Genomic DNA, 344,696 nt, shown 5'->3' with positions numbered 1-344,696 from the left:
GGCGCTCGGTCGGGCTCGACCACCTCGTACCCGGGTGGTCGAGCAGCGAGCGCCAGCGAGCGCGTCGAGACCCGGTGACGTGCGCACGGGCCGCCTGACGGAGGTCTCGACGTCCTCCCTCGCTGGCGCTCGGTCGGGCTCGACCACCTCGTACCCGGGTGGTCGAGCAGCGAGCGCCAGCGAGCGCGTCGAGACCCGATGACATACGCACGGGCCGCCATGGCACCGTGTGGCTAGGTCTCGACCCGCCCGTCGCGGCTTCGCAGGTGGTTCCTGAGCTCGGCTGAGCTGGCGAAGCCGAACGTCGAAGGGCTCAGCCGCGGGGCTTGCTCGACCTCTTCGCCTTCACGCTGCTCGCTCCGCTCGCAGCGTGAGCTCAGACATTGAACCCGAGGGCGCGGAGCTGCTCGCGGCCGTCGTCGGTGATCTTGTCCGGGCCCCACGGCGGCATCCAGACCCAGTTGATGGCGACGTCGTTGACGATGCCGTCGAGCGCGGTGTGGGTCTGGTCCTCGATGACGTCGGTCAGCGGGCAGGCCGCCGAGGTCAGCGTCATGTCGAGCAAGCAGCGGGTGCCCTCGTCGAGGTGGACGTCGTACACCAGTCCGAGGTCGACGACGTTGATCCCCAGCTCGGGGTCGACGACGTCCTTCATCGCCTCGACGACGTCGTCGCGGCTGGTCCCGGACTGCCCGGCCGTGACGTCCGGGAGGTCCGTCGCGGCTGCGCCCATGCCCTCGGCAGTGGGTCGGTCGGTGATCGGCTCGCTCATCGGTTCTCCTCCGTCGGGTTGTCTGCACGGTCCAGGGCCTGCGCGGTCGCGTCCTTCCAGGCCATCCAGCTCAGCAGTGCGCACTTCACGCGTGCGGGGAACTTCGCGACGCCGGCGAACGCGACGCCGTCCTCGAGGACGTCCTCGTCCGGCTCGACCTGGCCGCGCCCCTGCATCAGCTCGAGGAACTGCTCGTGCACGCCCATCGCCTCGCTGACGCGACGCCCGATCAGCAGCTCGGTCATCACCGACGTGGCGGCCTGGCTGATCGAGCACCCCTCGGCGTCGTACGAGACGTCCGCGACGACCGCGTCGTCGCCGGCACCGCTCACGTGGACGCGCAACGTCACCTCGTCGCCGCACGTCGGGTTGACGTGGTGGACCTCGGCCTCGAACGGGTCGCGCAGGCCCTCGTTCTGGGGGTTCTTGTAGTGGTCGAGGATGATCTCCTGGTACATCGCGTCCAGGTCCGCTTGCTGCTGGCTCACTGCGATCACACCTTGAAGTAGCTCTTGGTGTAGCCCAACGCATCGACCAGCGCGTCGATTTCCTCAGGGCTCGTGTACAGGTACGAGGAGGCGCGCGTCGAGGACTGCACGCCGTACCTCTTGTGTGCCGGCTTGGCGCAGTGGTGCCCCGCCCGGACGGCCACGCCCCGGCTGTCGAGCAGCTGCGCGACGTCGTGGGGGTGGACGCCCTCCAGCTCGAACGAGACCGCTCCCCCGCGCTCAGCGGGGTCGGTGGGCCCGAGCACCCGCACCCCGCCGACCGAGGCGAGGCCGTCGAGGAGGTAGCCGGTCACCGCCTTCTCGTGCGTGTGCACCGCCTCCATGCCGAGGTCGCCGAGGTAGCGCAGCGCCGCCCCGAGGCCGACGGCCTCGACGATCGGCGGGGTCCCCGCCTCGAACTTGTGCGGTGCCTTGGCGTACGTCGAGCGCTCCATCGTGACGGTCTCGATCATCTCTCCGCCGCCGAGGAAGACCGGGAGCCGGTCCAGCAGCTCGGCACGCCCCCACAGCACGCCGATGCCGGTGGGGCCGACGGTCTTGTGGCCGGTGAACGCCACGAAGTCCGCGTCGACGGCCTGCACGTCGACCGGCATCTGCGGCGCCGCCTGGGAGGCGTCCACGACGACGACCGCCCCGACGGCGTGCGCCTTGCGGGCGATCTCGGCGACCGGGTTGACGGTGCCGAGCATGTTCGAGACCCAGGTCAGCGAGACGACCTTGGTGTGCTCGTCGATCAGGTCGTCGACGCGGCTGAGGTCGAGGTGGCCGTCGTCGGTCAGCCCGAACCAGCGCAGGTCGGCGCCCTTGCGCTCGGTCGCGAGCTGCCACGGCACGATGTTGGAGTGGTGCTCCATCTCGGTGATCACGACGTTGTCGGCGGGCCCGATGCCGAGCTCGCCGTCGCCGGTCGGCGCCCAGGCGATCGTGTTGGCGACCAGGTTGAGCGCCTCGGAGGCGTTGCGCGTGAAGATCACCTCGTCGCGCGAGGGTGCGTTCAGGAACGCCGCGACCGTGTCCCGCGCCGCCTCGAACGCCTCCGAGGACTCCGCGCCGAGCTGGTGCATCGCCCGCGCGACGTTGGCGTTATGACGCTCGAGGTGGTCGACCATCGCGTCGATCACCACCTGCGGCTTCTGGGAGGTGTTCGCCGAGTCGAGGTAGACCAGCGGTACGTCGCCGGCCAAGCGGCGCTCCAGGATCGGGAAGTCCTGGCGGACCACCTCGAGCCCAGGCAGCAGGCCGGGGATGTCACTCATCTGGTCTCTCCTCTCGTGCGGCGGTGTGGTTGCGGTCGGCGTTCGGGTGCGGGGGTCTCGACGTCCTCGCTCGCTGCGCTCGCCTCAGGCTCGACCACCCTCGGGTCCCGTTCGCTGCGCTCGCCTCAGGCCCGACCGCCTGGGGTGGTTGAGCAGCGAGCGCCAGCGAGCGCGTCGAAACCACCCTGCCCTCAGGCGCGGGCGGCGCTGACGTACTTGTCGTAGCCGGTGGACTCGAGCTCCTCGGCGAGCTCGGGGCCGCCCTGCTCGGCCATCCGGCCGTCGACGAAGACGTGGACGAAGTCGGGGGTGATGTAGCGCAGGATCCGGGTGTAGTGCGTGATCAGCAGGACGCCCTTGTCGCTGTTCTGCTTGAAGCGGTTGACGCCCTCGCTGACGATCTTCAGCGCGTCGATGTCCAGCCCGGAGTCGGTCTCGTCGAGGATCGCGACCTTCGGGTCGAGCAGCTCGAGCTGCATGATCTCGTGACGCTTCTTCTCACCGCCGGAGAAGCCCTCGTTGACCGAGCGCTGCGAGAACGACGGGTCCATGGAGAGCTTCTCCATCGCGCCGTTGACGTCCTTGACCCAGGTGCGCAGCTTCGGGGCCTCGCCGTCGATCGCGGTCTTGGCCGTCCGCAGGAAGTTCGCGACGGAGACGCCGGGCACCTCGACGGGGTACTGCATCGCGAGGAAGAGGCCGGCCCGCGCACGCTCGTCCACGCTCATCTCGAGCACGTCGGCGCCGTCGAGGGTCACCGAGCCGCCGGTCACGGTGTACTTCGGGTGGCCGGCGATGGAGTACGCCAGCGTCGACTTGCCGGAGCCGTTGGGCCCCATGATGGCGTGGGTCTCGCCGTCCTTGATGGTGAGGTCGACCCCCTTGAGGATCTCCTTGGTGCCGTCCTCGGTGTCCACGGTGACGTGGAGGTCCTTGATGTCCAGGGTTGCCATGTCAGCTCTCTCCTGTGGGCTGTAGGTCGATCAGTACGTCGTCGCCGTCGACCCGTACGGGGTAGACCGCGACCGGTTCGGTGGCAGGTGGGCCGGTCGGTTCGCCGGTGCGCAGGTCGAAGGCCGAGCCGTGCATCCAGCACTCGATCGTGCAGTTCTCGACGTCGCCCTCGGAGAGGGCGACCTTGGCGTGCGAGCACTCGTCCTCGACGGCGAAGACGCCCTCGTCGGTGCGCACGAGCGCCACCTCGACGCCGCCGACGTCGAGTGGCAGGGCCTCGCCGTCGCGGAGGTCCGCGACGGCGCAGGCGCGCTGGAAGGCCATCCGGGTCAGGACTCCTTGAGGACGTTGCGCGCGAGCTCGGCCTCGACCGTCTCGAGCAGCCGGTCCTCGATCGAGGGGATGCCGACGCGACGGATCAGGTCGTTGAAGAAGCCGTGCACCACCAGGCGCTGCGCCTCCTTCTCCGAGACCCCGCGCGAGCGCAGGTAGAACAGCTGCTCGTCGTCGAACCGAGCCGTGGCCGAGGCGTGCCCGGCCCCCTCGATGTCACCGGTCTCGATCTCGAGGTTGGGCACGGAGTCGGCCTGGCAGCCCTCGGTGAGGACCAGGTTGCGGTTCTCCTCGTAGGTGTCGATGCCCTCGGCGACCTTGCGGATCAGCACGTTGCCGATCCACACGGTGTGCGCGCCCTGCCCCTGCAGGGCGCCCTTGTAGGTCACCCGGGACTTGGTACGAGGCGCCGTGTGGTCGGCGAACAGCCGGTGCTCGAGGTGCTGACCCGCGTCGGCGAAGTACAGCCCGAGGAGCTCGGCCTCGCCGCCGGGACCGTCGTACTCGACGTTGGCGTGCATCCGGACCAGGTCGCCGCCGAAGGAGATCGAGGTGTGCTTGACCTTGGCGTCGCGCCCGACCCGGATCGCGTCGCGGCCCAGGTGGACGGCGTCGTCGGCCCAGTCCTGCAGGCTGAGGATCGTCACGTCCGCGCCGTCGCCGACGAGGAACGACGTCGTCGAGCAGTACGTCGCCGAGCCGGTGTGGCGCACGACGACGGTGACCTTCGCGTGGTTGCCGATCCGGTAGACGGTGTGGCCCCAGACCCGGGTGTCGACCGAGTCGCCCGACAGGTCGACGACCATCGGCTCGTCGATCTCGGCCTCGGCCGGCACGTCGACCAGCGTCGCCCCGCCGGCCAGGCTCACCGCGAGGGCGGCAGGCCGCTCGCTGGGCGGCACCTCACCGATCTCGCGCGCCTGCTCGGCGGTGATGTGCGAGACCTCGATGCCCGCGGGCACAGAGTTCTCCTGGGTCAGCCTCGCCTCGGACGGCTCCCCGTCCAGCAGCCCGCGCAGCCGCTTGAGCGGGGTGAACCGCCAGACCTCCTCGGTGCCCACGGGCACCGGGTGGTCGGCGAGGTCGTACGACGGCGGCGGGTTCAGGTGCGAGCGGATCGTCCCGCTCTCCACCGTCTCCACGGCGTCCCCCACGGGGGTATCGGTCACAGTCAACGGAAATCCTTCTCTAGGAGCATGAGTCCAGGGCGGTGAGTCCGGCACCCGCAGGAACCGGACCGAGCCCGAGCCGCCAGGCGAGGGCGAGCTGGGCCTGTCGGCTGGCGGCAGCGCGAAGCGCTCGTCGTCAGCCGACAGCGCCCTCCATCTGCAGCTCGATCAGCCGGTTGAGCTCGAGGGCGTACTCCATCGGGAGCTCCTTGGCGATCGGCTCGACGAAGCCGCGCACGATCATCGCCATGGCCTCGTCCTCCTCCATGCCGCGCGACATGAGGTAGAAGAGCTGGTCCTCGGAGACCTTGGAGACGGTCGCCTCGTGGCCCATGGAGACGTCGTCCTCGCGGATGTCGACGTACGGGTAGGTGTCCGAGCGGCTGATCTGGTCGACCAGCAGCGCGTCGCACAGCACGTTCGACTTGGAGTGGTGCGCGCCCTCGTTGACCTGCACCAGACCGCGGTACGACGTACGCCCACCGCCGCGTGCGACCGACTTCGACAGGATCGACGACGAGGTGTGCGGCGCGGCGTGCACCATCTTGGAGCCGGCGTCCTGGTGCTGGCCCTCGCCGGCGAACGCGATGGACAGCGTCTCGCCCTTGGCGTGCTCGCCCATCAGGTAGACGGCCGGGTACTTCATGGTCACCTTGGAGCCGATGTTGCCGTCGACCCACTCCATCGTCGCTCCGGCCTCGCAGGTCGCGCGCTTGGTGACGAGGTTGTAGACGTTGTTCGACCAGTTCTGGATGGTCGTGTAGCGGCAGCGGCCGCCCTTCTTCACCACGATCTCGACGACGGCCGAGTGCAGCGAGTCCGACTTGTAGATCGGCGCGGTGCAGCCCTCGACGTAGTGCACGTAGGCGTCCTCGTCGACGATGATCAGCGTCCGCTCGAACTGGCCCATGTTCTCGGTGTTGATCCGGAAGTACGCCTGCAGCGGGATGTCCACGTGCACGCCCTTCGGCACGTAGATGAAGGACCCGCCGGACCACACCGAGGTGTTCAGCGCGGCGAACTTGTTGTCACCGACCGGGATGACGGTGCCGAAGTACTCCTTGAAGAGCTCCTCGTGCTCCTTCAGCGCGGTGTCGGTGTCGACGAAGATGACGCCTTGCTCCTCCAGGTCCTCGCGGATCTGGTGGTAGACGACCTCGGACTCGTACTGCGCGGCGACACCGGCGACCAGGCGCTGCTTCTCCGCCTCCGGGATCCCGAGCTTGTCGTAGGTGTTCTTGATGTCCTCGGGCAGGTCCTCCCAGGAGGCGGCCTGCTGCTCGGTGGAGCGGACGAAGTACTTGATGTTGTCGAAGTCGATGTCGGAGAGGTCCGAGCCCCACGTCGGCATCGGCTTGCGGCCGAACAGCTTCAGGCCCTTGAGCCGCAGGTCGAGCATCCAGTCCGGCTCGCTCTTCTTGCCGGAGATGTCGCGCACCACGGCGTCGGAGAGGCCGCGCTGCGCGGAGGCGCCCGCGGAGTCGGAGTCGGCCCAGCCGTACTCGTAGCGGCCGATGCCCTTGAGCTCGGGGTTGAGCTCCTCGATCGTCGTCATCTGGTGCGACCTTTCGTCGGGGTCTGTCGGGTTGCTGGTCGGAGGTGCTGCGTCGCTCAGCGCGCCGCAGGCGCAGCGCGAGGAGTGGTCTGGGTGTTCCCGCTCGGCGCGCCGGTCGCCGAAGGGATGCAGGTCGTGCACACGCCGTCGCCGTGGGCGATGGTGGCCAGCCGCTGGACGTGGCTGCCGAGGACGCGGCCGATGGCCTCGGTCTCGGCCTCGCACAGCTGCGGGAACTCGGCGGCCACGTGGGCGACCGGGCAGTGCTGCTGGCACAGCTGCTCGCCGACCGGTCCGGTCCGGGTGGACGCGGCGTAGCCCTCGGCGCTGAAGACCTCGGCGAGCAGCTCGGCGGGGTCGGCGTCGGGGTGACGGCCCACGAGCTCGGCGTACCGGCGCTCGACGAAGGACATCCGGCGACGGGCGAACTCCCGGACGGCGTCCTCGCCCGCGGTCTCGGACAGGAAGCGGAGCGCGGCGGCGGCGAGGTCGTCGTACTGCTGGTCGAAGGTGTCGCGACCCGCGTCGGTGAGGACGAACTCGCGCGCGGGGCGCCCGCGCCGGCGCTCCCCGCGGCTGCGGACCGGTCGCGAGACGACCAGCCCGTCGTCGAGGAGCTGGTCGAGGTGGCGTCGGACGGCGGCCGGCGTCAGCCCCAGCTCGGTGGCGAGGTCGGCGGCGGTGCGTGCACCGGCCTGCAGGATCGAGGCAGCCACGCGCTGGCGCGTGGAGCCGTCGGGAAGTACGCCTCCCGCGGTCCCGCTCGCCTCGAATTCCACAACGACAGTGTGGCGATATTGGCCGAGCGGTTTCAAGCAAGGTCATCCTTACCTGCACGGTGGCCCCAAGGTGGCTGTCGAGACCATCGCGATCACCGCGAGCGCTCCGGGGCCGTGGCGCGAGTAGCGTCATGAGCATGACGCCTGCCCCGACGACCAGCCTCGCCGCGGCCCCCGGCGCGTCCTGGCCCCCCGGCTCACTGCTCGGCAACGCGGTCCCCCGCGTCGAGGACCCCGACCTCCTGACCGGCCAGAGCAGGTACGTCGACGACCTCCGCCTCGACGAGCTGCGGCCCGACGACCCCGGCGCGGCCGTGGCCCACGCTGTGTTCGTGACCAGTCCGGTCGCCCACGCGCGGATCGTCGGCATCGACACGACCGAGGCCGAGTCCGCGCCGGGCGTCCTCGCGGTGCACACCAGCGACTCCCTCGGCTCCGACTGGGTGCCCGGCTTCGCCCAGATCAACAAGGAGGTCGGGCACGGCCCGCTGGCGGACGGGGTGGTGCGCTACGTCGGCGACGCGGTGGCGCTCGTCGTCGCCGAGACCGTCGCCCTCGCCCGCGACGCCGCCGAGCTGGTCGACGTGGACTACGAGGACCTGCCCGTGGTGGTCGACCCCGAGTCCGCGCTCGCCGCGGACGCCCCGCTGCAGTTCCCCGCCCTGGGGACCAACGTCGCCCAGTCGGTCCGGGCGGTGCACGGCCTGCCGACGGGGTCGAACGACGTCCTCGCCGACGCCGACGTCGTGGTCCGCGCCCGGATCGAGAACCAGCGCCTCGCCACCGCCCCGATCGAGCCCAACGCCATCCTCGTCGACCCGCGTCCGAGCAGCCACGACGGCACCGACATCGCGCTGACGGCCTACGTCGCGACCCAGCAGCCGCACACCGCCCGCGACCTGATCGCCCGCTACACCGGGCTGGAGCCGCCGCAGGTGCGCGTCGTCGCGCCGCACGTCGGTGGGGCATTCGGCGGCAAGGCCGGCATCTCGTACACCCACGGCGCCGTGGTGGCCGCCGCGCGGCTGCTCGGCCGACCGGTCGCGTGGACCGAGACCCGGAGCGAGGCGATGCTCTCGATGACCGGGCGCGGCCACGTGCAGTTCGCCGAGATGGGCTTCACCCGTGACGGACGTGCGGTCGGGCTGCGGTGCCGCAACATCGGCGACTGCGGCGCGTACGCCGGGTTCGGCGGCTCGCTCGCCGTCGGGCCGGGGCACCTGATGGCCCAGGGCCCGTACGCGATCCCGGCCATCGACTACTCGGCCGTCGCCGTGATGACCAACACCGCACCCAACGGCGCCTTCCGCGGAGCCGGGCGTCCCGAGGCGGCGGCGCTGCTCGAGCGGATGATGGACCTGGGGGCCGCCGAGCTCGGGCTCGCCCCGGAGGAGATCCGACGACGCAACCTGCTCCCGCCCGAGGCGTTCCCGTACGCCACGCTCACCGGTGCGACGTACGACGTCGGGGACTACGTACGTGCGCTGGACGAGGCACTGCGGGTCGCCGACGTCGAGACGCTGCGAGCCGAGCAGGCCCGCCGTCGTACGGCCGGCGAGGCACGGCAGCTGGGGATCGGCGTGTCGACCTACGTCGAGGTGACCGGCTTCGGCGGCAGCGAGCTCGGCAGCGTGCGCATCGAGCCCGACGGGTCCGTGGTCGTCATGTCGGGCACGTCGGCGCACGGCCAGGGTCACGCCACGTCCTTCGCGATGATCGTCGCGGACCGGCTCGGTGTGGGCGTGGACGCCGTCCGCTACGTCCAGTCCGACACCGCCGTCGTGCGCTCCGGCGGCGGCACCGGAGGCTCGCGGTCGCTGCAGCTGGGCGGCAGCGCGGTCTCGGCCGCGGCCCGCGAGGTGCGCGACCGGGTCCTCGAGCTGGCCGCCGAGGTCCTGGAGGCGGCGCCGGAGGACGTCGAGACCGCGCCGGACGGCGTCGGCGTGCGCGGGGTCCCCGACAGGCGCCGGTCGTGGACCGAGCTCGCCGGCGAGGCCGAGCGGCGCGGGGTCTCGCTGCGGGCCGACATGGACGTGCCGCAGGACGGCGCCACCTTCCCCAACGGCGCGCACGTCAGCGTGGTCGAGGTCGACGTCGAGACGGGGCTCGTGCGAGCACTGCGCCACGTGGCCGTCGACGACTGCGGCCGTGTCCTCAACCCGACGATCGTGGCCGGCCAGCAGCACGGCGGGATCGCCCAGGGCATCTCCCAGGCGCTGTGGGAGCACATGCAGTGGGACGTCGACGGGCAGCCGGTCACCTCGACGCTGGCCGACTACGCCATGCCCACGGCGGCGGACACGCTGAGCTACGAGGCGCGCACGATCGAGACGCCCACCCCGCTCAACGAGCTCGGGGCCAAGGGGATCGGCGAGTCGGGCACCCTCGGCTCCACGCCCGCCGTCCAGAGCGCGGTCGTCGACGCCCTGAGCCACCTCGGCGTTCGCCACGTCGACATCCCGTGCACCCCGCAGCGGGTCTGGCAGGCGGCCCGGGACGCCGGCGACGGCCGGCGTCCCGATCCGTGGCGCGAGCCGCCCGCGTACTTCGACTCCCTCGTCCCCCAGCACGGCGACGTCGACGGCGGCGTCGAGGTCTGAGGACCCGTCACGAAGGTCACCCACGGGCGGGTTCGCCGCACCGGCGGTCGCTCCTACACTGACCGGGTGCCCGCCGATCCCGCCGTCCTCGTCGAGGGGCTGCAGATGCGGTACGGCGACACCGTCGCCGTCGCCGGCATGGACCTGGTCGTGGAGCGGGGCGAGATCGCCGCGGTCCTGGGGCCCAACGGCGCGGGCAAGACGACGACGCTGGAGACCTGCGAGGGCTACCGGCGGCCCCAGGCCGGTCGCGTGCGGGTGCTCGGTCTGGACCCCGTGCACCAGCAGCGGGAGCTGCTGCCACGGATCGGTGTGATGCTGCAGGCCGGCGGTGCCTGGTCGGGGGTGCGGGCCGTCGAGATGCTGCGCCACGTCGCCGCCCTCCACGCGCACCCGCTTCCCGTCGAGGACCTCGTCGAGCGGCTCGGCCTCGACGAGTGCGGGCGCACGCCGTACCGCCGTCTCTCCGGCGGGCAGCAGCAGCGCCTCGGCCTCGCGATGGCCGTGGTCGGCCGCCCCGAGCTGGTCTTCGTCGACGAGCCGACCGCCGGGCTGGACCCGGCGGCGCGGCGCACCACGTGGGCGCTCCTCGAGGAGCTGCGGTCCGACGGCGTCACGGTGGTGCTGACGACGCACTACCTCGACGAGGCCGAGCGGCTGGCCGACCGGGTGCACATCATCGACCACGGCCGTCGGATCGCCACGGGCTCGCCGCTGGAGCTCACCCGGGGCGGCACCCACGCCACGATCCGCCTGGTGGTCACGGAGCCCTTTCCCCCCGGCGCCCCCGAGTCGCTGCGCGCCTCGCTGGGTCCCGGCACGGACGTCACCGCGATCGACGAGCGCAGCCTGGTCATCTCCGGCCCGGCGGACTCCACCACCCTGGGCACGGTCTCGCGCTGGTGCGAGGCACAGGGCGTGCTCCCGGAGTCGCTCAACCTCGGTCAGCGCACCCTGGAGGACGTCTTCCTCGAGCTGACCGGGCGTCCCCTCGCCGCCGGGGCCGACGAGGCCCCGTCGGTCACCGCGAGACCGTCCGCGTCGGTGGTCGGATGAGCGCCCGGACCGGCAGCTTCGTCCCGCGTCCGGGCTCGGCGCCGATGGCGCAGATGGTGCTCGCCCAGGCGCGGATGGAGTCGCGGCTCATCCTCCGCAACGGCGAGCAGCTCCTGCTGGCGGTCGTGATCCCGGTGATCGTGCTGGTCGGTGGCGTGGAGGGCGCGAAACACGTCGACCTCGGTCTCGGCGGCCACCGTCCGGTCGACGTCCTCGCCCCGGGCGTGCTCGCCCTCGCGGTCATGTCGACGGCGTTCGCCTCGCTGGCGATCGCCACCGGCTTCGAGCGGCGCTACGGCGTGCTCAAGCGGCTCGGCACCTCCCCGCTGCCCCGCACCGGGCTGCTGGCCGGCAAGGTCGGGGCGCTGCTGCTCGTCGAGGTGCTGCAGGTCGTCGTCATCGGCGCCGTGGCGCTCGCACTCGGCTGGCGGCCCTCGTACTCCCCCGCGGCGGTGGGCTCGGCCGTGCTCTTCCTGCTGGTCGGCACGGCGGCCTTCGCCGGGCTCGGGCTGCTCCTGGCCGGCACCCTGCGGGCGGAGGCCACCCTGGCCGCCGCGAACCTCGTCTACCTGCTGCTGCTGGCCGCGGGCGCGGTCGTGCTCCCCTCGTCGTCGTACGGCGACTTCGGTGAGGTCGCCCGCTGGCTGCCCTCGGGCGCTCTGGGAGACGGCATGCGCGACGCCGCGCTCTCGGGCGTGCTCGACCTGCGCTCCTTGCTGACGCTGGCCGTATGGGCCGTCGTCGGCGGTGCCCTGACCGGGAGGACGTTCCGATGGGAGTGAACCTCGAGGCTCCACCCGTGCACACCGACACGGCCGACCGCTCGGCGCAGAGGTGGGTCGTCCGGGCGGGCTGGCTCAGCCTGGTGGCCAACGTCGTCATCGTCTGCACCGGGGGCGCCGTACGCCTCACCGGGTCCGGCCTGGGCTGCGACACCTGGCCCCGGTGCAACGGCTCCTCGTTCACGCCGCACGGCGCGTACGACATCCACTCGCTGATCGAGTTCGGCAACCGCACCCTCAACGGGGTGCTGGTGACCGTCGCGATCCTCACGATCGTCGCCGTGTTCCGCTCCGCGCGCCGCGACCTGCGTGGTCTCTCGGTGCTGATGGCGCTGGCCATCCCCGCGCAGGCCGTCCTCGGCGGGATCACCGTCCTCACCGATCTGAACCCGTGGATCGTGTCGTTGCACCTGCTGCTCTCGATGGCGATCATCGGTGTCTGCGTGCTCTTCCTGTGGCGCGCATCGTGGTCGGCCGGGCAGGCGGCGACACGGCCGCGCGGCACGCTGCGCGGGCTGGCCGTCGGCACCTTCGCCGCCGGCTGGGTGGTGCTCTACCTGGGCACCGTGGTCACCGGCTCGGGGCCGCACGCCGGCGACGTGGACTCCCCGCGCAACGGGTTGGACCCCGAGCGGCTCTCCCAGCTGCACGCCGACGCCGTCTTCCTGCTCGTCGGTCTGACGGTCGGCCTCGTCGTGGCCCTGCGCGTCACCGGCTCGTACGGCGCCTACCGCGCCGCCCGCGTCCTCCTGGCGGTCGAGCTCGCCCAGGGCGTCGTCGGGGTCACCCAGTACGCCACCGGGCTCCCGGTCCTGCTGGTCGGCCTGCACCTGCTCGGCGCCGCGCTCACCTCGGCGGCACTGACCTGGATGCTGCTCGAGACCGCTCGCCCGCGCCGTACGACGACCTCGCCGCCCGCGAGCGTGCCGGGGTGAGTCTCACCGCGGGCTGAGCGAGGCTGCCTACTCGCCGTCGTCGACGGCGTACTGCTCCACGCGGGGGGCGCGCACCGGGGCCTCGTCGTCGGACTCGACCTCGCGCCGCAGGCCTCTGGCCGCCAGGACCAGCGTGACGAGACCCAACCCACCTGCCGCCCACAGGACCGTCGTCCGCGGGGCCCACAGCCCGGCGAAGAGCTGGAAGGTCGCGACGAGGACCCACAGCGTCGGTCCTGTCAGGAGGCCGACGACGAGCGCCAGGAGCCGATCGGGCAGCGCCAGCGCGTGGGTCAGGAGCAGGCCGGGCGTGAAGATCATGAAGGCCCCGACGCTCAGCAGGGAGACCGCGGCCGGCGCATCCACCGCCAGCACGGTCGACGCGGCGGCGCACAGGGCCAGCGCCACGAACAGCGTCAGGTAGCGCATCCGTCCCCCGGCCCTCGACGCGCGAGGCCCGGCACCCCACGGCGCCACCAGCCTAGGTCAACGCCCCGCGCGCCGCTGACCACCCAGCGTCTCGCGATATGGGACAGACGCGACTCAACGTGCATTAGTTCACTATTCGGACATTACGGTCTGCCGTGTCGTCACCACCCCGAGGTGGCGCGCACAGAAGGTGACCCCCCATGTCCCGACTCCTTCCTCCCCGTCGCTCCGCGACCCTCGCTGCCGGTGTGGTCGTGCTCGCGGGAGCCGCCCTGACCCTCGTCGGACCGGCATCCGCCGTTCCGAGTGCCGGCGCGACCACCGCCTCCGCCGGTCCCACGCCACCGGGACCCGCCCTCACCATCACCCGGTCGGCCACCAGCCTGCGCAGCTCGACCGCGAGCGCCGAGTCGCCCGCCACCGTCGTGCGCAGGGTCTCCCCGACCGGCAACGACGCCGCGAGCGGCTCGGTGCTGGCGCCGTGGCGGACCCTCGCCCGCGCCTCGCGTGACCCGTTGCCCGCGGGTGCCCTCCTGGTCCTCGACCGTGGGGCGGCCTATCAGGGCACCCTCTCGGTCTCCGGGTCCGGCACCGCCGCACGCCCGATCCGCATCGCCCCGATCGGGTCCGGCGCCGCTCCGGTGATCGAGAACGGGGAGTGCCTCCAGCTGCACGGCTCGTACGTCGACGTCTCCGGCCTGCTCGTCCGCAACTGCGCCTGGGCGGGAGTCAGCGTGCAGGGCGCCCACCAGACGGTCCACGGGATGCGGGTCACCGGAAACGTCGCCGGCGTGCACGTCATGCCCTCGGCGACCGACGCCCGGATCGTCGGCAACGACATCTACGACAACCGACGTCTGTCCCCGGGCAAGGACGGCCCCAACGACGACTCCGGGGTCAACGGTGTCGCCGTGCAGGGCACCCGGACCGTGATCACGGGTAACCGGATCAGCGGGCACCACGCGCCGTCACCCGACTACGGCATCGAAGGCTCGGCCGTCGAGGTGTACGGGGCACGCGACACCACGATCTCGGGCAACAGCTCGATCGACAACTCCACCTTCGTCGAGCTCGGGGACGCGTCGACCAACGCCACCCGGATCATCCGCAACACCGTGACGTCGGTCGTGCCGAACGGCTACTTCGTCGTGACGCGCGGCGCTGCGGACTCCTTCGGGCCCGTGCGCGGAACCGTGGTCAACCACAACTCCGTGGCGATGAACGGTGACGGCGATGGCGGTCTGGTCTGCTACGCGGGGTGCTCGCCGGCGATCATGAGCGCCAGCGACAACATCATCGTCGCGCGGCGGAGCCCGACGTGGACCGACGGCAGCGGGATGGGTGGCAGGAACAACATCCTCGTCAACGACTCGGACCCGAGCACCGCACGGCGCCTCTTCGTCGACCGGCGTCGGGACCTCAGGCTCGTCGCCGCCAGCAGCGCAGTGGACACCGCCGGCGTCTGTCGCCCCGTCCTGATCGACCAGGTGCCCTCCCCGTCCCTCGGCGCCTCCAGCCGCACGTGCCGCGACGGCAACGGCGACCGGCGCAGCGGCCTCGACATCGGCGCGCTCGAGCGCTGAGCACCAGACCGGCTCGCCGGGTGGATCGGGGGTTCCACCCGGCGGGCCATGGCACTGCCCGACGTGCCGTCGCAGGTCAGCCTGCGGAGGCTGTCTCACCCACCCGGCCGGCCAGCTCGGCCTGGTCGAGGCCCGTCACCGGCCTGACCCCTGGCCGCAGCCGCCAGATCTGCGCGTCGGCGTTGCGGTAGATCGTCCGTACCCGTGGGTCGGCATCCATCTCTCGCACCGAGCGCTGCATCGCCGCGGCGGACGTGTTGCCCGAGAGCTCCGCGAGCTCGGTCTGCGCGCGGTTGTAGATGAAGTAGATCGGCTGGTCGCGCCGGCTCGCCTTGCCGAGCTCGCGCGTCGCGAGGCCGTACGCGACCAGGCGGCTCGGCGTGACCTGCTGCGGCCACCGAGGGCCCGGTGAGCCGTTGTTCAGGAAGACCCAGGTGTTGTCGGCGTACCGCTCGATCGGACGCGGGGTGTTCTGGGTGAACTGGACGACCGTCGCGTCCGGGGCGGTGTGCGCGTACAGCCAGTCGAGGGCGCCGATCTCCGACGGGCGGAACGACTCCCCGCGCTCGTTGCCGTAGCGGGTCAGCACGGTCGTCCCGACGAGCGCCACCAGCACGACGGCGAGGACGCCGTTGCGCCACCCGCCCGCGGCGCACGTCCACAGCAGGAACACCGCCGCGAGGAAAGCCATGAGGGGCAGCCCGAACAGGAAGGCGCGGATCAGGATCTCCCCGCCGTACGCGGAGACCGGGATGAGGAGGAGCGGGGAGCCGGCAAGGAGGATCGCCTCTCGCGCACGACGACGCGACGCCATCATCACCAGGGCCCCGAGTCCGGCCAGGATCCAGACCGCCAGTGTCTCCCTGATCCGGACCTCGACCACCAGCTGGTGCAGCACGCTGCCGCTCGCCGTGCGGCTGCCCAGGGTCGGGCCGTCATCCGTACCGCTGCCGGTGAAGACGTCGACGACCCCCGAGATCATGCTGGGCAGGTTTCCTCGGATGAAGGGAAGTGCCGGGACCGCCAACCAGAACACGATGACGAGGATGCTCAGCCCCCACAGCCACCAGTGGGGCGAGCGGCCGATGGCCCACAGCAGCAGCAGCGTCATCGCGAGCATGAAGGGGGTCAGCTGGTGAGCCGCACTGATGGCGATGATCGCGACGCACAGGAGGACGTGGACGCCCACCCACTCGGCGGACGTGAGCCGCACACGGGTGCCCTCCGCCGCGACCCACGAGCGGTTGGCGGAACGCCCGAAGGTGCGCCCCAGGACGCGTGGCAACCGGTCGATCAGCGGACCCGCCGGGCCCTCCGCCGACGCGTCGTCCTTGCGGCGCAGGACCGTCATCACGATGCCGGCGATGCTCAGCAGGGCCCACAGCGCGAACGTCTGCGGTGCGAGGTAGTCCTGGCCGCTCCAGTTGGCGGCCAGGAAGATGCTCACCGCGAGCCAGGCCACCCGGGGCGACGGGTTGAGCGAGCGGGCGATGAGCAGCACCGGCGCGATGTACGACAGCGCCGCGATCGTCGGCGCCCACACCGCGAGCACGAGGAGGTTCTGGACACCGGTGGCCCCCTGGACGATGCCGAGGATGCCGAAGAACCCGGGCCAGTTCGAGTAGGCGTCGAGATAGCGCTCCAGCTGGCCGGTCGTGGCGAAGTGCTGGATGAGTCCCAGGTGCCGGTAGACCGCCTCCACCCGCGGGGTCCCCTCGACCACGGAGGGCGTGGAGTACAGGACCGCCACCAGGACGGAGACCGCGCACAGTGCCGCCAGGTGGCTGAACCGGGAGGCACGGATCGCGATCACCAGGGCGACCACGCCGCCGACGAGGGCGAGCCAGAAGCGGAGCGTCGTCGCGCTGTAGAGCCCGAGGTCGGTGTACTCCGAGACGCTCATCTGGGTGCAGGCGGAGAACCAGGCGACGAGCGAGACCACGGAGAGGGCGATCGCGGTCACCGCGCCCCGGTGCGCACCCAGCCACCGGCGCGCCGCGCCCGACCCCTGGCCGAGCGCGCGGAACGACAGGGTGCCGGCCACGTCCGCTCCCGTCACGCGGGCCGCCTGACCCTGGCTCGCGCTCATCGCGAGCCCTGCCCGGCGAGGTCGGCCAGTCGTCTGCGCGAGGCGCCGTCGCGCACGAGGCCGGTGAGGAAGCCGTACGCCGTCAGCCCCAGGCCGGCGCCGATGGCGCCCGCGCGTCGCAGGCCGGCCGGGTCCCCGCGGAGTCCGGACCAGACGGCTCGCGCGGCCGAGCGCGGCAGCACCCTGGTCGCGTAGTCGCGCTCGGTGGCGAGCGGCTCGGCCGAGAGCGCGCGTACGGTCGCCTTGGAACGCCCCTCCGCGACGCACCGCCGGCTGAAGTAGTCCCACGTGGCGCGGGCCGCGGTCACCCGGTGCTGGACGACGGCGTCGGGGAGGTACCAGACGTCCCCGTCAGGTCGGAGTCGGCCCACACGGATGCTCGCCTCGGTCTCCTCACATCCCAGCGGCACGGTCCCGATCCGCCCCAGCTCCTCGCTGAACCCACCCGCCTCGCGCAGCAGGCCGGTGCGGAAGGACATGTTGGCGCCGATCGCGTTGCGGACGGGTGCGGCGCCGACGGGTACGCCCGAGTGCGTGCACCCGATCACCCAGTCGAAGTCGTGCGGGAACCAGGCGGGTCGCGCGGTGTCCCACCGCGGGTCCAGCCGGCCGCCCACGCCGAGGACGCGAGGCTCGGCGTACGCCGCGAGATGGGTCGCCAGCCAGCCCGGCTGGGCACGGGCGTCGTCGTCGAGGAAGACCAGGACCTCCCCCTTGGCCAGCGCCAGCCCGGTGTTGCGGGCACCGGAGAGTCCCTGCCGGTGGGAGCTGGGCACCACTCGCACCGGTTGCCGTGCCCACGACGAGGTCCGCACCGTCTCCAACCGGCTCAGCAGCTCGTCGTTGTGATCGACCACGACGATCACCTCGAGCGGCGCCGGGTGCTGCTCGAGCGCAGACTCCACCGCCGCCAGGACGTCGTCCCATCGGTGGAGTGTGTAGCAGCAGATCAGTACGGATCCACTGGGCGTCGCCCCGGTCACGGGGACATTCTGGACCTTCTCGGCGCCGGGGGTCGCGCTTCCGGGCGGGTCGTCGTGGGCTCGGGTGTCGGCCCCGGCCCTCACAGACGCGCGTCGGTGGGGGCCACGCGCTGCCGAGGCAGGCGGACCGCGGCACCGCGACGCTCGACCGCACCCGCCTCCGGCGTCGCAGCCAGTGCCAGTGCAGCCTCCAGGGCCTCGACCTGCGTGGGGAGCACGTCGTACACCGGGCGCACGGCGCCGCGGTGCCGCCACCACTCCCGACCCGGCTGGAAGCGGGACTTCACGATGGTGGCGAGCACCCGCTTGCCGTCGCCCCAGGTGCTCAGGTGGCTCTCGCCGGAGATCCGGTCGGCCTCGGTGCTCGGGAGCTCCGCGAAGCGCAGCCCGGCGAGCGCGCTGTGCGCGACCATCTGCACCTCGATCTCGAAGCCGGTGGCGTACAGACCGAGCTGGGGCAGGATGTCGCGGCGGAACCCGATGTAGCCGAACGTGATGTCGGTCAGGCGAGTGCCGAACAACGCGTTGTACGCCATCACCAGGCTGCGGTTGCCCGCGCGACGCAGCGGAGTGAAGTCGGTCGAGCCACCGCCCACCGCGCCCCTGGACCCCTTGACCATGTCGAAGCCCTGCTGCAGCAGCGCGACGAACGCGGGGATCTCGCCGGGGTCCATGCTTCCGTCGGCGTCCATGCAGATCACGAACTCGGCGCTCGCCACCTCCAGGCCGGCACGCGTCGCGTTGCCCTTGCCACTCGGCTTCTGGAGCAGGATGGTCGCTTCCGGGTGCGTCTCGCGCACGACGTCGGCGGTGCCGTCGTCCGAGTCGGCGTCGACGATCACCAGCTGCTCCACGGCCGGCATCGCTCGCAGCACGTGGCCGATGTTCTCGGCCTCGTTCCAGGTCGGGATGACGATGCTCACCGGGAGCACAGCTGCCTGCTGCTCCCCGACCGACAGACTGCCGGCGAGGATCCTGTCGAGGTCCTCGACCCGGCTGCGCGAGACGTGATCGGCTCCGCCGTCGAGCGATGTCAGGCGCGGCTGCTGGGTGCTGGTCATGTGGTGCGTTCCCCCTGTGAGTTGACGGCCGAGGGCTGATGGCGGCCGTCCGTTCACGGATCGGCTGGCCCTCGATGGCCGGATCCCCCTCGCGTCACTCCCCGTGTGCGACGCATCCGACGGAAACTTTTCTACCGCAGTGGGAACGCTTGCACACCCCGCAAATCGAGAATGTGGGCTGCGCCTCACAACATTCACGCCATATGTCCAATTCGCACGGAAAATAATTACCGCGCAAATGTCCGAAATGACGGAACCAGGCCGGTCGGACCTCTAGACCAACGGACGGGTCAGGGGGTCGAGCGCGACCGCGACGAACAGCAGGGAGAGATACATGTTCGACCAGTGGAACAGCCGCATCGGGCGTACGACCGTCAGCTCGTCGCTGTGCCGCGACCGCGCGAGCATCAGGTGCGCCTCGACGAGGAACGCCGCTCCCAGGACGACCGCGGCCACGGGGTAGAGCAGTCCGGTGCCCGCCACCGGCCACAGCAGGAGCGAGACCAGGACCATCGCGTAGGAGTAGAGGACGATCTGGCGGGCCACGACGCGCGCGGGGCGCACCACCGGGAGCATCGGGACGTCGACGCGCGCGTAGTCCTCGCGGTAGCGCATCGCCAGTGCCCAGGTGTGCGGCGGGGTCCAGAGGAAGACCACCCCGAACAGCACGACGGGCGCCCACGAGAGCGAACCGGTCACGGCCGTCCAGCCGATCAGCGCCGGGAAGCAGCCGGCCACTCCGCCCCAGACGATGTTCTGGGTGGTCCGCCGCTTGAGGACCATCGTGTAGCCGAAGAGGTAGAACGCGTTCGCCGCCACGGAGAGCCATGCCGAGAGCCAGTTGACCCACACCCCGAGCGCCAGCGTGGAGAGCACCATGAGCGTCACGCCGAAGACGAGTGCGGCGAGCGGGCTCACCACGTGACGGGGCAGTGCCCGGCGCCGGGTCCGTCGCATCTGCTCGTCGATGTCGCGGTCGTACACGCAGTTCAGCGCGTTGGCGCTGCCGGCGGAGAGCGTCCCGCCGACTACCGTGGCGACCACCAGGCCCAGCGGCGGCACCCCCCGCTGGGCGAAGAACATCACCGGCACCGTGGTCAGCAGGAGCAGCTCGATCACGCGCGGCTTGGTCAGGCCGACGTACGCCGCGACGACGTCACGGGCCTTCGACCACCGCGTCGGGCTGATCTCGCCCCGTGCCTCGCGGGCGGCGCGGTTCGTCGCCCTGGGGGACGAGCTGCTGAGCGCGGTCACGCACCCCTCGCCTTCTCGGTCGCTGACGTCTCCTGGGCCGACCCTGCGGCCCCTGGGCCGCATGCCTTGGACGCTCCTGGGCACCGTGCCGGTGCCGGTGGACGGAGACGTCGGGTCCTGGGCCGCGCCCAGCGTATCCCCGAGGAGTTCACCGAGCGGTCGGGGGCTCGCAGGTGCGGCACCGTGCTGAGTAGGCTCGACCCCGACGCGAAGACCACGAGAAGACGACCCGGAGGGAAGCACAGACGTGAGTGCCGGCTTGGATTGGAACGATCAGGACGACAAGGCCGTGGACACGATCCGCGTGCTGGCGATGGACGCGGTGCAGAAGGTCGGCAACGGCCACCCCGGCACCGCGATGAGCCTGGCACCCGCGGCGTACCTGCTGTTCCAGAAGGTGATGCGTCACGACCCCGCCGACCCGTACTGGCCCGGCCGCGACAGGTTCGTGCTCTCCTGCGGTCACTCGAGCCTCACCCTCTACATCCAGCTCTACCTCGGTGGCTGGGGCCTGGAGATGGAGGACCTCAAGACGCTGCGCACGTGGGGCAGCAAGACCCCCGGCCACCCGGAGTACGGCCACACCGCTGGCGTGGAGACGACCACCGGGCCGCTCGGTCAGGGCATCGGCAACGCCGTCGGCATGGCCATGGCCGCACGCCGCGAGCGCGGGATGCTCGACCCGAACGCCGCCGAGGGCGAGTCCCCCTTCGACCACCACGTCTACGCGATCGCCAGCGACGGTGACATCGAGGAGGGCGTGAGCTCGGAGGCCTCCTCGCTGGCGGGCACCCAGCAGCTGGGCAACCTGACTCTGATCTACGACGAGAACCAGATCTCGATCGAGGACGACACCGATGTCGCGCTGAGCGAGGACGTCGCCGCGCGCTACGAGGCGTACGGCTGGCACGTGCAGGTCGTCGACTGGACCAACGGCGGCGGGCAGTACACCGAGGACGTCGACGGGCTCTATGACGCGATCAAGCGTGCCGAGGGCGTCACCGACCAGCCCAGCCTGATCGTGCTGCGCACCATCATCGCCTGGCCCGCGCCCGAGGCGCAGAACACCGGAGCCGCCCACGGCTCTGCACTGGGAGCGGAGGAGGTCGCCGCCACCAAGCGGGTTCTCGGCTTCGACCCCGAGCAGACCTTCGAGGTGCCCCCAGGTGTCCTCGAGCACACCCGCAAGGCTCTGGAGCGCGGTCAGCAGGCGCACCAGGAGTGGGACGCGGCCTATCGGCACTGGACCACGAAGCCGTCGGCGGACGTCGCACTGTTCGAGCGCATGCAGACCCGCACGCTCCCCGATGGCTGGGACGCCGAGCTGCCGTCGTACCCCGCCGACCCCAAGGGCGTCGCGACCCGCAAGGCCTCCGGAGCCGCGATCAACGCGATCGCGGCGACGGTCCCGGAGCTGTGGGGCGGATCGGCCGACCTGGCCGGGTCGAACAACACGACCATCGAGGGCGCACCGTCCTTCATCCCCAAGGGGCGCTCCACCGGGATGTGGAAGGGCGACCCGTACGCCGGGCGCGTGCTCCACTTCGGCATTCGCGAGCACGGGATGGGTTCGATCCTCAACGGCATCGCTGTGCACGGCGGGACCCGCGTGTTCGGCGCGACGTTCCTCACCTTCTCCGACTACATGCGTCCCTCGGTCCGCCTCGCGGCGCTCATGGGGCTCCCGGTCACGTACGTGTGGACCCACGACTCGATCGGTCTCGGCGAGGACGGGCCCACCCACCAGCCGATCGAGCACCTCGCCGCGCTGCGGGCGATCCCGGGCCTGGACGTGGTCCGCCCGGCGGATGCCAACGAGACCGTCGCCTGCTGGCAGGCAGTTCTTGAGCACACCGACCGCCCGGCCGGCCTGGTGCTGAGCCGGCAGAACCTGCCGGTCTTCCCGCGGGGTAGCGACGGCTACGCCGACACCACGAACGTGCGGCGGGGTGGCTACACCTTGCTCGACACCGAGGGCCAGCCGGACGTCGTGCTGATCGGGACCGGCTCCGAGGTGCAGCTGGCCGTGGAGGCGCGAGCGATCCTCGCCGAGCAGGGCATCGCCGCTCGCGTGGTCTCGATGCCGTGCCGCGAGTGGTTCGACGCGCAGGACGCGGCGTACCGCGAGACGGTCGTCCCGCCCACGGTGACAGCGCGCGTCAGCGTCGAGGCCGGCATCGCGCAGGGCTGGCGCGAGGTGGTCGGCGACCACGGCCGCATCGTGTCGATCGAGCACTACGGCGCGTCCGCCGACTACGAGCGCATCTACACCGAGTTCGGCGTCACCGCGCAGGCCGTCGCCGACGCGGCCGTCGACAGCATCCGCGTCTCGGCCTGAGACGCGCACCCACATTCCAGGAGGAGCTATGGCAGACAATCTTCAGCAGCTGACCGATGCAGGCGTGGCCGTCTGGCTCGACGACCTCTCCCGCGAGCGCATCGAGTCCGGCAACCTCGCCGGGCTCGCCAAGGACTCCCACGTCCAGGGCGTGACCACCAACCCGTCGATCTTCGCCGCGGCACTGTCCGAGGGCGAGCGGTACGACGCGCAGGTCGCCGAGCTCGTCGGCGCGGGCAAGGACGTGGACGGGGTCGTGTTCGGCCTGACGACCACCGACGTGCGCAACGCCTGCGACGTGATGAAGCCGGTCTTCGACGCCACCGGCGGCGTGGACGGGCGGGTCTCGATCGAGGTGGACCCGTACCTCGCGCACAAGGAGGCCGAGACGATCGAGTCCGCCAAGGCCCTGTGGGCCGAGGTGGACCGGGAGAACCTGTTCATCAAGATCCCGGCGACCGACGAGAGCACGCCCGCGATCACGGCGGCCCTCGCCGAGGGGATCAGCGTCAACGTGACCCTGATCTTCGGCCTGGGTCGCTACGCGAAGGTGATGGAGGCGTACGTCGCCGGCCTCGAGCAGGCGAAGGCCAACGGCCACGACCTGTCGACGATCCACTCGGTCGCGTCCTTCTTCGTCTCCCGTGTCGACACCGAGATCGACGCTCGCCTCGGCGAGGGATCCGACCTCGCGGGGAAGGCCGGGGTCGCCAACGCCCGGCTCGCGTACCGCGACTACGAGACGTTCTTCAGCGGTGAGCGCTGGGAGGCGCTGGCCGCCGCCGGGGCCAACAAGCAGCGGCCGCTCTGGGCCTCGACCGGGGTCAAGAACCCCGACTACCGCGACACGATGTACGTCGACGACCTCGTCGCGCCGAACACCGTCAACACGATGCCGGAGAAGACCCTCGACGCGGTGCGCGACCACTCCGACGTCCAGGGCGACCAGGTGACGAACCACTACGACGACGCCGACGGCGTGATGGCCGCGCTGAAGGACGCGGGCGTCGACTACGACGACGTCATCGCGGTGCTCGAGCGCGAGGGCGTGGAGAAGTTCGAGAAGTCCTGGTCGGAGCTGCTGGACACCGTGAAGGGCCAGATGGAGGCGGCGGGCGAGTGACCGACGGCCCCGTCGACCCGACCACGACTCCCGCCTGGGACCGGCTGGCCGACCTGGCCGCCGACTTCTCCCCCGACCTGCGGGCCTGGTTCGCCGACCAGCCCGACCGGGTCGAGCGGCTGACGTTCGACGCGGCCGACCTGCACGTCGACCTGTCGAAGTCGTTCCTGGACGAGGACGTCACCTCCGGTCTGCTCGAGCTCTTCGAGCAGACCGGCGTGGCGCAGCGGCGCGACGCGATGCTCGCCGGCGAGCACATCAACGTCACCGAGGACCGCGCGGTGCTGCACACCGCGCTGCGGCTCCCCCGCGACGCGTCGCTGCAGGTCGACGGGCAAGACGTCGTCCACGACGTGCACGAGGTGCTGGACCGGGTCTACGCCTTCGCCGACCAGGTCCGCTCGGGTGAGTGGACCGGGGTCACCGGCAGGCGGATCGAGTCGGTCGTCAACATCGGCATCGGTGGGTCCGACCTCGGCCCGGTGATGGCGTACGAGGCGCTCGCGCCGTACCGCCAGGAGGGGCTCGAGTGCCGCTTCCTGTCCAACATCGACCCGACCGACGCCGCGCAGACGCTCGAGGGCCTCGACCCGGAGACCACGCTGTTCATCGTCTCCTCGAAGACCTTCGGGACCCTCGAGACGCTGACCAACGCTCGGTTGTGCAAGGCGTGGCTGCTCGACGCGCTGCCCGACTCCGACCCGGACGAGTCCGTACGCCGGCACTTCGTCGCGGTCTCCACGGCGCTGGACAAGGTCGCCGACTTCGGGATCGACCCCGACAACGCGTTCGGCTTCTGGGACTGGGTCGGTGGCCGCTACTCCGTGGACTCCGCGATCGGCACCTCGCTGGTCATCGCGATCGGGCCCGGCCGGTTCGCGGAGATGCTGGCCGGGTTCCACGCGATGGACGAGCACTTCCGCACCGCCCCGCCGGAGCAGAACGTGCCGGTGCTGATGGGGCTGCTCGACGTCTGGTACTCCACGCTCCTCGGTGCCCAGTCGCACGCTGTCCTGCCGTACTCGCAGCTGCTGCACCGGTTCCCGGCGTACCTCCAGCAGCTGACCATGGAGTCGAACGGCAAGGGCGTGCGCTGGGACGGCAGCCCGGCCACGACCGACACCGGCGAGGTGTTCTGGGGCGAGCCGGGGACCAACGGGCAGCACGCGTTCTACCAGCTGATCCACCAGGGGACGCGGCTGATCCCGGCCGACTTCGTGGCCTTCGCGGAGCCGGCGTACCCGTTGTCCGACGGCGACCAGGACGTGCACGAGCTCTTCCTGGCGAACTTCTTCGCGCAGACCCGTGCGCTGGCGTTCGGCAAGACCGCCGACGAGGTGCGTGCGGAGGGGACTGACGAGGCGGTCGTCCCGGCCCGGGTCTTCACGGGCAACCGACCCACCGCCTCGATCATGGCTCCGGCACTGACGCCGTCGGTACTCGGCCAGCTCGTGGCGTTGTACGAGCACATCACCTTCGTGCAGGGAGCGGTGTGGGGCATCGACTCCTTCGACCAGTGGGGGGTCGAGCTGGGCAAGAAGCTCGCCCTCGAGGTCGGCCCCGCGATCGAGGGGGACGCCGAGGCGCTGGCCGACCAGGACGCGTCCTCGCGGGCGTTGATCGGCTGGTACCGGGAGCACCGCTCGTGAGCGCCGAGGCGGAGATCCGACGTCACGCCGGGCCCGAGGCGCTCGCCGAGGACGTTGCCGAGCGGCTGCTCGTGGTGATCCGTGAGGTCCAGGCCGACGGTCGTGTCCCCCAGGTCGTCCTCACCGGGGGCACCATCGCCGACACGATCCACGCGACGCTCGCGCGCCTCGCCCCGAGCTCGCAGGTCGACTGGCGGTCCGTGGACTTCTGGTGGGGCGACGAGCGCTTCGTCGCCCGCGGCTCCGAGGACCGGAACGCCGTGCAGGCCCGGCGGGCGTTCCTCGACCACGTCGACGTCGACCCCGCTCGGGTCCACGAGGCCCCGTCGACCGAGAGCGCAGCCAGCGTCGACGAGGCCGCTGCGGCGTACGGCGACGAGGTGCGGGGCAGCGACGCTCACGAGTTCGACGTCGTGATGCTCGGCCTCGGCCCGGACGGGCACGTGGCGTCGCTGTTCCCCGGCTTCGCGCAGGTCGAGGACCACGACCACGTCGCCGTAGGGGTCACCGACTCCCCCAAGCCGCCGCCCGAGCGGATCAGCCTCACCCTCGACGCGCTCAACCACACCCGCGCGACCTGGTTCCTGGTCAGCGGCGAGGGCAAGGCCGACGCCGTGGCGCAGGCACTCGACGAGGGCCCCGTGCTCGACATCCCCGCGCGTGGCGCGGCCGGACGTGAGGAGACCGTCTGGTTCCTCGACGACGCCGCGGCGTCCGCTCTGGACACCTGACCGGGCAGTTCACGCACGCTCTACAGCGCCGACCGGGCACCTGAGGCACGTTCCACAGGGCTGACCGGGCAGCCGAGGCACGTTGCCTCACCGTGCCGGGAGCTGGTCCGGCGACCACCGGCGGTGTCGGCGACGGGTCTCGTCGGCTAGAAGATGATGTCGCCGGACTTGCGTCGCGCCCGGAGGAGCTTGACCGCCTCGTCGAGGATCGACTCGGCCTCGGCGTCGGAGCGGCGCTCCTTCACGTACGCGAGGTGGGTCTTGTACGGCTCGATCCTCGGCGCCGGCGGAGGGTTCTCGCTGTCGAGGCTGGCGGGCAGACCGCACCGTGGGCAGTCCCACGCGTCCGGCGCCTGCGCCTCGACAGAGAACGCGATCAGCGTGCGGTGCTCGTTGGAGCAGTAGTACGTCACGTCCTGCCGCGGGGCCGTCTGGCCGCGCTCGGCCTCGCCCATCGGACCGGCTCCGACCCGGCTTCCCCTGATGGCGTTGCCGCCCCCCACCCCTGCAACCACGTCGTTCGTGTCCTGTCCGTGAGTACCGAGTCGGCTAGCTGCCGGCCCGGAGGAGCAGCCCGAGGCCCACGACGCAGACGAACCACAGCACGCCCGCGCCGATGGTGATCCGGTCGAGGTTGCGCTCGGCCACTGAGGAGCCGCCGAGGCCGCTGGACATGCCGCCGCCGAACATGTCGGACAGGCCACCGCCACGCCCCTTGTGCAGCAGCACCAGGAGGATCAGCAGCAGGCTGGTCAGCACAAGCAGGACCTCGAAGACGATCACCACGGCGTCAACCCTACGTCACCGGTGAGCGCCGTCCTCACGACACCGCGGGGAGTGCGTAGTACCGGCAGATCGCCGCGAACTCCGCCGGGTCCAGGGAGGCGCCGCCGACCAGAGCACCGTCGACGTCGGGCTCGTCCATGATGCCGACGACGTTGCCGGACTTCACCGACCCGCCGTACAGGAGCCGGATCGACTCGGCCGCCTCGACCCCCACCGTCTCCCGGATCCGACCGCGGATGGCCGCGCAGACCTCCTGCGCGTCGTCGGGCGTGGCGACCTCGCCGGTCCCGATCGCCCAGACGGGCTCGTACGCGATCACCAGCGACGCGACCTGTGCCGGGTCGAGCCCCGCGAGCGACCCGTCGACCTGGTCGAGGGTGTGCTCGACCTGGCGGCCCTCCTTGCGGACCTCGAGGCCCTCGCCCACGCAGACGATCGGCGTCATCCCGGCGGCCAGCGTGCGCAGCGCCTTGGTGTTGACCAGCCCGTCGTCCTCGCCGTGCAGCTCGCGGCGCTCGGAGTGCCCGACGATCACGTAGTCGCACCCGAGCTTGGCCAGCATCGCCGCGGACACCTCACCGGTGTACGCACCGGACTCGTGCGCCGAGACGTCCTGCGCGCTGTAGCCGATCCGCAGCCGGTCGCCGTCGATGAGCGTCTGCACGCTGCGCAGGTCGACGTACGGCGGCGCGACGACCACCTCGACCTGCCCGTAGTCGTGCTTCTTGTCGCTCAGCGTCCAGGCGAGCTTCTGCACCAGGACCACGGCCTCCTGGTGGTTGAGGTTCATCTTCCAGTTGCCCGCCATCAGCGGGACCCGGCCGGCGGTGGTACGTGCTGCCATGTGCTCAGTCCTCCAGGACGTCGATGCCGGGGAGGGCCTTGCCCTCGAGGTACTCCAGGCTTGCGCCACCGCCGGTCGAGATGTGGCCGAAGGCCGACTCCTCGAAGCCGAGCTGGCGCACGGCCGCGGCGGAGTCCCCCCCGCCGACGACGGACAGGCCCTCGCACTCGGTCAGGGCCTGGGCCACCGCGCGGGTGCCCTCGGCGAACTCGGGCACCTCGAAGACGCCCATCGGGCCGTTCCAGAACACGGTGCGCGCACCCTTCAGCGCCGCGGCGAAGGCGCGGCCCGCGTCGGGGCCGATGTCCAGGCCGAGCTTGTCGTCCGGGATCGCGTCGGCGGGTACGACGCTCGCCTCGACGGCTGCGCCACCGGACGGGAAGGACGAGGCGACGACGACGTCGCTGGGCAGCACGATCTCGACCCCGGTCTCCTCGGCCCGCCGCAGGTAGTCGCGGCAGGTCTCCACCTGGTCCTCCTCGAGCAGGCTCTGGCCGACCGAGTGGCCCTGGGCGACCAGGAAGGTGAACAGCATGCCGCCGCCGATCAGCAGCTTGTCGGCCTTGCCGAGCAGGTTGTCGATCACCGCCAGCTTGTCGGAGACCTTCGAACCGCCGAGGACGACGACGTACGGCCGGTCCGGGTCCTCGGTCAGGCGGCGGAGCACCTCGACCTCGGCCGCCACCAGGCCGCCCATCGCGTGCGGCAGGCGCTGGGCGACGTCGTACACCGAGGCCTGCTTGCGGTGCACCACCCCGAACCCGTCGCTGACGAACGCGCCGTCGTCACCGACCAGGGAGGCCAGCTCGTCGGCGAACGCGCCTCGCTCGGCGTCGTCCTTGCTGGTCTCGCCGGCGTTGAAGCGGACGTTCTCCAGCACGGCCACGTCGCCGTCGCCGAGCCCGGCGACGACCGCGCGGGCGCTCTCCCCCACCGTGTCGGTCGCGAAGGCGACCTCGGTGCCGAGCAGCTCGCCGAGCCGCTCGGCCACCGGGGCCAGGGTGTACGCGGGGTCCGGCTCGCCCTTCGGGCGGCCCAGGTGGGCCAGGACGACGACCCGAGCCCCCGCGTCGCGCAGTCCCTGGATCGTGGGCACACTCGCACGCACGCGCCCGTCATCGGTGATCCGCGACCCGTCGAGCGGGACGTTCAGGTCCGAGCGGACCAGCACCCGCCGTCCAGTGAGGTCGCCGAGCGACTCGATCCCGTTGCCCTGAGGCGCCGTCTCCTGCGCCACGTCGCTCAGAGGTCCGCGCCGATGTAGCTGATCAGGTCGGCGAGGCGGTTGGAGTAGCCCCACTCGTTGTCGTACCAGCCGACGACCTTGACCTGGTTGCCGATCACCTTGGTCAGCGGCGCGTCGAAGATGCACGACGCCGGGTCGGTGACGATGTCGGTGGAGACCAGCGGGTCGGTGGAGTAGCGCAGGAACTTGCCGTCCGCCGCCTTCTCGACCGCGGCGTTGACCTCCTCGACGGTGGTCTCGCGGCCCGCCTCGAAGGTGAGGTCCGTGGCCGATCCGGTCGGGACCGGCACGCGCAGGGCGTAGCCGTCGAGCTTGCCCTTGAGCTCCGGCAGCACCAGGCCGATCGCCTTGGCGGCGCCGGTCGAGGTGGGAACGACATTGAGCGCGGCGGCGCGGGCGCGGCGCAGGTCCTTGTGGATGTTGTCCTGGAGGTTCTGGTCCGCGGTGTAGGCGTGCACCGTGGTCATCAGGCCCTTGACGATGCCGAACTCGTCGTTGAGCGCCTTGGCCATCGGGGCCAGGCAGTTGGTGGTGCACGAGGCGTTGGAGATGACGGTGTGGGCAGCGGGGTCGTACGACTCGTGGTTGACGCCCATCACGATCGTCACGTCGTCGTTGGTCGCCGGGGCCGAGATGATGACCTTCTTCGCACCGCCCGAGTCGACGTGCGCGCGGGCCTTGGTCGCGTCGGTGAAGAAGCCGGTGGACTCGACCACCACGTCGACGCCGAGGTCGCCCCAGGCGAGGTTGGCCGGGTCGCGCTCGGCGAAGGTCTTCACGACCTGGTCACCGACGCGGATCTCGTCGTCGCTGGCCGTCACGTCGGCGTCGAGGCGGCCGAGGATCGAGTCGAACTTCAGCAGCGGCGCCAGCGCCTTGTTGTCGGTCAGGTCGTTGACGGCGACGATCTCGATGTCGAGGCCGGATGCACGCACGGCGCGGAAAAAGTTGCGGCCGATGCGGCCGAAGCCGTTGATGCCTACGCGAACAGTCACAGGGGATCTCTCCTGGCTAGTGGACTCGGTACGACGACCCTAGCGTCACCGGGTCGGCGGCCGGAACGTACGGGCGAGTAGCGACCACATCCGGTTGGATCGTTCCAAGATGTGAGACGACCGTCACTGTCACCATGGCCCGATGGACCGGGGACGGCCAGCGACCCTCGCCCGGCCCGGCGCAGCCCGGGTCGGTGTCCTGGCCGCGCTCCTCGTGCTCGCCCTGGTCGTCACCACGGTCGTCGTGCTCCTGCGAAGCGGCCAGGACGACGTGCCCACGGGCGGGTTCGACGGCATGGACGGACCGGTCTCCGGTCGACTGACCGACACGCTGCCGGCCCCGCGCGCTCGATGGACACGCTGTCCCCAGCTGAGAGGTGGAGTCGATCCGGGCCGGCACGGTCTGCGGTGTGCGCGACTGCAGCTCCCTCTCGACTACCGCGACCCGGACGGACCGACGATCGGCGTCGTCGTGTCGCGGCTGTCCTCCGGTACGGACCGGCCGATCCTGGTCTCGAACCCCGGCGGCCCGGGCGCCACCGGCCTGTTCAACTCTCTCGGCGTCGACGGTGCCACGGGCGGCCGGCTGCGCCGGCACTACGACCTCGTCGGGTTCGACCCGCGCGGCGTCAACCGCTCCGCCCCGGTGCGCTGCGACCTCACGCCCGACTTGACCCGCTCGCAGACCGGCGCAGTGCTCCCGAGGTCGTTCGCGGAGGACCTCGCAGCAGCGCGAACGGTCGCCGCCCGGTGCGAGCGCGGCGCGGGCCAGCGGTTGGCCCACGTCGGCACGGCGGACGTGATCCGCGACCTGGAGATGATCCGTCGGGCACTGGGGCGAGAGCGGCTGTCGATCGTCGGCACGTCGTACGGCGCCGACCTCGCGGTCGGCTACGCGACGGCCTACCCCGACCACACCGGCCGCGTGGTCCTCGACAGCCCGTCGGACCCCACGCGTCCGTGGTACGAGGTGCGCCGGGAGCAGGGCCCGGCGGCGGAGGCACGGTTTCGCCAGATCACGACGCGCCTCGCCGCCCAGAACGGCCGGTGGCACCTCGGGTCGACCGCCGTAGAGGTGCGCGCGACGTACGACCGGGTGGCGAACGACCTGGCGCGCCGACCGCGCCGGATCGCCGGTGAGCGCGTCGACCGTGCGGCGCTCGAGCAGGCCCGCGTCCTGCCCGCGCTGGGCGACGACGCCGCGGTGCCGGCGCTCGCGGCGACGCTGCAGCTCCTCGCCGGAGCTCCGGGGGCACCGTCGTCCGCGGAGCTCCTGCGCCGCCTCGGCAAGGTCGACGGCGACGACGGCGGTCCGGTCAACGGCCAGGACACCGAGCAGGCGGTGGACGCCGGGCTGGCCGTCCGGTGCGCCGACGACCGCTGGCCGCGCGACGTCGCCACGTATGCCCGGTGGCTCACCGACGACGCCGCAGCCGCCCCGCTGACCAGGGGCGCATTCGCTGCGCCCTCGCCCTGTGCGTTCTGGCCCTCGATCGCGCCGAGCGGCTCCCGGCCGACGCTGACCGACCGCGGGTGGAGCGGGCGACCCAACGTGCTGGTGCTGCACCACCGCTCGGACTACCGGTCCCCGGCTGCGGGCGTACGCCGGCTCGTGAGGGCGCTGGGTGCACGCGCTGTCCTGGTGGACCGAGCCGGACCGGAGCACGTGGTGCTCGGGTCGGACCGGTGCGGCACGCAGGCGCTGACGAGCTGGCTCGTCGACCGCGAGCCGTCGATCAGCTGTGGCGGCTGACGCAGGAGCTCAGTCCTCGGCGAGCATCTCCGCCGTCAGCGAGGCCTCGGTGTCCGGGACGCCGAGCTCCTCGGCCCGCTTGTCGGCCATGGCGAGCAGGCGGCGGATGCGCCCGGCGATGGCGTCCTTGGTGAGTGCGGGCTCGTGCAGCTGACCGAGCTCCTCGAGGGAGGCCTGCTTGTGGTCCAGGCGCAGTCGACCCGCCTGGTGCAGGTGGTCGGGGATCTCGTCGCCGAGGATCTCCAGCGCGCGCTCGACACGGGCCCCGGCCGCGACCGCCGCGCGCGCCGAGCGGCGCAGGTTGGCGTCGTCGAAGTTCGCCAGTCGGTGCGCCGAGGCCTTGACCTCGCGGCGCATCCGACGCTCCTCCCAGGCCATCAGCGTCTCGTGGGCACCCAGCCGGGTCAGCAGCTCGCCGATCGCGTCGCCGTCCCGGATCACGACCCGGTCGACGCCGCGGACGTCGCGCGCCTTGGCGGAGATGCTCAGTCTCCGGGCCGAGCCGACCAGTGCGAGTGCGGCCTCAGGGCCCGGGCAGGTGACCTCCAGGGAGGACGAGCGCCCGGGTTCGGTCAGCGAGCCGTGGGCGAGGAAGGCGCCTCGCCAGGCGGCGACGGCGTCGCAACCCGAGCCGGAGACGACCTGCGGCGGCAGTCCCCGGACGGGCCGCCCGCGCTGGTCGATCAGACCGGTCTGGCGCGCGAGGGACTCGCCCTCGCGGGTGACCCGGACGACGTACCGACTGCCCTTGCGGATCCCGCTGCCCTGGACGAGGACGACGTCCGACTGGTGGCCGAAGACGTCGGCGATGTCACGCCGCAGCCGACGGGCCGCCGCTCCGGTGTCCAGCTCGGCCTCGACCACGATGCGGCCGTTCGCGATGTGCAGACCGCCGGCGAACCGGAGCATCGCGGAGACCTCGGCCTTGCGGCAACAGGTCTTGGTGACCGGTGTGCTTGCCAGCTCCGCCTTCACCTGTGCGGTCATCGCCACGTTGCCGTTCGCCTCCACTGCCGTCGACGTGCCCGGGTCCGTACGGCCCGCAGGAGCACATCGACACACCTTATGACGGCCTCAGAACTTCCGCATAGGCGCGGGCCAGCTTGTCCGGATCGTGCTGACCGGGTACGCCTCGCCGTGCGACGTCGGCGAGGACGAGGGCCGCACCGAGGTCGTGGGCACGGGCCTCGAGCCGACCGGGATCGGCGACCGACCCGCGGTCGGCCACCACCACGTCGATGCGCAGGTCGGGAGCGTGCCGGACGAGCGCGTCGAGGTGGCCGACCGGGTCCAGGCCGTCGGTCTCCCCCGGCTGCGCGACGAGGTTGAGGTTCACCAGTCGCCGAGCGCTGGTGGTCACCACGGCGTCCCGCAGCGCGGGCACCAGGAGGTGCGGGATGACGCTGGAGTACCACGAGCCGGGACCGAGGACGACCCAGTCGGCGTCGTCCACGACCGCGAGCGCCTCGGGGCACGCCTGGGGGTCGGACGGCTCGAGCGCGACCGACCGGACCGTGCCGGGCGCCGTCGCGACCTGGACCTGGCCACGGACCCGGACCAGTCCCGCTCCGTCCGACACCTCGGCCGTGATGTCGAGCGGCGTCAGCGACATCGGCAGCACGCGGCCTTGCGCGCCGAGCAGACGTCCCACCCAGTCCAGACCCGAGACCTGGTCGCCCAGCAGCTCCCAGAGCGCGACGATCAGCAGGTTGCCGACCGCGTGGCCGTGCATCTCGCCCTCGGAGTCGAAGCGGTGCTGCAGCAGGCGGGCCCAGGTCTGACCCCAGTCGTCGTCGCCGCACAGCGCGGCCAGGGCCATGCGGAGGTCCCCGGGCGGCAGCGAGCCGAACTCGTCGCGCAGCCGGCCGGACGAACCGCCGTTGTCGGCCACGGTGACGATCGCCGACAACGACCCGGCGACCTGACGCAGCGCGCTGAGTGAGGCGGCCAGCCCGTGACCGCCGCCGAGCGCGGCCACCTTCGGCCCGGCGAGGACCCGTGCCGCAACGTCCCGCGAGCCGCCGTAGCCACTCACTCTCGACCCAGGTCCCGGTGCGTCGCCCGTGCGTCGAGGCCGAGTGATCGCAGACGCGCCGTGATCTCCTCGGTCATCGCCACACTGCGGTGCTTGCCCCCGGTGCACCCGATGGCGACGGTCATGAAACGCTTCCCCTCGCGCAGGTAGCCCTCGCTGAGCACCTCGACGACCGGCACGTACCGCTCCAGGAACCGCTGGGCCTCGGCGCGGTCGGTGACGTAGTCGGCGACCTCCGTGTCGCGCCCGGTCAGCGCGCGCAGCTCGGGCACCCAGTACGGGTTGGGCAGGAACCTCATGTCGGCGACGAGGTCGGAGTCGACGGGGATGCCGTACTTGAACCCGAAGCTCACCACCGTCACCTGCAGCCGCAGCCGCTCGGGCGCCCCAAGGGCCCGCGAGACCCGGTTCTTCAGCTGGTGCACGTTGAGGCTCGTCGTGTCGACGACCAGGTCCGCGTCACCGCGCAGGGAGGCCATCACGGCCCGCTCGCGGCGGATCCCGTCGAGCAGGCGGCCGCTGCCCTGCAACGGGTGCGGGCGGCGCGCCGCCTCCTGGCGCCTGACGAGCAGGTCGTCACTGGCCTCGAGGTAGACCAGCGTCGTGCGCCGCGACGGGATCCCGAGAGCCAGGTGCTCCTGGAGGGTCTCGAAGAAGGCGCCGGCCCGGGTGTCGACCACGACCGCGACGGGCTGCTCCCGGCCGCGGCTGTGGTCCACGAGGGCGACGACGTCGTCGACGAGCTCGGGCGGAAGGTTGTCGACCACGAACCAGCCGAGGTCCTCCAGCTCCTTGGCCGCCGTGCTGCGTCCGGCGCCGGTCATGCCGGTCAGCACCACCAGCTCGCCCAGCGGCTCCTCGGGCGGGGTCGGCTGCTCACCGGCCGGGTCGGGGGGCGGCGTCCGGTCCATCAGTCCTCCTGGATCTCGCCGGTGGCGGTGTTGACCGAGACCGGGCCGCTCCCGCGCTGCTCGACCGCGTCGGCGATCAGGGTGGCGGTGCGGGCGCCGATGCCGGGGACCTCGGCGATCTCGTCCACCGTGGCCGAGCGCAGCTTCTTCAGCGACCCGAAGTGCCGGATGAGCGTCTTGCGGCGAACCTCGCCGAGGCCCGGCACGTCGTCGAGCAGGCTCTCGACCATCGTCTTGGACCGGCGCCCGCGGTGGTGCGTGATCGCGAACCGGTGCGCCTCGTCGCGGATCCGCTGCAGGAGGTAGAGGCCCTCGGAGGTGCGCGGCATGATCACCGGATCCTCCTGGGAGGGCACCCACACCTCCTCCAGCCGCTTCGCCAGCCCGCAGACGGGAACGTCGTCGATGCCCAGCTCGTCCAGCGCCCGCTGGGCGGCCGCGACCTGCGGAGGCCCGCCGTCGACGACGACCAGGCCGGGGGCGTACGCGAACTTGCGCGGCCGCCCGGTGTCGGGGTCGACCAGCATCGGACCCTGCGACCCGTCCTCGTCGGCGTCGTGGACCTCGGGTGCGTCGGCCCGCTCGTCGAGCAGGCGTCGGAACCGCCGGGTGATCACCTCGTGCATCGAGGCGACGTCGTTCTGGCCGTCGACGCCGCGGATGACGAAGCGGCGGTACTCGCTCTTGCGGGCCAGCCCGTCCTCGAAAACCACCATCGACGCCACGACCTCCGTGCCCTGGAGGTTGGAGATGTCGTAGCACTCGACCCTGAGCGGGGCCGTCTCCAGGTCCAGCGCCTCGCGGATCTCCTCCAGCGCCCGGTTGCGGGTGGTGAGGTCGCTGGCCCGCTTCGTCTTGTGCAGCGCGAGCGACTGCTTCGCGTTGGCGGCGACCGTCTCCTGCAGCGCCTTCTTGTCGCCGCGCTGCGGGACGCGCAGCGTCACCCGGGACCCGCGACTCTCGGTGAGCAGCTCCTCCCAGGTCGCGGCGTCCTCCGGCAGCGCCGGGACCAGGATCTCCCGCGGGATCGCGGATCCCGTCTCACCGGCGTACAGCTGGAGCAGGAAGTCACCGACCAGGTCGCCGGTGTCGCCCTCCTCCACCCGGTCGGCGACCCAGCCGCGCTGACCCTTGATCCGCCCGCTGCGCACGTAGAACACCTGGACGGCGACCTCGAGCGGGTCCTCGCACAGCGCGAGCACGTCGGCGTCGGTGCCGTCACCGAGCACCACCTGCTGCTTCTCCAGGGCACGGTTGAGCGCGCCGAGGTCGTCGCGCAGCCTCGCCGCCTTCTCGTAGTCCTGGGCCTCGGAGGCGGCGTACATGTCCTTCTCGATGCGGCGTACGAAGGCATTGGTGTTGCCGGCCATGAAGTCGCAGAAGTCGTCGACGATCGCCCGGTGCTCGTCCTCGCTCACGCGTCCGACGCACGGCGCCGCGCACTTGTCGATGTAGCCGAGCAGGCAGGGGCGACCGATCTGGGCGGAGCGCTTGAAGACCCCGTTGCTGCACGAGCGCATCGGAAAGACACGCAGCAGCAGGTCGACCGTCTCGCGGATCGCCCACGCGTGGGAGTACGGGCCGTAGTAGCGGGTCCCCCGGCGCTTCTTGCCGCGGCCGACCATCACGCGCGGGAAGTCGTCGCCGTACGTGACCGCGAGCCACGGGTACGACTTGTCGTCGCGGTACTTCACGTTGAAGCGGGGGTCGTACTCCTTGATCCAGGAGTACTCCAGCTGGAGCGCCTCGACCTCGGTGTTGACCACCGTCCACTCCACGCTCGCGGCGGTGGTGACCATGGTCGCCGTGCGCGGGTGCAGGTGCGCGATGTCCTGGAAGTACGACGAGACCCGCGAGCGCAGGTTGATCGCCTTGCCGACGTAGACCACGACGCCGCTCGGGTCCCGGAAGCGGTAGACTCCCGGTTGGGTCGGGATCGACCCCTGCGCCGGGCGGTAGCTCCTCGGGTCGGTCACCCCTCCACCCTACGGAGCCCCTCGGACACAACGCCGTGGCACCTCGCGCCGGTCACCTGCCGGGTCGAGTGGTGCCTCCTACCGGGCCGAGTGGTGCCTTCCTCAGGTGCATCGACCGGGAGAAGGCACCACTCGGACCAGCAGGACCGACCACTCGACGAGCAGGTCAGGCGCCGACGATCTCGTTCCCCGACACGGTGACCGCGACTTTCTCGAGGCCCTTCTGGGCCGGGCCCTGCTTGACCGAGCCGTCCTCGATCGAGAAGCGGCTGCCGTGGCACGGGCAGTCGATCTCGCCGTCGGTGACCTTGGTGACGCTGCAGCCCTGGTGCGGGCAGATCGGGGAGAAGGCCTTGAACGTGCCCTCCGTCGGCTGGGTGAGCACGATGCCCGGGTCGTCGAGGATCACGCCACCGCCGACGGGTACGTCGGAGGTCGCCGCGATCTTCTGCCCGGAGGACGGCTTCTCGGCCTCGGTCTCGTCCCCTCCGAGCGGTCCACAGGCCGCGAGCAGCGGCAGCGAGACGCCGCCGACGCCGAGGACGGCGGCGTGGCGGACGAGGGTGCGGCGGTCGGTGCCGACGATCCGGGCCGGCTGGGGGGCGTCGCTCACGGGCGGTCTCCTTGGTCGCTGGGCGGCCAGCGTAGGTCGCCGGTCTGTGACTCCCCTGAGACGACTACCCTCGCCTGCTGTGTCTGTCCCCTCCACCGTTCGGTTCCGTCGCTGGGTCGCGATCGGCGACTCCTTCACCGAGGGGGTCGGAGACCCGGATCCCGGCCGGCCCAACGGTGTCCGCGGCTGGGCCGACCGGGCGGCGGCCGTGCTGGCCGCGGCCGACCCGGACTTCGGCTACGCCAACCTCGCCATCCGGGGCCGCAAGCTCGGCCCGATCCTGACCGAGCAGGTCGAGCCCGCGCTGGCGCTGGAGCCGGACCTGGTCAGCGTGTACGCCGGCGCCAACGACGTGCTGCGGCCGCGGGTCGACCTGGACGCGATCGTCGGCGCGTACGACGCCGCGCTCGGGCGCCTGGGCTCCTCCGGCGCGCAGCTGGTGGTCTTCACCGCGTACGACCCGGGTGGTGCGCCGGTCTTCGGCGCGCTGCGCGGCAGGTTCGCCACGTACAACGAGCTGGTGCGGGAGGTCGCGGAGGCGCGGGGGGCGACGCTGGTCGACTTCTGGCGGATGCGGGCCTACCGCGACCAGCGGATGTGGGCCGAGGACCGGATGCACATGTCCTCGGCCGGGCACCAGCAGATGGCCACCGCCTTCCTCGACGCGCTGGGGGTGGCGCACGACCTGCGTCCCCTGCCGCTGGAGGACCCGGTCGCGGCCAGTGGCGCCCGGCGACGCGCCGACGCCGCGGCCTGGCTACGTCGCGACGCCGTGCCCTGGGTGCACCGGCGTCTCACCGGCCGCTCGTCCGGCGACGCGCTCAGCCCGCGCTGGCCGTCGTACGCACGCCCGGAGGGCTGAGCCGGGTCAGAGCCGCGGCAGCCGGACCAGCGGCGGGCTGACCTCGACCGCCGTCGACGTCACCGTCGCGCTCGTCGAGCCGGACCGGCCGGTCACCGCGACCTGCAGCCGGTGGCCCTGCGCGCTGCGCGGCGGCGTCCAGCTCGAGGCCGTGGACACGGTCGTTCCGTCGAGCGTCCACCGGTAGGCGAAGGTCGTGCCCGTGGGCCAGGTCCCGGTCGTGAGCCGCGTGGGCTGCCCGGTCCGCACGGTCGGCGTGACGGTCACCGGCCCCACGGCCGAGACCTGGGCGGCCGTCGCCGAGATGCTGTCGACGTGGACCGCGAGCCCGCCCGACGGGCTCGTCCAGAACTGGCCGGCACGGAACGCGAGGGTGCTGCCGTTCGAGCGGTACTCCGTACCGGTGGCCCCGCCGTCGTCGTACGGGCGCTGGACGACCACGCCGGTCCGGTAGAGGTACGGCAGCCCCTGGAGCCTCAGGTTCTCGGTGTACGCCGCTCCCGCGTCGGTCCCGGTGCCCGAGCGGTAGTCCACGTAGTAGGTGGACCCGTCGGTCGGGTCCTCGAGCCGCAGGCTGCGGACGCCCGTGGTGTCCGACCGCGGTGCCAGCGTGGCCGTCGTCCCGGTGGCGATCTCGCCGGTCCGGGTGATCGCGTTGGCGACGCGGTACGGCGTCCCCAGCGCGGTGAGCTGGTTGACGTCCGACAGCCCGGCGCCCATCACGTCGTAGATGCCGGCGTAGTTGCCGTCGCAGCCGTCGCTGGTGCAGTCCACGTTGGCGTGGGCGAAGCCGTAGTTGTGTCCCATCTCGTGCGCCAGCGTCCCCTCGCGCAGCGTCGGGTCCGAGGTCGCGACCAGGTAGCCGCCGCTGGCGAAGGTGGAGCCCACCGTGCCGAGGCCGAGCGCGCCGGCGTCGGAGCAGCGCGTCGGGACCTCGATCACCAGCTGGTCGGAGGTGTTCGGGCGGTAGGCGGTGATCTGCCGGCGGGCCTCGTTGACCAGGTTGGTGAAGGCGGCGCCGCCGTCGAGGCCGCACGCGGTCTGGGCGCCGGCGGCGCTGGTCGCGTAGCTCTTCACCGTGGTCGGCACCGTCTGCACCGCCGTGCCCTCGGACTGGGCGCGCCAGTAGTCCGCGACCGCGGACGCCGTGTCGAGCAGGTCGGCGTCGGTCGCGGTCCCGGAGCCGAGGTTGGTCGGCTTGGCGATGTAGACCTTATGGGCGGTGACGGCGGGAGCGGCCTGCGCCGCAGGAGCGGACACCGTCGACGTCACGACCGGCAGCGCCAGGGCGCGGCTGCCCGCGAGGGCGAGGACGCGACGGCCGGTCGTGCCCGTGGCGGCGTACGTCGTCGAGCGCGGCGCCTGGCCGCGCGAGACCAGCACCCGGCGCACCGGGGCCGGCACCGCCACCGTCCCGCGGAACCGGCTGTGCGGAGCGGGCGGCCGAGCGAAGCTCGTGGCGACCGGGACCAGGTCGCCCCCCGCCAGCTGGACGGCCCAGGTCGGCCTCACCGCCGCGGTCCCGCGGGCCTGGTCCGGGGCGATCCGGACCAGGGTTCCCGAGATCGTCAGGCGTGGTCCGGCGGTGTCTGCGCTCGCCGACGGCACGGTGGCGAGCCCACCGGCGAGCAGGACCGCGCCCAGCGCAACGAGGGTGAACGGGCGACGAGTGGACACGGGATCCTCCGGTGGGACGAGCGGTGACGGCAGGGAAGTGTCTCCCGCCGGATGCCCGGTGTCACCTGATCGATCCGGATCGTGTCAGCCCCAGACCTCGTCCGCGGTCTCCACCACGAGACGCAGCTTGGCCCGCTCCTCCTCGATGCTGAGGTCGTTGCCCTCGACGGTGGAGGAGAACCCGCACTGGGGCGAGAGGCACAGCCGCTCGAGGTCGACGTACCGGCTCGCCTCCTCGATCCGCCGCTTGAGGTCGTCCTTCTCCTCGAGCTCCGGTCGCTTGGACGTCACCAGCCCCAGGACGACGAGCTTGTCGTCGGGGACGTAGCGCAGCGGCTCGAAGCCACCGGAGCGCTCGTCGTCGTACTCGAGGAAGAAGCCGTCGACGTCGAGCTGCCCGAACAGCGCCTCGGCGACGAAGTCGTAGCCGCCCTCGGCCGCCCACGCCGAGCGGTAGTTCCCACGACACATGTGGGTGGTCACCGTCAGCCCGTCGGGACGGTCGGCGAGGGCGGCGTTGATCTGCCGGATGTAGCGCTCGTGCTGGTGCTCGGCGTCGCGGCCCTGGGCGTCCAGCTCGGCGCGCTGGGCCGGGTCGTTCAGGTAGGCCAGGCTGGTGTCGTCGAGCTGGAGGTACGTGCAGCCGAGCTCGGCGACGCGTCGTACCTGCTCGGCGTACGCCGACGACAGGTCGGCCCAGAACTCGTCCTCGTCGGGGTAGACCTCGCGGTCCAGCGCGGCGGCGCCGCCGCGGTAGTGGACCATGCTCGGCGAGGGGATGGTCAGCTTCGCCGTGCCCGAGCCCGCCTCGTGGACCGTGTCGCGGAGGAAGGCGAAGTCGTCGCCGAAGATCGTCTCCCCCAGCCCGACCTTCCCGTCGATCACGAGGGCGGCGGAGCTGAACGAGCGGTCCTCGGCCGCGTTGCGCATCCGCACCTCGAGCCGGTCCTCGGTCCGCGTGACGCCGTGGAGGGCGTAGATGAAGTCCATGTGCCAGGACGTACGACGGAACTCGCCGTCGGTGCGGGTCTGCAGCCCGACCTCCTCCTGCAGGCGTACGACCTCACACACCGCCTGGTCCTCGGCCGCCCGCAGGCCGGCGTCGTCGAGGCGACCCTCCGCGTGCTCGGCGCGGGCGCGGAGCAGCTCCGGTGGCCGGAGCAGGCTGCCGACGTGGTCGGCGTGGAACGGGGGTGTGGTCCGAGGCATGTTCGTCAGCCTAGGACCGGGTGGCCTGTAGTCGCCCTCGACGCGCGCCTCGCTGGGTCTCGACGTCCTCCCTCGCCGGAGCTCGGTCGGGCTCGACCACCTCCGCGGGCGGGGCGCCCTCTCGGTACGTGGTCGAGCAGCGAGCGCCAGCGAGCGCGTCGAGACCCGAGCAGCGCCGTCTCGGTAGATGGTCGAGCAGCGAGCGCCAGCGAGCGCGTCGAGACCTCCGCAGCCGCGAACCTCCTACCGCGCGGCGGCCTTCTTCTTCGCGGCGCGCTTCGCGGTGGCCTTCTTCGCCTTCGTCCCGGCGGACTTCTTCCGTGCCGCCGTGGTCGGCGCCGGCGTCGACGCGCGGCCGCCCTCGAGCAGCGGGAGCAGGAACTGGCCGGTATAGCTCTCCGGGGTGTCGGCGACCTGCTCGGGCGTGCCCTCGGCGAGCAGCGTGCCTCCGCCACGACCGCCCTCGGGCCCCATGTCGACCAGCCAGTCGGCGGTCTTGATGACGTCGAGGTTGTGCTCGATCACCAGCACCGTGTTGCCCGCGTCGACCAGCCGGCCGAGCACGAGCAGCAGCTTGCGGATGTCCTCGAAGTGCAGTCCGGTCGTGGGCTCGTCGAGGACGTAGACCGTGCGACCGGTCGAGCGCTTCTGCAGCTCGGAGGAGAGCTTGACCCGCTGGGCCTCACCACCGGAGAGCGTCGTGGCCGGCTGCCCGAGGCGGACGTACCCGAGTCCTACCTCGACCAGCGTCTTCAGGTGTCGCGCGATGGCCGGGATCGCGGCGAAGAAGTCGACCGCCTCCTCGATCGGCATGTCGAGGACCTCGGCGATGGTCCTGCCCTTGTAGTGCACCTCGAGCGTCTCGCGGTTGTAGCGCGCGCCCAGGCAGACCTCGCAGGGGACGTAGACGTCGGGCAGGAAGTTCATCTCGATCTTGATCGTGCCGTCGCCCGCGCACGCCTCGCAGCGACCGCCCTTGACGTTGAACGAGAACCGGCCCTGCTGGTAGCCGCGAACCTTGGCCTCGGGCGTCGAGGCGAAGAGCTTGCGCACGTGGTCGAAGACGCCGGTGTACGTCGCCGGGTTCGACCTCGGAGTACGTCCGATCGGCGACTGGTCGACGTGGATCACCTTGTCGACGTGCTCGACCCCCGTGATCTTCGTGTGCCGCCCGGGGACCGTGCGGGCGTTGTAGATCTGCTTGGCCAGCGAGGTGTAGAGGATGTCGTTGACCAGCGTGGACTTCCCCGAGCCGGACACGCCGGTGACGGCGGTGAAGACCCCGAGCGGGAACGAGACGTCGATGTCCCTGAGGTTGTTCTCCCGGGCGCCGTGGACGGTGAGCTCGCGCCCCTTCGTCCGAGGACGGCGCACCTCGGGGACCGGGATCTCCTCCCGGCCCGAGAGGTAGCGGCCGGTCGGGCTGTCGGGGTGCTCGAGGAGTTCGCCGACGGTGCCGGAGTGCACCACCTGGCCACCGTGCTCACCCGCACCGGGGCCGACGTCCACGACCCAGTCCGCGGCGCGGATGGTGTCCTCGTCGTGCTCGACGACGATGAGGGTGTTGCCGAGGTCCTTGAGCCGCACCAGCGTCTCGATCAGGCGCTGGTTGTCGCGCTGGTGCAGGCCGATGCTGGGCTCGTCGAGGACGTAGAGCACCCCGACCAGCCCGGCACCGATCTGCGTGGCCAGCCTGATCCGTTGCGCCTCGCCACCGGACAGCGAGCCCGAGGGCCGGTCCAGCGAGAGGTAGTCCAGCCCGACGTCGAGCAGGAACCGCAGCCGCTCCTGGATCTCCTTGAGCACCCGCTCGGCGATCTGCTTCTCCCGGGCGCTGAGCTCCACCGTGCCGAGGAAGTGCGAGGTCTCGTCGATCGACATCGCGCAGACCTCCGCGATCGACTTCTCCCCCACCGTGACCGCCATGGACACCGGCTTGAGCCGCGAGCCCTTGCACACCGGGCAGGGCACCTCCCGCATGAAGCCCTCGAACCGCTCGCGGCTGGTGTCGGACTCCGCCTCGCGGTGCCGACGCTCGACGTACGGGATCACGCCCTCGAAGGAGGTGTAGTACGAGCGCTCCCGCCCGTAGCGGTTGCGGTGCCGCACGTGGACCTTCGTCGGGTGGCCCAGGAGGATCGCGTCACGTGCCTCGCGAGGGATGTCCTGCCAGGGGTCGTCCGTGGTGAACCCGAGCTCCTGGCCGAGCGCCTCGAGCAGCCGACCGAAGTAGTCGGCGACGTGGGCGCCGCTCCACGGCTGGATGATCCCGTCGGCCAGCGTGCCGCCCGGATCGGTCACCACGAGCTCGGGGTCGACCTCCATCTTGGTGCCGATCCCGGTGCACTCGGGGCAGGCACCGAAGGGCGAGTTGAACGAGAACGAGCGCGGCTCGAGGTCGTCGGTGTCGATGGCGTGGTCGTTGGGGCACGACATCTTCTCGGAGAACTTCTGCTCGCGGTCCGGGTCGTCCGCGGCGAGGTCGACGTAGTCGAAGACGACCAGCCCGCCGGCGAGGCCGAGCGCCGTCTCGACCGAGTCGGTCAGCCGCTGCTTGGCGGTGGGCTTGACCGCCAGCCGGTCCACGACGACCTCGATGGTGTGCTTCTTCTGCTTGGCCAGGACGGGCCCGTCGGTCAGGTCGGCCAGCTGGCGGGTGTCCCCGTCCACGCGGACCCGGCTGTAGCCCTGGGTCTGCAGCTGCGTGAAGAGGTCGACGTACTCGCCCTTGCGGCCACGGATCACCGGGGCGAGGACCTGGAACCGGGTGCCTTCGTCGGAGGCCATCACGCGGTCGACGATCTGCTGCGGCGTCTGCCGCTCGATCGGCGCGCCGCAGACCGGGCAGTGCGGTCGTCCGGCGCGCGCGAACAGCAACCGGAGGTAGTCGTACACCTCGGTGATCGTCCCGACCGTGGACCGCGGGTTCTTCGACGTGGACTTCTGGTCGATGGAGACCGCGGGCGAGAGTCCCTCGATGAAGTCGACGTCGGGCTTGTCCATCTGCCCGAGGAACTGACGGGCGTACGCCGAGAGCGACTCGACGTAGCGGCGCTGCCCCTCGGCGAAGATCGTGTCGAAGGCCAGCGAGGACTTGCCCGACCCCGAGAGGCCCGTGAAGACGATCAGCGAGTCCCGCGGCAGGTCGAGGGAGACGTCCTTGAGGTTGTGCTCGCGCGCGCCTCGGATGACGAGCTGGTCGGCCACGGGTGTCCTTCGGGTCTCGGCGGGTGATCGAACAAGTGTTCGCGAAGATCGGGCGTCCCGCAAGTCGCGCCGCGGCACCGATCCAATCTCTCACGCAGGCCGCCGGTCTCCACCGCCTGTCCGGGTGACGTCGGCCGTGCGCCCGGGCACGGCAGGTCTCGCCCCGCTCAGTGCGCTCCGCGCAGGTTCAGCACGACGACGCCGGCGACGATCAGCAGCACGGCCAGCACCGACACCGCGTCGAGCTTCTGCCCGAGGAGGGTCACGCCGACCAGCGCGATCGCCGCGGTGCCCGCGCCCGACCAGGTCGCGTAGACGATCGCCACATCGAGGTGCCGGACGAGGACGGCGAGCAGCCAGGCCGACACGGCGTACCCGAGCACGACCACGAGCGTCCACCCGGGCACGGTGAAGCCGTCGGTACGCGGCAGCACGGCAGTCGCCCCGACCTCGGCGGCGATCGCCAGCGCGAGCACCGGAACCACGAACCACATGACGACCTCCGTGCGTGTAGCGACTGCTACGCTCGAATGTAGCAACCGCTACAACACCCAGCAACCCGACGGAGACCCTCCGTGTCGAGACCCGCGTCACCGCCGCCGAGCGACCGCCGGCAGGAGCTCGCCGAGCAGGCCACCGACCACGTCCTGGCCCACGGGCTGATCGGCCTCAGCCTGCGCCCGCTCGCGAGGGCGATCGGCACCAGCGACCGGATGCTGCTCTACCACTTCGCCGACAAGGGCGACCTCGTCGCGACCGTGCTGCGCCTCGCCAACGACCGCTCGGTCGACGGACTGGCCGCACTCCCCCGGTCCTCCGGTCCGTCCGCCGCCGTCCACGACCTGTGGGCCGCGCTGAGCAGCAGCCCCCTGCTCGGCTACGTCAGGGTCTACGTGGAGGCCAGCGCGCTCGGGCTGCTCGGCGAGGAGCCGTACGCCGGCGTGGTCGCGGAGTCCAACCGCAGCTGGTACGCCGCCCTCGCCGCGCACCTGCGCGAGAGCGGCGTGCCCGACCACCTCGCCGACCGCGCCACGGGTCTCGTCGACGCGTGCGTCCTCGGTCTGCTGCTCGACCTGCCGCTCGGCGAGCGCGACGCCGGGCACCGCGAGCGCCGCACGGCGGTCGTCGCCGATCTCGCTGCGACGGTCGCGGCGCTGTCGGAGGCACCGTCCGGGGACTGACCTACGATCGGCCGACATGAGCTACTCCGGATCGGTCTCACCCGGCGGCGACGCGGATGTCCGCGAGCTCGGGGCCCTGCACATCACGAAGGTCGCGGTCGACCCGGAGATGTCCAACAACTGCTACCTGCTCCGCTGCGCCGCCACCGGTGAGCAGCTGCTGATCGACGCCGCCGCGGAGTCCAGCACGCTGCTCCCGCTGCTCGGCGAGGACGGGCTCGCCACCGTGGTCACCACCCACCAGCACTGGGACCACCACCGCGCCCTGTCCGACGTCGTCGCCGCCACCGGCGCGACGACCGTGGCGGGCGAGCCCGACGCCGACGCCATCACCGAGCAGACCGGCGTCGCGGTCGACCGGCGGGTCGGCGACGGCGACACCGTGAGCGTCGGGGACGTCACCCTGGACGTGATCCATCTGGTCGGTCACACGCCGGGCTCGATCGCGCTGGTCTGGGCCGACCCGGACGGCGAGGCGTCGTACTCCCACCACCTGTGGACGGGCGACAGCCTGTTCCCCGGCGGTGTCGGCAACACCTTCGGCGACGGCGAGGCGTTCTCCCGGCTGGTCGACGACGTCGAGGCCAAGGTCTTCGACCGGCTCCCCGACGAGACCTGGTTCTACCCCGGGCACGGCGAGGACTCGACCCTCGGCGAGCAGCGTCCGCACGTGGCCGCGTGGCGCGAGCGGGGCTGGTAGTCCCCGCCCCCTGCCCGCGCGGTGGCTTGGCCGGACAGGCACGATGGTCGGCGGCCAGTCCACGACCACCGAAAGGTCTACACCCATGAAGCTCCGGTCCAACGCCGTCGTCGGCGCGGCGCTCGGCGTCGTCGTCCTGGCCCTCGTCGCGGTGTTCGGCATCGTGCTGCCGAAGGCGCACGGCGACGAGTCCGGGTCGGCACCGGACCTGCCCGCCAAGGCGGGCGGCTTCGTCGCCCTCGACTCGGGCCAGCTGCCCGCGGCGCTCCAGCAGCAGATCGGCAGCGTGCCGGTGGTCCGCAAGGCGCAGAAGGAGGCCCGTACCGGCCTGGAGAAGGTGAACGGGACCGCCGTCGCGTACCGCTACTACGTCTCGCCGGACCGGCAGGCCCTCGCCGCGGTGACGGTCGTCCCCGGCGACCCCGGCCTGTTCAGCCCGGACGGCCCGCCGGTCGCCGCCGCGCCGCAGCAGCAGGCCAGCTACCAGCTGCGCAAGGTCTCCGGAGCGGTGTGCGCGGAGTACTACACCCAGCAGCAGGCCTCGGTGCCGGGGCAGAGCGGCGGCGCAGCGCAGCTCTCCCGCGTCCACTGCCAGCTCGGCGCCGACGGCGACACCTACGACGTCGACGCCCGCGGCCTCACGACCGCCAAGACGGTCTCCCTGCTGAAGAGCCTCGCCTCCGCCTGAGCGGGCCACGGCGGCGCGGCGTCCCACCCGTCAGGTGCGCGGCTCGAGCCGGTAGTGCAGGCGTACCGCGCTCGCGCGGCCCAGCCGCAGGTCGTGGTCCGTACGCACGACGCCCTCGCCGTCGACGTGCACGCGGAACGTCTCGTGGACCGGCGCCCGGGAGGCGAACGTCCCTCGGCCGTGCTCGACGACGACGTACGCCCCGTCGGCGCCGAAGGCCCCTGCCGGGGAACGCAGCAGGAGGGACCCGTCCGGGCCGTTCTCCGGGCGCAGGAACACCTGCACGTTGCCTCGCTCGAGCGGGAACGCGACGTGCACGCTCGGCCGGTCGGCTCCGGGCAGCGTGCGGGTCGAGTAGCAGCCCGAGTAGACGACCGTGCCCGTCTCCCGCAGCGAGCGCAGCCAGCCTGCGGCGCGCTGCCGGCCGTCGGCACCGCGGATCACGACCACCCGGCTGTCCATGCCGTGGGCGACGTCGAGCGAACGGGTGGGGAGCGCGAGCTGGCCGACCCGGGTGCCGAACAGCCTCGAGATCAGCTCGCCGCCCGGCCACGCCCAGGCCGACCACCCCACCCAGACCTCCATCCGCCAGCGGGCGGTGTGCTCGTAGAAGTCCCGGACGCGCGGGTCCAGCTCGCCCGCGCGGAAGCCGGGGCCGTCCAGGACGGACATGTCGGCGAGGAGTCCGCCGTCCGGGGACTCGACCGCCTCGCCGGACCAGCGGGCGGCGTACTCCTCGAGCCACCCCTCGCCGACCCTCTCGCCCTCGCTGCTGGTCGGCCCGGCGAGCCACGTGTGCGCACCGTCGAGCGCGACCTCGCGCCCGACGCCGCGCCACCAGGTGCGGGTCAGCAGGTCGAGGCGGGACACCACGCCCTCCTCAGGCCAGGAGGTCGGCGATCCGGCGCACCTGGTCCGCCTCGGTGAGGCTGAGCAGCACGGTGGTGACGCCGGCGTCCTCCCACTCGGCGACCTTGTCGCGCACCTTCGCCTCGTCGCCGACGATGTGCAGCGCGTCGATCAGCTCGTCGGGGATCGCGGCGACCGCCTCCTCCTTGCGTCCGGCCAGGTAGAGGTCCTGCACCCGGTCGGCGAGCTCGGCGTACCCCATCCGGGTGAAGACGTCCTTGTGGAAGTTCTGCCCCTTGGCGCCCATGCCACCCATGTAGAGGGCGATGGACGGCTTGAGGCCGGCCATGACCCGCTGCGGCTCGTCGGTGATCTCCAGGTGCACGGTGGCGGCGATCTCGAAGTCCTCACGGGTGCGCCGCGCCCCGTCGCGGGCGAAGCCCTCGTCGAGCCACTCGGCGTACATCGGCGCCACGGAGGGCGAGTAGAACAGCGGGATCCAGCCGTCGGCGATCTCCGCGGTCTGCGCGACGTTCTTCGGGCCCTCCGCGCCGAGCCAGATGGGGACGTCGGAACGCAGCGGGTGGACGATCGGCTTCAGCGGCTTGCCCAGCCCGACCGAGCCCTCGCCGGTGTACGGCAGCGGGTAGTGCGGCCCGTCGTTGGTCACCGGCGCCTCGCGGGCCAGCACCTGGCGCACGACGTCGACCACCTCACGCGTGCGCGCCAGGGGCTTGGCGAAGGGGGCGCCGTACCAGCCCTCGACGACCTGCGGGCCCGAGACGCCCATGCCGAGCACGAACCGCCCGCCCGAGAGGTGGTCGAGGGTGAGCGCGTGCATGGCGATCGAGGTCGGGGTACGACCCGACATCTGCACGATCGAGGTGCCCAGGCGCAGCCGCTCGGTCTCACGGCCCCACCAGGCCAGCGGGGTGAAGGCGTCCGAGCCCCACGCCTCGGCCGTGAACAGCGCGTCGAAGCCGGACTCCTCCGCGGCCGCGACCAGCTCGGCCGTCCCCGTCGGGGGCTGTGCTCCCCAGTAACCCAGCTGCAGTCCCAGCTTCATGCGGTCCTCCTCGTCGTGGTGGTCGCCTCACCCTAGGGTTTTCTGCCCTCGGCGAACCTCCGGCCGCCTGTCGGCGGGCCGGTCTAGGGTCGCGGCATGGGTGACGTCGTCCGCCTCCGGTCCACGCAGCGTCCCGAGCCTGTTCGCGAGCCTGAGCCGCTGCCGCCGCTGTGGCGCGAGGCGGTCGGTGCGGAGATCCGTCGGGCCCGGCACGACGCCGAGCGCACCCTCGGTGACGTGGCCGAGCGGGCCGGCATCTCGACGGCGTACCTCTCGGAGGTCGAGCGCGGCCGCAAGGAGCCGAGCTCGGAGGTCCTCGACGCGATCGCGGGAGCGCTGGAGCTCCGGCTGGTCGACCTCACCTACCGCGTCACCCGGCAGCTGGCCGGTGCGCGCGACCTGACCAGCCGGACGACCGGACCCGGCCGCCCGACCGGTCCGGTCGCCCTCGCCGTCTGAGTCGGCCCTCGTCAGGCGGCGACCCGCTTGCGGCTGGCCAGCACGGTGTCCGCCAGCCCGTAGTCGACCGCGCCCTGCGCGGTGAGCACGAGGTCGCGCGCGGTGTCCGCGCGCAGCTTGTCCACGCTCTGCCCGGTGTGCGCGGCGAGCACGTCCTCCATCTCGCTGCGCAGGCGGACGATCTCCGCCGCCTGCAGCGCGAGGTCGGGCAGCGTGCCCTGCCCGCCGCCGGAGGGCTGGTGCAGCACGACCCGCGAGCGCGGCAGCACCATCCGCCGCCCCCGCTCGCCGCCGGCGAGCAGGATCGCCGCCGACGAGGCCGCCTGCCCGACGCAGATGGTGGCCACGGGTGCGGCGACGTACTGCATCGCGTCGTAGATCGCGAACATCGCTGTCACCGATCCGCCCGGGGAGTTGAGGTAGAGGTCGATCGGCGCCGTCGGGCTCTCCGACTCCAGGTGCAGGAGCTGAGCGATGACGACGTTGGCGACGCCGTCGTCGACCTCGGTGCCGATGTAGACGATCCGGTCTGAGAGCAGCCTGCTGTAGATGTCGACCGCCCGCTCACCGTGGAGCGTCTTCTCCACGACGCTCGGGATGGTGTAGGAGGTCATCGGGCGCTCGCCCCCATCCCCATGCCGCGGTGGCCGCGGGCCGGCGTCACGGCGGCCACGTCGCTGAGCACCTGGTCGACGAAGCCGTAGTCGAGCGCCTGCTCGGCACTGAACCAGCGATCGCGGTCGGAGTCGCGCTCGACGGTCTCCCGGGGCTGCCCCGTGTGCTCGGCGATCAGCCCGAGCACCACACGCTTGGTGTGCTCGAGGTTCTCCGCCTGGATCTCGATGTCGACCGCCGTGCCGCCGATCCCGGCCGAGCCCTGGTGCATCAGCACCCGTGCGTGCGGCAGTGCGTAACGCTTGCCCGGCGTACCGGCCGAGAGCAGGAACTGCCCCATGCTCGCGGCCAGCCCCATCGCCAGCGTGCTGACGTCGTTCGGGATCAGCCGCATCGTGTCGTAGATGGCCAGGCCCGCCGAGACCGAGCCGCCGGGAGAGTTGATGTAGAGGCTGATGTCGGCGTTCGGGTCCTCCGCCGAGAGCAGCAGCAGCTCGGCGCACAGCCGGTTGGCGATGCCGTCCTCGACCTCCTGGCCGAGAACGATGATGCGCTGGTGCAGCAGCCGTGCGGTCAGCTGGTCGTCCAGCGACCCCACGGGGGTGGTGGGTGCTTGTGTCATGTCGTCTCCTTCGTCGTGGGCGGTACGCGGCCAGCGTGGGCTGCCGCGCCCGCCCACCACGACGGCTTCTGCCCAGCGCGGATCTGCTGTGCGCTGATCCGCGCGCAGACGATCTGCCGACGGCCGGGCCCGCCCCCGGCACCACTCGGTCGGGCGCCGTACGCTCGGGCCCGTGATCGAACTGCGCTCCCCCGCCGAGATCGAGCAGATGCGTCCCGCCGGCCGCTTCGTCGCCGAGGTCGTCACGGCGCTGAAGGCCAAGGCCGACGTCGGCGTCAACCTCCTCGAGCTCGACGAGCTCGCCCACGCGATGATCCGCGACCGCGGCGCGGAGTCCTGCTACATCGACTACCACCCGTCGTTCGGCGCGATGCCCTTCGGCAAGGTCCTGTGCACGTCGGTGAACGACGCCGTCCTGCACGGGCTCCCGCACGACTACGTGCTGGCCGACGGCGACCTGCTCAGCGTTGACTTCGCGTGCGCGGTCGACGGCTGGGTCTCGGACTCGGCCTACAGCATGGTGGTGGGCACGGCCCGCCAGGAGGACCTCGACCTCATCGAGACGACCTCGCGCGCGCTCGACGCCGGCATCGCGCAGGCTCGGGCCGGCAACCGCCTCGGCGACATCTCGGCGGCGATCGGTGAGGTGGCCCGCGGTGCCGGGCTGGGGGTCAACACCCAGTTCGGCGGGCACGGCGTGGGCCGCACCATGCACGGCGACCCGCACGTGCCCAACGACGGCAGGGCCGGCCGTGGTCTGCGGCTGCGGCCGGGGCTGGTGATCGCGATCGAGCCGTGGTTCCTGCACACCACCGACGAGATCTTCACGGACCCCGACGGCTGGACGATCCGCGCCCAGGACGGGTCGCGCGGCGCCCACATGGAGCACACCGTCGCCATCACGATGGACGAGGCCATCGTGCTGACCGACCGCGGGGACCGCGCGGCCGCCTGAGTCCGCTCAGCCGGTCACGCAGTCGGCGAGCTGGGGCTGGATCTTGGCCTCCGCGTCCTCGTCGGTCGTGCTCAGCTTGTAGCCCCGCTCGCCGTCGGCGACCGCGCGCAGCGCCTCGTCGGAGAGGTCGGAGGCGAGGAACACCTTCGCCGCGCAGTCGGCCTGCTGCTCGGTCAGCTTCACGTCGGAGCCGCCGGAGGTCGAGACGCCCTTCTGGAGCGTGTCCGAGATCTCGTCGCCGCTGGGCCGTCCTCCGCCGCACGCCGCGGTCACCAGGACGAGCGTCGTCGCGCCCAGCACACCCGCCCGCAGTCTCACCCTCACACCTCTCCGCGCTTGGTCGTCCGAGGTGAACGTACCGAACGCCGGTGGGCTACCGCCGACCGCACCGTCCCTCGGCGCACCGCTCGCGGGTGGCGACCAGGCCCATCGCCCAGCAGGTCGGGCAGCCGCGCCAGGCCACGACCGTGCCGACCAGCCCGAGCAGGGCCCACGGGTGGTCCCCGGCCAGCACGAGCGCACCGACGAGGAGGACCAGCCCGACCACGCCGCGGACCAGGTGGACCGCGACCGAGGAGGACCCGAAGAGCGCGCCGGTCGGGTCCGGGGAGGCCGGGGGCGTCGGCGACGGACGCCGCTCGGTCGGGACGGGAGTGCTCACGCACCCAGCCTAGGTCGCGTCATCGGCGTGAGGGATCCCCCACAGCCCGCACCGGGTCACGACGCCGATGACCGCTGCTAGGTTCCGATCCATGCGCTCAGCCAAGGACTTCTTCCGCCCGTTGGCGGTCGGTGCCCCCGACCCGCTCCGCGAGATCCCGGCTCGACCTTCACGGGCGATCCACTTCTTCGACCCGTCCAACCCGAAGATGGCGGCCAAGGTGCCGGACATGGTCGGGACGGTCGACGTGCTCCTCGGGAACCTGGAGGACGCGGTCAAGGCCGAGAACAAGGACGCGGCCCGCGACGGACTCGTACGCATCGCCAAGGAGACCGAGACGCTCGGCGCACGGCGCGGGCCCACCCAGCTGTGGACCCGGGTCAACGCCCTCGACTCGCCGTGGGGCCTGGACGACCTGACGACGCTGGTCACCGAGATCGGCGACGTGCTCGACGTGATCATGGTGCCGAAGGTCGAGGGCGCCGAGGACATCCACTACGTCGACCGGCTGCTGGCCCAGCTCGAGGCCAAGGCCGGGCTCGACCAGCCGCTGATGGTGCACGCGATCCTCGAGACCGCCCGCGGGATGGTCAACGTCGAGGAGATCTGCGCGGCGTCGCCGCGGATGCAGGGCATCTCGCTCGGCCCGGCCGACATGGCCGCCGACCGGCGGATGAAGACCACCCGCGTCGGCGGCGGCCACCCGGGCTACCTGGTGCGCCAGGACCCCGCGGACGGCAGCGAGGAGTCCATCAACGCCCAGCGGACGACGTACCAGCAGGACCTGTGGCACTACACGATCTCGCGGATGGTCGACGCGTGCGTGAGCAACGGGATCTACCCGTTCTACGGGCCGTTCGGCGACATCGCGGACGTCGTCGCGTGCGAGGACCAGTTCCGCAACGCCTACCTGCTCGGCTGCGTGGGCACCTGGAGCCTGCACCCCAAGCAGATCGCCATCGCCAACAGCGTCTTCAGCCCGTCCGTGGAGGACGTGACCCACGCGCGTCGAGTCGTCGCCGCGATGGGCGACGGCACCGGCGCCGTGATGCTCGACGGGAAGATGGAGGACGACGCCTCCTGCAAGCAGTGCCTGGTGATGGTGCAGCTCGCCGAGCAGCTGGCGGCCGTCGACCCGGAGCTGAAGAAGCAGTACGACGCGATCGAGGTGGACGCATGAGCGCCGACGTCCTGCGGCCGCGCCGCTCCGTGCTCTACATGCCCTCCTCCAACGAGCGGGCGCTGGAGAAGGCGAAGTCGATCGCCTGCGACGGGCTGATCCTCGACCTCGAGGACGCCGTCGCCCCCGACGCCAAGCCGGCCGCTCGGGAGGCGGCCTGCACGGCGGCCGCGTCCGGCGAGTACGGGCGCCGCGAGCTGACCATCCGGGTCAACGGGATCGGGACCGAGTGGCACGACGACGACCTCGCCGCCGCGAGCGCCGCCGGCCCGGACGCGATCGTCGTACCCAAGGTGAACAGTGCCGACGAGGTGGTCGCGCTCGTCGCGGCAATGGAGGAGGCCGGCGCGCCCGAGCACACCAGGCTCTGGGCGATGATCGAGACGCCGGTGGCGATCCTCGACGTGCTGTCCATCGCGCGGGCCTCGGACCGCCTGGCCTGTTTCGTGATGGGCACCAACGACCTGGTCAAGGAGCTGTACGCCGAGCACGTCCCCGGGCGGGCGCCGATCCTGCCGTCGCTGCACCAGGCACTGCTCGCCGCCCGGGCCGCGGGGATCGCGATCCTCGACGGGGTCTACAACGACGTGAAGGACACCGACGGCTTCCTCGCCGAGTGCCGCCAGGGCCGCGAGATGGGCTTCGACGGCAAGACGCTGATCCACCCCGGGCAGGTCGAGGGCGCCAACACCGAGTTCGCCCCGTCCGAGGCGGCCGTCGAGGACGCCCGCGGGCTGATCGCGGCCTGGGAGGACGGCAAGGGGTCCGGCGTGGTGACGTACAACGGCAAGATGGTGGAGAACCTGCACGTCGAGTCCGCGCAGCGCACCCTCGCCGTCGCCGACGCGATCGGCGCCCTCCAGGACTGACCCGCGAGGCGGCGCGTCCGGGGCGTCGCCACCCGCCGGGTGCGGCGTCTCGGCTACTGCTCGACGATCACGGTGGTGGCCTTGACCACCGCGGTGGCGGGCGAGCCCGGCTCGAGGCCGAGGTCGTCGGCGGCCTCGCGGCTCATCAGGGACACGATCCGGTAGTCGCCGCAGGCCATCTCGACCTTCGCCATCACGCCGTCGCGCTCCACCGACGTCACGACGCCCGGCATCCGGTTGCGCGCGGACGAGGTCGCCGACGCGCGAGTGAGTCCGGCCATCAGAGGCTGAAGGTCCTCCGCACGCAGCACCCGCTGGTTGTTGTGCCGCTCGAAGGCGACCCGGCCCTGGCTCTCCCAGCGGCGCAGCGTGTCGACGGAGACGCCGAGCGCGGTAGCCACCTCGCCGATGCGCAGGTACTCCGCCATGGGGCGACTCTAGTGGCCTGCGTGCGAGATGCTTGGACGTTCGCGTCGCCAGGGTGCGTGCATCGCAAGGCGGCGTCGCGCAGGCATACCGGGCGTCTTTCCCAGCGAGGCCAACGCAGCGAGGTGCGTGCCATGGCGGCGCCAACCGTCTGATGATCTCGTGCGCAGGGCACTAGGGTGTGTTGCTAAACCGCTGGCCGTCGCGAGCGTCGTCCAGCGCGTGCGATGGCAAGGCGCGGGAGCGCAGGCGGGCCGGTGGCCCGTCAAGCGAGCGCAACGCAGCCAGCGTGCGTGATGGGCGGCGCGGAGCAGGCCATGGGTTTAGCAACGCGCCCTAGTGCCGGCCGGTGCGTCGCCGCCCCTCGACGTCGTACGACACACCGCCGGCGACGTCGAGCCGCACGCCGTCGCCCACGCGCCACTCCCCCGCGTCCCGGCAGCGCAGCCGCCCGTCCGCGACCTCGACGTCGAGCAGGACACCGTCCTCGGTGCCGACGACGCGGACGACCCGGCCGGCCAGCGCGCCGTCGGCCGAGACGCGCACGTGGGCGGGACGGGTCAGCAGGGAGCCGCCTGACTCCGCGAGGTGGCCGTCGTACCCGAGGAAGCGTGCGACCTGTGCGGTCGGCGGCGCGGCCAGCAGGTCGCGCGGCGGACCGTCGGCGACCACCCGTCCCTCGGTGAGGACGACGACCCGATCGGCGAGTGCCCACGCGTCCGCACGGTCGTGGACGACGACGACCACGGCACCGGACGCGTCTCGCAGCGCCGAGGAGGTGTCCTCGACCAGCGACTGGTGGGTCTCGCCGTCGAGGCCGGCGAACGGCTCGTCGAGGAGGAGTACGTCCGGCCGGCAGGCCACGCCGCGAGCCACGTGCACGCGCCGGCGCTCGCCTCCCGACAGCGCTGCCGAGGGTCGCGCGGCCAGGTGCGCCGCGCTCATCTGCTCGAGCGCCTCCATGGCCCGGGTGCGCCGCCCGGGGCGGGGCACGCCCCACCACGCGAGCGCGAGCTCGACGTTGGCGCGGACGGTGCGACGGGCGAGCCCGGGTGCCTGCAGCACCGTCGCCACACGCCCGTGGCGGCTCACGCTTCCCGCGGCGGCCGGCGCCACGCCTCCGAGGCACTCCAGCAGCGTGCTCTTCCCCGCACCGTTGGGGCCGAGCAGGGCGACGACCTCTCCGGGCGCGACCGACAGGTCGACGTCGTGCACCACCCGTGCGCCGCCGCGGGCGACCGACAGCCCCGAGACGTCGAGGAGGGCGCTCACGAGGCACGCACCGTGGCGCGCGGACCGCGGCGGCCGGCGTACTGCAGCCAGGTCAGCGCCGCCACGACCAGCAGGATCAGCGCCAGCAGCAGGATGCCGACCGCCATCGCGCCGGCGTAGTCACCGGCCCCGACGCGTTGCAGCGCGGCGCTTGCCAGCGTCTGGTCGTAGCCGACGACGTTGCCGCCGACGAGCACGACCGCGCCGACCTCGGACAGCCCGCCGCCGATCGCGGCGATGGTCGCGGCGAGGATGCCGATGCGGGCCTCACGGACCGCGAGCACGCCGAGGGCCAGGCGCGAGGCGCCGAATGCCCGTCCCTGGTCGAGCAGCCCGACGGGCAGGTCCCGGATCGCGGACGCGGTCAGCGCGACGACGACGGGCACGGCGAGGACGGTCTGGGCGACGTACACACCCTTGAGCGAGAAGCCGAGCCTCAGGAAGCCCAACGGCGCCTCGGGGAAGAACAGCAGCGTGAGCACCACCCCGACCAGCACCGGCGGCAGGCCGAGGCCGGCGTTGGCGAGGACGAGCAGGGCGCCGCGGCCGCGGAACCGTCCGATGCCGAGCGCGACCCCGATCGGCAGCCCGATGACCAGTCCGGCCAGGGTCGAGACGCCGGCCACCTGCAGGGTCACGCGGACGACCTGCCAGATCCCGGAGCCGGGGGTGGTGATCTCCTGCCAGGCCTGCCGCAGTCCCTCGAGGAAGAAGCTCACGGTGTCGCCGGAGCACTCGGCGAGGCCGCGGCTCCGCCCTTCTTGGGTACGACGTACACCAGGCGACCGTCCTTCAACCGGTACACCTGCCCGACCTGCGTCCCCTGCCCGACCACCTTGCGATCGCTGCTCGGCACCTGCTTGACCTGGGCGTCCTTGGGCACGGTGATCTGGTCCTTCGGCCGCTGCACGGACTGCTCGGTGAACTGCTTGGACAGCTGCAGCGACGACAGCGCGGCGAGCAGGAAGCCGAGGGAGAGCACGATGCCGATGTCGAACATGTTGACCAGCCCGTCCAGCGGGTCGCCGGCGCGGTCCTCATGGCTGGTGGCGCGGCGACGGACGGGGATCACGGCGCGCTCCCGACCGGTACGTCGGCCGCCGTCGCGGTCCCAGGCCTCTCCTCGCGCAGCTCCGGCAGGTCGCCGGGCTCGGCGGTGAGGACGGAGGCGACGTACTCGAGGTCGGAGAGGCTCTGGGAGTAGATCCGGTCGCGGTACAGCGACAGCGCGAACCCGGCCAGCCCGACCAGCAGGCCCAGCACGGTGACGCTGAAGGCCAGCTGCAGGTTGTCGGTCAGCGAGGTGACGTTGCCGCGGGCCAGCCCCTCGAGCGCCGGCGAGAGCGGGATCAGCGTGCCCATCAGGCCGAGCGCCGGGCCGGTGCGGACCAGCAGCCGGGTGCGCCCGAGCCGGCGTGTGCAGTCGAAGTCGTAGTCGGCGAGCTGCTTGGCCATCAGCGGCTCGGCCCCGGGCGTGCCGGCCAGGTGCGCCCACCGGTCCAGCACGCGGCGCATCGACGGTGTCCAGGCGGCGCCGGCCAGCGTGGTCGCCGCCTGGTCGCGGTCGCCGGCGTCGACGGCGGTACGCCCCGCGCGGGCCGCGCGCGCCAGCGCCGGGAACCGACGTCGTACGACTTGGGCGAGCTCGAGCGCGAAGGCACCGATCTCGACCACCACGACGACCAGGCTGAGCACGGTGAGGATGACGACCGGCAGCTCGAGGGCGGCCGCGACCTTGAAGACGACCTGGTAGAAATCGTCGCTCACGAGGACCTCCATGGGGGTTCGGGGAGCCGGCGGGTCAGCCAGCGGGACCGGGTGGCGCTGCCGAGGCCGAGTAGCACGACGGGTACGCAGGCCAGCAGCCACCGCCAGTCGGTGGGCAGATCGGTCGCCCGGCGCGTGGTGGCGGACGCGACCTTCGGTGAGGACCCCGTCGGCTGCGGCACCGCCCGAGCCAGGGCCGCGTCGATCAGGATGCCGTTCACGCGCTCGCCGTCGGCGACGGGTTGCTGCTTCTGCTTGCCGCGCCGTCGCGTCGTGCCGCCGTCGGTCGAGGCGGTGGCCGGGCCGTTCGTCGTCGCCGACGTGCCGGGGCTGCCGGTGGTTCCACTGTCGTTGCTCCCGCGAGCACCCTGGCCACCCTGGCCCGCGCCCCCCTTCCCGCGCACCCCGCCGGCCTGCTTGCCCTGCCCCGATCCGCCGGTGGTGGGCCCGTTCTCGGTGTCACCACCGACACCGGGCGTCCCGGGGTCGGTCGGTGGGTCACCGACCTTGACCCTGAGGCCCGCGATCCCGCCACCGTCGGGCGTCTGGACGTCGGCGTGCACGGGATACCTGCCGTCGCCCTCCCACTGGTGGGTCACGCTTTGGCCCTTGCCCGGAGGAGAGCCGTCCCCGAAGTCCCACGTCACGGTGGCGTCCGCCGGCGGTGGCTCGCCGGCGACGGTCGCCGTGAAGGTGACCGGCTCGTCCTCGAGGCTGCTCGTCGGACCCTTCACGTCCACGTCCAACAGCGTGCCCGAGGCCTGGACGCTGCCGGTGATCTCGTGAGCGGCGAATTGGTCGACTCCCCCGCCCTGCTTGGACCGGATGAAAGTGATCTGCGCGCTTGCCGTGCTGGCTTGGTAGAAGGCCGGCGGCCGCTCCTCGGAGGTGCCCAGGTCCTCTCCGGACAGGGTCAGCGGCTGCGAGCCGTTCATGATCACGACACTCTCGACCTGCTGCGGACGGATGTGGAGCAGGTCCACGAGGATCGCGTGCACCGACGTCGTCTCCTGAGTCGTGCTGTAGTCGCCGTAATCCGTGTACCCACGATCACTGGCGCCCTTGACCGCGTCGACGGAGAAGGTCCGATGATCTGGCACGGCGGACCCGTCCTCCTGCACGTCGAGCGTCAGGCAGCCCTGGTCACAGACATCGGCGCCGACAGCCAGGGGAGCAGGTGCGGCGACGAGCATGCCGGCGGCCGCGGCCAGGACCAGGGGTCCCGACCGCAGCCGCCGTGGTGCGCCGCCGATGGGTACTGCCCTACTTCGGACTCTGGAACGACTTCACGGCGCTGTACGACGCGGAGACACCGGGGCTGGTGTAGCGCACGTAGTAGCGCCACGCCCCCGTCGGGAAGCTCTGCGCCACCGTCCAGGAGGTCGCCCCCTGGGCGAGCACGACGGCCGCACCCTGCTGGGCGGAGGTGGCGCCCTTGCCCGGCACGCGGAACACGGTGATCTTCGCGCCCGTGCCGGCCGCGGGTGCGACGGTCCCCTTGATCGTCACGATGTGTCGGTTCGCGCCGGTGCCGGGCGCCCCTGACGTGATCGTGACCGCACCGCCGACACCGACGGTGCCGATGGTGGCCTCCATCGGCTGCAGGATGTCGCCGAACTGCGGGTTCAGCGCGGCGTTCTCGATCTTGGTGATCTGCGGCGTCCGGACGCTGTACGTCGTGCCCTGGGTCGGCTTCACGGAGAAGATGTAGCGACCGACGCTGTTGGAGGTGAAGCTGTCGACCTTGGTCGGCTGACCGCCCGAGGTGGCGGCGTACAGGTCGACCGGGACGCCGCTCAGCGTGGGCGTCCCCGGCGTCGCGTTCGCGATGCCGCCGCGGATGGTGACGGTGGACCCCGCCGTGACCTTGGTCGGCAGCGCGTCGGAGGTGTTCAGCGGAGCCGCGGAGGGGATGAACCCGGCGGAGCGCCCCGTGCCGAGGTAGGCGCCGATCTTCTTCTGCTCCTCGGGCGAGGTGAGGAAGTCGAGGAACTTCTTCGCGTTCGCAGCACTCACCTGGCCGCCCCCGTCGAACTTGGCCGGGTTGATCGCGTAGCCGTGGAAGGAGTTGACCAGCAGGTCGGCCCCACCGGGCGCGGAGGCCGCGTTGTCGCGCGCCACGATCTGCAGGTTCTTGGCCTGGCCCTGGCTCTGCAGGTACGCATACGTGCCACGGTCGGTGAACACGTAGCAGTTCGAGCCGTTGCCGCCGACGTTGTCGCCGCACTGGTCGCCGGCCGTCACGTTGGCGGCCTGGCCGAACCCGGTCACCTTGTACCAGGACGGGTAGGGCCGGGAAGTCTCGGTGGTGGAGCAGTCGCTCCCGGCGGCGTCAGAGGTCACCGGCGCCTTCCCACCGCCCTGTGCAGCGGACACGGTGCAGGTGGAGACGCCGCTGGTCAGCGCCCAGATCGCGTGCTCCTGGACAGTGGTGCCCGGCGTACTCCCGCGGGAGACGAACTTCGCCTTCCCTGACGCACCGGCAGCCGCGATCTTCGCGAAGGCTGCGGCTGCATCGGAGGACGGCTGTCCGCCGCTGGTCACGCCGGCCGGGTCGCCCTTGGGGCCGAGCAGCACGTAGTCACCCCAGAACAGCGAGCGGCCGTACGGCTCGGCGGAGTAGCCGTCGGCGACGAACTGGTTCTCCAGCGATGCGGCGTGCACCAGCAGCGCACTGAAGGACCCGGTCTTGGCCGAGGCGATCGCGGCACCGGTCCCCTGCGGGGTGTACTGCAGATCGATACCGGTGGCCTTCTCGAAGTCGGGCTCGATGACGTTCTGGACCAGACCGGAGTCGGAGACGTCGGTGGTGCCGACGACCTTGATGACGGAGTCGTCCGCGTGGGCGGGAGCGACACCGAGGGAGACGGCCACCGAGGCCAGCAGGCCGATGGCGCACGCGAGGGTGCGTGAGCGGTGTGTGAGGGTCACGGGAGAGTCCTATCGCACTACCTAGGAAATATCTTGGTAACACCGAATCCGTCTCGGCAGATGAGTCGCGCGTGAGGCAACGGGTCGGCGCGGGCGGGGTTGCGACGCCCTACGTTGGCCGATGTGGAGCTGCGCTACCGACTCGCGCTGGTGACCGGCGCGGGTACGACGCTGGGCCGGGAGGTCGCCGTACGCCTCGGCCGGGCGGGCGCTGGCGTCCTGGCCGCCGACCCCGACACCGCCGCGGCGCAGGAGACCGCCAGGCTGGTGCGCGAGCGACGGGTCTGGGCGGCGAGCGTGCAGGTGGACACGCACGTCGAGGCGGACGTACGGCTGCTCGCCGCGCGGGTGCACGACCTCGGTGGCGTCGCGCTGGTCGTCGACGCGGCCGGCGGCTCGTACGACGCCTTCCTGCGCGACCTGCTCGCCCAGGAGGGCGAGCCTCGCTGGGTCGACGCCGCCACCCTCAGCAGGCTCGGGGGACGCGGAGCGATCGGACTGCTCCGGGCCGGCTGAGGAGCCGGCCGTCACCAGAGCCCGGGCTCCTCCTCCTGCACGGAGACCGGAGCGGGACGTGGGGCGTCCTTCGGCTGCTCGTGGCTGGCGGCCACGGCCAGCCTGTCGACGAGGTCGTTCATCGGGTGCCCGGAGTGCCCCTTGACCCAGGCGAACTCGACGTCGCCGCGCTCGTTGACCAGGTCGACGAACGGCTCCCAGAGGTCGCGGTTCGCGACCGGCTGCTTGGCGGCGTTGCGCCAGCCGCGCTTGTGCCACCCCTTCCACCAGCCCTGTCGGAAGCAGTTGACGACGTACGTCGAGTCGGAGACCACCCGCAGCGGACCCTCGAGCGTCTGCACGGCCTCGTACGCCGCCCGGATCTCCATCCGCTGGTTCGTGGTGTGCGGGTCGCCGCCGGAGCCCTGGGGGCCGTCCCGGACGGCCCAGGCCCAGCCCCCCGGACCGGGGTTCCCCTTGCACGCACCGTCGGTGTAGACCTCGATCACGGCGCTCACCCTATGCGGGACTCGGGACCCTCCAGCGGCACCCAGCCGCGCAGGAACGACAGCACCCGCTCGGCCGGCATCTCGCACGGGCGCAGGACCGCGCCGGCGTCGGTGAGGTAGACATTCGCGCTGACCACGCCGCTGCCGCCGAGCTCCTCGGCGTACACCGCGACCGAGCGTCCGCCCGCCGCCTCGGTACGACGCAGACCCCAGCGCGCCCCGGCGAAGCGGACAGCGCTCCACCCCGTGGGCACCCGTGCCAGCAGGTCGAGCAGCGGCTCAGCCATCGGTCCGTACGACGACGTCGACCCGGCGGACGGCCACGCCCCACCGGTGCACCCGCGTCTCGAGCGCCGCACGCACGGTCTCGGCGGCCCGGACGTTGCTCGCCGCCAGCTCGGCGACGGTGGTGCGGCTCGCGAGCTCGCGCAGCGCGGCGACGGCCTCACGCTCGACGGCGTACGACGCGTCGTCGACCGCGGTCAGGTAGCGGACCGGGTCGTCGACCCGGTACACGACCCGCAGCTCGGCCGCGACGGAGGCCGCGTCACTGCTCGACACCGATGCCGTGGCGGAGACCTGCCGGTCGGTGGAGGACACGACGCTCACCTGCTCGCGCGGCGGGAGCCAGAGCAGACCGGCGGTGACCATGCGGACGTACGTCCCCTGCTGCGTCACCACGCCCACGTGGCCCGCGGGCACCATCCTCAGGCGGCTCGCCCCCGCCACCAGCGCGGCCGCCACCAGGACCACGATCACCACGATCACCATGTCGGGCTCGAGCCTACGAGCCCGTGGCCCGCGTCTGACGACGGCCGCTGCTTAGGATCGTCCGCACACCCCACCCCCGAGCCGACCTGCGGAGCACACCTTCGATGTCTCGAGTCACCGAGGCCGCCGACGACGCCAAGAGCCGGCTGGCCCGCGCCCGCGAGCGCTGGCCCGTCCTGGACCACGTGATCCGCATGCAGCAGCGCTACGGCGCCGCCAACGCCTCGCAGCAGGCCGGCGCGGTGACGTACTTCGCGTTCCTCTCCTTCTTCCCGCTGCTCGCGCTGGGATTCTTCGTCGTCGGGATCGTGGCGCGGGTCTACCCGGGCGTGCGCCAGAACCTGCTCGACGGCATCGACCAGGTGCTCCCGGGCCTCATCGGCAACGGGTCGGGCGAGCTCTCCCTCGACGACGTCCAGACGTTCGCCGGGTTCGCCGCGGTCATCGGCGTCCTCGGTGTGCTGTACGCCGGCCTCGGCTGGCTCTCCAGCCTGCGCGAGGCACTCGTCGTGGTCTTCGACCTGCCGCCCGGGGAGACGCCGAACTTCGTCGTGGGCAAGCTCCGCGACCTGATCAGCCTGGTGCTCCTCGGCGTCGTCCTGATCGGCTCGGTGGCGATCTCCGGGGTGGTCGGTGCGTTTTCCGGGGCGCTGCTGGACCTGGTCGGCCTGGAGACGACGTTCGCCTGGCTGGTGACGCTGGTGTCGGTGCTGCTCGGGCTCGCCGCCAACGCGCTGCTGTTCTACAGCCTCTTCCGGCTGCTCGCCGCCCCGCCGCTGTCGAACCGGGCCCTGTGGTCCGGCGCCGCGCTCGGCGCGATCGGCTTCGAGATCCTCAAGCAGCTCTCCTCGCTGCTGCTCGCCTCGACGAAGAACCAGCCGGCGTTCCAGGCGTTCGGGATCGCACTGATCCTGGTGGTCTGGTTCAACTACTTCTCCCGGGTCGTGCTCTACGCCGCCGCCTGGGCGCACACCGACGCCGACGCCACCGCGGACCGCGAGGCGGCGGAGGCGCAGCGGCTCGCCGACGAGGAGGCCGAGCGCACCCGATTCGTCGCCCCGACGGAGCCGCAGCGACTCTCCCCGGCCGCTGTGTTCGCCGCCGGCGCCGCCTCCGCGGTCGCTCTCGTGGGCGTCGTACGACGCAGGGCGCGGCCTCCTCGGTGACCTGCGGACCGCTCGTCGCTCAGACCGCGACGGGCTCCCGGGTCTCCGCCTCCGGCCCGAGCACGTCCGCAGTGCGTGGCGCGTCGTACACCGCGTGGTCGAGGATCCCGGACCGCTTCGCCACGATCACGGGGACGAGCGCCTGACCGGCCACGTTGGTCGCCGTCCGCATCATGTCCAGGATCGGGTCGATGGCCAGCAGCAGCCCGACACCCGCCAGCGGCAGCCCGAGGGTCGACAGGGTGAGCGTGAGCATCACGACCGCACCGGTCAGCCCGGCCGTCGCGGCCGAGCCGACCACCGACACGAACACGATCAGCAGGTAGTCGGCGAGCGACAGGTCCACGCCGAAGACCTGGGCCACGAAGATCGCCGCCAGTGCCGGGTAGATCGCCGCGCAGCCGTCCATCTTGGTCGTGCTGCCCAGCGGCACGGCGAAGGAGGCGTACTCCTGCGGCACACCGAGGTTGCGCACCGTCACCCGCTGGGTGACCGGCATCGTGCCGACCGAGGACCGCGAGACGAAGGCCAGCCAGATGGCGGGCCACGCGCCGGTGAAGAACTTGACCGGGCTCAGCCCGTGCGCTCTGACCAGCACGGGGTAGACGACGAGCAGCACCAGCAGGCAGCCGACGTACACGTCGACGGTGAAGGTGGCCAGTGGCGCGAGCAGGTCCCAGCCGTACTGCGACACGGCGCGCCCGATCAGCCCCAGCGTCCCGAGCGGCGCCAGCCGGATGATCCACCACAGGATCGTCTGCATGATCGCCAGCAGCGACTCGGTGAAGTGCAGGAAGGGGTCGGCCTTCTCCCCGGTCTTCAGGATCGCCACGCCCACGACCAGTGCGATCACGACGATCTGCAGCACGTTGAAGCCGACCACCGAGCTGAGTGTCCCTCCGTCGTCGGTGGTGTCGACCTCCAGGCCGAGCGGGTTCCCGGGGATGATCCCGGCGAGGAAGTCCGTCCACGAGCCGCGCGAGCCGTCGTACGACGCGTCGCCGGCGGTCAGCGTCGTCGACCGGCCCGGGTTGGTGAGCAGCCCCAGCCCGATGCCGATGGAGACCGCGATCAGCGAGGTGATCGCGAACCAGGCGAGCGTGCGCAGCGCCAGCCGGGTCGCGTCGGCGACCTCGCGCAGCCGGGCGACGCTGACGACGATCGCCGAGAAGATCAGCGGCGCGACCGCGGCCGTGAGCAGCGTGACGAACGTCGACCCGACGGTGTCGAGGGTCGTGGAGAGCCAGCCGAGGTCGCCCGTCCGGGCAACGAGGCCGAGCACCACGCCGAGGACGAGACCGAGCAGGACCTGGAGCCAGAAGGGAACCTTGCGCACGGGTGGGCCAACCGCGACGGGTACGCCGGTTGTTCCCCCGCTGCTCCCTGCGGTGACGGAGGTCTCGACGCGGTCCGGCTCAGGACACCGCCTCCCTGCTCGACCGCCTCCCCACCGAAGCCCCGACCACCACGGGCCCACGAGCCGGTGAACCCGACCCGAGCGCCGCCGCGGGTGGTTGAGCCCGAACCGAGCGCCGCCGCGGGTGGTTGAGCCCGAACCGAGCGCCAGCGAGGCAGGACGTCGAAACCACCCGCACCCGCAGCACCCGCCAGACCAGCCCGTCCGCCAAAGCCCGTCCGGGAGGTCTCGACGCGGTCGTCGCTGGCGCTCCTCCCTGCTCGACCACCTCCCCACCGAAGCCCCGACCACCACGGGCCCACGAGCCCACGAGCCCACGAGCCCACGAGCCCACGAGCCAGTGAACCCGACCCGAGCGCCGCCGCGGGTGGTCGAGCCCGAACCGAGCGCCGCCGCGGGTGGTTGAGCCCGAACCGAGCGCCAGCGAGGCAGGACGTCGAAACCACCCGCACCCGCAGCACCCGCCAGACCAGCCCGTCCGCCAAAGCCCGTCCCGGAGGTCTCGACGCGGTCGTCGCTGGCGCTCCTCCCTGCTCGACCACCTCCCCAGCACCGTCGTCGCTGACGCTCCCTTCGACGAGCTCAGGTCATCGCCTCCCTGCTCGACCACCGAGCCAGGCAGCCGACGATGGCGGTGCTCGATCACGGCCCGCTGCCCGCGGGTAGCGTCAGGCCCGTGAGCCTGATGACCCGGTCCCTGATCACCACCGGGCTCGCGGCGAACGCCCTCCGCCCGCTGCGCGGCCAGCGCACCTCCATCGGCCTCTTCGGCGTCGGCCTGCTGGCCGGCGAGCTGGCGCCCCAGCTGCTGGCGGCGACCGCCGCGGACACGGCGTACTCGCTGCTCCGCGGCCGCGCCCGCACCCGCGACCTCGTCGCGGCCGGGGCCGCCGTCGGCGTGCTGGCCTCGCTGGTACGCCCCGCGTGGGGTGCCGGGCGAGCCGTCGAGGAGGCCCTGGAGGCGGGCATCGGCGCCGACTACGCCACCCGCCTCGACCACGCCCCCACCCCTGCCGAGCTGCGCACGCAGTGGCGCCCGCTCACCCACCCGTTCCGGATGCGGCTGCGCGAGGTGGAGCGGATCCGGGACATCGCCTACGCACCGGGCGGCGTACGCCACCGGCTCGACGTCTACCGCCCCAAGCCGGTCCCGGGCGACCCTCCGCTGCGCGACGCGCCGGTGCTCGTCCAGGTGCACGGCGGCGCCTGGGTCTACGGCTCGAAGAACGCCCAGGGCCAGCTGCTGATGAACCGGATGGCCGCACGCGGCTGGGTCTGCGTCGCGGTCAACTACCGGCTCTCCGACAAGCACCCGTGGCCCGCCCAGATCGTCGACGTGAAGCGCGCGCTGGCGTGGGTGAAGCAGCACATCGGCTCCTACGGCGGGGACCCGACGTACGTCGTCCTCACCGGCGGGTCGGCCGGCGGCCACCTCACGGCGCTGGCGGCGCTGACGCCGGGCGACGCCGAGTTCCAGCCGGGTTTCGAGGACGCCGACACCAGTGTGGCGGCGGCGGTCCCGTTCTACGGCGTCTACGACGTCGCCGGCCTCGACGGGACGCGTGAGTCCAAGCGGATCCGCAACTTCTTCGGCCGGCGGGTGATCCACGAGCGACCCGACGAGCAGCACGTCGAGACGTTCCGGCGGGCCTCACCGCTGACCCGGGTCCGCGAGGACGCGCCGGACTTCTTCTGCCTGCACGGGAGCGCGGACACCGTCGTCCCCGTCGGGCAGGCACACGGCTTCGTCACCGCGATGCGGGAGCGCTCGCGGGCGAGCGTGACGTACGCCGAGCTGCCCGGCGCCCAGCACGCCTTCGAGACCTTCGCCTCGATCCGTTCCCAGCACACGATCAAGGCCGTGCAGCGCTGGCTGGAGTGGCACCGGGCGGGCCGCACGTGACCACCTCGGACCAGGTCCTCGCGCACGCGCGTGCCGCCAAGGGCTTCATGCCGGACGACGAGGGCGCGCTGCTGCACCGCACCGCGCTGGCCCACCTGCCGCACGGGCCCGCGCTCGAGGTGGGCACGTACTGCGGGAAGTCGGCGCTGATCTTGGCCGCCGCGGCGCTCGACACCGGCCCGGACGCAGTGGTGTTCACCGTCGACCACCACCGCGGGTCGGAGGAGAACCAGGCCGGCTGGGAGCACCACGACGCCGGGCTGGTCGACCCGGAGACGGGCCTGATGGACACCATGCCGGTCTTTCGCCGCACCCTCCAGCGGGCCGGGGTCGAGGACCGCGTCGTCGCCGTCGTCGGCCGCTCGCGCACCGTGTCGGCGCACTGGCGGACGCCGCTGGCGCTGCTGTTCATCGACGGCGGGCACGCCGAGGAGCACGCGCAGGCCGACTACGCGGGTTTCGCTCCCTGGGTCGGCCCCGGCGGTGCGATGGTGATCCACGACGTGTTCGAGGACCCCGCCGACGGCGGGCAGGCGCCGTACCACGTCTGGCAGCGGGCGGTGGACTCCGGCGACTTCGTGCCGGCGACGACCGTCGGGTCGATGCGGGTGCTGGAGCGCGTCTAGGGACTACCGCTTCTTCTTCGGGCGGCGCTTGCGCGGCGTTGCGATGACCACGAAGTGGAGGTACTGGCTGTTGCCCGCGAAGCGGGCGAGGTGCGTGCGCGCCCAGGTCTTCCACTTCTCCGTGCCGATGCCGTAGCCGGTGTCGGCGAGGCTGTTCACGCCGGTCGTGCTGATCACGCGGTAGCCGCTCTGGCGGAACATGTCCTCCATCGAGGACTTGGTGAAGAAGCGCACGTGGGTGCGGTCCAGGATCCCCATCTCGGTGTACGTCCAGTGGCCGCGCGCCAGCCGGAGCACGTTGGGCAGCCACTGCACGTTGGGGATGCCGGCGAAGATCCGACCGCCCGGGTTCAGGTGCTTGCGGGCCGCGCGCAGGGTCTCCCACGGGTCGACGATGTGCTCGAGCACGTCGTTGAAGCAGATCAGGTCGAACTTCTCCTCGGAGTCCGCGAGCACGTCGGGGAAGTAGCCCGTGTGCACCTCGTCGAACTCGTGCCCGACCCGCGCCACCTCGGCCTGGCTCGCCACCGGCTCGATGCCCACCAGGCGTGCGTCGGGACCCAGCGCGTCGCGCAGCGAGAAGCCGAACCCTCCTCGCGAGCACCCGACGTCGAGCGCCGAGCGTGCGTCGGTCGGGATCAGCGGCGCGAACTCCGGCCGGGGAGCGTCGGGGTAGACGGCCTGCTGCTGGGGGTGCGACACGCGGGCGACCCTAGCTCAGGCGCTCAGCCGGCAGCGGCAGTCACCCTCGAGCTCGCGCACAGCGGGCAGCGAGTCGCCACGCATGATGCCCGCACCGGGAGTGCTGCGCGAGAGCGCGTCGACCGCGAGGACCTGCGCGGCAGCGGTGTACGTCGTCTGCTCCGGCGGCCAGTTGCCCTCGTCGGGGAAGACGAACCCCGTCCAGTAGCGGCCGTCCTCGAGCCGGAGGTGCTGGGAGTCGCCGAGCACCCGGCACGCCCGGTCCCGCTCCCCCAGCGCGTCCAGCGCCATCACCAGCTCGGCGGTCTCGGCGCCGGTCACCCACGGGTTGGTGTCCACGCACCGCACCCCGAGCCCCGGCACCACGAAGTCGTCCCAGCGCGTCGCCAGCAGTGCTGCGCCCTCGGCACCGCGGACCACCCCGGCGAGCACCGGGTAGTACCAGTCCATCGAGTACGTCGACTTGTCGGCGAACGCGTCGGGGTGCTCTCGCACCGCGTGGCCCAGACGGCCGGCGGCCTCCTCCCACCGCGGCGCCGGCGCGTCGAGCAGGGCAGCCAGCGCCAGCCCGGCGCGCAGCGAGTGGTGGATCGAGGACGACCCGGCCAGCATCGCCTCGTCGCTCGCCTCCCCCGGCGCACCGTCGGTCCACTCCCTGCTCCAGGCGATGCCACCCCAGGGCAGCTGCATCGAGCAGACGTAGTCCAGCCCCGCACGCACCGCCGGCCAGCACCGCTCCACGAACGAGCGGTCGCGACGCACCAGCCAGTGGTGCCAGACACCGACCGCGAGGTAGGCGCTCATGTTGGTCTCGCCGCTGTCGTCCTCGACCTCACCGCGGACGATCTTCATCGGCCACGAGCCGTCGGCGCGCTGCAGCTCGAGGCACCAGTCGTACGCCGCCTCCGCCGCGGCCACCTGGCCGGCGACGAGGAGGGCCATCGCGGCCTCGACGTGGTTCCAGACGTCGACGTGCTCCCCGGTCGTCCACGGGATCGCCCCGTCGGGCTCCTGCATGGCGGCGATCGATCGCCCCGTGGCCTCGACCTCGTCGGCCGAGAGCACTCCCGGAAGAGCGGGCACGCTCACGCGGGCTTGTGGAGGTAGAGCACCATGCTCTTGCCGACCAGCGGGTCCAGCACCTGCTCGGCGCCGCGAGTCAGCCGCGAGAGCCCCTTCGTGCGCATGATGTCCCAGACCAGCACCTGGTGGTACGCCTTCACGAGCGGGTGCGTGTCGTTCTCGACGCCGACGGCGCACTTGAGCCACCAGTACGGCGCGTGCAGCCCGTGCGCGTAGTCCTTGCCGTCCAGCTCGAGCCCCGCCTTGGTGAGCTTGTCGGCCAGCTCGGCGTCGGTGTAGATCCGGATGTGCCCGCCGGGCGTGTCGTGGTACTCCCGCGAGAGCTTCCAGCAGATCACCTCGGGGAACCACCGCGGCACGGTGACCGCGATCGTGCCGCCGGGCCGCAGCACCCGGACCAGCTCGCGGATCGCCGCGATGTCGGCGGGGACGTGCTCGAGGATCTCGGCGGCCACCACCCGGTCGAACTCGCCGTCGGCGAAAGGCAGCGAGAGCGCGTCGCCCTCCTTGATGTCGGCGGCGGCGCCGGCGGGGACCTCGCCCTGCTCCTTCATCGCGCCGAACACCTCGAGGACGTTGGCCAGCTCGTCGGCGTCCTGGTCGAACGCGACGACGTCGGCGCCGCGGCGGTACATCTCGAAGGCGTGGCGTCCGGCGCCGCACCCCATGTCCAGCACCCGGTCGCCGGCGGTCAGGCCCAGCCGGTCGAAGTCAACGGTCAGCACGTGCGCGCTCCTTCTCCTCGATCGCTCGTCGGTACGTCGCCTCGGTGGCCAGTGCCACCGCACGCCAGCTGAAGCGCTCGAGCACCCGTGCGCGTCCAGCAGCCCCCATCGCCGACCTGCGGTCGGGGTCGTCGAGCAGGGCGCCCAGCGCCGTCACCAGCTCGCCCACGTCCCCGGGAGTGACCAGGTCGGCGCACACGCCGTCCTCGCCGACCACCTCGGGGATCGCGCCGGCCCGGCTGACCACCAGCGGTGTCGCGCAGGCCATCAGCTCGGCCGTGGGGAGTGAGAAGCCCTCGTACAGCGACGGCACGCAGGCGACCTCCGCCGAGCCCATCAGCTCGACCAGCTCGGCGTCGCTGACCCCGTGGACGAAGCGCACCACGGACTCCAGCCCGAGCCGCTCGATCTGCTGCTCGGTGGGCCCTCCGGGCGTCGGTCGGGAGACCAGCACCAGCTCGACCTCCCGCTCGGTGCGCAGCTTGGCCACGGCCTCCAGCAGCGTGCTGATGCCCTTCATCGGAGCGTCCGCGCTCGCCATCGCCAGGATCCGTCCCGGGACGCGCGCGGTGCTCGGCGGTACGAACGTGTCGTCGGCACCGAGCGGTACCACCTCGATCCGCTCCGGGTCGACCCCGAAGTCGGCGACGATGTCGCGCCGGGAGGACTCCGAGACGGTGAGCACGTGCCGCAGCCGGCGGGCGACGTGCCCCTGCATGCGGAGGAAGCCGTACCACCGCAGCAGCGCCGGCTTCCGGCGCAGGGGCGCCTGGGCGAGGTCGATGCGCCGGTCGAAGGTGATCGGGTGGTGGATCGTGGCCACCAGCGGGAGGCCGCGCCGCTCGAGGTCCAGCACGCCGTGCGCGAGCACCTGGTTGTCGTGCACGACGTCGAAGTCGTCGGCCCGCTCACGCAGCAGCCGGGCGACCCGCCGCCCGAAGGTCCGCGGCTCCGGGAAGCCGGCGGTGCACATCGTGAGGAACTCCTGCACGTCGATCAGGTCGCGGAACTCGCCGAGCCGCGGGATCCGGAACGGGTCCGGCTCGCGGTAGAGGTCCAGGCTCGGGACCGGGGTCAGCCGCACACCCTCGTCGAGCTCGGGGTAGGGCTGGCCGGAGAACACCTCGACGGTGTGGCCGAGCGCGACCAGCTCGCGGCTGAGGTGGCGGACGTACACGCCCTGGCCGCCGCAGTGCGGCTTGCTGCGGTAGGACAGCAGCGCCACCCGCATGCTCGCCCCTCTCGATTCGCTGGACGGGCACGCACCCGACTTCCGTACATGAGTGTACGGCGGCGGGCCGGCACGTGCCGCGAGGGTGCGGGTATCTCAGCCCCGCGCTGCCGCCAGCCCCTGGGGAAGGCCTCGCTCGGACGGCACGAACAGGAAGTTGTTGACGTAGTCCTCGCTCTTCGGCGCACCGACGGGCTTCGCCGCGCCCGCGTCCTGGTGCTCGGCGAGGCTGAAGTCGGCGACCGGCCGCAGCCGGCCTCGGTGCCAGAACCACCCGTCGTAGCCGTGGCCGGCGAGGAGAGCGAGCACGGCATCGACTCCGCCTGCGTTGTGCCGCTCCTCGCTCTCCAGGATCACCGACGGTCGCGTCGCGCGCAGCGTCTGCTCGGCACCGTGCAGCACCGTGAGCTCGTGCCCCTCGACGTCGATCTTCATGGCGGCGAGCCTCGTGATCCCGAGGTCGTCGACGCGCGTCGTCCGCACGGTGATCCGGCGCTGGTCGAAGCCGGGGTTCGCCGACTCCTGCAGCGACCCGCGGAAGTCCAGGTCGCGACCGTTGCTGGTCGGGATCCACATCGTCGTCTCCCCCGCCGAGTCCGACAGTGCGCACTCGCGCACGTCGACCGCCCGCCCGAAGGTCTCACGCAGTCCGGCCGCGAGGTCCGGGTTGGCCTCCACCGCGACGACCCGGGGGAAGTGCGGCACCGCCGTGAGCGCGTAGTAGCCGCGGTTCGCGCCGACGTCGAGGAACGCGCCACGACCGTCCGCGAGCCGGCTGACCAGACCGAGCTCGGGCTCGACCGGTGCCACCTTCTGCTCCACCACCGCGCGGAGCTCGCGGTAGCCCGCCCTGGCCTCGAGAGCGCGTCGTCGCCAGCGAGTTCTCACACCCATCTCGCCGATCATGCCGGGCACGGACGACAAGTGCGAACGAGACCGGGAGGGGCTCTCGCCGAGCGGACCAAAACCCACGCGTCTCTTCTGATTTGTACCTAAAGTTCTGTTTGCCCGATCCCGGTCTCAGGAAGAACGCCATGGACGCCCTCGACCTCGCCCCCCACGACTGGCGGCACCCTCGCCCCCTCCGCCGCCCCCGCGTGATCCTCAGGAAGACCCCGGCGAGCGCGAGCCCGACCCCCACCTCCCCTGCGCCTTCGCCGACACCGCCCCCCGCGGCGACCAGGGAGTCCTCGCTGCACCTGCTCCGCAGGTTCACCCACGGCATCACACCGGACCTGCTCGCCCACGCCACGGCGGCGGGCGGAGCCCGAAGCTGGTTCACCGCTCAGCTCGCACCGTCGACGGTCCCCGACCCGGTCGGCGACGAGATCGACGGCTGGTTCGCGTTCCTGCAGCGGACGCCCGAGGAGCTCTACACCCGCAGCCGGAACGACACCGAGGGCGTCTGGGCCGTGATGTGGGACCTCGCCCGCTGGACGGTGTGCCGACGCCTGTCGAGCGCTCGGCAGCTGCAGGAGATGATGGTGGACTTCTGGTCCAACCACCTCAACGTCCCGGTCGGCAACGACGACGCGGCCTACGCGCGCGTCGACTACGACAAGGTGATCCGGGCCAATGCCCTCGGCACCTTCGAGCACCTCCTGCAGGCGGCCGTCGTCCACCCCGCGATGGGCATCAACCTCAACAACAACGTCTCGACCAAGAAGGCGCCCAACGAGAACCTCGGGCGAGAGCTCCTCGAGCTGCACACCGTCGGCGTCGACGGCGGCTACACCGAGGCCGACGTCAAGGCCTCCGCACGCATCCTGACCGGCTACCGGGTGGACCTGTGGCCGGCGTACAAGGCGTGGTACGACACCAGCCGGCACGCCACCGGCACGGTCTCGGTGATGGGCTTCAGCAGCCCGAACACCTCCGCCGACGGCCGGGCCGTGACCCTGAGCTACCTCTCCTACCTGGCCAAGCACCCCAAGACCGCGCGGCACATCGCCCGCAAGCTGTGCGTGAAGTTCGTCAACGACGCCCCCTCGGACTCGCTGGTCACCGCGGTCGCGAACGCGTACACGAGCAGCGGCACCTCGATCCCGGCCACGCTGCTCGCGATGATCGACCACCCCGAGTTCTCCTCCTCGGTCCGCGCGAAGCTGCGCAACCCGATGGAGGACTGGATCGCCACCGTGCGAGCGCTCGGGATCGTGGTCGAGCGGCCGACCACGTCCAGCTCGTTCGTCAACGCCATGCACTGGCAGTACGTCGGCCTCGGCGCCGCGCCGTACGCCTGGTCCGCGCCGAACGGCTACCCGAACGAGGGTGCCGCCTGGGCCAGCGCCGGGCGGATGCTGAACAGCTTCAACCTCCACCGCACGATGGCGGCCCACTACTGGCCCAAGGACGACGCGACGCTCCCCGATCTGCACACCTACCTGCCCGCCTTGCCGGCGACGCTGCAGCAGGTGCTGGACACGGTCGGCACCAGGCTCCTCGGCGAGACGCCCGGCTCCGTCGTCAGCGCCAGCGTCGCCGCGCTGCTCGGCTGGCCACTGAGCAAGCGGGTCACGGCCAGGGAGCTCAACTACTACTGGCCGATCATCGCGATCGCCTGCACGTTGCTCGACTCCCCGCTGCACCTCTACCGCTGATCCGTCACCCCGCACCTCCACCCCCTCGAGGACCACACCATGGACGCCACCACCACCGCCGACCCGTGCGGGTGCCCCGACTACGGCCTCAGCCGCCGCCGGCTGCTCGGCGCCGCCGCGGCGACCACCGGTCTCCTCGCTGCCGGCCAGATGTTCGGCGACGCCTTCCGCCAGGTGGCGTACGGTGCCCCGGCCGGCGGCAACGTGGTCGTCGTGCTCAGCATGCGCGGTGGCGCCGACGGCCTGTCCATGGTGGTGCCGAGCACCGCGGCCGACCAGGCCGTCCTCGCCAAGGCGCGCCCGGACATCTACCTCCCCGCCTCCAGCCTGATCGCCGGCGACGCGCGCTTCGGCCTGCACCCGGCCTTCGCGCCGCTGCAGGACATGTGGAACGTGTCGAAGAACTTCGCGGCGGTCCACGCCGTCGGCCTGCCGGCCCCCAACCGCAGCCACTTCGAGGCCATGAACGTCATCGAGGACGCCGGAGTCGGGGGATCCGCACGGTCGGGGTGGATCAACCGCACCGTCGGACTGGGCACGTCCTACCCCGAGCAGGCCGTGCAGATGGGGTCCGTCCTGCTGCCCGAGTCGCTGGTCGGCGCGGCACCGGCGCTCGGCGCCACCCAGGTCTCGGACGTACGCATCCTGCCCTTCGACCCGAACACCTCCCCCACGCGTCGCAGCGCGGTCTCCCGCATGTGGGAGACCGACACGGGGCCCGGTGGTGCTGCTGTTCGCTCGGCGGTGGCCACCACGCAGGTGCTGGACCCGCTGGCCACCGCGGCGTCGGCCAGCGACTCCGCGAACCCGGTGCACAAGCCGGCGTACCCGGCCGGACCGCTGCAGTCGGTGCTGGCCAACACCTCGGCGCTGATCCGCGCGGACGTGGGCGCGAAGTTCGTCACCGTCGACTACGGCAACTGGGACATGCACCAGAACCTCGGTCGAACCGGCTCGGGCTGGATGTTCGACCAGGTGACCCACCTGGCCGCGTCGCTCAAGGCGTTCTTCGACGATCTCGGCCCGGCCGCGTCCCGGGTCACCCTCGTCACGCTCAGCGAGTTCGGACGTCGCGTGGCCCAGAACGGCTCCGGCGGCGTCGACCACGGCTGGGGAAACGCGATGCTGCTGCTCGGCGCGGGCGTCAAGGGTGGTCAGGTCTACGGCGGCTGGAAGGGCCTGGACCAGCTCACCGACGGTGACGTCACCGTCCAGACGAACTTCCAGAGCGTGCTGTGGGAGGTCGTGTCCCGGCGGTTCCCCGCTCTCAGCGGAGCCCGCTCGACGCTGCTCCCCGACGCCTCGACGACGCCCCTCGGAGTCGTCGCCTGAGCCGGGCCGCGACCGCTCAACCGAGCTTGGTGTGGTCCCAGGAGGCGACGTGCTCGGCGATCACGCGGACGACGACGCGCTTGCGCGCCTGCTGGTCGACCACGGCCTGCGCCAGCTCCCGCTCCTCACCGTCCAACGGCGCACCGTGCATCGCCTCGGCGACCAGCAGGCCGACACGGCGGACCGCGTCGTACTCCTCGACCAGCTCGACGTGGCCGCTGATGCTCACGCCGCGGAGCTCGTCGTACGCGGTGCCGTCCTCCACCAGCGCGGAGACCCGCGGGTCGCGGCGCAGGTTGACCACCTTCTGCGAGCGGCCGTACGTCCAGAAGCTGACCACCCCGTCGTCCGCCACGTAGAACAGCGTGCTCAGGTGCGGGGCGCCGTCCCCGCCGACGGTGGCCACCTGCACCTTCAGGTGGTCGGCGAGGAAGCCCGCCACCTCCGCCTGCGTCATCGCGACCCGGTCGCGCGCGCCGGCCACGTCAGGACCCGTCGCTCGAGTGACCGGGGAACACGTGCGCCGCGGGGTCGATCAGCGTCGCGGCGTTGTTGACCGCCGTGGCGACCTCGCCGAAGCCGACCGCGATCAGCCGCACCTTGCCGTCGTACTCCGTGATGTCGCCGGCGGCGAAGACCCGCGGCAGGTTGGTGCGCATCGAGGAGTCGACCCGGATGTGGCGGTGGTCCAGGTCCAGCCCCCACGCCTCCATGGGACCGAGGTCCGCGACGAAGCCCAGGGCAGCGACGACGGCCTGTGCGGGCCGGGTCAGCACGTCTCCCGCCTTCGTCGTGATCTCGACCTCCTCGACGACCGCGTCGCCTCGCAGCGCGGTGACCTCGGCGTTGGTGACGACCTCGGTGTCCGAGGCGAGTACTGCGTCGACCGTCGCCTGGTGCGCGCGGAACCGGTCGCGACGGTGCACCACTGTGATCGTGCGCGCGATCCCGTCCAGCCCGGCCGCCCAGTCGAAGGCCGAGTCACCGCCACCGACGATCACCACGTCGCGGTCGGCGTACTCGGTGAACGACGGGACGAAGAACACCAGCCCTCGCCCCTCCCAGCCGTCCCCCGAGGGCAGCGGGCGGGCGGTGAACTTGCCGATGCCCGCGGTGATCACCATCGCCTTCGCGCGCACGACCGAGCCGTCGTCCATGGTCATGACCAGGCCGCCGTCGTCGCCGTCGTCGATCTCCAGACCGGTCGCCGTCCGGTCCAGGAGGTACGTCGGTCTCGCGGGCGCCGCCTGCCGGACCAGCTGCTCGACCAGCTCGCGGCCCTTGACCGTCGGGAACCCGGCGACGTCGAGGATGGCCTTCTCCGGGTAGAGCGCGGAGACCTGGCCGCCGAGCTCGGGCAGCGAGTCGACCACGGCGACCGACCAGCCGCGGAACCCGGCGTAGTAGGCGCCGTACAGCCCCGACGGTCCGGCGCCGACGATCAGCACGTCAACCTCGACCTCCCGGGCCGTGGACTCCGGCATCGCCAGCGGGGGTGCGTGGGTCGTCATCGCAGGGTGTGCTCCTGGTCACGGTGGACGGTGGCCCGAACCTACCTCCCGCCGTCCGGTTGCGGTGCGCACCCGCCCCGGTCCACAGCGGACTCCCTGCTCAGGCCTCGGTGGAGGCCTCCTGCTCGGCGCGGTCACGGTGCCGGCTCACCGCCAGGCTCAGCACGGTGGTGACCGCCAGCGTGCCGATGATGACCACCAGCGAGAGCCAGGTGGGGATGTCCGGCGCCCACTCGATGTGCTCGCCACCGTTGAGGAAGGGCAGCTCGTTCTCGTGCATCGCGTGCAGCACCAGCTTCACGCCGATGAAGGCGAGCAGGACGGCGAGCCCGTACGAGAGGTAGATCAGCCGCTCGAGCAGCCCTCCGATGAGGAAGTAGAGCTGGCGCAGCCCCATCAGCGCGAAGATGTTCGCGGTGAGGACGAGGTACGGCTCCTGGGTGAGGCCGTAGATCGCCGGGATGGAGTCCAGCGCGAACAGCAGGTCGGTCGTGCCGAGCGTGAGGATCACCAGGAACATCGGGGTCACCACCCGCTTGCCGTTCTCCCGGCTGAGGATCTTGTTGCTGTTCCACTCCTCGGTGACCGGGAGGTGCTTCGAGGCGAAGCGCACCAGGCGGTTCTCCTCGAAGTCGTCCTCCTCGTCGTCACCCGCGTCCTTGGCCAGCTTCAGCGCCGTGAACAGCAAGAACACGCCGAAGATGTAGAAGACCCAGCTGAACTCGTTGATCGCGGCGGCCCCGACGAAGATGAAGATCGCCCGCATCAGCAGCGCGAGCACGATGCCGACCATCAGCGCGGTCTGCTGGTACTCCTTCGGGACCTTGAAGTTCGCCAGGATGATGATGAACACGAACAGGTTGTCCACCGAGAGGGAGTACTCGGTGAGCCAGCCCGCGAAGAACTCCGTGCCGTACCCGCCCCCAGCGAGCGCGGCGACGCCGACGCCGAAGACGACGGCCAGACCGACGTACACCGCCAGCGCGACCGCGCACTCCCGCATCGACGGCTCGTGGGGTCGCCGGGCGATGACGAGGATGTCGAAGAGGAGGATCGCGACGGTGACCCCGATCGTGACCCACCAGACCCAGGGGGCGATGTCCATGTGCTGACCTCCGGACGGCGTGACGCTGCTCCGGAGGTCTCTTCCACCCGAGCGAGGCGCCGGGTCGACGGCCCCGGGCCCGGATCGCCGGACCGTGATGACGAGATCGCCGCGAAGGAATACTCCCCTCCTACGACCCGGATCCTGTCACACCTGCGCGGCTGCTCCCGCCGACGCACGCGGGCGCAGGCTGGTAGGACTCCCCGGCCGTCGCTTGTATCGTCCGTGGGGACCGATTGAGAAGTCCCGGACCCAGGAGAACCCATGCGTGCACCACTGACCCTCGCCGCCCTCGCCATCGTGGCGACCTCCGCGCTCAGCGCGTGCGGGTCCGACGGGGGCTCCGAGGCCTCCGGTGGCGACAAGGACTCCTACTGCGCCGATCTCAAGAAGGACGCCTCGACCTTCTCCGACCTGGGCGGCGACAACGACATCCAGTCCGTCATCGACAGCTTCCACAAGCTCGCCGACGAGGCACCCGACGAGGTCAACGCAGACTGGAAGGTCCTCGACGGTGCGTTCGTGAAGCTCGAGAGCAGCCTGAAGTCGGCGGGGATCACCGTCGAGCAGTTCGACAAGGTGCGCAGCTCCGGGGGCAAGAACCTCCCCGACGGCGTCGACCCCGCGAAGCTGCAGAAGGTCACCTCCGAGCTGCAGAGCGTGGACAGCACCAAGCTGCAGACGGCGAGCGACAACATCGAGAAGCACGCGAAGTCGGCGTGCAAGGTCGACCTCTCCCCGAGCTGACCCGAGCCGGCCGGGCTCAGGCGCGTGGTACGACCACGCCGAGCCCGGCCAGGAACCGGTCGACCTCGTCCGCGTCGTACCCCTCGCCCAGGCGGACCGTCGTGACCCCGGACGTCGTGACGCCCGACGTCGGCCGGTCGGCCAGGGCCGCCTCGCGCACGGCGTCCAGCAGGTCGTCGACGGTGCGCATCGAGTAGCGGCGGCCGCGGCGCATGGGCGTGAACTGCGCTGTGCCGACGTACGCCGCCAGCCGCTCGCCCGCGTGCGTCGCGCCGGCGGCGTCGTCGGTCGACCGGGCTCTCGCCCCGGCGATCTCGGCGGTCTCGCCGGCGGCGACCTCCTCGAGCAGCGTGTCGACGGCGCCCATGTCGTAGCCGGGGCTCAGCCGCACCGGGGTGAACCGCACCGCCTCGGCCATCGCGGCGACCGGGCGACCGCCGTCGAGCGCGGCCACGAGCTCGGCGAGGAAGTCGTCGACCTCGCTCATCCGGTACCCCTCGCGCCACCGCACCTGCGGGAAGACCGCGGCACGGACCCGCTGCGCCAGCTCCTCGCCCGAGGTCATCGCCGGACCTCACCCACCGCGAGCCGCACGTCGACGCTCACTTGGTGGCCTCCAGCATCTGGCGCAGCTCCTTCTTCAGGTCCGACACCTCGTCGCGCAGCCGGGCGGCGACCTCGAACTGGAGCTCGGCGGCCGCCGTGTGCATCTGCTCGGTGAGCTGCTGGACCAGCTCGGCGAGGTCCGAGGAGGGCAGGCCGGCGAGATCCGGCATCGCCTCCCGGTCCTTCTGCTCCTGGGTCTTGTCCAGCGTCCGCAGCCCCGGGGTCGGCGCCTTCTTCTGCTTGTTGCCGCGGGCACCGGTGCCGTCCCAGGTCGCGAGGAGCTCCTGGGTGGTCTCGTCCTCGCGGGCCAGCATCTCGGTGATGTCCGCGATCTTCTTGCGCAACGGCTGCGGGTCGACGCCGTGCGCCTTGTTGTAGGCGATCTGCTTCTCGCGGCGCCGGTTGGTCTCGTCGATCGCCGCCTCCATCGACGGCGTGATCTTGTCGGCGTACATGTGGACCTCGCCGGACACGTTGCGCGCCGCGCGCCCGATGGTCTGGATCAGCGACTTGTCGGAGCGCAGGAACCCCTCCTTGTCGGCGTCGAGGATCGCCACCAGGGACACCTCGGGCAGGTCGAGGCCCTCACGGAGCAGGTTGATCCCGACGAGGACGTCGTACTCGCCCAGGCGCAGGTCGCGCAGCAGCTCGATCCGCTTGAGGGTGTCGACCTCGGAGTGCAGGTAGCGGGTCCGGACGCCGGCCTCGAGGAGGTAGTCGGTGAGGTCCTCTGACATCTTCTTGGTGAGCGTGGTGACCAGGACGCGCTCGTTCTTGTCCGTACGGGCACGGATCTCGCCGATCAGGTCGTCGATCTGGCCCTTGGTGGGACGCACCACCACCTGGGGGTCGACCAGGCCGGTCGGGCGGATGATCTGCTCGACGACGTCCGGCTCCCCGTGCTCGTCGGTCGGGACCCGGGACAGCTCGTAGTTGCCGGGGGTCGCGGAGAGGTAGATGGTCTGGCCGATCCGGTCGACGAACTCCTCCCACCGCAGCGGCCGGTTGTCCATCGCGCTGGGCAGCCGGAAGCCGTGGTCGACCAGGTTGCGCTTGCGCGACATGTCGCCCTCGTACATCCCACCGATCTGCGGGACCGCGACGTGCGACTCGTCGACGACGAGCACGAAGTCCTCGGGGAAGTAGTCGAGCAGGGTGTTGGGCGCCGAGCCCCGGGTCCGGCCGTCCATGTGCATCGAGTAGTTCTCGATGCCCGAGCAGGAGCCGACCTGCCGCATCATCTCGATGTCGTATGACGTGCGCATCTGCAGGCGCTGCGCCTCCAGCAGCTGGCCGTTCTTCTGGAAGTAGGCCGTCTGCTCGGCGAGCTCCTCCTCGATGCCCTTGATCGCGCGCTCCATGCGCTCGGGGCCGGCGACGTAGTGCGTCGCGGGGAAGACGTAGAGCTCCTGGTCGTCGCTGAGCACCTCGCCGGTGACCGGGTGCAGGGCCATCAGCCGCTCGACCTCGTCGCCGAAGAACTCCACGCGCACGGCGTGCTCCTCGTAGACCGGGAAGATCTCCAGGGTGTCGCCCCGCACCCGGAAGGTGCCGCGGGTGAACGACATGTCGTTGCGGGTGTACTGGATCTCGACGAGGCGTCGCAGGATCTGGTCGCGGTCGAGCTCGTCGCCGACCTTGAGCCGCAGCATCCGGTCGACGTACTCCTGCGGGGTGCCCAGGCCGTAGATGCACGACACCGTCGAGACCACGATCACGTCGCGCCGGGTGAGCAGCGAGTTCGTCGCCGAGTGCCGCAGCCGCTCGACCTCCTCGTTGATCGAGGAGTCCTTCTCGATGTAGGTGTCGGTCTGCGGGACGTACGCCTCGGGCTGGTAGTAGTCGTAGTAGCTGACGAAGTACTCCACCGCGTTGTCGGGGAAGAGCTGGCGCAGCTCGTTGGCGAACTGCGCGGCCAGCGTCTTGTTGGGCTGCATGACCAGGATCGGGCGCTGCAGCTTCTCCGCCACCCACGCGACCGTCGCGGTCTTGCCGGTGCCGGTCGCACCGAGCAGGACGACGTCCTTCTCCCCGGCCCCGATCCGCTCGGCGATGTCGGCGATTGCGGTCGGCTGGTCGCCGGAGGGCTGGAACTCGGACTGCACGTCGAAGGGCGCGACACGGCGCTCGAGATCGGTCACTGGCCTCATGGGACGAGGCTACGGCTCGGCTCCGACAACTCCCCCACCCCGAGGCCCGACGCCGTCGCACGACAGCACCGCACCAAGGCCCTGTCAGCGGTGGTTGGATGGCGTCGTGGCTCGACAGGCTCCCCTGATCAACCTCGCGCACCCGGTCGTCCGCGTGGTGCGCCGGGTGCTGGCCGTGCTGTTCGGCGTGCCGACGGCCCTGGCCCTCGTCCTCACCGCCGTCGACTCCTACCGGCGCCGTGGGAAGAAGCCGCAGCCGTTCCCCCGCACCCCGCCCCAGCAGGTGACGATCGGCGAGGGCACGGTGACGACGTACACCTACGGCCGCGACCTGTACGACGCCATGCTCGCCGCCATCGACGGTGCGCAGCACCAGGTGCTGCTGGAGACCTACATCTGGAAGGGCGACCAGGTCGGCGAGGAGTTCAAGGAGGCGCTGGTCCGCGCCGCCGACCGGGGCGTCGAGGTGTACGCGATCTGGGACGCGTTCGCGAACCTCGTCGTCTCGCCGCGCTTCCAGCGGTTCCCGCTGCCGGTGCGCGTGCTCGCGTACCCGGTCTACAACGCCGGCTGGCGCTTCTTCGACATCCGCCGCTACGGGCGCGACCACCGCAAGCTCCTGGTGGTCGACGACGACACCGGCTTCGTCGGCGGCTACAACATCGGCTCGGCGTACGCGACCCAGTGGCGCGACACCCACGTACGCATCACCGGGCCGGGGGTGCGCGACCTCAAGCGCGCCTTCGCCGACTTCTGGAACACCCAGCGTCACGTGCACCGCTCGGGCCGCCTGCGCTGGCACGACCGCGGCCCCGGGGAGACCCGAGGCAGCGGCGACCGCGTCGAGACGACCCCGCGACCGCTGGACCACGACAGCGACGACTGGGAGTCGCGGATCCGCGTGCAGCGGAACCTGCCCCGGCAGTGGACGTTCCCGATCCGGTCGATGTACCTCGACGCCATCGACCGCGCACGGACCAACGTCTGGATGACCCACGCGTACTTCATCCCCGACGAGAACTTCGTCGAGGCGCTGGTCTCCGCGGCCCACCGCGGCGTCGACGTGCAGGTGCTGCTGCCGAAGGTCTCCAACCACGTCGTCGCCGACTGGATCGGCCGCGGCTACTTCAACCAGCTGCTCGGTGCCGGGGTGCGGATCTGGCGGTTCACCGGCGCGATGGTGCACGCCAAGACGGCGACCATCGACGGCGCCTGGGCGACGGTCGGCACCGCCAACATCGACCGCCTCTCGATGACGGGGAACTACGAGATCAACCTCGAGTTCATCGACCGCGACCAGGCCGCCACGATGGAGGAGATCTTCCGCACCGACGTGACCAACTCGGAGGAGCTGACCCTGGAGACCTGGCAGCGACGGCGGTGGCAGTCGCGCGCCACGGAGCTGGCGCTCACCCCGCTGCGCCCGTTCCTCTGAACGCCGCCGGCCGACGCGGCAACCTGTGAGCGACGTGCCCGCGCGCTGATTCTTTGCTGAGGAGTGCGCCGCAGCGGCGCGACCGGCGTGGGTCCCTACCCCGCGTCTGGTGAGATGGGCAGCATGAGCGCCGAGGACGAAGCAGCGGTCGCCGACGCGTCGGCGACCCTCGAGCGGGCCCTGATCGAGGTCAAGAAGGTCGTCGTCGGCCAGGACCGGCTCGTCGAGCGGATGCTCCTCGGCCTGCTCGCCCGCGGGCACCTGCTGCTCGAGGGCGTCCCCGGCGTGGCCAAGACGCTGGCCGTACGCACCCTCGCCGACGTCGCCGGGGGCAGCTTCGCCCGCCTGCAGTTCACCCCCGACCTGATGCCCAGCGACATCACGGGCACGCGCGTCTGGCGCGCCGCGCAGGAGACGTTCGACGTCGAGCTCGGCCCCGTCTTCGCCAACCTCGTCCTGGCCGACGAGATCAACCGTGCCCCGGCGAAGGTGCAGTCCGCGCTCCTGGAGGCGATGGCCGAGCACCAGGTCTCGATCGCGGGCCGCAGCCACCGGCTGCCCGAGCCGTTCCTCGTGCTCGCGACCCAGAACCCAGTCGAGTCCGAGGGCGTCTACCGACTCCCTGAGGCGCAGCGCGACCGCTTCCTGATGAAGGTCGACGTGCCCTACCCGACCGGCCAGGAGGAGTTCGAGATCCTGCACCGGATGTCGGTCGACCCGCCCCGGGCGGAGCAGGTCCTGACGCCGGCCGACGTCGTACGCCTGCAGCGCGTCGCGGACGGGATCTTCGTCCACCACTCGGTGATGTCCTACCTCGTCAGCCTCACCGTCGCGACCCGCGACCCGTCCTTCTTCGGGCTCTCCCACCTCGGCGACGTCGTCGAGCTCGGGGTGAGCCCCCGTGCCTCGCTCGGGATGCTGGCGGCCGCCCGCGCGCTGGCCCTGCTGCGCGGACGGTCGTACGTGCTGGCCGGGGACGTCGCCGACGTCGCCTCGGACGTGATGAGCCACCGGCTGCTGCTGTCGTTCGACGCGGTCGCCGACGGCACCGACCCGCGCGACGTCGTCCGCCAGGTGATCGAGCAGATCCCACGCCCCAGCGTCGCCACGCGCGAGGACCCCGACGCGGCGCGTACGGCATGACGGGTCCCGCGCTCCCCTCGCTCGACGCCGCCTCGCGGCGCACGACCCCGCACCAGGTGTTCGAAGGTCTCGACCTGGCGGTACGACGACGTCTGCCCGGTCGCCTGCAGGGCGACCGGCGTGGGCTGCGCCTCGGTCCGGGCACCGAGCCGGAGGAGGTCGTCCGCTACCGGCCTGGCGAGGACGACGTCCGCAGGATCGACTGGAACGTCACCGCCCGCGCCGGCGAACCCCACGTCTGGCGCCCGCTGGCCGAGCACGAGCTGGAGTCGTGGGTGCTGCTCGACGACTCGGCGTCGATGGCGTTCGGGACGGTGGACCTCGAGAAGCGCGACCTGGCCGCCGGCGCCGCCGCCGCGGTCGGGCTGATCACCCAGGGGCCCGGCAACCGGGTCGGGGTCGGGACGCTGACCGGGGACGGGCTGCGCTGGTCCGCTCCGCTCCCCTCGCGCGCGGCCGCCCAGCGCGCCCTGCGCGACCGCCCGGTCGGCGGAGCCGCCTCCGGACCGACCGACCTCGCCGGCGCGCTCACCGCGCTCGGCGCGCGCTACCGACGGCCCGGGCTGCGCGTCGTGGTCACCGACGCCGTGGAGCCCGACGGCCGGACCGAGCGGCCCTTCTCCTGGGAGCGGCCGCTGCGCCGGCTCGCGGTCGCCCACGAGACCATCGTCGTCGAGGTGGTCGACCCGCGTGAGCTCGCGCTGCCCGACATCGGCGTCGTCACCTTCGAGGACCCCGAGACCGGGCGACGCCGCGAGGTCTCGACCTCGGACCACCGGCTGCGGACGTCGTACGCCGAGACCGCGGCAGCGCACCGCGCCGCCGTCGCCGAGGCGGTCCGCTGGGCGCGGGCCGGACACGTCGTCCTGCGCACCGACCGGGACTGGGTGCGCGACCTCGCCCGGCACGTGCTCGGACGGCGCACCGACCGGCACGCGTCGTCGTACGGTGCGCCACGACCGCAGGGGGTCACCGCATGAGCCTGGCCAGCCCCGTGTGGCTGTGGCTGCTGGTGCCCGTGGCGGTCCTGGCGGCGCTCTACCTGCTGTCACTGAAGCGACGCAGCGCGTACGCCGTGCGCTTCGCGACCCTCCCGATGCTGGAGCGGCTCGTCCCCAGGCGCGCCGCCTGGCGACGCCACCTCCCGGCCGCGCTGCTGCTGGTCGCCTTCGCCGCACTGTCCGTGGCGGCCGCGCGACCGCAGGCCGACGTACGCGTGCCGCGGGAGCGCGCCACGGTGATGGTCGCCATCGACGTCTCGCTGTCGATGAAGGCCACCGACGTCTCCCCGAGCCGCCTGAGCGCCGCACGCGACGCCGCCAAGCGGTTCATCGACCAGCTCCCCGACACCTTCAACGTGGGCGTGGTCGAGTTCGCCGGCACGGCGACCGTCCTGGCCCCGCCCCGCCCGGACAAGGACGCCGCCCTGGACGCCGTCGGCGCGCTGCAGCTGCAGGAGGGCACCGCGATCGGCGAGGGCGTCTACAGCTCGCTGGACCAGATCACCGCCCTCCAGCGGCGTGAGGGGGCCAAGGTGCCCGGGCGGATCGTGCTGCTCAGCGACGGCACCACCACCATGGGCCGCGCGAACGCCGGCGCCGCGCAGCAGGCGGCCGAGGACGACGTCCCCGTGTCGACCATCGCGTACGGCACCCAGAACGGCGTCGTCGACGTCGAGGGCCAGCAGGTCCCGGTCCCGGTCGACCCACCGTCGCTGGCCCAGCTCGCGCAGGCCACGGACGGCACGGCGTACACCGCCGACACCGCCTCGCGGCTGGACCAGGTCTACGACGACATCGGCGACTCGATCGGCTACCGCACCGCCGAGCGCGACGTCACGCCGTGGTTCGTCGCCGCGGGGCTGCTGCTGGCCATGGTCGCCGCTGGGCTGTCCCTGCGCTGGTTCGCCCGCTTCCCGTAGGCGGTCCTGCGCTCACCGCGGGCGCCTGCGTCACCAGGTCTCGACGCGCTCCTCGCTGGCGCTCGTCGCTGCTCGACCACCGATGCCCGGCTCGGTGGTCGAGCCCGACCGAGCGCCAGCGAGGCGGTGTCCTGAGCCTGTCGAAGGGGAGGACGACGAGACCACTCCGGAGGCGCCTCTCAGGGCTGGGCGACGTCGATCTCCCCGTCGGCGTACCACCGCCGGATGACCTTCTTGTCGAACTTGCCCACCGAGGTGCGCGGGACCTCGTCGATGAACGCCCAGGCGTCGGGCAGCTGCCACTTGGCGAAGTCCTTGGCGAGGAACTCCCGCAGCTCCTCGGCGGTCACCGACTGCCCGTCGCGTACGACGACCGAGGCGAGCGGCCGCTCGTCCCACTTCTCGTCGGGGATGCCGACCACCGCGGCCTCGAGGACCGCCTCGTGCCCCATGAGCGCGTTCTCGAGGTCGACGGAGGAGATCCACTCCCCACCGGACTTGATGACGTCCTTCGAGCGGTCGGTGAGGGTGATGTAGCCGCGCTCGTCGATCATGCCGACGTCCCCGGTACGCAGCCAGCCGTCGTGGAACTTCTCCGCCGACTCCGGGTCGTCGGAGCGGTAGTACCCGCCGGTCACCCACGGACCGCGGACCTCCAGCTCGCCGACCGACGCCCCGTCGCTGGGCAGGACCGACCCGTCGTCACCGACGATGCGCCCCTCGACGCCGCAGAACAGCCGGCCCTGGGTGCCGCGGTAGTGCCACACCTCCTCCTCGGAGACGCCGACCGGCGGGATCCCCGTCGAGGCGACCGGGGAGGTCTCGGTCATCCCCCAGGCCTGCCGGATCAGCAGCCCGTGCCGCTCCTGCAGCGCCCTCTGCAGCGAGACGGGCACGGCCGAGCCGCCGCACAGGATCAGCCGCAGGCTGTCCAGGCTAATGTCGTCGTGCTGGTCGAGGTAGCCGAGCACGTCGTTCCACACCGTCGGCACCGCGCCGGAGACGGTCGGGAGCGAGTCGCGGATGAACCGCACCAGCGGCTCGGCCTGCAGCCAGCGGTCGGGCATGCACAGCGAGGCGCCGCTCATCAGCGCGGAGTAGGCCAGGCCCCACGAGTTGGCGTGGAACATCGGCACGATCGGCAGCACCCGGTCCTCGAAGGACAGCGCGGCCGCCGAGCCGGTGTTCACCGCCTGGGAGTGGAGCCAGGCCGAGCGGTGGCTGTAGACCACGCCCTTGGGGTTGCCGGTGGTGCCGGACGTGTAGCACATGGCCGCGGCGTCGCGCTCGTCCAGCTCGGGCCAGTCGAACTCCTCGGGCTGGCCTGCGAGGAGGTCGTCGTACAGGCCGACTTCCGCGGACCCGACGCGCAGCGAGTCCAGGTCGACGTCGGCGGCGTCGGGACCGGCGACGAGGACGTGCCGCACGGTCTCCATCTGCGCCAGGTGCGGGGCGAGCAGCTTGACCAGCGAGTCGTCGACGATGACCACCTGGTCCTCGGCGTGGTTGGCGATGTAGACCAGCTGCTCGGGGAAGAGCCGGATGTTCAGCGTGTGCAGGACGGCACCCATGGACGGCACGGCGAGGTACGCCTCGAGGTGCTCGGCGTTGTTCCACTGGAACGTCGCGACACGCTGGTCGCCGGTGATGCCGAGGGAGCGCAGCCCGTTGGCCAGCTGCCCGACGCGCCGGCCGAGCTCGGCGTACGACCGCCGTCGCGTGCCGTCGGCGGTCGCCGTGACGACCTCGCTGTCGGGATGGACGGCGACCACGTGGCGGCGCACGGCGCCGATGGTGAGCTGCTCGTCCTGCATGGTGCTGCGCATCCGGACTCCTCTGGTCGTGTGGCGGGCGTCACGATCCTCCCGGACGGGGTACGGCGGCGTCCACCGGTTCGCTCTGGTGCGCGCAGGTCAGCCGGGCGTCGGACGCGGTCGCTCCATGACCGCGTTGAGGGCCAGCGCCTTGGCCTTGTCGCCACGCACCTTGAGGGTCCCCTTGAGCACACCGGTGACGGGGTTGAGCTGGCCGGTGATCAGGCGGAGGAAGTCCACCCCGTCGAGCACGAGCGTCGCGTCGCGCTCCGCCTCGGGGCCGGGGTCCCGCTCGACGTCGCACGCACCGCGGTCGACGCGGACGAGGAACCGGTCGGTGCCCCCGTCGGCACGACCGCCGATGCTGAAGCCGACCGAGGTACGGATCCGGGCGGCTTTGTCGGGCCGCAGGAACTCGGGGAACCGGCGGAACACCTCCCCGAGCACGATCTCGCGGAAGCCGCCGGCCATCACCTCGCGCATGTGGTCCTTGGTGCTGGCGGCGACGGCGGTGGCGACGTCGCCGGGGTCCAGGGCGGTCGGGTCGACGGCGACCGCACCGCTGCCCGGCAGCCGGAAGACCGTGCCCACGCCCAGGGCCAGCATCTCGTCCCCCTCGACCCGGAGCCGCCCGGAGAGGTAGAGCAGCGCCGCGTTGGTCTGCCCCGTGACCATCCGGACGAAGTCGAGGACGGCGGCGCGGATCGTGACCTGGCAGCGACCGCCGTCATCGAGCGGGGCGACGCCCGTGGGCGAGAACTGCAGCACGTGCGTCTCGCGAGCGCGTCCGTCGACGTCGAGGTCGAAGCAGGCGACGCCGCACAGCGCAGCGAGCCGCTCCGGGTCGGCGAACTCCTCGAGCCGGTTCAGGATGCCGTGCACCGCGGCCGTGCGTACGAGCTCGTCGGCCATCAGCGGCCGGAGCTCGGCGTCGGTCGTGGCCCGGATCAGGTCGGTGACCTCGACGGCGGTCGTACGCACGAAGAAGTCGTCGAGCTCGTCGGCCGTCCGCCCGGCGAGCAGGGAGCTCAGCGCGGCGCCGTCAGTGACATGTGACACAACGTCACGGTAACCGCTGCTCCCCGAGGACGAGAGTCGACCCGCCAGACGCATGGGACAGACTGGTGCACGTGACCCTCATCGACCTGCCCGACGGACGCGCGCTCGACATCGACGACCGCGGAGGTGACGGCCCGGTCCTGCTCTTCCAGCACGGCACCCCGGGGTCGGTGCGGGGGCTCGGGAGGATCGCGGGCGGAGCCGCGCGGCACGGGCTGCGGGCGGTGGGCTGGTCGCGTCCCGGGTACGGCTCGTCCTCGCGGCAGGCCGGACGCACCGTCGCCTCGGTCGCCGACGACGCCGCCGCGGTGCTCGACCACCTCGGCGTGGACCGGTGCGTGGTCGCCGGCTGGTCCGGCGGCGGACCGCACGCCCTCGCCGTCGGCGCCCTGCTGCCGGACCGCGTGGCCGGGGTGACGACGATCGCCGGCGTGGGGGCGTACACCGCCGACGACCTGGACTTCCTCGCCGGCATGGGCGAGGACAACGTCGAGGAGTTCGGTGCGGCGCTCGCCGGCGAGACGACGCTGCGCCCGTGGCTGGAAGGTCAGCGGAGCGGGCTCAGCGACGTCGACCCCGACGACCTGGTCAGCTCGCTGGACTCGCTGCTCCCCGACGTCGACCGCGCCCTCCTCACCGGCGAGTACGCCGTCGACATGCTCGCGGCGTTCGCCGAGGGGCTGCGGCCGGGGGTGGACGGCTGGCTCGACGACGACCTGGCCTTCACCCGGGACTGGGGCTTCGACCCGGCGGCGATGAGCGTGCCCGTCTTCGTCTGGCAGGGCTCGGCCGACCTCATGGTCCCGTTCGCCCACGGTGAGTGGCTGGCCGCCCACGTCGCCGGCGCGACTCCGCACCTGCTGCAGGACGAGGGCCACCTCTCGGTCGGCGTCGGCGCGATGGACCAGATCATGACCGAGCTGGCCGCGACCATCGCCTGATCCGCGCGGCCGCCGTCCGCAGCTCAGCGCACCGGCAGGTGCGTGCGCGGCGCCATCCTCGGTCCGTGCCGCGGTCGGCCCAGGCGGGCGAACTCGACCAGCCGCTGCACCCGGTGACGGTGCCCGGCCCAGGGCTCGAGCAGCTCGGCCAGCCCGTCCTCGACGTCGACGTGCTCGCCGGTCAGCGCCCAGATGATGTTCTTCCCGACGTGGTAGTCGCCGAAGCTCACGGCGTCGGCGTCCCCGTGGGCGCGGAACCGCACCTCCGCCGAGGTCCACACGCCGATCCCCGGCAGCGCGCGCAGCCGGCGGTCGGCCTCCTCGACACCGAGCTCGAGGGTCCGCTCGAGGTTGGCGGCGTACCTCGCGGCGTTGACGAGTGCTCGAGACCGTGCCGGGTCGACGTGCATGCGCAGCCACTCCCACGACGCGATGCCGCGGATCGTGGTCGCCCCCGGCTGGACCCACAGACCGACGTCCGCACCCTCGCCCGGTGCGCGCTCCCCGAACCGGAAGCACAGCCGGCGGAACCCTGCGAACGCCTCCTGGCCGGTCACCTTCTGCTCGATGATCGCCGGGGTCAGCGCCTCCATCACGCGCTCGGTGCGGGTGAGCCGCCAGTGCGGGTGCCGGCGGTGCGCATCGACGAGGACGGCGTGCCGTGGCTCGAACCCGCTGACGTCGTCGGTGTCTCCTAGCATGGTGGGCAGCCGGTCCAGCACCCACTCGGCGCCCGGCCCCCAGGCCCGCCCGTGGACCTCTCCGTGTGCCGGTGTGGCACTCACCCGCAGCGTCGCCGGGCCGGTCGGGGCGCCGATGCCGCGCCACACCGCGCCGTCCGGCGTGGTCTTGTACGTCGGGTCGCCGCGCCCGCGCCGCAGGATGCCGAGGATCTGCGCGACCGGCACCGGCCGCTCCACCCGCCAGACCCGTTCCTGCACGTGAGCCAGCCTAGGAGCCGGCACCGACGAGTCGTGTGCTCCGGTGGTCGCCCTGGCGACCGCTGCAGCACACGAGTCGAGGGTTGGAGCGCCTCGAGAGACTGGGGTGGTGGACAGGCAACCGGTGCTCGGGCGCGTCGTCGCCGGCCTGCTGGTCCTCGCGCTCGTGCTCGGCGGCGCCGCCGTCGCGCTCGCGGGCGTGCTCCCCGGTGGGGTGCGCTCCGCGCTGCCGGGCGCCGACGAGTGCCGGGTGAGCGTCGACGGCGCCGACGTCGAGCTGACGACCGAAGAGGCCGAGGATGCTGCGAGCAGGGTCGCCGACGGGCAGGTGCCGGGCGCCCTCACTCCCGCCGAGGCGAGTGCGGTCACCGCCGCGCTGTCCGGCCGCGCTCCGGCTGCGCTCACCTGCGAGCACGGACCCGGCTACCTCGACGACGCCGACGACCAGTCGCTCGGCCCGCAGGGGCTGACCGCGCGTGCCGCCGCCGTACGACGCGAGCTGGACGCCGCCTTCGGACGGCAGCGGGTCGGCGGGTTCGCCCCCGGCGGCGTGTCCACCGGTCACTCGGCGGGGTCGGCGCACTACGAGGGGCGCGCCGTCGACGTCTTCTACCGTCCGGTCTCCGCCGCCAGCCGTACCCGCGGGTGGGCCACGGCCCAGTGGCTGGTCGCCCACGCCGAGCGGCTCTCGGTGCGCACCGTGATCTTCGACGACCGGATCTGGTCCTCGGGCCGCTCCTCCCAGGGCTGGCGCGACTACGAGGTCGACACCTCGGGCCGGGACGCGGCCACCGCGGCGATCCTCGAGCACCGCGACCACGTGCACGTCGACGTCGCCTGAGCCTCTCCGGGTGCGGCGGGGCGTCGGTGGCGACCGCTTGGATGGGTCCATGCGCTTCGCCCACCTGGTCGCCACGCTCGACGACGTACGCCGCACCCGCTCGCGCACGGCGAAGACCGAGGCGGTCGCGACCGCGCTGCGGGCCGCGGAGCCGGACGAGGTTGAGCTGGTCGCGTCGTACCTCATGGGCGCGCTGCGGCAGCGGCGTACCGGGATCGGCTGGCGCTCACTGAACGACCTGCCCGGCCCCGCCGCCGATCCGAGCCTGACGGTGCGCGACGTCGACGACGCCTTCGAGGAGCTGTCCTCGCTCGCCGGCCCCGGCTCGCAGTCGGGAAGGCGCGACGGGCTCGCCCACCTCTTCGCCCGAGCCACCGACGACGAGCAGTCGCTGCTGCGGGGGCTGGTCACCGGCGAGGTCCGCACCGGAGCGCTCGAGGGAGTGCTCGTGGAGGCGATCGCGACGGCCTACGACGTCCCCAGGGCCACCGTGCGCCGGGCCGTCATGCTCGCCGGCTCCGCCCCCGTCGCCGCCGCCGTCGCCGCCCGCTCCGGGGAGCCCGGCTTGTCGGAGGTCCGGCTGCGACTGATGCGCCCGGCGCAGCCCATGCTCGCCGCCAGCGCCCCCGACCTGGCCAGGGCGCTGGAGCAGACCGGGCTGCCGGCGGTGGTCGACGCCAAGCTCGACGGCATCCGGATCCAGGTGCACCGCGACGGCGACCGGGTCGGCGTGTGGTCACGCAGCCTGGACGACCTCACCGGGCGGTTCCCCGAGCTGGTCGACCGGGTCCGGTCGTACCCCGCGTCGGCCTTCGTGCTCGACGGTGAGGCGCTGCTGGTCGGAGAGGACGGCCGGCCGCGGGCGTTCCAGGACACGGCGTCGCGCGCCGGCACCAGGAGCGCGAGCGACCTGGCGCTGTCTCCGTACTTCTTCGACCTGCTGCACCTCGACGGTCAGGACCTGCTCGACGAGCCGGTGACCGTACGCACCGAGGCGCTGCACCGGCTCGTCCCGGCCGAGGACCGGGTGGAGCGACGCCAGGTGGAGACCCTCGAGGAGGTGACCGAGTTCTGGTCGCGGACACTCTCGGCCGGCCAGGAGGGCGTCGTCGTCAAGTCGCTGGACTCGAGGTGGGAGGCCGGTCGGCGTGGGTCGGGCTGGGTCAAGGTCAAGCCCCGTCACACCCTCGACCTGGTCGTGCTCGCGGTCGAGTGGGGCAGCGGCCGGCGCCGGGGACTGCTGTCCAACATCCACCTCGGCGCGCGCGACGACTCCTCCCCGACGGGCTTCGTGATGCTCGGCAAGACCTTCAAGGGGATGACCGACGAGACCCTCGCCTGGCAGACGGAGCGGTTCCTCGGTCTCGAGACGCACCGCGAGAGCCACGTCGTGCACGTGCGCCCCGAGCAGGTCGTCGAGATCGCCTTCGACGGGCTGCAGCGCTCGACCCGCTACCCCGGCGGCCTCGCGCTGCGCTTCGCCCGGGTGCTGGGCTACCGCGAGGACAAGACCGCCGAGCAGGCCGACACCATCGCGATGGTGCGCGCTCTCGCGTGATCGGCTGGCGCGATTGCCGGTCCCGACGGCTGCCGGCGGCCTACGGTTCTCTCATGACCGACACCGGACGCCGCGACGACATCCGCCCCGGCACGCTCGACCCCGATCACCGAGAGGTGCTGTCCCTCATCGGCTTCGCATGGCTGCTGGGCAGTGTCGCCGTGCTCGCGGCACTCTGGGGACTGCTCGTCGACGGCACCGCGTCCTCGCCCGTGCTGGAGCTGACCATCGCCGGGTTCGCGCTCGTGGGCAGCGCCACCTTCGCGGTCTGTGCCTGCGTGAAGTCGACGGGCCTGCGGATCCGCGAACAGATCCGGTGACGCTCAGCGCCCCCGCGCGAAGGTGAGGGCGCTGGAGACGAGGTGCTGCTTGATCTGCTCGGGGCTCAGCGGCTCGACGGCCGGGATCCCCGGCGCGGCCTCCTTCACCTTCATGCCCACCCTGGCGAGCTGGAGGGCACCGAGGCCGGAGGCGTACAACGTGTTGGCCAGGAGGTCGACGTCCTCGACCGCGAAGTCCTCCGCCTCGTTGCCCGCCCTCAGCGCCTCGGTCAGGACGGCGAGGCAGCCGGCGATGCCGCGACCGAGCCGGAACAGCGCGCTCTCGGAGATCTCGTCGAGCAGCTCCGGCCCGGGCCGGCGCATCAGCGTCTGCGCGCAGTCGACGAAGGCCGGGTGCTCCAGCCCGAAGTCGACGAAGGCGCCGGTGATCTCCGCGACGCGAGCCTCCGGCGACATGTCGACCGAGACGGCGCGGAGGCGGGCGGCGAGGTCGTCGAGGTAGCCGACGAGGGTGAGTGCGAAGAGCTCCTCCTTGCCGGAGAAGTGCCGGTAGATGATCGCCCGGTTGACGCCCACAGCCCGTGCGATGTCCTCGATCTGGGCGTCACGGACCCCGCGCTCGTCGAACAGCGCACGGGTGGCGTCGAGGATCTCGCGCTCCCTGGCGCGGCGGCGGGCCAGCGCCGCCGTCCGCCGCGTGTCGGACGTGCTGGAGGCCATGCGACGAACTGTAACGCCCGATGTAACTGCTTGTTGCACCAGCGTGACCGACCGCACGCCGACCCGGCGCGTGTGAGAGCCCGCACGCGCCGGGTCAGCGACCGTCGACCCACGACGAGCGCCGAGTCAGCGCTCGAGGATGGCGGTCACGCCCTGGCCGCCGGCCGCGCAGACCGAGATCAGGCCGCGGCCCGAGCCCTTCTGCTCCAGCAGCTTCGCCAGGTTGGCGATGATCCGCCCGCCGGTCGCGGCGAACGGGTGCCCGGCCGCCAGCGACGAGCCGTTGACGTTGAGCTTGCTGCGGTCGATCGAGCCGAGCGGCCCGTCCAGGCCGGCGCGCTCGGTGCAGAACACCGGGTCCTCCCACGCCTTGAGCGTGGAGAGCACCTGCGAGGCGAACGCCTCGTGGATCTCGTAGAAGTCGAAGTCCTGCAGCGTCAGGCCGTTGCGGGCCAGCAGCCGCGGGACGGCGTACGCCGGCGCCATCAGCAGACCCTCGCCTCCGTGCACGTAGTCCACCGCCGCGGTCTCGGCGTCGACGAACCACGCCTTGACCTCCAGCCCGTGCGCCTCGGCCCACTCCTGCGTCCCGAGCAGGACCGCGGAGGCGCCGTCGGTCAGCGGGGTGGAGTTCGCCGCGGTCATCGTCGCCGCGGCACCCTTGCCGAAGACCGGCTTCAGCTTCGCCAGCTTCTCCACCGAGGAGTCGGCGCGCAGGTTCTGGTCCCGCTCGAGGCCGTTGAACGGCGTGATCAGGTCGTCCTGGAACCCGGCGTCGTACGACGCGGCGAGGTGGTGGTGCGAGGCGACGGCCAGCTCGTCCTGGGCCTCGCGGGTGATCTGCCACTCCAGCGCGGTCAGCGCCTGGTGCTCACCCATCGACAGCCCGGTGCGCGGCTCGCCGTTCTGGGGGATCGACGGCGCGAGGTCGGCGGGGCGGATCTTCGCGAGTGCGGCGAGCTTGCCCTGCGTCGTCTTGGCGCGGTTGGCGGCCAGCAGCTTCTTCCGCAGACCCTCGCCGACGGCGATGGGGGCGTCGGAGGTGGTGTCCATCCCGCCGGCAACACCGGAGTCGATCTGGCCCAGAGCAATCTTGTTGGCGATGTAGATCGCCGCCTGCAGCCCGGTGCCGCAGGCCTGCTGCAGGTCGACCGCGGGCGTGGTCGGAGCCAGGCGGGAGCCGAGGACGGACTCGCGGGTCAGGTTGAAGTCGCGGCTGTGCTTGAGGACCGCACCGGCCGCGACCTCGCCGAGGCGCTCATCCTCGAGACCGAAGCGCGCGACGAGCCCGTCGAGGGCCGCGGTGAACATCTCCTGGTTGCTGGCCGTCGCGTAGACGGTGTTGGAGCGGGCGAAGGGGATCCGGTTGCCGCCGAGGACACCGACCTTCCGCGTGCTGGACTCCATGGCTGTTGCTCCTCGTCGGTCGATGCCTTCTGCACGGTGAGGTTACCGGCAGGTAAGTCACGGCCCATCCTCCCGGCGCGACCGGGCCACGACAACACGGTGAGCGGCAGGTCACGAAATGTGGACACTGAGTTACACCACTCGTTACGTTGACGAGCATGAGCGACGCTTACCAGGCCTTCACCGCCACCCCGATCGGCAAGCTGCTGGTCAAGAACCTCGGTCTCCCGGCCCCCGTCAAGCTGGACCGCTGGACCGAGGGTGCACCCCTCGTCGACGGAACGGTCGTCCTCGGCGGCACCGGACGCCTGGTGGATCCGGTCCGTACCGCCCTCGACTCGCTGGAGATCCCCAACGTCGCCGAGACGGTGGAGGGTCAGAAGTACAAGGGGCTGGTCTTCGACGCCACCGGGTGCCGGACCCCGGCCGACCTGGTCGCCCTGCAGCAGTTCTTCACCCCGAAGCTGCGCAGCCTCGAGCCGTGTGCGCGCGTCGTGGTGCTCGGCGGCGTGCCCGAGCTGCTCGAGGGCGACGAGCGGATCGCGCAGCGAGCGCTCGAGGGGTTCACCCGCTCGCTCGGCAAGGAGATCGGCAAGGGTGCCACGGTCCAGCTGGTCTACGTCGCCGACGGCGCCGAGCAGGCGCTGGACTCGACTCTGGCGTTCTACCTCTCCCCGAAGTCGGCGTACGTCTCGGGGCAGGTCGTCCGGATCGGTGCGACCGGGACCACCAAGGCCAAGCCGGTCGCCGACCAGGACAAGCCGCTCGACGGCAAGGTCGCCGTCGTGACGGGTGCCTCGCGAGGCATCGGTGAGCAGATCGCCCGCGTGCTGCACCGTGACGGCGCGACGGTGCTGGGCATCGACGTACCCCAGGCGGCCAGTGAGCTGCTCGAGGTGACCAGCTCGATCGGCGGCGAGAGCCTGACGCTGGACATCACCAACGACGACGCGCCGAAGCGGATCGCGCAGCACGTCAAGGACACCTTCGGCGGCATCGACGTCATCGTCCACAACGCCGGGATCACCCGTGACAAGAAGCTCGCCAACATGGGTGAGGACCGCTGGGAGTCGGTGATCGCGGTCAACCTCGAGGCGCCCGACAAGATCACCCGCGAGCTGCTCGACCAGGGACTGATCAAGGACAACGGCCGCGTGATCGGCGTGTCCTCCATGGCCGGGATCGCCGGCAACCTCGGTCAGACCAACTACGCCGCGTCCAAGGCCGGCGTCATCGGCCTGATCGACTCGCTGGCCAAGAGCCTCAAGAAGGGCATCACGATCAACGCCGTCGCCCCCGGCTTCATCGCCACCAAGATGACCGACGCGATGCCGTTCGCCAGCCGCGAGGTCGGTCAGCGGATGAACGCGATGAGCCAGGCCGGTCAGCCGGTGGACGTCGCCGAGGCTGTCGCGTGGTACGCCTCCCCCGGTTCCACCGCGGTCAACGGCAACGTCGTGCGGGTGTGCGGCCAGATGATGCTGGGCGCCTGAGGTGGCCTCCCAGAAGTCCGGGGCACTCACGCGGGAGGTCGACGCGGGCACCGGCACCGGGCTCGGCTTCATCGCCAAGGCCGCGCTGCCGGTCCTCCCCGGGGTCAACCTGCTCCCGGGCGTCGGCAAGTCCGGTGGAGAGCTGCCGGACCTGACGCTGACCCGTCACGACGTGGGGATCGACCGCGCGCGGGTGGCGGCGTACGCGTCCGTCTGCGGCTTCGAGCCCCGGCAGCACCTGCCGCTGACGTACCCGCACATGCTCGCGTTCGGGCTGCAGATGGGGATCATGACGGACTCGTCGTTCCCCTACCCCGCGATAGGCACGGTGCACCTGGCCAACACGATCACCTCGCACCGCCCGATCGGCTTCGACGAGCGGCTCGACGTGACCGTCCGCGCAGCGAACAAGCGCGCCCACCCCAAGGGCACGGTCTTCGACCTGCTCAGCACGGTCACCTCCGGCGGGGAGACACTCTGGGAGTCGACCTCCGAGTACCTCCGCCCCGGACGGGGTGACACCGAGGCGACGACCGGCGGCGAGCGGATCGACGTCGTCCCCGCGGGCCCGGCCACCTGGAAGCTGCCCGCGGACCTCGGCCGGCAGTACGCCGCCGTGTCCGGCGACTCCAACCCGATCCACCTCTACCCGCTGACGGCGAAGGCCTTCGGGTTCCCGCGGCAGATCGCGCACGGCATGTGGTCCAAGGCTCGCTGCGTCGCGTTCCTCGACAACCGGCTGCCCGACGCGGTGACCGTGCACGTGGAGTTCAAGAAGCCGATCCTGCTGCCCGGCAAGGTCGCCTTCGGCTCCCTCGTCGCAGAGGACCGGGTGGACTTCTCCCTCACCCGCCCCAAGGACGGCGCGCCGCACCTCGTCGGGCGCGCGACACCGGCCTGAGCACCGGACGCCCGGGTCGTCTCGCGGCGAGACGACCCGGGCGTCGGCGGCTCAGCGCCGGGCGGCGGCGTCGGCGATGTAGGTGAAGCGGGCCGCCTTGGACTTCACGTTCGAGCCCTTGGTCTGGACCCGCAGCTGCACGGTCCTGCCCTTCTTCGAGACCGCGCCCGAGTACGCCGGGGTGGTGGCCGTGATCTCGGTGTCGGAGACGACGGCGTACGACGTCGCGGCGACGCCCCCGAACGTCACCTGCTTGGCTCCGGTGAAGTGCTCGCCGGTGATCGTGACCGAGGTACCTCCCGAGCGGGACCCCGACGCCGGGGTGACCCCGGTGACGACGGCGCGCTGCAGCGGCACGCACTCGGTCTCGAGGACGTAGCCCGGCTGGTAGCTGTCGTAGATGTCGTTCCAGCGGTTCCCGGCGGCGAGCTGGACGTAGTCCTCGCTGCCCAGGTAGTCGTTCGGCTCGCCGGCGTCCCAGTTGGTGTAGTCGAAGGCCTCACCGGTGACCCAGGTGAACGGAGCCCCCTCGGCACTGCGATCGCGCACGCCGCCGAGCCAGTAGCCGCCCTGCAGCCCGAGCGTGTCGTCGACGAAGCTCTTCTCGGCCTCCGAGGTGAGCACCGCGAGGTGGTTGGTGCAGCCCGCCGACGCAGGCGTGGCGGCCGCCACGTCCCGGGCATCCGCCCAGGTGACGTACCCGCCGACCGCGGCGTACGTCGAGGTGTGGCCGTTGGCCGGGTTGGTGAAGGTGGTGTCGGCCTGCGCCGTGCCGGTCGTGCCGAGGACCGTGGCGGCGATGCCGGCAGCGCCGAGCGCGGCCAGGCCGCGGTGGAAGGTGCGGTTCATGAGGTGCTCCTGCGAGGCGGTGAGGGGGTACGTGCGCCGCGAACGTACGCAGCGACGCCTCGTCCACACCGTCGAACGCCGAACACGGGCGCCGATGGGCTAGGCCACGTGCCCGCATTGCCCCGATCCCCGCCGGTGACGGGCGGGATCAGCCGCGGCCGGAGCCGTACCGCAGGGTGCGGTACGCCGGCGACGCTCCGCTGGGTTGCGCGGTGCGGAGGGTGAAGGTGGAGGTCGCCGGGGACCAGGCACCGACGTCGTCGTAGCGGTCGCCGTTCCAGTCCCCCGCGATCGGGAGCTGGGTGGTGGTGCCGAACACGGCGGTCCGGCTGGGCTGCTGCTTCCCACCGGCGACGACGCGCATGTAGAAGGTGCGGGTGGCGGGCCGGTAGACCCCGAGGTCGTCCTTGCCGTCGCCGTTCCAGTCGCCGGGGAGCGGGAGGTCACCGCGCTGGCCGTACTGGATCCGGGTCAGCGCGCCGTTGGCCGCCCGCAGCGTCCACGTCGCCGTGTCGGGGCGGAAGGTGCCGACATCGTCCTTGCGGTCCCCGTTCCAGTCGCCGACGACGGGCAGGCTGTAGAGGTCGCCGAGGGTGGCACGGCTGAGGGCGCCGCTGGCCGCACGCATGACGGTGGTGGTGCCGCTGGCCGGGCGGACGCCGACGTCGGTCACCCCGTTGCCGTCCCAGTCCCCGGCGAACACGTTGTCGCGACCGGTCCCGAACGCGATGCTTCGTGCGCCGTTCTCGAAGAACGTGCCGCCCCGCGCGCCGTCGCGGTAGACGCCGACGTCGTCCTTGCCGTCGCCGTTCCAGTCGCCGATGACCGGGGTGTCGTTGCAGCTGGCCGAGGTGATGGCGCGCCCCATCGCGTACGTGGCCCGGTGGAAGTACGAGGTCAGCACCGACCCCGAGTAGCGCTCCTCGAAGTGCAGGTGCGGACCGGTGGAGCCACCGGTCGAGCCGAGCAGCCCGATCATCTGGCCCTGGTCGACCCGCTGGCCCAGCGTGACGACGTACGCGTTGAGGTGGGCGTACACGGTGCTGGTGCCGTTGCCGTGGTCGAGGACGACGTAGCGCCCGTAGCTCTTCTTGCCGAGATCGGCGACCTTGGTGACCGTGCCGGGCGCGGACGCCAGCACCGGCATGTTGAGGTCGTTCGTCCGGTTGAAGTCGATCGCCCGCGAGCTCGGCGAGTGGTTCGCCCGCGAGGACCCGGTCCACGTCTCACCGCACGCGAACGGCAGCTCGTAGTCCGGGCCCGTGCCCGGAGTGGGCGCGGCCGCTGCAGCCGGACCCGCCACCAGCAGCGCTGCCCCGAGGGCGGCGAGGCCGGCCGCGAGCATCTTCTTGGTCACCACGAGAAGCACCACCAGTCACAGAAGGACGCTGACGGCACAACCGTATGTGCCATATGTCCATTACATGATGCTTTTCGAGTTTCTGTGGCGCCACGCCGGGTGGACGGCCACGCCGTCCGGCGTGGCCGTCGTCAACCCCTGCCGACGTGGTCGAACCACTGTTCACGGATCACGGTCGCCACACAGGGTCGAGACCTGCCGTGGCCCGTCCGCCCCAGGGGTGGGGCGAGACCCGCACCCTAGGGCATGTCTCAATTCAGTGGCCTGCTGCGCGCCGCCCATCACGCGCGCCGGCGGCGTTGCCGTCACTGCACAGACGCCCGGTATGCGTGCGTTCCGGCGCCTTGTCAGCGCACGCGCTGGACGACGCTCGCCACGGCCAGAATTGAGAGACACGCCCTAGCCCGCGACCCCGTGAGGTCGCCGCCGGCGCGACACCGTCACCCCGCCGGGTCGACCCGGCGGATCATGCCTTCCTGGGCCACCGAGGCGAGAAGCGTGCCGTCCTCCGCGAACACCCGACCGATCGCCAGCCCGCGACCGCCCTGGGCGGAGGGACTGACCTGGTCGTAGAGCCACCACCGGTCGGCGCGCATCGGGCGGTGGAACCAGATGCTGTGGTCCAGCGATGCCGGCTTCACCCGTCGCGACCCGATGGACACCCCGTGCGGCAGCAGCGTGACCGAGAGCAGGCTGAGGTCGCTGGCGAAGGTGAAGGCAGCCCGGTGCAGCTTCGGCTCGTCGGGCAGGTCACCGGCGACGCGGATCCACATCCGCTGCCGCCCGGGATGCTCGTCGTCCTGCAGGTCGGGCACGCCCGGGATGGAGACCGAGGACCCCGCCAGCCGCATGTCGAGGGCGGACCACTCCTTGGCCCACGCCTCGGCGGCCTCCGGGCTGCGGGCGCCCATCAGGTCCGCGAGCGAGGGGCACTCCTCGGGACCCGGGACCTGCGGCATCGCGTCCTGGTGCGACCAGCCGTCCTGCTCCCGCTGGTAGTTCAGCGTGGAGAAGTAGATCTCCTTGCCGTGCTGCCGTGCCGCTACGCGGCGGGTCACGAAGGACCGGCCGTCGCGCAGGTCGTCGACGTCGTACACGATCGGCACCGTCGGGTCGCCCGGGCGCAGGAAGTAGGAGTGCAGCGAGTGGACGGCGAAGTCGTCGTCGACGGTGTGGTCGGAGGCGGCCAGGGCCTGGGCCGCCACCTGCCCGCCGAAGGTGCGCTGCCGCTCGGTCTGCGGGGAGTCACCGCGGTAGAGCGTGTCCTCGATGCGTTCCAGGTCGAGGATGGCGAGCAGGTCGTCCACGGACTCGGGCATCTACTTCTCCTCGTCGGGTCGGTCCAACCCGGCCAGGAACTGCTCGAACTGCTCGCCGATCTCGTCGCCGGACGGGAGCGGCTCGTCGTCGGCCAGCAGGTTGGAGCCGGACTCCTGCGAGCGCTGGTACGCGTCGTACTGCTGCTCCAGTCCGTGCACCACGTCGCGCACCTCCTCGGAGTCCTCGATCTGGCTCTCGATCTCACCGGCTTGGCGCGCCGCGGCCTCGCGCAGCGGCGCAGAGTCCCAGGTCAGGCCGACGGCCGGACCCAGCGAGTCCAGGAGCGCGGCGGACGCGAGCGGGTAGCCGAGCTGCGCGACGTAGTGCGGGATGTGGGCGACGTAGCCGACCGCGTCGTGCCCCCACTCCCCCAGCCGCAGCTCGAGGAGCGACTGGGCGCTGGAGGGCACCCGGATCTCGGCCTGCCACATGTTGTCCTGGGTGACCAGCCGCTCGTCGGTGGCGTGGTTGGTCAGCTGCACGGGACGCGTGTGCGGGACGGCCATCGGGATGGCCGCGAGGAAGCCGACCATCGGCACGTCGAAGTGGTCGACCACCTCGCGCACGCCTGCGCAGAAGGCCTCCCACCGGACGTCGGGCTCGGGGCCGGACAGCAGGAGGTACGGGGTCCCGTCGCCGTCGTGCAGCAGGCGTACGACCAGGCGCGGCGCCTCGTAGTCGGTGTAGTGGTAGCGCGAGAACGTCATGGGCGGCCGCCGCGCCCGGTAGTCGAGCAGCTCGTCGACCGCGAAGCTGGCCACCACCCGCGACTCGTCGCCGACCAGGTGCTGCACCGCGAGCGCCGACGCGTTGCCCGCGTCGAGGAAGCCCTCCAGCGCGACGAGCAGCACCGGCCTCGAGTGCTCACCGGCGAGCTCCGGCACGTCGTCCACGATGTGCACGATCCGCTGCGACATCGGTCCCCTCTCGCTCACCCGCCCCAGCCTAGGGCGTGCCCTCGCTCGGCAACCCCCGGGCAGGACGCCGTGTTCCCTGGGTCGACAGGTGTCGGCGGTGGCTCGTAGCGTCGGGAGACATGGTTCGCCGAATGCTGACCCTGTCCGCCGCCCTGCTGGGCTCGCTGGCCTCGGTGCTCGCACTGGCCGCGCTGGCCGCCCCGGCCGAGGCCGCCGCCTCCGGTGCCCGCGGGTGTGCCTCCGCCGTGGAGCTGAGCCACGTCCATCGCGGCATGACCACCGCGACGGTCGACCGCACGCTCGGCGCGCGCCACGTCGCCACCACGAGCGGCGGCGCGGGCGCAGTGGTGTGGCGCTACCCGGCCTGCGACGGCGCCCACCGTGCCCTGGTGACGTTCCTCGTCCCGGCGCACGGCGCCGCGCACGCGTACAGCACGAGGTGGACTGCCTGAGCGCCTCCGCTCAGGCGCGGTCCGCCGGGTGGTGGGGGGCGGGCGCGCGCTCCGCGTCGCCGTCCCCCAGACCGGCGGCGAACTCCTCGGTCACGCTCAGCGCGATCGCCTGCGGAGTCAGGCCGACCCGCTCGAGGATCGCGTTCCGCTTGGCGTGGTCGAGGAACTCCTGCGGGATGCCGTGCAGCCGGACCGGCGTCGACACCCGCCGCTCGTTGAGCAGCTGGAGCAGGCTCGCGCCGCACCCGCCGCTCACCCCGTTGTCCTCCACCACGACGACCATCCGGTGCTCGCCGGCGAGAGCGACGATCGCGTCGTCGTACGGCTTGACCCAGCGAGGGTCGACCACGGTGACGCCGATCCCCTGCGCGGTCAGCCGCTCCGCCACCTCGACGGCCGTGCTCGCCATCGACCCGACGCCGACCAGGAGCACGTCGCGGTCACCGCGCCGGGCGAGGACGTCCATCGCGCCGACGGTGCCGACCGCCTCGATGTCCGCCGGCGGTGCCCCCTTGGGGAACCGCACCACGGTCGGGGCGTCGTCGACCGCGATCGCCTCGCGCAGCAGCTCGCGCAGCCGGGCGGGGTCGCGCGGCGCGGCGAGCCGCAGCCCCGGCACGACCTGCAGGACCGACATGTCCCACATGCCGTTGTGGCTGGCACCGTCGTCGCCGGTGACACCCGAGCGGTCGAGGACGAACGTGACGCCGCACCGGTGCAGCGCGACGTCCATCAGCACCTGGTCGAAGGCCCGGTTGAGGAACGTCGCGTAGAGCGCGACCACCGGGTGCAGACCACCCATCGCGAGCCCCGCCGCCGAGGTGGCGGCGTGCTGCTCGGCGATGCCGACGTCGAAGGTCCGGTCGGGGTAGTGCGCGGCGAAGCCGTCGAGACCGACCGGGTGCATCATCGCGGCGGTGATCGCGACGACGTCGCGCCGCTCGCGGCCGATGGCGACCATCTCGTCGTTGAAGACGTCGGTCCAGATCCGTCCCTTCGGGGTCTCGACGCCGGTGAGCGCGTCGAACGGGCCGGGACCGTGGAACTGATCGGCCTCGTGCTGCTCGGCCGGGTCGTAGCCGAACCCCTTGCGGGTCATCGCGTGCACGATGACCGGCCCGCCGAACCGCTTCGCCTGGGTCAACGCCTGCTCCATCGCCGCCCGGTCGTGGCCGTCGACGGGTCCGACGTACTTCAGGCCGAGGTCCTCGAAGAGCCCTTGCGGGGCGAGCGCGTCCTTCATGCCCTTCTTCATGGCGTGCAGCGCGTCGTACACCGCCGGCCCGACGCCGGGGACACCGTTGAGACGGCGCTTCACCACGTCGAGGAGTGGCTCGTAGCGGGGGTTGGTGCGCAGCGCGGTGAGGGCGTTGGCCAGTCCGCCGATGGTCGGGGTGTAGGAGCGGCCGTTGTCGTTGACGACGATCACCAGGCGACGCTCGTCGCCGCCCTGGACCGTGTCGGCGATGTTGTTGAGCGCCTCCCAGGCCATCCCCCCGGTCAGCGCGCCGTCACCGATCACGGCGACGACGTGGCGGTCCTCCCCGCGGATGGCGTAGGCCTTGGCGAGCCCGTCGGCGTACGACAGCGAGGTCGAGGCGTGCGAGTTCTCGACGATGTCGTGCGGGGACTCCGCCTGGCTCGGGTAGCCCGAGAGCCCGCCGTGCTGGCGGAGCTTGTCGAACCCGTCGGCGCGCCCGGTGAGGATCTTGTGGACGTACGCCTGGTGCCCGGTGTCGAAGACCACCCGGTCGCGCGGGGAGTCGAAGACCCGGTGCAGGGCGATGCTCAGCTCGACCACCCCGAGGTTGGGACCGAGGTGACCGCCGGTGCGCGAGACCTTGGCGACCAGGAAGTCACGGATCTCGGTGGCGAGCTCGTCGAGCTCGCGCGCCTCGAGCTCGCGCAGGTCCGCCGGTCCGGTCAGCCGCTCCAGGTGACCCATCCTCCGCCTCCCGTGGCTCGTCGATCGGGGCACGACGGACCAGACTAGCCCGGGTGGCAGGACGACACCGTCAGCCGGCGGGGATGCGCTCGTCCTCGTGCCCACCGCCGGACTCGAAGCCGGCCAGCCGCGCGTAGTCCTCGGAGGCCAGGAACTGCGGGAGGAGCAGCTCGGCGGTGTCGTACAGGCTCAGCCCGGACACGGTGGCGGGGTCGACGAACACGATCCGCCGCCCCTCGCCGCAGACGACGTCGGCGTCGGTGACGTCGTCGACCCGGGCGACGTAGACGTGCAGCCACTGGACCTCGTCGGACCCCTGGACGGTCATGATCTCCTCGCGCCAGAGGTAGAGGTGGCCCGGCAGGAGACGCAGGCCGGTCTCCTCCTCGAGCTCGCGGTAGGCCGCCTCCTCGAAGCTCTCGCCCTCCTCGACGTGCCCTCCGGGCATGCCCCACTGGTTCGCGCCACGCGGCGCGTGCTCGTCGCGCTCCTGGAGCAGCACCCAGCCACGTGGGTCGACAAGCAGCACGGACGCCAGCAGTACCTGCATGGCACCGAGGCTAGAACCTCCCGCCCGCGGACGCGGGGTTTCGCCTCACAGGCGGGCCACGAACCGGCGGCCGCGCACGGCCTCCTCCACCAGCCCAACCGCGCGGCGCAGGCCCACGAGCCGCGCCGTCTCCCTCTCGAGCAGGACCACCGCCTCCTCCACCGTGTGCGGCGCCACCTGCTCACGCAGGCTCGGCCGGATCTCCCCGAGACCGCGAGCAAGCGCCGCCTGGGACGCCTCGACGTGGAGCACGGCCAGGCGCGCGAGCAGCACCAGGTGACGGCGCAGGACGGTGTGCGTGCGGTACTCCGGCGGGCACTGGTCGAGCAGCCAGGCCTGCGCCGTCCGCTCCCACTCGGGCGCACCCGGGGGACGGACCGGGCCGGGCCACCCGGCGGGCGCGACGTACGACGGCACGGCCGGCATCCTACGCCGGTTCGAACGTGTGTGCTACCCCTCGAGAAGGCTCAGCCGGACCTGCCGGTCGGGGTTGTCGACGTTGAGATCGACCAGGCAGATGCTCTGCCAGGTCCCCAGGGCGAGGCGCCCTGCGAGGACCGGGACGGTGGCGTACGGCGGCACGAGCGCAGGCATCACGTGCGACCGGCCGTGACCGGGCGAACCGTGGCGGTGCCGCCAGCGGTCGTCGGCGGGCAGCAGCTCCGCCAGCGCCGCCAGCAGGTCCTCGTCCGAGCCCGCGCCCGTCTCGATGATCGCGATCCCGGCGGTGGCGTGCGGGACGAAGACGTGGAGCAGGCCGTCGCCGGCGCCGTCCACGAACTCCGCACACGTCCGCGTGAGGTCGTGGACCACCTCGTCGCCGCCGGTGGACACGCGGACGGTCTCGGACCTCATGTGCTCACCCTGTCACCCGCGGTCGACAGCGGTCCGCGAGGATGGGGTCATGTCGTCCGTGCGCACGCCCGACCCGAACCCCGGCTGGCTCTCCGAGCTGGCGCTGGACGAGACGCGGTCGCGGGTGCCGATCCTCTACGTCGAGGCGATCCCGGTGCGCGTCGACGCGAGCGGCCGGGTGGAGCACATCGGCATCCTGCTCCGCGGCTCCTCGACGGGGCAGATGACGCGCTGCTTCGTCTCCGGCCGCGTCATGCACGGCGAGTCGCTGCGCGACGCTCTCATGCGCAACCTCGAGAAGGACCTGGGGCCTGCGGCGTTCCCACGGCTGCCGCTGAGCACGGTGCCGTTCACGGTGGCGGAGTTCTTCCCGCTGCCGGGTCTGACCCCGCTGCACGACACGCGGCAGCACGCCGTCGCCCTGGCGTACGTCGTCCCCGTCACCGGCGAGTGCGAGCCGCGCCAGGACGCGCTCGAGCTGACCTGGATGACACCCGAGGAGGCCGCCGACCCGGGCGTCCTCGACGAGCTCGAGGGCGGTCGAGGGTCGCTGCTGCGCGAGGCGCTCGCGCACCTGGGCGCACTCCCGGCCTGAGGTCGTGCGCCTGAGGTGAGGTCATGGCCCCCCGTGGGGCTCACGACCCGCGCAGGTGCTCCTCGATGCGTGCCACCTTCGCGGTGAGCTGGCCGTCGTAGCCGGGACGGATGTCGGCCTTGAGCACCAGCGACACCCGCGGTGAGACCGCGGCCACGGCGTCCACCGCCTGCTTGACGACCGCCATCACCTCGTCCCACTCCCCCTCGATGTTGGTGAACATCGCGTTGGTCTCGGTGGGCAGGCCGCTGGCGCGGACCACGCGTACGGCGGCCGCCACCGCCTCGCTCACCCCGCCGGTCTCGTCGCCGCCGGAGGGACTGATGCTGAACGCCACGATCATGGGGCCAGCCTGCCAGGCTGGTCCGGCTCAGGTGCGCAGCAGGAAGTAGAACGCCAGTCCGGCGACGACGCCGAGCACGAGGAACGCCCAGCGCCGGGCCAGCACGCGGTGCAGCACGCCGACCGAGTCCAGGGCCAGCCGCCCGGGGCCGGCGAGCACCAGACCCGCGGCCAGACCGGCGAGCAGGAAGTCCACCTCGAAGCCGCCGGGCAGCTGGAAGAAGAAGCCGTTGTGGAACTTCAGCAGCACCGTGTTGATCATGACCGCCATCAGCCCTGTCGCCGCCAGCGGCGTGAAAACGCCGACGGCGACCGCGAGGCCGCCGAGCAGCTCGGTCAGGCCCGTGATCCACGCGAGCACCTCGGGGAAGCGAAAGCCGTAGCCGGCGAGCGTGCCCTGGGCGAAGCCGTGGATACCGCTGCCGTCGAACGCACCGAACACCTTCTGCGCGCCGTGGCCGACGAACGAGGTCGCGAGGACGAGCCGCAGGAGCAGCAGCCCGATGTCGGACTGCACGGCGCCGGTGCGGGGAGGAGTGTCCGCGGTGCGGTCGCGGGAGACGGTGCTCATGGAACGACGCTAGCCACCGTGCCCACGCCCGTGCGCGCGGTCCGCGCGGTGCCCCTGAGGGCGCGCTGCCGCGGTGGTGGGAGGGTGACCCGGTGAGTGAGGACGTACCCCAGGTCATCGAGCACGAGATCGAGGTCCCGCTGGACCACGGACGACCGGACGGGCCGACGGTGCCGCTGTTCGCCCGGGAGCTGGTCGCTCCGGGTGGCGAGCGGCGTCCCTCCCTCGTCTTCCTGCAGGGCGGTCCCGGCGGCGAGCCGCCTCGGCCCCACCTGAGCCCGCTCTCGCCGAGCTGGCTGGGCCGCGCGCTGCAGGACTTCCGCGTCCTCCTGCTCGACCAGCGGGGCACCGGGCGCTCGGCTCCCCTGGTCGACCTCGAGACGATGGCGCCGCAGCAGCAGGCCGACCACCTGGCGCTGTTCCGCGCCGACTCGATCGTGGCCGACGCCGAGCTGCTGCGCGAGGCTCTCGGGATCGAGCGCTGGAGCCTGCTGGGACAGTCGTTCGGCGGGTTCTGCACGATGACCTACCTGTCCCGGGCGCCGGGCGCACTGGCTGCGGCGTACCTCACCGGCGGCGTGCCGCCGGTCGGTGCCGGGCCCGACGCGGTCTACCCGCGGACGTACGCCACGATGGCGGCCCGCAGCCGGGCGCACTGGGAGCGCTACCCCGAGGACCTGCCCCGCTTCCGGCACCTGCTCGACCTCGCGGCCGAGGGGTCACTGCTGCTGCCCGACGGCGAGCCGGTCACGCCGCTGCGCCTGCGCCAGGTCGGGCACCCGCTCGGGATGAGCTACGGCACCTGGGACCTGCACGCGCTGCTCGAGCGCGACCCGCGCTCCCCCGGCTTCCGGCTCGGGCTGCGCGACGCGATGTCGTTCAGCGGCAGCAGCCCGCTGTACGCGCTGCTGCAGGAGGCCTGCTACGCCGACGGCACGGTCACCGACTGGGCGGCCCGGCGCACCCTGCCCGGCGAGATGGAGGACCCGACGCTGTTCTTCGGCGAGCACCTGTTCCCGGCGACGTACGCCGACGACGCGTCGCTCGCGCTGTACGCCGAGACGGCGGAGCTGCTCGCGCAGCGGCACTGGCCCCGGCTGTACGACGAGGGCGTGCTGGGGAGCAATGACGTGCCGGGGGCCGCTGCGGTCTACGCCCACGACGCGTACGTCGACCGCGGGCTGTCCGAGCGCACCCTCGCCGAGGTGCCGGGGGTCGAGGCCTGGGTGACCCCCGACCACGAGCACGACGGGCTGCGCACCAGTGGCCCCGAGATCCTCGACCGGCTCTTCTCGATGGTGCCGCCCCGCTGACCTGCTGCGACGAGCCGTCAACGGCTCGTCGGGTCTCGACATAGTCGATGACCGGCGTCCCCGTCACCGGGTCTCGACGCGCTCGCTGGCGCTCGCTGCTCGACCACCCGAAGCGCTGCGGGTGGTCGAGCCCGACGTGAGCGCAGCGAACGAGGACGTCGAGACCCCCCGCGCCCTCAGCCCAGCAGCGACCGCAGGATCAGCACCAGCGCCGAGGCGGCGCAGACGACGAGCATCACGCCGCGCACGCGGGCCTGGGGGACGCGGCCGCGCAGGAGCACGGCGAGGACGACGCCGACGGCCATGGCGGGCAGCAGCGAGAGCGAGAGGCGCACCTCCTCCCACGTCATCTCGCCGGCGAGCAGCAGCCCGGCGATGCTCAGCGCCGAGCCGACGACGAAGTAGATCGCGATCGTCGGGCGCGACTCCTCGGGCGGGCGACGCTGGTAGAGCAGCGCCAGCGGCGGGCCGCCGATGGAGGACGTCGTCCCGGTGAGGCCCGAGACCAGACCGGCCGAGACGAGGGCGCCCCGGGTGATCGGTATGTGGACGGCGCGCCAGGTCACCAGCACCGCGCCGAGGACGAACGCGCCCACCACCAGCCCGATCAACCGGTCGTCGAGCGCGCTCACGACGGCCACGCCCGCGGCGGTGCCGACCACGCGCGGCGGCAGCGCCCAGCCGAGACCGCGCCAGTCGACCCCGTCGTGCTCACGGACCAGCGTGAGGAAGGGCAGCAGCAGGGCCAGGACCAGCATCGAGCCGGGCATCAGGTCCGGTCGCACCAGGGTCAGCACCGGCGAGCCGAGCAGGCCGATCCCCAGCCCCACGACGCCCTGGAGCAGGGCGCCGAGCAGGACGACGGCGCACAGGAACGCGAAGAGGCCGGGGTCGACCACGAGGTCGACCCCGGCCACCGACAACGCGCGTCAGACGGCTAGATCTCGACACGGCTCACGTCGGGCCCGCTGACGCGTGCCCGACGTGCTCCGGCTCGATCTGTTCGCACGACGTCGTCCTTCGCTTCGCTCAGGCCGACTGCGCGAGCAGATTCCGCAGCACGAACTGCAGGATCCCGCCGTTGCGGTAGTACGACGCCTCACCCGGCGTGTCGATGCGCACCGTGGCCTCGAACTCGCTGGTCTCGCCGTGGGACTCGTCGCTGCCCGGCGCCGGCTCGACCTTCACGGTCACCGTCGAGGGGATCGCGCCGTCGTTGAGCGCGGTGATGCCACTGACGCTGAGCACCTCCTCGCCCTTGAGCCCGAGGTCCTCGGCGGTCTTCCCGGCGGGGAACTGCAGGGGCAGGACGCCCATGCCGATCAGGTTCGAGCGGTGGATGCGCTCGTACGACTCGGCGATGACGACCTTGACCCCGAGCAGCGCGGTGCCCTTGGCGGCCCAGTCGCGCGAGGACCCGGAGCCGTACTCCTTGCCGGCCAGCACGACGAGCGGGATGCCCTGCTCGATGTAGTGCTCGGAGGCCTCGAAGACCGAGGTCACCTCACCACCGTCGGTGAAGTCGCGGGTGAACCCGCCCTCGGTGCCCGGGGCGATCTGGTTGCGCAGCCGGATGTTGGCGAAGGTCCCGCGGATCATCACCTCGTGGTTGCCGCGGCGCGAGCCGTACGAGTTGAAGTCGCGCTGCTCGACACCCTGCTCGGCGAGGTACCGGCCGGCGGGCGCGTCCTTCTTGATCGCACCGGCCGGGCTGATGTGGTCCGTGGTGACCGAGTCGCCCAGCTTGAGCAGGATCCGCGCGCCCTCGACGTCGGTGACGGGCTCCGGCTCGGCCGGCATCCCGTCGAAGTACGTCGGCTTGCGGACGTACGTCGAGTCCTCGTCCCACGCGAACGTCTTGCCCTCCGGGGTGTCGAGGGACTTCCAGCGCTCGTCGCCGGCGAAGACCGAGGCGTACTCGTCGGTGAACATCTCGGTGTCGATGGCCGAGGCCACGACCTCCTCGATGTCCGAGGCCGACGGCCAGATGTCACGCATGAAGACGTCGTTGCCGTCCTCGTCCTGCCCCAGCGGGTCGTTGAGCAGGTCGACCTTCATCGACCCGGCCAGCGCGTACGCGACCACCAGCGGCGGCGAGGCGAGGTAGTTCATCTTCACGTCGGGGTTGATCCGACCCTCGAAGTTCCGGTTGCCCGAGAGCACCGAGACGACGGCGAGGTCGGACTCCTGGACGGCCTGGCTGACCTCGGGGATGAGCGGGCCGGAGTTGCCGATGCAGGTGGTGCAGCCGTAGCCGACGAGGTTGAACCCGAGCTTGTCGAGGTACGGGGTGAGCCCCGCCCGCTCGTAGTAGTCGGAGACCACCTTCGAGCCGGGGGCCAGCGACGTCTTGACCCACGGCTTGCGCGTGAGCCCCTTCTCGACGGCGTTCTTCGCCAGCAGCGCCGCGCCGATCATCACCGACGGGTTGGACGTGTTGGTGCACGAGGTGATGGCGGCGATGGTGACCGCGCCGTTCTCGAGCGTGAACGACGTCCCGTCCGACAGCGTGACGTCGGTGGTGGCCGAGGCGTCCTCGGCGTAGTCCTGCACGGCCGTGTCGAACGTCTGCGCCGCGTCGGACAGGGAGATGCGGTCCTGCGGGCGCTTCGGGCCGGCCAGCGACGGGACGACGTCGGCGAGGTCGAGCTCGAGCGACTCGGAGAACCGCGGCTCGACGTACCCCTCGACGGTGGTGTCGTGCCAGAGGCCCTGCTCCTTGGCGTACGCCTCCACGAGGTGCAGCTGCTCCTCGTCGCGTCCGGTCAGGGCGAGGTACTTGATGGTCTCCTCGTCGACCGGGAAGATCGCCGCCGTCGAGCCGAACTCCGGGCTCATGTTGCCGATCGTGGCGCGGTTGGCCAGCGGCAGCGCGGAGACGCCCTCGCCGTGGAACTCGACGAACTTGCCGACGACGCCGTGCTCGCGGAGCATCTCGGTGATGGTCAGCACCAGGTCGGTGGCGGTCGAGCCCTCGGGGAGCGCGCCGGAGAGCTTGAAGCCGACCACGCGCGGGATGAGCATCGACACCGGCTGACCGAGCATCGCGGCCTCCGCCTCGATGCCGCCGACGCCCCAGCCGAGCACCCCGATGCCGTTGACCATCGTGGTGTGGGAGTCGGTGCCGACGAGGGTGTCGGGGTAGACCTGCGTCTCGCCGTCGACCTCCCTGGTGAATGCGACGCGGGCGAGGTGCTCGATGTTGACCTGGTGCACGATGCCGGTGCCGGGCGGGACGACCTTGAAGTCGGAGAAGGCACCCTGGCCCCAGCGCAGGAACTGGTAGCGCTCCTTGTTGCGCTCGTACTCGATCTCGACGTTGCGCTCGAAGGCCTCCGGGGTGCCGAAGACGTCGGCGATGACGGAGTGGTCGATGACCATCTCGGCCGGGGCGAGCGGGTTGATCTTCTCCGGGTCGCCACCGAGGTCGCTCATCGCCTCGCGCATGGTCGCGAGGTCGACGATGCACGGCACGCCGGTGAAGTCCTGCATGATCACGCGCGCCGGGGTGAACTGGATCTCCTTGTCGGGGTCCGCGTCGGCGTCCCAGCCGGCCAGCGCCTTGATGTCGTCGGCGGTGATGTTCTCGCCGTCCTCGGTGCGCAGGAGGTTCTCCAGCAGCACCTTCAGCGAGTACGGCAGCGACGCGACGTCCAGCCCGTCGCCCGCGACGGCGTCGAGGCGGAACATCTCGTACCCCTTGCCGTCCACCTCCAGGGTGCTCTTGGCTCCGAAGCTGTCCTTGCTCGCCATCTGCGTCTCCTCGTTCCTGTGGTGCAGCGTGTGGTGCGATCCGGTCCGGTTCCCCATCCTGCCCGCGGCGCACCGCCGACCGTAAGAAAGGCAGACCTAACCTTCGCGTTTATCTTGATATCAAGATAACGGTAGCACGCACCCCCACCGAGCCGTGCCCCCTGCGGGGCGAGTGGTGCGTAGTACCGGCTCGAGTGGTGCCTTCTGCCGGTCGACTCGCCCGTCACCGGGCGGAGCTGGCGACTCGCAGCGGCACCGGGCCCGACCCGACGAGAAACTCGGGTGCGCGGAGGGTGACCGGCTGGCACGGTCCTCCCCATGCACACAGTCACCGTGATGGTCCGTCGTGCCCGGCTCGCGGCGGGAGTGGGGGTGGCACGCGCTGAGCGGCGAGTGGGCCGCCCGCGTGGTGGCCGCCTCCCCCGTCGGTCCCGGTGACCTCGTCCTCGACGTCGGCGCCGGCACCGGCGCGCTGACCCGACCGCTGCTGGACTCCGGCGCGCGCGTGCTCGCGGTGGAGAGGCACCCAGGTCGGGCCGACCGGCTGCGCCGCCGGTTCGGTGCGGACCTCACCGTGCTGGAGACGGACCTCCGAGACCTGCGGCTGCCGCGACGCCCGTTCCGCGTCGTCGCCGCACCGCCGTACTTGCTGACGAGCGCGCTGGTGCGGCGCCTGCTCGGCACCGACCGCCTGCTCTCGGCGGACCTGGTCCTCGAACACGGCGCAGCCCGGCGGCTGGCGACGCGGCTCCCGCCGGGCAGAGGCACGAGGAGGTACGACGCAGCCGTCGGTCTGCCCGTGCCGAGGCGCGCGTTCAGGCCGATGCCGCGAGTGGACTCGGCGGTGCTGGAGGTGCGTCACCGCTGAGCCACGTCGTCCGCCGGGTGCCGGCCGCGCGCCGCCGAGCCGACCGTCGAGCTCGGGAATGCCCGCGAGGCTCGGGCGGCTGGGACCACCATGACGACCATCGGTTTCATCGGCAGCGGGAACATCGGAAGCACCCTCGCGAGGCTGGCGGTCGACGCCGGCTACGACGTGGTGATGAGCAACTCGCGCGGGCCCGACACGCTCGCCGACCTCGTGGAGTCCCTCGGCCCGCGCGCTCGGGCCGCGACGCGCGAGGAGGCCGCCGCGGCCGGTGACCTGGTCGTCACGACGGTGCCGCTCAAGGCGCTCGAGGACGTCCCGGTCGAGCCGCTGGCCGGCAAGCTGGTCCTGGACACCATCAACTACTACCCCGACCGCGACGGCGCCGTCCCTGCGCTCGACGAGAACGCCACCACGACCAGCGAGCTGGTCGCCGCGCACCTGCCGAGGGCTCGTGTGGTGAAGGCGTTCAACAACATCTACTTCGAGCACCTCGCGTCGATGGCCCGCCCGAGCGGCGCGGATGACCGCAACACGCTGCTCATCGCGGGCGACGACGAGCAGGCCAAGACGGAGGCGGCGGGCGTGATCGACGCGCTGGGCTACGACACCTTCGACACCGGCGCGCTGGCCGACAGCTGGCGCTTCGAGCGCGACCGGCCGGCGTACGCCGCTGCGTACACGGTCGACGGCGACTTCTCCCGCCCGCGGGTCAACGACCGCGCCGGCCTCGCCGGCCTGCTCGAGGAGTCCGTCCGCCAGGGGCGCTGACCGTCCGGACGCGGCGACGCCGCCCGTCCGGCTGGACGGGCGGCGTCGATCAACGCGATCGCGAGACTACTGCTTGACCGCCTTGGCCAGCGCGTCGACGTAGGTGTCGAGGCTGTAGTCCAGCGACAGCGCGGTCGGCGGGGAGACCGACGAGATCACGCTGGGCCCGACCACCTTGGCGACGGCTCCGTCCTTGACCTGCTGCATCGTCCTCACGCCGGGCGAGGCGTTGAACGTCTGCTCGGTCTTGGCGTCCTCGAGGTACTCCAGGAGCACGTCGGACTTCAACGCGTCCAGCTTCTCCGAGCTGAGCGTGTAGTAGAAGCTGATGTCGCCGTTGTAGAGGCTCTTCACCGCCGGGGCGGAGGTGAAGCCGAGGTCCTCGAGGAACTCCACGCGCGGGTCGTCGGGCGTGTAGACGTAGTTCGTGCCGTTCGGGTCGGTCGCCACGGCGGCGATGGACCTGCCCTGGAACTCGGGGTGCGCGTCGGCGGCCTGCTGCACGGTCTTCTGGATCCCGGCGATGACCTCGTCGGCCTGCTTCTCCTTGCCCAGCACCTTGCCCGTGGTCTCGATGACCTCGCGCCACGGCGTCGACCACGGCTTGCCCGGGTACGCCACGGTCGGCGCGATCGCGGACAGCTTGTCGTACTGGTCCTTGGTGATGCCGGAGTAGGTGGCGAGGATGACGTCGGGCTTGGCCTTGATGATCTGGTCGTACGGCGGCTCGTCACCGTTGGTGAGCAGCGCCGGGGTCGAGGCGCCCTCGGCCTTCAGCTTCTCGGCCGTCCACGGCATCAGGCCCTCGGCGTTCGCGCCGTACTCCTGCTTGGGGATCGCCACCGGCGTCTCCCCCAGGGCGAGCGTCGCGTCGTCCGAGCCCCAGCCCCAGGTGACGATGCGGTCGGTCTTCTTCACGGTCGTGGTCCCGAAGGCGTGCTTGATCGTCACGCCGTCGCTGCTGCCGGAGCCGGCGGCGTCGGAGTCGGACCCGCCGGAGCCGCAGGCGACCAGGGCGAGCATGGCGACGGCTGCCAGCAGTGCGAGGAGGCCGCGCACGGGGCCACGGCGGGGGGAGGAGCTGAGGGACACCGGGTCTCTCCTGGTCGGTCGGGGCGGCCGGTCGGCCATGACTAAGGCAAGCCTAACCCAACTCGCGGCGCTCAGGACCGGGGGCGGCGCCGGGACGAGACCGGCACCATCATCGGGTCCCCCGTGACGGGGTCGTCGACGACGAGCGCCTCCAGCCCGAACGCCTCCTGCAACGTCGCGGGCGTGAGCACGTCGCGCGGCGTGCCCTGGCACAGGAGCCGCCCCTGGCGCATGACGACGAGACGGTCGGCGTACCTCGCGGCGAGGTTGAGGTCGTGCAGGACCATCACGACCGTCGTCCCGGTGCGCTGGTTCAGGTCGGCGAGCAGGTCGAGGAGCTCGACCTGGTGGCACACGTCGAGGTACGTCGTCGGCTCGTCGAGCAGCAGCACCTTGGGCTGCTGGGCCAGTGCCATCGCGATCCAGACGCGCTGCCGCTGACCGCCCGAGAGCTCCTCGACACGACGATCCGCGAGGTCGGCGGTCCCGGTGTCCGCGAGCGCCTGGGCGACGATCTGGTCGTCGGTGCTGCTGTGGCGGGTGAACATCCCCTGGTGCGGGTAGCGCCCGCGCGCCACGAGGTCGCCGACGGTGATCCCCTCGGGGGCGATCGGGGACTGCGGGAGCAGCCCGAGCAGCACCGCGACCGCACGCGACGACATCGTCGTGATGTCCTGCTCCCCCAGCTCGACCCGGCCGCCGTCGGGCCGCAGCAGCCGGCCGAGGCCCTTGAGGAGCGTCGACTTGCCGCAGCCGTTGCCGCCGACGATGACGGTGACCTGCCCCGGCTCGATGTCGAGGTCGAGCTCGTGGACGATGCGCTGCTTGTCGTACGCCAGGCTCACCCCGTGGGCGACCAAGGACGGGACCTCGGCCCCGTCGCGCGCGGCGACGGTGTCGGTCGCACTCATCAGGCACTCCTCCTTCGCGACCCGGTGGCCAGCAGCCAGACCAGGTAGGGACCTCCGATGATCCCGGTGACGATGCCCACCGGCACCTGGGCGTCGGGCAGGACGTACTGCGCGGCCAGGTCGGCCAGCGCCATCAGGCTCATCCCGACCAGCGCCGCCTGCGGCAGGGCCGGGTGCCCGTCGCCGGCCAGGCGGCGGGCGACCGGGCCCGAGATCAGCGCGACGAAGGCGACCGGCCCGGCGGCCGCGGTCGCCACGGCGGCGAGCACGACGCCGCAGAGCACGGCGACCAGCCGGGTGCGCAGCGCGGACACCCCCAGCGCCTCCGCCGTCTGGTCGCCCATCTCCAGCAGGCCGAGGCGACGGTCCAGCCAGAGCACGGCCGGCAGCAGGACGACGACCACGACCAGCACCGGCCAGAAGTCGGCGTACGTCGCCGAGATCGTGGACCCGGCGATCCAGGTCAGTGCGCCCTGGGCGGCGCGGGAGTCGGTACGCGTGAGGAAGTAGTTGAGGATGCTGCTCGCCACGAAGGCGAGGGCGATCCCGCACAGGACGAAGCGGTAGCCGGAGACGCCGCCGCGCCACGCGAGCGCCAGGTTGAGCCCGGCGACCGCCGCCGCTCCGACCAGCGCACCCACGGGCACGAGCGGCCCGGAGACGCCCGCCACCAGCAGCACCGCCACCGCGCCGACGCTCGCCCCCTGCGAGACCCCGATGATGTCCGGACTGGCCAGCGGGTTGCGCAGCACGCTCTGGAACATCGCCCCGGCGAGGCCGAAGGCGACACCGACCGAGAGGTCCACCGCCAACCGCGGCAGCCGGAACTCCAGGAGCACCAGCCGGCTCACGTCGTCACCGCCACCGGTCAGGGTGAGCAGCACCTGCAGCGGGCTGACCGTCAGGTCACCGACCGACAGTGCGGCCAGGCAGGCGGCGACCGCGACCACCACGAGCCCGATCGTCACGACCAGGCGGCGCGAGAGGCGCTTGCGTCGTACGACGGCCAGGGTCGCGAGGGCCGCCTCGCGGTCGTGCTCGGCGCGCACCGCGCGCTCGTCGGTCGTCGTCACATCGACACCGCCTTCGAGCGGCGGACGAGCGCGATGAGCGCAGGCGCGCCGAGGACCGCGACGACGATGCCCGCCTCGAGTTCGCTGGGTCGTACGAGCACCCGGCCGACGACGTCGGCGAGCAGCAGCAGCACCGGGCCACCGAGCGCCGAGAGCGGCACGACCCAGCGGTAGTCCGGGCCGATCAGGGCTCGCACCGCGTGCGGGACCATCAGCCCGACGAACGCCACCGGCCCGGCCAGCGCCGTGGCGGAGCCGGCCAGGAGCACCGCCCCGACGATCACGAGCGTGCGGCCGACAGCGATGTTCTGCCCCAGCCCGCGGGCCAGGTCGTCCCCGAGGGCGGTGGCGTTGAGGAAGCGGGTCGCGCTGAGGGCCGCCACCATGCCGACGACGAGCGGGGCGAGCACGAGCAGCACCGTGCCGACACCGCGGGCGTTGAGCGACCCGACGGACCAGAAGCGGTACTGCTCCAGCGCCTCGCGGCTGGTCAGCAGCACCAGCGTGATCAGCGAGGTCATCATGGCCGTCGCCGCGGCGCCGACGAGCGCCAGACGTACCGGGGTCGCACCCTCCCAGCCCGTGGACGCCACGCCGTAGACCAGGGCGGCCGCGATCGCGGCCCCGGCGTACGCGAACCACACGAAGGCGTCGAGGTCACCCAGCCCGAAGACGGTGATCGCCACGATCACCGCGAGCGAGGACCCCGCGTTGACGCCGAGCAGGCCGGGATCCGCGATCGGGTTGCGGGTCAGCCCCTGCAGCAGGGCGCCCGAGACCGCGAGCGCTGCCCCGGCGAGGGCGCCGACCAGGGTCCGCGGCACCCGCTGCTCGCGCACCACGCTGATGTCGTTGTTGCCCGCCACCGGGTGCCACAAGGCGTCCCACACCGTCGGCAGCGACACCTCGCGCACGCCGATCGCCAGGCTGGCCGCGCAGGCGAGCACCAGGAGCGCGAGCAGCACCAGCGCCATCAGCAGCTTGCGTGACAGCGGGGCACGGCGCAGCGCCGGAACCTGACCGGGGTCGGTCGGGTCAGTCGCCTGGGCCGGGCTGGCCGGTGCCGACACGTTCGCCTCCGAGGGTAGGTGAGCCTTTCCTACGCTACGGGACAGCGCGTCGTACGACGACCACGGCCGGCTACTGGTCGGTCACGTGCTCCAGCAGCGCGACGCACTCGACGTGGTGCGTCATCGGGAACAGGTCGAACGCGCGCAGCGCGACCAGCCCGTAGCCACGCTCGGCGAACAGCGCGACGTCCCGGGCGAGGGCGGCGGGGTCGCAGGCGACGTACACCACCGCCCGAGGGGTACGCCCCACGATGCCCTCGACGACGCGCTGCTTGGCGCCGGTCCGCGGCGGGTCCAGGACGACGAGGTCGACGTGACGGGGCGAGTCGGGTCCCTCCAGCCAGCGCTGCACGTCGGCGTGGACCGCCTCGGCGCGGGTGTTCTCCGCCGCGTGGGCCGACGCCGCCGCGTCACCCTCCACACCCGTGACCCACCCGGCCGGGCCGACGTCGTCGGCGAGGAAGGCGCCGAACAGGCCGACGCCTGCGTACAGGTCGAGCGCACTCTCCCCCGGCTGCGGTCGCGCCATCTCGCGCACCGTGTCGACCAGCACCTGCGGCGCGGCGACGTGCGGCTGCCAGAAGCCGTCCGGCTCGACGGCGAACACGTGCGGGCCGACCTGCTCGTGGCCGCTGGCCGGCAGACCCGCGTCGATCAGGCAGGTCTCGACCTCGACGACGTCGTGGGAGCGGTGCTTGTGCAGCCCCTGCCCGCCGCCGGGCACGTCGACGTACTGCATCCGCGTGCGCCAGCCGAGCAGCGGGTCGACCTCCTCGACGACCACCTCGGACTCCAGGCCGGCGAGCCGCTGCAGCTGCTCGCGCACGACGGTCGTCTTCAGCTCGCGCTGGTACGCCGGGTCCGCGTGCTGGAAGTCGCACCCCCCGCAGGCGTCGGGCCCGGCGTACGGGCAGGGCGGCGGCACCCGGTGGACCGAGCCGTCGAGGACCTGCACGGCGTCGGCGCGCAGGAAGCGGTCGCCCTCGCTACCCTCGGTCACCAGCGCGACGACCCGTTCGTCGGGCAGGGCGTGCCGCACGAACAGCACCACGCCGTCCTCGGCGCGGGCCACCACGTGCCCGCCGTGGGCGACCGGGCCGCAGACCACCTCGTGGCGCTCCCCCGCACGGCTGGGACGAGACGATGCCGGCCGCGAGCGCGGCCGGTTGCGACGGGGACCTCGACTCATCGACGCCTCGTGCGCCCACGGCGCACGTCGCCCGCGCGCACCCGCTCCAGCTCGTCGACGCGACGCTCGAGGGCGGCCTCGGAGGAGCGCAGCTGGTACGGCACCGAGATCACCATGACGCCCGGCGAGAACAGCAGCCGGCCCTTGAGGCGCAGGGCGGTCTGGTTGTGCAGCAGCTGCTCCCACCAGTGCCCGACGACGTACTCGGGGATGTAGACCGCGACGACGCCGCGCGGGTTGGACTCGCGGATGCTGGTCGCGTACATGACGATCGGCCGGATGATCTCGCGGTACGGCGAGTAGAGGACCTTCAGCGGCACGTCGAGGTTGCGCTTGTCCCACTCCTTGAGCAGGGCGTCGGTGGTCTCGGGATCGGTGTCGACGAAGATCCCCTCGAGCACGTTCGGCCGGGTCGCCTTGGCGAAGGCCAGCGCCCGCATCGTCGGCTTGTGCAGCTTGGAGACCAGCACGAGCGCGTGCACCCGGGTGGGCAGCAGCTGGTCCTCGTCCCCGGCGACGAGCTCCTCGGAGACCTTGTCGTAGTGACCGCGGATGCGGGTCATGAGGATGAAGAAGGCGACCATCGCCAGGATCGCGATCCAGGCCCCGGCGAGGAACTTCGTGACCAGGATGATCACGAACACCACCGACGTCATCGCCAGCCCGAAGGTGTTGATCACCCGCGAGCGCACCATCCGGCGCCGCTCGCTCGCGTCCTTCTCGGTCTTCAGGTGGCGGGTCCAGTGCCGGATCATCCCGAGCTGGGAGAGGTTGAAGGAGACGAAGACGCCGACGATGTAGAGCTGGATCAGACGCGTCGGCTCGGCCTGGAAGGCGACGATCAGCACCACGGCGAACCCGGCGAGGATCAAGATGCCGTTGCTGTACGCGAGCCGGTCGCCGCGGGAGGCCAGCGCGCGCGGCATGAAGCCGTCGCGGGCGAGGATCGAGCCCAGCACCGGGAAGCCGTTGAACGCGGTGTTCGCCGCCAGGATCAGGATGATCCCGGTCATCGCCACGAGGAAGTAGAAGCCCGGAGGGAAGCCGTCGAAGATCGCCTTCGAGACCTGGGCGATCACCGTCGGCTGGTCGTAGCCGGCCGGCAGCGCCGAGCCGTCGGCCCGGGTGAGCCGCTCGATGTCGGCGGGGTCGACGTACTTCAGGCCCATCTCGCGGGCCAGGATGATCATGCTCAGCAGCATCGTGATCGCGATGGCGCCGAGCAGCAGCAGCGTCGACGCGGCGTTCTTCGACTTCGGCTTGCGGAACGCGGGCACGCCGTTGGAGATCGCCTCGACGCCGGTCAGCGCCGCACAGCCGGAGGAGAACGCCCGGGCGAGGAGCACGATCAGCGCGATCTGGCTGAGGTTGCCGGCGTACGACGGGTCCGGCGCCAGCCGAAGGTCCGCGCTCTCCGCCTGCGGGAGGTCGCCGGTGAACGCGCGGATCGCGCCGTACGCCGCCATGCCGAGGACGCCGAGCATGAAGCCGTACGTCGGCACGGCGAAGAAGGCCCCCGACTCGCGCACCCCCCGCAGGTTCATCGCGGCGAGCACGACGACGAGCCCGACGGCGTACTCGGTCTCGTGGCCCTGCATGAACGACAGTGCCGAGGAGATGTTCTGCACCCCGGAGGAGACCGACACCGCCACGGTGAGGACGTAGTCGACCAGAAGGGCGCTCCCGACCGTCAGCCCCGCCTTGCGCCCGAGGTTGACCGTGGCGACCTCGTAGTCGCCACCGCCCGAGGGGTAGGCGTGCACGTTCTGGCGGTACGACGCCACCACCGTCAGCATGACGACGGCGACGGCGATCCCGATCTTCCACGAGAACGCGTAGGCCGAGACCCCCGCGATCGAGAGCATGATGAAGACCTCGTCGGGCGCGTAGGCGACCGAGGACAGGGCGTCGCTGGCGAAGACCGGCAGGGCGATCCGCTTCGACAGCAGGGTCTCCCCGAGCTGGGAGCTGCGGAGCTTGCGCCCGAGCAGGATCCTCTTCGAGACGTCGCCGACACCCACGGGCGGCAACGTTAGATCACATCCGCCCCGAGAGTGCACCGGACGCCGGCACCGGTACGGCGGTAACGTTCCGCGCGTGCACGTCGTCATCATGGGTTGCGGCCGCGTCGGCTCCACGTTGGCCCGCAGTCTCGAGGACCGCAACCACACCGTCAGCGTCATCGACTCCGACCCGGACGCCTTCCGCCGCCTCGGCCCGCTGTTCAACGGCACCAAGGTGACGGGCATGGGGTTCGACCAGGACGTCCTCACCGAGGCGGGCATCAAGCGCGCCGACGCGTTCGCCGCCGTGAGCTCGGGTGACAACTCGAACATCATCGCCGCACGGGTCGCCCGGGAGACGTTCGGACTGACCTCCGTCGTCGCCCGGATCTACGACCCCGGCCGCGCGGAGGTCTACCAACGGCTCGGGATCACCACGGTGGCCACGGTCAAGTGGACCGCGGACCAGGTGCTGCGCCGGCTGCTGCCGGTCGACGCCGAGCCCGACTTCCGCGACCCGACCGGCACCATCCGCGTCGACCAGGTCCCGGCGCCGGATGCCTGGGTCGGCGTGCGCACCGTGCTGTTCCAGGCCCAGACCGGCTCCCGGATCGCCTGGATCGACAGGCTCGGGGAAGGCATCCTCTCCACCCGCGAGATGGTCATCCAGGAGGGCGACCGGCTGCACCTGGTGATGCGCGAGGAGACGGCGGCCGCGGTGTACGCCGAGATGGAGAAGGGACCGGACAAGGAATGACCACCGGAGGAAGACGATGAGGGTCGCCATCGCCGGGGCCGGGGCCGTCGGCCGCTCCATCGCGCGAGAGCTGATCGACAACGGTCACCAGGTCCTGCTCATCGACAAGAACCCCGCCTCGATCAAGCCCGAGCGCGTCCCCGACGCCGAGTGGCTGCTCGCGGACTCGTGCGAGCTGTCCTCGCTCGAGGAGGCGAGCCTGGACCGCTGCGACGTCGTGATCGCCGCGACAGGCGACGACAAGGCCAACCTGGTGACCTCGCTCCTGGCCAAGACCGAGTTCGCGGTCCCCCGGACCGTCGGCCGGGTCAACCACCCGGACAACGAGTGGCTGTTCACCGAGGCCTGGGGCGTCGACGTCAACGTCTCCACCCCGCGGATCATGTCCGCCCTCGTCGAGGAGGCGGTGAGCGTGGGCGACCTGGTGCGGCTGTTCACGTTCCGCCAGGGCAACGCGAACCTCGTCGAGATGACGCTGCCGGCCGACTCGCCGTACGTCGGCAAGCCGGCCGGGCTGATCCCGTTCCCCGAGAACTGCTCGCTCGTCACGATCCTGCGCGACGGACAGGTCTACGTCCCCGACGCCGAGCAGCCGGTCGAGGCCGGCGACGAGCTGCTGCTGGTCGTCGCGACCGACCTCGAGGACGAGCTCGAGGAGCTGCTCGCGCCCGAGGAGCACAAGGACCGCTGACCGCGAGACGTCGCGTGTACGCGACGCCTCACCGCACACCCCCGCGAGACGTCGCGTCTACGCGACGCGTCGCGGGTCAGCGGGTGCTGAGCTCGGCGTGCTGGGCCTCGCAGCGCTCGATCATGGCGGTGAGCTCGGGCTCGTCGCGCAGCAGCGGCCGGTACTTCTCCTCCAGCGCCGCGATCTGCTCGCGCTCCTGGACCAGCTTCGCGTAGATCCGCTCCCGCTCGGCCAGGTCGGCGGTGTAGCCCAGGTCGAGGTACTCCGTGGCGTGGCGGCGCGCGTTGCCGATCGCGGTCTGCGCGCGGCCCTTCTTGCTGACCAGCGAGGCGACGACGGTGACGACGAGGACGCCGAGGATGACGCTCAGGGACAGCCCGGTGCTGATCTCGACGACGTCGACGTGCTCGCCGCCGTTGACGAAGGGCAGGTTGTTCTCGTGCAGGGCGTGCAGGACCAGCTTCACGCCGATGAAGGCGAGGATCGCGGCCAGCCCGTACGACAGGTAGATCAGCCGGTCGAGCAGACCCTCGATGAGGAAGAACAGCTGGCGCAGGCCCAGCAGCGAGAACGCCGTCGCCGTGAACACGATGAAGGTGTTCTGCGTCAGCCCGAAGATCGCCGGGATCGAGTCCAGCGCGAAGAGGATGTCGGTGCCGCCGATCGCCACCATCACCAGCAGCATGGGGGTCAGCACCCGCTTGCCGTCGACGGTCGTGAAGAGCTTGTCGCCGTCGTACTCCTCGGAGGTGTGCACGACCTTGCGGGCCAGCCTGACCATGATGTTCTCGCCCTGGTGGCCCTCGCCGCTGGACTCCGACTTCAGCATGTTGCCGGCGGTCAGGATCAGCACCAGCCCGAAGAGGTAGAACACCCAGGCGAAGGAGTTGATCAGCCCGGCGCCGACGAAGATGAAGGCGGTCCGGGCGACCAGTGCGAACACGATGCCGAAGAGCAGCACCTTCTGCTGGTCCTCGCGCGGCACCCGGAACGAGCCCATGATGATGAGGAAGACGAACAGGTTGTCGACGCTGAGCGCCTTCTCGGTCAGGTAGCCCGCGAAGTACTCCCCTCCCGCCGTGCCTCCGCCGAAGACGAGGACGCCCAGGCCGAACAGCACAGCGACGCCGACGTACAGCGCCGACCACACCGCCGCCTCGCGCAGCGTCGGCACGTGCGCCTTGCGGACGTGGAAGAAGAAGTCGAAGAGCAGCAGACCGACGATGCCTACGGCGGTCAGGGTCCAGATCCAGCTGGGCACGTCCATCGGGTGTGGGTCCTCGATCAGTGGTCGGGTCGGGGGCTCGCGCGGTGGGCGCTGTCATGGGCCCAACGAACGAGACCCTCAGGTTTCTCCCGAGACCGGGGTCGCGTTGCGCGAGAGCAGCCACACCATGAGGGCGAGGGCCGCGACCTGGAGCGGCCAGCCCATCACGAGCTTCGCCGCGCCGAGCGCCGCGATCGCCGCATCCGCATCGAGCGCCCCGCTGCGGCCGGCGAGGTAGAGCGGACCCTGGACGACCACGCGGACGACGCAAGGAGCGGCCAGCAGCCAGGTGAGCCGACCGCACAGCCGCACCACCTGCGGGTCCCCCCGCCAGGCCATCGGGTCGCCCTCGCCGCGCGAGGCGGTGACGCTGCCGACGATGAACCCGACGACCGGATAGCGCAGCGCGATGCTGAGCACCATGACGACGGCGTAGCCGAGGTTGTAGAGCACACCGGGGAGGAAGTACGCCAGGGCCTGGTCGTTGGCGTCGCCCCCACCGCGCGCCGAGCGCCACGCGAAGAAGGCGCCGATCGCGATCCCCACGAACGCGTTGAGGACGAACTGGACCGCCGAGTGCTGCACGAGGCGTACGACGAGCAGCACCGCCGCCGCCACCACGCTCACCGCCAGCGCGATGCGCAGGTCCTTGCCGACCAGGAAGACGAGCGTGAACAGCGCCGTCGGGACCGCGGCCTCGAGCATCCCGCGCACGCCGCCCAGCGCCTCGGAGAGCTGGGAGCGCAGCGCCGCCTCGACGGTCGTCTCGGCGAGGGCCGCCGGGCCGCCGGCGGCATCCGTCGCCGGCCGGTCACCGGGTGCGTCGTCGGTCATGGGCGCAGCTCGTAGCGCGGGTTGAACATCACCTTGTCGGTGCCGAAGCGACCCTGGACCCGCATCGCGACACCCGGCGCGACGCCCGCGATCCGGCGACGCCCGAGGAAGACCAGCGTGAGCGAGTCCGAGCCGTCGTACAGCTCCGCCTCCAGCGCGGGCACCCCGCCACGGGGGCGGAGGGTCACCGTCGAGATCTTGCCCTGCAGGGTGACCCGCTCACGCTCGACGGCGTCGGCGATCGAGACCACGCCGGAGTCGCGCGACTCCTTGCGCAGCTCGCGCGCCTCCTCCCGGTCGTGGCTGGCCAGCCTGCTGAGGCTGGTCCGCAGCCGGGACCGCTCACCCATCGCCGGCTTCCTCGGCCTGCTGCCGCAGCTGCTCCTCGAGGTCCGCGGGCAGCGCCAGCGGGATCGGCTCGCCGGGAGGCATGGCCTGGGTCCCCCGGCGGACGACGGTGCTGCGGATCGCGTCCTCCCACTGCGCGGCGTCCTCCGGCTCCAGCGCGGGGCGGCCCAGGAGCGTCGCCCGCAGCAGCCAGCGCCCCTTCTCGACCCCGATGACGCGCGAGGGCTGGATGCCGCTCTGCCCGTCAGGCAGCTCGACGGGCATCTGGCACAGCAGCTCGGTCCCCCACGCCCCCGTCCGCTCGGAGACCTGTCCCTCGTGGGCCAGCGCCTCCTCCTGCATCGCCTCGCGCACCTCGGGCCACAGCGAGTCGCTGCGCGACGCCGAGAAGGCCCGCAGCTCGAGCGCGCCGTCCTCCCCTGCCACGAGGACCGCGAGCACGGCACCGCTCTGCTCGTCGATCTGCAGACGCAGGTCCGCGCCGTCGAACGGCGGGGCGACCAGGAGCCCACCGAGGTCGACGTGGTCGGCGAACGCCGGGTCGTCGCGCAGGTCGACCTCCGCGTCGTCCCACGGCCCCGCGGGTACGACGTCCTCGACCGGGTCGGCGGTCGGCTCGTCCGTGCCCGTCTCGGCCCCAGTCCCCTCGGGCTGGTCGGTGGGCTTCCTGCGGAACCTCACGCGGCGGTCCTCCTGCTAGGTCGACGTGGTCTGGTCCGGTCCGGACCCCGACGGCCCGAACCCACCCGTCGAACCGTAGCCGCCGACGCCGCGCTCGGAGGCAGGAAGGTCGTCGACCACCTCGAACTCGGCCCGCTCGACACGCTGCACGACCAGCTGGGCGACGCGGTCCCCGCGGGAGAGCTCGACCGGAGTCCTGGGGTCGGTGTTCACCAGGAGCACCTTGACCTCGCCGCGGTAGCCGGCGTCGACGGTGCCGGGGGCGTTCACGATCGACAGCCCGTGGCGCAGGGCGAGCCCGGACCGCGGGTGCACCAGGGCGACGTACCCCTCGGGCAGCGCGATGGCGACGCCGGTGGGCACCAGGGCACGCTCCCCCGGTCCCAGGCGCACGTCGACGCTCGTGCAGAGGTCGGCGCCCGCGTCGCCGGGTCGGGCGTACGACGGCACCGGAACGCCGTCGTCGAGCCGCTTGAGCAGGATCTGGACCACGGGCGGCAGGCTAGGCCACGAATGGAGAGTCATGGCCTCGGGCATGTCTCAGACGCTCCCGGCGCGCTCGACGACGAGGACGCGTGCCTCGGGCGCGGGGTGCGCGACGTGCTCGTCGCCCGGCTCGACCACGCACACCCGTCCGGCCACGAGCCGGACCACCTCCTCGCGGCCCGCGACGCGGTGGTGCATGTCCACCGCGCCGTCGAGCACGACGAACACCTCGACCCCGTCGTTCACGTGCCAGACGTACGGCCGGTCCGTCCAGTGCAGCCGCACGGTCGCCGGGTCGAGCACACCGGGCCCGACCAGGTCCAGGGCGTCCCATGCGGCCGCGCCGGTGACCTTCGCGGCGTCGATGATCCTCATCGCTCTCCTCCTCAGACCGGGGGCTCGGGGTCGTACTCGATGCCGCGGCGCACCTGTCGCGCCCGGTCCGCCCCCGCGAGCCGTACGACCAGGTGCAGCGCCATGTCGATACCGGCGGAGACACCCGCCGACGTGATGACGTCACCGTCGTCGACGAAGCGAGCGTCGTCGCGGACCTCGACGCTCGGGTCGAGCGCCGCGAGCTCGTCGAGGCTGTCGTGGTACGAGGTGGCGGGGCGCCCCGCGAGCAGGCCCGCGGCGGCCAGTACGAGCGAGCCCGTGCACACGCTCGTGAGGAGGGAGGCGGCGCCGCGCTGGCGACGTACCCAGGCCAGGTGGCTCTCGTCGTCCACCAGGGCACGGGTCCCCCGACCGCCGGGGTGGACCAGCACCTCGAGCGGCGGGGCGTCGCCGAACCCGCGGTGCGGGGTGAGCACGAGCCCCTTGGCCGCCGTGACCGCCTCGCCGTCGGGGCTCAGGCAGATCACGTCCCACCCGTCGCCGGGGAACTCCCGGCACCAGTACGCCAGCACCTCCCAGGGGCCGACGGCGTCCAGCTCCTCCACCCCCTCGAAGAGCACGATCCCGATGGTCCGACCCCCACGCGCGCCGTCGCCCTCGTCCATGCGCCCACCCTCGGGTCTCGGGGCGTCTCCAGCCAGGGGCAGGAAAGACCTGTAGCGCAACTTTCCTGCCACACTGGGCCGGTGCACCACGTCGTCGTCCTCGCGCTGCCGGGCGTCGTCGCCTTCGACCTCGCCGTTCCGGCCCAGGTCTTCGGCCACCCCGACCAGGCCGGCGACTACCGCCTGTCCGTGTGCGGGACGGAGGCCGGCGAGGTGCGTACGACGACCGGCTTCTCGGTCCTGCTCGACCGCGGGGTGGACGCGGTGGCGGACGCCGACACCGTCGTCGTGCCCGGGTACGCCCCGCTCGACGAGCCGCCCCCGGTGGTTCTCGAGGCGCTGCGTCGAGCGCACCGGTCGGGCGCCCGGACGGTGTCGGTGTGCACGGGCGCGTTCGCGCTCGCGGCGGCCGGCATCCTCGACGGCCGCCGCGCGACCACGCACTGGCGCGACGCCCCCGAGCTGGCCCGGAGGTGTCCGGGGGCCGAGGTGGACCCCGACGTGCTCTGGGTCGAGGACGGGCGGGTGCTGACCAGCGCGGGGGTGGCCGCCGGCATCGACCTGTGCCTGCACCTGGTCCGCCACGACCTCGGCGAGCGGGTCGCCACCGAGGTCGCCCGGCGGATGGTGGTGGCGCCGCACCGCACCGAGACCCAGGCGCAGTACCTCCACCGACCGGTCCCCGCCGGCGGCGACGGGCTGGGGCCGACGTACCGGTGGGCCGAGGAGCACCTCGCCGAGCCGCTGAGCGTCACGGACCTCGCGGCCCACGCGGGCTGGGCGCCGCGCACCTTCGCCCGCCGCTTCGTCGCCGAGACCGGGACGACCCCGGGCCGGTGGCTCGGCCGGCGGCGGGTCGCCTTCGCGCGGCACCTGCTGGAGACGACCGACCTGGGTGTCGAGCAGGTCGCCGCGCGCAGCGGGCTGGGCAGCGCGGCGAACCTCCGCGCGAGGCTGCAGGAGGACACGGGGACGTCGCCGAGCGCGTACCGGAGGGCCTACCGGGGCACGCGCTGATCAGGCGGGGTGGGAGGCTTGACCGCCGTGGACGAGGATGCGACGACGGCGGGCGGGGCGCAGGTGGCTTCGCGTGGGTCGTACTCCGAGCGGCTGACGGCACCGCTGCGGTGGTACGTCCAGGGCACCATGCTGCTGGCCACGCTCTGGCTCGCGATGATCGTGGCGATCCCCTCCGTGGTCGCGTGGGCGGTCACCGCCGCGCTGGCCGCCCTCGGCTACGCGATGCTGTTCCGGCTGGGATCGGCGCGCATCGCCGTCACCGGCGGCGAGCTGCTGGCCGGCAGGGCCAGGATCCCCGTGTCGCTGCTGGGCGGCGCCGAGGCGCTGGACGCCGAGGGCACGCGACGCGTGCTCGGCGTGGACGCCGACGTGCGTGCGTTCCTGCTCACCCGCCCGTACCTCAAGCGCTCGGTACGGGTGACGCTGACCGACCCGGACGACCCGACGCCGTACTGGCTGCTCTCGACCCGCCGGCCCGAGCGGCTGGCACGCGCCGTGGAGTCCGCCCGTACGCGGTCCTGACGACGTCGGCGCCGAGGCGCCCTAGGGTGGTGCCATGGCGAAGAAGGGCAAGAAGTCCAAGGACCTGCCGAAGGACTCCTCGAAGGTCTGGTCGCTGATGTCCCTGGTGGTGGGTGTCGGCGCGGCGAGCGTGACCCGCAAGGCCCTCAACGGCGGCTGGAAGGCCGCGACCGGCAAGGAGCCGCCGGCCAACCCCGCCGACCCCGACGTCGCGCTGCGCGAGGCCGTGGTGTGGGCGACCGTGTCCGGCACGGCCGTGGCGGTGATCCGGATGCTGGCGACGCGCCGGGCGGCGGGCTACTACGTCAAGTCGACCGGGCACCTGCCGCCCGAGCTGGAGGCCGACGACGTACGAGCCGCGCGCTACGCCGCTGCGGAGGCCGGCATCGACGACGGCGACGACAAGAAGAAGCGCAAGAAGAGCAAGAAGTAGGGCTGGAGCGCGCTCGGCCCCGCACCTGGTGCGGTGCGGGGCCGAGCGGCGTCAACGACGCGACGAGGACCGACCACGACGGGTGACGTCGAGGCGGAAGGCGTCAGATGCAGTCCTTGCAGATCAGCTTCTTCTCGTCGGCGAGCTGGCTGCGGTGGTGCACCAGGAAGCAGCTCATGCAGGTGAACTCGTCGTCCTGCCGCGGCTTGACCTCCACCGCGAGCTCCTCGTGGGACAGGTCGGCGCCGGGCAGCTCGAAGGACTCGGCAGCCTCGGTCTCGTCCTCGTCGACCTTGCCGGAGTTCTTGTCGTGGCGGCGGGCCTTGAGCTCCTCGATGCTCTCCTCGCCCTGCTCCTCGTCGGTCTTGCGCGGTGCGTCGTAGTCGGTGGCCATGGTGTCCTCCCTCTTTCTGCCGCAGCCCGCTCGTGACGGGTGGGCGGCGTGTGGTCCTCGTCGGTGCCGGATTGTGCAGCATCGGGGTCCCGATTGCACGACGTTGCTGTGTGCGTCGTACGTCGGCTCCGTCACTGGGGCACCGGACCTGACGAACGCACGGTCAGCCCGAAGTGTTCCCGGCCCCGTCGCCCACGAAACCGCAGGCCTCACAGAGGTCGCGAAATGCCGAGAAAGAACCCTCAGGGGTGGCCATCACGAGGTCCAGACCGGTGCCGGGGTCGAGCACCTCGACCCGCGCTCCCGCCTCGGTCGCGACGAGTCCTGCCGCGGCGTGGTCCCACAGGTGGGGACCCTCCTCGACGTACGCGTCGCACCACCCGGCGGCGAGGGCGCACAGGTCCAGCGCGCACGACCCGGGGCGACGGATGTCGCGCACCCTCGGCAGCAGCTCCGCCACGGCCGCGGCCTGGCGGGCGCGCACGTGGGCCTCGTACCCGAACCCGGTGTGCACGAGCGCCTGCGCGGCCGGCACGACAGGTCGCACGGCGAGCCGCCGCTCCCCCAGCCACGCCCCGCCGCCGAGTGTGGCGGTGAACAGCGCCCCGGTGGGCGGCTGGAAGACGGCACCCGCGACCGAGCGCCCGTCGACCCGGGCGGCCACGCTGACGGCGTACTGGGGGTCGCCGTAGAGGTAGTTGACCGTGCCGTCGATCGGGTCCACCACCCAGGTGACGCCGGAGCTGCCCTCGACGGCGTCGCCCTCCTCGCCGAGGAACCCGTCCTGGGGGCGGGCGTCGAGCAGCCGCTCGCGCAGCAGCCGCTCGGAGGCCTGGTCGGCGGCGGTGACGACGTCGGTGGGCGAGGACTTCGTCGCGGCGACGTCCATCCCGTCCGCCCGCATCTGCCGCACGAGCGCGCCGGCCGTCAGGGCCACGTCGCGCGCCAGGTCGCGCAGGTCGTCGTACGCCGTCACGGCAGTGGCGCCCCGATGTCCTCGATGCTCGACGCGGCGCCGACGAGCGCCTCGCGCTGCGAGCGCGCGTTCGCGCAGCAGTCGGGTGCGCACCGGTCCCAGGCCGGTGGGAGGTCGCCGACGGCGGGGCGCGACGGATCCTCGCCACGCTCGGCCGCGGCGCGCTCGAGCAGCAGCTCGCGGACCATGGCGACGAAGCGGGGTTCCACCCCCGCCGTCGCGGCGCGGGTGCACGGCAGCCCCAGCTCCCTCGCCGTGGCCATCGCCTCGGTGTCGAGGTCGTAGATGACCTCCATGTGGTCGGAGACGAACCCGATCGGCGCCAGCACCACCGCCCGCGCGCCGGCGTCCGCGCGCGCCCGGAGGTGGTCGTTGACGTCGGGCTCGAGCCACGGCACCGTCGGCGGCCCCGAGCGGGAGCAGAAGACCAGGCTCTGGTCGTGCGCCGTCCCGGTCGCCTCGGCGACCCCCGCGGCGACTCGGCTCGCAACGCTGCGGTGCTGAGCGACGTACGCCTCCCCCGTCGGCCCGCTCGAGGCGTTCATCGAGTCCGGCACCGAGTGCGTGACGAAGGCGATCTCGGCGTCCGTGCGCACCTCGTCCGGCAGCTCGGCCAGCGCGGCGACGACGGCGTCGACCATCGTGTCGACGTAGGCCGGGTGGTTGAAGTACACCCGCGTCCGGTCCAGGACGAGGTCGACACCCCCCGCGTCACCGAGCTCGGCCAGCGCCGCGGTGAGGTCCTCGCGGTACTGCCGGCACCCGGAGTACGACGAGTACGCCGAGGTCACGAAGCACAGGGCTCGGCGGACGCCGTCCCCGCGCATCCGCGCGACCTCGTCGACGAGGTACGGCGCCCAGTTGCGGTTGCCCCAGTAGACGGGCAGGTCGATGCCGGCGGCGGCGAGGTCCTCGCGGATCGCGGCGAGGAGGGCGCGGTTCTGGCCGTTGATCGGGCTGCGGCCACCGAACTGGTAGTAGTGCTCGCCGACCTCCTCCAGGCGCGAGTCCGGGATGTCCCGGCCGGCGGTCACGTTGCGGAGGAACGGCACGACGTCCGCCGGCTTCTCCGGCCCGCCGAAGGAGACCAGCAGGAGTGCGTCGTACGGGCTGGTGTCGGGCACGGTGGTTGCGTCGCTGAGTGGCACCCCTCGATCCTAGGATCGCCGACGTGGCGAATCCTCCCTCCCCCGGGACGGGACCGACCGTGCGCAGCCGGCCACTCACCGCCGCACGCGCGGGGCTCGGTGCGTACCGCCGGGTGCTCTCCCGGCCCGGCGCCCTCGCCTTCTCCGGCTCGGGCGTGATCGGCAGGATGCCGCTGTCGATGATGACGCTGGCGATCGTGCTGCTGATCACCTCGCGCGACGGGTCGTACACCCTCGCCGGGCAGGTCTCCGCCGCCTTCGTCGTCGCCAACGCGGCGCTCGCCGTGCCGCAGGGCCGGCTGCTGGACCGCTTCGGCCAGCGGCCGGTGCTCCTGGTCGCCGGCGTGCTCTTCGCCCTCGGGACCGGGCTGGTCGTCGGAGCCGTCCTGGACGACTGGTCGGCGCCCTGGCCCCATGCGGCGGCGGCCCTCGCCGGCGCGACCCAGCCGCAGGTCGGCGGCAGCGTCCGCGCCCGCTGGGCGCACGTCCTCGCCGCCGACGTCCCGGCCAAGCAGACGGCGTTCGCGCTCGAGGCGGTGCTCGACGAGGTGGTGTTCATGGTCGGCCCGACCGTGGCGACCTTCCTGGCCACACTGGTCGCCCCGGTCGCCGGGCTGGTGGCCGCGGTCGTCCTCGGCACCTCCGGGACGGTCGCGCTCGCGCTGCAGGACCGCACGGCGCCACCGCCTCGACGCCGCGTGCCCGACACGCCTCGGACCAGGTCCGGCCCGATGCCCTGGGGAGCACTGCTCGTGCTGACCGCGTCCGGGGTCGCGGCCGGCTCGATGTTCGGCTCGGTCGAGGTCGCGACGGTGGCGTTCGCACGCGAGGCCGGTGCGCCGGCAGCGTCGGGAGTCCTGCTGGCCGCGTGGGCGCTGGGCAGCCTGGTCTCCGGGGTCGTGGTCGGCGCGGTCACCTGGCGGGCCTCGAGCGTCGTACGGCTGCGGGCCGGCGCTACCTTCCTGGCCCTGGCCATGGCGCCGACCCCGTTCCTCCCGGGCCTGGTGCCGATGGGCGTGGTGCTGCTGGTCGCCGGGGTGGCGATCTCCCCGACGCTGGTCGCGGCGATCACCCGGGTGGAGGAGACGGTCCCGCCGACCCGCCTGACCGAGGGCATGGGGCTGATGCAGGCGGGCCTGGGGGCGGGGATCGCCCCGGGTGCGGCGCTCGCCGGCCTCGTCGTCGACCGCGCCGGAGGCTCCGCCGCCTACGGGGTCGGCGTCGCGTCCGCGGTGCTGGCCGTGGTCGCTGCCGCCGCCGCCCGTGACGGCGGACCTCGATCGTCACCCGACGAGTTCACTCCCGTCACTTGAGGTCTCATCCGTCTCGTCAGTCACAGGACCCGTGACCGATGCGTGACTCTCCGGGCGCGTCGCGGCCCGGCTCCCCACGCCCACCCTTGCCGGGTCCTAGGTTGGTCGTCACGGGGCACAGGAGGAGGCGGACGAGGCGATGAGGGACCCACGAGCACTCGAACCGGTGCGGCTGACCGGGGGTGGCGCGATGCTGCTGCTGGTCGACGCCGCCGGGGTGGAGTACGCCGTTCCCGTCGATGCTCGCCTGCACGACCTCCTCGACCCCGTGGCCTGCTCGGCCTCGAGTGGGTCAGCCGCCGGCACCCCCGGTGCTGGTCCTCAGCAGAGGGAGCCCACCGTGTCGAAGTCGACCGAGCCAACCACGCCCGTGCCCCTGCGTCCGCGGGAGATCCAGGACCGGGTGCGCGCGGGCGAGTCCGCCGAGACGATCGCCGAGACGACCGGCAACCCCGTCGCCAAGGTGCTCGCGTACGCCGGGCCCGTGCTCGCCGAGCGCGCCCACGTGGCCGACACCGCGCTGTCCGCGTCGGTCCGCCGCTCCCCCGAGGCGACCGACGGTCAGGTCGGTCCGGCGCGCACGCTCGGTGACGCCTGCACCGCACGCGCCGTGGAGGCCGGCATCGAGTACGGCTCCGTGGAGTGGGACGCCTGGCGCCGCGAGGACGGCCGCTGGACGCTCACGGCGTCGTACTCCGTCGACGGCGACGCCCGCGAGGCCACGTTCAGCTTCGACCACCGCGGCCGCTTCGTCACGCCCCTCGACGACGCCGGACGCTGGCTGGTGGGCGAGGCCCCCCTGACGCCTCCCGCCGAGCCCGACCCCCTTCCGGTCCCCGGAGCCTCTGCCGCGCCCGTCGAGGTCGACCCTGCGCTCGGTGCCCCCCGGCGCCTGCGCCTGGCTCCGCCGCCCGACCTGCCCGACACCGGTGCGGTCCTGTCCTCGCCCGGGGAGCCGACCGCGGACGTCGACGAGACGCCGGTCGAGGAGGGCATGCTCGACATGCTCTTCGACCACCCGCTCCCGGACGCGTCGGCTGCGGACGACGCCCCTGACGTCCCCGAGGACGCTCCCGAGCCTGAGGACCGCGAGGACACGACCGGTCTGGCCCGCCGCCACCCGCGCAAGCAGCGCGGCCGCGCCTCGGTGCCGAGCTGGGACGAGATCATGTTCGGCGGACGGGACTAGGGACGCACTGATTCCCTGGCGCCGACGTCCCTCGTGCGCCTGTGCGACACGTCACTCGAGGCCTAGGCTCCGGGCATGGCGATCTTCGTGACCGGCGCGACCGGGTTCATCGGACGGCACCTGGTGCCCGAGCTCCTGGCCAACCGGGAGGGTGAGATCCACCTGCTCGTCCGCGAGGGGTCCGCCGCGAAGGTCGAGGTGCTCAAGCGGCGCTGGCAGGCCGCCGCGCCGGACGCCGACATCGACCGGCTGGCCGTGGTGACCGGCGATCTCACCGGCGAGCGGCTCGCGGTCGACCCCGAGTGGATCGCCGAGCACGCCGGCTCCGTCGACCACTTCCTCCACCTCGCAGCGATCTACGACATGACCGCCACCGAGGAGCAGAACGAGCAGCTCAACGTCGGCGGCACCCAGGAGGCGCTCGCCCTCGCGGAGGCGCTCGAGGTCGGCTGCTTCCACCAGGTCTCCTCGGTCGCCGCGGCCGGTGACTACGAGGGCCTGTTCGACGAGACGATGTTCGACGAGGGGCAGTCGCTGCCCTCGGCCTACCACCGCACGAAGTACGAGTCCGAGCGCGTGGTCCGTGAGCAGAGCGCCGTCCCCTGGCGGGTCTACCGGCCCGCGATCGTCGTCGGTCACTCCGAGACCGGCGAGATGGACAAGGTCGACGGCCCGTACTACTTCTTCGGCCTCCTCCAGCGGATCCGCGACCTCGTCCCGGGGTGGGTCCCCCTGGTCGGGGTCGACCTCGGCGACACCAACGTCGTCCCCGTCGACTACGTCGCGAAGGCCATCGACCACCTGGCGCACCTCGAGGGTCGCGACGGCGAGGCCTTCCACCTGGTCAACCCCGACCCGCAGCCGGCGATCGGTCTGATCAACACGATCGCGGCCGCGGCGCGGGCCCCGCGCTTCGTCGTACCGCTGGACCGCAGCCTGACCGGCGTGGCGTCCGCCGTCCTGCCCTCGGCACTGCGGCCCTCCTCGCTGCTGCGGGCGATCGCCGACAACGGGGTCGGACGACTGGTGCTGGACCAGACGATCGGCCGGCTCGGCGTGCCCCCCGAGGTGCTCGGCCACGTGTCGTTCGTCCCGGTCTTCGCCTCGCGCCGCACGGAGCAGGCGCTGGCCGGCTCCGGACTCGCCGTCCCGACGCTCGAGGGGTACGCCGACAAGCTCTGGGGCTACTGGGAGGAGTTCCTCGACGAGTCCATCCGGCAGGACAAGGACGCCGTCCGGGCCCTCGCCGGTCGACACGTCGTGATCACCGGCGCCTCGTCCGGCATCGGCCAGGCGACCGCGGTGAAGGTCGCGAAGGCCGGTGGCATCCCGATCCTCGTCGCCCGCGGGCTGCCCAACCTCGAGGCGCTGCGCGACCAGCTCGAGCTGCAGGGCGGCGAGGCGTACGCGTACGCCTGCGACCTCTCCGACATGGATGCCATCGATGCCCTGACCAAGCAGCTCGGGGAGGACTTCGCGCACATCGACTACGTGGTCAACAACGCCGGGCGCTCGATCCGCCGCTCACTGCGCCTGTCCGAGGACCGCTTCCACGACTTCGAGCGGACGATGCAGCTGAACTACTTCGGCGCGATCCGGCTGATCATCGGGCTGCTGCCGATGATGCGGGAGCAGCGGCACGGCCACATCGTGAACATCTCCTCGATCGGCGTGCAGACCAACCCGCCGCGCTTCAGCGCGTACGTCGCCTCGAAGTCCGCGCTCGACTCGTGGAGCAACGTGGTGTCCTCCGAGCTGGTCGGTGACGGGATCTCCTTCACCTCGATCCACATGCCGCTGGTGCGCACGCCGATGATCGCCCCGACGAAGCTGTACGACCGGTTCCCCACGATCACCCCGGCGCAGGCCGCCGACAAGGTGATCGGCGCACTCGTCGACCGGCCGCACGAGGTGAACACGCACCTCGGCAACCTGGGCGCCGTCGCGCACACGCTGGCGCCGAAGACCGCGTTCCGCGTCCTGCACCTCGCGTACCAGGTGTTCCCGGACTCGGCCGCCGCACGCGGCGACTCCGGCCGCTCCGAGGGCGAGCAGATGGCCCTCGCACGGCTGCTCAAGGGCATCCACTGGTGACAGAGCGCCGCTGGGGCTCCGTCACCGGGTCAGCGCGTGGTCACCCGCGGGTCGTCGACGGACCGTGCTCGCTCGACCTCGGCAGCACCATGACGAGGACCGGGTCCTCGGACGCGGGCAGCCAGTCCGGCCGGGCATGCCCGACCACGACCCAGCCCCGCCGGAGGTAGAGCTCGACGGGCTCGCGGTGCCCGGCGACCACGTCGAGGACGAGTGCCTTGCCGTCGCGGAGGCCGGCCCGCGTGGCCCGGTCGAGCAGGACCGACCCGACGCCGCGGCGGGAGCGCCGACGGTCCGCGAACAGGACGCCGACGCACCGCAGCTCGTCGATCGGCACACCGTGCGCCGCCGACCACAGCGCGCCGAGCTCGTCATCGGCGACCCTGTGCAGCGCGACGTGGCCGGCCACGGCACCGTCCACCTCGGCCACCCACGCGGCGACCTCCTCCGGGCGGCGCACGAAGTCGGCGAGATCACCGGGCCAGGGCCACCGCAGCGGGTAGCCGGTCTCGGCCTGCTGGGCGCTGATGATCTCGAGCAGGGCAGGGAGATCGCCGTCGCGCCGCGTCCTCACCGACACCTCGTCCACCCGGCGAACCTACGGCCTGGGTACGTCCCCGTGCGCGCGCAGCAGGCCACGGGTTGAGCAGCGTGCCCTAGCGTGGCCGGCATGGGAGCGGGAGCAGTGCTGGTGCTGTCCGCCGTCGGCCTCGCGGTCGTGCTCGCCGTGGGCGCCGTACTCGCGACGCCCCGGGTCGGCGCCGTCACCGCCTGGTCCGCCGCTGCGCTCGGCTGGTCGCTCCTGGCCATCGGCCTCGCCACCCTGACCCCGCCGTCGGGCGTGATCACCATCGTGCCCGCCGAGACCCGCGCCGCGAGCTGCTCCTTCGACTACGGCGGCCCGGCGCCGGACGGATTCTGGATCTTCTCCGGCGCCCAGCGCGCGCTCAACACCGCGCTCTTCGTCCCCGCCGGCGCGTGCTGGACCCTGCTGTGCCTGCGCTGGCCCCGGGCGGCGACGCTGCTCGTCCCGCTCGGCGTCGCCGCGCTGGCCGCCGGGTCCGTGGGCATCGAGGTCACCCAGCTCGCGCTGGCACGCCTGGACCGTGCCTGCGACGTCACGGACATGGTGGACAACGCCACGGGCGCGGCGCTGGGCGTCGTACCCGGCCTCCTCCTCGGTCTGCTCCTGCGTCCGTGGCGGGCACGCCGGGCGTCCGCCTAGGATCCTCGGCCATGGCCGAGATGTCGTTCTTCACCGGGACGATGGACTCCGGCAAGAGCACGCTGGCGCTGCAGACCAACCACAACCACGCGGCACGCGGCCTGGTCGGACGGATCTTCACCGCCCACGACCGCGCCGGCGAGGCGACGATCTCCAGTCGGCTGGGGCTCACCGCCGACGCCGTGGAGGTCGGCCCGGACCTCGACCTGTGGGAGTACGTCGTCGACGAGCTGACCCGCGGCGCGCAGGTCGACTACCTGATCTGCGACGAGGCCCAGTTCTACGCGCCCGCGCAGGTCGACCAGCTCGCGCGCGTCGTCGACGACCTCGGGATCGACGTCTTCTGCTTCGGGATCCTCACCGACTTCCGCACCTGCCTGTTCCCCGGCAGCGCCCGGCTCGTCGAGATGGCCGACCGGGTGGTCACCCTCCAGGTCGAGGCCCTGTGCTGGTGCGGGCGCCGGGCCACCCACAACGCCCGTACTCTCGACGGAGAGATGGTGACCGAGGGTGACGTCCTGGTGGTGGGCGACGTGGGCGACCGCAGCGCGCCCGCGACCGGGTCCCGTCCCGGACAGGTCGGGTACGAGGTCCTCTGCCGCCAGCACCACAGGCGCTCGATGACGAGCGCACGCGCTCGCGCCGTCTCGCTCAGTGCCGAGCCGCTTCCGTTCGGGGACTAGAGCAGTCGTGCGGTGGGCGAAGCCGGCGCTGCGGGCCGTGGTGCTGCTGGTCCTCGTCGCCGCCGTGGTGGTGGTCTCGCTCGGCCCGGGCCTGCCCTCGAGGGACGAGGTCCGCTCGCTGGCCGACGGGCTGGGGCCGTGGGCGGCACCGGCGTTCGTGGTGGCGTACGCCCTCGTCTGCCTGCTGCCGCTGCCCAAGGGCGTGATGTCCCTCGCGGGGGGCGCTGCGTTCGGTCTCCTGGCCGGGCTCCCCCTCGTCCTGCTCGGCTCGGTCGCGGGCTCGGTGCTGACCTTCGCCCTGTCCCGCTGGCTCGGCCGGCACCACGCGCGGCACCTCATCGAGAACCGGCTGCCGGTCCGCGTCCGCGCGATCGACGAGCGTCTGGCGCAGGGCGGGTTCGTGACGATCCTGGTCGCTCGGCTGGTCCCGGTGATCCCGTACACCGTGCTGAACTACGCCCTCGGCCTGACCTCGCAGCGCTACGCGCCGTTCATCGCCGCCACCGCGCTCGGCGTGCTGCCGAACAGCGTGGCGTACGTGACCCTGGCGGCGTACGGCACTAGCCCGGTGTCGTGGCCGTTCGGTCTCGCCCTCCTCGGGGTGCTCGTGCTGGCGAGTCTCGGGGTCCGGCGTCAGCGGCGGGTACGCCTCGGCGTCAGCGCCGCCAGAACAGGTGGTGCGTGACGCCGCTCGGGCTCGGCACGACATCGCAGTGGAAGCGGTCGAGCAGCTCGTCGGGTGACTCCCACAGACGCGATCCCGCGCCGAGCTCGACCGGGGCCACCGCCACGTGCATCGTGTCGACGAGGTCGTCCGCGAGGAAGGACCGGATCAGCGTCGCCCCTCCTCCCAACCGGACGTCGGCTCCGTGGGCCTCGTGCCGGGCCCGCGTCAGAGCGTCCGCCGGCGACGCGTCGAGGAAGTGGAACGTGGTGTCACCGAGCGTGTACGACGGTCGCTCGTGGTGGGTCAGCACGATCACCGGCGTGTGGAAGGGCGGCTCGTCCCCCCACCAGCCGAGCCACTCGTGGTCCTCCCAGGGCCCGGTCTGCGGCCCGAACTTCCCGCGGCCCATGATCTCGGCACCGATGTTGCGGGTGAAGTCGCGGGTGAAGTGGTCGTCGAGCCCGCGGCTGCCACCACCGTCCGTGCGGTGGGGCCAGCTGGCGGTGGCGCCGGCCCACGACATCAGCGCCGCCGGGTCGGCATGTCCGAAGGGACGCTCGAGAGTCATCCCCTCGCCTGCCGCGTAGCCGTCGCTGGAGACGGTGAGGTTCTGGACGCGGAGAAGCTGCGCTGTCATGGCTGCTCCGACCGGCTGACGACATGGAACTCATCGCCGATCCGGACGCGACCCGAGGTCAGTACCCGGCACACCACCCCGCCACGGCGGCGCAGGGATGCACGACCGCCCACGCCGAGCGTCTCCTCCATGACTCGGCAGGGCGCGGCGACGCGGACCACCTCGAGCTCGACCGGACCGATCCGGAGGCGGTCGCCCGGCTCGCTGGGGAGCGGACCGGTCGCCACGGTGACGTTGCGACGGGTGGCGGCGTCGTCGACCGGTCCCCCGAGCACGACCGCGGCCGCGTCCAGCTCGTCGCGCGCCTGCACGGTGAGGTGGCGGTGCCGGCTGCCGTGGTACCGGTCGCCGACGATCCCGGCACCGGCCTCGACGCTGATCGCCGCACGCGGCTGCATCGCGGAGCGGTGCCCGGGCGCGACGTGGATCGAGACGACCTCAGGCATCGACCGGTCGGCCCGGGTCGCTGACCCAGTCGCTCCAGGAGCCGGCGTACAGCGCGGCCCGCACGCCGGCGACCTCGAGGGCCAGGACGTCGTGGCAGGCGGTGACGCCCGACCCGCAGTACGCAGCGACGGGCCGGGTGCCGTCCACACCGGACGCGGCGTAGAGCGCCGCGAGCTGGTCCGCCGGACGGAAGCGTCCTTCCGCACCGAGGTTCGTCTCGGTGGGGACGTTGACCGCGCCCGGCACGTGGCCGGCGACCGGGTCGATCGGCTCCACCTCACCGCGGTACCGCTCGGGAGCACGGGCATCGACCAGCACGCCGTCGTACGACGCCACGCCCGCGGCGTCGAGCGTGGGCATCGCGCCGGGCCTGACCACGAGGTCACCGTGCTCGGGCACCTCCTGGCCGGTGGCGACCGGTCCGTCCCAGGCCGACCACCCACCGTCGAGCACCCGGACGTCGTCCTTGCCGGCCCACCGCAGCAGCCACCAGGCACGCGCCGCGGCTCGGCCGCCCCAGTCGTCGTAGACCACCACCGGGCGGTTCTCCCGGACGCCGACGCTGCGCATCGCCGCCTGCAGGTCGTCCGGCGAGGGCAGGGGGTGCCGGCCCCCACCGCCGGTGCCGGCGAGCTGCTCGTCGAGGTCGACGAAGGCGGCACCGGGCACGTGACCGGCGTCGTACTCCGCACGCCCCGGAGGGCCACCGACCTGCCAGCGGACGTCGAGCACGGTGACCTCACCGAGGCGGGAGCGCAGGTCGAGGGGCGAGATCAGCGGGTGCATGACGTCCATCATGCCGACCCGGCGCGGACCTGCAGCGCCAGCGCCACGACCCGTCGCCGATCCGCACCTGTGCCTCCCCGACCCGGCGCGGTACCCACCGCGGTCCTGGTGCTTGCCGCCGTGTCGGCATCGCCGAGATGCAGGTCTGCGCCGGGTTGGCTCAGTCGAGCAGGAGCGGCACCCGCATCTCGGTCGGCGTCAGCGACCCGTGGAGACCGACCAGACGGGTCTCGTAGGAGAAGTCCACCGAGGAGAACAGCCCGACGCTGCCCGTCGCTGCCACGACGACGTCGCCGAGTCGCGGGAGCACGCGGTCCTCGACGGCGCCGAACCACCCGCGTGCCACGGCGTCCTCGCGCAGCAGCACCGTGGCCCGGTGCCCGAGCTGCGCCGCCCAGGTCTCGCGGACGTCCTCGGCGGCACCGGGAGCGACGTACACGTGACGCAGGCGGGCCTCACCGCCGAGCAGCGCCACGCCGTCGCGCAGGCCCTCCACCTCGTCGACGTCGACACGGTCCTCGGGCCCGGTCGCGTCGACCATCCCGTGGTCGGCGGTGACCAGCAGCCGTACCGCCGGCGGCAGCGCCTCCCGCAGCTGCTCGACCTGGGCGTCGATCGAGATCAGCTGCTGGCGCCAGGCCGGGGAGTCCACGCCGAAGCGGTGCCCCGTCCAGTCCAGCTCGTTGTCGTAGACGTACGTCAGCGACGGCGAGTACGACGACCCCGCCACCGCGGCGGCGACCCGCTCCCCCACGTGGTCCGCGCCGACGTACGACGCCCCCCGCTGCGCGGAGCGGGTGAGGCCGGAGCCGGCGTACTCCCGCTTGCTGACCACGCTGGTCACCACGCCGGCCCGGCCGAGCCGGTCGAACGCCGTCTCGTGCGGCTGCCACCGCTCGGGCTCGAGCTTGTCGGGGTTCCACTGCAGCGCGTTGAGCAGCGTCCCGGGCTTGGGCCCCTGCCCCTCGGGGATCCGGGAGGTGAAGCCCACGACGCCGTGCGCGCCGGGCGGCAGCCCGGTGCCGAGCGAGGTCAGGCTGGTCGCGGTGGTCGACGGCACCCCGCAGGTGCCGAGCCCGTCGTCCCCCGCACGCGTCAGCATCGCGTGGAGGTACGGCGCGTGGTCGCGGTGGCTGCGGATCAGCTCCGCACCCATCCCGTCCACCAGGAGCACGACGTACGCCGGGGCGTCCGGCAGCGCGAGCTCCACGGGTGGGTAGCCGGCGTCGACGCCGAGCGCGGCCCCGACCGCGGGGAGGACGTCGGCGAGGGTGCGCGAGCCGTACGAGGGGACCAGGAGCCCCGCAGCGTCGGACGAGGTCACCGGTGCTGCGTACTGGCGGACAGCGTCTCGGCGAACGCGAGGAGCAGGTCGACCGCGCCCTGGCCGTCGGCGGCGGCGGAGACGCGCAGCGAGAAGTCGTCGGTGCCCAGCACGCCGGTGTAGCCGTGGTCGGCGTCGCACTCGGGATCGGCACACCCGGCCGGCTCGAGGTCGACGCGCGAGACGCCACCCCAGCCGACCGTCAGCACGGCCTCGGCGGCCGGGGGGACCTCGCGGACGAGGTCGCCCGGGTTGGCCACCATCCGGTTGACGACGACCGAGCGGATCCGCCCCAGGCCGATCGCCTCCGTCGAGGTCGAGGTGTACGGCTCGGGCAGCAGCTCGTCGGGCGGGTTCTCGTCGGTGTGGGCGATCACCAGCCGGCTCGGGGTGATGACGGCGACGGTGATGTGCCGACGGACCTCGTCGCGGTCGATGGTCGGCTCGTGGTGCACGAGGTAGGCCAGCACCGGCTCCCCGGCGACGGCACCGGCGATGCCGTCGTTCACGACGACCGGGTAGTACCCGGTCTGCTCGACGGCGGCGACCAACTCCGCGGTGCGGTCGCTCGGCTCGTCGTGACGAGGCCGCGAGCTGCTGGTGTGGCTGCGCATGCCGGTCAGTGTGTCACCCCGGCAGGGTGTCGCCGGGGTGGGAGTTCAGGCGCCGGGTGAACCAGTCGGAGCGGACGTCGGGCACCGGCGCGACCGCTCCGCTGACGCTGAGCACGCACACGCCGTGCTCGGAGACCTGCACCAGTCCCAGGTCGATCGCCGAGAGCTGAGGGAGGTCGTTCTTCAGCGCCGCGAACCGGCGCAGCAGGTCCTGCAGCGCGGCGACGTCGACCTCCGGGGAGCCGCGGAAGCCGAACAGCAGCGGCGCCGCCCGGATCTCCCGGACCATCTCGGCCGACTCGAGCGGGGTGATCGGCGGGATCCGGTACGCACGGTCGCCCACCAGGTCGGTCAGTGCGCCGGCGATCGAGAAGGACACGGTGGGCCCGAAGAGCGGGTCCTCGACACCACCGATGTCGACGGGCACGCCGGGTGCGGCCATCCGCTGCACGACGAACCCGGCCGTCCCCGGGTCGTCGATCATCGCGGTCAGGGCCTCCCAGGCCTCGGCCATCTCGTCGGCGTCGTCGATGTTGCGCCACAGGTGCGCCTGGTCCGGGCGGGTGCGCAGCCGCGGCGCCGTCCCCTTGAGGACGACGTTCCAGCCCAGGCGCTCGCCCGCGTCCAGGGCCTCGTCGAGCGTCGCGACGGGGATCCGGTCCCACACGTCGATGCCGTAGCAGGCCAGCAGCGCGGCCAGCTCCTCGTGGCCCAGCTCCCGCCCCTCCGGGCTGGCGATGAGGATCCGGCCCAGCATCCGCTTGGCCGTCGAGGCGTCGATGTCCTCGATCTGGGTCCCACCGCCCTCGGGCTTGTCGACCCAGGCGGCGTACTCGACGACGCGGGCCAGGGCGCGCACGGCCGACTCCACCGCGGAGTACGACGGCACCGACCCGCGGCCGGCGACGTTCCCCGCCAGGTCCGGCACCCGCAGCAGCTCGGGCACACCGCGGGCACCGAGGAAGGTGGACACGATCGGCTTGTCGGACTGCTCCCCCACGCTGGCCAGCACGTTGGCCACCGCCTCCGAGGAGACGTCGAGGGGTGGGATGTAGATCGCCACGACCGCGTCGACGTCCTCGTCGTCGATCGCCTCGTCCAGCGCGTCCTCGTACGCCTCGGCACCGGCCTCGGAGCCCAGGGCCACCGACTTCGCGACCCGCAGCCCGTTGGCCGACGCGGCGTCGGCGGCCAGCAGCCCGATCGCGTCGGAGTTGCCGACCAGCGCGACCCGGCTGCCGCGCGGCAGCGGCTGGTGGGCCAGCAGCTGCGCGACGTCGAACATCTCGTCCAGGCTGTCGACCAGGATCACGCCGGCCTGCTTGAACATCGCGTCCACGGCCGGCTGGGGGGCGCCGATCGCCCGCACCGCGTGACCCATCGGCACACCTTGGGTCGAGCGGCCCGACCGCACCACGACGATCGGCTTGTGCCGCGAGACGCGACGGGAGATGCGGGAGAACTTCCGCGGGTTACCGATCGACTCCAGGTAGAGCAGGATCACCTCGGTGGCGGGGTCCTCCTCCCAGTACTGCAGCAGGTCGTTGCCCGAGACGTCCGCGCGGTTGCCGGCGCTGACGAACGTCGAGATGCCCAGCCCGCGTGCCGACGCGGTCTCGAGGATCGCCGTCCCCAGCGCCCCGGACTGGGAGAAGAACCCGACCCGTCCGCGCTGCGGCATCACCGGTGCCAGCGAGGCGTTGAGGTTGAACTCGGGGTCGGTGTTGACGATGCCCAGGCAGTTCGGGCCGATCACCCGCAGGCCGTAGCTGCGGGCCAGTCCCAGCATCCGCCGCTGCCTCGCCCAGCCGTCCGGCCCCGCCTCGGCGAAGCCGGAGCTGATCACCACCAGCCCGTTGACCCCCTTGGCCGCGCAGTCGAGCACGACGTCGGGCACGGCGTCGGCCGGCACGGCGATCACCGCGAGGTCGACCTCACCGGGGATGTCGGAGACCGAGTCGTACGAGGGCAGGCCGGCCACCGACTCCGAGGTCGGGTTCACGGCGTAGACCCGCCCGCTGTAGTCGCCCAGCACCAGGTGACGCACCAGCGCCTGCCCGATCGTGTCGCGCCGGCGCGAGGCACCGATGACGGCGACGCTGCGGGCGTTGAAGAAGGTGGCGATCGACGCCGCCTCGGCACGGTGCTCCCGGTCCTGCATCACCCCGATCGCGGTGTCGGTGGGGTCGATCGGGAACTCGAGGTGGACCACGCCCTCCTCGAAGCCGCGCGAGACGTGGTAGCCCGCGTCGGCGAAGACCTGGATCATCTTCTTGTTGGCGGGCAGCGTCTCGGCGACGAACTTCTCGATCCCGCGCTCACGACCGGCCTGGGCGAGGTGCTCGAGCAGCAGCTGGGCGATGCCACGCCTCTGGTGGGCGTCCTCGACGAGGAACGCCACCTCCGCCTGGCCGTGCCCGAGCGAGTCGTACCTGCCGATCGCGATCATCCGGTCGGCCACCGTCAGCACCAGGGCGACGCGGTCGTGGTGGTCAACGGTGGTGAAGCGGGTGACGTCGCGTGCGGAGAGCGTCGGCATGGGCGCGAAGAAGCGGTAGTACTTCGACTCGTCGGAGACCCGGGAGTAGAACTCGCGCAGCAGCTCGGCGTCCTCGGGCCGCACCGGCCGCAGGTGGGCGGTGTGCCCGTCGCGCAGCAGCACGTCGGCCTCCCAGTGCGCGGGGTAGCCGGGGCTCTCGGACGCAGGCCCCGGCCCCTCCTCGCCCGCAGACCCCTGGGCCGGGGCCTGATCCGGCTGCTCCTCGCTCACGGGACCAAAGTTACCGGCGGCGTGCCGGGGCCGCCTCCTCGCCGCAGCCTTGGGAGGATGTCGCCATGGCTCGTACACCTGCTGCGCCCCCGCCTGACTTCGAGGAGCACGTCGTCGACATCGACGTGGGCGAGGAGATGCGCGGCAGCTTCCTGGAGTACGCCTACTCGGTCATCTACTCGCGCGCCCTGCCCGACGCGCGCGACGGCCTCAAGCCCGTGCAGCGCCGGATCCTCTACACGATGAACGACATGGGCCTGCGCCCCGACCGCGGCCACGTGAAGAGCTCGCGCGTGGTCGGCGAGGTGATGGGGCGGGTGCACCCGCACGGCGACACCGCGATCTACGACGCCCTGGTGCGCCTCGCGCAGCCGTGGTCGATGCGACTCCCGCTCGTCGACGGCCACGGCAACTTCGGGTCCCTGGACGACTCCCCCGCGGCGATGCGGTACACCGAGTGCCGGATGGGTCCGCCGGCCGTCGCGATGACCGCGTCCATCGACGAGGAGACCGTCGACTTCAAGCCCAACTACGACGGCCGGGAGACCGAGCCCGTCGTGCTCCCCGCGGCGTTCCCGAACCTGCTGGTCAACGGCACCACCGGCATCGCCGTCGGGATGGCCACGAACATGGCTCCCCACAACCTGGTCGAGGTCGTGCAGGCGTTGCGGCACCTGATCAAGCACCCGGGGACCGACCTGGACGGGCTGATGCGCTTCGTCCCCGGTCCGGACCTGCCCTCCGGCGGCAAGATCGTCGGGCTCGACGGGGTGCGCGACGCGTACGCCTCGGGCAAGGGCTCGTTCAAGATGCGCGCGACCGCCCGGATCGAGAACGTCACGCCGCGGCGCAAGGGGATCGTCGTCACCGAGCTCCCGTACACGGTCGGTGTCGAGAAGGTCGTGGAGCGGATCAAGACCCTCGTGCAGTCCAAGAAACTGCAGGGGATCAGCGACGTCGTCGACCTCACCGACGGCCAGAACGGCCTGCGGCTGGTGATCGAGGTCAAGAACGGGATCAACCCCGACGCGCTGCTCGAGCAGCTCTACCGCCAGACGCCGCTGGAGGAGTCGTTCGGCATCAACAACGTCGCGCTCGTCGACGGCCAGCCGCGGACGCTGGGGCTCAAGGAGCTGCTCGAGGTGTTCCTCGAGCACCGCTTCGACGTCGTACGACGGCGCTCGACGTACCGCCGCGACAAGAAGGCCGAGCGGCTGCACCTGGTCGAGGGACTGCTGATCGCCCTCGTCGACATCGACGAGGTGATCCAGGTGATCCGCTCCAGCGACGACGCCGGCACCGCCAAGGAGCGCCTGATCGGGGTCTTCGACCTCTCCGTGCCGCAGGCGGAGTACATCCTCGACCTGCAGCTGCGCCGGCTGACCCGGTTCAGCCGGATCGAGCTGGAGAAGGAGCAGGAGGAGCTGCGCCGGGAGATCGAGGAGCTCGAGGAGATCCTGGCCAGCGACGAGCGGCTGCGCGCCGTCGTCTCGGAGGAGCTGGCCGAGGTCACGAAGACGTACGGCACCCCCCGTCGCACCGTGCTGCTCGCCGCCTCCGGCGTGACCACCACGGCGACCGCGGCGCCGCTGGAGGTGGCCGACGACCCGTGCCTGGTCTACCTGTCCTCGTCCGGGCTGCTGGCGCGCAGCACGGACGCCGATCCGCCCGGGACCGAGGGCGCCCGATCGCGCCACGACGTGATCGTCTCCGCGGTGTCGGCCACCGCACGCGGTGAGGTCGGCGTGCTCACCAGCCGCGCCCGGCTCGTACGACTGCAGGTCCTGGACCTGCCGACGCTGCCGGCCACCGCCAACCACCCCAACCTGCAGGGCGGGGCCCCGGTCACCGAGTTCCTCTCGCTGGCCGACGGAGAACGGGTGCTGGCGCTGGTCTCCCTGACGGCGTACGACGACTCGGCGCCGGGCCTCGCACTGGGCACGCGGGCCGGTGTGGTCAAGCGGGTGAAGCCCGAGCTGCTGGCCCGCGAGGAGTGGGACGTGATGGGCCTGGCCGACGGCGACGAGGTGGTCGGGGCGGTGCAGCTGAGCACGGGCCAGGAGGAGCTGTGCTTCGTCACCAGCGACGCCGGGCTGCTGCACTTCAACGCCTCGTCGGTCCGGCCCCAGGGCCGGGCCGGCGGCGGGATGGCCGGGATCAAGCTCGGCACCGGGCAGCACGTCGTCTCCTTCACCGCCTTCGACCCGGCCGACGCGGTCGTGGTGACCTCGGCGGGGTCGTCCTCCGCGCTGCCGGGGACCGACGCGGGGTCGGTCAAGGTCAGCCCGTTCGCCGAGTACCCCGCCAAGGGCCGCGCCACCGGTGGTGTCCGCTGCCACCGGTTCCTCAAGGGTGAGGACGCCCTCGTCTTCGCCTGGGTCGGTGCGGGCCCGGCCCGGGCCGCGGCCGCCAGCGGTGCCCCGGTCGACCTGCCCGAGCCGACCGGACGCCGCGACGGCTCCGGCGTCCCCCTCGCCCAGCCGGTCGCGGCGTGCGCCGGTCCCGTACGGGTCGGATCCGGGGGCGAGGCGTGAGCGCGCCTGGCAGGCTGGGTCCCGTGATGCCCGTCTCCCTGCGCCGTCTCCCGCTCCTGGTCGTCGCCGCGGTCCTCGCGCTGGTCGTCTCCGGCTGCGGCGGAGACGGCGGTGGCGGCGACACGCGGGCGGCCGCGGACCGGATCGGGAACGCCCGTACCGCGCTGAGCGAGGCCGACGGACTCACCATCGCGCTGGGCACCGAGAAGCTGCCGCAGGGTGTCCAGGGCGTGCTGAAGGCATCCGGCACGGGCACCAGCGCGCCCGCGTTCAAGGGTGAGATCACCGTCGTGCAGAGCGGGCTGTCCGTCGACGTGCCGGTGATCGCCGTCGCCGGCAAGGTCTACGTGAAGTTCGTCGGCACGTGGCGCACGATCGACCCGGCGACCTACTCCGCGCCCGACCCTGCCTCGCTCTTCGGGCCCTCCGGCGGCATCTCGACGCTCCTGCGCGGCCTCGAGGACGTCAAGGCGGGCAAGGACACCCGGGACGGCAAGCAGGTGCTCTCCACGGTCACCGCGACCGTGCCCGGCACCGCGGTCGCCACGATCATCCCCAGCGCGGACAAGGGCGCCGGCTTCCGCGCGACGTTCACCCTCGACGACGACGACCGCCTGCAGAAGGCCGTCGTCACCGGCCCGTTCTACGGCGACGCCGACGACGCGACGTACACGCTCCGGTTCAGCGACTACGGGAAGACGATCCCGATCAGCGCCCCGTGACCGGTCCGGCGGCCGGGTCGCGGACGCTGCTGACCCTGGCCGCGGTGGCGGTGGCCTTCGCGGCCGCCGACACCTACGTCGTCGTCCTCGCGCTGCCGGACATGATGACGACCGTCGGCCTCGGGGTCGACGAGCTGCAGCGCGCGGCACCGATCGTGTCCGGCTTCCTGCTGGGGTACGTCGCCGTGCTCCCGCTCGTCGGCAGGATCGCCGACCTGCGCGGACGTGTGCCGGTGCTGGTCGGGTCGCTGGTGGTGTTCGCCCTCGGGTCGCTGGTGACCGCGCTCGCCTTCGACCTCCCGAGCGTCGTCACCGGACGGTTCCTCCAGGGTGTCGGCGGCGGCGGTCTGGTCCCCGCGACGCTCGCCCTGGTCGCCGACCTCTACCCGCCCCACCGGCGCGCCGTCCCGCTCGGGGTCGTGTCGGCCGTGCAGGAGGTCGGCAGCGTCCTCGGCCCGCTGTACGGCGCCCTCGTCCTCGCCGTCGCGGACTGGGAGGCGATCTTCTGGCTCAACCTGGCCGTCGCCCTCGTCCTCGCCGCCGCCCTGCGCACCGTGCGCCGTCGCCCCACGGATGCGCGCGCGGTCGACGCCCACGGCGCGGACCGTGGTCGAGCAGCGGGCTCTTCGACAGGCTCAGAAGGGACCGCCAGCAGCGACCACGGTGGTCGAGCAGCGGGCTCTTCGACAGGCTCAGAAGGGACCGCCAGCAGCGACCACGGTGGTCGAGCAGCGAGCGCCAGCGGCGAGCACGGTGGTCAAGCAGCGAGCGCCAGCGAGCGCGTCGAGACCCCTGCACCGGAGGTCGAGCCTGTCGAGACCCCCGCCCCCACGCGACGAGCGTTCCCCGACGTGCTCTCCGCCCTCCTGCTGCTCGTCGGCACAGCGAGCGCCGTGCTGCTCCTCGCAGAGCCGCAGACACTGGTCACCGACGTCGAGCTCGGGCTCGCCTTCGTCCCCCTGACGGGCGAGAGCCGCTGGCTGACGCCGCTGGCTCTCGCCGCGCTCGCCTGTCTCGTGCTGCTCGTCGTCCGCAGCCTCACCGCACGTCGGCCGCTCCTCGACCTCCGCGGGTGGGCGGCGTCGCTGCGTCAGGCCGACCCGCTCGGGTCCGCGCTGCTGGCCGTCGTGCTCGCCTGCGTGATCCTCACCTTCGCGTCGGCCGATCCGGCGGTCTCGACCTTCTCCCCTGCCGGTCCTTGGCTCCTCGCTGCGGCCGCCGTGGCGGCCGTCGTGCTCGTGCTCCACCTGCGCCGGGCGCGCCACCCCCTCGTCCCCCGCGGCGCGATGGCCCGCCGCCCCGCCTGGGGCAGCCTGCTGGTCAGCTTCTTCGTCGGCGCCGCGCTGATCGCCGCACTGGTCGACATCCCGGTGTACGCGCGGCTGACGACGTACCGCGACTCCCAGCTCGACGCCGCCCTCGTCCTCGTACGACTCCTTGTCGCGATCCCGGTCGGCGCGATCCTCGGCGGGTACGCCGCCCGCCGCGTCCCCGTCGCTCTCGTCACCGCCGTGGGCATGCTCGCCAGCGCAGCGGGCTTCGTCGTGATGTCCCAGTGGGGTGCACGGACCTTGGAGAACCCGCTGGTCACGCTCCCCCTGCTGCTGACCGGGCTCGGCTTCGGCCTCGCCCTCGCCCCGGTGAACGCCGCACTGCTCGACGCGACCCCGGCGTCCGCGCACGGCCTGGTCAGCGCGCTGGCGGTGGTGGCGCGCATGGTCGGCATGCTGGTCGGGATCTCGGTGCTCAGCGCGGTCGGTCTGCGCCGCTACTACGCCACCCTGACACCTGGTGACGAGCTGGCCGCAGCGCTGAACCAGACCGAGACCATCTTCCTCGGCGCAGCCGGGTGCGCCGTCGTGGCCGCCGTGCTCGCGCTGGTGCTGCTGCGGGCCGTCGGCACCAGCGCGCACCGCGTTGTCGCCGTCTCCTAGATTTGGCGCCATGACCGACTACCCCGTGCTCGACACCGGATCCGACGAGGCCTTCGACGACCTGCTGGCCGCCAACCGCGACTTCGCCGCCTCCTTCGACGGAGGGCTGGAGGGCAGGGCGGCCAAGGGCGTCATGATCGTGACCTGCATGGACGCCCGCATCGACCCGCTGCGCGTCCTCGGGCTCGAGGTCGGCGACGCCAAGGTCGTACGCAACCCCGGCGGCCGGGTCACGGACGCGGCCCTGGAGGCCGTGGTGCTGGGCGTCAACCTGCTGGGCGTCGACCGCGTCCTCGTGGTCCCGCACACCAGCTGCGCGATGGCGGCCTCGACGCAGGACCAGGTCCGCGAGAAGGTCGCCGCCTCCTGCGGCCACGACGCCTCGTGGGCGACCTTCGGCGTCGTCGCCGACCAGCAGGGCTCGCTGGTCGACGACGTCCAGCGGATCTTGCACCACCCGCTGGTCCCGGAGTCCGTCCACGTCGGCGGCTTCGTCTACGACGTCGACTCCGGAGAGCTCGAGCGCCGCGCCTGACCGGCTGGGCCGAGTCGAGTGCTGGGGCGGTCGCCGTGGCGACCGCTCCAGCACTCGACCCGACCTCTAGAAGTCCAGGTCCTCCACGGCCAGCCCGCCGCCGCCGGCGACGATGAAGTCCTTGCGCGGCGCGACCTCGGAGCCCATCAGCATCTCGAAGACCTCGGTGGCCGACTCGACGTCGTCCATCGTCAGCTTGCGCAGCGTGCGGCGGCGGGGGTCCATCGTGGTCTCGGCCAGCTGGTCGGCGTCCATCTCGCCCAGGCCCTTGTAGCGCTGGATCGGGTCCTTCCAGCGCACGCCCTTCTTGCTCAGCTCGGCCAGCTTCCGCTGCAGCTCCGGGTCGGAGTAGGTGTAGACGTACTTGTCCATGCCCTTCTTCGGGTTGGACAGCTCGATGCGGTGCAGCGGCGGCACGGCGGTGAACACGCGGCCGGCCTCGACCATCTCGCGCATGTAGCGGAAGAACAGCGTCGCCAGCAGGCAGCGGATGTGCGCGCCGTCGGAGTCCGCGTCGGCCATGAAGATGATCTTCCCGTAGCGCGCGGCGTCGAGGTCGAACGTGCGCCCGGACCCGGCCCCGACGACCTGGATGATCGAGGAGCACTCGGCGTTCTTCAGCACGTCGGCGATGGCGGCCTTCTGGACGTTGAGGATCTTGCCGCGGATCGGCAGCAGCGCCTGGAACTCCGAGCTCCGCGCCAGCTTCGCCGTGCCGAGCGCGGAGTCGCCCTCGACGATGAACAGCTCGGAGCGGTCGACGTCGTTGGAGCGGCAGTCGGCGAGCTTGGCCGGCAGCGCGCTGGACTCGAGGGCGTTCTTGCGGCGCTGGGTGTCGCGCTGCTGGCGGGCCGCGATCCGGGTCCTCGCGGCTCCGGCGACCTTGTCCATCAGCGACCGGGCCTGCGCCTTCTCCAGCCGCTTGGTCGAGCCGAGCAGCTCCTTCAGCTGGGCCGCGACCACCTTGCGGACCACGCCACGGGCCTCGGGGGTGCCCAGGATCTCCTTGGTCTGACCCTCGAACTGCGGCTCGGCCAGGCGGACGGTGACCACCGCGGTGAGGCCCTCGAGGACGTCGTCCTTGACGACGTCGGGGTCGTTGACCTTGAGCACCTTGGCCGCGCGCATCGCGTCGTTGAAGGTCTTGGTCAGCGCCGCCTCGAACCCGCTGACGTGGCTGCCTCCCTTGGGGGTGGCGATCACGTTGACGAACGAGCGCAGCTCGGTGTCGTACCCGGTCCCCCAGCGCAGCGCGACGTCCACGCCGAGGTCGCGCTCGACGTCCTGCGGGGTCATGTGACCGGCCTGGTCGAGCATCGGCACGGTCTCGGTGAAGGTCTCACTGCCCTGCAGGCGCCACACGCCGGTCACCGGCTCGTCCTTGGCGAGGTAGTCGCAGTACTCCGCGATGCCGCCGTCGTGGCGGAACTTCTCCTCCACCGGCGTCTCGCCGCGCAGGTCGCGCACGACCAGCTCGAGCCCCGGGACGATGAACGACGTCTGCCGGGCGCGCCCGGTGAGGTCGTCGAAGGTGAACGTCGCGTCCTTGGTGAAGATCTGCCGGTCCGGCCAGAACCGGATCCGGGTGCCGGTCACGCCCTTCTTGACCCGGCTGCCCTTGTGCAGGCCGGAACCCGCCGCGAACTCGGCGTCCGGGCCGGCGGCGGCGTACGTCCCCGGGACGCCGCGCCGGAAGCTCATCGACTGGGTCGCGGGCGACCGGTCGATCTCGACGTCGAGTCGCGACGACAGCGCGTTGACCACCGAGGCGCCCACGCCGTGCAGCCCGCCCGAGGCGGTGTAGGAGCCGCCGCCGAACTTGCCGCCCGCGTGCAGCTTGGTGAAGACCACCTCGACACCGGACAGCCCGGTCTTGGGCTCCTTGTCGACGGGGATGCCGCGGCCGTCGTCGTGCACCTCGGCCGACCCGTCGGGGTGCAGCGTCACCTCGAGGTGGGTGCAGTGACCGCCGAGCGCCTCGTCGACGCCGTTGTCGATGATCTCCCACAGGCAGTGGGTCAGACCGCGGGAGTCGGTCGAGCCGACGTACATGCCCGGGCGCTTGCGGACGGCCTCGAGCCCCTCGAGTACGAGGAGGTGCTGGGCGTTGTAGGTGTTGTCGATGACTCGCTCCTGGTGTTCCCCGTTCGCTCCCGGGCAGCCCCGAATCTACCGAGCCGGACCGACCGGACCGGGGCGGGACTCGCCGGTAGGGGTGCGGCGCCGAGCACCGCGGAGGGCGCATGATCTCGATCAGGCGAGAACCACAGCCGGGGCGGCGACGGGTTTGGGGTCGAAGGCCAGACTGGGGACTCGCCCGCAGTACCCACGACGCCGCAGACGACGTGAGGAGCGGCACACCGTTTCGGTGGGCCTCGCCTTCGGATGTCGGCGGCACGTGGTTGGATGAATGATCTCGGGTCGCCGACGCCGTCGGTCCGGGAACAACGACCCAGGAGGACCCGTTCTCCTGACAGGCCAGACACCTGGCCGCCCGCTTGGCCCGAAGGGAAGTGAAGTCCGATGACCACTGCGACTGCCCCCAGCTCGCTCTCTGCCGTCGACCGCTGCGACCGGTGTGGGGCTCAGGCCTACCTCCGGGTGATGCTCCCCTCCGGAGGTGAGCTGCTGTTCTGCGCGCACCACGCTCGTGAGCACGGCCCGAAGCTCCGCGAGGTGGCCTCGGAGGTGCTCGACGAGACCCACAAGCTCGACGAGACCCCGGCCTCCGCGCCCGGCTCCGAGGGCTGACCCCGCCGCACCCGTCACGACGGCCCCGGACCTGCTCGGTCCGGGGCCGTCGTCGTCCTCGTGACAGGAGGAGCCCGTGATCCTCACCACCGTGCTGGTGGGCGTGGTCCTCGCCGTGGGCCTGGTGGGCATCGTCGTCCCGCTGCTGCCCGGCTCGGCCCTGGTGGCCGTCGCGCTCCTGGTGTGGGCCGCCGTCGTCGGCTCACCCGCGGCGTGGACGGTGACGGCGGTCGCCGTGCTCCTCCTCGGCGTCGGCACCGTGACCAAGTACGTCGTCCCCGGGCGTCGCCTGCGCGATGCCGGGACCCCGACCTCGACCCTGCTCGTCGGCGGCGTCCTGGGCGTGGTCGGCTTCTTCGTCATCCCCGTCGTCGGGCTGGTCCTGGGCTTCGTCGTCGGCGTCTACCTCGCCGAGCTGCGCCGCCTGGGCCACGGCGCGGCGTGGCCGGCCACGACCGGGGCGTTGCGCGCGGTCGGGCTCTCGGTCCTGATCGAGCTGACCGCGGCCCTGCTGGCCACCGTGATCTGGGCCGGCGCGGTGCTGACCGGCGTGGGACGGTGAGCCCGTGACGGTCCTCCTCGCCCTCGTCTCCGCCCTCTGCTACGGCTGCTCGGACTTCGCGGCCGGCCTCGCGGCCCGGCGTACGTCGGTCTGGGCCGTGACCGTGGTCGTGCAGGCCTCCGCGACGGTGCTGCTCGCGCTCGCCTCCCTCGTCACCGCCGGCAGCCCGACGGGTGCCGACCTGCTGTGGGCGGCCCTCGGCGGCGTCGGCAGCGGCGTGGGTGCCGGATTCCTGTACCGCGGTCTCTCCAGCGGCCAGATGAGCGTCATCGCCCCCGTCTCCGGCGTCGGAGCGGCGGTCGTACCGGTGCTCGCCGGCTTGGCGGGCGGCGAGCGGCCGGGCTGGCTGGTGTGGCTCGGCATCGTGGCCGCCTTCCCCGCGATCTGGCTGGTCTCGGCCGCTCCCCGCGAGGAGGGTGCGGAGAGCCGCCTGGGCGACGGCGTACGCGACGGACTGCTGGCCGGCCTCGGCTTCGGCGTCCTGTTCGCCTGCCTCGGCCAGGTGCCGGACGGCTCCGGCACGTGGCCGCTCGCCGTGAACCTCGCCGTCTCGACCCTCGCCGTCGTCGCTCTCGCACTGGTCCTGCGGGGCGACCCGGTGCCCCGCGACCGCCGGGTCCTGGTCGGCGGGCTGGTCCCCGGCATCCTCTCCAGCGGCGCGGCACTGACCTTCCTGCTCGCCTCGCAGCAGGGCTACCTGTCGGTCGCGGGCGTCCTCGCGTCGCTCTACCCCGCCGCGACGGTCGTCCTGGCGCTGCTGGTGCTCCGCGAGCGGGTCACCCGGTGGCAGTCCGCCGGTCTCGCCCTCGCGGTCGTCAGCGTGGTGCTGGTCGCAGGCGGCTGAGCGCCGGATCACCGCTGGGGCGCGTCGCGCACGGTCAGGTCGCGACCAGGTGCTCGACGAAGAATGCGCGGGCGGCCTCGGCGGCGGCCGCCTGCTGGACGCCGTACGCGTCGCAGTGACCGCCGGGGAGCAGGACCAGGCGCTTGGGCTCCCGGGCCTCGGCGTACATCCGCAGCACCTCGTCGGTCGGGGTGACCGTGTCGTGGTCGAGGCACACCACCAGCAGCGGCGTCGGCGAGACCTGCGCGACCCAACGCCCCGGCTCGTAGGTCGCGTAGAGCTCGTGCGAGCGCAGCGTCAGCTCGTTCCGCAGCGTCGTGAGATCACCCGGCGGCGTCGCCCGCAGCCAGGCCCGGAGGTCGTTGCCGAGAGCCGATCCGGCCAGGTCGTCGCCGTCGTGGGCCAGGTCCTCGTCGGTCACGTCCGGCGCGTTGGGCACCGTCGCGGGCGCCCCACCTCGCAGCCGCGCCAGCCGATCCGCGGCGAACTGCTCGCGCATGGCGTCGAGCGTCGCCGCGGGTGCTCTGCGGGAGGCGTTGACCGACCCGCTGACGGTCGGGACCTGCGAGACGACCGCGCGGACACGGCGGTCGGTGGCAGCGAGGACGACGACGTGGCCGCCGGAGTAGCTGGTCCCCCAGATCCCGATCCGGTCGGCGTCGGCGCCGTCGAGCGCGGCCGCGTGGGTGAGGACGTCGCGCGCGTCCGACAGCTGTGCCCAGGGGTCGACCTCCTGTCGGGGCCACCCGTCGCTCGCACCGAGGTTGCGGTGGTCGTAGACGAGGACCGCGATACCTGCCTCGGCGAGGACCTGCGCGTACGCCGGCAGCGCCATCTCCTTCACCACGCCGAAGCCGTGGCTCATCACCACCACGGGGTACGGCGCGGCGTCCTCCGGCCGGAGGACGAACCCGCGCAGCACGGTCCCGTCCGACGTCTGCAGCTCGACGTCCTCGCGGGTCACCACGGGGGCCATCACACCAGGATCAGACCGGGACCGACAGGCTGAGCCCGAAGTCGCCGGCCGGGTCGGTCCACCACTGCTCCACCCGGAGACCGGCGGCCGCGAGCTCGCCGCGTACCCCCTCGGGACGGAACTTCGAGGAGATCTCGGTGCGCATCTGCTCCACCGCGGCGAACTCGACGACGAGGTCGAGCGCGTCGAGGCGGACGGTCTGGGCGTGCGTCGACTCCAGGCGCATCTCGATCCGCTCGTGATCGGCGTCCCAGACCGCGCGGTGGGTGAAGGCGTCGACGTCGAAGTCGGCACCCAGGTCGCGGTTCAGCACGCGCAGCACGTTGCGGTCGAAGTCCGCGGTGACGCCCTCCGCGTCGTCGTACGCCGCCACCAGCCGGTCGACGTCCTTGACCAGGTCGGTGCCGAGCAGCAGCGCGTCGCCGGGGCCCATCGTCGAGCGGACGTCGGTCAGGAAGCGGCGCCGCTGGTCGGGGTCGAGGTTGCCGATCGTCGAGCCCAGGAAGACCACCAGACGCTTCTCCCCACGCGGCAGCAGGCCCAGGTGGTGGTCGAAGTCGCCGACGACGGGACTGATCTCCAGACCCGGGAAGTCGGCGGCCACCGCCGCGGCGGCGTCCTTGAGCACGGCCGGGTCGACGTCGAAGGGGACGAAGCCACGCAGGGTCCCCGCAGCGTCGAGGGCGCTGAGCAGGGCGTGGGTCTTCTCCGAGGTGCCGCTGCCCAGCTCCACCAGCGTCCGCGCGCCGGTGGCCGCCGCGATGTCGTCGGCGTGCGCGGCGAGGATCGCGGCCTCGGCGCGGGTCGGGTAGTACTCCGGCAGGCGGGTGATCCGGTCGAACAGCTCGCTGCCGCGGGCGTCGTAGAAGTACTTCGGCGCGAGCACCTTCGGGCTGGCGGTCAGTCCCTCGCGTACGTCCACCGCCATCTGGCGGGAGAGGTCGGCCGGGTCGAGGTGCACCACGGCGTCGTTCACGCTCATCGCGCGGCCACCGCCGTCTCGCGCTCGCCGTCGACGTCCCAGGCCAGTCGCAGCCCGCAGAAGATCTGCCGACGGACGGGGTGGTCCCAGTTGCGGAACGAGGGGCGCACCGAGGCGCCGCCCACCGACCAGGCACCGCCACGCAGCACCTTGTAGTCGCCGCCGAAGAACGGGGCGGAGTAGTCGGCGTACAGCATCGGCACGAACCCCGGCCACGGGTGGAAGTCCGACGACGTCCACTCCCAGACGTCGCCCATCATCTGCTCGACGCCGTACGCCGACGCACCGGCCGCGTAGGCCCCCACCGGGGCGGGACGCAGCGCCTCGCCGCCCAGGTTGGCCAGCGCCGGGGTCCACTCCGAGTCCCCCCACGGCCAGCGGCGGCGGCGCTCGAGAGCGGGGTCCCAGGCGCACGCCTTCTCCCACTCCTGCTCGGTGGGCAGCCGTGCGCCGGCCCAGGCCGCGTACGCCTCGGCCTCGAAGAAGCACACGTGCTGGACCGGCTCGTCGGCCGGGACCTCCTCGACGAGCCCGAACCGTCGGCGCGAGCCGTCGGGCGCCCAGAACTTCGGGCGCTCGAGACCCGCCTCGACCCGGTGCGCCCACCCACGCTCGGACCACCACTGCGGGTCGTCGTACCCGCCGGCCGCGACGAACTCCGCCCACTCGCCGTTCGTGACCGGCACCCGCCCGATCCGGTACGCGGGCATCTCGACCGTGTGCGCGGGGCGCTCGTTGTCCAGGCTCGCCGGCTCCGTGCCGGCGTCGACGCCGAGCTCGAAGGGCCCGGCCGGCACGAGGACCGAGTCCCGCGGGACGGGACGGCCGCTCGGCAGGGAGGCGCCGCTGCCGAGGAGCGGCGCGCCGGAGCGGAGCTGGTGGGTGGCCAGCATCGTCTCCACGTGCTGCTGCTCGTGCTGCTCGACCATGGCGAAGGGGAACAGGTCCTCGTCCGTGCGCCGCTCCAGACCGTCGAGCACCCGCCCCCGGACGTCGGCGATGTACGAGCGCGCCTCGGCCGGACCCAGCAGCGGCAGGGTGACCCGCTCGGCCCGCGGGTGCTCGAAGGCGTCGTAGAGCTGCTCGACCTTGGCGGAGAGCAGGCCCTGGCAGGCGGCGTTGCCCCCGCGCAGCAGCCACAGGTCCTCCTGCTGCCCGATGTGCGCCAGGTCCCAGACCAGCGGGCTCATCAGCGGGTCGTGCTGCGCGAGCAGCTCGGGCTCGTCGATCTCGGTGAGCCGGTGGGTACGCGCGCGGGCGTCCTCGAGCCCGGCGGCGACCGAGTCGGCGGTGACGGTGGTGGTGCGTGACTCAGGCACGTGCTTCCTCCTCGAGCAGGGACAGCGGTCCGTGGGCGTCGGCGTGGCGGCGAAGCAGGCCGGCCGGGCCGGGCCCGGAGACCAGCAGCTCGACCAGCTCGCCGACCTCGTCGCGCAGCGCGTCGGGTGCGTGGGCGAGAGCGATCTCCAGGCAGCCGACCGCGGCGGCGCGTACGGCCGGGTCCGCAAGCCCGTCGCGCGCCGCGCGCTGCCACTCCTCCGCGACCGGCTCGACGTGCTCGAGCGCCTGCGCCGCGGCATCGGGGTGGTCGACCAACGTCGCCGTGATCGCGGCCATCGCCGGCCACCAGCGGTCCGGCATCGCGTCCAGGCAGCGGATCTCGACCCAGCCGCGCGGTCGGACCGGCGGGAACAGCGTGGTCAGGTGGTAGTCGAGGTCAGCGAGCGTGGGCGCGCGGTCGAACGGCGACTCGCCGCGCAGCCAGGCGGCGAAGGGGACCCGCGTCGTCACCGGCTCGCAGTGGACGCTGCCGTCGTCGGCGGGCTCACCGCGCAGCAGCATCACCGGCGCGGACAGCGCGTAGAAGGCCCATGCCGCCCGCGGCTCGCCCTGCGAGACGGGATCGCTGCGGCCGTGGTCGATCCCCTGCCAGGTGCCCTGCCGCATCGAGTGCCAGCCGTCGCTCGTCCCACCGAGGTACGGCGAGGTGCTCGAGACCGCGAGCAGCACCGGCACCAGGCTGCGGATCAGGTGCAGCCGCTCGTCCCACTGCTCGCGCCGCCCTGCGTCGAGGTTGACCTGCAGCGCAGCGGTCGCCGTCATCATCGCCCGCCCGGCGCCGGCGCAGCCGAGTGCGTCGAAGTGCGTCTCCATGGCGTCGTAGCGCTGGCTCGGGTTGATCCGTCGCGCCGCCCGGGCCGGGTCGGCGCCCAGTGGCGCGGCCCCGAAACCCGCGCCGGACAGTGCGTCGCGCAGCACCTGACGGTCGGCACGCAGCGCCTCGACCGCGGCCACCACGCCGTCGGCCGGCGGGGTGGACAGCTCGATCTGACCGCCCGGCTCGAGGGTCACCGCGCTGCCCTGTGGCATCGCCGGCAGCCCGGCCACGAGGTCGAGTACCTCCGCCCACGTCGGACGGCGCGACGGGTCGTCGGCGGGGACGAGGTGGAGCTCGAGCTCGAGCCCGACCGGCCCGACCTCGCTCTCGGTCAGCGCCGAGTCGAGCACGTGCGCACGAGCGACCTCGACGGGATCGCCCAGCTCGTCGAGCGGCACGTCGTCCTGCACATGCTGGTGGTCGACAACTGCGGTCGCGGTCATCGTCGTACCCCCTCCTGGTCCGGACCGGCCGAGTCTCGGCCGCGGGTCGGTGCGGGGGCGGTCGTCGTGACCGTCCTCGTCGTCGTACCCCTCCACCATCGCGGATACCGGCCCAGAACCCAACACCGGGCGGGCGTGTTCAGCCAGGGTTCACCCCGACGGGCGGTCGTCGCCTCGGTCCGCGTCGATCGCGGTCCGCCACTCCTCCGGCTCCGCGACGACGAACCCGACGGTGGCCCGCTCGCTGCGCACCACGAGATGCGGGGCCGGTGCCGTGCCGCGCGGAGGGCGGCGCATCCCGTCGTAGGTCTCTGCGACGAGGGGTTCCGCTCCAGTGAGGTCGACGTCGAGGCGCCCGCCGGAGAGCTCACGGAACAGCAGCCGACCCGGCGTCAGCACCAGCACCCCGCGCGAGCGCTCACGCAGCACGTCGGCCGTGCCGCCGGCGTACTCCGCAGGCGCGGGACCACGCAGCACGGTGAGCCCGTCGAGCTCGTCGGCGAGGGCGCGACCGGCCGCTGTCGCCTGATGGCGCAGCCGCTGGACCAGGACGACGCCCAGACCGAGCAGCACGACCAGGACGAGCACGAGCCCGACGACGAGAGCGAGCGTCGATCCGTTCACCCGCGCCAGTCAACCACCGCCCACGGAGAGCTCAGGCGGCGCGGCCGAGCGCCCGGGCGACGACCGTGCGGAGCCGCGACCGCGGAGGCACGCGGCGCAGCGGCAGCAGGTGCTCGAGACCCTCCCGAGCGGCCATCATCTCGATCGCGTCGTGCTCGTAGCCGGCGGCCAGCTCCTCGGCCAGGGCGAGGTCACCGTCGGCGACCGCGTTGTTGACCGCCGAGACGTACCCGGCGTGGAGGACGTCGAGATCGTGGACCAGAGAGTTCGTCATGGCGTCATTTTATCGTTCCAACTCGCTGCTGCACGCCATGGCGGAGTTGATCCGCGTCACGCCCGCCGAGACGACAGGGCACCCTCCGCGGTGTGCGGAGGGTGCCCTGTCGTAGTGCCTGTGGAGTGCTGCCGGAGTCAGTCCAGGTAGTCGCGCAGCACCTGCGAGCGGCTCGGGTGCCGCAGCTTGGACATCGTCTTGGACTCGATCTGGCGGATCCGCTCACGCGTGACGCCGTAGACCTTGCCGATCTCGTCCAGCGTCTTGGGCTGGCCGTCGGTGAGGCCGAAGCGCATGCTCACCACGCCGGCCTCGCGCTCGGACAGGGTGTCCAGCACGGCGTGTAGCTGCTCCTGCAGGAGCGTGAACGAGACCGCGTCGGCCGGCACGATCGCCTCGGAGTCCTCGATGAGGTCACCGAACTCGGAGTCGCCGTCCTCGCCCAGGGGCGTGTGCAGGGAGATCGGCTCGCGGCCGTACTTCTGCACCTCGACGACCTTCTCCGGGGTCATGTCGAGCTCCTTGGCCAGCTCGTCCGGAGTGGGCTCGCGGCCGAGGTCCTGCAGCATCTGGCGCTGGACGCGGGCGAGCTTGTTGATGACCTCGACCATGTGCACCGGGATGCGGATGGTGCGGGCCTGATCGGCCATGGCCCGGGTGATCGCCTGCCGGATCCACCACGTGGCGTACGTCGAGAACTTGTAGCCCTTGGTGTAGTCGAACTTCTCGACCGCGCGGATCAGGCCGAGGTTGCCCTCCTGGATCAGGTCGAGGAAGAGCATGCCGCGACCGGTGTAGCGCTTGGCCAGCGACACCACGAGGCGCAGGTTGGCCTCGAGCAGGTGGTTCTTCGCCCGCCGACCGTCGTCGGCGATCCACTCGAGCTCCTCGAGCGCCTTGGGCGTGACCTTGCCCTTCTTGGCCAGCTTCTCGTCCGAGAACAGGCCGGCCTCGATGCGCTTGGCCAGCTCGACCTCCATCTCGGCGTTGAGCAGCGGGACCTTGCCGATCTGCTTCAGGTAGTCCTTGACGGGGTCGGCGGTCGCGCCGGCGACCATCACCTGCTGGACCGGCTCGTCGGACTCGTCGGAGGCGGCGACGACGAAGCCCTTCGACTCGTCCTCCTCCTCCTTGAGAGTCGGGTCGTTGGCGACGTCCTTCTCGAACTCCGCGTCGGGGATGTCGGGGAGGACCTTCTTGCCGTCGGGTCCGACGGCCGCCTCACCCTCGACCGCTCCCGCGACCTTGACGGCGTCGCCGTCCGCGGTGACCGCGACCTCGACGGTCTCGGCGCCGGCGGGCAGTCCCTCACCGGCGTCCTTCGCCGTCGTCGCGGCGCCGCTGGTGGCCGCTGTCTTCTTCGCGGGCGACTTCTTGGCCGGGGCCTTCTTCGCCGCCGCCTTCTTGGCGGGGGCGGTCTTGGTCGCAGTGGCCTTGGTCGGGCTCGGAGACACAGAGAACCTCTCGGGGGCAGACGGGGTGACCGGGTGTGAGAGCACGGCAAGCGCCGCGCCTGTCAAACACCGCTGCGTCATTCTGCCACGACCTGAGAAACAACCAAGAGCGAGGACGGCATCGCGACGTACGACGGCGTCAGGTCGCGCGTGAGGCGTTCCTGGTCGCCGCCTTCTGCTCCTTCTTGTAGGCCCGCACCCGCTCCAGCGACTCGGGCCCGACCACGTCGGCCACGGAGCGGTAGCCCTCCAGCGCGTAGTCCCCCACCGCCTTCTGCCAGCCCTCCGGGCGGCACTCAGCCTGCTTGGCCACGAGCGCGGTGAAGATCTTCGCCTTCTGCTTGCCGAACCCCGGGAGCGCCTCCACCCGCTTGACCAGGTCCGCACCGCTGGCCGCCCCGGTCCAGATCCGCTCGGCTCGGCCGTCGTACTCCTCGGCCACGATGCGGGCGACCGCCTGCACCTTGGCCGCCATCGACCCCGGGAACCGGTGGATCGCCGGCGTCGTCGCCGCCACCGCGGCGAACTCCTCCGGGTCGGCGTCCGCGATCACTCGCGGGTCCAGCGTCCCGAACCGGTCCAGCAGCTTGGCCGGCCCACGGAAGGCGTGCTCCATCGGGTACTGCTGGTCCAGCAGCATGCCGAGCAGCAGGGCGAAGGGGTCGTCCAGTACGGCGTCGGCATGCGGATCACCGGTGATCTTGAAGCCCATGAGCCGATCATCCACCACGGTCCGCCAGCGGCCTCGCGCGTGCCCAGGTGCGCGAGCGGCCGGTCAGCAGGTCCCACCACCCGGCCCGCGTGACCACGACGAAGGACTCGACCGGCAGCCCGCGAGCCGGACCGGCGACCCGGGCAGCGCGCAACCAGGCCAGGTCGGCGTCGGTCGCCGCTGCCCCACCGCCGCGGGAGAGCCACAGGCTGCAGACGTCGTGGGACGCGTACGAGTCCAGCAGCCGACCGAGCACGTCGGCGCGCAGGCCTGCGTCCCAGCCGGGGTCGGGGACCAGGTCGCGGCGGGCACCACCGGGGACGCCGACGTGCACGGTGATCGCGATCCGGCGCCGGCGGTGGTGCTCGGTGACGAAGCGGCGCACCTCCACCGCGAACCCGCGCTCCGACACCGCCTGCTCCACCCCTCACCTCCTCGGCCCCCGCTCGAGGTCACCCTGCCGCCTTCTCGCCGGACGCGCTCGACTCGTCCACAGGGCCTGCGGCCGCCCGCGTTGCTAGCCTGACCGCTCACGCGGGCGTCACAGTGTCGTACGCCGGAGAAGGGGCACCACATGGGAGCGATCGTCGTGGGCTACGTGCCCAAGCCCGAGGGGCACGCCGCACTGGACCGTGCCGTCGCCGAGGCGCAGCTGCGCGGAGCGCACCTGGTCGTCGTCAACTCCAACCGTGGCGCGCACGGTCACCCGGAGGAGCAGACCCGGGAGATCGAGGACGCGCTCAACGAGGTGCGCACCCGGCTCGACGCCAGCGGAGTCGACCACGAGGTACGCCACTTCGTCCGGGGGCTCGAGCCGGCCGAGGACCTGATCAGCATCGCCGACGAGGTCTCCGCCGAGCTGATCGTCATCGGTCTGCGCCGCCGCACGCCCGTGGGGAAGCTGGTGCTGGGCAGCAACGCGCAGCGGATCCTGCTCGACGCCTCCTGCCCCGTCCTCGCGGTCAAGGCGTAGGCCGCACTCCCCCGCGTCCGGCTCAGTCCCACTCGTGGACGGGCACGTTGGCGTGCATCCGCTCGGTGTAGTCCAGCAGCGTCCGCCTCAGCGCCTCGTGCCGCTCGTCGCCCGCGCGCTCACGCTCCCCCACCCGCTCGACGAACCACGACGCACCGTTGCGGCCCGCGACGCACCGACGCTCGACGATGCCCAGCAGCCGGTCGATCTCGTCCTCCCCCGCTCCCCATGCCCGCAGGCCTGCCGCCGCGCGCGGCAGCAGGCGACGGAGCACGAGCTCGGTGGCGGGCACCTGGCCGACACCGGGCCAGTAGACCTGTGCGTCGATCCCGTCCCGGGCGGCGGCGTGGAAGTTGTCCTCCGCCGCGCTGAAGGACATCTGCGACCACAGCGGCCGCTCACTGGTCGCGAGATCGCGCACGAGCCCGAAGTAGAAGGCCGCGTTGGCGATGGTGTCGGCCACCGTCGGTCCGGCCGCGAGGACCCGGTTCTCGACCCGCAGGTGCGGCTCGCCGGCCACGACGTCGTAGACCGGCCGGTTCCAGCGGTAGACCGTGCCGTTGTGCAGGCGCAGCTCGGACAGCTCGGGAGTGCCGCCTGACTCGAGCACCGCGAGCGGGTCCTCGTCGCCGGTCACCGGCAGCAGAGCCGAGAAGTAGCGCACGTTCTCCTCGAACAGGTCGAAGATGGAGGTCACCCACCGCTCGCCGAACCACACCCGCGGGCGTACGCCCTGCGCCTTCAGCTCCTCGCCGCGGGTGTCGGTGGCCTGCTCGAACAGCGGGATGCGGGTCTCGCGCCACAGCTCGCGGCCCAGGAGGTACGGCGCGTTGGCCGCCAGCGCCAGCTGCACACCGGCGATCGCCTGGGAGGCGTTCCAGTACGCCGGGAACTGGTCCGGCCCGACCTGGACGTGCAGCTGGGTGCTCGTGCACGCCGCCTCCGGCATGATCGTCTCCGAGGTGGTCCGGAGCCGCTCGGCACCGGCGATGTCGATCCGCAGGTCCTCCCCCCGCGCGGCGAGGATGGCGTCGGAGAGCAGGCGGTAGCGCGGGTTGGCGCTCAGCGCCGCCGGCACCATGTGCCCCTCCTCGAGGGTCGGGAGGATGCCGATCATCACCTGGTGCGCACCGGACGCCGACGCCTTGACCTCGGCCTGGTTGAGGCTGGCACGCAAGGTCTCCTCGAAGACCGACAGCCCCCGCTCGCGCAGGCGTCGCGGCGTCGAGTTGATCTCGATGTTGAACAGCCCGAGCTCGGTCTGGAAGTCCGGGTCGGCGATCGAGTCCAGCACCTCGGCGTTGCGCAGCACGGGCTCGCCGCGCGCGTCGGTCAGGTTGAGCTCGATCTCCAGGCCCGTCATCGGGTCGTCGGCGTCGAACCGCGCCTCCGCCAGCATGCGGGCCAGCACGTCGAGACTGCGACGCACCTTCTCGCGGTGCTGGGTCCGGTCCGCACGGGAGAACTCCTGGTGCTCGACCTCCTCGCCCATGGACCGACCCTAGACCGAGCGGACGGTGCCGCACCGGGCTCCGGGCAAGGTCGTCGCCGCTCATGACGCCCGATCGTCGACCTGCAGCACCCTGCACCGGTCCGGGTCGGGCGGGTCCCACGACGACGGGGGCACCGCCTGCTGCAGCGCTCTCGCCACCGCACGTGCCAGCTCCACCCCCGGCTCCCCGGGGCGTACGCGGTCGATGGCGCACCACGCCAGGGCCCCGTTGCCGGCCAGCCACGCCGTCAGGGCCAGGACCGCCGACGGGCCCGCGGTGAGCCCGTCCGGGGCGCGCCGCACGATCTCGGTCCACGTCGCGCACAGCGGGCGCGCGCGCTCGCGGGTGAGGTCGAGGCACGCGACCTCACGCTGCTCGTCGGCCTGCACCAGGGCCAGCACCCGGGCCACGTCGTCCTCCTCCACGGGCCGCTCGGGTGTGTCTCGAGGCTGCTCCGCGCGGTCGCAGAGCCAGTCCCGCAACCAGGCCGCCTCGAGGCGCGGGTCGCGGTGCTGGGCACGCAGCTCCTGGACGGCGTACGACAGCCGGCGTGCCCCCTCCTCGTCGGTTCGCACCAAGGAGTCCGCGACCGCCTGCCGGTCCGGGCGCACGACCTCACCGGCGAGGACGTGCTGCACCGTGAACGGGTGGGTCGAGACGTCGTACGGGTGCGGCACGGGCAGGTCCTCGCGCAGGGACCACCAGCGACGTCCGTCGATCCGCACCGCCTCGACCAGGTCGGCCCCCGCCCGCCCGAGGGACGGGCCCACGGCGTCGACGACGAGGACGGCGTCCTCGTGGTCCTCGCTGCAGACCACCAGCATCACCGTGGTGGCGCCGTTGGCCGCGACCGCACGTGCCAGCAGGCCGGCGACCTCCTCGACGTCGTCGGGTGCCCGGGGCAGGTCGACGCGGGCGTGGAACGAGCCGGTCGGCGCGCCGAAGGTCAGCATCACCACCGACTCGGAGGGGTGGAAGCCCAGCACCAGCGGGACCAGGGCGATGACGTCGTCGGTGCTGCGGACGGTGAAGCGCGACTCACCGGCGTCGGACGGCGGCCCGCTGGAGGGGACGTGGGTGCTCATGGCGGCAGCCTCGTGCGGGCCCCGGACGGGAGCGGCCCCCGGCGGTCCGTCCTGTGGAGCACGTCGCAGACGTCGCCCCCTGTGGACGGGGAACGGCTCCGACCGACGTCGGTGCACGGTGGGAGGATCGCGCCATGCGGTCCGCGGCGTCGATCCTGCACATCGACCTCGACGCCTTCTACGCCGCCGTCGAGCAGCGCGACAAGCCGTCCCTGCGCGGCAAGCCGGTGGTGGTCGGCGGGATCGGCGGGCGCGGCGTGGTCGCCACCGCCTCCTACGAGGCGCGCGTCTTCGGCGTCCACTCCGCGATGCCGAGCCACGAGGCGCGGCGGCGGTGCCCGTACGCCGCCTTCCTGACACCACGGTTCGCGGCGTACCAGGAGACCAGCGCACAGGTGATGGGTCTGCTGCGCAGCATCTCCCCCCTGGTCGAGCCGCTGTCGCTGGACGAGGCCTTCGTCGACCTGGAGGCCGCCGACCCCGGACCGGTCGGGCTCGCGACGCTCGACCCGACCGACCCGGACTCGCTGCGCGCGTTCGCCGCCGCCCTGAAGGCCGCGGTCGCGGAGGTGACGGGAGGACTGACCGGGTCGGTGGGCGTCGCCAGCTCCAAGCTGCTGGCCAAGATCGCCAGCGACCTGGACAAGCCCGACGGGCTGGTCGTGGTCGAACCCGGCAGCGAGACCGACCTGCTGCGGCCGATGTCCGTGGGGGTCATTCCCGGGGTGGGGCCGGCGACCAGCGAGCGGCTGCGGCGGATCGGCGTCCACACCGTCGACGAGCTGCTCGGCGTCACCGAGGACGAGCTGGTCCGCACGCTCGGGCAGGCCCACGGCCGCGCGCTGCACCAGATGGCCCGCGCACGCGACGACCGGGCCGTCGAGCCCGAGCGGGAGGCCAAGTCGGTGAGCATCGAGGACACCTACGACGTCGACCACGTCGACCGCCGGCTGCTCGAGGGCCTGATCGAGCGCCAGGCGGTCAAGGTCACCGAGCGGCTGCGCGCCGCACGGCTCTCCGGTCGTACGGTCACGCTGAAGGTCCGGATGCACGACTTCTCCACCCTGACCCGCTCCTCCACGCTGCGCAGCCCGACCGACGAGCCCCGCGTCATCGGCACGACGGCCCGGTCGCTGCTCGCCGACCTCGACACCTCCGGTGGCGTCCGGCTCCTCGGCGTGGGTGTCTCGGGCCTGGCGGACTGGGTGCAGGAGGACCTCTTCGCCGAGGAGGGGCCCGCACCCGACGACGTGGCCGAGCCGGACTCCCCCGTGCCAACGGACCTGCCGGAGGTCAGGCCGCCGTACTCGCCCGGCGTGGACGTCGAGCACGACCAGCACGGACGAGGCTGGGTCTGGGGTTCCGGTCGGGGCGTGGTCACCGTGCGGTTCGAGAGCGCCGACACCGGCCCCGGACGGGTGATGTCCTTCCCCCTGGACGATCCCGAGCTGCGCTCGCTGCACCGGCCGCGGCGCTGAGCCTCAGCGCAGCAGCCGCAGGCGTACCGCGTCACCGGGGCGCAGCTGCGCGCACGCGGCCAGGTCCTCCGGCTCCACCACGCCGACGACCGGGTAGCCGCCGGTCGTCGGGTGGTCGGCCAGAAACACCACCAGCTGACCGCTCGGCGGGACCTGCACGCTGCCCAGCACGAGGCCCTCGCTGGGCAGCTCACCGTCGCGGGCGCGCTCCAGCCCGGCGCCGTCCAGACGGAGACCGACCCGGTTGGAGTCGCCGGAGACGGTGTACGTCGCCTGCTCCAGCCCGGCGAGCGAGGCGGAGGTGAACCAGTCGTCCCGCGGGCCCAGGCGCAGCCGCAGCTCGCGCCGGACCGGTACGGGTGCGGCCTCCGCGTCGGAGGGCGCGCCGCGACCTGCCCCCACCGGCAGCCGGTCACCGTCGGCCAGCGGAGCCGGGCCGGTACCCGACAGCACGTCGGTCGACCTCGACCCCAGGACCGGCGGCACGTCGATCCCCCCGTCGACCGCGACGTACACCCGCAGCCCCTGCGTGGGCGCGCCGATCTCGACGCGACCGCCCCGCGGGACGCCGACCGCGACGCCCCACGGCAGCAGGCGCCCCTCGACCCGGACCGGGGCGAACGCCCCGGTCACCGCCACCCCGGTCGAGGCCTCCGCCTCGAGGACGACGCCACCCAGCAGGCACTCCAGCCCGGCGGCGTCCTCGGGGTTGCCGACCAGCCGGTTGGCCAGCCGGAGCGCCGGCTCGTCCAGGGCCCCGGAGCGTGGGACCCCGAGGTGGGCGTACCCCGGGCGCCCGCAGTCCTGCACGGTGGTCTGCGGCCCGGCCGAGACCACCCGGAGCGACGTGGGCGGGCGTCCCGTGGACGCCGCGTCACCCACGGACGAACCTCACGCGAGTCCCGGGCGGCAGCAGCGCGGGCTGCTCGGACCCGGCGTCCCACAACCGCACCTCGGTGCGCCCGATCAGCTGCCAGCCCCCCGGCGACGCGGTCGGGTACACGGCGGTCCAGGGCCCGGCCAGCCCCACCGACCCGGCGGGCACCGATGCCCGCGGGTCGGACCGGCGCGCGACCGTACGGTCCTCCGGCAGGCCGGTGCAGTACGCGAACCCCGGCGCGAAGCCGCAGAACGCCACGCGGAACTCGGTGGCCAGGTGCAGCTCGACCACGTCCTCCTCCGTGAGACCCCACTGGTCGGCCACGGCACCCAGGTCGGGTCCGTCGTACGTCGTCGGCAGCTCGACCAGCCGACCGGGGGGTGTCTCGACGGCCTCGAGCCTCCACGCACCGATCTGCTCGGCGGTACCCGCCGGGTCGGCCAGGCCGTCCAAGAGGACGGTGGCCGCCGCGGGGACCAGGTCGCGCACCGCCAGGCCGCGACGACGTACCTCGGCGTGCAGGGCAGTCGCCTCCTCCAGCCCGGCGCAGTCGACGAGCAGTGCGTCCCGACCGGCCCTGCGGACGGTCACCACGTGCTCACCACGCCCGGACCTCGATCCCGGCCGCCTCGAGGGCTGCTCGTACCCGCGTCGCCGCCTCGACGGCACCCGGCGAGTCCCCGTGCACGCAGACGGAGTCGACCTCGCCGGCCAGCCGGACCGCGTGAGCGGCGATGTCATCGGGGTCCTCGACCAGCGCGCCCGGCTGATCGCGCGGCACGAGACCCCCGCCGTCGGTGTAGCCGCGGTCGGGGAACCCCTCCAGGATCGTCCGCCGCCCTCCCACGGACGCCAGCTCGAGCAGCAGCGAGCCGGGCAGCCCGAGGACCGGCAGGTCGCCCGACCCCTCCAGGACCGCTCGTGCCTGGAGCTCGTCGCGCGCCGTGCGGTGGTAGAGCGCTCCGTGCGGCTTCAGGTACGCCACCTCGCCCCCGGCGGCACCTGCGTGCCGCCGCAGCGTCGCGACCTGGTCGGCGACCTGCTCGCGCAGCAGGGCGGGCTCGACGTCGAGCTCGCGCCGCCCGACCCCGGCGCGGTCGGCGTAGGAGACCTGCGCTCCGAGCACCACCCCGCGAGAGACCGCAGCGCGGCACACCGTCGCCATCACCCGGTCGTCCCCCGCGTGGTAGCCGCACGCGACGTTGGCGCTGGTCACCACGGCGAGCAGCCCCTCGTCGTCGGTGACTCCCTCGCCCAGGTCCGCATTCAGGTCCACTCCCATCCGACCATCATCCTCGTGACGAAGCCCACCTCGAGGGTCGGGCCTCGTCCGCTCGTCGAGGATCGACTGAGAAGTCTCTGAGAAGGGCGGGTTGAGGGATCGAGAACGCCGGCTCGCACGTCATAACTGGTGAGCGACGCGGAGGCGGCTACCACCCGGTGGTGGGGAATCCAAGGCGGAGCCGATCCGTTGGCACAGATGCAGGCAGACGTTCCCGTCGGCCTACGAGGAAGGAGCTTCAGTGACCACGACTCGTACTGAGCGAGAGATCGAGGGACGCGACAGCGTCGGGCTGTACCTCGACGAGATCGCGCGCACGCCGCTGCTCGACGCCGCGACCGAGGTCGAGCTGTCGAAGACCATCGAGGCCGGTCTGCTCGCGGAGAAGCTGCTCGAGCAGGGTCGTGTCGGCCGCCGCAAGGGCGGTGCTCCCGGCAACGCCTCGCAGGCCGAGCTGGTGTGGATCGCCGCCGAGGGTCAGCGCGCCATCCAGCAGTTCATCAACGCCAACCTGCGCCTGGTGGTCTCCATCGCCCGCAAGTACGGTCGCTCCGCCATGCCGATGCTGGACCTGATCCAGGAGGGCAACACCGGTCTGATCCGGGCGGTCGAGAAGTTCGACTACGCCAAGGGCTACAAGTTCTCCACGTACGCCACGTGGTGGGTGCGACAGGCGATCACGCGCGGCATCGCCCAGCAGGCACGGGTCGTCCGTCTTCCCGTGCACGTCGTCGAGGAGCTCAACCAGGTCTCCGGCGCCCGCCGGACGCTGGAGCGGCAGCTCGGGCGTGACCCGGAGCCCGAGGAGGTCGCCGCCGAGCTCGACATGGACATCGACCGCGTGCTCGACCTGCTGTCGTGGGGCCGCGACCACGTCTCGCTCGACACCCCGATCGACGAGGACGGCGACACCTCGCTCGGCGACCTGATCGCGCAGGAGGGCAGCCCGGGCCCCGACCTGACGGTGCTCGACGTCGAGTCGCGTGACCGGCTGGCCGCACTGGTCGGCCTGCTCGACGACCGGTCGGCCGACATCGTCCGTTCGCGCTACGGCCTCAGCGACGGTCGACAGCACAAGCTCGCCGACATCGGCGCGAAGCACGGCATCTCCGCGGAGCGGGTACGCCAGCTCGAGCGCGAGGCGATCGCCCGGCTGCGCAAGCTGGCCGACCCCGACCTCGCCGCCTGAGCCCGACGCCGGGCCGAGACTCAGCCGTCGCTGCGCTGCAGCTCCTCAACGACCTCCGCGACCCGGTCGCGGAGGTCGTCGCGCGTCCCGGTGTTGTCGATGACGTGGGTGGCGATCGCCAGGCGCTCCTCACGCGACGCCTGGGCGGCGATCCGTGCGCGCGCATCCCCCTCCTCCCACCCGCGGTCCCGGACCATCCGGTCGACCTGCAGCTGCTCGGGCACGTCGACGACCAGCACCGCGTCGAAGTCGGCACGCCGCTCGGCGCCTCCCTCGGCGAGCAGCGGGATGTCGTGGACGACCATCGGCGTGTCGCCCGCCTCGTGCTCGAGCGCGGCGATCCGCGCGTGGACCAGCGGGTGCACGATGCCCTCGAGGCGCTTGCGCGCACCCTCGTCGGCGAAGACCAGCCGCCCCATCGCGGGGCGATCGAGCTCACCGTCGTCGGCCAGCACCTCCTGTCCGAACGACTCGACGACCGCGCTCAGGCCGGGCGTCCCCGCCGCGACGACCTCACGCGCGAGAACGTCCGCGTCGATCACCACGGCGCCGTGCTCCGCGAGCAGTGCGGCCACCGTGCTCTTGCCCGAAGCCACACCCCCGGTGAGCCCGACCCGACGGGTCACTGCCCCCCGCCGTCCGACGAGCGACGCCTTCTCAGCGCGAGTCCGCCAGCGAGCACGCAGAGCAGCGCGAGGACGAGCGGCACCCAGGCACGGGTGCCGATCCCCTTCGAGGCCGGCTCGTCGTCAGCCGTGCTCGCCGATGACGCCTCGTCGCTGCTCGTGGGCGACGCCGAGGCGGACGCGGAGGCGGACGTCGCCCCGCACGAGGTCGCGGTGACCGTCGAGCTCGCGGTGTTGCCGAAGGTGTCCCGGACCGAGTACCTCAGCGGAGGGGTCTTCCCGTGCCAGCCCTCGGCCGGTGTGAAGCGCACCTCGCCGCCCTTCAACACGTGCCACGCCCCCTGGTCGGTGCGGACGACACCACCCGGGCCCGTGTCCGCGAGCCGCAGCGTGCCGGGGAGCAGGCGCGCGTGCCGCTTGTCGTACTCGTTGGTCCCCCGCCAGCCGGCGACGTCGTTGGCGAGCGGGCGGACGACACCTCCTCGGGCACAGGCCTTCAGGGAGTCGGGGAACGCGCTGGCGCCGTCGTACACGACGTAGGCGAGCACGTGCGAGGCGACGTAGTTGCCCTCGGTGTCGACGATCGCGAACTTGAGGATCGCGTCGCGGCCGGGCCCGTCGTCACCGAGCGGACGCCGCTGGAACGACGGGTCGACGGTGAAGGTGATCCGCCCGTCGTCCAGCCTGGTCCAGGTGCCGACGCCGCGCGCGTCGACCTGCCGGTCGGCCACGGGCTTCGCACCGGGCCACAGCTCGGTCTTGGCGTACGCCGGCCGCCCGGCGCAGAAGTCCGCGGACCGCGCCCCGGGGAAGGTGATCGTCGACTGGCCCGGACGGAGCTGGATCACGTTCGACGCCTTGTCCGGCCGCGGGCAGGACTCCGCTGCCGCGGCCCGGGACGGCGTACCGATCGCGAGTACGGCCGCGACGACGCTCAGTCCGAGCGCTGCGCCGAGCACACGACACCCGGCCACGAGCGGGTGGGCTGTCCACTTCCTGGTGGTCATCGTCTCTGGGATCCCCTGTACTTCACGCACGGACAATCCTCGGGCGCCGCCGTGCCGGCCGTGGAACGGGCCAGCGAGTGCTCCCCCACACCTGCCGAGCCGGTCGCCAGCAAAGCACACGCGTTGACCCGATCGAGACCTTCTCACCCGTCCGTCAGGCCGTTCCGAGCAGTTTGTCCGATTTGACGGTGCGAACTATGGCCGAACGGTCATTCTTGGTGAACGCCGAGGACGGCCGAACGGCACGAAGCGCCCCCGGCCGTCGGCCGGGGGCGCTCGTCATCCTCCACTCACACGTCAGGTCACGTGGTCCGGTCCGGAGGACCGCCACCTCACCCGGAGGACGTACCGGAGACGGCTCAGAAGTGGCCGCCGGCGGGGTTGAGAACGCTGTCGATCAGGTAGACCGTCGCGTTGGCGGTCTGGACGCCACCGCAGATCACCTTGGCGCCGTTGACGGTGATGTTGTCGTCGGAGCCCTTGACCGTGATCTTGTTGCCGGCCAGCGTGCTCTGCTCGCCGTCGACGTCGGAGGGGGCCAGCTGGCCCTGCACGACGTGGGTCGTCAGGATCGTGGTCAGCATCTTGGCGTTCGCGGGCTTCGCCAGGTCGGCGACGGTGGCCTTGGGCAGCTTGGCGAAGGCCGAGTCGACCGGGGCGAAGACCGTCAGCTGACCGCTGTTGAGGTCGTTGACCAGGTTGACGTCCGGGTTGATCTTGCCGGACACGGCCTGCACCAGGGTCTTGAGCAGCGGGTTGTTGCTCGCGGCGGTGGCCACCGGGTCCTGAGCCATGCCGTCGACCGAGCCGGCGCCGTTCGGCACCTGCTTGGCGTAGTCGGCGCAGCCCGGGCCCACCAGGTTGGCGGCCGGGTCGGCCGACGCGCTGTCCGAGCTCGAGGAGCTGGAGTCGCTGCTGGAGGAGTCCGACGCGGTGCCGCTGTCGTCGGAGCTGGAACCGCAGGCAGCGGCACCCAGGAGCGCGACAGAGCAGGAGGCGGCGGCGAACAGCTTGCGGGTCTTGATCGTCATCCTTGCTATCCCTTCGTTGGGTCGTGCGTTCCCTCTTCTCGTCCGCATGGTCGCGGCGGTCACGAGACGACCAGCGTTCTGCTGTCCCATCCCGTGGCCCCGTCGGGGCGAGGTGGCACCCGATCGGAAGTCTGTGTGTAGCCGGTCTTGTCCGTGGCGCGGACCTGGACGCTGACGTTGCCGCTCTGACCTGTCTCAGCGGGCTTCCAGCGGTAGACCCACTGGCGCCAGTTGTCGATGGAGTCCTCGGTGGCCAGGTCGGCCTCCACCCAGTCGGCGTCCCCGATCTTGAGCTCGACCTTCTCGATGCCCCGCTCCTGCGCCCAGGCCACGCCGGCGATCGGTACCTCGCCGGAGACCTGGCTGAACGCAGCGGGCGTGTCGATCCGGCTGAAGGTCTTGATCGGCGCCTGGTCCTTCCAACCGCGCTTGGTCCAGTACGTCGAGGCATCGGAGAACGTCGTCAGCTCCATGTCGGTGACCCACTTGGTCGCCGAGACGAAGCCGTACAGGCCGGGGACGACCATGCGCACCGGGAACCCGTGCTCCAGCGGCAGCGGCTGGCCGTTCATCCCCACCGCGAGCAGCGCGTTGCGGTCGTCGGTCAGCGCCTTCACCGGCGTCGTGATCGTCATGTCGTCCGCGCTGGTGGAGACCATCGCGTCGGAACCGCTCCGGACGCCCACCCGCTCGAGGATCTGCTTCATCGGCACCCCGAGCCAGGTGGCGTTGCCGGCGTACTGGCCGCCGACCTGGTTCGACACGCAGGTCAGCGTGATCCGGTCCTCGACGAGGTCCATGTCGAGGAGGTCGCGGAAGGACAGCTGCAGCTCGTTGTCGACCATGCCGTGGATCCGCAGCCGCCACGTGTCGGCGTCGAGCTGCGGCACCTGCAGAGCGGTGTCGACACGGTAGAACGTGGAGTTCGGCGTCATGTACGGCGTGATGCCCTTGATGTCGAGCGCCGTACCACGCGGGATCGGCTTGGCCTTGGTCGTCGCAGCCGGCAGCGTGACGTCGGCGCGGGAGGCCTCCCCCGCCTTGCCGAAGAACTGTGACGCCCCACCGCCCACGACAGCGACACCGCCGCTGGCCAGCGCCGCACCGAGGAAGACCCGGCGGTCGAACCCGGCAGGTGCCGAGGCGCCCGATCCTCCGGTACGGCGCCAGGACCTGCCGAGGAGCCACAGCAGAGCCACCGAGACGACGGTCGCCACCAGGCCCGGCACGACACTCGCCACGGTGATCTCGACGCCGAGACTGGTGAAGATCGCCGAGGCCAGCGCCACCAGGTTGAGGACACCGGTGATCACCAGGGCAGGAACGAGCCGCCTGGTCGCGAGGACGCCTACCAGTGCACTGAGGATCGCGACGACGGCGAAGACCGAGATCAGGAGCACGAGCTTGTCTTTCTCGCCGAGCTTCTCGACCGCGAAGTCCTTGAGCCACCCGGGGGTGAACTGGATGACGCGGTCACCGAGCGCGTACGCCGAGGACGTGCCACCGAGGAGCGCGGCCAGGAGCATCGAGGCCCCGACGCCTCCCGCGGCCGCGAGCAAGCCGGCGAGCGCACCCCACAGGACGGTCGTGCCGCGGCGGCTCTGACGAAGCATGCCCGGAGTTCGTCACCTGGATCGCCGCGGTTTGGTCACCGGCACGAAACTTTTGTGGCGCCTGTGAAAACGCGGAACGGGCCCGGACCCCCGCGTGGGGGTCCGGGCCCGTGTCGGCCCAGGGGGCGGGACCTACTCGTCGCCGCCGGTGAGCTTCTCGCGCAGCGCCTGCAGCGCCTCGTCGGAGGCCAGCGAGCCACCGTCGGCGGTGCTGCTCTCCTCGGCGCCGGCACCCGAGGAGTACGAGGTGGCCTCGCCGGCCTCGACCTCGGCCTTGGCCGCCTCGGCCTGCTGCTTGACGTGGGCCTCCCAGCGGGCGTGCGCCTTGGCGTACTGGTCCTCCCAGGCCGCGCGCTGCTCGTCGTAGCCCTCGAGCCACTCGCCCGTCTCCGGGTCGAAGCCCTCGGGGTAGATGTAGTTGCCCTGCTCGTCGTACGACGCCGTCATGCCGTAGAGCGTCGGGTCGAACTCGTCGACGTCCGTGGCCGCGACCGTCTCGTTGGCCTGCTTGAGCGACAGCGAGATCCGGCGACGCTCGAGGTCGATGTCGATGATCTTGACCATCACGTCGTCGTTGACCTGGACGACCTGCTCGGGGATCTCCACGTGGCGCTCGGCCAGCTCGGAGATGTGCACCAGGCCCTCGATACCCTCCTCGACCCGCACGAACGAGCCGAACGGCACCAGCTTGGTGACCTTGCCGGGCACGATCTGGCCGATCTGGTGGGTACGGGCGAAGTGCTGCCAGGGGTCCTCCTGCGTCGCCTTGAGCGAGAGCGACACGCGCTCGCGCTCCATGTCGACGTCGAGCACCTCGACGGTGACCTCGTCGCCCACGGCGACGACCTCGGAGGGGTGGTCGATGTGCTTCCAGGACAGCTCGGAGACGTGCACCAGGCCGTCCACGCCGCCGAGGTCCACGAACGCACCGAAGTTGACGATCGAGGAGACGACGCCCTTGCGGATCTGGCCCTTCTGCAGCTGCGTGAGGAAGCCGTGGCGGACCTCGGACTGCGTCTGCTCGAGCCAGGCGCGGCGGGACAGGACCACGTTGTTGCGGTTCTTGTCCAGCTCGATGATCTTCGCCTCGAGCTCGCGGCCGACGTACGGCTGGAGGTCGCGCACCCGGCGCATCTCGACCAGCGAGGCGGGCAGGAAGCCGCGCAGCCCGATGTCGAGGATCAGGCCGCCCTTGACGACCTCGATCACGGTGCCGGTGACGACGCCGTCCTCCTCCTTGACCTGCTCGATCGTGCCCCAGGCGCGCTCGTACTGGGCGCGCTTCTTGGACAGGATCAGCCGGCCCTCCTTGTCCTCCTTCTGGAGGACGAGGGCCTCGACCGCGTCACCGACGCCGACGACCTCGTTGGGGTCGACGTCGTGCTTGATGGACAGCTCGCGCGAGGGGATGACGCCCTCGGTCTTGTAGCCGATGTCCAGCAGCACCTCGTCGCGGTCGACCTTGACGATCGTGCCCGCGACGATGTCGCCGTCGTTGAAGTACTTGATGGTCTCGTCGATCGCGGCGAGGAAGTCCTCCTGCGAACCGATGTCGTTGACCGCTACCTGCGGTGCCTCGGTCTCGGGCTGGAGGGTCGGAGTGCTCGTCATGGAGTGGATAGGTCCTGGATTCGGTGTCGGGAACAGATGGGGTCGTACGTGGGTCGTGACGCGTCAGAGCCTCGTGGTCGTCACGCGCCCGGAGGCGCGTCCACCGGACGGGGTCCGGCGCACGAGCACGAGAGCTGTCGGTGTCGGCCCTGTGGGGCCACGCGTGCAGACCTCTGATGCCCTACGAGGATAGGCCGAGGGTCCTGCCGGAGTCCAACGGGCCTACCTGCCTGCACCGACGTCCCCGGCCGCCACCTGCGCGCGGAGGAGCGCCGCGGCCTTCACCGAAGGCGGGTTGTCCTGGTCCTCGCGGCCGGCCAGGTCGACCAGACCCACGAGGTCGGCGCACCGGGCCAGCTCCAGCGCGTCCGGTCGCGGGTCGGGGACGAAGGCCTCGCGAGCCGCCAGCACGGCCTCGAGGTAAGTCGACCCAGCGGCGTCGCGCCCCGAGGGCTCGTGGCGCAGCAGGTTGCCCAGGTCGGAGTACGGCGACCCGCTGTGCGCGAACTCCCAGTCGAGGAGTCCGGTGACCTCGAGCGAGTCCGGGTCGACGAGGACGTTCTTCGGGTTGAGGTCGCTGTGCACGAGACAGCTGCGGCCCACGGTGTCCAGCTGTGCCTGTGCGTCGACGGCCAGCGCGTCCAGGCCGTCGAGGTCGGCTGCGGACCAGCCGTGCGCGGCGAGTCGCTGCGACGCGTCCGTCACGAGTGCGGGCAGGTCGCGCCAGGCCTCGGGCAGCGGATCCAGCCGCAGCTCGCGACCGACGAAGAGGCCGGGGTGCGGCAGGGCGACGTGCGCGAGGCGACCGAGCAGCGTGCCGAGCGCGTGACCCACCCGCACCAGGCTCTCCTCGTCGAGGGCGGGCAGCACGTCGCTGAGCAGACGGCCCGGGAGGAGCTCGGTGACGAGGAGCCCCGGGACGTCCGCCTCGGGGTCGCCCGGCCGCACCTCGAGCACCCGGGGCACCGGCACGAGCCCGGCGACCCAGCCGAGCACCGCGGCGTCGACCTGTGGAGCGTCCCGGCCGCGTGCGACGGAGCGGCCGGCGTAGATGCGGACGACGACAGGCTCACCGCCGGCGTCGGAGAGGAAGGTCTCCCCGCTCATCCCGCCCGGGAGCGGTTCGAGCCCACCGCTCACCACGTGTCGGGCGGGGTGAACTGGCTGAGCGTGAGCACGGCACCCTGCGGGTCACGGATCACCGCGGAGCGCGTCCACTCCTCGTCGTCCGTGCGCAGCACCTCGGCCCCCAGCTGGCGAGCGCGCTGCGCCGCGTCGTCGCGGTCCTCGACGGTGACGACGACGTGCCAGTGCGGCTGCTCGCCCTCGGCGAGTGGCTGCACACCGCCGATCACGTCGGCGAACCCCTCCGGCGCCGACGCCTGGCGCTCGCGGATGCCGGGGTCGACGGTGGCGGCGAGGTGGTCGCCGTATCCGTCGACCCGGATCACGGTCGACCACCCCTGGTCGACGACGCGCCAGCCGAGCAGCGGGGCGTAGAAGTCGCTCACCACCGCGGGGTGGTCGGTGTGCAGGTGGGAGAAGTTCCATGCCCCCGGCACGTTGCTGACCTGGGCGCCGAGGCGCCGGCCGGCCTGCCAGAGCCGGAAGACGACACCATCCGGATCGGCGCAGACGACGGCCGTCCCGGCCGGGCCGGCGGCCGTGGGCGGCTGCAGCACCCGTCCGCCCGACGCGGTCACGGCCGCCGCGACCGCCTCGGCGTCGTCGACGGCGACGTAGGTCTGCCAGCCGGTGCCACCGGTGCCGCCGGTCTCCCCCTCACCGGGGCCGCCCAGCCCGGCCACGTCGGCGCCGTCGAGCGAGGCGATCGCGTAGCGGTACGGCGCGCCCTCCGGCATCCGCTCCTCCCAGTGCCACCCGAGCAGGGCGGAGTAGAAGCCCTGGGCCGCGTCGACGTCGGGCTGCTCCAGGTCGATCCACGAGGTGACCCCGGCGGGGTAGGTGCGCTCCATGCGGTCAGTCTGCTCGGCGCCACCGACAGGTTCTAGGGTCACGGGCGTGAGCATCCCCGTACGACCCGACCGACGGCCGGTGGACCAGACCGAGACCGACCGGGCGAACCGGGGAGAGTGGGACCGCTACGCCGACGAGTACCAGTCCACCCACGGGGAGTTCCTCGGCGACGCCGGCTTCGTGTGGGGGCCCGAGGGCACCCGCGAGGACGACCTGCGGCTGCTCGGCGACGTGACCGGTCGCGACGTCCTCGAGATCGGGTCGGGAGCCGGCCAGTGCTCGCGGTGGGTCCTGGCGCACGGCGGTCGACCCGTGGGACTGGACCTGTCCGCGCGGCAGCTCCAGCACAGCCGGCGCATCGACGAGGAGACGGGCCGTGCCGTCCGCTCCGTGCTGGCCACCGGCACCCGGCTCCCGTTCCGGCCCGACTCGTTCGACGTCGTCTTCTCGGCCTTCGGCGCACTGCAGTTCGTCGCCGAGGAGCGGGTGATCGTGACCGAGGCGGCGCGCGTGCTGCGGCCCGGCGGGCGGATGGTCTTCTCGATCACCCACCCGACGCGGTGGATGTTCCCCGACGACCCCGGGGAGGGCGGCCTGACGGCCGACTCGTCGTACTGGGACCGGACTCCGTACGTCGAGGTGGCGGAGGAGACCGGCGAGGTCGCCTACGTCGAGCACCACCGGACCATCGGCGACTGGGTGCGCGCGCTCGCCGGCGCCGGCTTCGTGCTCGACGACATCGCCGAGCCGGAGTGGCCCGCGGACCACGACCGGGTGTGGGGCGGCTGGTCGCGCACGCGGGGTCTGCTGACCCCCGGCACGGCGATCTACGTGGCGCACCTGGGCTGACGCGCCGCAGGGCACCGACCGCGTACGGCCGGTGCCCTGCGTCGTCGTGCTGCTCAGCCCAGGAACCGGCGCCGCAGCAGCAGCACGCCACCGCTCGCGGCGAGCACGGCCGCGCCGCCGAGGGTGCGCACCAGGTTCCGGCTGCCCTCGCCGTCGGCACCGGCGAGCTTGAAGCTGTACGCCGACAGGCTCGATGCGTCCTCCGGAGCACCGTTGATCATCGAGTGGGAGTTCGCCCGCTCGGCGCTGGCCGCGATGACGGCGACGTTCTGCGCGTACGTCCTCGTCGTGTCCCGACCCGCCTCGATCAGCTTCTTCGATCCCTGGGTCGAGAGCTTCTGCGCTCCCTCCGGCAGCTGCGGGGCAGAGGTTGCTGCCTTGCGCAGACCGGCCGTGAGCTTGTCCGAGCCCGCCGCCGCCGCGGTGATGCCTGCGGAGAGGGCATCGGCGCCGTCCTCGAGCTTGGTCGAGCCGCCGTACGCCTTCCGCGTGCCGGCGAGGATCTTGCCCGAGCCCGCGTCGATGTCGCCGATCCCGTCGGTCAGGGCCGTCATGCCCGTCGACGCCGTCGACGCCCCGTCGTCGAGAAGCCCGACCCCGGCCGTGGCCTCGCCCAGCTTCCCGGTGAGCTGGTCGTAGCCGTCGAGCAGCTGCTGCAACCCCGGCGCGATCAACGTGGAAGCGGCTGCCTGCAGCTTGCTCGCGCCCTCGCTGGCCGAGCCGACGCCGGCCTCGAGCCTGGCGGCTCCGTTGATCAGCGTGCCGTCAGCACTCTCGCTCCCAAGTCCGGCGACGGCCCTGGAGAGCCCGGTGCTGGCAGAGCCAAGCCCGGCAGAGAGCGCCTTCAGCTCTGCCTTGGACTGGCTGGCACCGTCGATCAGCTGCTGCAAGGAGTCGTTGCACCCGGGCTGGGCCGGAGCCGGAAGCAGCGGGCAGTAGCCGTTCTTGACCCCGGTCAGCCCCCCGACGAGCTTGTCGGCCGCTGCCCCGTCTGCGGTCTTGTCATCGATGCTCACCTTCGCTCCGGCGATGCCCTTCTGGATCGCCGAGATGCCGCCGTTGACCGTGTCGGTCGGGTCGCCGTTGCCCTTGAGCTGGACGAGTCCGCCCTTGAGCTGGGTCGCCCCGGCCTTCGCGACCGGCAGACCCGGCTTCTGCGGATCGGTGCTGGTGAGGAGCTTGAGCCCGCCGATCAGGGTCTTGTCGTTGGCCGGTGCGTCGGGGTCGCCGACGCCTCCCTGCAGCTTGACGATGCCCTCGCGGATCTGTGCCATCCCGCCGCGCGACTCCGGGCTGGTCAGCTGGCTGTGCAGCTGGTCCAGCCCGCCGCTGATCCGACGGAGGCCGCCCGAGAGCTTCTTGCCTCCCGCCAACGCCTGCCCCGTGCCGTCGTTGAGGTCCTCGTTGCCGCGCACCAGCTTGAACAGGCCCGCCGTGAGCACGTTCTGACCGGCGGAGAGCTGCTTCCCACCCGGAGCCAGCTTGCCGCCCAGGCCGTCCGAGAGCTCCGTCGAGCCGTCACGCAGCTGCACGATGCCGCCGAGCAGCTCGTTCGCGCCGTCGCGCAGCTTGAGCAGGTTGGCGTCGATCGTCGAGGCGCCCTCGGTGAGCTCGCGGCCCGAGGCGGCACCGCCCTGGTAGGACTCGGCTGCCTTGGAGAAGGTCGGGGACTCCAGCGGGTCGACCGGCAGCGCGTTGATCTCGGCCGGCGGGATCACACCGTCGGTGATCTTCGCGGTGTAGCCGAAGGTCGCGCTCGGCGCACCGATCGGCGGGAACAGCGTCATGGTGTACGACAGCGTCGTACCGCCCTTGCCGTCGCCGGCCATGTTCGCCTCCTTCGAGGAGACGTCCCGGAACCGGTTCGGCACGGTGGTCGTCAGGGTCCCGACCATCGGGACCACGACGTCCTCGGTGGTGGTCCGGTCGTTGCCGTCACCGTCCTTCCAGGTCACCTGCTGCGACTCGGCGGTGCGGTTGGTGACCGTGTAGGTCACCGTGAGCTCGCCGGACTTGCCCACCACGTCGCCGGGCTGGACCCGCTTGCCGTCGAGGGTGTACTCCACCTCGACGCCCAGCGGCAGCTTGCCGGTGTAGTCGGAGACGGTGCGGTAGCTCTTCTCGCCGTGGACCGTGGTGTCGACCACCTGGTCGCCGCGCTTGACGTCGACGCTGCTGAAGCCGTCGAGGTTGCGCAGGCCCCTGGTCGCGATCGGGTTGCGCAGGTCGACCTTCCCGTCGCCGGTGAGGCCGAGCTGCTCGTAGACCCGCTTGCTCGTCGGGTGGGCATCGGCGTCCATGTAGACCTGCACGGTCTCGGTGTTGACGACGTCGACGCCGCCGCCGGAGCCGGAGGCGGCGTACGCGGTCGGACCGGTGACCATCGCGACGACGACTGCGCTGCCGAGCAGCGCACCCCCGCGGACGAGGAGTCGGGGCTTGGTGCGGACGGAGGGACTCACTGCTCGGCTCCCATGAGGTCGGTACGGCTGGGCTCGTCGGCCGGGGCGTCCCCGTGGCCGGCGCGGTGGGTGTGCGGGGTGGCGACGGCCTCGTGCGCGCCGACGACGGCGGCGGCGAAGAAGCCGACGGCGACGGTGAGCACCAAGGTGGTGGCCGTGCTCAGCGAGGTGGTGACGACCTCGGGCGGCGCCGCGGCGAAGGTCAGCTCGTAGGCGCCGGCGAACGTGCCGGCACCGAGCAGGAGGCTCCACAGCGGAAGACGGTCGCGCGTGAGGACCACGACCCCGACGCAGATCAGCACCGTGAGCATGGCGGCGACGCTGCGGCCACCGTCGCTGTCGGGCAGCACCGCAGCGCGCAGGATGTAGCCGACCCAGGCGGCGAGGAAGCCGGCGGCGAAGCCGACCAGCCGAGCGCCGGCCGACCGGTCCGGCACGAGGGCGACGACGGCGCCCACCGCTCCGCCGAGGAGCGCGACGGAGTCGAGGTCGAGCCCCAGAGCCCGGCTGAGGACGACGATGAGCCCGGCGGCGAGCGCCAGGACCACCCCCGCCAAGATGTGTGTGCGCATGCGTGAGCGCCTTTCCCCCGAGACGGCAGACGTCCGGGAGAGCTCCCGGGACGTGGCCTCCCAGCGAGGCCCGAGAGGAATCTATGTGTGGCGAGCGACACTCGTGGGCAAAAGTCCGTAACTCGTCGTGATGTTGCTCGTTATCGCCTCAGCATTTCCGTACAAATGCGACTTCTTGCCTCCCCTAGGCTCGAGCCGATGCCCTTGACCCGTACGCACGTCGGCTCGCCACGCAGCACCGGCGGCGCGGCCATCGCCGTCGCCATGGGCGTCATGAACATCTCGACGTACGCGTTCACGCTGGTCGCCGCCCGGCTCCTCGGCCCCCAGGCGTACGGCGCGTTCAGCGCGGTCCTCGGGGTGCTGCTGGTGGTCGGCGTCGCACAGCTCGGCCTCCAGGCGACCGCGGCCCGACGGATCTCCGCGGCTCCCGCGGACGCCGCCCTGGTCGCGCCCACGGTCCTGCGGCTCACCCACCGGTCGGCGCTCGTGCTGGGCGGCGTGCTGCTGCTGCTCTCCCCGGTGCTGGACCGTGCCCTGCGCCTGGGGAGTCTGCCCACCGCGGCGCTGATCGGCGTGTGCGCCGTGCCGATCACCGTGATGGGCGGACAGGCCGGTGTCCTCCAGGGCGAGCGTCGCTGGCGAGCGCTGGCCGCGGTCTACCTCGCCAGCGGCGTGCCCCGGCTCGTCCTCGGCGTGGTGCTGCTGGTCTGGCGACCCACCGAGACGGTCGCGGTGCTCGCGGTCACCCTCGGGTTCGTCGCTGCCGTCGCCGTGGGCTCCTGGCACGTGCGCGACCACCGAGGTGCCGACGCGTCGCTCGCGCACGCCGCCGGGCACGGCCTGCGGCGCACCCTGTCCGAGGCCCTGCACAACTCGCACGCGCTGCTCGCCTTCTTCGCGCTCACCAACGTGGACATCGTCGTCGCGCGCAACGTGCTCGAGCCGCGCGACGCCGGCCTCTACGCCGCCGGACTGATCCTGGTGAAGGCGGTGCTCTTCCTTCCCCAGTTCGTCGTCGTCCTGGCCTTCCCCGCGATGGCCAGCGACCCACGGCGACGGCGTGCGCTGCTGCTCAGCACCGGCACGGTCGTGCTGGTCGGAGCCCTCGTGGTGCTCGGTACCTGGCTGTTGCAGGGGCTCGCGGTCGACTTCGTCGGCGGCTCGGCGTACGCCGCCGTCGGCCCGGAGCTGTGGCGCTGGGCCCTGCTCGGCACGCTCGCCTCCACGCTGCAGCTCCTGGTGTACGGCGTCGTGGCGCGCCAGTCGCGCTGGACGGTCGTGCTGCTGTGGGCCGGACTCGTCGTGCTGCTCGCACTCGCCCCGCTGGCCGACTCGGTGGTCGGACTGGTCGGCGTGGTCAGCGTCGTGGACGCGGTGCTGGTGGTCCTCCTGCTGGGCCTGAGCCTGCGTGCGACCGTCTCCCGGGCGATCCGCTAGCCGCCGACCATCGGCGGAGTCTCGACGACGATCACCGAGTGCGCGTTGCTTGCTAGTGCGCCGCCTCGTGCCAGCTGTGGCCGGTGCCGACCGAGACGTCCAGCGGCACGGCCAGCTCGGCGGCCGAGGCCATCTGCTCTCGCACCAGCGCCTCGAGCTGCTCCTCCTCGCCGGCGGCCATCTCGAAGACCAGCTCGTCGTGGACCTGCAGCAGCATCCGCGAGGTCAGCGAGGACTCGCGCAGCGCCCGGTCGACCCCGAGCATGGCGACCTTGATGATGTCGGCGGCCGAGCCCTGGATCGGAGCGTTGAGCGCCATCCGCTCGGCCATGTCGCGTCGCTGCCGGTTGTCGCTGCCCAGGTCGGGCAGGTAGCGGCGTCGCCCCATGATGGTCTCGGTGTAGCCGGTGCGACGGGCCTCCTCGACGACGCCGGCGAGGTAGTCGCGCACCCCACCGAAGGTCTCGAAGTACTCGTCCATCAGCTCGCGGGCCTCGCTGGTGGAGATCCGCAGCTGCGCCGACAGCCCGTACGCGGACAGGCCGTAGGCCAGGCCGTAGTTCATCGCCTTGATCTTGGCCCGCTGCTCGGTCGACACCTCCGCGGCGTCGACCCGGAAGACCCGAGAGGCGGTGACCGAGTGGAAGTCGCGGCCGGAGCGGAACGCGTCGATCAGCGCCTCGTCCTCCGAGAGGTCCGCCATGATCCGCATCTCGATCTGGCTGTAGTCGGCGGTGAAGAGCGTCGACCAGCCCTTCCCCACGACGAAGCCCTCGCGGATCCGGCGGCCCTCCTCGGTGCGGATCGGGATGTTCTGCAGGTTGGGGTCGGTGCTCGACAGACGCCCGGTCGCCGCGATCATCTGGTTGAACGTCGTGTGGATGCGGCCGTCGGGCTGCACCGTCTTGAGCAGACCCTGCACGGTCTGCTGCAGCCGGATCACGTCGCGGTGGCGCAGGAGGTGGGCCAGGAACGGGTGCTCGGTCTTCTCGAACAGGCCCTGCAACGCGTCGGCGTCGGTGGTGTAGCCGGTCTTCGTCCGCTTGGTCTTCGGCATCCCGAGCTCGTCGAACAGCACCGTCTGCAGCTGCTTGGGCGAGCCGAGGTTGATCTCCTTGCCGATGACGGCGTACGCGTCCTCCGCGGCCGCCCGGACGCCGCCGGCGAACTCCTGCTCCAGACCCTCGAGCTGGTCGGTGTCGACCGCGATCCCGGTGCGCTCCATCTGCGCGAGGACGTGGACCAGGGGGAGCTCGACGTCGCCGAGCAGGCTGGTGCCGCCCCGCTCGTCCAGCTCGGCGTCGAGAGCCTCGGCGAGGTCCAGCACCGCGCGGGCGGCCAGCATCGCCGTCTCCCCCGCCTGGTCGTCGTCGATGCCCTCCAGCGAGAGCTGGTCGCCGTCGTCGACCGCGGCGCCGGTGCGCAGCTCACGCTTGAGGTAGCGCACCGTCAGGTCGGCGAGGTCGTACGAGCGCTGGTCCGGCCGGGCGAGGTACGCCGAGAGCGCCGTGTCGCGCTCGAGCCCGTCCAGCGGCCAGCCACGCGCCCCGAGGGCGAGCATCGGGCCCTTGGCGTCGTGCAGCACCTTCGGCTGCTCCGGGTCGGCCAGCCAGGCCAGCAGCGCCGCGTCGTCGTCGGGGTCGACCTCGGCCGGGTCGAGCCAGGCCGCCTCACCCGTACCCGTGGCCAGCGCGAGGCCGGTGATCTCGCCGGTGCCCGAGCCCCAGCTGCCCTCGACCTGCACGCCGACCCGGCTCCCGTCGGAGGCGTGCTCGCCGAGCCAGGCCCCGACGCTGCCGGCCTCGAGGTGGGTCCCGGTCAGCTCGAACCCGGACTCGTCGACCTCCTCCTCGGACTCGAGGGAGTCGAAGAGCCGCTCGCGCAGGACCCGGAACTCCAGGCCGTCGAAGAGGGTGTGCACCTCCTGGCGGTCCCACGGCTGCCGCGCGAGGTCGGCGGGCGCCATCGGCAGCGCCAGGTCGGTGACGAGCGCGTTGAGCTGGCGGTTGCGGATCACGTCGCCGAGGTGCTCGCGCAGCGCCTCGCCCTTCTTGCCGGTGATCTCGTCGGCGTGGTTGATGACGTTGTCGAGTCCGTCGTAGGCGTTGATCCACTTCGCGGCGTAGCCCTGACCGACCCCGGGCACGCCGGGCAGGTTGTCGGAGGTCTCCCCCACGAGCGCGGCGATCTCGGGGTAGCGGTGGGGCGGGACGGCGTACTTCTCCTCGACGGCGGCCGGCGTCCAGCGCTTCATCTCCGACACACCGCGCATCGGGTAGATCAGCGTCGTGGTGTCGGAGACCAGCTGGAGCGCGTCGCGGTCCCCCGAGAGGACGAGCACCTCGAAGCCCTCCGCCTTCGCCTGCGTGGCGAGGGTGCCGATGATGTCGTCGGCCTCGAAGCCGTCCTTGTCCAGGTGCGGGATCCGCAGCGCGTCGAGCACCTCCTTGATCAGCGAGACCTGGCCGCGGAAGTCCTCGGGGGTCTCCGCGCGACCGGCCTTGTACTCGGCGTACTGCTCGGCGCGGAAGGTCTGGCGCGACTTGTCGAAGGCCACCGCGACGTGGGTCGGCGCCTCGTCGCGCAGCACGTTGATCAGCATCGAGGTGAAGCCGTAGACCGCGTTGGTCGGCTGCCCCGTCGTGGTCGACATCTCGACCTCGCGCAGCGCGTAGAACGCGCGGTAGGCCAGGGAGTGACCGTCGAGCAGGAGCAGGCGAGGAGCGGTGTCGGCAGGCACGGATCCGACCCTAGCCGTCCTCTAGGACACGTTCGGTGGGACCGGTCACCGCCCGCCTCACCGGGTCTCGACGCGCTCGCTGACGCTCGCTGCTCGACCACCCCGAGGTGGTCGAGCCCGAACCGAGCGCAGCGAGGCAGGACGACGAGACCACCGCCCGCCGCCCCGTGACCGCACGCCGCTCGGCCCCGAGTCACGAAACAGAGGCTTAACGAACCGTGTCCGTCCTGTTACCTGATTCCCCTTCGGAGCGGGCCCGGCCGCCCTAGGCTCGTGCGCCAGCGACCCGGCGCTCATCGTCGTCCGGGCGCCCACAGCCCGTCTCGCTCCGGCCCGAACGAATGAAGGACGCATGCCGACCCGACTGCGCCACCTCGTGCCCCGCTCCCTGTCCCTGGTGCTCGCGGCCGTCCTCGCGGTCCTCGTCGTCGGTGGTGTGCTCACCGCCACGGCCGGCTCCGCGGGCGCCGCCGAGCCCACCTGCGTACGCCCCCAGCCGCGTACCGACGACACGATCCACATCCTCGGCTGCCTCACGGACTCCCGGACCACCCCGCCCAAGGCGGTCCCGGACGCGTCCATCTCGGTCGAGAGCGAGGACGGCGACGTCGTCGGCACCGACACGACCGACCAGACCGGCATCTTCGACATCGCCCTGCCCGGGACGTCCACCGACAACATCGGGGAGACCTACGTCGTCAAGATCGCCCGCGACTCCCTGCCCAAGGGCACGAAGCTCCGCAACCCGAAGCAGGAGGCGCTGCGGGTCACGCTCAACCTCGACTCCGACCGCTTCGTCACCTTCCCCATCGGCGACATCCCCCAGGGCACGTCGCTGGGCACCCGCGCGCTGCAGCTGGCCGTGGGCGGGCTGGTCTTCTCGCTGCTGCTCGCGATGGCCGCACTCGGGCTGTCGATGATCTTCGGGACGACCGGGCTCACCAACTTCGCGCACGGCGAGCTGATCACGTTCGGCGCGATCGTGGCGTACGGCGTCGACCGGCTGCCGGGCGACATCCGGGTCTTCGGCACGAACGTCACGATGGTGGTGTCGGTCCTGGTCGCGGTCGTCGCCTCCGTGGCCTTCGGCTGGCTGCAGGACAAGGGCCTGTGGCGCCCGCTGCGCCACCGCGGGACCGGGATCATCGCGGCGATGATCGTCTCGATCGGGTTCTCGGTGTTCCTGCGCAACGTGTTCCAGTACTTCGCCGGCGCCGACAACCACAACTACAGCCAGTGGACGAACCCGAAGCCGTGGTCCCTCGGCCCGGTGGACATCACGCCGAAGGACTTCGGCGTGCTCGTCACCGCGGTCGTCGTCCTCGTCGCGGTCACGCTCGCCGTGCAGCGGACCCGGATCGGCAAGGCGACCCGCGCGGTCGCCGACAACCCGGCGCTCGCGGCGTCCTCGGGGATCAACGTCGACCGGGTGATCTCCGTGGTCTGGTCGGTCGGGGCCGGGCTCGCCGGCCTGTCGGGCGTGCTGCTCGGGATGACCCAGGGCTTCGACTACCAGCTCGGGTTCAAGATCCTGCTCCTCGTCTTCGCCGCGACCATCCTCGGTGGCCTCGGCAACATCTGGGGAGCGCTCGTGGGCTCGCTGATCATCGGCATCTTCATCGAGGTCTCGACCCTGTTCATCCCGGCGGAGCTGAAGTTCGTCGGCGCACTCGTCGTGCTCATCCTCGTACTGCTGGTGCGACCGCAAGGACTGCTCGGACGCGCCGAGCGGGTCGGCTGAGGCCGGGTTCGAGAGACTCAGGAGAAGTCATGGACTGGGGAAACATCATCGCCGGCTCGCTCCAGCAGGGCCTGGGACCGACCGCCGTGATCTACGCGCTGGCCGCCATCGGCCTCAACGTCACCTTCGGCTACACCGGGCTGCTGAACTTCGGCCAGGCCGGCTTCATGGCGATCGGCGGCTACGCACTGGCCTCCTTCGTCACGACGTGGGGGCTGCCGTTCTGGCTCGGCATCGTGGCCGGCCTGTTCTTCACCGTCGTGCTCGCGTTCCTGCTCGGGATCCCGACGCTGCGGCTGCGCGCCGACTACCTCGCGATCGTCACGATCGCCGCGGCAGAGATCATCCGGCAGACGCTGGGGTCGGTGACGCTGCTGGACTACTTCGGCGGCCAGGACGGGCTGAACAACTTCCAGACGACCTTCCGCAACCTCAACCCGTTCCCGGGTGGTCTCGACCTGGGCTTCGTCAGCTGGTCGAGGTACGACTTCTGGCTGCTGTTCTCCGGCTGGGTCCTGGTGCTGCTGGGCTGCCTGGGCGTCTTCCTGCTGATGCGCGCCCCCTGGGGTCGGGTGCTCAAGGGCATCCGGGAGGACGAGAACGCCGTGCGCAGCCTGGGCAAGAACGTCTACGCGTACAAGCTGCAGTCGCTGATCATCGGCGGGCTGTTCGGCGCCGTGGCCGGCTTCTACATCGCCCTCCAGCACAGCAACATGAACCCGTCGTGGGTCGCGACCGACACGACCTTCTTCGCCTACACCGTGCTGCTCCTCGGTGGCGCCGCCCGCGTCCTGGGGCCGGTCGTCGGCTCGATCGTGTTCTGGTTCCTCATCACGTTCCTCGACCTGATCTTCTCCGCGCTCACCCGCGGCGACGACCCGTTCATGCCGACCTGGCTGATGGACGGCCAGCAGGCCAGCCTGATGCGTCTGATCTTCATGGGGCTGGCGCTGATGCTGCTGATGATCTACCGACCCCAAGGAATCTTCGGCGACCGGAAGGAGCTGGCGATCGATGCCCGATAACCAGAGTGCCGCACCTCGCGACGCACTGAGCGGCCCGGCCGGCCTGGCCGACGTACCTCACGAGCCCGGGGCGGCCAAGCCGGACCCGATCGTCGTCGCCGACGACGTACGCCGTCGGTTCGGCGGCCTGACCGCGGTCGACGTGAAGCACGTGGAGATCCAGCGCGGCGCCATCACGGCCCTCATCGGGCCGAACGGTGCCGGGAAGACGACGTTCTTCAACCTGCTGACCGGCTTCGACAAGCCGCAGTCGGGGTCGTGGAGCTTCAACGGGCGGTCGCTGGCCGGGGTGTCGGCGTACAAGGTCGCCCGGATGGGGATGATCCGCACCTTCCAGCTCACCAAGGTGCTCGCGAAGCTCACCGTCATCGAGAACATGCGGATGGGCGCGACGGGCCAGCGTGGTGAGCGGTTCCTCTCCGCCCTGCTGCAGACCTGGCGCGGCCAGGAGAACGACGTCACCACCAAGGCGGACGCGCTGCTCGAGCGCTTCCTGCTGCTGAAGAAGCGCGAGGACTTCGCCGGTGAGCTCTCCGGTGGTCAGCGCAAGCTGCTCGAGATGGCCCGTGCGCTGATGGCCGACCCCGAGCTGGTGATGCTCGACGAGCCGATGGCCGGGGTGAACCCCGCGCTGAAGCAGTCGCTGCTCGGCCACGTGAAGTCGCTGCGCGACGAGGGCCGGACGGTGCTGTTCGTCGAGCACGACATGGACATGGTCCGCGACATCTCCGACTGGGTCATCGTGATGGCCCAGGGCCAGGTGATCGCCGAGGGGCCGCCGCTGTCGGTGATGAGCGACAGCCGGGTGATCGACGCCTACCTCGGCTCGCACCACGACCAGGACCTCTCCGACGACACCGTGGCCGAGAGGATCGAGGCCGAGGCCGAGGACGAGATCGATGCCGAGCACTCCGCCGCGACCGGTGGCACCCACAAGGAGGTCAGCGCGTGACCCACGCCGCGTCCACGTCCGACCCGAGCCCGGTGCCTGCCGGTGCGACCGCCGAGCCCGAGGGCATCGACCGCAGCGAGCACCTGGCTGCGGCCGAGGGCGCCATCCTGCGCGCCGACGACCTCGTCGCCGGCTACTTCCCCGGCGTCAACATCCTCAACAACGCCGACCTCTACTGCCGCGAGGGCGAGCTGGTCGGGATCATCGGTCCCAACGGCGCCGGCAAGTCGACGCTGCTCAAGGCGCTGTTCGGTCTGGTCAAGATCCACACCGGCGCCGTCTCGCTGAACGGTGAGGACATCACCAACAAGCGCGCGGACGCGCTGGTCACCAAGGGCATCGGCTTCGTGCCGCAGACCAACAACGTGTTCCCGTCGCTGACCATCCAGGAGAACCTCGAGATGGGGGTCTTCCAGCGACCGAAGTCGTTCCGCAAGCAGTTCGACTTCGTCGGCGACCTGTTCCCCCCGCTGATGGAGCGCCGCGACCAGCGCGCCGGCTCGCTCTCGGGCGGGGAGCGGCAGATGGTCGCGATGGGCCGGGCGCTGATGATGGAGCCGAGCGTGCTGCTGCTCGACGAGCCGTCGGCCGGCCTCTCGCCCGTCATGCAGGACGAGGTCTTCGTGCAGACCCGCAAGATCAACAAGGCGGGCGTCTCGGTGATCATGGTCGAGCAGAACGCCCGCCGCTGCCTGCAGATCTGCGACCGCGGCTACGTCCTCGACCACGGCCGCAACGCCTACACCGCGAGCGGGAGCGACCTGGCCAACGACCCGAAGGTGATCGAGCTGTACCTCGGGACGCTGGCACAGAAGTAGCGTCCGTACGACGCGCAGCGGCCCGGGCCCCGACGGGGGCCCGGGCCGCTGCTGCGTGCACGGGGGGACAGGCTCGACCGCCGACCGACGCACGAAGGGGCCCGGCCGCGCTGCGGCCGGGCCCCTCGTCGTGCGCGGGTCGATCAGATCGCGCCGGTGACGTACTTCAGGTTGGTGTAGTTGTTGTCGGCGCCGTACTGGAAGATGCCGATGGTCGCCTTCGTCGGGCTACCGGTCTTGCCCAGGTCGACCGGGCCGGACACGCCGTCGTAGTCGATGTCGGTCCCGTCGGCGAGCAGGTCGGCGCACTGCTTGTACGTCGTGCACTTCTCGCCGCCCTCGGAGACGTTGATGATCTCCTTGTTGAAGTCGGTCGGGCTGTCGGACTTCGCCGCCACCGCGGCGAGCGCGGTGAGCACCGTCGCGTCGTACGACTCGGGGCCGTAGGTGAAGTCCTTGAGCGAGGAGTCCGTCTTCAGCAGGCGGGCCTTGAAGTCCGCCTTGAGCTCCGCACCGGGGTACGTCGCCTTGACCCCCTTCAGCGTGCCCTTGGGGAAGTCCTTGGAGTAGTCCGCGGTGTTCCCGTCGACGAAGTAGATCTGCTGGGCCGCCGGGCCGATGCCCTTGGAGACCATCGCCGGGATGATCTTGGTGGTCTCGTTGAAGGCGATCAGCGCGATCGCGTCCGGCTTGGTCGCCGCGACCTTGTTGACCTCCGCGGTGAAGTTCTGCGCGTCGGCGGAGTAGAGCACCTTCGTGGCGACGGTGCCGCCGCCGTCCTCGATCCCCTTCTCGACCTGCTTGGCCAGCAGCTCACCGTAGGAGTCCTGACGGGCCAGGATGGCGACGTTCTGCTTGCCGTCCTCGAGGATCGTGTTGGCCAGCACGGCGCCCTGCAGCACGTCCGAGGGCGCGGTGCGGAAGTACAGCGAGTGCGGGTCGGTCTTGGCGTCGTCGAAGGCCGGGGAGGTGTTCGCGGGAGAGAACTCGACGCGTCCGGCGTCGGTGATCTTGTTGATCACCGACAGCGAGACGCCCGAGGCGGCCGCGCCGAGCACGACGTCGGCGTTGCCCGCGAGCAGCTTGTCGACCTGGGCGCCGGCGATGTCGGGCGTACCGTCGCCGGAGTCGGCCTTGATCTGGGTGACGGGCTTGCCGAGCACGCCACCGGCGTCGTTGATGTCGTCGACGGCGGTCTGGACACCGGCGAACTCCGGCGGGCCGAGGAAGGCCAGGTCACCGGTCTGCGGCAGCAGGGAGCCGACGACGAGCTTGCCGTCCTTCTTGACCGAGGCGGCCGCGTCCGACGAGGAGCTCTTCTGCGAGCTCGAGTCGCTGTCGCTGTCGCTGCTGCCGCCACTGCCGCAGGCGGTCAGGGCCAGCGACGCGACGGCCAGGCCGGCGAGGGCCTGGACGGTACGGGTGGGGCGCATGTGCATGTCCTCCAGGGCGTACGGCGCTCGTCCTGCCGAGGTCGGAGGAGCGCGCATGGGTGTGAGTTCCCCGGAAAGTAGCCGTCGTTCGGCATCGTTCGTGGCGACTCCACGCCACTGTTAGGGATTCGTGACCTCGATGCCGTGGGTGACGACCCCTTCGGCCACCTGACGCATGGACAGGCGCAGGTCCATCGCCGTCTTCTGCAGCCAGCGGAACGCGTCCGGCTCGGTCAGGTCGAGCTTCTCCTGCAGCAGCCCCTTGGCGCGGTCGACCACCTTGCGCGTCTCCAGCCGCTCCTGCAGGCCGCTCACCTCCCGCTCGAGCTGGGCGAGCTCGGCGAAGCGGCTCGTCGCCATCTCGACCGCCGGCACGAGGTCGGTGGCGTCGAACGGCTTGACCAGGTACGCCATCGCGCCTGCGTCGCGTGCCCGCTCGACCAGCTCGCGCTGGCTGAACGCCGTGAGGATCACGACCGGCGCGATCCGCTCCCCCGCGATCACCTCGGCAGCGGCGATCCCGTCCAGCTTCGGCATCTTCACGTCGAGCACCACCAGGTCCGGCCGCAGGTCGCGGGCCTGCTCGACGGCACGCTCGCCGTCGCCCACCTGGGCCACGACGTCGTACCCCTCCTCGGTGAGCATCTCGGCGAGATCCATCCGGATCAGCGCCTCGTCCTCGGCGATCAGGACGCGGCGGGCGGAGGCGATCGTCATGGGGTGAAGGCTAGCGCCGGCGGCGAGCGACCGGCGGCCTGCGTCCGGTAGCGTCTGGCCGGCTGCGCCCCGGTATCCCAACGGCAGAGGAAGCGGTCTCAAACACCGTCCAGTGTGGGTTCGAGTCCCACCCGGGGCACCAGTGTCGGTGACGGACGGCAGTCTCGGAGCCGTACGCGGCGCTGCTCGGCTACTACCTCGGCGACGGCCCCGTAGCCACGTACCGTGGCACACACGTACGACGCGTCACCTGCGTACCCGAGCGCTACGACTACCCGCGCTGGCAGTTCAGCAACGCCTCGCCCGACATCCGCCGGTTCTCCTGCGAGACCCTGGACCCTTCGACAAGGTCAGGACACCGCCTGGTCGGTTTCCCCTGGCGTCAGAGCGCGGAGCGGGTGATCTCGGTGTCGACACGGGCGGGCGTGGCGCGTCTCGACGAGCTGGTCGGCCCGCAGTGCTGAGGCCGCTCAGCGGTGGTACGCGGGAGCCACCTCGTTGATGGCGTCGCCGATCTTGTGGATCCGCAGCGCGTTGGTGGAGCCGGGGATCCCGGGCGGCGAGCCGGCGACGACGACCACCAGGTCGCCCTCCTCGACCCGGCCGATCGCGAGCAGCTGCTCGTCGACCTGGCGAACCATCTCGTCGGTGTGCTCGACCGCGCCGGTGAGGAAGGTCTCGATGCCCCACGACATCGACAGCTGGCTGCGCACGACGGCCTCGGGGGTGAAGGCCAGCACGGGGATGTGGCTGCGGTAGCGCGAGAGCCGGCGCGCGGAGTCACCGGACTGGGTGAAGGCGACGAGGTACTTCGCGCCGACCCGCTCGGCGACCTCGGCGGCCGCCTTGGCGATCACGCCGCCCTTCGTGCGCGGCTGCCAGTCGATGGCGGCCATCCGGGCCAGCCCGTGGTCCTCGGTCGAGGCGATGATGCGGGCCATCGTCTCGACGGTGCGGATGGGGTACTCCCCCACGCTGGTCTCACCCGACAGCATCACCGCGTCGGCACCGTCCAGCACGGCGTTGGCGACGTCGGAGGCCTCGGCCCGGGTCGGCGCCGGGTTGCCGATCATCGACTCCAGCATCTGGGTGGCCACGATGACCGGCTTGGCGTTGCGTCGGGCGCGCTCGATGACCCGCTTCTGCAGGAACGGCACGTCCTCGAGCGGGCACTCCACCCCGAGGTCGCCGCGCGCGACCATGAACCCGTCGAACGCCTTGATCACCTCGTCGAGGTTGTCGATCGCCTGCGGCTTCTCGATCTTCGCGATCACCGGGAGCAGCACGCCCTCCTCGCGCATGACCGCTCGCACGTCCTCGGCGTCCTGGGCCGAGCGGACGAACGACAGCGCGATGAAGTCGACGCCGAGGTGCAGTGCCCAGCGCAGGTCGGCGACGTCCTTCTCCGACATCGCCGGCACGCTGACCGGCACGCCGGGGAGGTTGATCCCCTTGTGGTTCGACACCCGCCCACCGACGATCACCTTGGTGTGCACCTCGGTGCCGTCGACGGACTCGACGCGCAGGCGCACCTTGCCGTCGTCGATGAGGACGTCGTGCCCCGGGGTGACGTCGCCGGGCAGCCCGTCGTACGTCGTGCCGCAGACGTCGCCGTCGCCGAGCACGTCCCGGGTGGTGATGGTGAAGTCGTCGCCGACGGCCAGCGTCTCGCTGCCGCGGGCGAAGTCGCCGAGCCGAATCTTCGGCCCCTGCAGGTCGGCGAAGATCCCGATCGCCGAGCCGTGCGCGTCGGAGGCCGCGCGGACGCGCTCGTACACCTCGCGGTGCTCCTCGCGCGAGCCGTGGCTCATGTTCATCCGGGCCACGTCCATGCCCGCCGCGACGAGGTCGCGGATCCGCTCCTCACTGGAGGTCGCCGGGCCGAGGGTGCACACGATCTTCGCTCTCCGCACGAGACCTCACCTTACGGCCGCGGGTGGAACGATCCAACGCGACCCGTCGCAGATCAGCACCTGCTGCCCGCCCACCCGACGCACACCCGCACCCGGACGTACGCGAGCCGCGAGACCTGTCCTTCACGGATCCACAACCGCTGGTGCGCAAGGCGCTGTCCACACCCGCCCGGCCGGAAGGGGCCCGTGGTGCGGGTTGCTCTGCACCGTTCCTGTCGTGACCGCCCTCTTCCCCCGCCTGCCGGACGGGTTGCCCGCGGCGCGCCCCTTCACCGTCGCCGACGCGGCCGCAGCCGGGGTGCCCGGGTGGACCGTGGAGCGACTGGCAGAGCGCGGCGCGCTGCGTCGCATGTTCGCCGGCGTGTACGTCGCTGCGACCGAGCCCGAGTCCCTCGTGCTGCGGGCCGACGCGCTGCGGCTCGTCGTCCCGCCCGACGCGGTGGTCGTCGACGAGACGGCCGGCTGGCTGCACGGCGCGACCCGGGTCCTCGCCCCCTCGGCAGACGGCCGCACGCCGAGGCTGCACGTCTTCTGCCGCACCCCCGGTCGTCGGCTGCGCAACGAGCTCGTCGACAGCGGTGAGCGCGGGCTTCTCCCACGAGACGTCGAGATCGTTACGGCCCTGAGGGTGACCACGGCGCTCCGGACCGCCTGCGACCTGGGACGCCTTCGACGCCGCGAGCAGGCGATCGCCACTCTCGACTCGATGCTCCGGCTGGGGGCGTTCGACCGGGCCACGCTCGAGGGTGAGCTACGCCGATTCGGTGGCATGCGCGGCGTACGTCAGCTGCGCGAGCTCGTCCCGCTCGCCGACTCCCGGGCCGAGTCGCCACCGGAGTCGGTGCTTCGTCTGCGCTGTCTCGACGCCGGGCTCCCCGCTCTCACGCCCCAGTGGGTCGTGCGCTCCGGCGCGGGGCGCGAGGTGCGCCTCGACCTCGCCCTCCCCGAGGTCCGGCTGGCCGCCGAGTACGACGGCTCCCAGCACCACACCCTCTCCGCCGACCGGGAGCACGACCGTTCGCGCCGCGCCTGGTTGGCGTCGATCGGTTGGACCGTCGTTGTCGTCCGGCGCGAAGACCTTCGAGGCGACGGCCGGCGCGCCGTCGATCTCGTACGCCAGGGCCTCGAGCGTGCGATCGACCGGCACCGCACCTGAGTCCCCTGCTGGTCACGGCCGGCTCGAGGACCCGGGAGTGCTGATTCTCGCCGGGTCAAGGAGCCCCAGGTGCTGGTGTGCGCCGGGTCAGGCCATGAGCGGGCGCTCGGTCGGCTGGATCGGCGCGGGCAGGGTGGTCGCCCCCGTCAGCCAGGCGTCGACGCCGGCGGCGCACGAGCGGCCCTCGGCGATGGCCCAGACGATCAGGGACTGACCGCGCCCGGCGTCCCCGGCGACGAAGACGCCCTCGACGGAGGTCATGTACGCCGAGTCCCGCGCGATGTTGCCGCGCTCGTCCAGCTCGGGTCCGAGCTGGTCGACCAGGCCATCGGTCTCGGGTCCGGTGAAGCCCATCGCGAAGAGCACCAGCTCGGCGGGGATCTCCCGCTCGGTGCCCTCGACCTCGGTCATCTTCCCGTCCTCGAAGGTCACGTCGACCAGCTTCAGCGCCCGCACGTTGCCGTCGTCGTCAGCCAGGAACTCCTTGGTCGACACGCCGTACACCCGGTCGCCGGCCTCCTCGTGGGCCGAGGAGACGCGGAAGGTCATCGGGTACGTCGGCCACGGCTGGTGGGCCGGTCGCTCCTCGCCCGGCTGGCCCATGATCTCCAGCTGGGTGATCGAGGCGGCCCCGTGCCGGGTGGAGGTGCCCAGGCAGTCGGCCCCGGTGTCGCCGCCGCCGATGATGACGACGTTCTTGCCGTCGGCGCGGATCTGCCCCTCGACCTCCTGGCCGAGGGCGGACCGGTTCGACTGCGGGAGGAACTCCATCGCCTGGTGGATCCCGCCGAGCTCGCGCCCGGGGATCGGCAGGTCGCGGGCCACGGTGGAGCCGATGGCCAGCACGACGGCGTCGTACCGCTTGCGCAGCTGGTCGCCGGTCAGGGTGTCACCGACCTGGACGCCGGTACGGAAGACCGTGCCCTCGCGACGCATCTGGTCCAGACGCCGGTCGAGGACCTTCTTCTCCATCTTGAACTCGGGGATGCCGTAGCGCATGAGGCCGCCGATCTTGTCGGCGCGCTCGTACACCGCGACCGTGTGCCCCTGCCGGGTCAGCTGCTGGGCGACGGCGAGCCCGGCCGGGCCCGAGCCGATCACGGCGACGGTACGACCGGTCAGCCACTCCGGCGGCTCGGGTCGCACGGCCCGCGACTCCCACGCGCGGTCGATGATCGAGACCTCGACGTTCTTGATCGTCACCGGGTCCTGGTTGATCCCCAGCACGCAGGCGGTCTCGCACGGGGCCGGGCAGAGCCGACCGGTGAACTCCGGGAAGTTGTTGGTCGCGTGCAGCCGCTCGATCGCGGCGTCCCAGTCGTCGCGCCAGACCAGGTCGTTCCACTCCGGGATGATGTTGCCCAGCGGGCAGCCCTGGTGGCAGAACGGGATGCCGCAGTCCATGCAGCGCCCGGCCTGCTCGGTGATGATCGGCAGGAGTGCGCGGCCCGGACCACCGGGGTAGACCTCGTCCCAGTCGTTGACGCGCTCCTCGACCGGGCGCCGTGACGCGACCTCGCGCCCGCTCTTGAGGAAGCCCTTGGGGTCAGCCATGGAGTGCCTCCATCATCCGGTTGGCGGTTTCCTTCTCGTCCAGTCCGTCGGCCTCGGCCTTCGCCTTCGCCTCGAGGACCACCTTGAAGTCGCTGGGCATCACCTCGGTGAAGCGGGTCAGCGACGTGTCCCAGTCGGCCAGCAGCGCCTCGGCCACCGGCGACCCGGTCTCCTCCTGGTGCTGGCGGACCAGGTCGTGCAGCTCCTCGGCGGCCTCGTCGACCACCGGTCGCAGCTCGACCAGCTCCTTGTTGACCCGGGTGTCGTCGAGGTCGAGGACCCAGGCGATCCCGCCGGACATGCCGGCCGCGAAGTTGCGTCCGGTCGGCCCGAGGACGGCTACACGGCCACCGGTCATGTACTCGCAGCCGTGGTCGCCCACGCCTTCCGTGACCAGCCACGCGCCGGAGTTGCGCACGGCGAACCGCTCGCCGACCTGGCCGCGCAGGAATGCGTGCCCCTCGGTCGCGCCGTACGCCACCGTGTTGCCGGCGATGATGTGCTCCTCGGCCGGGAAGGTCGCGGCCCGGTCGGGGCGGACGACGACCCGCCCGCCGGACAGGCCCTTGCCGACGTAGTCGTTGGCGTCGCCCTCCAGCCGCAGGGTGACCCCGCGCGGGAGGAAGGCGCCGAAGGACTGGCCCGCCGACCCGGTGAGGGTGATGTCGATCGTGCCGGCCGGCAGCCCCTCGCCCTTGTAGCGCTTGGTGACCTCGTGGCCGAGCATCGTGCCGACCGTGCGGTTGACGTTGCGCACCTCGACCTGGGCGCGGACCGGCTCACCGGACTCCAGCGCCGGCCTCGCGAGCTCGATCAGCTCGTTGTCCAGCGCCTTGTCCAGGCCGTGGTCCTGCGACTTCGTGCAGTAGCGGTCCTGCTCGGCGAATTGCTCGCCGACCTCGGGCACGTGGAAGATCGGCGTGACGTCGAGCCCCTGCGCCTTCCAGTGGTTGACCGCGGCGGTCTTGTCGAGCACCTCGGCGTGACCGATCGCCTCGTCCAGCGTGCGGAAGCCGAGCTCGGCGAGCAGCTCGCGCACCTCCTCGGCGATGTACTCGAAGAACGTGACGACGTAGTCGGCCTTGCCGGTGTAGCGCTCGCGCAGCACCGGGTTCTGGGTCGCGACGCCGACCGGGCAGGTGTCGAGGTGGCAGACCCGCATGAGGATGCAGCCCGACACCACGAGCGGCGCGGTGGCGAAGCCGTACTCCTCGGCACCGAGCAGCGCGGCCACGACGACGTCCCGACCGGTCTTCAGCTGACCGTCGGTCTGCACGACGATCCGGTCGCGGAGCCCGTTGAGCAGCAGCGTCTGCTGGGTCTCGGCCAGGCCGAGCTCCCACGGACCGCCCGCGTGCTTGAGCGAGGTCAGCGGCGACGCGCCGGTGCCACCGTCGTGCCCGGAGACCAGGACGACGTCGGCGTGCGCCTTCGAGACCCCCGCGGCGACCGTCCCCACGCCCACCTCGGCGACCAGCTTCACGTGCACCCGCGCCGAGGGGTTGGCGTTCTTGAGGTCGTGGATCAGCTGGGCGAGGTCCTCGATCGAGTAGATGTCGTGGTGCGGCGGCGGAGAGATCAGGCCGACGCCAGGCGTGGAGAATCGGGTCTTGGCCACCCACGGGTAGACCTTGTGGCCGGGCAGCTGCCCGCCCTCGCCGGGCTTCGCGCCCTGCGCCATCTTGATCTGGATGTCGTCGGCGTTGGTGAGGTACTCCGACGTCACGCCGAAGCGTCCGGACGCGACCTGCTTGATCGCCGAGCGCCGCTCGGGGTCGTGCAGCCGCTCGGGGTCCTCGCCGCCCTCGCCGGTGTTGGACTTCGCGCCCAGCCGGTTCATCGCGATGGCGAGGGTCTCGTGCGCCTCCTGAGAGATCGAGCCGTACGACATCGCGCCGGTCGAGAACCGCTTCACGATCTCCGAGACCGGCTCGACCTCGTCGATGTCGATCGAGGGCCGCTCGGTCTGCGAGGCGTCCTTGAAGGCGAACAGCCCGCGCAGCGTCATCAGCCGCTCGGCCTGGGAGTTGACGCGGCCGGTGTAGGCCTTGAAGACGTCGTACTTGCCCTCGCGGGTGGCGTGCTGCAGGCGGAAGACGGTCTCGGGGTCGAACAGGTGCTCCTCGCCCTCCCGACGCCACTGGTACTCCCCGCCCACGGCGAGGTCGCGGTGGTTGGGCGCGATGCCGCTGGTCGGGTACGCCAGGCGGTGCCGCAGCGCGACCTCCCGGGCGATGTCGTCCAGGTCGATGCCGCCCAGCTTGGAGGTGGTGCCGGTGAAGTAGCGGTCGACCACCTCCTGCGAGAGCCCGAGGGCCTCGAAGATCTGGGCACCGGTGTACGAGGCCACCGTCGAGACGCCCATCTTCGACATCACCTTGAGCACGCCCTTGTTCATCGCCTTGACCAGGTTGGCCACGGCCTGCTCGGGCTCGGCGGTGACGTAGTAGGCGTCGCGGGCGAGGTCCTCGACCGACTCCATGGCGAGGTACGGGTTGACACCGGCGGCGCCGTACCCGATGAGCAGCGCGACGTGGTGCACCTCGCGCACGTCCCCGGCCTCGACCAGCAGCCCGACCTGGGTGCGGGTCTTCTCGCGGACGAGGTGGTGGTGGACGGCCGCAGTGAGCAGCAGCGACGGGATCGGCGCCAGCTCGGCGGTCGAGTGCCGGTCCGAGAGCACGATGGTGCGCGCGCCGTCGGCGATCGCCTCGGAGACCTCCTGGCAGATCTCGTCGAGGCGGCGGCGCAGCGCGTCGCCACCGCCGGCGACCTCGTACAGGCCACGGGAGACGTGGGAGACGAAGCCGGGGCTGTCCCCCTCCGCGTTGATGTGGCGGATCTTGACCAGGTCGTCGTTGGTGATCACCGGGACCGGGAGCACGATCTGGCGGCAGGACGCCGGCGTCGGGTCGAGGAGGTTCGCCTCGGGGCCGATCTTGCCGGCCAGCGAGGTCACCAGCTCCTCGCGGATCGCGTCCAGCGGGGGGTTCGTGACCTGGGCGAACAGCTGGGCGAAGTAGTCGAAGAGCATCCGCGGGCGGTCGGAGAGCACCGCGACGGGGGTGTCCGTGCCCATCGAGCCGATCGGCTCGGCACCGGTGTTGGCCATCGGGGTGAGCAGGACGCGCAGCTCCTCCTCGGTGTAGCCGAAGACCTGCTGGCGGCGGGTGACCGACGCGTGGGAGTGGATGACGTGCTCGCGCTCGGGGATGTCACCGAGCTTGATGACGCCGGCGTGCAGCCACTCGTCGTACGGGTGCTCGGCGGCCAGGGAGCCCTTGAGCTCCTCGTCCTCGACGACGCGGTGCTCCTCGGTGTCGACGAGGAACATCCGGCCCGGCTGCAACCGGCCCTTGCGGACGACGGTGGCGGGGTCGATGTCCAGCACGCCGACCTCGGAGGCGAGCACGACCAGCCCGTCGTCGGTGATCCAGTAGCGCGAGGGGCGCAGCCCGTTGCGGTCCAGGACCGCGCCGACCTGGTCGCCGTCGGTGAACACCACGCACGCCGGGCCGTCCCAGGGCTCCATCAGCGAGGCGTGGAACTCGTAGAACGCCCGCTGGGCGGGGTCCATGTCCTCGTTGTTCTCCCAGGCCTCCGGGATCATCATCAGCACCGAGTGCGGCAGCGAGCGACCACCGAGGTGCAGCAGCTCGAGCACCTCGTCGAAGGACGCCGAGTCCGACGCACCCTGGGTGATGACCGGGAAGAGCCGCTCGAGGTCGCCGTCGATGAGCTCCGAGGACAGCAGCGCCTCGCGGGCACGCATCCAGTTGCGGTTGCCCTTGACGGTGTTGATCTCGCCGTTGTGGGCGATGAACCGGAACGGGTGCGAGAGCGGCCAGCTCGGGAAGGTGTTGGTCGAGAACCGCGAGTGCACGATCGCGATCGCGGTGCGGAACCGCTCGTCGTGCAGGTCGGGGTAGAACTCGTCGAGCTGGTTGGTGGTGAGCATGCCCTTGTAGTTGATGGTGCGCCCGGACAGCGAGGGGAAGTAGACCTCCAGCTCGTTCTCCGCACGCTTGCGCAGGCAGTACGCCATCCGCTCCAGGCCCATGCCCATCACGGGGCCGCGGGCGCCGCCCACGAACATCTGCACGAAGGTGGGCATCACCGAGACCGCGGTCGCGCCCACGGTCGAGGGGTCCGTGGGGACCTCGCGCCAGCCGAGGACCGCGAGGCCCTCCTCGCCGGCGAGCTCCTCCAGGCGGGCCTTCGTCTTGGCGACCTGCTCGTCGTCGCCGGGGATGAAGGCGGTGCCGACGGCGTACCGGTGCCGGCCGGGCAGCTCGAAGCCGCACTCACCGGCGACCTCGGCGAAGAAGTCGTGCGGCAGCTGCATCAGCAGCCCGGCACCGTCGCCGGAGTTGGCCTCGGCACCGGCGGCACCGCGGTGGTCGAGGTTCTTCAGCGCCGTGAGTGCCTTCTCCACGATGTCGTGGGTGGGCTCACCGGTCAGGGTGGCCACGAAGGCGACGCCACAGGCGTCGTGCTCGTGCGCACCGTCGTAGAGCCCCTGGGGCGGCGGGAATGCCTGCATGTGCACTCTCCCGTCGTCGAGCGCGATCGGTCACCCGTCGCGGCGTGGTCAGAGCATGCTGGGACGACCTTGGCCCATGCGAAACCGAAGCGTAACCCAGCGCTCACCGCACCTCCGCATCCGTCCGGGCGGTCGGCAGACGCGCGGACGGCCCCGTGGCGGGCGCTCAGGCCCCGGCGATCGCCTTCGCCACCTCGTTGACGGCGAGGGCGGCGAACGCCACCGCGCACAGGACCATCGCGATGTTGGAGGGCAGCTTGTTGCGCCACTCGCGCGGCACCCGGTCGGTGTTGAGGATCCACAGCAGGGTGACGGCCAGGAAGGGCATGAAGAAGGCCCCGAGGACGCCGTACGCCAAGATCAGCGCGACCGGCTTGCCGAGGTAGATCAAGATGATCGGCGGCACGGTGAGCCACACGATGTACGCCTTGTAGTACCGCCCGCCCGCGGCCGCCGCCTGCGGCCCCTCCTGACGCGCGTGGGCGACGAAGTCGGCAAACATCAGGCTGACGCCGTTCCACACGCCGAGCAGCGAGCTCATCGCTGCGGCGAAGAACCCGACGAGGAAGACCGTGCCGGTGACGGAGCCGTACCGGTCCTCGAGCACGTTCGACAGGTCGAGCAGCCCCTCGTCGCCGGTCGCGACCGCGATCCGGGCGGAGTACAGCAGCTCGGCGCCGACGATCAGGGTGGCGAGGACGAAGATGCCGGTCACGACGTACGCGACGGTGTTGTCGATCCGCATCACCCGCATGAACCGAGGCGTGCTCCAGCCCTTCTCCCGCAGCCAGTAGCCGTACGCCGCCAGGGTGATGGTCCCGCCGACGCCGCCGGCGACGCTCAGCACGTTGACCAGCGCACCATCGGGGATCCGTGGCACCAGCCCGCCCACCATGTCGGGCAGGTTCGGCAGGGTCACCACGGCAGCGCCGACCATCGTGACGAACATCAGGAGGACGAGGACACCGAGCACCTTCTCGAAGATCCCGTAGCGCCCGGTCCACACCAGGGCTGCGCCGAGGAGCCCGCAGACGACGCCCCACGCCTTGACGCCGAGGAACGGCAGCAGCGCGTGCAGGGCGAGCCCGGTGCCGGCCATCGCTGCGGCGCCGTAGACGATGCCCCAGATCGTGATGTACGGCCCGAAGTACCACGAGGTCCAGCGCCCCAGCGTGGCCCAGCCCTCGAAGATCGTCCGCCCGGTCGCCAGGCTGTAGCGGCCCGCGCCCTCGACGAGCACGATCTTCATCACGCAGCCGAGCACGACGGCCCAGAGCAGCGCGTAGCCGTACTTGCTGCCGGCGACGAGGGTGGCGACCAGGTCGGCGGCGCCGACGCCGGTCGCGGCCACGACCAGGCCGGGACCGAGGAGTCTCCACCGGGGTGGTGCTCCCCCGTCGACGTCGCGCTGGTCGGTACGGCTGCTCATGGTCCCTCCCTGGGCCCTGGGCGGTCGGAGCTCCATGTGATCACAGCCACTCCCCCCGCAGGACGACGCGCGCCGGAGGACTCCCTGCGAAACGTCTACGCGCTCGCCACTGATCGTCTACGTTTCCCTCGCCCGCACCGTCCGGGCCCGAATCCAGGAGATCTCATGCGCACCCGTCGTACGCCCCTCGCCCTCGCCGCTGCCGGCGTCCTCGCCCTGCTCGCACCCACCGCGCCCGCGCTCGCCGCCCGCCACACCACGGTCGACCGGCAGCACGACGTCCAGCACGTCGAGACGAGCTTCGACGACGCGAGCGGCCCGGCGCCCGCCGTCGACCCGGCGCAGGCCGAGGGCGACGTGACCGCGCTGCGCGTCGTCCACGGTCCGCACCGGGTGCGGATGGTCATGCAGTACGCCGCCCTGAGCCGCCCCTCGGGCAGCCAGGACGCGTTCCACGCCTTCCGCCTGAAGACGCCGGGGCACCGCTACTACGACCTGTTCCTGGACGCCCACCGCGGCCGGCCGCAGGGCGAGCGCGACTTCTCCCACGCCTACCGGTTCTCCCCCGTCCGCTGCAAGGGCCTGCGCACCCACATCGACTACGCCCGAGACAGCGTCACCGCGAGCATCCCGCGCTCGTGCCTGGGCAACCCCCGCTGGGTGCGGGTCGGTGGCGCGGCGGCCACCTTCGCCGTCGACGTCGACGCCGAGACCTTCAGCGGGTACCTGGACGACGCCAGCCTGCCGGGTCAGCTGCGGGACTACATCAAGCTCGGCCCGCGGGTGCGCCGCGGCTGACCACGCGCGGTCAGGCCGTCGCGACGAGCTCCACCACTGCGGCGGCGAGCTCCGGCCCCGCGTCCTCCTGCAGGAAGTGGCCGGCACCGGTGATCGTCGGGTGCTCGCGCCCGTGTGCGCCGGGCAGCGCGCGGCGCAGCACCGGACCCATCGCCGCGGTGATCGGGTCGGAGTCGGAGAAGGCGACCAGCACCGGGAGGTCGCTACCGGTCAGCGTCGCCCAGGCACGCCGGTTGTCCTCGCTGGCCGGGTCGTCGGGGACGTACGGCACCAGGCCGGGCATCGCGCGCGGGCCCGCCTTGAAGGACTCGTCCGGGAACGGTGCGTCGTACGCGGCGCGCGCCACGGGGTCCAGACCTCGTGCGCACCCGGAGGCGACCAGGCGTCCGACGTCGAGGTCGGCCGCGCCCTGGACGGCCCGGCGGAAGCGGTGCCAGACCTCCGGCATGTCGTGGTCGCCGGTCGGCAGCCCCGTGTTGGCGGCGACGACGCGGGCGAAGCGGTCCGGGTGCTCGGCGACGAGGCGGAGCCCGATCAGCCCGCCCCAGTCCTGGCCGACGAGCGTGACGTCACGCAGGTCGAGCACGTCGAAGGCCAGCGCTCGTACCCACTCGACGTGCGCGGCGTACGAGTGGTCCTCGCGCCGCGCAGGCTTGTCCGAGCGGCCGAAGCCGACGAGGTCCGGCGCCACGGCACGCATGCCCGCCTCGGCGAGCACCGGGAGCATCGAGCGGTAGAGGTACGACCACGACGGCTCACCGTGCAGCAGCAGGACCACCGGGCCGTCCGCAGGTCCGGCCTCGACCCACGCCATCCTTACGCCGTCGGCCAGCTCCGCGTAGTGCGGCTCGTACGGGAAGTCCGCCAGGCGGGAGAAGCGGTCCTCGGGCGTGCGCAGCAGATCCATCTCGCGACCGTACGCCGGGCCTCGACGCGCTCGCTGGCGCTCGCTGCTCGACCACCCGTGGCCACCGACCGGCACGCACCTCACCGGGCCCCGACGCGCTGGACCACCGGGTGGTCGAGCCCGACCGAGCGCCAGCGAGGGAGGACGTCGAGACCACGCAGCGGCGGGCCGTGATCGACTAGCGGGTCTCTTCGCGGGTGGACCGGTCGTCGGCCTTCTCGTCGGCCTTCTCGTCGGTCTCGACGGCGGACCCGTTCTTCTCGAGCCACGCCTCCCGTCGCTCCGGGTCGTACGGCGAGTCCTCGCGCGGTCCGTGCCGGCCGGCGCGCACGACGTACCCCAGCGCCAGCAGGAACAGCAGGATCGACATCCAGACGCCCCAGCGCAGCCCGAGCACGTCGTTGAGCTCGATGGTGTCGATGCGGAGCATCTCGATCCAGCTCCGCCCGGCGCAGTACCACATGACGTACAGCGCGAAGACCCGTCCGTGGCCGAGGAGGAACCGCCGGGCCAGCCAGATGATCAGCACCATCCCGACCACGTTCCACAGCGCCTCGTAGAGGAAGGTCGGGTGGAAGGTGGCGTAGTCGCCGAAGCCCGGGGGCCGCTTCTCCGGCGAGATCTCCAGCCCCCACGGGAGCGTTGTCGGCCGGCCGAACAGCTCCTGGTTGAAGTAGTTGCCGAACCGGCCGATCGCCTGGGCGAGGAGGAGGCCGGGCGCGAGCGCGTCGGCCAGCACCGCCAGCCGGATCCCGCGACGGCGGGCGGCGATCCAGGCGCCCAGCGCGCCGAGCGCGATAGCCCCCCAGATGCCGAGACCGCCGTTCCAGATGTAGAGCGCCTCGACGGGGTGCCGGCCGGTCCCGAAGTACAGGTCGTGGTCGGTGATCACGTGGTAGAGCCGCCCGCCGACCAGGCCGAACGGCACCGCCCAGATCGCGACGTCCGACATCTCGCCGGGCCGCCCGCCGCGAGCGACGAAGCGGCGCTCGCCGACCCAGATCGCGGCGACGACGCCGGCGATGATGCACAGCGCGTAGGCCCGGATCGGCAGCGGTCCGAGGTGCCAGACCCCCTCGCTCGGGCTCGGGATGAACAGCGGCGTCAGGTCAGGCACGGCGTACTCCTCGGGCGAGGTCCTCGGTCAGTGCACGCAGGGCGTCCAGGCCCGCGCGGCGGTCGGTGCCGGCGTCGAGCAGCGTGCGGACGAAGGCGGAGCCGACGATGACGGCGTCGGCGTAGGCAGCGACCTCGGCGGCCTGGTCGGCGTTCGAGATCCCCAGCCCGACCCCGATCGGCAGGTCGGTCGCAGCGCGGGTCCGCTCGACCAGCGGCCCGGCCAGCGTCGGGGCACTCGAGCGGGCACCGGTCACCCCCATCACCGCGGTGGCGTAGACGAAGCCCCGGCAGCTCGCCACGGTCATCGCCAGCCGCTCGGGCGTCGAGGACGGAGCGACGAGGAAGATCTTGTCCAGGTCGCGCGCGTCGGCCGCCTCGAGCCAGGGGCCCGCCTCGTCGGGCGTGATGTCAGGCGTGATCAGTCCGGCCCCGCCGGCGTCGTCGAGGGCGGCGGCGAAGCGCTCCACGCCGTACCTCTCCACGGGGTTCCAGGCCGTCATCACCACGGTCGGCGCCCCGGTGGCCGCGACCGCCTCCACGGTCCGCAGCACGTCGGTGGTGCGCGAACCGCCCTCCAGCGCCTGCTGCACCGCCGCCTGCACGGTCGGCCCGTCCATCACCGGGTCGGAGTAGGGCAGGCCGACCTCGATCACGTCGCACCCGGCCTCGACCATCACCTGCAACGCGTCGATCGACCCCTCGGCGTCGGGGAAGCCGGCCGGGAGGTACCCGACCAGGGCGGCACGATCGTCGGCCCGCGCCTTCTCGAAGGCGACCGAGACGCTCACGGGGTGATCACTGCTCCTGCTCCGTCGGCTCGTCCGTGGCCTCGGCGTCGCCGAGCCCGAACCACTCCAGCGCGGTGGCCATGTCCTTGTCCCCGCGGCCGGAGAGGTTGACCAGGATCGTCTGCCCGGGACGCTCCTTCGCGAGGTTCATCGCGCCCGCCACGGCGTGCGCGGACTCGATCGCGGGGATGATCCCCTCGGTCCGCGACAGCAGCCGCATCGCCTCCATCGCCTCGGTGTCGGTGACGGGGACGTACGACGCGCGGCCGGTCCGGGCGAGGTGCGCGTGCTGAGGTCCGACCCCGGGGTAGTCCAGCCCCGCCGAGATCGAGTGCGACTCCAGGGTCTGGCCGTCCTCGTCCTGCAGGACGTAGGTACGCGCGCCGTGCAGCACCCCGACGTCACCGGCCCAGATCGTGGCCGCGTGCCGGTCGGTGTCGACGCCGTCCCCGCCGGGCTCGTAGCCGTAGAGCGCCACGTCGGGGTCGTCGACGAAGCCGGCGAACAGCCCGATCGCGTTGGACCCACCGCCGACGCAGGCGGCGACCGCCTCGGGCAGCGCACCGGTCAGCTCCAGGCACTGGCGCCTCGCCTCGTCACCGATGCCGCGGACGAAGGAGAGAACCAGGCTCGGGAAGGGGTGCGGTCCGGCCGCGGTGCCGAACAGGTAAGCCGTGTGGTCGACCGAGGCGACCCAGTCGCGCAGCGCCTCGTTGATGGCGTCCTTGAGCGTCCGCGACCCACTCGTCACCGGCACGACCTCGGCGCCGAGCAGCTGCATCCGCGCGACGTTGAGCGCCTGGCGCTCGGTGTCGACCTCGCCCATGTAGACGGTGCAGTCCAGGCCGAGGTACGCCGCCGCGGTCGCCGAGGCGACCCCGTGCTGGCCGGCACCGGTCTCGGCGATCACGCGCTTCTTGCCCATCCGCTTGGTCAGCAGCGCCTGGCCGAGGACGTTGCGGATCTTGTGGGCGCCCGTGTGGTTGAGGTCCTCGCGCTTGAGCAGGATCCGGGCGCCGGCGCGCTCGGAGAGCCGCTCGGCGTCGTACAACATGCTCGGCGTGCCGGCGTAGTCGCGCAGCAGACGCTCGAAGTCGGCGATGAAGACCGGGTCGAGGACCGCCTTCTGCCAGGCGGTGTCGAGCTCGTCCAGCGCGGCGACGAGCGCCTCGGGCATGAACCGGCCGCCGAAGTCGCCGTAGTGGCCGGTCTCGTCGGGGCCGTAGCCCGGCCTGATCTCGTGCGCGGTGCTCATCGGCTCACCTCCTCCTCGTGTCGGGTACGGACCGCGCGCATCGCGCGTACGGCCGCCTCGGGCTCACCGCCGATCACCAGCGCCTCGCCGACCAGGCACACGTCGGCGCCCTCGGCGGCGTACCGCTCGACGTCGGCGACGCCGGTGATGCCCGACTCGGCCACGCGGACCCGGTCCCGCGGGATGCCCGAGGCGAGCCGCCCGAAGGTCTCGGGGTGGACCTCGAGGGTCTTGAGGTTGCGCGAGTTGACGCCGATCACCTCGGCACCGAGCGCGACCGCGCGCTCGGTCTCCGCCTCGTCGTGGACCTCCACCAGCACCGTCAGCCCGAGGTCCGTCGCCACGGCGTACAGCCGGTCCAGCTCGTCCCCGGGGAGGGCGGAGACGATCAGCAGCGCCAGGTCGGCGCCTGCCTCGCGAGCCTCCAGCAGCTGGTACTCGGTGACCACGAAGTCCTTGCGCAGCAGGGGCGTCTCGACCATCGCGCGCACCGCGCGCAGGTCGGCCAGCGACCCGCCGAAGCGGCGCTGCTCGGTCAGCACGCTGATGGCGGCGGCGCCCCCGGCGGCGTACGACGACGCCAGGACCGACGGGTCGGGGATCTCGGCGAGGTGCCCCTTGCTGGGCGAGCGCCGCTTGACCTCGGCGATCACCGCCATCTCGGGCGAGCGGAAGGCCGGCACCGGGTCGCGGGGTCGGGGCGTGGCGAGAGCGCGCTCGCGCAGCGCGGACTCGGGCAGCTCGGCCTCGCGGACGGCGAGGTCCTCGCGCACGCCGGCGACGATGTCGTCGAGCACGGACATGGCGGCAGACCTCACAGGCGCAGGGACGGGACGCTCCCAGCGTCTCACGCACTGCCGAGGCGCCCCCGGCCAGCACCTCCGGGCCCGGTCCGCGGCGGCTCGCGGATACTGGGTCGGGTGAGCACCCTCGACCCGGGCGTCGCCGAGCGACTGACCCTCAACGACCAGGGACTGCTGCCCGCGATCGTGCAGCAGCACGACACCGGCGAGGTGCTGATGCTCGCCTGGATGGACGCCGAGGCGCTGCGCCGCACCCTGGACACCGGGCGCGGGACGTACTGGTCGCGCTCGCGCCGGGAGTACTGGGTCAAGGGCGAGACCTCCGGGCACACGCAGCGTGTGGTCGAGGTGAGGCTGGACTGCGACGGCGACACGGTCCTGGTCAAGGTCGACCAGACCGGCCCGGCCTGCCACACCGGCACCCGTACCTGCTTCGACGACGGAGCCATCGGTGGCTGAGGCGCGACGCCGGTCCGGCTCGTTCGGCCGGCTCGTGGTCGCCGGCGTCGCCTCGGCCGCCCTGCTCGCGCTGGCCTCGGCGAAGGTGTGGGTGGACCACGACCTGCGCGTCGACGGACGTACGGTCGCGGACGCCCCCGGCGCGACCACCGACGTCGGCACGCTCCCGCTCGCCGGCGCGCTCGGCCTGCTGCTGCTCGCGGCCTGGGGCGTCCTCCTGGTGACCCGTGGCCGGGTGCGCCGAGGGATCGGTGTCGTCGCCGTTCTCGTCTCGCTGGGGCTGGTCGCCTGCGTGGTGGCCGGGTGGACCTCCCTCCCGGACGACGTGCGCGGGTCGGTGGAGACCCAGACCGGCCCGGGCTACGACCTGAGCCTGCGACGGACCGGGTGGTACTGGGTCGCCGCCGTCACCTCCGTGCTCTCGACCGCCGTCACCGCGGTCTCCGTGGTCGTGATGCCGCGCTGGCCGGAGATGGGTCGCCGGTACGACGCCCCCGCCACCGCGGCCGCCTCGGCCCGGGTCCCGTCGCCGGAGGACCCCGACGCCGATCCGCTGGCGATGTGGAAGGCGATCGAGGCCGGCGCCGACCCCACCGACCCCGGGTCCGCCGGACCCTCGCGCGGCGACGCGACCTAGACTTCGCAGCGCCCGACCCCAGCCCGCCACACCCGAGGAGCACCATGGCCGACAACCACGGCAACACCATCGCCGCCTGGACCGCGGTCACCATCGCGACCCTCGGCTTCGTGGTCGGTGGGATCGGGCTGATGGCGTACAGCTGGATCACCTTCTGGATCGGCGTCGCCCTGCTGCCGATCGGCGCCGTCGCCGGCATCGTGCTCGCCAAGGCCGGCTACGGAGCCCCGAAGAACGCGCTGAAGAGCCGCCAGCCCGCCGGTCACTGAGGTCCGGCGCCCGCCTCAGGCGACGGGTGCGCGTCCCTGGCTGACCCAGGAGGCGTGCAGCCTGCCGTAGACCCCGCCCTGCTCGACGAGCGCGGCGTGCGGCCCGCGCTGCACGACGCGGCCGGCGTCGAAGACCAGCACCTCGTCGGCCTGCTCGGCCGTGCTGAGCCGGTGCGCGATGGTCACCGAGGTGCGTCCCCGCATCACGCGCTCGAGCGCACGCCCGATCCTCGTCTCCAGCTCGGGGTCCACCGCCGAGGTCGCCTCGTCGAGGACCAGCAGGTCGGGATCGGCCAGGTGCGCGCGCACCAGCGCGACGAGCTGCCGCTCGCCCGCGCTGAGCGACTCACCACGCTGCCCGACCCGGGTGTGCACCCCGTCGGGCAGGCCGGCCAGCCAGTCGCCGAGCCCGAGGTGCGCCGCAGCCTGGCGCACGTCGTCCTCGGTGGCGTCGGCGCGTCCGTAGCGGACGTTGGCCAGCAGGGTCGAGTCGAAGAGGAACCCCTCCTGCGGCACCATCACCACCCGCCGGCGCAGCGTCGCGAAGGACACCCCGCGCAGGTCGACCCCACCGAGGCGTACGACGCCGGACGTCGGGTCCATCAGGCGGGTGAGCAGCTTGGCGAAGGTGGTCTTGCCGGACCCCGTCTCGCCGACGACCGCCACACGGCTGCCCGGCGCGATCGCCTCGTCGACGTCGCTCAGCACCGGCGGGCCGCCGGGGTAGGCGTACGCGACGTCGTCGAAGACGATCTCGAGCGCTCCGCCGGACAGCGCCGTGCCCCGCTCTCCCGGGTCCTCGAGGTCGGCCGGTGTGTCCAGGATGCCGATCACCCGACGCCAGCCCGCGATGGCGTTCTGGGCGTCGGTGAGCACCTGCGTGCCGTTCTGCACCGGACCGACGAACAGCGTCACCAGGAACGCGAAGGCCAGCACCTCGCCCGAGGAGAGGCCCCCGGCCAGACCGAGCAGCACCCCGACCACGATCACGCCCGCGTTGGCCAGGCCCGACGACAGCCCGCCGAGGGAGAAGGTGACCGCGGTGAGGCTCTGCGCCTTGGTGTAGGCGCGCTGGGTGCGGTCGACGGCGGTGTCGATCCGCTCCTGGGTCCGGTCCTCGATGGCGTGGGTACGCACCACCGCCGCGCCGACGACCGGCTCGGAGATCGCCGAGAGCATGGCGCCGACCTGGCGGCGGACGTAGCCGTACGCCGACGAGAGCCGCCGCTGGAAGTGGCGCAGCGAGAGGAACAGCGGCACGAAGCACAGCCACACCACGAGGGTCAGCTGCCACGAGTAGGCGAGCATCACGACCGTCGCGACACTCACCTGCAGCACCGAGACGACCGCGACGATCCCCCCGAAGACGAGGAACTGCGAGACCTGGTCGACGTCGCTGGTGACCCGGGACACCAGCGCGCCCCGCCGCTCGGTGCTCTGGGTCAGCACGGGCAGGTCGTGGACGTGCCGGAACGCCTTGGTGCGCAGCGTCGCCAGCCCACGCTCGGCCGCGGTGAACAGCCGCGCCGTCATGAAGTACGACGACACGCCCGTCACCAGCACGGCCAGCGCGGCGACCAGGCCCATGCGCACGACGAAGCCGACGTCGACGGCACCGCCGTCGCCTCCGCCCAGTCCGCGGTCCAGCGTCTGCTGCACCGCGATGGGGACGACGACCCGGCCGAGTGCGCCGAGGACGGCGAGGAGCAGCGTGATCTTGAGACCGGCGCCGAGCTCCGGGGAGTGCCGGAACCCGCTGCGGATCGTCTCGATCGCGCCGCGCTCCTCGCCGCTGTCGACCGCCGTCGTGCTCATCGGGCGCCCACCTCCTCGGCCTCGTAGGCGTTGACCAACCGCGCGTAGTCGGCATTGCGGACCAGCAGCTCCTCGTGCGTGCCCCGGTCCACGATCCGGCCACCGGCCAGGAACGCGACCTCGTCGGCGAGCGCGATGGTCGCCTTGCGGTACGCGACCAGCACCATCGTGGCGGGCGCCTCGCCGCGGCTCTCGCGCATGGCCGCGAGGATCCGCTGCTCGACCTCGGGGTCGACGGCTGACGTCGCGTCGTCCATCACGAGCAGGCGAGGGCGGCGCACGAGGGCCCGAGCCAGCGAGAGCCGCTGCCGCTGACCGCCGGAGAGCGTGGTGCCGCGCTCGCCCAGCGGCGTGTCCAGGGCCTGCGGGAGACGACGTACGAAGTCCTCCGCCTGGGCGGTGCGCAGCGCCTCCCAGACCGCGGCGTCGGGCACGTCCGCGCCAAGGGTGACGTTGCCGCGCACGGTGTCGTCGAAGAGGAAGGCGCTCTGCGGGACCAGCGCGGCGTGCTCGGCCAGGGCCCCGGGGGCGAGGTCACGCAGGTCGTGCCCGTCGAGGCGGACGACCCCTTCGTCGGGGTCGACCAGCCGCATCAGCAGCGTCGTGAGCGTGCTCTTCCCGCTGGCGGTGGCGCCGACGACCGCGAGCGTACGACCCGGCTCGACGACCAGGTCGAGCCCGCCGAGCACCGGCTCGCCGCCGTCGTGGGCGTAGCCGAGTCCGCTCACGCCGAGGTGGGCGCCGTACGGCTCCTGGGACGGCCGGGTGGCGCCGTACTGCTGCGACAGCGTCTCGTCCAGGACCCGGTGGACGCGCTCGTAGCCCACGACGCTGCGCGGGAACTCCCCGACCAGCCAGCCGATCGAGCGGACCGGGAAGGCCACGATGGTCAGCAGGTAGGCGATGGTCACGATCTCACCGGCCTGCGCCGCGCCGGTCTCCACCCTGGCGACGCCGAGGGCGAGCACGCCGAGGATGGCCAGGTTGGGCAGGGCCTCGAGGACCGGGTCGAAGGCCGCCCTGATCCGCCCGGCGCGTACGCCGAGGTCGCGCAGGGTGGACGCCTGCGCCCAGAACCGCTCGGTCTCCTCGGCCTCGCGACCCAGGGTCTTGACCACGAGCGCTCCGTCGAAGGACTCGTGGGCCGTCTCGGAGAGGTCGGCGCGGGTGGACTGGATGCGAGTGATCAGGGGCGAGGACAACCGCTGGTAGACGACGTTGGCCACGATCACCAGCGGGAAGACGACCAGTCCGACCACGGCCGTCGGGCGGTCCGCCAGCAGCATCTGCACCACCGCGACCACCATCATCGCGATCGTGCCGACCGCCATCGGCAGCGGCGCGATCGGCGCCCAGGCCGCCTCGACGTCGGAGTTGGCGTTGGAGAGCAGCTGCCCGGTCGGGTGGCGCTGGTGCCACGACATCGGGAGGGAGAGGTACTGCCGGGTGACCTCGCGGCGGTACGCCGCCTGCATCCGGTACTGCATGATGCCCGCACCCAGCCGGCGCGCGACGATGCCGACCGCACGCAGCAGCGCGACCCCGACGAACAGCGCGACGACCGCCACGAGGACCCCGCCGCCCACCTCGCCGTCACGGAAGGCGGGCAGCACCGCGTGGTCGGTGGCCCAGCCGAGAACCCATGCGTCGGCGACGGTCAGCGCGCCGAAGAGCACCGACCCGAGGGTCGAGAGGGTGAAGATCCAGGGCTCGCGCCGGATCGCGACCCCGAGCACGCGCAGGCCGTCACGCAGCGATGAGGCACCGGCCGCGGCCAACGAGTCGACGGAGCCGTCCCGGGTCTGCGGGGTGTCCGGCGCCGACGTACTCACAACTGCGCCAAGGTAGTCGAGCGGGCCGACTATTCCCGGCGACGATAGCGTCGGCAGGCATGAGCAGCTTCGTGGACGCCGAGCGGCACCGGCTCGGCCGGTCGGCCCTGGACGCCGGTGCGGACGCACCCACGCTGTGCGGCGACTGGACGGTCCACGACCTCCTCGTGCACCTCGTCGTCCGCGAGGGCGACCTGCTGGCCATGCCGGGCATCGCGATCGGGCCGCTGTGGTTCCTCACCGACAGGGCGATGCGCCGCCACGCCGGCGACCCGCTGCCCGACCTCGTGGAGAGGCTGTCCGTGCCCCCGCTGTGGTCGCCGTTCCGGCTGCCCGTCGTCGACCGGACGGCCAACACCCTCGAGCTCGTCGTGCACCACGAGGACGTCCGTCGTGCCGCGGCGTCGTGGGAACCGCGCACCCTCGCCGCCCACGAGCAGCGCGAGGTCTGGCGGGCGCTCGGCATGGCCGGGGTCGGTCTCGTGCGCCCCGCCGGGGTGCCGGTGCGGATCTCGTGGCCCGGGCAGGGGTCGGGGTCGGACCGCGTGCGCACGCTGCGTCGCGGCGACGAGCCGGTGACGGTCAGCGGCGAGCCGGTCGAGCTCGCGATGTTCCTCTTCGGGCGGGACCAGCACCGGGGCCTGACCTTCGAGGGCCCCGACGCGCGGGTCGCCGCGCTGCGCGAGGCGTCGCTGGGTTTCTGAGCCGGCGTACGGGGTCTCGACGTCGGGGCTAGTTCACCGAGACGTGGACGTGGTCGTAGTGGTTGGCCGTCGCGGAGCCGCGGTCCGGCATCGAGCGCCAGCCCTCGCTGGCGCGGACCGGGGTCCAGATGCGCTGGCGGTAGATCACGTCGTACAGGTCCAGCTCGGCGGCGTGCGCCTTGAGGAACTCCGCCACCCGGTCGCCGAGCGCCTGGTCGCTGAGCATGATGTCGATCGCCTTCCCGCTGCTGTGCTCGCCGTGGGCGTCGTAGCCGAGGTAGGTCGAGATCTCCGGGAAGTTGTTGCAGACGGCGCGGTGCACCTTGACGGCAGCGTCGGTCAGCCCCGACTCCACGTCGGAGCCGCTCGGGCAGGCGCCGTCGCTGACGCCCATGGAGGACCCTTCCTCGGCGGCCGAGAGCTGCGGGCGCTTCTTCGAGAGGTACTCCCCCGTCACCCAGCGCCGCTCACCCTTGTAGGCGATCTCGGAGAACTGGCCCTCGTCGACCCCGGTGTAGGTGACCTTGGTGCCCGGCTCGAGCTCCTCCACCGTCTTCGCGCCCGCGGCGGGACGCACCCGGACGTCGAGCGAGTCGGTCGTGAAGCGGGTCAGCTTCTGGCGCTGCGGGGCGCTGGAGACCTTCACGGCCGTGGCGACCCGGTCGGTCGACCTGGTGATCTGCTCGCTGCGCACCCGGTCGCTGGTGTCCGCGACCTGCCGGGCCGCGTCGCCGACGGAGGACTCGAGGTTCACCCCGTCGCTGCTGCTGGCGCTCGGCGCGGCGGCCACGGAGCTGAGGACCCCGACCCCGACCGCACCTGCGGTCAGGACGGGAGCGGTGACCACGGCGGCGCGTACGGCCAGTGGCTTGTCGTGCTTCTCGGGGCGTTCGAGGCGGTGTCGTCCGGTCATGAGCTGAGGGGCGTCCCTGACTGTCGGTGCGAGGTGGGGGCGGCCCGCACGGCCGAGGAGTGGGCCTCGTCGGCGGGCATCACGACACCTTCCCGGGTCGGCGCCGCCGAATCAAGGAGAACGGGACAGGTGTCCGCGATGTCCGCCGCAAGCGTGAGCAAGATCACCCACCGGAGGTCTCCGCGGCGTCCTCGACCAGTGCGCCGTCGGCCAGGTGCGAGCCGTCGGCCTCGTCGAGCCAGCCCTCCGGCAGGGCGACGCCCTTGCGCGGCCCACCCTGCCGGCCCCGCGGGGCGCCGAGGATCTGCGTCGGGAACGGCTCCTCGGGGTCGAGCTCGCCGAGGAGCGCGTCGAGCTCGGCCAGCGTCGAGGTCAGCGCGAGCGCGTGCCTCAGCGGACCACCGGCAGAGAATCCCTTGAGGTACCACGTGACGTGCTTGCGCATCTCCTTGCAGCCGCGCTCCTCCCCCATGTGACGGCAGAGCAGCTCGGCGTGGCGGCGCAGCATCGCCGCGACCTCGCCGAGCCGCGGCAGCGTCGCCACCTCCTGGCCGGCGAAGGCGGCGGCGAGGTCGCGGAACAGCCACGGCCGTCCCAGGCACCCGCGCCCGACCACGACGCCCACCGCGCCCGTCCGCTCGACCATCGCCAGCGCGTCGGAGGCCTCCCAGATGTCGCCGTTGCCCAGGACCGGGATGTCGACGTGCGCGACGAGCTCGGCAATCGAGTCCCAGTCCGCCACGCCCGAGTAGCCCTGCAGGGCGGTCCGCCCGTGCAGCGCGATCGCGGCGACACCGGACTCCTGGGCGATCCGTCCCGCGTCGAGGTGGGTCAGGTGGTCCTCGTCGATGCCCTTGCGGGTCTTCATCGTCACCGGGACGTCGTACGGCGCGGCGGCGGCGACCGCCCGGTCGAGGATCCGACCGAGCAGGCCGCGCTTCCACGGCAGCGCCGCGCCGCCGCCCTTGCGGGTCACCTTGGGCACCGGGCAGCCGAAGTTGAGGTCGACGTGGGCGACGCCGTACTCCTCGCAGAGGATCCGCGTCGCCTCACCGACGCACGTCGGGTCGGTGCCGTAGAGCTGCACCGAGCGGGTGGTCTCGGCCTCGTCGAAGGCCAGCATCGCGCGAGTCGTGGGGTCGCCCTCGACCAGGCCGCGGCTGGTGATCATCTCGCAGACGAACAGTCCCTCCGGACCCTGGGCGCGCATCTGGTCCAGGCACAGCCGGCGGTACGCCGCGTTGGTGATCCCGGCCATCGGGGCCAGCACCACCGGGCTCTCGACCTCGAGCGCGCCCAGGCGCAGGCCGGCGGCGGCGAGTGTCGCGGTCACACGTGTCTCCTGACGACTCGGGTACGGACCCGACCAGTCTGCCTCAGCGAACGGGCGAGACGCTCACCCGAGGTGACGCCGAGGCACTCGGCGACGCGGCGCCGGCCCGCCAGGTGATCGGGTCCCCGGTGGCCGGCTGGAAGCCGATCCTCACGGCGGTCGTCCCCGGCGGGAGCAGGTAGACCAGGCAGGTCGCCGTCGTCGCACCCTGGGCGAACGGGACCGGCAGGGCGGCCGGGGGCCCCGAGGACCGGCACTGCTTCGGCGCGGTCGTGAAGCCCGAGGGCGTCACCGACGACCCGTCGGAGCCGAGCGCCGCCAGAGGGACTGCGGCCCGGCCCACGTCGCCCGAGCCGAGGTTGGCCACCGTCACGTCGGCGTAGTACGGCGTGGCCAGGCGGGCGCGGTCGTCGAGGGCGTACGCCGCCAGGTCCGCGGGCTTGCCCTTGCGCAGGGCGGTGACCGTCAGCTTCAGCGTCGTACGCCGGTCGGCGTTCTGGGTGAAGCCCACGGTCGCCGGCTGGCCGAGCCGGAGCTGCGTCCCGGCGGGGGTGAGCGTGAGTCCGGGCGGAGGGGCGACGGTGGTCGTCGGGACCGGGTCGGCACTGCTCGGGCGGGGTACGGGTGCCCCCTCGCGCTCGGCGGAGCAGCCGGTCAGGAGCAGGAGCAGGACGGCGCCCGCCGCGACACCTCGGGTCATGCGGGCATCCTGCCCGCTCGCCGCCCCTCAGGACTCGCGAACGCGCCGGTCAGCAGACCGGCGGCAGCGGCTCAGCAGCCCACGAGACGCTGCGCCAGCCAGCCCTGCACCTGGTCCAGGGCGACCCGCTCCTGGCTCATCGTGTCGCGCTCGCGGACGGTGACCGCCTGGTCGTCGAGGGTGTCGAAGTCGACGGTGAGGCAGAACGGGGTGCCGATCTCGTCCTGACGGCGGTAGCGGCGACCGATCGCCCCGGAGTCGTCGAACTCGACGTTCCACGCTCCGCGCAGCTGCTGCGCGAGGTCCTTGGCCTTCGGCGTGAGGTCGGCGTTGCGGCTCAGCGGGAGCACCGCGACCTTGACCGGCGCGAGGCGCGCGTCGAGGCGCAGCACGGTGCGTACGTCCACACCGCCCTTGGTGTTGGGCGCCTCGTCCTCGGTCCATGCGTCGATGAGGAACGCCATCATGCTGCGGGTCAGACCGGCCGCCGGCTCGATGACGTACGGCAGGTAGCGCTCGCCGGAGGCCTGGTCGAAGTACGACAGGTCCTGCCCGGAGTACTCCGAGTGCTGCTTGAGGTCGAAGTCCGTGCGGTTGGCGATCCCCTCGAGCTCCTCGAAGTCGCGCCCGGAGAAGCCGAAGCGGTACTCGATGTCGACGGTGCGCTTGGAGTAGTGCGAGAGCTTCTCCGCCGGGTGCTCGAAGTGACGCAGGTTGTCGGGGTTGATGCCGAGGTCGGTGTACCAGCGGGTCCGCTCGTCGATCCAGTACTGGTGGATCTCCTCGTCCTCGCCGGGCTTGCAGAAGTACTCCATCTCCATCTGCTCGAACTCGCGGGTGCGGAAGATGAAGTTGCCCGGCGTGATCTCGTTGCGGAAGCTCTTGCCGATCTGGCCGATGCCGAACGGCGGCTTCTTGCGCGTGCTGGTGAGGACGTTCTGGAAGTCCAGGAAGATCCCCTGAGCGGTCTCGGGGCGCAGGTAGTGGATGCCGGAGTCGTCCTCGACCACGCCGAGGTGGGTCTTGAGCATCATCTGGAAGTTGCGCGGCTCGGTCCACGCCCCGCGGGTGCCGCAGTTGGGGCACGCGATCAGGTCGAGGTCGACGGTGTCCGGGTCGTCGATCCCCTTCTTCGTCGCGTAGTCCTCCTGCATGTGGTCGGCGCGGAATCGCTTGTGGCAGGACTGGCACTCGGTCAGCGGGTCCGTGAACGTCTCCAGGTGGCCGGAGGCCTCCCAGGTCCGGGTCGGGAGGATGACGCTGGAGTCCAGACCGACGACGTCCTCGCGGGAGGTGACCATGAAGCGCCACCACTGGCGCTTGATGTTCTCCTTCAGCTCCACGCCCAGGGGCCCGTAGTCCCACGCGCTGCGGGTACCGCCGTAGATCTCGCCCGCCGGGAACACGAACCCGCGCCGCTTGGCGAGGTTGACGACGTTGTCGAGCGCGGACGGGGGCTTCTTGGCCACGGCGGGAGAGCTCCTGGGGTGAGGCGGGGTGAGTACGAAGTCGCCAGCCTAGGGCGCCAGGGCGGCCGCGATCACATCGGTTCCGGGGCCCTCCAGGCCCGAGAGCGCGTGACGTCGTCCGCACAGCGCGAGGACCAGGTCGTACGACGTCCCGCGCAGCGCGGCGCCGCTCCCCCAGGCCACGTCGGCGTCGGTCGCCTCGACCCGCAGCCCGGCGACCCGCTTCCTGGGCGCGAACCCGATCGCGCCACCCTCGAGGAACCGCAGGGCCTCGGCGGCGTACCCGACCGGCGGGACCCAGGCGGCGTCGAGCGGGACCCGCATGTCAGCGCCGTGGACCTGCAGGTCGACGAACTGGCCGTGGACGCCGACGAACGGCAGATCGAGCTTCTTCTCGGCGTGCGTGCGGATCAGGTCCTGCGGCCGGTCCGCCCCGAAGCGGCGCGCGAACGCGGTGTTGGCGCGGTGCGGGTTGAAGCCGCTGCGGGCGACCTGCACGAACATCGCCGGCACGCTCACCGCCCCGGCCTGGGCGAGGTGCCCGGCCACCTCGCGCACCCGCCAGCCCGCACACAGCGACGGGTGGTCGAGCTGGTCGTCGCTCAGCGTGTCCAGCCAGTCCGCGGTCTCCAGGCGCATCGCCGTCGTAGCGGAGAGGATCGCCTCAGGTGTCATGTCTCGCGTGCTCCTGCCGTGTTGAGGGGGCCGTCGAGGGACTCGTACGCCGACGGCTCGTCGAGCGCCCGGGAGAGCAGCGGCACGGCGTGCAGCTTGACGTCGTACGACGACAGCGAGCGGCGGTAGCTGCCCACGTCCGCCCACCGGGTGACCATCGTCCACAGCGTGGGGTCGTCCACGTTGCGCCCCAGCCGGCCGTCCTCGAAGCCGGGCCGCTGCGCCAGCGTGGCCAGTGCGGTCTCGAGGTCGTCGCGGAAGGCGAGGTCGTCCTCGGCGACGCGGAAGCGGTTCACGACCAGCACGACCGCGATCCTAGGCTGCGCACGTGGACCGCCCTGAACCGATCGACCAGAGCACCTGGGCCCGCACCGAGCACTTCCGGCACTACCGCGAGGTGGTGCCGTGCACCTTCGCGATCACCGTCGAGGTCGACGTGACGGCGCTGAGGACCGCGGTCCGCGACTCGGGCCGCAACGCCTACGCCGCGCAGGTCTGGGCCCTGGCGAGCGTGGTCGACCGCCATCGCGAGCTGCGGATGACCCTCCTCGACGGCCGCCCGGCGACGTGGCCGAGGGTCGACCCGTCGTTCACCGTGCTCAACCCCGAGCGCGAGACGTTCTGTGCCGTCTGGACGCCGTACGACCCGGACTTCGCGACGTTCCACGAACAGGCGAGCGGGCTGCTCGCCGAGCACCGGCACGCGACGACGATGTTCCCGCAGGGCACGAAGCCGGCCCACACGTTCGACGTGTCGAGCCTGCCGTGGACCTCGTTCACCGCGTTCAGCCTGCAGGTCGCCGTCGGCGACCACTTCCTGCCGATCTTCACCCTCGGCAGGTACGTCGAGCGCGACGGCCGCACCCTGCTCCCGGTGGCGCTGCAGGTGCACCACGCCGCCACCGACGGGCTGCACGCCGGTCGCGCGCTGGAGGACCTGCGGTCGCTCGTGGGCGACCCGGAGTGGGTCAGGTCGTAGCGGGTTCCGCCACCCGCGAGCTCGGCGCGAGCGCTCGGGCGCGCGACCAGCCGTGCCGCTGGCGCCAGGCGCCGACACCCGCGCAGACGACGAAGATCGCGAACGACAGCGTCGTGACGTACGGCGTGATCGGCAGCCGGCTGCCGGTCGCCAGCAGGATGCCGCCGACCATCGCGGTGAACCCGAAGGCCGAGCTGAGCGCCACGACGACCCGGGGGTTGGCGGAGACCCGGAAGGCCGCTGCGGCCGGGGTGCAGATGATGCTGAGCACCAGCAGCGCACCGATGGTCTGCACCGAGATCGCGACCGCGAGGCCGAGCAGGACCATGAAGGCGATCGACAGCGCACGGACGGGCACGCCGCGGGCCGCGGCCACCTCGGGATCGGTGCTGGCGAAGACCAGAGGCCGCCAGAGCACCAGCATCCCGACCGCGACCACGGCCCCGCTGACCAGCATCGCCGTCAGCTGGGGGTCGTCGACGGAGACGATCTGCCCGATGAGGAGACCGAACTTGTTCGCGGCCCGCCCGTCGTACAGCGAGAGGAACAAGATGCCCAGGCCGAGGCCGAAGGGCATCAGCACGCCGACGATCGAGCTGCGGCTGCGCGCGCTCGCCCCGAGCACGCCGATCAGCAGCGCGGCGACGACCGACCCGGCCAGCGCGCCGGCGACCACGCCCGCGCCGATCAGCAGGGCGCCGGTCGCGCCGGCGAAGGACAGCTCGGAGATCCCGTGCACCGCGAACGGCAGGTCGCGCATCATCACGATGCTGCTGACCATCCCGCCGACCAGGCCGAGGACGGCTCCGGCGAGCAGCGAGTTCGCCACCAGCGGCAGCAGCGCGCCGTAGTCGCGGAAGTCGAAGAGCTGGCCCCAGACGTCGCTCACCGGGCCACGTCCTCGTCCTCGTGCACGCAGGGCGCGGCGTGGTGCTCGACGTGGTGGGGCGCGCCGGCGACGAGCACCTGGTCGCCGTGGCGGAGGACCTCGACGCGGGTGCCGTACAGCGCGCTCAGCGCCTCGCTGTTGAGCACCTCGTCGACCGTGCCGATCCGGAACCGGCCGCCGGCGAGGTAGAGCACGCGGTCGACGTACGGCAGCACCGGGTTGATCTCGTGGGTCACGAACAGCACCGCGGTGCCGTGCTCGCGCCGGCGCCGGTCGACCAGCTCGGTCACCGTGCGCTGGCTGCTCTGGTCGAGGGAGAGCAGCGGCTCGTCGCACAGCAGCAGCGACGGGTCGCCGACCAGCGCCTGCGCGACCCGGGCGCGCTGCTGCTCGCCGCCGGAGAGCAGGCTGAGCGGCATGTCGGCGTACGCCGAGGCGCCGACCTGCGCGAGCGCCGCGTCCACCCGGTCCCAGCGCACCCGTCCGGGGCGGCCGATGCCCCACCGGTGACCGTCGAGCCCCTGGCGGACGAGGTCGCGGACCCGCAGCGGGGTGTGGGAGTCGATCCGGCGCTGCTGGGGGACGTAGCCGATGCTCGCGTCACCGCGTCGCGGCGCGTGCCCGGCCACCTGCATCGTGCCCGCGCTCAGCTGCTGCAGCCCGAGGACCGCGCGCAGCAGGCTGGTCTTGCCGGTGCCGTTGCCGCCGAGCACGGCGACCAGCTCGCCGGGACGGACCTGGAGGTCGAGACCGCTCCACAGCGTGCGGGAGCCGTACGACAAGGAGGCGTCACGCAGCTCCAGGACAGGGTCGGCCACGGCCACCTCCTCGCGATCGGCGACCGGACGCGCCATGGCGACGCTCATCGGCCCAGCGCCGACTGTACGGCGGCGATGTTGGCCTTCATCCAGGTCAGGTAGTCCTTCCCCGCCGGCAGCGTCTCGGTCACGGGCACGACCGGCACGTCCGCGGCCCTGGCCGCCTTCAGCACGGCCTGCGTCTGCGGGCCGCTGGTCTGCTCGTTGTAGACCAGCGCGCGGACCGACTTGTCGCTGAACAGGTCGAGGGTCTGCTTGAGCACGGCCGGCGAGACGTCGGTGTCCTCCTCGATCGCCTCGCTGAACTCGGCGGGCGTCTCGTTCTCCAGCCCCGCGGCCTCGAGGAGGTAGCCGGGGACCGGCTCCGTGATCGCCACGCCCTCGCCAGCGTGCTGCTGCTTGATCGCGGCCTCGGCGCGCTCCAGACCGTCGAGCTTGCGGGTGAAGGCCTTCGTGTTCGCGTCGTAGGCGGCTCCGTCGTCCGGGTCGGCCTCCGTCAGCGCCTCGCAGACCTTCTCGGCCACCGCTGCGGCGGTGGGGAGGTCGTACCAGACGTGCTCGTTGAGCTCGCCTCCCGAGGGCGCCTTCTTGCCCGAGATCTCGACCGCGTCGAGGACGGTCGCCTTCGAGTCGGCGTTCTTCAGCATCGAGCCCATGAAGTCGTCGTAGCCGCCGCCGTTCTCGACCACCACGTCGGCACGCGAGAGCGCGAGCTGGGTGCGCGTGCTCGCCTCGTACGTGTGCGGGTCCTTCGACGGGTCGTCGATGATCGAGGTCACCTCGACGCCGTCGACGTCGCCGACGACCTGCTCGGCCACGCTCCCCCACACGTCGGTGCTGGCGACGAGGCGAACGGTCCCGTCGTCGGCGCTGTCCTGTGACCCGCAGGCGGTCAGGGCGCCTGCGGCGAGGAGAGCGAGGGCGGCAAGGGCGGGGGTGCGCGTGGTGGGCATGGCTGCACTCTGCCATTAATGAGAACGGTTCCCAAATCCGTTCCTCGTCCCGAGCCGCTATCCTCGTCTCCGTGAGCCCGCAGCAGACCCGTACCCGCGCCACCGCGCAGGGCGCCGCCGTCCGCGACGCGTTGCGCGCCGAGGACGGCTTCCGCAGCGCCCAGTCGGTGTACGCCGTCCTTCGTGCCGACGGGCAGAAGATCGGGCTCTCGACGGTCTACCGCCACCTGCAGGCCTTCACCGACGACGGCGTCGTCGACGTGATCCACAACCCCGACGGTGAGACGGTCTACCGCTTCTGCGGCGACACACCGGGCGGGCACCACCACCACGTCGTGTGCCGCTCCTGCGGGCGCGCCGAGGAGGTCGAGGGCTCCGCCGTCGAGCGCTGGGCGGAGCAGACCGCCGCCAAGGCCGGCTTCGTCGACGTCGACCACACCGTCGAGGTCTTCGGGCTCTGCCCCGACTGCGCCTGAGGCCCGCGCGGCGCTGGCTGCCGTCGTCGAGACGCTGCGCTGCGGCGCCAGAGCCGCGCTAACCTCGCGCGGTGCCACGCCGTACGCCACGCCCACCGACGCCGCACCCCTCGGGCGAACGGCCCCCGGAGCTGCCGAGCGAGCTGGTGCCCGCGCACGTCGCGATCATCATGGACGGCAACGGGCGGTGGGCCAAGCAACGCGGCCTGCCCCGCACGGCCGGGCACACCGAGGGCGAGAGCAGCCTGTTCGACGTCGTCGAAGGGGCGATCGAGATCGGCGTGAAGGCGATCTCGGCCTACGCGTTCTCGACCGAGAACTGGGCCCGCTCCCCCGCCGAGGTGAAGTTCCTGATGGGCTTCAACCGGGACGTGATCCGGCGCCGCCGCGACGAGATGCACGAGCTCGGCGTCCGCGTGCGCTGGGCGGGCCGCGCGCCCCGGCTGTGGCGCTCGGTGATCAAGGAGCTGCAGGTCGCCGAGGAGCTGACGAAGGACAACGACGTCCTGACCCTCACGATGTGCGTGAACTACGGCGGCCGCGCCGAGCTCGCCGACGCGGCGGACCGGATGGTCGCCGACGCCCGGGCGGGCCGGCTCAAGCGGGTCGACGAGCGGACGTTCGCCAAGTACCTCTACGTCCCCGACCTGCCTGACGCCGACATGGTGTGGCGGACCTCGGGCGAGCAGCGCCTGTCCAACTACATGCTCTGGCAGGCGGCGTACTCCGAGATGGTCTTCACCGACGTGCTGTGGCCCGACGTGGACCGGCGCGACCTGTGGCGGGCGGTCACGACGTACGCCGAGCGGGACCGCAGGTACGGCTCCGCGTGAGCCTGCCGCCGTCCTCGTCGGAGGGCGGTCGTACGTTGTGCTCGTGCTCACACAACCTCGGGGATCCTCGCTCGGCCGGCTCGCAGAAGTCTCGGAGGAGCGCTTCGGCGCCGACTCCACGCTTCTGTTCGAGGGCAGGGAGCTGACGACCGCCCAGCTCGGCGAGCGGGGGCGTCGCTTCGCCGCCGGGCTGGCCTCGCTCGGGGTCGGTCCCGGCGACCGGGTGGCTCTGTGCATGGCCAACTGTCCCGAGGTGCTCGAGACCTACCGCGCGATCTGGCGGCTCGGTGCGGTGATGACGCCGCTGATGTTCCTGCTCAGCGCCGACGAGATCCGCCACGCCGTGTCCGACTCCGGCGCGAAGGTGCTCGTCACCACCCCCGACCAGCTGGACAAGGTCGCGATCGCGACCGACGGGCTGGACGTGCGCCTGGTCGTCGTCGGGGACGTCGACCGGCCCGGCGTGACGTCGTACGCCGACCTCGCGTCGGGCGAGGAGGCCCCGCTCGCCGACGTCGACGCGGCCGACATGGCGGCCCTGCTCTACACCGGTGGCACCACGGGGCGGTCCAAGGGCGTGGTGCTCAGCCACGACGCGCTCTCCTCGGCGGCGTGGAACACCGTCAACACCGGGCTGACCTCCGGGCTGACGGTCTCGCTGCTCCCCCTGCCGATGGCGCACGTGTTCGGGATGATGGTCTCGGCGAGCGCCCTGCACGCCGTGCAGCCGCAGCGCACGGTGCTGATGCGCTGGTTCGACGCCGCGGAGTGGGTGCGGCTGGCCGAGGCCGAGAAGGTGCAGAGCGGCGCCGTCGTCCCCACGATGCTGAGGCTGCTGCTGTCCCAGCCGCTGGAGGAGCACGACCTCTCCCCGCTGCGGCGGCTCGGCTCGGGCTCGGCGCCGCTGCCGCCCGAGGTGCGCGAGGAGTGGGCGCGACGGGTGCCGCACGTCGAGGTCGTCGAGGGGTACGGCGCGTCCGAGACCGCGGCGATGGCCACCACGACGTACCCCGGACGGGTGCGCCCGGGCAGCGTCGGCGAGGCCTCGTCCGAGGTCGAGATCCGCATCGAGCGGCTGGACGGGTCCGGCGAGGCCGGTCCCGACGAGGACGGTGAGGTGCTCGTACGCCACCCCGGGCTGATGACCGGCTACTGGCAGGACCCGGAGGCGACCGCCGCCGCGATGACCGACGGGTTCTTCCGCACCGGCGACGTCGGCCACCTCGACGCCGACGGCTTCCTCTTCCTCGTCGACCGGCTCAAGGACGTGGTCATCCGCAGCGGCTTCAACGTCTACCCGAGCGACGTCGAGGAAGCCCTCGAGAAGCACCCCGCCGTCGCGGTGGCCGCGGTCGTAGGGCGGCCCGACGAGGCGCACGGCGAGGAGGTGGTCGCCTTCGTGCAGCCGCGGCCCGACGCGACGGTGACCCCCGAGGAGCTGATCGCCTTCGGGCGCGAGCACCTGTCACGGGCGAAGTACCCCCGCGAGGTGCACCTCGTCGACGCCGTGCCCCTGACCAGCATCGGCAAGCTGGACCGCAAGGCGCTGCGCGCGCGCTTGTGACCTGGGTCGACGGCTCGGTCAGCCGACCGCTCGGTCGAGCCGGGTTCAGCCGACCCGGTCGGCGATGCGGTCGAGCAGCGCCCGCTGCGCACGCGGCCCCTGGGCGGAGTCGAAGATGTTCTGCGCGTGAGCGGACCCGGGCAGCAGGATCACCTCGTTGTCGTCGCCCGGAGCGCTCCGCGCCAGCTCGGTGGAGACGTCGGCCACCGGCTCCTCCTCGCTGGCGATGAAGAGCTTGGGCTGCCTGCCCAGACCGTCGACCGCACTGTTGGGCGAGAGCAGGACGAGCTGGTCCGCCAGCTCCGGCTGCTCGGCGCTGAGCTGCAGGATCGCGTCGGAGCCCGCGCTGCCGCCGACCAGTGCCACCCGCTCGTGCCCCTCCGACTTCAGCGTCGAGACCGCCTCGGCGATCGACTCGGGAGCGATGTCCTGGACCGCGATCACGCTCGCCCCGAGATCGGCGATCCGCGTGGCCTGCTGGGACCAGCTCGCGGCGTCGAAGGCCGCGCCGTGGGCGAGGACGACGCCGTACTCGCCCTCACCCCAGCGCACATCGCCGTTCTCGCCAGGCCTTCCCTCCGACTCGGCGCTGCTCCTGCCGCGCTGCGCAGATTCCTCGGCCGCGCTGCCGCAGCCCGTGAGGAGTGCAGCCGCGACGAGACCCAGGAGTGCGAGGACACGGAGTCGAAGCATGCGTTCGAGCGTACGGGCCTCCTGGAGGCGCTCGCGGGTCGATATCCTGGCTCCATGAGCCTGGTCTCCGAGCGGGTCGGTCAGGTCTTCGTCGACGGCTGGCGCCTGGAGCTCACCGAGTACGGCGCCGGCGACCGCTGGGTGGTGCTGCTGCACGGTCAGCTGATGCCGCGACGGATGCACGAGCCTCTGGCTCGCGCGCTCGCGGCCGCGGGGAACCACGTGGTCACCCTCGACCTGCTCGGGCACGGCCGGTCGGACCGGCCCGACGACCCGCTGCTCTACTCGATGACCGCCTTCGCCGAGCAGGTCGTCCACGTCCTCGACGAGCTCGGCGCCGAGCAGGCCGTGGTCGGCGGGACCTCGCTCGGGGCCAACGTCGCGCTCGAGGTGGCGGCGCTCGCCCCCTCCCGGGTGCGCGCGCTGCTGGTCGAGATGCCGGTCCTCGACAACGCGCTGGACGCCTGCCTGGTCGCCTTCAGCCCCTTGATGTTCGCCGCCAGGTACGCCCCCGTCTCGGTCCACCTGGTCCGTCGGGCGATCGCTCTGGTCCCGCGCCGGGTGGTGCCGTTCTGGGGCGGCATCGTGCTCGACACGCTCAGCCAGCAGCCGGGCCCGATGGCGGCCACGATGCACGGGCTGCTGTTCGGCCGGATCGCGCCGCCCGCACACGTGCGGGAGTCGCTGGACATGCCCGCCCTGGTCGTCGGGCACCCGCACGACCCGATCCACCCCGCCGCCGACGCCGCCATGCTGGCCGAGGAGCTCCCGGACTCCCGCTTCGTCGCCTCGCGGAGCATCCTCGAGTGGCGCTTCTCCCCCGAGCGGCTGAACGCGGTCGCGGCCGACTTCTGCGCCGAGGTGTGGCGCACCAGCACGAACGGGGCGAGCGGGGCACGGCGCCTCAGCGCGGGCTGAGCGCGGGCCTGCACCCCCTGGGGGACACTGGTCACGTGCCCCTCTACCGCGACGAGGCGATCGTGCTGCGCACGCACAAGCTCGCCGAGGCCGACCGGATCATCACGCTGCTCACGCGGCGCCACGGTGTGGTCCGTGCGGTCGGGCGCGGGGTACGTCGTACGTCCTCGAAGTTCGGCTCGCGCCTCGAGCCGTTCACCCACGTCGACCTGCAGCTCGCCGAGGGCCGCAAGGGACTGGACACCATCACGCAGGCGGTGACGCTGGAGCCGTACGGTGCTCGGATCACCGCCGACTACGACTGCTACACCAACGCCTCGGTGATGCTCGAGACCGCCGAGCGGCTGGTCGCCGAGGAGCGCGAGCCGTCGGTGCAGCAGTACCTCCTCCTCGTCGGCGCGCTGCGCGCCATGACCGACGGCACGCGCGGGTCCGGCGACGTGCGCGACTCGTTCCTCCTGCGCTCCCTCGCGGTGGCCGGCTACGCGCCGTCCTTCACCGCCTGCGCCCGCTGCGGTGTCGTCGGCGTGCACCGGGCCTTCCACCCCGCCCACGGCGGGATGCTCTGCGCCGACTGCAAGATCCCCGGCTCCGCCTCCCCCGCCGACGACACCGTCGTCCACCTCGGCGCGCTGCTGGCCGGCGAGTGGGACGTCGTCGCCGGCGCCGACGACCGCACCCGCCGAGAGGCCGCGACCCTGGTCTCGGCGTACCTCTCCTGGCACCTGGAGCGCGCGCTGCGCTCGATGCCCCTGGTCCCCCGCTGAGCCCCGAGACGTCCCGTGTTCGCGACGCCTGACGGAGAGCAGGCCCCGAGACGGCCCGTGTTCGCGACGCCTCGCGGAGAGCAGGTCCCGAGACGGCGCGTGTTCGCGACGCCTCGGCGTCAGGCAGCGCCCCTCAGGCCGATCCATGCCCGGCGCAGCATCAGCTCCGCGTCTCGACGTTGACCGAAGACCTGGGATCGTCGGAACACGAGCACCGTCCACCCCATCCGTCGCAGCCACTCCCGGCGCCAGCGGTCGTACGTCTCCCGATCCGCACCGTGCCACGCCTCGCCGTCGTACTCTGCGGCGAACCGGCTCCTCTCGTCGGCGAGGTCGAGCCTGAACGGCTCGCCGTTCGGCCCGGGGACCACCACCTGGAGCTGGGGCCGCGGCAACGGCGGGCACGCGTCGAGCCAGTGCAGCCGGAGCGCGGACTCGCCGGGCGACTCCGCTCGCGGGTCGGCCAGCGGCGCGAGAGTCCGCAGCTGTCGTACGCCGCGACGAGTCCGGAAGCGCTCGACACCCGCCACGAGGTCCTGGTGAGGGACACCGAGACCGAGCATCTGGTCCATCCCCGCGAACGCCTGCGACCGCGGCAGCAGCCGACCGAGGTCGAGCGCGGTACGCAGCGGCGTCGTCACCAGCAGGCCGTCCAGCTCGACGACGTCGCTGTCGGGCATCATCCGCTGACCGCTGCGCGTCACGTCGTTGCGAAGCCTGCCGCCACGCGAGCGGTGGAAGACCGAGATGGGCGGCACGGCCAGGTGGGCGCCCGGCTCGAGAGCCATGTCGGCACCGTGCAGCCACGCAGCCGTACGGTCGGTGACGACGACGCCGGCCGGGATGACCAGCTTGAGCGCGGCGAGCCGGGTCTGGAGAGAGTCGTCGGCCCGACTATCCACGTACACGCCGCGCAGCAGGCGACGCAGCTCTGCTTGTCGACACAGTGCCGTGAGCTGCTGCGGGCCGAGGTCCAGGCGCACGGCGTCGGCCGCGGTGAACGGCTGCGTTCCGTACATCGCCCGCAGGGTCAGCAACGACTCGGCTCGGCTCTCCACAGCCGACAGCATGCTGCGGGTGACGGCTCGCTCCGCGGTTGTCCACAGCCCCGTCTCCCGCGAGGCGTCGCGTAGACGGGACGCCTCGCGGGAGACGGGGCGCGAGGCGTCGCGTACACGCGACGCCTCGCGCAGGAAGCGACGCCTCGCGGGTCAGGAGGCGCGGTTCACGGCGGAGATCACGGCCTGGAGCGAGGCGGTGACGATGTTCTCGTGGACGCCGACGCCCCACAGGACGTCCTCGGTGCCGTGCGAGGTGGGCACCACGAGCTCGACGTACGCCGCGGCGTACGCGTCGCCGCCGGCCGACAGCGCGTGCTCGGCGTAGTCGAGGAGGCGCACGTCGAACCGGGAGCCGTCCACCTCCGCCAGACCGTTGAGCAGCGCGTTGATCGGGCCGTTCCCGGAGGACTCGATCCGCTGTGCGGTGCCGTCGATGGTCACCGTCGCGTCGAGGTAGTCACGGCCGTCGCGAGTGCCCGAGGAGTGGACCTCGTCGAGCTTCAGTGGCGCCTCGCGGTCGAGGTACTCGGCCCGGAACGCGCTCCAGATGTCGGCCGAGGAAATCTCGCCGCCCTCGCCGTCGGTGTGCTTCTGCACCGCACCGGAGAACTCGATCTGCAGCCGACGCGGCAGGTCGAGCTTGTGCTCGGACTTGATGACGTACGCGACGCCGCCCTTGCCGGACTGGCTGTTCACCCGGATGACGGCCTCGTAGCTGCGCCCGACGTCCTTCGGGTCGATCGGGAGGTACGGAGCCTCCCACGGGTGCTCCTCGACCGGGTGCCCGGCCGCGGCGGCGTCCGCCTCGAGGGCCTCCAGCCCCTTCTTGATCGCGTCCTGGTGCGAGCCGGAGAACGCGGTGTAGACGAGGTCGCCCGCATACGGGTGGCGCGGGTGGACGGGCAGCTGCGTGCAGTACTCGACCGTCCGCCGGATCTCGTCGATGTCGCTGAAGTCGATCATCGGCTCGACGCCCTGGCTGAACAGGTTCATCCCGAGGGTGACCAGGTCGACGTTGCCGGTGCGTTCGCCGTGGCCGAAGAGGCAGCCCTCGACCCGGTCCGCGCCAGCCATCATCGCCAGCTCGGTGGCCGCGACACCGGTGCCGCGGTCGTTGTGCGGGTGCAGGCTGATCACGGTGTTCTCGCGCCGGGTCAGCTGCCGGCCGAACCACTCGATCTGGTCGGCGTACACGTTGGGCGTCGCGACCTCGACCGTCGCCGGCAGGTTGAGGATGATCTCCCGGCCGTCCTCGGGCTGCCAGACGTCGGAGACGGCCTCGCAGACCTCGACGGAGTACGGCAGCTCGGTCGAGGTGAAGATCTCCGGGGAGTACTCGTAGCCGATGACGGTCTTGTCCAGCCAGTTCTCGCTGTGCTTCATCACCAGCTCGGTGCCGCGGACGGCGATGTCCTTGATCTCGTCCTTGCCGGTGTGGAAGACGACACGGCGGAACAGCGGCGCGAGCGCGTTGTACATGTGGATGTTGGCGTGGTGGATGCCGACCAGCGACTGCACGGTCCGCTCGATCAGGTCCTCGCGCGCCTGGGTCAGCACCGAGATCGTGACGTCCTCGGGAACGTGGTCGCCCTCGACGAGCTGTCGTACGAACGAGAAGTCGGTCTCCGACGCGGACGGGAACCCGACCTCGATCTCCTTGTAGCCCATCTGCACCAGCAGCTCGAACATCCGCATCTTGCGGGCCGGGCTCATCGGGTCGATCAGGGCCTGGTTGCCGTCGCGCAGGTCGGTGGACAGCCACCGCGGGGCCTGGGTGATCGTCGCCGACGGCCAGGTTCGGTCGGGGAGGTCGATCGGCGGGAACGGCGTGTAGCGGTGCGTCGGCATGCCGCCGGGACGCTGGGTGTTGACGTGGCGCTCGTGCTGCAGGGTCATGGCTCGATCCTCACTGGGTCCTTCGCGAGAGTGTGTCCGGAGGCGTCACGAACTCCGCAGCGAGGAGGTCCGGCTTCCGCGCCCTTCCGGGCGGGCTAGGCCTCGCTGCGGCAGCGAAGGAGGAGGCTCAGGTGTCGCATGACGTTGCCACGATAGCGCAGCCGGTCGGTAGCGTTCGGGGGGTGCCTGCCGCCTCCGCCCACCCACGGGACCGCCGCGACGCCTGCCCGGGGATCCTGCGGCCGTGGCCCGCGGAGGACGGCGCGCTCGTACGGGTCCGGCTGGTCGGCGGGCGGATCACGGCCGGCCAGCTGGCAGGGCTCTCGGCCGTGGCGCGCGAGCACGGCGACGGTGACCTGCACCTGACCTCCCGGGCCAACCTGCAGCTGCGCGGCCTGCCCGCCGGCCCCGAGGGCACCGACCCCGCGGTCGTCGAGGCCATCGAGGCCCTGGGGCTGCTTCCCTCGCGTGCGCACGACCAGGTCCGCAACCTCCTGGTCTCCCCTGGGACCGCCTCCGGCCGGGTCGACCCGTGGCCACTCGCCCAGGAGACCGAGCGGCTGCTGCTCGCCGACCCTCGGACGGCGCGCCTGCCCGGGAAGTTCCTGCTCGCGGTCGACGACGGGTCCGGCGACCTGCTCGACCAGGACACCGACCTGCTCCTGGTCCCGCTCGACGAGCACTCGGCCCAGACCCGCGTGGGTGACGACTGGGGCGAGTCGGTCTCGCTGGCCAACGGCCCCCGGCTGCTGGTGCACCTGGCGACCGAGTTCCTGCGGCTGCGGGGTGACGGCCCGAGCGCCGCGTGGCACGTGGTCGAGCTGTCGTCGGCGCAGCGCGACGCGCTGATGCCGACGTACGACGCGGACGAGCGGGTGCCCGCAGCGCCCGCCCCGCCGTCGTACGACGAGCGGCACCGGCGGGTCCCCGACGGACGGCTGACCCCCGACGCCGTCGACGGGCTCGTGGCCGGCCTGCCCGGCGACCCGCTGCTCGTCGTGACCCCGTGGCGCGGCATCCTGCTCCCGTGAGTCTCGACAAGCTCGACCAGCGCGAGGGCGGAAGCGGCCCCCGGCCTCCGGCGCGGCACTACGAGTACGTCCGCAGCGGCCCCTCGATCTACGTCGACTCCTTCGCCACGATCCGGCGCGAGACCGACCTCTCCCGGGTGCCGGAGTCGGCCGAGCGGCTGGCGGTACGGATGATCCACGGCACCGGGCAGACCGATCTCGTCGACGACCTCGTCGTCCACCCGGAGCTGGTCCCCGCGGGGCGCGCGGCCCTGGAGTCGGGGGCACCGATCCTGTGCGACGCGCGGATGGTCGCCGTCGGCGTCACCTCGGGTCGCCTGCCGAGCGGGAACGAGGTGCACTGCTTCCTCGGCGCCGACGAGGTGCCGGACCTGGCCCGGGCCTGGGGCACGACGCGGACGGCAGCCGCGGTCTCGCTGTGGGCGCCGTACCTCGAGGGCGCGGTGGTCGCGATCGGCAACGCCCCGACCGCGCTGTTCCACCTGATGGAGATGCTGATCGAGGGCGCCCCGCGACCGGCGGCGATCATCGGCTGCCCGGTGGGCTTCATCGGTGCGGCGGAGTCCAAGGACGCGCTGACCAGGCTGGCGGCGGACCACGGCATCGACGTCCCGTACGTCACCGTGCGTGGGCGCCGCGGCGGCTCGGCGATCACCTCCTCGGCGCTCAACGCGCTGGCCCAGGACGCGGAGTGAGCGCGCTGTGACCGGCCGCTTCTTCGCCGTCGGCGTCGGCCCCGGCGACCCCGAGCTGGTCACCCGCAAGGCCGCCCGGCTGATCGGCGAGGCCGACGTGGTCGCGTACCACGCCGGCGTGCGCAAGGAGTCGCACGCGCGACGGATCGTGGCCGACCTGATCCCGGGAGGGACGCTCGAGGAGGAGCTGCGCTACCCGGTGACGACGGGCGTGGCCGACCACCCGGGCGGGTACGCCGGCGCGATGGCGGACTTCTACGAGGCCTCGGCCGAGCGGTTGCGCTCCCACCTGTCGGCCGGGCGGACGGTCGTCCTCCTCGCCGAGGGAGACCCGCTGTTCTACGGCTCGGCGATGTACATGCACGACCGGCTGTCCCCCGACTTCGCGACCGAGGTGGTGCCGGGCGTGCCCGGGTTCGTCGCCGCCACCGCGCTCACCGCGACGCCGCTCGTACGCCAGACCGACGTCCTCACCGTGCTGCCCGGCACCCTGCCGGAGCCCGAGCTCGCGCGGCGGCTGGCCGACACCGACGGCGCGATCATCATGAAGCTGGGCCGCACCTTCCCCGCCGTCCGCTCGGCCCTGGAGCAGGCGGGCCGGCTCGCGGACGCGGTGTACGTCGAGCGCGCCTCGATGCCCGGCGAGCAGTGGCGCCCGGTGGCCGAGGTCGACCCGGACGAGGTGCCGTACTTCTCCCTGATCGTGGTGCCCGGCGACAGCCGCGGAGCTCGCTACGACGCACGGAGGTCGAGCCCTTCGACGTACGGCTTCGCCAGCTCAGCCGAGCTCAGGACAGGCAGCGAGCGCAGCGAGGAGCGGTCGTCGAGGCCGGAGCCCGCCGAGCTGCTCGTCGTCGGGCTCGGTCCCGGTCCCGACGACTGGCTCACGCCGGAGGTCTCGGCGGCACTGGCGTCGGTGGAGCACGTGGTCGGCTACGCGCCGTACGTCGACCGCGTCCCCCAGCGTGCCGGGCTGCAGCGGCACGCCAGCGGCAACACCGTCGAGGTCGACCGCGCACGGTTCGCACTGGACCTGGCGCTGCGCGGCGAGCGGGTCGCGGTCGTGTCCGGCGGCGACGCGGGCGTGTTCGGGATGGCCTCGGCGGTGTACGAGGCGGCCGCGAGCGATCCGGCGTACGACGCGGTGGCCGTACGGGTGCTGCCCGGCGTCTCTGCGGTACAGGCCGTGGCCGCTCGCGCGGGCGCCCCGGTGGGGGCCGACTTCGCCGTCGTGTCGCTCTCGGACCGGCTCAAGCCGTGGGAGGTCGTGGAGCAGCGGCTGCGTGCCATCGCGGCGGTCGACCTGGTGCTCGCGGTCTACAACCCCGCGTCGCGCTCGCGCCGCGAACAGGTGGTGCGGATGCGTGAGGTCCTCCTCGAGCACCGCGGCCCCGAGACGGTCGTCGTCGTCGGGCGCGACGTGGGCCGTGCCGAGGAGTCGCTGGTCGTGACCACGCTCGCCGACCTCGACCCCACGAGCATCGACATGAAGTGCCTGCTCATCGTCGGCTCGACCGGCACGCGCGTGACGTCATCCGGCGCCGTGTGGACCGCCCGATTCGTCCCCGAGGCGGGTAGTCCCTGACGTTCTGGTGGTTCCGTGTCCCGATTTGTCCGCCGAAACGTCAGGGACTACGCAGGCGGGCGGGGTCGTAGAGGTGGGACTCGCCGGCGTCGCGCGGAGCCAGCGCCCGGCCCACGAGGATGACCGCCGCCTGCCGCAGGCCAGCGGCCTCGACGGCGGCGGCGATCGTGGCGACGGTGCCGCGCAGCACCAGCTCCTCGGGCTGGGAGGCGCGGTGGACGACGACGACCGGGCAGTCCTCGCCGTACGCCGGCGCGAGCTCGGCCATCACCTCGCGCACACGGGTGATCGCGAGGTGGATCGCCAGCGTCGCGCGGGTGGCCGCGAAGGCGGTCAGCGACTCGGTGTCGGGCATCGCGGTCGAGCGCGCCTGCACCCGGGTCAGCACGACCGACTGCGCCACCAGGGGGACGGTGAGCTCGGCGCCGACGAGCGCGGCCGAGGCGGCGTACGACGCCACGCCCGGCGTCACGTCCCATGGCACCCCGGCCGCGTCGAGCCGGGCGGTCTGCTCGTGCAGCGCGGAGTAGACGGACGGGTCACCAGAGGTGAGGCGTACGACGGCGAGCCCGTCACCGTGCGCCTCGACCACCACCGCGGTGATCTGGTCGAGGTCGAGACCCTGGGTGTCGACCAGCCGGGCACGCGGGCAGTGCGAGAGCACGTCGGCGTCGAGGTACGTGCCGGGGTAGAGCACGACGTCGGCCTCGCCCAGCAGCGCCGCGGCCCGCAGCGTCAGCAGGTCGGCGGCGCCCGGCCCCGCACCGACGAAGTGGACGGCGCTCACCGGACGACCGCCCACTGGGTGACCGCGCGCCCCGGGGTCCAGCCGGTGAAGGACCCGATCGGCTCGGCGTGCTCGACGTGCAGGCGGGTGAGCTCGCCGCCGTACGACGCGTAGGCCTCCGCCAGCAGCCGCTCGGTCTCCACCGTCACCCCGTGCACCACCAGCCGCCCACCGGGCCGCAGCGCACCGAGCACGCTGTCGAGCACGCCCGGCCGGGTCGCTCCCCCGCCCACGAAGACGGCGTCCGGCGCGTCGAGCCCCACCAGCGCGCCGGGAGCGCCGCCGTGCACGACGCTCAGCCCGGGTACGCCCAGCCGTGCCGCGTTGCGGCCGATCCGCGCGGCGCGCTCGGCGTCCGCTTCGACGGCGACCGCGCGGCAGGTCGGGTGCGCTCGCATCCACTCGATCCCGACCGAGCCGGCACCGGCACCGACGTCCCAGAGCAGCTGGCCGGGGGCCGGCGCAAGGCGGGACAGCGCGGACGCGCGCAGGTCGCGCTTGGTCAGCTGCCCGTCGTGCTCGTACGAGTCGTCCGGGAGCCCGGGGGCCCACGACGTCGCCGGTCCGGTCGGGCGTACGACCTCGACCGCCAGCACCGCGAGCCGCGGGGAGTCGCCGCCCCAGGTGGCGGCGAGCCCGTCGCTCCGCGACTCCTCCGCGGCACCGAGGTCGCCGAGCACGGTCATCCTGCTCTCGCCCGCACCCGCCTCGACGAGCAGCGCGGCCACTGTCGCGGGCGTCGTCTCGTCCGCGCACAGCACCAGCACCCGACGCCCTGGTGCGAGCTCACGCAGCAGCGCCGACGCGTCGCGACCGACGAGGGAGACGACCGCACAGGACTCCGCCGCCCAGCCCATCCGGGCCCGGGCCAGCGCGACGGAGGACACGGCCGGCTCGACGACGACCTGGTCGGCACCGAGCAAGTCCACCAGGGTGGTACCGATCCCGGAGACCATCGGGTCGCCGGACGCCAGGACCACGACGCGGCGGCTGCCGAAGGAGTCCAGGAGCGCGGGGAGCGCGTCGCGCAGCGGGCTGGGCCACGGCGTCCGCTCCTGCCCGGGGACCTCGGGGACCAGCGACAGGTGCCGCGACCCGCCGAGGAGCACCTCGGCCTCGCGGACCAGGGTGCGCAGGCGCTCGGACAGGACGGTCCACCCGTCCGCGCCGATCCCGACGACGTGGATCATGCGAGCCGTCCCGGGTGACCTCGACGCAGCTGGCCCACGCGGAGCACCGCGACAGCCGCGGCGATCGCGGCCAGCACCACGAACGGCGCCACGTCACCGGTCGTCGGCTGGACGGCGGTGAGCAGCAGCGGCAGCCCGAAGCCGAGGTAGGTGAGCACGTAGAAGACCCCTGTCAGCGTCCCCCGCTTCGCCGGCGGAGCGAGGGTCTCGACGTCGAGGAGGCCCTCGCGCAGGCACAGGCCGTACGCCGAGCCCAGCAGCAGGCAGCAGCCCACGAACAGCGGCAGCCCGATCGTCGACCCGCCGGCCGCGGCCAGCACCCAGCCCAGGGCGGCGCAGCCGGCCCCGAGCACACCGGTCCGGGCCCCGCCCGCCACGCGCCGCGCGAGCGCCTGAACGGCGATGCCGGTGAACAGCGTCAGCGCGGCCGCGACACCGACCAGCACGGGGCCGTCGTACTCCTCGGGCAGGCGGGCGGGCAGCGGCACCAGCGTGGTGGTCGCGGAGGCGAAGACGAGGATGCCGACGGGCCCGGACCACGCCAGCGCCGTGCGCGCGTCGTGGTGCGGCAGCGGTGCCGGGCGGGTGGACGGGTCGGTCCGAGGAGTGGCGGGCACGGCCACGAGCACCGCAGCGGCGACGGCGACGAGGGAGACCACCAGCGAGAGGACGTACGGCGTCGTCAGCGGCGCGGGTGCCGACTCGGCGAGCACCCCGCTGACGACCGGACCGATCCCGAAGCCGCTGGTGAGGAAGACCCCGGCGAGCACGGTCCCGCGGGTCGCGCCCAGGTCGGCGGCCCAGGCGGTGCCGGCGCCGAAGGTCAGGCCGGCCCCCTGGCCGACGACGAGGCGGCCGAGGAGCACGCCGAGCTCGACGTGGTCGACCATCAGCAGCACGGTGCCCAGCGCGGCGATCGTCGCGCCGGGGAGCACCACGGCGGGACGTCCGAACCGGTCGGAGAGCGCGCCGCCGCCGAAGAGACCGGGCAGCAGACCGAGGGCGTACAGCCCGAACGCCCCGTCGAGCAGCGCGGTCGACAGGTCCTCGCGCACGCCGTAGACGGGGATGAGCGCCGAGAAGTGGTTGGCCGCCCACCCGGTCGCGAGCAGGAGCGCCAGCACCGTGGCCAGCCCGGCACCCGAGGTCACGCTCCTGCTCCGCCCGAGACTCGCCACGGCCCCATCATCGCCGGGCAGGCCGGTGCCGGGCGACCCGGGTGCCGCCCGCCGGGAGCGAGTAGCGTGTGCCCGGCGCGAGGTGCCCCGCCGGTCCGCCGGTCGGGGAGAATCTGGGAAGCCGGTGAGACTCCGGCACAGGCCCGCTGCGGTGACGTCGCCCTTGTCCTGGCACGGGACGCGGGACGACGAAGTCCGAAGACCGGCCCCGCGCGCGACCCCTGACCTGGCAACGAGCGGGAGCCTCACATGCCGCAGTACCCCTTCAGCGCCGTCGTCGGCGCCGACCCCACGGACCCCGACGGCCTCGGCGACATGGCGCTCGCGCTGGTCCTCACCACGATCTCCCCCGAGGTGGGTGGAGTGCTCGTGCGTGGCGAGAAGGGCACGGCGAAGTCCACGATCGTCCGTGCCCTGGCCGCGGTGCTGCCGCCGATCGAGGTGGTCGACGGCGACCGGTTCTCCTCCCGTCCCGGCGAGTCGTCGCCGGACGGCACCTGGGCCGTCGACGCACCGACCTCGGTCCGGCCGGTCCGGCTGGTCGAGCTGCCCGTCGGTGCCACCGAGGACCGCGTGCTCGGCTCACTGCACCTGGAGCGTGCGCTGTCGCAGGGCAAGGCGGAGTACGAGCCCGGCCTGCTGGCCCGCGCCCACCGCGGCCTGCTGTACGTCGACGAGGTCAACCTGCTCCACGACCACCTCGTCGACCTGCTGCTCGACGCGGCCGCGATGGGCCGCTCGACCGTCGAGCGCGACGGCGTCTCCGTCGAGCACGCCGCGCGCTTCGTGCTGGTCGGCACGATGAACCCCGAGGAGGGCGAGCTGCGCCCGCAGCTCCTGGACCGGTTCGGGCTGACCGTCGAGGTCGCCGCGCCGCGCGACCCGGAGGTGCGGGTCGACGTGGTGCGCCGGCGGATGGCGTACGACGCCGACCCCGACGGGTTCGCGGCCGCGTACGCCGACGCCGAGCAGGCGCTGCGCGAGCGGGTCGCGGACGCGCAGGCCCGGGTCGGCACGGTCGAGCTGGGTGACCGTGCGCTGAGCGACATCGCGCGCGTGTGCGCGGCGTTCGAGGTCGACGGGATGCGGGCGGACATCGTCACCGCGCGGGCGGCGATCGCGCACGCGGCGTGGCACGGACGCACCCGGGTGACGCGCGCCGACGTCCGCGCCGCCGCCCTGCTGGCGCTCCCCCACCGCCGTCGGCGCAACCCCTTCGACGCGCCCGGGCTGGACGAGGACCTGCTCGACCAGGTGCTCGGCGACGACGAGCCGGAGCCGCCGGAGCCCGAGCCGGAGTCGGTGGATGAGACGGAGGCGTCGCCCGACGAGGGCGACGACCCGACGGAGACGGCGCCCGAGCCTCCGGACTCCTCGCGCGACCCGGGCGGGACCGACGACAGCGGCACCCGAGACACCGGTGAGTCGTCGCGTCCTGGGCAGGACGACGCGGCGAGTCCGCCGCAATCCGAGGGACGCGACGCCTCGCCCGGGGACGACGCCGAGGACGCGACTCCTCAGGCGGTGGCGGGCATGGGGCAGGCGTACCGCACCCGGCTGTTCACGGTCCGCGGGACCGGCGCCGGCGAGGCGGGGCGGCGCAGCCGGGCCGTCACCGAGACGGGGCGTCGTACGGGCGCGGAGCCCGGCGCGCACGGGTCGATCCACCTGGCCGAGACCATCCGGGCCGCGGCGCCGCACCAGGCCGAGCGGGGTCGCGGCACCGGGCCGGGGGCCGGGCCGCTGCGGTTCGCGCCCGCCGACCTGCGGGTCGCCACCCGCGAGGGCCAGGAGTCCAACCTGGTGCTGTTCTGCGTGGACGCCTCGGGCTCGATGGCCGCCAAGCGGCGGATGGAGCAGGTGAAGACGGCGATCCTCAGCCTGCTGCTCGACGCGTACCAGCGGCGCGACAAGGTCGGGCTGATCACCTTCCGCGGGAGCACGGCCGAGCTGGTGCTGCCGCCGACCCGCTCAGTGGACGTCGCGGCGACGCGCCTGGGCGACCTGGCCACCGGGGGTCGTACTCCGCTGGACGAGGGGCTGCTGGAGGCGCGCCGGGTGCTGGCCGTGGAGCGGGTACGCGAGCCGCGGCGCCGGCCGCTGCTGGTGCTCGTCACCGACGGGCGGGCGACGAACGACAAGGGCGCCGTCGCACGCTCGCGCCGGGCGGCGGAGCTGCTGGCCGGCGACGACGTCGCCTCGCTGGTCATCGACTGCGAGACCGGTCCGATGCGGATGGGGCTCGCCCACGCGCTCAGCGCGGCGCTGCGCGGCGAGCACGTCCCCGTCGCGGAGGTGAGCGCGGCGGCGCTCACCGATGCCGTGCAGGAGAGGGTGGCCTGATGCCGAAAGGCAAGCCGCTGGTCGTCCCCGACGACGGGCTGACGACCGCGCAGCGGCGCAGCCTGCCGCTGCTGATGGTGCACACCGGTGACGGCAAGGGGAAGTCCACCGCTGCGTTCGGACTGGCCGTGCGGGCCTGGAACCAGGGCTGGGACGTCGGCGTCTTCCAGTTCGTGAAGTCCGCGAAGTGGCGGATCGGCGAGCAGAGCGTGCTCGAGCGCCTCGGCGAGCTGCACGACGAGACCGGCGAGGGCGGTCCCGTCGAGTGGCACAAGATGGGCGCGGGCTGGTCGTGGAGCCGCAAGGAGGGCACCGACGCCGACCACGCCGTCAAGGCCGCCGAGGGCTGGGCGGAGGTGAAGCGCCGCATCGCCGAGGAGCGGCACGACCTCTACGTGCTCGACGAGTTCACCTACCCCATGGAGTGGGGCTGGGTCGACGTCGACGACGTGGTCTCGACGCTGCGGGACCGCCCGGGTCGGCAGTACGTCGTCGTCACCGGCCGCCGTGCCCACCCGGCGCTGGTCGAGGCGGCCGACCTGGTCACCGAGATGACGAAGGTCAAGCACCAGATGGACCGCGGCCAGAAGGGCCAGCGGGGCATCGAGTGGTGAGGGACCTGGCCCGGTCCCCGGGTCTCGACAGGCTCGACCTCCGTGGTCCGGGGCGGCGCGCATCGTGCGACAGCACCGGCGTGGCGCTCTCGTGACCACGCTCCCCCGGCTCGTCGTGGCCGCGCCCTCCACCGGGTCCGGCAAGACGACCGTCGCGACCGGCCTGATGGCCGCGCTGACCCGCGCCGGTCACGTCGTGAGCGGGCACAAGGTCGGCCCGGACTACATCGACCCCGGATACCACGCGCTGGCCTGCGGACGCTCCGGCCGCAACCTCGACCCGCACCTCGTCGGCGAGGACCGGATCGCCCCGCTGCTGCTGCACGGGGCGCACACGCCGACCCCGGCCGACGTCGCGGTCGTCGAGGGCGTGATGGGGCTGTACGACGGCCGGGTCGGCGGTGCCGGCTTCTCCTCGACCGCGCACGTGGCGCACCTGACGGCCAGCCCCGTGCTGCTGGTCGTGGACGTGTCGCGGTCCTCGCGGTCGGTGGGGGCGGTGGCGCACGGCATGGCGTCGTACCCGGGGGCCCCGAGGATCGGCGGCGTCGTGCTCAACCAGGTCGGCTCGCCCCGGCTGGAGGCGGAGGTGCGTACCGCGATCGAGACGGCCGGGCTCCCCGTGCTCGGCGTGCTCCCGCGTGATGAGGCGTTCTCGACCCCGAGCCGCCACCTGGGCCTCGTCCCGGCCGCCGAGCGCGAGGAGGCCGCGCACGCCCTCGACCACCTCGCCGCAGCGGTCGCCGAGCACGTCGACCTCGACGCCGTGCTCGCCCTGGCACGCTCGGCCCCGGACCTCGACGTCCAGCCGTGGGACCCGACCGTCGAGGTGGCGCCGACGGGGACGGAGCGTCCCGTGGTCGCGGTGGCCGGGGGGCGCGCGTTCACCTTCCGCTACGCCGAGACCGAGGAGCTGCTCGAGGCTGCCGGGTGTCGTGTGGTCACCTTCGACCCGACCACCGACCGTTCTCTGCCGGAGGGCACGCGCGGGATCTACCTCGGCGGCGGGTTCCCCGAGGTGCACGCGTCCGCGCTGGCCGACAACCGGGCGCTGCTGGGCGAGCTCCGCGCCGCCGTCGCGGCCGGCGTCCCCACCGTCGCCGAGTGCGCCGGTCTGCTCTACCTCGCCGACACCCTCGACGGCACGGCGATGGTGGGAGCGCTGCGGGCCGAAGCGGCGATGACCGGACGGCTGACGCTGCGCTACCCCGAGGCGACGGCGAGCGGCGACTCGATGCTGGGTCGCAGCGGCGAGACCGTCACCGGCCACGAGTTCCACCGCACGCACACCGAGCCGGTGGCGGGGACCTCTAGCGACCTCGGTCCGGCGTGGCGCATCGACGGCGCCGACGTCGGCTTCGCCGGACCCGCGCTGCACGCGTCGTACCTCCACGTGCACTGGGCCGGGCACCCGCAGCTGGCCCAGCGCTTCGCCGACGCCGTCCATGCGCACCGGCCCGCACCCGAGCCCACGAGGCGTCGCGTGCACGCGACGCCTCGCGCAGCGGGCGACGCCTCGCGGACCACCGACGAACCACCGGCCGACCCGCTGCGGCACCACGGCGACGCGGAGGTGCGTGCGGCGGACGGCCCGGTGCTGGACCTCGCGGTCAACGTGCACCCCGGCCCCCGACCGCCGTGGCTCGAGGCGGCGCTGCGGACGAGCCTGGACGAGGTGGGCGCCTACCCGCACCCGGGCACCGCCGAGGCTGCGGTCGCCGCGCGCCACGGGCGGGAGCGCGACGAGGTGCTGGCCACCGCGGGCGCGGCGGAGGCGTTCGGGCTGATCGCGCGGCTGCGCGAGTGGCGGCGGCCGGTCGTCGTGCACCCGCAGTTCACCGAGCCGCACGCCGCGCTGCAGCAGGCGGGGCACGCCGTCACCGAGGCACGCCTGTCCGCGCCTTTCGTGCTCGACGACGACGCAGTCCCCGAGGACGCCGACCTCGTCGTCGTCGGCAACCCGACCAACCCGACCGGCGTGCTGCACCCGGCCGAGGCGATCACCGCGCTGCTGCGCCCCGGACGGCTGGTCGTCGTGGACGAGGCGTTCCTCGACGCCGTCCCCGGCGAGCGCGAGTCGCTGGCGGCGACGTCGTACGACGGGCTCGTCGTGCTCCGCAGCCTCACCAAGCTCTGGGGCATGCCCGGCGTACGTGCCGGGTACGCCCTCGGCCAGTCCGCCGTGGTGGACGCGCTGCGACGCGAGCAGACCCCGTGGTCGGTCTCCGCGCAGGCGTGCGCGGCGCTGGTCGCGACCACCAGCGAGGCGGCGCGGACCGAGGCACACCGCCGCGCCCAGCAGATCGCGCGTTGGCGCGCGTACCTGGAGACCGGCCTGGCCGACCTCGGGCTCGGGCACGTGCCCAGCACGGCACCGTACGTCCTCGCCGAGCTCGGCGACGGCGTGCACGAACGCCTGCGCAGGGCGGGGATCGCCGTGCGCCGCTGCGACACCTTCCCCGGGCTCGGGCCCGCGTGGGTGCGGATCGCCGTCCGCCCCGAGACCACCACCGACCGCCTGCTGCACGCCCTCGAGGAGCTCCCATGAACCCACCCGACGTCCTGGTCGCCGCCGCCGCACGCGAGCGCCTCGCCGCGCTTGCGACCCCCGCCGGAGCACTCGGCCGGCTCGGTGAGCTGGCCGTGTGGGTCTCGGCCACCCTCGGCGAGTGCCCCCCGCCGCTGCTCGAGGACGTCCGGCTCGTGGTGTTCGCCGGCGACCACGGTGTCGCGGCGCACGGGGTGTCGGCGTACCCGGCCGCGATCACGCCCGCGATGGTGCGCACCTTCCTCACCGGACGCGGCGGCGTCTCGGCGCTGGCGCGCGCGCACGGCGTGAGCGTGCGCGTGCTCGACATCGCCGTCGACGACGACCTGGGCGGTGTCCCCGAGGAGGTCACCGCGCACAAGGTGCGGCGCGGCTCCGGCGCGATCCACCTCGAGGACGCCCTCACCGCCGAGGAGACCGCGCAGGCGCTGCGCGTGGGGTCCGAGGCCGCGTCCGCGGAGATCGCGGCCGGCGCGCAGCTGCTGATCTCCGGTGACATGGGGATCGGGAACACCACGCCGTCGGCCGCCCTCGTCGCCGCCGGTCTCGGCCTGCCCGCGACGGAGGTGGTCGGTCGCGGCACCGGTGTCGACGACGCCGGGCTGCGTCGCAAGATCGAGGTGCTCGACACGGCGCTGGCCCGCGCCGGGGCTCGTACCACCGACCCCGTGGACACCCTCACGGCGCTGGGCAGCGCCGATCTCGCGGCGACGACGGGCTACCTGCTCGCCGCGGCCGAGGCCGGCGTACCCGTCCTCCTCGACGGCCTGATCTCGGTCGCCTGTGCGCTCACCGCCGAGCGGATCGCCCCGGGGTCGGCCGCGTGGTACGCCGCCGGCCACCGCTCCACCGAGCCCGCCCAGTCGCTCGCGCTGGACAAGCTCGGCCTCGAGCCGCTGCTCGACCTCGACCTGCGCCTCGGCGAGGGCTCGGGCGCCGTCGCGGCCGTCCCGCTCGTGCGCAGCGCCGTCGCCCTGCTGCGCGACGTCGCGCTGCTCTCGGAGATCATGCCGACATGAGCAGTGCCGTCGACGGCCTGCGGCTCGCCGTGGGCACGCTCAGCGTCGTCCGCACCCGGCCGCCGGCGGTCGTCGACGCGCGTACGGCGCGCTGGGCCGCTGTCCTCGCTCCCGTCGCCGTCCTGCCCTTGGGGGTTGCCGCGGGACTGGTCGCGCTCGTCGGCGACGGCCTGGCACTGCCGAGCCTGGCGGTCGCGGTGCTGGTCGTGGCCACGCTGGCCCTCGGCACCCGGGCCTTCCACCTCGACGGGCTCTCCGACGTCGCCGACGGCCTGACCGCGTCGTACGACTCCGAGCGGTCGCTGGCGGTGATGAAGTCGGGCACCTCCGGGCCGGCCGGCACGGTCGCGCTGCTCGTCGTGCTGGGCCTGCAGGTCGCCGCTCTCGCCGCCCTGCTGACACCCACGTGGTCCGCCGCTGTGCTGGACGAGGCGGGCAACGACCTGCTGCCCGGGAACGACCCGCTCCTGGCGCCGATCGCGGTTGCCGTCCTGGTCTGCCTGTCACGCTGGTCGCTGCTGCTCACCTGCGTCGCCGGGCCGCCGGCCGCACGGAGCGACGGTCTCGGCACCCCGTTCGCCGGCTGCGTCCCCCGAACGTGGACGGCGCTCGGCGCGCTCGTGCTCGTGCTTCTCGCCGGCGCCTGCGCAGTGCTGACGGACGCCGGGTTCGTGCACGGTCTCGCTGCCGCCGTGGTCGCGCTCGTCGTCGTCGGCGCCCTGCTCGCGCGCTGCGTACGTCGCTTCGGTGGAACCACCGGCGACGTGCACGGTGCCGCGATCGAGGTGATGCTGGCGGTGCTGCTGCTGGGTCTCGTGCCGACGACCGTCTACTTCGCAGGCTGACGCGGTGCGCTCACAGCCGCAGTACGCGCCCGGCCACCACCAGGTGCACCTCGTCGCACACCTCGGCGAGACGCTGGTTGACGGTCCCGATCACGTCGGCGAACAGCCGGCCCGAGCGGTGCTCGGCCACGCCGCCGAGCCCGACCTCCTCGGACACCAGCACCACCGTTCCCGCCCGTGCGCGTACGCCTGCGACGAAGGGGTCGAGCAGCGCCATCACGTGCTCGAGCACCTGGCTGCCCGGAGCGTCCCACAGCCCCGCCTCGTCCACGACACCGGTGACCCAGGTGCCGAGCGAGTCGAGCAGCAGCGGCCCGTCCGACGGCACCGCGGCGAGGTCGCGGGTCTCGAGCGTCGCCCACGACGCCGGTCGCCGCAGCTGGTGCGCCGCGACCCGCGCCGCCCACTCGGGGTCGTGGTCGGGGTCGGGGACGTCGCCGGGAGCGACGTAGGTGACGTTCTCCTCGCCGTCCAGCAGCCCCTCCGCGTGCGCGGACTTGCCCGAGCGCACGCCCCCGGTCACCAGCACCTTCACCCGGCCATCCTCCCCCGGCGGCGGCCGTGACGCGCACCGGCCGTCGAGCCGGCAGCAGTCGAGCGGTCGGTCTCGTACTGGGGTACGCCGCCGACCGCGCGCTCGGCGACCCGCGGCGCCGGCACCCGGTCGCCGGGTTCGGGCAGGCGGCGGGGCGGCTGGAGCGGTGGACGTACGCCGACGACCGCGTGCACGGTGCGGCCCACGTCGCCGTCCTCGTCGGAGCGGCGGTCGCGCTCGGGCTGCCCGCCGAGCGGGTACGACCGACCGTGCACGCGGCGCTGACGGCCGCGGCGACGTGGGCCGTGCTCGGAGGGACGACGCTCTCCCGCGAGGCCGACGCCGTCGACACACTGCTGCGCGACGAGGACCTGGACGGTGCACGGCAGCGGCTCACCCACCTCGTCGGGCGAGACCCGAGCGAGCTCGGCCCCGGCGAGATCGCCCGTGCCGTCGTCGAGTCGGTCGCGGAGAACACCTCCGACGCGGTCGTCGCCCCGCTGGTCTGGGGCGCGATCGGGGGCGTACCCGGCCTCCTCGGCTACCGCGCCGCGAACACCCTCGACGCCATGGTCGGGCACCGGACGCCACGGCTGGAGCGGTTCGGCTGGGCCGCCGCGCGGCTCGACGACGTCCTCAACCTCCCCGGCTCGCGGTTGAGCGCCGTCCTGGCCGTGTTGCTCGGCCCGGACCACGCCGGCGCGTGTCGCGCGTGGCACCGCGACGCGCGCGCCCACCCGAGCCCGAACGCCGGACCCGTCGAGGCGGCCTTCGCCGGCGCGCTCGGGGTGCGGCTGGGCGGCACCAACGTGTACGCCGGCCGGACCGAGCACCGCGCCGTCCTCGGCGACGGGCGTCCCGTGGAGGCGCGAGACATCGTCCGTGCACGCACCCTCGCCGACCGCGTCGGTCTCGGTGCGGTCGTGCTCAGCGCGCTCGCAGCCGGTCGAGCACGTCGGCGACCTCGCTGACGGTCCGTACCCCTGCCGGCGCCTCGGGACGTCGTACGACGACGACCGGGAGGTCCAGTGCGGCGGCGGCGTCCAGCTTCGCGCGAGTCAGGTCCCCACCCGAGTCCTTGGTGACCAGGACGTCGGCACGGTGCTCCTCGAGCAGCGCCCGCTCACCGTCGACGGTGTACGGGCCGCGCGCGAGCAGCAGCTCCCACGCCGGCGGCAGGGTGACCTCGGGCGGGTCCACGGCGCGTACGAGCACCGCGGCCGCGGCCAGCGGGCCGACGAAGTCCACCAGCGACTGGCGACCCACGGTCAGGAACGGTCGCTCGCCCAGCGTCAGCGCCGTCTCCGCTGCGGCGGAGTGGTCGTCGACCCAGTGCCACCCGTCCGCGCCCGGCTCCCCCGACCAGCCCGGCCGCTGCAGCCGCAGCAGCGGGACACCCTCGGCGGCGCAGGCCAGCGCCGCGTGCGCGCTGATCGTCGCCGCGAAGGGGTGCGTCGCGTCGACGACCGCTTCGGGGCGGTGCGCGCGCAGCCAGTCCTGCAGGCCCGCGACGCCACCGAACCCTCCGACGCGCACCTCCCCCTCGGGCAGCCGGGGCCGAGCGACCCGGCCGGCGAGGGACGACAGCACGGGCGTCCCCGAGGACACCAGCGCCGCGGCCAGCGCTCGCGCCTCCCCGGTCCCACCGAGCACGAGGATCACGGCCCCGTCACCGGCCCTTCACCGACGCAGCACCCCGTCGAGCACCGGGAGCGACGACACGCCCGTCCGTACGAGCGACAGCAGCGCGTCGAGGTCGAGGCACTCCTCGGCGAGGTCACCGAGCGCGTCGAGGCGTGCCTCCCGTGCGGCGGGGAACGAGACCCCCGAGGCCGCTCGGTCCGGCAGCAGCTCGGCCAGCAACGCACCGCGCAGCGCGTCGCCCTCGAGCGCGCCGTGCCACATCGTGCCCAAGACCGATCCGCTGCGGGCACCGCCGAGGAACTCCTCACCGCTTCCGCGGCTGACTCGGCCGTGGTGGATCTCGTACCCTGAGGCCGGCACCCCGAGCGCATCGCCGGTGGGCAGCCGGAGGACCTTCTCCTCGGCGAAGTCGGTGGCCACGTCCAGGAGCCCGAGTCCGTCGACCTCCGCCCCGCCCGCCCCCTCCACGCCGAGCGGGTCGCGCACCACGCGTCCGAGCATCTGGAAGCCACCGCAGATCCCCAGCACCGGGCGTCCGGCGGCCGCGTGGTCGAGCAGCGCTCGGTCCAGCCCGCGCTCGCGCAGCCAGGCCAGGTCCGCGATGGTCGCGCGCGTACCCGGCAGCACCACCAGCGCCGCGTCGCCGAGGTCCCGCGGGTCCGAGACGAACACGACGTCGAGGTCCGGCTCGAGACCGAGCGCGTCGACGTCGGTGAAGTTGCTGATCCGCGGCAGGCGTACGACGGCCACCCTGCGGCGGGTGCCGGAGGACCGGCGTCCGGCCAGGTCCAGCGCATCCTCGGAGTCGAGCCACACGTCGGGGCGCCAGGGCAGCACGCCGTACGTCGGCCGGCCCGTGCGCACCGTGAGCTCGTCGAGGCCCGGCCGGAGCAGCGACACGTCGCCCCGGAACTTGTTGACGACGAAGCCCGCCACCAGCCGCTGGTCCTCGACGGAGAGCAGGGCGAGCGTCCCCAGGAACGCCGCGAACACGCCGCCCCGGTCGATGTCGCCGACGACCACGGTCGGCAGGTCCGCGTGCCGGGCCAGGCCCATGTTGACGTAGTCCCCCGCGCGCAGGTTGATCTCCGCCGGACTCCCCGCGCCCTCGGCGACCACCAGCTCGTGCCGGGCGGACAGGTCGTCGAAGGCGTCGTACGCCGCCCGCGCCAGGTGCGCCCGCCCGTCCACGAAGTCGCGGGAGGAGATCGTGCCGGCCGGCCGGCCCATGACCACCACGTGGCTGCGAGACTCGCCGCCGGGCTTGAGCAGCACCGGGTTCATCGTCGGCTCCGGCTCGACCTGCGCCGCACGGGCCTGGACCCACTGCGCGCGACCGATCTCGGCGCCCGCACCGTCCGCGCCGACGCACACCATCGAGTTGTTGGACATGTTCTGCGCCTTGTACGGCGCCACGTCGATCCCGCGGCGGGCGAACGCCCGGCACAGCGCCGTCACGACCAGCGACTTGCCCGCGTCGGAGGTCGTCCCGGCGACCAGCAGCCCGCTCACGAGCGGCACGCTACCGGCCCGCACCCGTGTGGTTGGGTGTCGACATGAGCGACTACACCACCATCAAGGTCAGCACCGACGGCCGCGTCGGCACCATCACGCTGAACCGCCCCGAGGCGCTCAACGCGCTCAACCTGACCCTGATGGGCGAGGTCGTCGCGGCGATGGAGGCCTTCGACGCCGACACGGGCATCGGCGCGATCGTGCTCACCGGCTCGGCGAAGGCGTTCGCCGCCGGCGCCGACATCAAGGAGATGTCGGCCAAGTCGCACGCCGACGTCGTCAACGAGGACATGATCTCGCACTGGGACCGGCTGATCGGTGTCCGTACACCCAAGGTCGCAGCCGTCTCGGGGTACGCCCTCGGCGGTGGCTGCGAGCTGGCCATGATGTGCGACCTGGTCGTCGCCGCCGAGTCGGCGAAGTTCGGCCAGCCCGAGACCAACCTCGGCATCATCCCCGGTCTGGGCGGCACCCAGCGTCTGACCCGCGCGGTCGGCAAGGCCGTGGCGATGGACCTCGTGCTCACCGACCGGATGCTCTCCGCCGAGGAGGCAGCGTCGTACGGCCTCGTCTCGCGCGTGGTGCCGACCGACGACCTGCTCACCGCGGCGGCCGACGTCGCCGCCAAGATCGCCGCCAAGTCGCTGCCGGTCGTCTACGCCGCCAAGGAGTCCGTCGACCGCGCCTTCGAGACCACGCTGCGCGAGGGTCTGATGTTCGAGCGGCGCGCCTTCCACGCCTGCTTCGCCTTCGAGGACCGGGCCGAGGGCATGGCGGCGTTCGTCGAGAAGCGGAAGCCGGAGTTCAAGAACCGCTGATCTCCAGGGGTGGGCCTCAGCGGCCACGGTCCCCCTTGGACGTACGGAACCGCTCCAGCACCGCGACCAAGGTCTCCAGGTCACCCTCCTCCAGCCCGATGGCGGTGAACACCTCGGCGTTGAGGGCCACGGTCGCGTGCTCGACCAGCTCGCGACCGGCGGGCGTGATCTCCAGCAGCGCCGAGCGGCCGTCGTCGGGGTTGTCGAGGCGGCGTACGTGACCGTCGGCCACCGAGCGGGCGGCCAGCGACGTCAGCGACGTCGGGTGGACCTGGAGCAGGTCGCCGGCGCGGCCCATCGCCATCCGGCCCTCGTGCGCGAAGGCCAGCAGCCGCAGCAGCTCGAAGCGGGCGAACGTCAGCCCCATCGGCCGCAACGTGGCGTCGATGCCGGTGAGCATCAGCTGGTGGGCACGCATCACCGAGGTCACGGCGGTCATGCCGGGCGCGGCGGCACCCCACCCGTGAGCCTCCCACTGGCGGCGGGCCTCCGCGATCGGGTCGCGCGCCATCGCTATGCCTCCCCCGTCCGCCGCAGGCAGAACACGTCCATCACCCAGCCGGCCGACTCCTTCGCCCGCTCGCGAGCGGCGTCGACGGCGCCCAGGACGTCGCCCACCCGACCGGCCACCAGCTCCTCGCTTGCCGTGCCGAGGTTGGCGCCCCACCAGATCGACCAGTCCTCGAGACCGGCGAGGTCGATGGTGCGGTTGAGCATCACGACGAGGTTCTCCTGGCCAGCCTCGACGGCGTCGCGGAGCCGCCGACCCGTCGTCACGTGCAGCGCCTGCCCCACCTCGTGCAGCACGATCCCGTGCCGGGCGGCGAGCAGCTGGATCGAGGAGATCCCCGGGACGACCGCGACCGACGCGTCGACGTTGCCGCGCGCGAGCACGCGGCCCACCACCCGGATCGTGGAGTCGTAGAACGCCGGGTCGCCCCACACCAGGAAACCCGCGTCGCCGTCGTGCTCGAGCAGCGCGGCCTCGAACGCCTCCGCGCGCGCCTCGTGCCAGGAGGCGACGACGGCCTCGTACGCCTCGGGGCTCGCGGTCCGGTCCGGCCGGCGCTCGCGCTCGGGGTCCTCGACGCGTACGACGACGGGCTCGCGGTCCAGGTGCCGGTCCAGCAGCCGCTCGCGCGCGTTGACCAGCGGGTCCGGCATCCCACCGCGCGGGGACTTGTCCGACACGACGAAGAAGTCGACCGAGCGCAGCGCCGCGACCGCCTCGAGCGTCACCTGGTCGGGATCACCGGGACCGACCCCGATCAGCAGGATCCGGCGTCCGGGGCCTTCGGACGTCATACGACCTGGTCGTCCTGGCGACCACGTCGTACGACGTTCCGAGCCGGGGCGCGGCGAGGGCTCACGAGCGGTCCTCGAGGTCGCCCTCGAGGTCGAGGTAGACCTCCTGCATCTGCGCCATGACCTCGGCGTCCGGGTCGGCCCACAGGCCGCGCTCGACGGCCTCGTTGAGCTTCTCGACGATCCCGCGCAGCGCCCACGGGTTCGAGGTGCGCATGAACTCCTGGTTGGTCTCGTCGAGGACGTACTCCTTGGCGAGGGTGTCGTACATCCAGTCGTGCACCACGCCCGTCGTGGCGTCGAAGCCGAACAGGTAGTCCACCGTCGCCGCGAGCTCGAAGGCGCCCTTGTAGCCGTGCTTCTGCATGGCGGAGATCCAGCGCGGGTTGACCACCCGGGCGCGGAAGACGCGGTTGGTCTCCTCCTGCAGCGTGCGGGTGCGCACGTTGTCCGGCGAGCGGGAGTCGCCGACGTACGCCTGCGGGTCGGCGCCGGTCAGCGCACGCACGGTGGCGACCATGCCGCCGTGGTACTGGTAGTAGTCGTCGGAGTCGGCGATGTCGGACTCGGCGATGTCGATGTTCTTCGCCGCGACCTTGATCCGCCGGTAGTTGGTCTGCATGTCCTCCGCGGCCGGGCGCCCGTCGAGGTCGCGTCCGTAGGCGAAGCCGCCCCACGCGGTGTAGACCTCCGCGAGGTCGTCGTCGGTGCGCCAGTCGCCGGACTCCATCACCTGCAGGATCCCCGCGCCGTACGAGCCCGGCTTGGAGCCGAAGATCCGCGTGGTCGAGCGCCGCTCGTCGCCGTGCTCGGCGAGGTCGCGCTGCGTGTGCGCGCGGACGTAGTTCCGGTCCTCGGGCTCCTCCAGCGCCGCGACCATGCGCACGGCGTCGTCCAGCATCGCCAGCACGTGGGGGAACGCGTCACGGAAGAAGCCGGAGATCCGCACCGTCACGTCGATGCGCGGACGGCCGAGCTCCTCCAGCGGGACGACCTCGAGGTCGTTCACGCGGCGCGAGGCCATGTCCCAGGCGGGGCGTACGCCGAGCAGCGCCAGCACCTCCGCCACGTCGTCGCCGGAGGTGCGCATGGCGCTCGTGCCCCACACCGACAGGCCCACGGACGACGGGTAGTCCCCGGTGTCGTCGAGGTAGCGCTGGACCAGCGAGTCGGCCATCGCCTGCCCGGTCTCCCACGCCAGCCGGCTCGGCACGGCGCGCGGGTCGACGGTGTAGAAGTTGCGCCCGGTCGGCAGCACGTTGACCAGGCCGCGCAGCGGTGAGCCCGACGGCCCAGCGGGGATGAACCCGCCGTCGAGGGCGTGCAGCACGGCGTCGAGCTCGTCGGTGGTCCGCGCGAGACGGGGTACGACGTGCTGCGCCGCGAAGCGCAGGCTCGCCTGGACCTCGGGTACGTCGCTCAGCGTCGCGGCCGTCTCGGGCGCCCAGCCGGCGTCCTCCATCGCCTGCACCAGCCCGCGGGCCTGCTCCTCGATCTCGTCGACGGCACCTGTCGACTCACTGCCCTCCTTGAGCCCCAGGGCCGTGCGCAGTCCCGGCACCGCGGCGGACTCCCCGCCCCACACCTGGGCCGCACGGAGCACCGCGAGCACGAGGTTGACCCGGGCCTCGCCGTCGGGCGCCTGCCCGAGCACGTGCAGGCCGTCGCGGATCTGGGCGTCCTTGATCTCGCACAGCCAGCCGTCGACGTGCAGCAGGAAGTCGTCGAACTCCTCGTCCTCGGGGCGCTCCTCCAGGCCGAGGTCGCGGTGCATCTCCGCGGCGTGCATCAGCGTCCAGATCTCCTGGCGGATCGCCGGCAGCTTCGCGGGGTCCATCGCCGCGATGTTGGCGTGCTCGTCGAGGAGCTGCTCGAGCTTGGCGATGTCGCCGTACGTCTCCGCGCGGGCCATCGGCGGCACCAGGTGGTCCACGATCGTCGCGTGCGCACGGCGCTTGGCCTGCGCACCCTCACCGGGGTCGTTGACCAGGAACGGGTAGATCAGCGGCAGGTCCATGATCGCCTGGTCGGTGGCGCACTCGGCGGACAGCGCGGCGTTCTTGCCCGGCAGCCACTCCATCGAGCCGTGCTTGCCGAGGTGGACGACGGCGTCGGCGCCGAAGCCGTACTTCAGCCAGCGGTACGCCGCCAGGTAGTGGTGGCTCGGCGCCATGTCCGGGTCGTGGTAGATCGCGACCGGGTTCTCGCCGAAGCCGCGCGGCGGCTGGATCAGCAGCACCACGTTGCCGGCGGTGATGGTGGCCAGCACGATCTCGTCGGCGTCGTTGACGAAGAGCTTGCCGGGCGCAGGCCCCCACGCCTCGACCACGTCCTCCATGAGCGGGACGGGCACGTCCGCGGTCCAGCGCTTGTAGTCGTGGGCGCTGACGCGCACGTGGGCGTCCGTGAGCTGGCCCTGGGTCAGCCACTCCTCGTCCTGGCCGCCGGCGTCGATGAGTGCGTGGATCAGCGTGTCGCCGGCCACGGTGTCGTCCTCGACGTCGAGGCCCGGGATCGCGCCGTCCGGGCCGAGGTCGTAGCCGGCCTCGCGCATCCGGCGCAGCAGCCGGATCGTCGAGACCGGGGTGTCCAGGCCGACGGCGTTGCCGATCCGGCTGTGCTTGGTGGGGTACGCCGACAGCATCAGCGCGACCTTGCGGTCCTTCGTGGGGATGCTCCGCAGCCGGGCGTGGTTGACCGCGATGCCCGCGACCCGGTCGCAGCGCTCGGCGTCGGCGACGTAGTGGGGCAGCCCGTCCTCGTCGATCTCCTTGAAGCTGAACGGCACGGTGATGATCCGGCCGTCGAACTCCGGGATCGCGATCTGGTTGGCCGAGTCCATCGGGGTCACCCCGTCGTCCGAGGCCTCCCACTCGGCGCGGCTGCTGGTGAGGCACAGGCCCTGCACGATGGGGATGTCGAGGGCCGCCATCCGCTCGACGTCCCACGCCTCGTCGTCGCCGCCCGCGCTGGCGCCGGCGGGCGTCGTACCCCCGGCGGCGAGGACGGTGACCACCAGCGCGTCCAGCCGCGCGAGCTCGTCGTACAGGTCGTCGGGGGCGCTGCGCAGGCTCGAGGAGAAGATCGGTACGCCGACCGCGCGCCCGGTGCGGTCGATCGCGTCGCACAGGTCGTGGGCGAAGCGGTCGTTCCCGCTCATCTGGTGGGCGCGGTAGAACAGCACGCCGACGCGCGGGAGGTCGCCGTCAGTGGTCGAGGCCGACTCAGCGCTCGCTGCGCTGTCGGGGCTCGCGCCCTGGTAGGTGGTCGAGCCCTGGTAGGTGGTCGAGCCCGACCGAGCGTTAGCGAGGGAGGACGTCGAGACCTCCGGCCGCTCCACCACACCCCACGCCGGCACCTGCGCCGGGGGCTCGAAGCCCTCACCCGTCAGCAGCACCGTGTCGGAGAGGAAGGCGTGCAGCTGGGCGAGGTTCGCCGGACCGCCCTCGGCGAGGTAGCGGTGCGCCTCGGTGGCGACGCCGGTCGGCACGCTGGACATCTCCATCAGCGCCGCGTCCGGCTGCTGCTCGCCGCCGAGCACGACCATCGGCATCCCGGTGTCCTTGATCCTCGCGAACCCGCTGCACAGGTCCTGCGGGGAGCCGAGGATCCGCCCGACGACGAGGTCGGCCCCCTCGATCGTGGCGGCCATCGACTGGTGCCCCGGCCGTGCCGGGTTGGCCCACACGTAGTCGGCGCCCTGCTCGCGCGCAGCGCGCGCCGAGAGCAGGTCGGTGTCGGAGGTGGAGAGCAGGGCGATGCGCATGGTGTCCTCCGGGGGTTCGCGCCCCCTTGGTCGAAGTGAGGTACGCGCACGCGCGGTGTCTGGCTCGGGCCGGTCGTGCTGGCCCTCACAGTGGCGGAACCGCCCCGGACTCGCGCCGGGTTCCCGCGTCGTACGCCGGTCCGGCCGAGCCTAGTCGAGCCGCCGGGCACGGGGCGCCCGCGCCCGCTGGGGGCCGCTCGAGCGCAGATACCAGGCGGTCGAGCCCGATGCGAGCGCAGCGAGCGAGGCCTGTCCTGAGCAGCGAGCGAAGCGAGCGCGTCGAAGGGACGTCGAGACCACCTTCACCTCCCCAACGCCGGCGACCCTCGCGCCGCCAGGTCGTCCGGGGTGATCGGGAGGATCTCGATGTCGTCAGCGAGGTGCACGGGCTCGATCAGCGCACCGATGAGGGGCTGTCCGCCTCGGAGGCGGAGGCGTGCGCCGAGCTCCACGCCCTCGGGGACGGCGTCCAGCCGGTGTGGGCGCGCTCCCTCGCAGACCGATCTTGCGAGGCGAGCTGCACGACGAGGCTCGCGCGGGCCGGTGAGCCCTCTTTCCGGAGAGTGGTGGCTCACCCACCGCTGAGACAGCATGGGCCCATGGACGCCACCCAGCTCCGCGCGATGCAGAAGCCGCTCAAGTCCAGGTACGCCGAGGACCCCGGCGCCGCGAACGTCCCGCTCAAGGCGGTCGCCCGGCTCGAGGGTGACGGGATCGTCTGTCAGGTCGACACCTGGGCGGGTACGACGCGCGCCGGCCTGCACACCTCGACCGGCGGCGACGGCTCCGACGCCTGCTCCGGCGACATGCTGCTGGAGGCGATCGCCGGGTGCGCGGGCGTGACCCTGCGCAGCGTCGCCACGGCGATGCGCGTCGAGCTCCGCGAGGCGCGTGTCGAGGTCGAGGGCCACTTCGACGCCCGCGGCACGCTCGGCCTCAGCAAGGAGATCCCCGTCGGGCTGACCGACGTGACGATGACGTTCGTCGTCGACACCGACGCAGACGACAAGACGGTCGAGCGGCTCTGCGAGCTGGCGGAGCGGTACTGCGTCGTCGCGCAGACCCTGCGTACCCCGCCCGAGGTGACCGTCGCGCACCGGCGGGAGACGCCCTAGCCTCGGGCTCATGGCTCGTCTGCTGATCGTCCACCACTCCCCCACCCCGACCGTCCGGTCGCTGACCGACGCGGTGGTGGCCGGCGCGAACGACGACGCCATCGAGGGGGTCGAGGTCGTGGTCGAGGAGGCGCTGGAGGCCACCGCGGACGACGTGCTCGCCGCCGACGGCTACCTGCTCGGCACCACCGCCAACTTCGGCTACATGTCCGGCGCGCTCAAGCACTTCTTCGACTCGATTTTCCTCGAGGCCGGCGGGGCGCTGAGCGACGACGGCTCGGCGGCCGACGGCGCGGGCGCGCCGAAGCCGTACGCCCTGTGGGTCCACGGCAGGTACGACACCGAGGGTGCCGTCCGCTCCGTGACCTCGATCGTGCAGGCGCTGGCGTGGAAGCAGTCCGCGGAGGTGCTCTCGGTGCTCGGTGACGTGGGCGACGCCGAGCGTGAGGCGGCGTACGAGCTCGGCGGCACGCTCGCGGCGCTGCTGATGGACTGACGGCCGGACCTACCGGTCGGCCGATAGCCTGGCGCCGCCATGTCCTCCTCCCCTGCCAGCGCCGCCAGCCTGATCGCGACCACACTCGCGCTCACGGTGCTGCTCGGCGCCTGCGCGGACGGCGGGGACGACGACCGGATCGGCGAGCGCAGCGCGGGCACGGCGGCGCCGAAGGCCGGCGAGTGCCGCGACCTCACGGCGGAGGATCTCGCGCAGAGCTCCGACGACACCCCCGTCGTCGCGTGCGAGGAGGTGCACACGGCGCAGACGTTCGCGGTCGGCGAGTTCCCGGACGCCGTCGCCGCCGCGGGCTACGACGCGAGGGTCCTCGGCAGGTACATGTACGACACCTGCGGGACGGCGTACCTCCGCTTCCTCGGTGGCGACGACTCGGCCGCGCTGCGCTCGCTGTTCGGCTGGGCCTGGTTCCGGCCCTCGCCGAGCGACTGGAAGGCGGGCAAGCGCTGGTACCGCTGCGACCTCGTCGGCGGCCCCGGCGTGGCCGCCGGCGCCGACTCCGGCGCGAAGGCCGAGCTGACCGCGCTCCCCACGACCGCACGCGGCTACCTGGCCGGGGACCCGACCACGTCGCCGCACCAGGAGTGGACGCTGTGCGCTCGCGGGACCACGTTCAAGGGCTCCGCCAAGGTGCCCTGCTCGACCGACCACGACTGGCGGGCGGTGACCACGATCAAGCTCGGTGGTCCCCGGGACCGCTGGATCGGTGAGCGCCTCGCCCAGGTCCGGAGCAGTGAGTACTGCTCGGACTCCGTGCGCGCCTACCTGAAGTACCCGGTCGAGGACTTCGACTACGCCACCACGGTCCTCGGGCAGGCCGAGTGGCAGACCGGCAACCGGCGCTCAGTGTGCTGGGCGCGCACCACGACCTGAGGACCCCCCATGAGCCTCCTCCGTACGAAGGCCGGCACCGTGCTGGCCGCCGCGACCCTGCTCGGCGCGACCGCCTGCGCGGGCTCGACCTCCGACGCCGACGTCGCGACCACCCGAGCCCCGTCCTCGGCGGACACCAGCGCGTCCTCGGCGGCCCCGTCCGCGAGCGCGTCCTCGAGCACGCCGCCACGGACGCCCCGGGTCGGCGAGTGCTACCGGATGGACTACGGCGACGCCACGGCCGCGGTCTCCGACGACCAGCCGGTCGACTGCAGTCAGCCGCACACCACCCAGACGGCGTACGTCGGCACCATCGACCCGTACCAGGACGGGCACCTGCTGGCCGTCGACTCCGACCGGGTGCAGCAGCGGATCGCCCAGGCCTGCCCGGCGAAGGTGGACGCGTACGTCGGCGGCGACACCGAGCAGCGCCGGCTCAGCCGGGTCCGCGCGATCTGGTTCAGCCCGACGCTGCAGCAGTCGGACGCCGGCGCGAGCTGGTACCGCTGCGACGCCGTGGCCGTACGCTCCGAGGACACCCTGGCGTCGCTCCCGACCCGGATGAAGGACGCGCTGGGCACGCCTCGTGGCGACAAGCTGGCCACCTGCGGCACGGCGGCGCCGGACAAGCCGGCCTTCAAGCGCGTCACCTGCGACCAGAAGCACACCTGGGAGGCGATCTCCAGCGTGGACCTGCCCGAGGACGCCGCCTACCTCGGCAAGGCGGCGGGCAAGGACGCCGACGCCCGCTGCAAGGACGAGGCGGCCGACCGGGCCGACGACCCGTTGAGCTTCACCTGGTCCTTCCAGTGGCCCACCAAGGAGGACTGGCAGTCCGGCCAGCGCTGGGGCCTGTGCTGGGTGCCGAGCTGACCTCCGCTCAGAAGCCCAGGCGTCGCAGCTGCTTGGGGTTGCGCTGCCAGTCCTTGGCGACCTTCACCCGCAGCTCCAGGTAGGCCGGGGTGCCCAGCATCGCCTCGATCTGGCGGCGGGCGTCCGCACCGACCTGCTTGAGACGGGCGCCCTTGCGGCCGATGACGATCCCCTTCTGGGAGTCGCGCTCGACGTAGACGATCGCGTGGATGTCCAGCAGCGGCTTGTCCTCGGGCCGGTCCTCGCGCAGCCCCATCTCCTCCACGACGACGGCGATCGAGTGCGGCAGCTCGTCGCGCACGCCCTCCAGCGCCGCCTCACGGACCAGCTCGGCCACGATCGACTCCTCGGGCGCGTCGGTGAGCTCGCCGTCGGGGTAGAACGCCGGCCCCGGCGGCATCCGCTGGGCGAGCAGGTCGGTGAGCAGGTCGACCTGGTCGCCGGAGGTCGCCGAGACCGGCACGATCTCCGCCCAGTCGGTGCCGGTCTCGCGGCCCAGCTCGGCGATGTCCAGCAGGTGCTCGGCGACCCGCTGCGGGTCGGCGAGGTCGGTCTTGGTGGCCACGGCGAGCGTCGTCGTACGGCCCACCTTGGCCAGCTCGGCGACGAGGTACCTGTCCCCCGGGCCGATCTTCTGGTCGCAGGGGAAGCACACGGCGACGACGTCGACCTCCGCCCAGGTGGTGCGGACGAGGTCGTTGAGCCGCTCGCCGAGCAGGGTGCGCGGCCGGTGCAGGCCAGGGGTGTCGACGAGGATCAGCTGGACGTCCGGGCGGTGCACGATGCCGCGCACGGTCGTCCGCGTGGTCTGCGGCCGCGACGACGTGATCGCCACCTTCTGCCCCACGATCGCGTTGGTCAGCGTCGACTTGCCGGCGTTCGGGCGCCCGACGAAGCAGGCGAAGCCGGAGCGGAACTCAGGCGTCACTCGGGACTCCTCTCGTGCGCGGGACGCGGGTCGACCCGACGGGTCTGCCGTGCCCGCCCCTGCGACCAGTAGCCCATCACGTCGAAGCGGTCGGTGCCGAACCCGACGTCGCGGCGCAGGTGGCGCCGGATCTCGCGCATCTGCGCGGACTCCCCCGCCATCCAGAAGTAGCCCGGCCCCTCGGGCCAGTCGATGCCGGCCACCACCTCGGCCAGCGCGGACTCGTCCGGGCCCGGAGGCTCCAGCCAGGTGACGTCGGCGCGGGCCTCGTCCAGGTCCGGGTACGACTGCCGCGTCCCGGCCGGCACCTCGAGGAGGACCCGTGGGCGGCCCGGGAGGTCGGTGGTCTCCTCGACGACCCGGGCGATCGCCGGCAGCGCCGTCAGGTCGCCCACCAGCACCAGCCACCCGGCGTCCTCGGGCGCGGCGTACGAGCCCTTCGGCGCCGAGACGCCGACGTCCTGACCCACGCAGTCGGTCTGGGCCCACCGCGTCACGAGGCCCTCGGCGTGCACGACGACGTCCACCACGATCCGCCCTCCACGGGCGGCGCGGACGGTGTAGTAGCGGGTCTGGAACTGGTCGGGCAGCCGCAGCGCGACCCACTCGTCGAGCACGCCGGTCGAGGTCCACTCCTGCCTCGGCTCGAGGACGAGCCGCACCAGGTGGTCGCTGAGCACGGTCCGCTCGACGACCCGCGCCGGGACCGGCTCGCCCGGGCGCTCAGCCACGGTCGGTGACCCGCAGGCGGCCGTCCTCGCCGATCGCCAGCGTCGCGGTGTGCAGCCGCCGGCCGTACCGCGGGTAGCCGATCCGACCGGCGTCCCAGGCGGCGTACGCCATCATCAGCCGACCGTCGGGCCCCATCACCGGCGACGGGCCTCCGGGGCCCTCGACGCCGCCTCCGCTGGCCAGGAGCGGGCGGGTGCTCGGTCGCTCGCACGGGCCGGACGGCCCACGGCAGACGGCGTACCCGACGGCGTAGTCGGCGGCGCGGTACTCGTTGGCGGAGTAGAAGAGGTACGTCAGCCCGTTGACCCGGATCATCGCCGGGTTCTCGATGACGTTGCCCTCCCAGGACAGCTCGGTGTGCAGCAGCTCGGTCGCGCTGGAGCCGTCCGCGAAGCCGGTGCCCTCGGCGTCGAGCCGGCGCGACCAGAGCCGGGTCGGTGCGCGGCCGACGACGCCCTCGGTCTTCCACAGCAGGTACGGCGTGCGCCCGGCGACGTACACCTGCGGGTCGATCGCACCCTGGTCGGACGGGCAGACCAGCGGACCCGAGGAGCTGTCGGTGAAGGGGCCCGCGGCCGAGGAGGAGGTCGCGAGAGTGAGGCAGCGCTTGGGCTTCGAGCCGCCGGAGACGGGGACGGCGTACGCCGCGACGAAGTGGTCACGGACCCAGGCGACGTCCGGTGCCCACGTGCGCGACACGGTCCGCCCGCCGATCCGCACCGAGCGCGCCCACCCGACCGCGCGGGGCAGGGCGTCGCCGACCGCCGCCCAGGTCTTCAGGTCGGTGGACTTGACCGTCGGCAGGTTCAGGTTCGAGGTGTTCGTGGCGTACGCGTAGTAGGTGTTGCCCGCCCGGACCACCGACGGGTCCGGGAAGTCGCCGACGTAGCGCGCCCCGCTCACCTGCGGCACCCCGCCCGCTCCGACCGCGGGCTGCGACCCGGGCAGCACCACCAGCGCCGCCCCCGCCACGACGGTGGCGAGGGCGGCGAGCAGGCGGGAGCGGAGTGTGAGCACGGTGGGGAGAGACTAGGACAGCCAGGTGGGTCGCAGCGGGAAGTCCGCACGACCCGAGGCGTCCGGCTTCACCGCGAGCACCTGGTGCAGCTGGATCTCGTTGATCTCGAAGCCGACCTGCGAGCCGGCCATGTACAAGCCCCACACCCGCGCCGTGCCCTCGCCCACCTCGGCGACGCACTCGTCCCAGTTGTCCTCGAGGTTGCGACACCAGCCGGCGAGCGTCATCGCGTAGTGCTCGCGGAGGTTCTCCTCGTGACGCACCTCGAGCCCGAGGTCCTGCATCGTGGAGATGATCCGTCCGGAGCCGGTGAGCTCCCCGTCGGGGAAGACGTACCGGTCGATGAACGCGCCCGCGCCGCCGTCCGAGCGGTTGTCCGCGCGGGTGATGCAGTGGTTGAGCAGCCGGCCGTGGTCCTTGAGCTTGTCGCGCAGGGCCGTGAAGTACGCGGGGTAGTTCTTGATGCCGATGTGCTCGGTCAGCCCGATCGAGGAGATCGCGTCGAACTCGCCCTCGGGCACGTCGCGGTAGTCCATGAACCGGATCTCGGCGAGGTCCTCGAGCCCCTCGCTCCTGATCCTCGCCTGCCCCCACTCGGCCTGCTGCTCGGAGAGGGTGACGCCGATGGCCTTGACGCCGTACTCCTTGGCGGCGTGGCGGACCATGCCGCCCCAGCCGCAGCCGACGTCGAGCAGCCGCTGGCCGGCCTGCAGACCGAGCTTGCGCGCGACGAGGTCGTACTTGAAGAACTGCGCCTCCTCCAGCGTCGCGGTCTCGCTCGGGAAGCAGGCGCAGGTGTAGGTCATCGACGGGCCGAGGACCAGCTCGTAGAACCGGTTGGAGACGTCGTAGTGGTGGTGGATCGCCTCGGCGTCGCGGGTCATGGAGTGCCGCACGCCCTCCATCAGACGGCGCCAGCGCGGCATCATCTCCTGCGGCGGCGGGGGCGGCGGCACGAGGTTGGACAGCCCGACGTGGCGCAGCATGCGCAGCAGCTCGGCGGGGGGCGGCATCTCGAAGTGGGTGTGCTCCTTGAGCGCGGAGATCGCCGGGTAGGGGTTGCCGGGGTGGGTGCCGGAGATCTGCAGGTCGCCGGCGACGTACGCCCGCGCCAGCCCGAGGTCGCCCGGCGCGGTCAGCAGGTAGCGCAGGCCACGCTCGTTGGCCAGGTGCAGTCCGACCGGGGAGTCCTCCGGGCCGGCGGAGGAGCCGTCGTACGCGGTGAAGCGCAGCGGCATGCCGCCCTTGAGCAGCCGGTCGACCAGGGCGCCGATGGACAGCTGGTCGGAGCCGGTGCTGCGGGGCTCACCGGGTCGGGTCTTCATGTCGGTCATCCGCGTCGTACCGCCTTGTCGTAGAGGGTGGGGAATCGGCCGTCGGGGTCGTAGACGCCCTTGACGGCCTCGAGGTTGGGCCCGCCGTAGAGCCGGTCGAACTCGCTCCGGTCGTAGAAGGCCTCGCTGTAGAGGGACTTGTGGCCGCCGAGAGCGCGCACCTCGCGCTCGATCGCACGGTTGGTCGGCGCCTGCGCCGCCTCGGGACCGACGTGGACGGTGCCCCAGAAACCGGCGTTGACGTAGGTGGTCCCCGCCTCGAGCGGGTACGACGGCCACGCGTGCGCCGGGGTCTCCGGCGTGTCGCGCAGCCGGAGCGGGCACAGCCACACCGGCCGCATGCCCACGGAGTCGTCGAACCACTCCAGGAACTCGGGCAGCCGCTCGACGGGCACCTCGATGTCCTGGATGACCTTCTCGCGCTTCGGCCGCCCGGCCCGGCGGTCGAGGAAGTCGGCGACGCCGTACTTCGTGTCCAGCCCGACCAGCTTGTGGTAGACGTCGCTGCGCTTCCAGCGCCGCGGCCACAGCGCACGGACGACGGGGTTCTTCAGCCCGAACGCACCCGAGCACCAGAACCAGTCGGTGTCCCAGCGCCACAGGTAGTCGTAGGCGGTCAGCAGGTCGGTCTCGCGGTGCTGCAGCGACTGGTAGAAGATCCGGTCCCTGGTGTAGTCCGAGGTCTGTGCGCCGGGCGCCGGCTCCTCGCGCCAGCGGGCGAGCGTGAGGTACGCCTCGCCCGGCTCGAAGAAGACGCCGTCCAGGCCGTCGACGCGCCGGCCGTCGTACTCCCTCGTGTCGACGATCTCCCCGATCGTCTTGGCCAGCAGGCCCATGTCGTCGAAGCGGAGGTGCTGCAGCTCGACCAGCGGCGCGATCGGCTCGAGCTCGATGCGGAGCCTGGTCGCGTAGCCGAGCGAGCCGTACGAGTTGGGGAACGTCGCGAACAGCTGCGCGTGCTCGTTGTCGGGCGTGGCGGTGACCACCTCGCCCGCGCCGGTGAAGACGTCCATCTCCAGGACCGACTCGTGCGGCAGCCCGTTGCGGAACGACGTCGACTCGATCCCCATGCCGGTGACCGCGCCGCCGAGGGTGATCGTGCGCAGCTGCGGCACCACCAGCGGGATCAGCCCGTGCTGGAGGGTCGCGTCGACGAGGTCCTCGTAGGTGCACATGCCCTGGACGTCGGCCGTGCGAGCCTGCGGGTCGACGGAGATCACACCCGTCAGGCCGCTGACGTCGAGCCCCGGGGTCTGCACCGCGTCGCGGGGCCGGAAGAGGTTCGACGTCCGCTTCGCGAGGCGTACCCGCTGGCCCGGAGCGATGGCGTCGTACGACGCCTTGAGCCTTGCGACGGCCTGCTCGTGCCGCTCCCGTCCCACCTCTGCCACAGCCAGCCAGCGTAGACCTGCCCGCCGACGGCATCCACACGGGTCGTGCGCCTGAGATGACCCCAGGGCATCACCTCAGGCACACGACCCGACGGGACCGTAGATCGCCTCGGGCGCGCCGGTGACCAGCGCCCAGTAGCGGTCGCCGTACGACCAGTGCCACCACTCGGTCGGGTAGTTGACCAGGCCGGCTCCGCCCAGTGCCGCCGCCAGGACCTCGCGGTGGCGCCGACCGGTCTCGGAGATGCTGGTCGCCGCGAAGTAGCAGGCGCCGCCGCTCTCCTCGGGCGTCGCGTCGACCTCGGTGCCCATGTCCAGCCGGGTCCCGGACTCGTCGACGAGGGTCAGGTCGACGGCCGCGCCCGAGACGTGGGGTGCGACGGCGGGCGGCGAGACGTACTGGCTGGCGGCCATGAACACGTCGTGGTCCGACAGCGAGGGGTCGGCGTCGGCCAGACGGCGCCGGTGACGGTCGAACGCGGCCTCCTGGACGGCGAAGGGCCGGTAGCCCTCGATGATCAGCAGCCCGTACGGCTCGGGCAGGAGCCGGCGTGCCTGGCCGAGACGCTCCGCGACGCCCGCGCGGAGGAGGAAGTAGTCCGGGTGGCGCTGGCTCTTGTCGGGATGCACGTGCAGGCCCAGGTCGCGCACGTCGACCAGCGGCTCGCCGTTGTCGACGGCGGCCAGCGAGGTGACGCGCGGGTCGCCCATGAGGACCACACCGGGTGGGACCGGCATCAGGTCGCGGTGGTCTCGCGCACGTCGCCCTTGGGGTCGCCGCGGTGGACCGGCACACCGTCGCCGCCGAAGTCCCGGACCGCCGCCACGTCGGACTCGGCCACCGCGCCGGCATCGGTGAGCACGACGACGGACTCCAGACCCTTGCTCCCCGAGGCGACGGCCATCGCGACGGCGACGCCGACCGCGCTGACCTGCAGGGAGGGGAGGTCGACGGTCGCGGCGGCGTACGTCCGCCCGTCGGAGTCGCGCACCGCGGCGCCCTCGGCGGCCTGGGTACGGCCGCGCGTCGCGCGGGCCAGCGTGACCAGCTTGCGGTCCTCGGGGTCCTCGAGATCCATGCAGCTCAGCCTAGGGGACCAGCAGCGCGGCGCTCCTCAGGAACGGCAGCCCGACCGCCGGGGAGCCCAGCGCGCACACGAACAGCCCGGTCGAGACACGCTCCACGAACGCCCACGCCGCGACCCGAGCCGGATCGGCGCCGGCCTGGTCCGCCACCAGCGCCACCCACCCGCGGTGCAGATCCGCAGCGGACGGGTGCTCCAGCAGCCGCCGGCTGTGGTCGCGCAGCACCACGCCGAGGTCGTACGCCGGCTCGACGACCAGACCGTCGGGGTCCACGAAGGCCCAGCCACCGCCGGGGCGGCGCAGCAGGTTGCCGGGGTGGGCGTCGCCGTGGGCGAGGACACCGGCCGCCGGGTCGTACGCCGCCGACAGCGCCCGGGCCACCTCACCGGCTGCGTCGACGGTGCGGCGCACCTCGTCCGCCACCGCGGGTGCCACCAGCGCGACATGGCGCTCGAGGTCGGCCGCCAGCAGGGCCGCCTTGTCGACGGGCCGACGGCCGACCACCAGGCCGGCGGGCACCTGCCAGGCCCGACGCAGGGTCGTGACGAGGGCGCCGAACGCGTCCTCCGGTGAGGCGCCGGACCGCTCGAGCGGCTGTCCCAGCGCCTCCATCAGCAGCGCGTCGGGCTCCACCTCGTAGAGCCGTGCGTAGCCCGTTCCGTCGGCGGCGGCGAGCACCGGCGCCTCGTCGGCGAGGTCGGGGTCGGGCACCAGCACCTTGAGCACACGGGGGGCGCCGTCCCGGGTGCGCGCCGCGACGACGTACGACGCCGACCCGCCCGCCAGCGGACGACCCAGCTCGAGCCCCCACTGCTCGCACAGGTCCTCGAGGCGACCCGGCAGCCGCTCGGCCCAGTCCGCTCCCCGTGCTCCGAGCCGGGCGACCCGTGCTCGTACCAGCGGCTGGAGCCGCACGCTCACCGGGTCGGCTCGGGCACCTCGACGACGGCCGGTGCCCGGCTGATGAGGACCGAGCCGATCCGGTTGCGCCGCCCGGACGTGGACTCGGCCTCGAGGCGCAGACCGGCGATGTCGACCCGCGACCCGGGCAGCGGGACCTTCCCCAGGTGCTTGGCCATCAGGCCACCGACCGAGTCGATCTCGTCGTCGACGATGCGGATCCCGACGAGGTCCTCCAGGTCGTCGACCGGGAACCGCGACGACACCCGGAACAACCCCTCGGGCAGCTCCTCGACGTCCTGGCCGGCCGCGTCGTGCTCGTCGGCGATCTCGCCGACGATCTCCTCGAGGATGTCCTCGATGGTGACCAGACCGGCGGTGCCGCCGTACTCGTCGACGACCATAGCGATGTGCCTGCGGTCGGCCTGCATCTCGCGCAGCAGGTCGTCGGCCGGCTTGCTGTCCGGCACGTGCAGGACCGGGCGCATCACCGACTCGACGGGATCCTTGCGGGCGTCGTTGCGGTCGAAGAGCCGCTGGCTGATGTCCTTGAGGTAGGCGAAGCCGACGACCTCGTCGAGGTCCTCCCCGATCACGGGGAGCCGGGAGTAGCCGCTGCGCAGCAGCAGGGACATCGTCTGGCGCAGGGTCTTGTGCCGCTCCACGAAGACGACGTCGGTCCGCGGCACCATCACCTCCCTGGCGATGGTGTCGCCGAGCTCGAAGACGGAGTGGATCATCGCCCGCTCCTCGCCCTCGATCAGCTGCGAGGCCTCGGCCAGGTCGACCAGCTCGCGCAGCTCGGCCTCGGAGGCGAACGGGCCCTCGCTGAACCCGCGGCCCGGCGTGATCGCGTTGCCGACCAGGATCAGCAGGCGCGGCCCGGGACCGAGCACCCTCGTCAGCACACGCAGCGGCCCGGCCGAGAGCAGGGCCACCCGTTCGGCGTGCTGGCGTCCCAGGGTCCGCGGAGCCACCCCGATCAGGACGAAGGAGACCACCAGCATCACCGCGATGGCGACCAGGATCGAGGGCCAGCGTCGGGTCAGGACCGTCGAGGTGTCCGAGCCCCCGAGCGTGTCGAGCACCAGCACCGTCGCGAGCACGATGGCGCTGATCTCGGCCAGCAGGCGCAGCAGCAGCGTCGTCGACAGCACACGAGGGGGGTCCTCGGTCACGGCGAGGAGGGCACGAGCGCCCGGCCGCTGCTCGGCCACCAGCTCCTCCGCCCGTGCGCGGGAGAACGCCGAGAGTGCGGCCTCCGCGCTGCTGAGCAGACCCGCCACGACCACGAGAGCCGCGGCCACCACGACCAGGAGGAGGTCGAGGCTCACCCGGGCTCCCCCTGCCACTCGGCCAGCAGGCGGGCCTGCAGACCGAACATCTCCGCGTGCTCCTCCGGCTCGGCGTGGTCGTAGCCGAGCAGGTGGAGGATGCCGTGCACGGTCAGCAGGTCCAGCTCGTCGACGACGCCGTGCCCGGCGGTCTCCGCCTGGGCCGCAGCGACCACCGGACAGAGCACGAGGTCGCCGAGGACACCCTCCTCGGGGTCCTCGTTGACCTGCCCGGGCCGCAGCTCGTCCATCGGGAAGGCCAGCACGTCGGTCGGGCCCTCCTTGTCCATCCACTTCGCGTTGAGCTCCGCGATGGTGTCCTCGTCGACGGCGGTGACGCACAGCTCGGCCTGCGGGTGCACCCGCATCCGGTCCATCACGAACCGTGAGAGCCGCTGGGTCCGCCCGACGTCGACGCCGTGACCGGACTCGTCGAGCACCTCGATGCTCACGTCGGACTCCTCCTCAGCCACGGGGGCCCGCAGGGCCGGGGCGCTGGCGGGCCTGCTGCTCGGCGTCGTGGGCGTCGTAGGCCGCCACGATCTCGGCGACCAGCCGGTGGCGTACGACGTCGTTGGCGGTCAGCCGGTTGAACGAGAGGTCCTTGATCCCGTCGAGGATGTCCTCGACCACCCGCAGGCCCGACCGCACGCCGCTGGGGAGGTCGACCTGCGTGACGTCGCCGGTGACCACGATCTTGGACCCGAAGCCCAGCCGGGTCAGGAACATCTTCATCTGCTCCGGCGAGGTGTTCTGCGCCTCGTCGAGGATGATGAAGGCGTCGTTGAGGCTGCGACCGCGCATGTACGCCAGCGGTGCGACCTCGATGGTCCCCGCGGCCATCAGCTTCGGGATCGTCTCGGGGTCGAGCATGTCGTGCAGCGCGTCGTAGAGCGGCCGGAGGTACGGGTCGATCTTCTCCGACAGCGTCCCGGGCAGGTAGCCGAGGCTCTCGCCGGCCTCGACCGCGGGCCGGGTCAGGATGATCCGGTTGACCTGCTTGTTCTGCAGCGCCTGGACCGCCTTGGCCATGGCGAGGTACGTCTTGCCCGTCCCGGCCGGCCCGATCCCGAACACGACCGTGTGCTTGTCGATCGCGTCGACGTACCGCTTCTGGTTCAGCGTCTTGGGACGGATCGTCCGGCCCCGGTTCGACAGGATGTTGAGGCTGAGGACGTCGGCGGGCCGCTCGGTCGTCTCGGCGCGCAGCATCCCGATGGCGCGCTCGACGGTCTCGGTGGTGACCGCCTGGCCGGTGCGCAGGATGGTGACGAGCTCCTCGAGGAGACGCTCCACGAGCGCCGCCTCGGGCGGCTCGCCGGTCAGCGTGATCCGGTTGCCGCGGACGTGGACGTCGAGGTCGAAGGACTGCTCGATCAGGCGGAGGTGCTCGTCGCCCGGTCCGAGCAGCGCCACCATGTCGATGCTGTTCGGCACCGTGACCACGTGTCCCGGTGCGGGGACGGTGGAGCGTGGCGTGTCGGTGCGGTCGTGGTGCTGGGTCATGGATGCCCGGTGGGGCCCTCTCGGTGCGGGATCGCGGCGCACCCATCGTAGGTGAGCCACCAGGAGTGGTCACCCGTGAAACCACGGGGAGACGCCGGCGCATTCCACCGCCCGGGCGAGGGGCCGATCAGCGTCCCGGCAGCGCGACGAGGAAGCCGCCGAACTCGGTGATGATCCTCAGGCCCGTGAGCAGCAGCGGCAGGGTGAGCACGGCCAGCGCGACCCAGGCGACGACCTTGTGCGACCGCTTGTCCCCCCGCAGGTGCGCGAAGAAGGCCACCTGCGACCCCTCGACGGTGTTGCGGTCCAGCCCGATCCGGGCGGCCTCGGGGGTGCCGAACGGCGTCCCCGGTCCCCAGCGGGCCGGTGTCGGGTCGCCGTCCTCGAACCACACGCCCGGCGCGGACTCGCCCGCGACGTAGCGGTAGCGCTCCCAGTCCGCACCCGGGTCCTGCTCGCGACCATGGGTCATGACCCCATCGTGCCTCACCGCGGGCCGACGCGCGCGCCTTCGTCTCGACTCAGCCGGGCGGCCAGCCCAGCTCGCGACCACCGAGCAGGTGCAGGTGCACGTGGAAGACGCTCTGGCCGGCCGCCTCGCCGGTGTTGAGGACCAGGCGGTACGCCTCCCCCAGCCCCTCGTCCGCGGCGACCTCGTGCGCGGTGCGTACCAGCGCGGCGAGGGTCTCCGGCTCGTCCTGGGCCAGCGCCGCGGCGTGGGGGTGGTGGTTGCGCGGCACCACCAGCACGTGGGTCGGCGCCTGTGGCGACACGTCGCGGAAGGCGACGGTGGACTCGGTCGTGCGGAGCACCTCGGCGGGGACCTCCCCGGCGACGATCCGGCAGAACAGGCACTCGCTCCGTGGCTCGCTCACCGGTTCACCGTAGCCCCGCGTACGAGCCTCGACCGGCGCAGCGGTCGAGGAGGAGGCCGAGCGGGTCCGCGCGTTGCTCCGCGTCCCGGCCGAGCAGGTGGAAGCATGAGACGCGTGGGACACAACCGGACTGCCGTGGTCGTGATCAGCCTGATCGTGCTGGTCGTCGCACTCGTGGTGGGCGTACGACTGGCCACGAGCGGCTCCGAGGAGCCCGCCGCGGACACGACCCCCTCCACGTCGCCGACCCCGACGCCCAGCAGCGCGCAGACCACGGACGTGGTCGTCCCGGTGTACTTCCTCGGCGCGAGCGCGGCGGGGCAGCGCCTGTTCCGGACCTCCCAGCGCTACGAGGCACCTGCCGACACCGCGACCTCTGTGGAAGGACGGTTGCAGGCGGCGGTGGCGGGCGCGGTCGCCGGCGACTCGACCGACTCCTCACGCACCTCGGCGTTCCCCGACGAGACGCAGGCGAAGGTCACCCGCGAGAACGGGGACGTCACCGTCGACCTGACCGGCACCGACCTCGAGGCCAGCGGTGACAGCGGCACACCCGAGGCCGGCGCCCTCGCGCTGCAGTCGGTGGTCTGGACGGTCGACGCCGTGCTGGGCGAGGACACACCCGTCACCTTCACGGTCGGCGGCGCCGCCGTCGACAGCGTGCTCGGGGCCGACACCTCGACCGCCGTGACGAAAGGCGACGAGCTGAGCACCCTCGGCCTGGTGCAGGTCGACTCCCCCGGACCGGACGCCGTCTCCTCGCCGTTCACGGTGTCGGGCCGGGCGGCGGCCAACGAGGCCGCACTGACCTGGCGGCTGGAGTCGCAGGACGGGAGCGTCGTCCAGCAGGGCACCGCGACGACGCAGGAGTGCTGCACGTTCTCGCCGTACACCTTCGAGGTGACGGCGCCACCGGGCCGCTACACGCTCAGCGTCAGCGACGGGGACGCCTCGGGCGGTGGCGAGGGCGGCGGCCCGACGACCGACTCGCGCACGGTCACCGTCAGCTGAGGACCCGCACCTCGAGCGGCTCCTCGACCGCCGCACCCTCGTGCGCGGAGACCCGGAATGCCCGGGCGCCCGGTCGCGAGGACACCACCTCGACCAGCCGCTCGTCCTCGAACGAGAACGCGACGTCGTCGTCGCCTGCCACGCCGGCCGGGAAGCCGCCCGCGACCAGGGAGGTGTACGCCGGCTGCCGGCTCGCCTCGCCGTCGTAGTGCGGGCAGCAGGAGCCGGGCAGGATGCCCAGCCCGTCCGGCAGCGGCCGACTCGTGTCGACGAGGAAGGAGTCGGTGACCGACGCCTCGAACCAGCAGTTCATCCCCGCACTGACACCGGCGAGGACGGTGCCCGCGTCGTACGCCGAGCGCAGGGCGGTGTCGACCCCGTGCAGCCGCCAGACCGCGAGCAGGTTGGCGGTGCTCCCCCCACCGACGTAGACCACGTCCTGGGCCGCGAGGAACGCCTCGATGTCGTCGACCTCCCGCGGGAACAGCGTCAGCACGCTGGCCTCGGCCCGCTCGGGCGGGAAGGAGTCGTGGAACAGCTCGATCACCGAGTCGGCATCGCCGGACGCCGTGGGGACCAGGCAGATCCTGGGCCGCTCACGCCCGGTCAGCGAGAGCAGGTGCGCGTCCAGCGCCGAGCCGCGGTCGCCGGCCATCCAGCCGCCGCCGGCGTACGCCAGCACCCGCCGGGTCACGACCACCGCCGGGTGCGGGCGAGCAGCGCCGCCACGGCCGCGACGCCCGCCGTGGACGTACGCAGCACCGAGGACCCCAGGCGTACCGGCTCGGCGCCGACGGCGGCGAACGCGGCGAGCTCGGCCTCGGAGATGCCGCCCTCGGGACCGACCACGACCACGATCGAGCCACGGCCGGGGATGGGCAGGTTGCCGATCGGACCCGAGGCCGCCTCGTGCAGCACCACCGGCACCGACGCCTGCTCGAGCAGCTCGGCCACCCGGGTCGTGTCGGCCTGCTCCGTGACCTCGGGGACGAACGCGCGGCGCGCCTGCTTGGCCGCCTCGCGCGCCGTCGCCCGCCAGCGGGCCAGCGACCTCTCGGCACGCTCGGGTCGCCAGACGCCGACGCACCGCTCGGCGGCCCACGGGACGATCACGTCGGCGCCGACCTCGGTGAGCACCTCGACGGCGAGGTCGGCCCGCTCACCCTTGGGGATCGCCTGGACGACCGTCACCCGCGGCTCCTCGGCAGGAAGCTGCTCGACCGTCTCGACCCGCGCCGTGAGGTCCTTCTTGCCGGTCGCGGTCACGGCGACCTCGGCGGTGCCGCCGGTGCCGTCGACCAGCTGCAGGCGCTCGCCCTCGCGGACGCGGCGCACCACGACGGCGTGCCGGCCCTCGTCGCCGTCGAGGGTGACCTCGTCGCCGACCGCGAGGCCGGCGACGCCCGGGTGGAGGAACGTCGGCAGGCTCACTTGAACAGCCTGCCGAAGAACGACTTGTGCGCGGCCTCGACGCGACCGTCCGGCGACTCCTCGTCGCGGGCCTTGGCCAGCTCCCGCAGCAGGTCGCGCTGCTGGTCGTCGAGCCGTTGCGGCGTCTCCACCACGACGGTCACGACGAGGTTGCCGCGTCCGGTGCCGCGCAGGCTCGGCACGCCACGCCCGCGGACGACGTGCTCGGCGCCGGACTGCGTCCCGGCGCGCACGTCGAGCTCGTGGGAGACCTCGAGCTCGGGGTCCGAGGACTCCAGGTCGGCCTCGAGCAGCGGCAGGGTCAGCGTGGTGCCCAGCGCCGCCGCGGTCATCGGGACGGTGACGTGGCACAGCAGGTCGGCCCCCTGGCGCGTGAACACGTCGTGCGAGCGGACGGCGATCTCGACGTACAGGTCACCGGCGGGCCCGCCGCCGGGTCCGACCTCGCCCTCCTCGGAGAGCTGGACCCGGGTGCCGGTGTCGACGCCGGCCGGGATCTTCACCGTCAGCGCGCGGCGCGAGCGGACCCGGCCGTCGCCGGCGCACTCGCGGCAGGGGTCCGGGATCAGCTCGCCGTACCCGCGGCAGGCCGCGCACGGCCGCAGCGTGCGGACCTCGCCCAGGAACGAGCGCTGCACCTGCTGCACCTCGCCGTGGCCGTGGCACGTCTCGCACACGACCGGGGTGCTGCCCGGCGCGGCGCCGGACCCCTCGCAGGTCGAGCAGGTGACCGCGGTGTCGACCTTCAGCTCGCGGGTGGTGCCGAAGGCCGCCTCGGCCAGGCTGACGTCGAGACGGACCAGCGCGTCCTGGCCGCGCCGGACCCGGCTGCGCGGGCCGCGCCCACCGCCGGCTCCCCCGGCGGCACCGCCGAAGAACGCGTCCATGATGTCGGTGAAGGAGAAGCCCTGCCCGGCCGCTCCCCCGGCACCGAAGCCGCCCTGGCCGAAGGGGTCGCCGCCGAGGTCGAAGGTGCGCCGCTTGTCGGGGTCGGAGAGCACCTCGTACGCCGCGGAGACCTCCTTGAACTTCTCCTGCGACGACGGGTCGGGGTTGACGTCGGGGTGGTACTGGCGCGCCAGCCGGCGGTAGGCCTTCTTGATCGTGTCGGCGTCGGCCTCACGGTCGACGCCCAGGGTGGCGTAGGGGTCCATCGGTTCCTTCGGTCGTTCGTACGACGGTGCGTGTGCGGGCGTCTGTGGGTGGGCGTGGAGCGAGGTCGCTCAGGACTCGTCGAGGATGGCGGAGACGTAGCGCGCAACAGCGCGGACCGCCGCCATCGTTCCCGGGTAGTCCATGCGGGTGGGTCCGACGATGCCCAGCGCGGCGAGCGCGGCGCTGCCGTCCGCGCCCGGGCCGTAGCCGCTGGCCACCACGGAGGTGGACGAGAGCTCCTGCAGCGGCCCCTCGGCTCCGATGCGGACGGTGAGGTCGCCGCTCGAGCCGGTCTCGCCGAGCAGCTTGAGCAGCACCACGTGCTCCTCCAGCGCCTCCAGCAGCGGCTTCAGAGAGGTGTCGAACGCGTCCCCGAAGCGGGTGAGGTTGGCCGTGCCGCCGACCACCACGCGCTCGTCCGAGCGGTGGTCGGAGATCGCGTCGGCCAGCACCCCCGCCGCCCGGGTCACCAGGGCCGCACGCTCCCCGGGCACCCGGGACGCGAGGTCGGCCAAGGCGTCCCCGGCGGCGACCACGGAGGCTCCGACCGTCGCGCGCTGGAGGTCGGCGCGGACCGCGGACACGGTCTCGGCGTCCGGCACCGCGTCGCCGGGGTCGAGGTCGACGAGCCGCTGCTCGACCCGCCCCGTGCTGAGGATCAGCACCAGCAGCAGCCGCGCCGGCGCGAGCGAGACCAGCTCGACGTGTCGCACGGTCGACCCGGAGAGGACGGGGTACTGCACGATCGCGACCTGGTGGGTCAGCTGGGCCAGCAGGCGCACGCTGCGCTGGACGACGTCGTCGAGGTCGACCGCGCCGTCGAGGAAGGCCGCGATCGCCCGGCGCTCGGCCGCGGACATCGGCTTGACCTGGGACAGCCGGTCCACGAAGACCCGGTAGCCGGCGTCGGTCGGCACCCGCCCCGCCGACGTGTGCGGCTGGGCGATCAGGCCCTCCTCCTCGAGGACGGCCATGTCGTTGCGGATGGTGGCCGGCGAGACGCCGAGGCTGTGTCGCTCGACCAGCGTCTTGGAGCCGACCGGCTCCTTGGTGGCGACGTAGTCCTGCACGATCGCGCGGAGCACGGCCAGGCGACGTTCCTCCTGCACGAGGTCCTCCTTCGCGTCCCTGCGTCTGGCACTCCCTGGTCTCGAGTGCCAAGCCTACTCGGGAACGCCTCCGGGACTACGCTCGCCGGGATGAGACACGCGCCGCACCAGCCCGAGCCGGACGTGGGGTTCGTCGAGGTGGCCGACCGCGTGTGGGTCAGCCGGCGCGGCTGGTACGACGTCAACCTCACCGCCGTCGGCGGCGAGCGGGGAACGGTGCTGATCGACACGCACGGCAGCGAGGCGGCCGGGCGTGCCGTGCTCGACGACCTGGCCGCGCAGGGCATCGGGCCTGTCGTGGCAGTGGTCAACACCCACGCCCACCACGACCACGTCCTCGGCAACGCGGCGCTGCGGTCGTCGTACCCGGACGTACCGGTGATCGCCCACGAGGCGGCGCTCGCCGAGATCGAGGAGTGGGACCGCGACCCGGCGGGCCTGCCCCTCGACGCCCCTCGCCGCGAGGAGGTGCTCGCGTCCAGGGTCACCGTGCCGGACACGACCTTCTCGTCGGTCCACGTGATCGACCTCGGCGACCGCGCGGTCGAGCTGGTGCACCCCGGTCCGGCACACACCGGCGGTGACCTGGTGGCGCGGGTGACCGACCCAGCGGGCACCGCGGACGTCCTCGTGGTCGGCGACCTGGTCGAGGAGTCCGACGTGCCGTCGTACGGCCCCGACTCCCACCCGCTGTCCTGGCCGCTCGCGCTGGACCTGGTGATCGGCCTGACCGGTCCCGACACCGTCGTGGTGCCGGGGCACGGCCGCCTGGTGGGCAGGGAGCTCGTCGAGGAGCAGCGCAACGACATCGGCACGGTGGCCGAGACCGTCCGCGACCTCGTGGACCGCGGGGTGCCGCTCGACGACGCGCTCGGCGCCGCCTCGTGGCCCTACCCGGCCGAGCGGCTGGCGCACGCCGTGGCGCGGGGGTACGACGCACTCCCCCGCGCCCGGCGCAGGCTGCCCCTCGTGTGAGGGGTCAGCGCGGGTCGCCCTCGGCGAGGATTGTGTAGATCCGCTTGCGCGTGTCGGCCAGGATCTCGACGGCCTGCTCGACCTGCGCCGGGCTGCCGGTGGCCGCGACCTGCCAGACGGCGGCCATCGTCTCGCCGACCGCCTTCTTCAGGTCCTTGCGGCCGGAGCCCTCGGTGTCGCCCTCTGCGAACGGCGCCCAGACGGCGGCGAGCTCGTCGGCGTGCTCGGAGACGTAGGTGCGGCCCTCGTCGGTGAGCAGCAGGACCTTGCGGCCACCGCTCTCCTCGGTACGGACCAGACCCTCGTCCTCGAGCTGCTGGACGGTCGGGTAGACCGAGCCCGGGCTCGGCTTCCAGGCCTCGTCGGTGCGCTCGGCGATCGCCTGGATCACCTGGTAGCCGTTCAACGACTCCTGCGCCGCGTCCTGCGAGGCCAGCACGTCGAGGATCGCGGCGCGGACGTCGCCACGGCGACGTCGTCCGGCCCCGGGTCCGCCGGGGCCGCGCCCCCCGAACCCCGGGAACCCGCCAGGGAATCCCCCCGGGCCTCCGAAGCCGGCCCAGGGCGGTCCGCCGAAGCCACCGCGGGCGCGGCGGTCGCCGCGGCGCGGGCCGGCGAGGTCGGGGGTGTCGTGCACGGCGGTGTCGAAGCCGCGACGCAGGTCCTCGACCTGCTCGCGGGTGAAGTGGTGGTGGCGTCCCATGGTGGGACCTCCTTCTGTGTCGTGAGCGTGGAGCGAGGCTTCCGTTGCCTCGCGATGCTCTAACGATATATCGCAACTGTTCTTCACGCAAGAGGTGTTTCGCTGCCGGGAACCGCCGGCACGGACGTCTAGCGTTCCTCTGCGTGAGCGATCGCTACGGCACCGACGTCCTCTCCAGCGACTGGCGCGCACCACGACGGGGTCGCTCCGTGGAGACCGTCGCGGACCTCGGCCTGGTGGTGGAGGAGGTCGGCACCGACTGGTGCGGGGAGATCGTCCGGGTCGAGCGCGACCTCGGGACCGTGACCCTGGAGGACCGCAAGCGGCGCCGGCGCACCTTCCCCCTCGGGCCGGGGTTCCTGCTCGAGGGCGTCCCCGTCGAGCTGGTCGCGCCGACGACGCGCACCGCGCCGGCGGCCCCCGGCCGTACGGCCTCGGGCTCGCTCGCCGTGCCCGGCAGCAAGGCCCGGGTCGCGCGGGCCAGCCGGATCTTCGTCGAGGGACGGCACGACGCCGAGCTGGTGGAGAAGGTCTGGGGCGACGACCTGCGGGTCGAGGGCGTGGTCGTGGAGTACCTCGACGGCATCGACGACCTCTCCGAGCAGCTCCGCGACTTCCGTCCCGGACCCGACCGCAAGGCGGGCGTGCTGGTCGACCACCTGGTGCGGGGGTCGAAGGAGAGCCGGATCGCCGACGCCGTCGCGCGCGGCCCGCTCGCCGCGCACGTGCTGGTCGTCGGGCACCCGTACGTCGACGTCTGGCAGGCCGTGAAGCCGCAGCGCCTGGGCAAGACCGCCTGGCCGACCGTGCCGCGCCACCTGGAGTGGAAGAAGGGCGTGTGCCAGGCCTGGGGGTGGCCGCACCGCGACCAGGCCGACGTCGCCCGGGCGTGGAAGCACATCCTCGGCGGCGTGCGCGACTACGGCGACCTCGAGCCGGCCTTCCTCGGCCGCGTCGAGGAGCTGATCGACTTCGTCACCTCCCCGGCCTGAGGCGCGCTCGCGGCCGCAGGACGATGATGGGCGCATGGAGTCCCGTCCCGTCCCGTCGTCCGTCCTCGTCGGCCAGGCAGTGCTCGACGACGCCCTCACCAACCGCGGCACCGCCTTCACCGACGAGGAGCGCGACGCGTACGGGCTGCGGGGCATGCTCCCCCCGGCGGTGGAGACCCTCGAGGAACAGGTGGCCCGGTGCCACGCGGCGTTCCTCGCCTGCGCGGACCCCGTCGCCCAGCTGATCTACCTCCGGCAGCTGCAGGACACCAACGAGGTGCTCTTCTACCGCCTGGTCACCGACCACGTCAGCGAGATGCTGCCCGTGGTCTACACGCCCACGGTCGGCGAGGGGTGCAGACGGTTCAGCGAGATCTACCGCCGCCCGCGCGGGCTGTTCCTCTCCTACGCCGATCGCGGGCGGATCCGCGAGCTGCTCGCCAACCGACCGCACCGCGACGTCGACGTGATCGTGGTGACCGACGGACAGCGGATCCTCGGTCTGGGCGACCTCGGGGCGAACGGCATGGGCATCCCGATCGGGAAGCTCTCGCTCTACACCGCGGTCGGCGGCATCGACCCCGCCAGGACGCTGCCGGTGCTGCTCGACGTCGGCACCGACACCACGGAGGTGCGCGACGACCCGCGCTACCTCGGCTGGCGGCACAAGCGCGTGACCGGGAGCGACTACGACGACTTCGTGACCGAGTTCGTCGACGCCGTACGAGCCGAGCTCCCGGACGTGCTGCTGCAGTGGGAGGACTTCGCGACCGCACAGGCACGTCCGATCCTCGAGCGCTACCGCGACACCATGCTCACCTTCAACGACGACATCCAGGGCACGGCCGCCGTCGTGCTCGGAGCGCTGACGAGCGCCGCCCGGCTGAGCAAGGTGGCCCTGACCGGCCAGCGGGTGGTGATGGTCGGGGCCGGGTCGGCGGCGATCGGCGTGCTCGACATGGTCCGGGAGGCGATGGTGCGCGCCGGCCTGTCCGAGGACGAGGCGCGCGGGCGGATCTGGGTCGTCGACGTCGACGGGCTGCTCACCACCTCACGACGGGGCCTGTCCCCCGAGCAGCAGGCGTACGCCCGCGATGCCGACGAGCTCGACGAGTGGACGACCACCAAGCCGTCGCTGATCGACGTCATCGAGAACGTCGCACCGACCACGCTCGTCGGGCTCTCCACCGTGGGCGGCCTCTTCGACGAGGAGGTCGTGTCCACCATGGCCGGGCTGGTCGACCGACCGATCATCCTGCCGCTGTCCAACCCGACGTCCAGCTCCGAGGCGGACCCGGCCGACCTGATGACGTGGACCGGCGGCCTCGCGCTGGTCGCGACCGGCTCGCCGTACCCGCCGGTCGAGGTGGACGGTGTCGAGGTCGAGGTCGCGCAGAGCAACAACGTCTACGTCTTCCCGGCGATCGGCCTCGCCGTCACCGCCGCCCGCGCCACCCGGGTGACGGACTCGATGCTGGTCGCGGCCGCGACCGAGCTCGGCGCCGTCGCCGCCGAGAGGGCGACCGACGACCCCGCGCCCCTGCTGCCCCCGGTCAGCGACCTCCCCGCGACCGCCCGCCGGGTTGCCCTGGCCGCCGCCCTGGCCGCGGTCGAGGACGGTGTGGCGCCCCCCGCCACGGAGGCCCAGCTGCGCGCAGCGATCCACCGCGCTCGGTGGACACCGCACTACGCCTGACTACGGGCACCGGCGGCCCTTCCTCACGCAGGCCGGACGCCCGAGCGGGCCAGCACGTAGAGCCGCTGCGTGGTCTCGCCCCGGGAGGTGCGCGGTCCACGCAGGTACCACTCCACCTCCGTCAGCCCGGCCCGCTCGAGGAGAGCGACGACCTCGGCGGGCCGGTGCAGCACCACCCGCTGGTCGACCTCGTGCCCGAACCACTCGGTGCCGGTGAGCAGACCCTCGCCGGCGTGCAGCGCCAGGAGCAGCACGCCACCGGGGCGCAGCGGCCGGAGCAGGGACTCCAGCGCCGCGGGCAGCTCGGAGGGCGCGAGGTGGATCAGCGAGTACCACCCCAGCACGGCCCCCCAGCCGTCCGCGGCGGCCGGGCGCATCAGGCGGCGCAGGTCGCCGACCTCGTACGTCGTCCCAGGGTGCCGCAGGCGCGCCTGCTCGACCATCGCCGGCGAGAGGTCGAGCCCCGTCGCCGTCACACCGGCCGCGGTCAGGTGGGCCGCCACGTGCCCGGGACCTGTCCCCACCTCGACGACCGGCGCCGACCCGACCTCGGCGACCACGCGGTCCAGCAGCCACCGCTCGAACGGCAGGCCGGCCAGCTCCTCGCTCAGCGCGTCGGCGTACGAGGACGCCACGGTGTCGTACGTCCGGCGCACCCGCTCGTCCCGCGCCTCGGCGCCCTGGGCGAGCACCGACTCACCCTCGGCGCCGGACGCCGTGGGCGCCCGTTCCGCCTGCGCCTCCTCGACGGGGCCGAGCAGGTGGACCCACCGGTGGTCCTGCTCGCGCGGCAGCCGCTCGAGGCGGGCCACCAGCGGCGGCTCGGCCGCTGCCAGCCGCTCCAGGCAGGCGGTGACGTCCTCGCGGGTCTCGAAGGTGTGCAGCCGCTCGGTCCGGGTACGCAGGGCACCGGGCTGCTGGGCGCCGCGCAGCAGCAGGACGGTCAGCAGCGCACGCGCCTCGTCGGTCAGGGACCAGGCGACCGCGGCGCGCTGGACGTACTTCATCGTGCGTCGCCCGGAGTCCTGCCAGGTCACCCCGACCAGCCCCTCGTCCTTCAGCGACCGCAGCGCCGCGTGCACCTCGGGCTCGTCGTAGTCCACGACCGGCTCGCGGCTGCTGGACTGGTTGCAGGCGGAGCGGACGGCGTTGAGCGTCAGCGGGTACGACGCCGGGACCGTCACCTCCTTCTCGAGCAGGCAGCCCAGCACGCGCTGCTCGGCGGGGTCGAGGACGGGGAGCGGCGCGTGGGCGGAGGGCGGGGCAGGCTGGTCCGGCACGGCCCTCACCCTAGGGCGCGTCTCTCGATTCTGGCCGTCCGCTGAACGTCGTCCAGCGCGTGCGCTGGCAACTCCGGGGTCCCCGCGGGAGCGCGAGCGCAGCGAGCGGTCTCGTGGGGTGGTGGCATGGCGCGGGAGCGAAGGCGGGCCGGCGGCCCGTCGAGCTTCCGCAACGCCGCCAGCGTGCGTGATGGGCGGCGGGCAGCAGGCCACGAATTGAGAGACGTGCCCTAGGCACCGGGTCCGACACTGAGAGGATGGTCACACCGACCACGAAGGGGACGCCCGTGCCGATCCCGCTGGACCCCACCTCGACCGCCTTCCTGGTCGCCGAGAACCGCACCATGCCGATGCACGTGGCGGCGCTGCAGATCTTCCGCACGCCGCCGGAGGCCGGCGAGGACTACGTCCGCTCGGTCTACGAGCAGATGATCGGGGTGGAGGAGATCGAGCCGCTGTTCCTGCGGCGCCCCCACCGCTCACCGCGGACCGCGGGACAGTGGACCTGGGTGCCGGACGACCAGTTCGACATCGAGTACCACGTCCGGCACAACGCCCTGCCGCGGCCCGGCCGGATCCGCGAGCTGCTCGAGCTCTGCTCGCGGCTGCAGGGCCAGCGCCTCAGCCGGGAGCGGCCGCTGTGGGAGGCCCACGTCATCGAGGGGCTCCCCGACGACCAGTGGGCGCTCTACATCAAGATGCACCACAGCCTGGTCGACGGCGTGGCCGCCGTCCGGCTGCTGCGCACGATGCTCACCGACGACCCGGACCGGCGCGACGTCCCGGTGCTGTGGGCCAAGCGGGACCCCGAGCAGGCTGCGACGAGGCGGCCGTCCGGTGGCGCCGGCATCGGCTCCCAGGCGCTGCGCGCCGCGAGGTCGCTGACCGCGGACGCGGTGGGGATGCCGGCCGCCCTGAGCCGTACGCTCCTCGGCTCGCTGCGCAACGAGACCTCGGCGGTGGCGCTGAACGCGCCTCGCACGATGTTCAACACCTCGATCACCGGCTCGCGCCGGTTCGCGGCGCAGGGCTGGTCGATGCAGCGCCTGCGCGGTGTCGCCACGGCGACCCGGACCACCCTCAACGACGTGGTGCTCGCGATGTGCAGCGGAGCGGTGCGCGACTACCTGCTCGACCACGACGCGCTCCCGGACCGCACGCTGGTCTCGATGGTGCCGGTCAGTCTGCACGCCGGCGGCGACGAGGCGTCCTCCAGCGGTGGCAACTCCGTCGGCTCGGTGATGGTGCAGCTCGGCACCCACCTGGCCGACCCCGCCGACCGGCTGGACGCCGTCCACCGGTCGATGCAGGAGGGCAAGCAGACGCTCGGCACGATGACGCCCACGCAGATCCTCGCGATGAGTGCGATCGGGCTGGCACCGGCCGTGATCAACCCGGCGCTGCGGGTCCACGAGCTCGTACGCCCGCCGTTCAACCTCATCATCAGCAACGTGCCCGGCCCGAAGCAGAAGCAGTACCACAACGGCGCGGAGCTGGTCGGCCTCTACCCGCTGTCCATCCCGCTGCAGGGGATGGCGCTCAACATCACGTGCGCGAGCTACGGCGGGGACGACGGCGAGATGGACTTCGGGCTGACCGGCTGCCGCCGAGCGGTGCCGAGCCTGCAGCGGCTGCTGACCGGGCTCGACGAGGAGCTGACGAGGCTCGAGGAGGTTGCCGGGACCCGCTGAGCCCGACGGGGCTCAGGCGGCGCTGGAGACCGGCTCGCCGGCCCGTGCGGGGACGGCCGGCAGGGTCGCGACCTGCCCGGAGACCTGGATCGTGCGGCGCTCGTGGGCGGCGACGGAGTCGGTGACCTCGCCGAGCAGCCGCGACAGCGGCAGGTCCAGCGCGCTGCACAGCGAGGCGAGCAGCTCCGAGGACGCCTCCTTGTGGCCGCGCTCGATCTCGGAGATGTAGCCGAGGCTGACCCGCGCCCTCGCGGACAGCTGGCGCAGGGTCATCTCCTGCTCCACCCGCTCTGCGCGCAGCACCCGGCCGAGCTCCTCTCGGAACAGCACCATGGGTCTCCTCCCGTACCGGCCACGCGTGGGCCGGAACTGCTGTCTGCAACGCCTCGACCTGAGCCTATCTTCCCCCGCCCGGCCCCCGGGCGGACCGGGGCACCCCTCTCAGGGGTCGATCTCGTCGTCGAGCCCCTGCTCGATGGCGTACCGGACCAGCTCGACCCGGTTGTGCATCTGCAGCTTGCGCAGCGTGTTCTGCACGTGGTTCTGCACGGTGCGGTGCGAGAGGAAGAGACGCTCGGCGATGGCCCTGTACGACAGGCCCTTGGCCACCATCCGCAGCACCTCGGTCTCCCGCTCGGTCAGCTGCGGCCGGTCGTCCTCCTGGCTGGGTACGGCCCCGCCGGCGTGCGCGGCCTCACCGAGACGGCGGTACTCCCCCAGCACCAGACCGGCCAGCCCGGGCGTGAACACCGCGTCGCCCTGCCCCACCCGGCGGACGGCCTCGACCAGCTCGGTGCTGGAGGCGGACTTCACGAGGTAGCCGGTGGCGCCGGCCTTCACCGCCTCGAGGACGTCCTCCTGCTCCCCCGAGGCGGACAGCACCAGGATCCGGACCGTCGGGTCGAGCGCGACCAGCTCTCCGGCCACGGCCACGCCGTCGGGCTCGGGGATCTGCAGGTCCAGCACGACCACCTGCGGACGCGCGGCGGGGAAGCGTGCCAGCACCTCCTGCCCCGTGGCCGCGGTCGCCACGACCTGCAGCCCCGCCTCCTCGAGGTCGCGCACGACGGCGTCGCGCCACATCGGGTGGTCGTCGACGACCATCACCCGCAGCGTGCCCTCGTCGGGCCCGGACCGCACCGGGTCGCTCATCGTCGCCCTCCTCCCAGCAGCCACGCTGCCGAGGCGTCCCCCCGTGGGACCCGGATCTCCCACTCGGTGCCCTCGGCGGGCGAGCTGTGCAGCGTCGCGGTCCCACCGAGGTAGCCGGTCCGGCCGCGGATGGACTCCGAGACCCCGAGCCGGCCGTCGGCGGCCGCCGCGTCGAGCCGGCCGTCCGCGATCCCGGGCCCGTCGTCGCGCACCGTCAGCACCACCTCGTCCTCCAGGTCCTCCAGCAGCACCCAGGCCGTCGCCTCGGCCCCCACGTGGTCCACCACGTTGTGCAGGCACGCGCCGGCCACCGCGACCAGCTCCTCGGCCCGCTCCCGCGTCATCGGGACCCGGCCACCCGGTACGGCCACCTGCACGCGCGGCGCCGGACGCGCCTGCAGGGCGCCGACCAGCTCGGCGAGGTCGACCTCGTCGCCGGCCGCGACGTCGTACGCCGGGGCGGGCTCGCGACGCTGCACCAGCGCGCGCAGCGCCACCTCCTGCTCGCCGGCGAGCCGGGCCAGCTCGGCCGTCTCGCCACCGATCTCGGCGCCACGACGCTGGACGAGCGCCAGCACCTGCAGGACACCGTCGTGCACGACCCGGGCCAGCCGAGCCCGCTCCTCGGCGACCGCGGCGGCGCGCTCGGCGGCGTCGCGCTCGCGCGTGGCCCGCCCCAGCAGGTCGCACAGGAAGCCGACCAGAGCGCCGCCGACGAGCAGCAGGAAGACGTTGCCGTAGTCGGACTGGTCGATGCTCGCCCGCGCCGCGATGTCGGAGACGCTGATCGCCGCCGCGGCCACCAGACCGCCGGGCCAGCCCCAGAGCACCGCCCAGGCCAGCACCACGACCATCACCCAGAACCCCGGGAGCGTCGCGCCGAAGTCCAGCCCCTTGATCCACGGGGTCAGACCGATGCCGAGCAGCGCGACCGCGAGGTCGAGCAGCAGCAGCGTGGCCCCCCGTCGCCGCGGCGCGGCGTACGCCCAGGTGGCCACGACCGTCCACGCCGCCAGCACCACGAAGAAGGCCAGGGCGGCGCCCGGGTGGTCGAGGCCGGCGCGGCGGTACCACCCCAGGCCGAGCGCGTTGACCAGCAGCACCACCCGCAGGACGGCGAGCGCCCGGAACATCGAGTCCTGGACGGTGCCGGTCGCGGCACCGGCGGGACCGGTCACGACGCGCGCGACCGCTCCGCGGCCGAGGACTCGTCGTCCTTGGCCTCCTTGGCGCGCTCCTTGGCCTGCTCCTTCGCCCGCGTCGCGTAGAGGTCGACGTACTCCTGGCCGGAGAGGGTCATGATCTCGTACATGATCTCGTCGGTGACCGACCGCAGGATGTAGCGGTCGTTCTCCAGGCCCTCGTAGCGGGAGAAGTCCAGGGGCCGGCCGAAGCGCACGACCGGCCGCGTCACGCGGCCGAACTTCTTGCCCGGCGGGGCGACCACGTCGGTACCGACCACGGCGGTCGGGATCACCGGCACCCCGGTCAGGAGCGCGAGCCGGGCGACGCCGGTCTTCCCGCGGTAGAGCTTCCCGTCGTGGGAGCGCGTGCCCTCGGGGAAGATCCCGAACAGCTCACCCTTGTCGAGCACGCGCTGCGCCGACGTGAGCGCACCCTCGGCGGCGCTGGCGCCCGAGCGGTCGATCGGCACCTGCCCGGCGCCGGCGAAGAACTTGCGCTGGAACCACCCCTTGAGACCCGGCGTGGTGAAGTACTCCGCCTTCGCCACGAAGGTCACCCGCCGCGGCAGCGTCAACGGCATGAAGAGCCAGTCGGCGTACGACAGGTGGTTGCAGACGAGCAGTGCCGGACCCTCGTCGGGGACGTTCTCGATGCCCTCGGTCTGGGGGCGGAACACCAGACGGAGCAGCGGACCGATCGCCACCCACTTCAAGAACCAGTAGAACAACGATGCCTCCGACCCCGTCTCGTCCGTACGACCACCCGAACCCTAGCCGCTGGAGCGACCGCCGTGACACCATCGCGACACCCTGCCGCCGCGGCTCGTACGCCGTGTCCCGCCGAGTCGACGAGGACCCCCACCGCCATGCCGCTCCACGACCCGGAACCCTTCACCGCACCCGGCCGACCCGACGCGTCGGGCCGTACCACCGGGGTGCTGCTGTGCCACGGCTTCACCGGCAGCCCCGGGTCGATGAACCCGTGGGGCCGCCACCTCGCCGCGCAGGGCTTCGCCGTCTCCGTACCCCTCCTGCCCGGGCACGGCACCACCTGGCAGGAGATGAACCGGACCGGCTACGACCAGTGGTACGCCGCGCTCGACAGCGCCTACGACGAGCTGCGCTCACGCACCGACGTGGTCGTGGTCGGCGGGCTCTCGATGGGCGGCGGGCTCTCGCTCCTGCTGGCCGCGCGCCACCCGCGCGACGTCGCAGGGGTGATGGTGGTCAACGCCGCGGTCTCCAGCCAGAACAAGCAGCTCCTGGCGGTGCCGCTGCTGAAGTGGGTGCTCGGCTCGATGCCGGGACTCGGCGGTGACATCAAGAAGCCGGGCGTCGCCGAGAGTGCGTACGACCGGGTGCCGCTCAAGGCCCTCCACTCGATGGTGCAGGGGTGGCGGCAGGTCCGGGCCGCCCTGCCCGAGGTGACCCAGCCGCTGCTGGTCTGGCGCTCGCGGGAGGACCACGTCGTCGACGAGCAGTCCACGCGCGACATCCTGGCCGGGGTCAGCTCCCGCGACGTCGAGGAGCACGTCCTCGAGGACAGCTACCACGTCGCGACGCTGGACAACGACGCCGAGCTGGTCTTCGCCGAGTCCGTCGACTTCGTCCGCCGGGTCACCGGCTGACAGGCTCACCCGGCGAGGGGCAGGATGGTCGGCGTGAGCGGACGAGAGGACGGTGCCGACGAGGACGCCGCGTGGCGCTCCATCGTGGCGAACTACGGCGAGCGGGCCTCGCTCGAGGAGCCGGACGCTCAGCCGCACGGGAACGACGAGCCGGCGACCGACGCCGAGGCGGACGACCCGCCCCGCCGGACCGAGCATCCTGTCGACCCACGGCTCTTCGACCCGCCCCCGCTGGACCCGTGGGTCGCGCGGCACCTGGGCGAGGAGCGCTTCGAGCCTCCGGTGCCGGCTCCCACCCCGCTGCCCGAGCCCCGTCGGCTGCTGGCCTGGGTCGGCGTCCTCGGCGTGCCGGTCCTGCTGCTCGTCCTCGTGGTCCTCCACGTGGTCGTCCCGACCTGGGCCAGCCTGCTGATGCTGGTGTGGTTCCTCGGCGGCTTCGGCTACCTGGTGGCCACGATGCGACGCGGTGGCGACGACGACGACTGGGACGACGGCGCGGTCGTCTGAGGCGACCGAGCCTCAGAGCCTGGTGAGCTCCGCGGCGCCCACCAGACCGGCGTACGGCCCGAGCGTCGCGACGCTCAGCTCCGGCTCCGAGCGGTGGCCGCTGCCCACGAGTGCCTCGTGCAGGGCCCGGCGCGCGGGCTCGAGGAGCAGCTCACCGGCGGCAGAGACGCCGCCGCCGACGAGGACCAGCTCCGGGTCGAACCCTGCGACGAGGTCGGCCAGGCCCGTCCCGAGCCAGCGCCCCACCTCGAGGTAGGCGCCACGGGCGACCGGGTCGCGACGCTCGGCCGCCTCCGTCAGCGCCGGCCCGCTCAGCGGGGACCCGGCGTCGGCGGCGAACCGGGCCAGCGCCTTGCCGGAGCAGTACTGCTCCCAGCACCCGGTGTGCCCGCACTCGCAGGGGCGACCGTCCGGGACCACCCGGATGTGGCCGAACTCGCCGGCCATCCCGTTGCGCCCGACGTGCAACCGCCCGTCGATCATCAGCGCACCGCCGATCCCGGTCCCGAGCGTCACCATCACGACGTCGCGCGCACCACGGGCCCGGCCGTGGACGTGCTCGGCCCACAGCGCCGCGTTGGCGTCGTTGGCGACCGTCACCGGCAGCCCCAGCCGCGCGCCGAGGCGGTCGCGCAGCGGCTCGTCGCGCCAGGACAGGTGCGGGGCGAACATCACCCGGCTGCCCGCCGCGTCGACGAAGCCGGCGGCCGCGATCCCCACCGCCTCGACGGCGTGACGGTGCTGGAGCGCCGCGACCGCGTCGGCGATCAGGCCCTCCACCACATCGGCCGGCGCGGTGCGGTGCGGAGTCTCACGACCCTCGCTGTCGACCACCCGGCCCTCGGACCCGACCACACCGGCGAGGATCTTGGTGCCGCCGATGTCGACACCGACCCGCACCCCCGTGCCGTCCCCCGGCGTCCCCGCCGGGCTCACGACCGGTCGTCCTCGACGTCCCAGTCCTCCTCGGACCCGGACCCGAGGTCGATGTGCTCGACGCCGTCCTGCGGTCCCGGTCCGGTACGACCCTCCTGCGGCACGTGCGTGGCGAGCAGCCCGGCGGCGGCCTCCAGCAGGGAACCGGCCGCGGAGACCAGGTGGTCGCGGACCTCCGGGCTGGTCTGCCGCACGGCGTGGACGACCCGGCAGACCGGGCACCAGCGGCACTCCGCGGAGTCGGTGGCGAGGTGCGCGTCGACGTCGCGGGCGGCGTCGGCGACGTGGTCGGCCACGGCGTGCGCGGCCCTTCCCTGCTCCTGCGACTGCTCGCGCGCCCACTGGGACAGGGCGCCGAGGAGCTTGACGGCCTCCTCGCCGACGGACCCCACCTCCGGACCACCGTCCTCGCCGGCGGAGTGCCGGGAGGACTCGTCGGGCTCGTCGTTCACCACGGCTGCTCCTCCCCCTGCTCGGGTACGTCGTCCTCGGCCGCCGCGGCTGCGGCGGCCTCGCGGAACCGTACCCGCAGCACGCCGTCGTCGACCGTGGCACCCGACACCGGCCACCGGGCGAGCGACGCCGGCAGGGTGAGCACCCGGCGGTAGGCGCCGACCGTCACGACGAGGCTCTCCCCGTGCCGGGCGAGGTCGACGTCGCCGGTGGCGACGAAGGGCAGCGACACCCGCAGCTCGGCACCTCGCCGCTCGCCGGGGCCGGTCGCACCGAGGCGACGGACACGGACGGGACCGGGGCCCTCGGGGACCGCGAAGGGGTCCTCCGTGCCGCGGGAGGCATAGGCGTCCTGCGCCACGGACGCCACGGCGTCGGGCCCGACCGGCTCGGCGGCGGCGTACGACGACGTCCACACCGGCAGCGGGGCGAACGAGTCGTGCACCTCGGCCAGCACCTCGGCCTGTGCCGCCTGCCACCCGTCGGCCCAGGCCCCGGCGCCGGCGGGGAAGACCCGGTTGGCGACCACCCCGTCGACCCGGTAGCCGAGCAGGGACAGCGTGGTCAGCGACCGCCGGGCCTCGGCCAGGACGACCCGTTCGGGAGTGAGCACCAGGCGTACCGACGACTCCGGCCGGACGAGGAGCCGTCGTACCTCCAGCAGGTCGGCCTGGAGCCGCTCGACCGCCGAGATCACCTCGTCGCCGGGGACGGGCAGCCCGGTGGCCCGCCCGACGACGGGGCGCAACGCCTTGAGCAGCCGACGCTCGGGACCGCCCACCCGGTCGAGGTACCACCGCAGCGCCTCCGGCAGCGCCAGCAGACGCAGCGTCTCCGCGGTCGGCGCGCAGTCGACGACGACGACGTCCCACGGCCCGCCGCCCGACCGGTGCTGCTGGCGGACGTGGGCGCGCAGCTCCAGCAGCGCCAGCACCTCCTCCAGCCCGGGGACGACGGTGAGCTCCTCGGCGGTCAGGTGGTCGACCCCGGCCGCGTCGAGCACCGCGCGCAGGTAGCCCGACACCTCCGACCAGGAGCGCTCGAGCTCGCGCTGGGTGTCGACCTGCTGCACCCAGAGCCCGGGCTCGACCTCGACGGGATCGGAGCCGGCGCCGCTCAGGCCGTACGCGTCGGCCAGCGAGTGTGCCGCGTCGGTCGACATCACCAGGGTCCGGCGACCCGACCGTGCGGCCAGCGCGGCGGTCCCGGCCGCGACCGTCGTCTTGCCGACCCCTCCCTTGCCGGTCAGCAGGAGGACCCTGGGGGTGTGCCCGACCCGGCCCGCGGTCGGGGCCGTCAGCGGGACTCCACGCGCTTCTTCAGGCCCTTGAGCGCGGTGTCGATGATGACCTTCTCCGCGCGCCGCTTCAGCATGCCGATCATCGGGATGCTGATGTCCACGGCGAGCCGGTAGGTGACCTCGGTGGCGCCGCCCCGCGCGCTGAGGACGTACTCCCCGTCGAGCGCGGTGATCAGCTTGCCCTCCACCAGGGTCCACGAGACCGAGGTGTCGTCGTGCCAGTCGTAGACGAGCGTGTACGCGTCCTTGATCGGCCCGGCGTCCAGCTCGAAGGCGACCTTGTCGGCCCGGGGACCGTCCTTCTCGAGGACCGTCACCGCGGACATCCCCGCCCACTCGGGGTACGCCTCGAAGTCGGCGATGACGTCCATGACCTCGGTCGGCGAGGCCTCGACGACGATGCTGGAGCTGGTCTGGTCGGCCATGCGCGCACACTATCCCGCTGCACCGGCCCGGTAGCCTCGCGGCGGACCTGCGTACGTCACTGAGGAAGGGAGCTCGCGTGCGGGAGTACGCCACCGCCTCGGACGTCGACGTCCCGGCCAGCGGCAACCTGAGCGACGACCTCGAGCAGCGCGTCCGGGAGACACCTGAGCTGGTGCTGGTGCGTCGACCGGCGCCGTCGCCGGACGGGCCCGGCTGGCGCGACCTGACGGCGCTCGAGCTGCGCGAGCAGGTGCGCGCCGTGGCCAAGGGCCTGGTCGCCAGCGGGGTGGAGGTCGGCGACCGGGTCGGGATCTGGTCCCGGACCCGGTGGGAGTGGGTCGTCGCCGACTACGCGGCCTGGTACGCCGGCGCGGTCAGCGTGCCGGTCTACGAGACGTCGTCACAGGCGCAGGTCGAGCACGTGCTGACCGACGCCGGTGTGCGCGCCCTCGTCGTCGAGGACGCGACGCACGCCGCCCACGTCGGCACCTTCCGGGCCCGCGCCGAGGACCTCCACCACGTGTGGGCGATCGAGGGGGGCGCACTGGACCTGCTCGCCCGGCTGGGCGGCGACGTCTCCGACGACGAGCTGGAGGCGCGTCGTACCTCCCGGGGTCCGGAGGACCCCGCGACGGTGATCTACACCTCCGGCACCACCGGCGCGCCGAAGGGCTGCACCCTCACCCACGGCAACCTGCGCTTCGAGGTCGAGGCCACGACGCACGCCCTCGAGCCGCTGTACGCCGCCGACGACGCCTCGACCCTCGTGGTCCTTCCGCTGGCCCACGTGTTCCCACGGGTGCTGCAGCTGGCCTGCGTACGCGCGGGGGTCGCCACGGGGCACACCTCCTCGATCACCGCTCTCGACGAGGACCTGCGCTCCTTCGCCCCCACCTTCGTGCTGGGTGTCCCCCGCATCTTCGAGATGCTGTTCAACCAGGCCTCGCAGGACGCCACCGCGGACGGCGACGGGCGCCGCTTCGCCCGCGCGGTCGAGGTCGCGATGGCCTGGTCGCGGGCGCGCAGCGCTGTGGGCGACGGGAGCGACGTGGGCGCGACGGGTCGGGTTCCGCTGCGCCTGCGGGTGCGTCACGCCGGCTTCGACCGCACGGTCTACCGCCAGGTGCGCGACCGGCTCGGCGGCGCCTGCCGCTACGCCGTTTCCGGCGGCGCCCCGCTCGGCGAGCGGCTGGCGCACTTCTACCGAGGGGTCGGCATCGACCTGCTCGAGGGCTACGGCCTGACCGAGTCCGCCGCCGCGCTGACCGTCAACACGCCCGGTGCGACGAGGATCGGGACCGTCGGACGTCCGCTGCCCGGCACCGCGGTCCGGGTCTCCGAGGACGGCGAGCTGCTGTTCCGCGGCGCGCAGGTGTTCGCGGGCTACTGGGACGACCCCGAGAGCACGGCCGAGGCGCTCGACGGTCGGCGAGATCGACGAGGACGGGTTCGTCCGCGTCACCGGTCGCCGGCAGGAGATCATCGTCACCGCCGGCGGCAAGAGCGTCTCCCCCACCGCGCTGGAGGAGCGCCTGCGCTCCCACCCGCTGGTCGACCAGTGCCTTGTGGTCGGCGACGGACGACCGGTCGTCGGGGCGCTGCTCACCCTCGACCCCGACGCACTCGCCGCATGGTGCGAGTCGAGAGGTCGCTCGGGCGAGCGGGTCGAGGACCTGCTCGACGACCCCGACCTCCGTGCCGACCTCCAGCGGGGCGTCGACGACGCGAACCGGTCGGTGAGCCGCGCCGAGGCGGTCCGTCGGTTCGCGGTCCTGCCGGTCCTGTGGACCGAGGAGGGCGGCCAGCTCACCCCGTCGCTCAAGCTGCGGCGCTCGGTCCTGATGCGCGAGACGCTCGACGACGTCTCCCGGATGTACGACCGGTGAGCAGATCCCACCGCGTGCCAGCCGTCCCTCGCGCGTCGGCGTAGCCCTTTTGCCACCGGTGCTGCGATCATCAGCCCTCATGAACGAGGTTCGGGCCCGCATCGGCACGGCCGTGCGCTTCCTCGTCCTCGCCGTGCTCCTGATGCTCAGCGTCGTCCTGGGCCGTTCCGACGACGTCCGTCCGCTGGTGGAGATCCTCGTCGTGGCCGCCGTCGTGTCGACGCTCTCACTGACCACACGGATCCGTCAGGACCTGCTCGCCGTGGTCGAGGGCGTGGCGGCGAGCCTCGCCGTCGTCCTGGCCTCACCGGACTGCGTGCTGGCGCTGCCGTACCTCCTCGTCCCCGTCCTCGTCGCCGGGATGCGCGCGACGTGGGTGGTCCCCGCCGTCACCCTGGTGGCCGAGGCCGCCACGATCGCCCTGGTCTGGTGGCGGACCGACACCTTCTCCGGGAGCACGACCCTGGACAGCGCCGGCCGCAACCTGATGCCGTTCGCCCTAGTCGCCCTGGCCGCCCTCCCGGTCGGGTTGATCGGCATCGCGATCGGCCGCGTGGTGCGACGGCGTACCGAGGACGACCAGACGAACTACCGCAACGCGATCTCGCTGATCAGCCAGCTCGACGCCCTCAGCTCGCGACTCAGCCGAGGCCTGGACCCGGTCCACCTCGCCGAGGAGATCATGACCGACGCCGACGTCTCGCTGCCCGTGCAGCAGGCGGTCGTCTACGCGCGCGGCGCCAAGGGCAGGGTCTACCCCCTGCGCTACTCCGAGTTCAGCGCGCCGTCGGCGTTCGGCGACGTCGAGGAGCTGGTCGAGCAGGTGTGGTCCACCGAGCGGCTGCACTCCCGCGACCTCGTCACCGCGATCCCGGTGCGCTCACCGGAGCGCACCGTCGCCGTCCTCGTCGTCCAGCTCACCCACGAGGCCGAGAGCTCCGCGCTGGAGCGGCTCCAGGCCTCCGTGCGCGACCGGGCGCTGCAGCTGCAGGCGGCGCTGCTGTTCGACAACGTCCGCGCGACCGCGACCAGCGAGGAGCGCAACCGGCTGGCCCGCGAGGTGCACGACGGTGTCGCGCAGGACATCGCGTCGCTGGGCTACGTCATCGACTCGATCGCCGCCCAGACCCGCAGCACGACCCAGCACGACCGGCTGGTGGCGCTGCGCACCGAGGTGACCCGGGTGGTGGCCGAGCTGCGGGCCTCGGTCTACGACCTGCGCAACGAGATGCGGGCCGGCGAGGGGCTCGGGCAGGGCGTCTCGGCGTACGCCCGGCAGATCGGCTCGCGGTCCGACCTCACCGTGCACGTACGCCTCGACGAGGGCGCCACCCGGCTGCGGCCCGAGCTGGAGGCCGAGCTGCTGCGGATCGCCCAGGAGGCGATGAACAACGCCCGCAAGCACTCCGAGGGCCGCAACCTCTGGGTCAGCTGCACCGTGCGACCGCCGCGGGTGGAGATCGAGGTCGTCGACGACGGAGCCGGGATGCAGCCGCCGCGCGAGGACTCCCAGGGCCTGCGGATCATGCGCGAGCGGGCGGAGCGCGTGGGCGCCGTGCTGGACGTCGGGGCCCGCGACAGCGGTCCCGGCACGCGGCTGAGCGTTCGCCTCCCGTCCGCGTGAGTCGTGTGAGAATGCCCGGGCGCGTACCCCGGCGCTCTGGGCCGCCGTCGTACCGCGACCCCCTCACCGAGTCGGAAGGCACCAGACGATGACCACGGTCCTCCTCGTCGACGACCACGAGCTGATCCGCAGCGGTCTGGCCGGGGCGTTCGCCGGGCCCGGCCAGTTCACCGTGGTCGGGGAGGCGGGCACGGTGCGCGAGGCGCTCGCCATCGCCTCCAGCGCTCAGCCCGACGTCGTCGTCACCGACGTCCGGCTCCCCGACGGGACGGGCCTCGACATCGTCCGCACCCTGCGCAAGCAGCGCGACGACATCGGCCTGGTCGTGCTGACGATGTACGCCGGCGACGAGCAGCTGTTCGCGGCGATGGACGCCGGCGCCTCGGCATTCGTCGGGAAGGACGCCCCCAGCACCGAGGTGGTCGCGGCCGCCCGGCACGCCGCCGTCTCGCCGCGCACCTTCACCTGCGCCGGGCTGGGCGAGGCCATGATGCGCAAGATGAACTCCACGACCCCGCAGCTGAAGGAGCGCGAGCGCGAGGTCCTCGAGCTCCTCGCCGCCGGGCTCGGCGTCAGCCAGATCGCCGGCAAGATCTACATGAGCGAGTCGGCCACCAAGTCGCACATCACGAAGATCTACGAGAAGCTCGGCGCCGCCAACCGCGCCCAGGCCCTGGTCACCGCGATGCGGATGGGGCTGCTCAACGAGGTCATCGACCGGCCCTGACCGTTCCCTCGGCGTACGCACGGGCGGCACCGATCCGCTGCACGGTGGTCGGGTGGGTGCCGAAGACGAGCCGGTAGACCAGCGGCGGGTCCGGGTCCCCGAGCGACTGTGCGGCCAGACGCCGCTGCATGGCCTCGAAGGCGGACGGGTCCCGCGTGGCCCGCAGCGCGGTCTGGTCCGCGCGTGCCTCGAGCGCGCGGGAGACGGTGTCCTCGACGGGCGTCGCCAGCAGCTCGCCGGCCGAGGTCAGTGCGAGCAGCAGCGCCAGGACCCGCACGTCGTGCGGGCCCGCGGCGCCCGACCGGCGCACCCACCAGGAGGTCCGCTCGCCCGGCTGGAGCAGCAGCCCGAGCAGCCCGACGCCGAGCACGGCGCCGAAGGCTCCGAGCAGCGTGCCGGTCAGCACGTCGTCGTCCCTCGCGTGCCCGAGCTCGTGCGCGACGATCGACAGCACCTGGTCGCGCGGCAGGTCGCGGACGGTGTTGTCCCACAGCACCACCCGGCGCGTGGCGCCGAAGCCGGTCACGTACGCGTTCAACGTGGTCGTACGACGTGACGCGTCCGCGACGAGCACGTCGTCGACCTCGACCCCCTCGCGGTCGGCGAGGCGGAGCACCCCCTCGCGCAGTGGACCCGCCGGGAGCGACGCGAACTGGTTGTTCAGCGGCTCGACCACCACCGGGTAGACGAACGAGCCGAGCACCACCAGGACGGCGGAGACCAGCGCACACCAGACCGGCCAGCTGCGCGGAGCCCGGCGCGCGAGGCCGATCAGGACGATCGCCGCGACGGCGGTGTAGACCGTGGTGACCCCCAGCGCCACGACCTGGTCCTGCACCCAGGAGCCGAGACCCTGCCGGCTGAGACCTGCCTCCAGCGACTCGTGCCGGCTGGCCAGCGCGAACGGCAGCGTCAGCACCCGGCCGACGAGCAGCAGGAGCAGCGACCCGACCAGCACGCGCACCCACCACCAGCCCCGCAGACGGCCGAGCAGGCGCGAGCCCACGCGGGTCAGCCCGAGCACGAGCGCCACCAGCAGCGAGACCCCCAGCGAGGACAGGGAGAGCCCCCGCTGGGTGGCGGAGTAGCGCGTGGCCCGGGCCAGCACCGTGGGGTCGAGGACCTCCGAGGGGCGTACGGCGGGCAGCGACCGCGTGTCGGGCAGCAGGTCCCACGGCACGCGGAGGACGGCGACCACCGCGAAGCCGACCAGTCCGAGGAGCACCACCACAGCGGCCCACCGTCGCGAGGTCACTCCCGGCACCCCCTACCGGTCACCGGTCACCGGCCTGCGCCGCCAGGTCGGCGCTCCACGCCCGCTCGAACGCCTGCTGGCTCGTCCCCACGACGCTCCGGAACGCCGCCGCGACGGAGGTGCCGTCGGTGACGGCGTCGTACAGGTCGACCAGCGTCCGCTCCCCGTAGCGCATCGCCAGGAACCGGCACGCGGTCCACGCCTCCTCGTACGTCGCCCCCAACCCGCTGGCGCTCGGAGCCAGGTCGTCGGCGTCGGGCAGCGCCGTCGGCGGACCGTCCTTGCGCACCCGGCTCAGCACCTGACCGGCGGCCGTCGTGAACGGGATGTCCGCGTGGGCGAGGGCGACGTAGTCCGCGAACCCCTCCAGCAGCCAGGTGGGCAGGTCGGCGAAGCTCGCCCTCGTCGCGACGTGGGTGGCCTCGTGGCTGAGCACCACCTGGCTGCCCCGGGGCCCGAGCCCGCCGAACACCGTCGGGTTGAGGTAGACGTGCACGGGTGTGCCCGGCTCCTTGCTGCCGTCGACCGTGGTGGTGACGGCCGCGATCGCCGCGTAGCTCCCCGGTCGTGCACCGATCAGCCGCTCCAGCTCCTGCTCGCTGTCCGGCGCCTCCACCACGAGCGGCCCGCTCCACCCGGGGAGGACCTTGCGGACGTCGCGGACCGCCTGGCGGGCACGCTCGCTCAGCACGGCCGGTGTGCCGGCCGCCGACCCCGCCGCCGCGAGGACCAGCGTGTCGGACGTGCGCTCCACGGCGGCCGGGCCGCTGAGCCACAGCGCGCCCCGCTCCCCCGGCGCGTCGGTGTCGACCAGCCGGGCCCCGCCTCCCTGCGCGACGAAGGTGAACCGTGCCGAGAGCGTGGTCGGCGCGTCGTCGTACTCAGGCAGCCGCCAGGAGACCGCTACCGTCGCGTCCCAGGTGCGGTCGTCCTCCTGGGACTGCGTGGTCGCCGAGGCGCCCGCACCGTCGTCCGTGCCCGAGCCCGTTCGGGACACGTAGCGGAACCGGACGTCGGTCAGCCCCAGCGCCGCGGCATTGCGTACGACCGCGGCCGCGCGGTCGCGTTCCCCGGAGCTCGCCAGTCGCTCGGCGGCGGGGACGTCCGCCTGCCGCACCGCCGCGGCGAGCTGGCCCAGCAGGTCGCTGGCCGCTGCGTCCTGACGGGTGGCGGTGTCTCCGTCGGCTCGGGGCGGCGTGATCTCGGTGCCGCCGCACGCGCCGAGAACCAGGCACAGCAGCACGCAGATCGCGAGGAGCAGTCGCCCGGGCACCGGGCGGCCGGGACGCGAGCGGCCGGCCGCTCCCTCAGGGGAGCGACCGGCCACGGGGTGCGGACGTCGGTTCAGCGTCAGCCCACGCGGGTGGCGCCGGAGTACGGCATCGAGTCGACCGGCGAGACCTCCACGCCGGAGCGCGGGTTCGCGGCGTGCACGATCTTGCCGTTGCCGATGTACATGCCGACGTGGCTGACCGGGGAGTAGTAGAAGACCAGGTCGCCGGGCTGGAGCTGGTCGCGGGAGACGGGCGTGCCCGACCCCATCTGGGCCCCGGACTGGTGCGGCAGGCCGACGCCGGCCTGGCCCCAGGCGGCCATCATCAGGCCGGAGCAGTCGAAGGCGTTGGGGCCCGATGCGCCCCAGACGTAGCTGTCGCCGACCTGGGCGAGCGCGTACCGGACGGCTGCACCGGCCCGACCGCTGGCGGCGGGCAGCGGGCCGTCGAAGGCCGCGCCGTTGTCCGCGGCCGACATCCGGGCCCGCTCGGCGGCCTTGAGCGAGTCGAGCTGCGTCTTGGCCTCGGCGGCCTTGCTGTCGACGACCGACTTCTGCTTGCGGAGCACGTCCTCCGTCTTGTCCAGCGCGGCCACCTGCTCATCGGCCGCCTTCTTGCGCAGCGCCAGCGACGCCAGCTCGGCGTCGTAGTCGCTCATCGCGGTGGCCTGCTGGCTGCTGTACGACGAGGCGGCGTTGAGGTTGTCGACGAACCGCTGCTGGTCCTTGGCGAAGACCACCTGGCTGGCGGTGGACAGGTCCTGGCCGTGGTACTGCTGCACCATCATCGAGGCGACGCCGCCGCGCATCGAGTCCACGACGCGCTGCTGCTTGGCGAGGTCCTTGCGGAGCGTGGTGAGCCGGTCGCGGGAGTCGGTGAGCTGGATCTTCGCCGCGTTGTAGTTCTCGGAGGCGATCTCGGCCTGGTGGTAGAGCCGGTCCACCTTCTTCTGCACGTCCTCGAGCTTCGGCTCGGCCGAGGCGGGGGCGGCGAGGTGGAGCCCGAGGCCGCCGAGACAGGCGGCGAGGGCGAGACCCGCGACAGGTCGGATGGAGGTGCGCTTGCGGCCGTCGATCACGAGCGGACGGTCCCCTTCGTCGTGTGGACGCCTACCAGGTGAGCTGACGGATTCGGACGCACGATCGCCCTACCAGTGCTTCCACGGTCTCGGACCGCGTGCCACACCGGATTCACCCCACGTGCTTGGTTCCCCGGCTCCTCCGCGGCACCGACCCCGTTCGGGGTGGTCTCGTCAGAGGACTCGACGTGACGCCCGAGCCCCTCCGGTCTGAGGTGCTGGTGCGGACGCCACGGTGAGACTAGAGGAGCCGACCGCCGCGCTCAAACCGGCCCCGCCGACCTGTGGATGGTGACCTGGCGCACACGTCACGCGGCAGAATCGGGCACGAATGGCAGCCCGCCACATGTGTCCCAGCGGCACCAGCGCACCGGCTCAGGCGGACTCCACCTCGGGGCCTCCGACGGCATGCACCATCCGCAGCGGCGGCACCAGTCCTGAGCCGGCCAGCGCGTCCAGCGCCTGGCGCTCGTCGTCGTCGATGGTGAGTCCGGGCGTGGGCCCCAGCAGGACCGTCACCACGCAGTCGTGGCAGGACAGCCCACGCACCAGGCACGTGTCGCAGTCGATCCGCACAGTCATCGCGTCACTCCTCTCCCGGGCCCTGCCCGGGTGATCTGTCGGTCCGGCCCCGGGCATCACCTGCCCGACCGGCTCGTACCGGACGCTGGCACCCGCCGCCGACAGAAACCGAGGAGCCGCGGACCCGGCGTGCGGGTCGCGGCTCGCCGCCACCGACTTGTCGGACCCCGCGCCTAGCGTCGCCGCCATGAGCACGACGACGTCCCCGACGAGCACCGCGTCGACCCGGAGGTCGACCCGGGAGTCGACCCAGATGACGCTCGACCAGATCGGCCGACCGCTGAGCGACCTGACCTTCTGCGTGGTCGACCTGGAGACCACCGGCGGCTCGGCGGCGGGCGGCTCGATGATCACCGAGGTCGGCGCGGTCAAGGTGCGGGGCGGGGAGGTCCTCGGGGAGTTCCAGACCCTGGTCAACCCGCGCGGGGGCATCCCCGCCTTCATCGCCGTGCTCACCGGCATCACCGACTCGATGGTGGCCTCGGCCCCGTCGATCGAGTCGGTGCTGCCGGCCTTCCTGGAGTTCGCGGAGGGGTGCGTGCTGGTCGCCCACAACGCACCGTTCGACGTCGGTTTCCTCAAGCACTTCGCCGCCGAGCAGCAGCGCGCGTGGCCGGCGTTCGAGGTGGTCGACACCGCCCGGCTCGCCCGACGGGTGATCACCCGGGACGACGCACCCAACTGCAAGCTCGGCTCGCTGGCCCGTGCCTTCGGGTCGACGACGACCCCGAACCACCGCGCCCTCTCGGACGCACGGGCGACGGTCGACGTCCTCCACGGGCTGATGGAACGGCTCGGGGGCCTCGGCGTCCACACGCTGGAGGAGCTGCAGACCTTCTCTGCCAAGGTCTCGGCCGCCCAGCGCCGCAAGCGCCACCTCGCCGAGGCGCTGCCCCACGCTCCGGGCGTCTACCTCTTCCGGGACGAGCGCGACCGGGTCCTCTACGTCGGCACCTCCCGCGACCTGCGCACCCGGGTGCGCAGCTACTTCACCGCCTCCGAGACCCGCTCGCGGATCGGCGAGATGGTCGCGATCGCCGCGCGCGTCTCCGCGGTGGAGTGCGCGACGACGCTGGAGGCCGAGGTCCGCGAGCTCCGGCTGATCGCCAGCCACGAGCCGCCGTACAACCGCCGCAGCCGGCGCCCGGACAAGGTCTGCTGGATCAAGCTGACCGACGAGGTGTGGCCGAGGCTCTCCGTGGTCCGGACCGTGCGCGACGACGCGGGCAAGGGCGCCGACTACCTCGGCCCGTTCCGCTCACGTCGGACCGCCGAGGCGTGCCTGGCGGCGCTCCACGAGACCTTCCCCGTGCGCCAGTGCGGCGGGCGGATGCCCCGGCGCCCCGACCGGACCGCCTGCGCACTGGCCGAGATGGGCCGGTGCCTCTCCCCGTGCGACGGCTCGGTCGAGGTCGCCGACTACGCCCTCCTCGTGGCCGACCTGCGCGACGCGCTGCTGCACCGCCCGGACGATGTCGTCGCAGCCGTGGGACGGCGCATGGCCGCGCTGTCCGAGCGTCAGCGCTTCGAGGAGGCCCGGCTGCACCGCGACCGGCTCGCCGCGTTCGTACGAGCCGCCTCGCGCACCCAGCGGCTCTCCGCGCTCACCCGCTGCCCGGAGCTCGTCGCCGCCCGACGCGAGGACGACGGCCGCTGGTCGGTCCATGTCGTTCGCCACGGGCGACTCGCCGGTGCCGGGCGGATCCCGCGCGAGGCGCACGCCGGCGACTGGGTGAGCGACCTGCGAGCCAGCTGCGAGACCGTGCTGCCCGGCCCGGGGCCGACCCCGGCCGCCACGGCCGAGGAGTCGGAGAAGGTCCTGCGGTGGTTGGAGCAGCCCGGAGTCCGCCTGGTCGCCGTCGAGGGCGAGTGGTCCTGCCCGGTGCGCGGTGCGGGCGGCCGGCTCGCCCTGTTCGACGCGGTCGAGACCTCGCGCCGCGACCTGGTCCCCTTCGACGAGCGCCGTTCGCTCCCCGTCGTGGAGCGGCCGACGCGCTGACTGCTCGACCGGACCGGGCGGGCCGGCGACCGAGTAGCGTCGCCGTCGTGATCACCGCCATCGTCTTCGTCAACGCCGACGTCGCCCGGATCCCCGAGGTCGCCGAGGCCATCGCCGCCGTCCCCGGCGTCAGCGAGGTCTACTCCGTGACCGGTCAGATCGACCTGATCGCGATGGTCCGGGTCCGAGAGCACGACGAGATCTCGTCGGTCGTGGCCGACAAGGTCAACAAGGTCCCGGGGATCGTCTCGACCGAGACCCACATCGCCTACCGCACCTTCTCGCGCCACGACCTCGAGTCGGCCTTCTCGCTCGGCCTCGACTGAGCCGGAGCGAGGGCAGGTCTCGGACCTCGGCCATGTCTCCCGATCCATGGCCTGCTGCCCGCCGCCCATCACGCACGCTGGCTGCGTTGCGGACGGCCAGGATGGGGAGACACACGCTAGGACGCCGCGCGCGACGCGGCGACCCAGCGTTCCAGCACCTGCTGCGCCGCACCGCTCTCCACCGACTCGGCCGCCCGCTGCACGCCGGAGGCCAGCCGCTCCTCGAGCGGCCCCTCGCCGGCCTCGTGGACGGCGAGCGCCGCACCGGCGTTGAGCACCACCGCGTCCTTGACCGGCCCCGGCTCACCGGCGAGCAACCGCCGGACCACCTCGGCGTTGTGGGCGGCGTCCCCCCCGCGGAGCTGCTCGGCGGTCGCCACGGGGACTCCCAGCGCGGCCGGGTCGACGACGTGCTCGCGCACCTCGCCGTCCCGGACCTCCCAGATCCGGCTGGTGGTCGTCGTGGTGAGCTCGTCGAGCCCGTCGTCCCCGCGCAGCACCCACGCGTCGGTGCCGCGACGTGCGAACACGCCCGCCAGCAGCGGCGCCTTGAGCGGGTCGGCGCAGCCGATCGCCTGGCTGGCCGGCCGCGCAGGGTTGGTCAACGGCCCGAGCAGGTTGAACGTGGTCGCGACGCCGAGCTCGCTGCGCGGCACCGCTGCGTGGCGGAGCGCAGGATGGAACGCCGCCGCGAACGCGAACGTGATCCCGGCCTCCACGGCGATCCGGCCGACGTCCGCGGGGTCGAGGTCGAGGCGTACCCCGAGCACCTCGAGCACGTCGGCACTCCCCGAGCGCGACGAGGCCGAGCGGTTGCCGTGCTTGACGACCGTCACGCCGGCACCGGCGGCGACGATCGCCGCCATCGTCGAGATGTTCACCGAGAACGAGCGGTCACCACCGGTGCCCACCACGTCCAGCACGCGGCCGGGCACGGTGAGCGGCCTGGCCGCCGCGTAGATCGCCGAGACGAGGCCCTCGACCTCCTCGACGGTCTCCCCCTTCGCACGCAGCGCGACGGCGAAGCCCGCGATCTGCGCCGGCGTCGCGTTGCCCGTGAGGATCTCCGACATCACCCACGCCGTCTGCCCGCCGGTGAGGTCGACACCGCCGATCAGCGACGTCAGCACCTCGGGCCACGACGAGCCCACCGCCGGGGTCACGCCGACCGGACCGCGTGCCCCTGCCTCAGGCATCGGCGGCGAGCGCGGCCGGCGTCCCCCCGCGCAGGACGTCGGCCACGGTCTCGGCGACCTGCACGGGGTCGAGCGGGTGCGGCACGGCCGCCTCCGCCCGTGACCAGGTGGCCAGCCACGCGTCCTGCGGGCGGCCGGTCAGGACGATCACCGGCGGGCACCGGTAGATCTCCTCCTTGAGCTGCTTGGCGATCCCCAGCCCTCCGGCCGGGACCGCCTCCCCGTCGAGGATCACCAGGTCCATCGCGCCGGAGTCCAGCTGCTGGAGCACGACGGGCTCGGTGGCCACCTCGACGAACTCGAGCTCCGGAAGGTCCGGGTGGACCCGCCGCCCCAGTGCGAGCATCACCTGACGGCGCGTGTGCACGTCGTCGGAGTACACAAGGACCTGGAGCGGCTTGACGGAAGTCACAACCGTGATCCTACGCAGCACCGCGGGGCCACCCCTGGGGGCCTTCTTCCGGCGTTCCGGGACTCGTGGGACGGCTCGCGACCACACCCCTGGGCAGGCGCTTCGCCGACACGCCGCGGCACGGTGGGGGCTGTGACCGCGGACCGCGCCGCCGGGCGAGACGACGCCGGGGGGTCGGCGTGCCGAGCGCCGCCGTCGGGTTCATACTGTTCGCGTGGCGACAGCAAGCATCCCGGCCTCCCGCCTGCACGGGCACCACGGCCGCCCCGACATGGTCTCGGTGGGCACCATCGTGTGGCTCTCCAGCGAGCTGATGTTCTTCGCGGCACTGTTCGCGGCGTACTTCACGATCCGGGCGGTCAGCCCCGAGCTCTGGTCGCAGAGCACGGCGAACCTCAACGTTCCCTACGCGGCGACCAACACCACCATCCTGGTGCTGTCCTCGGTGACCTGTCAGATGGGCGTCTTCGCCGCCGAGAAGGGCCGCCCCGGCCGCTCCGGCACCCTCCTGCAGTTCACCAAGTGGGGACTGCGCGAGTGGTTCGTCCTCACCTACGTGATGGGCGCCGTCTTCGTCGCGGGGCAGGCCTTCGAGTACGCCGAGCTCGTGCACGAGGGGATCACCATCCCGGCCTCGAGCTACGGCACGATGTTCTACCTGACCACCGGCTTCCACGGGATCCACGTGACCGGCGGCCTGATCGCGTTCCTGCTCGTGCTGGGACGCACGTTCCTCGCGAAGCGCTTCACCCACGAGCAGGCGGTGAGCGCGATCGTCGTGTCGTACTACTGGCACTTCGTCGACGTCGTGTGGATCGGGCTGTTCGCCACGATCTACCTCATCAAGTAGCCCACCGAACGAGACCGAAGGACTGATCGTGCGACTCCTCTCGCAGACCACCCGGCGGCTGGCCGGTGGCCTCTCCCGGCACCGGCGCCGCAAGCTGGCCGGTCCGGCCGTCCTGCTCATCGCCCTCATGCTCACCGGCGGGCTGTTCGCGCTGTTCTCCCCCGCGCAGGCCGAGACCAAGAAGGCGAACGACGCCGACGACGTCGCGGCCGGACGCGCCCTGTTCCTCGTGGGCTGCTCGTCGTGCCACGGTGCGAACGGCGAGGGCATCGCCACCAAGCGCGGCAACAACTACGGCCCTCCCCTGGTCGGCGTCGGCGCGGCCGCCGTCGACTTCCAGGTCGGTACGGGCCGGATGCCCCTGGCCGGTCCGACGGTGCAGGCTCCGCGCAAGAAGGTCTCCTACACCAAGGAGGAGATCCAGCAGCTGGGTGCCTACGTCCAGTCGCTCGGCCCCGGCCCCGCCGTCCCCGAGTCCGAGGAGTACGACCCCAACGAGGGTGACGTCTCCCGAGGTGGCGCGATCTTCCGTACGAACTGCACCGCGTGCCACAACTTCGCCGGCGCCGGTGGCGCGCTGCCCGGCGGCAAGTACGCCCCCAAGCTCACCGACGTCAGCTCCAAGCACATCTTCGAGGCGCTCCTGACGGGGCCGCAGCAGATGCCGGTGTTCTCCAACGACGTGCTGACCCCCGCGGACAAGCGCGACGTCATCTCCTACCTCCGGCAGAACGACGACGCGCCCAAGTACGGAGGCTTCTCCATGGGCACGCTGGGTCCGGTCTCCGAGGGCATGTTCGCCTGGCTGGTCGGGATCGGCGTCCTCGTCGGGTTCGCCGTCTGGATCGCGGCCCACACCGCTCGTGCCAAGAAGGCCGTCAAGGGAGGCCAGCAGTGACCGATCTCGAGAACCGACCCGACTCCGGGGTCGTCCGGCACGAGCCCGAGGAGCCGATCGCCGACCCGGGTCTGCCGCCCCACGAGCTGCGGCCGACCGACGTCGACGAGAAGGCCGAGCGTCGTGCGGAGCGCCAGGTCGCGGGCATGTTTCTGCTGTCGGCGGTCTTCACCGTGCTGTTCTGCGTCTCCTACTTCGTCTTCGCCATCGGTGACGACCCGACGATGGTGCTCGGCCTCGGTGCGTCCAACGTCGCGCTGGGCTTCTGCCTGGGCATGGCCCTCCTGCTGATCGGCGTCGGCGCGATCCAGTGGGCGCGCAAGCTGATGGGCGACGAGGAGATCGTCGAGATGCGCCACCCGGCGCGCTCCTCCGACGAGGACCGCGAGGAGGCCGTGGCCTCGCTCACCGAGGGTGTCGAGCAGTCCGGCATCGGCCGGCGTCCGCTGATCCGCAACACGCTGCTGCTCTCGACCGGGCTGCTGGGCGTGCCGGCGATCATCGCGCTGCGCGACCTCGGGCCGCTGCCCGGCGACAAGCTCTACCACACGGTCTGGCGCAAGTGGATGCGTGTCGTCCAGGACGTCACGGGCACGCCGATCAAGCCTGAGGACCTCCAGGTCGGGCAGCTGGTCAACGCGCAGCCGGACGTCTTCTACCGACCGTTCAACCCCAAGGACTCCGACGGTGACGACCTCACCGCCGCCCAGGCCGAAGCCCGTGGCGAGGAGCCGCTCGAGGTCCCCGAGGGCGTGGAGCTCCAGCAGGAGAAGGCGAAGGCCGCGACCATCGTCGTCCGCATGGAGCCCAGCGACATCACCCCCTCGAAGGGGCGCGAGGACTGGGGCATCGACGGGATCCTGGCGTACTCCAAGATCTGCACCCACGTGGGTTGCCCGATCTCGCTGTGGGAGCAGCAGACCCACCACCTGCTGTGCCCCTGCCACCAGTCGACCTTCGACCTGGCCGACAACGGCAAGGTGATCTTCGGCCCGGCGAACCGCGCGCTTCCCCAGCTGCCGCTGATGGTCGACCCCGACGGCTACCTGGTGGCACAGTCCGACTACACCGAACCCGTGGGCCCGAGCTTCTGGGAACGAGGCTGATCACCGATGAGCGAAGCAGTCACCACCAACGGCTCCAAGGCCGCGCGCTCGCAGAAGCCGAGCAAGGTCGCGGGCGTCGCCGACTGGGCGGACTCCCGGCTCGGCCTCGCCGGTGCGATGAAGAAGAACATCCGCAAGGTGTTCCCCGACCACTGGTCGTTCATGCTCGGCGAGATCGCGCTGTGGAGCTTCGTCGTCCTGCTGCTGACCGGCGTGTTCCTCACGCTGTGGTTCAAGCCCAGCATGGGCGAGACGACCTACTCCGGCAGCTACGAGCCGCTCAACGGCATCGAGGTCTCCGAGGCGTACGCCTCCTCCCTCCACATCTCGTTCGACGTGCGCGCCGGGCTCCTGATGCGTCAGATGCACCACTGGGCGGCGATGCTGTTCATCGCCGCGATGCTCGTGCACATGATGCGCGTCTACTTCACGGGCGCGTTCCGCAAGCCGCGTGAGCTCAACTGGGTCATCGGCGTCCTGCTGCTCGTCCTCGGGACGCTCGAGGGCTTCACGGGCTACTCGCTGCCCGACGACCTGCTCTCCGGCACCGGCATCCGCGCGGCCAACGGCTTCGTGGCGGCGATCCCGGTCGTGGGGACCTACGTCAACTTCTTCCTCTTCGGCGGTGAGTTCCCGGGCGACTCGATCATCCCGAGGCTCTACACCATCCACGTGCTGCTGATCCCGGGCCTGCTCCTGGCCCTCATCGCCGCGCACATGCTGCTGCTCGTCTACCACAAGCACACGCAGTGGCCCGGGCCCGGCCGGACGAACGACAACGTCGTCGGCTTCCCGATGCTGCCGGTGTACGCCGCCAAGGCGGGCGGGTTCTTCTTCATCGTCTTCGGGGTCACCGCGCTGATGGGTGCGTTCCTCTCCATCAACCCGATCTGGCGGTACGGTCCCTACAACCCGGCCGAGGTGACCGCCGGGTCGCAGCCCGACTGGTACATGGGCTGGCCCGACGGGGCGCTGCGCATCATGCCCGGCTGGGAGTCGCACTTCTGGGGCGTCACCCTGTCGTGGAACGTGTTCATCCCGATCATCCTGCTCCCGACCCTCGCCATCGGCATCTTGATGGCGCTGCCGTTCGTGGAGTCCTGGATCACCGGCGACAAGCGGGACCACCACCTGCTCCAGCGGCCCCGCGACGCTCCGACACGCACCGGGGTGATGGTCGCGCTGATGACCTTCTACGGGCTGTTCTGGATCGCCGGTGGCAACGACATCATCGCCATCACCTTCGGTCTGAGCATCAACGCCATCACCCACTTCCTGCGGGTGGCGGTGTTCGTAGGCCCGGTCATCGCGTTCATCATCACCAAGCGGTGGTGCATCTCGCTGCAGCGTCAGGACAACGAGAAGCTGCTGCACGGCTACGAGACCGGCATCATCATGCGGGACGCATCGGGTGGCTACAGCGAGCGTCACCAGCCGCTCCCGGTCGACGAGGCGTACGCGATCAGTGCACGCGAGCGGGACCAGATCTTCCAGATCGAGTCCTCCACGGACGAGAACGGCGTCGAGGCCCCCGGGTCGCGCGCCGAGAAGGTCCGCGCTCGGCTCTCGCAGGCGTGGTACGGCACGAACGTCCAGAAGCCCACCGCGGCCGAGCTGGAGGAGGCGCACCACCACGCAGAGGAGCACGACCACGAGTCGGACTCCGAGCTCGCCGGGATCGCCTCTGAGCGTCACGAGGTCGACCCTCCGGTGCGCAAGGAGCTTCCGCCGAGCGACTGACGCGGGCACCACCGCTCGAAGGCCCTCACCTCGTCAGGGGTGGGGGCCTTCTGGTTCGCTCAGGACGTCGGTGTCACGATGACGTCGACCGCCACCAGGTCCTCCTCGCCCGTGCACACGTACGCGTGCGGCACGTCGGCCGGCCACCGGTGGTGGACCCCGGCAGCCAGCGGGGTCCGCTCCCCCGCTGTCTCGAGGTAGCCCTCGCCCGCGAGGACGACCAGCTGCTCCTCGACACCGATCGCGTGGGCCGGTGAGCTCCGAGCAGCGCCGGGACGCACCGTGACCAGGTAGACCTCGGTCGTCCGATCGACGTCCTGGCGGACGTGCAGGCGCCACGAGGTCAGCGCCGCGTCGCTCACCTCGGTGTCCTCGTCCGCCACGAGGTGGGCGAGGGGGACGCCCAGCGGTCCCGCGATCGCGTACAGCGTGTCCAGGGTCGGGTTGCGACGGCCGGACTCGAGCTCGGAGAGCGTGCCCTTGCCGATCCCGGCCGCCGCGGCCAGTGCCGACAGGGAGAGACCCTGTGCGAGCCGGATGGCGCGGATCCGCGTGCCGGTCGGCGCACCGCTGGTCATCAGATGGTCACCTCGGCTAGGTTCTGTTTACAGAACGTTCTGTTCGTAGAACACCATCGGGAGGATAGCAATGCCGCCCCGTTCCCAGGCCGTCGTCGCCGGAGTGGTCGCCGCGCTGGTCGGCTTCAGCAGCTCGTTCGTCGTCGTGCTCGCCGGGCTGGTGGCCGTCGGTGCGACGCCTGCCCAGGCCGCGTCCGGCCTGGTGGCGCTGTGCGTCGCGCAGGCGGCCGGAATGGTCTGGCTCGCCCTGCGTCACCGCACGCCGCTCTCGCTCGCCTGGTCGACGCCCGGTGCGGCGCTCCTGGCCTCGGGTGGTGCGGTCACCGGCGGTTGGCCCGCTGCCGTCGGTGCGTTCCTCGTCGCCGCCGCGATGATCCTGCTGACCGCGCTCGTGCCACGGCTCGGCGACCTCGTGGCAGCCATCCCGACCGCCCTGGCCCGGGCCATGCTGGCCGGTGTCCTGCTGCCGTTGTGCCTCGAACCGGTCGCGGCCCTCGCCGCCACTCCCCTGCTGGTCGCGCCGGTGGTGCTCACGTGGCTGGTGCTGATCCGTCCGGCGCCACGCTGGGCCGTGCCTGCATCGCTCGTCGTCGCGCTGCTGGTCGTCGTGCTCGCCGCCGACCGGCTGCCGGGGCTGGGCAGCGTCGTTCCCCGCTTGGCGCCGACGTTCCCCACCTGGTCGGCGTCCGCGGTCCTCGGGATCGCGCTCCCCCTCTACGTCGTCACCATGGCCTCGCAGAACGTTCCCGGCGTCGCCGTGATGCGCAGCCTCGGCTACCGGGTCCCGTGGCGCGAGACACTGAGCGTGACCGGGGTCGCGAGTGCCGTGGCTGCGCCGTTCGGCGGGCACGCGGTCAACCTCGCCGCCATCACAGCAGCGCTCACGGCCGGCCCCGATGCGGGGCCGGACCGCTCGCGCCGGTGGCCCGCCTCGCTCGCCGCAGCGGGGACGTACGTCGTCCTCGCGGCCGGCTGCGGGGGCGTCACCGCCCTGGTCTCGACCGCCCCCGACGGGGTCGTGCAGTCGGCCGCCGGACTCGCGCTCCTCGGCACCCTGGCCGCGTCGCTGCACGAGGCGCTCGTCGAGGAGGAGGTGCGCCTGCCCGCCGTCGTCTGCCTGGTCGTCGCTGCGTCCGGCACCACGGTGCTCGGGGTCGGGTCGGCGTTCTGGGCACTGGCTGCGGGTCTGCTGGTGCGTACGGTGCTCCACCACGACGCCTCGCGCCGGCGCGGGAGCCGGGTCGGAACGCAGATCGGCGGGCCGACCCCTCAGGGTCGACCCGCCGACGCGGACCGTGGATCAGGCGAGGGCTGAGCCCTTCTGCCACTCGGCCCACGAGTCGTTCCAGTCGCCGTAGCCGTTGGTCAGGGTCATCTGGCGATCGGTGCCGGTGTACTCGACGGGGTCGCCGATGATCGAGTGGTCGTAGAGCCACTTCGCGTTCTCGGTGCTCATGCCGGTGCACCCGTGCGAGACGTTGGCCTGGCCCTGCGACCCGACCGACCACGGCGCCGCGTGCAGGAACTCACCGGTGTTGGTGATCCGCATCGCCCACTTGACGTCGTCGAGGTCGTAGCCGTCGGCGCTGTCGGGGTTGATCCCGATGGTCTCGGAGTTCATCCGCTTGGTCGGGTACTTCTCGGTGATGACCTTGGTGCCGGACCGGGTGGTGAAGCCCGCCTTGCCGGTCGTGATCGGCATCGTCTTGATCACCTTGCCGTCACGGAAGACCTGCAGCTGGTGGCTCGCGGCGTTGACCTTGATCACCTGGTTGCGCGAGACGTCGTAGGAGATGGTGCGGTCCATCTGGCCGTAGCGACCGTTGCCGGCGGGCAGGCTGTTGACGTCGACCGCGACGGTCACCTTCTGGTTCGGCTTCCAGTAGCCGGCGGGGCGGTAGTGGACGTTCTGGTCGTCGAACCAGTTCCACGAGCCCTTCTGGCCGGCCGAGCTCGTGACCTTCATGTGCTGCTCGAACAGCTTCTTGTTGGCCACGGGGTAGTCGAAGTGCACGGAGACCGGCATGCCGACCCCCATCGTCGCGCCGTCCAGCGGCGTGATCGAGGGGTAGACCTCGTCGGACTTCGCCAGGGAGACGGCGTCGAAGCGTGAGGTGTACTTCTTGGCCAGGCCGTCGGAGTCCTCGGCGGTCGCGGTGATGCGGTACTTGCGACCCGAGTCGAGTCGGTCCGTGGCCGTCCACCGGGTCTTGTCCGCGTTGAGCGCACCCGCCACGGGCTCGCCCTTGAGCGTCGCGACCTTCACGTCCGCGAAGGTGCCGTCGGTCGAGCTGACCTGGACGAGCTTGTCGACGGCGACGTCGCTGCTGCCGTCGCTCACGTTGGCGGAGATCGTGGCCTTGGAGGTCTTGGCGACCTGCGAGGCGTCGCTCCCGGCCGGCGAGGACGTCTCGTCGTTGGAGCCGCCGGCACAGGCGGCGACGGGAAGGACCATCAGAGCGGCCGCGGTGCCGAGGGCAGCACGGCGCAGACGGATCCTGTGGTGGAACGGCATGGACGCTTCTCCCGGGAACTCGTGTCGATGCGGTGGGCAGTGTGATCCTACCAAGCCGATCAACCGATCAGACGGTTCGACCCGGCCGCGAGCCGACGGATTCTCGCGGGCCTCCCGGGCGGGTCGACCGCCGTCTCGCGACGAGCGTCAGTGCGCGTGCACGCCCCGGTAGTACTCGTAGATCAGCCCGCTGACAGCGATGAGCCCGAGGATCGCGCCGATCACGACCAGCCACCAGCCGATGACGACACCCAGCGCGATCACTGCGGCGGTGAGCGCGCACCACAGCGGCCACCAGCTGTACGGCGGGAAGAAGCCGAGCTCGCCGGCACCGTCGGCGATGTCGGCGTCCTTGCGGTCCTCGGGTCGGGGGTCGAGGCGGCTGGCCGAGAACCCGAGGTAGACGCTCACCATCAGCGTCAGCAGCGTCGTCATCACCAGGGCCGACGTGCCGGTCCAGTCGTGGGCCAGCAACCAGTAGGCCGGCGTGATGATCACCAGGCTGACGGTCGCGATGACGAAGATCCACGCCTCGGACTTCATCGGTCGGTCTCCTTCTCCTGCTCGGCCTGCTCCTCGATCCGCTCGGCGAGGACCGTCGCGCGGCCGGCGTCGGCCGGCGCGTCCCGGAAGCCGGAGTCGTCGGCCATCTCGAGGTTCTCGTCGTACTCCAGCGCGGCGATCTCCGGGTGGTGCAGGTCGAAGGCCGGCGACTCCGAGCGGATCCGCGGGATGGTGGTGAAGTTGTGCCGCGGGGGCGGGCAGGACGTCGCCCACTCCAGCGAGCGACCCCAGCCCCACGGGTCGTCGACGACGACCCGCCGCCCGGACGTCGCGGTCTTGTAGACGTTCCAGAAGAACGGCAGCGTCGACGAAGCCAGCAAGAACGCACCGACCGTGGAGATCTGGTTCAGGCCGGTCCAGCCGTCACTGGGCAGGTAGTCGGCGTAGCGACGCGGCATGCCCAGCACGCCGAGCCAGTGCTGGACGAGGAACGTGGTGTGGAAGCCGATGAACAGCAGCCAGAAGTGGATCTTCCCGAGCCGCTCGTCGAGCATCTTCCCGGTCATCTTCGGCCACCAGAAGTAGAAGCCGGCGAACATCGCGAAGACGACCGTGCCGAACACCACGTAGTGGAAGTGCGCCACGACGAAGTACGAGTCCGAGACGTGGAAGTCCAGCGGCGGCGTCGCCAGGATGACGCCGGTCAGCCCACCGAACAGGAAGGTGGTCAAGAACCCGACGCTCCACAGCATGGGGGTGTCCATGGATATCGATCCCCCCCACATCGTGCCGATCCAGTTGAAGAACTTCACGCCCGTCGGTATCGCGATGAGGAAGGTCATGCCGGCGAAGAACGGCAGGTCGACCGCACCGGTGACGAACATGTGGTGCGCCCACACCGCGACCGCGAGGATCGCGATCGCCAGGGTGGCGCCGACGAGGCCGACGTACCCGAAGACGGGCTTGCGGCTGAACACCGGGAGGATCTCGGTGATGATGCCGAAGAACGGCAGGGCGATGATGTACACCTCGGGGTGGCCGAAGAACCAGAAGAGGTGCTGCCACAGGATCGGCCCGCCGTGCACCGGGTCGAAGACGTGGGCGCCGAGCTTGCGGTCCGCCTCGAGCGAGAGCAGGGCCCCGGCGAAGATCGGGAAGGCGATCAGCACCAGCAGGCTGGTGATCAGCGTGTTCCAGCAGAAGATCGGCAGCCGGAACATCGTCATGCCGGGCGCACGCATGCAGATGATCGTCGTCACGAAGTTGACCGCACCGAGGATGGTGCCCAGACCGGCGATGTAGAGGCCCATGATCCACAGGTCTCCGCCGATACCGGGCGAGTGCGCGGCGTTGGACAGCGGGGTGTAGGCGAACCACCCGAAGCTGGCGGCGCCGCCCGGGGTGAAGAAGCCCGAGAACACCATCAGGCCGCCGAAGAGGAACAGCCAGTAGCTGAACATGTTCAGCCGGGGGAAGGCGACGTCGGGCGAGCCGATCTGCAGCGGCATGATCACGTTGGCGAAGCCGAAGAACAGCGGCGTCGCGAACAGCAGCAGCATGATCGTGCCGTGCATCGTGAAGAGCTGGTTGTAGACCTCGTCGTTGACGATCTGGGTCCCGGGGAACGCCAGCTCCGAGCGGATCAGCAGAGCCAGGATGCCGCCCACGATGAACCAGGCGAACGACGTGCCGAGGTAGAGCTTGCCGATCAGCTTGTGGTCGGTGGTGGTGAGGACGCGCACCACCTGCTGACCGATCGCCCGGCTCGGCGCTCCGGCGGTGGAACGGGCGGCAATGCCGTCTCCAGCGGTCGCGGTCATCGCTCTGCTCCTGCCTCGGGCTCGAGCCCGGGTTGCGCGCGAACCTTCTCGGTACCCCGGGTCAGGCCGGTGTTGCCGTCCGCCTGGAGCTGCTTGAGGTGGGCGTCGTAGTCGTCCGCGGAGACCACCTTGACGTTGAACAGCATCCGCGAGTGGTAGGCGCCGCACAGCTCGGCGCACTTGCCGACGTAGGTGCCGATCCGGTTGGGGGTCAGCTCGAAGTGGTTGTCACGGCCCGGGACGACGTCCATCTTGAACAGGAAGGACGGCACCCAGAAGGAGTGGATGACGTCGGGCGAGTACAGGTTGAACCGGACCTTCTCGTCGACCGGGAGCCACAGCGTGGGGTAGTCCGCCGGGGTCCCGGAGTCGAAGACGGTCTCCCCGCCGGTCGCGTCGTCCTTGAGGTAGTTGAAGGTCCACGACCACTGCTGGCCGACGACCTCGACGGTGCGGTCGGGCTTGGGCGGGTCCGCCGGCAGCACCTCGTCCTGCACCTTGATGGTGAAGAAGAACAGCACGACGACGATCATGATCGGCGCCACGGTGTAGAAGATCTCGATCGGCAGGTTGTACCGCGTCTGGACCGGCACCTCGTCGGGGCTCTTGCGGCGGAAGCGGATCACGGCGTAGCCGATCAGGCCCCACACCACGACACCGACGATGATCGCGGCCAGCCAGGACCAGTGCCACAGGTCGTAGATGTTCTGGACCTCGTCGGCCCGGGGAGCCGGCATCGCCAGGCGCTGGATCTCGTCCTTGCCCTCGGCGTCGCACCCGCTGAGCGCGAGGACCGAGGCGGCCAGCGCCGCCACGCCGGCAGCGCGCCTCATCCGGGTACGTCCCGGACGGCGCTGGGGGGATTCAGGCAGACCCACAGGGACCTCTCTCGTCGCCTCGCGTGCTCATCGATCGTCGCTGAGCGTACTACCCCGACACCTCACCCCACGGGGCAGGTGAGGGTGCGCCGAGGGGTGGATCCGCACCCTCCGCGACCCGGCCGCCGGTAGGCGCTCGGGTAGGTTCGCGACCGTGGCGGACGACACCGGCCCGGCGGGGCCGACGTACCTCGACGCGGCGTCCTCGGAGCCGCTGCACCCCGCCGCCCGCGAGGCACTGCACGCCGCCGCCGACGCGGTGCACGCCGACCCTCGTCGCGGTCACCGGGCCGGACGCGAGGCCCGCCTGGTCCTCGACAACGCGCGGGCCGCCACCGCGCAGTGCCTCGGGGTGCGCCCCGACGAGGTGACCTTCACCCCCAGCGGTACCCACGCGGTCCACCTCGGACTGCTCGGCCTGCTGCGCGGGCGCGCCCGGGTCGGCGGCCGGCTCGTCGTCGGTGCCGCCGAGCACTCCGCCGTGCTCAACACCGCCCGCTGGCACGAGGACGCCGGCGGAGAGGTCGTCGAGGTCGGCGTCGACCGGACGGGACGGGTCGACGCCGACGCGCTCGTGGCGGCCGCCACGCAGGGCCCGCCGACCGCGGCCGTCGCCCTCCAGAGCGCGAACCACGAGGTCGGCACCGTCCAGCCCGTCGCCGAGGTGGCCCGTCGGCTCGGCGACGTGCCGCTGCTCCTCGACGCCTGTGCCTCGGCGGGGCGGCTCGCGCTGCCGGAGGGCTGGACGGTCGCCGCGGCGTCCGCGCACAAGTGGGGCGGGCCGGCCGGCATCGGCGTGCTGCTGGTGCGCAAGGGCGCCCGCTGGCGTGCGCCGTACCCGGTCGACGACCGGGCCGAGGAGCGCTCGACCGGCTTCGAGAACGTGCCGGCGGCACTCGCCGCCGCCGCCGCGCTGCAGGCGGTGGTCGCCGAGCGCGCGGAGACCGTCACCCGGCAGCACGCCCTGGTCGCGCGGATCCGGGACGCCGTGGCGCGGATCCCCGACGTCGACGTGGTCGGCGACCCCGAGGAGAGGCTGCCGCACCTGGTGACCTTCTCCTGCCTCTACCTCGACGGGGAGTCGCTGGTCACCGAGCTCGACCGGCTCGGCTTCGCCGTGGCCAGCGGGTCTGCGTGCACCTCCAGCGTGCTCGAGCCCAGCCACGTCCTGGCCGCGATGGGCGCGCTGACCCACGGCAACGTGCGGGTGTCGCTGACCCGCGCGACGACCGAGGCCGAGGTCGAGCGGTTCCTCACCGCGCTCCCGGAGGTCGTCGCGCGACTGCGTGCGCAGGCGGGGATCGGATGACCCCGGTGGACCTGGTGCTCGACTGCCGCGGCCTGCTCTGCCCCGTCCCCGTGATCCGGCTGGCACAGCGGATCGCCGAGGTCCCCGCCGGCGGGACGGTCGCCGTCGAGGCGGACGACGTGGCGGCGGCGACCGACGTACCCGCGTGGTGCCGCATGCGCGGCCACGAGTACGTCGGCGCGGTCACCGCGCAGGACGGCACCCCGTCCTACGTCGTCCGACGCGTGGCCTGAGGTCAGCCGACCCGGAGGTGCGGCGTGATCTCGCGGGCCGCGTCGTCGCCGTACGTCGTGGTGAACCGCTCGAGGAAGGCGTCCTGGGTGACGGCGTACTCCTGCGTGCCGACCGTCTCCACGACGTACGACGCCATCGTCGAGCCCACCTGTGCCGCCCGCTCGAGCCCGACGCCCCACTCCAGCGCGGCGAGGAAGCCCGCGCGGAACGCGTCGCCGACACCGGTCGGCTCGGCGGCCTCCACCAGGCAGGCGGGGACCTCGATCGGGTCCTCGCCCTTGCGCTGGACGCGGGCGCCGTCCTTGGACAGCGTGACGACCTGGACCGCGACCCGGTCGAGGATCTCCTCGGGCCCCCATCCGGTCTTCTGCTCGATCAGGTGCGACTCGTACTCGTTGCTGAACAGGATCGCGGCGCCGTCGACGAGGCCGCGGATCAGCTCACCGTCGCCGAACGCCAGCTGCTGCCCGGGGTCGGCGACGAAGGGGAAGCCCTTCTCACGGCACTCGGCGGTGTGCCGCAGCATCCCGTCGGGGTCGTCGGGGCCGATGAGGACGTAGTCGGGGTCGCCGACCCGCTCGACGATCGGCGCGAGCTCGATCTCGCGGGCCTCGCTCATGGCGCCGGGGTAGAACGAGGCGAACTGCGCCATCGTCTGGTCGGTGGTGCACACGAAGCGCGCCGTGTGCTTGTCGCTGCTGATCCGTACCGAGTCGCAGTCGACGCCGCGCTGCTCCAGCCAGGCGCGGTAGTCCGCGAAGTCCTCGCCCGCCGCGCCGACCAGCACCGGTCGGAGCCCCAGGGTGGCCAGCGCGAAGCTGATGTTCGGACCGCAGCCGCCCCTGCGGATCTCCAGGTCGTCGACGAGGAACGACACCGACAGCTTCTCCAGCTGCTCGACGACCAACGAGTCGGCGAACTTGCCCTGGAAGGTCATCAGGTGGTCGGTGGCGATGGAACCGGCGATCAGCAGCGACATGGGTCCTCATGGGTCTCGGGGACGGCGGGCCCGCAGTGGCGCGGGGACCGACGCCCGACCCTACCGGCGACGCCGCGCGCGCGACCCCTCGGAGTACCTGTCGGTAACGCCTAGCGTCGACGGCATGACTCCTCGCGGCTCCACCCCGTACGCCGACGCCGACGACACGCACACCATGCGCGGCGACTGCCGGGTGGCCTCCGTGCGCATGGGGCTGCCCGACCCGCGCGACCGGCACCTGCGCGTGCGCGCCCCCGGACCGCGTCCGGCGGCCCCGCCCCGCGCCGACGAGGACGCGGCCCTCGTCGCCGCCCGCCTCGGGCTCTGAGGAGACGCCGAAGGGCCCCGGACCTGGTCGGTCCGGGGCCCTTCGCGCGGGTGGGTCAGTGGAAGGAGTCGCCGCAGGCGCAGGACCCGGTCGCGTTGGGGTTGTCGATGGTGAACCCCTGCTTCTCGATCGTGTCCATGAAGTCGATGGAGGCGCCGTTGAGGTACGGCACGCTCATCCGGTCGACAACCACGGCGACACCGTCGAAGTCGGTGACCTGGTCACCGTCGAGGTTCCGCTCGTCGAAGAACAGCTGGTAACGCAGACCCGAGCAGCCGCCCGGCTGCACCGCGATCCGCAACTGCAGGTCGTCGCGACCCTCCTGCTCCAGCAGGGACTTCACCTTCCCGGCGGCGCCCGTGGTGAGGTTGATGCCGTCGGTGCGGTGCTCGCCGACGGTCTCCGTGCTCTGGACCTGCTCGGTCATGAACGGCTCCCGGATGGTCTCGGTGCGGATGGTCTGTGCGTCGGGACCACGATCGTCCCGACGGGCTCAATGGTCGCACACCGGGGGTTATTCCAGCGGAGTCAGCGCGACCAGGTGCGCGCGGTCCGCTCGGCCAGGTCGGCCAGCGCGCCGGCGGGATCGGCGAAGGCGCGATCCTCGCCCACCAGGTCGACCAGCGAGTACGCCGACTCCACACCCAGGGTGCGCATCTCGCGCGCCCCGATCAGCACCGCGCCGGCGAGTGCCACGCACGGGCGCAGCGCCTGCGCGGCGACCTGCGCCACGCCGTACGGCACCTTGCCCGAGCGGGAGGAGAAGTCGAAGGCACCCTCGCCGGTGATCACCAGGTCAGCGGTCCGGACGGCGTCGAGCAGCCCCACGGCGTCGGCGACCATCGCGACACCGGGCTCGCGCGACGCACCCAGCAGCAGCAGGGCGAACCCGAGGCCGCCGGCGGCGCCGGCACCCTTGCTGGTGGCGACGAAGCGGTCGCAGAGCCCGCCGAAGTCGTCGAGCCAGGAGTCGACCTCCACCAGCCGCTCGTCGGCGAGGCCTTTCTGCGGCCCGAAGGTGCGGGTGGCTCCGCGCAGACCGGCCAGCGGGTTGTCGACGTCGCTGGCCGCGACCAGCTCGACGTCGTGCAGGAGCTCGCGGGCCGGCGACAGGTCGACCGCCGTGATGCCGGGGAGGGCGGCCGGACCGGCGTCGAGCGCACCGCCTTCCGCGGTCGCTCCGAGCGCAGCGAGCGCTCCTGCTCCCCCGTCGTTGGTCGCCGAGCCGCCGAGGCCCACGACGACCCGCCGGGCGCCGGCCTCGACGGCCGAGCGGACCAGCTCGCCCAGCCCTCGGCTGGTGGCGCGCTCGGGGTCGCGCTCCTCGGCCGGGGTCAGGTGCAGCCCGACGGCCTGGGCGGACTCGACGTACGCCGTGTCCCCGACGCGCAGGAGCGTCGCCGGCGCGGGCGCGGAGTACGGGCCGGTGACGGTGACGGCGAGCAGCTCGCCGCCGAGCGCCTCGTGGAGCACGTCGACGAAGCCCGGGCCTCCGTCGGACATCGGCCGCAGCACCACGTCGTCGCCCGGCGCGCGGCGCGTCCACCCGGTCCGGACCGCCTCGGCGGCCTCGACCGCGGTGAGCGTGCCGGCGAACTTGTCCGGGGCGACCACGACACGCATGGGCGCCACCGTAGGCGCCCACCACGTCGAGCCGTGCCATAGCGTGGCCGAGGTGCATCTGCTGATCCTGTGGTGCGGCTTCCTCGGCGCCTGGCTGCTCGTCGCCGGCCCGCTCTTCCAGGCCCGCCTCGAGCTCCGCGAGGAGGACTTCGAGGCGGACCGGATCCGCGCCTCGATGCAGGAGGTGCCGCCCCCTCGGGAGGTGTCCTCCTGGTGGCTGCTGCTGCCGCCGGTGTGGTGGTGGCTGCGGCACCGGCGCCACGAGGAGTTCGAGGAGGCGATGCTGGCCCACATCAGCGACGAGGACTACGCGGCGTTCAGCTCGTTCATGAACAAGGCGCGCGGCTGGGTGCTGGTGGGCCTCGGCGGTCTGCTGATCGCCGCGAAGGAGACCTGGGAGCTGGTCGAGGGCAACGAGTGGCCGACCGTCGTCTTCTGGCTGCTGCTGGCGCTCGGGATCCTCGCCGCGATCGCGCACACCGCCCTGAGCATCCGGTCCGACCGGCGCGAGGCCGTCCGGCGGCAGGGCGTACGAGGACCTGTCGGTGGCTGAGGCGCGCGTCCGGCCGATGACGCCCGAGGACGTGCCGCTCGCCGCCGCGCTGTCCTCCGAGAGCTATCTCGCCGTCGACCGGCGGATGCAGCCGCGGGCGCTGCCGGAGCCGACCGGGCGCTCGACCGGACGTACGGCCTGGTGGGAGACCCGCACGCGGCACCTGCTCGCGACCGACCCCGGCGGCAGCTGGGTGGCGGAGGTCGACGGGGAGCCGGTCGGCTTCGCGGTCTCCTTCCGGCGCGAGCTGACGTGGGTCCTGGCCTCGTACGCCGTCCGCGGCGACCACCAGGGCCTCGGCATCGGCAGGGCGCTGCTCGCGGTGGCGCAGGACTACGGCAAGGGCTGCCTGCGCGGGTTGCTCACCTCCTCGGCGGACCCGCGTGCGGTGCGCCGCTACCGCGCCTCGGGCTTCGACCTGCACCCTCAAGTGTCGCTGACCGGGGTCGTCGACCGCTCGGCGATCCCGCCCGGCAGGCACGTCCGCGAGGGCGACCCGGGCGACCGGGACCTCCTCGACTCGCTGGACCGCCGCACCCGCGGCGCCGCGCACGGCCCGGACCACGAGCTGCTGCTCGGCCACCACCGGCTGCTGGTCAGCGACCGCGCGGCAGGCTCGGGCTACTGCTACGTCGAGGCCGGGGCACCGGTGCTGCTGGCCGCGACCGACCGCCGTACGGCCGCCAGGCTGATGTGGGAGGCGCTGGCCTCGGCGCCGGTCGACTCACCCGTCTCGGTGCGCCACGTCACCGCGGCCAACCAGTGGGCGCTGGACGTGGGTCTGGCGGCGCGGCTGGACCCGTGGACGTCCGGCTACCTGGCCGTACGACGCCTCCGCCCGCCGGCGCCGTACCTCCACCACGGGTCGCTGCTGTAGCGCGTCGTGCCGCTCAGGCCTGCGACGACCGGTGGGTGTCGCGCGTCCATGACCCGTGCTTCCCGCCGCGACGCCGCGGGAGGTCGGCCTCGAGGTCCTTGACCCGCCGGGCCACGGGCGCACCGGCGTAGAGACCGTCGGGCTGGCAGTCGCGCGCGACGATCGCCCCGGCCGCGATCACGCAGCCCTCGCCGATCGTCACGCCGCCGAGGACGGTCGCGTTGATGCCGAGCCAGCAGCCGTCGCCGATGACGATCGGGGCCGGCCGGTCGGGACCCATCCGGTAGTCCGAGGGTCCGATGTCGTGGCCCGAGGTGACCAGCGTGACGCCGGTGCTGAGGCAGACGTTGCGGCCCAGGGTGATCGGGGCGGCGGTGTCGAGGTGGCAGTCGTAGTAGATGCCGCTGCCGGGCTCCATGGTCAGCCGCCGACCGCCGATGAAGGTGCGCGGCATGATCACCACCCCGGGCGCCAGGCGCATCCCGAGGAGCCGGTAGAACCAGACCCGGGCGCGGTTGGGCACCAGGCCCGAGGTCACGAACCCGTTGACGAGGACGTCGCGTGCCCAGATCACCAGCCACTCCACGCGCAGGAGCCTAGGCTGTCGCGCCCCCCGCCGTGCTCCGCTGCCCGTCGCGGTCAGCCGTGCAGCGGCTCGCCGGCGCGGAACCGCACCAGGTCGGGGTCGGCGGCGAGGATCTGCGCGCGCGCCCGCCGGCGGTAGCGCCAGACCTGGAGCAGGCCGAGCGCCCAGAGGACGTACTGCGCCGACATCGCCCAGCGGAACGCCTCGGGTGTGTACGACGACTCGCTCCCGGGCGTCCGCCAGTCGAGGACCAGCCCGATCACGACGACGAGCACCAGGCTGGCCAGGAAGCCGCCCTGGTTGATGATCCCGGTGGCGCTGGCCAGCCGCTCGGGTGGGTTGGACGTACGCCCGAGGTCGAAGCCGATCACCGAGGCCGGGCCGCCGACGCCGACGACCACGACGAGTAGGACGAGCAGCCACAGCGGCGCCTGCCCCGGCCACGCGAGCACGACGGTCCACATCGCCGCCAGCGCCCAGATGATGGCGATGACCAGGGTGGAGCGGTGCCACGGGCTCATCGTGATCCGCCAGCCGAGGACCGGGCCGACGACCATCCCGGCGAGCACCAGCACGGTCAGCAGCGACCCGGCGGTCGCGTCGCCGAGGCCTTCTCCCTGGGTGAGGAACGGGAATCCCCAGAGCAGGCTCATCACGGTCGCGCTGAACTGAGTCGTGAAGTGCGTCCAGAACCCGAGCCGTGTGCCCGGCTGGCGCCAGGACGTCTGCAGGCTGCGGCCGAGGGCGCGGAGGTCCTGGCGAGGTCCGAGCAGCCTGCGGGTGCCGGGCGCGTCGTGCACCACCAGCAGCAGCGCGAGCACCATCACGATCCCCAGCGACGCGGTGAGCAGGTACGACCGCGTCCAGCCCAGGTGCGCGAGGGCCCACGTCATGGGCAGCGCCGCGAGCAGCGCTCCGGCCTGGCCCACCATCCCGGTCACCTGCGTCACCATCGGGACCCGCCGCGGTGCGAACCACGAGTTGACCAGTCGCAGCACGCAGATGAAGGTCATCGCGTCGCCCATGCCGACGAAGAGCCGAGCCGCCAGCGCCGCCGGGTAGGACTCGGCCAGGGCGAAGCCGGCCTGGGCCACCGTCAGCAGCCCGGCACCGGCGACCAGCACCGTCCGGGGTCCCCAGCGGTCGACGAGGAGACCCACGGGCACCTGCATGCCGGCGTACACCAGCAGCTGGAGCATCGTGAACGTCGCCAGCTGGGCCGCGCTGATGTCGAAGCGTTGCGCCGCCGCGATCCCGGCGACCGCGAGGGACGAGCGGTGGAAGACGGCCAGGAGGTACGTCGCCAGGCCCACCAGCCAGACGGCGACGGCACGCCGGCTCAGCGGCGGGGCCTGGATCGACGTCACCACCCGATCGTAGGAGCCCACGGGGACGCCGCTCGCGTCACGCCCGCCCCTCGGACCCGCCTATCCTGGGCGCCGTGACTGCCACGTCCCGGGTGGACCTCCCCCTGCTCCCCCTCGGTCGCGGCTCGGACCCCGCCTCCGAGCGCGGCGTCGACTGCCCCGGCGACCTGCCACCGGCATCGGACCCGGCCCTGGTCGAGCGGGCCCGCGCGGCGAAGCAGGCCCTGGGCGACCGGGTGTTCGTCCTCGGGCACCACTACCAGCGCGACGAGGTCATCGAGTTCGCCGACGTCACCGGCGACTCCTTCAAGCTGGCCAAGGACGCCGCCGCCCGGCCCGACGCCGAGTTCATCGTCTTCTGCGGCGTCCACTTCATGGCCGAGTCGGCCGACATCCTCACCTCGTCGGCCCAGCAGGTCGTGCTGCCGGACCTGGCGGCCGGCTGCTCGATGGCCGACATGGCCCGCCTCGCCCAGGTCGAGGACGCGTGGGACGCACTGGTCGACGCGGGCGTGGCCGACCGGGTCGTCCCCGTGACGTACATGAACTCCTCGGCGGACATCAAGGCCTTCTGCGGACGCCACGGCGGCACGGTCTGCACCTCGTCCAACGCCCGTACCGCCCTGGACTGGGCACTGGCGCAGCACGGCCCGGACACGAAGGTGCTCTTCCTCCCCGACCAGCACCTCGGTCGCAACACAGCCGTGCTCGAGCTGGGGATGTCGCTGGAGGACTGTGTTGTCTGGAACCCGCACCGCCCCGACGGCGGGCTCCGCCCCGAGCAGGTGCGCGACGCCCGGATGCTGCTGTGGCAGGGGCACTGCTCGGTGCACGGCCGCTTCACCGGCGAGGTCGTCGACCGGATCCGTGCCGAGGTCCCCTACGTCCAGGTCCTCGTGCACCCCGAGTGCCGCCACGAGGTGGTCACCCGCGCCGACCTGGTCGGCTCCACGGAGTTCATCATCCGCCAGGTCGAGGCCGCACCGCCCGGCACCGTCTGGGCCATCGGGACCGAGCTGAACCTCGTACGCCGCCTCGCCGCCGCCCACCCCGAGCAGCGGATCATGTTCCTCGACAAGACCGTCTGCTTCTGCTCCACGATGAACCGGATCGACCTGCCCCACCTCGTCCGCTCGCTGGAGTCGCTCGCGGCCGGCCGGGTCGAGAACGTCATCGAGGTCGACCCCGCCACCGCCGAGTGGGCCACCGTCGCGCTGGAGCGGATGCTCTCGCTGCCCGGCTGAGGCTGCGACACCCAACCGCAACCGAATCGTCACCCGCGGGTCCCTTCCGCACTGTCGGTGCCACGGGGTTGGGTGGTCCTCGTCTGGAGGAGCCGTCCGGCTCCCGCTCTCGAGGAGACCTTCTGTGCCCACGTCCCGCGTCCCGGTACGCCCCGTCCTGCTCCCCCTCCTCGCGCTCGGTCTCGCGATCCCGGCCGCGGCGCTCGCCTCACCCGCCGAGGCCGCCGGGTCATCCGGCCTGGTGATCTCGGAGGTGTACGGCGGTGGCGGCAACACCGGGGCGACCTACACCCAGGACTTCGTCGAGCTGGCCAACCCGACGGGCTCCGCGATCACCGTCGACGGGACCTCGTTGCAGTACCGCTCCTCGGGCGGATCGGGCGCACCGAGCGGACTCGTGGCGCTCAGCGGGTCCGTCCCCGCCCACGGCCACTACCTGGTCGCGCTCGCGAAGGGCACCGGCGGCAGCACCGCGCTGCCCACGCCGGACGCGACCGGCGACGTCGCGATGAGCGCGACCGCCGGCACCGTGCTGCTGGCGCGCGGCACGTCCAGGATCGCCGACCTGCCGACCGGCTCGGTCGCGCGCGACGACGTGATCGACCTGGTCGGCTTCGGTGCCTCCAACACCTACGAGAAGGCGCCGGCCACCGGGGCCGGCAACACCGCCGCAGTCTCCCGCGACACCGCCGGCACGGACACCGACGACAACAGCGCCGACCTCTCGGCGACGGCACCCGATCCGCAGAGCACCGGCTCCGGCACCACCACTCCCCCGCCCGGCGCCCCGACCGACCTGACGATCGCGCAAATCCAGGGCACCGGTGCCGCCAGCCCGTTCGCCGGTCGGCCGGTGCGCACCGAGGGCGTGGTCACGGCGTCGTACCCGACGGGAGGCTTCGCGGGCTACTACCTGCAGACACCCGGCACCGGCGGCGACCTCGGCAGCAGCCACGACGCCTCGGACGCGGTCTTCGTCTACCTGGGCGGCTCGGCGACCGCGTCGTCGTACCCCTCGATCGGCGCGCACGTCCAGGTGACCGGCACGGTCTCGGAGTTCAACGGCCTGACCGAGATCAGCGCCACGAGCAGCACGCCGCTGGACACCCCCGCGGCTGCGATCGAGCCCGTGACCGGCGCCTACCCCTCGACCGACGCCGGCCGTGAGACCCGCGAGGGCATGCTCACCGCACCGGGCGCGTTCACCGTCACCGACGTCTACACGCTGAACAACTACGCCGAGATCGACCTCGCCTCCGGCAGCACGCCGCTGCGGCAGCCGACCGACGTCGCCAGGCCCGGCACCCCCGAGCAGCAGGCGGTCGTCGCCGACAACGCCGCTCGAGCCGTGACGCTGGACGACGGCTCCTCGCTGAACTACCTCACCACCGGCAAGGACACCCCCCTGCCGTGGATCACCAAGGACCGCCACGTCCGCGTCGGCGCGCCGGCCCGGTTCACGAAGCCAGTGATCCTCGACTACCGCAACGACACCTGGAAGTTCCAGCCCACCTCCCAGCTGACCGCGGCCAACGACGCCGAGGTCGCGCCCGCGACCTTCCCCGACACCCGCACCGACGCACCGCGGGCTGTCGGTGGCGACCTCAAGATCGCCAGCTTCAACGTCCTGAACTACTTCACCGAGACCGGCGAGAAGTACGTCGCCTCCGGTCACTCCTGCAGCAGCTACAAGGACCGCACGGGGACGCCGGTCACCGTCGACGACTGCGGCGCGGACGGTCCGCGGGGCGCCTGGGGCGCGTCCGACCTGTCCCGGCAGCAGGCCAAGATCGTCTCGGCGATCAACGCCCTCGACGCCGACGTCCTCTCCCTGGAGGAGATCGGCAACTCGGCCAAGTTCGACGGACCGGAGCAGCGCGACGACGCGCTCTCGACGCTGGTCGACGCGCTCAACGCGGCCGCCGGCTCCGACCGCTGGGCGTTCGTGCCCTCGCCGCCGGTCGACCAGCAGCCGCCGCTGGCCTCGCAGGACGTGATCCGGACGGCGTTCATCTACCAGAAGGCGGCCGTCGCGCCGGTCGGCGCGTCGCACATCCTGCTCGGCTCGGACGCCTTCTCCAACGCCCGGCAGCCGCTGGGACAGGTGTTCGTACCGGCAGGGGGCTCGTCGGAGCAGCAGTTCCTGGCGGTCGTCAACCACTTCAAGTCCAAGGGCTCCGGCTCCGGCGACGACGCCGACCAGGGTGACGGTCAGGGTGCCTCGAACGCCTCGCGGGTGCGCCAGGCGCAGGCCCTGGTGGGGTTCGTGAAGGAGCTGCAGGCCTCCACCGGCACCCAGCGGGTGTTCCTCACCGGCGACTTCAACGCCTACACCGAGGAGGACCCGCTGCAGGTGCTGCGCGAGGCCGGGTTCACCGACGTCGGGCAGAGGTTCGTCCCGGACGAGTCGACGTACGTCTTCGGCGGGCTGGTCGGCTCCCTGGACCACGTCCTGGCCAACGACGCCGCGCTCGGCACCGTCCAGGGGGCGCACGTGTGGAACATCAACTCGGTGGAGTCGGTGGCCTACGAGTACAGCCGCCACAACTACAACGCGACCGACTTCTACTCGGCCGACCCGTACCGCTCCAGCGACCACGACCCGCTGCTGGTCGGCTTCTCCGTGCCGTCCTCGCGTACGCCCTCGGAGGTCTCGGCGAAGGTCGCCGAGCAGGAGGTGAACCGCCGCGGCCGGACCACGGTCCGCGGCACGGTCACCAGCGACGGGCACACGGTCCGGAGCGGCACCGTCACGATCAGCCAGGGCGATACCGAGCTGGCCCGGGTCGTCCTGGGCAACGGCAACTTCCGGGTGCGCGTCTTCGTGACCGGCACCGGGAAGCTGCCGCTGCAGGTCGCGTACTCCGGCACCGACACCGTCGCCCCGTCCTCGACCACGGTCGTGGCGAACAAGCCCCGCTGAGCGCGGCACCTGCCCGTTGAGTGGTGCCCTCTGCTGGGCCGAGTTGCGCATTGTGCAGGTCCTCCACCTGCACGACGCACCACTCGCGCCTGTAGAAGGCACCACTCGACGGGTGGGTGACGCGCGTCAGCGCAGGACCGGGCAACCCCAGATCGGCATCCACTTGCCGAGGTCGGGCTCGAGGGCGAGCTCGCCGGCCAGGGTGGAGCGGACGTTCATCTCCAGCAGCGAGTCGCGCTGCTGGGAGCCCGTCGGTACGAACGGGTAGAACGTGCCGGTGGCGTAGCGGTAGACCAGGCCGACCGGGCCGCCGGCGGAGGTGCGGAACGCCACCACCGAGCAGAGCAGACTGCGGGCGAACCCCTCGGCCTCGAGGCTGGAGTTCACGGCGTGCAGGTCGGTGACCAGGCTGCCGGGCTCGGGCGGATCGGTCCGTACGATCAGCCAGGTGAAGCCGAACCCGTCGTCCTCGCGGTCGACGTCGGGGCCCTCGTCGGAGTCCAGCAGCTCGACGAGCCGCTTCTCGGCATCGAGGAACGCGGCGCCCTCGGCCTTGCGGTAGCAGACAGCGCCGAAGCCGGTCGGCGCCATGTCCATCGCCACCTGCAGCTGGATCGCCGCTCCGGGGATGCCGAAGAGGGCGTCCAACTGCGGTCGTACCGGCTCGGAGCGACCGGTGATCGTGCTCCAGAACCCCATCAGTGCTGCTGCTCGAAACCGCCGTCGAAGGGGCGGCCGAGCTCTGCGGCGACCTTGGAGAGCTGCTCGAGGCGCTGCTCCAGCGACGGGTGGGTCGAGGTGAGCGTCCGCATGGACACCCCGGCAGCCGCGGGGGTGATGAAGAAGGCGTTCATCTTGGCCGCCTCGCGCAGGTCCTTCTTCGGTATGGCGTTCGTCTCCCCGGAGATCTTCACCAGCGCCGAGGCGAGCGCGCCGGGCTGCTGGGTCAGCAGGGCGCCGCTGCGGTCGGCGCACAGCTCGCGGTAGCGCGAGAGCATCCGGGTCAGCACGAAGCTGATGGCGTAGACGACCACGCTCACGACCAGCGCGATCAGGAGCAGCGGCAGCGCACCCGGACCGTCGTCGTCGTTGTCGCGGCGACCGCCGCCGCCGAAGAACAGGCCGTACTGGCCCCACTGCGTGATCATGCCGGCGATGACGCCGGCCGAGGACGCGACCGTCATCACCAGCACGTCGCGGTGCGCGACGTGCGAGAGCTCGTGGGCGAGCACGCCCTCGAGCTCCTCGGCGGTGAGCGTGTTGAGGATCCCGGTGGTCACGCAGACCGCCGCTCGCTGGGGCGAGCGCCCCGTCGCGAACGCGTTGGGCAGATCGGTGTCCGAGATGGCGACGACGGGCTTGGGCATGTCCGCGAGCGTGCAGAGCCGGTCGATCATGCCGTGCAGCTCCGGCGCCTGCTCCGCGGTGACGACGCGGGCCCGCATGGCCCGCAGCGCCATCTTGTCGGAGTTGTACCACTGCCACCAGGCGATGCCGACCCCGATGATCCCGATGACCGGGACCAGCCCGCCGGCCCCCGCCTGCGCCGCGATGAACATCAGCACCACGAAGAAGGCGACGAACAGCAACCCGAGCAGGAACATCACCGTGGTCATCCGGACGGTGAGCCCGGTGTCCTTGACGAATCGGTTGCTGCTCATGCGGTCTGCGTCCTGCCTCTCGTGGTGATGACGACTACTCGGTGTTCTTCTGCGGGTCGGTCTGCTCGGCGGCGTCCAGCACCGGCTGGTCCTCGCCGGCACCGGCACCGAGCTGGCCCTGCGTCGGGCTCTTGGACTTCAGCGCCGCGAGCTCGGACTCGACGTCGGACTGCGAGCTCATCTGCTCCAGCTCACGGCTGATGTCGTCACCTCGCCCGAGCGCGCCCGGCTCGTCCAGGGCGCCGGAGGCGAGCAGCTCGTCGATCGCGCCGGCCCGGGCCTGCATCGCGGCGGTCTTGTCCTCCGCCCGCTGCACGGCCTGCCCGACATCGCCCATCTCGGTGGAGATCCCGGAGAAGGCCTCGTTGATCTTGGTCTGGGCCTCGGCAGCGGAGTACGTCGCCTTGATCGTCTCCTTGCGGGTACGGAACGAGTCGACCTTGGCCTGCAGCTGCTGCGAGGCACGGGTGAGCTTCTCCTCCTCGCCCTGGAGCTGCTCGTGCTGGGCCTGCAGGTCGGTGATCTGTCCGGTCAGGCCCGACTTCCGGCTCAGCGCCTCCCGAGCGAGGTCCTCGCGCCCGACGTCGATCGCCTTCTGCGCCTGGTCGGTCAGCTTCGTCTGCTGGGTCGTCAGCTGGGTGATCTGCATCTCCAGCCGCTTGCGGCTGGTGGCGACGTCGGCGACGCCGCGGCGTACCTTCGTGAGCATCTCGAGCTGTCGCTCGTAGCTGTAGTCCAGTGTCTGACGCGGGTCCTCCGCACGGTCGAGCGCCTGGCTCGCCTTGGCCTTGAAGATCATGCTGAAGCGCTGCCACAAGCCCATCGAGAGCTCCCTGTCTGTTGCGTCCGGTCGTGGAGCACGTGCGTGCTCGCCCCCAACCTATGAGGTGAACGCGCACGCCGGGTACAAGGTTCCCCGGCGAGTAGGCTTCGCGACGACCTGCACACCACGATCACCGGAGCCGCACCCGTGTTCGGACGCACCAAGGAGACCGCCCCTCAGCCCGCGACCCACGAGGACGAGGGTCACGGCAAGGGACGCCCGACCCCCACCCGTCGCGAGGCGGAGGCGGCCGCCCGGGAACGCGCGAAGGGCGGGATGGACAAGAAGTCCACCGCCAGGGCGCAGCGCGCACAGCGGGCGGAGCAGAACGCCAAGATGCGCGAGGGGATGCGCACCGGTGACGAGCGCTACCTGATGGAGCGCGACAAGGGTCCGGTCAAGCGGTTCGTCCGCGACTTCGTCGACACCCGCGTCTCCTTCATGGAGTTCCTGCTGCCGGTGCTGGTCGTCATCATCGTCCTGCAGGCCAGCACCGTCCCCGTGCTAGTCGCGGCCAGCGGCTACATCTGGATCGCCAGCATCATCCTGCTGCTCCTGGACGTCGTGGCCCTCGACTGGCAGCTCGGTCGGCAGGTGAAGGCCCGCTTCGCCGGGACGGACCACTCGCCCCGGGGCTGGCGGTTCTACGCGTTCATGCGCGCGATCCAGATCCGCAAGCTGCGGATGCCCAAGCCGCAGCGCAAGTGGCGCGAGCCGCTTCCCGAGCGCTACTAAGCGCCCGGCCGGCTGCACAGTCGGCCGGTGCACCCGCCCGACCTGCCACCACCCGGCACGAGCACCCAGCGGCGCACGAGGCCGACCTCCCGACGCCTGTCGGGGTCCGCTACCAGCTGGACTTGCGGATCCCCGGCAGCTCGCCTCGGTGAGCCATCGCGCGGAACCGGATGCGGGAGGTACCGGTCTTGCGGACGTAGCCGCGCGGACGCCCGTCGACTTGGTCGCGGTTGCGCAGCCGGACGGGTGAGGAGTCCCTGGGCAGGCGGGACAGCGCGCTGACCGCCCGCGCCTGCTCGGCCGACCCGGCGGAGCTGGTCCTGACCTGCTCCTTCAGTGCGGCGCGACGCTCGGCGTAGGCCACCACGAGCCGGCGACGACGACGGTCGGCGGCGACCTTGCTCTGCTTGGCCATCAGCGCTCCTCGCGGAAGGTGGTGTGCCGGCGGACGACGGGGTCGTACTTGCGCAGCTCGAGACGGCCCGGGTGGGTGCGCCGATTCTTGCGGGTCACATAGGTGTAGCCCGTGCCGGAGGTGGAGCGCAGCTTCACGATCGGTCGCAGCTCGTTGCCTCGCCGCGCCATCAGAGTGTGACCCCCCGTCGCCGCAGGTCGAGGACGACGGCGTCGATCCCCCGAGCCTCGACGACCTTGATGCCACGAGCGCTGAGGCGCAGCGTGACGTGCCGGCGCAGGCTCGGGACCCAGTAGCGCTTGCGCTGGATGTTGACGTCGAAACGGCGCTTGGTGCGCCGGTGCGAGTGCGAGACGCGGTTGCCGTGACCGGGACGAGCGCCGGTGACCTGACACGTACGGGACATGCGATGAGCTCCTCTGCTTGACGGGATTGAGATCTTAAATGAGACTGATTCTCATTCCTACAGTGAGGACCCTCCGTGAAGCAAGGCATCCACCCGGCCTACGGGCCGACGGCGTTCCGCGACCGCAGCACCGGACGCGTGCTCCTCGTCCGCTCTACCCTGGCGGCGGGCCTCGACCCCGGCGCCACGGTCGAGGTCGACGGGCAGAGCTACCCGGTGGTCGACGTCGACGTGTCCAGCGACAGCCACCCGTTCTGGACCGGTCGCACACGCAGGCTCGACACCGAAGGTCGGGTGCAGGCCTTCGAGCGCAGGTACGGCGCGCGATGAGGACGCCACTGGTCGTGGTCACCGGCGTCGACGCCGCCGCGATGTCGGCCGCCGTCCTGGGTCTGCTGTGGGACACTCCGGACGCGGTGGCCCTCACCCACCACATCGACCCCGACACCCAGGTGCTGACGCGCGTGGTCAGCGACCAGACGGGCGAGATCGAGCGCGAGGAGATCCCGCTCGAGCACGCGTGCGTGAGCTGCGCGCTGCGCGAGGACGTCCTGCCCACCCTCGACCGCCTCGCGAGGCAGTCACGCTGGCGCACCATCGTCGCCCGGCTCCCGGTCGGTGCGCCGGCCGACCAGCTCGCGCACGCGCTCGCCGCCGACCCACGCCTGGCTCGCCGGCTGCGGCTGCTGTCCTTGGTCGCGGTCCTCGACGGGTGCCGCCTCGTCGAGGACCTCGTCGGACCGGCGACGATGCGGGACCGGGGTCTGCACACCGGCCCGGACGACGAGCGGGGGATCGGCGAGGTGGCGTGCTCGCTGGTCGAGAGCGCCGACGTGGTCGTGCTCGCCGACCCCGACCCCGCGCCGCGTCCCGGCGACTCGGCTCCGAACCGCGAGGCCGGCGCCGCCCTGGTGCGCGCGCTCGGCCGCCGTGACACGGCACTCGTCGAGGGGACCGAGCACCTCGGCCTCGACGTGGTCGCGAGAACCGGCCACCAGCACCGCAGGTACGCAGAGCACACCTCGCCCTTCTTCCCCGTCCACCCCGACTCGGCCGACCACGCGCACGTATGGCAGGTCGAGCTGAGCACGCCGCGTGCGTTCCACCCAGACCGGCTCCTGGACGAGCTGGACGTGCTCGCCGACGGTGCGCACCGCTCGCGCGGCTGCTTCTGGGTGCCCACGAGGCCCGGCTCCGTCCAGGTGTGGGACGGCGCCGGCGGGCACCTCAGCCTCGCCGCCGAAGGCACCTGGGGCCGCCGGGCGCCGTGCTCGCGCATCGTCGTCACCGGCCCGGGCGAGATGCCCTCCTCGGTGACCGCCGGCTGGGAGCGACTGCTCCTCACCCCGGCCGAGGCCCGCTCGGAGCCTCGCACCTGGCGCGTCGCCGAGGACGGGCTGGAGCCGTGGCTCGGTCCGATCCGCGACGTGGCCTGACCCCCACCCCCCCAAGACAGACGACACGAGGAGGCTCCTGTGGCCGTTCCGAAACGACGCACGTCCCGCAGCAACACCCGCCACCGCCGCTCCGCCTGGAGAGCGCGCGTCCCCACCCTGGTGCCCGTCACCGTGAGCGGCCGTACGTACCAGGTGCCACGACGTCTCGTCCGCGCCGTGCAGCGCGGGTACGTCGACCCGGAGAACCTGTGGTGAGCGCGCGCAAGCCCCTCCCCCGCACCGGAGCCGGCCGACGCTCGGCCGGCCGGCAGCCCCTGCTGGCACCGCACGTCCGCGCGGTCGACTACAAGGACGTGACGCTGCTGCGCAGGTTCGTGTCCGACCGGGGAAGGATCCGCCCGCGCAGGGTCACCGGCCTCACGCCGCAGCAGCAGCGTGCACTCACCCGCGCGGTGAAGACAGCCCGCGAGATGGCCCTGCTCCCGTACACCACCCAGCACCACCACGGAGGAACCACATGAAGGTCCGCAACTCGCTGCGCTCGTTGAAGGCCCAGCCCGGCGCTCAGGTCGTACGACGCCGTGGCCGCACCTACGTCATCAACAAGCGCAACCCCCGCCTCAAGGCGCGGCAGGGCTGACGCGGTGCAGACGCCGTCACCACGTCCTCGCCCCACCGGGTCCCGGGGCGACACCGCACGCGACGGAGCCGTCACGACCGGCAGCGGCACCCACCCGCTGTGCGCGGTCCTGGTCTGCACCCACGGCGGGTGCGCCGGGGCCGGTGCGCGACACCTCGAGGCGCTGCGGCCCCTCGTGGCCCGCTCGCACCACGCCGTCCTCGTGCGCACCGGCTGCCTGTCACCCCACCAGGCGTGCGGACCCGACCTCGGCTCGGCCACCGTCCGGATGCAGCACTGCACCCGTCGCCTCGAGCCCCTCGGGCCGGGGCGCTCCATCCGCACCGGCCCCTCGCCGACGTACCGCGAGGTGGAGCACTGGCTCGACGCCAACGACGGGCAGGGGTGACACGCTCAGACGTGTGCGCCCCGGGCGCTCAGGCCTCGGCGGACAGCGACATCGGGCCGTAGACGAGGCGGTCGTCCTCGAAGAGGGTGACGGCGGCGACACCCGCGTCCGCGAGCTCGACGTACGCCTCCCCGACGTACGACTCCGCGTCGGACCGGGTCGGGAACTCCTGCCGCTGCTCGGGCTGGACCTCGGACCCGTCGGGCCCCTCCAGGCGCCACCACCAGGTGCTGCTCTCGCTCATCTCGCTCCCCTCGTCGGTCGGTCCGTGCGCCGGATCACCCGTGCGCCCCTCACGCGGTGTGCGTCTCCACGAACGGCGGCTTGGTCACCGTCACCGCCAGCGGCCGACCGCGTACGTCGACGGTGACCTCGGCGCCATCCTCCACCGCGGCGTCGACCCGCGCGAGCGCGACACCGGTCCGCAGGGTCGGCGAGAAGGTCCCCGAGGTGACCTCGCCCAGGACCACGTCCCCGTCGACGACCGGCATGTGCGGCCTCGGGACACCGCGACCGCTGGCGCGCAGTCCTGCCAGCCGGGTGCGCGCGCCGGTCTCCTTCTCCGCGAGCAGCGCGTCGCGACCCCAGAAGGCGGGCTTCTTCCACCCCACGGCCCAGGACAGGCCCGAGGACACGGCCGTGGTCTGCCGGGTCAGGTCCTGGCCGTGCAGCGGGTAGCCCATCTCCAGGCGCAGCGTGTCGCGGGCGCCGAGACCGCAGGGCACCACGCCGAGGTCGGCGCCGGCGCTCATCAGCGTGTCCCAGAGCAGCCCGGCTGACGCGGCAGGGGCGATCAGCTCGTACCCCTTCTCCCCGGTGTAGCCGCTGCGGCACACCGTGACCGGCGACCCGTCCTCCAGCGTGTGCTCGGCGACGCTCATGTAGCGGCCCTCGGTCGGCATCCCGAGCGCCTCGAGCAGGTCGCCCGACCGCGGCCCCTGGACCGCGAGGACGGCGTGGCTGCGGTGCTGGTCGGTGATCGTCACGGTGTCGGGCGCGACCGCCTCGAGACGGCGCTGCACCTCGGCGGTGTTGGCCGCGTTCGGCACCAGCAGCAGGTGGTCGCGGGCGAAGAGGTAGACGATGAGGTCGTCGACGATGCCGGCGGTGTCCTCCTCGCAGCACAGCGTGTACTGCGCGCGACCGGGCTCGATCTTGTCGAGGTCGTTGCTCAGGCAGGAGTTGACCAGCTCGTACGCGCCCTCGCCGCGGACCTCGACCTTGCCCAGGTGGGAGACGTCGAAGACCCCGACCGCCTCGCGCACCGCGGTGTGCTCGGCGATGACGCCGGTGTACTCCAGCGGCATCTCCCAGCCGGCGAACTCCGCAGTCTTCGCGCCGAGCGCGACGTGCCGGTCGTGGAGCGGGGACTGCACGAGCCCCGTGGTCGACTCTGGAGAGGCCATGGGGCGCAAACTAGCGCAGCCTGCCGACGGCGTACGAGGCACCGCCGGGCCGTCCTCGGCCGTGGCTAGAGTCGCAGCCGTGACGTCGTACACCCTGCGCAAGGCCAGCCCCGCCAAGACCCGAGCCGACGCGGTGGTGATCGGGGTCCACGCCACCGACGGCAAGCCCGTCCCGGCCGGCGACGGCGGGGAGGAGGTCGCCAAGGCGTTCGGCCGGTCGTTCGGAGCGCTGCTGGCGCGGATGAAGGTGACCGGAGGGCTCGGGGAGGCGGTGCGTGTCCCGACCGGCGGCGCGATCGCCAGTCCGGTGCTGGTCCTCGTCGGACTGGGCGAGGCGGGCGCGACGACCAGCGAGACGCTGCGTCGGGCCGCCGGGATCGCCGTGCGCAACCTCGGCAACGCCTCCTCGGTCGGTGTCGCGCTGCCGGCCGACGACGTCGAGTCCGTACGAGCGGTGGCCGACGGCCTGCGCTCGGGCTCGTACGCGGTCCAGCGCGTCGCCCCGGCGCCGGCCAAGGGCGCCAAGTCGCACCGTCGCGCAGCCGCCGACGACGGCCTCGCCGAGGTCGCGGTGCTCAGCGACTGCGCGCGCCAGCAGGCCTGCCGCCAGGCCTTCGAGACCGCGCTGGTCGTGGCGGACCTCGCCGACGTCGCCCGTGGCTGGGTCAACACCCCGGCCAACCTCCTCGGACCGGTCGAGCTCGCCACGCAGATGGCCGACCTGCGCTCGGAGGGCACCAAGGCGCGCCGTGCCGTCGAGGTCGAGGTGGTCGACGACGACGAGCTGCGCAGGCTCGGCTGCGGCGGCATCCTGGGCGTCGCCTCCGGGTCGGCGCGTCCGGCACGACTGGTGCGCCTGACCTACCGCCCCAAGGACGCGACCAGGCACGTGGCGCTCGTGGGCAAGGGGATCACGTACGACTCCGGCGGGCTCACCATCAAGCCCGGCTCGTCGATGACCACGATGAAGACCGACATGGCGGGCTCCGCGACCGCCGTGGCCGCGACGTACGCCGTCGCCGAGCTGGGTCTCCCCGTCGCGGTGACGACGTTCGCGCCCCTGGCCGAGAACATGGTCTCGGGGTCCGCGATGCGCCCTGGTGACGTGCTGAGCATGTACGACGGGCAGACCGTCGAGGTCCAGAACACCGACGCCGAGGGCCGGCTCGTGCTGGCCGACGCGCTCGCGATGGCCGCGGAGCTCGAGCCCGACGCGATCGTCGAGATGTCGACGCTGACGGGCGCCTGCGTCGTGGCGCTCGGCGAGCGCATCGCCGGGCTGTTCGGCGAGGACGCCACGGTGAACGGCATCGAGCGCGCGGCCGCCGTGACGGGCGAGCTGTTCTGGAGGCTGCCGATCCCTGAGTCGACGCTCGACGCGATCCGCACCGAGTCCACGATCGCGGACCTGCTGCAGCACAACTGGGTGCGCTGGGGGGCCTCCTCCTGGGCGGCCGGGTTCCTCGCCCAGTTCGTCAAGGGTCGCGAGTGGGCTCACCTCGACATCGCCGGGCCGGCGTACAACTCCGGCGCCGCGTGGGGGCACACGCCCTCCGGCGCGACCGGCTTCGGCGTCCGCACGGTGGTCGAGTACGTCGCCCAGGTCGCCGACGCCTCGCAGGGCTGAGGGCGGGGACGCCTCAGTAGAAGTTGTTGCCGCGCTTCTTGGCGCTCTGGGCGCGGTTCCACTCCCGCATCCGGTCGGGCACGCCGACCACCGCGGCGTCGTACGACGGGATGCCCAGTCGGTTGCAGAAGTCGTGCGCCCACCGCACCGACGGCACCCGGCGCCGGGTCCACTCACCGTCGACGGCCACCAGCAGCAGGGTGACGGGCGAGGTGGTGGTCTGCGGCTCGACGAAGCCCTCGACGCCTCGCCGCTCGCCCGACCAGCGGGTCAGGTGGTCGTCGTCGACGGCGGTCCCCCCGGAGACGGCCGCACCGGAGCCCCCGCGACGTCGCAGCCGGTCCATCAACCCCATGCGCCCATTGTGGCCGATGCCTCCCAGCAGCGCGGGTCGAACCGGGTCGAGAGGTACGACGGACCGGGTTGCCCGCAGGGGCGGGTGGGGTGCAAGGATGAACGAGTGGCGGCGCGACAACGCGTCGCACCGACGCGGGGAGGACGCGAGGCGCTGTGGCTGACCAGGCAGGACCCGGCACGGAGCTCGAGCAGGACTTCGACGTCCTCGTCCTCGGTGCCGGCTCGGGCGGGTACGCCTGCGCCCTGCGCGCGGCCCAGCTCGGGATGCGCGTCGGCCTGGTCGAGAAGGACAAGGTCGGTGGCACCTGCCTGCACGTCGGCTGCATCCCGACCAAGGCGCTCCTGCACGCGGCCGAGGTGGCCGACGCAGCCCGAGAGTCGGAGCAGTTCGGCGTCCACGCCACGCTCGACGGCATCGACATGGACGGCGTCAACGGCTACAAGGACGCGGTCGTCGACCGCTTGCACACCGGGCTGTCGGGGCTGCTCAAGGGCCGCGGCGTCACGACGATCACGGGCTCCGGGCGGCTGACCTCGCCGCGCACCGTGGAGGTCGACGGCACGACGTACACTGCGACGCACGTGGTGCTGGCCTCGGGCTCGTACGCCAAGACCCTGCCCGGGCTCGACCTCGACGGGCGGGTCGTCTCCTCGACCGAGGCACTGCGACTCACCGAGGTGCCGCGCTCCGTGGTCGTGCTCGGCGGCGGCGTCATCGGTGTCGAGTTCGCGAGCGTCTGGCGCTCCTTCGGCGCCGAGGTGACCGTCCTGGAGGCGCTCCCCCGGCTCGTCGCGGCGGAGGACGAGGCCTGCTCCAAGGCGCTCGAGCGTGCGTTCCGCAAGCGCGGGATCACCCTGCGCACCGGCACCGCCTTCGAGTCGGTGGAGACGACCGACGACGGCGTCCGCGTCCACGTGGCCGGCGGCGACGTGCTCGAGGCGGACCTGCTGCTGGTCGCGGTCGGCCGCGGACCCGCCACCGACGGCCTGGGGTACGACGACCAGGGCGTCGCGATGGAGCGCGGCTTCGTGCTCGCCGACGAGCGCGGGCGCACCAACCTCGACGGCGTCCACGCCGTCGGCGACATCGTGCCCGGCCTGCAGCTGGCCCACCGCGGTTTCGCCCAGGGGGTCCTGGTCGCCGAGGACATCGCCGGTCTGGACCCGACGCCGCTCGACGAGGCGCTGATCCCGCGGGTGACGTACTCCGACCCCGAGGTGGCCTCGGTCGGGCTCACCGAGGCGCAGGCCCGGGAGGCCCACGGCGACGCGGTCGAGACGCTGACGTACGACCTCGGCGGCAACGGCAAGAGCCAGATCCTCAAGACGCAGGGCTTCGTCAAGCTGGTGCGGCGCACCGACGGTCCGGTGCTCGGCGTCCACATGGTCGGCTCGCGGGTCGGCGAGCTGATCGGCGAGGCGCAGCTGATCACCGGCTGGGACGCCTGGCCCGAGGACGTCGCCCCGCTGGTGCACGCCCACCCGACTCAGAACGAAGCTCTCGGCGAGGCCCACCTGGCGCTCGCCGGCAAACCCCTGCACGCTCACTCCTGATCCCCACGGAAGGCAGTCATGTCGACACCTGTGAACCTCCCCGCCCTCGGCGAGTCCGTCACCGAGGGCACCGTCACCCGCTGGCTCAAGCAGGTCGGTGACACCGTCGAGGTCGACGAGCCGCTGCTGGAGGTCTCCACCGACAAGGTCGACACCGAGATCCCCTCCCCCGTCGCCGGCACGCTGCTGGAGATCAGCGCCGAGGAGGACGACACGGTCGAGGTCGGGGCACAGCTCTGCGTCGTCGGCGAGGAGGGCGAGGGCGGCGGGTCCGCCGACGACTCCGAGGCCGAGCCCAAGGACGATGAGCAGGCGGAGCAGAAGGCCGAGCAGGAGGAGGAGGTCGCCGAGGAGTCCGGCGACCTGCCCGCCGGCGACGAGACGCCCGAGTCCGAGAAGGACGACTCGCCCGCCGAGCAGGAGCCGGCCGCCGAGGCCGCGTCGTCAGGCGGCGGTGGCGGTGGCGGTGGCGGTGGCGAGGGCACCCCGGTCACGCTGCCGGCACTCGGCGAGTCCGTCACCGAGGGCACCGTGACCCGCTGGCTCAAGCAGGTCGGTGACACCGTCGAGGTCGACGAGCCGCTGCTGGAGGTCTCCACCGACAAGGTCGACACCGAGATCCCCTCCCCCGTCGCCGGCACGCTGCTGGAGATCAAGGCCGAGGAGGACGAGACGGTCGAGGTCGGCGCCGAGCTGGCCGTGATCGGCAGCGGTGACGCGGCGACCTCTGCTCCCGCCGAGAAGTCCGAGCCGGAGCCGGAGCCCGAGAAGGCACCCGAGCCAGAGCCCGAGCCGGAGCCCGAGCCCGAGCCCGAGCCGGCCCCGGAGCCCGCAGCGCCGGCCGCCGAGCAGAAGCAGCCGGAGCCGGAGCGCGAGGAGGCACCGGCACCGACGAAGGAGCCGAAGCAGGAGGACGCCGGCAGCCCACGCGACGGTGCCGGCTACGTCACGCCGCTGGTGCGCAAGATGGCGGCGGAGTACGACGTCGACCTCGCCGCGGTCGAGGGCACCGGCGTCGGCGGCCGCATCCGCAAGCAGGACGTGCTGGCCGCTGCCTCCGAGCGCGGCAAGAACGCCGCCGCGGAGGCACCGGCTGCGGCCGAGCAGCCCGCCGCCGCGTCGACGACACCGGCGCCGTCGACCCCGAGCCCGCTGCGCGGCAAGACCGAGAAGATGACGCGCCTGCGCAAGACCATCGCCACCCGCATGGTCGAGTCGCTCCAGGTCTCGGCCCAGCTGACCACGGTGGTGGAGGTCGACGTCACCTCCATCGCCCGCAAGCGCGACGCGGTCAAGGCCGACTTCGCCGCCCGCGAGGGCGTGAAGCTCTCCTTCATGCCGTTCTTCGCCAAGGCGGCGATCGACGCGCTGAAGCAGCACCCGGCGGTCAACTCCACGATCGACCTGGACGCGGGCGAGGTGACGTACTTCGACACCGAGAACCTCGGTATCGCCGTCGACACCGAGAAGGGTCTGCTCGTCCCGGTGATCAAGGAGGCCGGTGACCTCTCGATCGCGGGCCTGGCGCGCAAGATCGCGGACGTCGCGGAGCGCACCCGGACCAACAAGATCGGTCCGGACGAGCTGTCCGGTGGCACGTTCACGCTGACCAACACCGGCAGCCGCGGGGCGCTCTTCGACACCCCGATCATCAACCAGCCGCAGGTGGCGATCCTCGGCACAGGGTCGGTCGTCAAGCGTCCGGTGGTGATCGACGACCCGAACCTCGGCGAGACGATCGCGGTGCGCCACATGGTCTACCTCGCGCTGACCTACGACCACCGCATCGTCGACGGCGCCGACGCCGCGCGGTTCCTCTCGGAGGTCAAGGAGCGCCTGGAGGGCGCGCAGTTCGACATCTGACCAAGGAGCGAGCGGAGGTACGCCGAGCGCAGCGAGGTGTGCCGCAGCGAGCGACGACTCAGACGTCGACACAGAACCGACATCTGAGGCAATGGTCCGGGACGGGCGCCCGCGATCTGACCCGAGTGACGAACGCCAGCAAATCCGGGTGCACCGAGCGGCGCCCTCCTCCTAGCCTTCCCCGCGGCCCGCGACCGACGCGGACCGACGGAGAACAGGAAGGACCATGGAGCACCTCACGAAGCACCTGCTCAGCTGGGCGTCGATCCTCGACGCCCCTACCCGCGAGCAGGCGATCACCACGGCGTCGCTGCCGTTCATCCACCCGCACCTGGCGCTGATGCCCGACGCCCACCTGGGCAAGGGCGCGACCGTCGGGTCGGTGATCCCTACCCTCGGTGCGATCATCCCGGCCGCGGTCGGGGTGGACATCGGCTGCGGCATGATCGCGGTCCGTACGCCGGCGACCCTCGCGGACCTGCCGGAGGACCGGCGTACCGTCCGGCGCGAGATCGAGCGGTCCATCCCGCTCAGCGCCGGCGTCGCCAACAAGTCGGTCACCCGCGAGCACACCGAGGCACGCCTCGTCGACCTCCGTGAGCGGGCCGAGCAGGCGGGCTTCGACCCGGCGTCGTACGCCGCCCGCTGGGAGCTGCAGCTGGGCACCCTCGGCAGCGGGAACCACTTCATCGAGATCACCGCCGACGAGCGGGACCGGGTCTGGCTGTTCCTGCACTCGGGCTCGCGCGGGGTCGGCAACAAGATCGCGCAGCGCCACATCAAGGTCGCGAGCGAGCTGTGCAGGAAGTGGTGGATCCCGCTGCCGCACCCGGACCTGGCGTACCTCGTGGAGGACACCGAGGAGTTCTGGACCTACATCGCGCAGATGCGGTGGGCGCAGCACTACGCCCTGCTCAACCGCGAGGAGATGATGGACCGGGTGGCGCGCTGCTTCGGTGAGTGGCTGGGGCTGTCCGGCGAGGTGGAGCGGCAGGAGGAGATCAACTGCCACCACAACTACACCGAGCAGGAGCGGCACTTCGCCAAGGACGTGTGGGTCTCACGCAAGGGCGCGATCCACGCCGGCGAGGGCGTGCCGGGGCTGATCCCGGGCTCGATGGGGACGGCGTCCTACGTCGTGTCCGGTCGCGCCAACCCGCTGGCGCTGCAGTCGGCGCCGCACGGCGCGGGGCGGGTGTACTCCCGGTCGGCGGCCCGCAGGACGTTCGACCGCGAGCAGCTCCGGGCGGCCATGGCCGGCATCGAGTACCGCGACACCGACGCCTTCGTCGACGAGATCCCGGCGGCGTACAAGGACATCGACCAGGTGATGGCCGACGCCGCCGACCTCGTCGAGGTCCGGCACACGCTGCGCCAGGTGGTCAACGTCAAGGGCGACTGAGGCCGCTGCTGAGCACGCGGACCCATGGTCCTCGGTCGACCGACCGGGGACCATGGGCGCGTGACCCGCTTCCAGGCCTTCGGTCCCGAGCACCTGTCCCTCATCGCCCTCTGCGTGGTGGTCAGCGTCGCGATCGTGCTGGTCGGTCGTCGTACGGGCGACTCGGTCGTCGTACGACGCACGCTCGCCGTCGTCATCCCGGTCTTCACGGTGCCGCTCCAGGTGGCGCAGCTGCTGCCCGGCGACTTCGGTCTCGGGACCTCGCTGCCGCTGCAGGTCTGCGACCTGACCTGGATGCTGGCGATCTACGCGCTGTGGACACGCCGGCGCTGGGCCACGACGCTGCTGTACTTCTGGGGGCTGACCCTGGTGCCGCAGGCGATCCTCACGCCCTCGCTGGAGCAGCTGTTCCCCGACCCGCGGTACTTCATGTTCTGGGGGATGCACTTCCTGAGCGTCTGGGCCGCGGTCTGGCTCGCCGCCTCCGGGCGCCGCGAGGACGGCCCGGACTGGCGCGGCTACCGGACCTCGGTGGTGATCACGCTGGCCTGGGTCGCCGCGGTGATGGTGCTCAACGCGGTGCTGGGCACCAACTACGGCTACTTCAACCGCAAGCCCTCCGTCGGCACGGCGCTGGACTACCTCGGGCCCTGGCCCGTGTACGTCGTCGCGGAGGTCGCCGTCGTCGCCCTCGCCTGGGCACTGATCACCCTGCCCTGGACGGGACGGGCATCGCGGACGTCACACCACGCGGCTTTGCACCCGGCCGGCGATCAGAGCAGCCTGGACGCGTAGTCCAGACGAAGGAGCAGCACCGATGACGACACCGGCACCGGGTGCCCTCGACGGGGTCCGGGTCATCGACCTGGCGACCGTCGTGATGGGGCCGTACGCCACCCAGATCATGGGCGACCTCGGGGCCGAGGTGATCAAGGTCGAGTCCGCGCACGGCGACCTCGCTCGGCGCTCCGTACCCAAGCGGCACGAGGGCATGGGCGCCCTGGGGCTCAACGTCAACCGCAACAAGCGCAGCGTCGTCCTCGACCTGAAGTCCGAGGACGGACTGGCCGACCTGCACCGGCTGCTGGCCGGCGCCGACGTGCTCGTCACCAACATGCGTCCCGGTGCGCTGCAGCGGCTCGGGCTCGACCCGGACACCATCACCGCGCAGTACCCGCACCTCGTCTACACCTCCGCGCAGGGCTTCCGGTCCGACTCCCCCGAGGCCGACCACGCGGCGTACGACGAGATCGTCCAGGCCGCCAGCGGCCTCACCGACCTGATGCTGCGCTCGACGGGGAAGGCGGCGTACGTCCCGACGATCCTGGCCGACAAGGTCTGCGCGCTCACGGTCGTCTACTCCACGCTCGCCGCGGTCATCAGCCAGCGCGCCACCGGGAAGGGCCAGCACGTCGAGGTGCCGATGACCGACACGATGCTGGCGTTCAACCTCGTCGAGCACCTCGGCGGTCACACGTTCGAGCCGCCCGAGGGCCCGACCGGCTTCTACCGCTCGCTGAGCGAGGGACACTCGGCGGTGCAGACGAAGGACGGCTGGGCGTGCATCCTCCCGTACAGCCCGGCCAACGTCCGCGACTTCTTCGAGGCGTCCGGGCACGGCGAGCTGAACGACGACCCGCGGTTCTCCGACTGGGCGACGGTCCTGGCCGACATGAGCGTGCTGTACCGCCAGATCGAGGCGATCGCCCCCGAGCGCACCACGCAGGAGTGGGAGCAGCTGTGCGAGCAGCACAGCATCCCGATGGCACCGGTGCTCGAGCTCGAGCACGCCACCGAGTCGGCGTACGTCCGCGACGGCGGCCTGCTCGACGTCGCCGAGCACCCCACCGAGGGGGCCTACCGGACGATCGGCATCCCTGTCCGGTTCAGCGGCACCCCCGCCGCGATCCGGCGCCCCGCGCCCACCCTCGGCCAGGACACCGCCGAGGTGCTGGGCGAGATCCGCTGAGGTAGCGCGATCGGCGTGTCAGGCTCGCGGTGAGGCACCACCTCGCGCGCGTCGCTCGGACCGACGTCGCTGCGTGGTGAGGTCTCGACGGGCTCGACCACCGGTGGTCGAGCTCGTCGAGACCCGCTCTGCGCGGCTCTCAGAGATTGATCATGTGCCCGGCGAGACCCTCGACGGCCTCCTTGACCGCCTCGGAGAGCGTCGGGTGGGCGAAGACGTTGCGGGCGACCTCGTCGGCGGTGAGGTCCCACTTCTGGGCCAGCGTCAGGGCGGGCAGCAGCTCGGTGACGTCCGGGCCGATCAGCGCGGCGCCGAGGATCTCGTTGTACGTCGCGTCGGCGACGATCTTCACGAACCCCGCGGTCTCCCCCAGCCCGGCCGCCTTGCCGTTGGCGGAGAACGGGAACTTGGCGGTCTTGACGTCGTACCCCTTCTCCTTGGCCTGCTCCTCTGAGTAGCCGAAGGAGGCGATCTGCGGCTGGCAGTACGTCGCCCGCGGGATCATGTCGAAGTCGATCTCGACGGTCTCCGCGCCAGCGATCGTCTCGGCCGCGACGACGCCCATCGCCTCGGCGGTGTGGGCCAGCATCAGCTTGCCGGTGACGTCGCCGATCGCGTACACGTGCTCGACGTTGGTACGGCCGCGCTCGTCGACGGCGATCGCGCCGCGCTCGGTGGTCTCGACGCCGGACTTGTCCAGGCCGTAGCCGTCCAGCCGCGGCGCGAAGCCGATCGCCTGGAGCACCTTGTCGGCCTCGATGACGTCGGTGGACCCGTCCTTGGAGACAGTCACCTTCACGCTCGAGCCGGTGTCCTCGATCTTCTCGACCTTGGTGGACAGCCGGACGTCGACGCCGAGCCTCTTGTAGTGCTTGAGCAGCTCCTTGGAGACCTCGGCGTCCTCGGTGGGCACCATGCGGTCGAGGAACTCGACGATCGTCACCTGCACCCCGAAGTTGGCCATCACGTAGGCGAACTCCACGCCGATCGCGCCGGAGCCGGCGATCACGATCGAGCCGGGCAGCGTCTCGTCGAGGATCTGCTCCTCGTAGGTCACGACGTTCTCCGACAGCTCGGTGCCGGGCACCAGCCGCGTGGTCGCGCCGGTGGCGATGATCAGGTCGTCCCAGGTGATCTCGTCGGTGCCACCGTCGTTGAGCTCGACGGTGAGCGTCGCGGAGTCCTTGAAGGTCCCCCACCCGTCGATCTCGGTGATCTTGTTCTTCTTCATCAGGTAGTGGACGCCGTTGACGATGCCCTTGGACACCTTGCGGCTGCGAGCGTGCGTGGCGCCGTACTCCATCGAGACCTCGCCGGTGATCCCGAACAGGTCCTTCTCGTGCTCGAGCAGGTGCGCCAGCTCGGCGTTGCGGAGCAGGGCCTTGGAGGGGATGCAGCCGACGTTGAGGCAGACGCCGCCCCAGTACTTCTTCTCGATCACGGCAACGGACTTGCCGAGCTGCGAGGCGCGGATGGCGGCGACGTACCCACCGGGGCCCGCACCGAGGACGACGACATCGAAGTGGCTCACGAGACCTGAGCCTATTCCCCGGACCGGCACCTCCCTGACGGGGTCGTGCACCGTCCTGCCCCGTGGGACTGTGGGCACATGCACTTCCTCATCGCGGGCTCCTCCGGCTTCCTCGGCACGCGCCTGCGGGAGGAGCTGGCACGACGTGAGCACACGGTCACGCGCCTGGTCCGCGGCGAGCCGTCCGGGCCTGACCAGCAGCAGTGGGACCCGTACGCCGACCGGGCCGGGCTCGACGCCGGCCTGGTGGCCGCGGCCGACGTCGTGGTCAACCTGGCCGGTGCGCCGACCTTCGGCAACCCCCACTCGCAGAAGTGGAAGCGTGAGCTTGAGGAGAGCCGGGTCGCGACGACCGGCACGCTGGCCCGCGCGATCGCCGAGGTCGAGGACCGGCCGGTGTTCCTCGCCGGCAACGGCATCTCGTACTACGGCGACCGCGGCGACGAGGTGCTCGACGAGTCGGCCGACTCGGCCGGCGACCACCTGCTCACCCACGTCTCCCGCGTTTGGCAGGAGGCGGCGGAGCCGGCGGAGCGCAGCGGCGCCCGCGTGGTCTACCTGCGCACCTCCCCCGTGCTCGACCGGCGCAGCGCACCGCTGAGCCTGCTGGTGCCGCTGTTCAAGGCCGGGCTGGGCGGCCCGCTGGGTTCGGGAGAGCAGTACTTCCCGACCATCTCGACCGAGGACTGGGTCGGCGCCGTCGTCCACTGCGCGGAGCACGACGAGGTGTCCGGTCCGGTCAACCTGTCCCTGCCGGAGCCCGCGACCAACGA

The 344,696-nt window shown here is 72.4% G+C and carries 337 protein-coding genes, 1 tRNA gene, 1 pseudogene and 3 riboswitches (1 of these 342 cut by a window edge); of the genes and pseudogenes, 133 read left to right on the top strand and 206 right to left on the bottom strand.

All coding sequences use genetic code 11. The annotated features are described in order from the left end of the window. Positions 1 to 376: 376 nt before the first annotated feature. The 8 genes from IEX42_RS01980 to IEX42_RS01945 all read right to left on the bottom strand — a co-directional run bounded on the left by IEX42_RS01980 (position 377) and on the right by IEX42_RS01945 (position 7,264). Positions 377 to 733 carry a metal-sulfur cluster assembly factor gene (locus IEX42_RS01980; RefSeq protein WP_188780826.1) on the bottom strand — a complete coding sequence of 119 codons (357 nt, stop codon included), beginning with the start codon at positions 731 to 733 and terminating at the stop codon, positions 377 to 379. 35 nt (positions 734 to 768) lie between these two features. After that, positions 769 to 1,230 carry a Fe-S cluster assembly sulfur transfer protein SufU gene (sufU, locus tag IEX42_RS01975; protein WP_188780825.1) on the bottom strand — a complete coding sequence of 154 codons (462 nt, stop codon included), beginning with the start codon at positions 1,228 to 1,230 and terminating at the stop codon, positions 769 to 771. Positions 1,231 to 1,265: 35 nt separating this feature from the next. Further along, complete coding sequence (locus IEX42_RS01970) at positions 1,266 to 2,537, bottom strand: SufS family cysteine desulfurase (protein ID WP_188777770.1); 1,272 nt, start codon at positions 2,535 to 2,537, stop codon at positions 1,266 to 1,268. Between the two features lie 191 nt (positions 2,538 to 2,728). Then, positions 2,729 to 3,490 carry a Fe-S cluster assembly ATPase SufC gene (gene sufC / locus IEX42_RS01965; RefSeq protein ID WP_188777769.1) on the bottom strand — a complete coding sequence of 254 codons (762 nt, stop codon included), beginning with the start codon at positions 3,488 to 3,490 and terminating at the stop codon, positions 2,729 to 2,731. 1 nt (position 3,491) lies between these two features. Further along, positions 3,492 to 3,815: a non-heme iron oxygenase ferredoxin subunit gene (locus IEX42_RS01960; RefSeq protein ID WP_188777767.1), complete on the bottom strand. Its 324-nt coding sequence runs from the start codon at positions 3,813 to 3,815 to the stop codon at positions 3,492 to 3,494. 5 nt (positions 3,816 to 3,820) lie between these two features. Then, positions 3,821 to 4,993 carry a Fe-S cluster assembly protein SufD gene (gene sufD, locus IEX42_RS01955; protein ID WP_188777765.1) on the bottom strand — a complete coding sequence of 391 codons (1,173 nt, stop codon included), beginning with the start codon at positions 4,991 to 4,993 and terminating at the stop codon, positions 3,821 to 3,823. Between the two features lie 136 nt (positions 4,994 to 5,129). Continuing rightward, positions 5,130 to 6,548, bottom strand: coding sequence for a Fe-S cluster assembly protein SufB (gene sufB, locus IEX42_RS01950; protein WP_188777763.1), 1,419 nt, complete (start codon positions 6,546 to 6,548; stop codon positions 5,130 to 5,132). A 56-nt stretch (positions 6,549 to 6,604) separates the two neighbouring features. Further along, positions 6,605 to 7,264 (bottom strand): helix-turn-helix transcriptional regulator, encoded by a 660-nt coding sequence (locus tag IEX42_RS01945; protein WP_229660512.1) that lies wholly within the window; start codon positions 7,262 to 7,264, stop codon positions 6,605 to 6,607. A gap of 200 nt (positions 7,265 to 7,464) precedes the next feature. Between IEX42_RS01945 and IEX42_RS01940 the strand changes: the two genes are divergently transcribed. From IEX42_RS01940 to IEX42_RS01925, 4 genes are all read left to right on the top strand, one after another. Further along, positions 7,465 to 9,927, top strand: a complete 2,463-nt coding sequence (locus IEX42_RS01940) for a xanthine dehydrogenase family protein molybdopterin-binding subunit (RefSeq protein ID WP_188777759.1) — start codon at positions 7,465 to 7,467, stop codon at positions 9,925 to 9,927. 66 nt (positions 9,928 to 9,993) lie between these two features. Further along, positions 9,994 to 10,983: an ABC transporter ATP-binding protein gene (locus tag IEX42_RS01935; protein ID WP_229660511.1), complete on the top strand. Its 990-nt coding sequence runs from the start codon at positions 9,994 to 9,996 to the stop codon at positions 10,981 to 10,983. Continuing rightward, positions 10,980 to 11,765, top strand: a complete 786-nt coding sequence (locus IEX42_RS01930; RefSeq protein WP_188777757.1) for an ABC transporter permease — start codon at positions 10,980 to 10,982, stop codon at positions 11,763 to 11,765. The genes IEX42_RS01935 and IEX42_RS01930 overlap by 4 nt, the downstream gene beginning before the upstream one ends. 17 nt (positions 11,766 to 11,782) lie before the next feature. Beyond that, positions 11,783 to 12,700 (top strand): COX15/CtaA family protein, encoded by a 918-nt coding sequence (locus IEX42_RS01925; RefSeq protein WP_229660510.1) that lies wholly within the window; start codon positions 11,783 to 11,785, stop codon positions 12,698 to 12,700. Positions 12,701 to 12,727: 27 nt separating this feature from the next. Here the strand turns inward: IEX42_RS01925 and IEX42_RS01920 are convergent, their stop codons facing one another. Then, positions 12,728 to 13,129 carry a hypothetical protein gene (locus IEX42_RS01920; protein WP_188777753.1) on the bottom strand — a complete coding sequence of 134 codons (402 nt, stop codon included), beginning with the start codon at positions 13,127 to 13,129 and terminating at the stop codon, positions 12,728 to 12,730. Positions 13,130 to 13,329: 200 nt separating this feature from the next. Here IEX42_RS01920 and IEX42_RS01915 point away from each other — a divergent pair, with 200 nt between their 5' ends. Further along, entirely contained in the window at positions 13,330 to 14,712 is a 1,383-nt protein-coding gene (locus tag IEX42_RS01915; RefSeq protein WP_188777751.1) for a right-handed parallel beta-helix repeat-containing protein, read from the top strand. Positions 14,713 to 14,788: 76 nt separating this feature from the next. Here IEX42_RS01915 and IEX42_RS01910 read toward each other — a convergent pair whose 3' ends face one another. The 4 genes from IEX42_RS01910 to IEX42_RS01895 all read right to left on the bottom strand — a co-directional run bounded on the left by IEX42_RS01910 (position 14,789) and on the right by IEX42_RS01895 (position 20,033). After that, complete coding sequence (locus IEX42_RS01910) at positions 14,789 to 16,801, bottom strand: hypothetical protein (RefSeq protein ID WP_188777749.1); 2,013 nt, start codon at positions 16,799 to 16,801, stop codon at positions 14,789 to 14,791. Continuing rightward, a complete protein-coding gene (locus tag IEX42_RS01905) occupies positions 16,798 to 17,784 on the bottom strand; it encodes a glycosyltransferase family 2 protein (protein WP_188777747.1) in 987 nt (328 codons plus the stop codon). Before IEX42_RS01905 ends, IEX42_RS01910 begins: the two co-directional genes overlap by 4 nt. Positions 17,785 to 17,864: 80 nt before the next feature. Continuing rightward, positions 17,865 to 18,845: a glycosyltransferase family 2 protein gene (locus IEX42_RS01900; protein WP_188777745.1), complete on the bottom strand. Its 981-nt coding sequence runs from the start codon at positions 18,843 to 18,845 to the stop codon at positions 17,865 to 17,867. A 273-nt stretch (positions 18,846 to 19,118) separates the two neighbouring features. Continuing rightward, on the bottom strand, positions 19,119 to 20,033 hold the full coding sequence (locus IEX42_RS01895; protein ID WP_188780823.1) for a heme o synthase: 915 nt from the start codon (positions 20,031 to 20,033) through the stop codon (positions 19,119 to 19,121). 313 nt (positions 20,034 to 20,346) lie between these two features. Between IEX42_RS01895 and tkt the strand changes: the two genes are divergently transcribed. From tkt to pgl, 4 genes are read left to right on the top strand one after another with little or no spacing between them, the layout of a single operon-like run. Continuing rightward, positions 20,347 to 22,437, top strand: coding sequence for a transketolase (gene tkt, locus IEX42_RS01890; protein WP_188777743.1), 2,091 nt, complete (start codon positions 20,347 to 20,349; stop codon positions 22,435 to 22,437). Between the two features lie 28 nt (positions 22,438 to 22,465). Further along, positions 22,466 to 23,560, top strand: a complete 1,095-nt coding sequence (gene tal, locus IEX42_RS01885) for a transaldolase (RefSeq protein WP_188777741.1) — start codon at positions 22,466 to 22,468, stop codon at positions 23,558 to 23,560. Further along, positions 23,557 to 25,209 (top strand): glucose-6-phosphate isomerase, encoded by a 1,653-nt coding sequence (gene pgi, locus IEX42_RS01880; RefSeq protein WP_188777739.1) that lies wholly within the window; start codon positions 23,557 to 23,559, stop codon positions 25,207 to 25,209. The genes tal and pgi overlap by 4 nt, the downstream gene beginning before the upstream one ends. Further along, positions 25,206 to 25,940 carry a 6-phosphogluconolactonase gene (pgl, locus tag IEX42_RS01875; protein WP_188777736.1) on the top strand — a complete coding sequence of 245 codons (735 nt, stop codon included), beginning with the start codon at positions 25,206 to 25,208 and terminating at the stop codon, positions 25,938 to 25,940. Before pgi ends, pgl begins: the two co-directional genes overlap by 4 nt. Positions 25,941 to 26,086: 146 nt before the next feature. Here pgl and IEX42_RS01870 read toward each other — a convergent pair whose 3' ends face one another. The 5 genes from IEX42_RS01870 to gap are packed head-to-tail and all read right to left on the bottom strand — an operon-like array spanning position 26,087 to position 29,811. Then, the gene (locus IEX42_RS01870; protein WP_188780822.1) at positions 26,087 to 26,443 is read right to left on the bottom strand and encodes an RNA polymerase-binding protein RbpA; all 357 of its coding nucleotides are present in this window, start codon (positions 26,441 to 26,443) and stop codon (positions 26,087 to 26,089) included. Positions 26,444 to 26,489: 46 nt separating this feature from the next. Then, positions 26,490 to 26,723 carry a preprotein translocase subunit SecG gene (gene secG, locus IEX42_RS01865; RefSeq protein WP_444543249.1) on the bottom strand — a complete coding sequence of 78 codons (234 nt, stop codon included), beginning with the start codon at positions 26,721 to 26,723 and terminating at the stop codon, positions 26,490 to 26,492. A 37-nt stretch (positions 26,724 to 26,760) separates the two neighbouring features. Further along, positions 26,761 to 27,570 (bottom strand): triose-phosphate isomerase, encoded by an 810-nt coding sequence (gene tpiA / locus IEX42_RS01860; RefSeq protein WP_229660509.1) that lies wholly within the window; start codon positions 27,568 to 27,570, stop codon positions 26,761 to 26,763. Between the two features lie 4 nt (positions 27,571 to 27,574). Next, the gene (locus IEX42_RS01855) at positions 27,575 to 28,807 is read right to left on the bottom strand and encodes a phosphoglycerate kinase (protein WP_308422189.1); all 1,233 of its coding nucleotides are present in this window, start codon (positions 28,805 to 28,807) and stop codon (positions 27,575 to 27,577) included. Between the two features lie 5 nt (positions 28,808 to 28,812). Then, entirely contained in the window at positions 28,813 to 29,811 is a 999-nt protein-coding gene (gene gap / locus IEX42_RS01850; RefSeq protein WP_188777731.1) for a type I glyceraldehyde-3-phosphate dehydrogenase, read from the bottom strand. Between the two features lie 142 nt (positions 29,812 to 29,953). Here gap and IEX42_RS01845 point away from each other — a divergent pair, with 142 nt between their 5' ends. Beyond that, complete coding sequence (locus tag IEX42_RS01845; protein WP_188777729.1) at positions 29,954 to 31,564, top strand: alpha/beta fold hydrolase; 1,611 nt, start codon at positions 29,954 to 29,956, stop codon at positions 31,562 to 31,564. A 9-nt stretch (positions 31,565 to 31,573) separates the two neighbouring features. Here IEX42_RS01845 and whiA read toward each other — a convergent pair whose 3' ends face one another. From whiA to IEX42_RS18035, 5 genes are all read right to left on the bottom strand, one after another. After that, on the bottom strand, positions 31,574 to 32,557 hold the full coding sequence (gene whiA / locus IEX42_RS01840; RefSeq protein ID WP_188777727.1) for a DNA-binding protein WhiA: 984 nt from the start codon (positions 32,555 to 32,557) through the stop codon (positions 31,574 to 31,576). Between the two features lie 70 nt (positions 32,558 to 32,627). Beyond that, a complete protein-coding gene (locus IEX42_RS01835) occupies positions 32,628 to 33,599 on the bottom strand; it encodes a gluconeogenesis factor YvcK family protein (protein ID WP_229660508.1) in 972 nt (323 codons plus the stop codon). Continuing rightward, positions 33,596 to 34,510 carry an RNase adapter RapZ gene (rapZ, locus tag IEX42_RS01830; RefSeq protein ID WP_188777725.1) on the bottom strand — a complete coding sequence of 305 codons (915 nt, stop codon included), beginning with the start codon at positions 34,508 to 34,510 and terminating at the stop codon, positions 33,596 to 33,598. The genes IEX42_RS01835 and rapZ overlap by 4 nt, the downstream gene beginning before the upstream one ends. Next, complete coding sequence (gene uvrC / locus IEX42_RS01825) at positions 34,510 to 36,486, bottom strand: excinuclease ABC subunit UvrC (protein ID WP_188777723.1); 1,977 nt, start codon at positions 36,484 to 36,486, stop codon at positions 34,510 to 34,512. The genes rapZ and uvrC overlap by 1 nt, the downstream gene beginning before the upstream one ends. Positions 36,487 to 36,652: 166 nt before the next feature. After that, positions 36,653 to 37,099: a Rieske (2Fe-2S) protein gene (locus IEX42_RS18035; protein WP_188777721.1), complete on the bottom strand. Its 447-nt coding sequence runs from the start codon at positions 37,097 to 37,099 to the stop codon at positions 36,653 to 36,655. 79 nt (positions 37,100 to 37,178) lie between these two features. Between IEX42_RS18035 and IEX42_RS01815 the strand changes: the two genes are divergently transcribed. Then, positions 37,179 to 37,961, top strand: a complete 783-nt coding sequence (locus IEX42_RS01815) for an SGNH/GDSL hydrolase family protein (protein ID WP_229660507.1) — start codon at positions 37,179 to 37,181, stop codon at positions 37,959 to 37,961. 6 nt (positions 37,962 to 37,967) lie between these two features. On the opposite strand, the gene IEX42_RS01810 is transcribed toward IEX42_RS01815, so the two are convergent. The 4 genes from IEX42_RS01810 to IEX42_RS01795 form a co-directional block, all read right to left on the bottom strand. Beyond that, on the bottom strand, positions 37,968 to 39,638 hold the full coding sequence (locus IEX42_RS01810; protein WP_188777719.1) for a metallopeptidase domain-containing protein: 1,671 nt from the start codon (positions 39,636 to 39,638) through the stop codon (positions 37,968 to 37,970). Between the two features lie 84 nt (positions 39,639 to 39,722). Beyond that, the gene (locus IEX42_RS01805) at positions 39,723 to 40,847 is read right to left on the bottom strand and encodes a 5-methyltetrahydropteroyltriglutamate--homocysteine S-methyltransferase (RefSeq protein WP_188777717.1); all 1,125 of its coding nucleotides are present in this window, start codon (positions 40,845 to 40,847) and stop codon (positions 39,723 to 39,725) included. A 243-nt stretch (positions 40,848 to 41,090) separates the two neighbouring features. After that, positions 41,091 to 44,054: an excinuclease ABC subunit UvrA gene (gene uvrA, locus IEX42_RS01800; protein WP_188777715.1), complete on the bottom strand. Its 2,964-nt coding sequence runs from the start codon at positions 44,052 to 44,054 to the stop codon at positions 41,091 to 41,093. Between the two features lie 167 nt (positions 44,055 to 44,221). Further along, a complete protein-coding gene (locus IEX42_RS01795) occupies positions 44,222 to 44,548 on the bottom strand; it encodes a DMT family transporter (protein WP_188777713.1) in 327 nt (108 codons plus the stop codon). 81 nt (positions 44,549 to 44,629) lie between these two features. Between IEX42_RS01795 and IEX42_RS01790 the strand changes: the two genes are divergently transcribed. The 3 genes from IEX42_RS01790 to IEX42_RS01780 all read left to right on the top strand — a co-directional run bounded on the left by IEX42_RS01790 (position 44,630) and on the right by IEX42_RS01780 (position 46,623). Next, positions 44,630 to 45,235 (top strand): TetR/AcrR family transcriptional regulator, encoded by a 606-nt coding sequence (locus IEX42_RS01790; protein WP_188777711.1) that lies wholly within the window; start codon positions 44,630 to 44,632, stop codon positions 45,233 to 45,235. A 16-nt stretch (positions 45,236 to 45,251) separates the two neighbouring features. Next, complete coding sequence (locus IEX42_RS01785) at positions 45,252 to 45,935, top strand: MBL fold metallo-hydrolase (RefSeq protein WP_188777709.1); 684 nt, start codon at positions 45,252 to 45,254, stop codon at positions 45,933 to 45,935. An 85-nt stretch (positions 45,936 to 46,020) separates the two neighbouring features. Next, complete coding sequence (locus tag IEX42_RS01780; protein WP_188777707.1) at positions 46,021 to 46,623, top strand: hypothetical protein; 603 nt, start codon at positions 46,021 to 46,023, stop codon at positions 46,621 to 46,623. A gap of 30 nt (positions 46,624 to 46,653) precedes the next feature. Here the strand turns inward: IEX42_RS01780 and IEX42_RS01775 are convergent, their stop codons facing one another. Together IEX42_RS01775 and IEX42_RS01770 are read right to left on the bottom strand one after the other, a co-directional pair. Continuing rightward, positions 46,654 to 47,493, bottom strand: coding sequence for a hypothetical protein (locus IEX42_RS01775; RefSeq protein ID WP_229660506.1), 840 nt, complete (start codon positions 47,491 to 47,493; stop codon positions 46,654 to 46,656). Positions 47,494 to 47,503: 10 nt separating this feature from the next. Continuing rightward, positions 47,504 to 48,538: an LLM class F420-dependent oxidoreductase gene (locus IEX42_RS01770; RefSeq protein ID WP_188777703.1), complete on the bottom strand. Its 1,035-nt coding sequence runs from the start codon at positions 48,536 to 48,538 to the stop codon at positions 47,504 to 47,506. A gap of 96 nt (positions 48,539 to 48,634) precedes the next feature. Here IEX42_RS01770 and IEX42_RS01765 point away from each other — a divergent pair, with 96 nt between their 5' ends. Then, positions 48,635 to 48,997 carry a helix-turn-helix domain-containing protein gene (locus IEX42_RS01765; RefSeq protein WP_188777701.1) on the top strand — a complete coding sequence of 121 codons (363 nt, stop codon included), beginning with the start codon at positions 48,635 to 48,637 and terminating at the stop codon, positions 48,995 to 48,997. An 11-nt stretch (positions 48,998 to 49,008) separates the two neighbouring features. Here the strand turns inward: IEX42_RS01765 and IEX42_RS01760 are convergent, their stop codons facing one another. Both IEX42_RS01760 and IEX42_RS01755 read right to left on the bottom strand, forming a co-directional pair. Beyond that, entirely contained in the window at positions 49,009 to 49,611 is a 603-nt protein-coding gene (locus IEX42_RS01760; protein WP_188777698.1) for a ClpP family protease, read from the bottom strand. Then, positions 49,608 to 50,234 carry a ClpP family protease gene (locus tag IEX42_RS01755; RefSeq protein WP_188777690.1) on the bottom strand — a complete coding sequence of 209 codons (627 nt, stop codon included), beginning with the start codon at positions 50,232 to 50,234 and terminating at the stop codon, positions 49,608 to 49,610. Before IEX42_RS01755 ends, IEX42_RS01760 begins: the two co-directional genes overlap by 4 nt. Before the next feature lie 172 nt (positions 50,235 to 50,406). On the opposite strand from IEX42_RS01755, the gene map reads away from it, so the two are divergent. After that, entirely contained in the window at positions 50,407 to 51,189 is a 783-nt protein-coding gene (map, locus tag IEX42_RS01750) for a type I methionyl aminopeptidase (protein WP_188777688.1), read from the top strand. Positions 51,190 to 51,195: 6 nt separating this feature from the next. On the opposite strand, the gene IEX42_RS01745 is transcribed toward map, so the two are convergent. Next, positions 51,196 to 51,507, bottom strand: a complete 312-nt coding sequence (locus tag IEX42_RS01745) for a hypothetical protein (protein ID WP_188777686.1) — start codon at positions 51,505 to 51,507, stop codon at positions 51,196 to 51,198. 55 nt (positions 51,508 to 51,562) lie between these two features. Then, positions 51,563 to 51,850, bottom strand: a complete 288-nt coding sequence (locus IEX42_RS01740; protein WP_188777684.1) for a hypothetical protein — start codon at positions 51,848 to 51,850, stop codon at positions 51,563 to 51,565. Positions 51,851 to 51,941: 91 nt separating this feature from the next. Here IEX42_RS01740 and IEX42_RS01735 point away from each other — a divergent pair, with 91 nt between their 5' ends. Together IEX42_RS01735 and IEX42_RS01730 are read left to right on the top strand one after the other, a co-directional pair. Continuing rightward, complete coding sequence (locus IEX42_RS01735; protein ID WP_188777682.1) at positions 51,942 to 53,030, top strand: HpcH/HpaI aldolase/citrate lyase family protein; 1,089 nt, start codon at positions 51,942 to 51,944, stop codon at positions 53,028 to 53,030. Continuing rightward, positions 53,027 to 53,899 carry an HpcH/HpaI aldolase/citrate lyase family protein gene (locus IEX42_RS01730; RefSeq protein ID WP_188777680.1) on the top strand — a complete coding sequence of 291 codons (873 nt, stop codon included), beginning with the start codon at positions 53,027 to 53,029 and terminating at the stop codon, positions 53,897 to 53,899. The genes IEX42_RS01735 and IEX42_RS01730 overlap by 4 nt, the downstream gene beginning before the upstream one ends. A 53-nt stretch (positions 53,900 to 53,952) precedes the next feature. On the opposite strand, the gene IEX42_RS01725 is transcribed toward IEX42_RS01730, so the two are convergent. The 7 genes from IEX42_RS01725 to IEX42_RS01695 form a co-directional block, all read right to left on the bottom strand. Then, complete coding sequence (locus IEX42_RS01725) at positions 53,953 to 54,327, bottom strand: TOBE domain-containing protein (protein ID WP_188777678.1); 375 nt, start codon at positions 54,325 to 54,327, stop codon at positions 53,953 to 53,955. Between the two features lie 334 nt (positions 54,328 to 54,661). Beyond that, positions 54,662 to 55,597: an ABC transporter ATP-binding protein gene (locus tag IEX42_RS01720; RefSeq protein ID WP_188777676.1), complete on the bottom strand. Its 936-nt coding sequence runs from the start codon at positions 55,595 to 55,597 to the stop codon at positions 54,662 to 54,664. Beyond that, positions 55,594 to 56,316, bottom strand: coding sequence for an ABC transporter permease (locus IEX42_RS01715; protein ID WP_188777674.1), 723 nt, complete (start codon positions 56,314 to 56,316; stop codon positions 55,594 to 55,596). The genes IEX42_RS01720 and IEX42_RS01715 overlap by 4 nt, the downstream gene beginning before the upstream one ends. Further along, complete coding sequence (locus tag IEX42_RS01710; protein WP_229660505.1) at positions 56,313 to 56,669, bottom strand: DUF2149 domain-containing protein; 357 nt, start codon at positions 56,667 to 56,669, stop codon at positions 56,313 to 56,315. Before IEX42_RS01710 ends, IEX42_RS01715 begins: the two co-directional genes overlap by 4 nt. Beyond that, a complete protein-coding gene (locus tag IEX42_RS01705) occupies positions 56,666 to 57,364 on the bottom strand; it encodes a MotA/TolQ/ExbB proton channel family protein (protein ID WP_188777672.1) in 699 nt (232 codons plus the stop codon). The genes IEX42_RS01710 and IEX42_RS01705 overlap by 4 nt, the downstream gene beginning before the upstream one ends. Further along, entirely contained in the window at positions 57,361 to 58,464 is a 1,104-nt protein-coding gene (locus IEX42_RS01700; RefSeq protein ID WP_188777670.1) for a PKD domain-containing protein, read from the bottom strand. Before IEX42_RS01700 ends, IEX42_RS01705 begins: the two co-directional genes overlap by 4 nt. Before the next feature lie 163 nt (positions 58,465 to 58,627). Further along, entirely contained in the window at positions 58,628 to 60,295 is a 1,668-nt protein-coding gene (locus tag IEX42_RS01695; RefSeq protein WP_188777668.1) for a substrate-binding domain-containing protein, read from the bottom strand. A gap of 123 nt (positions 60,296 to 60,418) precedes the next feature. Here IEX42_RS01695 and IEX42_RS01690 point away from each other — a divergent pair, with 123 nt between their 5' ends. Next, positions 60,419 to 60,811: an SDR family NAD(P)-dependent oxidoreductase gene (locus tag IEX42_RS01690; RefSeq protein WP_188777666.1), complete on the top strand. Its 393-nt coding sequence runs from the start codon at positions 60,419 to 60,421 to the stop codon at positions 60,809 to 60,811. A gap of 11 nt (positions 60,812 to 60,822) precedes the next feature. Here IEX42_RS01690 and IEX42_RS01685 read toward each other — a convergent pair whose 3' ends face one another. Genes IEX42_RS01685 through IEX42_RS01675 form a run of 3 tightly spaced genes read right to left on the bottom strand, consistent with a single transcriptional unit; the run spans position 60,823 to position 62,070 of the window. Beyond that, a complete protein-coding gene (locus IEX42_RS01685; protein ID WP_229660504.1) occupies positions 60,823 to 61,299 on the bottom strand; it encodes a ribonuclease H family protein in 477 nt (158 codons plus the stop codon). 5 nt (positions 61,300 to 61,304) lie between these two features. Then, positions 61,305 to 61,586: a peptide methionine sulfoxide reductase gene (locus tag IEX42_RS01680; protein ID WP_188777662.1), complete on the bottom strand. Its 282-nt coding sequence runs from the start codon at positions 61,584 to 61,586 to the stop codon at positions 61,305 to 61,307. After that, positions 61,579 to 62,070, bottom strand: a complete 492-nt coding sequence (locus IEX42_RS01675) for an SPFH domain-containing protein (protein WP_188777660.1) — start codon at positions 62,068 to 62,070, stop codon at positions 61,579 to 61,581. Before IEX42_RS01675 ends, IEX42_RS01680 begins: the two co-directional genes overlap by 8 nt. A 104-nt stretch (positions 62,071 to 62,174) precedes the next feature. On the opposite strand from IEX42_RS01675, the gene IEX42_RS01670 reads away from it, so the two are divergent. Next, positions 62,175 to 63,236 carry a YihY/virulence factor BrkB family protein gene (locus IEX42_RS01670; protein ID WP_188777658.1) on the top strand — a complete coding sequence of 354 codons (1,062 nt, stop codon included), beginning with the start codon at positions 62,175 to 62,177 and terminating at the stop codon, positions 63,234 to 63,236. A 19-nt stretch (positions 63,237 to 63,255) separates the two neighbouring features. Here IEX42_RS01670 and IEX42_RS01665 read toward each other — a convergent pair whose 3' ends face one another. Next, positions 63,256 to 64,572, bottom strand: coding sequence for a dicarboxylate/amino acid:cation symporter (locus IEX42_RS01665; protein ID WP_188777657.1), 1,317 nt, complete (start codon positions 64,570 to 64,572; stop codon positions 63,256 to 63,258). A 766-nt stretch (positions 64,573 to 65,338) separates the two neighbouring features. Between IEX42_RS01665 and IEX42_RS01660 the strand changes: the two genes are divergently transcribed. Both IEX42_RS01660 and IEX42_RS01655 read left to right on the top strand, forming a co-directional pair. Continuing rightward, positions 65,339 to 66,556 carry an alpha/beta hydrolase gene (locus IEX42_RS01660; protein WP_188780815.1) on the top strand — a complete coding sequence of 406 codons (1,218 nt, stop codon included), beginning with the start codon at positions 65,339 to 65,341 and terminating at the stop codon, positions 66,554 to 66,556. Then, positions 66,553 to 67,182, top strand: coding sequence for a class I SAM-dependent methyltransferase (locus IEX42_RS01655; RefSeq protein ID WP_229660503.1), 630 nt, complete (start codon positions 66,553 to 66,555; stop codon positions 67,180 to 67,182). Before IEX42_RS01660 ends, IEX42_RS01655 begins: the two co-directional genes overlap by 4 nt. A gap of 3 nt (positions 67,183 to 67,185) precedes the next feature. Here IEX42_RS01655 and IEX42_RS01650 read toward each other — a convergent pair whose 3' ends face one another. From IEX42_RS01650 to IEX42_RS01630, 5 genes are all read right to left on the bottom strand, one after another. Continuing rightward, positions 67,186 to 67,884: a class I SAM-dependent methyltransferase gene (locus IEX42_RS01650; protein WP_188777655.1), complete on the bottom strand. Its 699-nt coding sequence runs from the start codon at positions 67,882 to 67,884 to the stop codon at positions 67,186 to 67,188. A 15-nt stretch (positions 67,885 to 67,899) separates the two neighbouring features. Further along, positions 67,900 to 68,973, bottom strand: a complete 1,074-nt coding sequence (locus tag IEX42_RS01645; RefSeq protein ID WP_188777653.1) for a prenyltransferase — start codon at positions 68,971 to 68,973, stop codon at positions 67,900 to 67,902. Then, positions 68,970 to 69,692, bottom strand: coding sequence for a class I SAM-dependent methyltransferase (locus IEX42_RS01640; protein ID WP_188777651.1), 723 nt, complete (start codon positions 69,690 to 69,692; stop codon positions 68,970 to 68,972). The genes IEX42_RS01645 and IEX42_RS01640 overlap by 4 nt, the downstream gene beginning before the upstream one ends. Beyond that, positions 69,679 to 70,923: a glycosyltransferase family 4 protein gene (locus IEX42_RS01635; protein WP_188777649.1), complete on the bottom strand. Its 1,245-nt coding sequence runs from the start codon at positions 70,921 to 70,923 to the stop codon at positions 69,679 to 69,681. The genes IEX42_RS01640 and IEX42_RS01635 overlap by 14 nt, the downstream gene beginning before the upstream one ends. Positions 70,924 to 71,019: 96 nt before the next feature. Continuing rightward, positions 71,020 to 71,829: an FkbM family methyltransferase gene (locus IEX42_RS01630; protein WP_188777647.1), complete on the bottom strand. Its 810-nt coding sequence runs from the start codon at positions 71,827 to 71,829 to the stop codon at positions 71,020 to 71,022. A gap of 128 nt (positions 71,830 to 71,957) precedes the next feature. Here IEX42_RS01630 and IEX42_RS01625 point away from each other — a divergent pair, with 128 nt between their 5' ends. Further along, on the top strand, positions 71,958 to 73,523 hold the full coding sequence (locus IEX42_RS01625; RefSeq protein WP_188777645.1) for a DUF1800 domain-containing protein: 1,566 nt from the start codon (positions 71,958 to 71,960) through the stop codon (positions 73,521 to 73,523). Positions 73,524 to 73,562: 39 nt separating this feature from the next. Then, entirely contained in the window at positions 73,563 to 74,855 is a 1,293-nt protein-coding gene (locus tag IEX42_RS01620; RefSeq protein ID WP_188777643.1) for a DUF1501 domain-containing protein, read from the top strand. A 16-nt stretch (positions 74,856 to 74,871) separates the two neighbouring features. Here the strand turns inward: IEX42_RS01620 and IEX42_RS01615 are convergent, their stop codons facing one another. From IEX42_RS01615 to IEX42_RS01605, 3 genes are all read right to left on the bottom strand, one after another. Beyond that, positions 74,872 to 75,339: a pyridoxamine 5'-phosphate oxidase family protein gene (locus IEX42_RS01615; protein ID WP_188777641.1), complete on the bottom strand. Its 468-nt coding sequence runs from the start codon at positions 75,337 to 75,339 to the stop codon at positions 74,872 to 74,874. A gap of 1 nt (position 75,340) precedes the next feature. Next, positions 75,341 to 76,366 carry an NAD(P)/FAD-dependent oxidoreductase gene (locus tag IEX42_RS01610; protein WP_229660502.1) on the bottom strand — a complete coding sequence of 342 codons (1,026 nt, stop codon included), beginning with the start codon at positions 76,364 to 76,366 and terminating at the stop codon, positions 75,341 to 75,343. 100 nt (positions 76,367 to 76,466) lie between these two features. Continuing rightward, positions 76,467 to 77,471, bottom strand: a complete 1,005-nt coding sequence (locus IEX42_RS01605; RefSeq protein WP_188777639.1) for a TerC family protein — start codon at positions 77,469 to 77,471, stop codon at positions 76,467 to 76,469. A gap of 264 nt (positions 77,472 to 77,735) precedes the next feature. Between IEX42_RS01605 and IEX42_RS01600 the strand changes: the two genes are divergently transcribed. Next, on the top strand, positions 77,736 to 78,218 hold the full coding sequence (locus IEX42_RS01600) for a hypothetical protein (RefSeq protein ID WP_188777637.1): 483 nt from the start codon (positions 77,736 to 77,738) through the stop codon (positions 78,216 to 78,218). A gap of 16 nt (positions 78,219 to 78,234) precedes the next feature. Here IEX42_RS01600 and IEX42_RS01595 read toward each other — a convergent pair whose 3' ends face one another. Together IEX42_RS01595 and uvrB are read right to left on the bottom strand one after the other, a co-directional pair. Beyond that, positions 78,235 to 78,783: a DivIVA domain-containing protein gene (locus IEX42_RS01595; protein ID WP_188777635.1), complete on the bottom strand. Its 549-nt coding sequence runs from the start codon at positions 78,781 to 78,783 to the stop codon at positions 78,235 to 78,237. Positions 78,784 to 78,820: 37 nt separating this feature from the next. Then, positions 78,821 to 80,974, bottom strand: a complete 2,154-nt coding sequence (uvrB, locus tag IEX42_RS01590) for an excinuclease ABC subunit UvrB (RefSeq protein ID WP_188777633.1) — start codon at positions 80,972 to 80,974, stop codon at positions 78,821 to 78,823. Positions 80,975 to 81,080: 106 nt separating this feature from the next. Here uvrB and IEX42_RS01585 point away from each other — a divergent pair, with 106 nt between their 5' ends. The 4 genes from IEX42_RS01585 to IEX42_RS01570 all read left to right on the top strand — a co-directional run bounded on the left by IEX42_RS01585 (position 81,081) and on the right by IEX42_RS01570 (position 85,473). Further along, positions 81,081 to 82,409 (top strand): phospholipase D-like domain-containing protein, encoded by a 1,329-nt coding sequence (locus tag IEX42_RS01585; protein WP_229660501.1) that lies wholly within the window; start codon positions 81,081 to 81,083, stop codon positions 82,407 to 82,409. A 123-nt stretch (positions 82,410 to 82,532) separates the two neighbouring features. After that, positions 82,533 to 83,552 (top strand): AAA family ATPase, encoded by a 1,020-nt coding sequence (locus IEX42_RS01580; protein ID WP_229660500.1) that lies wholly within the window; start codon positions 82,533 to 82,535, stop codon positions 83,550 to 83,552. Next, positions 83,549 to 84,532 (top strand): DUF58 domain-containing protein, encoded by a 984-nt coding sequence (locus IEX42_RS01575; protein ID WP_188777627.1) that lies wholly within the window; start codon positions 83,549 to 83,551, stop codon positions 84,530 to 84,532. The genes IEX42_RS01580 and IEX42_RS01575 overlap by 4 nt, the downstream gene beginning before the upstream one ends. Then, positions 84,529 to 85,473: a VWA domain-containing protein gene (locus tag IEX42_RS01570; RefSeq protein ID WP_188777621.1), complete on the top strand. Its 945-nt coding sequence runs from the start codon at positions 84,529 to 84,531 to the stop codon at positions 85,471 to 85,473. The genes IEX42_RS01575 and IEX42_RS01570 overlap by 4 nt, the downstream gene beginning before the upstream one ends. A 179-nt stretch (positions 85,474 to 85,652) precedes the next feature. On the opposite strand, the gene IEX42_RS01565 is transcribed toward IEX42_RS01570, so the two are convergent. Beyond that, positions 85,653 to 87,299 (bottom strand): long-chain fatty acid--CoA ligase, encoded by a 1,647-nt coding sequence (locus tag IEX42_RS01565; protein WP_188777619.1) that lies wholly within the window; start codon positions 87,297 to 87,299, stop codon positions 85,653 to 85,655. A gap of 87 nt (positions 87,300 to 87,386) precedes the next feature. Beyond that, entirely contained in the window at positions 87,387 to 88,346 is a 960-nt protein-coding gene (locus IEX42_RS01560; protein ID WP_188777618.1) for an SCP2 sterol-binding domain-containing protein, read from the bottom strand. 71 nt (positions 88,347 to 88,417) lie between these two features. On the opposite strand from IEX42_RS01560, the gene IEX42_RS01555 reads away from it, so the two are divergent. Then, complete coding sequence (locus IEX42_RS01555) at positions 88,418 to 89,287, top strand: alpha/beta fold hydrolase (RefSeq protein ID WP_188777616.1); 870 nt, start codon at positions 88,418 to 88,420, stop codon at positions 89,285 to 89,287. 23 nt (positions 89,288 to 89,310) lie between these two features. Here IEX42_RS01555 and IEX42_RS01550 read toward each other — a convergent pair whose 3' ends face one another. Then, positions 89,311 to 90,228, bottom strand: coding sequence for a DNA-3-methyladenine glycosylase family protein (locus tag IEX42_RS01550; protein WP_229660499.1), 918 nt, complete (start codon positions 90,226 to 90,228; stop codon positions 89,311 to 89,313). Positions 90,229 to 90,337: 109 nt separating this feature from the next. On the opposite strand from IEX42_RS01550, the gene IEX42_RS01545 reads away from it, so the two are divergent. From IEX42_RS01545 to IEX42_RS01535, 3 genes are read left to right on the top strand one after another with little or no spacing between them, the layout of a single operon-like run. Then, on the top strand, positions 90,338 to 91,069 hold the full coding sequence (locus tag IEX42_RS01545) for a VldE C-terminal domain-containing protein (RefSeq protein ID WP_188777614.1): 732 nt from the start codon (positions 90,338 to 90,340) through the stop codon (positions 91,067 to 91,069). Positions 91,070 to 91,118: 49 nt separating this feature from the next. After that, entirely contained in the window at positions 91,119 to 92,627 is a 1,509-nt protein-coding gene (locus IEX42_RS01540; protein WP_188777612.1) for an ATP-dependent DNA ligase, read from the top strand. A 53-nt stretch (positions 92,628 to 92,680) separates the two neighbouring features. Next, positions 92,681 to 92,947 carry a hypothetical protein gene (locus IEX42_RS01535; protein ID WP_188777610.1) on the top strand — a complete coding sequence of 89 codons (267 nt, stop codon included), beginning with the start codon at positions 92,681 to 92,683 and terminating at the stop codon, positions 92,945 to 92,947. A gap of 3 nt (positions 92,948 to 92,950) precedes the next feature. Here IEX42_RS01535 and IEX42_RS01530 read toward each other — a convergent pair whose 3' ends face one another. Continuing rightward, on the bottom strand, positions 92,951 to 93,628 hold the full coding sequence (locus tag IEX42_RS01530) for a TetR/AcrR family transcriptional regulator (RefSeq protein WP_188777609.1): 678 nt from the start codon (positions 93,626 to 93,628) through the stop codon (positions 92,951 to 92,953). Positions 93,629 to 93,754: 126 nt separating this feature from the next. Further along, entirely contained in the window at positions 93,755 to 95,035 is a 1,281-nt protein-coding gene (locus tag IEX42_RS01525; RefSeq protein WP_188777607.1) for an acetyl-CoA C-acetyltransferase, read from the bottom strand. Positions 95,036 to 95,193: 158 nt separating this feature from the next. Here IEX42_RS01525 and IEX42_RS01520 point away from each other — a divergent pair, with 158 nt between their 5' ends. After that, positions 95,194 to 96,528 (top strand): 3-oxoacyl-ACP reductase, encoded by a 1,335-nt coding sequence (locus tag IEX42_RS01520; RefSeq protein ID WP_188777605.1) that lies wholly within the window; start codon positions 95,194 to 95,196, stop codon positions 96,526 to 96,528. A 1-nt stretch (position 96,529) separates the two neighbouring features. Then, positions 96,530 to 97,429: a MaoC family dehydratase gene (locus tag IEX42_RS01515; RefSeq protein ID WP_229660498.1), complete on the top strand. Its 900-nt coding sequence runs from the start codon at positions 96,530 to 96,532 to the stop codon at positions 97,427 to 97,429. 51 nt (positions 97,430 to 97,480) lie between these two features. Here the strand turns inward: IEX42_RS01515 and IEX42_RS01510 are convergent, their stop codons facing one another. The 4 genes from IEX42_RS01510 to IEX42_RS01495 form a co-directional block, all read right to left on the bottom strand. Beyond that, positions 97,481 to 98,278, bottom strand: a complete 798-nt coding sequence (locus tag IEX42_RS01510; protein ID WP_188777603.1) for an IPT/TIG domain-containing protein — start codon at positions 98,276 to 98,278, stop codon at positions 97,481 to 97,483. A gap of 148 nt (positions 98,279 to 98,426) precedes the next feature. After that, positions 98,427 to 99,647, bottom strand: coding sequence for a VCBS repeat domain-containing M23 family metallopeptidase (locus IEX42_RS01505; RefSeq protein WP_188777601.1), 1,221 nt, complete (start codon positions 99,645 to 99,647; stop codon positions 98,427 to 98,429). Between the two features lie 431 nt (positions 99,648 to 100,078). After that, positions 100,079 to 100,957, bottom strand: a complete 879-nt coding sequence (locus IEX42_RS01500; RefSeq protein ID WP_188777600.1) for an acyl-CoA thioesterase — start codon at positions 100,955 to 100,957, stop codon at positions 100,079 to 100,081. Further along, positions 100,958 to 101,893, bottom strand: coding sequence for a proteasome assembly chaperone family protein (locus IEX42_RS01495; RefSeq protein ID WP_229660497.1), 936 nt, complete (start codon positions 101,891 to 101,893; stop codon positions 100,958 to 100,960). It lies immediately after the preceding gene. 113 nt (positions 101,894 to 102,006) lie between these two features. Between IEX42_RS01495 and IEX42_RS01490 the strand changes: the two genes are divergently transcribed. Further along, the gene (locus IEX42_RS01490) at positions 102,007 to 102,327 is read left to right on the top strand and encodes a hypothetical protein (RefSeq protein WP_188777598.1); all 321 of its coding nucleotides are present in this window, start codon (positions 102,007 to 102,009) and stop codon (positions 102,325 to 102,327) included. Positions 102,328 to 102,337: 10 nt separating this feature from the next. Here IEX42_RS01490 and dxs read toward each other — a convergent pair whose 3' ends face one another. The 4 genes from dxs to IEX42_RS01470 form a co-directional block, all read right to left on the bottom strand. Then, a complete protein-coding gene (gene dxs / locus IEX42_RS01485) occupies positions 102,338 to 104,272 on the bottom strand; it encodes a 1-deoxy-D-xylulose-5-phosphate synthase (RefSeq protein WP_188777597.1) in 1,935 nt (644 codons plus the stop codon). A 70-nt stretch (positions 104,273 to 104,342) separates the two neighbouring features. Next, positions 104,343 to 104,822, bottom strand: coding sequence for an NUDIX domain-containing protein (locus tag IEX42_RS01480; protein WP_188777596.1), 480 nt, complete (start codon positions 104,820 to 104,822; stop codon positions 104,343 to 104,345). 45 nt (positions 104,823 to 104,867) lie between these two features. Beyond that, positions 104,868 to 105,239, bottom strand: a complete 372-nt coding sequence (locus IEX42_RS01475; RefSeq protein ID WP_229660496.1) for a hypothetical protein — start codon at positions 105,237 to 105,239, stop codon at positions 104,868 to 104,870. 33 nt (positions 105,240 to 105,272) lie between these two features. Next, positions 105,273 to 105,677, bottom strand: coding sequence for a secondary thiamine-phosphate synthase enzyme YjbQ (locus tag IEX42_RS01470; RefSeq protein ID WP_188777592.1), 405 nt, complete (start codon positions 105,675 to 105,677; stop codon positions 105,273 to 105,275). Positions 105,678 to 105,726: 49 nt separating this feature from the next. On the opposite strand from IEX42_RS01470, the gene IEX42_RS01465 reads away from it, so the two are divergent. Continuing rightward, positions 105,727 to 106,272 carry an NUDIX hydrolase family protein gene (locus IEX42_RS01465; protein WP_188777590.1) on the top strand — a complete coding sequence of 182 codons (546 nt, stop codon included), beginning with the start codon at positions 105,727 to 105,729 and terminating at the stop codon, positions 106,270 to 106,272. A 40-nt stretch (positions 106,273 to 106,312) separates the two neighbouring features. On the opposite strand, the gene IEX42_RS01460 is transcribed toward IEX42_RS01465, so the two are convergent. Continuing rightward, positions 106,313 to 106,615 carry a thiamine-binding protein gene (locus tag IEX42_RS01460; protein ID WP_188777588.1) on the bottom strand — a complete coding sequence of 101 codons (303 nt, stop codon included), beginning with the start codon at positions 106,613 to 106,615 and terminating at the stop codon, positions 106,313 to 106,315. A gap of 27 nt (positions 106,616 to 106,642) precedes the next feature. Next, on the bottom strand, positions 106,643 to 107,185 hold the full coding sequence (locus IEX42_RS01455; RefSeq protein ID WP_188777586.1) for a DoxX family protein: 543 nt from the start codon (positions 107,183 to 107,185) through the stop codon (positions 106,643 to 106,645). A 92-nt stretch (positions 107,186 to 107,277) separates the two neighbouring features. On the opposite strand from IEX42_RS01455, the gene IEX42_RS01450 reads away from it, so the two are divergent. After that, complete coding sequence (locus IEX42_RS01450) at positions 107,278 to 108,498, top strand: alpha/beta fold hydrolase (RefSeq protein ID WP_188777584.1); 1,221 nt, start codon at positions 107,278 to 107,280, stop codon at positions 108,496 to 108,498. Positions 108,499 to 108,674: 176 nt separating this feature from the next. On the opposite strand, the gene IEX42_RS01445 is transcribed toward IEX42_RS01450, so the two are convergent. Beyond that, the gene (locus IEX42_RS01445) at positions 108,675 to 109,415 is read right to left on the bottom strand and encodes a sulfite exporter TauE/SafE family protein (RefSeq protein WP_229660495.1); all 741 of its coding nucleotides are present in this window, start codon (positions 109,413 to 109,415) and stop codon (positions 108,675 to 108,677) included. 112 nt (positions 109,416 to 109,527) lie between these two features. Further along, positions 109,528 to 112,251: an aconitate hydratase AcnA gene (gene acnA / locus IEX42_RS01440; RefSeq protein ID WP_188777582.1), complete on the bottom strand. Its 2,724-nt coding sequence runs from the start codon at positions 112,249 to 112,251 to the stop codon at positions 109,528 to 109,530. A gap of 346 nt (positions 112,252 to 112,597) precedes the next feature. Here acnA and IEX42_RS01435 point away from each other — a divergent pair, with 346 nt between their 5' ends. Both IEX42_RS01435 and IEX42_RS01430 read left to right on the top strand, forming a co-directional pair. After that, positions 112,598 to 113,119 (top strand): 23S rRNA (adenine(2058)-N(6))-methyltransferase Erm(C), encoded by a 522-nt coding sequence (locus IEX42_RS01435; RefSeq protein WP_188777580.1) that lies wholly within the window; start codon positions 112,598 to 112,600, stop codon positions 113,117 to 113,119. Positions 113,120 to 113,209: 90 nt separating this feature from the next. After that, positions 113,210 to 113,890 (top strand): NADPH-dependent F420 reductase, encoded by a 681-nt coding sequence (locus IEX42_RS01430; RefSeq protein ID WP_188777578.1) that lies wholly within the window; start codon positions 113,210 to 113,212, stop codon positions 113,888 to 113,890. A 66-nt stretch (positions 113,891 to 113,956) separates the two neighbouring features. Here IEX42_RS01430 and IEX42_RS01425 read toward each other — a convergent pair whose 3' ends face one another. The 6 genes from IEX42_RS01425 to IEX42_RS01400 form a co-directional block, all read right to left on the bottom strand. Continuing rightward, positions 113,957 to 114,982 carry an iron-siderophore ABC transporter substrate-binding protein gene (locus IEX42_RS01425; RefSeq protein ID WP_229660494.1) on the bottom strand — a complete coding sequence of 342 codons (1,026 nt, stop codon included), beginning with the start codon at positions 114,980 to 114,982 and terminating at the stop codon, positions 113,957 to 113,959. Between the two features lie 71 nt (positions 114,983 to 115,053). Continuing rightward, entirely contained in the window at positions 115,054 to 115,893 is an 840-nt protein-coding gene (locus tag IEX42_RS01420; RefSeq protein ID WP_188777576.1) for an ABC transporter ATP-binding protein, read from the bottom strand. Continuing rightward, positions 115,893 to 116,966 carry a FecCD family ABC transporter permease gene (locus IEX42_RS01415; protein ID WP_188777574.1) on the bottom strand — a complete coding sequence of 358 codons (1,074 nt, stop codon included), beginning with the start codon at positions 116,964 to 116,966 and terminating at the stop codon, positions 115,893 to 115,895. The genes IEX42_RS01420 and IEX42_RS01415 overlap by 1 nt, the downstream gene beginning before the upstream one ends. Next, a complete protein-coding gene (locus IEX42_RS01410; RefSeq protein WP_229660493.1) occupies positions 116,963 to 118,036 on the bottom strand; it encodes a FecCD family ABC transporter permease in 1,074 nt (357 codons plus the stop codon). The genes IEX42_RS01415 and IEX42_RS01410 overlap by 4 nt, the downstream gene beginning before the upstream one ends. A gap of 70 nt (positions 118,037 to 118,106) precedes the next feature. After that, positions 118,107 to 119,225 (bottom strand): class I SAM-dependent RNA methyltransferase, encoded by a 1,119-nt coding sequence (locus tag IEX42_RS01405; protein WP_188777572.1) that lies wholly within the window; start codon positions 119,223 to 119,225, stop codon positions 118,107 to 118,109. After that, entirely contained in the window at positions 119,222 to 121,246 is a 2,025-nt protein-coding gene (locus IEX42_RS01400) for an APC family permease (protein WP_229660492.1), read from the bottom strand. Before IEX42_RS01400 ends, IEX42_RS01405 begins: the two co-directional genes overlap by 4 nt. A 91-nt stretch (positions 121,247 to 121,337) precedes the next feature. Between IEX42_RS01400 and IEX42_RS01395 the strand changes: the two genes are divergently transcribed. Next, positions 121,338 to 121,985 (top strand): potassium channel family protein, encoded by a 648-nt coding sequence (locus tag IEX42_RS01395; protein WP_373286196.1) that lies wholly within the window; start codon positions 121,338 to 121,340, stop codon positions 121,983 to 121,985. A gap of 16 nt (positions 121,986 to 122,001) precedes the next feature. Continuing rightward, positions 122,002 to 122,676 carry a potassium channel family protein gene (locus IEX42_RS01390; protein WP_188777568.1) on the top strand — a complete coding sequence of 225 codons (675 nt, stop codon included), beginning with the start codon at positions 122,002 to 122,004 and terminating at the stop codon, positions 122,674 to 122,676. 76 nt (positions 122,677 to 122,752) lie between these two features. Here the strand turns inward: IEX42_RS01390 and IEX42_RS01385 are convergent, their stop codons facing one another. The 7 genes from IEX42_RS01385 to IEX42_RS01355 form a co-directional block, all read right to left on the bottom strand. After that, a complete protein-coding gene (locus tag IEX42_RS01385; protein ID WP_188777566.1) occupies positions 122,753 to 123,943 on the bottom strand; it encodes a TerC family protein in 1,191 nt (396 codons plus the stop codon). A 78-nt stretch (positions 123,944 to 124,021) separates the two neighbouring features. Then, positions 124,022 to 124,777 (bottom strand): DUF3159 domain-containing protein, encoded by a 756-nt coding sequence (locus IEX42_RS01380; RefSeq protein ID WP_188777564.1) that lies wholly within the window; start codon positions 124,775 to 124,777, stop codon positions 124,022 to 124,024. Continuing rightward, entirely contained in the window at positions 124,774 to 125,127 is a 354-nt protein-coding gene (locus tag IEX42_RS01375; RefSeq protein WP_188777562.1) for an OB-fold nucleic acid binding domain-containing protein, read from the bottom strand. Before IEX42_RS01375 ends, IEX42_RS01380 begins: the two co-directional genes overlap by 4 nt. Continuing rightward, positions 125,120 to 125,806: a DUF3710 domain-containing protein gene (locus IEX42_RS01370; RefSeq protein ID WP_188777560.1), complete on the bottom strand. Its 687-nt coding sequence runs from the start codon at positions 125,804 to 125,806 to the stop codon at positions 125,120 to 125,122. Before IEX42_RS01370 ends, IEX42_RS01375 begins: the two co-directional genes overlap by 8 nt. 15 nt (positions 125,807 to 125,821) lie before the next feature. Beyond that, on the bottom strand, positions 125,822 to 126,298 hold the full coding sequence (dut, locus tag IEX42_RS01365) for a dUTP diphosphatase (protein ID WP_229660491.1): 477 nt from the start codon (positions 126,296 to 126,298) through the stop codon (positions 125,822 to 125,824). Positions 126,299 to 126,346: 48 nt separating this feature from the next. Then, positions 126,347 to 126,667, bottom strand: coding sequence for a cupin domain-containing protein (locus tag IEX42_RS01360; RefSeq protein WP_188777556.1), 321 nt, complete (start codon positions 126,665 to 126,667; stop codon positions 126,347 to 126,349). 11 nt (positions 126,668 to 126,678) lie between these two features. After that, on the bottom strand, positions 126,679 to 127,293 hold the full coding sequence (locus IEX42_RS01355; RefSeq protein WP_188777554.1) for a DJ-1/PfpI family protein: 615 nt from the start codon (positions 127,291 to 127,293) through the stop codon (positions 126,679 to 126,681). Between the two features lie 81 nt (positions 127,294 to 127,374). Here IEX42_RS01355 and IEX42_RS01350 point away from each other — a divergent pair, with 81 nt between their 5' ends. Genes IEX42_RS01350 through IEX42_RS01340 form a run of 3 tightly spaced genes read left to right on the top strand, consistent with a single transcriptional unit; the run spans position 127,375 to position 129,268 of the window. Continuing rightward, positions 127,375 to 128,310: a GlxA family transcriptional regulator gene (locus tag IEX42_RS01350; RefSeq protein WP_188777553.1), complete on the top strand. Its 936-nt coding sequence runs from the start codon at positions 127,375 to 127,377 to the stop codon at positions 128,308 to 128,310. Between the two features lie 27 nt (positions 128,311 to 128,337). Continuing rightward, positions 128,338 to 128,835: a DUF3093 domain-containing protein gene (locus IEX42_RS01345; protein WP_229660490.1), complete on the top strand. Its 498-nt coding sequence runs from the start codon at positions 128,338 to 128,340 to the stop codon at positions 128,833 to 128,835. Positions 128,836 to 128,869: 34 nt separating this feature from the next. After that, positions 128,870 to 129,268: a DUF4235 domain-containing protein gene (locus IEX42_RS01340; RefSeq protein ID WP_188777551.1), complete on the top strand. Its 399-nt coding sequence runs from the start codon at positions 128,870 to 128,872 to the stop codon at positions 129,266 to 129,268. A 103-nt stretch (positions 129,269 to 129,371) separates the two neighbouring features. Here IEX42_RS01340 and IEX42_RS01335 read toward each other — a convergent pair whose 3' ends face one another. The 3 genes from IEX42_RS01335 to IEX42_RS01325 form a co-directional block, all read right to left on the bottom strand. Continuing rightward, positions 129,372 to 129,662 (bottom strand): DUF4193 domain-containing protein, encoded by a 291-nt coding sequence (locus IEX42_RS01335; protein ID WP_188777550.1) that lies wholly within the window; start codon positions 129,660 to 129,662, stop codon positions 129,372 to 129,374. Between the two features lie 163 nt (positions 129,663 to 129,825). Next, complete coding sequence (locus IEX42_RS01330) at positions 129,826 to 130,638, bottom strand: inositol monophosphatase family protein (RefSeq protein ID WP_188777548.1); 813 nt, start codon at positions 130,636 to 130,638, stop codon at positions 129,826 to 129,828. Continuing rightward, positions 130,635 to 131,786, bottom strand: a complete 1,152-nt coding sequence (locus IEX42_RS01325; RefSeq protein ID WP_188777545.1) for a ferrochelatase — start codon at positions 131,784 to 131,786, stop codon at positions 130,635 to 130,637. The genes IEX42_RS01330 and IEX42_RS01325 overlap by 4 nt, the downstream gene beginning before the upstream one ends. Before the next feature lie 23 nt (positions 131,787 to 131,809). Here IEX42_RS01325 and IEX42_RS01320 point away from each other — a divergent pair, with 23 nt between their 5' ends. The 3 genes from IEX42_RS01320 (at position 131,810) to IEX42_RS01310 (ending at position 136,382) form a co-directional block, all read left to right on the top strand. Next, positions 131,810 to 133,099 (top strand): MFS transporter, encoded by a 1,290-nt coding sequence (locus IEX42_RS01320; RefSeq protein ID WP_188777543.1) that lies wholly within the window; start codon positions 131,810 to 131,812, stop codon positions 133,097 to 133,099. A 139-nt stretch (positions 133,100 to 133,238) separates the two neighbouring features. Beyond that, a complete protein-coding gene (gene sepH / locus IEX42_RS01315) occupies positions 133,239 to 134,288 on the top strand; it encodes a septation protein SepH (RefSeq protein ID WP_188777541.1) in 1,050 nt (349 codons plus the stop codon). Between the two features lie 75 nt (positions 134,289 to 134,363). Next, positions 134,364 to 136,382, top strand: coding sequence for an SDR family oxidoreductase (locus IEX42_RS01310; protein ID WP_188777539.1), 2,019 nt, complete (start codon positions 134,364 to 134,366; stop codon positions 136,380 to 136,382). Positions 136,383 to 136,422: 40 nt separating this feature from the next. Here the strand turns inward: IEX42_RS01310 and IEX42_RS01305 are convergent, their stop codons facing one another. Beyond that, the gene (locus IEX42_RS01305; protein ID WP_188777537.1) at positions 136,423 to 136,971 is read right to left on the bottom strand and encodes a GNAT family N-acetyltransferase; all 549 of its coding nucleotides are present in this window, start codon (positions 136,969 to 136,971) and stop codon (positions 136,423 to 136,425) included. An 81-nt stretch (positions 136,972 to 137,052) separates the two neighbouring features. Between IEX42_RS01305 and IEX42_RS01300 the strand changes: the two genes are divergently transcribed. Genes IEX42_RS01300 through IEX42_RS01290 form a run of 3 tightly spaced genes read left to right on the top strand, consistent with a single transcriptional unit; the run spans position 137,053 to position 138,975 of the window. After that, positions 137,053 to 137,607: a VanZ family protein gene (locus tag IEX42_RS01300; protein ID WP_188777535.1), complete on the top strand. Its 555-nt coding sequence runs from the start codon at positions 137,053 to 137,055 to the stop codon at positions 137,605 to 137,607. 11 nt (positions 137,608 to 137,618) lie between these two features. Next, complete coding sequence (locus tag IEX42_RS01295) at positions 137,619 to 138,290, top strand: thymidine kinase (protein WP_188777533.1); 672 nt, start codon at positions 137,619 to 137,621, stop codon at positions 138,288 to 138,290. 7 nt (positions 138,291 to 138,297) lie between these two features. After that, positions 138,298 to 138,975, top strand: a complete 678-nt coding sequence (locus tag IEX42_RS01290) for a TVP38/TMEM64 family protein (RefSeq protein WP_188777531.1) — start codon at positions 138,298 to 138,300, stop codon at positions 138,973 to 138,975. Here IEX42_RS01290 and IEX42_RS01285 read toward each other — a convergent pair. The 6 genes from IEX42_RS01285 to IEX42_RS01260 all read right to left on the bottom strand — a co-directional run bounded on the left by IEX42_RS01285 (position 138,947) and on the right by IEX42_RS01260 (position 145,535). Further along, on the bottom strand, positions 138,947 to 139,594 hold the full coding sequence (locus IEX42_RS01285; protein WP_188777529.1) for a dihydrofolate reductase family protein: 648 nt from the start codon (positions 139,592 to 139,594) through the stop codon (positions 138,947 to 138,949). The genes IEX42_RS01290 and IEX42_RS01285 overlap by 29 nt on opposite strands. After that, positions 139,591 to 140,040 (bottom strand): MOSC domain-containing protein, encoded by a 450-nt coding sequence (locus IEX42_RS01280; RefSeq protein ID WP_188777527.1) that lies wholly within the window; start codon positions 140,038 to 140,040, stop codon positions 139,591 to 139,593. The genes IEX42_RS01285 and IEX42_RS01280 overlap by 4 nt, the downstream gene beginning before the upstream one ends. Next, complete coding sequence (locus IEX42_RS01275) at positions 140,033 to 140,827, bottom strand: sulfurtransferase (RefSeq protein ID WP_188777525.1); 795 nt, start codon at positions 140,825 to 140,827, stop codon at positions 140,033 to 140,035. Before IEX42_RS01275 ends, IEX42_RS01280 begins: the two co-directional genes overlap by 8 nt. Before the next feature lie 160 nt (positions 140,828 to 140,987). Beyond that, the gene (locus tag IEX42_RS01270) at positions 140,988 to 142,151 is read right to left on the bottom strand and encodes an alkaline phosphatase family protein (RefSeq protein WP_188777523.1); all 1,164 of its coding nucleotides are present in this window, start codon (positions 142,149 to 142,151) and stop codon (positions 140,988 to 140,990) included. Beyond that, positions 142,148 to 142,765 (bottom strand): DUF5998 family protein, encoded by a 618-nt coding sequence (locus IEX42_RS01265; protein ID WP_188777521.1) that lies wholly within the window; start codon positions 142,763 to 142,765, stop codon positions 142,148 to 142,150. Before IEX42_RS01265 ends, IEX42_RS01270 begins: the two co-directional genes overlap by 4 nt. A gap of 13 nt (positions 142,766 to 142,778) precedes the next feature. Beyond that, positions 142,779 to 145,535 carry a bifunctional acetate--CoA ligase family protein/GNAT family N-acetyltransferase gene (locus IEX42_RS01260; RefSeq protein ID WP_188777520.1) on the bottom strand — a complete coding sequence of 919 codons (2,757 nt, stop codon included), beginning with the start codon at positions 145,533 to 145,535 and terminating at the stop codon, positions 142,779 to 142,781. A gap of 65 nt (positions 145,536 to 145,600) precedes the next feature. Between IEX42_RS01260 and IEX42_RS01255 the strand changes: the two genes are divergently transcribed. The 4 genes from IEX42_RS01255 to IEX42_RS01240 are packed head-to-tail and all read left to right on the top strand — an operon-like array spanning position 145,601 to position 151,260. Further along, entirely contained in the window at positions 145,601 to 148,069 is a 2,469-nt protein-coding gene (locus IEX42_RS01255) for a DNA gyrase/topoisomerase IV subunit A (protein WP_188777518.1), read from the top strand. Between the two features lie 26 nt (positions 148,070 to 148,095). After that, positions 148,096 to 148,791, top strand: a complete 696-nt coding sequence (locus IEX42_RS01250) for an LppX_LprAFG lipoprotein (RefSeq protein WP_229660935.1) — start codon at positions 148,096 to 148,098, stop codon at positions 148,789 to 148,791. Continuing rightward, on the top strand, positions 148,788 to 150,725 hold the full coding sequence (locus IEX42_RS01245; RefSeq protein WP_188777506.1) for an MFS transporter: 1,938 nt from the start codon (positions 148,788 to 148,790) through the stop codon (positions 150,723 to 150,725). The genes IEX42_RS01250 and IEX42_RS01245 overlap by 4 nt, the downstream gene beginning before the upstream one ends. Before the next feature lie 10 nt (positions 150,726 to 150,735). Then, positions 150,736 to 151,260: a beta-class carbonic anhydrase gene (locus IEX42_RS01240; protein WP_188777504.1), complete on the top strand. Its 525-nt coding sequence runs from the start codon at positions 150,736 to 150,738 to the stop codon at positions 151,258 to 151,260. 66 nt (positions 151,261 to 151,326) lie between these two features. Here the strand turns inward: IEX42_RS01240 and IEX42_RS01235 are convergent, their stop codons facing one another. Continuing rightward, positions 151,327 to 153,429 (bottom strand): DNA gyrase/topoisomerase IV subunit B, encoded by a 2,103-nt coding sequence (locus IEX42_RS01235; protein ID WP_373286195.1) that lies wholly within the window; start codon positions 153,427 to 153,429, stop codon positions 151,327 to 151,329. Positions 153,430 to 153,783: 354 nt separating this feature from the next. On the opposite strand from IEX42_RS01235, the gene IEX42_RS01230 reads away from it, so the two are divergent. From IEX42_RS01230 to IEX42_RS01220, 3 genes are all read left to right on the top strand, one after another. Next, the gene (locus tag IEX42_RS01230) at positions 153,784 to 154,011 is read left to right on the top strand and encodes a DUF7455 domain-containing protein (RefSeq protein WP_188777502.1); all 228 of its coding nucleotides are present in this window, start codon (positions 153,784 to 153,786) and stop codon (positions 154,009 to 154,011) included. 76 nt (positions 154,012 to 154,087) lie between these two features. After that, positions 154,088 to 154,573 carry a DUF456 domain-containing protein gene (locus tag IEX42_RS01225; protein ID WP_229660489.1) on the top strand — a complete coding sequence of 162 codons (486 nt, stop codon included), beginning with the start codon at positions 154,088 to 154,090 and terminating at the stop codon, positions 154,571 to 154,573. 4 nt (positions 154,574 to 154,577) lie between these two features. Next, on the top strand, positions 154,578 to 155,417 hold the full coding sequence (locus IEX42_RS01220; protein WP_188777500.1) for a DMT family transporter: 840 nt from the start codon (positions 154,578 to 154,580) through the stop codon (positions 155,415 to 155,417). A gap of 34 nt (positions 155,418 to 155,451) precedes the next feature. On the opposite strand, the gene IEX42_RS01215 is transcribed toward IEX42_RS01220, so the two are convergent. From IEX42_RS01215 to IEX42_RS01175, 9 genes are all read right to left on the bottom strand, one after another. Further along, positions 155,452 to 156,393: an alpha/beta hydrolase gene (locus tag IEX42_RS01215; protein WP_229660488.1), complete on the bottom strand. Its 942-nt coding sequence runs from the start codon at positions 156,391 to 156,393 to the stop codon at positions 155,452 to 155,454. 10 nt (positions 156,394 to 156,403) lie between these two features. Then, entirely contained in the window at positions 156,404 to 157,375 is a 972-nt protein-coding gene (gene egtD, locus IEX42_RS01210) for an L-histidine N(alpha)-methyltransferase (protein WP_188777498.1), read from the bottom strand. After that, complete coding sequence (gene egtB / locus IEX42_RS01205; protein ID WP_188777496.1) at positions 157,372 to 158,694, bottom strand: ergothioneine biosynthesis protein EgtB; 1,323 nt, start codon at positions 158,692 to 158,694, stop codon at positions 157,372 to 157,374. Before egtB ends, egtD begins: the two co-directional genes overlap by 4 nt. After that, positions 158,687 to 159,976, bottom strand: coding sequence for an ergothioneine biosynthesis glutamate--cysteine ligase EgtA (gene egtA, locus IEX42_RS01200; protein ID WP_188777494.1), 1,290 nt, complete (start codon positions 159,974 to 159,976; stop codon positions 158,687 to 158,689). The genes egtB and egtA overlap by 8 nt, the downstream gene beginning before the upstream one ends. 150 nt (positions 159,977 to 160,126) lie before the next feature. Continuing rightward, positions 160,127 to 160,600, bottom strand: coding sequence for a hypothetical protein (locus IEX42_RS01195; RefSeq protein ID WP_188777492.1), 474 nt, complete (start codon positions 160,598 to 160,600; stop codon positions 160,127 to 160,129). A gap of 31 nt (positions 160,601 to 160,631) precedes the next feature. Further along, the gene (locus IEX42_RS01190) at positions 160,632 to 160,874 is read right to left on the bottom strand and encodes a hypothetical protein (protein ID WP_188777490.1); all 243 of its coding nucleotides are present in this window, start codon (positions 160,872 to 160,874) and stop codon (positions 160,632 to 160,634) included. A gap of 137 nt (positions 160,875 to 161,011) precedes the next feature. Beyond that, a complete protein-coding gene (locus IEX42_RS01185; protein ID WP_188777488.1) occupies positions 161,012 to 162,409 on the bottom strand; it encodes an RNA polymerase sigma factor in 1,398 nt (465 codons plus the stop codon). 58 nt (positions 162,410 to 162,467) lie between these two features. Then, on the bottom strand, positions 162,468 to 163,040 hold the full coding sequence (locus tag IEX42_RS01180; protein ID WP_188777486.1) for an HhH-GPD-type base excision DNA repair protein: 573 nt from the start codon (positions 163,038 to 163,040) through the stop codon (positions 162,468 to 162,470). Positions 163,041 to 163,047: 7 nt separating this feature from the next. Then, on the bottom strand, positions 163,048 to 163,464 hold the full coding sequence (locus IEX42_RS01175; protein ID WP_188777483.1) for a hypothetical protein: 417 nt from the start codon (positions 163,462 to 163,464) through the stop codon (positions 163,048 to 163,050). Between the two features lie 150 nt (positions 163,465 to 163,614). Between IEX42_RS01175 and IEX42_RS01170 the strand changes: the two genes are divergently transcribed. Continuing rightward, the gene (locus IEX42_RS01170; RefSeq protein WP_188777481.1) at positions 163,615 to 164,013 is read left to right on the top strand and encodes a universal stress protein; all 399 of its coding nucleotides are present in this window, start codon (positions 163,615 to 163,617) and stop codon (positions 164,011 to 164,013) included. 22 nt (positions 164,014 to 164,035) lie between these two features. Here the strand turns inward: IEX42_RS01170 and IEX42_RS01165 are convergent, their stop codons facing one another. Together IEX42_RS01165 and IEX42_RS01160 are read right to left on the bottom strand one after the other, a co-directional pair. Then, complete coding sequence (locus IEX42_RS01165; protein ID WP_188777479.1) at positions 164,036 to 165,505, bottom strand: glutamate-cysteine ligase family protein; 1,470 nt, start codon at positions 165,503 to 165,505, stop codon at positions 164,036 to 164,038. 60 nt (positions 165,506 to 165,565) lie between these two features. Then, complete coding sequence (locus IEX42_RS01160; protein ID WP_188777477.1) at positions 165,566 to 166,591, bottom strand: DUF4192 domain-containing protein; 1,026 nt, start codon at positions 166,589 to 166,591, stop codon at positions 165,566 to 165,568. Positions 166,592 to 166,725: 134 nt separating this feature from the next. Between IEX42_RS01160 and IEX42_RS01155 the strand changes: the two genes are divergently transcribed. Then, positions 166,726 to 168,069, top strand: coding sequence for a DNA polymerase IV (locus tag IEX42_RS01155; protein WP_188777475.1), 1,344 nt, complete (start codon positions 166,726 to 166,728; stop codon positions 168,067 to 168,069). 3 nt (positions 168,070 to 168,072) lie between these two features. On the opposite strand, the gene IEX42_RS01150 is transcribed toward IEX42_RS01155, so the two are convergent. Genes IEX42_RS01150 through IEX42_RS01140 form a run of 3 tightly spaced genes read right to left on the bottom strand, consistent with a single transcriptional unit; the run spans position 168,073 to position 170,231 of the window. Further along, entirely contained in the window at positions 168,073 to 168,951 is an 879-nt protein-coding gene (locus tag IEX42_RS01150; protein ID WP_188777473.1) for a 5-oxoprolinase subunit C family protein, read from the bottom strand. Further along, positions 168,944 to 169,540, bottom strand: coding sequence for a 5-oxoprolinase subunit B family protein (locus IEX42_RS01145; protein ID WP_188777471.1), 597 nt, complete (start codon positions 169,538 to 169,540; stop codon positions 168,944 to 168,946). Before IEX42_RS01145 ends, IEX42_RS01150 begins: the two co-directional genes overlap by 8 nt. Before the next feature lie 7 nt (positions 169,541 to 169,547). Beyond that, positions 169,548 to 170,231, bottom strand: a complete 684-nt coding sequence (locus IEX42_RS01140) for a LamB/YcsF family protein (RefSeq protein ID WP_188777470.1) — start codon at positions 170,229 to 170,231, stop codon at positions 169,548 to 169,550. A gap of 241 nt (positions 170,232 to 170,472) precedes the next feature. On the opposite strand from IEX42_RS01140, the gene IEX42_RS01135 reads away from it, so the two are divergent. Beyond that, entirely contained in the window at positions 170,473 to 171,420 is a 948-nt protein-coding gene (locus IEX42_RS01135) for a sigma-70 family RNA polymerase sigma factor (protein WP_188777468.1), read from the top strand. A gap of 20 nt (positions 171,421 to 171,440) precedes the next feature. On the opposite strand, the gene coaE is transcribed toward IEX42_RS01135, so the two are convergent. The 7 genes from coaE to IEX42_RS01100 form a co-directional block, all read right to left on the bottom strand. Beyond that, the gene (gene coaE / locus IEX42_RS01130) at positions 171,441 to 172,046 is read right to left on the bottom strand and encodes a dephospho-CoA kinase (RefSeq protein WP_188777466.1); all 606 of its coding nucleotides are present in this window, start codon (positions 172,044 to 172,046) and stop codon (positions 171,441 to 171,443) included. Continuing rightward, positions 172,043 to 173,083 (bottom strand): Ig-like domain-containing protein, encoded by a 1,041-nt coding sequence (locus IEX42_RS01125; RefSeq protein ID WP_188777464.1) that lies wholly within the window; start codon positions 173,081 to 173,083, stop codon positions 172,043 to 172,045. Before IEX42_RS01125 ends, coaE begins: the two co-directional genes overlap by 4 nt. Before the next feature lie 329 nt (positions 173,084 to 173,412). Then, positions 173,413 to 174,084: a fasciclin domain-containing protein gene (locus IEX42_RS01120; protein WP_188777463.1), complete on the bottom strand. Its 672-nt coding sequence runs from the start codon at positions 174,082 to 174,084 to the stop codon at positions 173,413 to 173,415. Between the two features lie 59 nt (positions 174,085 to 174,143). Then, positions 174,144 to 175,697: a molybdopterin-dependent oxidoreductase gene (locus tag IEX42_RS01115; protein ID WP_229660486.1), complete on the bottom strand. Its 1,554-nt coding sequence runs from the start codon at positions 175,695 to 175,697 to the stop codon at positions 174,144 to 174,146. Between the two features lie 132 nt (positions 175,698 to 175,829). Next, entirely contained in the window at positions 175,830 to 177,308 is a 1,479-nt protein-coding gene (gene rpsA / locus IEX42_RS01110) for a 30S ribosomal protein S1 (protein ID WP_188777460.1), read from the bottom strand. A 222-nt stretch (positions 177,309 to 177,530) separates the two neighbouring features. After that, on the bottom strand, positions 177,531 to 178,448 hold the full coding sequence (locus IEX42_RS01105) for a phosphotransferase family protein (protein ID WP_268236416.1): 918 nt from the start codon (positions 178,446 to 178,448) through the stop codon (positions 177,531 to 177,533). Further along, on the bottom strand, positions 178,445 to 179,284 hold the full coding sequence (locus IEX42_RS01100; RefSeq protein WP_188777456.1) for a VOC family protein: 840 nt from the start codon (positions 179,282 to 179,284) through the stop codon (positions 178,445 to 178,447). Before IEX42_RS01100 ends, IEX42_RS01105 begins: the two co-directional genes overlap by 4 nt. Positions 179,285 to 179,330: 46 nt before the next feature. Here IEX42_RS01100 and IEX42_RS01095 point away from each other — a divergent pair, with 46 nt between their 5' ends. Next, positions 179,331 to 180,134 (top strand): class I SAM-dependent methyltransferase, encoded by an 804-nt coding sequence (locus tag IEX42_RS01095; protein ID WP_229660485.1) that lies wholly within the window; start codon positions 179,331 to 179,333, stop codon positions 180,132 to 180,134. A 53-nt stretch (positions 180,135 to 180,187) separates the two neighbouring features. Here IEX42_RS01095 and IEX42_RS01090 read toward each other — a convergent pair whose 3' ends face one another. Next, the gene (locus IEX42_RS01090; RefSeq protein WP_188777452.1) at positions 180,188 to 182,596 is read right to left on the bottom strand and encodes a hypothetical protein; all 2,409 of its coding nucleotides are present in this window, start codon (positions 182,594 to 182,596) and stop codon (positions 180,188 to 180,190) included. After that, on the bottom strand, positions 182,593 to 183,168 hold the full coding sequence (locus tag IEX42_RS01085) for a hypothetical protein (protein WP_188777450.1): 576 nt from the start codon (positions 183,166 to 183,168) through the stop codon (positions 182,593 to 182,595). Before IEX42_RS01085 ends, IEX42_RS01090 begins: the two co-directional genes overlap by 4 nt. Positions 183,169 to 183,366: 198 nt before the next feature. Between IEX42_RS01085 and IEX42_RS01080 the strand changes: the two genes are divergently transcribed. Continuing rightward, positions 183,367 to 184,608, top strand: coding sequence for a polysaccharide biosynthesis protein (locus tag IEX42_RS01080; RefSeq protein WP_188777448.1), 1,242 nt, complete (start codon positions 183,367 to 183,369; stop codon positions 184,606 to 184,608). Between the two features lie 52 nt (positions 184,609 to 184,660). Here the strand turns inward: IEX42_RS01080 and polA are convergent, their stop codons facing one another. Continuing rightward, positions 184,661 to 187,348 carry a DNA polymerase I gene (gene polA, locus IEX42_RS01075; protein WP_229660484.1) on the bottom strand — a complete coding sequence of 896 codons (2,688 nt, stop codon included), beginning with the start codon at positions 187,346 to 187,348 and terminating at the stop codon, positions 184,661 to 184,663. Positions 187,349 to 187,700: 352 nt separating this feature from the next. Between polA and IEX42_RS01070 the strand changes: the two genes are divergently transcribed. Genes IEX42_RS01070 through IEX42_RS01055 form a run of 4 tightly spaced genes read left to right on the top strand, consistent with a single transcriptional unit; the run spans position 187,701 to position 191,884 of the window. After that, on the top strand, positions 187,701 to 189,089 hold the full coding sequence (locus IEX42_RS01070; protein WP_188777446.1) for a branched-chain amino acid ABC transporter permease: 1,389 nt from the start codon (positions 187,701 to 187,703) through the stop codon (positions 189,087 to 189,089). A gap of 29 nt (positions 189,090 to 189,118) precedes the next feature. Then, entirely contained in the window at positions 189,119 to 190,114 is a 996-nt protein-coding gene (locus IEX42_RS01065; RefSeq protein ID WP_188777444.1) for a branched-chain amino acid ABC transporter permease, read from the top strand. Continuing rightward, complete coding sequence (locus tag IEX42_RS01060; protein WP_188777442.1) at positions 190,104 to 191,066, top strand: ABC transporter ATP-binding protein; 963 nt, start codon at positions 190,104 to 190,106, stop codon at positions 191,064 to 191,066. The genes IEX42_RS01065 and IEX42_RS01060 overlap by 11 nt, the downstream gene beginning before the upstream one ends. Continuing rightward, complete coding sequence (locus tag IEX42_RS01055; RefSeq protein WP_229660483.1) at positions 191,063 to 191,884, top strand: ABC transporter ATP-binding protein; 822 nt, start codon at positions 191,063 to 191,065, stop codon at positions 191,882 to 191,884. Before IEX42_RS01060 ends, IEX42_RS01055 begins: the two co-directional genes overlap by 4 nt. Before the next feature lie 143 nt (positions 191,885 to 192,027). Here the strand turns inward: IEX42_RS01055 and IEX42_RS01050 are convergent, their stop codons facing one another. Next, the gene (locus IEX42_RS01050) at positions 192,028 to 193,317 is read right to left on the bottom strand and encodes an ABC transporter substrate-binding protein (protein ID WP_188777440.1); all 1,290 of its coding nucleotides are present in this window, start codon (positions 193,315 to 193,317) and stop codon (positions 192,028 to 192,030) included. A gap of 120 nt (positions 193,318 to 193,437) precedes the next feature. After that, a complete protein-coding gene (locus tag IEX42_RS01045) occupies positions 193,438 to 194,034 on the bottom strand; it encodes an ANTAR domain-containing response regulator (protein ID WP_188777438.1) in 597 nt (198 codons plus the stop codon). 66 nt (positions 194,035 to 194,100) lie between these two features. Here IEX42_RS01045 and IEX42_RS01040 point away from each other — a divergent pair. After that, a tRNA-Leu gene (locus IEX42_RS01040) sits at positions 194,101 to 194,176 on the top strand. 328 nt (positions 194,177 to 194,504) lie between these two features. On the opposite strand, the gene pyk is transcribed toward IEX42_RS01040, so the two are convergent. Further along, complete coding sequence (gene pyk / locus IEX42_RS01035; RefSeq protein ID WP_188777436.1) at positions 194,505 to 195,947, bottom strand: pyruvate kinase; 1,443 nt, start codon at positions 195,945 to 195,947, stop codon at positions 194,505 to 194,507. Between the two features lie 217 nt (positions 195,948 to 196,164). On the opposite strand from pyk, the gene IEX42_RS01030 reads away from it, so the two are divergent. Beyond that, the gene (locus IEX42_RS01030) at positions 196,165 to 197,103 is read left to right on the top strand and encodes a DUF559 domain-containing protein (RefSeq protein WP_188777434.1); all 939 of its coding nucleotides are present in this window, start codon (positions 196,165 to 196,167) and stop codon (positions 197,101 to 197,103) included. A gap of 87 nt (positions 197,104 to 197,190) precedes the next feature. Here IEX42_RS01030 and IEX42_RS01025 read toward each other — a convergent pair whose 3' ends face one another. The 3 genes from IEX42_RS01025 to IEX42_RS01015 form a co-directional block, all read right to left on the bottom strand. Next, positions 197,191 to 198,657, bottom strand: coding sequence for a glutamate synthase subunit beta (locus IEX42_RS01025; RefSeq protein ID WP_188777432.1), 1,467 nt, complete (start codon positions 198,655 to 198,657; stop codon positions 197,191 to 197,193). After that, positions 198,650 to 203,200 (bottom strand): glutamate synthase large subunit, encoded by a 4,551-nt coding sequence (gltB, locus tag IEX42_RS01020; protein WP_188777430.1) that lies wholly within the window; start codon positions 203,198 to 203,200, stop codon positions 198,650 to 198,652. The genes IEX42_RS01025 and gltB overlap by 8 nt, the downstream gene beginning before the upstream one ends. Positions 203,201 to 203,366: 166 nt before the next feature. Beyond that, positions 203,367 to 204,629 carry an Nramp family divalent metal transporter gene (locus tag IEX42_RS01015; protein ID WP_188777428.1) on the bottom strand — a complete coding sequence of 421 codons (1,263 nt, stop codon included), beginning with the start codon at positions 204,627 to 204,629 and terminating at the stop codon, positions 203,367 to 203,369. 165 nt (positions 204,630 to 204,794) lie between these two features. Here IEX42_RS01015 and IEX42_RS01010 point away from each other — a divergent pair, with 165 nt between their 5' ends. Further along, on the top strand, positions 204,795 to 205,427 hold the full coding sequence (locus tag IEX42_RS01010; protein ID WP_188777426.1) for a hypothetical protein: 633 nt from the start codon (positions 204,795 to 204,797) through the stop codon (positions 205,425 to 205,427). Between the two features lie 10 nt (positions 205,428 to 205,437). Here IEX42_RS01010 and IEX42_RS01005 read toward each other — a convergent pair whose 3' ends face one another. The 5 genes from IEX42_RS01005 to trpC form a co-directional block, all read right to left on the bottom strand. Next, on the bottom strand, positions 205,438 to 206,334 hold the full coding sequence (locus IEX42_RS01005; RefSeq protein WP_188777424.1) for a haloalkane dehalogenase: 897 nt from the start codon (positions 206,332 to 206,334) through the stop codon (positions 205,438 to 205,440). Positions 206,335 to 206,512: 178 nt separating this feature from the next. Then, the gene (gene lgt, locus IEX42_RS01000; protein WP_308422188.1) at positions 206,513 to 207,451 is read right to left on the bottom strand and encodes a prolipoprotein diacylglyceryl transferase; all 939 of its coding nucleotides are present in this window, start codon (positions 207,449 to 207,451) and stop codon (positions 206,513 to 206,515) included. Continuing rightward, positions 207,444 to 208,241: a tryptophan synthase subunit alpha gene (trpA, locus tag IEX42_RS00995; RefSeq protein ID WP_188777422.1), complete on the bottom strand. Its 798-nt coding sequence runs from the start codon at positions 208,239 to 208,241 to the stop codon at positions 207,444 to 207,446. The genes lgt and trpA overlap by 8 nt, the downstream gene beginning before the upstream one ends. Positions 208,242 to 208,248: 7 nt before the next feature. Further along, a complete protein-coding gene (trpB, locus tag IEX42_RS00990) occupies positions 208,249 to 209,496 on the bottom strand; it encodes a tryptophan synthase subunit beta (RefSeq protein WP_188777421.1) in 1,248 nt (415 codons plus the stop codon). Next, positions 209,493 to 210,299 carry an indole-3-glycerol phosphate synthase TrpC gene (trpC, locus tag IEX42_RS00985; RefSeq protein ID WP_188777419.1) on the bottom strand — a complete coding sequence of 269 codons (807 nt, stop codon included), beginning with the start codon at positions 210,297 to 210,299 and terminating at the stop codon, positions 209,493 to 209,495. Before trpC ends, trpB begins: the two co-directional genes overlap by 4 nt. Positions 210,300 to 210,416: 117 nt before the next feature. On the opposite strand from trpC, the gene hisI reads away from it, so the two are divergent. The 3 genes from hisI to IEX42_RS00970 are packed head-to-tail and all read left to right on the top strand — an operon-like array spanning position 210,417 to position 211,664. Beyond that, on the top strand, positions 210,417 to 210,758 hold the full coding sequence (gene hisI, locus IEX42_RS00980; RefSeq protein WP_229660482.1) for a phosphoribosyl-AMP cyclohydrolase: 342 nt from the start codon (positions 210,417 to 210,419) through the stop codon (positions 210,756 to 210,758). Further along, positions 210,751 to 211,395: a Trp biosynthesis-associated membrane protein gene (locus IEX42_RS00975; RefSeq protein ID WP_188777417.1), complete on the top strand. Its 645-nt coding sequence runs from the start codon at positions 210,751 to 210,753 to the stop codon at positions 211,393 to 211,395. The genes hisI and IEX42_RS00975 overlap by 8 nt, the downstream gene beginning before the upstream one ends. Before the next feature lie 44 nt (positions 211,396 to 211,439). After that, entirely contained in the window at positions 211,440 to 211,664 is a 225-nt protein-coding gene (locus tag IEX42_RS00970) for an HGxxPAAW family protein (RefSeq protein ID WP_188777416.1), read from the top strand. A gap of 15 nt (positions 211,665 to 211,679) precedes the next feature. Here IEX42_RS00970 and IEX42_RS00965 read toward each other — a convergent pair whose 3' ends face one another. Further along, positions 211,680 to 213,479, bottom strand: a complete 1,800-nt coding sequence (locus IEX42_RS00965; protein WP_188777414.1) for an ABC transporter ATP-binding protein — start codon at positions 213,477 to 213,479, stop codon at positions 211,680 to 211,682. Then, the gene (locus IEX42_RS00960) at positions 213,476 to 215,311 is read right to left on the bottom strand and encodes an ABC transporter ATP-binding protein (protein ID WP_229660481.1); all 1,836 of its coding nucleotides are present in this window, start codon (positions 215,309 to 215,311) and stop codon (positions 213,476 to 213,478) included. The genes IEX42_RS00965 and IEX42_RS00960 overlap by 4 nt, the downstream gene beginning before the upstream one ends. A 59-nt stretch (positions 215,312 to 215,370) precedes the next feature. Between IEX42_RS00960 and IEX42_RS00955 the strand changes: the two genes are divergently transcribed. Continuing rightward, positions 215,371 to 216,015, top strand: a complete 645-nt coding sequence (locus IEX42_RS00955) for a TIGR03085 family metal-binding protein (RefSeq protein WP_188777412.1) — start codon at positions 215,371 to 215,373, stop codon at positions 216,013 to 216,015. 28 nt (positions 216,016 to 216,043) lie between these two features. On the opposite strand, the gene IEX42_RS00950 is transcribed toward IEX42_RS00955, so the two are convergent. From IEX42_RS00950 to IEX42_RS00925, 6 genes are all read right to left on the bottom strand, one after another. Then, the gene (locus IEX42_RS00950) at positions 216,044 to 216,928 is read right to left on the bottom strand and encodes an SH3 domain-containing protein (RefSeq protein WP_188777410.1); all 885 of its coding nucleotides are present in this window, start codon (positions 216,926 to 216,928) and stop codon (positions 216,044 to 216,046) included. A 163-nt stretch (positions 216,929 to 217,091) separates the two neighbouring features. After that, on the bottom strand, positions 217,092 to 218,261 hold the full coding sequence (dusB, locus tag IEX42_RS00945) for a tRNA dihydrouridine synthase DusB (RefSeq protein WP_268236415.1): 1,170 nt from the start codon (positions 218,259 to 218,261) through the stop codon (positions 217,092 to 217,094). Between the two features lie 43 nt (positions 218,262 to 218,304). Then, the gene (locus IEX42_RS00940) at positions 218,305 to 218,961 is read right to left on the bottom strand and encodes a hypothetical protein (protein ID WP_188777408.1); all 657 of its coding nucleotides are present in this window, start codon (positions 218,959 to 218,961) and stop codon (positions 218,305 to 218,307) included. Positions 218,962 to 219,032: 71 nt separating this feature from the next. Continuing rightward, positions 219,033 to 220,430: a glycine--tRNA ligase gene (locus IEX42_RS00935; RefSeq protein ID WP_188777406.1), complete on the bottom strand. Its 1,398-nt coding sequence runs from the start codon at positions 220,428 to 220,430 to the stop codon at positions 219,033 to 219,035. Positions 220,431 to 220,478: 48 nt separating this feature from the next. After that, positions 220,479 to 221,105, bottom strand: a complete 627-nt coding sequence (locus IEX42_RS00930; RefSeq protein WP_188777404.1) for a maleylpyruvate isomerase family mycothiol-dependent enzyme — start codon at positions 221,103 to 221,105, stop codon at positions 220,479 to 220,481. Next, positions 221,102 to 221,410, bottom strand: a complete 309-nt coding sequence (locus tag IEX42_RS00925) for an antibiotic biosynthesis monooxygenase family protein (protein ID WP_188777382.1) — start codon at positions 221,408 to 221,410, stop codon at positions 221,102 to 221,104. Before IEX42_RS00925 ends, IEX42_RS00930 begins: the two co-directional genes overlap by 4 nt. A gap of 23 nt (positions 221,411 to 221,433) precedes the next feature. On the opposite strand from IEX42_RS00925, the gene IEX42_RS00920 reads away from it, so the two are divergent. Further along, positions 221,434 to 222,084 (top strand): CatA-like O-acetyltransferase, encoded by a 651-nt coding sequence (locus IEX42_RS00920; protein ID WP_188777380.1) that lies wholly within the window; start codon positions 221,434 to 221,436, stop codon positions 222,082 to 222,084. On the opposite strand, the gene IEX42_RS00915 is transcribed toward IEX42_RS00920, so the two are convergent. The 3 genes from IEX42_RS00915 to IEX42_RS00905 are packed head-to-tail and all read right to left on the bottom strand — an operon-like array spanning position 222,074 to position 224,744. Further along, a complete protein-coding gene (locus tag IEX42_RS00915) occupies positions 222,074 to 222,973 on the bottom strand; it encodes a metal ABC transporter permease (protein WP_188777378.1) in 900 nt (299 codons plus the stop codon). The genes IEX42_RS00920 and IEX42_RS00915 overlap by 11 nt on opposite strands. Continuing rightward, positions 222,970 to 223,827: a metal ABC transporter ATP-binding protein gene (locus IEX42_RS00910; RefSeq protein ID WP_188777376.1), complete on the bottom strand. Its 858-nt coding sequence runs from the start codon at positions 223,825 to 223,827 to the stop codon at positions 222,970 to 222,972. The genes IEX42_RS00915 and IEX42_RS00910 overlap by 4 nt, the downstream gene beginning before the upstream one ends. An 8-nt stretch (positions 223,828 to 223,835) precedes the next feature. Next, positions 223,836 to 224,744, bottom strand: a complete 909-nt coding sequence (locus tag IEX42_RS00905) for a metal ABC transporter solute-binding protein, Zn/Mn family (protein ID WP_188777374.1) — start codon at positions 224,742 to 224,744, stop codon at positions 223,836 to 223,838. A gap of 71 nt (positions 224,745 to 224,815) precedes the next feature. On the opposite strand from IEX42_RS00905, the gene IEX42_RS00900 reads away from it, so the two are divergent. The 3 genes from IEX42_RS00900 (at position 224,816) to IEX42_RS00890 (ending at position 227,617) form a co-directional block, all read left to right on the top strand. After that, positions 224,816 to 225,220, top strand: a complete 405-nt coding sequence (locus tag IEX42_RS00900; protein WP_188777372.1) for a Fur family transcriptional regulator — start codon at positions 224,816 to 224,818, stop codon at positions 225,218 to 225,220. Positions 225,221 to 225,291: 71 nt separating this feature from the next. Next, on the top strand, positions 225,292 to 226,053 hold the full coding sequence (locus IEX42_RS00895; RefSeq protein ID WP_188777370.1) for an isoprenyl transferase: 762 nt from the start codon (positions 225,292 to 225,294) through the stop codon (positions 226,051 to 226,053). Between the two features lie 43 nt (positions 226,054 to 226,096). Further along, positions 226,097 to 227,617 carry a class I adenylate-forming enzyme family protein gene (locus tag IEX42_RS00890; protein WP_229660480.1) on the top strand — a complete coding sequence of 507 codons (1,521 nt, stop codon included), beginning with the start codon at positions 226,097 to 226,099 and terminating at the stop codon, positions 227,615 to 227,617. 45 nt (positions 227,618 to 227,662) lie between these two features. Here the strand turns inward: IEX42_RS00890 and IEX42_RS18030 are convergent, their stop codons facing one another. Continuing rightward, positions 227,663 to 228,310, bottom strand: a complete 648-nt coding sequence (locus IEX42_RS18030) for an alpha/beta fold hydrolase (protein ID WP_229660479.1) — start codon at positions 228,308 to 228,310, stop codon at positions 227,663 to 227,665. A gap of 54 nt (positions 228,311 to 228,364) precedes the next feature. On the opposite strand from IEX42_RS18030, the gene IEX42_RS00880 reads away from it, so the two are divergent. Both IEX42_RS00880 and recO read left to right on the top strand, forming a co-directional pair. Then, complete coding sequence (locus IEX42_RS00880) at positions 228,365 to 229,228, top strand: alpha/beta fold hydrolase (protein WP_188777366.1); 864 nt, start codon at positions 228,365 to 228,367, stop codon at positions 229,226 to 229,228. Between the two features lie 35 nt (positions 229,229 to 229,263). Beyond that, complete coding sequence (gene recO / locus IEX42_RS00875; RefSeq protein WP_188777364.1) at positions 229,264 to 229,995, top strand: DNA repair protein RecO; 732 nt, start codon at positions 229,264 to 229,266, stop codon at positions 229,993 to 229,995. 119 nt (positions 229,996 to 230,114) lie between these two features. Here the strand turns inward: recO and IEX42_RS00870 are convergent, their stop codons facing one another. Both IEX42_RS00870 and leuA read right to left on the bottom strand, forming a co-directional pair. Beyond that, positions 230,115 to 231,053, bottom strand: a complete 939-nt coding sequence (locus tag IEX42_RS00870) for a type IV toxin-antitoxin system AbiEi family antitoxin (RefSeq protein WP_188777362.1) — start codon at positions 231,051 to 231,053, stop codon at positions 230,115 to 230,117. Between the two features lie 153 nt (positions 231,054 to 231,206). Then, positions 231,207 to 232,952 (bottom strand): 2-isopropylmalate synthase, encoded by a 1,746-nt coding sequence (gene leuA / locus IEX42_RS00865; protein ID WP_229660478.1) that lies wholly within the window; start codon positions 232,950 to 232,952, stop codon positions 231,207 to 231,209. 182 nt (positions 232,953 to 233,134) lie between these two features. On the opposite strand from leuA, the gene IEX42_RS00860 reads away from it, so the two are divergent. Genes IEX42_RS00860 through IEX42_RS00850 form a run of 3 tightly spaced genes read left to right on the top strand, consistent with a single transcriptional unit; the run spans position 233,135 to position 236,263 of the window. Further along, a complete protein-coding gene (locus IEX42_RS00860; RefSeq protein WP_188777360.1) occupies positions 233,135 to 233,983 on the top strand; it encodes a ferredoxin-like domain-containing protein in 849 nt (282 codons plus the stop codon). After that, positions 233,980 to 234,678, top strand: coding sequence for a precorrin-8X methylmutase (locus IEX42_RS00855; RefSeq protein WP_188777358.1), 699 nt, complete (start codon positions 233,980 to 233,982; stop codon positions 234,676 to 234,678). Before IEX42_RS00860 ends, IEX42_RS00855 begins: the two co-directional genes overlap by 4 nt. 7 nt (positions 234,679 to 234,685) lie before the next feature. Then, positions 234,686 to 236,263, top strand: a complete 1,578-nt coding sequence (locus tag IEX42_RS00850; RefSeq protein WP_188777356.1) for a precorrin-2 C(20)-methyltransferase — start codon at positions 234,686 to 234,688, stop codon at positions 236,261 to 236,263. Between the two features lie 40 nt (positions 236,264 to 236,303). On the opposite strand, the gene cobM is transcribed toward IEX42_RS00850, so the two are convergent. Genes cobM through IEX42_RS00835 form a run of 3 tightly spaced genes read right to left on the bottom strand, consistent with a single transcriptional unit; the run spans position 236,304 to position 239,391 of the window. Then, a complete protein-coding gene (gene cobM, locus IEX42_RS00845) occupies positions 236,304 to 237,050 on the bottom strand; it encodes a precorrin-4 C(11)-methyltransferase (protein ID WP_229660477.1) in 747 nt (248 codons plus the stop codon). Next, the gene (gene cbiE / locus IEX42_RS00840) at positions 237,047 to 238,240 is read right to left on the bottom strand and encodes a precorrin-6y C5,15-methyltransferase (decarboxylating) subunit CbiE (protein WP_188777352.1); all 1,194 of its coding nucleotides are present in this window, start codon (positions 238,238 to 238,240) and stop codon (positions 237,047 to 237,049) included. The genes cobM and cbiE overlap by 4 nt, the downstream gene beginning before the upstream one ends. Continuing rightward, positions 238,237 to 239,391 (bottom strand): MFS transporter, encoded by a 1,155-nt coding sequence (locus IEX42_RS00835; protein WP_188777350.1) that lies wholly within the window; start codon positions 239,389 to 239,391, stop codon positions 238,237 to 238,239. The genes cbiE and IEX42_RS00835 overlap by 4 nt, the downstream gene beginning before the upstream one ends. Positions 239,392 to 239,481: 90 nt before the next feature. Next, positions 239,482 to 239,643, top strand: a riboswitch (cobalamin riboswitch). Positions 239,644 to 239,667: 24 nt separating this feature from the next. Between IEX42_RS00835 and IEX42_RS00830 the strand changes: the two genes are divergently transcribed. The 5 genes from IEX42_RS00830 to IEX42_RS00810 all read left to right on the top strand — a co-directional run bounded on the left by IEX42_RS00830 (position 239,668) and on the right by IEX42_RS00810 (position 246,787). Next, complete coding sequence (locus IEX42_RS00830; protein WP_188777348.1) at positions 239,668 to 241,761, top strand: VWA domain-containing protein; 2,094 nt, start codon at positions 239,668 to 239,670, stop codon at positions 241,759 to 241,761. After that, positions 241,761 to 242,375, top strand: coding sequence for a cob(I)yrinic acid a,c-diamide adenosyltransferase (gene cobO / locus IEX42_RS00825; RefSeq protein ID WP_188777347.1), 615 nt, complete (start codon positions 241,761 to 241,763; stop codon positions 242,373 to 242,375). The genes IEX42_RS00830 and cobO overlap by 1 nt, the downstream gene beginning before the upstream one ends. 91 nt (positions 242,376 to 242,466) lie before the next feature. Continuing rightward, the gene (gene cobBC / locus IEX42_RS00820; RefSeq protein WP_188777346.1) at positions 242,467 to 244,923 is read left to right on the top strand and encodes a bifunctional hydrogenobyrinic acid a,c-diamide synthase/histidinol phosphate aminotransferase CobBC; all 2,457 of its coding nucleotides are present in this window, start codon (positions 242,467 to 242,469) and stop codon (positions 244,921 to 244,923) included. After that, on the top strand, positions 244,920 to 245,942 hold the full coding sequence (cobT, locus tag IEX42_RS00815) for a nicotinate-nucleotide--dimethylbenzimidazole phosphoribosyltransferase (RefSeq protein ID WP_188777344.1): 1,023 nt from the start codon (positions 244,920 to 244,922) through the stop codon (positions 245,940 to 245,942). The genes cobBC and cobT overlap by 4 nt, the downstream gene beginning before the upstream one ends. Next, positions 245,939 to 246,787 carry an adenosylcobinamide-GDP ribazoletransferase gene (locus IEX42_RS00810; RefSeq protein ID WP_188777341.1) on the top strand — a complete coding sequence of 283 codons (849 nt, stop codon included), beginning with the start codon at positions 245,939 to 245,941 and terminating at the stop codon, positions 246,785 to 246,787. Before cobT ends, IEX42_RS00810 begins: the two co-directional genes overlap by 4 nt. A gap of 10 nt (positions 246,788 to 246,797) precedes the next feature. Here the strand turns inward: IEX42_RS00810 and IEX42_RS00805 are convergent, their stop codons facing one another. Further along, positions 246,798 to 247,322: a bifunctional adenosylcobinamide kinase/adenosylcobinamide-phosphate guanylyltransferase gene (locus tag IEX42_RS00805; RefSeq protein ID WP_188777338.1), complete on the bottom strand. Its 525-nt coding sequence runs from the start codon at positions 247,320 to 247,322 to the stop codon at positions 246,798 to 246,800. A gap of 26 nt (positions 247,323 to 247,348) precedes the next feature. On the opposite strand from IEX42_RS00805, the gene IEX42_RS00800 reads away from it, so the two are divergent. Further along, entirely contained in the window at positions 247,349 to 248,293 is a 945-nt protein-coding gene (locus IEX42_RS00800; RefSeq protein WP_188777336.1) for a cobalamin biosynthesis protein, read from the top strand. Here the strand turns inward: IEX42_RS00800 and IEX42_RS00795 are convergent. Both IEX42_RS00795 and IEX42_RS00790 read right to left on the bottom strand, forming a co-directional pair. Continuing rightward, positions 248,250 to 248,984: a cobalt-precorrin-6A reductase gene (locus tag IEX42_RS00795; RefSeq protein WP_188777334.1), complete on the bottom strand. Its 735-nt coding sequence runs from the start codon at positions 248,982 to 248,984 to the stop codon at positions 248,250 to 248,252. The two genes, IEX42_RS00800 and IEX42_RS00795, sit on opposite strands and share 44 nt — an antisense overlap. Positions 248,985 to 249,002: 18 nt before the next feature. Continuing rightward, positions 249,003 to 250,478 carry a cobyric acid synthase gene (locus IEX42_RS00790; RefSeq protein ID WP_188777332.1) on the bottom strand — a complete coding sequence of 492 codons (1,476 nt, stop codon included), beginning with the start codon at positions 250,476 to 250,478 and terminating at the stop codon, positions 249,003 to 249,005. Positions 250,479 to 250,522: 44 nt separating this feature from the next. Here IEX42_RS00790 and IEX42_RS00785 point away from each other — a divergent pair, with 44 nt between their 5' ends. Beyond that, entirely contained in the window at positions 250,523 to 251,299 is a 777-nt protein-coding gene (locus tag IEX42_RS00785) for an enoyl-CoA hydratase (protein WP_188777331.1), read from the top strand. Between the two features lie 16 nt (positions 251,300 to 251,315). On the opposite strand, the gene IEX42_RS00780 is transcribed toward IEX42_RS00785, so the two are convergent. The 3 genes from IEX42_RS00780 to cobN form a co-directional block, all read right to left on the bottom strand. Next, positions 251,316 to 251,810, bottom strand: coding sequence for a MarR family winged helix-turn-helix transcriptional regulator (locus tag IEX42_RS00780; RefSeq protein WP_188777328.1), 495 nt, complete (start codon positions 251,808 to 251,810; stop codon positions 251,316 to 251,318). A 2-nt stretch (positions 251,811 to 251,812) separates the two neighbouring features. Then, positions 251,813 to 252,604 (bottom strand): precorrin-6A synthase (deacetylating), encoded by a 792-nt coding sequence (gene cobF / locus IEX42_RS00775; protein WP_188777327.1) that lies wholly within the window; start codon positions 252,602 to 252,604, stop codon positions 251,813 to 251,815. A 61-nt stretch (positions 252,605 to 252,665) separates the two neighbouring features. Then, the gene (gene cobN / locus IEX42_RS00770; RefSeq protein WP_188777325.1) at positions 252,666 to 256,370 is read right to left on the bottom strand and encodes a cobaltochelatase subunit CobN; all 3,705 of its coding nucleotides are present in this window, start codon (positions 256,368 to 256,370) and stop codon (positions 252,666 to 252,668) included. A gap of 53 nt (positions 256,371 to 256,423) precedes the next feature. Next, a riboswitch (cobalamin riboswitch) is annotated at positions 256,424 to 256,496 on the bottom strand. Positions 256,497 to 256,969: 473 nt separating this feature from the next. Here cobN and IEX42_RS00765 point away from each other — a divergent pair. From IEX42_RS00765 to IEX42_RS00750, 4 genes are read left to right on the top strand one after another with little or no spacing between them, the layout of a single operon-like run. Then, positions 256,970 to 257,485 carry an OsmC family protein gene (locus IEX42_RS00765; protein ID WP_188777323.1) on the top strand — a complete coding sequence of 172 codons (516 nt, stop codon included), beginning with the start codon at positions 256,970 to 256,972 and terminating at the stop codon, positions 257,483 to 257,485. Between the two features lie 10 nt (positions 257,486 to 257,495). Further along, positions 257,496 to 257,981, top strand: coding sequence for a flavodoxin family protein (locus IEX42_RS00760; protein WP_188777321.1), 486 nt, complete (start codon positions 257,496 to 257,498; stop codon positions 257,979 to 257,981). A gap of 39 nt (positions 257,982 to 258,020) precedes the next feature. Further along, the gene (locus tag IEX42_RS00755; RefSeq protein WP_188777319.1) at positions 258,021 to 258,872 is read left to right on the top strand and encodes a septum formation family protein; all 852 of its coding nucleotides are present in this window, start codon (positions 258,021 to 258,023) and stop codon (positions 258,870 to 258,872) included. 9 nt (positions 258,873 to 258,881) lie between these two features. Continuing rightward, on the top strand, positions 258,882 to 259,745 hold the full coding sequence (locus tag IEX42_RS00750) for a septum formation family protein (RefSeq protein ID WP_188777317.1): 864 nt from the start codon (positions 258,882 to 258,884) through the stop codon (positions 259,743 to 259,745). Between the two features lie 7 nt (positions 259,746 to 259,752). On the opposite strand, the gene era is transcribed toward IEX42_RS00750, so the two are convergent. The 13 genes from era to IEX42_RS00685 form a co-directional block, all read right to left on the bottom strand. Beyond that, entirely contained in the window at positions 259,753 to 260,673 is a 921-nt protein-coding gene (era, locus tag IEX42_RS00745; RefSeq protein WP_188777315.1) for a GTPase Era, read from the bottom strand. Further along, complete coding sequence (locus IEX42_RS00740; RefSeq protein ID WP_188777313.1) at positions 260,670 to 261,404, bottom strand: siderophore-interacting protein; 735 nt, start codon at positions 261,402 to 261,404, stop codon at positions 260,670 to 260,672. The genes era and IEX42_RS00740 overlap by 4 nt, the downstream gene beginning before the upstream one ends. After that, complete coding sequence (locus tag IEX42_RS00735) at positions 261,397 to 262,422, bottom strand: glycoside hydrolase family 43 protein (RefSeq protein WP_188777311.1); 1,026 nt, start codon at positions 262,420 to 262,422, stop codon at positions 261,397 to 261,399. The genes IEX42_RS00740 and IEX42_RS00735 overlap by 8 nt, the downstream gene beginning before the upstream one ends. 12 nt (positions 262,423 to 262,434) lie before the next feature. Beyond that, on the bottom strand, positions 262,435 to 263,748 hold the full coding sequence (locus IEX42_RS00730) for an SAM-dependent methyltransferase (protein ID WP_229660476.1): 1,314 nt from the start codon (positions 263,746 to 263,748) through the stop codon (positions 262,435 to 262,437). 5 nt (positions 263,749 to 263,753) lie between these two features. Further along, complete coding sequence (locus IEX42_RS00725; protein WP_229660475.1) at positions 263,754 to 265,148, bottom strand: FAD-binding oxidoreductase; 1,395 nt, start codon at positions 265,146 to 265,148, stop codon at positions 263,754 to 263,756. 75 nt (positions 265,149 to 265,223) lie between these two features. Continuing rightward, the gene (locus IEX42_RS00720) at positions 265,224 to 265,886 is read right to left on the bottom strand and encodes a M15 family metallopeptidase (protein WP_229660474.1); all 663 of its coding nucleotides are present in this window, start codon (positions 265,884 to 265,886) and stop codon (positions 265,224 to 265,226) included. Beyond that, positions 265,886 to 266,227, bottom strand: coding sequence for a cytidine deaminase-like protein (locus tag IEX42_RS00715; RefSeq protein ID WP_188777307.1), 342 nt, complete (start codon positions 266,225 to 266,227; stop codon positions 265,886 to 265,888). The genes IEX42_RS00720 and IEX42_RS00715 overlap by 1 nt, the downstream gene beginning before the upstream one ends. A gap of 10 nt (positions 266,228 to 266,237) precedes the next feature. Then, positions 266,238 to 267,155: an aminoglycoside phosphotransferase family protein gene (locus tag IEX42_RS00710; RefSeq protein ID WP_188777305.1), complete on the bottom strand. Its 918-nt coding sequence runs from the start codon at positions 267,153 to 267,155 to the stop codon at positions 266,238 to 266,240. Further along, complete coding sequence (locus tag IEX42_RS00705; RefSeq protein ID WP_188777303.1) at positions 267,152 to 268,468, bottom strand: hemolysin family protein; 1,317 nt, start codon at positions 268,466 to 268,468, stop codon at positions 267,152 to 267,154. Before IEX42_RS00705 ends, IEX42_RS00710 begins: the two co-directional genes overlap by 4 nt. Next, positions 268,465 to 268,920 carry an rRNA maturation RNase YbeY gene (gene ybeY / locus IEX42_RS00700; protein ID WP_188777301.1) on the bottom strand — a complete coding sequence of 152 codons (456 nt, stop codon included), beginning with the start codon at positions 268,918 to 268,920 and terminating at the stop codon, positions 268,465 to 268,467. Before ybeY ends, IEX42_RS00705 begins: the two co-directional genes overlap by 4 nt. 13 nt (positions 268,921 to 268,933) lie before the next feature. Then, on the bottom strand, positions 268,934 to 269,974 hold the full coding sequence (locus IEX42_RS00695) for a PhoH family protein (protein WP_188777299.1): 1,041 nt from the start codon (positions 269,972 to 269,974) through the stop codon (positions 268,934 to 268,936). Positions 269,975 to 270,101: 127 nt separating this feature from the next. Next, on the bottom strand, positions 270,102 to 270,446 hold the full coding sequence (locus IEX42_RS00690; RefSeq protein WP_188777297.1) for a hypothetical protein: 345 nt from the start codon (positions 270,444 to 270,446) through the stop codon (positions 270,102 to 270,104). Positions 270,447 to 270,495: 49 nt separating this feature from the next. Further along, positions 270,496 to 270,849 (bottom strand): histidine triad nucleotide-binding protein, encoded by a 354-nt coding sequence (locus IEX42_RS00685; protein WP_188777295.1) that lies wholly within the window; start codon positions 270,847 to 270,849, stop codon positions 270,496 to 270,498. A 105-nt stretch (positions 270,850 to 270,954) separates the two neighbouring features. Between IEX42_RS00685 and IEX42_RS00680 the strand changes: the two genes are divergently transcribed. Next, the gene (locus tag IEX42_RS00680; RefSeq protein WP_188777293.1) at positions 270,955 to 271,860 is read left to right on the top strand and encodes a Gmad2 immunoglobulin-like domain-containing protein; all 906 of its coding nucleotides are present in this window, start codon (positions 270,955 to 270,957) and stop codon (positions 271,858 to 271,860) included. Here the strand turns inward: IEX42_RS00680 and IEX42_RS00675 are convergent. From IEX42_RS00675 to hrcA, 4 genes are all read right to left on the bottom strand, one after another. Further along, a complete protein-coding gene (locus IEX42_RS00675; protein ID WP_229660473.1) occupies positions 271,853 to 272,554 on the bottom strand; it encodes a Type 1 glutamine amidotransferase-like domain-containing protein in 702 nt (233 codons plus the stop codon). The genes IEX42_RS00680 and IEX42_RS00675 overlap by 8 nt on opposite strands. Next, entirely contained in the window at positions 272,551 to 273,291 is a 741-nt protein-coding gene (locus tag IEX42_RS00670) for a 16S rRNA (uracil(1498)-N(3))-methyltransferase (RefSeq protein ID WP_188777290.1), read from the bottom strand. The genes IEX42_RS00675 and IEX42_RS00670 overlap by 4 nt, the downstream gene beginning before the upstream one ends. Continuing rightward, entirely contained in the window at positions 273,288 to 274,445 is a 1,158-nt protein-coding gene (gene dnaJ / locus IEX42_RS00665) for a molecular chaperone DnaJ (protein WP_188777289.1), read from the bottom strand. The genes IEX42_RS00670 and dnaJ overlap by 4 nt, the downstream gene beginning before the upstream one ends. A 69-nt stretch (positions 274,446 to 274,514) precedes the next feature. Next, positions 274,515 to 275,555, bottom strand: a complete 1,041-nt coding sequence (gene hrcA, locus IEX42_RS00660; RefSeq protein WP_188777288.1) for a heat-inducible transcriptional repressor HrcA — start codon at positions 275,553 to 275,555, stop codon at positions 274,515 to 274,517. 90 nt (positions 275,556 to 275,645) lie between these two features. On the opposite strand from hrcA, the gene IEX42_RS00655 reads away from it, so the two are divergent. Continuing rightward, positions 275,646 to 276,530, top strand: a complete 885-nt coding sequence (locus IEX42_RS00655) for an MBL fold metallo-hydrolase (protein WP_188777287.1) — start codon at positions 275,646 to 275,648, stop codon at positions 276,528 to 276,530. Between the two features lie 4 nt (positions 276,531 to 276,534). Here IEX42_RS00655 and IEX42_RS00650 read toward each other — a convergent pair whose 3' ends face one another. Beyond that, complete coding sequence (locus IEX42_RS00650) at positions 276,535 to 277,233, bottom strand: PadR family transcriptional regulator (protein ID WP_188777285.1); 699 nt, start codon at positions 277,231 to 277,233, stop codon at positions 276,535 to 276,537. A 143-nt stretch (positions 277,234 to 277,376) separates the two neighbouring features. Between IEX42_RS00650 and IEX42_RS00645 the strand changes: the two genes are divergently transcribed. Both IEX42_RS00645 and IEX42_RS00640 read left to right on the top strand, forming a co-directional pair. Then, positions 277,377 to 278,225: a DUF3097 domain-containing protein gene (locus tag IEX42_RS00645; protein WP_188777283.1), complete on the top strand. Its 849-nt coding sequence runs from the start codon at positions 277,377 to 277,379 to the stop codon at positions 278,223 to 278,225. A 34-nt stretch (positions 278,226 to 278,259) separates the two neighbouring features. Then, positions 278,260 to 279,921: an NAD-dependent malic enzyme gene (locus tag IEX42_RS00640; RefSeq protein ID WP_188777282.1), complete on the top strand. Its 1,662-nt coding sequence runs from the start codon at positions 278,260 to 278,262 to the stop codon at positions 279,919 to 279,921. Between the two features lie 23 nt (positions 279,922 to 279,944). Here IEX42_RS00640 and IEX42_RS00635 read toward each other — a convergent pair whose 3' ends face one another. Then, on the bottom strand, positions 279,945 to 281,201 hold the full coding sequence (locus IEX42_RS00635; protein ID WP_188777279.1) for a DUF480 domain-containing protein: 1,257 nt from the start codon (positions 281,199 to 281,201) through the stop codon (positions 279,945 to 279,947). Positions 281,202 to 281,458: 257 nt separating this feature from the next. Here IEX42_RS00635 and IEX42_RS00630 point away from each other — a divergent pair, with 257 nt between their 5' ends. After that, a complete protein-coding gene (locus IEX42_RS00630; protein WP_229660472.1) occupies positions 281,459 to 282,892 on the top strand; it encodes a WS/DGAT/MGAT family O-acyltransferase in 1,434 nt (477 codons plus the stop codon). A gap of 12 nt (positions 282,893 to 282,904) precedes the next feature. Here IEX42_RS00630 and IEX42_RS00625 read toward each other — a convergent pair whose 3' ends face one another. The 4 genes from IEX42_RS00625 to IEX42_RS00610 all read right to left on the bottom strand — a co-directional run bounded on the left by IEX42_RS00625 (position 282,905) and on the right by IEX42_RS00610 (position 285,956). Further along, positions 282,905 to 283,225, bottom strand: a complete 321-nt coding sequence (locus tag IEX42_RS00625; RefSeq protein WP_188777277.1) for a helix-turn-helix domain-containing protein — start codon at positions 283,223 to 283,225, stop codon at positions 282,905 to 282,907. A 108-nt stretch (positions 283,226 to 283,333) separates the two neighbouring features. Continuing rightward, entirely contained in the window at positions 283,334 to 284,044 is a 711-nt protein-coding gene (locus IEX42_RS00620; protein WP_188777275.1) for a response regulator, read from the bottom strand. Further along, entirely contained in the window at positions 284,041 to 285,222 is a 1,182-nt protein-coding gene (macS, locus tag IEX42_RS00615) for a MacS family sensor histidine kinase (protein WP_229660471.1), read from the bottom strand. Before macS ends, IEX42_RS00620 begins: the two co-directional genes overlap by 4 nt. Then, positions 285,219 to 285,956, bottom strand: coding sequence for a lysophospholipid acyltransferase family protein (locus tag IEX42_RS00610; RefSeq protein WP_188777273.1), 738 nt, complete (start codon positions 285,954 to 285,956; stop codon positions 285,219 to 285,221). The genes macS and IEX42_RS00610 overlap by 4 nt, the downstream gene beginning before the upstream one ends. Before the next feature lie 138 nt (positions 285,957 to 286,094). On the opposite strand from IEX42_RS00610, the gene IEX42_RS00605 reads away from it, so the two are divergent. Further along, positions 286,095 to 286,856, top strand: coding sequence for an alpha/beta hydrolase (locus IEX42_RS00605; protein WP_188777271.1), 762 nt, complete (start codon positions 286,095 to 286,097; stop codon positions 286,854 to 286,856). Between the two features lie 33 nt (positions 286,857 to 286,889). Then, the gene (locus IEX42_RS00600) at positions 286,890 to 287,363 is read left to right on the top strand and encodes a hypothetical protein (protein WP_188777269.1); all 474 of its coding nucleotides are present in this window, start codon (positions 286,890 to 286,892) and stop codon (positions 287,361 to 287,363) included. 12 nt (positions 287,364 to 287,375) lie between these two features. Here the strand turns inward: IEX42_RS00600 and IEX42_RS00595 are convergent, their stop codons facing one another. Genes IEX42_RS00595 through IEX42_RS00580 form a run of 4 tightly spaced genes read right to left on the bottom strand, consistent with a single transcriptional unit; the run spans position 287,376 to position 290,477 of the window. Further along, positions 287,376 to 288,299: an ROK family protein gene (locus IEX42_RS00595; protein WP_188777267.1), complete on the bottom strand. Its 924-nt coding sequence runs from the start codon at positions 288,297 to 288,299 to the stop codon at positions 287,376 to 287,378. Further along, positions 288,296 to 288,751 carry a hypothetical protein gene (locus tag IEX42_RS00590; protein ID WP_188777265.1) on the bottom strand — a complete coding sequence of 152 codons (456 nt, stop codon included), beginning with the start codon at positions 288,749 to 288,751 and terminating at the stop codon, positions 288,296 to 288,298. Before IEX42_RS00590 ends, IEX42_RS00595 begins: the two co-directional genes overlap by 4 nt. Beyond that, on the bottom strand, positions 288,748 to 290,001 hold the full coding sequence (locus tag IEX42_RS00585) for an ArsA family ATPase (RefSeq protein ID WP_229660933.1): 1,254 nt from the start codon (positions 289,999 to 290,001) through the stop codon (positions 288,748 to 288,750). The genes IEX42_RS00590 and IEX42_RS00585 overlap by 4 nt, the downstream gene beginning before the upstream one ends. 47 nt (positions 290,002 to 290,048) lie before the next feature. Next, positions 290,049 to 290,477, bottom strand: a complete 429-nt coding sequence (locus tag IEX42_RS00580; RefSeq protein WP_188777264.1) for an SRPBCC family protein — start codon at positions 290,475 to 290,477, stop codon at positions 290,049 to 290,051. Between the two features lie 77 nt (positions 290,478 to 290,554). Here IEX42_RS00580 and IEX42_RS00575 point away from each other — a divergent pair. The 4 genes and pseudogenes from IEX42_RS00575 to IEX42_RS00565 all read left to right on the top strand — a co-directional run. Continuing rightward, positions 290,555 to 291,808: pseudogene (locus IEX42_RS00575) on the top strand (AMP-dependent synthetase/ligase); the annotation flags it as partial. Next, entirely contained in the window at positions 291,759 to 292,364 is a 606-nt protein-coding gene (locus tag IEX42_RS18350) for a hypothetical protein (protein WP_444543248.1), read from the top strand. The pseudogene IEX42_RS00575 and the gene IEX42_RS18350, both read left to right, overlap by 50 nt. Before the next feature lie 79 nt (positions 292,365 to 292,443). Then, the gene (locus tag IEX42_RS00570) at positions 292,444 to 293,988 is read left to right on the top strand and encodes a sensor histidine kinase (protein WP_188777262.1); all 1,545 of its coding nucleotides are present in this window, start codon (positions 292,444 to 292,446) and stop codon (positions 293,986 to 293,988) included. 88 nt (positions 293,989 to 294,076) lie between these two features. After that, positions 294,077 to 294,715, top strand: a complete 639-nt coding sequence (locus IEX42_RS00565) for a response regulator transcription factor (protein WP_188777259.1) — start codon at positions 294,077 to 294,079, stop codon at positions 294,713 to 294,715. On the opposite strand, the gene IEX42_RS00560 is transcribed toward IEX42_RS00565, so the two are convergent. From IEX42_RS00560 to IEX42_RS00545, 4 genes are all read right to left on the bottom strand, one after another. After that, positions 294,699 to 295,970, bottom strand: a complete 1,272-nt coding sequence (locus IEX42_RS00560; protein WP_229660469.1) for a M48 family metalloprotease — start codon at positions 295,968 to 295,970, stop codon at positions 294,699 to 294,701. The two genes, IEX42_RS00565 and IEX42_RS00560, sit on opposite strands and share 17 nt — an antisense overlap. A 19-nt stretch (positions 295,971 to 295,989) precedes the next feature. Then, positions 295,990 to 297,297 (bottom strand): gluzincin family metallopeptidase, encoded by a 1,308-nt coding sequence (locus IEX42_RS00555; protein WP_188777255.1) that lies wholly within the window; start codon positions 297,295 to 297,297, stop codon positions 295,990 to 295,992. A 23-nt stretch (positions 297,298 to 297,320) separates the two neighbouring features. Continuing rightward, positions 297,321 to 298,322, bottom strand: coding sequence for a C40 family peptidase (locus tag IEX42_RS00550; protein WP_229660468.1), 1,002 nt, complete (start codon positions 298,320 to 298,322; stop codon positions 297,321 to 297,323). A 13-nt stretch (positions 298,323 to 298,335) separates the two neighbouring features. Then, positions 298,336 to 298,488: riboswitch (cyclic di-AMP (ydaO/yuaA leader) on the bottom strand. A gap of 209 nt (positions 298,489 to 298,697) precedes the next feature. Next, positions 298,698 to 298,904: a hypothetical protein gene (locus IEX42_RS00545; protein WP_188777253.1), complete on the bottom strand. Its 207-nt coding sequence runs from the start codon at positions 298,902 to 298,904 to the stop codon at positions 298,698 to 298,700. Between the two features lie 187 nt (positions 298,905 to 299,091). Here IEX42_RS00545 and IEX42_RS00540 point away from each other — a divergent pair, with 187 nt between their 5' ends. Next, the gene (locus IEX42_RS00540) at positions 299,092 to 300,903 is read left to right on the top strand and encodes a DEDD exonuclease domain-containing protein (RefSeq protein WP_188777251.1); all 1,812 of its coding nucleotides are present in this window, start codon (positions 299,092 to 299,094) and stop codon (positions 300,901 to 300,903) included. 47 nt (positions 300,904 to 300,950) lie between these two features. Then, positions 300,951 to 301,229: an Lrp/AsnC family transcriptional regulator gene (locus IEX42_RS00535; protein ID WP_188777249.1), complete on the top strand. Its 279-nt coding sequence runs from the start codon at positions 300,951 to 300,953 to the stop codon at positions 301,227 to 301,229. 116 nt (positions 301,230 to 301,345) lie between these two features. Here IEX42_RS00535 and trpD read toward each other — a convergent pair whose 3' ends face one another. Then, the gene (gene trpD / locus IEX42_RS00530; protein ID WP_188777247.1) at positions 301,346 to 302,425 is read right to left on the bottom strand and encodes an anthranilate phosphoribosyltransferase; all 1,080 of its coding nucleotides are present in this window, start codon (positions 302,423 to 302,425) and stop codon (positions 301,346 to 301,348) included. After that, positions 302,418 to 302,837 (bottom strand): Rv3143 family two-component system response regulator, encoded by a 420-nt coding sequence (locus tag IEX42_RS00525; RefSeq protein WP_229660467.1) that lies wholly within the window; start codon positions 302,835 to 302,837, stop codon positions 302,418 to 302,420. The genes trpD and IEX42_RS00525 overlap by 8 nt, the downstream gene beginning before the upstream one ends. A gap of 214 nt (positions 302,838 to 303,051) precedes the next feature. Between IEX42_RS00525 and ctaE the strand changes: the two genes are divergently transcribed. Genes ctaE through qcrB form a run of 4 tightly spaced genes read left to right on the top strand, consistent with a single transcriptional unit; the run spans position 303,052 to position 307,431 of the window. After that, complete coding sequence (gene ctaE, locus IEX42_RS00520) at positions 303,052 to 303,687, top strand: aa3-type cytochrome oxidase subunit III (protein ID WP_188777245.1); 636 nt, start codon at positions 303,052 to 303,054, stop codon at positions 303,685 to 303,687. A gap of 28 nt (positions 303,688 to 303,715) precedes the next feature. After that, on the top strand, positions 303,716 to 304,585 hold the full coding sequence (gene qcrC, locus IEX42_RS00515) for a cytochrome bc1 complex diheme cytochrome c subunit (RefSeq protein ID WP_444543233.1): 870 nt from the start codon (positions 303,716 to 303,718) through the stop codon (positions 304,583 to 304,585). Beyond that, a complete protein-coding gene (gene qcrA, locus IEX42_RS00510; protein WP_188777242.1) occupies positions 304,582 to 305,691 on the top strand; it encodes a cytochrome bc1 complex Rieske iron-sulfur subunit in 1,110 nt (369 codons plus the stop codon). Before qcrC ends, qcrA begins: the two co-directional genes overlap by 4 nt. A 6-nt stretch (positions 305,692 to 305,697) precedes the next feature. Next, positions 305,698 to 307,431 (top strand): cytochrome bc1 complex cytochrome b subunit, encoded by a 1,734-nt coding sequence (gene qcrB / locus IEX42_RS00505; RefSeq protein ID WP_188777241.1) that lies wholly within the window; start codon positions 305,698 to 305,700, stop codon positions 307,429 to 307,431. Positions 307,432 to 307,490: 59 nt separating this feature from the next. Here the strand turns inward: qcrB and IEX42_RS00500 are convergent, their stop codons facing one another. Then, the gene (locus tag IEX42_RS00500; RefSeq protein ID WP_188777240.1) at positions 307,491 to 308,009 is read right to left on the bottom strand and encodes a helix-turn-helix domain-containing protein; all 519 of its coding nucleotides are present in this window, start codon (positions 308,007 to 308,009) and stop codon (positions 307,491 to 307,493) included. Between the two features lie 70 nt (positions 308,010 to 308,079). Between IEX42_RS00500 and IEX42_RS00495 the strand changes: the two genes are divergently transcribed. Beyond that, the gene (locus IEX42_RS00495; RefSeq protein ID WP_188777238.1) at positions 308,080 to 309,324 is read left to right on the top strand and encodes a benzoate/H(+) symporter BenE family transporter; all 1,245 of its coding nucleotides are present in this window, start codon (positions 308,080 to 308,082) and stop codon (positions 309,322 to 309,324) included. On the opposite strand, the gene IEX42_RS00490 is transcribed toward IEX42_RS00495, so the two are convergent. The 4 genes from IEX42_RS00490 to ctaC form a co-directional block, all read right to left on the bottom strand. Beyond that, the gene (locus IEX42_RS00490) at positions 309,310 to 310,524 is read right to left on the bottom strand and encodes a L,D-transpeptidase (protein ID WP_188777233.1); all 1,215 of its coding nucleotides are present in this window, start codon (positions 310,522 to 310,524) and stop codon (positions 309,310 to 309,312) included. The genes IEX42_RS00495 and IEX42_RS00490 overlap by 15 nt on opposite strands. Before the next feature lie 147 nt (positions 310,525 to 310,671). After that, positions 310,672 to 311,067 carry a cytochrome c oxidase subunit 4 gene (locus IEX42_RS00485; protein WP_188777232.1) on the bottom strand — a complete coding sequence of 132 codons (396 nt, stop codon included), beginning with the start codon at positions 311,065 to 311,067 and terminating at the stop codon, positions 310,672 to 310,674. Further along, positions 311,064 to 312,848, bottom strand: a complete 1,785-nt coding sequence (ctaD, locus tag IEX42_RS00480; RefSeq protein ID WP_188777230.1) for an aa3-type cytochrome oxidase subunit I — start codon at positions 312,846 to 312,848, stop codon at positions 311,064 to 311,066. Before ctaD ends, IEX42_RS00485 begins: the two co-directional genes overlap by 4 nt. After that, entirely contained in the window at positions 312,845 to 313,681 is an 837-nt protein-coding gene (ctaC, locus tag IEX42_RS00475) for an aa3-type cytochrome oxidase subunit II (RefSeq protein ID WP_188777228.1), read from the bottom strand. The genes ctaD and ctaC overlap by 4 nt, the downstream gene beginning before the upstream one ends. 199 nt (positions 313,682 to 313,880) lie before the next feature. Between ctaC and IEX42_RS00470 the strand changes: the two genes are divergently transcribed. Next, complete coding sequence (locus IEX42_RS00470) at positions 313,881 to 315,035, top strand: cysteine desulfurase family protein (protein WP_188777227.1); 1,155 nt, start codon at positions 313,881 to 313,883, stop codon at positions 315,033 to 315,035. Then, positions 315,032 to 315,268, top strand: coding sequence for a sulfurtransferase TusA family protein (locus tag IEX42_RS00465; protein WP_188777225.1), 237 nt, complete (start codon positions 315,032 to 315,034; stop codon positions 315,266 to 315,268). Before IEX42_RS00470 ends, IEX42_RS00465 begins: the two co-directional genes overlap by 4 nt. A gap of 2 nt (positions 315,269 to 315,270) precedes the next feature. On the opposite strand, the gene IEX42_RS00460 is transcribed toward IEX42_RS00465, so the two are convergent. Beyond that, positions 315,271 to 316,248: a carbohydrate kinase family protein gene (locus tag IEX42_RS00460; protein WP_188777223.1), complete on the bottom strand. Its 978-nt coding sequence runs from the start codon at positions 316,246 to 316,248 to the stop codon at positions 315,271 to 315,273. 124 nt (positions 316,249 to 316,372) lie between these two features. Between IEX42_RS00460 and IEX42_RS00455 the strand changes: the two genes are divergently transcribed. Beyond that, positions 316,373 to 316,576 (top strand): hypothetical protein, encoded by a 204-nt coding sequence (locus tag IEX42_RS00455; RefSeq protein ID WP_188777221.1) that lies wholly within the window; start codon positions 316,373 to 316,375, stop codon positions 316,574 to 316,576. Positions 316,577 to 316,631: 55 nt separating this feature from the next. On the opposite strand, the gene erpA is transcribed toward IEX42_RS00455, so the two are convergent. Together erpA and IEX42_RS00445 are read right to left on the bottom strand one after the other, a co-directional pair. Next, positions 316,632 to 317,003, bottom strand: a complete 372-nt coding sequence (erpA, locus tag IEX42_RS00450) for an iron-sulfur cluster insertion protein ErpA (protein WP_188777219.1) — start codon at positions 317,001 to 317,003, stop codon at positions 316,632 to 316,634. A gap of 101 nt (positions 317,004 to 317,104) precedes the next feature. After that, entirely contained in the window at positions 317,105 to 318,199 is a 1,095-nt protein-coding gene (locus IEX42_RS00445; protein WP_188777217.1) for a glycerate kinase family protein, read from the bottom strand. Between the two features lie 52 nt (positions 318,200 to 318,251). On the opposite strand from IEX42_RS00445, the gene IEX42_RS00440 reads away from it, so the two are divergent. Next, a complete protein-coding gene (locus tag IEX42_RS00440; protein ID WP_188777215.1) occupies positions 318,252 to 318,752 on the top strand; it encodes a hypothetical protein in 501 nt (166 codons plus the stop codon). Then, positions 318,745 to 319,629 carry a GNAT family N-acetyltransferase gene (locus IEX42_RS00435; protein ID WP_229660466.1) on the top strand — a complete coding sequence of 295 codons (885 nt, stop codon included), beginning with the start codon at positions 318,745 to 318,747 and terminating at the stop codon, positions 319,627 to 319,629. Before IEX42_RS00440 ends, IEX42_RS00435 begins: the two co-directional genes overlap by 8 nt. Before the next feature lie 13 nt (positions 319,630 to 319,642). Here the strand turns inward: IEX42_RS00435 and IEX42_RS00430 are convergent, their stop codons facing one another. Further along, positions 319,643 to 320,215 carry an acyltransferase gene (locus IEX42_RS00430; RefSeq protein ID WP_229660465.1) on the bottom strand — a complete coding sequence of 191 codons (573 nt, stop codon included), beginning with the start codon at positions 320,213 to 320,215 and terminating at the stop codon, positions 319,643 to 319,645. A gap of 53 nt (positions 320,216 to 320,268) precedes the next feature. Next, positions 320,269 to 321,582, bottom strand: a complete 1,314-nt coding sequence (locus tag IEX42_RS00425) for an MFS transporter (protein ID WP_229660464.1) — start codon at positions 321,580 to 321,582, stop codon at positions 320,269 to 320,271. A gap of 74 nt (positions 321,583 to 321,656) precedes the next feature. Here IEX42_RS00425 and nadA point away from each other — a divergent pair, with 74 nt between their 5' ends. Both nadA and IEX42_RS00415 read left to right on the top strand, forming a co-directional pair. Then, the gene (gene nadA, locus IEX42_RS00420) at positions 321,657 to 322,826 is read left to right on the top strand and encodes a quinolinate synthase NadA (protein WP_188777213.1); all 1,170 of its coding nucleotides are present in this window, start codon (positions 321,657 to 321,659) and stop codon (positions 322,824 to 322,826) included. A gap of 124 nt (positions 322,827 to 322,950) precedes the next feature. Continuing rightward, complete coding sequence (locus IEX42_RS00415) at positions 322,951 to 325,749, top strand: ExeM/NucH family extracellular endonuclease (protein ID WP_188777211.1); 2,799 nt, start codon at positions 322,951 to 322,953, stop codon at positions 325,747 to 325,749. A 126-nt stretch (positions 325,750 to 325,875) separates the two neighbouring features. Here IEX42_RS00415 and pspAB read toward each other — a convergent pair whose 3' ends face one another. From pspAB to IEX42_RS00400, 3 genes are read right to left on the bottom strand one after another with little or no spacing between them, the layout of a single operon-like run. Then, positions 325,876 to 326,448, bottom strand: a complete 573-nt coding sequence (gene pspAB / locus IEX42_RS00410) for a PspA-associated protein PspAB (RefSeq protein ID WP_188777209.1) — start codon at positions 326,446 to 326,448, stop codon at positions 325,876 to 325,878. Next, positions 326,448 to 327,410 (bottom strand): zinc metalloprotease HtpX, encoded by a 963-nt coding sequence (htpX, locus tag IEX42_RS00405; protein ID WP_188777207.1) that lies wholly within the window; start codon positions 327,408 to 327,410, stop codon positions 326,448 to 326,450. The genes pspAB and htpX overlap by 1 nt, the downstream gene beginning before the upstream one ends. 34 nt (positions 327,411 to 327,444) lie before the next feature. Next, entirely contained in the window at positions 327,445 to 328,233 is a 789-nt protein-coding gene (locus IEX42_RS00400) for a PspA/IM30 family protein (protein ID WP_188777205.1), read from the bottom strand. Positions 328,234 to 328,380: 147 nt separating this feature from the next. Between IEX42_RS00400 and IEX42_RS00395 the strand changes: the two genes are divergently transcribed. Next, the gene (locus tag IEX42_RS00395; RefSeq protein ID WP_188777203.1) at positions 328,381 to 328,968 is read left to right on the top strand and encodes a DUF3043 domain-containing protein; all 588 of its coding nucleotides are present in this window, start codon (positions 328,381 to 328,383) and stop codon (positions 328,966 to 328,968) included. Positions 328,969 to 329,077: 109 nt separating this feature from the next. On the opposite strand, the gene rpsN is transcribed toward IEX42_RS00395, so the two are convergent. From rpsN to rpmB, 3 genes are read right to left on the bottom strand one after another with little or no spacing between them, the layout of a single operon-like run. After that, complete coding sequence (rpsN, locus tag IEX42_RS00390; RefSeq protein WP_188777201.1) at positions 329,078 to 329,383, bottom strand: 30S ribosomal protein S14; 306 nt, start codon at positions 329,381 to 329,383, stop codon at positions 329,078 to 329,080. Continuing rightward, entirely contained in the window at positions 329,383 to 329,553 is a 171-nt protein-coding gene (rpmG, locus tag IEX42_RS00385) for a 50S ribosomal protein L33 (RefSeq protein ID WP_188777199.1), read from the bottom strand. Before rpmG ends, rpsN begins: the two co-directional genes overlap by 1 nt. Next, positions 329,553 to 329,789: a 50S ribosomal protein L28 gene (rpmB, locus tag IEX42_RS00380; protein WP_188777197.1), complete on the bottom strand. Its 237-nt coding sequence runs from the start codon at positions 329,787 to 329,789 to the stop codon at positions 329,553 to 329,555. Before rpmB ends, rpmG begins: the two co-directional genes overlap by 1 nt. Before the next feature lie 75 nt (positions 329,790 to 329,864). On the opposite strand from rpmB, the gene IEX42_RS00375 reads away from it, so the two are divergent. From IEX42_RS00375 to IEX42_RS00350, 6 genes are read left to right on the top strand one after another with little or no spacing between them, the layout of a single operon-like run. Beyond that, positions 329,865 to 330,119: a type B 50S ribosomal protein L31 gene (locus IEX42_RS00375; RefSeq protein WP_188777195.1), complete on the top strand. Its 255-nt coding sequence runs from the start codon at positions 329,865 to 329,867 to the stop codon at positions 330,117 to 330,119. After that, positions 330,116 to 331,225: a GTP-binding protein gene (locus tag IEX42_RS00370; protein ID WP_188777193.1), complete on the top strand. Its 1,110-nt coding sequence runs from the start codon at positions 330,116 to 330,118 to the stop codon at positions 331,223 to 331,225. Before IEX42_RS00375 ends, IEX42_RS00370 begins: the two co-directional genes overlap by 4 nt. A 39-nt stretch (positions 331,226 to 331,264) precedes the next feature. Continuing rightward, on the top strand, positions 331,265 to 331,441 hold the full coding sequence (gene rpmF / locus IEX42_RS00365) for a 50S ribosomal protein L32 (protein WP_188777191.1): 177 nt from the start codon (positions 331,265 to 331,267) through the stop codon (positions 331,439 to 331,441). Between the two features lie 59 nt (positions 331,442 to 331,500). After that, a complete protein-coding gene (rpsR, locus tag IEX42_RS00360) occupies positions 331,501 to 331,707 on the top strand; it encodes a 30S ribosomal protein S18 (protein ID WP_229660931.1) in 207 nt (68 codons plus the stop codon). Next, positions 331,704 to 331,826: a type B 50S ribosomal protein L36 gene (gene ykgO / locus IEX42_RS00355; protein WP_188777188.1), complete on the top strand. Its 123-nt coding sequence runs from the start codon at positions 331,704 to 331,706 to the stop codon at positions 331,824 to 331,826. The genes rpsR and ykgO overlap by 4 nt, the downstream gene beginning before the upstream one ends. A 4-nt stretch (positions 331,827 to 331,830) precedes the next feature. Continuing rightward, complete coding sequence (locus IEX42_RS00350; protein WP_188777185.1) at positions 331,831 to 332,214, top strand: (2Fe-2S) ferredoxin domain-containing protein; 384 nt, start codon at positions 331,831 to 331,833, stop codon at positions 332,212 to 332,214. Between the two features lie 28 nt (positions 332,215 to 332,242). On the opposite strand, the gene IEX42_RS00345 is transcribed toward IEX42_RS00350, so the two are convergent. Continuing rightward, a complete protein-coding gene (locus IEX42_RS00345) occupies positions 332,243 to 332,458 on the bottom strand; it encodes a hypothetical protein (protein ID WP_188777184.1) in 216 nt (71 codons plus the stop codon). A 49-nt stretch (positions 332,459 to 332,507) separates the two neighbouring features. Further along, positions 332,508 to 333,620: a glycine cleavage system aminomethyltransferase GcvT gene (gene gcvT, locus IEX42_RS18025; protein WP_229660463.1), complete on the bottom strand. Its 1,113-nt coding sequence runs from the start codon at positions 333,618 to 333,620 to the stop codon at positions 332,508 to 332,510. Between the two features lie 79 nt (positions 333,621 to 333,699). On the opposite strand from gcvT, the gene IEX42_RS18020 reads away from it, so the two are divergent. Next, the gene (locus tag IEX42_RS18020) at positions 333,700 to 335,247 is read left to right on the top strand and encodes a leucyl aminopeptidase (RefSeq protein WP_229660462.1); all 1,548 of its coding nucleotides are present in this window, start codon (positions 333,700 to 333,702) and stop codon (positions 335,245 to 335,247) included. Between the two features lie 13 nt (positions 335,248 to 335,260). Here IEX42_RS18020 and IEX42_RS00330 read toward each other — a convergent pair whose 3' ends face one another. Further along, the gene (locus IEX42_RS00330) at positions 335,261 to 335,602 is read right to left on the bottom strand and encodes a hypothetical protein (RefSeq protein ID WP_188777178.1); all 342 of its coding nucleotides are present in this window, start codon (positions 335,600 to 335,602) and stop codon (positions 335,261 to 335,263) included. A gap of 155 nt (positions 335,603 to 335,757) precedes the next feature. Between IEX42_RS00330 and lpdA (IEX42_RS00325) the strand changes: the two genes are divergently transcribed. From lpdA (IEX42_RS00325) to IEX42_RS00305, 5 genes are all read left to right on the top strand, one after another. Further along, positions 335,758 to 337,158: a dihydrolipoyl dehydrogenase gene (gene lpdA, locus IEX42_RS00325; RefSeq protein WP_188777176.1), complete on the top strand. Its 1,401-nt coding sequence runs from the start codon at positions 335,758 to 335,760 to the stop codon at positions 337,156 to 337,158. Positions 337,159 to 337,176: 18 nt separating this feature from the next. Beyond that, a complete protein-coding gene (gene sucB / locus IEX42_RS00320) occupies positions 337,177 to 339,021 on the top strand; it encodes a 2-oxoglutarate dehydrogenase, E2 component, dihydrolipoamide succinyltransferase (protein ID WP_188777174.1) in 1,845 nt (614 codons plus the stop codon). 226 nt (positions 339,022 to 339,247) lie between these two features. Next, positions 339,248 to 340,423, top strand: a complete 1,176-nt coding sequence (locus tag IEX42_RS00315; protein WP_188777172.1) for an RtcB family protein — start codon at positions 339,248 to 339,250, stop codon at positions 340,421 to 340,423. A 60-nt stretch (positions 340,424 to 340,483) separates the two neighbouring features. Further along, a complete protein-coding gene (locus IEX42_RS00310; RefSeq protein WP_229660461.1) occupies positions 340,484 to 341,218 on the top strand; it encodes a YwaF family protein in 735 nt (244 codons plus the stop codon). Between the two features lie 22 nt (positions 341,219 to 341,240). Continuing rightward, the gene (locus IEX42_RS00305) at positions 341,241 to 342,392 is read left to right on the top strand and encodes a CaiB/BaiF CoA transferase family protein (RefSeq protein WP_188777168.1); all 1,152 of its coding nucleotides are present in this window, start codon (positions 341,241 to 341,243) and stop codon (positions 342,390 to 342,392) included. Positions 342,393 to 342,531: 139 nt separating this feature from the next. Here the strand turns inward: IEX42_RS00305 and lpdA (IEX42_RS00300) are convergent, their stop codons facing one another. Further along, a complete protein-coding gene (lpdA, locus tag IEX42_RS00300; protein ID WP_188777166.1) occupies positions 342,532 to 343,923 on the bottom strand; it encodes a dihydrolipoyl dehydrogenase in 1,392 nt (463 codons plus the stop codon). A gap of 78 nt (positions 343,924 to 344,001) precedes the next feature. Here lpdA (IEX42_RS00300) and IEX42_RS00295 point away from each other — a divergent pair, with 78 nt between their 5' ends. Continuing rightward, a protein-coding gene (locus tag IEX42_RS00295; protein ID WP_188777164.1) for a TIGR01777 family oxidoreductase crosses the window boundary here: on the top strand, positions 344,002 to 344,696 show its 5' portion. Its footprint extends 208 nt past the window's final position; only the first 695 of its 903 coding nucleotides appear in the window; it begins with the start codon at positions 344,002 to 344,004; the stop codon falls past the right edge of the window.

The sequence above is a fragment of the Marmoricola endophyticus genome (assembly GCF_014644415.1).
GTDB lineage: Bacteria > Actinomycetota > Actinomycetes > Propionibacteriales > Nocardioidaceae > Marmoricola > Marmoricola endophyticus.
Note: the sequence above shows the minus strand (reverse complement) of the source record. Positions and strands in the feature narration are given on the sequence as shown.

Excerpts from the sequence above, each read along its gene's own strand:
- IEX42_RS01980 (WP_188780826.1), bottom strand. The coding sequence starts at position 733 with ATGGGCGCAGCCGCGACGGACCTCCCGGACGTCACGGCCGGGCAGTCC.
- sufU (WP_188780825.1), bottom strand. The coding sequence starts at position 1,230 with ATGTACCAGGAGATCATCCTCGACCACTACAAGAACCCCCAGAACGAG.
- IEX42_RS01970 (WP_188777770.1), bottom strand. The coding sequence starts at position 2,537 with ATGAGTGACATCCCCGGCCTGCTGCCTGGGCTCGAGGTGGTCCGCCAG.
- sufC (WP_188777769.1), bottom strand. The coding sequence starts at position 3,490 with ATGGCAACCCTGGACATCAAGGACCTCCACGTCACCGTGGACACCGAG.
- IEX42_RS01960 (WP_188777767.1), bottom strand. The coding sequence starts at position 3,815 with ATGGCCTTCCAGCGCGCCTGCGCCGTCGCGGACCTCCGCGACGGCGAG.
- sufB (WP_188777763.1), bottom strand. The coding sequence starts at position 6,548 with ATGACGACGATCGAGGAGCTCAACCCCGAGCTCAAGGGCATCGGCCGC.
- IEX42_RS01940 (WP_188777759.1), top strand. The coding sequence starts at position 7,465 with ATGACGCCTGCCCCGACGACCAGCCTCGCCGCGGCCCCCGGCGCGTCC.
- IEX42_RS01930 (WP_188777757.1), top strand. The coding sequence starts at position 10,980 with ATGAGCGCCCGGACCGGCAGCTTCGTCCCGCGTCCGGGCTCGGCGCCG.
- IEX42_RS01920 (WP_188777753.1), bottom strand. The coding sequence starts at position 13,129 with ATGCGCTACCTGACGCTGTTCGTGGCGCTGGCCCTGTGCGCCGCCGCG.
- IEX42_RS01915 (WP_188777751.1), top strand. The coding sequence starts at position 13,330 with ATGTCCCGACTCCTTCCTCCCCGTCGCTCCGCGACCCTCGCTGCCGGT.
- IEX42_RS01910 (WP_188777749.1), bottom strand. The coding sequence starts at position 16,801 with ATGAGCGCGAGCCAGGGTCAGGCGGCCCGCGTGACGGGAGCGGACGTG.
- IEX42_RS01900 (WP_188777745.1), bottom strand. The coding sequence starts at position 18,845 with ATGACCAGCACCCAGCAGCCGCGCCTGACATCGCTCGACGGCGGAGCC.
- tal (WP_188777741.1), top strand. The coding sequence starts at position 22,466 with ATGGCAGACAATCTTCAGCAGCTGACCGATGCAGGCGTGGCCGTCTGG.
- tpiA (WP_229660509.1), bottom strand. The coding sequence starts at position 27,570 with ATGGCAGCACGTACCACCGCCGGCCGGGTCCCGCTGATGGCGGGCAAC.
- IEX42_RS01845 (WP_188777729.1), top strand. The coding sequence starts at position 29,954 with ATGGACCGGGGACGGCCAGCGACCCTCGCCCGGCCCGGCGCAGCCCGG.
- rapZ (WP_188777725.1), bottom strand. The coding sequence starts at position 34,510 with ATGGACCGGACGCCGCCCCCCGACCCGGCCGGTGAGCAGCCGACCCCG.
- IEX42_RS01805 (WP_188777717.1), bottom strand. The coding sequence starts at position 40,847 with ATGCCTCGGACCACACCCCCGTTCCACGCCGACCACGTCGGCAGCCTG.
- IEX42_RS01795 (WP_188777713.1), bottom strand. The coding sequence starts at position 44,548 with ATGTGGTTCGTGGTTCCGGTGCTCGCGCTGGCGATCGCCGCCGAGGTC.
- IEX42_RS01785 (WP_188777709.1), top strand. The coding sequence starts at position 45,252 with ATGAGCTACTCCGGATCGGTCTCACCCGGCGGCGACGCGGATGTCCGC.
- IEX42_RS01780 (WP_188777707.1), top strand. The coding sequence starts at position 46,021 with ATGAAGCTCCGGTCCAACGCCGTCGTCGGCGCGGCGCTCGGCGTCGTC.
- IEX42_RS01770 (WP_188777703.1), bottom strand. The coding sequence starts at position 48,538 with ATGAAGCTGGGACTGCAGCTGGGTTACTGGGGAGCACAGCCCCCGACG.
- IEX42_RS01765 (WP_188777701.1), top strand. The coding sequence starts at position 48,635 with ATGGGTGACGTCGTCCGCCTCCGGTCCACGCAGCGTCCCGAGCCTGTT.
- IEX42_RS01760 (WP_188777698.1), bottom strand. The coding sequence starts at position 49,611 with ATGACCTCCTACACCATCCCGAGCGTCGTGGAGAAGACGCTCCACGGT.
- IEX42_RS01755 (WP_188777690.1), bottom strand. The coding sequence starts at position 50,234 with ATGACACAAGCACCCACCACCCCCGTGGGGTCGCTGGACGACCAGCTG.
- IEX42_RS01735 (WP_188777682.1), top strand. The coding sequence starts at position 51,942 with ATGCGCTCAGCCAAGGACTTCTTCCGCCCGTTGGCGGTCGGTGCCCCC.
- IEX42_RS01730 (WP_188777680.1), top strand. The coding sequence starts at position 53,027 with ATGAGCGCCGACGTCCTGCGGCCGCGCCGCTCCGTGCTCTACATGCCC.
- IEX42_RS01725 (WP_188777678.1), bottom strand. The coding sequence starts at position 54,327 with ATGGCGGAGTACCTGCGCATCGGCGAGGTGGCTACCGCGCTCGGCGTC.
- IEX42_RS01680 (WP_188777662.1), bottom strand. The coding sequence starts at position 61,586 with ATGGCTGAGCCGCTGCTCGACCTGCTGGCACGGGTGCCCACGGGGTGG.
- IEX42_RS01675 (WP_188777660.1), bottom strand. The coding sequence starts at position 62,070 with ATGGTGATCGTGGTGATCGTGGTCCTGGTGGCGGCCGCGCTGGTGGCG.
- IEX42_RS01670 (WP_188777658.1), top strand. The coding sequence starts at position 62,175 with ATGTCTCGAGTCACCGAGGCCGCCGACGACGCCAAGAGCCGGCTGGCC.
- IEX42_RS01660 (WP_188780815.1), top strand. The coding sequence starts at position 65,339 with ATGACCCGGTCCCTGATCACCACCGGGCTCGCGGCGAACGCCCTCCGC.
- IEX42_RS01635 (WP_188777649.1), bottom strand. The coding sequence starts at position 70,923 with ATGCGGGTGGCGCTGCTGTCCTACCGCAGCAAGCCGCACTGCGGCGGC.
- IEX42_RS01630 (WP_188777647.1), bottom strand. The coding sequence starts at position 71,829 with ATGATCGGCGAGATGGGTGTGAGAACTCGCTGGCGACGACGCGCTCTC.
- IEX42_RS01625 (WP_188777645.1), top strand. The coding sequence starts at position 71,958 with ATGGACGCCCTCGACCTCGCCCCCCACGACTGGCGGCACCCTCGCCCC.
- IEX42_RS01620 (WP_188777643.1), top strand. The coding sequence starts at position 73,563 with ATGGACGCCACCACCACCGCCGACCCGTGCGGGTGCCCCGACTACGGC.
- IEX42_RS01610 (WP_229660502.1), bottom strand. The coding sequence starts at position 76,366 with ATGACGACCCACGCACCCCCGCTGGCGATGCCGGAGTCCACGGCCCGG.
- IEX42_RS01605 (WP_188777639.1), bottom strand. The coding sequence starts at position 77,471 with ATGGACATCGCCCCCTGGGTCTGGTGGGTCACGATCGGGGTCACCGTC.
- IEX42_RS01600 (WP_188777637.1), top strand. The coding sequence starts at position 77,736 with ATGCGTGCACCACTGACCCTCGCCGCCCTCGCCATCGTGGCGACCTCC.
- IEX42_RS01595 (WP_188777635.1), bottom strand. The coding sequence starts at position 78,783 with ATGACCTCGGGCGAGGAGCTGGCGCAGCGGGTCCGTGCCGCGGTCTTC.
- uvrB (WP_188777633.1), bottom strand. The coding sequence starts at position 80,974 with ATGAGGCCAGTGACCGATCTCGAGCGCCGTGTCGCGCCCTTCGACGTG.
- IEX42_RS01580 (WP_229660500.1), top strand. The coding sequence starts at position 82,533 with ATGAGCGCCGAGGACGAAGCAGCGGTCGCCGACGCGTCGGCGACCCTC.
- IEX42_RS01575 (WP_188777627.1), top strand. The coding sequence starts at position 83,549 with ATGACGGGTCCCGCGCTCCCCTCGCTCGACGCCGCCTCGCGGCGCACG.
- IEX42_RS01570 (WP_188777621.1), top strand. The coding sequence starts at position 84,529 with ATGAGCCTGGCCAGCCCCGTGTGGCTGTGGCTGCTGGTGCCCGTGGCG.
- IEX42_RS01565 (WP_188777619.1), bottom strand. The coding sequence starts at position 87,299 with ATGCGCAGCACCATGCAGGACGAGCAGCTCACCATCGGCGCCGTGCGC.
- IEX42_RS01540 (WP_188777612.1), top strand. The coding sequence starts at position 91,119 with ATGCGCTTCGCCCACCTGGTCGCCACGCTCGACGACGTACGCCGCACC.
- IEX42_RS01535 (WP_188777610.1), top strand. The coding sequence starts at position 92,681 with ATGACCGACACCGGACGCCGCGACGACATCCGCCCCGGCACGCTCGAC.
- IEX42_RS01530 (WP_188777609.1), bottom strand. The coding sequence starts at position 93,628 with ATGGCCTCCAGCACGTCCGACACGCGGCGGACGGCGGCGCTGGCCCGC.
- IEX42_RS01525 (WP_188777607.1), bottom strand. The coding sequence starts at position 95,035 with ATGGAGTCCAGCACGCGGAAGGTCGGTGTCCTCGGCGGCAACCGGATC.
- IEX42_RS01520 (WP_188777605.1), top strand. The coding sequence starts at position 95,194 with ATGAGCGACGCTTACCAGGCCTTCACCGCCACCCCGATCGGCAAGCTG.
- IEX42_RS01510 (WP_188777603.1), bottom strand. The coding sequence starts at position 98,278 with ATGAACCGCACCTTCCACCGCGGCCTGGCCGCGCTCGGCGCTGCCGGC.
- IEX42_RS01500 (WP_188777600.1), bottom strand. The coding sequence starts at position 100,957 with ATGCCCGAGTCCGTGGACGACCTGCTCGCCATCCTCGACCTGGAACGC.
- IEX42_RS01490 (WP_188777598.1), top strand. The coding sequence starts at position 102,007 with ATGCTGACCCTGTCCGCCGCCCTGCTGGGCTCGCTGGCCTCGGTGCTC.
- dxs (WP_188777597.1), bottom strand. The coding sequence starts at position 104,272 with ATGGGTCACCTGGAGCGGCTGACCGGACCGGCGGACCTGCGCGAGCTC.
- IEX42_RS01480 (WP_188777596.1), bottom strand. The coding sequence starts at position 104,822 with ATGCAGGTACTGCTGGCGTCCGTGCTGCTTGTCGACCCACGTGGCTGG.
- IEX42_RS01470 (WP_188777592.1), bottom strand. The coding sequence starts at position 105,677 with ATGAGGTCCGAGACCGTCCGCGTGTCCACCGGCGGCGACGAGGTGGTC.
- IEX42_RS01465 (WP_188777590.1), top strand. The coding sequence starts at position 105,727 with ATGTCGTCCGTGCGCACGCCCGACCCGAACCCCGGCTGGCTCTCCGAG.
- IEX42_RS01460 (WP_188777588.1), bottom strand. The coding sequence starts at position 106,615 with ATGATCGTGGCGTTCAGCATCAGTCCCTCCGGCGGCGACGAGACCGGC.
- IEX42_RS01455 (WP_188777586.1), bottom strand. The coding sequence starts at position 107,185 with ATGAGCACCGTCTCCCGCGACCGCACCGCGGACACTCCTCCCCGCACC.
- acnA (WP_188777582.1), bottom strand. The coding sequence starts at position 112,251 with ATGGCGAGCAAGGACAGCTTCGGAGCCAAGAGCACCCTGGAGGTGGAC.
- IEX42_RS01430 (WP_188777578.1), top strand. The coding sequence starts at position 113,210 with ATGACGACCATCGGTTTCATCGGCAGCGGGAACATCGGAAGCACCCTC.
- IEX42_RS01420 (WP_188777576.1), bottom strand. The coding sequence starts at position 115,893 with ATGAGTGCGACCGACACCGTCGCCGCGCGCGACGGGGCCGAGGTCCCG.
- IEX42_RS01405 (WP_188777572.1), bottom strand. The coding sequence starts at position 119,225 with ATGAGTCGAGGTCCCCGTCGCAACCGGCCGCGCTCGCGGCCGGCATCG.
- IEX42_RS01395 (WP_373286196.1), top strand. The coding sequence starts at position 121,338 with ATGGGTTGCGGCCGCGTCGGCTCCACGTTGGCCCGCAGTCTCGAGGAC.
- IEX42_RS01390 (WP_188777568.1), top strand. The coding sequence starts at position 122,002 with ATGAGGGTCGCCATCGCCGGGGCCGGGGCCGTCGGCCGCTCCATCGCG.
- IEX42_RS01385 (WP_188777566.1), bottom strand. The coding sequence starts at position 123,943 with ATGGACGTGCCCAGCTGGATCTGGACCCTGACCGCCGTAGGCATCGTC.
- IEX42_RS01380 (WP_188777564.1), bottom strand. The coding sequence starts at position 124,777 with ATGACCGACGACGCACCCGGTGACCGGCCGGCGACGGATGCCGCCGGC.
- IEX42_RS01375 (WP_188777562.1), bottom strand. The coding sequence starts at position 125,127 with ATGGGTGAGCGGTCCCGGCTGCGGACCAGCCTCAGCAGGCTGGCCAGC.
- IEX42_RS01360 (WP_188777556.1), bottom strand. The coding sequence starts at position 126,667 with ATGAGGATCATCGACGCCGCGAAGGTCACCGGCGCGGCCGCATGGGAC.
- IEX42_RS01355 (WP_188777554.1), bottom strand. The coding sequence starts at position 127,293 with ATGGACGAGGGCGACGGCGCGCGTGGGGGTCGGACCATCGGGATCGTG.
- IEX42_RS01340 (WP_188777551.1), top strand. The coding sequence starts at position 128,870 with ATGGCGAAGAAGGGCAAGAAGTCCAAGGACCTGCCGAAGGACTCCTCG.
- IEX42_RS01335 (WP_188777550.1), bottom strand. The coding sequence starts at position 129,662 with ATGGCCACCGACTACGACGCACCGCGCAAGACCGACGAGGAGCAGGGC.
- sepH (WP_188777541.1), top strand. The coding sequence starts at position 133,239 with ATGAGGGACCCACGAGCACTCGAACCGGTGCGGCTGACCGGGGGTGGC.
- IEX42_RS01310 (WP_188777539.1), top strand. The coding sequence starts at position 134,364 with ATGGCGATCTTCGTGACCGGCGCGACCGGGTTCATCGGACGGCACCTG.
- IEX42_RS01300 (WP_188777535.1), top strand. The coding sequence starts at position 137,053 with ATGGGAGCGGGAGCAGTGCTGGTGCTGTCCGCCGTCGGCCTCGCGGTC.
- IEX42_RS01295 (WP_188777533.1), top strand. The coding sequence starts at position 137,619 with ATGGCCGAGATGTCGTTCTTCACCGGGACGATGGACTCCGGCAAGAGC.
- IEX42_RS01285 (WP_188777529.1), bottom strand. The coding sequence starts at position 139,594 with ATGACAGCGCAGCTTCTCCGCGTCCAGAACCTCACCGTCTCCAGCGAC.
- IEX42_RS01280 (WP_188777527.1), bottom strand. The coding sequence starts at position 140,040 with ATGCCTGAGGTCGTCTCGATCCACGTCGCGCCCGGGCACCGCTCCGCG.
- IEX42_RS01275 (WP_188777525.1), bottom strand. The coding sequence starts at position 140,827 with ATGCACCCGCTGATCTCGCCCCTCGACCTGCGCTCCCGCCTCGGTGAG.
- IEX42_RS01265 (WP_188777521.1), bottom strand. The coding sequence starts at position 142,765 with ATGCGCAGCCACACCAGCAGCTCGCGGCCTCGTCACGACGAGCCGAGC.
- IEX42_RS01255 (WP_188777518.1), top strand. The coding sequence starts at position 145,601 with ATGGCTCGTACACCTGCTGCGCCCCCGCCTGACTTCGAGGAGCACGTC.
- IEX42_RS01250 (WP_229660935.1), top strand. The coding sequence starts at position 148,096 with ATGCCCGTCTCCCTGCGCCGTCTCCCGCTCCTGGTCGTCGCCGCGGTC.
- IEX42_RS01240 (WP_188777504.1), top strand. The coding sequence starts at position 150,736 with ATGACCGACTACCCCGTGCTCGACACCGGATCCGACGAGGCCTTCGAC.
- IEX42_RS01230 (WP_188777502.1), top strand. The coding sequence starts at position 153,784 with ATGACCACTGCGACTGCCCCCAGCTCGCTCTCTGCCGTCGACCGCTGC.
- IEX42_RS01215 (WP_229660488.1), bottom strand. The coding sequence starts at position 156,393 with ATGGCCCCCGTGGTGACCCGCGAGGACGTCGAGCTGCAGACGTCGGAC.
- egtD (WP_188777498.1), bottom strand. The coding sequence starts at position 157,375 with ATGAGCGTGAACGACGCCGTGGTGCACCTCGACCCGGCCGACCTCTCC.
- egtA (WP_188777494.1), bottom strand. The coding sequence starts at position 159,976 with ATGACCGCGACCGCAGTTGTCGACCACCAGCATGTGCAGGACGACGTG.
- IEX42_RS01190 (WP_188777490.1), bottom strand. The coding sequence starts at position 160,874 with ATGACGAACTCTCTGGTCCACGATCTCGACGTCCTCCACGCCGGGTAC.
- IEX42_RS01185 (WP_188777488.1), bottom strand. The coding sequence starts at position 162,409 with ATGACGCAGCGGTGTTTGACAGGCGCGGCGCTTGCCGTGCTCTCACAC.
- IEX42_RS01180 (WP_188777486.1), bottom strand. The coding sequence starts at position 163,040 with ATGGGCTTCAAGATCACCGGTGATCCGCATGCCGACGCCGTACTGGAC.
- IEX42_RS01170 (WP_188777481.1), top strand. The coding sequence starts at position 163,615 with ATGGGAGCGATCGTCGTGGGCTACGTGCCCAAGCCCGAGGGGCACGCC.
- IEX42_RS01165 (WP_188777479.1), bottom strand. The coding sequence starts at position 165,505 with ATGGGCGAGGAGGTCGAGCACCAGGAGTTCTCCCGTGCGGACCGGACC.
- IEX42_RS01160 (WP_188777477.1), bottom strand. The coding sequence starts at position 166,591 with ATGAGCACCCACGTCCCCTCCAGCGGGCCGCCGTCCGACGCCGGTGAG.
- IEX42_RS01155 (WP_188777475.1), top strand. The coding sequence starts at position 166,726 with ATGCGGTCCGCGGCGTCGATCCTGCACATCGACCTCGACGCCTTCTAC.
- IEX42_RS01140 (WP_188777470.1), bottom strand. The coding sequence starts at position 170,231 with ATGGGAGTGGACCTGAATGCGGACCTGGGCGAGGGAGTCACCGACGAC.
- IEX42_RS01120 (WP_188777463.1), bottom strand. The coding sequence starts at position 174,084 with ATGACGATCAAGACCCGCAAGCTGTTCGCCGCCGCCTCCTGCTCTGTC.
- IEX42_RS01115 (WP_229660486.1), bottom strand. The coding sequence starts at position 175,697 with ATGCTTCGTCAGAGCCGCCGCGGCACGACCGTCCTGTGGGGTGCGCTC.
- rpsA (WP_188777460.1), bottom strand. The coding sequence starts at position 177,308 with ATGACGAGCACTCCGACCCTCCAGCCCGAGACCGAGGCACCGCAGGTA.
- IEX42_RS01100 (WP_188777456.1), bottom strand. The coding sequence starts at position 179,284 with ATGGAGCGCACCTACCCCGCCGGGGTCACCTCGTGGATCGACCTGGAG.
- IEX42_RS01085 (WP_188777450.1), bottom strand. The coding sequence starts at position 183,168 with ATGCGCACACACATCTTGGCGGGGGTGGTCCTGGCGCTCGCCGCCGGG.
- IEX42_RS01080 (WP_188777448.1), top strand. The coding sequence starts at position 183,367 with ATGCCCTTGACCCGTACGCACGTCGGCTCGCCACGCAGCACCGGCGGC.
- IEX42_RS01070 (WP_188777446.1), top strand. The coding sequence starts at position 187,701 with ATGCCGACCCGACTGCGCCACCTCGTGCCCCGCTCCCTGTCCCTGGTG.
- IEX42_RS01065 (WP_188777444.1), top strand. The coding sequence starts at position 189,119 with ATGGACTGGGGAAACATCATCGCCGGCTCGCTCCAGCAGGGCCTGGGA.
- IEX42_RS01060 (WP_188777442.1), top strand. The coding sequence starts at position 190,104 with ATGCCCGATAACCAGAGTGCCGCACCTCGCGACGCACTGAGCGGCCCG.
- IEX42_RS01050 (WP_188777440.1), bottom strand. The coding sequence starts at position 193,317 with ATGCGCCCCACCCGTACCGTCCAGGCCCTCGCCGGCCTGGCCGTCGCG.
- IEX42_RS01045 (WP_188777438.1), bottom strand. The coding sequence starts at position 194,034 with ATGACGATCGCCTCCGCCCGCCGCGTCCTGATCGCCGAGGACGAGGCG.
- IEX42_RS01025 (WP_188777432.1), bottom strand. The coding sequence starts at position 198,657 with ATGGCTGACCCCAAGGGCTTCCTCAAGAGCGGGCGCGAGGTCGCGTCA.
- gltB (WP_188777430.1), bottom strand. The coding sequence starts at position 203,200 with ATGCAGGCATTCCCGCCGCCCCAGGGGCTCTACGACGGTGCGCACGAG.
- IEX42_RS01015 (WP_188777428.1), bottom strand. The coding sequence starts at position 204,629 with ATGAGCAGCCGTACCGACCAGCGCGACGTCGACGGGGGAGCACCACCC.
- IEX42_RS01010 (WP_188777426.1), top strand. The coding sequence starts at position 204,795 with ATGCGCACCCGTCGTACGCCCCTCGCCCTCGCCGCTGCCGGCGTCCTC.
- IEX42_RS01005 (WP_188777424.1), bottom strand. The coding sequence starts at position 206,334 with ATGGATCTGCTGCGCACGCCCGAGGACCGCTTCTCCCGCCTGGCGGAC.
- trpB (WP_188777421.1), bottom strand. The coding sequence starts at position 209,496 with ATGAGCACCGCGCACGAGATCAGGCCGGGCTACGGCCCCGACGAGACC.
- trpC (WP_188777419.1), bottom strand. The coding sequence starts at position 210,299 with ATGTCCGTGCTCGACGACATCGTCGCCGGCGTGCGCGAGGACCTCGCC.
- IEX42_RS00970 (WP_188777416.1), top strand. The coding sequence starts at position 211,440 with ATGGCCGACAACCACGGCAACACCATCGCCGCCTGGACCGCGGTCACC.
- IEX42_RS00965 (WP_188777414.1), bottom strand. The coding sequence starts at position 213,479 with ATGAGCACGACGGCGGTCGACAGCGGCGAGGAGCGCGGCGCGATCGAG.
- IEX42_RS00955 (WP_188777412.1), top strand. The coding sequence starts at position 215,371 with ATGAGCAGCTTCGTGGACGCCGAGCGGCACCGGCTCGGCCGGTCGGCC.
- IEX42_RS00950 (WP_188777410.1), bottom strand. The coding sequence starts at position 216,928 with ATGACCGGACGACACCGCCTCGAACGCCCCGAGAAGCACGACAAGCCA.
- IEX42_RS00940 (WP_188777408.1), bottom strand. The coding sequence starts at position 218,961 with ATGACCCGAGGTGTCGCGGCGGGCGCCGTCCTGCTCCTGCTCCTGACC.
- IEX42_RS00930 (WP_188777404.1), bottom strand. The coding sequence starts at position 221,105 with ATGACACCTGAGGCGATCCTCTCCGCTACGACGGCGATGCGCCTGGAG.
- IEX42_RS00910 (WP_188777376.1), bottom strand. The coding sequence starts at position 223,827 with ATGGCGCGTCCGGTCGCCGATCGCGAGGAGGTGGCCGTGGCCGACCCT.
- IEX42_RS00905 (WP_188777374.1), bottom strand. The coding sequence starts at position 224,744 with ATGCCCACCACGCGCACCCCCGCCCTTGCCGCCCTCGCTCTCCTCGCC.
- IEX42_RS18030 (WP_229660479.1), bottom strand. The coding sequence starts at position 228,310 with ATGCTTCGACTCCGTGTCCTCGCACTCCTGGGTCTCGTCGCGGCTGCA.
- IEX42_RS00880 (WP_188777366.1), top strand. The coding sequence starts at position 228,365 with ATGAGCCTGGTCTCCGAGCGGGTCGGTCAGGTCTTCGTCGACGGCTGG.
- leuA (WP_229660478.1), bottom strand. The coding sequence starts at position 232,952 with ATGACCCTGCAGCACGAGCGCCACGTCAACACCCAGCGTCCCGGCGGC.
- cbiE (WP_188777352.1), bottom strand. The coding sequence starts at position 238,240 with ATGATCCACGTCGTCGGGATCGGCGCGGACGGGTGGACCGTCCTGTCC.
- IEX42_RS00830 (WP_188777348.1), top strand. The coding sequence starts at position 239,668 with ATGCCGCAGTACCCCTTCAGCGCCGTCGTCGGCGCCGACCCCACGGAC.
- cobO (WP_188777347.1), top strand. The coding sequence starts at position 241,761 with ATGCCGAAAGGCAAGCCGCTGGTCGTCCCCGACGACGGGCTGACGACC.
- cobT (WP_188777344.1), top strand. The coding sequence starts at position 244,920 with ATGAACCCACCCGACGTCCTGGTCGCCGCCGCCGCACGCGAGCGCCTC.
- IEX42_RS00810 (WP_188777341.1), top strand. The coding sequence starts at position 245,939 with ATGAGCAGTGCCGTCGACGGCCTGCGGCTCGCCGTGGGCACGCTCAGC.
- IEX42_RS00785 (WP_188777331.1), top strand. The coding sequence starts at position 250,523 with ATGAGCGACTACACCACCATCAAGGTCAGCACCGACGGCCGCGTCGGC.
- IEX42_RS00780 (WP_188777328.1), bottom strand. The coding sequence starts at position 251,810 with ATGGCGCGCGACCCGATCGCGGAGGCCCGCCGCCAGTGGGAGGCTCAC.
- cobF (WP_188777327.1), bottom strand. The coding sequence starts at position 252,604 with ATGACGTCCGAAGGCCCCGGACGCCGGATCCTGCTGATCGGGGTCGGT.
- cobN (WP_188777325.1), bottom strand. The coding sequence starts at position 256,370 with ATGCGCATCGCCCTGCTCTCCACCTCCGACACCGACCTGCTCTCGGCG.
- IEX42_RS00765 (WP_188777323.1), top strand. The coding sequence starts at position 256,970 with ATGGACGCCACCCAGCTCCGCGCGATGCAGAAGCCGCTCAAGTCCAGG.
- IEX42_RS00760 (WP_188777321.1), top strand. The coding sequence starts at position 257,496 with ATGGCTCGTCTGCTGATCGTCCACCACTCCCCCACCCCGACCGTCCGG.
- IEX42_RS00755 (WP_188777319.1), top strand. The coding sequence starts at position 258,021 with ATGTCCTCCTCCCCTGCCAGCGCCGCCAGCCTGATCGCGACCACACTC.
- IEX42_RS00750 (WP_188777317.1), top strand. The coding sequence starts at position 258,882 with ATGAGCCTCCTCCGTACGAAGGCCGGCACCGTGCTGGCCGCCGCGACC.
- IEX42_RS00730 (WP_229660476.1), bottom strand. The coding sequence starts at position 263,748 with ATGAAGACCCGACCCGGTGAGCCCCGCAGCACCGGCTCCGACCAGCTG.
- IEX42_RS00720 (WP_229660474.1), bottom strand. The coding sequence starts at position 265,886 with ATGCCGGTCCCACCCGGTGTGGTCCTCATGGGCGACCCGCGCGTCACC.
- IEX42_RS00715 (WP_188777307.1), bottom strand. The coding sequence starts at position 266,227 with ATGGATCTCGAGGACCCCGAGGACCGCAAGCTGGTCACGCTGGCCCGC.
- IEX42_RS00695 (WP_188777299.1), bottom strand. The coding sequence starts at position 269,974 with ATGACCCAGCACCACGACCGCACCGACACGCCACGCTCCACCGTCCCC.
- IEX42_RS00690 (WP_188777297.1), bottom strand. The coding sequence starts at position 270,446 with ATGACCCATGGTCGCGAGCAGGACCCGGGTGCGGACTGGGAGCGCTAC.
- IEX42_RS00680 (WP_188777293.1), top strand. The coding sequence starts at position 270,955 with ATGAGACGCGTGGGACACAACCGGACTGCCGTGGTCGTGATCAGCCTG.
- dnaJ (WP_188777289.1), bottom strand. The coding sequence starts at position 274,445 with ATGGACCCCTACGCCACCCTGGGCGTCGACCGTGAGGCCGACGCCGAC.
- IEX42_RS00655 (WP_188777287.1), top strand. The coding sequence starts at position 275,646 with ATGAGACACGCGCCGCACCAGCCCGAGCCGGACGTGGGGTTCGTCGAG.
- IEX42_RS00650 (WP_188777285.1), bottom strand. The coding sequence starts at position 277,233 with ATGGGACGCCACCACCACTTCACCCGCGAGCAGGTCGAGGACCTGCGT.
- IEX42_RS00640 (WP_188777282.1), top strand. The coding sequence starts at position 278,260 with ATGGAGTCCCGTCCCGTCCCGTCGTCCGTCCTCGTCGGCCAGGCAGTG.
- IEX42_RS00630 (WP_229660472.1), top strand. The coding sequence starts at position 281,459 with ATGGTCACACCGACCACGAAGGGGACGCCCGTGCCGATCCCGCTGGAC.
- IEX42_RS00625 (WP_188777277.1), bottom strand. The coding sequence starts at position 283,225 with ATGGTGCTGTTCCGAGAGGAGCTCGGCCGGGTGCTGCGCGCAGAGCGG.
- IEX42_RS00620 (WP_188777275.1), bottom strand. The coding sequence starts at position 284,044 with ATGAGCGACCCGGTGCGGTCCGGGCCCGACGAGGGCACGCTGCGGGTG.
- IEX42_RS00605 (WP_188777271.1), top strand. The coding sequence starts at position 286,095 with ATGCCGCTCCACGACCCGGAACCCTTCACCGCACCCGGCCGACCCGAC.
- IEX42_RS00580 (WP_188777264.1), bottom strand. The coding sequence starts at position 290,477 with ATGGCCGACCAGACCAGCTCCAGCATCGTCGTCGAGGCCTCGCCGACC.
- IEX42_RS00570 (WP_188777262.1), top strand. The coding sequence starts at position 292,444 with ATGAACGAGGTTCGGGCCCGCATCGGCACGGCCGTGCGCTTCCTCGTC.
- IEX42_RS00565 (WP_188777259.1), top strand. The coding sequence starts at position 294,077 with ATGACCACGGTCCTCCTCGTCGACGACCACGAGCTGATCCGCAGCGGT.
- IEX42_RS00545 (WP_188777253.1), bottom strand. The coding sequence starts at position 298,904 with ATGACTGTGCGGATCGACTGCGACACGTGCCTGGTGCGTGGGCTGTCC.
- IEX42_RS00540 (WP_188777251.1), top strand. The coding sequence starts at position 299,092 with ATGAGCACGACGACGTCCCCGACGAGCACCGCGTCGACCCGGAGGTCG.
- trpD (WP_188777247.1), bottom strand. The coding sequence starts at position 302,425 with ATGCCTGAGGCAGGGGCACGCGGTCCGGTCGGCGTGACCCCGGCGGTG.
- qcrB (WP_188777241.1), top strand. The coding sequence starts at position 305,698 with ATGAGCGAAGCAGTCACCACCAACGGCTCCAAGGCCGCGCGCTCGCAG.
- IEX42_RS00500 (WP_188777240.1), bottom strand. The coding sequence starts at position 308,009 with ATGACCAGCGGTGCGCCGACCGGCACGCGGATCCGCGCCATCCGGCTC.
- IEX42_RS00495 (WP_188777238.1), top strand. The coding sequence starts at position 308,080 with ATGCCGCCCCGTTCCCAGGCCGTCGTCGCCGGAGTGGTCGCCGCGCTG.
- IEX42_RS00490 (WP_188777233.1), bottom strand. The coding sequence starts at position 310,524 with ATGCCGTTCCACCACAGGATCCGTCTGCGCCGTGCTGCCCTCGGCACC.
- IEX42_RS00485 (WP_188777232.1), bottom strand. The coding sequence starts at position 311,067 with ATGAAGTCCGAGGCGTGGATCTTCGTCATCGCGACCGTCAGCCTGGTG.
- ctaD (WP_188777230.1), bottom strand. The coding sequence starts at position 312,848 with ATGACCGCGACCGCTGGAGACGGCATTGCCGCCCGTTCCACCGCCGGA.
- ctaC (WP_188777228.1), bottom strand. The coding sequence starts at position 313,681 with ATGAGGCGCGCTGCCGGCGTGGCGGCGCTGGCCGCCTCGGTCCTCGCG.
- IEX42_RS00465 (WP_188777225.1), top strand. The coding sequence starts at position 315,032 with ATGACCCCGGTGGACCTGGTGCTCGACTGCCGCGGCCTGCTCTGCCCC.
- IEX42_RS00460 (WP_188777223.1), bottom strand. The coding sequence starts at position 316,248 with ATGTCGCTGCTGATCGCCGGTTCCATCGCCACCGACCACCTGATGACC.
- IEX42_RS00455 (WP_188777221.1), top strand. The coding sequence starts at position 316,373 with ATGACTCCTCGCGGCTCCACCCCGTACGCCGACGCCGACGACACGCAC.
- erpA (WP_188777219.1), bottom strand. The coding sequence starts at position 317,003 with ATGACCGAGCAGGTCCAGAGCACGGAGACCGTCGGCGAGCACCGCACC.
- IEX42_RS00445 (WP_188777217.1), bottom strand. The coding sequence starts at position 318,199 with ATGCGTGTCGTGGTCGCCCCGGACAAGTTCGCCGGCACGCTCACCGCG.
- pspAB (WP_188777209.1), bottom strand. The coding sequence starts at position 326,448 with ATGGGGTTCTGGAGCACGATCACCGGTCGCTCCGAGCCGGTACGACCG.
- htpX (WP_188777207.1), bottom strand. The coding sequence starts at position 327,410 with ATGAGCAGCAACCGATTCGTCAAGGACACCGGGCTCACCGTCCGGATG.
- IEX42_RS00400 (WP_188777205.1), bottom strand. The coding sequence starts at position 328,233 with ATGGGCTTGTGGCAGCGCTTCAGCATGATCTTCAAGGCCAAGGCGAGC.
- rpsN (WP_188777201.1), bottom strand. The coding sequence starts at position 329,383 with ATGGCCAAGCAGAGCAAGGTCGCCGCCGACCGTCGTCGTCGCCGGCTC.
- rpmG (WP_188777199.1), bottom strand. The coding sequence starts at position 329,553 with ATGGCGCGGCGAGGCAACGAGCTGCGACCGATCGTGAAGCTGCGCTCC.
- rpmB (WP_188777197.1), bottom strand. The coding sequence starts at position 329,789 with ATGTCCCGTACGTGTCAGGTCACCGGCGCTCGTCCCGGTCACGGCAAC.
- IEX42_RS00370 (WP_188777193.1), top strand. The coding sequence starts at position 330,116 with ATGAGGACGCCACTGGTCGTGGTCACCGGCGTCGACGCCGCCGCGATG.
- ykgO (WP_188777188.1), top strand. The coding sequence starts at position 331,704 with ATGAAGGTCCGCAACTCGCTGCGCTCGTTGAAGGCCCAGCCCGGCGCT.
- IEX42_RS00345 (WP_188777184.1), bottom strand. The coding sequence starts at position 332,458 with ATGAGCGAGAGCAGCACCTGGTGGTGGCGCCTGGAGGGGCCCGACGGG.
- gcvT (WP_229660463.1), bottom strand. The coding sequence starts at position 333,620 with ATGGCCTCTCCAGAGTCGACCACGGGGCTCGTGCAGTCCCCGCTCCAC.
- IEX42_RS00330 (WP_188777178.1), bottom strand. The coding sequence starts at position 335,602 with ATGGGGTTGATGGACCGGCTGCGACGTCGCGGGGGCTCCGGTGCGGCC.
- sucB (WP_188777174.1), top strand. The coding sequence starts at position 337,177 with ATGTCGACACCTGTGAACCTCCCCGCCCTCGGCGAGTCCGTCACCGAG.
- IEX42_RS00315 (WP_188777172.1), top strand. The coding sequence starts at position 339,248 with ATGGAGCACCTCACGAAGCACCTGCTCAGCTGGGCGTCGATCCTCGAC.
- IEX42_RS00305 (WP_188777168.1), top strand. The coding sequence starts at position 341,241 with ATGACGACACCGGCACCGGGTGCCCTCGACGGGGTCCGGGTCATCGAC.